The 458,688-nt window shown below is 70.1% G+C and carries 390 protein-coding genes, 1 tRNA gene and 29 pseudogenes (1 of these 420 cut by a window edge); 234 read left to right on the top strand and 186 right to left on the bottom strand.

The window, feature by feature from the left end; translation table 11 throughout:
* From OG798_RS40750 to OG798_RS40740, 3 genes and pseudogenes are all read left to right on the top strand, one after another.
* Positions 1-424, top strand: the 3' end of a protein-coding gene (locus OG798_RS40750; RefSeq protein WP_267063226.1) for a SpoIIE family protein phosphatase. Its footprint begins 2,042 nt before the window's first position; only the last 424 of its 2,466 coding nucleotides appear in the window; the start codon falls outside the window, past its left edge; it ends in the stop codon at positions 422-424.
* Between the two features lie 80 nt (positions 425-504).
* Positions 505-2,940, top strand: a complete 2,436-nt coding sequence (locus OG798_RS40745) for a SpoIIE family protein phosphatase (RefSeq protein ID WP_121414587.1) — start codon at positions 505-507, stop codon at positions 2,938-2,940.
* Between the two features lie 123 nt (positions 2,941-3,063).
* Positions 3,064-3,253, top strand: a pseudogene (locus OG798_RS40740) (hypothetical protein); the annotation flags it as partial.
* Positions 3,254-3,353: 100 nt separating this feature from the next.
* Here OG798_RS40740 and OG798_RS40735 read toward each other — a convergent pair.
* The 5 genes from OG798_RS40735 to OG798_RS40715 form a co-directional block, all read right to left on the bottom strand.
* On the bottom strand, positions 3,354-3,581 hold the full coding sequence (locus OG798_RS40735; RefSeq protein WP_121414589.1) for a DUF6480 family protein: 228 nt from the start codon (positions 3,579-3,581) through the stop codon (positions 3,354-3,356).
* Between the two features lie 154 nt (positions 3,582-3,735).
* Entirely contained in the window at positions 3,736-3,900 is a 165-nt protein-coding gene (locus OG798_RS40730; protein WP_267063224.1) for a hypothetical protein, read from the bottom strand.
* 191 nt (positions 3,901-4,091) lie between these two features.
* On the bottom strand, positions 4,092-5,108 hold the full coding sequence (locus tag OG798_RS40725) for an iron-containing redox enzyme family protein (protein WP_121414590.1): 1,017 nt from the start codon (positions 5,106-5,108) through the stop codon (positions 4,092-4,094).
* Complete coding sequence (locus tag OG798_RS40720) at positions 5,105-5,317, bottom strand: CDGSH iron-sulfur domain-containing protein (protein WP_328758641.1); 213 nt, start codon at positions 5,315-5,317, stop codon at positions 5,105-5,107. The genes OG798_RS40725 and OG798_RS40720 overlap by 4 nt, the downstream gene beginning before the upstream one ends.
* Positions 5,298-5,978 (bottom strand): HemK2/MTQ2 family protein methyltransferase, encoded by a 681-nt coding sequence (locus OG798_RS40715; protein WP_267063945.1) that lies wholly within the window; start codon positions 5,976-5,978, stop codon positions 5,298-5,300. The genes OG798_RS40720 and OG798_RS40715 overlap by 20 nt, the downstream gene beginning before the upstream one ends.
* Before the next feature lie 439 nt (positions 5,979-6,417).
* Between OG798_RS40715 and OG798_RS40710 the strand changes: the two genes are divergently transcribed.
* From OG798_RS40710 to OG798_RS40650, 13 genes and pseudogenes are all read left to right on the top strand, one after another.
* The gene (locus OG798_RS40710) at positions 6,418-6,906 is read left to right on the top strand and encodes a flavin reductase family protein (protein ID WP_121414592.1); all 489 of its coding nucleotides are present in this window, start codon (positions 6,418-6,420) and stop codon (positions 6,904-6,906) included.
* A 223-nt stretch (positions 6,907-7,129) separates the two neighbouring features.
* Complete coding sequence (locus tag OG798_RS40705; RefSeq protein WP_121414593.1) at positions 7,130-7,312, top strand: hypothetical protein; 183 nt, start codon at positions 7,130-7,132, stop codon at positions 7,310-7,312.
* A complete protein-coding gene (locus OG798_RS40700) occupies positions 7,309-7,761 on the top strand; it encodes a monovalent cation/H+ antiporter complex subunit F (RefSeq protein ID WP_121414594.1) in 453 nt (150 codons plus the stop codon). The genes OG798_RS40705 and OG798_RS40700 overlap by 4 nt, the downstream gene beginning before the upstream one ends.
* Complete coding sequence (locus OG798_RS40695; protein ID WP_121414595.1) at positions 7,754-8,014, top strand: Na(+)/H(+) antiporter subunit B; 261 nt, start codon at positions 7,754-7,756, stop codon at positions 8,012-8,014. Before OG798_RS40700 ends, OG798_RS40695 begins: the two co-directional genes overlap by 8 nt.
* Positions 8,011-8,748: an MnhB domain-containing protein gene (locus OG798_RS40690; RefSeq protein ID WP_328758640.1), complete on the top strand. Its 738-nt coding sequence runs from the start codon at positions 8,011-8,013 to the stop codon at positions 8,746-8,748. The genes OG798_RS40695 and OG798_RS40690 overlap by 4 nt, the downstream gene beginning before the upstream one ends.
* Positions 8,748-9,095: a sodium:proton antiporter gene (locus OG798_RS40685; RefSeq protein ID WP_054230503.1), complete on the top strand. Its 348-nt coding sequence runs from the start codon at positions 8,748-8,750 to the stop codon at positions 9,093-9,095. Before OG798_RS40690 ends, OG798_RS40685 begins: the two co-directional genes overlap by 1 nt.
* On the top strand, positions 9,095-10,843 hold the full coding sequence (locus OG798_RS40680) for a complex I subunit 5 family protein (RefSeq protein WP_328758638.1): 1,749 nt from the start codon (positions 9,095-9,097) through the stop codon (positions 10,841-10,843). The genes OG798_RS40685 and OG798_RS40680 overlap by 1 nt, the downstream gene beginning before the upstream one ends.
* Before the next feature lie 64 nt (positions 10,844-10,907).
* Positions 10,908-11,894 carry a YihY/virulence factor BrkB family protein gene (locus OG798_RS40675; RefSeq protein ID WP_121414598.1) on the top strand — a complete coding sequence of 329 codons (987 nt, stop codon included), beginning with the start codon at positions 10,908-10,910 and terminating at the stop codon, positions 11,892-11,894.
* A 193-nt stretch (positions 11,895-12,087) separates the two neighbouring features.
* Positions 12,088-12,418, top strand: a pseudogene (locus tag OG798_RS40670) (LLM class flavin-dependent oxidoreductase); the annotation flags it as partial.
* Positions 12,419-12,527: 109 nt separating this feature from the next.
* Positions 12,528-12,794 carry a DUF4235 domain-containing protein gene (locus OG798_RS40665; protein WP_095851839.1) on the top strand — a complete coding sequence of 89 codons (267 nt, stop codon included), beginning with the start codon at positions 12,528-12,530 and terminating at the stop codon, positions 12,792-12,794.
* A 188-nt stretch (positions 12,795-12,982) separates the two neighbouring features.
* On the top strand, positions 12,983-13,456 hold the full coding sequence (locus OG798_RS40660) for a hemerythrin domain-containing protein (RefSeq protein ID WP_121414599.1): 474 nt from the start codon (positions 12,983-12,985) through the stop codon (positions 13,454-13,456).
* A 154-nt stretch (positions 13,457-13,610) separates the two neighbouring features.
* Positions 13,611-14,063: an SRPBCC family protein gene (locus OG798_RS40655; protein WP_121414600.1), complete on the top strand. Its 453-nt coding sequence runs from the start codon at positions 13,611-13,613 to the stop codon at positions 14,061-14,063.
* Positions 14,056-14,553: pseudogene (locus tag OG798_RS40650) on the top strand (phytoene desaturase family protein); the annotation flags it as partial. The gene OG798_RS40655 and the pseudogene OG798_RS40650, both read left to right, overlap by 8 nt.
* Positions 14,554-14,627: 74 nt before the next feature.
* Here the strand turns inward: OG798_RS40650 and OG798_RS40645 are convergent.
* A complete protein-coding gene (locus tag OG798_RS40645) occupies positions 14,628-14,909 on the bottom strand; it encodes a hypothetical protein (protein WP_328758637.1) in 282 nt (93 codons plus the stop codon).
* 90 nt (positions 14,910-14,999) lie between these two features.
* Complete coding sequence (locus OG798_RS40640) at positions 15,000-15,161, bottom strand: hypothetical protein (protein ID WP_037650588.1); 162 nt, start codon at positions 15,159-15,161, stop codon at positions 15,000-15,002.
* A gap of 622 nt (positions 15,162-15,783) precedes the next feature.
* Here OG798_RS40640 and OG798_RS40635 point away from each other — a divergent pair.
* From OG798_RS40635 to OG798_RS40615, 5 genes are all read left to right on the top strand, one after another.
* Positions 15,784-16,596, top strand: coding sequence for an RNA polymerase sigma factor SigF (locus OG798_RS40635; protein WP_121414601.1), 813 nt, complete (start codon positions 15,784-15,786; stop codon positions 16,594-16,596).
* 48 nt (positions 16,597-16,644) lie between these two features.
* Positions 16,645-17,076 carry a hypothetical protein gene (locus tag OG798_RS40630; RefSeq protein WP_328758636.1) on the top strand — a complete coding sequence of 144 codons (432 nt, stop codon included), beginning with the start codon at positions 16,645-16,647 and terminating at the stop codon, positions 17,074-17,076.
* A gap of 396 nt (positions 17,077-17,472) precedes the next feature.
* Positions 17,473-17,955 (top strand): Asp23/Gls24 family envelope stress response protein, encoded by a 483-nt coding sequence (locus tag OG798_RS40625; protein ID WP_267063219.1) that lies wholly within the window; start codon positions 17,473-17,475, stop codon positions 17,953-17,955.
* A gap of 60 nt (positions 17,956-18,015) precedes the next feature.
* Positions 18,016-18,207 carry a hypothetical protein gene (locus tag OG798_RS40620; RefSeq protein WP_121414604.1) on the top strand — a complete coding sequence of 64 codons (192 nt, stop codon included), beginning with the start codon at positions 18,016-18,018 and terminating at the stop codon, positions 18,205-18,207.
* A 112-nt stretch (positions 18,208-18,319) separates the two neighbouring features.
* Entirely contained in the window at positions 18,320-18,502 is a 183-nt protein-coding gene (locus OG798_RS40615) for a CsbD family protein (RefSeq protein WP_095851847.1), read from the top strand.
* Between the two features lie 258 nt (positions 18,503-18,760).
* Here the strand turns inward: OG798_RS40615 and OG798_RS40610 are convergent, their stop codons facing one another.
* On the bottom strand, positions 18,761-19,762 hold the full coding sequence (locus tag OG798_RS40610) for an SRPBCC family protein (protein ID WP_267063218.1): 1,002 nt from the start codon (positions 19,760-19,762) through the stop codon (positions 18,761-18,763).
* A 3-nt stretch (positions 19,763-19,765) separates the two neighbouring features.
* The gene (locus tag OG798_RS40605; protein WP_328758635.1) at positions 19,766-20,770 is read right to left on the bottom strand and encodes a histone protein; all 1,005 of its coding nucleotides are present in this window, start codon (positions 20,768-20,770) and stop codon (positions 19,766-19,768) included.
* A gap of 279 nt (positions 20,771-21,049) precedes the next feature.
* Here OG798_RS40605 and OG798_RS40600 point away from each other — a divergent pair, with 279 nt between their 5' ends.
* The 11 genes from OG798_RS40600 (at position 21,050) to OG798_RS40550 (ending at position 26,064) form a co-directional block, all read left to right on the top strand.
* On the top strand, positions 21,050-21,400 hold the full coding sequence (locus tag OG798_RS40600; protein WP_095857675.1) for a gas vesicle protein GvpO: 351 nt from the start codon (positions 21,050-21,052) through the stop codon (positions 21,398-21,400).
* Between the two features lie 28 nt (positions 21,401-21,428).
* Entirely contained in the window at positions 21,429-21,905 is a 477-nt protein-coding gene (locus OG798_RS40595) for a gas vesicle structural protein GvpA (protein WP_267063216.1), read from the top strand.
* Between the two features lie 27 nt (positions 21,906-21,932).
* Positions 21,933-22,646 (top strand): GvpL/GvpF family gas vesicle protein, encoded by a 714-nt coding sequence (locus OG798_RS40590; RefSeq protein ID WP_121414607.1) that lies wholly within the window; start codon positions 21,933-21,935, stop codon positions 22,644-22,646.
* A gap of 10 nt (positions 22,647-22,656) precedes the next feature.
* Complete coding sequence (locus OG798_RS40585) at positions 22,657-22,899, top strand: gas vesicle protein GvpG (RefSeq protein WP_121414608.1); 243 nt, start codon at positions 22,657-22,659, stop codon at positions 22,897-22,899.
* Between the two features lie 39 nt (positions 22,900-22,938).
* Positions 22,939-23,346 (top strand): gas vesicle protein, encoded by a 408-nt coding sequence (locus OG798_RS40580; protein WP_095851852.1) that lies wholly within the window; start codon positions 22,939-22,941, stop codon positions 23,344-23,346.
* Positions 23,339-24,166 (top strand): GvpL/GvpF family gas vesicle protein, encoded by an 828-nt coding sequence (locus tag OG798_RS40575; protein WP_328758634.1) that lies wholly within the window; start codon positions 23,339-23,341, stop codon positions 24,164-24,166. Before OG798_RS40580 ends, OG798_RS40575 begins: the two co-directional genes overlap by 8 nt.
* Positions 24,163-24,405 (top strand): gas vesicle protein, encoded by a 243-nt coding sequence (locus OG798_RS40570; RefSeq protein ID WP_121414609.1) that lies wholly within the window; start codon positions 24,163-24,165, stop codon positions 24,403-24,405. Before OG798_RS40575 ends, OG798_RS40570 begins: the two co-directional genes overlap by 4 nt.
* Positions 24,395-24,805: a gas vesicle protein K gene (locus OG798_RS40565; protein WP_121414610.1), complete on the top strand. Its 411-nt coding sequence runs from the start codon at positions 24,395-24,397 to the stop codon at positions 24,803-24,805. The genes OG798_RS40570 and OG798_RS40565 overlap by 11 nt, the downstream gene beginning before the upstream one ends.
* 198 nt (positions 24,806-25,003) lie before the next feature.
* On the top strand, positions 25,004-25,159 hold the full coding sequence (locus OG798_RS40560) for a DUF6131 family protein (protein ID WP_095851855.1): 156 nt from the start codon (positions 25,004-25,006) through the stop codon (positions 25,157-25,159).
* A gap of 84 nt (positions 25,160-25,243) precedes the next feature.
* Positions 25,244-25,645, top strand: a complete 402-nt coding sequence (locus OG798_RS40555; protein WP_328758633.1) for a hypothetical protein — start codon at positions 25,244-25,246, stop codon at positions 25,643-25,645.
* A 245-nt stretch (positions 25,646-25,890) separates the two neighbouring features.
* Entirely contained in the window at positions 25,891-26,064 is a 174-nt protein-coding gene (locus tag OG798_RS40550; protein WP_183127105.1) for a hypothetical protein, read from the top strand.
* A 304-nt stretch (positions 26,065-26,368) separates the two neighbouring features.
* Here OG798_RS40550 and OG798_RS40545 read toward each other — a convergent pair whose 3' ends face one another.
* The 3 genes from OG798_RS40545 to OG798_RS40535 form a co-directional block, all read right to left on the bottom strand.
* Entirely contained in the window at positions 26,369-28,294 is a 1,926-nt protein-coding gene (locus OG798_RS40545; RefSeq protein WP_328758632.1) for an FHA domain-containing protein, read from the bottom strand.
* 270 nt (positions 28,295-28,564) lie between these two features.
* A complete protein-coding gene (locus OG798_RS40540) occupies positions 28,565-30,331 on the bottom strand; it encodes a serine/threonine-protein kinase (protein ID WP_328758631.1) in 1,767 nt (588 codons plus the stop codon).
* Positions 30,332-30,695: 364 nt separating this feature from the next.
* Positions 30,696-32,234, bottom strand: coding sequence for an IucA/IucC family protein (locus OG798_RS40535; protein WP_413253602.1), 1,539 nt, complete (start codon positions 32,232-32,234; stop codon positions 30,696-30,698).
* A gap of 86 nt (positions 32,235-32,320) precedes the next feature.
* On the opposite strand from OG798_RS40535, the gene OG798_RS40530 reads away from it, so the two are divergent.
* The 3 genes from OG798_RS40530 to OG798_RS40520 are packed head-to-tail and all read left to right on the top strand — an operon-like array spanning position 32,321 to position 35,947.
* Entirely contained in the window at positions 32,321-33,817 is a 1,497-nt protein-coding gene (locus tag OG798_RS40530; RefSeq protein WP_328758629.1) for an IucA/IucC family protein, read from the top strand.
* 49 nt (positions 33,818-33,866) lie between these two features.
* A complete protein-coding gene (locus OG798_RS40525; RefSeq protein ID WP_328758628.1) occupies positions 33,867-35,132 on the top strand; it encodes a VWA domain-containing protein in 1,266 nt (421 codons plus the stop codon).
* The gene (locus tag OG798_RS40520) at positions 35,132-35,947 is read left to right on the top strand and encodes a hypothetical protein (RefSeq protein ID WP_095851861.1); all 816 of its coding nucleotides are present in this window, start codon (positions 35,132-35,134) and stop codon (positions 35,945-35,947) included. Before OG798_RS40525 ends, OG798_RS40520 begins: the two co-directional genes overlap by 1 nt.
* A gap of 300 nt (positions 35,948-36,247) precedes the next feature.
* On the opposite strand, the gene OG798_RS40515 is transcribed toward OG798_RS40520, so the two are convergent.
* On the bottom strand, positions 36,248-36,901 hold the full coding sequence (locus OG798_RS40515) for a winged helix-turn-helix transcriptional regulator (RefSeq protein WP_095851862.1): 654 nt from the start codon (positions 36,899-36,901) through the stop codon (positions 36,248-36,250).
* Between the two features lie 67 nt (positions 36,902-36,968).
* Here OG798_RS40515 and OG798_RS40510 point away from each other — a divergent pair, with 67 nt between their 5' ends.
* The 4 genes from OG798_RS40510 to OG798_RS40495 all read left to right on the top strand — a co-directional run bounded on the left by OG798_RS40510 (position 36,969) and on the right by OG798_RS40495 (position 40,097).
* On the top strand, positions 36,969-38,177 hold the full coding sequence (locus tag OG798_RS40510; RefSeq protein ID WP_121414616.1) for a pyridoxal phosphate-dependent aminotransferase: 1,209 nt from the start codon (positions 36,969-36,971) through the stop codon (positions 38,175-38,177).
* A gap of 90 nt (positions 38,178-38,267) precedes the next feature.
* Positions 38,268-38,867 (top strand): histidine phosphatase family protein, encoded by a 600-nt coding sequence (locus OG798_RS40505; RefSeq protein ID WP_095851864.1) that lies wholly within the window; start codon positions 38,268-38,270, stop codon positions 38,865-38,867.
* A gap of 97 nt (positions 38,868-38,964) precedes the next feature.
* The gene (locus OG798_RS40500) at positions 38,965-39,594 is read left to right on the top strand and encodes a hypothetical protein (RefSeq protein WP_121414617.1); all 630 of its coding nucleotides are present in this window, start codon (positions 38,965-38,967) and stop codon (positions 39,592-39,594) included.
* An 80-nt stretch (positions 39,595-39,674) separates the two neighbouring features.
* Positions 39,675-40,097, top strand: coding sequence for an acyl-CoA thioesterase (locus tag OG798_RS40495; RefSeq protein ID WP_095851866.1), 423 nt, complete (start codon positions 39,675-39,677; stop codon positions 40,095-40,097).
* Between the two features lie 21 nt (positions 40,098-40,118).
* Here OG798_RS40495 and OG798_RS40490 read toward each other — a convergent pair whose 3' ends face one another.
* Entirely contained in the window at positions 40,119-40,520 is a 402-nt protein-coding gene (locus tag OG798_RS40490; RefSeq protein ID WP_097224342.1) for a winged helix-turn-helix transcriptional regulator, read from the bottom strand.
* Positions 40,521-40,725: 205 nt separating this feature from the next.
* Between OG798_RS40490 and OG798_RS40485 the strand changes: the two genes are divergently transcribed.
* Positions 40,726-42,132: an MFS transporter gene (locus OG798_RS40485; RefSeq protein WP_267063944.1), complete on the top strand. Its 1,407-nt coding sequence runs from the start codon at positions 40,726-40,728 to the stop codon at positions 42,130-42,132.
* A gap of 157 nt (positions 42,133-42,289) precedes the next feature.
* Complete coding sequence (locus tag OG798_RS40480; RefSeq protein ID WP_179857027.1) at positions 42,290-43,117, top strand: chitosanase; 828 nt, start codon at positions 42,290-42,292, stop codon at positions 43,115-43,117.
* Between the two features lie 65 nt (positions 43,118-43,182).
* On the opposite strand, the gene OG798_RS40475 is transcribed toward OG798_RS40480, so the two are convergent.
* The 7 genes from OG798_RS40475 to OG798_RS40445 all read right to left on the bottom strand — a co-directional run bounded on the left by OG798_RS40475 (position 43,183) and on the right by OG798_RS40445 (position 48,928).
* Positions 43,183-44,580, bottom strand: a complete 1,398-nt coding sequence (locus OG798_RS40475; RefSeq protein WP_121414618.1) for a nucleobase:cation symporter-2 family protein — start codon at positions 44,578-44,580, stop codon at positions 43,183-43,185.
* A gap of 225 nt (positions 44,581-44,805) precedes the next feature.
* On the bottom strand, positions 44,806-46,194 hold the full coding sequence (locus OG798_RS40470; RefSeq protein ID WP_095851869.1) for an 8-oxoguanine deaminase: 1,389 nt from the start codon (positions 46,192-46,194) through the stop codon (positions 44,806-44,808).
* Positions 46,195-46,314: 120 nt separating this feature from the next.
* Positions 46,315-47,262 (bottom strand): factor-independent urate hydroxylase, encoded by a 948-nt coding sequence (pucL, locus tag OG798_RS40465; RefSeq protein WP_121414619.1) that lies wholly within the window; start codon positions 47,260-47,262, stop codon positions 46,315-46,317.
* A 5-nt stretch (positions 47,263-47,267) separates the two neighbouring features.
* Complete coding sequence (uraH, locus tag OG798_RS40460; protein ID WP_060894368.1) at positions 47,268-47,666, bottom strand: hydroxyisourate hydrolase; 399 nt, start codon at positions 47,664-47,666, stop codon at positions 47,268-47,270.
* Positions 47,663-48,178 (bottom strand): 2-oxo-4-hydroxy-4-carboxy-5-ureidoimidazoline decarboxylase, encoded by a 516-nt coding sequence (gene uraD, locus OG798_RS40455; protein WP_328758627.1) that lies wholly within the window; start codon positions 48,176-48,178, stop codon positions 47,663-47,665. The genes uraH and uraD overlap by 4 nt, the downstream gene beginning before the upstream one ends.
* 133 nt (positions 48,179-48,311) lie before the next feature.
* A complete protein-coding gene (locus OG798_RS40450; RefSeq protein WP_120985817.1) occupies positions 48,312-48,680 on the bottom strand; it encodes a helix-turn-helix domain-containing protein in 369 nt (122 codons plus the stop codon).
* Entirely contained in the window at positions 48,677-48,928 is a 252-nt protein-coding gene (locus OG798_RS40445; protein ID WP_054237051.1) for a hypothetical protein, read from the bottom strand. Before OG798_RS40445 ends, OG798_RS40450 begins: the two co-directional genes overlap by 4 nt.
* 169 nt (positions 48,929-49,097) lie before the next feature.
* On the opposite strand from OG798_RS40445, the gene OG798_RS40440 reads away from it, so the two are divergent.
* The 4 genes from OG798_RS40440 to OG798_RS40425 all read left to right on the top strand — a co-directional run bounded on the left by OG798_RS40440 (position 49,098) and on the right by OG798_RS40425 (position 53,361).
* The gene (locus OG798_RS40440; protein ID WP_121414622.1) at positions 49,098-49,955 is read left to right on the top strand and encodes a TIM barrel protein; all 858 of its coding nucleotides are present in this window, start codon (positions 49,098-49,100) and stop codon (positions 49,953-49,955) included.
* A gap of 44 nt (positions 49,956-49,999) precedes the next feature.
* Positions 50,000-50,935: a 2-hydroxy-3-oxopropionate reductase gene (locus OG798_RS40435; RefSeq protein ID WP_095851874.1), complete on the top strand. Its 936-nt coding sequence runs from the start codon at positions 50,000-50,002 to the stop codon at positions 50,933-50,935.
* A 394-nt stretch (positions 50,936-51,329) separates the two neighbouring features.
* Positions 51,330-52,787 carry a catalase gene (locus OG798_RS40430; protein ID WP_267063205.1) on the top strand — a complete coding sequence of 486 codons (1,458 nt, stop codon included), beginning with the start codon at positions 51,330-51,332 and terminating at the stop codon, positions 52,785-52,787.
* A gap of 337 nt (positions 52,788-53,124) precedes the next feature.
* The gene (locus OG798_RS40425) at positions 53,125-53,361 is read left to right on the top strand and encodes a hypothetical protein (RefSeq protein ID WP_060894364.1); all 237 of its coding nucleotides are present in this window, start codon (positions 53,125-53,127) and stop codon (positions 53,359-53,361) included.
* Positions 53,362-53,619: 258 nt separating this feature from the next.
* Here OG798_RS40425 and gcl read toward each other — a convergent pair whose 3' ends face one another.
* Positions 53,620-55,404, bottom strand: coding sequence for a glyoxylate carboligase (gcl, locus tag OG798_RS40420; RefSeq protein ID WP_121414624.1), 1,785 nt, complete (start codon positions 55,402-55,404; stop codon positions 53,620-53,622).
* A gap of 241 nt (positions 55,405-55,645) precedes the next feature.
* Between gcl and OG798_RS40415 the strand changes: the two genes are divergently transcribed.
* On the top strand, positions 55,646-56,548 hold the full coding sequence (locus OG798_RS40415) for a hypothetical protein (protein ID WP_443053984.1): 903 nt from the start codon (positions 55,646-55,648) through the stop codon (positions 56,546-56,548).
* Positions 56,549-56,607: 59 nt separating this feature from the next.
* Here the strand turns inward: OG798_RS40415 and OG798_RS40410 are convergent, their stop codons facing one another.
* Together OG798_RS40410 and OG798_RS40405 are read right to left on the bottom strand one after the other, a co-directional pair.
* Positions 56,608-58,215, bottom strand: coding sequence for an AMP-binding protein (locus OG798_RS40410; RefSeq protein WP_267063204.1), 1,608 nt, complete (start codon positions 58,213-58,215; stop codon positions 56,608-56,610).
* Positions 58,212-59,891: an AMP-binding protein gene (locus OG798_RS40405; RefSeq protein WP_095851878.1), complete on the bottom strand. Its 1,680-nt coding sequence runs from the start codon at positions 59,889-59,891 to the stop codon at positions 58,212-58,214. Before OG798_RS40405 ends, OG798_RS40410 begins: the two co-directional genes overlap by 4 nt.
* A gap of 277 nt (positions 59,892-60,168) precedes the next feature.
* Here OG798_RS40405 and OG798_RS40400 point away from each other — a divergent pair, with 277 nt between their 5' ends.
* The 3 genes from OG798_RS40400 (at position 60,169) to OG798_RS40390 (ending at position 65,308) form a co-directional block, all read left to right on the top strand.
* Positions 60,169-61,008 (top strand): response regulator transcription factor, encoded by an 840-nt coding sequence (locus OG798_RS40400; protein WP_267063202.1) that lies wholly within the window; start codon positions 60,169-60,171, stop codon positions 61,006-61,008.
* Positions 61,009-61,277: 269 nt separating this feature from the next.
* Positions 61,278-64,100: an AAA family ATPase gene (locus tag OG798_RS40395; RefSeq protein WP_267063201.1), complete on the top strand. Its 2,823-nt coding sequence runs from the start codon at positions 61,278-61,280 to the stop codon at positions 64,098-64,100.
* Positions 64,101-64,516: 416 nt separating this feature from the next.
* Complete coding sequence (locus tag OG798_RS40390) at positions 64,517-65,308, top strand: S1 family peptidase (protein ID WP_121414626.1); 792 nt, start codon at positions 64,517-64,519, stop codon at positions 65,306-65,308.
* 170 nt (positions 65,309-65,478) lie between these two features.
* Here OG798_RS40390 and dmpI read toward each other — a convergent pair whose 3' ends face one another.
* Both dmpI and OG798_RS40380 read right to left on the bottom strand, forming a co-directional pair.
* On the bottom strand, positions 65,479-65,661 hold the full coding sequence (gene dmpI, locus OG798_RS40385; RefSeq protein ID WP_054237041.1) for a 4-oxalocrotonate tautomerase DmpI: 183 nt from the start codon (positions 65,659-65,661) through the stop codon (positions 65,479-65,481).
* A gap of 104 nt (positions 65,662-65,765) precedes the next feature.
* On the bottom strand, positions 65,766-66,632 hold the full coding sequence (locus OG798_RS40380) for a LysR family transcriptional regulator (protein ID WP_121414627.1): 867 nt from the start codon (positions 66,630-66,632) through the stop codon (positions 65,766-65,768).
* A gap of 52 nt (positions 66,633-66,684) precedes the next feature.
* Here OG798_RS40380 and OG798_RS40375 point away from each other — a divergent pair, with 52 nt between their 5' ends.
* Complete coding sequence (locus OG798_RS40375) at positions 66,685-67,332, top strand: LysE family translocator (RefSeq protein WP_054237120.1); 648 nt, start codon at positions 66,685-66,687, stop codon at positions 67,330-67,332.
* 24 nt (positions 67,333-67,356) lie between these two features.
* Here OG798_RS40375 and OG798_RS40370 read toward each other — a convergent pair whose 3' ends face one another.
* Together OG798_RS40370 and OG798_RS40365 are read right to left on the bottom strand one after the other, a co-directional pair.
* Positions 67,357-67,488: a hypothetical protein gene (locus OG798_RS40370; protein WP_267063200.1), complete on the bottom strand. Its 132-nt coding sequence runs from the start codon at positions 67,486-67,488 to the stop codon at positions 67,357-67,359.
* A 3-nt stretch (positions 67,489-67,491) separates the two neighbouring features.
* Positions 67,492-68,694, bottom strand: a complete 1,203-nt coding sequence (locus OG798_RS40365; RefSeq protein ID WP_121414628.1) for a winged helix DNA-binding domain-containing protein — start codon at positions 68,692-68,694, stop codon at positions 67,492-67,494.
* Positions 68,695-68,861: 167 nt separating this feature from the next.
* Here OG798_RS40365 and OG798_RS40360 point away from each other — a divergent pair, with 167 nt between their 5' ends.
* Positions 68,862-70,022: a magnesium and cobalt transport protein CorA gene (locus OG798_RS40360; protein WP_121414629.1), complete on the top strand. Its 1,161-nt coding sequence runs from the start codon at positions 68,862-68,864 to the stop codon at positions 70,020-70,022.
* 286 nt (positions 70,023-70,308) lie between these two features.
* Here the strand turns inward: OG798_RS40360 and OG798_RS40355 are convergent, their stop codons facing one another.
* The 3 genes and pseudogenes from OG798_RS40355 to OG798_RS40345 form a co-directional block, all read right to left on the bottom strand.
* Entirely contained in the window at positions 70,309-71,544 is a 1,236-nt protein-coding gene (locus OG798_RS40355; RefSeq protein WP_328758626.1) for a tyrosine-type recombinase/integrase, read from the bottom strand.
* A 45-nt stretch (positions 71,545-71,589) separates the two neighbouring features.
* Positions 71,590-71,826, bottom strand: coding sequence for a helix-turn-helix transcriptional regulator (locus OG798_RS40350; RefSeq protein WP_267063198.1), 237 nt, complete (start codon positions 71,824-71,826; stop codon positions 71,590-71,592).
* A 293-nt stretch (positions 71,827-72,119) separates the two neighbouring features.
* Positions 72,120-72,356: pseudogene (locus OG798_RS40345) on the bottom strand (helix-turn-helix domain-containing protein); the annotation flags it as partial.
* 512 nt (positions 72,357-72,868) lie between these two features.
* Between OG798_RS40345 and OG798_RS40340 the strand changes: the two are divergent.
* Together OG798_RS40340 and OG798_RS40335 are read left to right on the top strand one after the other, a co-directional pair.
* Positions 72,869-73,822 carry a hypothetical protein gene (locus OG798_RS40340; protein ID WP_328758625.1) on the top strand — a complete coding sequence of 318 codons (954 nt, stop codon included), beginning with the start codon at positions 72,869-72,871 and terminating at the stop codon, positions 73,820-73,822.
* Positions 73,819-74,310, top strand: a pseudogene (locus tag OG798_RS40335) (ATP-binding protein); the annotation flags it as partial. The gene OG798_RS40340 and the pseudogene OG798_RS40335, both read left to right, overlap by 4 nt.
* A 237-nt stretch (positions 74,311-74,547) precedes the next feature.
* Here OG798_RS40335 and OG798_RS40330 read toward each other — a convergent pair.
* The 5 genes and pseudogenes from OG798_RS40330 to OG798_RS40310 form a co-directional block, all read right to left on the bottom strand.
* On the bottom strand, positions 74,548-75,198 hold the full coding sequence (locus tag OG798_RS40330; protein WP_267063196.1) for a carbonic anhydrase: 651 nt from the start codon (positions 75,196-75,198) through the stop codon (positions 74,548-74,550).
* A 329-nt stretch (positions 75,199-75,527) separates the two neighbouring features.
* The gene (locus OG798_RS40325) at positions 75,528-76,175 is read right to left on the bottom strand and encodes an L-threonylcarbamoyladenylate synthase (RefSeq protein ID WP_267063195.1); all 648 of its coding nucleotides are present in this window, start codon (positions 76,173-76,175) and stop codon (positions 75,528-75,530) included.
* A 116-nt stretch (positions 76,176-76,291) separates the two neighbouring features.
* Positions 76,292-79,024: a helix-turn-helix transcriptional regulator gene (locus tag OG798_RS40320; RefSeq protein ID WP_328758624.1), complete on the bottom strand. Its 2,733-nt coding sequence runs from the start codon at positions 79,022-79,024 to the stop codon at positions 76,292-76,294.
* A gap of 503 nt (positions 79,025-79,527) precedes the next feature.
* Positions 79,528-80,216, bottom strand: a pseudogene (locus OG798_RS40315) (IS5/IS1182 family transposase); the annotation flags it as partial.
* Between the two features lie 754 nt (positions 80,217-80,970).
* Positions 80,971-81,351: an SsgA family sporulation/cell division regulator gene (locus OG798_RS40310; RefSeq protein ID WP_328758623.1), complete on the bottom strand. Its 381-nt coding sequence runs from the start codon at positions 81,349-81,351 to the stop codon at positions 80,971-80,973.
* A gap of 583 nt (positions 81,352-81,934) precedes the next feature.
* Between OG798_RS40310 and OG798_RS40305 the strand changes: the two genes are divergently transcribed.
* The 3 genes from OG798_RS40305 (at position 81,935) to OG798_RS40295 (ending at position 84,151) form a co-directional block, all read left to right on the top strand.
* Positions 81,935-82,312, top strand: coding sequence for a hypothetical protein (locus tag OG798_RS40305; RefSeq protein ID WP_328758622.1), 378 nt, complete (start codon positions 81,935-81,937; stop codon positions 82,310-82,312).
* Between the two features lie 101 nt (positions 82,313-82,413).
* A complete protein-coding gene (locus OG798_RS40300; protein WP_328758621.1) occupies positions 82,414-82,908 on the top strand; it encodes a MarR family winged helix-turn-helix transcriptional regulator in 495 nt (164 codons plus the stop codon).
* Positions 82,909-83,482: 574 nt separating this feature from the next.
* On the top strand, positions 83,483-84,151 hold the full coding sequence (locus OG798_RS40295) for a nitroreductase (protein WP_267063190.1): 669 nt from the start codon (positions 83,483-83,485) through the stop codon (positions 84,149-84,151).
* Between the two features lie 428 nt (positions 84,152-84,579).
* Here OG798_RS40295 and OG798_RS40290 read toward each other — a convergent pair whose 3' ends face one another.
* Complete coding sequence (locus OG798_RS40290; protein ID WP_328758620.1) at positions 84,580-85,464, bottom strand: sigma factor-like helix-turn-helix DNA-binding protein; 885 nt, start codon at positions 85,462-85,464, stop codon at positions 84,580-84,582.
* A 791-nt stretch (positions 85,465-86,255) separates the two neighbouring features.
* Here OG798_RS40290 and OG798_RS40285 point away from each other — a divergent pair.
* Positions 86,256-86,591 (top strand): DUF5133 domain-containing protein, encoded by a 336-nt coding sequence (locus OG798_RS40285; RefSeq protein ID WP_323138758.1) that lies wholly within the window; start codon positions 86,256-86,258, stop codon positions 86,589-86,591.
* A 122-nt stretch (positions 86,592-86,713) separates the two neighbouring features.
* Positions 86,714-87,355 carry an FMN-dependent NADH-azoreductase gene (locus OG798_RS40280; RefSeq protein WP_267063187.1) on the top strand — a complete coding sequence of 214 codons (642 nt, stop codon included), beginning with the start codon at positions 86,714-86,716 and terminating at the stop codon, positions 87,353-87,355.
* A gap of 302 nt (positions 87,356-87,657) precedes the next feature.
* On the opposite strand, the gene OG798_RS40275 is transcribed toward OG798_RS40280, so the two are convergent.
* Positions 87,658-88,143: a MarR family winged helix-turn-helix transcriptional regulator gene (locus OG798_RS40275; RefSeq protein ID WP_328758619.1), complete on the bottom strand. Its 486-nt coding sequence runs from the start codon at positions 88,141-88,143 to the stop codon at positions 87,658-87,660.
* A 171-nt stretch (positions 88,144-88,314) separates the two neighbouring features.
* Here OG798_RS40275 and OG798_RS40270 point away from each other — a divergent pair, with 171 nt between their 5' ends.
* Together OG798_RS40270 and OG798_RS40265 are read left to right on the top strand one after the other, a co-directional pair.
* On the top strand, positions 88,315-90,792 hold the full coding sequence (locus tag OG798_RS40270; protein WP_443053982.1) for a SpoIIE family protein phosphatase: 2,478 nt from the start codon (positions 88,315-88,317) through the stop codon (positions 90,790-90,792).
* Positions 90,793-91,867: 1,075 nt separating this feature from the next.
* The gene (locus tag OG798_RS40265) at positions 91,868-92,176 is read left to right on the top strand and encodes a TetR/AcrR family transcriptional regulator (RefSeq protein ID WP_267063185.1); all 309 of its coding nucleotides are present in this window, start codon (positions 91,868-91,870) and stop codon (positions 92,174-92,176) included.
* Between the two features lie 183 nt (positions 92,177-92,359).
* Here the strand turns inward: OG798_RS40265 and aceE are convergent, their stop codons facing one another.
* Positions 92,360-95,062, bottom strand: a complete 2,703-nt coding sequence (aceE, locus tag OG798_RS40260) for a pyruvate dehydrogenase (acetyl-transferring), homodimeric type (protein ID WP_328758617.1) — start codon at positions 95,060-95,062, stop codon at positions 92,360-92,362.
* A 461-nt stretch (positions 95,063-95,523) separates the two neighbouring features.
* Between aceE and OG798_RS40255 the strand changes: the two genes are divergently transcribed.
* The 3 genes from OG798_RS40255 to OG798_RS56685 all read left to right on the top strand — a co-directional run bounded on the left by OG798_RS40255 (position 95,524) and on the right by OG798_RS56685 (position 97,240).
* Entirely contained in the window at positions 95,524-95,997 is a 474-nt protein-coding gene (locus OG798_RS40255) for a carboxymuconolactone decarboxylase family protein (RefSeq protein ID WP_060895391.1), read from the top strand.
* 301 nt (positions 95,998-96,298) lie between these two features.
* Positions 96,299-96,709 (top strand): cupin domain-containing protein, encoded by a 411-nt coding sequence (locus OG798_RS40250; protein ID WP_097224370.1) that lies wholly within the window; start codon positions 96,299-96,301, stop codon positions 96,707-96,709.
* A gap of 45 nt (positions 96,710-96,754) precedes the next feature.
* A complete protein-coding gene (locus tag OG798_RS56685) occupies positions 96,755-97,240 on the top strand; it encodes a DUF5134 domain-containing protein (protein WP_443054218.1) in 486 nt (161 codons plus the stop codon).
* Between the two features lie 452 nt (positions 97,241-97,692).
* Here OG798_RS56685 and OG798_RS40240 read toward each other — a convergent pair whose 3' ends face one another.
* On the bottom strand, positions 97,693-98,421 hold the full coding sequence (locus OG798_RS40240) for an SDR family oxidoreductase (protein WP_328758616.1): 729 nt from the start codon (positions 98,419-98,421) through the stop codon (positions 97,693-97,695).
* A gap of 628 nt (positions 98,422-99,049) precedes the next feature.
* On the opposite strand from OG798_RS40240, the gene OG798_RS40235 reads away from it, so the two are divergent.
* Positions 99,050-99,547, top strand: coding sequence for an Ohr family peroxiredoxin (locus OG798_RS40235; protein ID WP_267063182.1), 498 nt, complete (start codon positions 99,050-99,052; stop codon positions 99,545-99,547).
* Positions 99,548-99,907: 360 nt separating this feature from the next.
* On the opposite strand, the gene OG798_RS40230 is transcribed toward OG798_RS40235, so the two are convergent.
* Positions 99,908-100,444: a DUF1003 domain-containing protein gene (locus tag OG798_RS40230; protein WP_328758615.1), complete on the bottom strand. Its 537-nt coding sequence runs from the start codon at positions 100,442-100,444 to the stop codon at positions 99,908-99,910.
* A gap of 557 nt (positions 100,445-101,001) precedes the next feature.
* On the opposite strand from OG798_RS40230, the gene OG798_RS40225 reads away from it, so the two are divergent.
* From OG798_RS40225 to OG798_RS40210, 4 genes are all read left to right on the top strand, one after another.
* Positions 101,002-102,702 (top strand): L-aspartate oxidase, encoded by a 1,701-nt coding sequence (locus OG798_RS40225; protein ID WP_179857258.1) that lies wholly within the window; start codon positions 101,002-101,004, stop codon positions 102,700-102,702.
* 193 nt (positions 102,703-102,895) lie between these two features.
* Positions 102,896-103,642, top strand: coding sequence for an SDR family oxidoreductase (locus tag OG798_RS40220; protein ID WP_328758614.1), 747 nt, complete (start codon positions 102,896-102,898; stop codon positions 103,640-103,642).
* A 104-nt stretch (positions 103,643-103,746) separates the two neighbouring features.
* Entirely contained in the window at positions 103,747-104,343 is a 597-nt protein-coding gene (locus tag OG798_RS40215) for a YceI family protein (protein WP_267063180.1), read from the top strand.
* 42 nt (positions 104,344-104,385) lie between these two features.
* Positions 104,386-104,556: a hypothetical protein gene (locus tag OG798_RS40210; RefSeq protein WP_179857031.1), complete on the top strand. Its 171-nt coding sequence runs from the start codon at positions 104,386-104,388 to the stop codon at positions 104,554-104,556.
* 727 nt (positions 104,557-105,283) lie between these two features.
* On the opposite strand, the gene OG798_RS40205 is transcribed toward OG798_RS40210, so the two are convergent.
* Positions 105,284-105,892, bottom strand: coding sequence for a TetR/AcrR family transcriptional regulator (locus tag OG798_RS40205; RefSeq protein WP_097224379.1), 609 nt, complete (start codon positions 105,890-105,892; stop codon positions 105,284-105,286).
* A gap of 161 nt (positions 105,893-106,053) precedes the next feature.
* On the opposite strand from OG798_RS40205, the gene OG798_RS40200 reads away from it, so the two are divergent.
* The 3 genes from OG798_RS40200 to OG798_RS40185 all read left to right on the top strand — a co-directional run bounded on the left by OG798_RS40200 (position 106,054) and on the right by OG798_RS40185 (position 109,151).
* The gene (locus OG798_RS40200) at positions 106,054-107,256 is read left to right on the top strand and encodes a hypothetical protein (RefSeq protein WP_328758613.1); all 1,203 of its coding nucleotides are present in this window, start codon (positions 106,054-106,056) and stop codon (positions 107,254-107,256) included.
* A gap of 295 nt (positions 107,257-107,551) precedes the next feature.
* Positions 107,552-107,950, top strand: coding sequence for a winged helix-turn-helix transcriptional regulator (locus OG798_RS40195; RefSeq protein WP_267063178.1), 399 nt, complete (start codon positions 107,552-107,554; stop codon positions 107,948-107,950).
* Positions 107,951-108,485: 535 nt separating this feature from the next.
* Positions 108,486-109,151: a nitroreductase gene (locus tag OG798_RS40185; RefSeq protein ID WP_097224382.1), complete on the top strand. Its 666-nt coding sequence runs from the start codon at positions 108,486-108,488 to the stop codon at positions 109,149-109,151.
* A 157-nt stretch (positions 109,152-109,308) separates the two neighbouring features.
* On the opposite strand, the gene OG798_RS40180 is transcribed toward OG798_RS40185, so the two are convergent.
* Genes OG798_RS40180 through OG798_RS40170 form a run of 3 tightly spaced genes read right to left on the bottom strand, consistent with a single transcriptional unit; the run spans position 109,309 to position 113,242 of the window.
* Entirely contained in the window at positions 109,309-110,103 is a 795-nt protein-coding gene (locus OG798_RS40180; RefSeq protein ID WP_267063177.1) for a ferritin-like domain-containing protein, read from the bottom strand.
* Positions 110,103-112,418, bottom strand: coding sequence for an HAD-IB family phosphatase (locus OG798_RS40175; RefSeq protein WP_328758612.1), 2,316 nt, complete (start codon positions 112,416-112,418; stop codon positions 110,103-110,105). Before OG798_RS40175 ends, OG798_RS40180 begins: the two co-directional genes overlap by 1 nt.
* The gene (locus tag OG798_RS40170; protein WP_267063175.1) at positions 112,415-113,242 is read right to left on the bottom strand and encodes a hypothetical protein; all 828 of its coding nucleotides are present in this window, start codon (positions 113,240-113,242) and stop codon (positions 112,415-112,417) included. The genes OG798_RS40175 and OG798_RS40170 overlap by 4 nt, the downstream gene beginning before the upstream one ends.
* 536 nt (positions 113,243-113,778) lie before the next feature.
* On the opposite strand from OG798_RS40170, the gene OG798_RS40165 reads away from it, so the two are divergent.
* From OG798_RS40165 to OG798_RS40135, 8 genes and pseudogenes are all read left to right on the top strand, one after another.
* On the top strand, positions 113,779-114,585 hold the full coding sequence (locus OG798_RS40165; protein WP_267063174.1) for an SDR family NAD(P)-dependent oxidoreductase: 807 nt from the start codon (positions 113,779-113,781) through the stop codon (positions 114,583-114,585).
* 39 nt (positions 114,586-114,624) lie between these two features.
* Positions 114,625-115,347 (top strand): lysophospholipid acyltransferase family protein, encoded by a 723-nt coding sequence (locus OG798_RS40160; protein WP_267063173.1) that lies wholly within the window; start codon positions 114,625-114,627, stop codon positions 115,345-115,347.
* Positions 115,344-117,044 (top strand): FAD-binding oxidoreductase, encoded by a 1,701-nt coding sequence (locus OG798_RS40155; RefSeq protein ID WP_328758611.1) that lies wholly within the window; start codon positions 115,344-115,346, stop codon positions 117,042-117,044. Before OG798_RS40160 ends, OG798_RS40155 begins: the two co-directional genes overlap by 4 nt.
* 349 nt (positions 117,045-117,393) lie before the next feature.
* Positions 117,394-117,559: pseudogene (locus OG798_RS56680) on the top strand (IS256 family transposase); the annotation flags it as partial.
* Positions 117,560-117,651: 92 nt separating this feature from the next.
* The gene (locus OG798_RS40150; RefSeq protein ID WP_257037374.1) at positions 117,652-117,984 is read left to right on the top strand and encodes a WhiB family transcriptional regulator; all 333 of its coding nucleotides are present in this window, start codon (positions 117,652-117,654) and stop codon (positions 117,982-117,984) included.
* Between the two features lie 302 nt (positions 117,985-118,286).
* Positions 118,287-119,912, top strand: a complete 1,626-nt coding sequence (gene qcrB, locus OG798_RS40145) for a cytochrome bc1 complex cytochrome b subunit (protein WP_443053981.1) — start codon at positions 118,287-118,289, stop codon at positions 119,910-119,912.
* Positions 119,913-120,124: 212 nt separating this feature from the next.
* The gene (locus tag OG798_RS40140; RefSeq protein WP_328758609.1) at positions 120,125-120,967 is read left to right on the top strand and encodes an HAD-IA family hydrolase; all 843 of its coding nucleotides are present in this window, start codon (positions 120,125-120,127) and stop codon (positions 120,965-120,967) included.
* A gap of 78 nt (positions 120,968-121,045) precedes the next feature.
* Positions 121,046-121,300 (top strand): annotated as a pseudogene (locus tag OG798_RS40135) (hypothetical protein); the annotation flags it as partial.
* A 164-nt stretch (positions 121,301-121,464) separates the two neighbouring features.
* Here OG798_RS40135 and OG798_RS40130 read toward each other — a convergent pair.
* Positions 121,465-121,989, bottom strand: a complete 525-nt coding sequence (locus OG798_RS40130) for an SDR family oxidoreductase (protein WP_267063941.1) — start codon at positions 121,987-121,989, stop codon at positions 121,465-121,467.
* A 327-nt stretch (positions 121,990-122,316) separates the two neighbouring features.
* On the opposite strand from OG798_RS40130, the gene OG798_RS40125 reads away from it, so the two are divergent.
* The 3 genes from OG798_RS40125 to OG798_RS40115 all read left to right on the top strand — a co-directional run bounded on the left by OG798_RS40125 (position 122,317) and on the right by OG798_RS40115 (position 125,171).
* Positions 122,317-122,760, top strand: coding sequence for a cupin domain-containing protein (locus tag OG798_RS40125; protein ID WP_097224390.1), 444 nt, complete (start codon positions 122,317-122,319; stop codon positions 122,758-122,760).
* A gap of 97 nt (positions 122,761-122,857) precedes the next feature.
* Complete coding sequence (locus OG798_RS40120) at positions 122,858-123,454, top strand: DUF5134 domain-containing protein (protein WP_328758608.1); 597 nt, start codon at positions 122,858-122,860, stop codon at positions 123,452-123,454.
* A 511-nt stretch (positions 123,455-123,965) separates the two neighbouring features.
* Entirely contained in the window at positions 123,966-125,171 is a 1,206-nt protein-coding gene (locus OG798_RS40115) for an acyl-CoA dehydrogenase family protein (RefSeq protein ID WP_097224392.1), read from the top strand.
* Between the two features lie 409 nt (positions 125,172-125,580).
* On the opposite strand, the gene OG798_RS40110 is transcribed toward OG798_RS40115, so the two are convergent.
* From OG798_RS40110 to OG798_RS40100, 3 genes are all read right to left on the bottom strand, one after another.
* Positions 125,581-128,433 carry a helix-turn-helix transcriptional regulator gene (locus tag OG798_RS40110; protein ID WP_328758607.1) on the bottom strand — a complete coding sequence of 951 codons (2,853 nt, stop codon included), beginning with the start codon at positions 128,431-128,433 and terminating at the stop codon, positions 125,581-125,583.
* 358 nt (positions 128,434-128,791) lie between these two features.
* On the bottom strand, positions 128,792-129,163 hold the full coding sequence (locus tag OG798_RS40105; protein ID WP_328758606.1) for a cupin domain-containing protein: 372 nt from the start codon (positions 129,161-129,163) through the stop codon (positions 128,792-128,794).
* Positions 129,164-129,465: 302 nt separating this feature from the next.
* Complete coding sequence (locus tag OG798_RS40100; protein WP_328758605.1) at positions 129,466-132,036, bottom strand: SpoIIE family protein phosphatase; 2,571 nt, start codon at positions 132,034-132,036, stop codon at positions 129,466-129,468.
* Between the two features lie 233 nt (positions 132,037-132,269).
* Between OG798_RS40100 and OG798_RS40095 the strand changes: the two genes are divergently transcribed.
* The gene (locus tag OG798_RS40095; protein WP_328758604.1) at positions 132,270-132,773 is read left to right on the top strand and encodes a hypothetical protein; all 504 of its coding nucleotides are present in this window, start codon (positions 132,270-132,272) and stop codon (positions 132,771-132,773) included.
* Between the two features lie 252 nt (positions 132,774-133,025).
* On the opposite strand, the gene OG798_RS40090 is transcribed toward OG798_RS40095, so the two are convergent.
* Both OG798_RS40090 and OG798_RS40085 read right to left on the bottom strand, forming a co-directional pair.
* Complete coding sequence (locus OG798_RS40090) at positions 133,026-133,961, bottom strand: RNA polymerase sigma-70 factor (RefSeq protein ID WP_267063940.1); 936 nt, start codon at positions 133,959-133,961, stop codon at positions 133,026-133,028.
* A 710-nt stretch (positions 133,962-134,671) separates the two neighbouring features.
* Positions 134,672-134,845: a hypothetical protein gene (locus tag OG798_RS40085; RefSeq protein ID WP_328758603.1), complete on the bottom strand. Its 174-nt coding sequence runs from the start codon at positions 134,843-134,845 to the stop codon at positions 134,672-134,674.
* 443 nt (positions 134,846-135,288) lie between these two features.
* Between OG798_RS40085 and OG798_RS40080 the strand changes: the two genes are divergently transcribed.
* Positions 135,289-135,819, top strand: a complete 531-nt coding sequence (locus OG798_RS40080; RefSeq protein ID WP_328758602.1) for a hypothetical protein — start codon at positions 135,289-135,291, stop codon at positions 135,817-135,819.
* Positions 135,820-135,922: 103 nt separating this feature from the next.
* Here OG798_RS40080 and OG798_RS40075 read toward each other — a convergent pair whose 3' ends face one another.
* The 3 genes from OG798_RS40075 to OG798_RS40065 form a co-directional block, all read right to left on the bottom strand.
* Positions 135,923-136,264, bottom strand: coding sequence for a hypothetical protein (locus OG798_RS40075; RefSeq protein ID WP_097224397.1), 342 nt, complete (start codon positions 136,262-136,264; stop codon positions 135,923-135,925).
* Complete coding sequence (locus tag OG798_RS40070; protein ID WP_328758601.1) at positions 136,251-136,802, bottom strand: hypothetical protein; 552 nt, start codon at positions 136,800-136,802, stop codon at positions 136,251-136,253. Before OG798_RS40070 ends, OG798_RS40075 begins: the two co-directional genes overlap by 14 nt.
* A 402-nt stretch (positions 136,803-137,204) precedes the next feature.
* Positions 137,205-138,560: an NAD(P)/FAD-dependent oxidoreductase gene (locus OG798_RS40065; RefSeq protein ID WP_328758600.1), complete on the bottom strand. Its 1,356-nt coding sequence runs from the start codon at positions 138,558-138,560 to the stop codon at positions 137,205-137,207.
* Between the two features lie 890 nt (positions 138,561-139,450).
* On the opposite strand from OG798_RS40065, the gene OG798_RS40060 reads away from it, so the two are divergent.
* The 6 genes and pseudogenes from OG798_RS40060 (at position 139,451) to OG798_RS40035 (ending at position 144,241) form a co-directional block, all read left to right on the top strand.
* Positions 139,451-139,882, top strand: a complete 432-nt coding sequence (locus OG798_RS40060) for a GntR family transcriptional regulator (protein ID WP_328758599.1) — start codon at positions 139,451-139,453, stop codon at positions 139,880-139,882.
* Complete coding sequence (locus OG798_RS40055) at positions 139,879-140,793, top strand: ABC transporter ATP-binding protein (RefSeq protein WP_328758598.1); 915 nt, start codon at positions 139,879-139,881, stop codon at positions 140,791-140,793. Before OG798_RS40060 ends, OG798_RS40055 begins: the two co-directional genes overlap by 4 nt.
* The gene (locus tag OG798_RS40050) at positions 140,790-141,746 is read left to right on the top strand and encodes a transporter (RefSeq protein ID WP_267063165.1); all 957 of its coding nucleotides are present in this window, start codon (positions 140,790-140,792) and stop codon (positions 141,744-141,746) included. The genes OG798_RS40055 and OG798_RS40050 overlap by 4 nt, the downstream gene beginning before the upstream one ends.
* 72 nt (positions 141,747-141,818) lie before the next feature.
* Positions 141,819-142,205: pseudogene (locus OG798_RS40045) on the top strand (methyltransferase); the annotation flags it as partial.
* Positions 142,206-142,352: 147 nt separating this feature from the next.
* Entirely contained in the window at positions 142,353-143,426 is a 1,074-nt protein-coding gene (locus OG798_RS40040) for an acyltransferase family protein (RefSeq protein WP_257037416.1), read from the top strand.
* A gap of 35 nt (positions 143,427-143,461) precedes the next feature.
* Positions 143,462-144,241 (top strand): polysaccharide deacetylase family protein, encoded by a 780-nt coding sequence (locus OG798_RS40035; protein ID WP_121414634.1) that lies wholly within the window; start codon positions 143,462-143,464, stop codon positions 144,239-144,241.
* Positions 144,242-144,546: 305 nt separating this feature from the next.
* Here the strand turns inward: OG798_RS40035 and OG798_RS40030 are convergent.
* Positions 144,547-144,849: pseudogene (locus tag OG798_RS40030) on the bottom strand (IS110 family transposase); the annotation flags it as partial.
* 612 nt (positions 144,850-145,461) lie between these two features.
* Between OG798_RS40030 and OG798_RS40025 the strand changes: the two are divergent.
* The 3 genes and pseudogenes from OG798_RS40025 to OG798_RS40010 all read left to right on the top strand — a co-directional run.
* Positions 145,462-145,653, top strand: a pseudogene (locus OG798_RS40025) (CorA family divalent cation transporter); the annotation flags it as partial.
* Between the two features lie 1,378 nt (positions 145,654-147,031).
* On the top strand, positions 147,032-149,068 hold the full coding sequence (locus tag OG798_RS40015; protein ID WP_328758596.1) for a hypothetical protein: 2,037 nt from the start codon (positions 147,032-147,034) through the stop codon (positions 149,066-149,068).
* Between the two features lie 261 nt (positions 149,069-149,329).
* Positions 149,330-149,719, top strand: coding sequence for a hypothetical protein (locus OG798_RS40010; protein WP_097224408.1), 390 nt, complete (start codon positions 149,330-149,332; stop codon positions 149,717-149,719).
* A 48-nt stretch (positions 149,720-149,767) separates the two neighbouring features.
* Here OG798_RS40010 and OG798_RS40005 read toward each other — a convergent pair whose 3' ends face one another.
* Entirely contained in the window at positions 149,768-150,070 is a 303-nt protein-coding gene (locus OG798_RS40005) for a hypothetical protein (RefSeq protein WP_328758595.1), read from the bottom strand.
* Positions 150,071-150,238: 168 nt separating this feature from the next.
* Between OG798_RS40005 and OG798_RS40000 the strand changes: the two genes are divergently transcribed.
* From OG798_RS40000 to OG798_RS39985, 4 genes are all read left to right on the top strand, one after another.
* Positions 150,239-150,382 carry a hypothetical protein gene (locus OG798_RS40000; RefSeq protein WP_328758594.1) on the top strand — a complete coding sequence of 48 codons (144 nt, stop codon included), beginning with the start codon at positions 150,239-150,241 and terminating at the stop codon, positions 150,380-150,382.
* A gap of 52 nt (positions 150,383-150,434) precedes the next feature.
* Complete coding sequence (locus OG798_RS56675; protein ID WP_373559040.1) at positions 150,435-150,734, top strand: hypothetical protein; 300 nt, start codon at positions 150,435-150,437, stop codon at positions 150,732-150,734.
* Positions 150,735-150,843: 109 nt separating this feature from the next.
* Positions 150,844-151,494, top strand: a complete 651-nt coding sequence (locus OG798_RS39990) for a hypothetical protein (protein WP_257017146.1) — start codon at positions 150,844-150,846, stop codon at positions 151,492-151,494.
* 41 nt (positions 151,495-151,535) lie between these two features.
* Positions 151,536-151,997 (top strand): hypothetical protein, encoded by a 462-nt coding sequence (locus tag OG798_RS39985; protein WP_097227240.1) that lies wholly within the window; start codon positions 151,536-151,538, stop codon positions 151,995-151,997.
* Between the two features lie 267 nt (positions 151,998-152,264).
* Here OG798_RS39985 and OG798_RS39980 read toward each other — a convergent pair whose 3' ends face one another.
* Positions 152,265-152,570, bottom strand: a complete 306-nt coding sequence (locus OG798_RS39980; RefSeq protein ID WP_328760233.1) for a hypothetical protein — start codon at positions 152,568-152,570, stop codon at positions 152,265-152,267.
* 26 nt (positions 152,571-152,596) lie between these two features.
* Here OG798_RS39980 and OG798_RS39975 point away from each other — a divergent pair.
* The 3 genes and pseudogenes from OG798_RS39975 to OG798_RS39965 form a co-directional block, all read left to right on the top strand.
* Positions 152,597-152,683: pseudogene (locus OG798_RS39975) on the top strand (carbohydrate ABC transporter permease); the annotation flags it as partial.
* A 62-nt stretch (positions 152,684-152,745) separates the two neighbouring features.
* Positions 152,746-154,439, top strand: a pseudogene (locus OG798_RS39970) (class I mannose-6-phosphate isomerase).
* Positions 154,436-155,326, top strand: coding sequence for an ROK family protein (locus OG798_RS39965; RefSeq protein ID WP_328758593.1), 891 nt, complete (start codon positions 154,436-154,438; stop codon positions 155,324-155,326). The pseudogene OG798_RS39970 and the gene OG798_RS39965 overlap by 4 nt, the downstream one beginning before the upstream one ends.
* Before the next feature lie 133 nt (positions 155,327-155,459).
* On the opposite strand, the gene fmdA is transcribed toward OG798_RS39965, so the two are convergent.
* The 5 genes from fmdA to OG798_RS39945 form a co-directional block, all read right to left on the bottom strand.
* A complete protein-coding gene (gene fmdA / locus OG798_RS39960; RefSeq protein ID WP_121414640.1) occupies positions 155,460-156,710 on the bottom strand; it encodes a formamidase in 1,251 nt (416 codons plus the stop codon).
* Between the two features lie 24 nt (positions 156,711-156,734).
* Positions 156,735-157,370 (bottom strand): AmiS/UreI family transporter, encoded by a 636-nt coding sequence (locus OG798_RS39955; protein ID WP_121414641.1) that lies wholly within the window; start codon positions 157,368-157,370, stop codon positions 156,735-156,737.
* Positions 157,371-157,562: 192 nt separating this feature from the next.
* Positions 157,563-157,841 (bottom strand): FmdB family zinc ribbon protein, encoded by a 279-nt coding sequence (locus OG798_RS56670; protein ID WP_443053977.1) that lies wholly within the window; start codon positions 157,839-157,841, stop codon positions 157,563-157,565.
* Positions 157,842-157,989: 148 nt separating this feature from the next.
* On the bottom strand, positions 157,990-158,358 hold the full coding sequence (locus tag OG798_RS39950) for a fluoride efflux transporter FluC (RefSeq protein ID WP_121418258.1): 369 nt from the start codon (positions 158,356-158,358) through the stop codon (positions 157,990-157,992).
* On the bottom strand, positions 158,355-158,951 hold the full coding sequence (locus tag OG798_RS39945) for a CrcB family protein (protein WP_328758592.1): 597 nt from the start codon (positions 158,949-158,951) through the stop codon (positions 158,355-158,357). The genes OG798_RS39950 and OG798_RS39945 overlap by 4 nt, the downstream gene beginning before the upstream one ends.
* Before the next feature lie 214 nt (positions 158,952-159,165).
* Here OG798_RS39945 and OG798_RS39940 point away from each other — a divergent pair, with 214 nt between their 5' ends.
* Positions 159,166-160,329 carry an NAD-dependent formate dehydrogenase gene (locus OG798_RS39940; RefSeq protein ID WP_095851904.1) on the top strand — a complete coding sequence of 388 codons (1,164 nt, stop codon included), beginning with the start codon at positions 159,166-159,168 and terminating at the stop codon, positions 160,327-160,329.
* Between the two features lie 369 nt (positions 160,330-160,698).
* Positions 160,699-161,121: a hypothetical protein gene (locus OG798_RS39935; protein ID WP_095857686.1), complete on the top strand. Its 423-nt coding sequence runs from the start codon at positions 160,699-160,701 to the stop codon at positions 161,119-161,121.
* Between the two features lie 695 nt (positions 161,122-161,816).
* Here the strand turns inward: OG798_RS39935 and OG798_RS39930 are convergent.
* From OG798_RS39930 to OG798_RS39920, 3 genes and pseudogenes are all read right to left on the bottom strand, one after another.
* Positions 161,817-162,620: a hypothetical protein gene (locus OG798_RS39930; protein ID WP_328758590.1), complete on the bottom strand. Its 804-nt coding sequence runs from the start codon at positions 162,618-162,620 to the stop codon at positions 161,817-161,819.
* Positions 162,613-162,834, bottom strand: a pseudogene (locus tag OG798_RS39925) (hypothetical protein); the annotation flags it as partial. The pseudogene OG798_RS39925 and the gene OG798_RS39930, both read right to left, overlap by 8 nt.
* A gap of 37 nt (positions 162,835-162,871) precedes the next feature.
* Complete coding sequence (locus OG798_RS39920) at positions 162,872-164,260, bottom strand: NAD(P)-binding domain-containing protein (RefSeq protein WP_328758589.1); 1,389 nt, start codon at positions 164,258-164,260, stop codon at positions 162,872-162,874.
* 184 nt (positions 164,261-164,444) lie between these two features.
* Here OG798_RS39920 and OG798_RS39915 point away from each other — a divergent pair, with 184 nt between their 5' ends.
* A complete protein-coding gene (locus OG798_RS39915; RefSeq protein ID WP_121414645.1) occupies positions 164,445-164,810 on the top strand; it encodes an ArsR/SmtB family transcription factor in 366 nt (121 codons plus the stop codon).
* Between the two features lie 102 nt (positions 164,811-164,912).
* On the opposite strand, the gene OG798_RS39910 is transcribed toward OG798_RS39915, so the two are convergent.
* The 4 genes from OG798_RS39910 to OG798_RS39900 all read right to left on the bottom strand — a co-directional run bounded on the left by OG798_RS39910 (position 164,913) and on the right by OG798_RS39900 (position 166,836).
* Complete coding sequence (locus tag OG798_RS39910) at positions 164,913-165,536, bottom strand: NAD(P)-binding domain-containing protein (protein ID WP_353962274.1); 624 nt, start codon at positions 165,534-165,536, stop codon at positions 164,913-164,915.
* Entirely contained in the window at positions 165,487-165,636 is a 150-nt protein-coding gene (locus tag OG798_RS56665; protein WP_353962273.1) for a hypothetical protein, read from the bottom strand. Before OG798_RS56665 ends, OG798_RS39910 begins: the two co-directional genes overlap by 50 nt.
* Positions 165,637-165,656: 20 nt before the next feature.
* A complete protein-coding gene (locus tag OG798_RS39905; protein ID WP_121414646.1) occupies positions 165,657-166,439 on the bottom strand; it encodes an aquaporin in 783 nt (260 codons plus the stop codon).
* Between the two features lie 82 nt (positions 166,440-166,521).
* On the bottom strand, positions 166,522-166,836 hold the full coding sequence (locus OG798_RS39900; protein ID WP_095851909.1) for an ArsR/SmtB family transcription factor: 315 nt from the start codon (positions 166,834-166,836) through the stop codon (positions 166,522-166,524).
* An 82-nt stretch (positions 166,837-166,918) separates the two neighbouring features.
* On the opposite strand from OG798_RS39900, the gene OG798_RS39895 reads away from it, so the two are divergent.
* From OG798_RS39895 to OG798_RS39885, 3 genes and pseudogenes are all read left to right on the top strand, one after another.
* Positions 166,919-167,074 (top strand): hypothetical protein, encoded by a 156-nt coding sequence (locus OG798_RS39895; RefSeq protein ID WP_218902270.1) that lies wholly within the window; start codon positions 166,919-166,921, stop codon positions 167,072-167,074.
* An 11-nt stretch (positions 167,075-167,085) separates the two neighbouring features.
* Positions 167,086-167,505: an arsenate reductase ArsC gene (locus OG798_RS39890; RefSeq protein ID WP_097224415.1), complete on the top strand. Its 420-nt coding sequence runs from the start codon at positions 167,086-167,088 to the stop codon at positions 167,503-167,505.
* 35 nt (positions 167,506-167,540) lie between these two features.
* Positions 167,541-167,768: pseudogene (locus OG798_RS39885) on the top strand (NAD(P)/FAD-dependent oxidoreductase); the annotation flags it as partial.
* Positions 167,769-167,882: 114 nt separating this feature from the next.
* Here the strand turns inward: OG798_RS39885 and OG798_RS39880 are convergent.
* Entirely contained in the window at positions 167,883-169,406 is a 1,524-nt protein-coding gene (locus OG798_RS39880; protein ID WP_328758587.1) for an FAD-dependent monooxygenase, read from the bottom strand.
* An 82-nt stretch (positions 169,407-169,488) separates the two neighbouring features.
* On the bottom strand, positions 169,489-170,520 hold the full coding sequence (locus OG798_RS39875) for a cation diffusion facilitator family transporter (protein WP_267063154.1): 1,032 nt from the start codon (positions 170,518-170,520) through the stop codon (positions 169,489-169,491).
* 638 nt (positions 170,521-171,158) lie between these two features.
* On the opposite strand from OG798_RS39875, the pseudogene OG798_RS39870 reads away from it, so the two are divergent.
* Positions 171,159-171,323, top strand: a pseudogene (locus tag OG798_RS39870) (response regulator transcription factor); the annotation flags it as partial.
* Positions 171,324-171,371: 48 nt separating this feature from the next.
* Here OG798_RS39870 and OG798_RS39865 read toward each other — a convergent pair.
* From OG798_RS39865 to OG798_RS39855, 3 genes are all read right to left on the bottom strand, one after another.
* On the bottom strand, positions 171,372-172,994 hold the full coding sequence (locus OG798_RS39865) for a sensor histidine kinase (protein WP_328758586.1): 1,623 nt from the start codon (positions 172,992-172,994) through the stop codon (positions 171,372-171,374).
* On the bottom strand, positions 172,991-173,674 hold the full coding sequence (locus OG798_RS39860) for a response regulator transcription factor (protein ID WP_373558924.1): 684 nt from the start codon (positions 173,672-173,674) through the stop codon (positions 172,991-172,993). Before OG798_RS39860 ends, OG798_RS39865 begins: the two co-directional genes overlap by 4 nt.
* A 232-nt stretch (positions 173,675-173,906) precedes the next feature.
* Positions 173,907-175,376, bottom strand: a complete 1,470-nt coding sequence (locus OG798_RS39855; protein WP_328758585.1) for a streptophobe family protein — start codon at positions 175,374-175,376, stop codon at positions 173,907-173,909.
* A gap of 519 nt (positions 175,377-175,895) precedes the next feature.
* Between OG798_RS39855 and OG798_RS39850 the strand changes: the two are divergent.
* Both OG798_RS39850 and OG798_RS56660 read left to right on the top strand, forming a co-directional pair.
* A pseudogene (locus OG798_RS39850) lies at positions 175,896-176,558 on the top strand (SDR family NAD(P)-dependent oxidoreductase); the annotation flags it as partial.
* A 34-nt stretch (positions 176,559-176,592) separates the two neighbouring features.
* Positions 176,593-176,670, top strand: coding sequence for a 50S ribosomal protein bL37 (locus OG798_RS56660; protein WP_388308666.1), 78 nt, complete (start codon positions 176,593-176,595; stop codon positions 176,668-176,670).
* Positions 176,671-177,040: 370 nt separating this feature from the next.
* On the opposite strand, the gene OG798_RS39840 is transcribed toward OG798_RS56660, so the two are convergent.
* The 4 genes from OG798_RS39840 to OG798_RS39825 all read right to left on the bottom strand — a co-directional run bounded on the left by OG798_RS39840 (position 177,041) and on the right by OG798_RS39825 (position 180,977).
* On the bottom strand, positions 177,041-178,234 hold the full coding sequence (locus OG798_RS39840) for a cytochrome P450 (RefSeq protein WP_328758584.1): 1,194 nt from the start codon (positions 178,232-178,234) through the stop codon (positions 177,041-177,043).
* Positions 178,235-178,265: 31 nt separating this feature from the next.
* Positions 178,266-179,639, bottom strand: a complete 1,374-nt coding sequence (locus OG798_RS39835) for an NAD(P)/FAD-dependent oxidoreductase (RefSeq protein WP_097224420.1) — start codon at positions 179,637-179,639, stop codon at positions 178,266-178,268.
* Complete coding sequence (locus OG798_RS39830; RefSeq protein ID WP_095851918.1) at positions 179,629-179,838, bottom strand: ferredoxin; 210 nt, start codon at positions 179,836-179,838, stop codon at positions 179,629-179,631. Before OG798_RS39830 ends, OG798_RS39835 begins: the two co-directional genes overlap by 11 nt.
* Positions 179,839-179,912: 74 nt before the next feature.
* Positions 179,913-180,977, bottom strand: a complete 1,065-nt coding sequence (locus tag OG798_RS39825; RefSeq protein WP_267063150.1) for a saccharopine dehydrogenase family protein — start codon at positions 180,975-180,977, stop codon at positions 179,913-179,915.
* 101 nt (positions 180,978-181,078) lie between these two features.
* Here OG798_RS39825 and OG798_RS39820 point away from each other — a divergent pair, with 101 nt between their 5' ends.
* Positions 181,079-182,056: a helix-turn-helix domain-containing protein gene (locus OG798_RS39820; RefSeq protein WP_328758582.1), complete on the top strand. Its 978-nt coding sequence runs from the start codon at positions 181,079-181,081 to the stop codon at positions 182,054-182,056.
* Between the two features lie 96 nt (positions 182,057-182,152).
* Here the strand turns inward: OG798_RS39820 and OG798_RS39815 are convergent, their stop codons facing one another.
* The gene (locus tag OG798_RS39815) at positions 182,153-183,265 is read right to left on the bottom strand and encodes a M20 family metallopeptidase (protein WP_328760132.1); all 1,113 of its coding nucleotides are present in this window, start codon (positions 183,263-183,265) and stop codon (positions 182,153-182,155) included.
* Between the two features lie 141 nt (positions 183,266-183,406).
* Between OG798_RS39815 and OG798_RS39810 the strand changes: the two genes are divergently transcribed.
* The 7 genes from OG798_RS39810 to OG798_RS39780 all read left to right on the top strand — a co-directional run bounded on the left by OG798_RS39810 (position 183,407) and on the right by OG798_RS39780 (position 193,128).
* Positions 183,407-184,312 carry a LysR family transcriptional regulator gene (locus OG798_RS39810; protein WP_267063149.1) on the top strand — a complete coding sequence of 302 codons (906 nt, stop codon included), beginning with the start codon at positions 183,407-183,409 and terminating at the stop codon, positions 184,310-184,312.
* Positions 184,313-184,470: 158 nt separating this feature from the next.
* Complete coding sequence (locus tag OG798_RS39805; protein ID WP_328758580.1) at positions 184,471-187,380, top strand: AfsR/SARP family transcriptional regulator; 2,910 nt, start codon at positions 184,471-184,473, stop codon at positions 187,378-187,380.
* A gap of 114 nt (positions 187,381-187,494) precedes the next feature.
* Positions 187,495-188,292, top strand: coding sequence for a helix-turn-helix domain-containing protein (locus tag OG798_RS39800; RefSeq protein ID WP_328758579.1), 798 nt, complete (start codon positions 187,495-187,497; stop codon positions 188,290-188,292).
* Positions 188,271-190,184 (top strand): AfsR/SARP family transcriptional regulator, encoded by a 1,914-nt coding sequence (locus OG798_RS39795; RefSeq protein WP_328758578.1) that lies wholly within the window; start codon positions 188,271-188,273, stop codon positions 190,182-190,184. The genes OG798_RS39800 and OG798_RS39795 overlap by 22 nt, the downstream gene beginning before the upstream one ends.
* Before the next feature lie 181 nt (positions 190,185-190,365).
* On the top strand, positions 190,366-191,262 hold the full coding sequence (locus OG798_RS39790; protein WP_328758577.1) for a helix-turn-helix domain-containing protein: 897 nt from the start codon (positions 190,366-190,368) through the stop codon (positions 191,260-191,262).
* Between the two features lie 138 nt (positions 191,263-191,400).
* Complete coding sequence (locus OG798_RS39785) at positions 191,401-192,372, top strand: alpha/beta hydrolase (protein WP_267063144.1); 972 nt, start codon at positions 191,401-191,403, stop codon at positions 192,370-192,372.
* A gap of 33 nt (positions 192,373-192,405) precedes the next feature.
* Positions 192,406-193,128 carry an alpha/beta fold hydrolase gene (locus tag OG798_RS39780; RefSeq protein ID WP_267063143.1) on the top strand — a complete coding sequence of 241 codons (723 nt, stop codon included), beginning with the start codon at positions 192,406-192,408 and terminating at the stop codon, positions 193,126-193,128.
* Positions 193,129-193,179: 51 nt separating this feature from the next.
* Here the strand turns inward: OG798_RS39780 and OG798_RS39775 are convergent, their stop codons facing one another.
* Positions 193,180-194,673 (bottom strand): sensor histidine kinase, encoded by a 1,494-nt coding sequence (locus OG798_RS39775; RefSeq protein WP_267063142.1) that lies wholly within the window; start codon positions 194,671-194,673, stop codon positions 193,180-193,182.
* Complete coding sequence (locus tag OG798_RS39770; RefSeq protein WP_257016522.1) at positions 194,670-195,434, bottom strand: response regulator transcription factor; 765 nt, start codon at positions 195,432-195,434, stop codon at positions 194,670-194,672. The genes OG798_RS39775 and OG798_RS39770 overlap by 4 nt, the downstream gene beginning before the upstream one ends.
* Positions 195,435-195,525: 91 nt before the next feature.
* Between OG798_RS39770 and OG798_RS39765 the strand changes: the two genes are divergently transcribed.
* The 10 genes and pseudogenes from OG798_RS39765 to OG798_RS39720 all read left to right on the top strand — a co-directional run bounded on the left by OG798_RS39765 (position 195,526) and on the right by OG798_RS39720 (position 214,945).
* Positions 195,526-196,863: a ferredoxin reductase family protein gene (locus tag OG798_RS39765; protein WP_267063141.1), complete on the top strand. Its 1,338-nt coding sequence runs from the start codon at positions 195,526-195,528 to the stop codon at positions 196,861-196,863.
* A gap of 10 nt (positions 196,864-196,873) precedes the next feature.
* Complete coding sequence (locus OG798_RS39760) at positions 196,874-197,353, top strand: FMN-binding protein (RefSeq protein ID WP_328758576.1); 480 nt, start codon at positions 196,874-196,876, stop codon at positions 197,351-197,353.
* A 4-nt stretch (positions 197,354-197,357) separates the two neighbouring features.
* Complete coding sequence (locus OG798_RS39755; protein ID WP_328758575.1) at positions 197,358-198,080, top strand: FAD:protein FMN transferase; 723 nt, start codon at positions 197,358-197,360, stop codon at positions 198,078-198,080.
* Positions 198,081-198,204: 124 nt separating this feature from the next.
* Positions 198,205-198,447: pseudogene (locus OG798_RS39750) on the top strand (AbfB domain-containing protein); the annotation flags it as partial.
* Positions 198,448-198,985: 538 nt separating this feature from the next.
* Positions 198,986-206,098, top strand: coding sequence for an SDR family NAD(P)-dependent oxidoreductase (locus OG798_RS39745; RefSeq protein ID WP_328758574.1), 7,113 nt, complete (start codon positions 198,986-198,988; stop codon positions 206,096-206,098).
* 44 nt (positions 206,099-206,142) lie between these two features.
* Entirely contained in the window at positions 206,143-210,660 is a 4,518-nt protein-coding gene (locus OG798_RS39740) for a beta-ketoacyl synthase N-terminal-like domain-containing protein (protein WP_443054217.1), read from the top strand.
* On the top strand, positions 210,650-210,997 hold the full coding sequence (locus OG798_RS39735) for an acyl carrier protein (protein ID WP_075031110.1): 348 nt from the start codon (positions 210,650-210,652) through the stop codon (positions 210,995-210,997). Before OG798_RS39740 ends, OG798_RS39735 begins: the two co-directional genes overlap by 11 nt.
* 1 nt (position 210,998) lies before the next feature.
* Positions 210,999-211,805, top strand: a complete 807-nt coding sequence (locus OG798_RS39730; RefSeq protein ID WP_120985773.1) for an alpha/beta fold hydrolase — start codon at positions 210,999-211,001, stop codon at positions 211,803-211,805.
* Positions 211,806-213,002, top strand: a complete 1,197-nt coding sequence (locus tag OG798_RS39725; RefSeq protein WP_328758571.1) for a glycosyltransferase — start codon at positions 211,806-211,808, stop codon at positions 213,000-213,002.
* Between the two features lie 11 nt (positions 213,003-213,013).
* On the top strand, positions 213,014-214,945 hold the full coding sequence (locus OG798_RS39720) for an ABC transporter ATP-binding protein (protein ID WP_443054216.1): 1,932 nt from the start codon (positions 213,014-213,016) through the stop codon (positions 214,943-214,945).
* Here OG798_RS39720 and OG798_RS39715 read toward each other — a convergent pair.
* The gene (locus tag OG798_RS39715; RefSeq protein ID WP_328758569.1) at positions 214,902-216,665 is read right to left on the bottom strand and encodes a hypothetical protein; all 1,764 of its coding nucleotides are present in this window, start codon (positions 216,663-216,665) and stop codon (positions 214,902-214,904) included. The two genes, OG798_RS39720 and OG798_RS39715, sit on opposite strands and share 44 nt — an antisense overlap.
* 323 nt (positions 216,666-216,988) lie before the next feature.
* Between OG798_RS39715 and OG798_RS39710 the strand changes: the two genes are divergently transcribed.
* The gene (locus OG798_RS39710) at positions 216,989-217,756 is read left to right on the top strand and encodes a polysaccharide deacetylase family protein (RefSeq protein ID WP_095857693.1); all 768 of its coding nucleotides are present in this window, start codon (positions 216,989-216,991) and stop codon (positions 217,754-217,756) included.
* Between the two features lie 10 nt (positions 217,757-217,766).
* On the opposite strand, the gene OG798_RS39705 is transcribed toward OG798_RS39710, so the two are convergent.
* Entirely contained in the window at positions 217,767-218,981 is a 1,215-nt protein-coding gene (locus tag OG798_RS39705) for a cytochrome P450 family protein (protein WP_328758568.1), read from the bottom strand.
* Between the two features lie 252 nt (positions 218,982-219,233).
* Here OG798_RS39705 and OG798_RS39700 point away from each other — a divergent pair, with 252 nt between their 5' ends.
* From OG798_RS39700 to OG798_RS39690, 3 genes and pseudogenes are all read left to right on the top strand, one after another.
* A complete protein-coding gene (locus tag OG798_RS39700; RefSeq protein ID WP_121414663.1) occupies positions 219,234-220,469 on the top strand; it encodes a HEAT repeat domain-containing protein in 1,236 nt (411 codons plus the stop codon).
* A 199-nt stretch (positions 220,470-220,668) separates the two neighbouring features.
* The gene (locus OG798_RS39695) at positions 220,669-221,112 is read left to right on the top strand and encodes an SRPBCC family protein (protein WP_121418264.1); all 444 of its coding nucleotides are present in this window, start codon (positions 220,669-220,671) and stop codon (positions 221,110-221,112) included.
* Positions 221,113-221,176: 64 nt separating this feature from the next.
* A pseudogene (locus OG798_RS39690) lies at positions 221,177-222,726 on the top strand (PAS domain-containing protein).
* Positions 222,727-222,773: 47 nt separating this feature from the next.
* Here the strand turns inward: OG798_RS39690 and OG798_RS39685 are convergent.
* The 5 genes from OG798_RS39685 to OG798_RS39665 form a co-directional block, all read right to left on the bottom strand.
* Positions 222,774-223,925: an XdhC family protein gene (locus OG798_RS39685; RefSeq protein ID WP_095851937.1), complete on the bottom strand. Its 1,152-nt coding sequence runs from the start codon at positions 223,923-223,925 to the stop codon at positions 222,774-222,776.
* A gap of 55 nt (positions 223,926-223,980) precedes the next feature.
* Positions 223,981-225,438 carry an NCS2 family permease gene (locus OG798_RS39680; protein WP_095851938.1) on the bottom strand — a complete coding sequence of 486 codons (1,458 nt, stop codon included), beginning with the start codon at positions 225,436-225,438 and terminating at the stop codon, positions 223,981-223,983.
* Positions 225,439-225,547: 109 nt separating this feature from the next.
* Positions 225,548-227,932, bottom strand: coding sequence for a xanthine dehydrogenase family protein molybdopterin-binding subunit (locus OG798_RS39675; RefSeq protein ID WP_328758567.1), 2,385 nt, complete (start codon positions 227,930-227,932; stop codon positions 225,548-225,550).
* Positions 227,933-227,934: 2 nt separating this feature from the next.
* Positions 227,935-228,519: a (2Fe-2S)-binding protein gene (locus tag OG798_RS39670; protein WP_060901054.1), complete on the bottom strand. Its 585-nt coding sequence runs from the start codon at positions 228,517-228,519 to the stop codon at positions 227,935-227,937.
* Positions 228,519-229,409, bottom strand: a complete 891-nt coding sequence (locus OG798_RS39665; protein ID WP_095851940.1) for an FAD binding domain-containing protein — start codon at positions 229,407-229,409, stop codon at positions 228,519-228,521. The genes OG798_RS39670 and OG798_RS39665 overlap by 1 nt, the downstream gene beginning before the upstream one ends.
* Before the next feature lie 342 nt (positions 229,410-229,751).
* Between OG798_RS39665 and OG798_RS39660 the strand changes: the two genes are divergently transcribed.
* Positions 229,752-231,425, top strand: coding sequence for a PucR family transcriptional regulator (locus tag OG798_RS39660; protein ID WP_095851941.1), 1,674 nt, complete (start codon positions 229,752-229,754; stop codon positions 231,423-231,425).
* A gap of 149 nt (positions 231,426-231,574) precedes the next feature.
* Positions 231,575-232,348: a hypothetical protein gene (locus OG798_RS39655; protein ID WP_095857695.1), complete on the top strand. Its 774-nt coding sequence runs from the start codon at positions 231,575-231,577 to the stop codon at positions 232,346-232,348.
* An 89-nt stretch (positions 232,349-232,437) separates the two neighbouring features.
* Here the strand turns inward: OG798_RS39655 and OG798_RS39650 are convergent, their stop codons facing one another.
* Both OG798_RS39650 and OG798_RS39645 read right to left on the bottom strand, forming a co-directional pair.
* A complete protein-coding gene (locus OG798_RS39650) occupies positions 232,438-232,737 on the bottom strand; it encodes a hypothetical protein (protein ID WP_121414666.1) in 300 nt (99 codons plus the stop codon).
* Between the two features lie 132 nt (positions 232,738-232,869).
* Positions 232,870-233,733: a GntR family transcriptional regulator gene (locus OG798_RS39645; RefSeq protein WP_443053973.1), complete on the bottom strand. Its 864-nt coding sequence runs from the start codon at positions 233,731-233,733 to the stop codon at positions 232,870-232,872.
* A gap of 156 nt (positions 233,734-233,889) precedes the next feature.
* On the opposite strand from OG798_RS39645, the pseudogene OG798_RS39640 reads away from it, so the two are divergent.
* Positions 233,890-234,760, top strand: a pseudogene (locus tag OG798_RS39640) ((2Fe-2S)-binding protein).
* A gap of 318 nt (positions 234,761-235,078) precedes the next feature.
* Positions 235,079-236,131, top strand: coding sequence for a DUF2637 domain-containing protein (locus OG798_RS39635; RefSeq protein ID WP_095851944.1), 1,053 nt, complete (start codon positions 235,079-235,081; stop codon positions 236,129-236,131).
* Between the two features lie 64 nt (positions 236,132-236,195).
* Here OG798_RS39635 and OG798_RS39630 read toward each other — a convergent pair whose 3' ends face one another.
* The 3 genes from OG798_RS39630 to OG798_RS39620 all read right to left on the bottom strand — a co-directional run bounded on the left by OG798_RS39630 (position 236,196) and on the right by OG798_RS39620 (position 240,953).
* The gene (locus tag OG798_RS39630) at positions 236,196-236,648 is read right to left on the bottom strand and encodes an ATP-binding protein (protein ID WP_373558926.1); all 453 of its coding nucleotides are present in this window, start codon (positions 236,646-236,648) and stop codon (positions 236,196-236,198) included.
* A gap of 508 nt (positions 236,649-237,156) precedes the next feature.
* Positions 237,157-238,899: a pyruvate dehydrogenase gene (locus OG798_RS39625; RefSeq protein ID WP_121414668.1), complete on the bottom strand. Its 1,743-nt coding sequence runs from the start codon at positions 238,897-238,899 to the stop codon at positions 237,157-237,159.
* A gap of 83 nt (positions 238,900-238,982) precedes the next feature.
* On the bottom strand, positions 238,983-240,953 hold the full coding sequence (locus tag OG798_RS39620; RefSeq protein WP_267063126.1) for a PP2C family serine/threonine-protein phosphatase: 1,971 nt from the start codon (positions 240,951-240,953) through the stop codon (positions 238,983-238,985).
* A gap of 476 nt (positions 240,954-241,429) precedes the next feature.
* Here OG798_RS39620 and OG798_RS39615 point away from each other — a divergent pair, with 476 nt between their 5' ends.
* The 3 genes from OG798_RS39615 (at position 241,430) to OG798_RS39605 (ending at position 245,418) form a co-directional block, all read left to right on the top strand.
* The gene (locus OG798_RS39615) at positions 241,430-242,410 is read left to right on the top strand and encodes a TrmB family transcriptional regulator (protein ID WP_075031092.1); all 981 of its coding nucleotides are present in this window, start codon (positions 241,430-241,432) and stop codon (positions 242,408-242,410) included.
* Between the two features lie 36 nt (positions 242,411-242,446).
* Positions 242,447-242,929, top strand: coding sequence for a DUF456 domain-containing protein (locus OG798_RS39610; RefSeq protein WP_095851946.1), 483 nt, complete (start codon positions 242,447-242,449; stop codon positions 242,927-242,929).
* A 176-nt stretch (positions 242,930-243,105) separates the two neighbouring features.
* On the top strand, positions 243,106-245,418 hold the full coding sequence (locus OG798_RS39605; protein ID WP_267063125.1) for a glycosyl hydrolase family 95 catalytic domain-containing protein: 2,313 nt from the start codon (positions 243,106-243,108) through the stop codon (positions 245,416-245,418).
* A gap of 173 nt (positions 245,419-245,591) precedes the next feature.
* On the opposite strand, the gene OG798_RS39600 is transcribed toward OG798_RS39605, so the two are convergent.
* Positions 245,592-246,839 carry an SGNH/GDSL hydrolase family protein gene (locus OG798_RS39600; RefSeq protein ID WP_328758564.1) on the bottom strand — a complete coding sequence of 416 codons (1,248 nt, stop codon included), beginning with the start codon at positions 246,837-246,839 and terminating at the stop codon, positions 245,592-245,594.
* Between the two features lie 196 nt (positions 246,840-247,035).
* On the opposite strand from OG798_RS39600, the gene OG798_RS39595 reads away from it, so the two are divergent.
* Entirely contained in the window at positions 247,036-247,404 is a 369-nt protein-coding gene (locus OG798_RS39595; RefSeq protein WP_267063123.1) for a PPOX class F420-dependent oxidoreductase, read from the top strand.
* Positions 247,405-247,440: 36 nt separating this feature from the next.
* The gene (locus OG798_RS39590) at positions 247,441-248,181 is read left to right on the top strand and encodes a peptidase E (RefSeq protein WP_267063122.1); all 741 of its coding nucleotides are present in this window, start codon (positions 247,441-247,443) and stop codon (positions 248,179-248,181) included.
* A 25-nt stretch (positions 248,182-248,206) separates the two neighbouring features.
* On the opposite strand, the gene OG798_RS39585 is transcribed toward OG798_RS39590, so the two are convergent.
* The 9 genes and pseudogenes from OG798_RS39585 to OG798_RS39545 all read right to left on the bottom strand — a co-directional run bounded on the left by OG798_RS39585 (position 248,207) and on the right by OG798_RS39545 (position 260,846).
* A complete protein-coding gene (locus OG798_RS39585) occupies positions 248,207-249,574 on the bottom strand; it encodes a bifunctional transcriptional activator/DNA repair enzyme AdaA (protein ID WP_328760130.1) in 1,368 nt (455 codons plus the stop codon).
* 367 nt (positions 249,575-249,941) lie between these two features.
* Positions 249,942-251,096 (bottom strand): ribosome small subunit-dependent GTPase A, encoded by a 1,155-nt coding sequence (gene rsgA, locus OG798_RS39580; RefSeq protein ID WP_328758563.1) that lies wholly within the window; start codon positions 251,094-251,096, stop codon positions 249,942-249,944.
* 201 nt (positions 251,097-251,297) lie between these two features.
* Positions 251,298-251,639: a hypothetical protein gene (locus tag OG798_RS39575; RefSeq protein ID WP_328758562.1), complete on the bottom strand. Its 342-nt coding sequence runs from the start codon at positions 251,637-251,639 to the stop codon at positions 251,298-251,300.
* Positions 251,640-252,132: 493 nt separating this feature from the next.
* Entirely contained in the window at positions 252,133-252,639 is a 507-nt protein-coding gene (locus OG798_RS39570) for a hypothetical protein (protein WP_121414674.1), read from the bottom strand.
* Positions 252,640-255,039, bottom strand: coding sequence for a polymorphic toxin-type HINT domain-containing protein (locus OG798_RS56655; protein ID WP_443054215.1), 2,400 nt, complete (start codon positions 255,037-255,039; stop codon positions 252,640-252,642).
* A gap of 897 nt (positions 255,040-255,936) precedes the next feature.
* Positions 255,937-256,035 (bottom strand): annotated as a pseudogene (locus OG798_RS56650) (ALF repeat-containing protein); the annotation flags it as partial.
* A 60-nt stretch (positions 256,036-256,095) separates the two neighbouring features.
* Complete coding sequence (locus OG798_RS39555; RefSeq protein WP_267063118.1) at positions 256,096-256,545, bottom strand: ALF repeat-containing protein; 450 nt, start codon at positions 256,543-256,545, stop codon at positions 256,096-256,098.
* A 94-nt stretch (positions 256,546-256,639) separates the two neighbouring features.
* Positions 256,640-256,954: pseudogene (locus tag OG798_RS39550) on the bottom strand (esterase); the annotation flags it as partial.
* Between the two features lie 1,174 nt (positions 256,955-258,128).
* A complete protein-coding gene (locus OG798_RS39545; protein ID WP_267063117.1) occupies positions 258,129-260,846 on the bottom strand; it encodes a SpoIIE family protein phosphatase in 2,718 nt (905 codons plus the stop codon).
* Positions 260,847-261,004: 158 nt separating this feature from the next.
* On the opposite strand from OG798_RS39545, the gene OG798_RS39540 reads away from it, so the two are divergent.
* A complete protein-coding gene (locus tag OG798_RS39540; protein ID WP_121414676.1) occupies positions 261,005-261,511 on the top strand; it encodes a hypothetical protein in 507 nt (168 codons plus the stop codon).
* A 27-nt stretch (positions 261,512-261,538) separates the two neighbouring features.
* Here the strand turns inward: OG798_RS39540 and OG798_RS39535 are convergent, their stop codons facing one another.
* The 13 genes from OG798_RS39535 to OG798_RS39475 form a co-directional block, all read right to left on the bottom strand.
* Positions 261,539-263,635: a hypothetical protein gene (locus OG798_RS39535; RefSeq protein ID WP_147474154.1), complete on the bottom strand. Its 2,097-nt coding sequence runs from the start codon at positions 263,633-263,635 to the stop codon at positions 261,539-261,541.
* The gene (locus tag OG798_RS39530) at positions 263,632-265,767 is read right to left on the bottom strand and encodes a hypothetical protein (RefSeq protein ID WP_257037502.1); all 2,136 of its coding nucleotides are present in this window, start codon (positions 265,765-265,767) and stop codon (positions 263,632-263,634) included. The genes OG798_RS39535 and OG798_RS39530 overlap by 4 nt, the downstream gene beginning before the upstream one ends.
* Before the next feature lie 58 nt (positions 265,768-265,825).
* The gene (locus tag OG798_RS39525) at positions 265,826-268,417 is read right to left on the bottom strand and encodes a hypothetical protein (protein ID WP_097224443.1); all 2,592 of its coding nucleotides are present in this window, start codon (positions 268,415-268,417) and stop codon (positions 265,826-265,828) included.
* The gene (locus OG798_RS39520; RefSeq protein ID WP_328758561.1) at positions 268,414-271,926 is read right to left on the bottom strand and encodes a tubulin-like doman-containing protein; all 3,513 of its coding nucleotides are present in this window, start codon (positions 271,924-271,926) and stop codon (positions 268,414-268,416) included. The genes OG798_RS39525 and OG798_RS39520 overlap by 4 nt, the downstream gene beginning before the upstream one ends.
* A 136-nt stretch (positions 271,927-272,062) precedes the next feature.
* A complete protein-coding gene (locus tag OG798_RS39515; RefSeq protein WP_328758560.1) occupies positions 272,063-274,336 on the bottom strand; it encodes a VWA domain-containing protein in 2,274 nt (757 codons plus the stop codon).
* A 99-nt stretch (positions 274,337-274,435) separates the two neighbouring features.
* A complete protein-coding gene (locus OG798_RS39510) occupies positions 274,436-274,984 on the bottom strand; it encodes a Pycsar system effector family protein (protein WP_097224446.1) in 549 nt (182 codons plus the stop codon).
* The gene (locus tag OG798_RS39505; RefSeq protein ID WP_328758559.1) at positions 274,981-276,078 is read right to left on the bottom strand and encodes a hypothetical protein; all 1,098 of its coding nucleotides are present in this window, start codon (positions 276,076-276,078) and stop codon (positions 274,981-274,983) included. Before OG798_RS39505 ends, OG798_RS39510 begins: the two co-directional genes overlap by 4 nt.
* Positions 276,071-278,593, bottom strand: a complete 2,523-nt coding sequence (locus tag OG798_RS39500) for a hypothetical protein (protein ID WP_121414680.1) — start codon at positions 278,591-278,593, stop codon at positions 276,071-276,073. The genes OG798_RS39505 and OG798_RS39500 overlap by 8 nt, the downstream gene beginning before the upstream one ends.
* 5 nt (positions 278,594-278,598) lie before the next feature.
* Positions 278,599-279,453 (bottom strand): hypothetical protein, encoded by an 855-nt coding sequence (locus OG798_RS39495; RefSeq protein WP_328758557.1) that lies wholly within the window; start codon positions 279,451-279,453, stop codon positions 278,599-278,601.
* Positions 279,454-279,567: 114 nt separating this feature from the next.
* Positions 279,568-280,281 carry a Crp/Fnr family transcriptional regulator gene (locus OG798_RS39490; protein ID WP_121414682.1) on the bottom strand — a complete coding sequence of 238 codons (714 nt, stop codon included), beginning with the start codon at positions 280,279-280,281 and terminating at the stop codon, positions 279,568-279,570.
* Positions 280,282-280,715: 434 nt separating this feature from the next.
* Entirely contained in the window at positions 280,716-282,239 is a 1,524-nt protein-coding gene (locus tag OG798_RS39485; RefSeq protein ID WP_121414683.1) for a cellulose binding domain-containing protein, read from the bottom strand.
* Between the two features lie 280 nt (positions 282,240-282,519).
* Positions 282,520-283,866: a radical SAM protein gene (locus OG798_RS39480; RefSeq protein ID WP_095851964.1), complete on the bottom strand. Its 1,347-nt coding sequence runs from the start codon at positions 283,864-283,866 to the stop codon at positions 282,520-282,522.
* A 499-nt stretch (positions 283,867-284,365) separates the two neighbouring features.
* Complete coding sequence (locus tag OG798_RS39475; protein WP_121414684.1) at positions 284,366-285,373, bottom strand: hydroxyacid dehydrogenase; 1,008 nt, start codon at positions 285,371-285,373, stop codon at positions 284,366-284,368.
* Positions 285,374-285,578: 205 nt separating this feature from the next.
* Here OG798_RS39475 and OG798_RS39470 point away from each other — a divergent pair, with 205 nt between their 5' ends.
* From OG798_RS39470 to OG798_RS39440, 7 genes and pseudogenes are all read left to right on the top strand, one after another.
* A complete protein-coding gene (locus OG798_RS39470) occupies positions 285,579-286,829 on the top strand; it encodes an FAD-binding protein (RefSeq protein ID WP_121414685.1) in 1,251 nt (416 codons plus the stop codon).
* 94 nt (positions 286,830-286,923) lie between these two features.
* Positions 286,924-288,159, top strand: coding sequence for an ROK family transcriptional regulator (locus tag OG798_RS39465; protein WP_095857702.1), 1,236 nt, complete (start codon positions 286,924-286,926; stop codon positions 288,157-288,159).
* 220 nt (positions 288,160-288,379) lie between these two features.
* Positions 288,380-289,642, top strand: a complete 1,263-nt coding sequence (locus OG798_RS39460; protein ID WP_328758556.1) for an ABC transporter substrate-binding protein — start codon at positions 288,380-288,382, stop codon at positions 289,640-289,642.
* Positions 289,643-289,671: 29 nt separating this feature from the next.
* Positions 289,672-290,634 (top strand): carbohydrate ABC transporter permease, encoded by a 963-nt coding sequence (locus OG798_RS39455; RefSeq protein ID WP_095851968.1) that lies wholly within the window; start codon positions 289,672-289,674, stop codon positions 290,632-290,634.
* Positions 290,631-291,512, top strand: a complete 882-nt coding sequence (locus OG798_RS39450; RefSeq protein WP_179436401.1) for a carbohydrate ABC transporter permease — start codon at positions 290,631-290,633, stop codon at positions 291,510-291,512. Before OG798_RS39455 ends, OG798_RS39450 begins: the two co-directional genes overlap by 4 nt.
* 42 nt (positions 291,513-291,554) lie before the next feature.
* Positions 291,555-294,422, top strand: coding sequence for a glycoside hydrolase family 2 TIM barrel-domain containing protein (locus tag OG798_RS39445; RefSeq protein WP_328758555.1), 2,868 nt, complete (start codon positions 291,555-291,557; stop codon positions 294,420-294,422).
* Positions 294,415-294,732, top strand: a pseudogene (locus OG798_RS39440) (MFS transporter); the annotation flags it as partial. The gene OG798_RS39445 and the pseudogene OG798_RS39440, both read left to right, overlap by 8 nt.
* A 91-nt stretch (positions 294,733-294,823) precedes the next feature.
* On the opposite strand, the gene OG798_RS39430 reads toward OG798_RS39440, so the two are convergent.
* A complete protein-coding gene (locus OG798_RS39430; protein WP_443054214.1) occupies positions 294,824-296,131 on the bottom strand; it encodes an MFS transporter in 1,308 nt (435 codons plus the stop codon).
* Between the two features lie 100 nt (positions 296,132-296,231).
* Between OG798_RS39430 and OG798_RS39425 the strand changes: the two genes are divergently transcribed.
* Positions 296,232-296,984, top strand: a complete 753-nt coding sequence (locus OG798_RS39425; RefSeq protein ID WP_328758554.1) for a class I SAM-dependent DNA methyltransferase — start codon at positions 296,232-296,234, stop codon at positions 296,982-296,984.
* Between the two features lie 175 nt (positions 296,985-297,159).
* Positions 297,160-298,554, top strand: coding sequence for a vanadium-dependent haloperoxidase (locus OG798_RS39420; RefSeq protein WP_328758553.1), 1,395 nt, complete (start codon positions 297,160-297,162; stop codon positions 298,552-298,554).
* A gap of 46 nt (positions 298,555-298,600) precedes the next feature.
* Here the strand turns inward: OG798_RS39420 and OG798_RS39415 are convergent, their stop codons facing one another.
* A complete protein-coding gene (locus tag OG798_RS39415) occupies positions 298,601-299,842 on the bottom strand; it encodes a hypothetical protein (protein WP_328758552.1) in 1,242 nt (413 codons plus the stop codon).
* A gap of 331 nt (positions 299,843-300,173) precedes the next feature.
* Between OG798_RS39415 and OG798_RS39410 the strand changes: the two genes are divergently transcribed.
* The 5 genes and pseudogenes from OG798_RS39410 to OG798_RS39390 all read left to right on the top strand — a co-directional run bounded on the left by OG798_RS39410 (position 300,174) and on the right by OG798_RS39390 (position 306,300).
* Entirely contained in the window at positions 300,174-301,154 is a 981-nt protein-coding gene (locus tag OG798_RS39410) for a threonine ammonia-lyase (RefSeq protein ID WP_328758551.1), read from the top strand.
* A gap of 219 nt (positions 301,155-301,373) precedes the next feature.
* Positions 301,374-301,871: a hypothetical protein gene (locus OG798_RS39405; RefSeq protein WP_328758550.1), complete on the top strand. Its 498-nt coding sequence runs from the start codon at positions 301,374-301,376 to the stop codon at positions 301,869-301,871.
* 219 nt (positions 301,872-302,090) lie between these two features.
* On the top strand, positions 302,091-302,462 hold the full coding sequence (locus tag OG798_RS39400) for a VOC family protein (protein ID WP_095851979.1): 372 nt from the start codon (positions 302,091-302,093) through the stop codon (positions 302,460-302,462).
* Positions 302,463-303,373: 911 nt separating this feature from the next.
* Positions 303,374-303,868, top strand: coding sequence for a cupin domain-containing protein (locus tag OG798_RS39395; protein WP_267063102.1), 495 nt, complete (start codon positions 303,374-303,376; stop codon positions 303,866-303,868).
* Between the two features lie 1,318 nt (positions 303,869-305,186).
* Positions 305,187-306,300 (top strand): annotated as a pseudogene (locus OG798_RS39390) (IS3 family transposase).
* A 301-nt stretch (positions 306,301-306,601) separates the two neighbouring features.
* Here the strand turns inward: OG798_RS39390 and OG798_RS39385 are convergent.
* Complete coding sequence (locus OG798_RS39385; RefSeq protein ID WP_328758548.1) at positions 306,602-307,069, bottom strand: MarR family winged helix-turn-helix transcriptional regulator; 468 nt, start codon at positions 307,067-307,069, stop codon at positions 306,602-306,604.
* Positions 307,070-307,273: 204 nt separating this feature from the next.
* On the opposite strand from OG798_RS39385, the gene OG798_RS39380 reads away from it, so the two are divergent.
* The 5 genes and pseudogenes from OG798_RS39380 to OG798_RS39360 form a co-directional block, all read left to right on the top strand.
* Complete coding sequence (locus OG798_RS39380) at positions 307,274-308,008, top strand: SDR family NAD(P)-dependent oxidoreductase (protein ID WP_121414698.1); 735 nt, start codon at positions 307,274-307,276, stop codon at positions 308,006-308,008.
* A gap of 99 nt (positions 308,009-308,107) precedes the next feature.
* Positions 308,108-308,260, top strand: coding sequence for a hypothetical protein (locus OG798_RS39375; RefSeq protein WP_328758546.1), 153 nt, complete (start codon positions 308,108-308,110; stop codon positions 308,258-308,260).
* Positions 308,261-308,326: 66 nt separating this feature from the next.
* The gene (locus OG798_RS39370; protein ID WP_328758544.1) at positions 308,327-309,181 is read left to right on the top strand and encodes an LLM class flavin-dependent oxidoreductase; all 855 of its coding nucleotides are present in this window, start codon (positions 308,327-308,329) and stop codon (positions 309,179-309,181) included.
* Positions 309,182-309,281: 100 nt separating this feature from the next.
* Entirely contained in the window at positions 309,282-309,899 is a 618-nt protein-coding gene (locus OG798_RS39365) for an NADPH-dependent F420 reductase (protein WP_328758543.1), read from the top strand.
* Positions 309,900-310,044: 145 nt separating this feature from the next.
* Positions 310,045-310,176 (top strand): annotated as a pseudogene (locus tag OG798_RS39360) (integrase core domain-containing protein); the annotation flags it as partial.
* Between the two features lie 143 nt (positions 310,177-310,319).
* On the opposite strand, the gene OG798_RS39355 reads toward OG798_RS39360, so the two are convergent.
* The 4 genes and pseudogenes from OG798_RS39355 to OG798_RS39340 all read right to left on the bottom strand — a co-directional run.
* Entirely contained in the window at positions 310,320-310,673 is a 354-nt protein-coding gene (locus tag OG798_RS39355) for a hypothetical protein (protein WP_328758542.1), read from the bottom strand.
* Positions 310,674-311,456: 783 nt separating this feature from the next.
* The gene (locus OG798_RS39350; RefSeq protein ID WP_095851982.1) at positions 311,457-311,843 is read right to left on the bottom strand and encodes a VOC family protein; all 387 of its coding nucleotides are present in this window, start codon (positions 311,841-311,843) and stop codon (positions 311,457-311,459) included.
* A 486-nt stretch (positions 311,844-312,329) separates the two neighbouring features.
* A complete protein-coding gene (locus OG798_RS39345) occupies positions 312,330-312,539 on the bottom strand; it encodes a hypothetical protein (RefSeq protein ID WP_328758541.1) in 210 nt (69 codons plus the stop codon).
* Between the two features lie 360 nt (positions 312,540-312,899).
* A pseudogene (locus OG798_RS39340) lies at positions 312,900-313,064 on the bottom strand (DUF2000 family protein); the annotation flags it as partial.
* Between the two features lie 34 nt (positions 313,065-313,098).
* Between OG798_RS39340 and OG798_RS39335 the strand changes: the two are divergent.
* A tRNA-Arg gene (locus OG798_RS39335) sits at positions 313,099-313,173 on the top strand.
* A 178-nt stretch (positions 313,174-313,351) separates the two neighbouring features.
* Here the strand turns inward: OG798_RS39335 and OG798_RS39330 are convergent.
* A complete protein-coding gene (locus OG798_RS39330) occupies positions 313,352-313,780 on the bottom strand; it encodes a tyrosine-type recombinase/integrase (RefSeq protein ID WP_435864223.1) in 429 nt (142 codons plus the stop codon).
* Positions 313,781-314,009: 229 nt separating this feature from the next.
* On the opposite strand from OG798_RS39330, the pseudogene OG798_RS56645 reads away from it, so the two are divergent.
* Positions 314,010-315,267: pseudogene (locus OG798_RS56645) on the top strand (IS701 family transposase).
* Between the two features lie 394 nt (positions 315,268-315,661).
* Here the strand turns inward: OG798_RS56645 and OG798_RS39315 are convergent.
* Positions 315,662-316,894, bottom strand: a complete 1,233-nt coding sequence (locus tag OG798_RS39315; protein ID WP_328758537.1) for an LPXTG cell wall anchor domain-containing protein — start codon at positions 316,892-316,894, stop codon at positions 315,662-315,664.
* Positions 316,895-317,147: 253 nt separating this feature from the next.
* Positions 317,148-317,348 carry an excisionase family DNA-binding protein gene (locus OG798_RS39310; protein WP_328758535.1) on the bottom strand — a complete coding sequence of 67 codons (201 nt, stop codon included), beginning with the start codon at positions 317,346-317,348 and terminating at the stop codon, positions 317,148-317,150.
* Positions 317,349-317,439: 91 nt separating this feature from the next.
* On the opposite strand from OG798_RS39310, the pseudogene OG798_RS39305 reads away from it, so the two are divergent.
* From OG798_RS39305 to OG798_RS39275, 7 genes and pseudogenes are all read left to right on the top strand, one after another.
* A pseudogene (locus tag OG798_RS39305) lies at positions 317,440-318,138 on the top strand (tyrosine-type recombinase/integrase); the annotation flags it as partial.
* Positions 318,139-318,194: 56 nt separating this feature from the next.
* The gene (locus tag OG798_RS39300) at positions 318,195-318,536 is read left to right on the top strand and encodes an ArsR/SmtB family transcription factor (protein ID WP_328758533.1); all 342 of its coding nucleotides are present in this window, start codon (positions 318,195-318,197) and stop codon (positions 318,534-318,536) included.
* A gap of 3 nt (positions 318,537-318,539) precedes the next feature.
* Positions 318,540-319,046: an SRPBCC family protein gene (locus OG798_RS39295; RefSeq protein WP_328758531.1), complete on the top strand. Its 507-nt coding sequence runs from the start codon at positions 318,540-318,542 to the stop codon at positions 319,044-319,046.
* Entirely contained in the window at positions 319,046-319,714 is a 669-nt protein-coding gene (locus tag OG798_RS39290; protein ID WP_328758530.1) for a dihydrofolate reductase family protein, read from the top strand. Before OG798_RS39295 ends, OG798_RS39290 begins: the two co-directional genes overlap by 1 nt.
* 920 nt (positions 319,715-320,634) lie before the next feature.
* On the top strand, positions 320,635-321,273 hold the full coding sequence (locus OG798_RS39285) for a hypothetical protein (RefSeq protein WP_328758529.1): 639 nt from the start codon (positions 320,635-320,637) through the stop codon (positions 321,271-321,273).
* Positions 321,274-321,485: 212 nt separating this feature from the next.
* Positions 321,486-321,758 (top strand): hypothetical protein, encoded by a 273-nt coding sequence (locus OG798_RS39280; protein ID WP_168509200.1) that lies wholly within the window; start codon positions 321,486-321,488, stop codon positions 321,756-321,758.
* 403 nt (positions 321,759-322,161) lie between these two features.
* Positions 322,162-322,689 carry a hypothetical protein gene (locus OG798_RS39275; protein ID WP_328758528.1) on the top strand — a complete coding sequence of 176 codons (528 nt, stop codon included), beginning with the start codon at positions 322,162-322,164 and terminating at the stop codon, positions 322,687-322,689.
* A gap of 54 nt (positions 322,690-322,743) precedes the next feature.
* Here OG798_RS39275 and OG798_RS39270 read toward each other — a convergent pair whose 3' ends face one another.
* The 4 genes from OG798_RS39270 to OG798_RS39255 all read right to left on the bottom strand — a co-directional run bounded on the left by OG798_RS39270 (position 322,744) and on the right by OG798_RS39255 (position 326,624).
* A complete protein-coding gene (locus OG798_RS39270; protein WP_328758526.1) occupies positions 322,744-323,541 on the bottom strand; it encodes a bestrophin-like domain in 798 nt (265 codons plus the stop codon).
* Positions 323,542-323,752: 211 nt separating this feature from the next.
* Entirely contained in the window at positions 323,753-324,331 is a 579-nt protein-coding gene (locus OG798_RS39265) for a hypothetical protein (protein WP_328758524.1), read from the bottom strand.
* Positions 324,328-326,052 carry a PHP domain-containing protein gene (locus OG798_RS39260; RefSeq protein WP_328758523.1) on the bottom strand — a complete coding sequence of 575 codons (1,725 nt, stop codon included), beginning with the start codon at positions 326,050-326,052 and terminating at the stop codon, positions 324,328-324,330. The genes OG798_RS39265 and OG798_RS39260 overlap by 4 nt, the downstream gene beginning before the upstream one ends.
* Positions 326,053-326,186: 134 nt before the next feature.
* A complete protein-coding gene (locus OG798_RS39255; RefSeq protein ID WP_328758522.1) occupies positions 326,187-326,624 on the bottom strand; it encodes an ATP-binding protein in 438 nt (145 codons plus the stop codon).
* Positions 326,625-326,738: 114 nt separating this feature from the next.
* Here OG798_RS39255 and OG798_RS39250 point away from each other — a divergent pair, with 114 nt between their 5' ends.
* Positions 326,739-327,575 carry a helix-turn-helix domain-containing protein gene (locus tag OG798_RS39250; protein WP_328758521.1) on the top strand — a complete coding sequence of 279 codons (837 nt, stop codon included), beginning with the start codon at positions 326,739-326,741 and terminating at the stop codon, positions 327,573-327,575.
* Positions 327,572-327,841, top strand: a complete 270-nt coding sequence (locus OG798_RS39245) for a DUF397 domain-containing protein (protein ID WP_328758519.1) — start codon at positions 327,572-327,574, stop codon at positions 327,839-327,841. Before OG798_RS39250 ends, OG798_RS39245 begins: the two co-directional genes overlap by 4 nt.
* On the opposite strand, the gene OG798_RS39240 is transcribed toward OG798_RS39245, so the two are convergent.
* The 3 genes from OG798_RS39240 to OG798_RS39230 all read right to left on the bottom strand — a co-directional run bounded on the left by OG798_RS39240 (position 327,763) and on the right by OG798_RS39230 (position 330,958).
* Positions 327,763-329,100, bottom strand: a complete 1,338-nt coding sequence (locus OG798_RS39240; RefSeq protein WP_328758518.1) for an MFS transporter — start codon at positions 329,098-329,100, stop codon at positions 327,763-327,765. The two genes, OG798_RS39245 and OG798_RS39240, sit on opposite strands and share 79 nt — an antisense overlap.
* Positions 329,097-329,783, bottom strand: coding sequence for an ArsR/SmtB family transcription factor (locus OG798_RS39235; protein ID WP_267063094.1), 687 nt, complete (start codon positions 329,781-329,783; stop codon positions 329,097-329,099). Before OG798_RS39235 ends, OG798_RS39240 begins: the two co-directional genes overlap by 4 nt.
* An 80-nt stretch (positions 329,784-329,863) precedes the next feature.
* Positions 329,864-330,958 carry an alanine racemase gene (locus tag OG798_RS39230; RefSeq protein ID WP_267063093.1) on the bottom strand — a complete coding sequence of 365 codons (1,095 nt, stop codon included), beginning with the start codon at positions 330,956-330,958 and terminating at the stop codon, positions 329,864-329,866.
* A 146-nt stretch (positions 330,959-331,104) separates the two neighbouring features.
* On the opposite strand from OG798_RS39230, the gene OG798_RS39225 reads away from it, so the two are divergent.
* Together OG798_RS39225 and OG798_RS39220 are read left to right on the top strand one after the other, a co-directional pair.
* Positions 331,105-331,698: a TetR/AcrR family transcriptional regulator gene (locus OG798_RS39225; protein ID WP_099920084.1), complete on the top strand. Its 594-nt coding sequence runs from the start codon at positions 331,105-331,107 to the stop codon at positions 331,696-331,698.
* Entirely contained in the window at positions 331,691-332,539 is an 849-nt protein-coding gene (locus OG798_RS39220) for an alpha/beta hydrolase (protein WP_328758515.1), read from the top strand. Before OG798_RS39225 ends, OG798_RS39220 begins: the two co-directional genes overlap by 8 nt.
* Positions 332,540-332,560: 21 nt before the next feature.
* Here the strand turns inward: OG798_RS39220 and OG798_RS39215 are convergent, their stop codons facing one another.
* Positions 332,561-333,067, bottom strand: coding sequence for a CAP domain-containing protein (locus OG798_RS39215; RefSeq protein WP_328758514.1), 507 nt, complete (start codon positions 333,065-333,067; stop codon positions 332,561-332,563).
* Positions 333,068-333,577: 510 nt separating this feature from the next.
* Here OG798_RS39215 and OG798_RS39210 point away from each other — a divergent pair.
* Complete coding sequence (locus OG798_RS39210; protein ID WP_267063091.1) at positions 333,578-334,225, top strand: HD domain-containing protein; 648 nt, start codon at positions 333,578-333,580, stop codon at positions 334,223-334,225.
* An 8-nt stretch (positions 334,226-334,233) separates the two neighbouring features.
* Positions 334,234-335,223 (top strand): GlxA family transcriptional regulator, encoded by a 990-nt coding sequence (locus OG798_RS39205; protein ID WP_267063090.1) that lies wholly within the window; start codon positions 334,234-334,236, stop codon positions 335,221-335,223.
* A 65-nt stretch (positions 335,224-335,288) separates the two neighbouring features.
* Here the strand turns inward: OG798_RS39205 and OG798_RS39200 are convergent, their stop codons facing one another.
* Together OG798_RS39200 and OG798_RS39195 are read right to left on the bottom strand one after the other, a co-directional pair.
* On the bottom strand, positions 335,289-336,053 hold the full coding sequence (locus OG798_RS39200; protein WP_328758513.1) for an isocitrate lyase/PEP mutase family protein: 765 nt from the start codon (positions 336,051-336,053) through the stop codon (positions 335,289-335,291).
* 31 nt (positions 336,054-336,084) lie between these two features.
* On the bottom strand, positions 336,085-336,543 hold the full coding sequence (locus OG798_RS39195) for a hypothetical protein (protein WP_095852009.1): 459 nt from the start codon (positions 336,541-336,543) through the stop codon (positions 336,085-336,087).
* A gap of 106 nt (positions 336,544-336,649) precedes the next feature.
* Here OG798_RS39195 and OG798_RS39190 point away from each other — a divergent pair, with 106 nt between their 5' ends.
* Positions 336,650-338,050 carry a hypothetical protein gene (locus OG798_RS39190; RefSeq protein WP_328758512.1) on the top strand — a complete coding sequence of 467 codons (1,401 nt, stop codon included), beginning with the start codon at positions 336,650-336,652 and terminating at the stop codon, positions 338,048-338,050.
* Here OG798_RS39190 and OG798_RS39185 read toward each other — a convergent pair.
* Together OG798_RS39185 and OG798_RS39180 are read right to left on the bottom strand one after the other, a co-directional pair.
* Positions 337,995-339,710 carry a DUF2264 domain-containing protein gene (locus OG798_RS39185; protein ID WP_328758511.1) on the bottom strand — a complete coding sequence of 572 codons (1,716 nt, stop codon included), beginning with the start codon at positions 339,708-339,710 and terminating at the stop codon, positions 337,995-337,997. The two genes, OG798_RS39190 and OG798_RS39185, sit on opposite strands and share 56 nt — an antisense overlap.
* Positions 339,711-339,788: 78 nt before the next feature.
* Positions 339,789-340,835: a rhamnogalacturonan acetylesterase gene (locus OG798_RS39180; protein WP_328758510.1), complete on the bottom strand. Its 1,047-nt coding sequence runs from the start codon at positions 340,833-340,835 to the stop codon at positions 339,789-339,791.
* 189 nt (positions 340,836-341,024) lie between these two features.
* Here OG798_RS39180 and OG798_RS39175 point away from each other — a divergent pair, with 189 nt between their 5' ends.
* On the top strand, positions 341,025-342,695 hold the full coding sequence (locus OG798_RS39175) for a rhamnogalacturonan lyase B N-terminal domain-containing protein (protein ID WP_328758509.1): 1,671 nt from the start codon (positions 341,025-341,027) through the stop codon (positions 342,693-342,695).
* Between the two features lie 2 nt (positions 342,696-342,697).
* Here OG798_RS39175 and OG798_RS39170 read toward each other — a convergent pair whose 3' ends face one another.
* Positions 342,698-344,107, bottom strand: coding sequence for an RICIN domain-containing protein (locus OG798_RS39170; RefSeq protein WP_328758508.1), 1,410 nt, complete (start codon positions 344,105-344,107; stop codon positions 342,698-342,700).
* Positions 344,108-344,266: 159 nt separating this feature from the next.
* Here OG798_RS39170 and OG798_RS39165 point away from each other — a divergent pair, with 159 nt between their 5' ends.
* Complete coding sequence (locus tag OG798_RS39165) at positions 344,267-346,387, top strand: autotransporter (protein WP_328760128.1); 2,121 nt, start codon at positions 344,267-344,269, stop codon at positions 346,385-346,387.
* 20 nt (positions 346,388-346,407) lie between these two features.
* On the opposite strand, the gene OG798_RS39160 is transcribed toward OG798_RS39165, so the two are convergent.
* The gene (locus tag OG798_RS39160) at positions 346,408-348,516 is read right to left on the bottom strand and encodes a leucine-rich repeat domain-containing protein (protein WP_328758507.1); all 2,109 of its coding nucleotides are present in this window, start codon (positions 348,514-348,516) and stop codon (positions 346,408-346,410) included.
* Positions 348,517-348,565: 49 nt separating this feature from the next.
* Here OG798_RS39160 and mmuM point away from each other — a divergent pair, with 49 nt between their 5' ends.
* The 3 genes from mmuM (at position 348,566) to OG798_RS39145 (ending at position 351,490) form a co-directional block, all read left to right on the top strand.
* Positions 348,566-349,516: a homocysteine S-methyltransferase gene (mmuM, locus tag OG798_RS39155; protein WP_328758506.1), complete on the top strand. Its 951-nt coding sequence runs from the start codon at positions 348,566-348,568 to the stop codon at positions 349,514-349,516.
* A 133-nt stretch (positions 349,517-349,649) separates the two neighbouring features.
* Positions 349,650-349,934, top strand: a complete 285-nt coding sequence (locus tag OG798_RS39150) for a hypothetical protein (protein WP_133257668.1) — start codon at positions 349,650-349,652, stop codon at positions 349,932-349,934.
* Positions 349,931-351,490, top strand: coding sequence for an amidase (locus OG798_RS39145; protein ID WP_097224480.1), 1,560 nt, complete (start codon positions 349,931-349,933; stop codon positions 351,488-351,490). Before OG798_RS39150 ends, OG798_RS39145 begins: the two co-directional genes overlap by 4 nt.
* Here OG798_RS39145 and OG798_RS39140 read toward each other — a convergent pair.
* A complete protein-coding gene (locus OG798_RS39140; protein ID WP_328758503.1) occupies positions 351,429-353,066 on the bottom strand; it encodes a carboxylesterase/lipase family protein in 1,638 nt (545 codons plus the stop codon). The two genes, OG798_RS39145 and OG798_RS39140, sit on opposite strands and share 62 nt — an antisense overlap.
* Before the next feature lie 63 nt (positions 353,067-353,129).
* Entirely contained in the window at positions 353,130-354,101 is a 972-nt protein-coding gene (locus OG798_RS39135) for a YHYH protein (RefSeq protein WP_328758502.1), read from the bottom strand.
* A gap of 358 nt (positions 354,102-354,459) precedes the next feature.
* Here OG798_RS39135 and OG798_RS39130 point away from each other — a divergent pair, with 358 nt between their 5' ends.
* Positions 354,460-355,797 carry an acyltransferase family protein gene (locus OG798_RS39130; RefSeq protein WP_328758501.1) on the top strand — a complete coding sequence of 446 codons (1,338 nt, stop codon included), beginning with the start codon at positions 354,460-354,462 and terminating at the stop codon, positions 355,795-355,797.
* Between the two features lie 86 nt (positions 355,798-355,883).
* On the opposite strand, the pseudogene OG798_RS39125 reads toward OG798_RS39130, so the two are convergent.
* Positions 355,884-356,057 (bottom strand): annotated as a pseudogene (locus tag OG798_RS39125) (RNA-guided endonuclease TnpB family protein); the annotation flags it as partial.
* 294 nt (positions 356,058-356,351) lie between these two features.
* Here OG798_RS39125 and OG798_RS39120 point away from each other — a divergent pair.
* Positions 356,352-357,428, top strand: coding sequence for a LacI family DNA-binding transcriptional regulator (locus OG798_RS39120; protein ID WP_121414721.1), 1,077 nt, complete (start codon positions 356,352-356,354; stop codon positions 357,426-357,428).
* Here OG798_RS39120 and OG798_RS39115 read toward each other — a convergent pair.
* The 3 genes from OG798_RS39115 to OG798_RS39105 all read right to left on the bottom strand — a co-directional run bounded on the left by OG798_RS39115 (position 357,406) and on the right by OG798_RS39105 (position 359,241).
* Positions 357,406-358,059, bottom strand: a complete 654-nt coding sequence (locus tag OG798_RS39115) for a ThuA domain-containing protein (RefSeq protein WP_095857710.1) — start codon at positions 358,057-358,059, stop codon at positions 357,406-357,408. The genes OG798_RS39120 and OG798_RS39115 overlap by 23 nt on opposite strands.
* Positions 358,060-358,214: 155 nt before the next feature.
* Positions 358,215-358,784 carry a hypothetical protein gene (locus OG798_RS39110; RefSeq protein ID WP_323138756.1) on the bottom strand — a complete coding sequence of 190 codons (570 nt, stop codon included), beginning with the start codon at positions 358,782-358,784 and terminating at the stop codon, positions 358,215-358,217.
* A gap of 55 nt (positions 358,785-358,839) precedes the next feature.
* Positions 358,840-359,241: a DUF3592 domain-containing protein gene (locus OG798_RS39105; protein WP_095852021.1), complete on the bottom strand. Its 402-nt coding sequence runs from the start codon at positions 359,239-359,241 to the stop codon at positions 358,840-358,842.
* Between the two features lie 158 nt (positions 359,242-359,399).
* Between OG798_RS39105 and OG798_RS39100 the strand changes: the two genes are divergently transcribed.
* Positions 359,400-359,804 carry a VOC family protein gene (locus OG798_RS39100; protein ID WP_328758499.1) on the top strand — a complete coding sequence of 135 codons (405 nt, stop codon included), beginning with the start codon at positions 359,400-359,402 and terminating at the stop codon, positions 359,802-359,804.
* Here OG798_RS39100 and OG798_RS39095 read toward each other — a convergent pair.
* Positions 359,787-360,473, bottom strand: coding sequence for a helix-turn-helix transcriptional regulator (locus tag OG798_RS39095; protein ID WP_328758498.1), 687 nt, complete (start codon positions 360,471-360,473; stop codon positions 359,787-359,789). The genes OG798_RS39100 and OG798_RS39095 overlap by 18 nt on opposite strands.
* 10 nt (positions 360,474-360,483) lie before the next feature.
* On the bottom strand, positions 360,484-361,419 hold the full coding sequence (locus OG798_RS39090; RefSeq protein WP_328758497.1) for an AraC family transcriptional regulator: 936 nt from the start codon (positions 361,417-361,419) through the stop codon (positions 360,484-360,486).
* Positions 361,420-361,522: 103 nt separating this feature from the next.
* Here OG798_RS39090 and OG798_RS39085 point away from each other — a divergent pair, with 103 nt between their 5' ends.
* Complete coding sequence (locus tag OG798_RS39085; protein WP_328758496.1) at positions 361,523-362,374, top strand: NAD(P)H-binding protein; 852 nt, start codon at positions 361,523-361,525, stop codon at positions 362,372-362,374.
* Positions 362,375-362,487: 113 nt separating this feature from the next.
* Here OG798_RS39085 and OG798_RS39080 read toward each other — a convergent pair whose 3' ends face one another.
* Positions 362,488-363,648, bottom strand: a complete 1,161-nt coding sequence (locus OG798_RS39080) for a YihY/virulence factor BrkB family protein (RefSeq protein WP_095852025.1) — start codon at positions 363,646-363,648, stop codon at positions 362,488-362,490.
* A 17-nt stretch (positions 363,649-363,665) separates the two neighbouring features.
* On the opposite strand from OG798_RS39080, the gene OG798_RS39075 reads away from it, so the two are divergent.
* The 15 genes from OG798_RS39075 (at position 363,666) to OG798_RS39005 (ending at position 379,395) form a co-directional block, all read left to right on the top strand.
* On the top strand, positions 363,666-365,300 hold the full coding sequence (locus tag OG798_RS39075) for an acyl-CoA dehydrogenase family protein (RefSeq protein ID WP_121414724.1): 1,635 nt from the start codon (positions 363,666-363,668) through the stop codon (positions 365,298-365,300).
* Positions 365,301-365,680: 380 nt separating this feature from the next.
* On the top strand, positions 365,681-367,087 hold the full coding sequence (locus OG798_RS39070; protein WP_267063073.1) for a GAF domain-containing protein: 1,407 nt from the start codon (positions 365,681-365,683) through the stop codon (positions 367,085-367,087).
* 81 nt (positions 367,088-367,168) lie between these two features.
* Positions 367,169-368,548 (top strand): hypothetical protein, encoded by a 1,380-nt coding sequence (locus OG798_RS39065; RefSeq protein ID WP_267063072.1) that lies wholly within the window; start codon positions 367,169-367,171, stop codon positions 368,546-368,548.
* 578 nt (positions 368,549-369,126) lie between these two features.
* Entirely contained in the window at positions 369,127-369,699 is a 573-nt protein-coding gene (locus OG798_RS39060; RefSeq protein ID WP_095852029.1) for a GNAT family N-acetyltransferase, read from the top strand.
* 172 nt (positions 369,700-369,871) lie between these two features.
* On the top strand, positions 369,872-369,955 hold the full coding sequence (locus tag OG798_RS39055) for a putative leader peptide (RefSeq protein ID WP_309486338.1): 84 nt from the start codon (positions 369,872-369,874) through the stop codon (positions 369,953-369,955).
* A gap of 136 nt (positions 369,956-370,091) precedes the next feature.
* Complete coding sequence (locus tag OG798_RS39050; protein ID WP_328758495.1) at positions 370,092-371,786, top strand: nitrite/sulfite reductase; 1,695 nt, start codon at positions 370,092-370,094, stop codon at positions 371,784-371,786.
* Complete coding sequence (locus OG798_RS39045; RefSeq protein ID WP_095852031.1) at positions 371,783-371,962, top strand: hypothetical protein; 180 nt, start codon at positions 371,783-371,785, stop codon at positions 371,960-371,962. Before OG798_RS39050 ends, OG798_RS39045 begins: the two co-directional genes overlap by 4 nt.
* Positions 371,959-372,705 (top strand): phosphoadenylyl-sulfate reductase, encoded by a 747-nt coding sequence (locus tag OG798_RS39040; protein WP_095852032.1) that lies wholly within the window; start codon positions 371,959-371,961, stop codon positions 372,703-372,705. Before OG798_RS39045 ends, OG798_RS39040 begins: the two co-directional genes overlap by 4 nt.
* Entirely contained in the window at positions 372,702-373,274 is a 573-nt protein-coding gene (gene cysC / locus OG798_RS39035; protein WP_095852033.1) for an adenylyl-sulfate kinase, read from the top strand. The genes OG798_RS39040 and cysC overlap by 4 nt, the downstream gene beginning before the upstream one ends.
* Positions 373,271-374,209 (top strand): sulfate adenylyltransferase subunit CysD, encoded by a 939-nt coding sequence (gene cysD / locus OG798_RS39030; RefSeq protein WP_095852034.1) that lies wholly within the window; start codon positions 373,271-373,273, stop codon positions 374,207-374,209. Before cysC ends, cysD begins: the two co-directional genes overlap by 4 nt.
* 2 nt (positions 374,210-374,211) lie before the next feature.
* On the top strand, positions 374,212-375,567 hold the full coding sequence (locus tag OG798_RS39025) for a sulfate adenylyltransferase subunit 1 (RefSeq protein ID WP_095852035.1): 1,356 nt from the start codon (positions 374,212-374,214) through the stop codon (positions 375,565-375,567).
* Positions 375,568-375,799: 232 nt separating this feature from the next.
* Complete coding sequence (locus OG798_RS39020; protein ID WP_328758494.1) at positions 375,800-376,915, top strand: aliphatic sulfonate ABC transporter substrate-binding protein; 1,116 nt, start codon at positions 375,800-375,802, stop codon at positions 376,913-376,915.
* Positions 376,916-376,951: 36 nt separating this feature from the next.
* The gene (locus tag OG798_RS39015) at positions 376,952-377,740 is read left to right on the top strand and encodes an ABC transporter ATP-binding protein (RefSeq protein WP_095857712.1); all 789 of its coding nucleotides are present in this window, start codon (positions 376,952-376,954) and stop codon (positions 377,738-377,740) included.
* Complete coding sequence (locus OG798_RS39010) at positions 377,727-378,647, top strand: ABC transporter permease (RefSeq protein ID WP_095852038.1); 921 nt, start codon at positions 377,727-377,729, stop codon at positions 378,645-378,647. The genes OG798_RS39015 and OG798_RS39010 overlap by 14 nt, the downstream gene beginning before the upstream one ends.
* A gap of 7 nt (positions 378,648-378,654) precedes the next feature.
* Positions 378,655-379,395, top strand: coding sequence for a sirohydrochlorin chelatase (locus OG798_RS39005; protein WP_328758493.1), 741 nt, complete (start codon positions 378,655-378,657; stop codon positions 379,393-379,395).
* 4 nt (positions 379,396-379,399) lie between these two features.
* Here the strand turns inward: OG798_RS39005 and OG798_RS39000 are convergent, their stop codons facing one another.
* The 3 genes from OG798_RS39000 to OG798_RS38990 form a co-directional block, all read right to left on the bottom strand.
* Positions 379,400-382,006, bottom strand: coding sequence for a fibronectin type III domain-containing protein (locus OG798_RS39000; RefSeq protein WP_328758492.1), 2,607 nt, complete (start codon positions 382,004-382,006; stop codon positions 379,400-379,402).
* 163 nt (positions 382,007-382,169) lie between these two features.
* On the bottom strand, positions 382,170-382,763 hold the full coding sequence (locus OG798_RS38995) for a TIGR03086 family metal-binding protein (RefSeq protein ID WP_097227419.1): 594 nt from the start codon (positions 382,761-382,763) through the stop codon (positions 382,170-382,172).
* Between the two features lie 10 nt (positions 382,764-382,773).
* Complete coding sequence (locus tag OG798_RS38990; RefSeq protein WP_328758491.1) at positions 382,774-383,811, bottom strand: ketopantoate reductase family protein; 1,038 nt, start codon at positions 383,809-383,811, stop codon at positions 382,774-382,776.
* Between the two features lie 39 nt (positions 383,812-383,850).
* Between OG798_RS38990 and OG798_RS38985 the strand changes: the two genes are divergently transcribed.
* Positions 383,851-384,681 carry an aldo/keto reductase gene (locus OG798_RS38985; RefSeq protein ID WP_328758490.1) on the top strand — a complete coding sequence of 277 codons (831 nt, stop codon included), beginning with the start codon at positions 383,851-383,853 and terminating at the stop codon, positions 384,679-384,681.
* Positions 384,682-384,715: 34 nt separating this feature from the next.
* A complete protein-coding gene (locus tag OG798_RS38980; protein WP_267063067.1) occupies positions 384,716-385,582 on the top strand; it encodes a transglutaminase-like domain-containing protein in 867 nt (288 codons plus the stop codon).
* On the opposite strand, the gene OG798_RS38975 is transcribed toward OG798_RS38980, so the two are convergent.
* Both OG798_RS38975 and OG798_RS38970 read right to left on the bottom strand, forming a co-directional pair.
* Complete coding sequence (locus tag OG798_RS38975; protein ID WP_328758489.1) at positions 385,563-385,940, bottom strand: nuclear transport factor 2 family protein; 378 nt, start codon at positions 385,938-385,940, stop codon at positions 385,563-385,565. The genes OG798_RS38980 and OG798_RS38975 overlap by 20 nt on opposite strands.
* Positions 385,933-386,481 (bottom strand): DUF1697 domain-containing protein, encoded by a 549-nt coding sequence (locus OG798_RS38970; RefSeq protein ID WP_095852045.1) that lies wholly within the window; start codon positions 386,479-386,481, stop codon positions 385,933-385,935. The genes OG798_RS38975 and OG798_RS38970 overlap by 8 nt, the downstream gene beginning before the upstream one ends.
* A 276-nt stretch (positions 386,482-386,757) precedes the next feature.
* Between OG798_RS38970 and OG798_RS38965 the strand changes: the two genes are divergently transcribed.
* Complete coding sequence (locus tag OG798_RS38965) at positions 386,758-389,022, top strand: MMPL family transporter (protein WP_121414732.1); 2,265 nt, start codon at positions 386,758-386,760, stop codon at positions 389,020-389,022.
* Between the two features lie 78 nt (positions 389,023-389,100).
* Here OG798_RS38965 and mgt read toward each other — a convergent pair whose 3' ends face one another.
* Genes mgt through OG798_RS38945 form a run of 4 tightly spaced genes read right to left on the bottom strand, consistent with a single transcriptional unit; the run spans position 389,101 to position 393,461 of the window.
* On the bottom strand, positions 389,101-390,300 hold the full coding sequence (gene mgt, locus OG798_RS38960) for a macrolide-inactivating glycosyltransferase (protein WP_328758488.1): 1,200 nt from the start codon (positions 390,298-390,300) through the stop codon (positions 389,101-389,103).
* 46 nt (positions 390,301-390,346) lie between these two features.
* Positions 390,347-391,651, bottom strand: coding sequence for an ABC transporter substrate-binding protein (locus OG798_RS38955; RefSeq protein ID WP_267063933.1), 1,305 nt, complete (start codon positions 391,649-391,651; stop codon positions 390,347-390,349).
* 44 nt (positions 391,652-391,695) lie between these two features.
* Positions 391,696-392,529, bottom strand: coding sequence for a carbohydrate ABC transporter permease (locus OG798_RS38950; RefSeq protein WP_267063065.1), 834 nt, complete (start codon positions 392,527-392,529; stop codon positions 391,696-391,698).
* Entirely contained in the window at positions 392,526-393,461 is a 936-nt protein-coding gene (locus OG798_RS38945) for a carbohydrate ABC transporter permease (protein WP_267063064.1), read from the bottom strand. The genes OG798_RS38950 and OG798_RS38945 overlap by 4 nt, the downstream gene beginning before the upstream one ends.
* A gap of 215 nt (positions 393,462-393,676) precedes the next feature.
* On the opposite strand from OG798_RS38945, the gene OG798_RS38940 reads away from it, so the two are divergent.
* Positions 393,677-394,540, top strand: coding sequence for a phosphotransferase enzyme family protein (locus OG798_RS38940; protein WP_328758487.1), 864 nt, complete (start codon positions 393,677-393,679; stop codon positions 394,538-394,540).
* 21 nt (positions 394,541-394,561) lie between these two features.
* Here OG798_RS38940 and OG798_RS38935 read toward each other — a convergent pair whose 3' ends face one another.
* The 4 genes from OG798_RS38935 to OG798_RS38920 form a co-directional block, all read right to left on the bottom strand.
* On the bottom strand, positions 394,562-395,284 hold the full coding sequence (locus OG798_RS38935) for a 3'-5' exonuclease (RefSeq protein WP_095852052.1): 723 nt from the start codon (positions 395,282-395,284) through the stop codon (positions 394,562-394,564).
* Between the two features lie 130 nt (positions 395,285-395,414).
* Entirely contained in the window at positions 395,415-396,653 is a 1,239-nt protein-coding gene (locus OG798_RS38930; protein ID WP_095852053.1) for an SAV2148 family HEPN domain-containing protein, read from the bottom strand.
* Positions 396,654-396,766: 113 nt separating this feature from the next.
* Complete coding sequence (locus OG798_RS38925) at positions 396,767-398,086, bottom strand: copper amine oxidase (RefSeq protein WP_328758486.1); 1,320 nt, start codon at positions 398,084-398,086, stop codon at positions 396,767-396,769.
* 96 nt (positions 398,087-398,182) lie between these two features.
* Positions 398,183-398,998 carry a Tat pathway signal sequence domain protein gene (locus OG798_RS38920; protein ID WP_120985611.1) on the bottom strand — a complete coding sequence of 272 codons (816 nt, stop codon included), beginning with the start codon at positions 398,996-398,998 and terminating at the stop codon, positions 398,183-398,185.
* A gap of 180 nt (positions 398,999-399,178) precedes the next feature.
* Between OG798_RS38920 and glgX the strand changes: the two genes are divergently transcribed.
* Entirely contained in the window at positions 399,179-401,287 is a 2,109-nt protein-coding gene (gene glgX, locus OG798_RS38915) for a glycogen debranching protein GlgX (RefSeq protein WP_095852056.1), read from the top strand.
* 60 nt (positions 401,288-401,347) lie between these two features.
* Positions 401,348-403,750, top strand: coding sequence for a malto-oligosyltrehalose synthase (gene treY, locus OG798_RS38910; RefSeq protein ID WP_328758485.1), 2,403 nt, complete (start codon positions 401,348-401,350; stop codon positions 403,748-403,750).
* On the opposite strand, the gene OG798_RS38905 is transcribed toward treY, so the two are convergent.
* Positions 403,710-404,957: a cytochrome P450 gene (locus tag OG798_RS38905; protein WP_328758484.1), complete on the bottom strand. Its 1,248-nt coding sequence runs from the start codon at positions 404,955-404,957 to the stop codon at positions 403,710-403,712. The two genes, treY and OG798_RS38905, sit on opposite strands and share 41 nt — an antisense overlap.
* 405 nt (positions 404,958-405,362) lie before the next feature.
* On the opposite strand from OG798_RS38905, the gene OG798_RS38900 reads away from it, so the two are divergent.
* Complete coding sequence (locus OG798_RS38900; protein ID WP_095852058.1) at positions 405,363-406,613, top strand: M14 family zinc carboxypeptidase; 1,251 nt, start codon at positions 405,363-405,365, stop codon at positions 406,611-406,613.
* A gap of 157 nt (positions 406,614-406,770) precedes the next feature.
* Here the strand turns inward: OG798_RS38900 and OG798_RS38895 are convergent, their stop codons facing one another.
* The 3 genes from OG798_RS38895 to OG798_RS38885 form a co-directional block, all read right to left on the bottom strand.
* Positions 406,771-407,187: an SSI family serine proteinase inhibitor gene (locus tag OG798_RS38895; protein WP_267063059.1), complete on the bottom strand. Its 417-nt coding sequence runs from the start codon at positions 407,185-407,187 to the stop codon at positions 406,771-406,773.
* The gene (locus tag OG798_RS38890) at positions 407,184-408,551 is read right to left on the bottom strand and encodes a M14 family zinc carboxypeptidase (RefSeq protein ID WP_328758483.1); all 1,368 of its coding nucleotides are present in this window, start codon (positions 408,549-408,551) and stop codon (positions 407,184-407,186) included. The genes OG798_RS38895 and OG798_RS38890 overlap by 4 nt, the downstream gene beginning before the upstream one ends.
* A gap of 150 nt (positions 408,552-408,701) precedes the next feature.
* Positions 408,702-409,253 (bottom strand): DUF1707 and FHA domain-containing protein, encoded by a 552-nt coding sequence (locus OG798_RS38885; RefSeq protein WP_095852061.1) that lies wholly within the window; start codon positions 409,251-409,253, stop codon positions 408,702-408,704.
* A 283-nt stretch (positions 409,254-409,536) separates the two neighbouring features.
* On the opposite strand from OG798_RS38885, the gene treZ reads away from it, so the two are divergent.
* Entirely contained in the window at positions 409,537-411,282 is a 1,746-nt protein-coding gene (treZ, locus tag OG798_RS38880; protein ID WP_328758482.1) for a malto-oligosyltrehalose trehalohydrolase, read from the top strand.
* Positions 411,283-411,309: 27 nt separating this feature from the next.
* Here the strand turns inward: treZ and OG798_RS38875 are convergent, their stop codons facing one another.
* Positions 411,310-412,239 (bottom strand): aminoglycoside phosphotransferase family protein, encoded by a 930-nt coding sequence (locus tag OG798_RS38875; RefSeq protein WP_095852063.1) that lies wholly within the window; start codon positions 412,237-412,239, stop codon positions 411,310-411,312.
* A gap of 67 nt (positions 412,240-412,306) precedes the next feature.
* Positions 412,307-413,446 (bottom strand): aminopeptidase P family protein, encoded by a 1,140-nt coding sequence (locus OG798_RS38870; protein WP_097224507.1) that lies wholly within the window; start codon positions 413,444-413,446, stop codon positions 412,307-412,309.
* 191 nt (positions 413,447-413,637) lie between these two features.
* Here OG798_RS38870 and OG798_RS38865 point away from each other — a divergent pair, with 191 nt between their 5' ends.
* Positions 413,638-414,390 carry a metallophosphoesterase gene (locus tag OG798_RS38865; protein ID WP_121414741.1) on the top strand — a complete coding sequence of 251 codons (753 nt, stop codon included), beginning with the start codon at positions 413,638-413,640 and terminating at the stop codon, positions 414,388-414,390.
* 14 nt (positions 414,391-414,404) lie between these two features.
* Here the strand turns inward: OG798_RS38865 and OG798_RS38860 are convergent, their stop codons facing one another.
* The gene (locus tag OG798_RS38860; protein ID WP_121414742.1) at positions 414,405-415,043 is read right to left on the bottom strand and encodes a PDZ domain-containing protein; all 639 of its coding nucleotides are present in this window, start codon (positions 415,041-415,043) and stop codon (positions 414,405-414,407) included.
* Between the two features lie 178 nt (positions 415,044-415,221).
* On the opposite strand from OG798_RS38860, the gene OG798_RS38855 reads away from it, so the two are divergent.
* Positions 415,222-416,844: a hypothetical protein gene (locus OG798_RS38855; protein WP_328758481.1), complete on the top strand. Its 1,623-nt coding sequence runs from the start codon at positions 415,222-415,224 to the stop codon at positions 416,842-416,844.
* Here OG798_RS38855 and cyc2 read toward each other — a convergent pair.
* The 3 genes from cyc2 to OG798_RS38840 all read right to left on the bottom strand — a co-directional run bounded on the left by cyc2 (position 416,804) and on the right by OG798_RS38840 (position 422,285).
* Positions 416,804-419,143, bottom strand: a complete 2,340-nt coding sequence (gene cyc2, locus OG798_RS38850; protein WP_267063055.1) for a germacradienol/geosmin synthase Cyc2 — start codon at positions 419,141-419,143, stop codon at positions 416,804-416,806. The two genes, OG798_RS38855 and cyc2, sit on opposite strands and share 41 nt — an antisense overlap.
* Positions 419,144-419,292: 149 nt before the next feature.
* The gene (locus OG798_RS38845; RefSeq protein ID WP_328758480.1) at positions 419,293-420,459 is read right to left on the bottom strand and encodes a damage-control phosphatase ARMT1 family protein; all 1,167 of its coding nucleotides are present in this window, start codon (positions 420,457-420,459) and stop codon (positions 419,293-419,295) included.
* Positions 420,460-420,536: 77 nt separating this feature from the next.
* A complete protein-coding gene (locus OG798_RS38840; protein WP_373561022.1) occupies positions 420,537-422,285 on the bottom strand; it encodes a S8 family peptidase in 1,749 nt (582 codons plus the stop codon).
* 467 nt (positions 422,286-422,752) lie between these two features.
* Between OG798_RS38840 and OG798_RS38835 the strand changes: the two genes are divergently transcribed.
* The gene (locus tag OG798_RS38835; RefSeq protein WP_095857715.1) at positions 422,753-423,697 is read left to right on the top strand and encodes a lytic polysaccharide monooxygenase auxiliary activity family 9 protein; all 945 of its coding nucleotides are present in this window, start codon (positions 422,753-422,755) and stop codon (positions 423,695-423,697) included.
* A gap of 18 nt (positions 423,698-423,715) precedes the next feature.
* On the opposite strand, the gene OG798_RS38830 is transcribed toward OG798_RS38835, so the two are convergent.
* A complete protein-coding gene (locus OG798_RS38830; protein ID WP_095852069.1) occupies positions 423,716-424,363 on the bottom strand; it encodes a Tat pathway signal sequence domain protein in 648 nt (215 codons plus the stop codon).
* Between the two features lie 663 nt (positions 424,364-425,026).
* Between OG798_RS38830 and OG798_RS38825 the strand changes: the two genes are divergently transcribed.
* The 3 genes from OG798_RS38825 to OG798_RS38815 all read left to right on the top strand — a co-directional run bounded on the left by OG798_RS38825 (position 425,027) and on the right by OG798_RS38815 (position 427,592).
* Positions 425,027-425,683, top strand: coding sequence for a DUF6230 family protein (locus tag OG798_RS38825; RefSeq protein WP_054236784.1), 657 nt, complete (start codon positions 425,027-425,029; stop codon positions 425,681-425,683).
* Positions 425,683-426,102, top strand: coding sequence for a DUF6114 domain-containing protein (locus OG798_RS38820; RefSeq protein ID WP_095852070.1), 420 nt, complete (start codon positions 425,683-425,685; stop codon positions 426,100-426,102). The genes OG798_RS38825 and OG798_RS38820 overlap by 1 nt, the downstream gene beginning before the upstream one ends.
* Positions 426,103-426,329: 227 nt before the next feature.
* A complete protein-coding gene (locus OG798_RS38815) occupies positions 426,330-427,592 on the top strand; it encodes a cytochrome P450 family protein (RefSeq protein WP_095852071.1) in 1,263 nt (420 codons plus the stop codon).
* Between the two features lie 10 nt (positions 427,593-427,602).
* Here OG798_RS38815 and OG798_RS38810 read toward each other — a convergent pair whose 3' ends face one another.
* From OG798_RS38810 to OG798_RS38790, 5 genes are read right to left on the bottom strand one after another with little or no spacing between them, the layout of a single operon-like run.
* On the bottom strand, positions 427,603-428,946 hold the full coding sequence (locus tag OG798_RS38810) for a cytochrome P450 (RefSeq protein WP_328758476.1): 1,344 nt from the start codon (positions 428,944-428,946) through the stop codon (positions 427,603-427,605).
* Positions 428,943-429,548 (bottom strand): GTP-binding protein, encoded by a 606-nt coding sequence (locus OG798_RS38805; protein ID WP_120985597.1) that lies wholly within the window; start codon positions 429,546-429,548, stop codon positions 428,943-428,945. The genes OG798_RS38810 and OG798_RS38805 overlap by 4 nt, the downstream gene beginning before the upstream one ends.
* Positions 429,526-429,885, bottom strand: coding sequence for a DUF742 domain-containing protein (locus OG798_RS38800; RefSeq protein WP_067375888.1), 360 nt, complete (start codon positions 429,883-429,885; stop codon positions 429,526-429,528). Before OG798_RS38800 ends, OG798_RS38805 begins: the two co-directional genes overlap by 23 nt.
* On the bottom strand, positions 429,882-430,295 hold the full coding sequence (locus OG798_RS38795; protein WP_095852073.1) for a roadblock/LC7 domain-containing protein: 414 nt from the start codon (positions 430,293-430,295) through the stop codon (positions 429,882-429,884). The genes OG798_RS38800 and OG798_RS38795 overlap by 4 nt, the downstream gene beginning before the upstream one ends.
* Entirely contained in the window at positions 430,292-431,773 is a 1,482-nt protein-coding gene (locus tag OG798_RS38790) for an ATP-binding protein (RefSeq protein WP_121414745.1), read from the bottom strand. The genes OG798_RS38795 and OG798_RS38790 overlap by 4 nt, the downstream gene beginning before the upstream one ends.
* Positions 431,774-431,940: 167 nt before the next feature.
* Between OG798_RS38790 and OG798_RS38785 the strand changes: the two genes are divergently transcribed.
* Positions 431,941-432,903 carry an AraC family transcriptional regulator gene (locus tag OG798_RS38785; protein WP_095852074.1) on the top strand — a complete coding sequence of 321 codons (963 nt, stop codon included), beginning with the start codon at positions 431,941-431,943 and terminating at the stop codon, positions 432,901-432,903.
* Positions 432,904-433,034: 131 nt separating this feature from the next.
* Positions 433,035-435,425 (top strand): SpoIIE family protein phosphatase, encoded by a 2,391-nt coding sequence (locus OG798_RS38780; protein WP_120985590.1) that lies wholly within the window; start codon positions 433,035-433,037, stop codon positions 435,423-435,425.
* A 24-nt stretch (positions 435,426-435,449) separates the two neighbouring features.
* On the opposite strand, the gene OG798_RS38775 is transcribed toward OG798_RS38780, so the two are convergent.
* On the bottom strand, positions 435,450-435,914 hold the full coding sequence (locus OG798_RS38775; protein ID WP_097224513.1) for a cupin: 465 nt from the start codon (positions 435,912-435,914) through the stop codon (positions 435,450-435,452).
* Between the two features lie 326 nt (positions 435,915-436,240).
* Between OG798_RS38775 and OG798_RS38770 the strand changes: the two genes are divergently transcribed.
* From OG798_RS38770 to OG798_RS56640, 6 genes are all read left to right on the top strand, one after another.
* Complete coding sequence (locus OG798_RS38770; RefSeq protein WP_120985589.1) at positions 436,241-437,260, top strand: substrate-binding domain-containing protein; 1,020 nt, start codon at positions 436,241-436,243, stop codon at positions 437,258-437,260.
* A 113-nt stretch (positions 437,261-437,373) separates the two neighbouring features.
* A complete protein-coding gene (locus OG798_RS38765; protein WP_121414748.1) occupies positions 437,374-439,794 on the top strand; it encodes a sensor histidine kinase in 2,421 nt (806 codons plus the stop codon).
* Between the two features lie 11 nt (positions 439,795-439,805).
* Complete coding sequence (locus tag OG798_RS38760; RefSeq protein ID WP_054236774.1) at positions 439,806-440,237, top strand: roadblock/LC7 domain-containing protein; 432 nt, start codon at positions 439,806-439,808, stop codon at positions 440,235-440,237.
* A 1-nt stretch (position 440,238) separates the two neighbouring features.
* On the top strand, positions 440,239-440,595 hold the full coding sequence (locus OG798_RS38755; RefSeq protein ID WP_054236773.1) for a DUF742 domain-containing protein: 357 nt from the start codon (positions 440,239-440,241) through the stop codon (positions 440,593-440,595).
* Positions 440,582-441,184, top strand: a complete 603-nt coding sequence (locus OG798_RS38750; RefSeq protein WP_328758473.1) for a GTP-binding protein — start codon at positions 440,582-440,584, stop codon at positions 441,182-441,184. Before OG798_RS38755 ends, OG798_RS38750 begins: the two co-directional genes overlap by 14 nt.
* Before the next feature lie 140 nt (positions 441,185-441,324).
* Entirely contained in the window at positions 441,325-441,840 is a 516-nt protein-coding gene (locus tag OG798_RS56640) for a hypothetical protein (protein WP_443053964.1), read from the top strand.
* 95 nt (positions 441,841-441,935) lie between these two features.
* On the opposite strand, the gene OG798_RS38740 is transcribed toward OG798_RS56640, so the two are convergent.
* Positions 441,936-442,688, bottom strand: a complete 753-nt coding sequence (locus OG798_RS38740; protein WP_328758472.1) for an NADPH-dependent F420 reductase — start codon at positions 442,686-442,688, stop codon at positions 441,936-441,938.
* A gap of 138 nt (positions 442,689-442,826) precedes the next feature.
* On the opposite strand from OG798_RS38740, the gene OG798_RS38735 reads away from it, so the two are divergent.
* The gene (locus OG798_RS38735; protein ID WP_328758471.1) at positions 442,827-443,420 is read left to right on the top strand and encodes a TetR/AcrR family transcriptional regulator; all 594 of its coding nucleotides are present in this window, start codon (positions 442,827-442,829) and stop codon (positions 443,418-443,420) included.
* A 225-nt stretch (positions 443,421-443,645) separates the two neighbouring features.
* Entirely contained in the window at positions 443,646-443,906 is a 261-nt protein-coding gene (locus OG798_RS38730) for a hypothetical protein (RefSeq protein WP_328758470.1), read from the top strand.
* Positions 443,907-443,948: 42 nt separating this feature from the next.
* On the opposite strand, the gene OG798_RS38725 is transcribed toward OG798_RS38730, so the two are convergent.
* A complete protein-coding gene (locus tag OG798_RS38725; RefSeq protein ID WP_095852083.1) occupies positions 443,949-444,515 on the bottom strand; it encodes a cysteine hydrolase family protein in 567 nt (188 codons plus the stop codon).
* A 286-nt stretch (positions 444,516-444,801) separates the two neighbouring features.
* On the opposite strand from OG798_RS38725, the gene OG798_RS38720 reads away from it, so the two are divergent.
* Positions 444,802-445,806 carry a lysylphosphatidylglycerol synthase transmembrane domain-containing protein gene (locus OG798_RS38720; protein ID WP_328758468.1) on the top strand — a complete coding sequence of 335 codons (1,005 nt, stop codon included), beginning with the start codon at positions 444,802-444,804 and terminating at the stop codon, positions 445,804-445,806.
* Between the two features lie 3 nt (positions 445,807-445,809).
* Here OG798_RS38720 and msrB read toward each other — a convergent pair whose 3' ends face one another.
* The 4 genes from msrB to OG798_RS38700 form a co-directional block, all read right to left on the bottom strand.
* Positions 445,810-446,217, bottom strand: a complete 408-nt coding sequence (msrB, locus tag OG798_RS38715; RefSeq protein ID WP_095852085.1) for a peptide-methionine (R)-S-oxide reductase MsrB — start codon at positions 446,215-446,217, stop codon at positions 445,810-445,812.
* A gap of 28 nt (positions 446,218-446,245) precedes the next feature.
* Complete coding sequence (gene murC, locus OG798_RS38710; protein ID WP_095852086.1) at positions 446,246-447,631, bottom strand: UDP-N-acetylmuramate--L-alanine ligase; 1,386 nt, start codon at positions 447,629-447,631, stop codon at positions 446,246-446,248.
* Between the two features lie 208 nt (positions 447,632-447,839).
* On the bottom strand, positions 447,840-448,313 hold the full coding sequence (locus tag OG798_RS38705) for an indole-3-glycerol phosphate synthase (RefSeq protein WP_095852087.1): 474 nt from the start codon (positions 448,311-448,313) through the stop codon (positions 447,840-447,842).
* A gap of 180 nt (positions 448,314-448,493) precedes the next feature.
* Positions 448,494-449,330 carry a pyrimidine reductase family protein gene (locus tag OG798_RS38700; protein ID WP_095857717.1) on the bottom strand — a complete coding sequence of 279 codons (837 nt, stop codon included), beginning with the start codon at positions 449,328-449,330 and terminating at the stop codon, positions 448,494-448,496.
* On the opposite strand from OG798_RS38700, the gene zapE reads away from it, so the two are divergent.
* The 8 genes from zapE to OG798_RS38660 all read left to right on the top strand — a co-directional run bounded on the left by zapE (position 449,329) and on the right by OG798_RS38660 (position 457,075).
* Entirely contained in the window at positions 449,329-450,471 is a 1,143-nt protein-coding gene (zapE, locus tag OG798_RS38695) for a cell division protein ZapE (RefSeq protein ID WP_067375515.1), read from the top strand. The genes OG798_RS38700 and zapE overlap by 2 nt on opposite strands.
* A gap of 123 nt (positions 450,472-450,594) precedes the next feature.
* A complete protein-coding gene (locus OG798_RS38690; protein WP_095852089.1) occupies positions 450,595-450,933 on the top strand; it encodes a hypothetical protein in 339 nt (112 codons plus the stop codon).
* Between the two features lie 70 nt (positions 450,934-451,003).
* Complete coding sequence (locus OG798_RS38685) at positions 451,004-451,582, top strand: carbonic anhydrase (protein WP_095852090.1); 579 nt, start codon at positions 451,004-451,006, stop codon at positions 451,580-451,582.
* Positions 451,583-451,608: 26 nt separating this feature from the next.
* Positions 451,609-453,063, top strand: a complete 1,455-nt coding sequence (locus OG798_RS38680) for a SulP family inorganic anion transporter (protein ID WP_257016548.1) — start codon at positions 451,609-451,611, stop codon at positions 453,061-453,063.
* 99 nt (positions 453,064-453,162) lie between these two features.
* Positions 453,163-454,098, top strand: coding sequence for a slipin family protein (locus OG798_RS38675; RefSeq protein ID WP_095852092.1), 936 nt, complete (start codon positions 453,163-453,165; stop codon positions 454,096-454,098).
* Between the two features lie 157 nt (positions 454,099-454,255).
* Entirely contained in the window at positions 454,256-455,521 is a 1,266-nt protein-coding gene (gene thrS / locus OG798_RS38670) for a threonine--tRNA ligase (protein WP_328758465.1), read from the top strand.
* 11 nt (positions 455,522-455,532) lie between these two features.
* Positions 455,533-456,093, top strand: coding sequence for a hypothetical protein (locus OG798_RS38665; protein ID WP_328758464.1), 561 nt, complete (start codon positions 455,533-455,535; stop codon positions 456,091-456,093).
* Between the two features lie 64 nt (positions 456,094-456,157).
* A complete protein-coding gene (locus tag OG798_RS38660; protein WP_388308428.1) occupies positions 456,158-457,075 on the top strand; it encodes a PPK2 family polyphosphate kinase in 918 nt (305 codons plus the stop codon).
* Between the two features lie 15 nt (positions 457,076-457,090).
* Here the strand turns inward: OG798_RS38660 and OG798_RS38655 are convergent, their stop codons facing one another.
* Positions 457,091-457,597 carry a hypothetical protein gene (locus OG798_RS38655; protein ID WP_121414753.1) on the bottom strand — a complete coding sequence of 169 codons (507 nt, stop codon included), beginning with the start codon at positions 457,595-457,597 and terminating at the stop codon, positions 457,091-457,093.
* 206 nt (positions 457,598-457,803) lie between these two features.
* Between OG798_RS38655 and OG798_RS38650 the strand changes: the two genes are divergently transcribed.
* Positions 457,804-458,667, top strand: coding sequence for a polysaccharide deacetylase family protein (locus OG798_RS38650; RefSeq protein WP_095852097.1), 864 nt, complete (start codon positions 457,804-457,806; stop codon positions 458,665-458,667).
* Positions 458,668-458,688 lie beyond the last annotated feature (21 nt).

Genomic DNA, 458,688 nt, shown 5'->3' with positions numbered 1-458,688 from the left:
CACCTTGCTCCTTGCGCGGACTCGCGGACTCGAACCGGCCCAGGTCGCCTCCTGGGAAGTGCCGAGCGATCCGGCCGCTGTCCACACCGCCCGGAAGGCAGCCGCCCGTCAGCTCAGCCAATGGGGACTTGACCATCTGGTGGCCACCGTGCAGCTGATCGTCAGTGAACTGGTCACCAACGCCATCCGCTACGGCGGCGGCCCGATCTGCCTACGCCTCATCCAGCACCAGGTCTTGACCTGCGAAGTCTCCGACAGCAACACCAGCCACCCACGCCCACGCCAGCCCCACACCATCGACGAGAACGGCCGCGGTCTCTTCCTCGTCGCTCAATTGTCCCGCAGGTGGGGCTCCCGCTCCGCGACGGACGGCAAGGTCGTCTGGGCCGAACAAGACCTGCCCTCCAAAGCCCTTGCGGCATGACGCGCGACCGACCGGGCGGCCGACGGCCGCCAGGGCATGCCGATCTCTCGAGCCACAGGCCCTCGCAAAGGAAGCCACAGATGGACATAGAGAATGTCAAGAACGCCTGCTCGGCAGGCGCCTCCCAAGGATCGACGGGCGTCTCAGGTTCCGGTCCCAGCGGCGGGTTGTACGCCTTCGACGGTCCAGCAGCCGCCGTGCTCGACCATCGAGGCGCGGTGGTCCGGTGGACCGGGGCAGCAGAGGACCTGACGGGGTTCCGCGCCGAGGAAGTCTGTGGCCGTCCCGTGCGGGAACTGGTGGCCGACCTCCCGGACGACCTGCGCGACGCGGAGATGCCGGCGTCCGGCCGGGTACGGCTGTGGCACCAGTGCGGCGACACCATCGATGTCACCTTCCGGACCACCAAGGTGGGGTGCTCCGGCTCGGCGGAGGTCCTCGTCCTGGCGGCCCCTACACACCACGTCGCCGGCCACGAGCACGGCGCGGCGCTCCTGCGTGCACTGTCCGCACAGAACCGGATCACCATCGCCGTGTACGACACGGATCTCACCACTGTGCAGACGAACGCCGCGCCGGGCACTCTCGACAGCCGTCCAGTACAGCCCGGCGCTCGGCTGAGCGACGTGCTGTGCGACCAGGACGCCGAGCGCATCGAGGCACTACTGCGCCAGGTACTCGAGACGGGTGCCCCAGTGGTCCGCAGAAACCAGCACGTGAGCTGTCGGCACGATCCGGCGCGGCAGCACGCGCTGTCGCTGTCCGCCTTCCGTCTGGAGGACGCGCGAGGACGCCCCACGGGGGTCGCGGCCCTGTACTTCGACAACGCCGACCAGATACGTGCCCGCCGTCATCTGGATCTCGCCCGCGAGGTGGCCGAGCGAGTAGGGAAATCCCTGGATGTCGTGCGCACCGCGCAGGACCTTGCGGACGTTCTCGCACCTGCCTTCGGGGATTTCGCCGCGGTCGACCTTGCGCACCCCGTCTTCGACGGGGACGAACCCTCGAAGCAGCTGGGCGGTGGAGACATGGGCAACGCGGGCCTTGCGCCGGCCACCGGGGTGTGGCCGGCCGGCATCAAGCGCGGCCAGCCCATCCCGCCCCTTCCGGACCACCCCCTGCGGCGCGGCTTCCTACACGGCGAGCCAGTCGTCTTCAGCCTTGACGACTTCATCGCCATGGTCAGAGACCCGCAGCTGGTCGAGTATCTCGTCCCGAAGGACACCCATTCGGTGATGGTGGCACCGTTGCATGCCCGTGGGCTCACGCTAGGCGCCATAACGGCATGGCGCTGCGGCCGATCCGACCTCTTCACCGAGGACGAGGCGGATCTCATGAAGCAGATCGCCTCACGGGGTGCGCTCGCCATCGACAACGCCCGCCGTTACACGCGCGAGCGCAGGGCGGCCGTGGCGCTGCAGCAGAGCCTCCTTCCCCCGGCCACGACCGACACTCCGGCAGCCGAGACCGCCGGCGTCTACCTGCCCGCAGGCGGTGGAGCAGGCAGCAGCGGCGACTGGTACGACGCCATTGCTCTGCCCTCTCTGCGGCTGGCCCTGGTCGCCGGCGACGTGGTCGGCCACGGCATGCCCGCAAGCACCACCATGGGCCGCCTGCGCGCCGCCATCCAGACGCTCGCGGACCTGGAACTCGAACCGGACGAGCTGCTCACCCGGCTCGCGGACCTGGTCCAGCGCCTCGCGGCCGAAGCCCCGTCCGGCGACCGCGACAACGTCGGCGGCACATGCCTGTACACGGTCTACGACCCGGTCACCAGGCGCTGCGCCATGGCCAGTGCCGGGCACCCGCCACCCGTCCTGGTCCGGCCCGACGGGACCGCCGAAGCAGTCAGGATCTCCCCGGGACCACCACTCGCCCTCAGCGGCATGCCGTACGAGACCACCGTGATCGACATCGAGCCGGGCAGCGTCCTCGCTCTCTACACCAACGGCCTGGTCGAACGAGGCGATCGCGACATCGGCCAAGGCCTGCCGCGCCTGACGGAAGCCCTCGCCGCGCACTGCCGTCCGGATCGTGCCCTGGACGAAACCGGCCGGGCTCTCCTCGCCGACCTGGCAGACCAGGCCCCGCGCGACGACGCGGCCCTGCTGCTGGCCCGCACCCGCGCCGTCCCAGCAGCGGACACCGCTCACTGGGAGATCCCGGCCGATCCGGCCGCCGTCTCCAAGGCTCGAGAGTGGATAACCCGCCAACTCACCATGTGGGGCCTGGACGACCTCCTCTTCACCACCGAACTCATCGTCAGCGAACTGGTCACCAACGCCATCCGCTACGGCCGTCCGCCGATGGACCTCCGTCTGATTCGCCACCACGTCCTGGTGTGCGAGGTCACCGACTCCAGCAGCACCCAACCCCGCCTGCGGCGTGCCCGCACAACCGACGAGGGAGGACGCGGCCTGTTCCTCGTCTCTCGACTCGGTGGACGATGGGGCTGCCGCCATGGCCAGAACGGCAAGACGATCTGGTCCGAGCAAGTCATCCAGGATTCCCCCTGAAGCCACGGCTCACCGAAGTGGGTCGAGGCAGAGTCACCCACAGCTCTGATGTCTCTCGACCCGGTGTGCCGTGCAGCAGCTGCCCGAGGCCGAAGTCTGCGAGCAGGCGCAGACCCCCACCTCATGGCCGTGGTGCTCCCCTCCCGGGAAAGCCCAAAGAGCGTGCGCCGCACGACACCAGCCGATGATCCGGGCACCCGTATCCGTGATATCGCCGCACGATGCCGGCTCACCGAGCGCTGTCCAGAAGATCATTTCCGATCTTGAGCAGAACGGCTGTACCCGGCAGGACCGCTCGAATCGCTACCGGATACGGGCCACCACATCGCCCCGGCTGCGCAGGACGACCTCGTTGTCCTCGTAGCGCACCTCGCAGGACCCGGGGCCGAGGACGCCAGCATGCGCAGGAGAAGTTACACGATCAGGGCCACCACCATGGCGATCAGTCCGATCGCTATCAGTGCCACCACCGCCATGATCAGGGCGAGTGCCATCGGTCCCCATCCCTTGCCCACCCCGGGTGGCTCCGGATAGGAGATGCCATAAATGCCCCCTTCGGCGGGCGGTGTCTCACCGGGTGACACACCGCGGCCCGGTTCGGTTCTCGGAGTTCGCGTCGGGTCGGGGTCAGGAGTCGTCATGGCACACGCTCCTCTCGGGGCCCAGCTCCCCGTGGGCTGGTCACGTCGTTGGGTTTCGACAGATGTTCGGCGGCCTGTGGGGCGGCGTGGTGCCCGCCGCCCGACCGCGTGGGGTGGCGGAGAGCAGGCCGATCGATTCGAGTCCCCAGGAATCTCACCACTCGTCGACGACCGGTACACGGCGCACGAAATGCTCGCGCATCGCGTCCACCGCGCGGCCGAGGTTGTCGTAGGGCTTCACCGTGCCTTTGTCATGACGTCGCTGACATGCCGAGTCACGGAACCATCCCTCCATGTAGTGGGCGGGTGGTGCCTTCACCGCCGTTCGGCCTCCGAGTACCCGTGGTCGATCGGCCTCAACGCCGTCACACCCCGGAGACCACCGCCGAACGGATCCAGCGTCCATGCCGCACTCGGACGTGCGACGCCGCAGCCCGGGGCTCGCTCACATCGTCCCCCTGGGATCACACGTAAGGCAGGACGTCACACCTCCCGGGTACTGTCAGCCGGTCACTGCGGTGTGCGCAGTGAGGTACGGCCATCTCGCCAGGCGGTGAGGAGGTGGATACCGAGCCGGGCTTCGGTCCATTCGGTGGCGTCGACACCGAAGGCTATGTCCTCGTCGAGGAACGGCTCGGTTTCGAGGAGGCCGCCGACGACGTCCCGGCGGACGATCTGCTCGTGGACCGCATCGGCCTCGACGTGCTCGGCGTAGAAGTGGACGGCGGCAGGGCCCGCACCGACCCGTCGCAGTCCGTGCGCGAGGCGTCGTGAGCCGGGCGATGAGGTGGTCTCCACGGCTGCGAAGTGACCCACCAACGCTCCGCGCAGCGCACGATGGAGTCCGAACAGGGACATGAGGTTGACGCTCGTCAGCATTTCCGCGGCGGCCGTCTCGACGTAGCGTCCGTACGCGGTGTCGAGTCCGAGGTCCGCCATCAGGTCGGCGAACAGCCGGGCGTGGATGCGCTCGGGCCGTCCGGCGCCGAACTCGTCGTACTCCACGGCGACCATCGCGGCCTTCGCGCGGCCCGTCAGCCGCGGGATCACCCAGGCATGCGGATCCGCTTCCTTGAGGTGATAGAGGGAGCGTTGGGCCGCGTACTCGCGGAACTGCCACAGCTCCCCTCGTTCCTTGAGGAAGTGGGAGGGTCCGTCGCCGTCGACGGGTTCCACGAGGAGGTCCGCGAGGGCTTCTGCAGCCTTTCTCGGCGGTCCGGTGTCGGCCCGGAGCGCGGACAGGAAACTGTGCTCCATCTCCGCGCGCAGCCGCAGCAGGCCGGGCTCCCACTCCCACCCGGGGTCGACGCCGACGAAGCTTCGGTAGTGCAGTTCGTAGCAGAGGTACAGCGCCAGTTGCAGATCATCCCCGTATGGGTCCGCGTGCGCCGCCGTCACCCGCTGCGGCAACGGCGTCCCGGCGGGACGGGTCAGGGCCTGGCGGACCGTACGTGAAAGTTCGCCCCTGCTTCGAGGCAGCGCGGGGCCGGTGGTGTGGTCACGGGCGGCCTGTGCGGTGGTGCTCATGTGGTCCGCCTCTTGGCTCGGTCACGGTGGCTGGTGTCGCACCAGGGGTAGACCCGGCTACGCCGGCAGACGCAGAGCGCGACGGTGAAACGGTCCGAGCGCACGGTGCTCCCGTCGTCGAGTACGACCTCGACCGGTCCTTCGACGAGAATCGGTCCGTCGCTCGTCAACGTGACGCGGCGCGGTGGTTCAATGGGTCCGTTCGGCACGGATGATCACCAACTCTTCCTTCTCCTCGTCGGCGTCGACGAGTCCCCGCTCGCGCAGCCACTCACCGCGCGAGCGGAGCACGGGACCGAACGGCACAAGACGCCGATCGGTCACTCGGGCCTCGAGCCCCGACCGCTCCAGCCCGGCCAGGGTCGGTGTGATGCCGCAGAGGGCAGAGTGCACGAGCAGCAGTACACCGCCGGGACGCAGCAACGTATGCGCGCTACGGCATATCCGGTCCAGCAGGAGGCGTCCATCGGCACCCGCGTCCCACGCCACTGCGGCGCGGTGGCGGCGGGGGACTCCCCCGGGTGTCGGGACGTAGGGCGGATTGCTCACGACGAGGTCGAACCGGCGGCCGACGACCGGGGCGAAGAGGTCACCCCGGAGGACTTCGACATGCAGGCGGGCGAGCCGGGCGTTGAGCCGGGTGGCGAGGACGGCGCGGTAGGTCCTGTCGACGGCGGTGACGCGGGCGCCCCGCCGGGCCGCGGCCAGGGCGAGAACCCCGGCACCGGTTCCCACGTCCAGGACGGCGGCTCCCGCAGGTACGTGCTCCCGGTCCAGGGCCTGGGTCAACAACTGGGTGTCGTGCTGTGGGGTGTACACCCTCCACGGGGCCAGCACCGAGCCGCCCTCGCCGTCGTTCCACGCCATCATGCCGAGCACACATACACCTCGCAGCCCACGCCCCGAGCGTGTCACCGGACGCACCCGTCGGGTGGCTCAATACGAGGGGCGCCTCACGGGCGAGCCTCCTAGGGCACACCCGACCAATGCGTCACTGCTCCGAGTGCCCGGCGAAACAGCCCTCACACAACACAACGGACACTTCTACGATCATCCAGGCGTCGCAGCCACACCGGCATGGCACGCAGTGCCGACGGGTCACCAGTAGGGCCGGCGGCCCCCCACCGCGTGCCGAAGCACAAGACCCGGACTCATCATGGTGTCCGATGTTGGAGCATCCTCCGACATCCCGGGTACTCGGGCGACGACACCCGCACCCAGGCCACCGAACGCGCCGTGCACCAGCCGGGTCACCAAACTGTTGGACGCTTACCCGGCATCCGATCTCTTGAGGCGGGAACCAAGCACCGTGATCGATCTCGACCCCTTCACCGACTGGCTCGACTATCCGATGTATGTCGTGACCGCCGAAGCTCACGGGGAAAAAGCCGGCTGCCTGGTGGGATTCGCCTCGCAGTGCTCGATTCGGCCCGCCCGATTCATGATCTGGCTGTCCAAGGCCAACCGGACGTACGGCGTGGCCGAGCACGCCGAACGACTCGTGGTCCACCTTCTCCGCCGCGACCAGGACCGGCTGGCCCAGCTCTTCGGCGGCGAGACCGGCGACCGCACCGACAAGTTCACCGACGCCCCGTGGCACCCAGGACCGGGCGAATCGGTGATCCTCGACGAGGCCCCCGCCTGGTTCGTCGGTCGCGTGGAGAACCGGATCGACGGCGGCGACCACGTCGGTTTCCTTCTCGCTCCGGAGGCAGCAGAAAACCTCGCCGGCAACCGCACCCCTGTGCTGACGTTGAACGACACCCATGACATCACCCCGGGCCACCCAGCGAACTGAGCCATCAGCCCCTTGCGGCGCTGCCGGAGCGTGACCAGGTCATGCGCGGCGCGGCCTGAGACCCCCCACCTCCTCGTGACCGGTTTCCTTTCTCCCTCCCAGGGCACTTCGGATGCCAGGTAATCGCGCGTCGCCACCTGGCGGAGGAACAGCAATGCTTGGATGACACGGCAGAAGAAACCAACCAAATGGGGCGAGTTGGTCTCATCGGCGGAGGTGCCATGTGAACCGGCGTACGACGCTTCTCGGCGCGGGCGAGATCCTGGCATGGTGGGCCGTTCTCGCCCTGCTGTGGCTGGTCCTCATCAGTGCGGTGACCAACCTGGAACTCGTCGTAGGCACGTCCGCCGCGCTGGTCGCGGCGGTCGCGGCGTGGGGTGCGCGGCGGGCGGTGAGCAGGTGGTGAACGGCTGGACCCTCACCGCGACGGCCGCGCTCACCGTGGGAGTCGGGGCCACAGTCTGGGGCGTCGCCACGGGACCGCTGCGGCGCCGGGTCGTGGCACAGAACCTGTCCACCTCGCTGGCCTGCCCCACTCTGCTGCTCCTGGCCCAGGGCTACGACCGGCCGTCGTACGTCGATCTCGCCCTGCTCCTGGCCCTGTTGGGTCCGGTCGGCACCCTCGTCTTCGCCCGGCTGCTCGCGGAGGATCTGGCGAACGATCCGCCGCGGGCGTGGGGGCTCACGTACGCGGTCGCGGCGTTCGGTGGCGGCGTCGTGGTCACCGTGTGCGTGGCTACGGGTCCGGGCCGTGCGCTGGTGAAACTCCTGGTCATCGGTGCCCTGTTGATCGGCGGGAACCTCACCGCGTCCCGTGCCCTGGCCGGTGGCTTCACCGGGAGCCGGCGTGGATGACCCGCTGATCGTCGTGGCGCTGCTGCTGGTCGCCGTGTCCGCGTCCGCCGCCGTGGCCACCCGTGATCCCTCGCGGCAGGCACTCGTGCTGGCGGTGCTCGGGACGGTTCTGGCCGTTCTGTTCACCGTGCTCCAGGCCCCCGACGTGGCGCTCTCACAGCTTGCTGTGGGCTCCGCCCTGACTCCCCTGCTGCTGATGCTGTCCGTGCGCAAGGTCCGGCGGCCGCAGCGGCGGAAGGAGAAGGAACGGTGACCCGGCGGGTGCGGCTGATCGTCCTGGCCGTCGGCGGTACGGGCCTCGCGGCCCTGCTGGTCGCCGCCTGCTTCGGTCTGCCGGGCTTCGGCGGGGACCGGCACCCGTACGGGGACCGGGTGGTGCGGGCCTCCCTCGCCCGGCACACCGCGAACACGATCGCTTCCGTCAACTTCGACCAGCGCGCCTTCGACACCCTCGGCGAGATGAGCATCCTCTTCGCGTCCGTCCTCGGCACCGTCGTCCTGCTGCGCCAGACCCGCGACGAACACCGCGCCGAGCCCGAGCCCGAAGAGGTCGCGCTCCCCGTACGCCGGTACGCGCTCGTCGTTTTGCCCGTCGCCGTCCTCACCGGCCTGTACGTGATCGCGCACGGCCAGCTCAGCCCGGGCGGCGGCTTCCAGGGCGGTGTCGTGGTGGCGACCGCCCTGCACCTGCTCTACCTGGGCGCCGACTACCGCGCACTGGAGCGTATCCGCCCGGTCGGCTCCTACGAGGCCGGCGACGCCCTCGCGGCCTCCGCCTACCTCGTGCTGGGCCTCGCCGGCGCCGTCGCCGGCACCGCCGTCCTCGCCAACTTCCTTCCCTATGGCACGTTCAACACCCTGTCGTCGGGCGGCACCGTCCCGTTGCTGAACGCGGCCATCGGCATGGAGGTCGCCTGCGCGGTCGTCGCGCTGCTCGCCCGTTTCCTGGACCAGGCCGTGGAGATCGAGAAGGGAGACGGGAAGTGATGTCGGTCCTGCCGTATCTCGTCGCCGCCTGGGTATTCCTCGTCGGCTGCTACGGGCTGGCGACCAGCCGGAATCTCATCCACGCCGTGGGCTGTCTCGCGGTCTGCCAGTCCGCCACCTACGTCCTGTTGCTGGCCGTCGGCTATCGCGACGGCGGCACCGCGCCCGTCTTCTCCGACCTGAAGCCCGGCTCGCGCCCCGTGGTGGACCCGGTGGTCCAGGCCCTCGCCCTCACCGATGTGGTCGTGGGGGCGACGGTGACCGCCGTACTGCTCGCCCTGGTTCTGCAGATCTCCAAGCGCCATGGCACGGTCGACCCCGACGAACTCTCGGAGCTGCGCGGCTGATGCACCACCTGCTGCCGGTGCTCGTCGCCGTCCCCCTGCTCGGAGCCGCTCTCCTCGTCGCCGGCGGGCACCACCTGCCCCGCGTCGTCGCCGAGACGGTGGGGTGCGCCTTCGCCGCGGGGACGGCCGGACTCGCGATCGTCCTCCTGCTCAACTCCTCGCCGCCCCTGACCGAATGGGTGGGCGGCTGGACCCCCGAGGGCGGCGAGAGCGTCGGGATCGTCCTCGTCGGGGACGGCCCCGGCCTCGGCATGGCCGCGCTCGCCTCGCTCCTGACCGTGGCGGCTCTGGCGTACTCCTGGCACTACTTCGACGAACCGCCCCGTCGCCACGCAGGCTCCTTCCCCGCCCTGATGCTGCTCTTCCAGGGCGGCATGTGCGGCTTCGCGACCGCGGGGGACCTGTTCGACGCCTTCGTGTTCTTCGAGTTGATGAGTGTCGTGGCGTACGCGTTGACCGGTCATCGCGTCGAGGAGGCGAAGGCCGTGCAGGGCGCGTTGTCCTTTGGTGTCCTCAACTCCCTTGGCGCGTATGCCGTGTTGATGGGCATCGGCCTGCTGTATGCGCGTACCGGCGAACTCGCCATGGTGAAGATCGGCCAGGGTCTCGACCGGCACGGCGGCCCCGACACCCTCACCCTCGCGGCCTTCGCGCTGGTCCTGACCGGCCTGCTGGTGAAGGCCGCCGCCGTGCCGTTCCACTTCTGGCTGCCGGACGCGCACGCGGTCGCTCCCACGCCCGTGTGCATGCTGCTGTCCGGCGTCATGGTCGAACTCGGCGCCTACGGCGTCTGGCGGATCTACCGGACGGTCTTCTCCGGCCCCGCTGGAATCCCGGCGTCCGACCTGGAACGCGCCCTCGTCGTCCTCGGCGTACTGACCGCCGTGGTCGGCGCGGTCATGTGCTGGTACCAGCGGCACATCAAACGGCTGCTGGCGTACTCCACGGTCGCCCACATGGGGCTCTTCCTCATCGGGATCGGCAGCCTCAGCCCCGAGGCCGACGACGGGGTCGCGCTGTACATCCTGGGCCACGCAGGGGTGAAAGCCGCCCTGTTCGCCTGCACCGGCGTACTCCTCGACCGGTACGGCTCGGTTGACGAACACGCCCTGCACGGGCGCGCCCGCAGGCTGCGCGGAGTCGCCGTACTGTACGTCGTCGGCGCGTTGAGCCTCGCCGGTCTGCCACCCTTCGGCATCGGGCTCGGGAAGGCGGTGCTGGAGGAGTCGGTCGGCGGCCCGTTGACCGTGCTGTTCGTCGCCGTGTCGGCGGTGACCGCGGGCGCGGTGCTCCGGGTCGCCGCGCGGGTGTTCTTCGGCCTCGGCGTCCAGCCCGGCGGCGAGTCGTCGTACGAGACCACCGGCATCGGAGAGGAACCGGAGACCCGGCACCGGCTGAGCCGGGTACCGGACACCATGACCGCGGTCCCCGCCGTGCTGCTCGTCGCGTCCCTCGCCGTGGGCGCGGTACCCGGCTTCGCCGCCGCGGTCGGGCGCGCCGTATCCGGCGGGGCCGCCCCCTCGCCGCACTGGACCCTTGCCGGACTACTCCTCGGTCTCAGCTCGACCCTACTGGCCCTCGGCCTGGCCACGCTCGCCGTGACCCGCCCGAAGCCGCTCGGCGAACCGTCATGGACGGCTCCGCTACGACGCCTGCAGTCCGGCCACATCGGCGACTACGTGGCGTGGATGCTGATGGGCACGACGCTGCTGGCGGCGCTGGCCCTGCCGGGCATCCTGAACGGCTGAGCGGACCAATGCAACAAAAGCGACGCCGACGCATGTTCGAGCCGGGCCGGGATACCCCAGTGATATGGCACGGACACCGGGACCCGGACAGCAGGTCGAGCGCCCTACGCCGGACAAGCCCAGCAAACTTCCGAAGCGGTCCTGGTGGGCGGTACTCAAGGGCACGGTCAGGGAATTCCAGAACGACGAACTCGCCGACCGGGCCGCCGCGTTGACCTACTACGGGGTCCTGTCGCTGTTCCCGGCACTGCTGGTCCTGGTCTCCCTGCTCGGTATCGCCGGCAGGTCGGCGACCCAGCAAGTCCTGGACAACATCGAGAAACTGGCGCCGAGTTCGGCCCGGGACATCATCAGCGACGCGGTACGGCAGCTTCAGGCGCCCGGCGGCCTCGGCTCGATCGTGGCCGTGGTCGGCATCGTGCTGGCGGTGTGGTCGGCCTCCGGCTACATCGCGGCGTTCATCCGCAGTGCCAACGTGGTGTACGACATGCCCGAGGGACGCCCCATGTGGAAGGTGCTGCCGATCCGGGTCGGTGTCACGGTGGTGCTGCTGGTCCTGACGGTGATCAGCGCACTGATCGTGGTGTTCACTGGCGGCGTGGCCCGCGCGGCCGGTTCGGCGCTCGGAATCGGGGACGCCACGCTGAAGGTGTGGTCGATCGCGAAGTGGCCGGGACTGGTCATCCTGGTCATGGTCATGATCGCGATCCTGTACTGGGCGGCACCGAACGTGAAGGGCCGCGGCTTCCGTTGGGTCACTCCGGGCAGTCTGCTGGCCCTGCTGGTCTGGATGATCACCTCGGCGGGGTTCGCGTTCTACGTGGCTCACTTCGCGTCGTACAACAAGACGTACGGCACGCTCGCCGGCGTGATCGTTTTCCTGATGTGGCTGTGGTTCAGCAATATCGCGGTCCTGCTCGGCCTCGAATTCGACGCGGAACTGGCCCGCCAGCGTGCCGTCGTCGGTGGACTCCCGAAGGGTGAAGAGCCGTACCTCCCGCCCCGTGACACCCGGGCCTGGAGCAAGGAAGACCATCGCCGTATGGAATGACGCCGCTCGCGGCCGAGAAGGCAGCCGAGCGCGCGTGGGGACTACGCGCTCTCAGCAGACACACTCCGGACCGAAGCCGTAGCGCACCACTGACCGACGGCGGAAGGTGTTGACCGGACGCCCGCAGGACCGCCGGCGCTACCGTGGACGGGTCTCCGCCGGCCACCACCGGAAGCGAGCCACCATCATCAGGTTGTCGGACCACTACCGCCCGTGGAACGACCGGCAGGGTCAGAGTCCGTTCATCTGGATGGTGATCGGCGCCCTGTCACAGGCCGTCTCGCTGCCCGTCGAAACGGCGGTGACCTGTCCCCGCATGCGCACTCATCCCGCCGTGATCGCCCAAGTCGCCGCCACCAGCGCCGCCCAGCTGGGCGGCCAGTTCCGCCTGAGGGGTCGGCACCGGCGAGGCGCTCAACGAGCACATCCTGGGCACGCCCTGGCCCGAGGCATCAGTGCGCCTGGGATTGCTGGAGGAGGCACTCCAGATCATCCGGCACCTGTTCATCGGCGAGCAGACGCACGAGTGCTCCGACAACCGGTGAGGCGAGACGTCAGGGGGTACTCGGGTAACCAGTCAGCGAAGACAACGCTGATCGCACTGCTGGTCATACGTCATGTCAGGAGGCGGCGATGAAAGCCTCGCAGATCGTCTACAAGCCTGTGGGACTGGCTCTGGGCGCCGTGAGCGGTGTGCTGGCCGGCGGAGTGTTCAAGCAGGTCTGGAAGAAGCTCGGGCACGAAAAAGACGCCCCCGACGCCACCGACGAGCAGCGCAGCTGGCGCGAGGTCCTGCCGGCGGCTGTCCTGCAGGGTGCGATCTTCGCCGGAGTCAAGGCGGCGGTCGACCGAGGCGGCGCCGTCGCAGCCCGCCGCCTGACCGGCACCTGGCCCGGCTGACCTCTCGGCTGGCTTCACGCCAGCCCTGCGGACCCCGACGGGCAGGCCCTCTGCCGTCTGACGCCTCAGCTCGGGTCATCGTTCCGGGCCAATCGGGCTTCGTCTGTGACAGGTTCGCGGCCGCAGTGGGTACCCGGTTCGCCGGGCGGCACTGGCCGTCCGGCGGAAGCTGACATGGAGGAAGAACTGTGGACGGGATCGTGCTGCTCAAGGAAGACCACAAGACGGTGGAGAAGCTGTTCAAGCAGTTGGAGAAGGCCGGCGACGGCGCCCATGCCGAGAAGCGGAAGATCGCCGACCAGGTGATCGAGGAGCTCACCACCCATACCTGGATCGAGGAGAAGATTTTCTACCCGGCCGCCCGCGAGGCGGACCCCGACACCAAGGACGACGTCCTGGAAAGCGTCGAGGAACACCACGTCGTGCTGTGGATGCTCTCCGAGCTCAAGGACCTCGACCCGGCCGATGAGCGGTTCGACGCCAAGATGACCGTCCTCATGGAGAACGTCCGCCACCACGTCGAGGAAGAGGAGAAGGAATGGTTCCCCAACATCCGCAAGGCCATGGGCCGCAACCGACTCACCGAACTCGGCGAACAGATGGAAGCGGCCAAGAAGAAGGCCCCCGGTGATCCCCTCGCGGTTCCCAGCGCCGACCAGTAGGCCGCCCACGGCGGGTGCGCCTGCCGCGGCGGAACCACCCATCGGCCTGCCTCCGCTCTCCCCGCTGCTGCCGCCCGCCCGGCTGAGCCCTCGACGCCCGAGAGGTGCGCACCGCGCCGCCATGCACGTTCCGTCACGGTAGGAGGTGTCTTGTATGGCTGTCCGTCATCAGCTCATCCATCGTCCCCCGCACGCGGTGTGGGCAGTGCTTGCCGATCCGACTCAGTACGGAGAGTGGGTGGCGGGACCCTCCGAGTCCACGCCCCTCGACCAGGCCTGGCCCGAAGTCGGTTCCCGGATCCGCTACACCCTGCGGCTGGGTCCCTGGTCGGCGGACGGGGTCACGACCGTCCGCCACAGCGAAACGGGCAGGGAGCTGGAACTGGAGGCTTCGTTCAAGCCGATGGGCACCGCGAGGATCTTCCTCCAGCTCCGGCCGTGGGGCGAGGAAACCCTCGTCGTCTGCGACGAGCACCCCCTGCGAGGTCCGGGCGGGGCTCTCCACAACCCCGCGACCGAAGCGCTGCTGCAGTTGCGGCACCGGGGCATGCTGGCCCGCCTGGCCAGGGTCGTGGAACAGCAGCACGAGGAAACCCGCCATGCCTGACGCGGTGGTGATCGGTGCCGGCCCCAACGGGCTGGTGGCCGCGAATGTGCTGGTGGATGCCGGCTGGAGCGTGGAAGTGCTGGAAGCACGGGAAGAGCCGGGAGGCGCGGTCCGCAGCGACCGCGGCGTCCACCCGGACTACGCCTCGGACCTCTTCAGTGCCTTCTACCCTCTGCCCACCGCCTCACCGGTCCTCGCCCGCCTCGACCTCGCGGCGGAAGGACTGCGGTGGAGCCACGCCCCGCGTGTGTTGGCCCACCCGCTGAGGGACGGAGGGTGCGCCGTTCTGGAGCGCCGCGTGCAGGACACCGCGGCCGCCGGAAGTGGCGGCTTCGGCTGGCTGATGTCGATGCTCGGACAGAGCCATGGATTCCCTGTGCCCGTCGGCGGCGCCGGCGCCCTGACGGCGGCGCTCGTGAGCCGCCTCCAGCGCCACGGGGGCAGCCTGCGATGCGGCGAGCGCGTCGCATCCGTCGTCGTACGTGGCGGGGTGCTCCGCCCTGCGTCACGGAGCACCTGAGTGGGCCCGAACTCGTCGAGTTCGGGCCCACTCACACACGGGAGTCAGACGATGGGCTGGCCACCGGCGGGAGTGACCGGGAGGTAGTAGGTACCGAGTTCCTCGCGGTAACCGGCGTCGCCGAGGTGCTTGTCCCGGTGGAACTCAAGGGCGTTCTTGATGTGCTCCTTGGACCGGTCGACGAAGATCTTCTTCTCAGAGTCGATTATTCGAATACCACACGAGGTGGCTTTAATTTCCGCCCAATTCGATTGCCGCGGACCCGGCGCTTCATTCGCCCAAGTCAAGAGACGAAGAACGGGATGGCCATCGATCGGCGAAGGCAAGCACAAACAGTCGGCATGGCGCCGTGGTCCCCTCCGGAGAGGGGGCGGCCATCGCGATGTCTTTTCTGAATTCAGCCGAAGCCCGCGCCGCTACCAGCGGTACCAGCGGCCGCTACCGCCCTTGGGCCGGGCGACGAAGCCGATCAGCCACAGGACCAGTACGACGATCGCGACCCACCAAAGGATCTTCAACGCGAAACCCGCTCCGAACAGAATCAGAGCCAGCAGCAGAACGAGAAGCAGGGGAACCATTATTACCTCCGAAAATCCGTGTGCCCCAGCCGTACCCGCCCACACCTACGGATTTACAAACCGCCTGAATACCTGTCGTGAAACACCCGGTCAGTCCATGACCCGCTGAAATAGGGGATGCAGGTGAAGCGCGTGGGTAGCCGGGGTACGTGGCCATCACAGGAACCACTCCGCTCCGCGCCGTCGCCCTCGTCTGCACCCTCTCGCCCTCCCCTGCCGCGTCCAAAGCCAACGGTCGTGGACGCGTCCGCTGACGTACGGCGTAGCGTGCGGGCGGCGGGTAGCAAGCCGGGTGACCTGCGCCTCAGCGTGAAGACCATGGTCGCAGTGCGTTGCCCTCGGTCGCCGCGATGCCGATCAGCCGCCCCAACCGACGGCGTATCCGCGCGGTTCGTTCCTGGACCGTCGCCGGTGCCGACGTTGTACCCCCGCATCACAGCCCGACGTGCGGGCAGCATGCCGGGCGCTTTCGGACCCTGACGGAATGGTGGGGCCGCATGGACATGCATGCGCTCGGAGCGGGCACAAGACGCTCACCCTGCTTTCCACCTAAGGCGGCACCGTGACGTTCTCCGTGAACGCCCCCGAAGCAACTGCCTGCGGCACGGGAACGCCGGAGGTCATGGATGATCTGCCGTGGATCGAGGACGGCGGCAAGGTCGCCCCCAGGGACGCGCGCGTGCTGTCCAAGCTGTTCCTGGACCGCCTACAGGTCCTGGAGGAGGGCACCCGCGAGTACCAGTACGCCCGCAACACGCTGATCGAGATGAACCTGTCCCTGGTGACCTTCGCGGCCCGCCGCTTCCGCAACCGGGGCAGCGGCGACATGGAGGACATCATCCAGGTCGGCACGATCGGCCTCATCAAGGCCATCGACCGCTTCGACCTGTCCCGCGAGGTCGAGTTCACCTCCTTCGCGATCCCCTACATCGTCGGCGAGATCAAACGCTTCTTCCGCGACACCACCTGGGCGGTACACGTCCCGCGGCGCCTGCAGGAACTTCGCGTCGGCCTGGCCAAGAGCAGGGAAGCCCTCGTCGCTGTGCTGGGCCGCACCCCTACGGTGAAGGAACTCGCCGCCCATTTGGAGCTGACCGAGGACGAGGTCATCGAGGGCCTCGTGGCCTCCAACGGTTACGTCGCCGGCTCCATCGACACCCCGGGCAGCGACGACGAGTCCAGCGACGGCGGTCCGAGGTACGCGGACACCATGGGCGACGTCGACCCGGCCCTGGAGCTGTTCGAGGATCTGCACGCGCTAGGCCCGCTGTTGCAGCAACTCGACGACCGGGAACGGGCCATCATCGAGATGCGCTTCGGACAAGAAATGACCCAGGCGCAGATCGGCAGCGAACTGCACCTGTCGCAGATGCACATATCGCGCCTGCTCACCCGCACCCTCACCAAGCTCCGCACGGGCCTGCTTCCCGCATGACATCCCTGTCCCCTGCCCCGCTCGCCCGTACCGAAAGGGGTGCCTGGCGTGAATGCTGAGCGCGCTCCACTGCACCAGCCCTCCGCACCGGTCGTCACCGAGCCCGTGCCGGACGTCCAACTGCAGATGCTGGTAAGGCTGATCGGGCAGGATGCCCAGGCTGCCCTGCCGATCACACTCGTCATCGGGGGCGGCTTCCTCTACGGCGACCTGGTCTCCCACGAGACTTGGCGAGCCGACTGGGCGCGCAGCCTGCGCGGCATCGACGGGCCTGGCGCGCAGTTGTTGGAACGGTTCCCCGAGCAGGTGTACGAAGCAGTCGCCGACAAGCAAGGGCATCAGGTCCCGCAACGGCTGCCGCAGTGGATCCATCTGCGTGACGCCACCGGCATCGCCGGAACCAGCGTGCCCGTGGTCATGCCCCTGTGGCGCGGGCGGCTCACGGACGTATCCGGCTGGTCCCTGGGCCGACCCGAGTAGCCGCGAAGACGGGCGCCAATCCGACAACACGCTGCGTCGACTCCCTCATCGCCTGCCATCCCACGGTGGACCACGCGCTGGAGAGCTGATCGCGCAGCCCCACGCGGATCCCGGGCATCGTCAGCCGGCCCGTCTCCGCCATCGCAGAGGCGATCGACGGCGATTCCCGCGGCATGCGGCGTGGTGTGGTGTCCGTCCGGGTAGGCGCGGCGACTGCCGCGAGGCAGTGGGCCAGGCGGGGCTGCAGGCCGGCCACGCCGGGAACCGCGAGGGCTGCCTCGACGTCCATGTGACGCACATCACATGTCACGTCTGTGAGAGGTGTGCCGCCCCGGGTGTCCAACCTCTTGAGAGACACCACGCAGGTGTCACACCGAGCCACTCGAGGCGACCGCCATGACGGACAACATCACCAGCGTCGGCGGGGGCAGCCGGCCCGCCACAGGCGTGAGCGCGCTGAAGGGCCGTACCGGGGCCGGAGCACCGGCCGAGACACGGGGCAAGACCACCATCGCGGACGGTGTGGTGGCCAAGATCGCGGGCATGGCCACACGCGAGGTACCGGGCATCCACAGCATGGGAGCGGGGATGGCCCGCGCCTTCGGCGCCATGCGGGAACGCGTCCCCGGCGGAGGCGGAGGCGTCACACGCGGAGTGAAGGTCGAGGTCGGCGAGCGCCAGGCCGCGGTGGATCTGGACGTCGTCGTCGAGTACGGCGTCTCCATCGTCGACGTCGCCGGCGCCGTACGCACCAACGTGATCGGTGCCCTGGAACGGATGACGGGACTGGAGGTCGTCGAGGTGAACATCGCCGTCGACGACGTCCACCTCCCCGACGAGGAGGAAGAGGCCGAACGGGACGAGGGCCGCGTGCGGTGACCGACCGCCGTGGCCACGGCCATGCCCCGAGCATGAGCGGGTGCTCACACGGACGATCACGTGCGCGAGACGGGTGAGTGGATGATGAACGCAGCGACGACAGGCCTCGCGGCCGGCATGGCCCTGGGCTTCGCCGGATACTTCGGAGGCTTCTGGGCATTCCTGCTCGTTCTGGTTCTGGGAGCGGCGGGGCTGTTCGTCGGCCTCGTCGCGCAGGGCGACCTCGACCTCCACATGCGGAGGCAGCGGTGAGGCACGAGGTGCTCCCAGTTGCCGAGCCCCGCGGGCAGGCGCACGGTGAACAAAGATGTGTCGGTCCTGAACGGGCCGCGTTCCCAGCGTCTTCGAGAGGACGGCGATTCCGATGGCCAAGGCCAAGGGCAATGCGAAGGTGCATCAGATCAGGGGCAAGATGAAGGAGACTCTCGGCAAGGCCCTGGGGGACTCATCGATGCAGCAGGCTGGGCGTGGGGAACAGCTGCGCGCCAAGGCACATGAGATGACGGAAAAGGCGGCAGGCCACCTCCATAAGCGGAGGGGGCACTGATCGAGGACGTACGTACGGCTGGTCCGCACCTTCGGGACCTGGTGTCGTCGACGTCGATACCGCGCCGGACGCGGGTGGTCGCGAAGTAGTTCAAGCGACGCGCCCGCGCCCGCCCGATGGCTTCTCCGACCGGTCGCGGTCACTCCGGCCGGACGACGAGATCCGAGAGTCCAGGAACGCCAGCCGACCACCTCTCGGGGCAGGTCACGCCAAGGGGGATCGCACGGCTCGGGCCGATCGCACGGCTCGGGCCGCGTGTCAGCGCTCGTCCTCGTCGTCCTGCTCGTCCTCCTCCTCGTACTCGTCCTCTGGCCCCTCTTCGTCGTACTCCTCTTCCTCCTCCTCTTCGTCGGGCTCCTCCTCTTCGTCGGGCGCCTCCTCGTCGGGCGCCTCCTCGTCGTACTCCTCCTGCTCCTCGTCCTCCCCTGCCGCTTCCTCCTCTTCCAGTGCTTCCTCATGGCTGCGAACTACCTCGCCGTCGCGGATCTCTCCGCGCCAGCCCTCGACGTCCTCGTCGGCGAACGTGACATAGCGCTGGAAGTTCTTGAAGTCCAGCCGCAAACGGCGTCCTTGGGCACGCCACAGGTTGCCCGTCTTCTCGAAGAAACCCGAGGGGTAGTACTCGACGACCAGCACGATCCGCGTCAGGTCGGGCGTGAGTTCGTGGAAACTGACACAGCCGTGAGTAGTGCCCTTCGCACCCTCGGAGCTCCACACGATTCGATCGTCCGGCACCTGTTCCTGAACCGTCGCCTTCCAACCGCGAGTCGAGGGACCGACCTTCACCTTCCAGTCACTGGCGGTCTCGTCGTTCCGGGACACACTCCGTACGCCTTTGGTGAAGTCGCTGAACTCCTCGTACTGGGTCCAGTAGTTGTACGCCACGCGGATCGGCACACCCACGTCCAGCACTTCAATGATGTTCATCACCTTGGTGCTGCCGGACTTGCCCCCACGCCCCCCGCCGAAAACGCTCTTGACCTTGTCCATCACATTGTCTTTGAGGCCCTTGGCCTTCTCACCGACGAACGCCTTCAAGGGGGAATCACCCTTGAGGATGCGTCCGCCGATGCCCAGAAGGGACCCGGACCCGCCGTTCTCGGCCGTGTCAAGGAGTTGGTCGGTGACATCCCCCAACTTTTCCCCGGCCTTGTCGACGAGATGTTCGACCTGGGCACCGAGGAAATCGGTCAGTTCACCGCGCAACATGTCGAGGCCGGAGCCCTCTCCCCGGCCAGAGTCACGCTCTTTGTCGGCCATGACCTACCTCCGCCGCGCAGGAGTCTTCTTGGCAGTCGCCTTCTTCGCGGGGGCCGCCTTCTTGGACGGGGCCTTCTTCGCGGACGCGCTCTTCGTCGGTGCCCTCTTCGCCGCCGCCTTCTTGGCAGGGGGCGGCGACTTCTTCGCGGTCTTCTTCGCCGGCGCCGACTTCTTGGCAGCAGTCTTCTTGGCCGCGGGCCTCTGCGCCGCCGCCTTCTTGGCCGGGGGCCTCTGCGCCGCGGTCTTCTTCGCGGGAGCCTTCTTCTCGGGAGTCCTCCTCGCAGGAGTCCTCTTCCTCGCGGGAGCGGCTTCCTTGGCGGCCGCCCTACGGGGAGAGGGTTTGACCGCGTGCTTCCTTCCCGCTACGGGGCGGCGACGACGCCGTGGCGGCTCCTCCTCAGCCTCTTCCTCCGGCTCTTCCTCCGGCTCTTCCTCCTCCTCCGGTTCTTCTTCCTCTTCTTCTTCCTCCTCCGCTTCCGCCTCCGGTTCTTCTGCCTCCGGTTCCTCTTCCTCCTCTTCCTCCTCCTCTTCTTCTTCGAATTCCCCCTCAGGCTCTTCCTCGCCCTCTTCCTCCTCCGGTTCCTCCTCGCCCTCCGTCTCCTCCGGTTCCTCCTCGCCCTCCGTCTCCTCCTCGTCTTCGTAGCGCTCCTCGCCCTCCTCCGGTTCTTCCTCGCCCTCTTCCTCCTCGCCCTTCTCCTCACCGATGCGCAGCGTGCGCTCGTGGAGAGAGTCGGCGAGGTCGGCGAGGCGCCGGTCGGCGGTGGCGGCCAGGGCTTTGCGTCCGGCGTCCAGCAGCTCGCCGCGCACCTGCTCGTTCAGCTCGGCGACTCCAGGAACGTCACTGAGTTTCTTCAGGCCGGTCGTCACCAGCTGCTGCGGATCTAGCCCAAATCGGCGACCTGCGAGATAGGTTGCCAGCCCGAAGGCGAAACGGGCTTTCTTCGTACGTCCGAGCACATAACCGGCTGCGACCGCGGCGGCGAGGCCGATCTTGGTCGTGTCGTTCATGAGGCAGTTCCCTTCGGAAAGGGGAGATGAACACACTCGAATACGGGCCAACATCCCCTGCCCAACCAGTGATTGAGACAGAAGCGGATCGCACGCGACGCGTCTCCCGGCCCGCTGAGAGCACCCCGAACACGTCATGCGGCCCCACCGGGGCGGGTCCTCGCCCCACCGGGCAGGTTCGCTCAGAGCCATCCATGCCCGACGATATGTACCCCTATATGATGGAATTATAGTGTTCGTGCGTGGAGTATGGCGCGCGCTCCGACCATCGGAGAGACCATGGCCGCAGCAGAACCCCGGCGGCGATCCAGCAGCAGTGGCCGCAGCACGGACCGGGGGACCACAGGTGGCCCCCGGCGACGCTCCGGCAAGGGCAACGCAGCCTGGGCCATTCGTTCCGCAGTCGAACAACTTCAGGAGTTGCTCGGGCGGGCCCCCGAGTCCGTCTCGGCACTGAAATCCACCGAGGCCGGTTGGGAGGCCGACGTGGAGGTACTCGAACTGGAACGCGTCCCCGAAACCACGAGTGTGATGGCTACCTACCGAGTGACGCTGGACGACGAAGGCGACCTGGTGGAGTACCGAAGGACGCGCCGCTACAGCCGCGGCCAGATCGACCGGCTGGGCTGAGGCCGCAACGGCCATGAAGGGAGGCACCATGACGGTGGTGCCACAGAGTGGAGGCGCTGTCGCGCGCGGTGGTGGCGGTGGCACCAGCCTCTACGACGTCTTGGAACTCATTCTCGATCGCGGGCTTGTCATCGATGTCTTCGTCCGCGTGTCACTGGTGGGGATCGAAATCCTCAAGATCGACGCTCGTATTGTCGTGGCCAGTGTCGACACCTATTTGCGTTTCGCCGAAGCATGCAACCGTCTCGACCTCGAGACGGGGAGGAAGGCACCCGCCCAGTTGACCGACATCGTCGGAGACACGATGGAGAGCGGAGCCAAGGGCAAATCCAAGGGGGCCCTCTCCGGCGCGGCGGAAGCGGTCACCGATTCCCTCAAGGGGATCACCAGCCGTGACGACAGCGAAGAGGAGGAGGCCGAGGAGGAAGACGAGGGCAAGGAAAAGGAACCCGTGGAGAGGCGACGGCGGCCGGCTCGGCGCACCTCCCGACGTGAGCGCGAATAAGGCTCGCCCGGCGAGAAGGAATGAGCCATGGCCGTATACATCTACTCCATCACCGACAAGCAGCACCCGCTCCGCCTCGACGGTCTCAGCGGAGTCGGTGAGTCACCGGCGGACCTGCGGGCAGTGACGGCGGGACCGCTGTGCGCCGTGGTCAGCGACGCGCCAGAGGATCTACGCCCCAAGCGTCGCGACATCATCGCCCACCAGGAAGTGCAGAAGCGCCTCATGGCTGACGGCACCGTGCTCCCCATGCGGTTCGGCCTCATCGCCGAGAACGACGAGGCCATCCAGCTGGCTCTGGAGCAGAATGCCGCGGACTATACGGACAGGCTTCAAGTACTGGAGGGGTGCACCGAGTACCACCTCAAAGCATCGCAGGACGAAGACGCGCTGCTGCGGCAGATCCTGCAGGAGTCGGACGTGGCGCGAGAACTCAATGAAGAGATCCGCGGCGGCACCGCCGACCCCGACGCGTCACTGCAACTCGGTGAGCTGGTCGCCCAAGAGGTGCAGGCACGGCAAGAGGCACTGGCGGCGGGTGTGGTCGAAGCACTGCGCCCCTTCGCCCGGACGCTTGAAACATCCCAGCCGACGGGTTCGGACTTCATCAACGTGTCGTTCCTGGTGACCGAGGAGCAGGAAGAGGCATTCGTCACCTCGGAGTTGAGCGTCGCCCACCAGATGGGCGACGACTTCGACTTCCGGCTCAACGGCCCCCTGCCCCCCTACAGCTTCGTCTGAAGGAGTTCTCATGGGCCTGCTCACACAGCTCGTCACCCTTCCCCTGGCGCCCGTGCGCGGCGTCGTATGGGTCGTGGAGCGCGTCCGGGAGGAAGCCGAGAACCAGTACTACGACCCCGCACCGGTGCACCGCGAACTCGCCGAGCTCGAACGTCTCTTCGTCGCAGGCGACATCGACGAGGAGACGTTCGACCGGCGCGAGGACGAACTGCTCGACCGGCTGGAGGAGATCCGTGCCTATCGGCAGGGCTGACACTCCTGATCCGGCACGAGGGAATTCGAGGCCGCAACCGTGACTGAACCCCTGGCCAACAGGCTTGGTTCCTATCCGTCCCGAGCAGCGCCCCCCTACGGGCAGGGATCCTCCGCGAATCTCGCCGACATCCTTGAACGGGTTCTCGACAAGGGCATCGTCATCGCAGGCGACATACAGATCAACCTTCTCGACATCGAGCTGTTGACCATCAAGCTGCGCCTCCTGGTCGCCTCCGTCGACAAAGCGAAGGAAATGGGCATCGACTGGTGGGAGCACGACCCCTCGCTGTCCTCTCGGAGCAGGGGTGAACAGTCACTGGCCGAGGAGAACCGCCGGTTGCGGGCCGAGATCGATGCCATCCGCCAGGCCAACGCCCTCCCCGCGAAGGAGGAAGCGCCCCGGGACACGCGCAGCCATCGCCGGGGAAGTGCTCGCGATGAGTGACCTGCTGACATACGCGTATGCGGTGGTACGCAACGCCGAAGGACTGCGGGAGGCAACCGCGCCGCTCCGAGGCGTCGCCGACTCTCCGGTCAGCCTCGTCACCGACTCCGGTGACGATCAGCTGGGGCTCGTGGTGAGCCATGTGCCCGGACAGGACTTCCAGGAGGACGCTCTCAAACAGCATCTCGAGGACCTGGAGTGGCTGGAGGCGGTGGCCCGTGCTCACCACGGCGTCATCGAGGCCTTGGGCGAGCGCACCACCGTGCTTCCGCTGCGCCTGGCGACCGTCTATCTCGACGACAACCGGGCTCGGGAGATGCTGGAAGCCGGGCGGACCATGTTCGCGGAGCGCCTGGCTCTGCTCTCCGAACATGTCGAATGGGGTGTCAAGATCTACGTCGAATCGGCTACGGCCCTCACGGAGCCGACCGTTCCCGCGGCAGAGCTGACCCCCGGGCGCGCCTACCTGCGTAACCGCCGGCAACAGCAAAGTGTTCGCGACACCGTGTACCAGGCGGCGCAGAAAGCCGCCGAGCGGGTGGAGGCCGCGGGCCGCAAGCACGCCTCCGACCGCGTCCGCCATCGCGTACAGCAAGGTCTTCTCGCCGACACGGCCGGCGCCGTCGGCGAGAACGTCGTCAACGACGCGTACCTTGTGCCCCTGAAGCGATGCGACGACTTCCTGGCCGACGTGACACATGCCGCTGAAGGGCTGGACGGGGTACGGGTCGAAGCCACCGGCCCCTGGGCTCCGTACTCCTTCGCCATGCCATTCGATGAATCCGGCGGTGCTGCAGCTGCGGAGGGAGCACCTCCGTGAGCACGCCTGGCCCTCCGCCGGAGGCAGAGCGCCTGCCTCAGCGGCAGGTCGCTCTCATCGATCTGTTGGACCGACTTCTGAGCGGTGGGGTCGTCCTCACCGGTGACGTTGTGCTGTCCATCGCGGACATCGATCTCGTACGTATCTCACTGCGCGCCCTGATCGTTTCCATCAGCGAGCAGAATCCCTCGCCATGGACGAGGACGAATCCGCCACAAGGCGGCGTCCATGACAACTGAGGGAGAGAGCCGACCGCCGCGCCGCGCCGACGAGGTCGCCGAGGCCGCCGCACGCGCCTTCCGGCTGCTGCCCGCCGCCCCACGCGACCTGCACCCGCCGGTCGGCAAGGGCTCGCGTTCTCCGGCCCGGCGGATCAGCTCCGACCGCGACACCGTCGAACGGGACCTCATGAAGCTCGTCCTCACCCTCGTGGAACTGCTGCGCCAGCTCATGGAACGACAGGCCCTGCACCGCGTCGACCAAGGAGACCTCACCGACGAACAGGAAGAACGCCTGGGAGCGACCCTCATGCTCCTCCACGACCGCATGAGCGACCTGTGCGCCCAGTACGGACTGACCATGGAGGACCTCAACCTCGACCTCGGGCCGCTGGGCACACTGCTGCCGCCCTCCGACTGAATCCCCGGCAACGCGGCAGCACCGAGAGGACCCCGCCCGTGAATGGGACCCCGCCCTGCTCAAGGCCCGGGTTCGTTCTCTTGTAGGCGCCTGGACCAGCCCGCCTCGGCAGACGCCCGTCCCTTGTGGACGGCAGCGCGTTGGGGGCGCGGATGTGCCTACTCTGGAAGAGGCATCACAGCGAAATCGGAGGACACCATGATCGTCCTCGGCATCATTCTGCTCGTCATCGGCCTCGTCGCCGGAATCAGCATCCTGTGGACCATCGGCGTGATTCTCGTCGTCATCGGAGTCGTCCTGTGGATTGTGGGCGCCCTCGGCCACGGTGTCGGCGGACGCAAGCACTACTGGTAGCAGCCACCTCAGCACAGGGAGCTTCGCAATCCGTAGAGCTCACACAAGACGTACTCAGTGCAAGAACGGAAGGCAGGCCAGGCCATGGCCAAGGAGCCGAAGTCATCCCAGCCCCCGCGCGGTGAGGGTCCCAGCCGGCACAAGGGCACCCAGCAGCACGGCTGGTCTCCGGACGTCGACGAGACCCGCCAACAGGACAACCCGAGCGCCCACCGCTCCTTCCACCCCGACCAGCACGCTCCCGACAAGGGCCCCGGGCGCACGGTCTCCAAAGAAGAGGCCGGGAATCCGCACGGCAGGCCCGTGAAGAGCACGAGCGACCGCGGAGAGGAACAGAGCAAGGCCCGCAGTGACGAGAAGGGCATGCACGACACCGGCCCCAAGGGCCGCTCCCAACGTCCCAGCGGAACCAGGGACGCATCCGCCACCACCGGCGTCGACCCCCAGGACCCGCAGGACCCGCCCGGCAACCGCCGGGCCCGCTGACCCTGGGCAAGACCACCACCCGCTTCGGACACGTCGACCTTTGGGGAAATCGAGGAGCTCGGCTATCTCGAACAGCCGCCTAGGCTGCCGTCACAGCTCTGGTACGCGGCCCGTCGGCCTCGATGGCAGTCGCACGGACTAGATGGGACGTTGCACTCCGTGGGGCGCGGCGCATGAAACACCGCCTGCTCAGGGTTTTGCTCCTGTCTCAAGGGCACTCGGCCAGTGAGCGCGGAGGTACTGAGATGAGTGCTGGAGAGAAAGCCAAGGCAAAGGCTGAACAGGTTGTCGGAAGGACCGTGCGAAAGGCGGCCCACGCGGCGCACAAGGATGTCCTCGCAGCAAAGGGCGCCGCCCTCGAAGCGCGGGGCATGATGCGGGGCGCGAAAGAGAGGACCAAGGACTCCTTCAAGCGCTGACAATGTCACGACATTGAGTCACCGTGGTCGCCTGGCACTGAACCATTGATAAGGGAAACGGCACGGGGACCAGTCCGGGAGTGGGGTTTCGCGCCCCAAGGCTCAACCGAACCGAAAAAGGCCCCGGGACTGTCGACCGATCCACCTCGTTCAGCATTTCCTCAGGCCAGCCAAGGTAATCGACGTGCGCCCCCTGCCTTCATCATGATCATGCCCTGTACGACTTCGGAGAACATGGCTCCTCTTCTTCGTTCCTGAAGAAGAGGAGCCATGTTCTCCTCGCCGCGGAATGTCCCGCCCGGACTCAGACCGGGTTGGAGGGCACGGAATCCTGCGGTATGAGGGCCGGCGGGCCGATGCGCGGGTCGGTGGGGCGAGGGACGTAGACGGGGGAGTCCGACTGGTAGAAGAGGTCGATGTCGGCCTCCTCGCCGCCGACGATCAGCGTGTCCCACGCGCCGCTTTCCTGGAGCGTGCGGAGCGTGGCCGGGTCCAGCGTCAAGAGGTGGTTGCGCAGTTCCTCGTCCGTGGGCATACCGGGGAGACGGGTGGCGAGGCGCTCGCGTATCGCGGTCATGCGCTCCAGCAGGGCGTCGAGGGACGCGTGCTCGGGTTCGGAGCCGTCGCCGGGTTCCGGTTCCATGCTGCGGGCGATGATGTCCTTGATGGCGCGGGTGACGCCCTGTTCGTCGGTGGTGACCATGGCGTTCCAGGCCCGGCTCTTGTGCCGGTACTGAAGCATGGACATGGCCGCCTCGTGCCGGATGAAGTCGGCGTCGCGCAGCGGCTTTCCCTGCCATGTGCGGCTGAGGGAGCGGGCGAGTGAAGTGGCGGAGGCGAGACCGCTGTTGAGACCGCGACCCGGCCAGAAGTGGATGGCGTTGGCCGCGTCGCCCAGCAGGAGGCCGTACGTGCCGGGGCCCGTCGCGGTCGGGCGGCTCAGCTGCGCCGTGAACCGCGGGCGCTGCACCATGTCCAGGCGGAACGACGTGATCGCGGTGAGGTCGTTCTCCGGGACGCCGAACAGCTTCAGTCCCTCCCGGATCCGCTTCCACAAGGGCGAACTGCGCAGCAGGGCGGGCAGGAAGAGGGTTCCGTGCGTGGGACAGCGGAACTCGTGGTCCTCTTCGCGGCTCATGACGCAGGGGCGAGCGGCGATGCACTCCTCGAAGACCTGACGGATCACGTTGCGGGCCTCCTCGCGGGTGAGCCGCATGTTCAAGAAGCCCTCGCCGCGCAGCGAGTTGAGAAGAAACCTGTTCTGCGACACGGTCAGCAGGACGCTCATCTGGTCCGAGAGCGGGGACTTCACCCGAAGCCCCAGCACCACGTCCTGCAGGTGGTCGCCGTCAAGGGAGTAGATCGAGGCGTCGGCCGCGCCGAAGCGGTCGGCGTAGTGCTCCCGCGTACGGGATCGTCCGCCTTCGCAGATCGCCAGGACATGTTCCTGCGAGAGCCGACTCTGGTGCTCCGACGGGTCGAACCGCTCCGGCACCAGCCGGATCGCGGCGTTCTTGTTCGCCAACTCCAGCAGGCGGTCCTCGATGTAGGCGATCCGGATGTTGCGCGGAGGCAGGCCGTCCACGGAGTCCGGTCCGACGGGCCACATCTCCGAATAGTCGCCCACGTCGCCGAACAGCGCCGACTGTATGTCCTCGGGCAGAGCGAGGTACTGCCGGCTCTGGACGGTCACGACCTGTTGGCGACGGACGTTCCCCTGGGTCTCGTCCTTCCAGACGACGGTGGAGCCGTTCTTGGTCCACCGCCCTTCGTAGACCGTGATCGAGACCCGCCCGCGCAGCATGTTCTCCAGCGTCAGCGCGAAGGCGAGGCCCACCGGGCCGCCGCCGGTGACGGTGACCCTGAGCACGCCAGGGTCCGCGGAGGCGCTCACCCGGGGTGCGTCGAGGTGGGAGAGATCCATCATCGTCTCGATGGCGTCCTCCGACTCGAAGAGGAAGGTTTCCTCACCGATGCGGATGCGGTCGCCGGAGCGCAGTGCATGCCGTGTGATGCGCTGGTCGTTGACGAAGGTGCCGTTCCGGCTGTTGCGGTCATAGAGCACGAAGCCGGCATCCTCCTCGAGGATTTCGGCGTGCAGACGGGAGGCGTTGGCGCTGACGATCACGACGTCGTTGTCGCTCTTGCGACCGAACGTCAGTGGAGCAGCGCTCAGGACCACGCTTTGACCAGTGAAGGGGCCCGTTTGCCCCAGGATGACCGATGGCACTGATACTCCTTATGAACGACATCCAACTGCGAAAGAGAGGCCGCGTGACGCGGCTGACCCGACACGAGACCGGAGCCTTCACTCAAACGTGAACGTGACCTGGTTTAGTTCGATTCTTGCGACAAATTCGTTCCACGCTTCGTCGCGGGGCCGCGATCCGGACACCTCGCCGCACTGCGGGAGAACTCCGGGCACGGGACGGCCGGGACCGAGGGCCGCCCCGCTCTGCAACGCGGTCCGAGCCGTCGGTCGGTGCCCGGACGGCGTGCCTCAGTTCGTTCCGTTCTCGCAAGTCAGCGATAGAGGAACCGTGTTGGACTTGCCTTGCACGGGTGCCTTGAGCTCCACGCCGATCTCGCTCTCGAGCTTGCCGGCTTCCGCCCACGTGCTCAGGCTCACCGTGTCCTGCTTGCTGAGCCCTCCGTCGTCCGAGAACACCAGCGTCCTCCAGTGCGGATCGGTCACCGAGCCGTCCTTGGACACCCACCGGTAGGAGAATTGGGCCGGGAGCCGGTCCACCGTGAACGTCGCCGTGAAGGTGGGCGCCTGCTCGCTCGGCGGCGGGCACTGTCCCGAGTACGTCGTGTGCGAACCCGTCACCGTCACCCGCACCCCCAGGGTGGCGGAGGCGCCTTGGTCGTCGCCCTGTGTGCTCGCGGCGGTGGCATTCTCGGCGTTTTTCGAGGCCGAGCCGGCCCCTGCGGTGGTGTTGCCGGCGCTCTTCCGATCTCCGCTTCCGTTTCCGTCGTTCATGAGCGCATAGCCCACTCCGGCCAGCGCCAGCACGCACAGGGACACGCCCGTGGCGACGAGCGCGATGCTGCGTCGGCTGCGCCGCGCGTCAACCGGGGGGACGGAGGAAGCGGGTGTTCCCGCGGCACTCGGATCCGCGTCCGCTGCCGGCGCCGGCGCCAGGGAATGCGTGACCGTGGGCTGCGTCACGGGATCCGTGTCCGCCACCTGCGCCGAAGGTTCCGCGACCGTGGGCTGCGCCGAAGGTTCCGCGACCGTGGGCTGCGCCGAAGGTTCCGCGACCGTCGTCTGTGCCCGGGGATCAATGACCGTCGGCTGTGCCAAGGAATGCGTGACCGTGGGCTGTTCCCCAGGATCCGAGGGAGACGTTCGCGTCGTGGGCTGCGTCGAGACGGTCGGGGAGTCGGAGGACGGCTGCACGGCTCCCGTGTCGGGGATGCCGCCCTGGCCGATGAGCCGCAGGTCCTGCTCCGCCTGCTCGGCGGTGAGGCGTTCGTCCGGATCCTTGCGCAGCAGCCCCTCGATGACCGGAGTGAGAGCGCCGGCCCGGCGGACTTGCGGCAACTCCGCGTCCACGATGGCCCGCAGGGTGCTGAGCGGGGTGTTCTGGCGGAAGGGGGAGCGCGCCTCGACGGCCGCGTACAGCAGCACGCCGAGCGACCACAGGTCCGACGCGGGCCCGGACCGTCGGCCCAACGCCCGCTCCGGAGCCAGGAACTCGGGCGATCCGACGACCTCACCGGTCATGGTGAGCGCGGAGTCGCCCTCGATCATGGCGATGCCGAAATCGGTGAGCACCACCCGGCCGTCCTTGGCTATCAGCACATTGGCCGGTTTCACGTCGCGGTGCAGCACGCCGGTCTCGTGGGCGGCGTGGAGCGCGGCAAGCACCTCGAGGCCGATGGAAGCGGCACGTTGCGGGGAGAGCCGGCCCTCGGTCTTGAGCAGGTCGGCCAGCGACTGACCGCGGACCAACTCCATCACGATCCACGGGCGGCCCTCCTCCATGGCCACGTCGTAGACGGTCACCACGTTCGGATGCGCCACCCGGGCCGCAGCCCACGCCTCGCGCTCCAGCCGCGTGTACATCCGGTCGATGTCGGACGCCGCCAGTCCGGCAGGCGCCCGGACCTCCTTGATGGCAACCTCGCGGTGCAGCACCTTGTCGTAGGCGCGCCACACGGTGCCCATGCCGCCCGCACCGAGGGGCGACAGCAGACTGTAGCGGCCGGCGATCACACGTTCGCTGCCCGACTCTTGGGACACGGTGTCCTCATTGGCCATCGGAGCGATTCTCCCTTTCCCTACCCAAGCTGCTCGTCAGAGCGCGGACATCGCACGTGGACCATGCACCTGGCCTGCCCGGAAAGCAGGGCACGGACGGGGTGACCCCACAGCGGAGGAACCCGCGGCGACCCAACGGACTAATCCGACGGTGATCGTACCGTCGTTTACCGGACGCGGGAGCAGACGTGTGCGCGGTACCGCCCGGGTCAGATCGCTCCATCATCACGTTCATCTGTCGTCCCCTGTTGTTCACCTCGCCAGGTCGGCGGGCCGGTGGTGGAGGTCTGCCCGGATCCAGGGGGCCGGCACGGGAGTTGAGCCGGTCGGTCGCCAGACCAGGAGCGTGAAGAGGAACCCGGTACTAGGCGCGGGCCAGCGGGTTAGGCAGCGGGAGGTAGCGGGCGTCCGCGCCGTCCGCGCCCGTCCAGCGAAGCAGCAGGTTCGTCTTGCCGGGGAGCGTGGGGGCGGTGAGCAACTCCGCGATCTCGTGCGCGATCCCGGGCAGGCCGTGGTGGGCCAGTTCGGTCCGTACGGCGGGCCACGGGTCCCAGCCCGGGTGGTCCTCCGCGAGCAGGGCGGCGAGTTCTGACACGTTGTTGACGATCAGGCAGTAGACCAGCCGCTCCCATCCGGCGGCCCGGTCCACGTCCGTGAGCAGCTTCACGCCCTCCGCGTCCCTGAACAGCGCCTGCACGGGGATGCCGTCGGTGTCCACGGCCACCACCGTGTTCTGCAGATGCGCCTCCAGGACGACTCCGTGCCGCGCGAACGCTTCCAGGGCCGGGGGGACGACCTGGCGCAGATACGCCGTCCACCAGGCGGACGGGTCGGCGAGACCGTCGAGGGGGCTGCCCTCGAAGCCCTCGACAAGGGCGGCGGCGAGGAGCGGGGTCGCGCCGGGGACGACGTGCTCGCGCAGCCCGTCGCGGACGAGGACCGCGAGTTCTTCGAAGGCGAAGTCGGCGGTGCGGTAGCCGCGGTCGCTCAGCCAGGCGGCGCCCGTGCCTGTCCCCGTGGTCGTAGTCGTAGGCGCGAACGCGGCGGCTGTCGCCTCGTCAGTACGACGCAGTTTCAGCAGGTCGTGGCGCCACAGCCGACGGATGTCGTTGGTGATGCGCACGTCGAGGCTGAACTTGACGAAGACGTCGTCCTCGGGGGCGTAGAGCGTGCGGATGGCGGCCGTCGGCCACAGCGGGCGCACGGTACGGCCCAGGCGGATCAGCCGGCCGTCCGCGAAGGCGCCCCGGATCTCCGGGCGGGCGCCGACCAGGTCGAGCTGCCAGGGGTGGGCCGGAAGCAGCCGGTAGCCCTCCGGGGACGGCCCGAAGTCGTCCAGCGCCGAGGTGTCGCCCTCCTCGACGACCGCGTCCTCCCGCACGCCGAGCAACTCCAGCGGGAAGCGGGCGTAAGCCTCGGGCGCGTACGGCAGCCAGCCGGCGACGGGGCCGCCGCCCCGGGCCTTGGGCGCCGGGTGGTACGGGTGCCCGGTGATCAGGGACTGCTCGGAGCGGATGTACGGGTCCGCGGGCGGCGTCGCGTGCAGGCGGGCGGCGAGCAGTGTGGCCACCGCGCTCCGGCTGTCGATCATCTCGGCGGGCAGCTCTGGATCGGACAGACCGGTGAATCCGCGCAGTTCCTCGGCGGTGAGTTTGACCAGTTCGGCGTGGGTGAGCCGGTGCCAGGCCCCGTCGGCGTACGCCTCGGGCGCCACGGGCCTGCGCGTCCCCCGCACCCGCAGCAGCCGCCCGCTGGAGCGGAGCCGGAACACGCCGGAGCCCTCGGCGGGCTCCCCCACCTCCCGCAGCAGACAATTGAGCAGAGGCGCGGCGGCGTACTCGTCGGCGGCCTCTTCTATGTCGTCCCTGAGGTGCCTGGGGGGCATGGAGTCCACGCGATCCATTCATTCCATACGGTGCACTGGTGATCAGTATGTCTGTCGGCGCGGGCGACCGCGACGCGCAGTCCCCGTACCCAAGGAGCCCGACCGTGCACCGTCCCCCCACGCCCGACGCCGAGGCAGCGCTCGCGGACGAGCTGAGCGCCGTACGCCCCGCCCTCTCGGCGCCGTACGCGGCCGGGCTCCCCGGCGCCCGGGCGGCCGTGCTGAGCCGGCTGTGGCGTGCGCTGGCGTACGAGCCGATGCCGTGGATCGCGCGCCGCGAACCGGGGGCCGACGGGCTCACGCTCCACCTCACCGACGGCCGCCGGCTGCACGGCCCGCGCCCGGATCCGTACGCGACCACCTCGTACGTCACCGAGGTCCGGCTGGACAACACGGTGTACGAGCGTCCGGCGCGGCTCATGACGGCCCTCGGCGTACCGCACGCGACCGCCTTCGCCGTCGAGCTCGACGGCAGTGTCGCCTCGTTGGCCCTGTCCCGCGCGAACCAGCCCGCTGTCGACCATGAGCCCCTGATCAGCTGGGAGTGGGAGCAGCGGGTGGTCGACGGACATCCGTATCACCCCAACTGCCGCTCCCGGCCCGGGTTCTCGGTGGCCGAGCAGCTCGCCCACGGGCCGGAGCACCGGCCGGTCGTGGAACTCGGCCTGGTGGGCGCGGACGACTGTCTGGTCCGGGGTGAGTGGCCCAAGTGGCTGCGGGACGAGGACCGTTTCCTGATCCCCGTCCACCCCTGGCAGCTGGCGCACGTACTGCGAACCGCGCCCCAGGAGGCCGTCCCCGCGCACCCGTTGATGTCGCTGCGCACCCTCGCTCTGCCCGACGGACCGCACGTCAAGACCGCGCTGAGCGCCCGGCTGACCTCCTCCGTGCGGGACATCTCGGTCTACTCGATCGAGACGTCGGCGACGGTGTCGGCGTTCGCGGAGGACATGGCGGCCCGTACGGACGGCCTGCTGCACGTCACCCGCACCCTGGGCGCCGTCACGGCCCACTCCCCCGACCTGGCGGCGGTGCTGCGCGAGTCCCCGGACGTGTACGCGCACCCGGGCGAGCGCGTCCTGCCGGTGGCCGCCCTCGCCACCACCGAGCTGCCCCGATCGGCCGCCTGGCTGGCCGACTTCGCCCGCCTCGCGCTCACCGTCTGTCTGCGGCTGCTCGATCTGGGGGTGGCCCTGGAGGCGCACGGCCAGAACCTCCTGGTCGTACTGTCCGCCACCGGCGCCCCGGTCCGGCTCGTCTACCGCGATCTGGCCGACATCCGCGTGAGCCCGGCCCGGCTGGCCCGGCACGGCATCCCGGCTCCGGCGCTCTCCGGACGGATCGTCACGGACGATGTGACCACCCTGCGCCGCAAGATGTTCGGCTCGCTGATCGGCGGCACGCTGGGGGCGACGGCCGGTTCGTCGGCCGTACTGCGAGAGGCCCTGGAGACCGTCGTACGGGATCTGCCGCGCACCACGGACCTGGCGGTCCTGCTCGACGAGCCGCTGCCGACCAAGGCGTTGAGCCTGATGCGGCTGTCTCCGGAGACTCCGGGGGACATCTGGGCGCGGCTTCCCAACCCGTTCGCCACCCAATAGTTCGTAGATCGTTTTGAAGCCTGGCACCTTTGCTCCATAGGATCCGGCGATGATCACAAGACAACGGCTGGCGGCAGGAGTCTGCGCCCTGCTCGCCGCCCTGACGGCCGGGATCGCCTTCCCGACCGGAGCGGTCGCCGACGAAACGGCGGAGCAGGCCGCTCCCAAGGTCGAACTCGTGCTGGACGTCAGCGGTTCGATGCGGGCGCGCGACATCGACGGCGGGTCGCGCATGTCCGCGGCGAAGCAGGCGTTCAACGAGGTGCTCGACGCGACACCCGAGGAGGTCCAGCTCGGCATACGGACCCTCGGCGCCAACTACCGCGGCAACGACCGCAAGACGGGCTGCAAGGACACCGCCCAGCTGTACCCGGTGGGCACGCTGGACCGCACGGAGGCGAAGACCGCCGTCGCGACGCTCACGCCCACCGGCTGGACGCCGATCGGTCCCGCGCTGCTCAAGGCGGCCGGCGACCTCGACGGCGGCAACGGCACCCGGCGGATCGTGCTGATCAGTGACGGCGAGGACACCTGCCAGCCGCTCGACCCGTGCGAGGTGGCCCGCGAGATAGCCGCCAAGGGCATCGGGCTCACCATCGACACGCTCGGGCTCGTGCCCGACGCCAAGACCCGCGACCAGCTCAGCTGCATCGCGGACGCGACCGGCGGCACGTACACCTCGATCCAGCACAAGGAAGAACTCACCGACCGTGTCGGTCAGTTGGTGGAGCGCGCCGCCGACCCGGTGGTGACGCCGGTCGCCGTGGAGGGCGCCACCGCCTGCACGAGTGCCCCGACGCTGAAGTCCGGGCTGTACACGGACCGCGAGGAGTTCGGGCAGCACCGCTACTACCGCGTGGACGTCAAGCCGGGCCAGGAGCTGCGCGCCTCGGTGAGCGTCGCGGCCGACCGCGAGGTCAACCCGGACTACGGGGTGTTGCTGCGCGCCGTCACCGTGCACGGACGTGAGATCGTGCGCGGCGAGGCGGCGGGCAACGGCCGTACCGACGTCGTCTCGACCGGTCTGCGCTACCCCAAGGCCGAGAGCGACGACGAGGACGCCCCCGCCGAGACCGTGTGTCTTCAGGTGTCCAACTCCTTCTCGGCGGCGAGCGGCGTGAAGACCACGCCGGGCATGCCGGTGGAACTGACGGTCGACGTCGTGGACGGGCCGGACCAGGCGAGCGACGTGGCCTCCTTCGGCCTCGGCCGCGGCTGGTGGCTGCTCGGCGCCCTCGTGCTCACCGGCTTCCTGGCGGGTGTGCTGTGGGGCTGGGTCTCGCGCCTGCGGATCGCGGTCTGGAGGACCAACTGATGTATGTCAGAAGAGTGTTGAGCACCGCCCTGCTGCTGCTCGGGACCGCCGCGGCGCCCGCCGCGGCCGACTCCTCGCCCTCCGCGAGCCCCTCGGGCGACAGCGCCGCGCCGACCCAGGCCGGCACGTCGTTCCGTACGGCGACCGAGATCGAGCAGGGGCAGCAGGCCACCGCCAGCGGGTCCACGGGCGACTACCTGTACTGGTCGTTCCCCGCGGACGCCGGGCAGCGGCCCACTGTGAAGGCGACGGTGAAGCTGCCGGAGGCCTCCACGCGGCACGCCGGCCAGACCTGGCAGCTCGACGTCTACGACGGGCTGCGGCGCCGCCAGGCGTGCCAGTACGGGGCACAGACACGGACGGCGGCGCAGGACGCGGCCTCCGTGGAACTGGCCTGCACCCTGCGCACGGTCCGTTCCTGGTCGGAGACCTGGGCCAACGACCCGCTGCCGGGCACGTACTACGTCCGGCTGACCGTCACCGGGCTGCAGGCCTCCGACCTGGGTCTGCCGGTCGGGGCCGAGGTCAAGGTCGATTCCAAGGACATCGGCGGGTCGGCTGCGGTGGACGGTTCGCTGGCGAAGCCGCTGGTGCCGGGCATCGCGACGAGCGCCGGGAAGTCCGACTCCGACTCCGGTTCGTCGACGGCCGTGCTGTCGTCCATCGAGCCCGACGACGGCTGGGCCTCCGGCTGGTGGTCCGACCGCTGGGTGTGGACCGCGATCGGCGGCATCCTCGCGGCGCTCGCGGGCATCGGCGGGTACGCGTTGACCCGGGGGTCGGGACGGCCTTCCCGGGTGCCGCCGGTTGCGTAGGAACACGTAGGCGTCCGTGACGGCTCCGTGACGGCGAAGGCCCGCCGTGCCCCCTCGGCACGGCGGGCCTCGTCCCCCGCCCGGGTTCCGGTCCGGTGAGGTGCTGGGCGTTGCGAGTTGTGCGTCACCAGCAGGCCGGAAGCGTGTTGGTCTCGCTGCCGATGGCGGTGTCCTTCATCGGCTTCTTGATACGCATGCGAGTCACCCTGTGGCCGCCGCCCCGTCACCCGCAATGTTTTCGAACGCGCTGGAAGTGTCTGGCGCGAGCGGCACGCGACGGCTACGGGGACCGTACCGGCGTCACTCCCCGCGCAGCACCTTGGCGAGGGTGCTCTCCCCCGTGACCTCGATCCGTCCCTCGCGCACCGCGTCCGACAGGGTCGAGATCCCGCGGCTCACATCCGTACAGGTTCCGGTGTCGAGACTCAGCCGGACGTCCGGCTCCTCCGGGGCGGGCCCGTCCCCGTACGCGGGCCCCTCCTCGGCGCCCAGCCACACATGGAACTCCCCCTCGTCCAGGCGGACTTCGACCAGCCCTTCAGCACCCTCCCCCGCCAGGCCCCGCAGCAGCGGCAGCGCGAACCAGTGCGCCCGTACGGCGTCCGTGGCCCCGCGCTCGCCCAGCGAGGGCGCGCCCCACTCGCCGAGCGCCTGCAGCACGGGCAGCAACCCCCGCCCCCGGTCGGTGAGTTCGTAGACGTACGCGGCGCCCGGCGGCGGCAGTCGGCGCCGGGTCGTCAGTCCGTCGCGCTCCATGTCCTTGAGCCGGGAGGCGAGGACGTCCGTGCTCACGCCCGGCAGATCCGCGTGCAGATCGGTGTAGCGGCGCGGGCCGCCGAGCAGCTCGCGGACGATCAGGAGGGTCCAGCGGTCACCGACGGCGTCGAGCGCTCGGGCCGCGGAACAGTACTGGTCGTAGCTTCGGCGAGGTGACATGCGACGCAGTCTAGACATGTTGTTGGACTTTCCAAGCACTCACTTGGTAAAACCAAGCAACACCACGAACCGGAGGACACAGCGCATGGAGTTCCGGCAGTCGAGCAAGCTCAGCGAGGTCTGTTACGAGATCCGCGGCCCGGTGATCGAGCACGCCGACGCACTGGAGGCGGCGGGCCACAGCGTGCTGCGCCTCAACACCGGCAACCCCGCGCTCTTCGGTTTCGAGGCGCCGGAGGAGATCCTCCAGGACATGATCCGGATGCTGCCGCAGGCGCACGGCTACACCGACTCGCGCGGCATCCTCTCCGCCCGCCGCGCGGTCGCCCAGCGCTACCAGGAACGGGGCCTTGAGGTAGGCGTGGACGACGTCTTCCTCGGCAACGGCGTCTCCGAACTGGTCTCCATGGCGGTCCAGGCGCTGGTGGAGGACGGCGACGAAGTCCTCATCCCCGCCCCGGACTTCCCCCTCTGGACGGCCGTCACGACCCTCGCGGGCGGCAAGGCGGTCCACTACCTCTGCGACGAACAGTCGGACTGGTACCCGGACCTCGCCGACATCGAGTCGAAGATCACCGACCGCACCCGCGCGGTCGTCATCATCAACCCCAACAACCCGACCGGCGCGGTCTACCCCCAGGAGATCATCGAGGGCATCCTCGACCTCGCCCGCCGGCACGGCCTGATGGTCTTCGCGGACGAGATCTACGACCAGATCCTGTACGACGACGCGGTCCACCACTCGGCCGCGGCGCTCGCCCCCGACCTGGTGGTCCTCACCTTCTGCGGTCTGTCCAAGACGTACCGGGTGGCGGGCTTCCGCTCGGGCTGGCTGGTGGTGACGGGCCCCAAGCAGCACGCCCGCAACTACCTGGAAGGCCTGACCATGCTGGCCTCCATGCGGCTGTGCCCCAACGCGCCCGCCCAGTACGCCATCCAGGCCGCGCTCGGCGGCCGCCAGTCCATCCACGAACTGACCGCGCCCGGCGGCCGCCTCCACGAACAGCGCAACCGTGTCTGGGAGAAGCTCAACGAGATCCCGGGCGTCTCCTGCGTCAAGCCCAAGGGAGCGCTGTACGCCTTCCCCCGCATCGACCCCGAGGTCCACAAGATCCACGACGACGAGAAGTTCGTCCTGGACCTCCTCCTCCGCGAGAAGATCCAGGTCGTCCAGGGCACCGGCTTCAACTGGCCCCGCCCCGACCACTTCCGCATCCTCACCCTCCCGCACGCCGACGACCTGGACGCGGCGATCAGCCGGATCGGACGGTTCCTGGGCGGGTATCGACAGTAGGGCCGCCGTATGGCGCACTCCGACCTGCGGACCGCCGGGGGCGATGACACCGTACGGAAGGAGTGACAGGACCGGAGAAGGGTGTCGTACATGGGTGACCTGATCCTCGTGCGGCACGGCGAGACCGAGTGGTCCTTGTCCGGGCGGCACACCGGATCGACCGACATCCCGCTGACGGAGAATGGCCGCGAGCAGGCCAAGCGGCTGGCCCCGCTGGTCGCCTCGCACCACATCGCGGCGGCGTTCGTGAGCCCGATGCAGCGGGCGCGGGAGACGGCCCGGCTGGCCGGGGTCGAGGGGGCGCGGGTGGACGCGGACCTGTGCGAGTGGGACTACGGCGGGTACGAAGGCGTCACGACCGTGGAGATCCACCGGACCCGGCCCGACTGGTTCCTGTTCGACGACGGGGTCGCACCGGGGCCGCCGGAGCATCCCGGGGAGAGCCCGGAGCAGGTCGGGGCGCGGGCGGAGCGGATGCTCTCCAAGGTCGACGCGGCGCTCGCCGAGGCGGAGGGCAGTGTCGTCCTCATCTCCCACGGGCACTTTCTGCGGGTGCTGACCGCGCGGCGGCTGGGGCTGCGGGCTTCGGACGGCGCGTTGTTCCAGCTCGCCACCGGGACGGTGAGCCGGCTGAGCACCGAGCATCGGCGGCATGTCGTGGCCAGCTGGAATGTCAGACCCCCGTCGTAGTCTTCGAGTGGGTGGGGATGGGGTCGGCCCAGGGGGGCGCGCGTTTCGCAGCGCCCCGACGGGGCGTTGCGGCCGACGTACGGAAAGGGGTGCCGTCATGACACGACCGCCGACCGTCGCGCAGCGGCGTGTCATCGATGCGGCGGACCCGGTGACCGGGCGGCTGAAGGGGACGGACGCGCAGCTCGCCGCGCTGGTGAAGCGGGGGCTCGCCTTCCGGCATCCGCGGCCGCCGCACGACCACTTTCTGACGCCCGCCGGGCACCGGATACGGGAGGCGCCGGAGCCGACGGCCGCGCCTGAGCCTCCCGCAGCCCCCTCCGACTCGGGCGTGTTCACCGCGCGGATCGGCGGCGAGGAGAACGCCGTTGGCGGCCCCTCCCGCACACGCGAGGTGCGCAGTGCCTGGCAAGGGCTGTTGGAGCTGCGGCGGATGACCAACCGGGACGGGGCGGTGGACCGCCCGTGCGGATGGGAACGTACGCATCTGGTGCAGGCCGCCGCGCTCGCTCTGGAGGCCGCCGGGCACCGTCCCGCGGCAGGGGAAGGCCCCGGCTATCGGGTGCGGGCGACTCCGCAGCCGGAGGCCGTCGCCGTGCGCGAGCCGGACGCCGAGGCGTTGCGGGCCTGCGCGGCCACGCTGGAGAAGGCGGGCTGGCAGGTCGGCGAGCACACGGAGCCGCGTACGGGAGCGCGGTATGTGCTTGCCTCACCCCGGCGGGCGTGAGGTCCCTCGAATCCCTTCCACCCCTCAGTAGAGTGGCGGCCGTTCCGACCGTCGTACACACGATCGAAGAAGGGAATGTCGTGGCTGAGCCGTTTTCCGTGCCCGTGACCGTTCGCGGGTACGAGACCGACACCCAGGGGCATCTGAACCAGAGCGTGTATCTGCAGTACGCCGAACACGCCCGCTGGTGCTTACTCGATGCGGCCGGGATAGGCCAGACCGATCTGGTCTCCAAGGGTGTGGGACCGGTGACCCTGGAGACGACGATCCGCTATCTGCGGGAGTTGCGGGCGGGGGACCGGACCGAAGTGACCTGCGCGTTCACCTGGGGTGAGGGCAAGACCTTCCGGATCGGGCAGACGATACGGAAGGCGGACGGCACGGTGGCCGCCGAGTTCACCGCGGTGGGTGGGCTGCTGGACCTCAAGGAGCGCAGGCTGGTCGCGGACCCCCGCGTGTACTTCCGCGCGCTGGCCACCGACCCGGGAGTCTTCGGCCTCTGAGCCCACCCCGCGTGGCGCGGTCTACGCGTCCAGCAGCTCCGGGCTGTGCTGGGCGTCGTAGGCCGCGCGCGCCTCGGCGATCGTGACGCGGTGCCGCTCCGCCCAGTCGGTCAGGGACAGCAGGGTGGCGTGCAACTCCTCGGCCACCGGTGTGAGTTCGTACTCGACCTTGGGCGGGACCATCGGGTGGACGGTACGGGTGAGGAGTCCGTCGCGCTCCAGATTACGCAGCGTCAGGGTGAGCATGCGGCGGCTGATGCCGTCGATGCTGCGCTCCAGCTCGGTGAAGCGGATCGGGCCGTGCGCGGCGGCCACGATGATCTGCACGCTCCATTTCCCGGCGACCCTGTCAAGAACCTCGCGGACCGGGCACGCCTGCGCGTGCACGACCTGCGGGGTAACACCGGTGTTCCCTTGGGACATTGAGGTGCCTCCTTATGCCGATCTCCATGGTCACTCACGATGTACCCCGTTACAAGTCGTGCACCTATGGAAACGCGTCGCACACGTGGTCGCCTACATGGAGGTCGTCGTCATGCCGTTCCGGACCGAGTCACCGTCCGAGCCGCCGGTCCCCCGACCGTACTCCCGCTGGGCCTCGCTCGTCGTCCTGTGCGCGGGCACCCTGATGACGATCCTGGACGGGAACATCGTCACCGTCGCGATGCCCGCGATCCAGAGTGATCTGGGGTTCTCGGGGCCGGGGCTCGCCTGGGTGGTGAACGCGTATCTGATCCCGTTCGGGGGGCTGTTGCTGCTCGTGGGCCGGCTCGGGGACCTCGTGGGACGCAGGCGGATGTTCGCCACCGGGCTCGTGGTGTTCACGGCCGCGTCCGTGTTGTGCGGGGTCGCCACCAGCCGGGGCCTGCTGGTCGCGGCCCGCGCCCTGCAGGGTGTCGGCGGAGCGATGACCTCGGCCGTCGTCCTCGGCATGCTGGTCGCGCTCTTCCCCCAACCGCGTGAACAGGCCCGCGCCATCGCGGTGTTCAGCGCGGTCGGCGCGGCGGGCGGGGCGCTCGGCACCTTCCTCGGCGGGGCGCTGACCCAGACGGTCGGCTGGCACTGGATCTTTCTGATCAACCTGCCGATCGGAGTGGTCGCGTGGCTCGCCGCGATCCGGATCCTCGCCCCGGACCGGGGAGTCGGACTCGGCAAGGGCGCCGACTATCCGGGCGCGGCGCTGGTCACGGGCGCGCTGATGCTGACGGTGTACACGATCGTCGGCGCAGGCGACCGGAGTCTGGGCGTCACGCTCGCGTCGGCCGCGCTCGCGCTCGGTCTCTACGTCGGTTTCGTCCTGCGTCAGGCGCGGGCCGCCCGTCCGCTGCTGCGGCTGCGGCTCTTCCGCTCGCGCGCCCTGAGCGGCGCCAACGGGGTGCAGATCCTGATGGTCGCGGGGATGTTCGGCTTCCAGTACATCGGCGCGCTCTACCTCCAACGCGTCCTCGGGTACAGCGAGTTGACCACCGGTACCGCGTTCCTCCCCGCGCCGATCGCGATCGGGGTGCTGATGCTGACCCTGTCCGCGCGGACGATCGCCCGGTTCGGTCCGTACCGGGTGCTGCTCGCCGGGCTCGTCCTCATCACCGGAGGCATGGCCCTGCTGAGCCGGGCCCCGGCCGACGGCTCGTACGTCGCGGACGTACTGCCGGCGATGCTGCTGCTCGCCGCCGGATTCGCGGCCGCGATGCCCGCGGTGACGGGGCTCGCCATGACGGGCGCCCGGGAGGAGGACGCGGGACTGGCCTCCGGGCTCTTCAACACCACGCAGGTGGTGGGCGGTTCACTGGGACTGGCCGTGCTGACGACGCTGGCGGCGAGTCGTACGGAGCGTCTGACCGGCGGGGGCGAGGGGACCGTCGCAGCCCTGGCGGACGGTTACCGGCTGGCGTTCACGGTGGCCACGGGGATCGCGCTGACGGCCTTGGTCCTGGCGGCGGTGATCCTGCGGCCGGGGCGGGGACAGGTCCCGCACGCCTCCTCGGCCCGGCCCGAGCGAGTGATGTCGCGCCTTTCCCCTCGCGACCGGTCCTGACCAGGACTGCCCGCCCAGCCGCTGCCCCAGGGGCACCCGGCAGCCGCGGAGGGAACGTCAACTCGGTCTCGTTGGGCGGGTGTACGCCGTCCGGAATCTCTGGTAGGAAACTTTCCTAACAGTAAGTGGACGCATCACTCCCCTCATCGGAGGTACCGTGCACACCCCCCACATAGATCCCCAGCTCCACACCTCACGGCGCACACTGCTCACCCTGATCGGAGCCTCGCTCGTGGCAGGCCCCCTCCTCGCGACCCAGTCCCAGGCCGCCGCCTCCGGCGGTCTGGACGACCCGGCGAAGAAGGAGATCGCGATGAAGCTGGTCTCCAGCGCGGAGAACTCCTCGCTGGACTGGAAGGCGCAGTACAAGTACATCGAGGACATCGGTGACGGGCGCGGCTACACGGCCGGCATCATCGGCTTCTGTTCAGGCACCGGGGACATGCTGGACCTGGTCGAGCTGTACACCCGGCGCAAGCCGGGCAACGTCCTCGCCAAGTACCTGCCCGCCCTGCGCGAGGTGAACGGCGGCGACTCGCACCAGGGCCTGGACCCCGGCTTCCCCGCCGACTGGCGCAGGGCCGCCCAGGACACCGCGTTCCAGCAGGCCCAGAACGACGAACGGGACCGGGTCTACTTCAACCCCGCCGTCGCCCAGGGCAAGACCGACGGCATCGGCGTCCTCGGCCAGTTCACCTACTACGACGCCATCGTGATGCACGGCGACGGCGGCGACAGCACCAGCTTCAGCAACATCCGCAGGCGCGCCCTGGCCAAGGCCAAGCCGCCGGCCCAGGGCGGCAACGAGGTGACGTATCTGAACGCCTTCCTCGACGCGCGCGTCTGGGCCATGAAGCAGGAGGAGGCCCACTCCGACACGACCCGCGTCGACACCGAACAGCGGGTGTTCCTGCAAAAGCGGAACCTGAATCTCGATCCGCCACTGGACTGGAAGGTGTACGGGGACAGCTACCACATCGGCTGAGACCGAGACCCGGCCCCCGGGGTGCGGATCATCCGGCCCCGGGGTGCGGATCCTGACCCGGCCCGCTACGCGCCCACCACCGCGGGGCCGGGACCGGTGCGCCGGTCCGCGATCTCCTCGCCCGGCTCCATCGGGGCCGTGACCTCGTCGTCGTCCCGGTTTCGGCCCAGGTGGTTGAAGACGAGGTTGAGCAGGACGGCCGCCAAGCACCCCGTGGAGATCCCCGAGTCCAGGACGATCCGCACGGTCTGGGGGAACGCGTGGTAGAAGTCCGGCGCGGTGATCGGGATGATCCCGACGGCCAGCGACACGGCGACGATCAGGACGTTGTTGTCCTTCTCCAGGCCGGCCCTGACCAGGGTCTGGATGCCGCTCGCCGCGACCGAGCCGAACAGGACGACGCCCGCCCCGCCGAGGACCGGGCGCGGTACGACGGCGATCAGCGACGCGGCCATCGGGCACAGGCCCATCAGCACCAGGAAGCCGCCGCCGGTGGCGACGACGTACCGGCTGCGGATCCGCGTCATCGCGACCAGCCCGATGTTCTGCGCGAAGGCGCTGCACATGAAGCCGTTGAAGAGCGGGCTGAGGGCCGAGCCGAGGGTGTCCGCGCGCAGGCCCGCCGCGATGGTCCGCTCGTCGGCCGGACGCTCGACGATCTCGCCCAACGCCAGCATGTCCGCGGTCGATTCGGTCATCGAGACCACCATGACCACGCACAGCGAGAGGATCGCGGCGAGCTGGAACTGCGGGGCACCGAAGTGGAACGGCGTCGGGAAGCCGACCACGTCCGCGTCGGTCACCGGACCGAAGTCCGTGACACCGAACGGGATCGCCACCAGCGTGCCGACGACCAGGCCGAGCAGCACGGCGATCTGCTTGACGAAACCGCGGGTGAAGCGGCGCAGCAGCAGCACGAGCACGAGCGTGGCCGCCGCGAGGCCCAGGTAGGTCGGCGAACCGTAGTCGTGCGCCGCGGGATCGGGTCCCTGCGCCCAGCCGAAGGCGACCGGCAGCAGTGAGACACCTATGAGGGTGATGACGGTGCCGGTGACGACGGGCGGGAAGAAACGGACGGCCTTGCTGAAGAAGGGGGCCGCCACGAAGCCCAGGACGCCGGCGACCATCACCGCGCCGAAGATGATCGGCAGGGCGTCGGACCTGTCCTTGGTGGAGGCGACGACGGCGGTCATGGGGGCGACGCCCGCGAAGGTGACGCCGTTGACGAACGGCAGCCGCGCTCCGATCTTCCAGAAGCCGAGGGTCTGCAGGAAGGTGGCGAGGCCCGCGGTGAACAGGCAGGCACCGGTGAGGAAGGTCAGCTCGGTGGGGGACAGACCGACGGCGGCGCCGACGATCAGGGGTGGGGCGACGACTCCCGCGTACATGGCGGCCACGTGTTGCAGACCCGTGGTGGCCATCTTGAGTGCGGGCAGTTTCTCGTCGACGGGGTGGGCGGTCACGGCGGCTCCTCCGGGCGGGTAACACGTCGGCTCTGACGTGGGTTTCAGGAGGTGGTGCGCGGTCGTGCGGGACCGTGGGACGGAACACCCCGAAAAGGGGTGAAGGAGACCGTTCCGGGGCGCGCACGTCCATGCACGCCCCGGAGACGGCCGCCATGGACCCCGCTCGGGTCCACGGCTACCGGCCGAGGGCCGTCCCCCTCGGCCGGAGTTCTTTTCAGTGGGTCAGGCCCCGGCGGCGATCCGCGCGAGGCGCTGCGCCTCCTGCCGCGTGTCGCGGGCGATGACGTCCTCGTCGACGTGCAGCAGCCGGCCGTTCTCCACCACCGGTTCGCCGCCCACGAGCGAGAGCGTGACCGGGGCCGCCGCGCCGAAGACCAGCGCGGTCACCGGGTCGGCGATCGAGGCGTGCGCGAGGGTGTCCAGCTTCCACAGCACGAGGTCGGCGAGCTTGCCCGGCTCCAGGGAACCGATCTCCGCCGCCCTGCCCAGGACCTGGGCGCCGCCGTAGGTGCCCAGGCGCAGCGCCTGACGAGCGTTCAGGGCAGCTTCCCGGTGGGCGCCGAGGCGGTTGATGAGGAGGGCGTTGCGCAGTTCGGTGTGGAGTTCGCCGGACTCGTTCGAGGCGGTGCCGTCGACGCCGAGGCCGACCGGGACGCCGGCCGCGAGCATGTCCGGGACGCGGGCGATGCCGGCCGCGAGACGGGCGTTGGACGAGGGACAGTGGGCGACACCGGTCTTCGTACGGGCGAAGGCGGCGATGTCGGAGTCGTTCATGTGGACGCAGTGCGCCATCCACACGTCCTCGCCGAGCCAGCCGGTGGACTCGAAGTACTCGGTCGGGCCCATGCCGAACAGCTCCTTGCAGAACTGCTCCTCCTCCACGGTCTCCGAGCCGTGCGTGTGCAGTCGTACGCCCTTGCGGCGGGCCAACTCGGCGCCCTGACGCATGAGTTCGGTGGAGACGGAAAAGGGCGAGCAGGGTGCGACGGCCACCTGGGTCATGGCGCCGAAGGAGGGGTCGTGGTGCTCGTCGACGGTCGCCTCGGTGGCGGCGAGGGCGCCTTCGAGGGTCTCGACGGCGAAGTCCGGCGGCAGCCCGCCGTCCTTCTCGCTGCGGTCCATGGAGCCGCGGGCGAGGGTGAAGCGGACGCCCATCTCGCGGGCGGCCCGGATGATGGCGCCGGACAGGTCGCCGGAGCCCTGCGGGAAGACGTAGTGATGGTCCATGGCGGTGGTGACACCGCCACGGGCCATCATGGCGAGGGAGCCCTGCGCGGCGGCGGAGACCATCCGCTCGTCGATGCGCGCCCAGGTCGGGTAGAGCGCGACGAGCCAGTTGAAGAGGTTGTGGTCGGTGGCCAGGCCGCGGGTGATCCACTGGTAGAAGTGGTGGTGGGTGTTGACCAGGCCGGGGGTCACGAGGTGGCCCGTGGCGTCGATACGGCGTACGACGTTCGCCAGGCCCTCCGGGGCCCTGCCCGCGCCGAGCGACTCGATGCGGTTGCCCGCGACGACGACATGGCCCGATGCATGCTCGGTGTCGCCCGCGTCCACCGTCGCGATCGCACAGTTCTCGATGACGATGCGCTGGACTTCTGCCGATGCTGCCATGGTGCGTCCTTCTTCGTTTCGAGGGGTGGGCACGGCAGGACCCTAGGAGGTTTGAGTGCCGCGGCTGTCGACGCCACGGGTGCCGAAGGAGGGGCCTTCGCCAAGGCCTCGGAGGCCGGCTCAGAGGTTGGTGAGGTCCACCGGGATGTGCGGCTCACAGCCGTCGCGCAGGATGGTGGCCTCGATCAGTCCGTAGGGCCGGTCGGCCGCGTAATACACCTCGTTGTCGTTCTCGAGCCCGAACGGCCCCAGGTCAACGAGGAAATGATGCTTGTTGGGGAGGGAGAAGCGGACCTCGTCGATCTCGCTGCGGTTCTCGATGATCCGCGAACCCATCTGGTACAGGGTCTGCTGCAGCGACAGGGAGTAGGTCTCCGCGAAGGCCTGGAGCATGTGCTTCCTGACCTGGTCGTAGGACTTCTCCCAGTTGGGCATCTTCTGCTCGTCGCCGGTCCAGTTGAAGCGCCAGCGGCCGGAGACCTGGGTGGCCAGGATGCGGTCGTACGCCTCGGGGAGCGTCGTGTACTTGTCCTTGACGTAGCCCCAGAACTCGGAGTTCGTCGAGTTCATCACGACGAGGTCCTTCAGCCCCGAGATGACCTCCCACGACGAGCCGTCATAGGTGATCTGGGTGACCCGGGTCTCCTGACCCTTGCGCACGAACGAGTGCTTGACGTCGTCGGCGCCGATGAACCTGGAGTTGGCGTCGGAGGTCCCGATGCGCTCCCAGGCGTACTCCTCGATGCGGATGCGCGCGGTCCTGATCGGCTCCTGCGAGGTCACGAAGTGCCGGGCGAGGTGGATGCCGAACTGTTCGGCGGACTCGATGCCGTACTCCTTGGCGAAGGCGTACACCGTGTTCTTGGTGGTGTCCGTCGGCAGGACGTTCGCGTTGGAGCCCGAGTAGTGGACCTCTTCCATGTCGCCGCTCAGCGCCACGGACACGTTCAGGTCCTTGATGTGATGCGTCGCGCCGTCGCGGGTGATCTTCACGACGCGGTTCTCGGCCTTGCCGTACTGGTTCTGTCCCAGCATCACAGGGCGTCCGCGGTGGGAATTGTCAGTCATTTCTGCTAGCTCCCTCGGTAAACGGAGTAGCCGAACGGGTTGAGCAGCAGCGGTACGTGGTAGTGCTCGCCCGGCCTGACGGCGAAGGTGATCGTCACCTCGGGGAAGAACACTCCGCTCGCACCGCTGTCCCGATTCGCGGGGGCGTCCTGCTGCGCATCGGCTTGCTTCTTCTCGAAGTACGCCTCGACCTCGAAGTCGAGCCGTACATGGGTCGTCCCCTCCGGCAGCGCCGGGAGGTCCTTGCACCGCCCGTCCGCGTCGGTCGCGGAGCCGCCGAGCTCCCGCCAGTCCGCCGTGCGGCCGCCACGGGCCGCGAGCCGGACGGCGACGCCCTCGGCGGGGCGTCCGACGCTGGTGTCCAGGATGTGCGTGGACACGGATGCGGTGGTGTCGGTGCTCATACGTTCTCCTCCTCCACGAGACGGGCCAGCCGGATGCGGTTGATCTTGCCCAGTTCGGAGCGGACGATCTCGCGCTCCTGCTCGGGCGAGTTGCCGATCCGTTCCTTGACCGCGTCGCGCATCTGCTCGCCGGTCCGGCCGGTGGCGCAGATCAGGAAGACATGGCCGAACCTCTCCTGGTACGCCAGGTTCAGTTCGAGCATCTCCTCCTTGAGCTCCGCGGAGGCGCCGGCCATGCCGCGCTGCTCCCGGGAGGAGGTGGGGTCCCCGGGCTTCGGCCGCCCGATCGGCGGGTGCCCCGCCATCGCCTCCGCCAGGTCCTCGGCGGTCAGCTCGGCCATGGCGGCGTCGCTCGCGGCGAAGAGGTCGTCGGGGGTGGTGTACGGGCGGTCGGCGAGCAGGGCGCGCACCCAGGCTGTCGACGCGCACGCCTCGTGGAGGGCGGCGCGGGCCGCGTGCTCCTCCAGGGCGTTCAACCGGGCGAGGCCGCCGGGTGTCGTACTCGAAGTCACGGGAAGCCTCCGTGGCCTTGTGCTGGACGGGCTGCGGCTAGCTAACGCCCTCGGAAACACCACGTCAACACTTTGTTGAAAAATCGAGGTAACAACCGACGCCCGGCGCGAGGCGACCACCGACGCCCGGCGCTCAGGCCTCCTTCTCGCGGTTCAGGTAGTTGTAGACGGTGAAGCGGCTGACGCCCAGCGCGCTCGCCACCGTCTCCACGCCGTGCCGCACCGAGAAGGCTCCGCGGGCCTCGAGCACCCGTACGACCTCTTGCTTGGACTTGCGGTCGAGGTCGGCCAGCGGCTTGCCCTGCTTGCGCTCCAGGGCGGCCAGGATGTGATCGAGCGAGTCGGCCAGCTGCGGCAGCCGTACGGCGACCACGTCCGCGCCCTCCCAGGAGAGCACGACGTCGTCGGGGCCGGCCAGGTCGGGCGCCACCATCTCGCCCCCCATGGCGTCGACCAGCGGCTTGACCGCCGCGACGAAGGGGTCGTCTCCGATACCGGTCACTTATCGCCCTCCCCGACCGCGTTCACCTGCAGCGAGACCCTGGTGGCGCCGGCCGCCAGAGCCCGGCGCAGCAGCGCGTCGACCGCGGTGAGCACCGCGTCCGCGTCCCCCTCGGCGGTGTTGCCGAACGGGCCGACGTCCACGGCGTCCAGTTCGGCCGCCTCGATGACCTCGCGGGCGACCAGCGCGTGCGGGGGCGCCTCGTCGAGGTCGAAGGGCTCGGTCGTGAACTCCACTCTCAATCGCACGCGCTCAACCTACTGCGCGGTGTCGATTTTCCGGCAGCCCCCTCTTGACAAGCCTCGACACCCGACGGCAGTCTTCCATTAAGCAGAAACTAACTTCCGCAATACGGAATTCATTGACGCTCGACTCTCGCCGCCGAACGTCTCGACACGGAAGGGAGCGCCGAGCCACATGCCGGGTTCCGAATGGGGCACAGCCACCGAGCAACGCTTCAACGTCAACCTGTCGATCCTCTTCACGGAACTCCCGCTCCTGGAGCGCCCCGCGGCCGCCGCCGCGGCGGGCTTCACCGCGGTCGAGCTGTGGTGGCCCTGGGTCGACTCCCCCACCCCCGAGCGGTCCGAACTCGACGCCTTGAAGAAGGCGATCGAGGACGCGGGCGTCCAGCTGACGGGGCTGAACTTCTACGCCGGACAGCTGCCCGGCCCCGACCGGGGTGCGCTGTCGATCCCCGGCGCCGAGTCGGAGCGGTTCCGCGCCAACATCGACGTGGCGGCCGACTTCGCGCGGTCGCTGGGCTGCAAGGGCCTCAACGCGCTGTACGGCAACCGCGTCGAGGGCGTGGAGGCGGCCGAGCAGGACGCGCTCGCGCTGGAGAACCTGGTCCTCGCGGCACGGGCCGCCGACCGGATCGGCGCGATCCTCCTGATCGAGACCCTCAACCAGCCCGAGTCACCGCTCTATCCCCTGGTGAGCGCCCCGGCGGGAGTCGCCGTCGTCGACAGGGTCAACGAGGCGACCGGCCTCGGCAACGCCAGGTTCCTCATGGACCTGTACCACCTGTCCATGAACGGCGAGGACCTGCCGTCGGTGATCGAGCGGTACGCCGCGAAGACCGGCCACGTGCAGATCGCCGACAACCCCGGGCGCGGCGCCCCGGGCACCGGGACCCTGCCCCTGGAGGACCTGCTCGGCCGGCTGAGGAAGGCCGGTTACGAGGGCTGGGTCGGCCTGGAGTACAAGCCGGGCGACCGTCCGAGCGCGGCGGCCTTCGACTGGCTGCCGGCCGCGGCCCGAGCCGCCCGCTGAGCGGCAACTCATCGACGTATCACAGCAGTCAGAGAGGCACCCTCATGAGCAGCACTCGTGCAGATTCTTCCCACCCGAACCGTCCGGCCCGCCCGGCCCGCCCGGCGGTCGCCTGGATCGGTCTCGGCATCATGGGCTCCCCCATGTCGGAGAACCTGGTCAAGGCCGGGTACGACGTCACCGGGTTCACGCTGGAGCAGGACAAGCTGGAGCGCCTCGCCGCCGCGGGCGGTAGGGCCGCCGGTTCGATCGCCGAGGCCGTGCGGGACGCCGACGTGGTGATCACGATGGTGCCCGCCTCCCCGCAGGTCGAGGCCATCGCGTACGGGCCCGACGGCATCCTGGAGAACGCGAGGTCCGGCGCGCTGCTGATCGACATGTCGTCGATCACCCCGCAGACCTCCGTGGACCTCGCGAAGGCGGCCGCCGCGAAGGGGATCCGGGTTCTGGACGCCCCCGTGTCCGGCGGCGAGGCCGGGGCGATCGAGGCCGTGCTGTCGATCATGGTCGGCGGCGAGCAGGCCGACTTCGACGAGGCCGAGCCGCTCTTCGAGGCGCTCGGCAAGACGATCGTGCTCTGCGGTCCGCACGGCTCCGGCCAGACCGTGAAGGCCGCGAACCAGCTGATCGTCGCCGTGAACATCCAGGCGTGCGCCGAGGCCGTGGTCTTCCTGGAGAAGTCCGGCGTGGACCTGAAGGCGGCGCTCGACGTCCTGGGCGGCGGTCTTGCCGGCTCCACCGTACTGACGCGGAAGAAGGACAACTTCCTCAACCGCGACTTCAAGCCGGGCTTCCGCATTGACCTGCACCACAAGGACATGGGCATCGTCACCGACGCCGCCCGCACGGTCGGCGCCGCGCTGCCGGTGGGCGCCGTGGTCGCCCAGCTCGTCGCCTCCCTGCGCGCCCAGGGCGACGGCGGCCTGGACCACTCGGCCCTCCTCCGCTCCGTGGAACGGCTCTCAGGCGCACAACTCTGACACCCCCGTCACACCAGACACGCCCCTGCTCCCTCGGACGCGACCCTGCCCCTCGGACGCGGCCGTGGCGCCGCTGGCGCGGACCCTGGCGCCTCGGCGCGGCCGAATGCGTCGGCCGCAGACGTGAAGCACGCAGGGCGAAGCTCTGACACCTCGGGCGCGGCCGCATGCGTCAAGCGCCGCCCCGGTACGAGGGGCACAGCCCCGAGGGCTTCGGGGTGGTTTTGAGACTTCCGGGTGGTGTCGTCGCTGACACCTGTCCTGTCGCGCCCAAGCGACGGCGCCACCCGGAACCCAACCCATTTCAACAGACTGTTGACGTTCGGAACGCCCCAAACCTAGGCTCCACAAAGCGGAAGTCGGTTTCCGCTGCCCCTCGCATGGAAGGTCCACGATGTCGAAGCGCGTGCTTACGACCGAGTCCGGTGCTCCGGTCGCCGACAACCAGAACTCAGCCACCGCCGGCGCAGGCGGCCCGCTCCTCCTCCAGGACCAGCACCTCCTGGAGAAGCTCGCCCGGTTCAACCGCGAGCGCATCCCGGAGCGCGTGGTGCACGCCCGCGGCTCCGGCGCGTACGGCCACTTCGAGGTCACGGACGACGTCACCGGCTTCACCCACGCCGACTTCCTGAACACGGTCGGCAAGCGCACCGAGGTCTTCCTGCGCTTCTCCACCGTGGCCGACAACCTGGGCGGCGCGGACGCGGTCCGCGACCCGCGCGGCTTCGCGGTCAAGTTCTACACGGAGGAGGGGAATTACGACCTCGTCGGGAACAACACCCCGGTCTTCTTCATCAAGGACCCGCTCAAGTTTCCCGACTTCATCCACTCCCAGAAGCGCGACCCGTTCACGGGCAAGCAGGAGCCGGACAACGTCTGGGACTTCTGGGCGCACGCCCCCGAGGCCACGCACCAGGTGACCTGGCTGATGGGCGACCGCGGCATCCCCGCCTCGTACCGGCACATGAACGGCTACGGCTCGCACACCTACCAGTGGACGAACGCCGAAGGTGAGGCCTTCTTCGTCAAGTACCACTTCAAGACGAACCAGGGCGTCCGCAGCCTCTCCACCGAGCAGGCGCAGGAGATCGCGGGCAAGGACCCGAACTCCCACCAGACGGACCTGCTCCAGGCCATCGAGCGGGGCGTGCGCCCGTCCTGGACCCTCCACGTCCAGATCATGCCCGCGGCCGAAGCGGCGGACTACCGCTTCAACCCCTTCGACCTCACCAAGGTGTGGCCGCACAAGGACTTCCCGCTCCAGCGCGTGGGCCGACTGGTCCTGGACCGCAACCCCGACAACGTCTTCGCCGAGGTCGAGCAGGCCGCGTTCTCCCCGAACAACTTCGTTCCGGGCATCGGCCCCTCCCCCGACAAGATGCTTCAGGGCCGGCTGTTCGCCTACGCGGACGCGCACCGCTACCGCCTCGGCGTCAACCACACCCAGCTCGCGGTGAACGCGCCGAAGGCCACGACCGCGGACAACTACGGCCGCGACGGCTTCATGGCATCCAACGCGCAGGGCCGCGCCGCCAAGAACTACGAGCCGAACTCCTACGGCGGCCCGGCCGAGACCGGCCGCCCGCTGTCGGCCCCGCTGGCCGTCGCCGGCTGGACCGGCACCCACGAGGCTCCCCTCCACACCAAGGACGACGACTTCTTCCAGGCCGGCGAGCTCTACCGCCTGATGTCGGCCGAGGAGCGGTCCCGGCTGATCGCCAACATCGCCGGTGGCCTCGCACAGGTCTCCCGCGACGACGTCGTCGAGAAGAACCTCGCGCACTTCCACGCCGCCGACCCGGAGTACGGCCGGCGCGTGGCGGAAGCGGTCCACGCCCTGCGCGAGGACTGACCCCCTGACCGCGTCACCGGGCCAGACGGGAGGTCGGCCCGGTGACGCGCGGCCCGCGAGGACCCGAGCGACCCGGATGAGGGGTGGTCGCCGGTGGCACGCGGGCACGACGAGGACCGCGGCGGATGTGAGCCAGTGCGGTGGTGAAGGTCCCGGGACCCTCTTCTCGACCTGAGGGAAGGCCGGCCCCGGTTCCGTCGCGGCCGCCGCGGTCCCCGTCACACACCGAGCGAGGCGCCGGGTACGGACTCCGTACCCGGCGCCTCGACGTGCTTCCGGGGTGCTCCCGGCGTGCTCCCGGGGTGCGGAGTCGGCCCGAGCACAGCAGCCTGAAAGCATGGACTATCCCAGCATCGTCGTGCACGCCCCGGCACTGGACGGCTCGCGACGGGTCACCACGGGGGACGAGACGCTCGGTGTCGCCTATCACCTCGACGACGTCATCGAGATCCTGCGGCGGGCCGAGGTCGACCTGGACGAGATCGAGGTCGACAAGAGCGACATCATCGACTGGCAGGGCGGCGGGCCCGACCATTGGCCGGGGTTCGAGGAGCTCGAGCTCCCGGAGGACTGAGAACACGCCTCGGACACGTACTCCAGTGGACGTACGCCGGCTACGCAACCCTCAAATCAAGCTCTGAACACGACCCCAGGGGCTTCAACTCACCCCGGTGATGGGCACATTCTCGGCACACGAGGCCCGCCGGCACGGGGGCGGCGGGCCTCGTGACGGGGGTACGGGGGATCACGGGGGAACAACACGAGGGGCGGCTCACCCAAACGGTGAACCGCCCCTGGTACGTGCGCGACCAGTACGCGAGGAACGCGTACCTCAGACCTTCAGCGTCCTGATGGACGTGGGCGCGTGGCCCGGCTCGGTCGCGATCTCCTCGAACTCCACGACGTTGCCGATGTCGTTCGTCGTGGACATCGAGATGTTGGTGACGCGTTCCAGGATCGCCTCGACGACGACCGGCACCCGGTACTCGGCGGCCAGCTTCTTGGCCTGCTCGAAGGCGGCGCCCAGCTCGGCCGGGTCGGTGACGCGGATCGCCTTGCAGCCGAGGCCCTCGACGACCTTGACGTGGTCGACGCCGTAGACGCCGAGCTCGGGCGAGTTGATGTTCTCGAACTCCAGCTTGACCTGGAAGTCGATGTCGAAGGCCCGCTGCGCCTGGCGGATCAGGCCCAGGTAGGCGTTGTTGACCAGGACGTGGACGTACGGGATCCGGTGCTGGGCGCCGACGGCCAGTTCCTCGATCATGAACTGGAAGTCGTAGTCACCGGAGAGGGCGACGACGGAGGCCTCCGGGTCGGCCTTGGCGACGCCCAGCGCGGCCGGGATCGTCCAGCCGAGCGGTCCCGCCTGGCCGCAGTTGATCCAGTGCCGGGGCCGGTAGACATGCAGCATCTGGGCGCCGGCGATCTGCGAGAGGCCGATGGTGGAGACGTACCGGGTCTCCGGGCCGAAGGCCTTGTTCATCTCCTCGTAGACACGCTGCGGCTTGATCGGGATGTCGTCGAAGTGGGTACGGCGCTGGAGGGTCGCCCTGCGCTCCTGGGCGGAGGCGGCCCACGCGGAGCGGTCCGGCAGCCGGCCCTCCGCGCTGAGATCCTTCGCCACCTGGACGAACAGTTCGAGCGCGGCCTTCGCGTCGGAGGCGATGCCGTAGTCCGGGGCGAAGATCTTGCCGATCTGGGTGGGCTCGATGTCGACGTGGACGAAGGTGCGGCCCGCGGTGTAGACGTCCAGCCTGCCGGTGTGGCGGTTGGCCCAGCGGTTGCCGATACCGAGGACGAAGTCGGACTCCAGGAAGGTCGCGTTGCCGTAGCGGTGCGAGGTCTGCAGGCCCACCATGCCGGCGTTCAGCTCATGGTCGTCGGGCAGGACGCCCCAGCCCATGAGGGTGGGGACGACCGGGATGCCCGTCAACTCGGCGAATTCCACCAGGAGTTCGCCGGCGTCGGCGTTGATGACACCGCCGCCGGCGACGATCAGGGGCCGCTCGGACTCGTTCAGCAGCCCGATCGCCTTCTCGATCTGCGCGCGGGTGGCGGCGGGCTTGTACGCCTGGAGCGGCTCGTACGTCTCCGGGTCGAACTCGATCTCGGTGAGCTGGACGTCGACGGGCAGGTCGATGAGGACCGGGCCCGGGCGGCCGGAGCGCATGAGGTGGAAGGCCTGCTGGAAGACGCCGGGGACCTGGGCCGCCTCCAGCACGGTGACCGCCATCTTGGTCACCGGCTTCGCGATCGAGGCGATGTCGACGGCCTGGAAGTCCTCTTTGTGGATCACGGCGGTCGGCGCCTGGCCCGTGATGCACAGAATCGGGATCGAGTCGCCGATCGCGGAGTAGAGGCCGGTGATCATGTCGGTGCCCGCGGGTCCCGACGTACCGATGCAGACGCCGATGTTGCCCGGGTGGGTGCGGGTGTAGCCCTCGGCCATGTGCGAGGCGCCCTCGACATGGCGGGCGAGGGTGTGGCTGATCCCCCCGGCGGCCTTGAGGGCCGCGTAGAAGGGGTTGATCGCCGCGCCCGGGACACCGAACGCGTCGCTGACGCCCTCGCGCTTGAGGATCTCGACTGCCGCGCGGGCAGCGGTCATACGAGCCATGGAGTACTCCTGCTTCGGCTGTCGGATTCGCGCTCCCGTCGCGCCCCTCGGAGAGCTGGTGATTCCTGGTGACTCCACAGTGCGGTGATTCCGCATTATGGAAATTAACTTCTACTATCTGGAAGTAATGTAGGTGGCGTGCCGAAGAGCGTCAAGGGTGCCCACCCGGCTGGATCCGCGGGAGGGAAGGGCGGGGGTTGTCGGAGCGTTTCGCTGCCGCGGGCCTCCGGCTTGGAGGACGATGGACACGCTGTCCCGACGTGACGTCCTGGAGTGGGCCATGGCCGAGAGCGTGCCGGTGCGGTGTCCGGCCTGCCGCCGCGAGCATCTCTTTGCCGCGCCGTCGTACCCGTGCGTGTGCGGTGCCCCCGTCACGCCCCCGCTCGACCGCCTCGCCGATCCCGCGCAGGTCACCCACCGCACCTGGGACGAGGACTGGGTCACGGTCCCCTGCGACGCCTGCGGGCGCGCGGACCAGTGGCCGCATCCGGAACTGGGCTGCCCCTGCGGAGCCATGCTGCGGATTCCGGTACGAGGGGTACGGCGCCCCCTGCGCGCGGAGGTCGTGCCGGGCACCGGCGCCCCCGCGGACCTGGAGACGGAACCGGAACCTGAGGCGGCACCGCACAGCCCAGAGCCACCGCTCCCCGGTACCGCCGGGTCGCCGCCCCTCAGTACCGCAGGGCCGTCACCCGCCCCCGCCGCGCCGGGAAGCCCCCTCATCCCCGACCACCTGCCACTGCCGCGCACCACCCCGACACCGCGCCCGATGTTCCAGCCGGTGACCATCCGCACCGCCCGGGACGCCGTCACGGCGGCCGCGCTGTATCTGCGGTGGCTCGGTTACCGCGACATCCGCAGGGCGGACCAGCGCCCGCCCTCGGGCATCGGACTCGCCGCCCGCGGCATGCTGGCGCAGGTGGACCCCACCGTCCGCCCGGCCGCACTGCGCGACGTGGAGTGCCTGTGGCTGACGGCCATGTCGGAGTCCACGGGATGCGTCTACTTCTCCCTGGCCGGGTACGCGGACGACGCCCGCCGCTGCGCCGACGCCCTCGGGATCCCCCTCTTCGTGCTCGACCTCACGGGCACCCCCCAGCCGGTGAACACCCACGCCGACGAACTCCTCGCCACCGGGGCCTGAGCACCGGCACACGGGCCTGAACACCGGCGGGGGCCTGAACCCCGGCAGGGGGGAGCGCCCTATTCGGCGTAGGTCTGCCGTAGTTCGATCTTGCGGACCTTCCCCGACACCGTCATCGGGAAGGACTCCAGGACCTGCAGGCGGCTGGGGATCTTGTAGTGGGCCAACCGGCCCTCGCAGAAGGCGCGCAGTTCCTCCAGCGTCAGGGGGTCGGCCGGGTCCAGCGGGATGACGCAGGCGAGCACCTCCTCGCCGTAGCGCTCGTGGGGCACCCCGACCACCTGGACATCGGCGATCTTCGGGTGGGCGTAGAGGAACTCCTCGATCTCGCGCGGATAGATGTTCTCGCCGCCTCGGATGATCATGTCCTTGATGCGGCCGACGATCTCGACGTACCCGTCCTCGCGCATCACGGCGAGGTCGCCCGTGTGCATCCAGCGCCCCGCGTCGACGGCCTCGGCGGTCTTCTCGGGCTCGTTCCAGTAGCCGAGCATCACGCTGTAGCCGCGGGTGCACAGCTCTCCGGCGGTGCCACGCGGCTGCGTCACCCCCTCCACCGGGTCGACGACCTTCACCTCCAGGTGCGGAAGCACCCGGCCGACGGTGCCGGTGCGGTGCTCCAGGTCGTCATCTCTACGGGTCTGCAGGGACACGGGCGAGGTCTCGGTCATGCCGTAGCAGATGGCGACCTCCGCCATGTGCATCTCGGCGACCACCCGCTTCATCACCTCGACCGGGCACGGCGAGCCCGCCATGATGCCGGTGCGCAGCGAGGACAGGTCGTACGTCGCGAAGCCGGGGAGGTTCAACTCCGCGATGAACATGGTCGGTACGCCGTACAGCGAGGTGCAGCGCTCGTCCTGGACCGCGCGGAGCGTCGCGGCCGGATCGAAGGAGGGCGCGGGGATGACCATGCAGGCGCCGTGCGAGGTCGCCGCGAGGTTGCCCATCACCATGCCGAAGCAGTGGTAGAAGGGCACGGGGATGCAGATCCGGTCCTGCTCGCTGTACGCGATCGACTCGCCCACGAAATAGCCGTTGTTGAGGATGTTGTGGTGGGAGAGGGTCGCCCCCTTGGGGAAGCCCGTGGTGCCGGAGGTGTACTGGATGTTGATGGGGTCGTCGCAGGACAACTCGCTCTTGCGGACCCAGAAGTGCTCGTACAGATCGGGAGTCCCGCGCCCGATCAGGGCGTCCCAGCTCGGGTCGCCGATGTAGACGGTCTCCCGCAACTGCGGGCATCTGCCGCGCACTTCCTCGACCATCGCCCGGTAGTCGCTGGTCTTGTGGCTGAGGGATGCGAAGAGCAGCGAGATGCCGGCCTGCTGGAGGACGTACTCGACCTCATGGGTGCGGTAGGCCGGGTTGATGTTCACCATGACCGCGCCGACGCGGGCGGTGGCGTACTGGACGAGCACCCACTCCGGGCAGTTGACCGCCCAGATGCCCACCCGGTCGCCCCTGGCGATGCCGGAGGCCAGCAGCGCGTACGCCAATTCGTCGACGTCCGCGGAGAACCGGGCGTACGTCCAGCGCCGCCCGGACGGCACGTCGACGAGCGCCTCCCTGTCCGGCCAGGCCGCGACCGCCCGGTCCAGGTTGGCCCCGATGGTGTCGCCGAGCAGGGTCGTCGCACTGGTCCCGTGCGCGTAGGAGAGTGCGCTCACCGGAAGTCCTCCTCGCGGTACTCGGCGTCCGAGCCGGCGGCCGTGGCCTCGCGCAGCTCGATCCGGCGGATCTTGCCGGAGATGGTCTTGGGGAGTGTGCCGAACTCCAGGCGGCGGATGCGCTTGTACGGGGCGAGGACCGTCCGCGAGTGTTCGAAGAGCACCTTCGCCAGGTCGGGGCCCGGTGCGTGGCCCGTGGCGAGGACGATGTACGCCTTCGGGACGGCGAGCCGCAGTTCGTCGGGGGCCGGGACGACGGCCGCCTCCGCCACCGCCTCGTGCTCCAGCAGGGCGCTCTCCAGCTCGAAGGGCGAGATCTTGTAGTCGGAGGCCTTGAACACGTCGTCGGCGCGGCCGACGTAGGTGATGTATCCGTCCTCGTCCCGGGCGCCGATGTCACCGGTGCGGTAGTAGCCGCCCGCCATCGCCTCCGCCGTACGGTCGGCGTCGCCGTGGTAGCCGGTCATCACGCCCACCGGTCGGGCCGACAGGTCGAGCGCGATCTCCCCCTCCACCGCCCCGGGCGCACCCGTGACCGGGTCGAGGAGTTCGACGCGGAAGCCGGGACTCGGCCGTCCCATGGAGCCCGTCTTGAGCTGCTGCCCGGGGCTGTTGGAGACCTGGACGGCCGTTTCGGTCTGCCCGAAGCCGTCCCGGATGGTGACGCCCCAGGCGCGCCGCACCTGCTCGATGACCTCCGGGTTCAGCGGCTCACCGGCGGCGACGGCCTCGCGTGGCGGGGTGCGCAGCTGCGTCAGGTCGGCCTGGATGAGCATCCGCCAGACCGTGGGCGGGGCGCAGAAGGTGGTGACGCCCGCCCGGTCCATCTCCGCCATCAGCCGGCCCGGGTCGAAGCGCGTGTAGTTGTGGATGAAGACGGTCGCCTCCGCGTTCCAGGGCGCGAAGAGGTTGGACCAGGCGTGCTTGGCCCAGCCGGGCGAGGAGATGTTCAGATGCACGTCGCCGGGCTTGAGCCCGATCCAGTACATCGTCGACAGATGACCGATCGGGTAGGAGGCGTGGGTGTGTTCGACGAGCTTGGGGCGGGCGGTGGTGCCGGAGGTGAAGTAGAGCATCAGGGGGTCGTCCGAGTGGGTGACACCCTCGGGCTCGAAGCTCGCGTCGGCGGCGTACGCCTCCTCGTACGACTGCCAGCCGGGCCGCGCTCCCCCCACCGTGATCCGGGTGTGGCGACCGGGCACCTCGTCGAACTTCTCGGCGTCCTCGGCGCGCACGATCACATGCCGGACGCGGCCGCGCTCGACCCGGTCGCGCAGGTCGGCGGGGCCCAGCAGGGTGGTCGCGGGGATGACGACGGCGCGCAGCTTCATCGCGGCGAGGGCCGTCTCCCACAGTTCGACCTGGTTGCCGAGCATGACCAGCACGCGGTCCTCGGCGCGTACGCCCCGCGCGCGCAGCCAGTTGGCCACCCGGTTCGAGCGCTCGGAGAGGGCGGCGAAGGAGAACTCGGCGCGCTCGCCGTCCTCCTCGACGATGTGCAGGGCGGTGCGGTCGTTGCCCCGTGCGATGACGTCGAACCAGTCGAGCGCCCAGTTGAAGGACTCCGGGCGGGGCCAGTCGAAACCCTCGTACGCCGTGGCGTAGTCCGCACGGTGCTCCAGCAGGAAGTCCCGCGCGGCGCGGAACTCGTCCGTCGCACCGTTCGTCACCGTCATGTGTCCTCCTCGTTGCCGCACAGCCGCCTAGGGCCTGTGTCGAAGGTGGCGCCGTCCGCCCGGAGGGCGGGCCGCGCGGCGTCTGGTGCGTGCGATCGCAAGGCGCCGGAAGGTCCTCGTAGCGGAGCTACTTGGATCTTCCGGCAACGCGGCGAGCGTGCGTGCCAGGCGTCGCGCGGCAGGCGCCACCTTCGACACAGGCCCTAGCATCGTGTATTCCGTGATGGAGGTCTCACCACCCCCGAACGGGGGTACGCCGCGACGAAGGGGCGAACACGTGGCAGCAGACACGGCCGAGGCGGTGGAGGTGCGTGGTGCGCTGGTACGACTGCGGCGCGCCACGGGACTGCCGGTCGCGTTCGGCGGCCTCGTCGAACCCGGTCGCGCCCAGGTACGTATCAGCGAACTCAGCGGTACGGCGACGCCCGCGCTCAGCGCCCTCGCCGTGTCCTCGGGCAACGGCCTGGGCGGCAAGGCGGTCGCGCTGGCCCGGCCCTGCGCGGTGACGGACTACTCCGCCTCCCGGCAGATCAGCCACGAGTACGACGCGGCGGTCGCCACGGAGGGCCTGTGCTCCGTGATCGCCGTACCCGTCGTCGTACGCCGCCGGGTGCGCGGGGTGTTGTACGGCGCCCTGCGCACGGCCCACCCCCTGGGTGACCGCACGCTCGGTGCGGCGGTGGCGGCGGCCCGGGACGTGGAGCAGGCGCTGGTCGTACGGGACGAGGCGCAGGGGCTGCTGACCGTCGCCCGGGAGCCCGAACCGTCGGTCGGGAGCCCCGCCTGGGAAGAGGTCCGCGAGGCGCACGGGGCGCTGCGGGCACTGGCGCCGCGCATCGTCGATCCGGCGCTGCGGGCCGAACTGCTCGACGTGTGCGGGCGCCTGGCGGGTGCGGCGGCCTCCGACGCCCGGACGCCTCGCGTCGACCTCGCCCCGCGCGAGGTGGACGTTCTCGCCTGCGTCGCGGCGGGAGCCACCAACGGGGTGGCCGCCGAGCGGTTGGGGCTGCGGCCGGAGACGGTCAAGGCGTATCTGCGCTCGGCCATGCGCAAGCTCGGTGCGCACACGCGGTGGGAGGCGGTGGTCGCTGCGCGGCGGGTCGGGTTGTTGCCGTAGCTTTCCGGCTACCTACCCCGGCTTTGGCCGCTCCGCGGCCTTTTCTCCGTCGTTCCGCGACGGTTTACCACCCACCCGCCCCTTATGCCCGCTCCGCGGCCCCCGTCATCAGCCGCTCCACGGCCCCCTTCTGGCGTTCTTCATTCAGACGACGGCGCCCTGAAATACATTATGCCAACACTGCTGTTATTTCCCTCACCACCCCGAGACTCCGAAATTCAAAGAGTCGTTGCCTAATATTGGCTCGGACACGACATGCGAGGGGAGCGGTGACCGTGCGAGGGGACTTCAAGGAGCCTGCGAGACCCCGCCCCGACCTGGTCATCGGCCGGGAGGAGCTCTTCGCGAGCGCGCGCGAGCAGCTCTCCGACGGAGGCAGCGTGCTGGTGCACGGCCCCGCGGGAATAGGAAAGTCCACCGTTCTGCGTGCGCTGGCCGCGGAATGCGCCGAATCGGCACGCACCGTGTTGCGCTGCTCGGCGACCGAGTCCGAATCCCATCTGCCCTTCCTCGCCCTGGCCGACCTCCTCGGCCTGGTGGTGGACCAGGTCTCCGACCGGCTGCCCGCCCCGCAGCGCACCGCCCTCGAATCGGCCCTCACCGGCCGCGGAGAATCGACCCTGCAACGCGACGGCCTCGCCCTGCGCCTCGCGGTCCTCTCCGTGCTGCGCGCGCTGGCAGCCCAGGGCCCGGTCCTGATCGTCGCCGACGACCTCCAGTGGCTGGATCCGGCCAGCGCCGAACTGCTCGGCTTCGCCGCCCGCAGACTCGGCGAGATGCCCGTACGGATGCTGTCCGCGGTGCGCACCGACACCGAGCCACGGGACCAACAGCACGACCGCCATCTACGCGCGTCCCCGCCGGACACCCTGGCCGTGCGCCTCAACCCGCTCTCCCGCGCGCAGGTCGCCGAACTCCTCGGCCACCGCGGCTACACCGGGCTGCCCCGCACGACCGTCCGCGACATCCACCGCACCAGCGGCGGCAACCCGCTCTTCGCGCTGGAACTCGGCCGCGCGCTCGCCGAGAATCCCGCCCGGCCGAGCCCCGGCGAACCACTGCCCGTGCCGACCTCGTTGCGCGCGCTCGTCCTCAGCCGTCTGGAGATGCTCTCGGCCGAGGCCCGCCACACCCTGCTCGTCGCGAGCGCGGGCGCCCGCCCCACGCTGGCGCTGCTGCACGCCGCCGGGCGCGAGAACGCCGAGTCCGAGACCGCGCAGGCCGCCTCGCTCGGACTGCTGGCGACCGAGCGCGAGACGCCGGGCATCCGGTTCGCGCACCCGATGATCTCGGCCGCCCTGTACGCGGAGGCGAGCGCCCAGGAACGCCGCGCCGCCCATGCCGCGCTCTCCACGGCCGCCTCCGACCCCATCGAACGGGCCCGGCATCTCGCCCTGGCCACCACCGGTACCGATCCGCAGGTCGCCGCCCGGCTCGGGGAGGCGGCGGCCGTGGCCAGGGACCGGGGCGCGCCCTCGGTCGCGGCCGGGCTCGGGCTGCTCGCGGCCCGGCACACTCCCCCGGAGACCGTTCCCGGCCCGGACGAGCGGCGGTTGCAGGCCGCCGAGGACGCGCTGACCGCCGGGGAGTCGGACCTCGCGCGGGACATCGCCCGCGACGCGCTCCGCCGGGTCACGGCGCCGGCGGACCGCGTCCGCGCCTGGATGGTCGTCATCGACGCGGCGGGGCAGGCCATGGCCGAGGTCGACGCGGTCTTCCCGCAGGCCCTCGCCGACGCGGGCGATGACCCCCGGCTGCTCGCGCTCGTGCGCTACCAACTCGCCTGGCGGGCCCTGCTGGTGGAGGGCGAGATGGCCAAGGGCCGCGAGGAGGCCGCGATCGCCGCCCAGCTCGCCGCCCGCGCCGGGGACCGGCCCACCGAACTCCTCGCCCTGGGCTTCCAGGCCCAGATGGAGACCCTGATGGGCCACCCGGGCGCACCCGCCACCATTCAGCGGGCGATGCGCGAACCGCAGGACCCCCGGGTGGCGTGCGACCACAACGGCGCCGGCGCCGCCCGCTTCCGCTGGCTCATCATGGGCGACCAGCTCGCCGAGGCCCGCACCACGATCACCGCACTGCTGCGCGAGGTGCGGCGGCGCGGGATGGTCGAGAGCGAGGTGCACTTCCTGCGCGGGCTCGCCGAGACCGAGCTGCGCTCCGGGCACTGCGGGCGGGCGCTCGACCTGGCCCGGGAGAGCCTCAGGCTGGCCCGCGACACGGGAATCGGCGAGGCGGCCACCGCCATGTTCACCTCGCTCGCCGAGGCCGCGGGCGGCGACGTCGACCGGGCGCTGGCGCTGGCCCGCGAGGCCGTGGACCGCGCCGAGGAGGACGGCGACCTGGTCTACCTCTCGCGTGCCCTGGGCGCCCTCGGGCACGCCCAGCTGGTGGCCGGGGACTCGCTCGCGGTCGTGCAGTCCCTGCGGCGGGTACGGGAGCTGGAGGAACGGCTCGGGGTCACGGACCCGGCCCGGGGACGCTGGCACGGCGACCTCGCCGAGGCGCTGGTGCGGATCGGTGAGCCGGTCGAGGCGCAGGACGTCATCGACGCCACGCGGGCGCAGGCGCTGCGGCTCGGGCGGGAGAGCGTGCTCGCCGTGCTCGACCGGGCGGAGGCGCTGGTACGGGCCGCGCGCGGTGAACAGGGGCCCGCGGTACGCCAGCTGACGGCCGCTCAGGACCGACTGGCCAAGCTGGGCTACGGCCTGGAGGAGGCCCGGGCGGCGTACGCCCTCGCCGGGCTGCGCACCCACCGGCCGGGGCCGACCTCCTACGACGAGGCGACGCGGCTGTTCCGCCGCTGCCGGGCGCTGCCGTGGCTGCGGCAGGTGGAGACCGCGAGTGCGGCCGGGCCGACGGCGGCCTCGGCCACGACGCCGCTCGCTCCCGCCGCGCTCGACAGCCTCGCCGCGACGGAGCGTCAGGTCGCGGCGCTGGTCATGGAGGGCGCCACCAACCGGGAGATAGCCGCGCGGCTGTTCATCAGCGTGAAGACCGTCGAGGCGACGCTGACGCGGGTGTACCGGAAACTGGGGATTCGGTCGCGGGTGGACATCGTTCGGCTGGCTGCGGGGCGCCGGAGCGGGTGAACTTTCCCCGCCCCCACCGGCCCGCGGCCGAGCGAACCCGGGGCGGGCGGGGAATCGGGGCGAAGCCCCGCCTCAGGGGCGCGGGGAACTGCGCGACCAGCCACCACCGGCCGACAGCCGAAAGACGACGGGCAGGGGGATCCGGGGCGCGGCCCCGGTCCTGGGGGTGCGGGCAACCGCGTCGGTAACCCCCAACGGCCCGCAGCCGAAGGATCGTTGGCTAAACCCCGTGTCTCTCGAGCAAGGGTTTTCCCTCCCGCAACTCGCCTAGGGGGTTCCCCTCTTGGATGCGGAAGGTTCGGCCTTCTAGCGTGAGCGTCGTGCCGCTCGCTCGGGCACACGGCGTCCACCCACAGACGCCGTGCGACACCCCCCACACCCGCGCGTCCCCCCACCGGCAACTTCTGAGGAGATCCATGTTCGGGCTCAACCGCGCCAAGAAGACCGCCGCCCTCTGTACGGCGACCGCTGCCGCCGCCGCGACCGCTCTCCTGTGCGCACCCGGCGCCGTCGCCGCCCCCCAGCCGATCGTCGGCGGCACGACGACCACCACGACCGCGTACCCGTTCATGATGCAGATCACGGACGCCTCGCAGAACCAGTTCTGCGGTGGCACCCTGGTCGCGGCCAACAAGGTGGTCACCGCCGCCCACTGCATGGTCGGCGAGACCACGAGCAGCGTCCGCGTCATCGGCGGCAGAACCTACCTCAACGGCACGAACGGCACCGTCAGCAAGGTCAGCAAGATCTGGATCAACCCCGACTACACCGACGCCACCAACGGCGACGACGTGGCCGTACTGACCCTGTCGACGTCGATGTCGTACACCCCGGCGTCGTACGTCGCCTCGACGGACACGAGCGTGTACGCGACCGGCGCCACCGCCCGCATCATCGGCTGGGGCACCACCTCGGAGAGCGGCAGCTCCTCCAACCAGCTGCGCACCGCGACCGTCCCGATCGTGTCCAACACCAGCTGCGCCGGCTCCTACGGCTCCGACTTCGTGGCCAACGACATGGTCTGCGCCGGTTACACCAACGGCGGTACCGACACCTGCCAGGGCGACAGCGGTGGCCCGCTGCTCATCGGCGGCGTCCTGGCGGGCATCACCTCCTGGGGCAACGGCTGCGCCGAGGCCGGCTACCCGGGCGTCTACACCCGCCTGACGACCTTCTCGAACCTGGTGAAGACGCAGATCAACTCGTAGCCACCAGTCGCCGGTGACTGTTCGTCAGTCACCGGCGGCGACGGGCTCCCCAGACTCCTGAGCACTCCTCAGGTGAAAGCCAGGGGGCGTTGCGGGCCTCCACGAGCGGCCCGCAACGCCCCCTATCCACTTGCCCCCTTCCTTCCCCCCGTTCCCCCCTCTACTTGTCTCTACTTGTCGGCGGTCAGCTTCCCCGCACTGCCCCAACTGTCCGCCGGCACCTCGTGGATCCAGACGTGCACGCTCTCGGCGGGAATCCTGTACGCGTCGACGAAGGCGTCGGTGACGCGTTTGACGAGGTCCCGCTTGAGCTCGACGTCGCGCGGGCCCTGCTGGATGGTGACGATGGGCATGGCTGAACTCCCTCTTCTGGGGCGGCTCCGGCCGCTCTCCGGCTACGGGTTCAGTTCATCGCGCGGGGGCTCGTCGACCAAGAAGCGGAACGCGACCGCAGCCATCAGTTCTCGTGATCGCCGCAGGCCGCGAGCAGGGCGTCCAGGTGCGGCGTCGGCGTCGCGCCGTGCACGGCGAGTCCCGTGGTGAGCGCGAGTCCCGGTGCCCGGAAGGGTACGAAGGCGACCCGGGGGCTGTGCAGGACGCGGGCGTGCGAGGCGTAGACGACCGTCCACAGCGGCCGGGTCCCGATGCTGGCGAGGGTGTCCTGCAGGGAGCCGCTCACCGGTCCTGGCAGAGGTTCGAAGCCGGCGTCGTGACAGGCCCCGACGACCAGGTCGACCAGGGCGGGGTTGGTCCGGCGCGCGGTGATGCTCAGCGGGAGTGGAGCCAGTTCGGCGAGGTCGATGCCGTCGCGGGCGGCCAAGGGGTGCCCGGCGGGCAGCGCGGCCACCAGCGGATCGGGCCACAGCGGCAGCACGCGTACGCCCGGCAGGGACTCCGCACCCCGTACGAACGCGGCGTCGAGGCGGCCGTCCACGACCCGCGCGAGCCGCTCCTGCGCGGGAAGCGAGACCAACTCGACCTGGACCGCGGGCTTCCGCCCGGCGAAGCCCGCGAGCACCCGGTCCAGGTGAGCGCCGAGCCCGGTACTGGTGCCCAGGCGCAGCACCTCGGCCGCGGCGACCGCCGCGCGGGCCCGGTCCACGGCGGCGAGCACCGCCCGCGCCTCGGGCAGCAGCCGCTCCCCCGCCCCCGTCAGCCGTACGTGTCGCGGTGAACGGTCGAACAGTTCGGCGCCCAGCTCCCGCTCCAGCCGCCGTATCTGCTGGCTGACGGCCGACTGCACGATGTGCAGACGCTCCGCCGCCCGCCCGAAGTGCAGTTCCTCGGCGACCGTGACGAAGTGGACGAGTTGCCGCAGTTCCATGTCCGGGACTGTAGGGCCCCTGTTTGAATGGCGGCCGTTGGGGGTGATGGACATGGTGTCCACGGACCGGTTCCTGGCGTTCGCGGCGATGTCACTGTTGGTGATCGTGATTCCCGGGCCGAGCGTGCTGTTCGTGATCGGGCGGGCGCTCGCGCACGGCCGGCGCACTGCGGTGATGACCGCGCTGGGCAATGTCGTCGGCTCGTATCTGCTGGTGGCCGCGGTCGCCTTCGGGATCGGCTCGTTGGTGGAGCGCTCGCTGACCGTCTTCCTGGTGGTGAAGCTGGCGGGTGCCGCGTATCTGGTCCTGCTGGGGGTGCGGGCGTTCCGGCACCGCAAGGAGATGAAGGCCTCGGCGTTGCGGCAGGAGCCCGCGGCCGCGGCGCGCGGCGATCTGCGGACCGTCCTGGACGGCGCCCTCGTCGGCCTCACCAACCCCAAGGGGCTGGTCTTCTTCGCGGCCGTGCTGCCGCAGTTCGTGGACCACTCGGCGGGGCGGGTGCCCGTGCAGATGCTGGTGCTCGGTCTGATCCCGATCTCCATCGGGCTGGTCACCGACACCCTGTGGGGGCTGACGGCGTCCGCGGCCCGCTCCTGGTTCGCCGGCTCGGACCGTCGGCTGTCGCTGATCGGGGGCGCGGGCGGGTGCACCCTGATCGGGCTCGGGGTGACGGTGGCGGTGACGGGTCGCGCGGACTGAGTGCCCCGGACGGTCGTACGGGCGCTACGCGACTCCTGTGGCGTGCGCGGCTCGGGTGACGTATGGGGTTCGGGTTATGTAGGTGGCCTGGGTGACGTACATGGCTCGGGTGACGTACATGGCTCGGGTGACGTACATGGCTCGGGTGACGTACATGGCTTACGCGGCCACGGTCCCGAAGCGGATGTCGTACGACGCCGACGCGCCGGACAGTGTCCGGAGCAGCCCCTCGGCCTCCGCAACCACCTCCTCCCGCTGGACCTTGGTGAGCCGGCCGAAGGGTTCGATGGTGAGCACCTCCCCCTCCTGTCGCCACAGGCCCCCCAGGAAGCCGTCGACGAGCAGCGTGCAGTACGCCTGGTTGCCCGCCCAGGTACGCCCTTTGAGGCCGGCGGGCACCACCCGGGAGCGGTCGGCGTGCGCGAGGAGCAGGTTGTCGAACTCGGGCAGGAAGCGGGGCGGGGCCGGGGTGTCGGCGTCGGGGCGGGGCGCGTCGGGGAGGTCGAAGAGTTCGACGCCGTTCTCGTCACGGAAGGTGAGCAGTCGCGGGCGCAGGCGTTCGAACGCCTCGCGCAGCCGGGTCAGCCCCGCCCAGGTCTGCATGTCCTTCACGGAGGCGGGCCCGAACGCGGCGAGGTAGCGCAGGACGGCCGCGTCGGGGCCCGGGGACGGCTCGGTGGGACGGCCCAGCCAGTGTTCGGCGGTGGTCAGCGCGACCTGGCCGCTGCGGCCCCACAGTCCGCGCGGGGTGACCTGGACGAGCGGCAGCCGGCAGCGGGCGGCGACCGAGAGCGCGAAGGGGTCGGCGTCCGGCCAGTGGACGAGCAGTTCCTCACGGAGCTGTTTCATCGTGCGCGGCTCGGCCTCCACCAGCTCCCGAGCGATGACGGCGAGCCGGTCCAGGTCGACACCCGCGAGCCCCTTGCGGAAGTTGTTCAGCTCCCGGTCGCGGGCCCCCTGCACGAGCGGTCGCAGGGTGAGGGCGTCGTCGGCGGTGTGGGTGTGGATGGTGGAGCGCAGGGTCACGATGCGGACGACGGCACGGTCCTCCATGGCCGTCGACAGTTCCTCGGGCCGGAACCCTTCCAGTCGGGCGGCGAGTGCGTAGTACGGCGGCTTCACGTTCTGCGCCTGAAGACCCACGAGGTGCCGGACGGCGTCCGCCACGCCACGCCCGGCGGACCGGCGCAGCAGGAGCTGGCGGGCGAGGGTCGCGCGGTTGAGGGCGCGGGGGTCGAGTACGGGCGCGGGGTGGGCGCCGACGCCGCGCCCCTTGTTCCTACTCCCGCCACCGCTACCCTTCCTACTCCCGTCCACCCCGCTCGTCTCCGTCTTCACCTTCGCCTCCACCTTCGTCGTCATGCTGTGCACGCTAACGAGGCTTGCGGACACCTTCTGTCCGCAAGCCGTGAGGCTCTCCACGGGCACGGCCGCCCGGACGGTACGCCCACTGCCCGCCCGCGACATTTGACCCGTATATCCTTCTCCGTGATCACAGCGACGTACCAGCGACCTGGGAGGCAGCCGCAATGTCCGAGCGACGCCCCCGTCCGACCGCCAAGAACGGCAGAAAGCCCGTCTGGCGACGCGCCCTGAACCCGCCGGCCGCGACCGGCGTGACACCCCCGGCGCCGCGCGCCGACCCGCCGGAGCCGGAACCCGCCGCCGCCGACAGCGTCGTACAGGCGGCCCTGTACCGCGACGGCGTACGGGTCTCGACCCCCGCCTCCCTCGCCGACACCTTCCGAGAGCTGCGCGACCAGCCCTCCGGCATGGCCTGGATCGGCCTGGCCCGCCCCACGGAGGCCGAACTCCTCTCCCTGGCGGCCGAGTTCGACCTGCATCCACTCGCCGTCGAGGACGCGATGGAGGCACACCAGCGTCCGAAGCTGGAGCGCTACGGCGACACGCTCTTCGTCGTCCTGAGCGCGGCCCGCTATCTGGACGCGGCCGAGGAGGTCTATTTCGGCGAACTGCACGTCTTCGTGGGCCCCGACTTCGTGATCACCGTCCGGCACGGCGCGGCGCCGGACCTGTCGGCGGTGCGCCGCCGCATGGAGGACACCCCGGAGCTGCTGAAACTCGGTCCCGAGGCCGTCCTCTACGCGATCCTCGACTCCGTGGTCGACGGCTACGTCCCCGTCGTCTCCGGCGTCCAGAACGACATCGACGAGATCGAGACCGAGGTCTTCCGCGGCGACCCCGAGGTGTCCCGCCGCATCTACGAACTCTCCCGCGAAATGGTCGAGTTCCAGCGCGCCACCCGCCCGCTGGTCGGCATGCTGCACGGCCTGATGGCGGGTTTCGCCAAGTACGGCACCGAAGAGGAACTCCAGCGCTACCTCCGCGATGTCGCCGACCACGTCACCCACACCAGCGAACGCGTCGACGGCTTCCGCCAGGCCCTCACCGACATCCTCACCGTCAACGCCACCCTCGTCACCCAACAACAGAACGCCGAGATGCGCGCACTGGCGGAGGCGGGCTTCGAACAGAACGAGGAGATCAAGAAGATTTCGTCTTGGGCGGCGATTCTCTTCGCTCCGACGCTGGTCGGGACCATCTACGGGATGAACTTCGACAGCATGCCGGAGTTGCACTGGGTGCTCGGGTACCCCTTCGCGATCGTCCTGATGGCGGTTGTCTGTACCAGTTTGTATGTCATCTTCAAGCGGAAAGACTGGCTCTGAGTAATCGTTGCGAGAGGCGACGCTCTGAGGAGGTGCGGCCTCGATCGCAGGCGCCGACGGGGCATCTGAGGCCGCTGGGGAGAATCTGGGGAGAATCAGCCGCGGTCCGATGCGGGCGGTCAGCTGCGATCGCGGGTGTTGACCTGCGAGAGCCTCGGCGCTGTGGCGCAATCTGGGAGCGTCGGCCAGCACGGAGAGTAGCGGGCTTCCAGAATGAAACACCAAAACGGATGGGCACAGCTGGTTGCTGTGCCCATCCGTTTTGTGGGTTGTGGGGAGTGGACGTCTACGCGGTCGTGGCGACCGCGGCAGGTTGGCCGAGCAAGGCGTCGATGGCCCCGCGCCCCTTGCCGCCAGCCTCGGGCATGAAGTGGGCGTAGTAGTCCAGGGTGATGGTCGGGCTCGAGTGGCCGAGCCATCGGGCCAGGGTGACGACTGACTCGCCCGCTTCGAGGATGACCGAGGCGTAGGTATGCCGGAGCACGTGGAAACCGTCCTTGCGGGAAGCCTTCCACCGCTCGTCCTTCTTCCGCAGGGGGATGACGCCGGCGGCGGCCAGGGCCGGCTTCCATACCTCGACGTTGAAGATGTTCGCGCGAAGGGCGTTGCCGTACGTCGTGGTGATGACGAGCGGGAACTTCTCCGTCTCCCGATCGGGCTCCGGACCACCCCACGGCAGCTCCACCTCGACTGCGGGGAACTCCATGAAGTACTGGGCCAGCGCCGCGGCGACCGACGGAGGCATGTCGACGACGCGCGTCTTGCCACCTTTCGGGAGGGCGAAGTACAGGCGACCGCCGAGGAGTTGTACCTGTCGGCGGATGCGCAGAACTCCGCGGGCGAAGTCGACGTCCTCCGGCGACAGCCCGAAGACCTCACCCTGTCGTAGCCCGCAGCCCAGCGCGAGCACGACTGCCACGCGGTACCGCGCGTTGATCGCGTCCCGTACGCGCCGCGCGGTCTCCAGCGGCCAGGCTTCCCTTTGATCCTCCGGCACTTTGGGCCAGCGCACGGACTTGGCCCGCATCGGGTTGCGCGCCAGCCGCTTGTCGTCGATGGCGGTCTCGAAGATGTTCGAGAGCGAGGTGAGGATCTGCCGGGCGTAGCGCGGCGAGCATTCGTTCTCCAGCGCGGCGATGTAGCTACGCAGTACCGCCGGACTGATGTCCCGCAGGGCGACGGTGCCCAGCTGAGGCTGGATGTGGAGGCGGACGCGTTCGTCGATGCGTTTGACGGTGCCGGGCGCTCCACGAACTCCCGCCTGCCAGAAGCGTGTCACATAGTCGTCCAGTGTGATGGAGCCGTCGCGGGGATCGACGAACTCGCCGCGTTCGCTGTCGGTGCTGGCCCTGCGCAGCCACGCTTTGGCGTCTTCGAGCGTGTCGAACGACTTGTCCCGGACCCCGGGGATACCGGCGACCCGGTACCGGGCCCCCTTGCCGTAGCGGGCGGTGCGTTCCCGCTTGCCGGTGACGGGGTCTTTCTTCTTCTTGATCCAGCGGTCTTCTATGTAGCCGGCCAAATACTTCCCTCGATGGCAGGTTGCGTGCGGTAGGAGTCAGCAGGGTCAGGCGCTCGTGGCATAGTCCGAGCGTTTCTGCGGTGCCGCGTCCAATGGGCTCAGAGTCGTGTTGGAGCGCGAGTCGGCCTGCTCCTGCTCGCGGATCCAGGCGCCGAGCGCCACGATCCGGTACATGACGCGGCCACGCGGCCCCATCCGGAAACTGGGCGGGCCGTTTCGGCGATGCCTCCAGACATAGAGAGTGTGCGGCGACAGGCCGAGGTACTCGGCGGCGTCTTTCACACTCAGGAATGCCTGGCGTGCTGCGGGGGTGGCGTCCGTCGTTGGAATGGAGCTAGAGCAGGCAGCAGAAGACGGATGTACGGGCACAGTTGACCTCCATGGGTGTGGTTCGGGGGCAAATGCAAGTCTGCCGAGCGGCATGGCTATTGATCAGGGCGCTGTCCACCCGGCTCCGCTGCCAAGCACAGTCGGCGAACACCATCAATGGTGTGGAGGATCGCCGGCTTCGCTAACCGGGGATCCCGTGCGAGGTACCGCGACAAGCGCGCATTACAGCCTCCAGGCGAGCGCCCGAGGAGCACCGAGGCAGAGATGTGTAGTGCCTCGGCGATGATGACGAGGTCGTCGATGTCGCAGCGGCGCTGGGTGCGTTCGATGCGGGACAGCATGGAGTTGGACATCGGGTGGCCGAGCGCGGTAACGCGACCGGCGAGTTGGCGCTGGGACAGACCGCGTTCGGTGCGGAGTATTTCGATGGTGCGGGCGGCCCGTATTCCTGCGGGTCCGATTTCCAGAGGGCGTGCTGCCACAGCTCCAGTTCTAGCTTGCATTCGCCGGTTTGGTGAACCGGCGATCGTGGTCTATGTTCCGTCGCACGCCGTCCGCACGCGAGGCGGTTTCCCCGGTCGGGAAGCACCAAGGACTTCCGCGCTAATCGGCGCTTCGCGGCGGCTGCGACGTGGGGTGTTGTGTTGTAGCTTCCCCATCGACTGCACGTCAACGGCTTCCCGATGTGATCCTTCTGGCTCGGCGTCAAGGACAACTATTTGGTCATCCGCCGATCGTGACCTACGGTTTTGACACCGCCCTCTACAGCCTGCTTTCCGGCAGCCTTTCTGCCGTAAGAGATTGCGCTGGAGTGGGCTGGACTTGCGCGCCCTGGGTGTGGCTATGTTGACGACACCCCGGAAAGCGCGAGCGGCTATCGGCACGCCCCGCGCCATTGGCCGGCCAGCTCCCCACCCCTGACACCCGTACCGCCACGTTCGGCGGTGAGCCGTGGGCGCCTGCCCACCTGCAACCGAGTGAGGACCCGCCCCTCTTGGCACGAATCCGCACCATCAAGCCCGAAGCCTTCGTCTCCGAGTCCCTGGCTGCCGTCACTCTGACCGCCGAGCGCACCTTCTTCGGCCTGCTCACCCAGGCCGACGACCAGGGCCGCCACCGCGACCACGCCGCGATCATCGCCGGACAGCTGTGGGTCCTGCGTCCGGAACACGGCCCCTCCGACGTCGAGACGGACCTCGCCCAGCTCGCCGACGCCGGTCTGATCTGCCGCTACAAGGGCCCGGACGACAAGCGCTACTTGCACATCGTCACCTGGCACCAGCACCAGAAGATCAACCGGCCCAGCATGAGCCGGCTTCCCGACTGCCCGGTCCACGGCACTGGGACCGGCATCGGGCAGAGCTCCGAGGGGGTCGGCGTCGCCGAGACCGTGGCACGGTCAGCGCACGGAGCGCTCCGGGAGAGGGAACCGAGCCCTCACGGAGGACGCACTGAGGACCCGGGGCAACTGCGCGAGCCTGTAACGAATCCGGGCGCCAGCGGGCAACCCGCAGGTCAAACCAGGCTCCGGGAGTCGTCCGGGAAGGCTCACGAAAGTGTGCGTGAGCCTTCAGTGGCGCCTCACGGTCCGGATCTAGGACCTAGGATCATGGATCTAGGAAGTACCCCTTCGGGGGGCGCAAGCACCCCCGCGCCCCACACCGTCTCGGCTCAGCAACTCATCGCCGAGTACGCCGCCGCCTGCACCCACCGCCCGCCCAGCGACGTCCTGGGTCACCTGGGCCGGGAAGTGGGCAAACTCGTCAATGAGGGCATCGCACCGGACCACATCCGCGCCGGGCTCCAGCGGCAGCTCGCCAAGGGCCTGCACCCGCGCACGCTGCCCAGCCTGGTGCACGAGGCCATGAATGCCACTCCCGCCGCTGCTGTCCACCGGGCCTGGACAAACCCCGATGACGTCGCTGCCGCCTACGGAGGTGAACTCTGACCGCCACCCTGACCCGGGAAGCCCAGCGCGTCGGCCCCCTCGCCGACCGGCTCAGCGGAATCCTGGCCGACCGCGGCATCGACCCCAGCGCCGCTGCCGAGGAACCGCCGCCCGAGCCCGTCACCGCGCTGGAGCTGGCCGACGCCCGCATCCCCGCCCGCTACCGACGAGCCGTGGCGGACCACCCACAGGTCACCTCCTGGGCCGACCAGATCGCCCGCGCCGGCCGCCCGGGCCCCGGCGGACCCGGCATCGCCGAAGGCTCGTCACTGCTGATCGTCGGCCCCACCGGCACCGGCAAGACCTACCAGGCGTACGGCGCCGTCCGCGCCCTTCTCACCCGAGCCGTCCGCCTGCGCTGGGAGGCCACCACCACCGCCGACCTCTACGCACGGCTCCGCCCCCGCCCAGGCCACGATGCCGAACGCGATCTCCAGGCCCTGGCCCGGAGCCCGCTCCTCCTCCTGGACGACCTCGGCGCGGCCAAGCGGGACCACCTCAGGAACCGGGAACAAGCAGGACGGGGAGCTCGGTCCCCGGTCCCCGAAATCGGGCCGGGGTCGGGGACGAAGGGATCGTAGGCGGCGACGATGTGCGGGTCCACGTGGGCTGCGTTCGCCGAACCCCATGCATCGGAAGCCCATCACCGGTCCAAGCCGCTCGGCCTCGGAGCGGCCGTGCTCCAGCCCAGAGGCACTCGTTGGGAGGACAGCGGTGCTGCTCGCTCAGGCGCGCAGGCTCGGGACGGCTTCTTCGGCCGGCAGGCCTCGGGAGGTGACGAGGCGGGCACTGCCGTCAGCCAGGCGGTAGGACAGGCCCACCACGGCCGTCTGTCCGGTGGTGACCTGGTCGGCGAGTACTCGGGAGCGGTCCAGGAGGAGGTCGACGGTGTGCCGTACGTGCTCGGCGATGATGTCGTCGTCGTGGGTGAGTCCGGCGGCGCGGGCGGCCAGGACGCTGGGCGTGACGCGCTCGATGACGTCGCGCACGTATCCGGTGGCGCCCAGTCCGTCAGTCAGGGCGGCGTGGGTCGCCGCGACGGCGCCGCACGAGTCGTGGCCCAGCACGACGACCAGCGAGCAGTCCAGGACGCTCACTCCGTACTCGATGCTGCCCAGCACTTCGGGCCCGGCCACGTGGCCCGCGGTGCGGACCACGAAAAGGTCGCCCAGGCCCCGGTCGAAGATGATCTCGGCGGCCAGGCGGGAGTCGGAGCAGCCGAAGAGCACGGCGAAGGGGCGTTGGCCGGGTGCGGTGGCGGCGCGGCGCGCGGCGTCCTGATTCGGGTGCTGCGGGGAGCCCGCGACGAATCGCTGATTGCCGGTCACCAGCAGGTTGAGGGCTTCGGACGGTGTCAGGTGCGGGGTCTCAGCCATGGCCGCAGGTTACGTCCAGGCCCGGGCGCATCGCAGCGCAGGCGGCCACCACGCCGGGCGCGGGTGCGACCGCCGGAGACCGGGCACCGGGCGTTGTGGCGCCGGGCATGCCCAGACGCGCTGAGGCCGCGGCTTCCAGCGCCGGCATCAGCGCTCGGCGAGTCCGTTCTCCCTGGCAGGGGCAATTGCCACCCCTCAGGGCGCCGCCGACATGCTGTTCACCATGCACTGTCACGCTGTCCCCAACGAGGCGATCGCGCTCATGACGCTCGCCGATCGGGTGATTTCGGTAGGCCGGGTGCGCGGCCTTGTTCCCTCACCGGGCCGGGTCAGGAGCCGTCCTGCAGGTCGGGGACCACAGTGCTCAGGCGCTCGGCGCTGATCGCGCCCGCACGCTGGAGGATGGGGGCCGGGCCGGTGAGGTCCACGATCGAGGAGGCGACGGCGGCCGTGGTGGGTCCGCCGTCCAGGTAGACGGTGACCGAGTCGCCGAGCATGTACTGGGCGGCATCGCAGTCCTGCGGGGACGGGTGTCCGGTCAGGTTGGCGCTGGAGACTGCCATCGGCCCGGATCGGGCCAGCAGATCAAGTGCCACAGGGTCGGACGGCATCCGGACGGCGACCGTGCCGTGGGTCTCGCCGAGGTCCCAGGTCAGCGATGTCCGGTGGCGGGCGACGAGGGTCAGCCCGCCCGGCCAGAACGCCTCCACCAGAGCCCAGCCTGCCTTGGGGAAGTCGGTGACCAGTTCGTGCAGGGCATCCGGGGAGGCGACGAGCACTGGTGAGGGCATGGCGCGGCCCCGGCCCTTGGCCTGCAGCAGACTGTCCGCGGTCGCGGGGTTGAAGGCGTCGGCGCCGATGCCGTACACGGTGTCCGTGGGCAGCACCACCAGTTCGCCTCGGCGCACCGCCAAGGTGGCCGCGCGCAGCCCGTCGGCCCGCCCGGAAACCGTGGAGCAGTCATACCGACGCGCCATGGCTGTACTTCCTCCCACCGGGCCTTCAGCCCGCACCTGCTCTGCTCGCTTCGCAAGGTCGGCTGCCCCCAGGGAATCCGAAACCGTCATAACCGTCCCGGCCCTCCGAGAGAAGGTCACTCTGGGGCGCTGGAGACGTCAGACGTGGGCTGTTCATCGTGAAGCGCTGCCAGTGCGGCGGCGAGCTTGCCCCGGCCGGTGATGCCAAGGCGTGGATAGATGCGGTACAGGTGCGCTCCGACGGTGCGGTGCGAGATGAACAGGCGCTGACCGATTTCCCGGTTGCTCAGCCCCTGTGACGCCAGCACGGCTATCTGCATTTCCTGGGCAGACAGCTGCTCACCGGTGTTCGCGTGCCGTCGACCGTTCGACTCACCGGTAGCACGTAGCTGCTCGCGGGCCATCTCGGCCCAGGGCTGTGCGCCAACACGGTCAAACTCGGCACGGGCGAGTCGAAGCGGGTGCCGGGCGTCCACGTTACGGCGTTGGCGGCGCAACCAGCGGCCGTGGTGCAGATGCAATCGGGCACGTGACAGCGTCCAGTCGGCCGGCAGGGCGGCAAGGGCCGCGGCGTAACGCTCCTCCACGGTGTCGTCCGGAGCCAGCACCGCGTCGGTGTAGGCGTGAGCCACCACCATCATTTCCGAAGGCAGTTGTCTGGTCAGGTCCGGAAGATCGGCCAGCAGTTCCCGAGCTTGCTTCACGGTGCCCGCAGCGACTGCGGCATCCGCCAAGTCCGGCGCCAACAGCCAACGGCTCACCGAATGGTAGTGCGGATCAACGGGATCGAAGGCGCGCGCGAGAACGTCGTATGCCTCCATGGCGCGACCGTCAAAGAGAGCGAGCAGGCCGTCGGTCTGCTGCGCCATCACCGTGACGAACGGCATACCCAGGAACAGACTGTGCAGACGTAGTTCGCCGATCATCCGCGCTGCTTGCTCGGTTTCTCCGCGCAGCGCCGCCACCAGGCCGGCCGTGGCCTTCAGTCCTAGCCAGACGATCCATTCCCCGGCCTCCTCGGCCAGGGTCAGCCCCTCGGCGGACTCCTCGCGAGCTCGCTCAAGCTGACCGAGGTACACCTGCGGCCAGCTGGCGGCCAGCGAACGGGCGAGCAGCCCGAGTCGGCCCTGCGACCGCCACGCCGCGGCCGCCAGCGCGAGGTACTGGGTGGCCCGACTGATGTCGCCTATGACCATGGCACCGCTACCGAGGAAATGCAGCATCCGGCCGTCTTGATGGTCTGCTCTGATTCCGCCGAGCCGCGCGATCACGTCAGCCCCGTGCCGGAACGGCTCGGTGTACGCCCGCACCGCCAGCACATGGGGGGCATTCGGATCAGGGTTCCACCGATCCAGTTCTGCTGCGGCCTGGGCACGCACCTGCGCTTCGCCGTCCTGGAAGAAACACCGTGCGCTGGCTCGCCACAACAGGTTCTCAGCGACGTCTCCGGCTCCCGCGTCGAACGCTCCGGCCGCCGCAGTGACCATTGCCTGGATCCGTCGCTGCGGCTCGCCCGGTTCAAATGCATAACTGTCGGACACCACCATGAGGCGAGCCCGCTCTACCCGGCCCAGCATGCTCATGTCCGTGCGGTCCAGCAGCATCTGGACGCTGATGCGGTGGTTGATCTCGCTGGACAACTCGGCCGCCCGGACCAGGATGCCGGTCCGGCGCTGCGCATCGACGACAAGGTCGGCCGCCTGACGCAGCGCCGGGACGGCAGCCGCCGCCTTCCCTCGGGCCTGCGACATATCGGCGAATCGCTCAAGCCGGGCGGCCAGCTCCTCGTCCGGCCCTATCGTGGCCGCTGCCTCGTGGGCGAGTTGGCGCTCGGGGGTGTCGTCCATCACCGATGCGAGGGCACGGTGAGTGGCCAGCCGGTCGGCGAGCGTGGCGTGGGTGTAGATCGCCGTGCGCATCAGTGGATGGCGAAACTCGGCGGTATAGCCGACCAGGGTGACCAGATCCGCGTCGACCGCCTCCTGCACCACGTCGACCGAGACCGCCGAGCCAGAGATGCGACTCGAAAGCTCCAGCAGGAGGTTCAGGGGCGCGGACGGCTCGGCGGCGAGGACCAGGAGTAGCGTGCGACACTCCCGGCTCACCGAATCGGTACGCGCGGAGAACGCGTCCTCCAGCCGCTGGGTCAGCGGCAGGTCGTCCATCTGCGCGGTCGCGCCCTGCACCGCCTTGGGCAGCTCTACCAGGGCCAGCGGATTACCCGCGGCACGCTCCAGGACGAGCGCCCGCAACGGCGCCGGCAGGTCGGGCGCGCCGACGTCGAGCAATTCGGCGGCGGCGGGTCGGCTGAGCGGTTCCAGAGGGATGTCCAGGAGCACATATGATTCGGAGTACTGGATCCGGGCGGCAGCGATCACCTGTATGGCGAGGTCGTTGGTACGCCGGGCAACGAACTTGAGCACGTCCCGGCTTGAGGAATCGATCCATTGCAGGTCGTCCACCAGCAGCAGGAGAGGCTGCCGGTTGGCCTCGTCGGCGAGCAGCTCAAGCACTGCCAGTCCGACCCGGTATATCTCGGGCTCGGTGTCCCGGACACCGAACGCGCCGCTCAGCGCCGACCGGTGCGGAGCCGACAGGTCTTTCATGCCACGAGAGACCGGTTGCAGCAGCATCTGCAGCGCGGCGAACGGCAGCCACTGCTCGGGCTCCACCCCGGATGTGCGTAGCACCTTGAAGCCACTTTCGATGGCTTCGGCCCCGACCGTGCGCAGCAGAGACGACTTGCCGACGCCGGCAGCGCCGTGGACCAGCAGCGCACTGCCCTGCCCAGCCGCAGCGTCCGCGAGCAGCCGGCGCAGGGTGCGCAGCTCCTTGTCCCGCCCGATCATCGGACCCGCGCAGATCCCGCCTTCTGCGGGGTTCCCCACAGCCCCGTGCCGACACGTACGCCCGCTGTGACCGTGAGCATGCGGACCTGAACAGGCCGCAGGAAGACGCAGCCCTCTGCCGTCCGGCGGTGACCGCCTGCGGTGCTTCCGTTGACCGTGGCGACGGGATGCTCAGGCAGGGCCGGACGTTCACTCATCGGCACAGCAGGCATGGGGCACAGCACGTGAAGCTTCTCTCCATCAAGGGATCGTTCCGGCCACCATCGTACTCGTCAGGTGCGGTCTCCCTTATCGGTGAGGTTGAACCATCAGTCAAACGACTCTCGAACAACACAGCGAGCGGCGAATCTCGGTCGATTCCGGGCGGACCCGCGACTTGTCGAGCATGATCCCGACCGGGGCGTAGAAGCCGTGGAGGCGCACAGCTGAGGCGCCCAAGGGCGCGATCGATTGCCCATGAGCAGGATCAGGCCCATGACCAGCAGGTTTAGTGAGCTCTTGCAGCGTTGCCACTTCAGGGTGAGGGCGGCTGCGGTGATTGACGACATGCGATGCGGGCTGAAGCGGGGCCTTGCGAAAGGTGGGCCCGGACTTCAGGCGGGCCACGCCCGGCTCCACGGGGTGCCCTGAACCGCCGAGAGAGCGAGGTTGACTGGGCGTCGGGTTGGCGACGGGCGGGCGTCGGACTGATGTGGTCACGCGGGGGCTGGCGCCCAGGTAGGCGCGGCGGCGAGGACCGGATGCCCTGGCGTTCGCGGATCCGGATGACCCGGTGGGTATGGACAGCGGTCAGGCCTTGAGCTCGCCCGAGCAGGACGGGTGAGATCCACAGCAGCCGCCCTGCCTGATCGGATCGATCAGCACCTGCGCGTTCGCCCCATGCCGACGGTGTCGCGAATCCGCCCGGCGGACGGCCCGGCTGTCGCCTATGCGGTCGCGCTTCGCGACGGTGCCGTCCAGCAGCACGTAGTCCGGCTTGGCTGCGCGCCGGGCGCGCAGCGGACCGGGGCGTGGTCGACGAGCAGGTAGGTGACAGCCGTCGTGGGTGCAGACGGTGCGGACGGAGATGCCGAAGCCGGCCTCGATCCGGGCGAGGGTGTCCTGTCGGCGTGGGGTAACCCGGGCCGCCCAGGCCACGCTGGGGCGGTGGGGGCTTGCAGCAGCGATCACTCTCACCGGTGACGATGAGTATCGTGGCCCCTCGAACATCCCCTTCGGGGCCCGGGAGCTTTGTGCCTTGCTGACGTCGTTGCCGTTCCGCTCAGTGGCCGCACTGAAAGAGCTCTGCCAACCTCAGGTCGAAAAAACATCGGCGAGCAGTCCTACGCCCAGCCGGCCGTCTGCGGATTCACGGCGCCGTCGGCTGAAGGTCCGGTCGATCCGTTGGGAATGGCCACTCGTTGCCCGGCCGACACAGTCCGGCCCGGATCGCGCGTATAGCGTAATCGCGCGTAAAGCGTATAGGGGAGACTCCGCCGTCGATGATCGTCTGGAACTTACGACGAGGTTCTCTGAGGACGGGCGGAGCACCCTACTGGAGGTCGCGGCGTTGTTGAAGTGGCGTGGCGCGGCGACAATTACGACTCGTCTCAACAGCGGGGATTTCGGCAGCGCGTGCAGAGTTACCTCGTCGTCACCCTCGTCTGTCTGGGACGACATACCGGCGAGCGAAACCCCCCGCTCGCCTCAGGCTTGATCAGCTGTGGGCGCCACTCCGGTCCGAGCGCTGGTCGGCCGGTGGTTCTGCTCCTGTACGGCGCAGGAAAATTGGTTGCATTCCAAAGCGGAAGGACTCCCACTGAACTCAATCCGCAATCGCTCCCGTGTCGTCTTCGACCGCGTCGCCATACCCATTCCCTATGGGCGCCGCGCGTTACCGGATCACCGATCCCAGCCCGTAGGCGTCCCAGTAGTAGCCGGACATTACTCGATCCAGCCCGAAGACGTCATGTTTCATCCGACAACTGACTGACGAAACTTTCGACATCCAGAAAACTTCTCTCCTCTCCAAGGGGCACAACCTCGAAGGTGCGCTTTAGGAATTCGCCGATTACTACCGCCGATGCGGCCACAACAAACGATTCCCAGCCCGACCGGAACGACATGTAAATCAACCCATGACCGCGGATTTCAGCGGGCCAAATTTGAATATCACCGAAACCATCAAGCCGCCGCCGGCCGGAATCCAGGAGTTCGCGACCAAGTTCCCACTCAATGACCATATCGGTGCCCGCATTAAATGCCATGACTATTGAATATGGCTCTGCGCTGTCATATCGGAGATCTGTTATGACCGGCAGAGGCACCTCCTCTTCGAGAAGAGCCACGACCGTCCGACTTGTCACAGACTCGGGCCAGACGTCCGACTCTGCGTTGCCAACTTGCCGGCGTCTGCGACCTTTGTGATCACACCCGGGCTCATCATCGGTGTCGAAGACCTTCCCACCCATGATCCGTCCTCTCTCGTCTTGCCGCCACGACGGCTACTGATCGGCGTCTACAGAGCCGTGAATTGGGCAACGGCTGGTTCGGAAGGTCCTCACCTGTTCCGGTAGATCGGGTCACCACGAGCCTGGGGCCGGCTGAGATCTGATCCATCAGTCAAGTGACTGTGCGCGGACGGCCCGGGTCAGACCACGGCTGCGGCACGGCGCATCAGCCAAGCGACAGTTCAGCCGAGCGACAGTGCCGGGTCGCCCCACGACCGCCCGGTGGATGATCCGCTCGTCGGGGACCGAGCCCGATCGCCTCAACGCCCTGTCTGCCGTCCGCATCGGCGGCTGACCCACCTCGCGGGGGTCGGGCCTGCAGGACCCACTGCCAAGTGATCCAATCCCGGCTCATGACGGCGGCCTTCATCTCCGCGGTTGCAGGTGGTGATGACCGACACTGCGCCTGGGGAGGGTGTCGGTGTCGCTGCGGGAGCCCGGCTTGTGTGCGACCGGGCGCGCCACTCTCGACGCGGTGCTCGCCGACGAAGGCAACCCGCGAAGCCTTGCCGACCGCGCCCAAGGGAACCTGGTCAAGAAGAAGCCCGCCCTCACCAAGGCCCTGACCGGACAGTTCGAGGACACGTACGGCTGGTATGGGTACTACCGGGCGCCGTCGACCGCCCACACCGACACCTGCCTCGGCACCTGCTGCGGCAGCATCGTCAAACACCGCGAACGCGCCAAAGCCCCGCCTGGCAGACGTCCAGGCCGCCGGAAGCGTCATCTTCGGGCGACATTCCTCCATACATCGCGATCGCGGCTGATGCCCGGCCTCCTTACAGACACCGGAAGCTGACCTGCTGACCAGGGCAGACGCCTGGCAGAGACCCTTCTGCGGCACACACTCAGTTTCAAGTGAAACCGTATCGAATGTACATATGGCTGTAATGTGACCTCGTGACCACCCACATTCCTGACAGAGCCACCCCCTCGGCCGGCTCGCGTGCGACCGACCGTCCCGGGGACGCCTCGCCCTTCGCTCTCGCCCTGCTGCTGCGGCGGGCGCACTGGCGGGTGGCCGGGGTGATGACGGAGGCGCTCCGCCCGCTCGGTATCGAGCTGCGGCATTTCGCGGTGCTGCTTGTTCTGGTCGACCGGGGGCCCACGGTGCAGCGGGACCTGGGGCCGGCGACGGGGTCGGACAAGGCGGGGATCATGCGGGTCGTGGACGACCTGGAGCGCATGGGTCTGGCCGTGCGCAAGGCGGTTCCGGGGGACCGGCGGGTGCGGGCGGTGGAGATCACGCCTCGGGGTGTCGAGCTTTTCGATGCGGCGCACGTGGCGGCGGATCCGCTGGCCGAGCGCCTGGTTGCCGATCTGGGACCAGGTGAGCGCGAGCAGTTGACGGGACTGCTGACCCGGTTCGCCCATCCCGCGGAGGGCCAGGCGTAAGCCCGCCCGCGCGGGAGCCCAAGGCCTGACCGGTTCCGGACCCGTGCATCCCTTACGGCGAAGGCGGCCCTGAGGACTACGGCCACCCTTGCCACACACCGACCCTGCTGCAGGCAGCACGGTCAGGGGCGTCATCGCCGGTGGGGACCACACCACCGCACCAGTGCGCCAGCCACGCAGGACGGCTTCGGGGTGGCCGGCCGCCTGCCCCTGGAGCCGACAGCACGCAAAGTCTGTGAAGCAGTGGCCGAGTTGGGGACACCGCGGCAGCGCCAATAGAGGCTGGACAAGGCGCTCCTGATCGCCTCGGATCGGGCCCCGGCATTGCCGAATGGGCCGAATGCACCCAGGCCGACACCTCGACCCGCAGCAAACCCGCGGCACGGAGCACACCCCGTCGGCCGGCGCGAAGATCATTCCCCCCAGAAAGCCGGCAGGCGCCGTCGGCGAACCACCCCTGGACGGCAACCCTTCCCCGAGTGCGGTGCACCACTCGCGCGAGATAGTATTAGATGATACCGTTGCGAACATAACGATTCCAGATGTGCCGAACAGAAAAGGGGTTCAGGCGATCATGAATGTCTATGAAGCGGTCGCGAGTCGGCGTGCTGTGCGGGAATTCACCGACCGTCCCGTCCCGAGGGAGGTGCTGGAGCGGGTGCTGTCCGGCGCGGCCTGGGCACCGTCCGGATCGAACCTCCAGCCGTGGCACACCTACGTGCTGACCGGCCGACCACTGGCTGAGCTCAAGAAGCGCGCCGGCGAGCGCATAGCCGCAGGGGACCCCTGGGACGAGCCGGAGTACGAGCAGTACCCCCCTGTGCTCAAAAGCCCCTATCAGGAACGCCGTTCCGCCTTCGGCGAGCAGCGCTACGGCGCACTCGGCATATCGCGCACGGACCTGGAGGCGCGACAGAGGGCCGCTGCCGCGAACTGGGACTGTTTCGGGGCACCCGCCGCCCTGTTCTGCTACATCGACCGTTGCATGGGCCGACCCCAGTGGTCCGACGTGGGCATATACCTGCAGTCCGTCATGCTGCTGCTCCGCGCCGAAGGGCTGCACAGTTGCACGCAGATGGCCTGGGCCAAATATCACAAGACCGTCGCGGAGGTCCTGTCGCCCCCGGATGAGCTCCTCCTCTTCTGCGGCATGTCGATCGGGCACGAGGACGTCACGGCAAGCGAACCCCGTATAGGCCGGGCGCCGCTTGAGGAGACAGTGACGTTCGTCGACGGTTGCTGACACCGGCGGCCTCCGTGGGTGGCGCACGCTAGCCCGTCTGGACCCTCAGGCTCGCAGCGTGGCCAGCCACGCGCCGGTGCAAGCACGAAGGGCCTGAGCGGAGGCGACACCGGAACGACATCCACTATCGAGAAACGGTGCGAAGGCATCGACGACACACGGCATGGGTCGCCAGGGTGGCCTCCACCGCGGGCACCGAGACCGATCTGTTCAGCGAGCAGGCGGTACAACGATGCCGGTAAGACCCCTTCGAGACTCTGACCAGGGTGGCTACCAGCGGGAAATCGCCTGCTTCGCGGCCTGCACGAACTGAAGCTGTTCGTGGACCTCATGTACAAGGGTGGTCAGGGCCGCACGGCAACGCACAGAAGCCACCAGCGCCGGTCATCGCCTCGCTGCGACGGGGGTCCGTGCGAACCGGGGTCGCCCTAGGTGGGGGGCCGGTTCCAGGAGCGTAGCTTGTCGGGATTGAGGACGACCCAGACCTGTGCAACATGGTGTTCGGCGATGTCGAGGCTGATGACGGCAGCGACCTGGTGGTCGTAGCGGACGATGAGGCCGGTACGCCCGTTGACGGAGTGGGTGGTCAGGGTGGTACGAGGATGGCGGGCCAGGAGTACCAGCAGGCTGTGAGCGACCTGACGGCTGCCGTGCACGGGCCTGCTCAGTGCTCGGACCTTGCCGCCGCCGTCGAAGAACGCCGTGGCGTCCGGACGCAGCAACGACTCAAGTAGTTCGGCATCCTCGTTCACGCAGGCCTCGCGGACGGTGCGGGCGAGGAGATCGTGCTCGTCCGGCGGGGTGGAGTGTGAGCGCTGCATCCGAATACTGTGGCGGGCACGGTCGGCGAGCCCTACGCACTCGGACTCTGGGCGCCCCACGATGTCGGCTACCGTACCGGAGGTCATCCCGAAGACGTCATTGAGCACGAACGCCGCCCGCTCGGCCGGCGACAGAGAGTCCAGCGCGTTCAGCAGTACCCGGCTGACCTCCTTTGCCAGGCTCGCCTGAACTTCCTCGGCGTCTCCCGTCGTCGTGTGGTGCTCCTCTCTCTGGTCCCTCTGACCGGTCGCACCCCGGCGAGGGTGAGCAAGCAGGCCCAGACAGATCCCGCCAGCCGTCTTCGCGAGCCAGTGTCGGGGAGTTGAGATTTCCCCACGCTCCACCTCGGACAGCCCGTACCACCGACGGTAGGTCTCACCCACGACGCTCTCCGCCTCACTGGAGTTGCCCAACATCCAGTAGGTGACTTCCAGCAGGTGCCGACGCTCATCGAGCAACTCCGCGACCGACACCGAGTCAGCTTGGTCCATACGGCATCCTCCCCCCTCACAAGGCACGGCGCTACACGGCCGCAAACACTAATCCCGTCAACCTTCACGAGGGCTTCAGAGAATCCTGCGTGTCGACGGCAGGTTGCCAACACGCAGCCCCGCGCCCGGCAAAGGGGCTCCAGCAGTCCATGTCAGATTCCTCGCACACGACACACCTCCTCCATTCCTCGGCTCAATCCTTAGACCGGGCGTGCACGCGTCGTGTGACATCAGCTGTCCCGCATGGCTTCCACGCCGAGGGCAAGCAGCACGCAAGGCGGCGATCCAGACCTTCACCCAGCTCTGCGGCACGAAGTTCCCGAGGCCTTCAAGAAGATCACCGACGACCAAGACCAACTGCCGACGTCCTACGACTTCCCCGCCGAACACTGGACTCCGCCTGCGGAGCACGAACCCTGTCGAGTCGACCCTCTCCGCCCTTGGGCTGCGACCCAAGGGCACCGCGGCACCGACTCCCCCATCGCGGCTCTGTCCATGGTCTTCAAGCTCGTCGAATCCGCCCAGCGACGGTGGCGGGCCGTCAACGCACCCCACTTCGTCGCCCTCATCCGCTCCGGAGCCCTCTTCGAACGGGGGCGCCGATCAGGACGGCAAGTACGCCACCAGATGGACCAGCCGAGCCAGGGCGGTGCAACACGGCCACGGCGATAGAGCGTTGAAGCCAATCTCGTCACAGAAGGTGGGAGCATCCGGTCTTCACTCAGGGCAACGGCGTGGCCCACGAAAGCAACCGAACGCTGTTGTCGCCAAGCGTGATGTCGGCATGAGGTGTGGGTGTGCCTCAAACGTTGAGAGAGGACCTGACTGTGCTCGTTGTTCCGGATCCGAAGGTCGTCAGAAGGCTGCTGACCCGCTACGCGTCCCTGCAGATCGCGCTCGCCGAGGGCGAGGGGCGGGAAAGTGCGCGTGAGCTTGAGGACGTGAGTTACACGCTGTGCATCACGATGGGAACCCAAAACGTGCACGAGGCCATAGCGGCTGCGGACACGCTGCTCGTGGCCCGGGTCAGGCGAAGCAGTGTCCAGGAGTCGGACAGCGAGGACGGTTTGCCGACGGTCCCATCTGGCTGCTCCGTGCCCGTTGACGGATCCTGCGTCACTCCATAGAGGTCCGCGCTCCCCCGTCTCCTCGCCAGATCCAGGCATCCATCTCACTCGTGATAGTCTCATTCAATACCATCTCGTGTTTGACTATCGTCGAGCGTCAATCCTCTCTTGGGAGAATGCCCATGGCCACGTTGCTGCACATCGACTCGTCCGTGTTCCCCGGCGAGGCTTCCTCGTCCCGTTCCGTCACCACGACTTTCCGCAAGGTCTGGGAGGAGCAGCACCCTCAGGGCGCGGTGATCTATCGCGACCTCGCCGCCCATCCTGTCCCGCACATCACCGCCGCCGCCTGGGCCGCTGGTTACACCGCCCCCGCCGAGCGCACCCCTGAGCAGTCTGCCGCGTTCGCCGCGCGCGTGAAGCTCATCGACGAGCTGGAGCAGGCGGACGCCGTCCTGATCGGCGCCCCCATGTACAACTTCTCGATCCCGTCGACCCTCAAGGCGTGGCTGGACAGCGTGCTCCTTCTCGGCCGCACCGCGGGCGAGACCCCCTCCGCCCAAGGCACCCCGACCATCGTCGTCGCCAGCCGCGGCGGCTCCTATGCGCCGGGCACCCCGCGCGAGGGCTACGACTTCGTGCAGAACTACCTGGAGACCGTCCTCAAGGACACCCTCGGCCTGGACCTCCACTTCATCGTTCCGGAACTCACCATGGCCCCCCGCAATCCGGCCATGTCCGAGCTGGTCCCCCTCTACGAGGCCTCCCACAAGCGTGCCTTGGAGGAGGCGGCCGCCAAGGCCAAGGAACTCCTCGCCGCGTAGAACACCCCGCAATGGACACCGTGTGGCGCCTCGACATAGGACGTCACACGGAGTCTGCGTCGTCTGCACCCTGACCGATACGGCGGCGTGCTCCCCCGAAAGACGGTGAAGTGACCCGACTCCGGGTTGGCCAGGTGTTCGGACCGCCGGTGGGGGGTGCGCCTCGGAACGATGGCGACAAAGTCCTGCCTGCAGCAGGTTCGGCGTATGGCAAGGGTGGCCGTAGTCCTCAGGGCCGCCTTCGCCGTAAGGGATGCACGGGTCCGGAACCGGTCAGGCCTTGGGCTCCCGCGCGGGCGGGCTTACGCCTGGCCCTCCGCGGGATGGGCGAACCGGGTCAGCAGTCCCGTCAACTGCTCGCGCTCACCTGGTCCCAGATCGGCAACCAGGCGCTCGGCCAGCGGATCCGCCGCCACGTGCGCCGCATCGAAAAGCTCGACACCCCGAGGCGTGATCTCCACCGCCCGCACCCGCCGGTCCCCCGGAACCGCCTTGCGCACGGCCAGACCCATGCGCTCCAGGTCGTCCACGACCCGCATGATCCCCGCCTTGTCCGACCCCGTCGCCGGCCCCAGGTCCCGCTGCACCGTGGGCCCCCGGTCGACCAGAACAAGCAGCACCGCGAAATGCCGCAGCTCGATACCGAGCGGGCGGAGCGCCTCCGTCATCACCCCGGCCACCCGCCAGTGCGCCCGCCGCAGCAGCAGGCCGAGAGCGAAGGGCGAGGCGTCCCCGGGACGGTCGGTCGCACGCGAGCCGACCGAGGGGTGAGGAGCGTCGTCAATCACAGCTCCACGTTACCAGCCATCCATTCATCCAATACGGTATCGTTTGAAACAAAATGTGGCTGTGCCCGCCTCCGCTGCGTTCCCAAACGCCTGTGCGGGCGGGATCAGACCCGGGTGCTGGACCCCTCGTCTTGACGGCAGGCGGTCGTGGAACGATCGTGAATAGAGCCGATGGCGAGAGCAATCCGGCGGTCATCTGGCACAGCACACCAGGTAGGCACCATGGCACACTCCCACGCGTGGCCGGGTCCGCTGCCTCCAGGATCGGCACGGCTACACGTCGACACAGCCATCGCCGTCTCGGACCCTTCTGGCCAGATATTCCTCTGGAGCAGCGCTGCTCAGGCACTGTGGGGTTACGCACCCGAAGAAGTCATCGGCACGTCTCTCACCCGTCTCTTCACCGCCGACGGGGCAGCGCTGTTGCACCGTGACGGCCGCTCCGTCGAGGCGCGGGTGTGTTTGTCGCCATTGGTGGCCCCTGGCCTGCCGGGCGGGTTTCTACTGACCGCGGAGCCCTGGGTGGCTGCGGAGGTTCGGGCGGGTGCGCAGGAGCCCGGAGACGAGACATTGATGCGATGGGTGTTCGAGCAGCATCCAGCTCACCTCGGGGTATTCGACTGCGAAGCCCGGAGCCTGAAGCAGAACCACACGATGGCCCGGGCAACCGGTCTGCGCGAGGCGGAACTCCGCGATCGGCACCTCAGCGACCTGATCCCGGATACCTCACTGATCGAGAACGACCGATGGATCCGGCGGGTGGCCGCGACGGGCGACCCTGCACAGAGAGAGGCCTTCCTCAAGGTCCCCGGCGAACCGAAGGCACACGCCTGGACCGTGGACTACTTCCCGCTCAAGGACCCGGTCGGCCGGGTGCGCGCAGTGGCGATGTCCGCGGACGACTACTCCCGGCAGTACGAGTCACGAGAGCGGCTGGCCCTGCTCGGCGAGGCCCGCACACGCATCGGCGCCAGCCTGGAACTGGAGGGAACGGCTGACGAGCTCGCCGAGCTCCTCGTGCCCCGTTTCGCGGATGTTGTCAGCGTCGACCTGTTCGAGGCGGTCTTCGGCGGTGATCTGCCCGCGTCTGTTCCCTCCGGCCCCGTTCTGCTGCGAAGAGCCGCACAACGGCCTGCATTCTTCACGGAAGGGGCATGTCCCGCCCTGGGCGAGACGCGGTGGCACCCGGCTACCTCACCGGTCAGCAGGTGCGTGGCGACCGGAAGGGCGGAACTGCACGACGTCACCGATCCACAGGGGACCCGCTGGTTCGCCGACACCCCCGCGACAGCGGCAGAGCTGCGCGCCTGTGCAGCGCACTCGCTGATCACGGTGCCGATCCGAGCCCGAGGCACAACTCTCGGAGCTGCCACTTTCCTCCGCCATGACGCCTCGCATGAGGCTTTCACCGCGGATGATCTGACCCTCACCGAGGACTTGGTCGCCCGTGCTGCGATCTGCCTGGACAATGCCCGCCGGTTCACCCGCGAACGCGGCATCGCGCTGTTCCTGCAGAGCACCCTGCTGCCTCGTGGCCCGATCATGCATCCGGGCGCGGAGACCGCGACTCGCTACCTGCCCGCAGACCGCGCCACCGAGGCGGGTGGGGACTGGTTCGACGTGATCCCCCTGCCCGGTACGCGCGTCGGCCTGGTCGTCGGGGACGTCGTCGGCCACGGCATCGGCGCCTCCGTCACCATGGGCCGGCTCCGGACGGCGGTACGTACTCTCGCGGACATCGATCTGCAGCCCGACGAACTCCTCACCCACCTCGACGACATGGTGACCCACCCGGCAGAAGAGATGGGCGACGAGTCCGCTGGCGGTGTCGTCGACTACAACGCGATCCCCGGCGACATCGGCGCCAGCTGTCTGTACGCCGTCTACGACCCCGTGTCCGGTACCTGCACGCTGGCCCGGGCAGGTCATCCGCCCCCGGTTCTGGTGTGTCCGGACGGCACCACGCAGGTCGTCGACGTGCCCGCCGGGCCTCCGCTCGGGCTGGGCAGCCTGCCGTTCGAGGCGACGGAACTGACGATTCCCGAGGGCAGCCTGCTGGCCTTGTTCACAGACGGACTCGTCGAAACCCGCGGCCACGACATCGATGAACGAATCGACGCGTTGCGCGACGCCCTGGCCCGGCCCGTGCCCTCGCTGGAAGAGCTGTGCGACACAGTCCTGGAGTCCATGCACGCCGAGACGCAGACCGACGACATCGCCCTGCTCGTCGCCCGCACCCGCCTCCTCCGCAAGGAACAGGTCGCCGAGTGGGACGTACCCGCAGACGCTGCCGCGGTGGCGGAGACACGCAAAATGGTGGACGAGCGGCTCACCACGTGGGGGCTGGAAGAAGCCTCGTTCACCACGGAACTGGTGGTCAGCGAGCTGGTCACCAACGCGATCCGATACGGCACCGAACCGATCCGCCTGCGGATGATCAAGGAGCGGTCTCTCATCTGCGAGGTCTCCGACAGCAGCAGCACCGCACCTCACCTGCGCCGGGCCCGGGTCAGCGACGAGGGCGGCCGGGGACTGTTCCTCGTTGCCGAGCTCACTCAGCGCTGGGGCACCCGCTACACCTCAGCGGGCAAGACCATCTGGGCCGAACAAGCCCTGGGCCGATCGCCGCGGACGGCTCCCTCTTTCTGACAGGTCGATTCCTCCTGGTGTTTCCCCGTAATTTCTGGATTGCCGTCCGCGGGTCCGCTTCATGGCCCAACGCTTCGCCGACGCGTCCGGTGCCACAGACCTAAGGGTCGCCCGGTCCTACTTGGGAATCCGTTCCGATCCGACGCCATGGTCAGAAAGGCGGAGGGTCTACTCGTCGCAAAGACCAACCTCGTCGAGCCGCCCGCCCGGGGATCCCCCGTCGACGGGCTTACGCTCCCGTCCGCGCCGGGTGGCCGTGGTGGTGGGCGCCGGTGGCGTACTCGGAGCGGCGTATGTCGGTGCCCGGTAGGCACTGGACCAGCGCAGATTGGTCCCGGACGTGATCATCGGAAGGGCAGTGGGTGCTCTCGACGAAGCCCGCACGGCCGCCCACCCCGGCAGGGCCGCGCCGCGGCCGCACCAGGTGTGCCCCCAGATCGCCGCCAGCGGGATGGGCGCATTGCACGCCCAGCTGCGCTCTCTGCTCCTGCTGATGGTGCTCGGCGGATTCCGCAACGGTGCCATCGCTCTCCCCAGCACGTGTATCAGCTCACCAGCGCGAACGGCCGGATCGAGTGGGTCGGCACCTGGACATTCCCTCAGCGCCGACGGTTGTTCCGCCGTGGCCAATGGCCTCGGGGCCTTCGCGCCGGGAAGATCCCCCGTACATCGGCCCAACCCGGCCACCCACGCCGGGCCGCGCAACTGCAGCAGCCCGACGGCGCATCTGTCCCATGAGCGCAACTACCTGGACCGCAGCCCCAACACCGGCGCCCTCATCGGTGACCGCTACGGTGCAACCGTGGCGACAGATGTCGATGGCCGGTCGCCATGAAGGGCGCCCGCGGGAAACGGCCCTCACGGGGCGCCGGCCGCCGCCCGGGACAGAGCACTACCAGAGACCAGCTCTGATCCACCACTTCTTCGGCAACAAGGACGGCCTCTTCCGAGAGGCCCTCTCCTCCCGGATCGACATGTCCGCCCTTTTCGAATCCCTGCCGGAGAAGACGGAGGAGGAGAGGGAGGTCCGGGGGTTGAGCCGCGGGAAGCGGATTGCCCGGACGTTCCTCTCCCATTGGGAGGACGAGTCGACCCGCCCGGCGCTCGTCGCCGTCTACCGGGCCAGCTGTCGGACGAGGCGACGGCCAAGACGTTCGGCAACGAGTTCGAGGCGGCCTTCGTGTCGTACTTGGGCCGGATCACCTCCGAGGAGACCGAGCGGACACCGACGTTCACGTCTCTGGTATCCGCAAACCTGGTCGGCCTCGCCATACTGCGCTATGTCCTCGCGGTGGAGCCGCTGGCCTCTCTTGAATTCGAGGAACTCACGGAGCGGCTCGTCCCGACCATCGAGGTCCACTTCGGCCGGCCGACCCAGGCCTAGCTGCTCCCAGTCCTGGGCCGCTCGCTGCGCGTGAGCGGTCCGAGAGGGAAAGCGCCAGGTCGGATGTTGGGTTCCGGCTGCAGGGCGGCAGCATGGTCGGCGTCGGATCCGGAGACGCTCCGCGACCTGCGCTGTCTCGCCGACCTGGTTCAGTCGGCGGCTGACCGTGCTCTCGGTTACTGCTCATGCAATCGCAGGGCGTCCCGGGCGGCCGTAGCGATCGCGAGCCTGGACAACCGTCTCCGGGGCGATAGCGTCCGCCCGCGCCAACTGGTCCAGGGCGGCAACGACGATCGACTCGGCGTCGACGTGAAAATAGCGGCGTACGGCATCACGGGTGTCCGACAGCCCGAAGCCGTCCGTTCCCAGCGACGTGTAGTCCTGCTCTACCCACTGGCTGATCTGGTCGGGCACCTGCCGCATCCAGTCACTGACCGCCAGAACGGGCCCTGGAGTGCCCGACAGCGCAGCCGTCACGTACGGAACGCGCTCCTCACCCCGAAGCCGCGCCCTGTCGGCACCCAAGGCATCGCGGCGCAGCTCCGTCCAGGAGGTCACCGACCACACGTCAGCCTGGACTCCCCACTGGGACGCAAGCAGTTCCTGGGCCTCCAGCACCCAATGGATGGCCGTGCCGGAAGCCAGCAACTGGATCCGCGGTCCCGCGCCGAGTGGCTCCGCCTGCCGGAACCGGTACAGGCCCCGCAGGATCCCCTCTTCGACCTCCGGCCCGGTTGGCATGGCCGGCTGCTGCTTGGGCTCGTTGTAGACCGTCAGGTAGTAGAAGACATCTTCGGGCTGGTCGCCATACATCCGTCGCAGCCCTTCCCTGACGACCACCGCGATCTCGTACGCGAAGGCAGGGTCGTAGCTCACAGCGGCCGGATTCGCGGATGCCAGCAGGTGGGAGTGTCCGTCGGCGTGCTGAAGTCCCTCGCCGGTCATGGTCGTGCGACCGGCCGTCGCCCCGATGACGAACCCGCGCCCCATCTGGTCTGCCAGGGCCCAGAACTGGTCACCGGTTCGCTGGAAACCGAACATGGAGTAGAACATGTAGAAGGGGATCATGGGCTCGCCGTGCGTGGCGTACGAGGTCGCCGCGGCGGTGAACTCGGCCATGGAACCAGCCTCGGTGATGCCCTCGTCGATGAGCTGGCCGTTCTTGGCTTCGCGGTAGTAGAGCAGCTGATCCGCGTCGACCGGTTCGTAGGTCTGGCCGTGCGGCGAGTAGATGCCGGCTGTCGGGAACAGGGATTCCATGCCGAACGTGCGGGCCTCGTCGGGGATGATCGGCACCCAACGCCGCCCCGTCTCCTCGACGCGCATCAGGTCCTTGACCAGCCGGACAAAAGCCATGGTGGTGGCCACCTCCTGTTTGCCGAAGCCCTTCGTCAGGGCCTCGAAAGGCGCGGCCAGGGGCTGCTGCATCGGCTTGACGACCACCTTGCGTACCGGGGCGGGACCTCCCAGAGCCGTACGCCGATCGCGCAGGTACTGCACCTCTTCCGAATTCTCACCGGGGTGCCAGTACGGCACCAGGTCGCCGCTCAGCGCGCTGTCGGGAATGGGAAGCTCAAGCACGTCCCGCATGTCACGGAACTGCGCCATGGTCAGCTTCTTCATCTGATGATTGGCGTTGCGGGACTCGAAGCCCGCGCCCAGCGTGTGCCCCTTCACCGTCTGGGCGAGGATGACGGTCGGTGCTCCGTGGTGCTCGACTGCGGCGCGATAGGCGGCATGGACCTTGAGCGGTTCGTGCCCGCCGCGCGAGTTCTCGAACAGATCGGTGAGCTGGGCATCGCTGAGCCGGGCGGCAATGCCGGAGAGCGCGTCGCCGGTGAAGAAATGCGTGCGTATGTAGGCGGCGTCCCGCGCGGCGTACGTCTGCATCTGGGCGTCGGGTGCCTCGCCGAGGCGGTGAACGAGGGCCCCTGTGGTGTCCTGTCGCAGCACGGTGTCCCAAGCCTCGCCCCAGAGGGACTTCACGACGTTCCAGCCCGCTCCTCGGAACCGGCCCTCAAGTTCCTGAACGATCTTGGAATTCGACCGCACAGGGCCGTCCAGGCGCTGGAGGTTGCAGTTGATGACGAAGGTGAGGTTGTCGAGCCCCTCGCGGGCGGCGAGCGCCAGTGCGGCCATCGCTTCGGGCTCGTCCATTTCCCCGTCCCCGAGGAATGCCCATACGCGGGACCCGGATGTGTCCTTGATGCCGCGCGCCTGCAGGTAGCGGTTGAACCGAGCCTGGTAGATGGCGGCGAGCGGACCAAGTCCCATGGAAACGGTCGGAAACTCCCACAGCCACGGCAGGCGGCGGGGGTGGGGGTAGGACGGCAGTCCGTGGCCGCCGGCCTCGCGCCGGAAGCTGTCCAACTGCTTCTCGTCGAGGCGCCCTTCCAGGAACACGCGGGCGTAGATGCCGGGCGAGGCATGCCCCTGCACGTACAACTGATCGCCCGAGCCGTCCCTGTCCTTGCCCTTGAAGAAGTGATTGAATCCGACCTCGTACAGCCATGCCGCCGAAGCGTAGGTGGCTATGTGGCCGCCGAGCCCCAGGCGGGAGCCGCGTGTCACCATCGCTGCCGCGTTCCAGCGGTTCACGGCGGTGATCCTGGACTCCATGGCGACGTCACCGGGAAAGACGGGCTGCGCGGACGCCGGGATCGTGTTGATGTAGTCCGAGGACAAGAGCCCTGGCAGAGCGAGTCCGGACCTGGCCGCGTACTCGTGCATGCGTCGCAGCAGGTAGACCGCCCGATCCGGCCCTGCGTTCCGCACGACAGCGTCGAGTGATGCCTGCCATTCGGCGGTCTCCTCGGTGTCCCAGTCGGGTAGCTGGTCGAGCTCGCTCGTCGCAGGGAACTCAGTGGGCCGGGACGGATCACTCATGGCAGCCTTTCTGTCACACCGTGGGCAGGGGAGAGACCGGCGACCGACACAGAGGTACTCCGGTGTCGACCGGTCTGAAATGTGCGTCGGTGGGGTGAAGTCAGCCCTTCACACCACTAGGACCGCACTCGTGCCACGTTTGTGACAGGCCTCAACACTGTGCCGATGTGACCTGCCTGCGAGCCCCGCAGGCAGGAAAGACATGGGCACGACCGGGTTGGCGATCAACGTCACGAAATCAGCGCTGTGCACCGAAAGACCCGCATTGGGCTCCGGCCACCCGAACCCCTCGACACCGGGTGGGATCCGGAGGTGGGCGCACAGCACGCAGAAGCCCTCGAACTGGCGACTGTACGGCGACGACATGGCCGCTGAGACCTGCATCACGCCGCGCTCTGGTGTCACACCTTGCCGGGCTGTCCGGTCAGTAGTGCGTACCAGCAATTCTGCCAGGAGGGCCAATGGACGCACGCCTTAACTACTACGGCAATCCCCTCGCGGGCAAGGCGCTTAAGCATTTCTTCTCGGCCAGCAAGGCGCTGTCGGACTCGACGCTGCCGGCCACCATTCAGCATCTGGTGGAGGTCCGCGCCAGCCAGATCAACGGCTGCGGTTTCTGTACCGACATGCACACCAAGGAGGCCACCCACGCCGGGGAGACCTCGGTGCGGCTCAACCTGATCGCCGCTTGGCGGGAGGCGACGGTCTTCACCGAGGCCGAGCGCGCCGCGCTGGAGCTGGCCGAGCAGGGCACCCGCGTCGCGGACGCGGCCGGTGGTGTCACCGACGAGGCTTGGGCGGACGCCGCCAAGCACTTCGATGAGGACCAACTCGCCGCGCTGACGACCCTCATTGCCATCATCAACGCCTACAACCGCATCAACATCATCACCCAGCAGCCAGCCGGCAGCTACAAGGTCGGCATGTTCGGCTGAGCCGGTTCCTTCGGGGCCCGGCACGGCGTGGACACATGTCAACACGCACCACCGGGGTGCCGTCAGGGAAAACGGCGGACACCGCTTGGTCGCGATTGCCACGGTGCGCCGGGCGGCGCTCCCCATGTTGCAGCTGGCCGATTTGTGGAGACCGCCGACTGACTGTGCGTAAAGCAGACGGCTCGCGGCGTGTCACAGATGCGGGCCACGCCCTGTCTTCGTTGTAAAGCAAGTTGTTGTGAGCCCGGGATCGCCGACGCGAGATCGTCCGTTCCGGGCCTGTCTACGGAGGTGTAACACAATGCACGAAATGCACTCAGAGGACGGCTTCGGACCCAAGATGTTGGCGGACATCAAACCGCCTTTCATTCCCGAGGGTGCCTCGGGGATGACTGTCCTCGTCGAGTGGGCTCCCGGTGACCCCGGGACTCCTCCGCACCGCCACTCGGGGCCGTGTTTCGGCTACGTCCTCGAAGGAGCGGTCCGGTGGGAGCTTGAGGGCGAGCCGGAGCACGTGATCAAGGCCGGCGAGACGTTCTGGGAGCCGGGCGGTGAGGTGATCCACTACCAGAACGGCAACGCCTCGTCGGACGTGCCGGCCAAGTACATCGTGTTCATGATGTGTGCGCCGGACCAGCCGATGCTCACGCTGGTCGACGACGAGGAACTCGAGAAGCGGGCCCACCTGCGCGCCCCGCGGCCCACCGACTGACCTCCCGCCTGCGCACAGGCCGGTTCCGAACTGGGCGTGTACTGCATGCCGCAGTGTCACGGAGTCTTGGATGGCACCGCCATGGCCAGGGTTATGGCGGTGCTGCCGTGGAACCGAGGCCCCTGGCTGCCGAGACTGCGGCAGACGGCCTTCTTCTCAGCCGCTGCTTTGTGGGTCCCGCTGACCGCTGCCGGCTGCTGCCAACGGTCAAGACTGAGCGCAACCGCGCGAAGGGTGCCGTACGCGGTCGGCATGGCCGCGATTGCCTGGATGAAGCTCTCCATGGCGGGCCTGTCGCACGAGACCCTGGCGCCATTTCCACCAGTGCGAGGGGGATTGCGGCTGGTGCGGACTGACGACGACTCTGGGAACGATCATCACGCTGCTCATACGCTCCCGACCGCCGCCAGGGCCCGGTCCCCACAGGATGCGGCCGGCGCCGGGTTCGACAGAGGATTCACTTCGCCACCCTCGTCCTCACCCGAGTCCGCTTCGAACGCCGCCAACTCATCGGGCGCCCCGGCGCCATGACAGCATGACCGGCTTCAACCATGCGCCCGAGGGCATCCTCCAAGGCCGACCTCGACGGCCAAGCTCCGTGCTGGGATGCCCCATCGACCGCGCAGACGTTCACCACCTGCCTCAGTCGGCAGGGCCGGACGGGATCGGCGGGCACGCCGCCAACCTCGACTACGGATGCGCATTGGGCCCGCGACATGGAAGTGCTCGAACGGCGCGGCTTCAGCAGCCTCAGGGCGTCGACGCCTGAGCAGGAGTGCTCAATCGGGCACCCGGCCTCTACCCCAGGAAACCGTGCTCTGCGCGGTGCCGGCTCGCGTCCCCGGCGATGAAGCCGGACCATCCCGGTCACCGCTCTGAACGGCCGTGAGCCGAAGGGGATTCAGTCCCTCGTCCACAAATGAAGTCGGCATCTCCAGAGCGGCCTGTGAGCTGCGGTCTGTTCGCCTGTGCGTGCGAGTTCCTCAGGAGATCCAGTCGGTGTAGCGGGTGGGGGCGAGGTGGGCGTTCTTGTCGGTGAGGACGTCGCCCTTGACCACGGCGAACATACCGGCGGTGGGGTCGGTGACGACCGTACGGTGGTCGCCCTTGTGGGACAGGGTGACCCGGCCCAGCTCATCCAGGGGGAAGATCTCGGGGCCGGCGATGTTGCGGATCCCGTTCAGCGGGGCGCCCGCGGCGACCTCCGCGACTGCGGCGGCCACGTCCTTGGAAGCGATGGGCTGGATGGGGGTGGCCGGCAGCCGGACGCTGTCCGAGTCGGCGGTCCAGGACAGAACCGCGTCCATGAAGTCCATGAACTGGGTGGCCCGGACGATCGAGTAGGGAATCGGCCCATCCGCGAGGATCTTCTCCTGGAGCGCCTTGGCCCGGTAGTAGTCCAGCTCGGGCACCTGGTCCGTGCCGACGATCGAGAGGATGACGAAGTGACCGACGCCGCCCTTGTCGGCCGCCGCCAAGAGGTTTTCCATCGAGGTCTGAAAGAAGGCGAGGGAGGCGTCGTCGAAGGTCGGGGAGTTCGTCAGGTTGACGACGACATCGGCTCCTGCCATCGCCTCGTCCAGCCCCTGACCGCTGATGATGTCGACCCCTGTGGACTGCGAGTGCGGTACCGCCTCATGTCCAGCGGCGTTCAAGTTCTTGACGACCTGCGACCCGATCAGTCCCGTACCGCCGATGACTGCGAACTTCATGACATGCCCTTTCGCCAGTATTACGCCTGAAGTGAGACACAAATCACTATATGTGTGCACTATGGGCCTGGCTCGGACAAATGCCGCACGACCGTCGGGGCCAGGTTCGCGCACTCGGTCCAGGGCAGGGACGGGCGACGACCGCACTCACTCGGAAACCCGTCGCGATCGCCTGGGCCGAAGCGGTCGACGGCCCGACCGGGCGATCACCTGCACGGAGATCCGTCGGCGCGGAACGCCTGATGGCGCAGTGCCCTCGCCGTGGGCGGACAGGTGCGGTCGGGCTCCGGGGTGCGGCCGCCGAAGACGCCCGGCACAGGCCCGTTCGCTTGGCCGGTGCTGTGGCACTCGCCAAGCGAGCTGCACACCTCCGGCTGTCACAACAGCGCGGACATGTCGGTCAACTCACTGTCCGCATCTGGAAACCCTCCATACGCGAAGGTGCACCAAATATGGCATACGACATTGCCAGTCCGTGGGGCTTTGCCCATGGCCCGGAATCTGGTACCGCATGGCGGCTCGGCATAAAGAGGCCGCATGACGCAAAAAGGCCGAAGGCGACGACCCTTCCCGTGCCGATTTCGGCTCAGCGCCCGACCGTGTACTGCACCGCTGACGGAGTCATGCCATGACCGAGTGGACCCCGTCGCCCAATCTGTCCACCGACAAAGACTTCGAAGGAGAGACCTTCGCCCCGATCTACACCACGACCGTGACGGTGAGCGGGGGGATGGCGAGTCACGGGCGGGCCTCGGGAAGGGCACGCTCCGCCGACGGAGTCCTGGATCTCAACCTACGCATGCCCGCAGAACTGGGAGGGGACGGCCAGGAGACGAACCCCGAGCAGTTGTTCGCCGCCGGAATTGCCGCCTGTTTCCACGGGGCGCTGAGTCTGGTCACACGGCAGGCCGCGCTCGACCCCGCAGCGATCTCCGTGGAGGCGACTGTGGCTTTTGGACGGGACCCGGAAGACGGCGGCTACTTGTTGCACGTCGACCTTGAGGTCAAGTGGCCGGACATCGACCTTGCCGTCGCCGCCCCACTCGTGGAGAAGGCCGATTCGCTGTGCCCTTACACGAAGATGGCCATGCGGGGAACACCGACAAGTATCAGGCTGGTCTCATAGCCAACAGCGAAGGCCGCCCGTCCAGCTGCATGTCGATTCCGTGGTCGTTGTGTGCCTCATGCCGGCACACAACGACTACGGACAGGGGAGACCAGCCGGCCCGTCGCCGGTCGGCCGGGAGCGAGCAGGCCACGAACGCCACCTGATCACCGACGGGAACGGCACGCGGCTGCCGGTCGTCCTGACCGGCAGCAACCGCGACGGCGTCACCCAGTTGCCGGCACTGGTGGACGCCGCAAAGCCTTCCGCGACCAGGTCGGCCGACCGCACCGCAGACCAGTCACGCTCTAGGCACACCTCGGCTACGCCCGTTACCGCGAGTTGGTCCGCACCCGAAGCATCGTGCCCGTCACCGCACATTCACAGCGCATCCGGGGCCACCGGCGGAACCCCGGACCCGGGTTCCATCGCGCTCTTGCTCTGCTGGATGATCTCCTGGACGTGAAGCTCGATCTCCTGCGGATTCAGGCCGAGCGACTTGCCTATGTGCACCGCCCAGACCTCGGCGCGAAGATTGGTCTCAAAGTCCAGATCGGCCCGGACGTCTTCACGTGCGGCCTGGCGATTTTGGCTCACCATGACGAATGTGGACAGGAAGATGGCCTCCAGGCTCACGATCATGGTGAGCAGCCCGAACGGGTAGGGGTGGAAGACTGCGACGGAGCCGAACAGTCTGAGGTTGAGGGCGATCCACACCGCGAACCAGACTGCATGGACGTACACGAAGCCCATCGTGCCCGCGAAGGCGGTGATCGCGTCTGCGAACCGGTCCTGGGACGTGCGCATCCTGGCGAACGCCACCCGCTCATGACGCAAGCGGAGGTCGAGGCGTTGGGTACCGCCGGAAGCGGAGTTCGGCCGGAAGGCCCGGCCTCCGGAGTGAACGGTCCTTCCCACGCACTGCCTCATTCCCTCACCGGGGACGCCATCCCCACCAGCCACCCATGGCCCCGCAGCTTGCCTGCCAAGAGCCACTGCACGTGTGCTTCGCCATGGAGGTGACATCGAGCACGGTGCGAAGTCTCGACACGACCAGGTGGGGGCAAGCACGCCACGGCGTTCGCCTCGGGACACCTGGGAGTACTCGGCATTGGTCGTCTACTGCGCCCAACTGGGCGCTCGATGAGGCAAGCTCCGTCATCGATCGACGTCGGCGCAAGGCTGTGCAATGACGTACGGCATCTTCCGCTCCTTTGCCCGACGCACATGATCAGTGGTCAGCCAGCTCGCCGAGGCAATGTTCGACTGAAGGTATGACCACGAAGCCCACGAGGTTGTGACAGCCGACGCCCGCCCGCCGAGGTCGTCGATGGGATCGAGGTCAGTGGACGTCACCTGCCACGCGAGCGTCCACGAACGGTGTCACACATTCCGGGACGTCCTGGTCCTACTGAGTGACAATCCCTCGGCGATCGGAGTAGATCGTGGCTATCACCGAACAACGTATTTCCACCATGGTGCTGGTGATCGGAACCGGAGGTGCTGGGCTGCGAGCAGCGATCGAACTGGCTGAGGCCGGTGTCGACGTCCTCGCGGTCGGCAAGCGCCCCAAGGAGGACGCGCATACGGCGCTTGCTGCTGGCGGAATCAACGCGGCCCTCGGCACCATGGATCCCGAGGACAGCTGGCAACAGCATGCGGCCGACACGCTCAAGGAGAGTTATCTGCTCGCCGATCCCCGCACCGTGGAGATCGTCACTCAGGGCGCCGCTCAGGGCGTCGGCGACCTGGAACGCTACGGCATGGCCTTCGCCCGGGAAGAGGACGGACGGATCTCCCAGCGCTTCTTCGGCGCGCACAAGTTCCGGCGGACGGCGTTTGCCGGCGACTACACCGGTCTGGAGATCCAGCGCACGCTTATCCGGCGCGCGGAGCAACTGAACGTTCCGGTGCTCGACGGTGTCTACATCACCCGGCTTCTGGTCCACGACGGCGCCGTCTTCGGTGCCTACGGCTTCGATCTCACCCATGGAACGCGGTACCTGATCCACGCCGACGCCGTCATCCTTGCCGCTGGTGGTCACACCCGCATCTGGCGGCGAACGTCCTCTCGGCGCGACGAGAACACAGGCGATTCCTTCCGTCTGGCCGTGGAGGCCGGCGCCCGTCTGCGTGACCCCGAACTGGTGCAGTTTCATCCCTCCGGGATCATCGAGCCGGAGAACGCGGCCGGCACCCTCGTCAGCGAGGCCGCGCGCGGTGAGGGCGGCATCCTGCGCAACGCGCTCGGGGAACGGTTCATGAACCGCTACGACCCTGCCCGCATGGAGCTGTCGACCCGCGACCGGGTGGCCTTGGCCTCCTACACGGAGATCAAGGAAGGGCGTGGAACGCCGAAGGGCGGAGTGTGGCTCGACGTCTCCCATCTGCCACGGCAGACGATCATGACGCGTCTCCCCCGGGTCTACCAGACCCTGCTCGATCTGCAGATGCTGGACATCACCCGCGATCCGATCGAGATCGCGCCCACCGCGCACTATTCGATGGGTGGGGTGTGGGTACGTCCCGAGGACCACAGCACCGACGTGCGCGGTCTGTACGCCATCGGTGAGGCGTCGAGCGGCCTGCACGGTGCCAATCGCCTCGGCGGGAACAGTCTCATCGAACTGCTGGTCTTCGGCCGCATCACGGGCCGGGCGGCGGCCGCCTACTCGCAGTCGCTGACCGCGCAGCCGCGGTCGGCGTCGGCCATCGCGGAGGCCCGCGCGGAGATCGACGATCTGCTGGTGGCCGACGGACCGGAGAACGTCCGCGCGCTACAGCGTGCCATCCGCGACACCATGACAGAGCACGCCGGAGTCGTACGCGACGAAGAAGGCCTGCGCGCCGGGATCGCGGAGCTCGCGGCGATCGAGAAGAGGATGGAGGACGTCGGCGTGCACCCGGACATCGCCGGCTTCCAGGATCTCGCCCACGCCTTTGATCTCAAGTCCGCGGCACTGTCGGCCCGGGCGACCCTCGAAGCAGCACTTGAGCGTCGCGAGACCCGTGGCTGCCACAACCGCAGCGACTACCCCCACCAGGACCCCGCACAGCAGGTCAACCTCGTGTGGTCACCCACGACCGGTATCACCCGCGAGAGCATTCCTGCCATTCCCGACGAGATTTCCTCTCTGATGACAGAGGTCTCGACCGACGGAAAGCTCGCCGAATAACGCCCCTTCACGACTGGCTGAACAGTCTCGTTGAGGGTCCTATCCGGGGATTTTCCCGATTCTTACGAATCCCTGTCACAAATGGATCTGCTGTCCGGTCTCTCCTCAACGCAGACCAAAATTCTTTCGGCGCCGACGAAGAACTCGTCGCAGCTGCGCGCCGCAGCGTGAATACCTACGAAAGGACACCGCTATGAAGGTCGTAGTGATCGGCGGAACCGGGCTCATCGGCTCGAAGCTGATAGGCAAGCTCAACGAGTACGGGCACGAGGCGGTCGCAGCCTCGCCCAACACCGGCGTCAACACACTGACCGGCGAAGGGCTTGCCGAGGCTCTGCAGGACGCGTCGGTCGTGGTCGATGTGTCCAACTCCCCGTCCTGGGACGACGAAGACGTCATGAACTTCTTCCGCACCTCGACCACCAATCTCCTGCGGGCCGAGACGGACGCTGGTGTGACGCACCACGTGGCGCTGTCCGTGGTCGGTACCGACCGTCTTCAGGAGAGCGGCTACTTCCGTGCCAAGCAGGCGCAGGAAGAGCTGATCAAGGCCTCCGACATCCCGTACTCCATCGTCCACGCCACTCAGTTCTTCGAGTTCGTGAACGGGATCGCGGACATCTCGACCGAGGGCGACACCGTGCGTCTGGCCCCCGTCAAGTTCCAGCCCATCTACTCCGACGACGTGGCCGCTGCCGTCGGCCGCACTGCGGTCGGTGCCCCGGTCAACGGCGTGGTGGAGGTCGCCGGCCCGGACGTGTTCCAGCTCGACGAACTCATCCGTCAGATACTCGCCGACAAGGACGACACCCGCACGGTCGTCACGGACCCGAGCGCCCCGTACTCCGGTGCCGAGCTGAAGGAGACCACGCTCGTGCCAGGTCCTGACGCGCATATCACCGAGACCCGGTTCTCCGACTGGCTTGGGCAGAAGCGGTAGGCCCTGCGAGCGGCCCCTGGCGGCAGTCAGGGGCCGGTCCGGTCGCAGATTCACCTCAGAATGCGCCCCTATCTGAGATCCACGCCCGAAGGAACCGGCTCGCCATGTTCAACCGCACGGAAACCACTATTTTTCGCAGCGCCCCCTTTGCAGGGCTGACCGGCGTCTACGCTATCGACCCGGTCCACAGCACGATCGGTTTTTCCGCCCGGTACGGCATGGTCACGAACGTACGCGGAAAATTCACCGCCTTCGAGGGGATTCTCAAGCTAGACGGGAAATGTCCCGCTCGGTCCGAGGCCTACCTCAGTGTCCAAACCTGCAGTGTCGACACAGGCTATCCGGAACGGGACGTGCATGTCACCGGCCCGGATTTCCTCGATGCCGCGACGTTCCCTCTCATGAGCTTCCGCTCGGGCGGAATCCTCCATGCCGGTCACGATCACTTCCGCATGGCGGGATACCTCCTGATCAAGGACATCGAACTGCCCGTTCATCTCGACCTTGGGTTCGGCGGAGCGGGCCGGGACGCTCACCGTCAGAACCGTGTCGGCTTCACGGGCACGGCCACCCTGCAGCGTTCCGACTGGGGGCTTGACGGCAACAGGGCCCTGGCCACGGGCGGAGTTCTGATCAGCGACAAGGTGAAGCTGACTCTCGACATCCGTGCCGTGCGGCTGGACCAGGCACAGGGCGCATAGGCCGCGAGAGGCCTGCCGGCGTATCCAGCAGCAGGACACACGATGGCCCAAGCCGGGGAGAACGGCATCGACCCGGCGGCCACAGTCGTAGCACCGACCGCCGAAGCCGCCGAACTTCAAGCGCGTATCAACGCGCTTCGCGAAGAACTCATGGCGCTCAACGAGCGGATGAAAGCCATCTCCGCCGCTCTGCAGCGGCCTCCGTCCCGTTGAGCAGTCGAACGGACCGCAGTCGTCCGGCACCCGGCCAACCCCGGCCGGGCATCGAGTCGTAGTCCGGCTCGGCTTGTGGCGCCGACCGGTCGTGGTCGGCCGAAGACGGTTTCCGGCCGGGTGGTGCACCAGCGACCGACCAGTACATTGCCTCCGGTCATGAGTCGCCCGTCTCACAACTCCCCAGGCGGCAAGGCTCGTTGAAGTAGGTAACGCGTCGTTCTCGTCCGAGCGACAGCGCGAACGTGCAACTGGTGACCGCTCCGGACGGCCGGCTGCCCCGTGGATCTGGCCCGCACTGCCGGGCCACACACAGCCTGACCACGCCCCGCCCACAGAGACATCCAGATCTGCGAACGGCAGGACGCCCTGATCCTCGCCGCCCGCGCGTACCTGGGAGCCGACTCGTGGATGACGAAACCTTCCGCCGGGCCGCGGCCTCACACCCACCGAGCACACCGTCAACCACGCGCTGTCCGCGGCAGAGGCGCCCGGCGAACGCGGCGCCGTACGACTGAAGTCCTGCCGTTCCTCCGCGGAGCACGATGGAGCCCGCGTCGAATGTCGTCAGCCTCCACCGCCGTCCGCACCCTGAAGCGGCAACGCTCAAACAGCTCACTGATCCGAGTCGGTCCGCGGCCGCTCCCGGCAAGCCCTGGACATCTCTCTCTGCCCACGGACATCCACCAGAGACCAGCGCGTGCAGCGCTGTAAGTGGTGCGGACGCTCAGCGCTCACCGGCCGGCCCCGGCCACAACGCCCGCACTGCGTCAGGCACCTCGGCCACAACAGCCGGATTGAGCAGAGCCACTTGGAGGATATAGCCGGGGAGGATGGAGAGCATCGTTGACGCGATCCCCTCGGCCGTCGCGTTCGTGGGCAAAACACCGCTTTCCTGGTGGTCATGGACCAGGGTGATCAGATTGGCACGTATGCGGCCCAAGAGATGGTCGAGCTTGCGCGCCAGCGAGCGGTTGCGCATAGCCTCTCCCCAGACCAGAACCGCGAGGCCGGCCACGTCTTGCCCCTCGACGGACTTGGCGCGAATCACGTCGAGCAGTTCCGCCAGGACCGCCCCCATGGATTGACCTCGCCGGTTCGTGGCGACAGCGAGCGTGATGTCGAGGACATCCCGCATGTTCTCCTCGGCGATCGCGAGGATCATCTCGTCCTTGCTGGTGAAGTGCCGGTACACCGCACCCGAGGACAGCCCGGCCTCCGCGAACAGGTCCTGCATGGACGTGGAGTGGAACCCGTCGCGGAGGAAACAACGGCGCGCTGCGTCCAGGATCTGCTCGCGACGGGCGTCCATGTGCTGCTGGCTGACCTTGGGCATATGACCAGCCTACCAAAGAAAATGAACATTCCTGTTGACGCTTCCCGGTACGACAGGCCAAGCTGAGGACCTAATAAAACGACCATTCTTTTTCGTGAGGCCGGACTGTGAGAAACCCCTTGTCAGGACACCAGGCATGGCGGGAAGTAGCCATCGCCGCCGTGGCGCTGCCCATAGCGATCACCCTGGCGGTGATGGCGTTCGCTTGGCCGGCGGGGCGGATCTCGCCGCGCGACGTCTCGGTCGGGATCGTGGGCACGGGGCCGGCCAGCCAGCGCGCGGTGGAGGGGCTGACCCGTGAGAAGCCCGGCGCGTTCGACTTCCGCCTCTACCCCGACCAGCAGGCCGCGCGGTCGGCGATCAAGAACAGGGACGTCTACGGCGCCTTCGCCATCGCCGACCACAGCGTCACCGTGCTGAAGGCCACCGCCGCCAGCCCCTCCGTGGCCCAGCTTCTGACCGATGTCGGACAGCAGTTGGCCGACAAGGCCACCCAGCAGATGACCGCCCTGCAGAAGGCTGCCGAGCACAAGGCTGCCAAGCAGAAGACCGACGGTGCACATTCCCCGGCGAAGGCCCACAAGCAGACAGCCGCCCAGCAGGGTGCTGCCCGCCCGAAGGCCGCCCTGCAGGGAGCCGCCGGTGCTGATTCCTCGGTGAAGGTCCTCGTGAAGGCGATCGACGTGGTGCCCGTCGCCACAGATGACCCCCGGGGTGTGGTGTTCAGCTCGGCGGTCTTCCCTCTCACGATCTGCGGCATCCTGATCGGGGCGTTTGTCACGATGGCTCGCGGCCTGGCACGCCCGCGGCACCGAGTACTGACACTTCTCGTCGCATGCGCCGTCGCGGCCCTCGGCGTCTATCTCGTGGCCCAGGGTTTCCTCGGGGCACTGCCCCACAATCACGTGGCCACGTGGGCGATCCTGTCGCTCGACCTGCTCTCCATCAGCGGCACCACTGCCGGCGTGATCCGACTCCTCGGGCCGGCGGGCCTCGGGCTCAGCGCCGCGCTCATGGTCTTCGTCGGAAACGCCTTCTCCGGCGCCACCTCCGCTCCTGAGATGCTTCCCAAGGGCGTGGACTACGTCGGCCAGTGGCTGCCCCCGGGCGCCGGAGCCAGTCTGCTTCGCGACACCACATACTTCGACGGCAACGCCGACGCCGGCCACCTGGCCGTCCTCGCCCTGTGGAGCGTCTGCGGGCTCACGGCAGTCATGTTCGGCCACTGGGTCATCAGGGAACCCCGCGGCAAGAAGACCGGTGTGCCGGCTTCCGGGGAATTGCTCCCGACCTTGCCGGGGTCCGGCACCGCGTTGTCGGTTCGGCGTCACGCCCACGCCCGTCGCCATGACGGCGACGACTGATGCCGATCGCTTCATGTGCGCAATCAGGCCCGGGTCGCCGGCAACTTCGGCCCAGTGTCGAAGACGAATGAGGCGCTGACGCGCGGCTGCTCCCTGACCTTCGTCGCCTCTGGCGCCATGTTCCTGGCCGGGGCAGATCGCGGTCCTGGCTGTCAACGCGCGCTAGCAGCACACCGAGGGCGCGGCCCGGCAGACACACGGGCTGACTCCTGACACGAGTACGACTACGACCACCGAGTACCGCGCGAGGTGTTGAACCGCGATGGCTCGCGCCGTACCGGAACGGATACACACCATGCCTGTCCCACAACACCCTCAGCCGGCCCGCCGGACCGAGCATCCACAGTCGACCGATGCCTCTCCGGCCATCACTCGGGCCTTCGCCCTGCTCAGCAGACGTTGGAACGGCCTGATCCTCATGGCTCTGGCCAAAGGCCCGGCCGACTTCGCACAGATTCGCGAGCGCCTCCCCGGCATCAGCAACCGCATGCTCGCCCAGCGGCTCCAGGAACTGACCGTGATCGATCTGGTCGCCCAGGACGTCCGGCCCGGGCCGTCATCGCGAACCCGTTACGCACTCTCCCCGCACGGCAAGACCTTCCTCATCCCTCTGGCCGTTCTGTTCCTGTGGGCGGAAGATCACCTTCCAGCGAGCAGCTCACCACCAGATCAACCGGCCGCGCCAGGTCACTGACCTCCCTTTCCGCACCGGCCGGAAGAGCTGGAGCCGGACACATGCCTCGGGCGGGGAATCGACCGACACCGGGATGGAGGGGGCGCTGTTCTCGACTGCCGCAGGGCGAGGAACGGCGGCGACTTCGCTGTGGTCCGCGGGATCTGACCGAGCACACGGAAGTAGCGGGCCGGGTTCTCAGGCGCACCATGACCAGGGCCGTGTCGTCGGTGGCGTCGCCAGGTGGGAGCAGGTCGGTGAGCACGGCGTCGGCGCAGGTTCCGGGGTCGTCTGCCTGGTTGCGGACCAGGAAGTCGGCGAGCCGGGAGGGACCGGTGTCGATATCTTCGTGCCGGCGTTCGATGACACGAGGCGAGCGGGAGTCACAGCTCACGGCGATCGCAGCGCCGAGCAGTGCGCTTCCCCGTGGCCGACTGTGCGGGACGCGTCTCGACAGTAGTGCCGTATATAGCATTTTGCGCATATTGTTACGTTCTATAGTCCTCCGACTGGCAAGGTGGAAGGCATGTAGAGCAGATGAGGGAGGCGGGTGATCTTGGACGTCTACGAGGCAGTCACGAGCCGACGAGCCGTACGTGGATTCATCGACCGGCCCGTCCCGAGGGAGGTATTGGAGCGGGTGCTCTCCGCTGCGGCTTGGGCGCCGTCCGGGTCTAACCTCCAGCCCTGGCACGTCTACGTGCTGACCGGCCGACCACTGGGCAAACTCAAGGAGCTCGCCGACGGACGCGTGACCGCGTGCGATCCCTGGGACGAGCGGGAATACGAGATGTACCCGCCGACACTGAAGTCCCCGTACCGGGAGCGCCGATCCGCCTTCGGTGCGGAGCGCTACAGCGCACTCGGCATCGCGCACGAGGACTGGGAGGCCCGCCAGAGGGCCGCTTCCGCGAACTGGAAATGCTTCGGCGCGCCCGCCGCCCTGTTCTGCTACATCGACCGAGGTCTGGGCCGGCCCCAGTGGTCCGACGTCGGCATGTATCTGCAGACCGTGATGCTGCTGCTCCGCGCCGAAGGCCTGCACAGCTGCCCGCAGATGGCGTGGTCGGTCTATCGCAAGACCGTAGCGGAGGTCCTGTCACCCCCGGACGACCTCATCCTCTTCTGCGGTATGTCGATCGGATTCGAAGACATCGCAGTGCCCTACAACCGTACAGGCCGAGCACTGCTCGACGAGACGGTCACGTTCGTCGATGATTAGTCAGCGGTACTTGTTGCGCGTTACAGGTGGGCGGGTGATGTGGCAGCAGGGCTGCATCTCACGACGCAGCCTGTGACGTTGCCCCGGAGCTGCCTCATCACCCACCGACAACTCGGCTCATTACGTCAGCTGTTGTACCAGCCGTTCGACATCAGCATCAGGAAGCGATCCCGCGCTTGTCCATGGCGTTCTCGACAATGCGCAGCCCGTCCATGCCCGGCAGCTTCGCGATGTGCGCGTCGATGTCGCGGATGAATTTGCGGCCCTCGGAGCCGGCGAAGAGGTGAGTCATGACGTGCGTGACCTCGGTCTCGGGCATGACGCCCGAGCCGACCGGGCCCCAGGCATTCTCGAGCGCCAGCCGGGCGACCACGCGGGCCTTCTTGCTGGCCGCGAGCCGGTCACGTGCCTGCGATGCGTAGAACGCGACGTGCTTCGTCTCCTGCTGTGCGATCCGCTTCAGCAGCGGTACCAGCACTGGGTGGCTCTCCAGCGCAGCAAGTCGGTGATACGCCGCTGTCGCCGACCACTCGTTCGCCGCGCCCCACGCCATGTGCACGGCGACGAAGTCGTTTCCGACCAGCCGACCGATCACCGTCTGCTTCACCGTCCCCAGGCGGTCCTTCCAGCCGAGTTTCAGACGGGTCGCCTTGAGCTCGTCGAAGTCGACTCGGAGGCCGTGGCGCTCCAGCACGGCCGCGAGCGCTTCGCCGTGCCAGAACTCCTCGCGGTTCCACATCGTCATGAAAGCGCCCACCGCGGGCTCGTCGTGAGACGGGGTCGTCAGCAGATCACGCAGGTAGCACACTGTGTGGTATTCGATGTCACACATATAGCGCAGCGTACGCAGCGTCTCCTCGGGCAGCGGGTTGCGCTCGAACTCGTCGAAGTCGAGGTCGGCCCACTGCACGCCGGTGGAGTTCTTCGTGTACTTGTCTATGTCGAAAGCCATCAGCCGCTCTTCTCGTCGGTGCGCGTCGGAATCGTCGCCCGTGCCGCGATGACGTCGCGGCGCACACCCGAACCGCCGCTCTTCCAGCGGTAGATGTTCCAGTTCCTCTTGTGCGACTCGCGCGCCAGTTCGGCGTCGGGGTTGATCGCCGAGGGATTTCCCAGCAGAGACAGCCAGGGCAGGTCAGAGTGGCTGTCGCCGTAACCGTAGGAGGCAGCGAGGTCGTAGCCGCCCTCTTCGGAGTACTGCTGAAGCCACGCGGCCCTCGCTTCGTCCACGAGCGGCGGCTTCGCCAGGTAGCCGGTGAGCACACCGTCCCTCACGTGCATGGAGCTCCCGACGACCTCGTCGAACAGGTCGGCGAGCGGAGCGGCGAGAAGGCCGATGGAGCCGGTGACCAGGACGGTGCGGTGACCTGCCGCACGATGTTCGCGGATACGCGCCAGGGCGTCCGCGCTCGTGTGCCGCAGCATCGTATCGGCGTACCCGCGCTGCACGACCTCCTCAAGGCGGCCGATGGGCATGCCGCGGTAACGACGCAGGAACGCGCGGATGAACTCGCCGCGGTCACGTCTTTCGGCGCGGAGGTAGCCGGGCAGTGAGGCGAGCAGGTCTGCCACCTCCTTCGGCCAGGCCGCCTTACGGAAGCCCGCGGTGCGCACCCACAGGTACTGCTCGACGATGTTGGAGTCGACGACGGTCCGTTCGAGGTCGAAGACGGCGACTATGTCGGTACGCTGCGGCAGTTCGCGTTGCGCCCTGGCGTTCGCCGGCGGAGCGGCCGCGGCCTTCCGGCGACGGTAGGCCGCTGTCAGCTCACTGAGGGCGGGGAGGTGCACCTTCTGCAGGTACTCCTCCCAGTCGATCCGCTCCACATCGAAGCCACGGTCCTCGCGCACCTCGGCCGGAAGGGCGTTGTTCAGCGCGCGGGCGTTGCGGTCGTCGAAGACGATCTCGGTCTGCGCATACGCGCGGTAGAGGTCGATGAAGTTGCGGAGGGTGGCGATACCGGCGCGCAGCTTGGCGTTCTGGGTTGCGAGAGCACGCTTGCGCTCGTCGTTCGGCATCAGCCGCAGAGCGGCGTCCCACAGGTCGGCCTTCTTCTTCGCCAGCCGAAGGCCCCGGTTGAACTTGCGCTCGCCCGAGAACTTCCAGGCCGGCACTTTGACGAATCCGTCGTCCTTGGGAATCGGGTTCTGCGTGTAGTAGTCGCGTACGTTCTCGTACATACGGTGGAAAGGCAGTGGATTCGACGCGCCCGAGGCGATGTGGAAGTACCTCGGCTCGTCGACAGAGGTCGGGTTGGCCGCCACGGCCAGGATGGCGTTGACGACGAAGTCGACGGGGATGACATCGAGGATCGAGTCGGGGAGCCCCGGGAAGTCGGGCAGCTGGCCCCGGCCGTAGGCGAAGATCAGCGGATCGGCGACCTTGAAGCCGTCGATCCAACCGGGGAACGGATGCTGGAACGCGCTCTCGATGATCGCGGGCCGGACCACCGAAAGCCGGTGTCCGGCCTCGCCCCAGAGGTCTTCCGCGGCACGTTCGGCGAGTGCCTTCGTCAGGGTGTAGACGTCGGTCCACCCCAGACTCTGCGCGCGCCGCCGGCCGGCGGCGACGAGCTGGGAACGCACCCACTCGCGCCGCGCGTTCTCGCTCGCGCGGGCCGCCGCGATCGGGCCCTCCTTGCCGTGGTTGCCGCGGGCGCGGGACATGAACTGCTCAAGCATCGCCGGCTCCCGCGAGGTGAGTTCGGTCTGCTCATGGGTCCGTGTCGCCAAGGTCCACTCGGTGTGCCAGAGGACATCGTGTTCGAGCTTGGCCTCGGGTACCACACCGCGACGGAGCCCTCCGACGTAACAGGTCGACACGTGGACGACGTGTGGGTCGGATCCGGACGCGAGCAGGGCTTCGTAGAGGCTTACGGCGCCGTTGACGTTCGTGTCGAACGCCTCGTGGATGGGCGGGTCGAACGAGACCGTCGATGCCGAGTGGATGACGACATCAAGATGGGAGGGCAGCTCGGGGATGCTGGTCATGCTGCCGTCGAGCACTGTGATCCGTGTACGGACGATGCGCTCGGCCTCTTCGGCGCCCACAGCATCCCGCCAGCGCTCGAACACGGGTTTGCGCAGAAGCTGCCGGAGCCGGTCCTGCCCGGTCTGACTCCCCTTCCGGCGCACGAGAAGTGAGATGTGGGTGGCGGGGTGGTCGGTGAGCAGCCGCTCAAGCACGGCCTGCCCGACGAAGCCGGTCGCGCCGGTCAGTAGGACGTGCGCGCTGCCGAGTTCGGTCTTCGCGTTGTGCGATATCACGGAAGGAGCCTCGATTCCACGGTGGATGCGACACCGGGACGGATGCCGGGGAGCGCGGCGACCAGCCCGCGGATACGGCGCGCCTCGGCTCGTCCGCTCTGGTCGCCGAAGACATGACGTTCGAAGAAGGTGCGCTCGTGCCCGGAGCGGTCGACCGAGCCGAGCGGCCAGGCGGCGTGCCGGAGGGCTCGGCGGGTGATGCGCTGGGCGCGGGTCGAACCCTGGAGTCGGCGCTCCGCCTCCTCCACGAGGAAGCGGATATGGCGATGCTTGATCTCCACCACAGGGTTGATGATCGCCGCCATGGCGGAGGACACGCCGGCCAGACGCCGATAGGCCGCCAGCGTGATCCATTCATCCACGAGGCCCGTCGTCACGTGTTCGGCGACGATCTGTGTACCGGTGATGTTGGCGATGAGGGAACGACGGATCGGGCCACGGCGTTCGCGGCGCTCCGCCAGTACCCACCGTGCCGAACCGGCGCTCGAAGGGAGGTCGCGGGCGGCGGGAGAAGCATCCAGGACGGCGTCGAGGGCATCGGCTATCCAGAACCTCTCGAACATCCACGTGGTGAGGAACGCGGTGACACGGGCGTCCTTATGTGTCGCCGTGACGAGGAGGTCGCGCACGCGGTGCAACGTCGCACGTTCCATGTCGCGCAGCGCGCGAGCGAGCCGGACGGATTCGGCATCGAGCGGCTCTTTGGCGAGCGCCCCGAGGTCGAGCGTTCCGCGGTGGCTGCCGTGTGCCGTACGGGCGAACTCACGCACGTCGAATCCCGCTGTCTCGGGCGGCGCGGTCGTCGTCTCGTTGTTCGAGTTCATACACGGGCTTTCTGGGGCGGGAGCAGGGGAAACTCTGCAGAAGCCCCGGAGCATGCGAGAAGCCGTCGGGGGCCGTCACGTTAGACCAGGCAACCGGCGCATGTGTGACATGTGAGTTGGTTCCGTATGGGGCCTGCGCCTATGGCCTGTGCTGGGAAGAACGAGAGATCCCGCGGTATCGGTGTGGTGTCTCGGCGCAGGCGGCGTGCACCGGACCTTGCTGGGCATCGCTCACCTCCGTCATGTGCGGAAGCGCGTGTCACAAGACGGAGGCATGCCCGGTCTAACGCCATGAGCCCAGAAACGAAAGGTGTGTCATGCGCGAGGACTCAGTCATCTGTTGTTGTACGACCGTGGCAATCCGTCTGGGTCGGCTCGTCGGACGTCGAACTTGGAAATCTTGTGGATCTTCAAGTTCCCATGCAGAAGTGGGTTGTTGACCAGGTGGCTCGGAAGGCCGGTGTCGGGATCGACGGCGTGGACCCGCTCGCCACCCCACGAAGTGGAGACGAGCGGGGAGCTCGGATGTCGCGCACATGGCATATGAGACTGTGCTGAGCCGTACGCGGGTCGCACTTGTCACCGGTGCCACGTCGGGTATCGGAGCGGCGTTCGCGCGCGCTCTTGCAGACCGCGGATGGGACCTCGTCCTGGTGGCGCGCGACAGGGAGCGGCTCGGCCGGATGGCTGCCGAGCTCGAATCCCGGGGCCGTGCTGTCGAGGTGCTGCCCGCCGATCTGTCCGATAGTGCCGACGTCGAGCGTGTCGCCGCCCGGCTGGAGGACCCCGCCCGTCCGGTGGACATGCTCGTGAACAACGCCGGTTTCGGCGTGCACGCACCGATGACCTCGGCCGACACCGCTCCACACGACCGGGCGATCGAGGTCATGGGGCGCGTGGTGCTGGTGCTTGCCGGCGCCGCTGGGCGGGCCATGCGCGAACGCGGGCACGGTGCGATCGTCAACGTGTCGAGCACGGCTGGGTTCGTCACCATGGGGAGCTATTCGGCCGTCAAGGCCTTCGTGACCTCCCTCTCGGAGGGACTGGCGAACGAGCTCCATGGAACGGGCGTCACCGTGACGGCACTCTGTCCGGGCTGGGTCCGCACGGAATTTCACACGCGGGCCGGAATCCGGTCGTCGAGCATTCCGAACTTCCTGTGGCTCGACGCCCAGCGACTCGTCGAGACGAGTCTGCGCGACGTGAGCCGCGGACGGGTGATCTCCGTGCCGAGCTTCCGGTACCGGTTGCTCATCTGGTTCACACGTCATCTTCCACGCCGCACAGTGCGGTGGATCTCGCGACGGATCTCCTCCAGCCGCAACGACAGTCTCACTCACTGAAGGAATCAGTGCGGGCGAACCCGCACGGGAAGGAAACGGATGCCCGCGACGATACGCGACCGTTTCACCTCACGCTCACACGCCGCGGCGCGTTTCATCGCGCAACGGGGGCTGCTGAAGCCTCTCGTCTGGAGCGTGACCAGCGTCACGATACTCGGGCGCGAGCGCTTGGCGAACGTCGAGGACTCGTATGTCGTCGTCGCCAATCACTCCTCGCACCTCGACACGCCACTCATCATGGGCGCGCTGCCTCGCCGACTGGCGCGCTACCTCGCGGTGGGAGCCGCCGCCGACTACTTCTTCGACGTGTGGCGGCGGCGCGGCCTCACGGCCCTCTTCTTCAACGCCTTCCCGGTCGACCGCACCGGAATGAACGCGCGCGGAGTGAGCGCCAAGGCTTTGCTGAGTCGGGGAGTGCCGCTTCTGATCTTTCCCGAGGGGACCCGCTCGCGCGATGGATCGCTTGGGGCGTTCAAGCCGGGGGCGGCGGCGCTCGCCTCGTCGGCCGAGGTACCGGTGCTCCCCGTCGCGGTCATCGGCGCGCATGCGGCGCATCCTCGCGGATCGAATTGGCCGAAACCGGGCCGTCTGCCGGTCGGGGTTGTCTTCGGCGAACCGCTGACTGCTTTTCCCGGGGAGTTGAGGAGCGAGTTCACCGAACGCATCCGCTCGGCGATCCTCACCCTGGCCGAGGAGAACTCCGACCGCATCCTCGGCGTGAGTGCGACCTCACGTCGTATACCTGAAGGAGACCGTTCGTGACCGAATCCACCGGCCGCACCGACGCGATGCGCACCGATGATGTGAAACACATGAAGTGGTGGGGCTGGGGCGTGGAAGGTGTCGGCTTCCGACACGAGGACAAGCCTGGTTTCGCGCCGTTCGTACAGAAGGCCATCGGCCTCGATCTCTGGGCGGGCGAACGCACCGAACGGCCCGACTTCTCGCGGTTGAGAGTGCCGGCCTCGACGGCGTCCGAGGAGTTCGTCGCGGTTCTGGGCGGCATCGTCGGAGCCGGGAACACCGTGATCGATGACCTGTCCCGGGTCGTCCACACGTACGGCAAGAGCCTGCGTGACCTGGTCCGCATCCGAGCCGGCGCGATAGCGCGCAGTCCCGATGTGATCGTCTACCCGGCCGACGAGGCAGAGGTGCAAAGCGTCATCGACGCGTCCGTCGAGGCGGACGCCGTGATCATCCCCTTTGGGGGCGGCAGCAATATCGCGGGCAGCCTTGAGCCGCACATGGACGAGTCCCGGGTGGTCGTCTCACTCGACCTCGGCCGCCTCAACCGGGTGCTGGAGATCGACCCCGACTCCGGGCTGGCGCGCGTCCAGGCCGGGGCGCTGGGCCCTGATCTTGAGGCTCAACTCAACCGGGACGGCTGGACGATGGGGCACTTCCCCGACTCGTTCACCCACTCGACGCTCGGCGGGTGGGTCGCCACGCGCTCGTCCGGCATGCAGTCGGACAAGTACGGCGACATAGCGGACATCGTCAAGGGGCTGCGTGTCGTGCGGGCCCGCGGGGTCCTCGTGATCCGTGCCGTTCCGAGCGCGTCGACCGGGCCGAGCGTCCGGGAGATGGTGGTGGGCTCCGAGGGGCGGCTCGGCGTCATCACCGAGGTCACGGTGCAGGTGCACCGACTCCCCGAGAAGCGGGCTATCCACGCCTACTTCTTCAAGAATCTCGACCACGGCCTCGCGGCGATGCAGAAGATCGCCGAGAGCGACGTCTCGCCCTCGGTCACCCGTATCTCGGACGCGCACGAGACGGCCTTCTCCCTGGCGACGAGCAAGGAGTCGAAGGGCATTCAGAAGAAGGCACAGACGGGCCTCATGGCGTATCTCAAGAGGCGTGGCTGGAGCCTCGACGAGATGTGCCTCTCGTTCATCGGCTTCGAGGGCGACGAGGCACACGTGAAACGGCAGAAGTCGCTCGTCGACCGGATCGTGCGCAAGCATCACGGCATCGGCGTCGGCAGGGGCCCCGGTGCGCTCTACGACCAGAAGAAGTTCGACACGCCGTACATCCGCGACTTCCTCCTCGACCACGGTGCCGCCGGCGACGTGAGCGAGACCGCCGGTCCATGGTCGAAGCTTCGTGGCATCCACGCGGCGGTCTACGACGCGGCCGACCACGCCTACGAGAAGATCGGCCGCGCCGGCTGGACCATGTCGCACTTGTCGCACTCGTACCACTCTGGAGCCTGCCTCTATTTCACTTTCGCCTTCGTGTTCGGTGACGACCCGCTCGGCGAGTACGACATCGTCAAGCGGGCGATCCAGCAGGCGTTCATCGACGCCGGCGGCACGATCTCGCACCACCACGGGGTGGGCCTGGAGCACGCACCCTGGCTGGAGGAGGACATCTCGACGGAGGGTGTCGCCATCATGTCGGGCCTCTTCGGCGCTGCCGACCCGGGCGGCAACTTCAACCCGCGCAAGATCGTGGTCTGAGCACGGCGGTCGATGGTCCGCGCGCATGGCCGGCACTCGGGCATCGGCACGGCCACACCGCGCACCGGGCGGATCACACACGTCCGCGTGTGATCCGTACCGGCTGTGTGGTGGGTGTGGGACACCGGCCGCCCGCGGCCAGGCGACCTGGGGGTCCACAACCTGCGTACAAACGGAGGGCTGCCCGCTGTGCCTGCCCGCCGGACAGTTCACCGAGGCCGCTGTCCTCCTGGCCCTTCAGGCCCAGCGGCTCGAAGCACTGGCGTGCCGGAAGAGTTAAGTTCTCCAGCGCCAGGCAGCTCGGGCAGCGACTCTTTCCTCTCCCTCGACGTCGAGATACGCAGACGAGGCCGCCGCCCTCAAGTGCGTCGACATGGCGCCGAGGGGCCTGGACCCGACCGGGAAAGGCCGCAAGAGGTGGACCATGCCACTGAAAGGCATTCTTGAACACGTTCCAGGTCGCCTTCGAGAGTCGCCTGACCCCACGCAACAACCAAGATCAGCGGTTGAACTGACATACCCGGTGTCCGCTGCCGTGTCACACATGTGCCAGGTACCCGGTCCCACATGACAACCCCTGAAATCCTTCCCGGAGACGAGAAAGACCGTGACCGCAGCAGAACAAGGCGACCACGCAACGCATTGGCGCGAACGGGGAGCCTGCATGCGCATCGACCCAGAACTGTTCTTCCCCATCGGCAACGGCATCCTGACGCACGCTCAGATCGCCGATGCCAAGGCCGTCTGCTGTCGTTGCCCGGTCGTGGATCAGTGCCTCAGCTGGGCCATGCGGGTCGAGCAGGTGGAAGGCATCTGGGGTGGAAAGACGGAGGGCGAACGCCGCCTGATGAGGCGGCGTGACAGCGCTGAGCACCACCTCGGGGCCATGCGTGTCACATCCAAGCCTCATGCCCGGTCATATGGGTGGAAGCAGTCATGAGCCTGCTCGCCCAAGGAGTGCAGCCACCATGAAGACCGTCCGTGATCCCGGATTCGGCGCGGGGGGCTGAGTCGACGCGGCGTGGCAGGGCTGCCCAGCTATGCGCAGTACGCCGGAAAGTCCGACCTTCGGTCCGTACGCACACACGGAACACGGATGGAAACAGATTTGGTGCCCCGCCTGTCTCAGCTCTGCCCACGACAGGCGACTGACTTGCCGTATCCATTTCCTGTCGGCAACAAGGCAGGCTCATGACATCAAGAGCGTCCCTTTCGGTCCGGATGAGGAATGGTTGTAGGGGCATGGATGATCAGAGCCAGAAAGAAGAAGTGGGCGAAGGAGACGGTGGCGAGCGGATTGCCCGCTGGGCGGAAGGACGACTGGGCCCGTACGGCCTGATCCGCGCTAAGGCACGTAAGGTCTTCCCGGACCACTGGTCCTTCTTGCTGGGAGAGATCTGTCTCTACAGTTTCATCGTAATTATCGTGACAGGGGTCTATCTGACCCTGTACTTCCATCCGTCAATGAAAGAGGTGCAGTACAACGGCAGCTACATGCCGTTGCGGGGGCAGACGGTGTCGGAGGCGTTCAACTCGACCATGCACCTCTCCTTCGACGTCCGGGGCGGCCTGTTGATCCGACAGGCCCATCACTGGGCAGCGCTGGTGTTCGTCGGGTCCATGCTCGTCCACATGCTGCGCGTATTCTTCACCGGCGCCTTCCGCAAGCCCCGTGAATTCCAGTGGCTGTTCGGATTCCTGCTGCTGGTCCTAGGAATGTTCGGAGGCTTGACCGGATACGACCTTCCGGATGACCTTCTCTCCGGAACCGGGCTCGCCGTCGTGAACGGGACGATCCTTTCCATACCGATCGTCGGAACCTACCTTTCGATGTTTCTCTTCGGGGGCGAGTTCCCGGGCAGTGAACTGGTGGCGCGCTTCAACACAATCCATGTTCTGATCATCCCAGCCATCATGGTGGGACTGCTCGTGGTCCATCTGATCCTGCTGCTCCACCACAAGCACACGCAGTATCCAGGCCCTGGACGGAGCAACAAGAATCCGGTGGGCCTGCCGCTCAAGGTGCGGGCGGTGAAGTCCGCGGGCTTCTTCTTCCTGGTCGCCGGAGTCATCTTCGCGATGGCGGCACTCGCGCAGATCAATCCCATCTGGCTGTACGGCCCCTACCGCGTCGACCAGGTCTCGGCCGGATCGCAGCCCGACTGGTACATGGGCGTGGCGGACGGACTGCTGCGAGTCATGCCCGGCTGGGAAATCGCCTTCTGGGGCCACACCCTGGCACTGGACAACCTGATTCCGCTGGTGGCAGGCGTCGGCCTCTTCCTGGCCATGGGCGCATATCCGTTCATCGAGTCATGGGTGACCAGGGACGATCGTGAGCAGCACCTTCTTGACAGACCACGCAACCGCCCTGTGCGAACGGCACTCGGTGCCGCCTGGATCAGCTTCTACCTGGTGTCGCTCATCGGCGCCACGAACGACATCGTCGCCACCCGGTTCCATCTCTCGGTCGAATCAGTGACGTGGACGGTCCGCGTCGGCCTCTTCGTCGCGCCTGTCGCAGCCTACGCCGTGGCGAAGCGGTGTGCCCTCGGTCTGCAACGCAGAGACCGGGACAAGGTGCTGCACGGTCGTGAGACCGGTGTCATCAAGCGCTTGCCGCACGGCGAGTTCGTCGAGGTGCACGCGCCTCTCAGCCAGGCGGAGCTCCACCTTCTTACACAGCATGAGCAATACACGCCGATCGCACCCGGCTCGAACGGCAACGCGGAGAGCCCAGGTGCCGGCGCCCGCCTTTCTCGGCTCCTGCGTGTCAGGTTCAGCCGCGCCTTCTACGGCGAGGGCTCGCAGATCCCCAAGCCGACCACGCAGGAGTACCAGGAGATCGCCAATGAGCACCTGCGCTGAACAGAGCGGCCATAGGCGGACGGTGCGAAACCGCACTGCCTCAATTCCTCAATCACCTTCTCGGGGGAGGCCGACCACATCCCGAAGGTCTCATTGTGCTCTCTCAGTACGCCCCCCTCGTCCCGTACCCAGTAGTCGAGACGAATCCGGATCGCCTCCAGTCACAGTACGTGGGCGACGGCCGGCCACAGTGCACGCCAGGCTGTTGGCGGATGGCAGGCGACCGCGTTGTGGCATATCGCAACGCCGGCCACCTCGAGAAGGCCGGTCTTTTCGATGCGAGCCGCGACATCACCGGCATACCGTCGCCGTACCCGTGCCCTATCACGCTCCGCCTGCAGGATGTCATGGGACGCGGCGCTGATCTGGTAGGCGCCCTGCGACAACATGAGTCAACCAGACGGCGTGGGAGAGAGGTTCGGAACACTGTGCCGAGAACATGTCTCATAGTCGACTACGGGGGTGTACTCACGACATCGCTCGATGATGCGGTGCGTGGCTTCGAAGCCCGTGAGGGCCTTTCCGAAGGAGCGGTGGAGCGCTCCTGGTACCGGGACCCGGCGATGGTCGCGCTCACTCACGACCTCGAACGCGACAGGGCCACTCAGTTCGATTGGAACCATCACATGGGCCAGGCACTGGGCATCGACAGCACCAACCTTCTGGGACGGATCTTCGCCGATTCCCGTCTCGACGAATCCATGGTGTCGGTGCTGGCCAGGGCCCGCGACTGCGGACTGAGGATTGGTCTGCTGTCCAACAGCATGGGCTTGGCGCCATGGAACATGTATCGAGGCTTCGACATCGACGCGGCCTTCGACGTGGCGCTCATTTCCGGGCAGCACGGACTGCGGAAACCGGAGCCGGCTGTGTACGAGCTCATCCTCAAGATGCTCGAAGTCCCCGGCGAGGAATGCGTCTTCATCGACGACAACGCGGTGAACCTGCCGCCCGCCGAGGCACTGGGAATGGCCACTGTCCTGCATCGCAGCGCAGAGCACTCCACGACGCGACTCGGAGAACTACTGGGCGTCGCTCTCAGGCCGAATCCGTGAGCCTGGAGACTGCTTGAAGGGGGAAGCGGCGACATCGCGAGCCACCTCACCGCATGGGACCACGCTTTGGAGCTCAGTATGTCCGTGATGGTGATTCGACACTGTCCCCTGGCTGCCAGGGGGCCCGCGTCATTGCCGCTGCTCAGTGACGAGTTGTTCGCCTGCCGGAGCAGGAGCTGGCCAAGGGGCCGGTGGTACACGGCCGGCCGGACCAGATCTGGACCCTGTCGCGGATCAAGACCCTTGTCGGCCGTCGGTTCCACAAAAACTACACCGTGCAGGGTGTCGCCACTGCTCAAGCGGCATGGCTGGAGCTGCCAGGTGCTGGCCCGCCGGGCGGTGGAACGCGACGAGGCGGCGGTGGCCGGCCGGGTGAAGGAGGCCTGGCCGGGCGGCGATCACCGCGCGCTTTTCACCCTGCGCGGCCAGCAGCTTCTCAGTGAGCTCGTCGAGGCGGTCCTCGTCCGGGCCGGCAACCTCAAGTATTCCGAACAGCGTTACGCCGACTGCGACATGAGCGACGGCGACGGCGACATCGTCCGCCGCGACGGGCGTGTCAGGACGGGTACGACATGGACACTGTCCGTGTACGGCACCGAACGTGACACGTCCTCCACAGACTCGAAAAACCGTCTGGCACGCACAATGGAGTGGGGAATCGGCGAGCGCCGCGCCAGCTCCTCCTGCTCCGCCTTCGCGCGGAAATACCCGGCTTTCAGCCGGTCTGCCCCTACGACGGACAGGATCACATAGTGTTCGGCACCGGCTGACCCCGCGGCCTCCAGCAGATTGCCCGTGGCGGTGCCGAAGAAATCCACACTCGCGGTCTCCGCACGGGAGGGCGCATCGGTGACGTCCACCACCACATCCGCGCCGCGCAGGACCTTGGGGAGGCCCTCCCCGGTCACGACATCGACACCCTCCCTGCGTGATATGAGCGCAACCTCCACTCCGTGGTCCCGAAGCCTCGCGGCCGTCTTGGAACCGATCAGACCGGTGGCTCCTGCAACAACGACTCTCATCTGGGTTTCTTCCCGTCGGGGGCGTGACCCCACTGATGCCTCCGTACGCCTGACGATGACGTCAGCCACGCACCACGCCTAGGACAGCGTTCGCCCCGAAGCTGTGACATCGCGCTGAGACGCGTGCTTGCTCCGAACGGCATCCCTGAAGAACGGGCGCAGCCTCCTGTGTCACAGATTCGCGGTGCGCTCGGTCATCACTGCACAACGCGCATGGGGCCAGCACGTGGGAATACGCGGCCAACCAACGGCACATCTGTTCGGCTTTATACCGGTCGCGAGGTATGTCTGGCTCAAGTCGCAGTGGATCTACGGAGGTTCAACACAATGTCGGGCAAGGATGCAGCACACGGTCACGGTGGGCAGTACCCGTCGGAAGGGTGGAAGACGGCGGCGACGATGCTCCAGGACACCGCACCGATCACCATTCCCGAGGGTGCGTCTGCGATGACCATTCATGTCGAGTGGAAGCCCGGAGACACGGGAACGCCGCCGCACCGCCACTCGGGGCCTGCCTTCGGGTACGTCATCGAGGGAGCGGTCCGCTTCGAGCTTGAGGGCGAGCCCGAGCGCGTGATCGAAGCCGGCGGGACGTTCTGGGAGCCGGGTGGTGATGTGATCCATTACCAGGACGGCAACGCGCTTGCGGATACGCGGACCCGGTTCGTCGTGACCATGATGTGCGCACCGGGCAAGCCCATGCTCGAACTGGTCAGTGAGAGGGAACTGGCCGAACGGGCCCAGCTGCGCGCCCCGCGCCCCACAGACTGACCAACCACCCACTCACACAATGCAGTTCCGACACGGATCCTGACCGCTCCGTGGGAGGGTGCGATTCGGCATGAGTGCCACTGAAGTTGTCGACTACATGCTGACCGCCCTGTTCACAGCGGCCGCTGTCCGCGCGCTCCGGCAGGGTGTCCTGACACGGACTCGCGCTTGCCGCAGCCGCGTCGACCATCTGCTGCACGCCGCCATGGCCCTGGCCATGGCTGTGATGCCGTGGAGCTGGGGCCGCGCTCTGCCGGAGCTGCCGCAGTCGGTCTTCTTCGCCGCCGCCGCACTGTGGTTCCCGCTGACCGCTGTCAACAGTGGCCAGGAGCGACAGCTGTCGGCAACCGCGAAAAGGCTGCCCTACGCGGTCGGCATGGCGGCGATGACCTGGATGTCGTACCGCGCGGCGGGCCATTCGCACCAGACCATGGCCGAAGGCGTTCCGACAGCACACCAGGCCATGCATCTCAGCCACTCCATGGGTGAGTCGAAGGCCGACAGCGTCGTCACAGGAGTGTTCGCGCTGTACCTCCTCACATGTTCTCTTCGCTCGCTCACCCGTGGCATGCCTGCACTGCGCGCAACCACCGAAACGGCCGACAACTCGACCAGCCTCAAGAGTGCTTGCGACCGTTTCTGGGACGGCGCGACTGCCATGGGCACGGTGGTCATGCTTCTGATGCCCCATTGACTCCTCGCACTCTGACCCCTCCCAGTCGGACGAACCGCGTGTCGGTAGCCGTCACAAACGGGGTGGCCCGTCGGTCAACTGGTGGTCTGGAATCGAGTCTTCAAGACGCGAAGGTGCGCAGAACATGGAGTTCGACAGGACTTGTTGGATGGGCGCTGCCAGGAACCGGGCGTCTGGCAGCGTTTGTCACGGTGAGACGGCAACGGGAGCGGGCGCCGGCTTCCCGCCGTCGAGCCGTGCCCTCCGTGGTCCGTCACCATGCTGGACCTCGACCTGCGCATGCCTGCCGAACCGGCGGGCCATCGATCCGGCCGTCACTGCCCCGGTCCTGTAGAAGGCCGACGCGCCACGCCCTTACGCGAAGACGGCCTGGCAGCGAACGCCGAAAACATCACGCTGACCTTTGGGGACACCCTTGGTCAGGACAGTGAGGCCCACGGCCGCGGATACCTCGCCAGCGCATTCGCCCTTCACCGCCTCTGCCATGTCCGACACCAAAAGGAGAACTGACATGACCACCACTCCCCCTGCACCGCCGGACGACCTGCTGGGCGCCGACTTCTACCTCTACGAGGCGCTCCTCCCGGACGACGAGCGCAAGATACTGCGCAAGGCCCGCGCCTTCCTGCGTGACGAAGTAAAGCCGATGGTCAACAGGTACTGGGACCAGGGCGAGTTCCCCATGGAACTGATCGAGAAGTTCCGCGGGAGCGGGCTGACCGCCCTGTCTTACGAGGGTTACGGTGAGCACCTGCCTGCCGCCAGCCATCTGCTCGGCGGCATGCTCGCGATGGAGATGAGTCGCATCGACGCCTCGGTCGCCACCTTCTTCGGTGTTCACAATGGGCTCAGCTTCTACTCCATCTATACCGGCGGCGACCAGGAGCAGCGTGAGAGGTGGCTGCCCGCCATGGCCTCGATGGAGAAGATCGGCGCTTTCGCCATGACCGAGCCGCTGGGTGGCTCCGACGTCTCCGGTGGCATGCGCACCACCGCCAAGCTCCAGGGCGACACTTGGGTCCTCAACGGCGCGAAGCGGTGGATCGGCAACGCCACCTTCGCCGACCACGTCGTGGTGTGGGCGCGGGACGTAGACGACAACCAGGTCAAGGGCTTCGTCGTCGAGAAGGGCACCCCCGGCTTCGTGCCGGTGAAGATCGAGGGCAAGATTGCGCTGCGGATCGTACAGAACGCCGAGATCGCCCTGACCGACGTACGGGTGCCGGAGGCGAACCGCCTCCAGAACATCAACTCCTTCCGAGACGTCGCGGAGATCCTGCGCTTCACGCGCAGCGGTGTCGCCTGGCAGGCTCTGGGTGTCATGATCGGCGCCTATGAGCTCGCACTCTCCTACGCCAAGGAGCGTCAGCAGTTCGGGCGTCCGATCGCGGGGTTCCAGATGGTGCAGGACCTTCTGGTGAAGTGCCTGGGCGACATCACCGCCTCTTGGGGCATGCTGGTACAGCTCGCTCGGCTGCAGGACCAGGGCATCTTCCGCGATGACCACTCGGCGCTGGCCAAGGGGTTCACCACGTCCCGGATGCGGGAGGTCGTCGCGCTCTGCCGCGAGATCTTCGGTGGCAACGGCATCGTCCTCGACTACGACATCGCACGGTTCTTCGCCGACGCCGAGGCCCTCTACTCCTACGAGGGCACCCGCCAGATGCAAACCCTCATAGTCGGCAAGTCCATCACCGGGCAGAGCGCCTTCGTGTGAGTCGTGCTGCACTCTCCGAAGACGTAAGTGGGAAAGATCGCGACCCCTGGGGGAACCAGGCTTGCGTCAGTGTTCAACTCGCGACGGCAGTCATCACCTCGGCTGCCGCTTGCGCCACAACTAGCTGGCGTTCGCCGGGATGCACAGGTCGCAGATCCGGTTCGCAGACGCGGAGCAGGAGCGCGAAGGCCGCAGAGTCGGGAGTCGAGCCTGTTGCGGCCGCAGAGGCCGGCTGTGTGAACGTGTCCTCGCACCAAAGCGCGATGCCGGCCGGCCCGAACAGACCCTCACGGGGCTCGAAGGCCCGATTTCGGGCATGGCGCCGAACCCGTCGGTGCTCGTCATAGGCGCATGCTCATCGGCTTCACTCTCAGCCTTGCAGGCCGCACCTCCCGGGCCGGGGCACCGCTCACTCGGCCCCGTCGGCGATATCGCCCCGTTCAACGGCCAAGCGGGTCAGTTCGACGCGGGTGTTGATGCCGAGTTTGGTGAAGATGTGCCTCATGTGGGTGTTGACGGTGTGCACGGATACGTAGAGCCGGTCGGCGATCGCCCGATTGGTGAGGCCGTCCACTACGAGCGGGATCAGCTTCCGCTCGGATTGGGTCAGACTCCCCCACCCCGGGGAGCTGACCGTGTCGTGCCGCGCGGCGCCCGCGCGCACGCCGAGCTGCCGTAGGCGCCGCCGGATCCGTTCGTGATCGCCCAGGGCTCCCGAGGCCAACGCCAGCTGACCCGCTTCGTCGAGGCACCGGATCGCCTGCGCCGTATCGACTGATGTGGCCATGAGCTCGCCGAGGTCCTCGCATGCCGCGGCCAGAGCCAGTCGTCTGCCGGTGCTCCGGTAGCTGGTGATGGCGGTCGTGAGTGCACGGCGGTCGCTGTGGAGCAGGCCGTCCACATGGGCGCGGACGGCCGCGATGATCTCCTGGCTGTCGTCCCGGGCGGTCAGGGTGCGTAGTGCGCCGGACACGGCCTGCGCGACCGACGGCTCCTCGCCGCGCAGCGCGATACGCACGATTCCAGGCCAGTGGGACGGCGGAAGGGCGAGCAGCCGCGTCGGCTCATTGTCTTCGAAGCTGCCTGTGAGTGCCGCTGCCGCTGCCTCGTCCCGGCCCTCCGCGTCCGCCAGGCAGGCGCGCGCGAGAGCCACCCACAGGCCGTACCGCTGCGCGTTCGTGCCGGAGCCGGCTTCGGCGGCGCGGAGATGGTCCCTCGCCCTGGCAAGGTCACCGCGCCTGATCTCCACCAGTGCCAGCACGGAGCGAGCCAGCGGATTCGGCTGGGTGATCTCAAGTTCGTCCGCCACCGCCAGACCGGCCTCGGCCTCCGCGGCCGCGTCGTCCAGCGCGCCCTGTTCGAGCAGGGCGCAGGCACGGCGAGCGTGCCAGTGGGGAAGTGACCAGCCGAGGCCCAGCGCCTCCGCTTCGTGCTGTCCCTCGCGCAGCACCCGCTCGGTGTCCGCGAGCCGGTCAGTGGTGGTCAGAACAATGGCCAGCCACAGCGCCGGAATTCTCGGGGGCCGCAGGTAGGGCGCAGTGGGCTCGGTGTAGGCGCGTGCGGTGGCTGCCTCGGCAAGCTCCAGAGCTCGGGCCAAGCGCCCACGGTAGAAGAACGTCTGCGACTGGAACACCATGACGCTGACGACGACTGCCGGATCGTGGCTCCGGTAGGAGGCCGCGACCAGGCCGGTGTCCATCTGCTCGGCAGCGGTGATGTTCCCGAGGTACACGTGGCCCGTCGCCTGGGTCTTCAGCAGCAGGACACGCAGGTCTGACGGCAGCGTGGGGAGGTCCAGAGCCTCCTGCAGGTGTGTCATGGCGGCGGCGTCGTCCCCCGCGGCCTGGTGTATTTCGGCGGCCACCAGGCGCAGGTTTGCCTCCTGCAGCGGCTCCAGGCCGTCCGAGAGGGCGGCGTCGACCAGATCGAGCGCCTCGTGAACCCTGCGGGTCCTGCCGAGGTACTCGGCGGCGTCGATCAGCAGACTGACGCGACGCCGGTCCCGCGGGGGCAGCAGGCCGGCGATCCGCTGAGCGAAGTCGGCGGCCGCGTCGGGCGTCGTCGAGGACAGTTCCCGTACGGCGGTGTGCAGCGAGGCCACGGCGTCGTCGTCGACCGGGCCGCCCGCCATGACGACATGCCAGGCCACCTCCGCCGATCGTGCCCCGGTGGCGCGCAGACTCTCGGCGGCCTCCCGGTGCAGAGCGGTCCGTACGGCCGGCGGTAGGTTCTCGTGGACGGCCTGCCGCAGGAGATCGTGGCGGAAGGCGAGTCGCGGGCCGTCCGCCGCGAGCAGACCGCCGTTCAGGGCGGCCTCCACGCCTGACAGCAGGCTGCCGACCTGCCTGCCCAGCATGCGGGCGGCCGTGCCGAAGTCGAATTCGCGGCCGAGGACGGAGCCGATCTGGAGCAGGCGCACGGCGTCCTCCGGGAGCTGCTCCAGCCGGGCGGCGACACTCTGGCGGAAGCCGACGGGGATGTCGCGGTACAGGCGGCCGGCCGCGCTCGCCTCCGCTTTGACCGCATCCGTGCCAGGAAAAGAGCGCACCAGTTCGATCGCCAGGAACGGATTGCCCGCGACGCCTCGCAGCATCCTGGCCAGCTGCGGTGAAGGCTTCGCCCCGAGCATGTCGGCCGCGATGTTCTCCAGTTCCTGCTGTGGCAGAGGGCCGAGGGTCAGCCATCGGGCTCCGAGACGTTCGAGGTCCTCCCGCACCCTGGCCACGGTCGGCCGCTCGGTCTCCGACCGTACCGCCAGCACCCACAGGATCCGCGAGGCTGCCAGTCGTCCAGGCAGCGTACGCAGCGCGAAGAGCGTGGCCGGATCCGCCCATTGCGCGTCGTCCACGAGCACAAGCACCGGCGCGCGCTGAGCCCTTTCCTCCAGAGCGTCCGCGATGCTGTCCAGCAGCCAGAGCCGCTGGTCGTTCACGGCTGCGGCGGCTCGGGCGGAACCGACGGAGGCCTGCAGGGCGGACTGCAGGGCGGCTCCTGCCGCATACTGATCGAACTCGTCGGCCCGTACGGAGACCACGTCGAACCCGCACCGCTGCGCCCGCTCGTCCAGCTCCGCGAGCAGCCGGCTCTTGCCGACGCCGGGCGCGCCTTCCACGACGACGCAGGCGCCCCGTCCAGCATGCACCGCCACCAGAGCCTTGCGGACAGCCGCGATCTCACGGTCCCGTCCCCTGAGGCGCAGCCCCGTCCCGGCCTGGTTCCCGCGCCCGGGGTCCAGGTCGCCCGTGGGGTCTGTGCTGCGCATGGGGCAAGCATGCCGCAGGCCATGTGTGCCCTCAACGCCGGTCCTCCTGTGAGCGGCGCTCGCACCCGGGGGACTGTCGGTTGCGCGCCGTCCCCTCATCCCAGCCCGACGCAGGTGGCGCGCCGGCCAGATCTCTTGCGCCGGAGAGGAGCACGACGTGCGTACGGGCAAGGAGTACCTGGCGGCGCCGAACGACGGCCGCCAGCTGCGGGGGACGAACTCTGGTCCGGCGGGGTCTTGCGTGCCGTCGCGGACTTCGTGACACGGCGCCGTGTCGCAGTGCGTGCATGGCTGCCGCCGCGAATAGCGCTGTCAGCGTGCCGTACAGGACATCGGCGGCGCTGCTGGAGCTGGCAGGTCAGTCGGTGGGGCGCGAGGCGCGCAAATGGGCCCGCTCCGTCAGCTCCTGCTCCTCGACCAGGGTGAGCATCGGCTGACCCGGGGCGCACATCATGAACACGATGTACTTGGCCGGCACGTCCGACGAGGCGTTGCCGTTCTGGTAGTGGATCACCTCACCGCCCGGCTCCCAGAACGTCTCGCCGGCCTTGATCACGCGTTCCGGCTCACCCTCAAGCTCCCACCGGACCGCTCCTTCGAGGACGTAGCCGAAACACGGCCCCGAGTGGCGGTGCGGCGGCGATCCCGTGTGTCCGGGCTCCCACTCGACGAAGACGGTCATCCCCGAAGCTCCCTCGGGAATGAAGGGTGGCTCGACGTCCGCCAGCATCCTGGGGCCGAACGTCGACTCGCTGCCCTGTTCGGCGGTCTCGTTCGCTGGGTCCTCTGCCGACGCTGCTACACCTCCGTAGGCCTGCCCGGAACGGACGGTCCAGCACCGCTCGTGGGCTGGTGTACCGCATCTGCGGCGGGCCGTGCGCCTGCTGCCTCACGCACAGAGCTCAAAGACCACCCTGCCCCCTGTCGGCGGCCCTCACAAACCAGGAGCCCGCGGTATGGAGAACACACATCGCACGGAAGGCGATCCGCCACCTCGTCTCTCCTGGACACGAGTGGACACCGGCAAGCGCATTACCAGGGCTCGGGACCGCGTCCCGGGACGACACCAGGGTCTGCGGGTGTCGCGGGCGACGCGGAGCCGAGGACGGGTCGCTGCTTGGACATGGGTGGTATCCCAAGGGCCTGTGCGTGTGCTGATGCGGGGGCCAGATCTGCCTCGGCCCAGACCACCTTGCCACCCGATACGGTGCGGAAACCCCATCTGCGGGACAACTGGGCGACCAGGAAGAGACCGCGGCCATTCTCGTCATGGGTGCGTGCGCTGAGCAGACGTGGGGGGCAGGCGCTCGTGTCGAACACCTGGCAGGTCAGGACCTGGTGCCGGATCAGGCGCAGAGTGATCTGGCCGCTGCCGTGGCGGACGGCGTTGGTGACCAGTTCGCTGACGATCAGCTTCGTGGCGTCCTCAAGACCTCCCAGGCCCCATTCGGTCAGCTGTCGGGCTGCCATGTGCCGGGCGATGCGGGCAGCGGTCTGGTCGCTGGGCAGCACCCAGGAGGCCACCTGGGTGGGGCTGAGCGTACGGGTCCGGACAAGGAGCAGCGAGGCGTCGTCGGAGGGTGCCTGCCCCGGGAAGGTCTCCATCGCGCGACTGCAGAGTTCTTCCAGGGAGCGGCTCGGTTGCGCCAGAGCGGTGCCGAGGCGGTGCATTCCCACGTCGATGTCGTGGTCGCGGGTCTCGATGAGGCCGTCGGTGTACAGGCCGAGGAGACTTCCCTCGGGCAGTTCCAGCTCTACGGCCTCGAAGGGGACTCCCAGCCCGATACCCAGTGGGGTTCCGCTGGGCAGGTCGGGGAAGGTGACCCGCCCCTGCGGGTCGATGATCGCGGGCGGGGGGTGCCCGGCCCGTGCCATGGTGCACCGGCGGGTGACCGGGTCGTAGACCGCGTACAGACAGGTGGCCCCCACAGCCCGGGGGTACTGCTCCGGGGCGTCGGTGTCCTCCTCGGCCAGCCGCTGGACCGTGTCGTCGAGGTGGGTCAGCAGTTCGTCGGGGGGCAGCTCCATGTCGGCGAGCGTGCGCACGGCGGTGCGGAGCCGGCCCATGGTCGCGGCGGCGTTGATCCCGTGTCCGACCACATCACCGACGACGAGTGCCACCCGCGCGCCGGACAGCGGGATCACATCGAACCAGTCACCCCCGACACCGTGATCGATGTCAGCGGGGAGGTAACGAGACGCCGTCTCAACGGCCGCGCCGCCCTTCAAACGGCGCGGGAGCAGGTTCCGTTGGAGGGCGAGGGCAGCGGTGTGCTCGCGGGCGTACTGGCGCGCGTTGTCCAACGCCAGCGCGGCGCGGCTGACGAGTTCCTCGGCGAGGAGCACATCGACCTCCTGGAACGGCCCCTGGTCTGCGGTGCGGATGAACAGCACCATGCCCAGCAGGGCACGCCGCACCCGGATAGGAATGACCATCAGGGAGTGCATGCCGTTCTCGTGGATCTTCTGCGCCCGCGCGGGGTCACGGTCGATCCATGTACCCGGAGCGGTGTCCAGGACCGGCTCAAGGTGGGGCCTCCCGGAGCTCAGGACGTCGGTGAAGGGCGAGGCGGGCGGCCAGGGGACCACCTCACCGTGCACCCACGGGGACTCCGGGACCCCATGATGAATCGATGCCAGACCTGTGCGCCTGAAAACAGGGAGGCGCTCGCCTGTGAAGCCGATGTGAACCGGGGGCCCTTCGCCACCCGGGACCGACTGCTCAAGGTCGACGGCGACGTAGTCGGCGAGCAGAGGCACGGCCAGGTCGGCCAGGTCCTGGCTGGTCTGCATCACGTCCAGGCTGCTGCCGAGGCGGATACTGCTCTCGCTGAGTATGGCCAGGCGATCGCGCGCCCGCCGGCTCTCGGTGACGTCGACGCTGATGACGCACACCCCCAGCACCAGGCCGCCGGCGTCCCGGAGGCAGAAGATCGAAGCTGCGAACGTGTGCTCCCGATACGGGCTCGACGGCAGCCGCGTCCGGTAGCCGTGGACCTCGGTGGGCCCGCTGTGGACAGCCTGTCGCATCGCTGATGCGAGCGCTTCGGTCTCGACACCTGGCAGCACATCGGTGAATCGACGTCCGATCCGTCGGTCGCGGGAAATACCGTCGTGGCTCTCCATCGTGTCGTTCACCCAGGCGCAGCGCAGTTGCGGGTCCCCCACGACGATGCCCATCGGGACACGAGCGAGCAGCGACTCCCGCAGCAGTCCGTTCGTCGCTTCCCCGGAGACCTCGCCGATGTCGGTCACGGACACGAGCCACCGGACCGATTCGCCCTGCCCCCACAGCATCGAGACCCGCAGGCTCACGTCGAGCCTGTGACCATCTCTGTGCCGCAGCGTCGTCGTGCCCCACCAACCGTGCTGGGCATGGCACTGCTCGACGAACTCCGCCGTCGTCGGCGCTTTTTCGGGGTGCAGCAGTACGACTGAGGCCGACCGGCCCACGACGTCGCCGGCGGAGTGTCCGACCAGCCGCTCAGCGGCCCGCGTCCACCCGACCACCGTCCCCAGCTCGTCGAGCATCGCAATCGCCGACTCCGAGGGCTCGCGGATGTTCGGCTGCTTACCGGGTATCACTTTGTCAGTGCTGATCATCGAGTCGTTGTCCTCGGATAGGTCGCGGCGGGGCAAACGCCTGCGGCACGCAGTGCTTCGTCACCGTTCTCAATTCCGGACTCGGACATGAGCGGGATCGCGTCGCTACTTGTCCCTTTTCAGGCCATTGACCAGATGACTCTGTGATCTGTGACAAGGGATGCTGCCGCGATGGCGGGCTCAGACGGTTCTCCCGCGCGGGGTCGGCCGGTGCGGACGTACGGTGCTGGTATGTGCGCCATGCGGGAAGACGGCGCGGTACAGCCCTACGGGCCTCGTCCGTCCTCACCGCATCCGGGTCGATTCGCCGGGCGAAGCTGGACCGGCTGCTGGAGTTCGCCGTGCACGACACGGGGGTGCTCGCCGGTGCGATCTTCTTGCTGGCGTCCCACGGGCAGGCGCTGCGGTTGGAGGTGACCGCAGGACTACCGGCGGAATATCTGACGCCCTTGTCCCGGGTGGCGCTGTCCCGTCCTGTTCCGGTGCGGGAGGCGCTGCGTCAACGACGGCTGGTCTGGCTGAGCGACCCCGAGGAGTTCGCCCGGGCCTATCCGCGTACGGCGATCGCACTTCCGTACCACTGTGCGGCGACCGCGGCACCGATCATCACCGGCACCAGAGCCTGGGGTATGCCGCTGCTCTTGTGGCCCGACTCCGACACCGCCGGGGCCACGGCCGCCATATATCAACCATGGGCACCCAACGGGCCGAGGACGACTTGCGTCCGCGGGGGCTGATGCCGGCCGTCGGCCACACAGCCGTCCAGCACGACCTTGTCGCTACCGCTCGCCACGGTCCCCCAGCATGGCGGACGTTGAGCGCCACAGGCCTCTCACCCCGGCTTGTACGGGCTCGCCGACTGCCGATTACCACCCGCCAAACCGGTCGACGGAGGCGTGATCGGAACGCCTCCGTGGCGCGCCGGACCCGGCCTCCGGTGGTGAATTCGCGGCGGCCGGCGCCCGGTTGAGGAAACTGGGGAGCGTGGCTCACCCATGGGCCGATGCAAGACCGGGAACAGTTGCGCAGCGGGCACGGGAGTCCAGAAATGCGGCGATCTTGCTCGGGTTGAACACCCACATCACCTTGCGTATGCCTTCCCTCGAAGCGGCGATCGTCAGGATCGCGGTGGGAGAGCCGTCGCGGTACATCATCACGCTCGTACGGCCATTGGCCTGGACCAGTCCCAGGTCCGCCTCCCGCCAGAACCGCGGAGTGGCGGTCGCCAGGTTGGCCACACGCGCACGGCCCACCACAGGTACACGGGCGGCGCCTCGGAGACCGTTGCCGTCGGACAGGCTGACGATGTCAGGGGTGAGGACGGCTTCCAACGAGGCCACATCCCCGGTGCGAGCCGCTGAGACGAAGGCATCCAGCAGGCGTCGATGCTCCACCGCGTCCACACTCGCCCGCGGCTCGCCCGACAGACGCTTGCGGGAACGACTCACGATCTGGCGCACGTTGACGACGCTGAGCTGCAGGATCCCAGCAATCTCCGGATAGGAGTAGTCGAACGCCTCGCGCAGGACGTACGCGGCCCGTTCAGTGGGACTCAGCTTCTCCAGTACCAGCAACAGGGCCAACTCCAAAGCCTCCGCCCGCTGCGCGCCCACCTCCGGGTCCAAACTGGTGTCGACAGGCTCGGGCAACCACGGCCCGATGTAGGTCTCCCGACGCACCCTCGCCGACTGCGCCACGTTGATGGCCAAGCGGGTCGTCGCGCTCGACAGGAAGGCCACCGGGCTCACCACAACGGAGCGGTCGGTCTTCTGCCAACGCAGCCACACCTCCTGGACCACGTCCTCAGCCTCGACCACACTGCCGAGCACACGGTAGGCGATCCCGAAGAGGCGCGCCCGGTGCTGCACAAAGGCAGAAACAGCCTCGTCAAGGTCACTCGTGATAGGGGACGACTTGAGATACATGATCCTGCGGTCCTCGTTTTTCCGGATACGGCTGTCGCGTGGCAAGGTCATTTCGCTACCGCGTGCAGCCAGGCGGCTTCGACAATCCGTCCTGCGACGCGCTCCTCACGGCCGACATCGCGCCGGGCATGAGGCTCCGCTTGGCTTGTTCGGGTGGTGCGGGAAATGTGGCCACCAAAAGTCACGACTGGTCCAATCGCGTCTGAACCAGAGATCCGAATCGGCCCCGCTCCTCCGACCGAACCGGCACATAGGAATGTCGCAGGCTGTTGTCGGGACAATGGCGGTCAGGCAGAGACATCGTGGTCTCGCGGCCCGCCCCTTGGCTCACACCAGGACTCTGAGCAACAGCTGCACTTTTCTTCAGGTAATGGAATTCATTCTTCGCCAACCAGGCCATAATGAGCCATATTGGCATGTAGACGCATCGCATAATTGAGTGATTCGGCTGGCCGGCAGAGCGGCAGGACCTGCCTCAGGGGGTCGGCATGCGGCCTTCGGCACAGCCAACGGTTGACCATCGACCCCGCACTGGGACAGGCAATGAATTTCGCAGCCTAGCCCACAGGGAATGTGACAATGGCGTCCTCGAACCGAGGGCGGCCGGAGCGCCGAAACAGCCCCCATTCGCGGCAACGGCCCGCTGTCACGCCTCCATGTCCTCGCGTGGCACAGCGACTGCGCCGTAGCGCTGCTCGCCGACACTCTTCTTACTCTCGGCCAATGACCAGCCGGCCGACACGTAGACGTGCCACGGATGGCGGTTCGATCCGGCCGGCCCAGTCAGCGGCGGACAGCACGCGCTCCACCACCTCCTGCGGGACATGCCGGTCGGTGAATCCGCGTACCGCCCGGCTGCTCATGACCGCCTCATGGACGTCCAAGACCGCACGCCTCCCTCATCCACTTGACCTGTCGAACCAATGACCGGCGGGGATCGAAAAATGTGACACGGAGCCCGACACACCATGAGCGGCAGTCGCACCGGGACGCTCCTCACACGGGCGGCCATGCGGTGGGCACCGCGTCCGGACAGCCCCGAACAGCCAGAGTGGCTCCGGGCGCTCCTGAGGCGCATCGCATGATCTAGTGATTCGACTCGACCGCCGGCCGACAGGCCCTCGAGCACGCAACGCACCGTTGGGGGCAGTGATGCTTTTCGGTACGGGCACCGTGCGAACGCGGCATCGCACGACTGCAATCGTGGCGGATCTTCCGCAGAGCACGATGGAGCCTGGTCAGACGTCACGGTGCCCTTGTGGGCTGCTGGTGCATGTCATGTCGGCGGGGTACCCATTTCCGCGTCCGGGCCAAGCGGCACGCAGCTATGACGAGACGTCTCCAAGAGGATTTGGCCCGCCTGCAGATCCAGGAGCAGCCGCCGGAAAGGGAACTTGCTGCGGTCGTGGCGCATCTCGGCTCGGTGCGACGGGTTCTCAGCACCTTCGAGTCCTTGATGTGTGCCCCGGCTGCCGCGGAGCAGACCCAAGTTCCGAAGCCCGTCGTCCCGCAGACGGAGATTGCCTCCACCGAGTCCGCCAAGTCCGCGAACATCGCGACGACACCTGCGCCTCGGGCGCAGAAGCCGCCGAGCAAGAGCGAGGACGCGGACCGTCCTGCTCCGGCTGGGGACGACACGGACGGGCAGAAGAAATACGGCCAGCTCACCGAGCAGATCACGGAGTACTTCGCCGCAGCCGACGACGTCGATGTACGGGCCCTTGATATGGCCGCCGCTCTGGGCCGTGACTCCGATAGCGAAAGCATCAATGGTGTTCGCCGCACACTCGAACGCCGTGAGTCGGCGACAAACGAGGGATTCGGGTCCGCCGAGTCGGCCAAGGCCACTCATCGATGACGAGGCGAGTGTCGGGCTGCGGTCCACTGCCCTGAACTGCTGCTTCGCTCGCAGCGGGCGGAGGGGCCCGCACTCCGGGTGATAGTGAGCGGCGCCCGGCAGTTCAGCCCAACGATCCCAGGAGCACAGCGAAGCACAGGGCCATGGCCACAGTGATCAGGATCATCGCGGTGAGCGTTCCTCGTAGCCATCGCGTGAAGCGGACATGGTGCTGCTGCTGCACCTCGCTGATGCTTGCAGCGAGGTGTTCCGTCACCATGCGTGCGACGTACGTCTGTTCCTTGAGATACCAGCTCGCGATATCCACCTTCTGCTCCTGGGTGAGCCCCGGCACCCGCGTGGTGAAACCCGCCACGCGCTGCCGTGCTGCTTCCAGATGAGCGTGCCGGTACAGGAAGGTCTCGATGTCGGTCAGGCCGCGTGCGGCCTCCTTACTCGTGTTCATGGTGTGCTCCACAGGAAAGGCAGTAAGCCCGGGTGCGCGAAGGCAGAAACGCCTTCAGCGCTTGGTAGGTGGACGAAGGCAGGGACCGAAGCCGGACGCCGTGTAGAGGGCTGAAGCAAGCGGTACGGGCGACAGGCGTGGCAACCTCGTCGTACGACACCGGCCGAATGTCGGCGGGTGCGGCCCAGACGGCCCTGTCTTCGGTGGTGGCGTCGGCCATGTCGCCGGCGGACTCGCAGAGCTGGGTGGAACGGATGGCCGAAAAGAGCATTCGCGACTGCCTGACGGGCAGAGCGACATGGTGCCTTACACCGGCGACTGCCTCTGTCGAAAGGAGGTTCGCCGTGGTGCAACACAACGTCTCCGTGGCGGTCTCGTCGTCGATCACAAAGCCCAAGTCCTCGGCCAGACCTTCGCCCGTGAGTACGTCACCTCCGCTGGAGGCCGGAACCACAACCGCCTCATGTCCGTGGGATCTGACGCTCGCAGCGGTCTCGGCATCCATGCGCCCACCGTCGTCGATCGCAACGGCCCTCATGGAGAATCCTTCCCTTGCGCGACGGCTTCCCACGGAAGAGCCATAGGGAAACCGTCGATCGCACCGTTGTGGTGCGGCCTTCACAACAAATGGACCGAGCAGCTCGTCCACCTGTGACAGGCGTCCTGCGGCTGCCGGATGAAGGGAAGCCCACGATGCAGCACGCGTGGCCGCATCGTGCGCGGGCGACGTTCCCGTGAGCCGACGACGAGTCAGCGCGGCAGCTCGGCTCGCTCCCATTCTGGTTGTCCGATCGGTCGGAAACACCTGCCGCGCCGCGCCACGAGCCCAGGCCCAGTTGCCGTGCTCCGTCTCCTGCCGAGCGGCATGCCTCCGCTCACCGCCCCCTCCGGCGGGCTGCTGCCGCCTGGCGCCGGCAGCCTCTCGGCCTTTCCCGCGTGCTCAGGCGGCCCTGTGGCCACTCGTCGGGCTCTCCCCAGGGCGCTGCGGATCGCCGCTCGTGACGAACGCGTCCCGTGGATGCTGGACGGAGGCGAGGGAGACGAGATCTCGGCCGAAGACCGCAGCCGTGAGCCAGACCGTGAGGACGCGGATCTTACGTTCCCATGAAGGCACGGCCAGGACGTGATAGCCCCGGTGCATCAGCCAGGCAGGAAGCCCCTTGATGACGATCCTCTTGTACTGGAAGATGCCCCGTCCCAGCCCCAACGTGGCCACCACCCCCAAACTGCTGTGGCGGTAGTTTTTGATCCGCCGTCCGCGCAGGTCGGCCACGATGTTCTTCGCGAGGCGTCTGCCCTGCCGTACGGCGTGCTGGGCGTTCGGCACCGTGTGAGCCCCCGGCACCGTTGAAGCCAGGTCGGGAACGGCCGCGTCATCGCCGGCCGCCCATGCATCCGAAACGAGTTCGCTGTCGGTACCCACGCGCAGATCGGGCCGGACCACAAGCAGACCTCGCTCGTCGATCGGGAGATCCGAGTGATTGTGCACGACCGGATTGGAGGCATTGCCGGCGGTCCATACGACCAACGCGGAATCGAACTCCTCCCCGTTGGAAAGCACTACATGGCCGTCGGCGAGGGAGCGGATCTGTGTGTTGAGGTGAACGTGCGCGCCACGGCGTTCCAAAGAGCGCACCACCCAGGCGCCCGGCTTGTCCCCCACCTCGGGCAGAATGCGGCCCCGGGCCTCGACCAGATGGAAGGACAGCTCGTCGCTGCTCAGCTCCTGATACGACTTCAGCATCGCCGTCGCGAGCGACAGCAGTTCTCCGAAGCCCTCGACCCCGGAGAACCCGCCACCCACGAACGTCACGGTCAGCAGCCTTCGCCGCTCGGCGCCGGGAGGCAAGGACGCCGCCTGGTCGAACGCGGTCATCAGCCGGTCGCGGATGGCCACCGCCTCTTCGACGTGCTTCAGACCGATCGCGTGCTGCGCAAGCCCCGGGATGGGGAAGGTGCGGGTCACGGCGCCGGCGGTGACGACGAGAGTGTCATAACTCAGCTCGTAGTCAGCTCCCTTGGCAGGCCGTACCGTGATCGTCCGGTCTGCATGGCGGATCGCGGTCACGGTCCCTGCGACCAACCGGGCACGGCGCAGGTGCCGCCGCAGCGACACGGCGGCGTGACGAGCCTCGACCGATCCGGCCGTCACCTCCGGCAGAAACGGTTGGTATGTCATGTAAGGGCGGGGGTCGACAACCGTGATCCGCGCCTCTGCTGTACCAAGCCTCTTCTCAAGGCCCCATGCAGCGTAGAAGCCTGCATAGCCGCCACCGACAATCACAATTTCACGCATCAGACCCTCTGTTTGTTGTTCGACACCTGTTAGACAAGACAGGGCCAGACGGTGTGACACAGCTGTAGCAGTGGGATTTCGCACTCATGTGACAGCACAGGCACTGGCCGTGCCGCAATTTGCCGGTGCTCCGAGGCGGGCGTCATCAACGAGGCAGAGCCCTGCAGGGCCTGGGCATATCCGCCTCTGCCGGATCCCCTGATGAGCAGAAGGGTCCGCCGGAGGCCGGAGAGCCAGGCGGCGTGCGCGGTGAAGGCTCGCTGTCGCCCCGCGACCTCCACGAGGGCGAGCAACGACTCGTGAGCGGGTTGGACACAGTGCGCATCGAGTCGTACGTGGTCCGGGGCCTGTTGCAACCGCCGATCACACGACCTCGCGATGCAGGATCGCGTCGATGCGGCGATCCGGTCAGCAGGAACAGCCCCGCCACACAGAGGGCGATCCATACCGACAACACCACAATGCCGCTGGTCAGTCCGTCGTGGTCGAAGTAGGCGATGCCGTCCACCGCGCGGACGCCGCCGCCGGCGGGCATGACCGAGGCGAGCGGCATCACCATGACCAGCATGAAGATCGACGCCAGCGGAACTCCGACCGGACCGAAGATGCGGATCGGGAGCACGGTGGCTTCCGCGACGGCCCCGCCGTCAGCATCACGAGTCCCGCGATGCCCAGGAAGAAACCAGGTATGGCACCCCGCCAGCCCGCCGACAACCGGCGAACAGCGCCAGACTGAACACGCGCTGTCCGAAGGACAGGCGCGGTGCCACTTGATACTTGATAGGTCGTCTGGGCGTGGCGCTTGCCATAGGCGTTTGACAGTGCCCCGGACATCCACCATGCTTCCATTAATTCATTAGCACAAGCATGGTGGAACCGAGGAAGGCGACGTGATCGACTACCGGATCGACCGTGGCAGCGGCGTACCGGCCTACGTGCAGATCATCGAGCAGACCGAGCGAGCGCTCCGGATGGGCTTCCTCAAGGTCGGGGACAAGCTGCCCACGGCCAAGGAGGTGGTGGCGGCGACCGCCATCAACCCCAACACGGTACTCCGGGCCTACCGTGGCTTGGAGCAGGCCGGCCTGGTCGAACTGCGCCGCGGTCTCGGAACCTTCGTGACGCGATCACTCGCCCGGCCCGGCACAGAGGACGACTCGCCGCTGCGCCGGGAGGTCACCGACTGGGTGGCACACGCCCGGGCCGAAGGCCTGGAACGGGCCGATGTCCTCGCCATGGTCACAGCAGTTCTGGACGCCTACGACAACGAACATGACAGCCACACCCCGGGCGACCGGGAACGGAAGAAGGAGGACGCATGACCGGGCCTGACGCGCCGGCCGCGTTGCGCGCCACGGAACTCGGATTCCGGTACCGGAGGCGGGGCGGCTGGGCCCTACGGGACTGCGAGTTCACCGTACCCGGCGGTCGTATCGCCGCCCTCGTAGGGCGCAACGGCGCCGGCAAGAGCACCCTGCTGCACCTGGCCGGCGGCCTCCTGCGAGCCGGTTCGGGGGAACTGCGTGTGCTGGGTACCGCGCCCGGCACGTCCGCGGCTCGCGCCCGGGTCGCCCTGCTCACCCAGGACAAGCCGCTCTACCCCCGTTTCACTGTGGCGGACACCCTGCTGATGGGCGAGAAGCTGAACTCCTCGTGGGACCGGACGGCCGCCGAGCGGATCGTCCACGAGGGCGGCATCCCGCTCCACGCCCGCGTCGGCGACCTGTCCCCCGGGCGGCGCACCCGCGTCGCGCTTGCTCTGGCCCTGGGCAAGCGGCCCGAACTCCTGCTGCTCGACGAGCCGTTGGCCGACCTCGACCCCGTGGCACGAGGCGAGATCATGGCGGAGCTCATGGCCGAGGCCGCCGAGCGCGGCACGAGCATCGTGCTGTCCTCGCACGTCCTGCCCGAACTGGAGGAGACCTGCGACTGGGTGCTGGTGCTGCGCGACGGCCGCGCCGAGCTGAGCGAGGACGCCGAGGCACTGCGCGAGAGCCACGCCCTTCTGACCGGACCCGCCGACCGGGCCGACGCCCTGGTCGGACAGCACACTGTCGTACAGCGCCGTACCGCCGGCAGGCAACTGACCGCCCTGATACGGCAAGGCGGACCACTGCGCGGTGACTGGCACGTAGCACGGCCCAGGCTGGAGGACATCCTGATCGGCTATCTCCAGGCCGACGAGGCACCGGGGCATCCCGCCGCGGGCGAGCGGACGGAGGCGGCGGCGTGAAGGGCTCCTTCTGGCTCGCCTGGCGCCAGCAGCGCGTACCAGCAGGCATCGGTGCGGCCGCGCTGGTCCTCACCGCGGCGATCGCCGCGTACTACCGCTCGGGCATGCTGGACGCACTGCGCAGCGGGCTGTTCGACCACTGCGCCACCGGGCCGCTGTACTGCACGCGGTCCGACACCGGCCTGCCCCTCCTGCTGGATGTCGAACCGCTGAAGTACCTCGGGGCGCTGAACATCGCCCTGCCCGTCGTCATCGGCGTCTTCTGGGGCGCCCCGTTGCTGGGCCGCGACCGGGAACTGGGCACACACCGCCTGGTCCTCGCCCAGGGTCTGAGCCGCGGTCAGTGGTTCGCCTCCCGGTTCGCCCTGGCCGCGGCGACCACGACCGTCCTGTCCGGCCTGCTCGCGGGAGCGTTCGCATGGTGGTGGCGACCGGCCGCCGACCGCAGCTACGGCCTGTTCTGGTATGACAACACGGCCCTGAGCGGCTCGGGCCCTCGCGTCGTCGCGGCGGCCCTGTTCGGCCTGGCGGCCGGCACACTGCTGGGCCTGCTGGCCCGCCGGGTCCTGGCAGCGATGGGCCTAACTCTGCTGGTGACGGGGATGATGACACTCCTGCTGGAGTGGACACACTGGGCCCGGCTACTGGTCCCGCCGCGCACCTACGTCAGTGCCGGCGGCACCCCCAAAGCGCCGATGGGCGAGAAGTGGTCGACCGGTAACTACGGCCTGATCACAGCCTCCGGCCGCCACGACTCCGTGTTCAACTGCCCCTTCCCGTCAGGTGCCCAGCTCAAGGAGTGCATGACGGCGCACGGGTACGTGGCCCGCTTCTACGAGGCCAACCCGGCCGGTGACTACTGGACCTTCCAGTGGACCGATACCGCCATCCTCGGCGGTCTGGCCGTGCTGCTCACGGTCGTCACCGTGCTGCTCCTGCGCCGCCGCGTCTGACGTCGTCGCCGTACCGTCTCCCTCACCTCTCACCCGGATTCCCCCCTTTGTCTGTACGGAGGTCGCTTCGCCATGCCCGTCGACGCCAAGTCGCCGAAGAAACTGCGCCACAACCGCGCCGCCCTCACCCACAAGACCGGTTACGCCCTGCGCCACCCCGGCCGCGTCGTCCGGTACCTCCGCCGGGCTGGCCGGGACGCGTGGCTGTGTCTCAAGCACCCCGACCACGTCGGCTACCACCGGGCCGTGATGGCTTCGGACACCCGCCGCAACCCGGAGGCCGCGGTCGGCAGCCAGACCCACGACCGGTGGCTGGCGCTCGAGCAGATGCAGTTCGACTACCTCGTCGAACACGGCCTGCGCCCCGAGCACCGCATGCTCGACATCGGCCGCAGCAACCTACGCGGCGGCTGGCACTTCATCGGCCACCTCCACACCGGCAACTACTACGGCTTCGAGGACTGGGAGCAGCGCCCGCACGGTCCGTCGAAGATACGCGTCAGCCGCTCGCCCCTACCCACTGTCTGCTGACACGGCCCCGACGTGCCGTCCCCCGAACCTCACAACGAGCAGTCGCGCCTGACCACGATAGACGGGCTACGTCTGGTGGCAGCGCTGATGGTGGCCGCGTACCACTTCCTGGGAACGCCCACCCCACACTTCTGGGGCAGAACCGAGCTCCGGGATCTCGCCCCGTTCCTGCACGAGATCAGCGGCTACGGGTGGCTCGGCGTCGAGTTCTTCTTCCTCATCAGCGGCTTCGTGATCTGCATGAGCTGCTGGGGAAGAACTCCCGCACAGTTCGCCGTCTCCCGAATCTCACGGCTCTTCCCGGCCTACTGGTGCGCGGTACTCCTGGTCGTCCTGCTAGTCCTGGCCTCGCGGCTGGGCCATCGGCCCGCCACCACGCGCATCGACCCCCGTACGATTCTGGGGAACCTGACTATGGCCCCAGGGCCGCTGGGGCTCGATCCGGTCGACGGAGTCAGCTGGACCCTCTGGGTGGAGGCACGCTTCTACCTGCTGATGGCCGCACTGCTCGTCTTCGGCCTGTCCTACCGGCGGGTGGTGGCCTTCTGCGGAGCCTGGCTCCTCGCCGGTGTCATCGCCCTTGAACTCCACTCGCCCCTGCTCGACGACTTCGTACTGCCCCGGTACACCGGCCTGTTCGTCGCCGGGATCGTGCTCTACCTCATGCACAGGTTCGGACAGAGCCTCCTACTCTGGCTACTGCTCGGTTTCGCCTGGTGCTACCAGCTCACCGTGCTCGAACTGCGGGTGGCCGACCACGCCGCCGCACCCCCTGGCGAGGGCCGGCCCTCTTGGGCCGTCTGCGCGGTCGTTCTCACCCTCTGCCTCGGACTGCTGGCCCTCGCCGGAATCGGCCCGCTCGCCGGACTGCGATGGCGTTGGCCGGTCACCGCGGGGGCGCTCACCTACCCCTTCTACCTCGTCCACCAGAGCCTCGGAATCCCCTTGGCCAAGGGCTTGATCCGGGCGTTCCCGAGGCTGGGGCCGCTGCCCTCGATGGCGCTGTCCGTCATCTGCATGCTGGGGCTGTCCCTGCTGGTCCACACCCTGGTGGAGCGTCGGCTCGGACGCCGTCTGAGGCATCGCCTGACGCTCGACATGCGGCCGCGGGACCTTGCCGCGCAACCCGCTCTCACCCGCACGCGGTAACCCCGGAACCCCACCCCACCGATGAAAGGGCTCGTATGTTCTTCAACGCACGTACAAGACGGTCACGCATACTCATCGCCGTCGCGACAGCGGCGGCCGTCGTCCTGGCCGTCGCCGTGACTCTGACCATGACGGTGACGACCTACGATCACACGTCGCCGCGCGCCGCCCGGGGCAAGGCATCGGGATCGGTGACAGGGAACGTCGACTGCCGTAAGGCGAAGTGCGTGGCCCTCACCTTCGACGGCGGCCCCAGCCTGACGACCCCCAAGCTGCTGGACATCCTGAAGCAGGATGATCTGCACGCGACGTTCTTCGTGCAGGGCAAGGGCCACATCGCGAAGTACCCCGAGATCCTGCGTCGCATCTCGGACGAGGGGCACGAAATCGGCAATCACACGTGGTATCACGAGGTTTTGACGGATATCAACACGGACGACGCCCGTCAGGAGCTGACCCGGACACAGGACGCCATCGAGAAGATCACTGGCACCAGGCCCATCCTGATGCGTCCGCCGGAGGGCCGCACCAACCGCAAGGTGGCCAAGATCTGCCGGGACCTGGGGCTGGCGCAGGTGCTGTGGAGCGTCACGGCCAAGGACTACGAGACGACCGACTCGGCCCTGATCACCAAGCGGGTGCTCGACCAGACCCACCGCGACGGCATCATCCTGCTGCACGACCTGCACAAGGGGACCGTTCCCGCCGTCCCGGGAATCATCAAGGCGCTCAAGCAGCGCGGCTACACCATCGTCACGGTGTCGCAGCTGCTCGCCCCCGCCAAGCCCCAGCCCGGGATGGTGTACAGGCCCTGAGCCACATCAACGGCGAGTGGCTCCTCGGCAGAGTGAGCGTCGCGGCGCAAGGCCTGGTGGACGACGTCGGAAAGCCAGCGCTTTAGGACGCGGATCGATTCGGTGGTGGTGTCCCCGGCCTGGCGGCGGCGCTGTAGGTAGTCCCGTGCTTCGGGATGAAATTGGGCTTGCGTGATCGCGATGCGGTGCAGTGCGACGTTGAGCTGGCGGTCTCCCATACGGCTGAGTCGGTGACGTTATCGGTTGCCGGACCACACGGGCAGAGGCGCGGTTCCGCTGTGCCGCGCGTAGGCACTCTTTATCTGCTTGGGCTGGGTGAGACTGCGAGCAGGAGGGTCGAGTTCGGGGCCGAGTTCGTGCAGGTGCCAGCGCAACCGGTTGATCACGAGGGTGCGTTCGGCGACCATGTCGTCGCGGTGGTCCATGAGCAGGCGCACCTCTCTGCTCGCGTCGTCGAGGTGCGCGGTCGGCAGGTCCGGTTCCCGCAGTGCAGCTCGGGCTGCGGCCAGGGCGTCGATGGGGTCGGACTTGCCGTAGGTGCAGGCGGCGGTACGGCGGTGAGTCATGAGTTTGGGCGGGACGCGCACTATCCGCTCGCCGTCGGCGAGGTCTTCCACCGGCGAAGTGCGGATCACTCCCGCGGACGCGGGGGTGATCCGCTACTCTCCGTCCCGTTGGCCTGCCGTCAGCTCTCACGCAGTCTTGAGGGAGTCGCGGGCGCGCCCTCATGGTGAGTTGTCCCGGGAGAGACCAGACGACCCTGTGCCCTGGAATGCTGGGCGGCTTCGTGTTACTGACGTGCGTAGATGGCCTTTCGGCTGTCTCACGCTCGTGCTCGTTGACGCGGCCGGAAGTCCCAGAAAGGTCCCAGAGAGTTCCCGCTGCTCTTGGACGTCATGCCCGGATCCCCAGTGGCGGGCACAGGCCGGGAGACGTATGTACTGGCGCAGTCCCTGCGGCAGTACTGCAGCATCTTCCGTGCCGCCATCGGCCACGAAGCGTGACCGGAGCACATGGTCGGCGGGCCTTCCAGAGCACGCCCAACGATCACCACCCGGCAACTCTCCTGGGGAGAATCTGGGGAGCACGAGCCGCCGTGGGGAGCGCGTGGGGAGAATGGGCTGCGTAACGCGGCACGATCCTGAAAGAGCCTGAAAGGGGTATCCATCCAGGTCAGAGTCGGTGCTGGACGCATCACCGCAGGTCAGCACATCTTGGTAGACAACTTCAAGAAGATCTCGTCCTGGGCGGCCATCCTGTTCGCCCCGACCCTGGTCGGGACGATCTACGGCATGAACTTCGAGCGCATGCCGGAGTTGCACTGGGTGCTCGGATATCCCTTCGCGATCGTCCTGATGGCGATCGTCTGCACCAGTCTGTACGTCATCTTCAAGCGGAAGGACTGGCTCTGACCCTGCGACGGCGAGCGTTGACCTGCGAGAGCGACGCCGCTGTGGCGCGATCTGGGAGCGGACGGATTCCACATGCTCCGGCATACCTCCACCTCGGTCATCCCCGAAGCGGGCGAGTCAGTCGTCACCCTGGCCCGACGGCTCGGCCACTCAAGTCCAACCATCACCCTGGACTACTACGCCCACTTCATGCCTGAGGCCGGCGGCGAGGGGCGCGGGGCCATTGACGCCTTGCTCGGCCAACCCGCCGCTGCCACCGGCCGCGTAGCGCCTTCCACCGCCGCGCGAAGGGCGTTGCCGTACGTCGTGGTGATGACAAGCGGGAACCTCTTCGTCTCCCGATCAGGCCCCCGAACCGCCCCACGGCAGCTCCACCTCGACTGCGGGGTACTCCATGAAGTACTGGGCCAGGGCCGCGGCGACCGACGGAGGCATCTGGACGCTCCTCGGCCTTCGCCAGACGCTCGCTCAACGAGTCGATTTCACGGCGGAGTCCGGCCGGCTCCTCTCGCGCGGCGGCCTCACAGCGGGCGCAGCTCCTCGATCAACGAGCTCATCCGACACCACCCACGCTCCGCTTCCGCTCAAGCGTTCCGACGCCGCCCCAGAGTGCGGAGAAGCAGCAAGCCGCCGCGAACAGGCCGGAGTTTCCGGCTTGCCCAGGGCGGCTCGGTCGGCCGACGGCCGCACCACGGGTAGCGCCTCCCTGATGGGACAGCACCCTCAGCGGTACAGCCTCCTGCGCGCCCACAGGAACCCGATCGCCCCGGCCACGACGAGGTCCGCCGAATCAGGGCGGCGTCGTTCGTTTTCCACCCGTTCCCCATTCACGGAAAACAGCGATCTACGCGCAGTGGATCGTAGCCGTCTCCGAATGGACGTTGTGGTCTCCCCAGTAGCCGTTGGCGTTGCGCGGCGTCGCGTTGCCTATGTCGCTCCGGTATACCCCGCCACTGGTGGTGAGCCGTGAGCACGCTGATGACGCCCTTGACCAGCTCGTCGCGAATGCTGTTTGTGCGCGGCCAGGGGTCTGGTAGGCGGGGCGGCGCCGTAGCGGCCGGGCCAGCAACCTGGCCGCACGGGTCCGGCCCCGAAGTCGACAAAAAGCGTAAAGAATCTTCCCAAGGAAAATAAAAGAATCACCCACTCTGGAACGCATCTCGACTCACATGAGCCAAAAACGGACTATAGGCGGGCGCTTGGCGATCAATTAGCGATGGACCGCGCACATACCGACCTCCAGAATGCACTGCGGCGCGGACCCACCGGGGGGACCGCCTGAGCCCCGGGAAGGATCCCGACCTCCATGTCCGTCTTTCGCTTACCCATACTTACCTCCAGACGTCCCGCGTCAAGGCCGATCGCCGCCGTCATTGTCGTGGCCGCCGCCCTGGCTGCCGGGTCTCTGACGACCACGACGCCGGCCCACGCGGCGTCCGGCACCCCGGCTCAAGCACCCCGTGCGACATCGCACAGCACTCACTCCCAGTCCGCCGCCCAACTGACCTGTGCGATCAACGACACCAGCGGCTGCCTGAACAACACCGCCACCAGCACCTACACCACCACGACCAGCCCTGCCGACGCCGACGGCTCCGGCAACAGCTTCAACGCCGCCGACCTGACGAGCACAGCGGGCTGGCAGAGCGGCAAAACCGTGACCGTCGACGGCGCCACCATTACGCTGCCGAAGTTCGGCACCGGCACCTACGACAACATGCTGGCCTCCGGCCAGACAATCACCGTGCCCAGCAGCGGCGCGGTCAACACCGGCGACGCCGTGGTCTTCCTCGCCTTCGCCACCGGCGCCGCAGCCAAGAACGTCACCGGCACCATCACCTACGCCAAGAACAACTGCCTGACCAGCGGCCCCGCCGACCAGGACTATCGTCTGGACCCCGTGCCGGACTGGCTCTCCGGCCCGTCCTCCGCGGCCTCGATCACCCTGGTCCACGAGAACCACAGCGACAACACCCAGACCCGCCCGAGCTCCGGCCCGAAGGTCTATGCCATCAGCGTCCCGCTGGCCTGCCCCGGCTCGGTCATCAGCAGCATCTCCCTGCCCCTGTTCACCAACGGCGTCCAGGCAGGCCGGCCCACCCCGCACATCCTCGGGCTGGGCATACGGCCGATGACCGTCACCGGCAGCGGATCCAGCGCCCAGCACTGGGTCGGCACCTGGGCCTCGGTCCAGGACACCGACAAGGTGCAGTTGTCCGACGACAGCACAGCCACCGTCAACGGCCAGACCCTACGTATCCCGGCCCACGTCAGCATCGGCACCGACAGCGGAAACGGGGCGCGCATCCACCTGTCCAACGCGCTGGGTGGCACCCCGGTGACCTTTGACGCGGCCTCCGTTGCCCTGCAGGACACCACCGCAGGCGGCGCCACCGCAGCCGCGGCACCCACAACGCTGACCTTCGACGGTTCCGCCTCCGTCACCATTCCCGCAGGCGGCGACGCCACGAGCGACCCCGTCACCCTGACCGTCCAACAGCAAGCAACCGTACTGGTCAGCTTGCAGGTGCACGGCTCGGTGTCCGCCATGCCCGGCCACTCTGTGGCTCGGACTCCCGTCTGGGTCAGTGACCCCGCCAACCGCACCAGTGACACAGCCGCCGCCTCCTACATGCAGAGCACCTACACCGGTCTGCCGTACCTCTCAGGCATCGACGTCACCACCTCCACCTCAAACCCCACCGGCTCGCTGGTCCTCTACGGAGACCAGAGCGTCAACGGGGACACCGCAAGCGAAGACGGCGGGCATCACTTGAGCGAAGCGATCACCAACGCCCTGGTCAACGATCCCCACGGGGACACCTCCGTGGACTACGGCGTGCTCAACGCGGGCACCCACAGCAATAGCCCGCTGCCGCAGATCACCGACAGCACCGATCTGCTCAACGCGCTCAACCCCCTGGACCGCAGCGTGTTGGTCCAAGGCAACGTGCGCACCGTCCTCGTCTCCACCGGCGCCGCCGACCTGCTGAACTGCACCAGCAACGCCGACACCTGCGCCACCGAGGTGGAGATCGGACTGGCCTCCCTCAAGACCCAGCTGAACTCGTACTACACCGACGACAGCCAGATCTACATCAACCAGCAGCCGATCACCCAGAACTCCAACATCACCGTCTATCTCGCCACCATCCCGCCGTTCACCGCCGCCCACCCCGGCACCGCGACCCAGGAGGCCGCTCGCGAGCAGGTCAACAACTACCTGCTCGACAATTACCCCGGCCAGTTCATCGACTTCGCCGCAGCGGTCTCCACCGACGGCACCGCCACATCCTCGACCGTCAAGGCCGCCGACCTCTCGGACGGCAACCCGTCCGACGCGTACTACGCCGACCTCGCCGGCCGATACGTCAACGACGCCGACTCCGGCGCACTCATCTACCCGCCCAACTGACCCCGCTACCGCACCCAGGCCCCGCCGCTCCCACCAGGTACGGCGGGGCCTGGCCAGCACCTCGCAGGCCGCCTCAGAGGACGGTGCGTATTACATGCTCATGTCGAACAATGTTCCGCTCATCAACCTCGGGCGTATCTTCCTCGAACAGTCAAGCGAGAGGGGTCGCCATGGTCCTTTCCCACCCGCTCTCGGAGGACAAACTGAGGGAGAGCTGATGCAGTCCAACCACGACAGGCTGTTCGCGGCCGGTACGGCCTGATGGGTTCCTGGATCCTGGCGGTGCTCTTTGTGAGCCTCGGGCTGGCCTCCGTGCGTCTCCAGAAGGGCCGACGTCTTCTCGGCCTGATCAAGGCCTCCAGCACCACGGGAACCCTGTGCTACCTGCTCGGCTGGTTCCAGGTCTTCTTCGCTTTCCCGTCGCACGCATGTCCCGACTTCGACTACATGCTCCCCATCGTCCACTTCGACCGCTACGAGAACAACGTCTTCCCGCTGCAGGCCACCTGCTACTGGGACGACGGTCAGCAGAAGGAACTCGTGAGCGGCTGGGTCAACCCACTCCTGTTCACGTGCATGGCCGTATTGACCGGCTGCCTGGTGACGCTGGCGGTCCTCGCCTACCGCCGCTACCGGCAACAAACGAGTTGAGCGACACCACTCACATACTCACCGAAGTCAGGCCCTCTACCGCCCACGTCAACCGACCTCAACCTTGAAGGGGCTTCCGTTACGGACGCCCAGGACTGCCCTCACCACCAGGGGGTGCGCCGAACCATCCACCGTGAACTCGGCCCTCCCGATGCCCAGGCGGGCGGTTTCCTGTCCGCGGTAGCGGAAGTACACGGCTATTTCGTGCGGACCCGTGGTGACGGCGATTTCCGTCGTCCCCCACTGCGCCGCCGATTCGGTCCCGTCGACGTCCATGAACGGGCGGGTGAAAGCCAGGTGGAAAGGTCGGGCTATCCATGAGGGGCGAATCTCGATGCTCAGTCGTGCCATCACTCAATCCTTGTCGTTGTATTTCTGTTTTCCGTCTCCGTGCGGCCCGCTCGGCGTTAAGGCTGAGCAGCGGGAGCGCCTCGGGCATCGGTGGCGGGAGTGCGGGCCGGGCGCTGGTTCTGGTTCGGTTCGTTCAGAGGCTGCGGGGAACCAGCCAAAGGGGAACACATGACGAGGAACACCACTTCGTCGACCGGTTCGAAGTGGACCGGCATGACGCCGGTCGACGACACGGCCCTGGCCGTCACCGACACCGGCGAACCCGGCATCTCCGTGGTCTACCTCAATGAGCTCTTTTCAACCTGGCAGTGAGAGGGGTTGGTTGGCTGTGGCGGGCTGTACAAGGCAGTGAAGCTCCTGGTAGATGTTTGCCGCCGATACCGACGCCGTGCACCTGCTCGCCGCCGCGCTCCACGCCTGCCAGACGGTGATCGCCCAGCGTCAGGTCGCCGCGAAGAGCAACGAAATCCCCGCGTTCGCCCCGCTGCTGGACCGGATCGACCTGCGCGGCGTCGTCGTCACCGCCGATGCGATGCCACACCCAGCGAGCCCACGCCGAGCACGTCATCGTCGCTGGCGGGTAACTCCCTCACGTTCACATGAATTTGAGGCTCTCCTGAGCATTTCTGGATCTCTTGCGCCAAGGTCGTGTGGCCGGATATGAATGTCGCGCACACGACATCTGGGGAAGCGCCGCGGAGGCGCTGTGGTGTCGTGGGCTCGGCTTTGCCGACCTTTGAACCACTCGACCAGACTCATCGAAACGGGGACAAATGAAGCGCGCCATAACGCGTACCGCGCTTTCCTTCATGACCGCTGCGGGCGTGCTGCTGGCAGCAACCAACGCCGGCGCTGCCACGTCGGACGACGAACCGGTACCGGCTGACGACGCACAGGTTGTTCTGAACGACGGAACCGTCGCGCACGTCAACGACGAAATCGAGTTCACTTTCACCGGAGACAAGACCGCCACCAAGAGGCCGCAGGTCGCCGCGGCTTGCCCTGAGGTGAACGATCCTCCGACGTACAAGGTGAAAGGCGCACCGTACTTCCTGCCGGACAACAAGAAGCCTCAGTCGACGTGGCTCCTGCCTCGCCAAACGGTGTCCTGGACGGTAACGGGAAGTCACACCTTCACTTGGGACTTCGCTGTTGGATACGAGGCCGAGGCCAGCATTATCGTCGAAAAGGCCAAGGTCAAGGTCGACACCAAGATCAGCAACTCGTGGACCTGGACGGGCACGCAGACCGTCACCGACACGAATACCACCAACAAGGGGTACCGGGCCGTGCTGGGGCAGGTGGGCTGGAAGCTCACCGCTGTGAAGACGTGGATCGCGGCTCCCTGTAACGTCAAGACGAAGACCATTGTCGTGAAGGCCCCGCGCAAGGGTGATATGTCGATTGGGCGGCAGAATTCGTGACGCGAACCGGAGCTCGACGGAACGCGGCGGCGCTGTGCCTCGTGGCCGCGGCGGCGCTCACCGGGGCCTGCGACCCCAGTGAGCCGGCCGGCTCGTCATCGCCCACGCCCCGCACGAGTCAGTCTTCGTCCAGCGCGGTTTCGGACGGCAAGGCCGCACAGGCGATCCTGGATCAGGCCTTCGTCGGCAGACAAGAGCTCGGGAGCGGATCCGGCGCCCTGCAGTCGCAGCTGGGAAACACCTTGCCCGCGCCGGACAAGAATGTGTTGAGCGTGACATTCGCCTTCACCTGTACGGGAAACGGCAAGGTTTCCTTCAAGTTCGCCGTCAATGGTAAGAACGTCTCGTCAGCGGCACACGCCAGCACCTGCGACAGGTCGGTCTTCCAGCAAAGCGTAGAGGTCCCCGACTCCGGTCCCATCACCTTCGAGGCCGACGTGACCGGCTCGGAAAACGGTGGTTTCGCCTACGCCTACTACACCGAGAAGAAGCAAGTGCCGTAACCGGATTCTTACGGTGCCCAAATGCGAGGGCCCCTTGCCGCTGCGACGGCAGGGGCCCGCTGCATGGACTATCGGGTGTCGATCACGTGGTCTTGGCGCGCTCGACAGCGAGCAGTTCGAGGCGCTCGAGATATCGGCATTTCCCAGGCGCACTACGGGAAACGTCTCCGCAGATCGACGAATCATCACACCATGTCCCCCCCCAGCCAACGCCCTTTGACGACACCGCCTGGCACTGGGCGAGCGGCGTTGGCTCAGGCATGTGCATCAGCGTGATGGCAAGGCCGGTGCGTCGTCAGCATGCTTGGGAATGGCGCCGATCTCGTTCAGTTCGCGGTCTCGGCGGTCGGGGGCGAACGAGATGGCCGCCATCGCGATCAGCGTCGTCACGATCACGAAGGCGATCACCATCCACAGGCTGCCGTCGGCCCATAGGACCATCGCGCTGGCCAGTGCCGGGGTGAAGCTTGCGAGCAGGATCGAGGCCATCTGGTACCCGATCGAGATGCCGGAGTACCGCACCGAGGTGGGGAACATCTCGCAGTACAGCGCGGGCAGAGGCGCGTAGACCATGGCGTGCCCGAGGGCGAGGAACAGCCATCGCCATCCTGCCTGTGCTGGTGCTCTTCGTCTTCTCGCAGCGCACTCTGGTGTCCGGGATGCTCGCCGGAGCGAGCAAGGAATGAGCGCCTCCGCGCCGCCTCTCTCCCCCCTCTCTCACTGACACCCTGTCCGCGAAGGAGACCGTGTGTACCGGCTCGATCCGCGCTACGCCCCCGCCCCGCAGGCCGTCCTCCACACGGGATGGCAGGCAGTGGCCTCTCAACTCCCCCACGGCCCCGCGGTGGTGGCCATCGAGGGGCCCCCGTCCGTCGACTGGTCCCTCCTCGGTGATCGCCTCGAACGCGAGCTGACCGGGCGCGGTACTCCCGTCACTCTGCTCGACATGCGAAGCCATTACGCACGGCCGGCGCACGTCAGGAGCCGCACCGAACGGCCGGCAGACGCCGACGACCCCTACTTCCGCAAGCTCGCCGACAATCCCCTCGACGACCTCTTCGAGATCCTCCCGGTATCCGCACCGCCGAAGGAAGGGTTGCTCCTCGTCTACGGGCCCGGCGCCGCCCTCGTGGACCACGACCTGCTCTGGTACGCCGATGTGCCCAAGCGATACGCGGAGGCCGCCGTCGGCGCGGGTGAGCCGGGCGTCAACCTCGGTCTGCCGGGCGAGAATCCCGACTTCAGACGGCTGCTCTACATCGACTGGCCGATGCTCGACCAGCACCGCGACTCGCTCGCACACCGACTCGATGCCTGGCTCGACATGCAGAGCCCCGACCACCCGGCGTGGATCGACGGAGCAGGCCTGCGCGCCACGTACGCCGCGCTGGCCCGTAAGCCCGTCCGCACCCGCCCGTACTTCAACTCCACTCCCTGGGGCGGCCATTGGGCGCAGCGCGAGCTCGGCTTCAACCCCGACGCCCGCAACACCGCGCTCGGCTACGAACTGATCGCGCCCGAGGCCGGCATCCTCATCGGCACCGGACCGCAGGCTCAGGCCGAGGTGCCGTTTCAACTCATGTGCGTGCTGGAACCGGACAACGTGCTCGGGGCACAGGTGCACGCCCGCTTCGGCGCGTCTTTCCCGATCCGTTTCGACTACCTGGACACCGTCGGCGGCGGCAGCCTCTCCGTGCACTGCCACCCGAAGGAGTCGTACATGCGGGAACGTTTCGGCTGGGACTACACCCACACGAGACGTACTACCTCACCCGCGGCAGCACCGACACCAAGGTGTTCCTCGGCCTGCGCGAGGATGCCGACGTGGACGCCTTCCGCAAGGAGGTGGAGAGGGCCGTCACCGACGGAGTGCCCATGGACCCCGAGGACCACGTCCTGGCCTTCTCCGCCGAGCAGGGCCAGCTGTTCATGATCCCGGCGGGCACCCCGCACGCCAGCGGCGCGGGCAACCTCGTGCTGGAGATCAGCGCCACCCCCTATCTGTACAGCCTGAGGTTCTACGACTGGCTGCGGCCCGGTGCCGACGGCAACCCGCGCCCCCTGCCCTACGAGCACGGGTTCGCCAACCTGGAGGCCGGACGTCATGGTGATGCCGTCGCCCGTGACCTGGTTCAAGAGCCGCGCACCCTGCGCGAGGGCACCGGGTGGCGGGAGGAGGTCATCGGCGGGCTGGCCGAGATGTTCTACGAGGTCAGGAGGTTCGTGCTCGACGCCGAAGCCGAGGCCGCCGACGACACGCAAGGACGGTTCCACATCCTGAACGTGGTGGAAGGGGAAGGCGTCACGGTGCACACCGCGGCCGGAGACCGGCACGAACTGGCCTACGCGGAGACGCTGACCGTGCCGGCCGCGGTCGGCCGCTACACCCTACGAGCGGCCGGTGGCGGCCCGGTGCGTGTCGTGAAGGCGTTGGTCCGTTGATTCCTGTCCTGGAGATCGGCGGCACCCATGTCACCGCGGCGCTCGTCGACCTGCGCGACGGGCGTGTCACCAGCCGCACGCGCAGGCCGCTCGACGCGGACGGCGATGCCGAAGACATCCTCGGCATGGTCCGACACTGCGCCGACGGCCTATCGGTACCTCCTGGTGCGCGGTGGGGCGTGGCGGTGCCAGGGCCGTTCGACTACGCAAGGGGGGTTGCCCTCTTCAAGGGCGTGGGCAAGTTCGAGGCCCTGTACGGGATGGACGTACGAGCAGCACTCCTCGACGGACTGCTGCAGCGTCCCAGCGACGTCGTGTTCCTCAACGACGCCCACGCCTTCCTGACCGGCGAGTGGTCCGCAGGTACCGTCCGCGGACACCGCCGCGCCGTGGGCATCACGCTCGGCACCGGTGTCGGTTCGGCATTTCTCGCCGACGGCCGCATCTGCGACAACGGTCCCGGCGTACCACTCGAGGGGCGGATGGACCTCACCGAGATCGATGGCCGGCCGCTGGAGGACACCGTCTCACGCCGGGCGATCCTCGCCCGCTACGGCGACCCCGCCGCCGATGTGCACGACATCGCCGGACGAGCCAGAGCCGGGGAGGCACGGGCTCAACGGGTGCTTGACGACGCCTTCACCGGACTGGGCATCGCGCTGGGCCCGCGCCTGCTGGACTTCGGCGCGACCGCCCTGGTCGTCGGAGGCTCCATGGCCCGCTCCTGGGACATAGTCGCCCCCGCGCTGTCCACCGGTCTCGTGACCGGAGGCTGGACGGCCGGCGGACGGCGTACTCGTGCGATGAAGCCTGCCGGCCCCGCGGGGGACGCCGCACTGGTGGGCGCGGCCCGCGCGGCGGTGCTCGCAGGCGGCAAACCCAGCTGACCTTCTCGGCCCTTGTCCGAGACGCGGGTGTCCAAAGGGCGTCACCGAAGGTTTCGGTGACGCCCCTGATGTGTCGATCGGCTGAGGGCAGGCCCGTCGCTCTCGCGTGAGGGCACATACCTCCTCGTCCGGTTCAGGCTGTGGCCACCGCGCACTCACCGCGGTCGGCCTTCATCGGGCCGGCGGCGGTCGGCCGGACGTCGAAGTCGAACATGGCGGTGGGTACGTACAGCGAGCAGCAGGCGTTGGGGATGTCGACGATGCCGCTGATGCGTCCCTCTATGGGGGAGGAGCCGAGCAGCAGGTAGGCCTGCTCTCCGCTGTAGCCGAACTTCTTGAAGAACTCGACGGCGTTGAGGCAGGCCCGGCGGTAGGCCAGCGTCGCGTCCAGGTAGTAGTTCGTGTCCGTGTCGTGGTCGACGGAGATCCCGATGAAGGTGAGGAACTCCGTGTACCTCGGCTCGACGTTGCCCGGAATGAACACCGGGTTGGTGGAGATGCCATACGTCTCCATGCCGCCCTTGATCAGGTCGACGTGGAAGTCGATGAAGCCGCCCATCTCGATGGCGCCGCAGAAGGTGATCTCTCCGTCGCCCTGGCTGAAGTGCAGGTCGCCTCCGGAGAGCTTCGCGTCCTTGACGTGCACGGGATAGAAGACCCTCGATCCCCGGGTGAAGTTCTTGATGTCGTGGTTGCCTCCGTTCTCGCGGGCCGGCACCGTGCGGGCACCCTCCTCGCCGATGCGCCGTGCGAGGTCTCCGGTGGCCGTGCCGGCGAGTGCGTTGGTGGCGTCCGGCGGGACGGCGAGGGGCGGGACCCGGTTGGGGTCCGTGTCGATCAGCGCCTGCTCGCGGGCGTTCCAGCGGGCGAGCATCTCGGTGGACGGGGCGGTTCCGAACAGCCCGGGGTGGGTGATTCCGGTGAAGCTGATCCCGGGAAGGTGGCGGGAGACGGCCCGCTGTCCGTGGAAGTCCCATACCGCCTTGTAGGCGTCCGGGAAGTAGTCGGTCAGGAAGCCTCCGCCGTTGGCCTTGGCGAAGATGCCGGTGTAGCCCCAGCCCTGTCCTGCCGCGTCCCCGGTCTGCTGCGGCACGGGGCCGAGGTCGAGTATGTCGACGACGAGCAGGTCGCCGGGTTCGGCACCATCCACGCCTATCGGGCCGCTGAGCATGTGAGGGATGGTCAGGTCGATGTCGCGTACGTCGTTGGCGGTGTCGTTGTTGCCGACCTGGCAGTCGGTCCAGTCGCGGCACTCCATGCGGAACTCCGCTCCCGGCTTCACCATGGCGACGGTGGGTACGTCCGGGTGCCACCTGTTGTGGCCGGGCACGGCCTGGTCACGCATCGACTTGCTGTGGTCCACACTGAATACGACTTCGGGCATGACTGCCTCTCATTGTTGATCCGTTCAGGACGTTGTGCCTGTACTTCCGGCCGATTCCGTCGGGGCCGACTGCCGCGTTTTCCTGGTGAGCGGCCACAGCGCCGCGAACACGACGACGCCGAAGGCTCCGAGGGCGATGGCGATCTCCGTGGTGTGCTTCCAGTAACCGGAAAGCAGCAGCGCCGCGGGAATGACACCCGTGACCCAGCCCTCGATCGCCGTCACCCAGCCCACATAGTCGGACAACCTCTTCTTCTTGAGACCGAGCAGCAGGAAGAACAGGAACCACAGGAAGGCCCAGTAGAGCCAGATGACTCCGAACGGGTAATCCTTGAAGAGGTGGAAATTGACGAACGAATACCCAAGGGCCACGATCGCCACGAAGAGGGAGTAGTAGCCGACACAGATGTTGTCGATTCCGGCGAGTAGGACGACACCTACATAGAGGTAGGTGAATCCGAACAGATAGATTCCGGATGCCGCCAGAATCTTCATGTGGTCATCGCCGGCCGTGAAGATGAGGTAGGTCGGCGTCAGCACCTGCAGTGCGCCCACGAAGAGGTTGAACACTGCTGCGGACTTGGGGTCGACCCTCCCCAGCAGCAACAGCCCGTTCAAGAACAGCACAGCACCGACGAAGAGCAGTCCCACGTTGCCCACGGGGACACACCTCCTAAGTCCGCGTGGGGGGCGTAATCACGTGGCGTCCTGGCCGCCGATGAGCTGCCGGGCATACGGCTCGGCTCACGGCCCGCGTCGCGTGATTCCGCATTCCGCGTACCGCAACGGGAACGACGTCGTGTTCCGATGTCGAAACCCGCATGAGACGTTCTGCCTTGTCGACCACCGCCCTCAGAGACGCGGCAGCCGCGAGAGTGCGGGGTGCGGGTGCCGTGGCACCCTTCTGCGTGGCGGCACTTGGGAGACTACTGCCGGGGTCTCACGCGCCTGCTCCTCCCGGACATGGAGGGCGGCGACCGCGTTCGGGGTCAGCGCGAGACCGGGCGAGGAATACACACGTCTCGCAGCGCCTGCACAAACAGGGCAACCGTAAGCCTTGGGCGCCGTCCCGATTTCCAACTTCACATCGAAGGGCCCACAGCGGCTGCATAGATATTCGTAGGTTGCCATCAGCAGCCTCCGGATTTCGGTGGACGCTGTCCAACCCGAGCGAGTGCGGCGTGCCCAGATAGGCATACGCCACAGCATGTTTCCTAACTTCAAGGAGACGTCGCGTAAATCCACTTGTCAAGTCCCCGACGACTGGGCCTGCCCTTTCTCAGAACGACCCGATGGCGAGCCCCGCCGCTGCCGCCAATAGACCCACCGCGAGGCTCGAAGCGCCGTACAGGAAGGAGTTTCTGACCTGTCCCTTCTCGCACAGGTGCACCAACTCGTAACTGAATGTGGAGAACGTCGTATAGGCGCCGCAGAATCCGACGCCGACAATGGCCACGGCCTGCTCCGGCAGCCCGTGCCGTGCACCGAGGCCCTGCACCACGCCCAGCACGAACGAACCGGTGATGTTGATCAGCCACGTGCCGCGCAGGAACAGGCCCGGGCTTCGGTACTGCACGTACTGGTCGAGCACGTAGCGTGCGACTGCCCCGACCGCGGCCGCGGCACCGACGGCGAGCAGGATGATCACCGGACCCACCAGCCGTACCGGCGGGCGCGGCTGTGCCGCGCGGCGAGCCGTACTCGCCGGGCCAGGGCCATCCTGCCGATGGCCAGGCCCAGAGCAGTGGCGGCCAGTCCGGCGAACAGACTGCCGAAGACGTTGAACGCCGCAACTGCGTAATGGCCGTGACCCAGAAGGTGATCGGTGTCGACCATCCAAGTCGAGAACGTGGTGAAGGCGCCGAGAAACCCGACGGCGGCGAAGGGTCGCACGTACCGGGTCGGCGGCCAGATCTCGAGCACATACACGAGCAGCAGCGCCAGCAGGAACGCACCGGACACGTTGATGGCGAACGTCGTCAACGGAAACGTCCCCCGCGGCGTGGGAAACGCCAGTCCCAGCACGTAACGGGCCGACCCGCCCAGGACGCCGCCGAACGCGGCCGCCGCCAGGACGCCCTTGCGCAGACGTGAGCGGAACGGCTCCCGTGACGGCGTGGGGCCGCCTCCTGTCTCGGGCTCGCCTCTCGACTCGGGCTCGGCATCCGGCTCGGGCTCGGCATCGGAGATGTATGGGGGCTCTCGGGATTCTCTCTCGGGCCCGGATTCGTCCGCCCGCATCAGAAGCCTCCGTACAGAACACGGATCGGTACACACTGTCGCCCAACTCCTGGCGCAGGTCCGTGGAACAACCGCTATCCGCATCCTTATCCACTGGTCCATCTCCACCATATCCGTGGGGATTGCAGCGCCAAGGCATGCTCAACTAAAATTCAAGATCATCGGTACCCGACCGGTTCAGCCGGAGCGGAGGCCCCACCGATGGAGGACGGCCATGGCAAAGATCCTTGCGGTGCTCTATCCCGACCCCGTGGGCGGTTATCCTCCCGACTACGCCCGCGACGAGATCCCGGTCATCACCGGCTATCCGGGCGGTCAGACAACGCCGACTCCACAGACCATAGATTTCACCCCGGGGCAGCTTCTCGGCTGCGTCTCGGGAGAACTCGGACTACGCCGGTTCCTGGAGGACCGAGGCGATACCTATGTCGTCACCAGCGACAAGGAAGCACCGGACTCCACCCTGGACCGCGAGCTGCCCGACGCCGACGTGGTGATCTCGCAGCCCTTCTGGCCCGCTTATCTGACCCCCGAGCGGATCACCTCCGCTCCCCGGCTCAAACTCGCGATCACGGCGGGGATCGGGTCGGACCACGTCGACCTGCCGAGCGCCATCGCCCACGGCATGACGGTGGCGGAGGTGACCTACAGCAACAGCATCAGCGTGTCCGAGCACGCCGTCATGCAGATCCTCACCCTGGTGCACAACTACATGCCGGCCCACGACTGGGTGACCGCCAAGAAGGGCTGGAACATCGCCGACAGCGTCTCGCGCGCCTACGACCTCGAAGGCATGGACGTCGGCGTCCTAGGCTCCGGTCGTATCGGCCAGGCGGTACTGCGCCGCCTGGCGCCGTTCGACGTCACGCTGCACTACAGCGACGTGCACCGGCTGCCCAAGGAGGTCGAAGAGGAACTGCGGCTGACCTGGCATCCCGACGCTCGCTCGCTGGCCTCCTCGGTCGACGTGCTGTCGATCCACACTCCGCTGCATCCGCAGACGCAGAACCTCTTCGACGACGACATGATCGGCGCCATGAAGCGCGGTTCGTACATCGTCAACACCGCACGCGCGCTCATCGTCGACCGGGACGCCGTGGTGCGGGCCCTCAACAGCGGCCAACTGGCCGGTTACGCCGGTGACGTCTGGTATCCGCAGCCGCCGCCACCCGACCATCCCTGGCGCACCATGCCGTACGAGGCGATGACGCCGCACGTGTCCGGTTCGACCCTGTCGGCGCAGGCCCGCTACGCCGCTGGCACCCGGGAGATCCTGGAATGCTGGTTCGACGGGCGCCCCATCCGTCCGGAGTACCTGATCGTCGACGGCGGTGGGCTTGCCGGCACGGGGGCGCGCTCCTACACGGTCGCCGGATAACGCGTATTGAGCCGGAACGGCGCAGTTGCCGCCAAGCACGGCGAGGCCTCTGGTCGGCGCCCTGCTTGGCGGCAACCTGAGAATTCCGGCTCAATAACAGACGGCGGAGAAGAAATCAGCGGAAGATCCATTGGAAGATACAGCCGAAGATCCACCGCACGAGTGGGTAATGGACCTTCGGCTATGTCATGCCTGGTGGGAGCCCATACCTCCTGTGATCCGACTCACCCCGAATCTACTGGCGGGACGCGGCCGAGACCCTTAGTTTGCTAAACAGACAGATTTTTTCTATGCGAAGGCAACGGCGCCGCGCATACTGTTTCGCAAGATATTCAAGGCGAACGCCGGGAAGGTGGATCAGTGAGCAGCATGGACGCCGTGTGGGTCCGGGGCGTGAACGGCATTCAGTTGCATCACGTGACCGATCTTCAGGATGCCGGCCGGTTTTTGGGCAACGCAGCGATGGCACTGCGGGCCGCGCACGTACGGACCGGCGCCGACCGGTACTCCAGCATCGCCGCCGAGCTGAGGAGCCTGGTGGAGCGAGTGCGGGAACTGGAGGACGAGGCGCGGTCGAGCATGCACGACCTGCACTCCGCCGACCCCGAGCGGTTCGCCCGCTGCCGGGACGGTCACGAGCCGTGGCCTGGTGAGATCCCGGCGGGGTTCATCCCGCGCCACACCTGCAAGGACGAGTGCCTCTACCACGATCGTGACGTCCTCGAGGCCATTACGCAGTGCACCTGTGGCCGGCCGCCGTGCCGGGCATGCGAAATCGGCGGGAAGCTCTGAGAAGCCCGAGCCTGAGCGGGTACGGAGGGAGCGGCTCCCCAGTCCCCGTAGCCTCCGTAGGCGTTCCCACGCCGTCCCCGACATCACGGCTCTGGCGCCACACTCTTCCCTGCCAACGCCCAGAGGCTCCGCCCCGACGCTCGGGGCGGAGCCTCTGGGCGTTGCCGCAGGCCAGGACATCTACGTACAGGCTTTCGGCCAGTGATGGGCTGCACCGGGGCGAGCCGCGCCTCACCGATGCGGGGACTGTCTGCAGTCAACGACCTCGGGGAGCTCCGCGCCGCTTTTGTGCGGGCGGGGGCGGAGGCGGGGAGAAGGTGTCTTCCTCCTCGTCCAGCGGCGGCAGGTCGACGGTGTAGTGCGGCTGGAGAAAGAGATCGCTGTGCTGCAGCGCAGCTCGCGAGCCTGCCGTGTCCTGTGCGGGCTGGGCAGGATCGAGATGGGGAGAGGCAGAAGTCATGTACAACCATCCAGGGTCGAGGGCCGCGCAAATCCAAGACGGAGCTGTCGACCGGTGTTGATCAGTATTCGTCATACTCCGCGTGCGCCTGCCCATTAGATCCTATGGGCGACGGCGCGTGGTCAGCGCGCAGTGCGAGGAGCGATGCAGTGGCATCGGGTTGTCCGCGCCGATCCGGACGCGCCCAGTCGCCGGAGTGAGAGCCGGCGCATGGGCCGCTGGGCTGCGCGGGCCTCTACGACCGTGGGAAGACCAGAGGGCCAATCTCCTGCTGTGCGAGGTCGATCAGGAGGCTCAGCCCCTGGCTTTGCACAAGAGCCTCAGGATCTCCTTGGGCGTCAGGGTTGTAGTCGGGATGCCTGACGGTCTCGCCAAGGGCTTCCGCGATCGCCTCGTCATCGTCAGCAGCCAGAGCGCAGGCCAGCGCCAAGGTGGCCGCCCGAGGGGTCTCCGGCCACACAGCAGCCAGGCTTGCGATCCGCGTGATGACATCAGTCCCGGCGCAGGCGGCCGCAAGCACGGCAAGCGCGAACTGCATCACTTCAGGCTCCTCGTCCCATTGCGCAAACAGGCGGGGAGCATCCCCTCGAACGGCTTGCCGGACGGCTCGCTCGCTGTCAGTCTGCTGCCGCAGCACAGCCTCGGTACTGACGAACCCCTGCGGGTCCAGCGCCTCAACACGCAGTGCGGCCGTCGCCGCTTCGGCCAGCGTCACCGTCAGTGCGGCACGGACCGCGGCAGCGGCCTGACTGTCGATGACCACGTCCGCGAGAAGCACCGCCGCACCTGCAGTGGCAGTGTCCAGTGCGTGGGTATGAAGCAACTGATCGAAGAGCGCGCCGAGCACTTCTGAGTCATCGGCGAAAGTGTCCATCTCCTCATCCAGCCACTGCATCATCGAGGCCGGCACAGGCAGATTTGCGGCAAGCCGCCGCGACACGGCAATACGCAACCGGTCCAGAAGCGGGGCTGCTGTCTCGCCAGGCTCACCACCAGCCAAAACCGGCAGCGAGCTGGAGGGCGGGGTGCGGTCATCCATATGCGCGGAGCTTACGTGGCAGCGCATTCGCTGCCTTGACCGGCTGCTTCCACCAAGATCGACCGGACAGGCTCCAGTCCGGGCGAGGCGCAGAAACGAGCGCCGACATGGCCGCCGGGGCGGAGCCGACGGACAGGGTGTCGGTGTCGGCCTTGACGACGTACACCTCCCATGGTTCCTGGCCGGGGCCGCGGACCCACACCTCGAGCTGTACGCGGGACATGTCGAACCTCCCTGGATGGGTACGGAGTTCAGCAGCCGCCGGAGATGGTGGCCGGGGCGCCGATGCCGATCTGGAGGGTGGTGGGGGCGGCGCAGCATCCGCCACCTGATTGCTCGGCGCTCTCGCGCTCGTCGAACAGGCCGGCGCCACCGCACACGCCGGTCTCCGGAAGGGTCAACTCCACGCGTTCGGCGGCCTCCTGGTCGCCTGCGAGTGCGGCGGTGATGGAGCGGACCTGCTCGTAGCCGGTCATGGCGAGGAACGTGGGGGCACGGCCGTAGGACTTCATGCCTACCAGGTAGACGCCCTCCTCCGGGTGGGAGAGCTCGTTGACGCCGTGCGGGTAAACCGTGCCGCAGGAGTGCACGTTGGGGTCGATCAGCGGGGCCAGCGCGGTCGGGGCCTGGAGGCGCTCGTCGAGGCCGAGGCGGATCTCCGACAGGAAGGCGAGGTCGGGGCGGAAGCCGGTCAGGACGATGACCTCGTCGACCGGGTCGAGGCGTCGGCCGTCGTCGCCGACCAGGATGAGCCGTCCGTCGTCCGCCCGCTCGATGGCCTCGGTACGGAATCCGGTGACCGCGTCGGCGTAGCCGTGGTCGACCGCAACCTTCGCCGCCAGCCCCAGCGCACCGCGGGCGGGCAGTTGGTCGGCTTCACCGCCGCCGAACGTGGCACCGCTGATACCACGCCGCAGCACCCACACCGCGTGTGTGCCCGGCTCGTCCTCGGCGACGTCCGCGAGGGTGGCCAGCGCGGTGAAAGCGGAGGCGCCGGAGCCGATGACGGCGGTGCGCTTGCCCGCGTAACGAGTGCGGACGGCCGGGGCCTTGAGGTCGGGGACGCGGTAGGTCACGCGGTCGGCGGCGGCCTTTTCACCGAGGGCGGGCAGACCGTCGGCCCCGGCCGGGGCGGGCTTGGTCCAGGTGCCGGAGGCGTCAATGACGGCGCGCGCGAAGATGCGCTCCTCCTGCCCATCGGCGGTGGTGAGGTGCAGGACGAAGGGCCGGCTTTCGCGGTCGGCGTCGACGATGCGGTCGCGTCCGGTGCGCGAGACCCCGGTCACCGTGGTGCGGTAGCGCACGCGGTCGCCCAGGACGTCGGCCAGTGGCTGCAGATACCGCTCGGCCCAGTCGCCGCCTGAGGGGTACGTGGCCGCGTCGGGCTTGGTCCAGCCGGTCGGCGCGAGGAGCTTCTCGGCGGCCGGGTCAGTGACCTCGCCCCAGGTGGAGAACAGCCGGACATGGCCCCACTCACGCACCGCGGCGGCCGCGGTCGGCCCGGCTTCCAGGACCAGCGGCTCGATGCCGCGTTCGACGAGGCGGGCGGCGGCGGCCAGGCCGATGGGGCCGGCTCCGATGACCGCGACGGGCAGCTGGTCGGTGGTGGGCCCCTCGGTATCGGTAGAAGGCGCAGTCACGACGATTCCCCTTTGCTTCGACGTTTGTCGATGTCTTACACGGCAAGCGTGGCACCTGATTCGACAAGCGTCAACATAGACATTCATCGAAACTGGAGATCGATTGCGGAGTCGCCGACATCGCCGTTGACGCCGGGCCGACGGGGCAGCCGCTCGCTAGTTCGACATGTGTCAACATAGACATATGTCGAATCCCAAGGTTCTGCCGCTGCTCGAACCTGAGGCTGCTGAATCCGTGGCGCCATGCTGCCCGCCGCTGACGGAGCGTCCGCTGAGTGCCGAGGAGGCGGAGCGGACCGCGGCGATGTTCAAGGCGCTCAGCGACCCGGTGCGACTGCGACTGTTCTCGTTGGTCGCCTCGCACGAGGGCGGCGAGGCGTGCGTGTGCGACATCTCCGACGTCGGCGTCTCCCAGCCGACCGTCTCCCACCACCTGAAGAAACTGAAGGAGGCCGGGCTGCTGGCCTCCGAGCGGCGCGGCACCTGGGTGTACTACCGAGTGGAGCCGTCGGTGGTGGCAGCCATGGCACATATGCTGAAGATCGCCTGACAGCCGTCGCCGGGACGGGTCACCACAGGGCCATGGGCATCGATCAGCGGACGAGCTCGGCGACCGCGCGGGCCGCGTCCCTCGCAGTCCGACCCACGCCGATCAGTGTGGCGGAGGCCGGCCCGGTCCAGTCGCCGTAGCCGAGCAGATGCAGGCGTGGTTCGGCCACGGCCTGGGTGCAGACGGCGAGGATGCGGCCACGCGTTTCCCGCAGCTTGAGTGGGGCGAGGTGGGAGAGCGCCGGGCGGAAGCCTGTACACCGTCGCGTGCCGCGCGTACGGGCGGGACGGCGACGATGTCGCCGAGCGAGGCGACGCCACCGGTGTCCGTACCGCCTTCGTCGAGAGCGCGGCGGCGGGCAGTGGCGGCGTCGAACAGAGCACGGCCGTCGATGTCGTCGGCCAGGAAGCGGGGCGGGCGCTGGGTGACCCAGGTCAGCTCGGTGTCGTGGGCGAGGTCGGCGGCGATCTGCGCGCCGGAGTTGCCGCCCCCGGCCACGATCACGCGGCGGCCGACGATCTCCTGGGGCGTGCGGTATTCGACGGTGTGCAGCTGTGCGCCGCCGAAGTCCCCGCGCCCGGGCACCGCGGGCAGGAAAGGCCGCCGCCAGATCCCCGTCGCGCTGATGACCGCCCGTGCGCTCCAGGTCCCCAAGCCGGTCTCCACCCGCAGGAGTTCACCGTCCCGGTGCACGCCCGCGACGCGCACCGGCCGCTGGACGGGCAAGTCGTATCGCTTCTCGTAGTCGCGCAAATAGGACGAACTCGATGCCCAGTCGGCGCAGGTGGTACCCGGCGGCGAGTCCGGCCTGACCGCCGCCGATCACCACGACCTGGGTCGACTAGGTCATGCGGCGGGCTGCTCGGCGGGCACTCGGCCGGGCATGAAGATGAGCGCCACCAGCGCCAGCCCCACCACCGCGCCGACGAGTTGCATGCCGATGAAGCCCGCGACGGAGCCCGGCGCGATGCCCGCGAAGGTGTCGGTGAAGGCGCGGCCGATGGTCACCGCCGGGTTGGCGAAGGAGGTGGAGGAGGTGAACCAGTAGGCGGCGCCGATGTACGAGGCGACGGCCACGGGGGCGAAGCGCAGGCGGTCGGTGCGGGCCAGGCCGAAGATCAGCAGGATCAGTCCGGCAGTGGCGACGACCTCGCCGAGCAGCAGGTGCCCGGCCGAGCGGTCGTGCGTGGACCACTTCACCAACTGCTCGCCGAACATCGCGTCGGCCAGAACGGCGCCCGCGATCGCGCCGACGATCTGTGCGGGGACGTACACGACCGCTTCCCGAAGCGTGACCCCGGCGCCGCCGCGCCGTGCCGTCCACCACTCGGCCAGGGTGACGGCGGGGTTGAAGTGCGCGCCGGAGACCGGGCCGAGCAAAGTGATCAGGACGCCGAGCCCGAAGACGGTGGCGAGCGAGTTGGCCAGCAGTTGGAGGCCGACGTCGTGGGTCAACTCCGTGGCCTGGATGCCGGAGCCGACCACGACGGCCACCAGGGCCGCCGTGCCGACCAGTTCGGCGGCGGCCTTGGCGGCCAACGGGGTACGGGGCGGTGTGGCCCCCGGGGCGGGCTCCGGCTCGCCAGCGGGTATGGCGGACCCCGTGGCGGACTCGTGGGTGGCGGTCAACAGGACTCCTCGGTGCGGTCGCCTCGGGCGACGGGGTACTCGGGCGACAGGTACTCGGGCGACAGCGGTCAGGGGCCGGTGATCAGGGACAGGACCGCTTGACGTTGTTCTCGGCGGTGACACGCGCGGTCTCCGCGAGGTCGGCGAACTGGCCGGCGAGGGATGCGATGACGTCGGGCTTGAGCCGGTAGTAGGTGAACCGGCCGCACGGTTCGGTCTCCACGACCCCGGCTTCGCGCAGCACCTTCAGATGGTTGGAGAGGTTGGTCTGCTTGACCCCCGTCTCCTCGATCAGGTGCGTGCTGCAGAGGGTCTCGTGGGCGAGCAGGGTGACGATCCGGAGCCGGAGCGGGTCGGCCAGAACCCGGATCAGATCAGTGTCGACTGATGTCATCATGGACTGATACTCTCACATCATTCCGAGCTGATATCAGCTTGCACTGAACCCTGGGACCCGTATCCCATCGAAGGGGTTTCTCATGACTGCGTCCCCGCTTCCCGTCCTGCCCGATGAACGCCTCGCGGCCGAGCGGCTGGACGCACTCGCCCATGTCGAGGGGGCACCCGGCGTCGGGCTGCCCCGGGGGCTGTTCGTCTGCGGCCACAACGCGCGCACCACCCGGTCCACACCATGAAGGAAGAACCGATGTCCTCCAGCCCGCTCGCCTCCGTGCTGTTCGTCTGCGTCCACAACGCCGGGCGCTCGCAGATGGCCGCAGGATTCCTCAACCACCTGGCGGGCGACCGGATCGAGGTCCGCTCCGCCGGGTCCATCCCGGGTGACCAGGTCAACCCGGCCGCGGTCGAGGCCATGAAGGAAGTCGGCGTCGACATCGCCGACGCCAAGCCGAAGATCCTCACCACCGAGGCCGTCCAGGCGTCGGACTACGTCATCACCATGGGCTGCGGCGACGCCTGCCCGATCTTCCCCGGCAAGAAGTACCTCGACTGGGCACTGGAGGACCCGGCGGGCAAGGGCGTCGAGGCCGTCCGCCCGATCCGCGACGAGATCAAGACCCGCATCGAGGTCCTGATCGCCGAGATCGACGCCAAGCAGGAGGCGTGAGCGGCCTGACCGCGAGAGACGACGTGCGCGAGGTCATGGTCATCGGCTCCGGCCCCGCCGGATACACCGCTGCCCTCTACACCGCCCGCGCCGAGCTCAGGCCCCTCGTCTTCGTCGGCGGCGCGCTGACCACGACGACCGAGGTCGAGAACTTCCCCGGCTTCCCCGAGGGCATCGACGGCCCGGACCTCATGGCGCACATGCGCGCCCAGGCCGAGAAGTTCGACGCCGAGACGGTCGAGCGAGGGCTCCTCCCTGTAGATCAGTGCGCAGGGACAGGAGGGCGAGACCTTCACCCGTGACGCCGACTTGGTGCTCGTCGTGGTCGACGAGCACATGTGCACCTCGCTCGGCTGGCCCCGTCGAATGACGATCGGTCAGGTCGTGGGCAGCCAGCGGTCCAGGTAGACGCACAGCCCTTCCAGATGCGTGCCGTGCGCCACATAGCCGAGGTAGCCGTCAGGGCGCACCAGGCCCTGTGCGACGTCCGGCCATGGGCTCTCCTCGTTGAGCCGATGCACGCTGACCAAGTCGGCTCGCCCCCGCAGGACCGGGGCAAGCCGTTCATCGGGCCAGAGGTCAGGTGGTCCGGACAGGAGCAGGTGATACCCCCGCCCCGCGGTCCTTGCCTGGAGTCCGCGCGGCAAGTCGGGCAGCCGGTCCCCGGCCCGGGGACCTCTCTTGGACGAGCGTGGTCCCGTGCTCGATGCAGGGCTGTGGCGGTAGTGGATGCCGAGTTCGGAGACGGTACGGAAGAGGCGGCCACGCATTCCGATCGCGCGTAGCGCCAACGGAATCAGTCGCGGGGCGAGTTGTGCGCGGGCCAGCCGGAGGGCCGGGTTGCGGCTGGTGGCGATGGTGAAGGCGCGGTCGGTGAAGCGCAGGACGCTGCGGCCGACCGGGGCGCGCTCGGCCTCGTAGGTCTCCAGCAGTTCCTCGGGCGCGGCACCCTGGCAGACGACGGCGAGCTTCCAGCCCAGGTTCAGCGCGTCCTGGATGCCGGTGTTCATACCCTGCGCGCCGACCGGGCTGTGGATGTGCGCCGCGTCCCCGGCCAGGAAGAAGGGTCCCGAGCGATATCGGGTCGCGCCGCGGTTGTGGAGCCGGAAGTCAGTCATCCAGGCGGGGTCCCGCAGCACCAGCCGGTCCGTGGTGTACGCACCGACGATTTCCTGCAGCAGCCCGAGCTTCACCTCGGTGTCCGGGGTGCCGGGTGGCCGCATCGCGAGCATCCGCCAGGTCGCGGGCGAGCCGAGCGGGAAGAAGAGCAGGATCCCGGTCCCGGTCATGTAGGCGTGTACGGCTCCTGGCTCCAGCCCGTCGACCTCGAGATCGGCGAGCAGGAACACCTGTGGATAGGCCGAACCCTCGAAATCGATACCCGCTTGGGTGCGCACGGTGCTGTGGGCGCCGTCGCAGCCCACGACGTACCGCGCGTCCACCGTCTCCTCCTCGCCGTCCCTGCGCCGCAGCCGACAGGAGACGTACGAGCCCTTGGGCTCCAGTTGGATCAGCTCCGTGCCGCGCTCGATCACCACGCCCTGCGCGGCGAGGTGCTCCGACAGGACGTCCTCGGTCTCGGCCTGCGAGAGGAACAGCAGGAAGGGGTACGCGGTGTCGGCCAGCCCGATGTCGAACAGCGGCATCTGCACGACGCGTCGCGGCAGGTGCATCCGCAACCGCATCGTGGGATTGCCACGGTCGACGAGTTCGTCCGTCACCCCGAACCCAGCCAGCGCCTCCAGTGTGCGGGGCTGGATGGCCAGGGCCCTCGACTCGTGCGCCCGGTCCAGGGAGCGGTCGAGGATCCGGAACCGGGTCGCATGGACACGCAGTTGCGTGGCGAGCGCAAGCCCCGTTGGACCCGCACCCACCACCAGCACGTCCAGCGGTGCCGTCATGAGTCCACGGTAGTACTGGCGGTCAGTTCGGCGTGTTCGACGTAGGAGACCGTCTTGAAGACGGCGAACGTCGGCGGGCGCGTCAGTGGTCGTGGGGGCCGGGGCGGTGGACAGGGCCGTGGGCGTCGTCGCAGTGCGGGTCGCGGTCGTCGCCGGTGGCGGGAGTGGTGATCTGCAGGAGGTCCGGGGAGTCCTCGCCGACATGGTCGACCTGCAGCGTGGCATGGCCGATGCGGTAGTCCTCCAGGAGGAGTTTCTGCAGGCCGCGGCGCACGGCGTGGCAGTCGCCGCCCGGCTCGACCAGGACGTGGGCGGACAGTGCGCTCTGGCCGGAGGTGATCGTCCATACGTGCAGGTCGTGGACCTCGACCACGGTGTCCTGCGCGGCCAGGCGGTCGCCGAGTGCGTCGGGGTCGAGACCGGCGGGCGCGGCTTCGAGGAAGATCCGTCCGGAGTCGCGGACCAGGCCGTAGCCGGCCTTGAGCATCAGGACCACCACGAGCAGGGAGGCGATCGCGTCCGCGCGGGCGAAGCCGGTGGTGAGAACGACGGCTCCGGCGATGGCGGTGGCGATGAAGCCGAACAGGTCGGTGAGGATGTGCTGGTAGGCGCCCTCGACATTCAGTGAGGTGCGGTTGGCCTTGGAGATGCACCAGGTGGCGACCAAGTTGACCGCCACCCCGATCAGCGCCGTGACCAGGACCAGGCCGCCGCTGACCGCCGGTGGGGAGACGAGGCGGTGGATGGCCTCGTAAGCCAGCCAGACCGAAAGCAGCAGCAGAGTCAGGCCGTTGGCCTGCGCGGAGAGGATCTCCACGCGCTTGAGGCCGTAGGTGAAGCGCCCCTTCGCCGGGCGGGCCGACAGTCGCATCGCGATCAGCGCCAGCACGATGGAGGCTACGTCGGTGAGCATGTGCGCGGCGTCCGAGATCAGCGCCAGCGAGTTGGCCAGCACGCCGACCACGACCTCGGCGAGCATGAACACCGCAATCAGCACCAGGGCGATCGTCAGCCAGCGCCGGTCGGCGTCCGCGGACACCCCATGGGAGTGACCCGAATGACCGCCGCCGCCCTCGTGGCCATGGCCACCGTGGTCGTGGTTGTGGTCGGACACGGAAGCCTCCGGTTTCTCGCGGTCTTGCTGTGACGGAAGGCAAGTCAACCGCGCCGCGGAGGCTTTCGCCAAAGACTGCAATGAGCACCGTTACCACTGTCACCTGCGGTGATACTGAACACTGGCCGCCTGTCCGCCGCCGGCACGATCTTGAAGTCTGGGCACAGGGCACATCCGACGCCAGCCACTCGGACAGGTGGGCGCCCCACCGGCAAGCCGGAACGTGCTCAGCGGCGGCCGCCGTCCGCCGCGATCCAGCGCCGTACGGTGCCCTCCGTAAGCCGGGAGTCACCGGCCATGACCTGCGGCGGGACACCGGCGCACCCCGCCGCGAGTGCGGCCCGGTGCAGGGCGGCGGCGCGGGCGGCCAGTCCGGCCCTAAGGACATCTGCGGAGGCTGCCGTCAGGGCGGGAGCTTCTGCAGCCAGGCGGCGAGCCGTACGGCGCGGCGCGGCGCTCCGCCGTGAGATCGCTGCGCCGACACGTCGGTCCGTCCCGGCGACTGCTCGCGCTCGTCCACGCCACGGCCTCCCGTTCGGCTTCGGCCGCTGTCGGGTGACTGGTACCCATCCGCGACCTGGTTCGAGGCAGGAAAGGCCCACTCCCATGATCGAAGCGCGCGAGCTGACGAAGCCGTCGTCGCCTCCGGTTGGTCCGACGCCGAGATCGCCGAGCGGCTGTCCATAACCCCGACCACCGTCAAAAGCCACGTGAGCAACATCCTCGCCAAGATCGGAGCTCACGCCCGCGTCCGGGCGGTGGCCTTCGCCTACGAGTCCGGCCTCATGCGGCCCGCGGCCTGATGGAAGGCGTCCACGGGGCCGGCCGAAGCCGGAACCCGTGTGTGACGGTCATACCTTGAGCGCCGCTGGTTCAGTCGGCCCGGTCGGCGTCGGCTGATCGGCGAGTCTTGGGAGCAGGATCCGGAACGTGGCGCCCTGGCCAGGGGTCGACTCGATCACGACGTGTCCCGCGTGGGCGGTGACCAGGGACTGGACGATGGACAGGCCGAGGCCCGCCCCGCCGGTGGCGCGGTTGCGGGAGGTGTCGGCACGGTAGAAACGCTCGAAGATACGGCCGCTCTGCTCCGGCATGAGCCCTGGGCCCTCGTCGGCCACCTCCAGGACAGCGTGGTCGCCGACCGTCCCGACGCCGATCCGCACAGGCGTGCCGGACGGGGTGTGGGCGACGGCATTGCCGACCAGGTTGGAGACGACCTGACGCAGCCGGGCCTCGTCGGCGAGGGCGGGCGCGAGGGCGGGTGGGCCGTCGCCGCCCGGACCGGTGAGCGTGACAGAGCGGGACGGGTCCAGAGCGCGTACGTCGTGGAGGGCGTCGGCGGCCAGGGTGCGCAGGTCAGCGGGGGCGAGGTCGAGATCCGGCGGGCCCCCGGGCACGCGGGAACTGGCGGGCTTGCCCGTGGTCTTCAGCGCGTGTTCGTCGAGGCGGGCCAGCAGGAGCATGTCCTCGACGAGCCGGGTGAGACGTTCGGACTCGCGGGCGATGCGGTCCATCGTGGCGTCGACGTCCTCACGCTCGGGCAGGGCGCCCATGCGGTGCAGATCGGTCAGGCCCTTGATGCCGGCGAGCGGAGTGCGCAGCTCGTGACTGGCGTCCGCGACGAACCGGCTCATCCGCGTCTCGGACTCGGCGCGGGCGGCGAAGGCGGACTCGAGCTGCCCGAGCATGCCGTTCAGTGCCGCCGCCAGACGCCCCAACTCCGTTTTCGATCCGGCCAGTTCGGGCACACGACGAGACAGGTCGCCGCCGGCGATCTCAGCGGCCGTCTCCTCGATACGGGACAGCGGACGCAGCCCGGAGCGCACCGCGAACCAGCCGGCCACGGCCAGAACCACGAGCAGGCCCAGTCCCGTGCTCTGGTAGATCCGCCACATGCGGTTCACCGTGCTGTCCACCTGGGCCATCGTCGTCGCCACGACGACGCTGCCGGACGTGGCGGCGTTCGTCGTCGCGGCGCCCGGCAGACGGGCGCCGGTGATCCTGGGCACCGCGATCACCCGCCAGCGGGTGTCGCCCTTCGTGCCGGCGACGGTGAAGGGGCGGCCGTCGCGGGCGATGACCGCGGCGGTGTTCATCCGGGGCAGTACAGGGCCTCGTGCCTGGTCGGTGCGACTGGTCCCGGCGAGGGAGTCGACACTGGTCTCGACCGTGCCGTCCTTCGTGACGTAGATGATGACGGGGTTGCCGAGGACGTCCGTGCTGAAGTCACCGAGGCGGGATGGCGGCTTTCGGGCGGCGCCGTTCGCCACCGCTGTGGGCGGAATCAGGGCGAACACCTGGGCGGAGGCGCGCAGTTGAGCGTCGACGCGGTCCGCCAAGTAACCGCGCAGGGCGTTACCGGTGACCAGGCTGAACGCCGTGAAGCCGACCGTCAGAAGCGCGACGGCGAGCAGGAGCACCCGGGCGCGCAGCGACGCCCTCGTCCACGCCCCGGGTATGCGGGAGCCGGTCACGACTTCGGCCCCCGCAGCACGTACCCGACGCCGTGCACGGTGTGGATGAGCTTGGGACCGCCGTTGTCGATCTTGCGGCGCAGATAGCTGATGTAGGTGTCGACGATGCCGGTGTCGCCGTTGAAGTCGTAGTCCCAGACCCGCTGGAGGATCTGCGCCTTGGAGACCGTGCGTCCGGCGTTGGTCATCAGGTAGTGCAGCAGCCGGAACTCGGTGGGCGACAGCCGCAGCGGCTCTCCCGAGCGGGCCGCCTGCATTCCCTCGGGGTCGAGTTCCAGGTCGGCGGCTCGCAGCAGTGCGGTGGGGTCGCCGCTGGTGCGGCGCAGCACCGCGTGGATCCGCGCGATCAGCTCCTCCAGGTCGAAGGGTTTGGTCACGTAGTCGTCGCCGCCCAGGACCAGCCCCTCGATCTTGTCCCGGGTGCCGTCGCGGGCGGTGAGGAACACGACGGGGACGTGTCCGGTCCGGGATCCCGAGGCAGGGCGGTGCCGCCCGCGCAGCCGCCGGATCACCTCGAAGCCGTCCAGGTCGGGCAGCATGACATCGAGCAGCACCAGATCCGGTGTGACCTCCCGCGCCCGGTCCAGCGCCTCCTGCCCCGTCCCAGCCGCGGCGACGGTGAAGCCGGCGTGCCTCAAGGCCGCACACAGCAGCTCCCGGACGGTGGATTCGTCGTCCACCACCAACAGATTCACATCTCTGGCATGCGTCAGGTTGAAGTCGCTTCCAGCACCGGTGCCAGGCAGGGCAGCACGCTCAATTGCGATCAAAGGGGGCCTCCAGGCAACCGGGAACATGCTCCCGGCCCCGCCACAGACAGGGGGCACGGCGGAAAACGCGCAGCGCACGGCAGCCGGGATCCTGCACGGCAGGATACGGAACCGTCCTGTCTTCGCCGCATAAGGTCCGCTGTCACCGTGCCCCGAACGCACCGCGCGCAGCGGCCAACAGACTCCCGCCGAATCCGGCCAGCCCTCCGACGAGCAGCCCGAAGGCGAGCGTCCGCAGCACGCTGCCGCTCAGTTCGACGCTCATTCCTCCCATCTCGCTGCCGAACATGCTGACGCCGAAGGTGCCGGATGCCCTCACCAGCCAGGCCGCCGTACCCATCACGACGGCTGTGACGACACCGAACCGCTGCGCCATGCCGAGGTGCACCGCCAGCGGTCCCCGGTAGGGGTGCAGCGGAACCAGATGGGCCGGGTTCGTGGCGCGGGCCGCCCGGTAGGCACAGCAGACCAGGATGAGAGCGGTCACCGTGAGGGCCGCCAGCCACAGCGGCCAGCCGCCGACCGCCAGGGACCTCAGGTGTTCGGTACGGTCGGTCTGCCGGCCGCCGCCCATGGCCCCTGTACTCCCGCCCAGACCACCCATCAGAGCGGCGAGCGGATTGCTGCTGTCGCTCTGCACCGGATGCAACCCGGCCGTCCACGAGGAACCGACGCCCAGGGTCAGGAAGACCGCAAGGGCGTTCGGGGCGAGCAACAGGGCGGCACCCGCCGCCGAGCCCGCCTTGCCGCCGACCACCAACCCGACAACAGCCAGGGCCACCAGTGGTACGGCCGCCAGGACGAGGACCGCACGCACGATTGCCGACAGGCTCCGGCCCCAGCCGGCGCGCAGTCCGTCCAGCGCACCGCCCAGCGGCAGCCGCACCCGTCGGCTGATCAGGCATCCCACACCGAGCGCGACGGCCACCCACAACACCGCACCGACGCCCGCCGATCCGGCGCTCACGTGGTACGTCACGGCCATCCGGGTCCCCGAACCACCGCCCATGAGACCGCCCAGACCACCGCTGCCACCGCCCATGAGCTCACCCAGGCCGCCGCTCCCTCCTCCGAAGCCCTCAGCAGCCCTGTTACCGTCGGCTCCTCCCATGCTGCTCATCGCCGACGCGGGCATGGTGGCCGATCCCTTCGCAAGAGCGGCCACGATCACGAGCGTGCAAAGCGCCGCACCAGCCGCCCCGGCCGCACGCACGCCCAGTTCACCGGCGGTGAACCGCCGCTGCTGCCCCTGACCCAACCGCCGGGAGAACGCGATCCACAGCACGACGGCTCCGACGAGTGTGACGCTGAGCGGTACGACATCGGCCGCACCGCTCATCGACGGGCTCATGCCACCGCCACCACCGCCGAACAGGGACGCCAGGCCGCCCATCGACCCGCCGTCCCCGGACACATCAGAACCGGCGCTGACCGAACCGCCGACGGCCATGGCCGTCAAAGCCATGGCCAGCGACCAGACCGAGCCGGCAGATCCCGCGTCGAGCAACGTCAGCGCAAGCGCGGACGCGGCCGCCATGGCGACCACCGCGCACAGCGCGGCCGCCGCCCCTTCCACGAAGTTCTCCCACGGCCCGATCAACCGCACCGGCACGGTGCGACGTGGCGGCCGGGGGCCCGTACCGGGCCGCGGCCTGGTTCCGGGACCAGGCCGCGGACCGGAGTCCGGCTTGGTCTGGAGACGGGGCGTGGTAGCAGCCATGCAGAGCAACTCCGCTTCGTTCACAGAAAAGGGACACGCGGCGCCGAACGGGGGAAGGTGCAGCGCCGCGTGGCCATGGGGACCCGCACACAGTGGCGGTCGCGGGTACGAGGTTCCCGAGAGGTTCTGGGAGATTTCTGAGAGCCGATGGCGAACGACGCAGGTCATAGGGCGCGGACGGCCAAGATCCACGGTGGGTTCTCAGAAAATTCCCAGAACTGGGGCAGCCGTGGCGAGGCATCGAGACTCACCACGAGAAGACCGCCCTCTATCGGCGAGGCGGCCGTTGACGAGTTGGCCGGGGACGTACTCGGCGGTCGGGGTGCCGATGACCGCACGCCGCTCGATGCAGTCGAGGATGGCCTCGCGCCAGGGCAACGGCCACAAGTCCTCCGCCCTGTCCGCAAGTTCGTGGAAGATCGCCTCCGGTATGTCAGCGGAAGTGAGCGACCGGCGCACGACGTCGCCGACGATGCTGCCCGTTTCACGCAGTGGGCGCCCGGGGCGACGGAACCGTCGGGGCCGGGCAGCGGGACCCGCGTCTACGCCGGCCAGAACTGCGCCGACTTCACCCACCTCGACGAGGTCGAGTCCCTGGCGAACCAGGTCGTCGCCCAGCACCCGCACCTCGACGTGCTCCTCAACAACGCGGGCGTGGCGGCGCCCGAGCGGCACACCGTCACCACGGACGGCAACGAGATCGCCTGCCAGGTCAACTTCCTCGCCCACCACCTCCTGACCTGCCTGCTGGAACCCGCACTCACCAGCGACCCCGGCGGCCGGGTCGTCAACGGCTCGTCGTCCCTGCACCGCACCGCGAACATCCAGTGGAGCGACCCCAACCGCGCCCGCCGCTACTCCCGGCTCGCCGCCTACGCCCAGTCGCAGCTCGCGCTCACCGTCTTCGCCGCCGACCCGCGCGTCACCGCGGTCTCCGTGCACCCCGGCGTCTGCGACACAGCGCTGATGCCGGGGTACGCCCACGAAGGCGTCACACCGGCCCCGGCCGCCACCGAGGACCGCACGATCAAGCGCCTCAACAAGCTCGCCGACCTGCTCATCGGCCGCACCGCTCGAACTTCCCTTCCAAGCACCGGAGTTGATGCACATGTCCAAGCGCTCCCGCAAGAAGAGAGCCCGCCGCAGGAACAAGGCGAACCACGGCCGCAAGGCCGGTCGGCGCTGAGCCCCAGGGGCGACCCCACCACACACACCTTCGGCCAGGTCACCCCGTGGGAGCGCATGGTGTACGTACAGCGCATGCCGCCCTCCTCGACACCCCGTCTCCCGTGGGGCGTGACGATGCGACGGCATCGCCTGCCTCACGGTCCCCGAGCACCGACGCGAACACCTCGCCCTCGCCTGCGTCGCCGCCCTGTGCACGGACATCGCGGCCCGCGGCCACACCGCGAGCTGGTCCTGCTCCCGCGACAACCGCCCCGGCCGCCTGCTCGCCTGGACCGCCGGGTTCCGGCTGGAGCGCGAGTACGTGCACTACGTGACCGGAAGCCCCGCACGGCACGACCACCTCACCGCATAGCCGCCGCCTCGCCGGTTCATAGTTGGAGGGGCAGGTGGCGGGGGCCGCGGAGCATGGCGTTCTGGCGGTAGGGGGGCGGGTCCTGGACCAGGCGGGCCGTGCCGAGGTGGGGAAGCAGCGCGCCGAGCGCGGTCTCGGCTTCGATGCGGGCGAGTGGTGCGCCGTAGCAGAGATGGATCCCGCTGCCGAAGCCGAAGTGCTCGTTGTCCGGGCGGGTGGGGTCGAACAGGTCGGGCTCGTGGAACCGCTTGGGGTCGCGACTGCCCGAGGCCAGCGCCAGGATGACGGACGTGCCCTTGGGGATCGTGGTGCCGGCGACATCGATGTCGGCGAGAGGGATCCTCTCGCGCATGTGGACCGGGGGTTCGTAGCGCAGCAGTTCCTCCACCGCGCGCGGCAGCTGGTCGGGTTCGCGGCGCAGCCGGTCCAGTTCGTCGGGCCGGCGCAGCAGGGTGAGGACGCCGTTGGTGATCAGGTTGACCGTGGTCTCGTGTCCGGCGATGAACAACAGGATGGTGGTTTCCGCGAGTTCCTCGACGGTGAGCCGCAGGGCGGGGTCCGGTTCGTTGATGAGGTCGGAGAGCATGTCGCCGGTGGGACTGCCGCGGCGCTGTTCGGCGAGGTTGACCAAGTACCCGCCCATCTCCTGGCGGGCCTGCAGGCCCGCCTTGTCCCGTTCGGTGGTGTCCTCTTCGGGCCCGATGTCGGCGGACGCGACGATCACGTCGGTCCATCCCTGGAACAGTGCCTCGTCCTCACGCGGGACGCCCATCAGTCGGCAGATGACGGTGATGGGCAGGGGGTAGGCGAAGTCGTCGACGACGTCGAACTGCTCACGGTCCCGGAGCGCCTCGATCAGTTCCCCGGTGATCCGGGCGATCTCGCCGCGCATGGCGTCGACCCGGCCGGGGGTGTGCGGCGGCCCGAACGGCCGCATGGTCAGGGTGCGCAGTCTGTGGTGCTCGGGGTCGTCGATCCGCAGGAACGGCGGCCGCCTCGTCTCCTCGGACGACGCGTCGGTGCGGCGCGGTTCGGCGCTCATCCGCGGATCGTGGAGCAGAGCGGCGATTTCGTGGTAGGTGCCGATCAGACAGCTGCCGTCGGCCTGCCGCACCACGGGACCGGCCTCGCGGAGTTCCGCATACAGCGGATAGGGGTTGGGGCGGTTCGCGTAGTCGGAGATCCGTGCCAGCAAGGTCTCGGAGGCCATGGTGGCTCCTCGTGGTCGGGCGGGACGTGGGTCACCGCGTGGGCTGCACCACCGTCAGTCGTCGATCGGGCAGGTAACCGGTGAGCGCCACGGTGGGGCCGTGCGACAGCCCGCTCGGGTCCGGCACGTCGGACGGAATCGTGACGTCGGCCGCGAACGGACGGTCCGCCGCGCCGGGCGGGGGCGGGAACGGAGCGGCCGTCTCGATCAGGTGCTTGTAGTAGTCGAGCGACTTGGCCATGTCGACGGTGACCGCGGCGGTGACCCGTCCCTGGTAGCCGTAGACCACCGCAAGGCGGCGCGCCTCCAAAGAGCCCTGGGCGACGACCACGTGATCGGAGTAGGTGGGCACGCCCACCGACTTGATGTTGAGCCCGAACTGGGTCGACCAGAACGTCGGGACGGCGAGGTGCGGACGCCGCAGAGGCCCCGGGCTGACCATGTTGTGAGCCGCCACCTCGGCCTGTTCGACCGCGTTGCCCCAGTGCTCCAGGGAGAGCATCTGGTACCCGAACAGCGGGTGCGGGAACCGGGAGACGTCACCGGCCGCGAAGACGTCGTCGGTCACTATCCCGTACATGTTGAAGGCCCGGCACCCGGCGTCGCAGGCGATCCCGCGCGGACCCGCCGCCAACCCGGACTCCGCCAACCACTCGACGTTGCGGACCGCCCCCAACGCGACCACGCACACATCCGCCTCGACACGACTGCCGTCGGACAGGTCCGCACCGGTGAACCGGCCGTTCCCGTCCCCGCGCAGAGCGGTGACCGTCACCCCGGTGCGCAAGTCCACGCCGTGATTGCGGTGCATGGCTGCCGCGAGTTTCGCCAGGGTGCCGCCGAGCGCGCCCACCAGAGGTGCGGGGCCGCGTTCTGCGACCGTGACCTCGATACCCCGCTCCCGACAGGCGGAGGCGATCTCCGAACCGGTGAAGCCGGCACCGATCACCAGCACCCGCTCCGGCCCGGCGGCCAGCCGCTCGGCCAGCTTCCCGGCCTCGTCACTGGTGCGCAGGGTGAACACGCCGTCCAGGGATCCCTCGTCCCGGTTGGGCCAGGGGCGCGCCCGGGTACCGGTGGCGATCAGCAGCCGGTCGTACGGCAGCGACTCGCCGTCGGCCAGCATCACCCGTTTCTCCATGGGGTCCACGCCGGTGGCGGCCACTCCCAGTCGCCAGTCGGCGTCCGGGTCCCGGCGCATCGGCAGTGCCGTGGTGTCGGCCGGCGCCTTGCCGAGCAGCACCTGCTTGGACAGCGGTGGCCGGTCGTACGGCGCACTGGGCTCGTCCCCGACCACGGTCAGTGAGCCGGTGAAACCCTCCTCGCGCAGCGTCTCCGCGGCCCTCAACCCGGCCAGCGACGCGCCGACGATCACGATGCGGCCGTCGCTCAGATCACCGGGCACCGGCGCTCACCCCTTCACCGAGGAGGATGGCCTGGACGGGGCACGCCGCCGCGGCCTGGCGCACGCGCTCGACCTGGTCGTCCGGGACGGCCGGGGCGTACAGCAAACCCTCCTCGCCGTGCAGCTCGAACACGTCCGGTGCGAGGAACACGCACTGCGCATAGCCCTGGCAGCGCGTGAGGTCCACAACGGTCTGCATCCTCACCACCTCCTCCGTGGCCTCACCCCCTCATCCAGCATGGGGGGAGATCCGGAAGCCCGCACGGCCACCGCTCACCGCCGTCGCGCACCGCTGCGGCTTGTGCCCTGCCCGAGCAGTTCGAGCGAGATGTGCGGGGACAGGGCGCGCAGGAAGTCGGGCGCGTCGAAGATCTCACCGGCGGAGGCGACACCGACCGTGCGGGTCCGGCCGGTGAGGATGCGGTGGACCGCCTCCACCGCGAGCGGCGCGCTGACGGCGTAGATGTCCCGGCCGCGTGCCACAGCGCGCCGTTCGGTGCCACCGGAGCGTACGACGGCGTCGACGACGAAGGTCTGGTCGGACCGCCCGTCCTCGTCGGCCGCGGTCGGCGCCGGTGTGTCCGCGGCGGAGAGGTCTCTGGCCGCTTCGGTCGTCATGTGGGTGCGTACCTCGGGGATGGAGAGGTGGCTGGGGATGGTGACCACGTCGGCCATCGTGAACTCCGCGACGACCTCCCTGGTGCCCGTCGGGTCGGGGAAGGACCACTTCAGGAGCATCGGCTTGTCGTCGTGGTACTCCAATCGCCCGTCCGTGTGGCGGACGCGCCGGCCGCCTCGCCGCTCCTGGGAGACCGTGCCCGCGGTGCGTGTCCCGGGGGTGGGGTGCCAACTGTTCAGTCCGTACGCGATGTTCGCTTCGTCGGCCGCCGTCCAGTCCCCCATCGCGGCGGTGGCCAGCAGGTCGCCGAGGCCGCCGTAGAAGGCCATCGCGGGGACGATCACCGCTCCCGCCGCGCGGGCGCGGCCCGCGAAGTCCGTGAACGTGTCGAGGTTGGCCTCGATCTCGGCCGCCACATCGACGTACGGGATCCCGGCGCGCAGTGCCGCCTCGATCACGGGAGCCGCGGTCACGGCGAAGGGCCCGGCGCAGTTGATCACGGCGTCCGCGCCGTCCAGGGCGCGGTCGAGCGAGGCGGGGTCGTCGACCGACGCCGGCCGGACCTCGAGGCCGGGGGCGGATGCCGCCAGCGCCCGCAGCTTGCCGGCGTCGCGCCCGGAGAGCACCGGCACGAACCCGCGTTCCCGCAGGTGTGCCACCACGAAGCGTCCGGTGTGTCCGTACGCGCCGAACACCGTCACCGTCTGTCGCGATCCCATGGGTTCTCCCCCGTGTTCGAATGATCCGCTGAGAACATCCTGGCGAGGACGGGCGCCCCACCGTGAGTGTCCGGAACGACGTCCCCCGTACAATTCCGGACATGGTTACCGTCGCGCTGGCCGTCACCGAGGGGATGCTGCACTTCGAACTGTCCATGGCCTACGAGGTGTTCGGTGCCGCTCCGGTCGACGTGGCCGTCCCCTGGTACGACGTCGAGGTGTGCGGGTCGGACGCCGTACGGCTCGGCCGGTTCCGGTTGGAGCCCGACCAGGGGCTCGACCGGCTCCGGCATGCCGACACGGTGATCGTCCCCGGCTGGGCGGACGCCGACGAGGACCCGCCCGCCGATCTCGTCGGCGCGGTGCGTGCGGCCCACGAGGCAGGGGCGCGCGTGGCCTCCCTGTGCACGGGCGCGTTCGTGCTGGCCGCCGCCGGTCTGCTGGACGGGAGGCGCGCGACCACCCATTGGGCGCACACCGGGGCCCTGGCCGCCCGCTACCCGCGGGTGGAGGTCGATCCGGACGTGCTCTACGTGGACAACGGCAGCGTGCTCACCTCCGCCGGCAAGGCCGCCGCGATGGACCTGTGCCTGCACCTCGTCCGTCTCGACCACGGCTCGTCCGTCGCCAACGCCGTCGCCCGTCGTCTGGTCGTGCCGCCGCACCGAGCCGGCGGCCAGGCCCAGTTCGTCGCCGCTCCGGTGCCCACCCGGGACGACCACCCGCTCGCCGCGCTGCTCCCCTGGGTGATCGAACGCCTCGACCGTCCACTCACCGTGGAGGACCTGGCACGCCATGCCCGGATGAGTTCGCGGAATCTGGGCCGCCACTTCAGGGCGGTGACCGGCACCACTCCGCTGCAATGGCTGCTGACACAACGGATCCGCCGAGCCCAGGAGTTGCTGGAGTCCACCGACGAGGTCGTCGACGCCATCGCGACAGCCACCGGCATGGGCACCGCGACAACGCTGCGGCGACACTTCAACCGGACGGTCGGCGTGCCTCCGGACACCTACCGCCGGACTTTCCGCTCACGGCCCCGCGCCGACGCGAACGACGACCGGCAACCCCGACGCTGACGGTGTCCCAGCCGGACCGCGAACACGGCCGCGCGCAGACTCCGTGTCGACGGCGAGGTCGGGCACCCGGGCACGGGCGCCGCTCCGCCGCGCGCTTCACGTAGGTATGGCGAGGGTCCGGGCGACGAGTTGGGCCAGCAGGCGGGTACGGGGGATCATCCGGGCGACCTGCACATGCTCGGTGTCCGCGTGGGCACCGCTGCCGACGGCGCCCAGACCGTCCAGCGTCGGGCAGCCCGCGGCCGCCGTGAAGTTGCCGTCCGAGGCACCGCCGACGGCGACCCCCCGCAGTGGTTCCTGGCCCAGCTCCGACGCGATGCGGGAGGCCAGGGCGAACAGTTCGGCGGAGGACTCCGGTTCCATCGGCGGCCGCTTCCTGCCGCCCCGTACCGTCAGCCGGGCGCCGGGTGTCCGGGCGGTGAGCGCCCGCATGAGCTCGTCCGTCCGGTCCTGAGCCGCCAGGGTCGGCACACGCACGTCCACCGATACGCTCGCCAGCGCGGGCACGGTGTTGAGCGTGCTGCCTGCCGACATCAGGGTGGGCGTGATGGTCGTCGCCCCCAGAACCGGACAGGTCGTACCGACGGCACCGGCCGGGGCCACGAGACCGGCGATGGCCAGCACTTGGTGAGCGGCCTCGACCGCGGCGTTGATCCCCCTGTGCGGTTCCAACCCCGCGTGGGCGGCCTTGCCGTGCACCACGACCTCATACCGTGAGGTGCCCTTTCGGGCGGTCTTGAGCGCGCCCGCCTCGTTCGCGGACGCCTCCAGAACGAAGGTGGCCGCGCAACCGCGCGCAGCCTCCTCGATCAGCTCCCGGGAGGTCGGGGAGCCGATCTCCTCGTCCCCGTTGACCAGCACGCACACGCCCTCCGGGGACGGCAGGGAGGCCAGCGCGTGGAACATCTGCACCAGCCCCGCCTTCATGTCCAGGACCCCGGGGCCCCGGGCGATCCCGTCGGCCACCGACCAGGGGTGCGTCTCCAACGAGCCCACGGGCCACACCGTGTCGTGGTGTCCCAGCAGCAGCACGCGCGGTGTGCCGAAGGCCCACCGCAGGTGGGTCACACCGTCGACCACGATCGTCTCCGCCGCCGCGCCCAGCAGTCTCGCTCCGAGAGCGCCGACCACCTCGGCGCTGCGGGCCAGTGCCGCGTGGTCGGCGGAGAAGGACTCGCAGACCACCAGTTCCTCGAGATCGGCCAGCATCGCAGGCAACGCGGTCACGCTTCCTCCTCGGATCGGCGACGTCATCTGACGTTACGAAGGGGCTGGACATTCCACCAGCGACTGGATTGCATGGAAGCCATGCGCTGAAGGAATGTGTTCAGGGGACGCGCTGGAGGCGATGTGTTCGAGATCGACGCGCTGCGTCTGCTGGTGACCGTGGCCGACACCGGGTCGTTCACCGGCGCCGCGGTCCGGCTCAACTACACGCAGTCCGCGGTGTCCCGGCGGATCGCCGCCCTGGAACAGCAGGCAGGTGGGCCGCTGTTCGACCGGCTCCCCCGTGGAGTACGGCTGAATCCCGCGGGTCGGGCGCTGCGACGCCACGCCGTGGACGTACTGAACCGTCTGTCGCGGGCGGAGCAGGAGCTGACCGTGATCCACGCGGGCCACGGCGGGATGCTCCGTGTGGGAGCTTTCGCGACCGCGAACATCTCGTTGGTGCCCGCCGCCCTGCGGGAGTTCGGGCGGGCCAGGCCGGACGTCTCGGTCGTCGCGGTCGAAGGCCGCAGCGCCACGCTGATGGAGCGCCTCGCGGAGGGGGAGCTCGACCTCGCCGTGGTCAGCGACTATCCGTCCGGTCTGCCGTCGGCCGACGGCATCACGACGGCCGCGCTGCTGGAGGACGAGTTGTTCGTCGCCCTCCACCGCGAGCATCCCCTGGCCGGGGCCGGCTCGATCGACCTGCGCGATCTGCGCGACGAGGCATGGCTCCAGGACGCGTACGGCGACCGTCCCACGATGCTCGCCGACGCCTGTGCCCGGGCCGGCTTCAGCCCCAGGAAGATCATCAGAATCGCGGAGTGGACCGGCAAGTTCGGCTACGCGGCCGCAGGGCTGGGAGTGGCGCTCGTCCCTTCGCTGGCCGCCTGGGCGGTCCCGGCCGAACTCGCCCTGTGCCGCCTCGACGACCCCGCTCTGCGACGGACGATCCACCTGGCGCTGCCCGCCGCCCCGCTCCCGGCGGCACTGAAACTACGGGATTTGCTGCGCGAGCATGCTGAGGACCGTCTCGGGACGCTCCCGTAGTCCACACCGCTCCGGGCGGCCCTCGCCCCACTCCGCCAGCCGTGCCGCCGCCCGGGCCGGCCTGTGACGCGCGGTAACACACTCTGTGACGTAGGGTCAATCCCTGGGGTGGAATCCCCTGGGTGGAATCCCTGGGGGTTCTTTGAGGAGGGGGCGAATTGGAGCTGGAGCCGGTGCGGTTCTCGGTTCTGGGGCCGGTCCGTGCCTGGCGGGCGGGAACGGAACTGGACCTGGGGCGTCCTCAGGAGAGGGCGCTGCTGGCGCTGCTGCTGGCGCGGGCCGATCAACCGGTCGGCATGGGCGAGATCGTGGGCGCGCTGTGGGGGCACGGCCCGCCGCACAGCGCCGTCAACGTGGTGCACCGTCTCGTCGGTGCGCTGCGCCGGCTGCTGGAGCCCGGACTGCCCGCACGGGCGACGGGCCACTGGCTGGTACGGGACGCGGGCGGCTACCGGCTGCTCACCGACAGCGGCTCCCTGGACCTCCTGCGCTTCCGTGAACTGCGGGACCAGGCCCGGCAGGCCGCCGCGGAGGGGGTGCCCGCACGCAGCGCGGAGCTGTTCGCCGAGGCGCTGTCCCTGTGGCAGGGGCCGGTCGCGACCGGGATCGGCGCGGAGGTACGGGCGCACGCGGCGTTCGGCCTGCTCGGCCGCGAGTACGTCACCGCCGTGCAGGAGGCGGCCGACGCGGCGCTGCTCGCCGGTCTCCCCGGCACGGTCCTGCCCGCATTGCAAAGGGCCGCCGCCGAGCATCCATTGGACGAACCGCTGCTGTCACGGCTGATTCTCGCGCTGGCCGCCGACGCTCGTCGTGCCGAGGCGCTGAGCACCTACCGGGAGGCCTGTGCCCGGCTCGCCGGTGAGCTGGGCATCGACGCGGGTCCGGAGCTGCGCGAAGCCCACCGGACGGTGCTGCTGAACGACCCCGCCACGGCGGCTACGGACGTATCCCGGACGGTCGTGGCCGAGACGGGCGCGGTCGCCTCCGAGGCCGGTGAAACGGGCCGGGACTCCGCCGATCCACGGACGCCTCCGGTGCCGACTCCCGCCCAACTCCCCCACGACCTGCCGACGTTCACCGGGCGGGAACCCGAACTGGACGAGGCACTCGGGCCGCTCACCGGTGAGAGGGCGCCCGCGGAGACGGTGGTGATCGGCGCCATCGGCGGCATGGCCGGAATCGGGAAGACCACACTGGCCGTGCACTGGGCCCATCAGGTCGCCGACCAATTCCCCGACGGGCAGCTCTACGTCAATCTGCGGGGGTTCGACCCGTCAGGCGCCGTCATGAACCCGGCCGAGGCCGTGCGCGGGTTCCTGGACACACTGGGCGTGCCGCCCGAGCGCGTCCCGCACGGCGTGGACGCCCAAGCCGCGCTCTACCGCAGCCTGTTGGCCGGGCGTCGCTTCCTCGTCCTGCTGGACAACGCCCGCGACACCGACCAGGTGAAACCGCTGCTCCCCGGCACCCCCGGGTGTCTCACCCTCGTCACCAGCCGCAACCAGCTGTCCGGGCTGGTGGCCGCGCACGGAGCCCGCTCACTGACCCTGCGTCCCTTCGACGCCGGCCAGGCCCGCGCCTTCCTCGCCCGGCGGCTGGGCGCCGCGCGCATCGACGCCGAGCCCTGGGCCGTGGCCGAGATCACCGCTCTGTGCGCCGGGCTGCCGCTCGCCCTGGCCTGCGTCGCCGCCCGCGCGGCCACCCACCCCGACTTCACCCTGTCGGCGATCGCCGCCGAACTGCGCGAGGCGCACGGCAGTCTGGAGGCCTTCGCCCGCCCCGACACCTCGGCGGACGTCGGCGCGGTCTTCTCCTGGTCCCTGGCCGCCGTCTCCGCCCCGGCCGCCCGGCTCTTCCGGCTGCTCGCCCTGCATCCCGGCCCCGACCTCTCCGTACCGGCCGCGGCCGCCCTCGCCGGACGTCCGGTGCGCGCAACCCGGCGGCTGCTGGGCGAACTGACCGGCGTCCACCTCCTCAACGAACACGCTCCCGGCCGGTACGCCTTCCACGACCTGCTGCGCGCCCACGCCACCGAACTCGTCCACACCCAGGACTGCGAGGAGGAGCGTGGCGCGGCCGTCCGGCGGCTGTTCGAGCACTGTCTGCACACCGCCCGCGCGGCCGGTCTGCTGCTCGCCCCGCACGACGACCCGATGCCGCTGGAGCCGCCCGCTCCCGAGAGCGTCCCCGAGCCGCTCGCCGACGACACCGCCGCACTGGCCTGGCTCGCGGCCGAATACGCGGGGCTGCTCGCCGTCGTCGACGCGGCCGTGGGCTCCGGTCACGACCGGCTCGCCTGTCTGCTCGCCTGGTCCCTCGAGCCCTTCTTCGACCGGCGCGGAGCCTGGCACGACTGGGCGGTCGTCGAACAGACCGCGCTCGACGCCGCCGAGCGGCTCGGGGACCCGGCGATGAAGGCCCGCGGACTGCGGGCGTTGGCCCGCGCGGAGGGCAGGCTGGGCCTGCACGACCGCTCGCGCCCGCGTCTCGAACGCGCTCTGGAGCTCTTCACCGGGCTGGGAGACGCGGTCGGACGGGCCGACACCCACCGAAGTCTGGGCTGGGAGAGCGAGCAGCGGGGCGACCTGTCCGGTGCCCTGCGCCACAACCAGCTGGCCCTGGAGCTGTTCCGGAGCGCCGGCCTGCGAGCCGCACAGGCCAGCGTCCTCAACTCCGTGGGCTGGTACCACGCCCTGCTCGGCGAGCACCGGCAGGCGCTGAGTCACTGTTTCGAGGCCCTGACCATGCTTCAGGACCTGGGGGACCGCTACGGCCAGGCGGGCACCTGGGACAGCATCGCCTACGCCTACCAGCACCTGGGCCGCCATCCGCACGCCCTGCTCGGCTACCGCAACGCGCTCTCCCTCTACCGGGAGCTCGGGGTGCCGTATCCGGAGGCCGACACCCTCACCCGCCTCGGCGACACCCACCTCGCGATGGGCAACCACGCGAGCGCCCGCGCATCCTGGCGGGCGGCCCTCGTCCTGCTCACCGGACTCGGCCACCCCGACGCCGAACAGGTCCGCGCCCGACTGCGTGAACGCGCCGAGCGACTCGGCTCCGCCTGAACGCGCGCGAACGCCCGGACCGCGCGGACGCCCGCGATCCACAAGGGCGAGCATGGACGTCGAGTATTTCCTCAGTCAGGGCCCTGGGCCCGACATCTCACCTAGGGAGTCCTCATGATCGACTCGGTGATGCCGCGCGACACCGCACCGGTCCGTCGTCTCTTCCGGCTGCCGGACACGACCGACGACGCGTTCCTGCACCTGGGCCTGCACGTCCAGGGCTCGGTCTCGGTGACACGGGGCGGCACCCAGGTGTTCCTGGCCCCCGGCGACCTGGTGTTCCACGATCCGGCCCGGCGTGACCACCTGCGTTTCAGCGGCCCTTGCCGGCTGACGGTCTTCCGGGTGCCCCGCGGTCACCTGGGGGTGCCGCCCTCGGACCTGCACCGGGTCATGGGCCGGCGCCTGCGGGGCGACGAGGGCGTCGGCGCGCTGGTGTCCCACTTCCTCTCGTCGCTCGCCGCCGAGACTGACTTCCGCGGGTCGAGGACGGGCCACCGGCTCGCCCGCTCCGCCGTCGACCTCGTCGCCGTGCTCGTCATGCAACTCCTCGGCGAGGAAACCCCCGACACGTCGGACGTCGGTGCCGAGACGGTGTCCCGGATCCAGGCCTTCATCGAAGAGCGTCTGACGGATCCGGATCTGTCACCGGAGTCGATCGCGCTCGCCCACCACATCTCCGTCCGCTACCTGCACAAGCTCTTCCAGCAGGAGGGCACCACGGTGGGCCAGTGGATACGGCGGCGCAGGCTGGAAGCGTGCCGGCGCGAGCTGGGCCGGAGCGGGAACCGCAGGCCGAGCGTGGCCGCCGTGGCGCAGCGCTGGGGGTTCACCAGCCCCTCGCACTTCAGCCGCACCTTCCGGGACGCCTACGGCATGTCCCCCAGCGCATGGCAGAGTTCGACGAGGTGATGCGGATCGAGGTGATGCGGTTCGAGGTGCTGGGCCCGTTGCGGGTCCGGCGGGCCGAGCGGGAACTCGATCTGGGGTTCCCGCAGCAACGCGCCCTCCTGGGGCTGCTCATGGTGCGGGCGGGGCGGCCGGTGCAGGTGAGCGAGATCGTGGAGGTGCTCTGGGCGAGCCGTCCGCCGGCCAGCGCCCCGAACGTGGTGCGCCGCTACGTCGGTGCGCTGCGGCGGCTGCTCGAACCGGGGCTGCCGCCCCGGGCGCCCGGCCGCCGTCTGTCGCGCCGCACCGGTGCCTACCTCCTGGACGCGGAGCCGGACGAGATCGATCTGCTGAGGTTCCGCGAGCTCACCCTGCGGGGCAGGCGGGCGGTCGCCACCGGTCGGCCCGAGGTGGCGGTACGGCAGTTCGTCGGGGCCCTCGGCGAGTGGCGCGGGCCGGTGGCGATGGGGCTCCCCGCGTCGGCTCGCGCGCACGCCCTGTTCCGCGCCGTGGAGCACGAACTCGTGCTCACCACACGGATGGCGGCCGACGCGGCCCTGCTGTGCGGCACGGCGGGCCTCGTGCTGCCGAGCCTGCGCCGGGCCGTCGAACTGGAGCCCCTGGACGAGTCCCTGCACGCCCGGCTCGTGATGGTGCTGGCGGCCTGCGGACTGCAGGCCGAGGCGCTGACGGCGTACGAGGAGGTACGGCGCCGACTGGCCGCGGAGTTGCGGGTCGCCCCGGGCACCGAGCTGAGCGAGGCCCACACCCGGGTCCTCCGTCAGGAGGTGCGCGCGTCCGCGCCCCCGGCGCACCGACCGGTCAGGACAGCGCTGTCCGAACCGGTGAAACCCCTTGCCCGGCCCGCCCAGTTGCCGCCCGGCCTGACGGTCTTCGCCGGTCGGAGTGAGGAACTCGGGAAGCTGACCGCCCTCGCCGGGACGGCGGCGTCCTCCGGTTCGCCCGGGACGATCCTGGTCAGCGGAATGGCGGGCGTCGGGAAGACCGCGTCGGTCGTGCACTGGGCCCATGAGGTCGCACATCGGTTCCCGGACGGTCAGCTCTACGTCGAGCTGCGCGGCCACGACACGGCCGCCAGGCCCGCGCCTGAACCCGTGGAGGCGCTGCGCGGGTTGGTGGCGGCACTCGGAGCACCGCCCCGGCACCTCCCGGACGACGTGGCCGCGCTCACGAACCTCTACCGCGAGCTGCTGACGGACCGCCGGGTCCTCGTCGTGCTCGACGACGCCGCCCGCACCGAGCACGTACGTCCGCTGCTGCCCACCGCCCCGGGCTGTCTGGCCGTGGTCACCAGCCGTGACCGGCTGCCCGGTCTGATCGCCTCCGGGGCCCGGCCGCTGCGTCTGGAACTCCCCTCCGCCGCCGACGCCCGCGCCACACTGGCCCTGCGCGTCGGCCACCGCCGGTCGGCCGCCGAGCCCGAGGCGACCGAGGAGATCATCGACCGCTGCGGCCGGCTGCCGCTGGCCCTGGCCATCGTGGCCGCGCGCGCCGTCAGCCGCCCCGACTTCCCGCTGGCCGCCCTCGCCGCCGAACTCCGCGCCGCGCACGGGAGCCTCGACGCCTTCACGGGCGTGGGCGGGACGGCCGACGCCCGCGCCGCGTTCGCCGCGTCCCACCGGTCGCTGCCGCCCGGCGACGCCCGGCTGTTTTGCCTCGTGGCGCTGCACCCCGGCCCCGGCATCGCGGCGGACACCGTCGCCGGCCTCGCCGGTCTGTCGCCCCGGGAGGCCCGGCCGATCCTCGGCCGTCTCGCCGACGCCCATCTCGTGTGCGAAGACGCGCCGGGCCGCTACACCGTGCACACCCTGCTGCGCGCGTTCGCCGCCGAGCTCGCGGAGGCCGACGAGGCCGACGCGACGGAGCCCCTGTCACTCCCGCGTCACTCTTTTTGAACTCGCCCCGACCTACTCTCCGAGCGGAGTGGACGACCGTCCCACGAGGCGTCGCCGCTCCTCTCGACAGTTCGGCAGGGCTCGGAGGCAACGGCGGATGACGTCCAGTTTCAGCACCACTCGGACCGACCGCGGTGAGACGGACGAGACGGGTGAGACGGATGAGGCCGGTAGGTGCCGCATGCCCATGGGCCTCGACATCGTCGTCTCGGGCACGGCGCCCGCGGAGCTGCCCGGGGCGGGCCGGCCCTACCCGGCCCGGCGGGCACACCGGTTGGTCGCCCGGGACAGCGGCGAGTACCTCTTCGTAGGCATACGGGGCGCGGCAGACGTACGAGGTGCGGCAGGCGTGCGAGGCGGGAACGGCGCGCACGGTCCGGGGCAGCCCGAGGACGTCTTCCTCGGGCCGGGAGACATCTGCTTCTACGACGCGCACGGTCCGGCGACGCTCGACTTCCCCGAGCGTTTCCGCATGAAGGTGTTCCTCGTGCCGTACGAGTCGCTCGGGCTCGACGCGGCCGATGTGGCCCGGCTCGCGGGGACACCGGTACCCCGTGTGTCCCGGCTGGGCAGCCTGCTGTCACCGTTCCTGTCGGAACTCGCCGACACGGCCTCCTCGTCCCTGCCGCCGGTCGGCGAGCTGCTCGCCTGGAACGCCGTGAACGTGCTGGCCACCCTCGCCACCGAGCGGCTGAACCGGGACGCCACCGCGACGCCCGACGCCCGGACGCCACTGAGGGCCCGGATCCTGGAGTTCATCGACCTGCACCTGACCGACGAGAACCTCTCCCCCGAGACGATCGCCGGGGCCCATCACATCTCCGCGCGCTATCTGCACCGGCTCTTCCAGGACGAGGGCACCACGGTCGGCCGGTGGATCCAGCGGCGCCGGCTCGAGGAGTGCCGCCGGGACCTGATGATCCGGGCCCGGGGCGGTCGGACCATCGCGGCGGTGGCCAACCGCTGGGGGTTCATGAGCGCCACCCACTTCAGCCGGGTCTTCCGGGCCGCGTACGGCATGTCGCCCAGCGAATGGCGGGACACCGTCGGCCGCGCCACGCCCACCGGCCGCCGCTGAGACGGTCGACGCGTTGGGCGCTGTGAGTTCAACGGCCGTGCGCTGACGGACCATTCAGGCCCGCACCGCGCCTCTAGCGTGGCTGCGAGGCCGGAGCATCGCCCGGCGTACCCAGGAACGACGCTTCAGGAGATCCCCATGTCCGACGCCGTAGAGCCGGTCAAGCCTGTACTGGAACCGGCAGCCGCCGCCTTCGCGGAAGCCACCGCCAATCCGCCGTACCTGTTCGACCTCGCGCCTGCGGAGGGTCGCAAGGCCGTCGACGAGGTGCAGTCCGGCGAGATCGAGATGCCGGACATCGACGAGGAGTGGGTCACCGTCCCGGGCGGTCCGACGGGCAGCGTCCGGGCCCGGATCGTCAAGCCCGCCGGCGTCACCGGCATCCTCCCGGTGATCCTCTACATCCACGGCGCGGGCTGGGTGTTCGGCAACGCCCACACCCACGACCGCCTGGTCCGCGAACTGGCCGTCGGCGCCGAGGCCGCGGTGGTCTTCCCCGAGTACGACCTCTCGCCCGAGGCCCGCTACCCCGTCGCCATCGAGCAGAACTACACGGTCGCCCGGTGGGTCGTGCAGCAGGGCGCGTCCAAGGGCCTGGACGGCAGCCGCCTCGCGGTGGCCGGCGACTCCGTCGGCGGCAACATGACCGCCGCGCTGACCCTGATGGCCAAGGAGCGCGGCGATGTCCCGCTGCTCCAGCAGGTCCTGTTCTACCCGGTCACCGACGCGAACTTCGACACCGGCTCCTACCACCAGTTCGCCACCGGCTACTTCCTGCGCCGCGACGGCATGCAGTGGTTCTGGGACCAGTACACGACCGACGAGGCCGATCGCGCCCAGATCACCGCCTCCCCGCTGCGCGCCACCACCGAGCAGCTCACCGGCCTGCCCCCGGCCCTGGTCATCACCGGCGAGGCCGACGTCCTGCGCGACGAGGGCGAGGCCTACGCGGGCAAGCTGCGCGAGGCCGGCGTGCCCGTCACCGCCGTCCGCTTCCAGGGCATCATCCACGACTTCGTGATGCTCAACACCCTGCGCGGCACCCACGCCGCCGAGGCCGCGCTGACGATGGCCACCCGCACGCTGCACACCGCGCTGCACGCGGGCTGACCGGGTCCACAAGACCGACAAGGAGAAACAGTCATGTCCGGGAACACCACCCCCACCGCCCTGCTCGTGCACGGTGCCTTCGCCGACGCCGCCAGCTGGTCCGGCGTCATCGCGGAACTGCAGAACCACGGCATTCCCGTCGTCGCGCCGCCGAACCCGCTGCGCTCCCTCGCCTCCGACGCCGCGTACATCGCCTCGGTGGCCGCGCAGATCGACGGCCCCGTCGTGCTGGTCGGCCACTCCTACGGCGGCGCGGTCATCACCGTCGCGGGCACCGCGCAGAACGTGGTCGGCCTGGTCTTCGTGGCGGCGTACGTCCTCGAGGAGGGCGAGAGCCTGGGCGAGTTGCAGGGGCGCTTCCCCGACTCGCCGCTGGGCAGCAGCCTGAAGCAGGCCACGTATCCGGTCGAGGGCGGTGACCCGGCCGTCGAGGTCACCATCGTCCCCGAGGCGTTCCCGGCCGTCTTCGCCGCGGACGTCCCCGCCGATGTCACCAAGGTGCTGGCGGTCGCCCAGCGTCCGCTCGCCGCCGGGGCGTTCACGGAGACGGCCACCGCCGCCGCGTGGAAGACCAAGCCGTCCTGGGCCCTGGTCGCCGCCGCGGACCAGGCGATCAACCCCGAGGTCGAGCGCTTCGGCGCGAAGCGTGCGGGAGCGACGATCGTGGAGGTCGAGGGCGCCTCGCACGCCGTCGCGGTGTCCCGGCCGAAGCTGGTCGCCGACCTGATCCGCGACGCGGTCCGCGCGACCGGCTGAGCGACCGGCTGCGCGAGCCGACGGCGGCCGTGTGGAGGTACTCCCCCGTGGTCACGGGAGCGCGGGCGGGAGGGGGAGCCGGATCGTGAACGTCGTCGAGCCGGGGCGGCTGGTCACCTCGATGGTGCCGCCGTGGGCCCGCACCAGTGAGCGGGCGACCGCGAGGCCCAGCCCGCTGCCGCCGCGGTCGCGGCTACGGGCCTTGTCGACACGGTAGAACCGGTCGAAGACCCGTTCCTGGTCGGCGGCCGGGATCCCGGGCCCGGAGTCGGAGACCCGCACGACCGCCGTGCCGGACGAGCCGACGCGCACCGCCTGCCCCGCCCCCGTGGCCGACACCTCCAGGCGCACCTTCGTCCCCGCCGGGGTGTGCATGGCGGCGTTGGTGAGCAGGTTGTCGAGGACCTGCCGGATACGCAGGGGGTCCAGGCGCAGGCGCACCGGGTCGGGGCCGGCCGTCACGGACAGCACGTGCTCCCCTCGCCCGGCGCGGAAGGCGTCCGCGGCCTCCCGCGCCAGTTCCGTCAGGTCCGCGTCCTCCAGCCGCAGCGGGGTCTCCGCCTCGGCGGCGTCCAGGCGGGCGAGGAGGAGCAGGTCGTCGAGGAGTACGCCCATCCTGGCGGCCTCGGCACGCAGCCGGGCCAGGTGCTTCTCGCGTTCCTCGGGCTCGTTGGCGGCCGCGTACTGGAAGAGGTCCGCGTAGCCGCGTACCGACATCAGGGGCGTACGCAGCTCGTGCGAGGCGTCCGCGACGAACCGGCGCAGTCGCTGCTCGGCCTCGGTGCGGACGGCGAGCGCGTCGTCGATGTGCTCCAGCATGGTGTTGAACGCGGTGCGCAGTTCCTCGACCTCGGGTCCACCGCGCCCGCCCCCGGCCCGCACCTCCAGCCCCGCCGAGCCGGTGAGGTTGTGCGAGGTGATGCCGCGGGCGGTGTGGGCCATGTCGCTGAAGGGCTTCAGCCCGCGCCGCAGGACCGTCCGGCCGATCACGACGAGCCCGAGCAGGGCGAGCGCGAAGGTGACGACCTGGACCGTGATCAGCTGCCGCACGGTGGCCTGCATGTCCTGCATGGGCGCCGCGGTGACGAGGACGACGCCGGGTTCGACCTCGCAGGCACGCAGTTTGTACGTGCCCTCCCCCGCGATGTGCGCGGTGCGCAGCAGGTGCGCGTCACCTCCGTCCGGCAACGCCTGGGCGACGGCGGTGAGTTCGGCGGTGTCGGCGGGGACGTCGGCGGGCTTGCGCAGGACCGCCGTGCGGCCCTGGACGTCGTACACGGCGGTGAACCAGCCGTAGTAGGGCCGCCGCTGGACGATGCCGTGCGCCTGGGCGTCCTTGGACTGGGTGACCTGGACGAGCTTCATCTGCTCGCCGAGCTGACGTTCGAGGTACTCCTTCATGTACGTCGTCAGGGCCGTGCCGACGACGGCGAACACGACGAGGGACAGCACGCCGATGCCGAGGGCCAGCCGGGTGCCCAGGCGTGTGCGGCGGTAGGCGCCCCGCAGACGGCGCAGCGCACCGCCGGTCCCGGGGCTGCTCACTCGGCAACCTGCCGCACCACGTACCCGACGCCGCGCACGGTGTGGATGAGCGACTCGCCGCTGTCGGACTCGCCGTTGCCGTCGAGCTTGCGGCGCAGCCGGCTGACGACGAGTTCCACCACGTTGGAGCGGCCGCCGAAGCCGTACTCCCACACGTGGTCGAGGATCTGCGCTTTGGTGAGGACGGTGGGCGACTTGCGCATGAGGTAGCGCAGGACCTCGTACTCGGTCGGGGTGAGGGTGAGCAGCCGGTCGGCGCGCCGCACCTCACGGGTGTCCTCGTCCATCGTCAGGTCGGCGACCTGGAGCACGGAGCGCTGGAAGCCGGGGCCCGCGGCGCGCCGCAGGACGGTCCGCAGCCGCGCCATGAGCTCCTCCACGGCGAACGGCTTGACGAGGTAGTCGTCGCCGCCTCGGGTGAGGCCCGCGACCCGGTCCGCGACGCCGTCGCGGGCGGTGAGGAAGACGACGGGCACCATCGTCCCGGACTGCCGCAGCCGGTCGAGGACGGCGAACCCGTCGAGGCCGGGCAGCATCAGGTCGAGCACCACGATGTCGGGGTGGAACTCGGCGGCCCGGCGCAGCGCGTCCTCTCCGGAGTACGCGGTCATCGCCTCCCAGCCCTCGTAGCGGGCGACCGTCGCGACGAGGTCGGCGATGGGAGGGTCGTCGTCCACGACCAGGAGGCGCACTTTTTCCACCTGCTCATAGTGCGTGACGTGGCCGCCGACGCCATAGCCGCCGGCGTCCCTGATCCACATCGATAAACACTTGAAAGTTGAGCGACAGGAAAACGACAGCTCTTACCGGGCAGGCTCGGTGTCCCCACACCCGAACGAGGAGCTGCTCTCCGTGACCACTGTCGAACGTGTCCAGCCGCCCCCGACGGCGATACGCCCGAAGGTGGTGGCCCGCACCGGGCTGTACGCCCTGCTGGCCGCGAACGCGACCGTCGTGACCGTGTTCTTCCTCCAGGCCGGGCCCGGCTCGGACACCCTGATCATGCTCGGCCGGCTGGCGGGGCTGTACGGGGCGCTCCTGATGGCCTTCCAGCTGTTGCTGGTCGCCCGTCTGCCGTGGCTCGACCACCGGATCGGCATGGACCGGCTGACCTCCTGGCACCGCTGGGTCGGCTTCGGCCTGCTGTGGACGCTGCTGTCGCACGCGCTGTTCATCACCCTCGGCTACGCCGGTGCGGCGTCGGCGTCCTTCTGGGACGAGCTGGTGGAGCTGGCCACGACGACCGAGGGCGTGCTGCGCGCGATCGTCGCGCTGGCCCTGATCCTCGTGATCGGCGGGGTGTCGGCGCGCTTCGCGCGACGCCGACTGGCCTATGAGACCTGGCACTTCATCCACCTCTACACGTATGTCGCGGTGGTGCTGGCCTTCACGCACCAGGTCGCGGTGGGCACCACCTTCACCACCTCGTCCGCGGCCACCGCCTACTGGTGGGGCCTGTGGGGCGTGGCGCTCGGTTCGGTGTTCCTGGGCCGGGTGATCCTTCCGGTGTGGCGGAACCTGCGCCACCAGCTGCGGGTCTCGGCCGTCGTCCCCGAGTCCGACAACGTCGTCTCGATCTACGTCACCGGGCGCGACCTCGACCTGCTGCCCGCACGGGCGGGGCAGTTCTTCCTGTGGCGGTTCTTGACCAAGGACCGCTGGTGGCAGGCCAACCCGTTCTCCCTGTCGGCCGCCCCGGACGGCAATCGGCTGCGGCTGACCGCAAAGACGGCCGGCGAGGGAACCGCGGCCCTGCGGCACCTGAAGGTGGGCACGCGGGTCTTCGCCGAGGGCCCCTACGGCGCCTTCACCACCCTGCACCGCACCCGCTCGGAGACCCTGCTCGTCGCGGGCGGCGTGGGCATCACCCCGATCCGGGCCCTGCTGGAGGACCTGCACGACCATGTCGTGCTCATCTACCGGGTGGCCACGGACCGGGACGCGGTGCTCCTCGACGAGCTGCGGGAGCTCGCGTACGCCAAGGGCGCCGAGCTGCACGTGGTGACCGGACCGGCCACGCCGGACAAGCTGGCGCCGCGCGAGCTCGCGCGGCTCGTGCCCGACGTCGCGGAACGGGACGTCTTCGTGTGCGGGCCGCCCGCCATGACGAGCGCGGTGCTGCGCACCCTGCGCGACCTGGGCGTGCCCAAGCCGCAGATCCACTTCGAGCGTTTCAGCCTGGCGGGATGAGAGAGACACCGTGAAACGAGCACTGCCTGTAGTGGCCCTCTCCATCGCCGGTCTGATCCCGCTGTGGCGCTACGCACCGTCGACCGGTACGACGACGACCACCGAGGTCGCCGCGCCCGCCTCGACCCCGTCTTCATCGTCTTCATCTTCATCGTCTTCGTCTTCTTCACCCTCTTCCTCGTCGTCTTCGTCGTCGTCGCCTTCCTCGTCCGCGTCGTCCTCGGCCGCGGCCTCCCAGGTCGTCCAGGGCTCCACCGTCAACACCTCCAAGGGCGCCGTGCAGGTGGAGGTGACCTTGGAGGGCGACAAGATCAGTTCGGTGCGGATGCTCCAGCAGCCGAACCACCCGCAGACCACGGCGGCCGTGCCGAAGCTGATCCAGGAGACGCTCCAGGCCCAGAGCGCCGACATCGACTCGGTGTCCGGCGCCACCATCACCAGCGACGGATACGTGACGTCGCTGCAGGCCGCCCTCGACGCGAAGGGATAGCGGGATGCGGCGCGTCGAACAGGTCATGGGGTTCCCGGTCTCACTGCGGATCGACGACGAGAGCGCGTCCGAGAAGACCGCGGACCCCGTGTTCGCGTGGCTGCGCGAGGTCGACGCCCGCTTCAGCCCGTTCCGTGCGGACAGCGAGGTGTCCCGGCTCGACCGGGGTGAGCTCACCCCCCACGAGCTCAGCCCGGACCTGACCGAGGTCCTCGGCCTGTGCGAGGAGTACCGGATCGCGACCGGCGGCGCGTTCGACGTGCGGCTGCCCGGCCGCGGTCTGGATCCCTGCGCGATGGTGAAGGGCTGGTCGGTGCAGCGGGCCGCGAATCTCCTCAGCGGTCGGGGGACCTCCCGGTTCTGTCTGAACGCCGGTGGTGACGTGGTGGCCGCGGGCGGTCCCTGGCGGGTGGGCGTACGCCATCCCGAGCGGGCCGACCGGCTGTGCACGGTGCTGGAGATCACCGACGGCGCGGTCGCGACCTCCGCGCGCTACGAACGCGGGGACCACATCCTCGACGGGCGCACCGGCCGGCCGGCCACCGGGCTGCTCAGCGTCACCGTCGTGGCGCCGTCACTGACCGAGGCGGACGCGACGGCGACAGCGGCGTTCGCGATGGGCGCGGAGGGCGTCGAGTGGGCCGCGTCGCGCGAGGGGTGCGAGGTGTTCGCGGTCGACGCCGAGCGCAGGGTCCTGCGCACGGCGGGGCTTCCTGTGGCCGGATGACCACCGTTCCTAAGGACTGAGCGGGAGTGGGTCCTGTTGCCAGAACCCAGGCTCAGCCGCGTGCCCACTCGCTCCCGCTCACCAGAACGTACTCGAGCGCACTCCAGCGGCAGCAGCTCTCGACCCCGGCCACTACCTCCGCCAGAAGAACAACGAGGTCTGGGTGGAGAAGGACGACGGCACCGCCGCCTTCAGGGACGACGCCAGCTTCTACCGGCGGGCGGGCCTCGCCGACACGGCCTCCGGTGTCTCGTTCGAGTCGTACAGCGGCGCCGGCCGCTACCTCCGGCACTACGACTACCTGCTCTACACCCCGCCCTCCGACACGACGCTCGCCAGGGCGGACGCGACGTTCTACGCCGAGTGACCCGCTTCGGCACCTTTGGATCCAGCACAGCCCGGCCGCTCCCGCGGCCGGGCTGTGCTGTTGAAATGAGCCAACTTACCGGCGAGTACGAATCGTGGCCATTCACCCTCAAGTGCCGAAATCCCACCCTTCCACCCCACGTGAATTTTGATTATGAAGAGGGGAACTAATAAAAGTTTCAATTTACAGCGGGGGAAACAGTTCGTTTCCGCAAGATCGAAGTGGACCCCGTGTTCGACACTGCGTCAGCAGGCATTGCCGCAGGCCGAATCGGGCTCGCGAAGCCGACCGACCAGCGGTCACTGTCCCCTTCAACTCCCCGTAACAAGGCCTCTGTTGCCAGCACGCACCGGGCTCGGCGACGGCTGTGTCGACCGTGTTACGTCCGGTAATGACAGCCTCCTTGAGAGTTTGACTTTCACGGGGATGCGCAATAAGCATGAGCGTGCTTCACATCGGCTGTCGGCTTGTCGTGAAGCGCAAGCGCTCTCCGCTCTCCCCCACCAATCCTCACCCTCGTGCGATTTGGAGCGTTCGCGTGTCTGTGTCGAAGTTCGATACTTCCGGCCTGTTTGCCGTCGAGGACATCGTCATCGCCCTGAACCCGTTCGCCGTCCCCTCGGCACGGGTCACGGCGGCCGCCGTACGGGCGGGCGGTCTCGGGGTGCTCGACCTCACCGCGGGTGGGCGCCGAGCGGCGGCGGAACTCGCGCTGGCCGAGGAATGGTCGGCCGCCGGTTTCGGCGTACGGCTCCGCGACAACGATGCCTTTCCCGCGCGGGACCTCCCCGCCAGTGTCCACACCGTCCTGCTGACCGCCGACGCCTCCTGCACGCCCGCGGACTTCCCCAGCCACCGCGTACTCGTCGAGGTGACCGGCCGCGCCCAGGCGTTACGGGCCGCCGCGGCCGGGGCACAGGGGCTGATCGCCCGGGGCCACGAGGCGGGCGGTCCCGTGGGCGAACTGAGCACCTTCGTACTGCTCCAACAGCTCCTCGGCGACGACGAGTTGGACCTTCCGGTCTGGGCCTGCGGCGGCGCGGGCCCGCACACCGCGGCGGCCGTCGTCGCGGGCGGCGGCGCCGGTGTCGTCCTGGACACCCAACTCGCCCTGCTCGCCGAGGCCGAGGCCGAACTGCCCGCCGGGATCTCCGCGCTGCTCGCCGGGCTCGACGGCTCCGAGACCACCGTGGAGGACGGCCGCCGAGTCGTACGGCGCCGGGGTGCCCAGGAGGGCACACCCGCCCCCGAGATCGGTCAGGACGGCTTCCTCGCCGCCCGTTTCCAGGAGCGCTGGGGCACCGTCCACGCGGCGGTGCGGGGCGTACGGGACGCCGTCCTCGACGCGTTGAAGAGCGCGGGCCCCGCTCTCGACTCGGCGAGGAGCGCGGGTGCCTCGCTCGGCCCCGACGGCTCGGGCAGCCGCCCCTTCGGAAGCGAACTGCCCGTCGCCCAGGGGCCGATGACCCGGGTGAGCGACCAGGCCGCGTTCGCCGCCGAGGTGAGCGGCCAAGGCGGGCTTCCCTTCATCGCGCTCGCGCTGTCCGGCGCCGAGCAGACCCGCGCCGTGCTGGAACAGACCAGGGACGCGCTCGGCGACGCACCCTGGGGCGTCGGCGTCCTCGGCTTCGCCGCCGAGGAGATCAAGGCCGCCCAGCTGGAGGTCGTCCGGGAGATCCGCCCGTCCCACGCGATCATCGCGGGCGGGCGTCCCGCGCAGGCCGCCGCGCTGGAGGAGGTGGGCATCTCCACCTTCCTGCACGTGCCGTCGCCGGGGCTGCTGAAGCAGTTCCTGGAAGCGGGCGCGCGCAAGTTCGTCTTCGAGGGCGCCGAGTGCGGCGGCCATGTCGGGCCGCGGGCCAGCTTCCCGCTGTGGGAGGCGCAGCTCGGCGTGCTCGACGACTTCCTGGCGAGCGCGAAGAACGGCACCGCCACCGAACTCCGACTGTTCTTCGCGGGCGGAGTGCACGACGAACGCTCCGCCGCCATGGTCACCGCACTGGCCGCGCCGCTGAGCGCGCGGGGCGCCGCCGTGGGCGTGCTGATGGGCACGGCGTACCTGTTCACCGAGGAGGCCGTGAGCGCGGGCGCGGTACTGCCCCTGTTCCAGCGGCAGGTGATCGACGCCGAGCGCACCGACCTCCTGGAGACCGCGCCCGGACACGCCACCCGCTGTGTCCACAGCGCGTTCACCGACGAGTTCGCCGCGGTCAAGGAGGACCTGGCCGCCCGCGGGACACCCGGCCGCGAGGCCTGGGAACAGCTGGAGCGGCTCAACGTGGGGCGGCTGCGGCTGGCCAGCAAGGGCATCGAGCGGGTCGACGGCGGGCTGAGCGCGGTCGGCGAGGACAGACAGCTGGCCGAGGGCATGTTCATGGCCGGCGAGGTCGCCGTGCTGCGCTCCGCCGTCACCACCGTCGCCGAGCTGCACGCCTCGGTCACCAGCGGCGCGGCCGGCTTCCTGGCGGCGCGGCGGGAGGCCCTCGGCATCGGGGAAGGCGCCCCCGAACCCTCCCCCGAACCGCTGGACATCGCGATCGTCGGCATGGCCTGCATGTTCCCCGGCGCCCCGGACCTCGCCACCTTCTGGGCGAACGTGCTGGCGGGCGAGGACGCCGTCACCGAGGTGCCCGCGACCCGCTGGGACGCCGAGCTCTACCACGACCCGCGGGGCGCCGGGGAGAAGACCCCGTCGCGCTGGGGCGGCTTCCTGCCCGAGATCCCCTTCGAGCCGCTGCGGTACGGCATTCCGCCCGCCTCGCTGCCGGCCATCGAGCCGGTGCAGCTGCTCGCCCTGGAGGCGGCTCGGCGCGCCCTGGAGGACTCCGGCTACGGCAGCCGGTCCTTCGATCGGGCCCGCGCGTCGGTCGTGTTCGGCGCGGAGGCGGGCAGCGACCTCTCCAACGCGATGACCCTGCGCTCCGTCCTGCCCGCCTACCTGGGCAGCCTGCCGCCCGCGCTGGACGAACGGCTGCCCAAGCTCACCGAGGACTCCTTCCCCGGCATCCTCGCCAACGTCATCGCGGGCCGGATCGCCAACCGCCTCGACCTCGGCGGCGCCAACTACACCGTGGACGCCGCCTGCGCCTCCTCCCTCACCGCCGTCGACGTGGCATGCAAGGAGTTGGTGAGCGGGACGAGCGACCTGGTGCTGTGCGGCGGCGCCGACCTGCACAACGGCATCAACGACTACCTGCTCTTCGCCTCCGCGCACGCCCTCTCGCCCTCCGGCCGCTCCGCGCCCTTCGACAGCGCGGCCGACGGCATCGCGCTCGGCGAGGGCGTCGGCTGTGTCGTCCTCAAGCGGCTCGCGGACGCCGAGCGGGACGGCGACCGGGTGTACGCGGTGATCAAGGGCGTCGGCAGCGCCAGCGACGGCCGGGCGCTCGGCCTGACCGCGCCCCGGCCCGAGGGCCAGTACAACGCGCTGACCCGGGCCTACCGCAACGCGGGCATCTCGCCCGCCGAGGTCGGGCTCGTCGAGGCGCACGGCACCGGCACCGTCGTCGGCGACCGCACCGAACTCGGCTCCCTCACGCAGGTGTTCGAGGAGGCCGGGGCTCCGCCCGGCGCGTGCGCGCTCGGCTCGGTCAAGTCGCAGATCGGGCACACCAAGTGCGCGGCCGGACTCGCCGGACTGATCAAGACCTCACTCGCCCTGCACACCGGTGTGAAGCCGCCGACCCTGCACCTCACCGAGCCGAACCCGGCCTGGGACGCGCAGAGCAGCCCGTTCTTCTTCCACACCGAGGCCCGCCCCTGGTCCGCCGCCCCGGCCGAACGGGTCGCCGGGGTCAGCGCCTTCGGCTTCGGCGGCACCAACTTCCACGTCGTCCTGCGGGCCTACGAGGACGGGCCGCCGCCGGTCACCTCGACCCAGCACTGGCCCGCCGAGCTCTTCACGTTCCGCGGCGCGGACCGGGCGGCGGCGGTACGGGCCGCCTCCGAACTGCTCGCCCTCGTGGAGGCGGATCCCGGACCGTACGAGCCGTGGCGGCTGCGGGACTTCGCGCTCGCCGCGTCCCGGCGCGCGGAGGCCGCCACCACCCGGGGCACCCGGAGCACCGCAGACACGGCAGGCACCGCAAGCACCCGTGGCGCCCGGACCTGGATCGCCCTCGTCGCCGGGTCGACCGAGGAGCTGACGGCGCTGCTGCGCCGCGCGGTCGCCGGTGAACACGCCCCGAAGGAAGGCCTGTTCGCTGCCGACGAGGACGAGACGGGTGACGTGGCGCTGCTCTTCCCCGGGCAGGGCAGCCAGCGCCCCGGGATGTTCGCCGAACTCTTCGTCGCCTTCCCCGAACTCCAGCGCCTTCTGCGGCTCGACGAGACGACGACCCGAGTCCTCTTCCCGCCGGCCGCCTTCGGCGAGACGGGCCGCAAGGAGCAGCAGGAGCGCATCACCGACACCACCGTCGCGCAGCCCGCGCTCGGCCTGACCGGGCTCGCCGCGTTCCAGCTCCTGACCAGGGCGGGAGTGCGCCCGGCGATGGCCGCGGGCCACAGCTACGGAGAGCTGGCCGCGCTGGCCGCGGCGGGCGCCCTCACCCCCGACGCGCTGCTGCGCACCAGCCGCGAACGCGCCGTCGCCATCCTGCGCGCCACCGGCGAGGGCGACCCCGGCACCATGGCCGCCGTCGCCGCGGGCGAACCGGAGGTCGCGGCGGCCCTCACCGCCGCGGGCCTGGCCGGCTCGGTGGTGACGGCGAACCGCAACTCGCCCCGTCAGACGGTCATTTCGGGTCCCACCGAGGACATCCTCACCGCCGTGGAACGACTGCGCGCCCAGGGGCTCGGCGCCAAGCGCATCCCGGTCGCCTGCGCGTTCCACAGCCCGCTGGTCGCGGCGGCAGGCGAGACCTTCGCCGAGGTGATCGCCGAAGTCCCGTTCGCGCCCACCGACTTCCCGGTCTGGTCGAACCGTACGGCCACCCGCTACCCGCGGGGCCCCGAGGAGATCCGGGCCGAACTCGCCGCGCAGATCGGCTCCCCGGTCCGGTTCGCCGACCAGATCGAGGCGATGTACGAGGCCGGGGCCCGGGTCTTCGTCGAGGCCGGACCCGGCTCGGTGCTGACCCGGCTGGTGGGTGCGGTCCTCGGCGACCGGCCGCACCGCACGGCCGCCCTGGAGGACGGACGACGTGCCGGTCTCGCCGGGTTCCTCGCCGCGCTCGCCCAACTGGCCGTCGCCGGTGCGGACATCAGGACCGCGTGGCTGTTCCAGGGCCGGGACGCAGTCCCCGCCGACGCCCGCGCCCCGCGTCCCAGGCGCGCCTCGTGGACGGTCGACGGCCATCTGATCCGTACGGCGGACGGCGCGATCCCCGCCGCCGCACTCCACCCCGCCGAGCGCGTCCCGGAGGCCCTCGTGACCCACAGCAGCCCGGTCGGACCGGTGGCGGCGGCCACCGGATCCGAGGCCCTGATCAGCGAGTTCCTGCGCACGAGCCGGGAGATGATCGCGGCGCAGCGGGATGTGATGCTGGGGTACCTGGGAGCGGATCCGGGGATACGTCCCGCGGCCCCCGCCCCGATCACCTACACCGACGCTCCGGTCACGGTGACCGCGCTGCCCGCCGCCGAGCCGGTTGCGGTGGCCCTACCGGCAGGTGGCTCGGTGCTGTCGGTCGTGCTCGAGGTGATCGGCGAGCGCACCGGCTACCCCGTCGACATGATCGAACCCGACCTCGACCTCGAAGCCGACCTCAGCGTCGACTCCATCAAGAGAGCCGAGATAGCCGGCGAACTCGCCACCCGACTCGGCCTCACCGCCACCGGCGACACCGACATCGAAGAGCTGACCAAGGCCCGTACCGCCGCGAACATCGCCGCGCTGGTCGAGCGGGTGACCGGCTCGGGAGCCACCCCGGCGCCCGTTTCCGCCCCCGCCGCGGGGGCCGCCCCGACCACCGAATCCGTCCTCGCCGTCGTCCTCGACGTGATCGGCGAACGTACCGGCTACCCCGTCGACATGATCGAACCCGACCTCGACCTCGAAGCCGACCTCAGCGTCGACTCCATCAAGAGAGCCGAGATAGCCGGCGAACTCGCCACCCGACTCGGCCTCACCGCCACCGGCGACACCGACATCGAGGAACTGACCAAGGCCCGTACCGCCGCGAGCATCGCCGCGCTGGTGGCGGGCGCCCGGGGTGAGGCGGCCGAACCCGCGGGCCCGGAAGCCGGGCCGGCCACCCCCGAACCCGTCGTCGTGGCGCCCGATCGTCTCGTGATGCGGGAGTTCGACCTCGCCCCCGCCGATCCGGCGCCCTCCAGTGACCTGCTGATCGGCCGTAGTTTCCTGCTGCTCGGTTCCGGACCGGTCGCCGAGGCGCTCACCGCCCGCCTGACCGTGCACGGCGCCCATGCGGTGACCACCGAAGAACCCCCGGCCGAGGGGGAGTTCGACGGGATCGTGCACCTCGTCGCGGCGGACGCCCCGCCCGTCCTGCCGGACGTCTTCCCCGCCTACCAGCGGGTGCTGGCGGGCGACCCGCGGTGGGTGCTGGCCGCGGGCGCCTCGCCCGGGCTGCGCGGCTTCTTCCGCTCCCTCGCGCGGGAGTACCCCGACACGGTCGCCCGGGTCGTCGAGCACGCGCCCGGCACCGCCCCCGAGGACATCGCCGCGGAACTGGTCGCCGAGCTCACCGCGCCCGACCACGAGCCGGTCGTCCTGCGCTCCCCCGGCACGAGGCGCGGACTGCGCATGACCGAGGAGGGGCTCGGTCTGCTCGGCAGCACGGGCGCGGGGCCGGCCGGGGACGGTGCGGCCGAGGCCGCCGCGCTCGGCCTGGACGCCGACTCGGTCGTCCTGCTGGTGGGCGGCGCCCGGGGGATCACCGCCCGGTTCGCCGCGACCCTGGCCGCCGCGAGCCGCTGCCGAATCGAACTGTTCGGCCGCACCGTCCTGCCCGAGGGCGCGGAGGACCCCGCGCTCGCCGCCGCGGACACCGCCGGTGAACTGCGCAGCGCGCTCATCGCGGGCGGGCTGCGCGTCCCCGCCGAGATCGAGCGGGCGATCGGCCGGATCCAGGCCGAACGCGAGGTGCGCGCCACCCTGCGCACTCTCGCCGCGCTCGGCTCCGAGGTCCGCTACCGCACCGTGGACGCGCTGGACGGCGACGCCGTGCGCCGGGCGGTGAAGGAGATCCACGCCGAGCACGGGGGAATCGACGGCGTCGTGTACGCGGCGGGCGTGATCGAGGACAAGCTGATCGCCGAGAAGAGCGCGCGGTCCTACGACCGGGTGTTCCGTACGAAGGTCGACGGGGCACATGAACTGCTCGCCGCGCTGGGCGAGTTGCCGGACGGGGAAGGCCCCCGGTTCGCCGTGCTGTTCGGCAGCATCGCCGCGACCCTCGGCAACCGCGGCCAGTCCGACTACGCCGCCGCCAACGACGCCCTGGAGACCCTCGGCGCCCGCTGGGCGGACTCCGGTACCGGCCGCCGCGGACTGACCGTCCACTGGGGTCCATGGGCGCCGACCGGCGACGGCAACCACGGCATGGTGACCCCCGAGCTGATGCGGCACTACGCGGGCCGGGGCATCCAGCTCATCGACCCCGACGAGGGCACCATGAGCCTGCTGCGCGAGCTGGCCTGGGGGCCCGAGGGCGACACCGCCGTCGTCTACACGGCGTCGGGCTGGTGACCGAGGTGACCGGCACCCGCGCCGAACCCATCGCCATCGTCGGCATGTCGGTGCTCTTGCCGGGCGCCCCCGACCTCGCCACGTACTGGCACAACCTGGTCTCCGGTGTCGACGCCATCACCGAGGTGCCGCCCGGCCGCTGGGACGCCGAGGAGTACTACGCGCCCGGCGCCGAGGCCCGCGCCGACCGGGTCTACTGCCGGCGCGGCGGTTTCGTGGACGAGCTGGCCGAGGTGGACGTCACCGAGTTCGGGATCATGCCGGCCGCGGTCCAGGCCACCGAGCCCGACCAGCTGATCGCGCTGCGGGTGGCCGCGGCGGCCCTCGCCGACGCGGGCGGCCAGGGCCGGCTGCCCGCCGACCGGCACCGGGTCGGTGTGGTGCTCGGCCGGGGCGGCTATCTCACCCCCGGCCTGGTCCGGCTCGACCAGCGGGTGCGGACCGCGAGCCAGCTCGTGCGCACCCTGGACGAGCTGCTGCCGGACCTCGGCACCGACCAACTGGAGGCGGTGCGCAAGGCGTTCACCGACCGGCTCGGGCCCGCGGCACCGGAGTCCTCGATCGGTCTCGTACCCAACCTCGCCGCGTCCCGGCTGGCGGGCCGACTCGACCTGCGCGGGCCCGCCTACACCGTGGACGCCGCCTGCGCCTCCTCGCTCATCGCCGTCGACCACGCCGTGCGCGAACTCGGCAGCGGGCGCTGTGACGTGATGCTGGCGGGCGGGGTGCACCACTGTCACGACATCACCTTCTGGAGCGTGTTCAGCCAGCTCGGCGCGCTCTCCCCGAGCGAGCGCATCCGGCCGTTCGACCGGGGCGCGGACGGCGTGCTGATCGGTGAGGGCACCGGCGTCGTCGTCCTCAAGCGGCTCGCCGACGCCGAGCGGGACGGCGACCGGATCTACGCCGCGATCACCGGCACCGGCGTCGCCTCCGACGGACGTACGACCAGTCTGATGGCGCCCGACTCCGGCGGCCAGGTCCGCGCGGTCCGCCAGGCCTGGGAGGCCGCCGGGCTCGACCCCTCCGCCCCCGGCTCGATCGGCCTCCTCGAGGCACACGGCACCGCCACCCCGGCGGGCGACGGCACCGAACTCACCACACTCGCCGAGGTGTTCGGACCACCGCCGACGGACGTCTCGGGCGGCGCGGCGGACGTGCCGGACGCCGTCATCGGCTCGGTGAAGTCGATGATCGGCCACACCATGCCCGCGGCGGGCGTGGCCGGGCTGATCAAGGCCGCACTCGCCGTCCACCACCAGGTGCTCCCGCCGACCCTGCACTGCGACGACCCGCATCCGGCGCTCGCCCGCACCCGGTTCACCCCCATCGGTGCCGCCCTGCCCTGGCGGACAGACGCGCGGCAGCCGGTGCGCCGGGCCGCCGTCAACGCCTTCGGGTTCGGCGGCATCAACGCGCACGTCGTGCTCGAAGAGGTCGCGGTCACACGGCGGCCGGCCGAGGTGTACGAGCCGGAGCCGGTGCTGCGGCTGACCGCGCCGACACCCGAGGCGATGGCCGCACTCCTCGACCGCTCCGACTCCGCGATCATCACCGCCGGTCTCGACGAACGCGCCCCCACCGCCGATCCGGTGCGGCTCGCCGTCGTCGGGCCGACGGCCAAGCGGCTGGCGCTGGCCCGCAAGGCGGTCGCCAAGGGAAAGGGGTGGCGCGGTCGGGGCGACGTGTGGTTCGTGCCGCGTCCCCTGCTGGGCCCCGGCGGCGGCAGGCTCGCGTTCGTCTTCCCCGGCCTCGAGGCCGAGTTCGCGCCCAACTCCCAGGACATCGCACGGCACTTCGGGCTGCCCTGGTCGCGCGCCGTCACCGACGCCACCGTGGGAGACGTGGGCCGGCAGGGCACCGGCGTCTTCGAGCTCGGCCGGCTCCTCGACACCGCGCTGCGCCGCCTCGGCGTCGTCCCGGACGCGCTCGCCGGGCACAGCCTCGGCGAGTGGACCGCGATGGCCGCCGCCGGAATCCACCCTCCCGAGGAGGTGGACGCCTTCCTCGCCGACTTCGACCCCGACGCGCTGAGCGTCCCCGGGCTGGCCTTCGCCGCGATCGGCGCCCCCGCCGAGGTGGTACTGACCGAGCTGGACGGCCGCGGGGACGTGGTCCTCTCCCACGACAACGCGCCCAACCAGTCGATGATCTGCGGCCCCGAGCCCGCCGTCGCCGCACTGGTCGAGGTGTTCAGGTCCCGGGCGGTGATCTCGCAGATCCTGCCGTTCCGCTCCGGCTTCCACACCCCGATGCTGGAGCCCTACCTCGACCCGATCAGGAAGGCCGCCGAGGCCTACACGCTGCGCCCGGCCGCGCTCCCCCTGTGGTCCGCGACGACCGTCGCCCCCTACCCGGACGAACCGGCCGCGATCCGCGAGCTGTTCATCCGCCATCTGCTGGAGCCGGTCCGCTTCCGGCCCCTGGTGGAGACGATGTACGCGGCGGGCTTCCGGGCGTTCGTCCAGCTCGGCGCGGGACAGCTCGGCTCGCTCATCGACGACACCCTGCACGGCCGCGACCACCTCGTGGTCCCCGCGCACTCCCCGCACCGCCCGGGCCTGCCCCAACTCCACCGCGTGGCGAGCGCGTTGTGGGCGGACGGGGCCGCGCCGGACCTCGTCCCGCTGCTGGGCGGCGTCTCGACCTCGACCGTCGCACCGGCCCGTACCGTACGCCGTCCGAGCCGTCCCGTACGGCTGGACCTCGGCGGCGCGAACGTATCGCTGGACCCGGAGACCCGCGACCGGCTGAGCGCCGCGCTCGCCCGGCCGCCGCACACCGTGCCCCATGATGCGGGTGCCCTGGCGGAACAGGGTCCGCTGGGCGCGGAGTTGTCGGCACTGCTGCGGGACGCGACGGCGCTCGCCTCGGACGTGGTGACGGCGGGGCGACGCGTCAACGGCGCCCCGCCCCGCCCCCGTACGGGCGGCACGCCCCCGAAAAACGGCACCGACCTTCGTACGGCCGAACCCGCCACCCCCGAACCCCGGCCTCAGCCCCAGCCCCAGCCCCTCGAAGCAACCCTCCACGTCTCCGTCGACACCATGCCGTACCTCCTGGACCACTGCTTCTTCCGGCAGCCCGCCCAGGCCGATCCCGCCGACCGCTGGCCCGTGGTCCCGGGCACCACCGTGATCGCCCACCTCATGGAGTTCGCCGAGCGGGCCGCGCCCGGCCGGCGCGCGGTGGCCGTCCACGACGTACGGCTGCACCAGTGGATCACCGCCACTCCGGCCGTCGACATCCCCGTACGGATCGTCCCCGAGGGCCCGGACAGAGTCACCGCCTCACTCGGCCCGTACGCCCGCGCCGTGGTCGAACTCGCCCAGGATCGGCCCCGGTTCACGCCTCCGGAACCCTGGACCTTTCCCGCCGCGCGGGAGGGGAAGCCCGAGCTGACCGCGGCGGAGCTGTACTCGCGCCGCTGGATGTTCCACGGCCCGCGCTTCCAGGGCCTGAGCGAACTGACCGCGGTCGGCGACCGGCACGTACGCGGGGTACTCGTCACCCCGCCCGCGCCGGGCGCCCTGCTGGACAACGTGGGACAGCTCCTCGGCTACTGGATCATGGCCCGGCAGCCGGTGCGGACGACGGTGTTCCCGGTCGGCATGAGGGAGATCCGTTTCCACGGGCCGCACCCCGCTCCCGGCGAGCGCCTGGAGTGCCTGATCCGGATCACCTCCGTCACCGACGCCACCCTCGAAGCGGACATGCAGCTGGTCCATCGGGGCAGGGTGTGGGCGGAGTTCAGCGGCTGGCAGGACCGCCGGTTCGACAGCAATCCGCGCATCCGCGAGGTGGACCGGGAGCCCGAGCGGTACACGCTGTCCCGGATGCAGCCCGGCGGCTGGGCGCTGGTCCACGAGGAGTGGCCCGATCTGGCCACCCGCGAGCTGATCATGCGCAACATCCTGGCGGGCGAGGAACGCGAACGGTACGCGGCGCACGCCCCGCGCGGCCGGCGGCAGTGGCTGCTCGGCCGGATCGCCACCAAGGACGCCGTACGGAACGTGCTGTGGGACGCCGGGGCGGGCCCCGTCTACCCGGCCGAGGTCAGGGTCGGCAACGATCCGGCCGGCCGCCCCTTCGTGACCGGCGGCTACGGCAGGACCCTGCCCGAGCTGCACGTCTCCATCGCCCACCGCGGCGAGACGGCCGTGGCGATGGCCAGAAGGGAGGGTCCCTGCGGCATCGACATCGAGGAAGTCACCGACCGCCCCGAGGGCACCCTCGCCGTGGCCCTCACCACCGCCGAACGCGAGCTGCTCACGTCGCTCGTCCACCGGCCGGGGGGAGCCCCCGAACGGCTCTGGTTCACCCGTTTCTGGGCCGCCAAGGAGGCCGTCGCGAAGGCGCGCGGCACCGGACTGGGCGGCGAGCCGAAGCGGTTCGAGATCACCTCGGTCGACGACGACCGGCTGACCGTCCGCACCGCGGGCGAGGACTACCGCGTGCGGCACTGTGCGCTGACCACCCCCCGGCCGTCCGCGGGGCCCGACAAGGAGTACGTCGTGGCCTGGACGGCAGTCAACGATCAGGAGAACGAAGATGACCACTGAACTCGACCGTCCCGTGGGCCAGTCGGACAGCGGACAGGCCTCGGCGCCCGACGCGGCGACCGCGCTCGCCGACATCTCGGCCATCCTGCGCACCGTGCTGGAGGAGTACGGGCTCGACGACTCCGAGATCACCCTCGACACGTCCTTCCACGACGACCTGGAGCTGGAGAGCATCGACCTGGTCACCCTCTCCGCCCAGCTGCGCGAGTTCTACGGCGAGCGCGTCAACTTCGCCGCGTTCATAGCCGACCGCGGCCTTGAGGAGATCATCGCGCTCACCGTCGGCGATCTCGTCGGCTACGTCGTGGACTCACTGGCCGTCGCGGAGGTGGGCTGACATGGCGACGATGCGGGTGAACGGCATCGACGTACACGTCCAGCGGCTGGGCCACGAGAGCGGCTCCCCGCGCCCCGTCGTGGTCCTCATCCACGGTCTGCTCATCGACAGCCTCGCCAGCTACTACTTCAGCCTCGCGCCGCGGCTCGCCGAGGAGGGCCTGGACGTCGTCATGTACGACCTGCGCGGGCACGGCAAGACCTCCCGGCCGCCGACCGGCTACCGGATGGAGGACTTCGTCGACGACCTCGACGGACTGCTGGACGCGCTGGCGATCGACCGCCCGGTGCACCTCGTCGGCAACTCCTTCGGCGGCGCCGTCGCGTACGCCATGGCCGCCGCCCGCCCCGAGCGGGTCGCCAGCGTGATCGCCATCGAGGCGGAACCGCCGGCCCGGGCATGGGCGCGGAACATGTACGAGGGCCTGGTCGGCGAACAGGGCGGACTGGTGGTCCAGCAGGTTACCCAGTGGCTGCGGGAGAACCCGGGCGAGCGCAACGCCCGGCCGTTCCGGGCGGCGGGCCGGGTGCTCGACGAGACCGCGCTCGCCCAGGAGATCCCGCTCAGCGCCCTCCTCGACGAGGACCTGTCCGCGATCCGCTGCCCGGTCTTCGCCATCTTCGGCGGCGCGTCCAAGCTGTCGGCGCAGACCGGGATGCTGGAGGCCTCGCTCCCGCACTGCCGTACGGTCGTCCTGCCCGACCTCGGCCACTCGGTGCTGGTGGAGGCCACCCAACAGACGTACGCCCTCGTACGCGACTGGCTGCTGCTCGGCCAGGAGGCGCACGCGCTGCGGGAGGCCCGCTAGATGGGCCGGTACCTGTTCGTGGTGCCGCCGCTGGTCGGGCACGTCAACCCGGCCGTGGGCACCGCGGCGGCACTCGCCGGGCGCGGGCACGAGGTCGCGTGGGCGGGCCACCCGGAACTCGTCCGCGCTCTCGTCGGATCCGACGCCGTCGTCTTCCCCTGCGCCCTCCCCGAGGACGGACTCTCCCGGCCCGCCGACCTGAAGGGGCCGGCCGCGTTCCAGTTCCTCTGGGAGAGCTTCCTCGTCCCGCTGGCGGACGCGATGGCGCCCGGGGTACGCGCGGCGATCGAGGCGTACGACCCCGATGTCGTCGTCTGCGACCAGCAGGCGGTGGCGGGTGCGCTGGTCGCCGAGTCCCTCGGGCGCGTCTGGGTGACCTCGGCCACCACCTCCGCCGAACTCGTGGACCCGCTGTCCGGTATGCCCAAGGTCGCGGCGTGGCTGGACGGGCTGCTGGCCGACTTGCGGAACCGGATCTGCGGCGGGGCCGGCTCGGCGGACCCCCGCTTCTCCCCGCACGGCGTCCTGGCGTACACCACCCGCGCGCTGCTCGGCCCGGCCGAACTGCCCGACCGGGTCTGGCTGGTGGGCCCGTCCGTCACCGCCCGCCCCGCGAGCGGCGACGACTTCCCCTGGGACTGGCTGGACGCGTCGCCTCTGCCCACCGTCCTGGTCAGCCTCGGCACGGCCAACAACGACGCCGGGGCCCGTTTCCTGAACGCGGCCGCGCAGGCGCTCGGCGGACTGGCGGGCCGAGTGCGGGCGGTGCTCGTCGACCCCGGCGGACTCGTCGAGGGCCCGGTCGCCGACAACGTCCTCCTGCGCCCCCACGTTCCCCAACTCGCCCTCCTCCCACGGCTCGACGCGGTCGTCTGCCACGCCGGGCACAACACCGTGTGCGAGGCGCTGTGGCACGGTGTCCCGCTCGTCGTGGCGCCGATCCGCGACGACCAGCCGATCGTCGCCGGGCAGGTCGTGGACGCGGGTGCCGGGGTACGGCTGCGGTTCGGTCGCGCCGACGCGGCCAGGATCCGCGCGGCGGTCGAGACGGTCCTCGACCCGGCCGGGGGCCACCGGAAGGCGGCCGAGGCCGTCGGGGAGTCCTTTCGCGCCGCGGGCGGCAGCGCCTCCGCCGCGGCCCGCCTCGCAGCACTGCCGGCCGGGTCGGCCGTGACGCGCGCACGAGGCGGCGCGTGAACGACAACGGCATGAACGACAACGACACGACCGAGCACCGGCCGCCGAGCGCGGACACGCCCTCCGTCGAGCGGGCGCACACGCCCACCCCAAAACGGCGACCCGGCACCCCGACCGACGCCGCACCAGAACCCGAACCAGCCGCTCCGCCCCCGCCCACCGGCTCACTCGTCGCCCTCCTCGGCTACGCCCGGCCCCACTGGCGTGTGCTGCTGCTCTCCCTCGTGCTCACTCTGCTGGCCAGCGTGTCGGGGCTGGTGCAGCCGAAGTTCGCGCAGGCGATCCTGGACCGGCTGGACGACGGCGGCAGCGTGGTCGCTCCGGTCGCGCTGCTCGCCGTGTTCCTGGTCGCGGGCGCCCTGCTCACCGGTCTCAACGCCTGGCTCCAGCAACGGACTTCGGAGCGGGTGGTGCGGGAGGTGCGGCGCGCTCTGGTGCACCGTCTGATCCGGCTGCGGGTCGCCGAGCTGGACCGGCGGCCCCCCGGCGACCTGATCGCCCGCGTCACCTCCGACAGCACCCTGCTCAAGAGCGCCGCCACCGAGGGCCTGATCATGACGGTCAACGGCGTCCTGACCTTCGCCGGGGCGCTGTTCATGATGGCGACGCTCGACGCGCGTCTGCTCGGCGTCACGCTGCTCGTGCTGACGATGGTCGGTGTCGTGATCACCGTCATCCTGCCCCGGATCAAGGCGGCCGTGGCCCGCTCACAGGCGTCCGTCGGAGCGGTCGGCGCCGTCCTCGACCGCACCCTCGGCGCGGCCCGCACGGTCAAGGCCAACGGCGCCGAGGGCCGCGAGACGCGCACCGCCGAGGACGCGGTCGAGGAGGCGTACGCCGCCGGGCTGGTCGGCGCCCGCTACAGCGCCCTCGTCACCATGGTCGGCGGCGCCGCCATCCAGACCGCGTTCCTGGTGGTGCTCGGCGTGGGCGGCACCTTCGTCGCCCACCACTCGATGTCGGTCTCCGAACTGATCGCCTTCCTCCTGTACGTCTTCTTCCTGGCGAGCCCGGTGTCCCAGCTGGTCGGCGGCGCGGCCCAACTCCAGCAGGGACTGGGCGCGGTGGGCAGGATCCAGGAGGCGGGCGCGCTGCCGGTCGAGGACGACATCGACGCGACCGAACCCGCGCACACCCCCGCCCACGCCGCGCCACCGGCCGTCGAACTGACCGGGGTCGAGTTCACCTACCCCGGCCGCGCCCCGGCCCTGCGCGGCGTGAGCTTCACCGTCCCCGGCGGCACCCGCACCGCGCTGGTCGGTCTGTCGGGCGCGGGCAAGACCACCCTCTTCTCGCTCCTCCAGCGCTTCTACGAGCCGACCGCGGGCACGATCAGGATCGGCGACCAGGACATCGCGGCCCTGCCCCGCGCCGAGGTCCGGCGCCGGATCGCGTACGTCGAGCAGGACTCCCCCGTGATGGCGGGCACCCTCCGCGAGAACCTCCTGTACGCGGCGCCCTCGGCCACCCGGGAGCAGTTGGCCGAGGCCCTGGCCGTCACCCGCCTCGACGGTCTCCTCGCCCGCCTTCCCCAGGGCCTGGACACGCCCGTGGGCCCGCGCGGCGTCACCCTGTCCGGCGGCGAGCGCCAACGCCTCGCGATCGCCCGCGCCCTGCTGCGCCGCCCCCAGGTGCTTCTCCTCGACGAGGCGACGGCCCAGCTCGACGCCCGCAACGAACAGGCCCTCGGTGAACTCGTCGCCCGCACCGCGGGCCGCTGCACGGTCCTGCTGATCGCCCACCGGCTGTCCACGGTCACCGACGCCGACCAGATCGTGGTCCTGGAACACGGCGACGTCCGCGCCGTGGGCACCCACCACTCCCTGGTCGACGACGACGACCTCTACCGCGAACTGGCCGCCACCCAACTCCTGGCCGCCGAACCGGCGGAGCACCGGGTCAGCGCAGCGTCAACCGGTACGTCAGCGGCGAACGCCCCGTGATCAGTACCCGCACCCCGTCCGGGGTCAGGGAGCCGCTCAGCCACGCGTAGCGCTCCCCCGGGTCCACCACCGCCGGCTGCCGGCCGCCCTTGCCGTTGCCGGGGCCGAAGGTGATGTGGTCGGTGCCGACGGTGTAGGTGGCCTCGCCGGAGACGAGTTGGAAGGTGTTCGGGGAGCCGGGGACGGGTTCGAGGCCGTCCCCGGTCAGGGTGCCGCCGGGGCGGAAACAGAGCTCGAGGGCGAGCGGGCTCGCGCAGCCCTCACCGGAGAGGTCGAAGGAGATGTCCCAGGCTCCGCCGCCGACCTCACGGACCAGGACTTCGGTGCGGAGTGTGCGGTACTCCTTCGGGCGGTGCGGGAAGTCCATCGCGGACCAGAAGCGGCTGTCGTCGCTGAGGGCGTAGGCGCCGTCGGGGCGGCGGTGCTCGGGCGGCAGCGGGTGGTGGAAGGCGCCGCGCACCTCGGCGTGCAGCCGCCAGCCGTCGTCCGTGCGTTCCAGTCCCTCCGACCGGAAGTGGCCGAGCGCGAAGAACCGCGGGGCCAGCCGGAGCGAGTCGAGGATCGCGGCGCCCTTGCGCATCTTGAAGAAGGTCGGGTTGGTGGACAGGCCTGACGAGATGGCGTGCAGTTCCGGGAAGTCGGTACCGCCGAAGACGCTCGCCGTGTGCGTGCCGCGGCGGACCCGGACGAGGCGGCAGCTGTCGTCGTGGTGCTCGAAGTCGTCGGGCAGGGAGGTCACTTCGGGCAGCGGGGCGGCGAGTTCCGGCTGGTCCAGGACCTGGGCGAGACGCTCGCCGATCGGGGTCTCGCCGAAGATCTGGTCGGTGCCGCGCTCCTGGAGCAGCGCGGCCACCGCCGCGAACCGTCCGTCGCCGTCGCGCAGCGCCATCTCCCGGTACTGGAGCCAGAGCTCGGGCAGATGCTGGACCCTCGTCTGGTCCTGGCGGCGTGAATGGACCGTCTCCACCTCGCCGTTGGGCTCGATGACATACAGGTTGGCGGCCAGGTTGTCGCGTACGTTCGTGTAGAGGTCCGTACGTCCGTAGTGGCGGGCCAGCACGAGCAGCGCCGGATTGGTCACCACAGCCGAGTAGATGGGGCTGCGTTCGCTGTACTCGCCGCCGGGCAGCTGGTCGATGCCCTCGGCGAGCCAGCTCTCGATGCGTTCGGGGTAGGCGGGGTCGGGCCAGCGGGCGTGGAGGCGGGCGAGGGCCGCGCAGACCAGCCAGCGGTGGTTGGCGGTGTGGACGCCACCGGTGGCGAGGGAGGGGCCCGCCAGGCGCAGGATCCGCTCGATCGTCGCCCGCAGCCCGGTGGTCGCCTCGTGGGCGTCCTCCTCCAGCAGGTGGTGGATCAGGTTGAGGTCGACGATCGAGAAGGCGGTGTCCGCCGGGTTGCCGTCCGCCCCGTGCTCCCACAGCCCGTTGTCGTACTGCTCCTCGGCGAGCGCGTCGGCGAGTTCGGCGGCGGGGCCCAGGAGCGCGGCGGAGTGGTGGTACACCGAGCCCTCGTGCACGTACACCGAGACGAGGGTGCGCAGCGCACGGGTGGCCGCGCGGGCCTCGCCGCCGTCACGGAGTTCGACGAGATCGGCGGCGTACCCGTCGAGGACGGCCTTGGCGCTGGTCTCGGCGGTCGCGGTGAGCAACTCGACGAACGCGGTGTCGAGGGGGACACCGGTGTCGGCGAGCGCGGCGAGGAAGGTCTTGCGGGCTGTCACTGGGGCTCCTGGTCTCGTACGTCGATCGCGGTGAGCGCCATTGCCGGTGGCCCTCCCTTTCAGAAAGCGCTTGCACCAGGAGCGATGCTAGGTAATGCGCGGATGTCACTACAAGACCCGTACACCGATGAAGGTGCCGACGGGCGAGGGGGGCCACGGCGGCGGGGATGTCCGCATGTCGGGCGATCTGTTCGGGGAGGGGGCAGGCGGGGCCGATCCGCTCGAGCGGGCGGCGGACGCGGATCCGAGCGCCACAGGGACCCCTATGAATGTGGTGTATACACCAGGTGTACAGTCTCCGCATGCCTTCGCCGACCATGAAGATGAAAAGACCGGGGACTTGGTTGCGTTCGACGGCCGCCTTTCTGGCGGCCGTTTCGCTTGCCCTGCCGCTGACGGGGTGCACGACCCTCCACACCACCGCGCCGGCCGCCGCACGCACGCAGGCCGCCGCCGGCGCCCCGGCGAGGTTCGGGACCGTGGACTGCCGCCAGGCCAAGTGCATCGCGCTCACCTTCGACGCCGGGCCGAGCGAGCACTCGGCCAAGCTCCTCGACATCCTCAAGGAGAAGCAGGTCCCGGCGACCTTCTTCCTGCTCGGCAAGCGGCACATCGAGAAGTACCCCGAGCTCGTCAAGCGGATGGCCGCCGAGGGACACGAGGTCGCCAGCCACACCTGGGACCACAAGATCCTGACGGAGATCAAGCCCGCGGAGATACGCGAGGAGCTGGAGAAGCCCGACGACGCGATAGAGAAGCTCACCGGGAAGCGGCCGACGCTCATGCGCCCGCCGCAGGGGCGGACCGACGACACCGTGCACAAGATCAGCCGCGAACTCGGCCTCTCGGAGGTCCTGTGGAGCGTGACCGCCAAGGACTACGAGACGTTCGACCCCAAGGTCATACAGCAGCGCGTCCTGAAGCAGTCGAGCCGGGACGGGATCATCCTGCTGCACGACCTCTACCCGGGCACCGTGCCCGCGGTGCCCGGGATCATCGACGCGCTCAAGGAGCGGGGGTACGTGTTCGTGACCGTGCCGCAGCTGCTGGCGCCGGGGAAGGCGAAGCCCGGTACCGTCTACCGCCCCTGACGGCCGCGCGTCAGCCCAGCCGCACCGGCAGCACCCGGTAGCCGTGGCCGATGAAGGACTCGGCGAGGCGGGCCGGACCGTGGGTGTCGTCGAGGCTCAGGTCGGGGAAGCGGGCGAAGAGCGCGGGGAGCGCGAGGGACGCCTCCAGGCGGGCCAGCGGGGCGCCGATGCAGTAGTGGACGCCGTGTCCGAAGGCGAGGTGCTCCTTGTCCGCACGGCCGAGGTCGAAGCGGCCCGCGCTCTCGCCGTGCCGCAGGGGGTCGCGGCCGACCGCCGCGTACGTCGCCAGGATCGCGTCGCCCCGCGCGATCAGCGTGCCGTCGGGGAGCTTGATGTCCTCGACGGCGTACCGCAGCGGGAGGTTGGCGATGGAGGGGGCCCAGCGGAGGGTCTCCTCGATCACCTCGCTCCAGGGGATCTCGCCGCTGCGCACCCGGAGCAGTTGCTCGGGGTGGGTCAGCAGGGCGTGGACCGCGTTGCCGATCAGGTTGACCGTGGTCTCGTGGCCCGCGCCGATGACGAGGAGGAGGGTGTCGATCAGTTCGCTCTCGGCGAGCTGCGAACCCTCCTCGTCCCGGGCCGTGATCAGGGCGGTCGTCAGGTCGTCGCCCGGCCGCTCACGCTTGGCGGCGACCAGTCCGGCGAGCAGTTCGTGGATCTCCCGGTAGGTGGCCATGGCCTGTTCGGGGGTGATGGTGGTGTCCATGTTGGCCTCGATGAGGCGCGCGGTGTCGGCGCGCCGGTCCTCGGGCAGGCCGAACAGCTCGCAGATCACCTGCATCGGGAGCGGGTGCGCGTAGGCGGACCTGAGGTCGACCCGCCCGTCGGGGGCCTCGGCCATCCGGTCGAGCAGCGTGGCGGCGAGTTCCTCGATGCGGGGCCTGAGCGCGTCCGTACGGCGTTTGGTGAACGCGGGCGAGACGAGTTTGCGCAGCCTGCGGTGGTCGGCACCGTACGCGGTGAACATGTTGGTCACGCCGACCCAGAGGGTGATCCAGCTCTCGCGGTACTCGCCGTTGATCCAGGCGGGCCAGTGCTGGTTGGGGTCCTTGGAGACCCGGTCGTCGGCCAGGAGCCGCTTGAGGATCTCGTACTGGGTGGGCGCCCAGGCCCGTATCCCGCCCGGCAGTTCGATGAGGGCCGCGGCGCCGCGCTCGCGCAGCAGATCCGCCTCGCCGTGGAGGTCGGCGCCCGCGGGGTCGATGACGTGGGGCTGGTCCGGCACGTGGACTCCTGTTCTCTGGACCTTCTCCGGACCTTCTCTGGACCGGTTGGTCACGGGGGTGGAGTGCAAACGGGGAGTACTCCCCGGATAGCCTGGTGGGTGACGGGCGATGTGTCAACAGCGCGAGGGCTGGCGGGAGTTGCGTGCGGCCGGGGCGAAATCGACGGGCGGGTAGCTGGGCGGCGCGGTTAGCATCGCGTGCCGTCGGCCTCGTGCCGTGGGGCGGGGCTTTGGTGAGGGAAGCGGGGGCGTATGGGCGGGGAGTCGCTGACGGCGGCAGTGCGGAGTGGGGACGTGAAGGCGGTGACGGCGCTGCTGGATGCCGGCGGCGATCCCGACGCCGTCGACGACCGGGGCACGCCCGCGCTCTGCCTGGCGGTGGACGGCTTCGATCTGGCCACGGTCGAGGTCCTGATGCGCTCCGCCCGGCTGGACCGGGTCGTGGACGGCCAGACCCCGCTGCTGCGGGCGGTCGACCGTGGCGCCTCCGACATCGTGACCGCGCTCATCAACCACGGGGCGCAGCTGTGGCACAAGGACCGTGAAGGACGTGACGCCCTGGCGCTGGCCCGCTCCTGGCACGAGACGGGTGCCGTGGCCGAGCTGCGTCGCAGGAGCGGTTCGGCGGGAACGGTGCGGCGCGAGACGGTTCGTGACGAGAACGGGGTGAGCGTCGAGGAGCTGACGCTGGCCGGTCTGACGGTCCGTACCGGACACAGCGCGATCCTGACGGCGCTGGAGCCCCGGTACGGGATCAGGACCTCGTTCACCGAGCTGCTGTCGAGGGCGCTGGCCGAACCGGACGTCGACCACGAGATCTGGTGGGTGACGACGAATGTCCTCCAGGAGCGCCGCGATCGCGCCACGTGGGACATGGCCGCAGCCCTGCGGGACCGGCCGGACCCGCGGGAGCGGTACTTCGGTGCGGAAGTGCTCCGGCTGTTCAACCTCTTCGACTACAGCGACGAGGCACCGTTCGACGCCCCGCTGGTCGATCTCTTCCTGCCGTGGGCCGCGCGCGAACCGGATCCGCGCGTGCTGCGGCCCCTGACCGCGGGACTGTCCGGCGCCCTGGATCCCCGTGCCGAGCGACCCCTGCACGACCTCGCCCGGCATGCCGACAGCGGGGTCCGGGGGTGGGCGGTCTTCGGTCTGCAGTACGGAGTCGACGCCGGGCGTCGTGACGCCCTGGCCACGGTCCTCGCGTGCACCCGGGACGAGGCGGCCGAGGTCCGCCGGGGGGCCTGCGCCGCACTGGTCTCCGCGCCCGCGGATTCCGAGGTCACGGACGCCCTCGCGGCATGCCTCACCGACGAGACGGAGGACGTACGGGTCACCGCGGCCGTGCAGTTGGCCCTGCACGACGATCCGCGCGGGGACCAGATCCTGGCCTCTCTCGACGCCAGTGACGATGAGGGGCCGTACTTCGGACAGCTCTACGACGTGGGGCGGCACCGCCGGAAAACGGACGCGGCCGCGCCGCGCTGACCCGCGGGGTCGTGGGTGGGTCGGGGCCGTGCCGGTACGTCGAGCCCGTCGCCGCCGGATCAGACGTGGGCCGGGCAAGGGAGCCGCTGCTCGATCCGAACGTAAGCGACGGGCTTGCGACGTACCGGCACGGCCCCTTCCGTGCGTGTGCGAGTGCCGGTCGTGGGGGGTGGGCCTTCGGGCCGCCTACGATCCGTTCGTGGTCCTCTTCCAGCTGGAACGCGTGTCCCCTTCTCCCGTCGAAGAGAGTTGGCTTCGCCTCACCGACTGGCACCGGCATGCCGCCGTCGTCCCGCTGACCCGGGTCACCGTGCGCACACCGCCGCCGACCGGCGAGGGCACGGTGTTCGTCGCGCGGTCGGGGGTGGGCCCGTTGGTCTTCGACGATCCCATGGAGGTCGTCACCTGGCGGCCACCCCGGGACGGGGGTACGGGAAGGTGCCGGCTGGTCAAGCGCGGCACGTTCGTCACGGGGTGGGCCGAGATCGAGGTCCGCCCGGTGGCGGGCGGGGGCTCGCGGGTGCTCTGGCGGGAGGACCTGAACGTACGGTGGCTGCCGCGGTTCTTCGACCGGCCCCTGGGGTGGGCGGGGCGGTGGATGTTCGGGCGAGCGGTGGGAGGGCTGCTGCGGCCCGAATCCTGACGCTCCGTGCTCGCGGCGGGTCGCGCGCCCTTGCATGAAACGGGAAAATTGTAGGCTTTACAGCATGAATACACGGCTGGCTCTGCTCAGCACGGTGGACCCTGGTGTCACGGAGAGTGAGATCTTCCGGCTGGCGCTCCAGCACGCGGTGGGGGAGCTGGGTGCCCTGGGGGGGGATGATCCATCTGCGGGGCCCCATGTCCGCGCTGCGCCTGGTGTCGGCCACCGGCCTTCCCGCGGTCCTCACCCGGCCCTGGGAGATCATCGACCAGGATGGCCCGCTGGCCCCGACCCGGGCCCTGCACCAGGGTCGGGGCGTGTGGATTGCGCCGGGATCCGGCGAACAGCCCGGATCCGGTGCGGTCTCATGGCCCGGGACCGGACTGGCGGCCGTGCCGGTGTTCAGTGGCGACCGGGGGATCGGCGCGCTCACCGTGGTGATGGGCGGCCAGGGGGAGCCGACCGTCGAGCAGTGGGGTTTCCTGCAGGCCGTGATCGCCTGGACCGAGGAGCGCATGCAGCAGGCACCGCCGCCCGCTCGGCCGCCCCGGGAGGAACTGAGCGGTGACCGGCTGCGGCAGGCTCTGGAGGAGGTCCGGGTCGGCTCGTGGGACTGGAACATCGAGACCGACGAGCTGGTCTGGGACGAGGCCGCCCTTGAGCTCTACGGCACCAGGCCGGCCGAGTTCACCGGCAGGATCGAGAACTGGATGAGGATCGTCCACCCCGACGACCTGGCGCCGACCCTGGGGGCGGCGCAGAAGGCGCTCCGGGACCGTACGGTGTTCGAGGCCGAGTACCGGGTGCGCCGCCTGGACGGCACCTACGGCTGGACCCAGGCCCGCGCCCGGGCGACCTACAACGCTCAGGGCGAACCCGTACGGATGATCGGCGTGGGATGGGAGAGCAACGAGTCCCGCTCCGCCCGCGACGGAGATCGACGACGGCATGGCCGAACTCGCCCGGCTGCTGCGGGCCGCGCACGAGGGTCCCGGTGAGATGGCCGCCGACCTGGAGCGCCTCTGCGACACCGTCACCGCAGGGCTGCTCCCCGCCGAGCACTCCACCGCCGACGACGCGGCCCTCCTCATCGCCCGCCTCCACGCGCTGACCGACGACGACATGGCTTCCTGGCTGCTTCCCGAGGACCCGCGAGCGGCCGGGCAGGCCCGCTGCCACATCCGCGAGCAGCTTCACACCTGGGGCCTGGACGACCTGACGCCGACGACGGAACTCCTCGCCAGCGAGCTGGTCGGCAACGTCGTGCGCCATGCGAAGGGACCTGTGCGGCTGCGCCTCCTGCACGGCCCCGAGCTGGTCTGCGAGGTCTTCGACGGGAGTCTGACCATGCCGCGCATCCGCCGGGCGTCGGAGACCGACGAAGGCGGACGCGGACTGCAACTCGTCACCGCGCTCTCCCGGCGCTGGGGCACCCGCTACACGGCGACCGGAAAGTGCATCTGGACCGAGCAGCCACTGCTCGGCCCGGAGAGCCCGACCGGCCTGCCCACCGACGTCCTGGACCTCCCGTTCCTGGACACCGAGGAGTTCGCCCGGGACCTCGGCGCGCTCACCTCCGGGGACCAGGAACTGCCGGGCCCGGCCCCCCAGTAGCCGACCGGCGGCCGCATCACCCCCGCACTCCCCCGACACCGCCCGGCTCAGGCCACCGACCCGATCCGCCGCGCCGGAACCGACGTCGCATCGTGGTGGATCGGCGTGTGTGCCCCGGTGAGCGACACCCCGCTCCCCCCGCGCCGGTTGGCCACGATCTCCGAGGCGATGGACAGGGCCGTCTCCTCCGGCGTGCGGGCGCCCAGGTCGAGGCCGATGGGGGACCTGAGGCGCGCCAGCTCCAGCTCGGTGACGCCGACTTCGCGCAGGCGGTCGTTGCGGTCCAGGTGCGTGCGCCGGGAGCCCATCGCGCCGACGTACGCGACCGGCAGCCGCAGCGCGAGGCGCAGCAGCGGTACGTCGAACTTGGCGTCGTGGGTGAGGACGCACAGGACGGTCCGGGCGTCCACCTCCGTGCGCTCCAGGTACGTGTGGGGCCACTCGACGACGATCTCGTCGGCGTCGGGGAAGCGGGTGGCGGTCGCGAAGACCGGGCGGGCGTCGCACACCGTGACGCGGTATCCGAGGAACTTGCCGATGCGGACCAGCGCCGACGCGAAGTCGATCGCGCCGAACACGATCATGCGCGGGGGCGGCACGGACGACTCGACGAGAACCGTGAGCGGCGCTCCGCACCGAGAGCCCTGCTCTCCGATCTCCAGGATGCCGGTGCGGCCCGCGTCCAGGAAGGCGCCCGCCTCGCCGACCACCGTGCGGTCCAGCTCGGGATGGGCGCCGAAGCCGCCCTCGTACGAGCCGTCGGGGCGGACTAGCAGCGCCCGGCCCCGCAGTTCGGCGGGACCGCCGACGATCCGCGCGACCGCCGCCGCCTCCCCCCTCGCGGCGGCGGCCAGCGCGGAGCCGAGCACCGGCCGGGCGGGGTCGCCCGCCCGGACCGGCGTGACGAGGATGTCGATGACGCCACCGCAGGTCAGACCGACAGCGAAGGCGTCCTCGTCGCTGTATCCGAAGCGCTCCAGGACGCTCTCGCCGTCCTCGAGCGCCTGCCGGCACAGTTCGTAGACCGCGCCCTCCACGCACCCGCCGGAGACCGAGCCGATCGCCGTGCCGTCGGAGTCGACGGCGAGTGCGGCGCCGGGCCGGCGGGGCGCGCTGCCGCTGACGGCCACCACGGTGGCCACGGCGAAGTCACGTCCCTGCTCGACCCACCGGTGCAGCTCTTCGGCGATGTCCAGCATGTCTCGGTCTCCTTAACAGGGGGTGCGTGGAGGGTCGTCGACCGGAAGGGGCGTGTCAGTGCACGCCCATCCAGCTCTCGATCGGATTCAGGGCGAAGAAGACGAGGAAGATCGCCGCCAGGCCCCACATGAACGCCCCGATCTCCCGGGCCTTGCCCTGGGCGATCTTGATGGCGACGTACGACAGCACTCCGGCCGCGACGCCCGCGGTGATGGAGTACGTGAACGGCATGACGACGACGGTCAGGAAGACCGGGATCGCGGTGGCGCGGTCGGCCCAGTCCACATGGCGGGCGTTCATCATCATCATCGCGCCGATGACGACCAGTGCCGCCGCCGCGACCTCGCCGGGGACGATCGCCGTCAGCGGGGTGAAGAAGAGGCAGGCCGCGAAGAACAGGCCCGTGACGACGGAGGACAGGCCCGTACGGGCCCCTTCGCCGACCCCGGTCGCGGACTCGACGAAGACCGTCTGGCCCGACGCGCCCGCGACCCCGCCGACCGCTCCGCCCGCGCCGTCGATGAACAGCGCCTTGGACAGGCCCGGCATCCGGCCCTGCGCGTCGGCGAGCCCCGCCTCCGTGCCGACGCCGATGATGGTGGCCATCGCGTCGAAGAACCCGGCGAGGACCAGCGTGAAGACGATCATGCCGACCGTCATCACTCCGACGTCGCCCCAGCCGCCGAACTCGACCTTGCCGAAGAGTGAGAAGTCCGGCATCGAGACCGCGCCGCCGTGCAGTTCGGGGGCGCCGCTCGCCCACTGCTTGGGGGCGATGACGCCGAGGGCGTTGAGGACCACGGCGAGTACGGTGCCACCGACGATGCCGATCAGGATCGCGCCGGGGATGCCGCGCGCCTGGAGCATGAAGATGGCGAGCAGCGTGGCGGCGAAGAGCAGGACCGGCCAGCCGGCGAGTTCACCGGCCGGGCCGAGGGTGACCGGGGTGGACTTCCCCTGGTGCACGAAACCGGCCTTGTAGAAGCCGATCAGCGCGACGAACAGGCCGATGCCCATGGTGATGGCGTGCTTCAGCGCCAGCGGGATCGCGTTCATGATCATCTCGCGCAGGCCGGTGACGACCAGGAGCATGATGACCACTCCGTAGATCACACACATGCCCATGGCCTGCGGCCAGGTCATCTGCGGGGCGACCTGCGAGGAGAGCACTCCGGAGACGGAGAGTCCGGCGGCGAGGGCCAGGGGCACCTTGCCGAAGAAGCCCATCAGAAGCGTGCTGAAGGCCGCCGCGAACGCGGTCGCGGTGATCAGCGCGTTCTGGCCGAGTGTGTGACCCGCCGCGTCCTTGCCGGACAGGATCAGGGGGTTGAGCAGGAGGATGTACGCCATCGCCATGAAGGTGGTGACGCCGCCGCGCACCTCACGCGCGACCGTGGATCCCCGCTGGGATATGTGGAAGTAACGGTCGAGCCAGGACCGCCCGGCCGGGACGCGGGTACCCGCACCCGCGTCGTCGGCGACGGTCCTGGGCTCCACTGACTGCTGGGTCATGGTGCCATCTCCCAAGGTTCACAGGGGCACCCGCGTCAGCAACCACGGTGGTTGCTGCGGGATTTGGGATGGTGCACGACCCGGGGGACGGCCCGAGACGAACAGAGGGTTACTTGCCGGTCAGGTGCTCGGGGCGTACCGGCGTCCTGTTGAGCTCCAGACCCGTCGCGTTCCGGATCGCCGCGAGGACGGCCGGGGTGGACGACAGGGTCGGGGCCTCGCCGATGCCACGGAGCCCGTACGGGGCGTGGTCGTCGGCGAGTTCGAGCACGTCGACCGGGATGGTCGGCGTGTCGAGAATCGTGGGGATCAGATAGTCCGTGAAGGAGGGGTTCTTCACCTTCGCGGTCTTGGGGTCGACGATGATCTCCTCCATGACCGCGATGCCCAGGCCCTGGGTGGTGCCACCCTGGATCTGGCCGACGACGGACAGCGGGTTGAGTGCCTTGCCGACGTCCTGGGCGCAGGCCAGCTCGATGACCTTGACCAGCCCGAGTTCGGTGTCGACCTCGACGACCGCGCGGTGCGCGGCGAACGTGTACTGGACGTGGCCGAAGCCCTGTCCGGTGCGCAGGTCGAAGGCCTCGGTCGGGCGGTGCCGCCACTCGGCCTCGATCTCGACGGACTCGTCGCCGAGCACGTCCACCAGGTCGGCCAGGACCTCGCCGCCGTCGGTGACAACCTTGCCGCCCTCCAGGAGCAGCTCCGCGGTCGCCCAGGCGGGGTGGTACGTACCGAACTTGCGGCGGCCCAGCTCCAGGACCTTCTCGCGGACGAGCTCGCAGGAGTTCTTGACGGCGCCACCGGTGACGTACGTCTGCCGCGACGCGGACGTCGAACCGGCGCTGCCCACCTGGGTGTCGGCCGGCTGGATGGTCACCTGGGTGACACCCAGCTCGGTGCGGGCGATCTGCGCGTGGACGGTGACACCGCCCTGGCCGACCTCCGCCATCGCGGTGTGCACGGTCGCGACCGGCTCGCCGCCGACGACCTCCATGCGGACCTTGGCCGTCGAGTAGTCGTCGAAGCCTTCGGAGAAGCCGACGTTCTTGATGCCGACCGCGTAGCCGACACCGCGTACGACGCCCTCGCCGTGCGTGGTGTTGGAGAGGCCGCCCGGCAGCTGCCGTACGTCGGCCGCCTCGCCGGCGGTGAGCCACTGCTGCTCCGGCGGCATGGGCATCGCCTTGACCCGGCGCAGGAGTTCGGCGACCGGGGCCGGCGAGTCGACGACCTGCCCGGTCGGCATGACGGTGCCCTGCTCCATCGCGTTGAGCTGGCGGAAGGCCACCCGGTCCATGCCCACCTTGTCGGCGAGCTTGTCCATCTGGGCCTCGTAGGCGAAGCAGGCCTGGACCGCGCCGAAGCCGCGCATGGCGCCGCAGGGCGGGTTGTTGGTGTAGAGGGCGATGGCCTCGATGTCGACGTTGTCGATGACGTACGGGCCCGCGCCCAGCGAGGAGGCGTTGCCGACGACCGCCGGGGAGGCGGAGGCGTAGGCGCCGCCGTCCAGGACGATCCGGGCCTTCAGGTGGGTGAGCTTGCCGTCCTTGGTCGCCCCGTGCTCGTAGTAAAGCTTCGCGGGGTGGCGGTGGACGTGCCCGAAGAAGGACTCGAAACGGTTGTAGACGATCTTGACGGGCTTGCCGGTGCGCAGCGCGAGCAGGCAGGCGTGGATCTGCATCGACAGGTCCTCGCGTCCGCCGAACGCGCCGCCGACGCCCGAGAGCGTCATCCGGACCTTGTCCTCGGGCAGGCCGAGGACGGGCGCGATCTGGCGCAGGTCGGAGTGCAGCCACTGGGTGGCGATGTAGAGGTCGACGCCACCGTCCTCGGCGGGCACGGCGAGACCGGACTCGGGGCCCAGGAACGCCTGGTCCTGCATGCCGAAGGTGTACTCGCCCTTGACGACGAAGTCGGCCTTCTTCGCGGCCTCTTCGACGTTGCCGCGGACGATCGGCTGGCGGTGCACGATGTTCGGGTGCGGGACGTGGCCGATGTGGTGGTCGTCGCGGCCCTCGTGGATCAGGATCGCGTCCGGCGCGGTCGCGGACGCCTCGTCCGTGATGACCGGCAGCTCGCGGTACTCCACCTTGATCTTGGCGGCGGCGCGGCGCGCGGTCTCCGGGTGGTCGGCGGCGACGATCGCGACCGGCTCACCGTGGTGGCGGACCTTGCCGTGCGCGAGGACCGGGGTGTCCTGGATCTCCAGGCCGTAGTTCTTCACCTCGGTCGGCAGGTCGTCGTACGTCATGACGGCGTAGACGCCGGGCGTCGCGAGGGCCTCGCCGGTGTCGATGGAGACGATCTCGGCGTGGGCGACCGTGGAGCGCAGGATCTGCCCCCAGAGCATGTCCTCGTGCCACATGTCGGACGAGTACGCGAACTCGCCGGTGACCTTGAGGATGCCGTCCGGGCGGAGCGTCGACTCGCCGATGCCGCCCCTGGTCTTGGAGCCCTGCGTGAGGTTGGTGGGTGTACCCGTGGTTCCCATGGTCAGACCGCCTCGGACTGCCGGGCGGCCGCGAGGCGGACCGCGTCCATGATCTTCTCGTAGCCGGTGCACCGGCACAGGTTGCCGGAGAGCGCCTCGCGGATGTCCGCGTCGGTCGGCGTGGGGTTGCGCTCCAGCATCTCGTCGGCGGCGACCAGCAGACCCGGGGTGCAGAAGCCGCACTGGACGGCGCCTGCGTCGATGAACGCCTGCTGGATCGGCGAGAGTTGTCCGCCCTCGCCGGTGTGGGAGTCCTGGGGCTTCGACTCCCAGCGCCTGGCCTCGTCCAGCGAGGTGCCGCAGGATCCGGTCGCGCAACCGCCGTGCTCCGCGCGCTGCTTGGCGAACTCCGCGAGGCCCTCGACCGTGACGACCTCGCGGCCCTCGACCTGGCCGGCCGCGACCAGACACGAACACACCGGCACACCGTCGAGGCGGACCGTGCAGGAACCGCACTCGCCCTGCTCGCAGGCGTTCTTGGAGCCGGGCAGGCCCAGGCGCTCGCGCAGCACGTACAGCAGGGACTCGCCCTCCCACACGTCGTCGGCTTCCTGGGGACGGCCGTTGACCGTGAAATTGACACGCATTACGCGACTCCCTCCGTGTGGGCGGCGGTGCCGCGGTACGACTCCCAGGTCCAGGTCAGGGTGCGGCGGGCCATGATGCCGACCGCGTGGCGGCGGTAGCTCGCGGTGCCCCGGACGTCGTCGATCGGGTTGCAGGCGGCGGAGCAGAGGTCCGCGAACTGCTTGGCGACCGACGGGGTGATGATCTTGCCGTTGTCCCAGAAGCCGCCCTCGTCGAGCGCGGCGTTCAGGAACTCCTCGGCGGCCTTGGCGCGGACCGGCGTGGGCGCGGCGGAGCCGATGCCGGTGCGGACCGTACGGGTGGAGGGGTGCAGGGCCAGGCCGAAGGCGCAGACCGCGATCACCATGGCGTTGCGGGTGCCGACCTTGGAGTACTGCTGGGGGCCGTCGGCCTTCTTGATGTGGACGGCGCGGATCAGCTCGTCGGGCGCGAGCGCGTTGCGCTTCACGCCGGTGTAGAACGCGTCGATCGGGATCAGCCGCGTTCCCCGTACGGACTCGGCCTCGACCTCGGCGCCGGCCGCGAGGAGGGCGGGGTGGGCGTCGCCGGCCGGGGAGGCGGTGCCGAGGTTGCCACCGACGCCGCCGCGGTTGCGGATCTGCGGAGAGGCCACGGTGTGGGAGGCCAGGGCCAGGCCGGGGAGCTCGCCGCGGAGGTCCTCCATGATCCGGGTGTACGGGACGGAGGCGCCCAGGCGCACGCTCTCCTCGCCGACCTCCCACTCGCTCAGCTCGCCGACGCGGTTCAGGTCGAGGAGGTACTCGGGCCGACGGTGATCGAAGTTGATCTCGACCATCACATCGGTGCCACCCGCAATCGGCACAGCGGTGGGGTGCTCGGCCTTCGCGGCGAGCGCCTCCTCCCAGCTGGCGGGGCGAAGGAAGTCCATGAGTGGCTCTCTTCTTCGTATCGTGGGTCGTTCTGATCAAGCCAGATCGTGTGCGGCGGCCCGGGCTCGTTCATGAGTTGTTCACGTGGAGTGAGGTCAGTACACCGCGCTGTCCTCCACCGGGGTCAGTCACCGAAACCATGAAGGAGTTGGCTGGCCAGGGCGGTCATCTTGTAGATTCGTATGAACGGAGGTCATCAGTAACCTCCTCGTTTTCCTATGGAAACGACAGGAAACATCCAGCACACGCTGGGACCAGGGAGTACGGCTCGCGGACCCGCTCGCCCATTGCTCACCTTCAGATCCATCGTAGATTTCGAGACAAGAACGGCGGCGACGAGAATGCGGCTGCGCGCACTGCTGGACACCGACGCGCTGGGCCTGCGGCTGCTCGGCGGCGAGGACGAGCTGGACCGCACCGTACGCGGTGTGATGACCACGGACCTCAAGGACCCCAGCCGCTATCTCTCCGGCGGCGAGCTGGTCCTCACCGGGCTCGCCTGGCGGCACGGCGCCGCGGACTCCGAGCCCTTCGTACGGATCCTGGCGGCCGCCGGGGTCGCGGCCCTCGCCGCCGGTGAGGCGGAGCTCGGCGACATCCCGGAGGACCTCGTCCTGGCCTGCGTGCGGCACCGGCTGCCGCTGTTCGCCGTGCACGAGTCGGTGGCGTTCGCGACGATCACCGAGCATGTCGTACGCCAGGTCTCGGGCGAGCGCGCCGGGGACCTCGCGGCCGTGGTGGACCGGCACCGGCGGATGATGACGTCCGGCCCGGCGGGCGGCGGCCCCGACGTGGTCCTCGACCTGCTCGGCACCGACCTGGACCTGCGGGCCTGGGTGCTCTCCCCCACCGGACGCCCCATCGCCGGTTCGAAGCTCGCCGGGGCCGCGCTGCCCGCCGACGTGTCCGCGAAGCTGGCCGCGGAACACCTCGCGGCGGCGCGCACCGGGCGACGCGGACCGCACCGGGTGCTCCTGGGCACGACGACCTACTCCCTCTTCCCGATCCGCTCCTCCGGGCGCTCCGCGGCCGCCTCCCGCGACGTACGCGAGACGGTGCTCTCCGACTGGCTGCTCGCGGTCGAGGCGGACGCCGGGGACTGGCCCGCGGAGCGGCTCGACCTGCTCCAGGGCGTCACCCAGCTGATCGCGGTCGAGCGGGACCGGCGGGACGCGGCGCGCACGGTACGGCGCCGGCTCGCGCAGGAGGTCCTCGAACTGGTGCAGACGGGGGCGGCCCCCGCGGAGATCGCGGCCCGGCTGCGCGTCGCCGCGCCGGTGCTGCTGCCCGGGCTCGGCGCCGCACCGCACTGGCAGGTGGTGGTGGCCCGCGTCGAGTGGGACGGCGGCGAGGTCGAGGGCGGGCCGGTCGCCCAGTCGCTCCTGGAGGAGATCCTCGTCGACCCGCTGACCAGCGGCCCCGAGCACTCCGACCGGATCGCCGTCGCCCATACGGGTGAGGAGGCGATCGCGCTCGTCCCTCTTCCGGCGGTCTCCGCGGAGCACGACGGCTCCGAGTCGGGCATCCTCGCGGACACCCTCCTGGAGGCCGTACGCGACCCGCTGTCGGCCGGCCTGAACGACGACGGGCGGCTCACGCTCGGCGTCAGCGCCGCCGTGCACTCGGCCGAGGGGCTGCGCGGCGCCCTGGAGGAGGCCCGGCACGCGCGCCGGGTCGCCGCCGCCCGCCCCGGCCGGGTCTGCGCGGCCGGACACCAGGAGCTGGCCTCGCACGTCCTCCTGCTGCCCTTCGTGCCGGACGACGTACGCCGCGCCTTCACCGCACGCCTGCTCGACCCGCTCCGCGACTACGACCGCCGCCACCGCGCCGAACTCATCCCCACCCTGGAGGCGTTCCTCGACTGCGACGGCTCCTGGACGCGCTGCGCCACGCGGCTCCACCTGCACGTCAACACACTGCGCTACCGGGTGGGCCGCATCGAGCAGTTGACGGGCCGGGACCTCTCCCGCCTCGAGGACAAGCTCGACTTCTTCCTCGCGTTGCGCATGAGCTGAGGTCACGGGTCCGTGCGGCGCGTGTCAGCAAGTGCCGCACCAGTCCCACGACTTTGTGAAATCCTTCACCCACCCCCTTGGCCGGGTACCGCGATCCGTGCTGAGATGCCACCACTCAACAGCTCAATGGCGTGCTCGGGGAGGGCAACGTGGCGCATACCGCCATGTCTGGTTCCGGAACGAACGCAGGGGACGATCCACTCCAGACCGCGGTATGGCGGCTGCGCTCGCGCGCCTGCTGGGTCGACGCGGCCGCACTGCTCCAGCCCGGGACGGCGGGCCCCGCACTGCAGAGAGCCTCGCTCCTCGTCGAACGGTGCCTGTACACCGAGCAGGGCTGGGCCGAGGCGGAGGACGCGCTGCGGACGGCGGAGGCGGTGGCCCACAGCGACGACGAGCGCGGGGCGGCGGCCTGTGAGCGCGGGCAGCTCGCGTACGCGGCCACGCTGCTCGGGGTGCGCGACCGGGCGGACGAGGCTCGGGCCGCGCTCGGGCGGGCCGCCGCGCTGATCGCCCCGGGGGCGCCGGGGCGGGCGCTGCTGGACTTCCGGCGCGGGCTGCTCGCCGAGAACCTCGCGCAGTCGCCGCAGGCCGCGCGGGCCGCGTACCGGCGTGCCCACGCGGGCGCTGTCGCCCAGGGCGACCCGCTCCTGCTCTCCTTCACCTGGCGGCACCTTGCCGGACTCGCCTTGCGGGACGGGGAGTTGGCCGAGGCGCGGCACGGGTTCCGTGAATCCCTGCGGATCCGGGAGGAGTTGGGGTACTTGGTGGGCACGGCTCCGGCATTGGCCTCGCTCGCGGATGCCGAGGTCGAGCCGGAAGCGACTCGGTTGCGGGCGGAGGCGGGGCGGTTGTTCCGGTTGCTCGGGGGTGTGCCGACGTGGCTGGCGCGGCAATTGACTCCACCCGCCGCAACCGCTTGAGGTGGTGCGGAGGGTGCGGGTGAATCGTGGCTGGTCGCGCCCGCGCGGCGGAGCCGCATGTGTCACGGCCCCGCGTTCGCCGGACCGGGTCAGTTGCTCTGGACGTGCGCCAAGAGGTTGCGGGCGAAGTTCCCCACCGCGGTGCGGAGTTCGGGGTCGTGGGCGACGTAGACCACGACCCCGACGATGATGATCAGGACCAGGAGGCCGCGCAGGCCGCCGCCCCGGGCGCCGGTGTGCGGCGCGGGGCGGTGCGTGTGGGGTGCGCCGGTGTGACGGGCGTGGGCCCGGGCCATGTCGTGCGCCGCGCGATGGTGGCGTACGTGGTTCTGGTGGATCCGCTGGGCCTGCTGAGCTTGCTGCATCGCCTGCCAGGACGGGTCGGGCATCGTCTTCTCCCCCGGTGTGCTGCTGGTACCGGGGGACACGCGTGCGGGGCCGTCCGGGTTCCCGGCGGCGCGTCCTGTTGCCCGGCGCCCACGGAGCCGTGACGTCCGCCGGGGGAAGGCGACGTGCCGGACCTAGGCGTCGGCGAAGTGCTCTCGTACAAGGGACTGGACGGCCGGGAGGTCCTGGGCGGTCAGGGCGTCCAGGAGGGCGAGGTGCTCGGCGGCGTCGGCCATGAGGTCCGCGCGGCCGCGCGGGACGGGGCCGCCGACCAGGGGCCACTGGGCGCGGCGGTGCAGGTCGTCGGCGATCTGCACGAGCTGGTCGTTGCCGGCGAGGGCGAGGATCGCGTGGTGGAAGGCGCGGTCGCACTCCGCGTAGGTGGCGCGGCACCCCGCGGACGCGGCACGCGCCGCCGCCTCGGCGAGCGGGCGCAGTTCGGCCCAGCGCGCGGCGGGCACCGTGCGGGCGAGGCGCAGCACCACCGGGACTTCGAGGAGGGCGCGGATCTCGGCGAGTTCGGCCAGCTCGCGCGTCCCGCGCCGGACGACCCGGAAGCCCCGGTTCGGTACGACCTCGACGGCGCCTTCGAGGGCGAGCTGCTGCATCGCCTCGCGGACGGGTGTGGCGGACACCCCGAAGCGTTCGCCGAGCACGGGCGCCGAGTACACCTGGCCGGGGGCGAGTTCGCCCGCGACGAGGGCGGTGCGCAGGGCGTCGAGGATCTGCCCGCGGACCGAGGCCCGCTGGACCACGGGGCGCGCGGTCTCCACGGGGCGCGTGCTCTCCACGCGGGGGTGCGGGAGGGGCTGCTCGCTGTGGGTGTGCTCGCCACGGGCCCCGGGGGCGGACCGGGACTCGTCGGAGGCGACGCCCCGCTCCCGCTCGACGTCCGCCGCCCGTGTCTGTGCGGGCACCCGGACGGACGTCGTACGGATGTCCGGCGCCGCCGACCCGGTGGAAACGCGCGCGCCCAGCGAACCGGCCTGCTGCTCCACGGGGTCCTCCTCCGGGCTTGGTGGTACTTGGGGGTCATTGCGGCGGTTGTTACCCGTCCGTCAAGCACCATAGGCGCACATGGCCCCAGTTCAAACATCCGATATTGAGGGTAAGGTAAGCCTAACCTGTCAACGATCGTGAAGCGGGGTACCCGTATGTCCGCTCCCGCCCTGGCCACAGGCGCCCTGGGCCTCGCCGACGCCCACCCCGCCCGCTCGGCCGTCACAGCCGCGTACACCCGGCTGACCGAGGTCTTTCCGGGGCTGAGCGTGCGGGAACTGGGACACGGGGAAGCGGCCCCGGAGGGTGACGGCTGGGTCGGCGCCGCCGGGCTCGCGGCGGGCGGGGCGGACCTCGACACCTTCCTCGCCTGGGACGAGGCGCAGGTCATCAGGGACTACGGACAGCGGGCGCGCCCGGACGTGGTGGCGAGCTTCGGGCTGCACCGGTACGCCTGGCCGGCCTGTCTGCTGATCACCGTCCCGTGGTTCCTGCTGCGCCGGGTGCCCCGCCTCCCTGTGGAGCGCGTCACATTCCAGCGCACGCTCGGCCGGATGGCGGTCCGGGTGGAGGAATTCGCCTGCCTGCCGGGCGACCCGGCGGCCCGGCGCTCGGGTCGTCCCGGACGAGGAGGCGCTGCGGGTCGAGGTGCGGGCGGCGGCGGCCGAACACCTGGAGCCGGTCCTCGGCGGCTTCGGCCCGCGCATGCGGCGCCGCGGCCGGGCCCTGTGGGGCATGGCGACCGACGAGGTCGTCGAGGGTCTCTGGTACGTCGCCGAACTGCTCGGCGAGGAGCGGCGCGCGCGGCGCGAGCTGGAGCTGCTGCTGCCGGGGGCGACCCGGCCGTACGTCGGCTCCGCCGCGTTCCGGGAGCTGAGCGGCCCGAACGGGGAGTCCCTGCCCACCCGCGACCGGGCGAGCTGCTGCTTCTTCTACACCCTGAATCCCGAGGACACCTGCGTCAACTGCCCGCGCACCTGCGACACGGACCGCATCGCCAAGTTGACGACCACCGCGACGGATTGAGCGCCGACCCCGTCGTACGGACGGGCTTCCCGGGTGCCCTAAGATCAACTCCGATCGAGACTCCCGACGGGTGCCCGACAGATGACAGGCACTTCACAACTTCCTCACTTGTCGCAGGAACTTTCCGTAGAACCATCCGTACGGGTAATCTTATTCGCACTCAGCTCCCGTCCCTCGCGCGGCAGTTCGAGCAGAATGTCGCCCTGCGCATCCCCTTGCACTCTCTTGGCGGCCTCTTGCCCCGAAACCCCCTGAGGGCCGACGGGCGTGGGCCAATATGGCGGGCGTTACGCCCTATCCCAATGCAAGGGACCCCAGATGAGATTGACCGACATATCGCTGAACTGGCTGCTTCCGGGCGCCGTTTTGCTCCTGGGACTGCTGGCGGCGGTGGCGGTGCTCGCGCGCAGCAAGCGGTCCGGGGAGAACGCGAGCAGCAACAACGACGACTCGTGGGAGCGCAGCGAGGAGCGTCGCAGGCGTAAGGAAGCCGTCTACGGCACGGCCTCCTATGTGCTGCTCTTCTGCTGTGCCGCGGTCGCCGCGGCGCTCTCCTTCCACGGCCTCGTCGGCTTCGGCCAGCAGAACCTCGGACTCACCGACGGCTGGGAGTACCTCGTGCCGTTCGGTCTGGACGGCGCGGCCATGTTCTGCTCCGTCCTCGCCGTGCGCGAGGCCAGCCACGGTGACGCGGCGCTCGGCTCCCGGATCCTCGTGTGGACCTTCGCCGGTGCCGCCGCCTGGTTCAACTGGGTGCACGCCCCGCGGGGTGTGGACCACTCGGGCGCTCCCCAGTTCTTCGCGGGCATGTCCCTGTCGGCCGCCGTGCTGTTCGACCGGGCGCTGAAGCAGACCCGCCGTGCCGCGCTGCGTGAGCAGGGCCTGGTCCCGCGTCCGCTGCCGCAGATCCGTATCGTCCGCTGGCTGCGCGCGCCCCGTGAGACGTACAGCGCCTGGTCGCTGATGCTCCTGGAGAACGTCCGCACGCTGGACGAGGCGGTGGAAGAGGTCCGCGAGGACAAGCGCCAGAAGGAGCAGAACCGTCTGCGTCGGCGCAACGAGGAGCGGGTCGAGCGGGCGCACCTCAAGGCGCTCAGCCGCGGTCACCGGGGCCTGCCCGGCCGTGGTGGTGGCGGCGGTGGCCGGCAGCAGCTGGAGACGACCGTGGAGCGTGCTCCCGCGCAGGCCACCGCGGAGCCTGCCATAGCGGCGCCGGAGCTGCCCGTACGCTCACGGCCCTCCCTTCAGCCCGTCCGCAAGAGTGGTGACCCGATCACCGTCGATCTCACCGCGGAGGACGACACGATGGCCCTGCCGCGACTCGACTCCCTGGAGCGCAAGCTCAAGGACCTGGAGCAGCAGTTCGGCTGAGACACCGGGGTGGTCCGGCCGTTGAACGGCCGGACCCCGGACGGGAATTACGGCGGCGCGGTGACTACACCGCGCCGCCGTCCAGTTCGAACCAGACCGACTTGCCCACGCCGTGGGGGCGTACCCCCCAGGCGTCCGCGAGGGACTGGACCAGGACGAGGCCTCTGCCGTGCGTACCGTCGTCGGCGATCGGTACCCGCAGTCTGGGCCTGCGTCCCACGAAGTCCCTTACCTCCACGCGGAGTCCGCGGGGTCCGACGGTGGCCGTCAGGACCGCGTCGTGGTCGGTGTGGATGAGGGCGTTGGTGACGAGTTCGCTGGTCAGCAACTCGGCTATCTCGGACTTCTCCGGCTTCCCCCAGTGTCGTAAGAGTTCCCTCAGCGCTCTGCGGGCCTCTGGCACCGCCCGTAGATCGGCCCTGGCCAGCCGCCGCCTGAGCTGCGGGGCGGCCGGGTCCCTCGTGCCCTCGGTCGCTTCTTCCTCCACTGCCTGTGCCGAGGAGGCCCCGATGGCCACGGGACCGCCCCCTCGTACCTGCCTCTTCATGACCCCCGCCTGCATGCCGATGTCGGGTTCCCCTCCTGATCGAACATGTTCACGGGAATCCATGCCCCATCGGGGACGCGGCAGTCATGTCGAATGGTCAACCACCAGCCAATCCCGAGCGGAAGCACGGCGTCGCGCCGCAGCGGTGGCCCGTGGGGCGCCTCAGCCCGTGCGTCAGGGATCTTTGGGGCAGGCGCGCGCGACGGCGATCCGCCCCGTGGAAAGCCCTGCTTGCCCTGCTCAACGCCTGTTGAGGCGCACGGTTCGGCCCCGGCGCACGGCGGCGGCGCGCCCGGCGGACCCGCACCACCCGGCGCCTCCCCCTCCCGGGCGGCATGTTGACCGCGGGCGCTCGGCCCATCTACCGACTCTCGGCTGCGGGTATGGCCGTACTCGACGGGGAGGCGACGCGGCAGGCCCCTACCCGCAGCGACGGCCGGGCAAGGAATCGGGCAGCGGTCAAGGAAACGGTCAGCAGTCAGGGACGCGGCACGTTGCGCAGGTTGGAGCGGGCCATCTGCACCATCCGGCCGACGCCCCCGTCCAGGACCATCTTCGACGCCGACAGGGCGAATCCGGTCACCATCTCCGCGCTGATCTTCGGCGGGATGGACAGGGCGTTGGGGTCGGTGACGACGTCGACGAGGGCGGGGCCCTTGTGCTTGAAGGCGGCCTTCAAGGCGCCGGTGAGGTCCTTGGGCTTCTCGACGCGCACGCCGTACGCCCCGCACGCGCGCGCGACGGCCCCGAAGTCGGGGTTCTTGTTCGTGGTCCCGTACGAGGGCAGCCCGGCGACCAGCATCTCCAACTCGACCATGCTCAGGGCAGAGTTGTTGAAGAGGACGACCTTCACCGGCAGGTCGTACTGGACGAGGGTGAGGAAGTCGCCCATCAGCATGGCGAACCCGCCGTCTCCGGACATCGAGACGACCTGCCGGTCCCGGTCGGTGAACTGGGCCCCGATCGCCATCGGCAGCGCGTTCGCCATCGAACCGTGCGAGAACGAACCGATGACCCGGCGGCGGCCGTTGGGCGAGATGTAACGGGCCGCCCATACGTTGCACATTCCGGTGTCGACCGTGAACACCGCGTCCTCGTCGGCGAGTTCATCGAGGACGGAGGCCACGTACTCCGGGTGGATCGGCACGTGCTTCTCGACCTTGCGCGTGTACGCCTTGACGACACCCTCGAGCGCGTCCGCGTGCTTCTTCAGCATCTTGTCGAGGAAACGGCGGTTCCCCTTGGGCTTCACCCGGGGCGTCAGACAGCGCAGGGTCTCCTTCACATCGCCCCACACCGCCAGATCCAGCTTGGAGCGGCGGCCCAGGCGCTCGGGCCGGACGTCGACCTGGGCGATCTTGACGTCGTCCGGGAGGAAGGCGTTGTACGGGAAGTCGGTGCCGAGCAGGATCAGCAGGTCGCACTCGTGGGTGGCCTCGTAGGCGGCGCCATAGCCGAGCAGACCGCTCATACCGACGTCGTACGGGTTGTCGTACTGGATCCACTCCTTGCCCCGCAGCGCGTGTCCGACCGGGGACTTGATCTTCTCCGCGAACTCCATGACCTCGGCGTGCGCGCCCGCCGTGCCACTGCCGCAGAAGAGCGTGATCCGGTCGGCCTCGTCGATCATCGCGACGAGCTTGTCGATCTCGGTGTCGCCGGGGCGGACCGTGGGCCGGGAGGTGACGAGGGCGGTCTCCAGGGCCTTGTCCGGGGCGGGCTCGGAGGCGATGTCGCCGGGGAGGGAGACGACGCTGACACCCGACTGGCCCACCGCGTGCTGGATGGCGGTCTGCAGCAGCCTCGGCATCTGCTTCGGGTTGGAGATCATCTCGTTGTAGTGACTGCACTCGCGGAAGAGCTGGTCCGGATGGGTCTCCTGGAAGTAGCCGAGGCCGATCTCGCTGGAGGGGATGTGCGAGGCGAGGGCGAGGACCGGGGCCATGGAGCGGTGGGCGTCGTACAGACCGTTGATGAGGTGGAGGTTGCCGGGGCCGCAGGAGCCGGCGCAGGCGGCGAGCTTGCCGGTGATCTGGGCCTCGGCGCCCGCGGCGAAGGCAGCCGTCTCCTCGTGTCGGACGTGGATCCAGTCGATCGCCGCGTTGCGCCGGATCGCGTCCACCACCGGGTTGAGGCTGTCGCCGACGACGCCGTACAGGCGCTTGACGCCCGCACGGACGAGGATGTCGACGAACTGCTCGGCGACGTTCTGCTTGGCCATGCTGCACGCACCTCTTTGTGATCCATGGATCCCGCGGGTCCCTTGGTTCATCCGTCGGGTCCATGAATTCACACGGCGCGCCGTTACGCCTCCCAAACGGCCGCGACGGTCCGGTCGTCGGCGTACCCCTTGACCCGCACCTGGGTGTCGGCGAGAAACGCGGCGAGGCCGGGCGGCTCGCCCGCCGACCACCGCGCCGTCAGGTGCTCGCAGAACTGTGGTTCGCCGCGCAGGGGCTCCGCGAGGCCGTCGGTGCACAGCAGCAGCGTGTCACCCGGTCGGGCGACGGAGGCGCGGAAGCGGAAGGGTTCGCGGGGCGGTTCGGGGGCCGGTTCGTACGGGCTCGGGGGCGTGGTGATGCCCAGGTCCATGGTGAGCCGGTCGCCCTCGGGGGTCTCGTGCGGCAGCGATCCGAACCCGACCACCGCCTCGCCGGTCGTCTCGGCGACCCGCGGCTCGATGTCCTGCCACTCGCCGTCCCGCAGCCGGAACAGGCCGCCGGCACCGACTCCGAAGAAGACGCGTGTACGGCACTCGGGGTCCCCGGTGAGCAGCAGGCAGCGCAGCCCGGCGGTGTACTCCTCGGGTTCGATGCCCTGTTCGGCGGCGCTCGCGCGCAACTTGCCGAGACTGCGGTCGGTGAGCCGGTGCAGGCCCGACTTCAGGTCGCCGCGACGGGCCGCCCTGATGTCCTCGGCCAGCCGTGCGTGACTGCCGCCCACGGCGCGCCCGATCCACCGGCACGCCTCGGCCGCCGCCCGGTGCGCGCCGGGGGTCGCCCGGGCGCCGGTCGCCATCGCCACCAGCACCAGCGCGTGCTCGCCCGCTCCGAAGCGGGCCGTGAGCAGGGAGTCCCGGCGGGGCTCGCCCCTGAAGCGCGCGGAGTCGCCGCGCACGGAGGCCGCGCGCAGGGTGCTCGCCCCGTAGCGCGCCCCGTCCAGGACGGTGTCGGCGACCAGGTCGTCGAGGTCGTCCGGATCGGCGGACGGGAGGGCGGTGGGCTCGGCGTCGTAGGTGGGCGGGCCCGAGCCGACGTAGTCGACGGGAGGTGGCTGGTAGGGGACGGTGAGGACCGGCTCGGGGAGGGCGTCCACGGGGGCGGCCGCGCCGGGCGGGGCGGGATCCGGCGGCGTGGTGGGGCGCGGCGGCACGGCCGCGCCGGGCGATTCCTTGGACGTACGGCCACGGAGCGACTCGGCGTGGAACCCGGGCGGCGTCGGTCCCGGCGGGAAGGCCGCGGGGGCCGGCGGTTCGGCGGGCGGGGGTTCCCAGGGAGGCAAGGGCTCTTCGCCGCCCCCCGGGGAGCGCGGATCCACATCACTCCGAGCGAAGCCGGTGGCCTCGCTGCTCCACCATGGGCGGGGCTCCGCGTCGGCCGACGAGGGGCCGGGATCCGCATCGGCCGACGAGGGGCCGGGTTCCTCCCCGCTCCCCGAGGGGCCCGGGTCCCCGCTACTCCACGAAAGGCCCGGGTCCGCGCCACCCCACGCAAGGCCCGGGTTCCCGTCACCCCGGGAGAAGCCGGAGCCCTCCCCGCTCCCCGGAAGGCCAAGGTCCCCGTCGCCCCGAGAAGAACCCGAGTCCCCGCCACTCCGCGAGGAGCCGCGGCCCCCGCCGCTCCACAAGGGACCGGAATCCTCCCCACCCCTCGAGCGGCCGGAGTTCTCCCCGCTCCCCCAAGGGACGGCGTCCTCGGCCTCCGAGGGGCCTTGGGCGGCGTCCACGCTCGTCGAGGGGGTCAGGTTCTCGGCGGGCCCTGTCGGGTCGAGGTAGCGGTCCGGTGGGTCGGACGGTGGCTCGCGGTCCCAGCGGGCGAGGCGCCGTCCCAGTGCCTCGCCGCGCGCGGTGGCGCCGCCGCCCCGTTGCTCAGGGACGACGGGAGCCCCGTCCGGTTCGGGTGGCGCGGACCCCGATCCCACCGTCCCCGCGGCCGACGCGAAGCGGTCGTCGAGGGAATCCGCCGCGAGCGTGGGCCCCGTGTCCCCGGTGGCGTCGTACAGCTGCCCCCACCAGTCGTCCTCGTGACCGGTAGGCCTCTCCCCCTGCTGACTCATGCCCTTAATTGTCCACCGCGAGAGCCGGATGAAAACGGTGCATCCGGAAAAACCGGCCACGGGACTGGTAGTCGAACGGCATGTCGGGTGACGTATCGAACGGCCGTATGAGCGAGGAGGGGTGACGAAAGGTCGGACGCCGCGTCGAAGTGGACGCCGCGTCGAAGCCGCCGGACGATCCCACCCCCCACGGGAGGACCGTCCGGCGGCGCCCTGAGTGTGACCTGCTTCCCTGAGGTTCCCCTGTGACGCGCGCTGCCGCGCTCCCCAAGGCGCCACTCCCAAGATCACTCCGCCCGCGTCCGCGCAGGCCGGTCCGGCCCAAGCCGGGCATTACGGGCGACTGTTGCTGCCGCGGTGCCGTGAGCTTGGCAGAGTTACGGGTGCTGCGGCGATGATGTGCCGAGGCGGGTTTGCGCCGTGGCCGATTTCCGCCAGGTCACGGCCGGAACGGGATTTGGGGAGGGCATCGCCGCATGCTGGGAGCGATAGGTCTGGACGAGACGCACGAGTCGGCGTACCGGGCACTGGTGTCCGTGGGCGCCGCCGACGTGCCCGACCTCGCGCGGCGGCTCACGCTCGGCGAGCACGACACCGAGCGCGCCCTGCGCCGACTGGAGCGGCACGGTCTCGCGGCCCAGTCCTCGGGCCGCCCGGGACGCTGGGTCGCGGCGCCGCCCGGGGTCGCCCTGGGCGCACTGCTCACCCAGCAGCGGCACGAGCTGGAGAAGGCGGAACTGGCGGCCGCCCTGCTCGCCGAGGAGTACCGCGCCCAGGCCACCGAACCCGCCGTGCACGACCTGGTGGAGGTGGTGATCGGAGCCGCGGCGGTCACCCAGCGGTTCCTCCAGCTCCAGCTCGGCGCGGCCACGGAGGTGTGCGCGCTGGTCACCGGGAACCCGATGGTGGTCTCCGGGATGGACAACGACGCGGAGGAACAGGCCGCGGGACGGGGCGTCGGCTACCGCGTGGTGCTCGAACGCGCCGTACTCGACCAGCCCACCGGCCTCACCGAGCTGTCCGCCGCGCTCAGCCGCGACGAGCAGGTACGGGTCGTGGACAAGGTGCCGACCAAACTGGTGATCGCCGACCGGACGCTCGCGATGGTGCCGCTCACCTCGCACACCGCGGAGCCCGCCGCCCTGGTCGTGCACGCCAGCGGGCTCCTGGAGCTGCTGTCGGGCCTGTTCGAGTCGGTGTGGCGGGACGCGCTGCCGCTGCGGCTCGGCAGCCGGGGTGTCATGGAGCAGGAGCCGGACGGCCCCGACGTCACCGATCTGGAGATCCTCTCCCTGCTGCTGGCCGGGCTGACCGACGCGAGCGTCGCCAAGCAGCTCGACCTGGGTCTCAGGACCGTACAGCGCCGGGTGAAGCGGCTGATGGAGCTGGCGGGCGTCACGACCCGGCTCCAGCTGGGCTGGCACGCCTACGAGAAGGGCTGGGTGGCCCGCGACTGACCTGCGCTTTCGCGCTGGCTCAGTCACCCTGGGCAGATGGGAGCGTGGGAACTCCTGCTGGTCGGCGTGGTGATCGTGCTCGGCCTGTGCGGAGTACTGGTGCCCGGCGTGCCGGGGTCGTGGCTGGTCTGGGCCGCGGTCCTGTGGTGGGCCCTGACCGACCCACGGGCGCTCACCTGGGGCGTACTGGTGGGCGCGACCGTGGTCCTGCTGCTGGCCCAGGCGATCCGCTGGGGGCTGCCGCCCCGACAGCTCCGGGAGGCCGGGGCCACTCCCCGCATGGGCGTGTACGCCGGGGTCGGGGCACTGCTGGGTTTCATTGTGCTGCCGGTGGTCGGCGCGGTCGCGGGCTTCCTCGGCGGGATCTACCTCTACGAGCGGCCGCGGCTGGGTGGACACGGCCCGGCGAAGGCGGCGGTGGGGACGGTCATGCGGTCGGGCGGCTGGAACGTCCTGACGGAGCTGTTCGCCTGCCTGCTGGTCACGGCCGCGTGGCTGGCCACGGTGATCTGGGGCTGACCAACGCTGTCGGCGGAGCCGGCGGAGCCTCAACGGAGCCAGCGGAGCCAACACATCGGATCTCTCCCTTCATATTGACGGGCTGCAGCCACTTCTCTACGTTGCATCGCGGGATAGCTCCGATGAATCGATGAATCGCCCGAAGTGCAGTCCTAGAGCCGCCTGGAGGCACCCGCATGCCCAGCCCGTCCAGACGTACCGTCCTCGCCACCGGTTCCGCCCTCGGCGGCACCCTGCTCGCCGGAGGCCTGCCCGCCCAGGCCCGGGCGGCCGAGCACGCGGACACCTCCGACCCCTGGCGTACCGTCCTCGACGACGCCGATCTGGTCTGGCAGCGCATGCCGAAGACCTGGTACGAGGGCCCGTACCTCGGCAACGGCTTCCTCGGCTCCGGGATCTACGCCGAACCGGGCGCGGAGACCGGTTCCTTCTCGGCCGTGCGCTTCAACGTCCAGCACTCGCAGGTGCAGGACCACCGTCCCGAGTTCGGCTCCCTCTTCGGCCTCGCCCGCCTGCCCATCGGCTGGTTCACGCTGGAGCCGGTCGGCGCGATCACGGGCCTGGACTGGCGGCTCGGCCTGCGCGACGCCGAACTGACCGGCACGCTCACCACGGACAGGGGCACGCTCACGCTCCGCGCCCTGGTGCACAACTCCCGCTCGGTCCTCGCCGTCGAGGTGACCCCCAGCGAGGGCGAGCGCGACTTCCGCTGGGTCTTCCACCCGGCGGACGCGATCAGCCCGCGCGCCGACTTCAAACCCCTCCCGGACGGCTACCAGGGCAACCCGCCCGCCGAGGTCGCCACGCACGACGGCGTCTCCACCGCCGTACAGCCCCTGCTGTCGGGTGGACAGCATGTGACGGCGTGGCGGGAGCGGACGCGGGGCGGAACACGATGCCTGTACGTGCATGTCGCGCACTCGTATCCCAGGTCCACGGCGCTGGGCCGGGCGCTCGCCACCGTGCGCGGGGCCTCGGCGCTGCCGTACGACCTGCTGGCCAAAACCCATCGCGCCTGGTGGCACGCCTACTACCGCAAGAGCTTCCTCTCCCTCCCCGACGCGCGCATCCAGCGCTTCTACTGGATCCAGCTCTACAAGACGGCGTCGGCGGCCCGGCGGGACGCGCCCGTGATGGCGACCAGCGGCCCCTGGCTGGAGTCCACGCCCTGGCCCAACACCTGGTGGAACCTCAACGTCCAGCTGGAGTACTGGCTGATCCACGGCTCGAACCATCTCGAACTGGACGCCGTGACCCGGGCGTTGAGCGAGTTCCGGGGCAATCTGTCGAAGGAGGTGTCGGACCGGTACCGCGCCGACTCGCTCGGCATCCCGCGCACCACGGACCCACAGCTCGTCAACGGCGCGGCCGGCACCCTCACCGGCTACGGCGTCGGCATCCCCGGCCAGGACCCGCCCACTCCCGAGGTCGGCAACCTCACCTGGGCCCTGCACAACGTCTGGCTCAGCTACCGCCACACCATGGACGAGTCGATCCTGCGGGACGTCCTCTTCCCCCTGCTGCGCAAGGCGGTCAACTACTACCTGCACTTCCTGGAGCCGGGCACGGACGGGAAGTTGCACCTGCCCGCCACCTTCTCCCCCGAGTACGGCGGCAACTCGCGCGACTGCAACTACGACCTGATGCTGCTGACCTGGGGCTGCCGTACCCTGCTGGAGTCGGCCGAACTCCTCGGCATCGACGACGCGTTGGCGCCGCGCTGGCGCGAGGTGCTGGCCAAGCGGGTGGCATACCCGACCGACGCCAACGGCTTCATGATCGGCGCGGACATCCCCTTCGCGAAGTCGCACCGGCACTACTCACATCTGCTCGCGGTGTACCCGCTGTACGAGCTGACCGGCCGTACCCCCGACGAACTGGCCCTGATCGAGAAGTCGTTGGCGCACTGGGTGGGCTTCGAGGGCGCTCTCCAGGGCTACACCTTCACGGGCGCCGCCTCGATGTCCGCGCTACTCGGCAAGGGCGAGGACGCCCTCAAGTACCTCGGCCAGCTCATGACCCGCTTCATCCAGCCCAACACCATGTACAAGGAGTCGGGCCCGGTCATCGAGACCCCGCTGTCGGCCGCCCAGTCCCTGCACGACATGGTCTGCCAGTCCTGGGGCGGCGTCGTCCGGGTCTTCCCCGCCCTGCCCGCCGACTGGGCGGACCTGACGGTCCACGACTTCCGCACCCAGGGCGCCTTTCTGCTCAGCGCGGTACGCAAGGGCGGCGCGACCCGGTGGGTCCGGCTGGTCAGCGAGGCGGGCGCGCCCTGCGTCGTACGGCACGGCATCGCGGGCGCGATCGACGTGCGGGACGGGCGGGGACGGCCGCTGCGGTACGGGACGGTGGGCGAGGGGACGATCCAAGTCACCTTGCGCCGCGGCGAGTCGGCGCTCATCACCGCGAAGGGCGACCGCCCGGACCTGACCGTCACGCCGGTACGGCCGAACGCGGACGCTCCCCGGTGGGGGCTGCCCGCCTAGGTCCTGTCGTCACATTCCCGTCGTCCGCCCGGAGGGCGGGCCTCGCGGCGTCAGGTGCGTGCTCTCGGCGTGCCGGGCACGGGCCCTCGTACTGGATGTACTTGGGTCTGTGCCCGGTGCGGCGAGAGGGCGTGCATGGCGTCGCGGGGCAGACGGGAATGTGACGACAGGGCCTAGGGCAGGAGCGTGTCCAGGTCGATGTCGTCGGCCAGCGCCTGCATCCCCGTGTCGTTGAAGTGGAGGTGGTCGCCGGGGTCGTAGGCGGGGAGGATGCGGTGCGGGTCGGCCGGGTCGCGGACGACGGCGTCGAAGTCCACGACCGCGTCGAAGAGTTCGGCGTTGCGGATGAAGGCGTTGACCGTCAGCCGGACCGCCTCGCGGGACTCCGTATAGGCGCTGTACCCGCCGTACGGGGTGATCGTGGCGCCGACGACCCGGATCCCGCGGGCGTGGGAGCGCTCCACGATCCGGCGGTACGCATCCTCGATGGCGAGGGGATCCTTCTGCTCGGGCGTGCCCTTGATGTCGTTGATGCCCTCCAGCACGATCACCGTGCGCACCCCGGCGCGGGAGAGCGCGTCGGCGTCGAGGCGGGTCAGGGCGCTCGGGCCGCCGCTCTCCTGCAGGAGGCGGTTTCCGGAGATCCCCGCGTTGAGGACACCGAGCCGGCGGTGCGCGGGGAGCGCGCTGAGACGGGCGGCGAGCAGGTCGGGCCAGCGGCGGTTGGCGCTGGACGTCGAGCCGGTGCCGTCGGTGAGGGAGTCCCCGAGCGCGACCACGCTGCCCGCGGCGGGAGCGCCGAGTACGTCGACACCGGTCACGTAGTACCAGTTGCCGAGGGTGACGGTGTACGCGGTGCCGGGCTCGTCGGCGGTCCGGTCCCCTTCGCGGGCCAGGAAGTTGGCCTGGAATGCGGAGCGGTGGTAGGTCGCCGGGCCGGAGTCGGCGGGGGTGTGGACCGAGATCAGGAGGTTGGCGTCGGCGGGGATCGCGAGGTCGACGGGGTCGCTGACCATGTCCTGCCCCACGGGGACCGTCACGGATCGGCGGCCGGCGAACGTGGCGAGGCGCAGCGACCCCGGGGCGGCGTTCGGGCTCATGGGCCTGCCCCACTCCTGCAACGCGACCGTGACGGCGTCGAGTTGGAGGGGCGCGGTGCCGAGCCGGTTGGAGACGCGGACGCGGGCGGCGCTGCCGCCGACGCTGGTGTGCACGACGTTGCGGATCGAGGCGCCCGGCCGGGCGGGGGCGGTTCCGGAGGGGGCGGTCTCCCAGGTGCCGGTCCAGCGGGCCTGGTCGCTGTCGTGGCCGTGGCCGGTGAGGTGGGTGGACCCCGCATCGGCGCTCGCGGCCGGCGGGACGAGCGCCAGAACGGCCACCAGGGCGGTGAAGAGATGGCGAGCCTTGATCACGCGGGTCATACGGCATCGCTTCCCTGCCCCTCGGGCCGGTCAACGAAAGGTCACACCGTTGGCCGTGGCCACTCACCCGCACCACTGATTCGTAGGACCTATCGTTCGATCGTCCCGAACAGAGCGACGCCCGAACCGCTTTGGGGCGGGAGACCTAGGGCCAGGACCCGATGCGGTTCGGGCACGGGCGTGTTTGGCTGCAGCCATGACCGAATTCAGCGAGGCGGAACGCGCCTACCTCACCACACAGCGGCTGGGTCGGCTGGCCACCGTCGACGCCCACGGGCAGCCGCAGGCGAACCCCGTCGGCTTCTTCCCGCAGGACGACGGGACGATCCTGATCGGCGGTTACGCGATGGGCGCCACGAAGAAGTGGCGCAACCTGCGGAAGAACCCGAAGGTGGCGCTCGTCGTCGACGACATCGTCAGCCACCAGCCGTGGAAGGTGCGCGGCATCGACATCCGGGGCGAGGCCGAACTCCTCACCGGTCCCCACGACTTGGGGCCGCATTTCAGCGAGGAGCTGATCCGTATCCATCCCCGGCGCATCCACAGCTGGGGCCTGGAGGACTGACCGGAGCCCCGACGGCGCTTGGTAGGGTCAGCGACCATGACCGCCACGGAACCCACCGTCCTGGCCACGTCGGGTGGTCACCGCGTCGGCGGCCGCACCTGGCTGACCTTCGACGCGCTCGTCCACCACGCCGTCGAACTGTCGGGCGTGCACGGGCGCCGGCCCCGGGTCATGTACGTCGGTACCGCGATCGGCGACGCCGAGCACGTCGCCGCCCGGATGAGCGAGGCGGCTCGCGTGGCGGGCTTCGACCTGACGCCGCTGCGCCTCTTCCCCATGCCCAACTTCGATGACATCGAGGCGGCGGTGCTGGAGCAGGACGTGGTGTGGGTGATGGGCGGTTCGGTGGCGAACCTGCTCGCCGTCTGGCGCGTGCACGGGCTGGACGCGATCCTCCGTCGCGCGTGGCAGGCCGGGGTCGTCCTCAGCGGGGTGAGCGCCGGATCGATCTGCTGGTTCCAGGGCGGCACCACCGACTCCTTCGGCCCCGAACTGCGCCCGCTCACCGACGGTCTCGGCTTCCTGCCGTACGGCAACGGCGTCCACTACGACACCGACCCCGGCCGCCGCCCCCTGGTCCACCGGCTCGTCGCCGAGGGCACGCTGCCGCTCAGCCACTGCACCGACGACGGCGTGGGCCTGGTCTACCGCGGCACGGAACTCGTCGAGACCGTCAGCGAGACACCGGGCAAGGGAGCGTACGTCGTCCGGCGCGAGGGGGACCGGGCGGTCGAGGAGCGCGTGGAACCGCGCCTGCTCCCGGCACCGCGACACTGACGTTCCCGACGGCAGCCCTGCGGCTTCACTCCAACTCCCCGACCGCCCTGAGGTGTTGAACGGCGTACGAGCGCCACGGGCGCCACGTGTCCGGCACATCCACCCCCGGCGGCACCACGTCGGGGTCGCCGAGCGCGCGCGTACGGATCTCGGCGGCGGTACGGCCGTCAAGACCCGGCAACGCCAGCAACGCCTCCTGCGCCTCGTCGCGCTCTGCGCCCGCGTCCAGCCGCAGGGTGCCGTCGGCGAGGGCGGTGGTGAGCGCGCCGAGGGGGCCGTCCGGCTCGGCCTCCGCGAGGACGGCCGGCTCCGGGAACACATGGGTGAGCGTGCCGCTCGGGGCGTCCAGCGCCTTCCCGTACCGCCGCACCAGCCACTCGGCCTCCGCCCGCCCCACCAGTGCGCGCACGGCCAGCTCGTCCGGGTCGGCGGCACCCGGCGAGCGCAGGCCGGGGCGCGCGGCGACCAGCGGGGCCAGCCGGGGGTCGGCGCCCAGCCGCTCGTCGACGGCGTACGGATCGGCGTCGAGGTCGAACAGCCTGCGCAGGCGTTGGACGGCGGTGGTGAGGTCGCGCAGGTCGGTGAGGTGGAGCCGGGCGTCGAGCCAGCCACGCGAGCGTTCGTCCACCGCGACGATTCCGGTGCCGTACGGGAGGCGGAGGGTGCGGCGGTACGTACGACGGCCGGGGGTGCCGTCGAGTTCCTCCACCCCCAGGACCGCCTCGTGGGCGAGCAGGTCGAAGACGGCGGTGGACTGGTACGGGCCCCGGTGGGCGAGGCGCAGGGGGATCCCGGCAGTGGGGGTGAGTGTGCGCCGGGCTCCGGTCCCGCCCCGTGGTGCGGCGGCCGCGCGCAGTTCGCTCGGCGTCGAGGCGTACACCGCGCGGATCGTGTCGTTGAACTGCCGGACGCTGGCGAAGCCGGCCGCGAACGCGATCTCCGTGATCGGCAGGCCGGTGGTCTGGAGCAGGACGCGGGCGGTGTGAGCGCGCTGGGCGCGGGCGAGGGCGACGGGGCCCGCGCCGACCTCCGCGGTGAGCTGCCGCTGCACCTGGCGGGCGCTGTATCCGAGCCGGACGGCAAGCCCTCCGACCCCCTCCCGGTCGACCACGCCGTCCCCGATGAGTCGCATGGCGCGCCCTACGACGTCGGCCCGCACGTTCCACTCCGCGGAGCCGGGTACGGCGTCCGGGCGGCATCTGCGGCAGGCTCGGAAGCCCGAGCTCTGCGCCGCGGCGGCCGTCGTGTAGTACCGCACGTTCTGCCGCTTCGGCGTCACCGCCGGGCAGCTGGGCCGGCAGTAGATCCCGGTCGTCTCCACCGCGAAGAAGAACTCCCCGTCAAACCGGGCGTCCCTGCTCCGCACCGCCTCGTACCTGGTCTCCACGTCCATCACACCTACCAGTCTGCGCCGCCCCCGCCCCATCGACCGGCGGCTTTCAGACACAGCACTCAAACCACAAACCAACCCCTGATCCCGCCCCCGCCGCCCCTACCCGTCCCATCCCCAGGGGCTCCGCCCCTTCCACCCCACCGGGGGCTCCGCCCCCTGGAGCCCCGCATCGGCCTGAACGGCCTCGTCCTCAAACGCCGGACAGGCTGAAGATGCGCGCCAGCGCCCTTAAGGGGCGCGGGGGACGCGGGGCGAAGCCCCCGCCACAGGGGCGCGGGGAACTGCGCGACCAGCACCCACCGGCCCGCGGCCGAAGAGCCTGCCTGGGGGGCCTGGGGCGCAGCCCCGGGCCCCGTTCTGCGCAGGCTCAGTGCCAACGACCCCGTTTGGCGTCCATCGCCGCCCTCCCCTCCGCCCCCTTCCGCTTCCAGTCCCGTCGAATCTCCGCCCGCACCCGCGCATCCGTCTTCGCGACGATCCGCTGGTTCTCCCGCAGCAGCTTGCGATAGCTGGCGAGGCGGCGTTCGGGAAGGACGCCGGAGTCGACGGCGGCAAGCACCGCGCAGCCGGGCTCCGCTTCGTGCGCGCAGTCGTGGAAGCGACAGTCGGCAGCCAGCTCCTCGATCTCGGAGAAGACCTGCCCGACGCCGGTCTCGGCGTCCCAGAGGCCGACCCCGCGCAGTCCGGGCGTGTCGATGAGGACACCCCCGCCGGGGAGGGCGAGAAGGTTGCGGGTCGTCGTGGTGTGGCGGCCCTTGCCGTCCACGTCACGCGCGGCCCGTACGTCCATCACGTCCTCGCCGATCAGTGCGTTGGCGAGGGTCGACTTGCCCGCGCCGGACTGTCCGAGGAGGACGGACGTGCCGCCCGACAGCACCGCCGCGAGTACGTCCAGACCCTCCCCGGCGCTGGAGCTGACCGGCAGCACCGGGACCCCGGGCGCCGTCTTCTCGACGTCCTGGACGAGGTGTCCGAGCGTCGCCGCGTCGGGCACGAGGTCGGCCTTGGTGAGGACGACCAGGGGTTGCACGCCGGACTCCCAGGAGAGTGCCGACGTATGCAGCGGTGCCTCACCACCCGAACCGGACATGGCAAGCGCCAGAAACCGTTCGATCCGCCCGAGGTCCAGTTCGACCGCGAGCGACACACAGATGACGACGTAATCGACGTTGGTGGCCAGTACCTGGCCCTCGGAACGCTTCGACGAGGTCGACCGCACGAACGCGGTGCGCCGAGGCAACAACGTCCGCACATACCGCGGATCGTCACCTTCGGGATCGACGGCGACCCAGTCACCCGTGCACACGACCTTCATCGGATCACGGGGCACAACGAACTCGGTATCGGCACGGATGACGCCTTCCGGAGTGACGACATCGCACTGACCACGGTCGACCCGTACGACACGACCGGGCAGCAGACCCTGCTCCGCGTACGGGGTGAACTCGGCCTCCCATTCCCCATCCCAGCCGTACAGGGCGAGAGGATGCGAAGAAGGCAGCTGAAAGGAAGAGAAAGACAAGGGGTGACCCTTCACAAGGGTGGCCCCGGCACCGCGCTCACTGGCGCGGGAAGAGAGAGGTCAGCCGGAGGCCACGGAGGTGGACTTGATGAACTTCCGGATGCGGGCAGCGCCCATCTCAACGACAGCCATCGTTCACACCTCCCGAACAAGCCACATCACCCGCGGCAACCCGAGGTCGCCGCTCGAACGGCTCCGACTCTAGAGGTAGGCAGGCCACGACGCCATCGAATTACGGCGCACCTGAAAGCCGTCCGCACGGTGTCCCACAACTGCGATGGGGTGCGCGGCGGCGGCCCATCGGACACCAGCGGGCATGACGCCGTGGACTACGGTTCGACTGCCCGAGGCGGCGACGTATTCGATGGTGACTGCCTGGTCGTCGTTGATCGCGTGGGCGAGCTGCCGAACATCGGTAAGGGACACATAACCCTCGGCCCGGAGCGCGGCGAGAGTCTTGTCGAGCGGGGTGCGGCTGACCAGCGCCGTCGGTGCCAGTTGCCGCAGGCCGAGCTTGTCGCATCCAGGAGACCCCGCGGACACGCCGCTCCCCACTCGTGGGCCGGTGTTCTCCGTGGTTCCCCGCACCACCGGCGGACACGAATCCGGCACGGACCCCTTCATCGGTCCCCGGGTACGGCGTGAGACCGTAGCCCAACTGCGCGAATGGCTCGGCGAGATGCCCGCTGACCCGACGCGGCGCGGCTTCGCGGCGCAACGCCGACACGACGGTCGACACGCCCCCTCTCATCGGTGTCGACGAGCAGCCGCCAGGCTGTTGGTTTCGAGGCGACCGAACCGAACACGCCTGCCTGGTCCCGGTCCTGACCCGTGGGCGAGACCCGTGACCTTCACGAGCGACTTGTCGTCCTGCCCGGCCGAGCCGACCGGGCAGGACGAACGCGATATCACGGCGCGATATCGACCGGCTACTGCCGTGAACGATCCAGGCAGAGCAGGGGTCGAATTGCGCTTTTGCTTCGCCTTACAGCGGCGTCTACCGCTTGACGGAGAGGCTCAGCGCCGCGCCAAGTCGTCAGCCCACGTGTTTCCACCAGTCGGGGGAAACGCTCAAGCGCCAGACGTCGCCACTGCGCGACGTGTCCGAAGCACCAGCTTCAGCGACGACGAAGATCCTTGCGCCGGACTGCGCCACTCGATATCGGTGAATGTCAGTTGTCGAGGAGTCGTTGTCCGGTTCGACCGAGAAGCCCTGGGCTGTCAGTGCCGCGCACAGGTCCGCGAACTTCGTCCGGGCCGGGAACGCACCATACGCGCTGCGAAGGGGCCCCGGCACCGCGGAGGGGCCATCCAGACGCAGCCGGTGAACCTGCACGTTGAAACCGAAGCACGACCATGCGTTCCCGTCCTCTTGGAAGGAAACCTCGACAAGTCCGTAGTCCCGACGAATGAAGCCCGGTGAACTGACATCCAGGTAATCAGTGCCGACTTCGGCTTCCCACTCGGCAGGGTCCGAGCCGATGCCCACCCCCAGCAGATCGCCACGTGTGACCACATGAACGTAGAAATCCAGAACCGACACCTACATCTTCTCCATTGCCTCGATCAGAGCCTGCAGTTCCGCCGACCGGTCATAGCTGAAACGCCACTGCGGGTTGCGGCCCTCTTTCATGGCCTTGGCGCTGGACTCGAAGACCTCCTTGGCGGCCTTGGTCACTCGAATCATATCTTCGCGAACCTTTGGGTCCGACTTGATCGCATCGACGGTTGCCTGCACCTGCTTGGTCGTGGCCGTGCCCTTCCTCAGCCGGATCGCCTCGCCCGTGATGCCGCCCTTGCCGTCAGGCCGGAGCGCCACCTCCATGCCGTCCTTCAGGTTGACGTGGGCGCCCTTGGTCACCCAGTCCTGGTCGACCTGACCCACGTGGTCGATCACAAGGCTGCACTTGACCTTGGCATTGTGAACCAGAACAGGGGTGGCCCCGGCGAACACGTAGTACGTGTGGAACTTGGCGACCGTGAGGTTGTGGACGCGTTGGTCCGGCACTGTCCAGGACTTGACTGCGGTGACCCGGGCCGGCGTGCCCGCTGCGGTCCGTAGCTCCATGCCGGGCCTGAGGTCCCCGGCGTCGCGCCAGGCGTGGGCGTTTGCCACCCAGAACGGGTGTCCATCCGTGGCGGTCACCGTTGCGGTCGCTCCCGGCCCGTACGCCGAGACCGTGACCTTCACGAGTGACTTCTCGCCCTGACCGGTGATGGTCGCCTGAACCGGCTCGGCCTGGGTGCGCCCGGACACCGGGTCGGTGGCGAGAACCTTCTCTCCGACACGGATGTCCTCGATGGCCTTGGTCCGGCCATCGCCCAGCAGCACCGGTGTGCCCGGGGTGAAGCTGTTCTTCTGGCACGGCAGCTTCCTGAGCACCTTGAGCTTGAGGGCTGCCAGGGCAAGCCCCGAGAAGCACGAGGGCTTCGTGTTCTGGAGGCAGTCCTCGATCTCGTCGGCGCCCACGTACCAGGCGATCAGGCGGTCGAGATAGGTACTGGTGATGCACCCCATGCCGCCGGCGCCGTCTCCGCCACAGACCAGGAGCGTCTCGCCCGGCTTCAGTTCCCCGTTCCTCAGGAGATCCCCGCGGTACATGACCAGACGCTTCTCCAGCGCCTTGCGCAGTTCCTCATCCGTGACCGGCTTGCTGGCCTGCTGGAGCTCCTGCTTCACCTGCTCCTTGAGTTCCGCGACCAGTTTGTCCGCGGCGGACTTCATCGCCTCGGAGGACGCCTTGGCGGCCGAGGCGGCGTCCTTGCCTGCCGCCTCGGCGGATTGGCCGGCCTCGTAGGCGGCCGTGTTGGCCTCGTAGGCGTAGTCCCCCGCGACACCGGCGGAGTGCTGCGCGCTTTCCGCGGAACGGGTGGCCGACTGTGCGTCCTGCCGGGCGGAGGCGGCCGCGGCACGGGCCGTCTTGGCGGACTGGGCGGCGCTTTCGGCGGACTTCGCCGCCTGGTCCGCCGACTTGTCCGCCTGCACGGCGTACGTGTTCGCCTGCTCCGAAGAGTGTTGAGCCTTGTTCGACCATTCGACGGCCTTGGCGGCGTCCTTGCGGGCCTGTGCGGCCACCTTCTGAGCTTCGGCGGCGTCCTTCTGCGCGAGCCACGCCGACTTGTAGGCGGACTGGAGCAGGGTGCTGACCTCGGCGAGGTGGGCGGCGGCGTTGGCGTCCCACTGCCGCGCCTTGTACAGACCGACCTCCAGGAAGGGGCGCAGTCCGGACGGCGGGCCCGACAGCACGGCCTGCGCTGCGGCCTTGACCTCGGGTCCGCCACCCGCGAGAGCCTCGGTGACCGCCACGCGGTCGTCGTCCTCCTGAGCCTCGAACTGCCCGGTCTGAAGGAACCGAGCCACGTCGGCCGCGGTACCGTCCAACGCCTCGCTCGCGGCTGCCTTCACTCCCGGACCGCCCTTGGCCGCGACCTTAGCCACGGCGACACGGTCGTCGTCGTCCTTGCCCGGGTAGGCACGGGTCCGCAGGAACTCACGGACCTGGTCGACCGGGTGGTCCACCACGTCCAGCGCGGCCTGCCGCTGCGCGGGGATCTCGGTGGTCGTCGCGATGTGCGCCACGCTGGCGCGGTCGTCCTGTTCCATGGCCACCGACAGCCTGGTGCGCACGAACTCGGCCACGTCCTCGTCCGTGCCGGACAGCGCCTCCTCGGCGGCGTCCCGCACCCAGGTCCCCCCACTGCCCAGCAGGGTCACCGCGGCCTGACGTCCCTTCGCGGCGGTGACCGCCGGGTCGGAGGCAGCCTCGGCGTCCTTCAGCAGCTGCCGCGTATCGGAGTTGAGCTGCTGGAGACGACCGACCTCCCATTCGGCGGCGGTCACCTGCGCGTCGTGGGCCCTGCTCGCCTCATCTGCCGCGAGCACCGCCTCGTCCTGCTGCTCCGCCAGCCGCTCGGCATCCGCCTTGCGGGCCAGCTCCGTCACGGTGGACGCCTGCTCGGCCGCCGTCACCGCGTTGTCGGCGGCCTTGGTGGCCTCGTTCGCGGCGGCGGTGGAGTCCCCGGCGGCATCGACCGCCTTGCCGGCCTGGTCGGCGGCCTTGTCCGCCGCGATCGCCGCTGCCTCGGCATGCGTGGCCGCATCGTTGGCCGCGTCACGCGACTGCCGGGCGGCTGTCGCGGCCTGCTTGGCGTTGGCCTGCGCGACGCCCGCCGCGCGCGTGGCCTGGCCGGCGAGCCGTTTGGCCCGGGCCGCCGCCGCGGCCGCCTCGTCACTCTTGGCACCCGCCTCGCCGGCCCAGCGGCCCGCGTCGGCCGAGGCCGCGGCCGCGGCGTTGACGCCCGCGCTGGCCGCGGCCGAGGCCGCCTTCGCCGCGTTGTCGGCGGCGATACCGGCCTGGTCGGCGGCGTCAGCCGCCTTGCGGGCTCCCTTGGCCGCGTCACGAGCCTTCTGCGCGGCCTGCCGGGCCTGCTGGGCCCGGGAGGCATCGCCCGCCGCCGAGGCGGCCGCGGACGCCGCGCCCCCGGCCCGGCTGGCGGCGTAGGCCGCCTGCGCCGCGGCGGAGGCGGCTACCCGTGCGGTCGCGTTCGCCGCCGCGGCCGCGGACACCGCGGTACGGGCCGCCTGGGCCGCCCGGTCGGCGGCGGCTGCCGCACGGGATGCGGCTGCCGCCGCCTTGCCTGCCGATTCCTTGGACTTCAGAGCCTCGGCGGCCGCGGTCTGCGCCGCCGCCTTGGCCGCCTGTGTGGCTGTCTCCGCCTTGGCGGCCGCCTCCTTGGCGGTCTCGGTCAGCTCCTTGGCCCGCTTCTGCGCCGTGTCGGCGAGGTCGGCCAGCTGAGTGACGCTGAGCGTCTCCTGATCACGCGCGGCCGCGACGGCCCACCCGTCGTCCAGGAACTCCTGGACATCCTCGGCCGTGCCGTCCATGGCCTGACCGGCGAGCTTCTTCACGTTCGGTCCGCCGGAGAAGATCAGTTGGGCGAGGCGGACCCGGTTGTCGTCCTCCCGGGCCCGGTACTGGCCCTCGTCAAGGAACGCGCTCTAGTCGTCCGCCGTGCCGTCCAGCGCCGCACTGGCCGCCTTCTTCACTCCGGGACCACCGAAGGCCATGACCGACGCCACCTGGACGCGCAGATCCTCCTCATAGGCTGGGACGAACGAGTCGTCCAGGAAGGCCTGCAGTTCTTCCTCGCCACCACCCAGGGCGACACCGGCCGCCTTGCGCACGGCAGGACCGCCGATCGCCATGACCTGGGCGACCTGCACCCGCAGGTCCTCCACCTCCAAGTCGGGCAGTTCCTTGGCCATGAACGTCTGGACATCCGCGTCCGACCCCACCAGGGCCACGGCGGCCGCGCCACGCACACCCGGACCGCCGTACTCCCATGCATCCACCACGTCGTACCTGGAGTAGACCAAGGCTTCGCCTTCGGCCGCGGCAGGACGCAGATCGACGCCTAGCACCATCACCAGGGCTATCAGCGTCGCCACGAGACCGCGCCATCCGGGCACAGCTCGCCATCTGGCATTCAACGGTTTGCTCCCTTGCTTGTTGACATCTGATTTCGGTATGCGGCCGCTTGGGTCAGCGGGCGGCGTAGCCGAAGCGGGCGCCGGCGGCGGGGAGTCCGCCCTGGCCGGGCTGGTACGTCGTGACAGCGGCGTTGGTGGCGCCGGCGGTCACGTTGGGCAGGGGCAGGGCGTCGAGCGCGCCGTAAGCGGACGGCCCGTAGGGCATGCCGACGTAGAGCCTGGTTCCGGTGAAGTGGAGGCTTGCGCCCAACTGCTGATCGGCAGCCGGCCGGCCCGGGATGCCGGAGCTGCCGACCTCGATCCAGCGGTCGTTCGCGCCGGGGGACCCGATCAGCGAGAAGGTGGTGATGGCGCCGGCCTTGGCCGCGGTCGCGGTCGTTTTCGGCCTGGGCTTGCCCGCGGACACCGAAAGGCTCGCGGCCGGGTTGTCCGCGAAGCAACTGGCGGCGGTGAGCGGCCACTCGGGCTCTACCAGGACGCCGGAGCAGCCGCGGTCGTGGTCACCGACGACGATCTGCGCGGTGTGGGCGTACGTGGTGCCGGCGACAGCGGCCGCGGGCGTGGCGCACAGCGCCATCGAACCCGCTGCCAGTACGGCAAGACGCATCTGTCTGGGAGGTCGCAAGAGGATTTCCTTGAACCGGAGACTGTCGGTTGGAGGTCTGACGGAGTCGGCGGCCGGCGCCGGCGCCGGACGTGGGCGCGGATCCATACCTGACGTTGCTCGGAGAGCAACAAGCCGATTTCCGGACCTACTTGGCGGACCGAATCTCCAACTGCCCGGTATCGCCCGCACAGTCGGCACCGCGGCCCACTTCCTCATTGCCATCCCCCCATGTCGACGCCGCAAAGACGAGCAGGTGCGCAGGTCACGCACAGACATGGAGGGGGCCGGGATTGACGCGCAGTCCCCCTCTTCCGGAGATGGCGACAGACGGCTCACGCACCGGAAGACTGCTCGAATTCACGTTCATGTAACCATGCACACCCGGCTCTTACGTTTCACGAAAGGGGCAAAGAGAGCATCAGAATGTGCCCCTCCTGTGAAGCCGGGCACAGTCATCAAAGGTTGTACGGAGCTCGATAAAGAAGAGCTAACGAACCGTCACCGCCAACGATGACGTTCATAGCAGCCGGACCGCGTAACTGATCGTCAGTTGTCGGGTGGGCGGAGTACTTTCGCGGCTTGAGCATGGCGGAGTCCCGACGCGGTGGCCGGGTTCTTCAGGGTCTTGCGTGCCCCCAGGGCCAGGTCGCCGATATCCGCAAGGCGCGCGAGGGGAGGCGGCCGAGGCCGGTGGTCTTGCCGCACCGGATGTGGCCCTCGACGCATGCGTGACCGCGGCGGCGGACCTCCAAACCCGGCCCCCGTCCTCCCTGCCTGGGCAACCGCACAGCTGGTCGAGGCCCAAGTCGAACACCAGCCGGCGGACTGCAGCGGCGCCACCAACCTGAGCATCTTTGCCTTGCAGCGATCAGCCATCGGTCACCGCTCGAACAGTCACGACCATGGCGGCACGCGGACCCGCGGCGCCATCGAATTACCGCGCACCCGAGAGCGATCCCGGGCCGGGCTGCCCGGTGATCCGCGGCAGTGCCTGTTCGGCCCAGATCACCTTGCCCTGGGGGGTGTACCGGGTGCCCCAGCGCTCGGCCATCTGCGACACCAGGAACAGGCCCCGGCCTCCCTCGTCCATCGTCGCCGCGTACCGCAGATGCGGCGAGGTGCTGCTGCTGTCGGCCACCTCGCAGATGAGCGTACGGTCGTGGATCAGCCGTACGTGGATCGGCTCGGAGCCGTAGCGGATGGCGTTGGTGATGAGCTCGCTCAGGATGAGCTCCATGCTGAAGCCGAGCTCGGACAGGCCCCACTCGTCGAGCTTCTGGGACACGGTCTCGCGCATCCCGGCGACGGCCGCCGGGTCGAGCGGCACGTCCCAGTCGGCGATCCGGTCGGACGGCAGCCCCTGGGTGCGGGCGATGAGCAGGGCGACGTCGTCCTTGGGACGCCCCGGCAGCAGTTCGTCCAGCACGGCCTGGCAGCTCTCCTCGGGCGACCGGTCGGGGTGCCCCGCCAGTGCGTCGCGGAGCAGTTCCATGCCCACGTCCAGGTCGCGCCTGCGGTCCTCGATGAGGCCGTCGGTGTACAGGACGAGCTGGGCGCCCTCCGGGATGTCCAGTTCGGCGGTCTGGAACGGCAGGCCGCCCAGGCCCAGGGGAGGTCCGGTCGGCACGTCCACGAAGGTGACGGTTCCGTCGGGGTCGACGAGCGCGGGCGCCAGGTGCCCCGCACGTGCCATGACGCAGCGGCGTGTCACGGGGTCGTAGATCGCGTACAGGCAGGTGGCGCCCACGACGCCCGCGGCGGCATCCGTGTCCCGCTCGTCCTGGTCGATCCGGCCGACCAGGTCGTCCAGATGGCTCAGCAGCTCGTCGGGGGGCAGATCGAGGGTGGAGAAGTTGTGCACCGCGGTCCGCAGCCGCCCCATCGTGGCGGCGGCGTGCAGGCCATGGCCGACCACGTCGCCGACGGCCAGCGCCACCCGGCTCCCCGGCAGGGGAATCACGTCGAACCAGTCCCCGCTCACACCCGACTGGGCGGGCAGGTAGCGGTAGCCGACGTCGAGGGCGCTCTGCTCGGGCAGGGCCCGCGGCAGCAGGCTGCGCTGGAGGGTGACCGCCAGCGCGTGCTCGCGGGTGTAGCGGCGGGCGTTGTCGATGCTGACCGCGGCACGGGCCACCAGTTCCTCCGCCAGCGACAGCTCCTCCTCGTCGAAGGGCCCGTGCTGCTTGGCGCGCCAGAAGTTGGCCACGCCCAGCACGACACCGCCGGCCTGGATCGGGGCGGCGATGAGGGAGTGGATGCCGTAGTCGATGATCGCCTTGGTGCGCTCCGGGTCCTGCGCGTGCCAGCCCACGGCGGTCGACAGGTCGGTCACCAGTTCGGAGCGGCCGCTGCCGTAGCCGCGCGCCTGGGGCGTGGAGGGCACGAAGTCGATCAGTCGGCCCCTTTCGTAGAGCGGATGGTCGTTCCGGAGGCCGCACACGGCGATGCGTCGCAGGTCCGTCGCCGTGGTGGCCGGCTCCTCGCCGTGCAGCACGGCGTCTGCCAGGTCGACCGTGACGAAGTCGGCGAAGCGGGGGACGGCGACCCGCGCCAGCTCGTCGGCGGTGCGCCGCACGTCCAGGGTGGTGCCGACGCCGAGTCCGGCGTCGTACAGCAGCTTGAGCCGCTCCCGTGCGACCTCCGCCCTGCCGGTGACCGCCTGGAGCTCGGTGGAGTCGCGCAGCGTCACCACCGTTCCCTCGATGCCTCCGTCGCGCCCCGTGGGCCGCTGGTTGACGGCGAGCAGCCGCTCCCCGGCGAAGTGCACCTCGTCGGTGGCCTCGCGCCCGGAGACGAGCAGCTCCACCATCTCGGGTTCAAGGTTCGACAGCTGCGACACGGGTCGTCCCTCGGCGTCGGGGGGCAGCTCCAGCAGCCGTCTGGCCTCGTCGTTCGCCAGCAGCAGCCGCCCGTCGCCGGCGACGATGAGCACTCCTTCGCGTACGGAGTGCAGCACCGTGTCGTGGTGGTCGTACATGCGGGTCATCTCGTCCGGGGCCAGGCTGTGGGTCTGCCGTCGCAGCCGCCTGACCACCAGTGCCGTCACCCCGGTGGACACCACGAGTGCCCCGGCCCCGGCGCCCAGGATGATCGGTAGTTGCCGGTTCACCTCACTGGTCACGTTCTTGACCTTGAGACCGGCCGACACCAGGCCCACCACCTTGTCCCCGGTGTCCTTGATGGGGACGGTGGCCTGCACCTCGTGGCCGAGCGGGCCGTGCACGCTCTCCGTGTAGATCTTCCCCGCCAGCGACGGCCCGATGGTGCCCACGAACCGCTTTCCGATCAGGCTCGGTATGGGGTGGGTGTAGCGGATGCCCTTGGTGTTCATGACCACGATGAAGTCGACCCCGGCGGCCTTGCGGGCCGCCTCGGTGGCCGGCTGGAGGATCTTGCTCGGGTCGGGGGTCCGCAGTGCCGCCACGACCCCGGGAGCGTGCGCGAAGGTCTCCGCCGTGGCTACGGAGCGGCGCTTGGCCTCGGCGGTGGTGTCCCGCTCCGACTGCAGGGCAAGCGCGAACACACCGCAGGCCACGAGCAGCACGATCAGAGCCACCTGAAGAACGAACACCTGCCCGGCTACGCTTCGCGGGCTCCTGCTGATCAGTGGCCTGAGTGAAAAGCGTCGAAAACCGGCGAAACGATTCGCCATGTGACCTTTCTAGCACTGGTGATCCCGAGCGGCCATGGCCCACCCCTAACCCATGATTGCCCAGGGGCGCGCCCACCCGCCGAGAGCGGCGGCACGAGCGCGACCGGCGGCATCCCTCCGCTGTACCGTCTCCGGGGACGATCACCGGGAGGGGCGGGATGACGATTGATCTCCGGTTCGGTTGGGAGCTGAGCGGCACCGGTTGGGCGACCTGCCGCATCGCGGACAGTTCTTCGGAGTGGCAGGGCTTCGCCAGCTACTGCACCGATGCCCTGGCCGACCTGCTCCATGGTGTCGCAGGTCTCTACGGCACCTTCGCCGTCCAACGCTTCTCCTTCGACCTCGAACCGGCCGAAGCGAGGTGGGTCCTCCGCAGCAGGGGCGCGGACGTCGACATCGCGATCCATCGGTTTCCCGACATGTCCACGAGCTTCGATGCGCCCGACCGGGAAGGCACACCCTCCTGGACCTCCACGCAGACCCGCAGCCTCCTCGGGCACGTCGTCATGGAGGCCGCTCAATCCGTGCTTCGGCTCCACGGTGAGGACGGCTATCTGACGAAGTGGGTCGAGCACCCGTTTCCCGTCGCCGCCCTGCAGGACCTGCGCCGACTGCACCTCCAGCACGACGGGTGCGAACGCGAGCACGATGTGGCGTTTCCGTAGCCTGGACACACTTGTGCACACCCGGCTTCATAGAGCGATCAGGACGATGGTGATGAGCACGGCGATCACGGCGAAGCCGACTCCCATCACACAGCCCGGGTTGTTCGTCAGGTCGGAGAGCCGGGACGTGAGGGTAGGGGGTCTCGGCGGGGTGGAAGAGGGTTCCGGGGCCGTCGTGGGGGCCGGGACGGTGTAGGGCGGCTGCGGGGCGGAGGGGGCTCGCTCGCCCCGGCTGAGCACGTCGCGCAGGATCTGCTGCCACAGGACCGGCGGCAGGTCGGGGACCTGGCCGTTCGCCGGGGCGATGATGCTCTGGCGGAGCCAGTTGCCCCCGGTGGGGTGACTGTCCCGGGTCATGCGGTGGAGCAACTCACGCAGATCGCGCAGATAGCGTTCCTCCCGGGCCAGCGGGGCGACGGCCCAGGTGAAGAGGTCGGCAGCCCGCGTGACCATGGCCGTCCTGGACACGGGTTCTGGACCCTGTCCGTACGGCGTGAAGTACAGGCCGTTGTGCAGCACCTCCGCGCACAGGTCGTGCCGCATCTCCGGTCCGCGCTCCTGGACACGGTGATCGTTCCCCAGCTCGTCGAGCAGGAGTTCCACGGACTCCGGTGGCAGATCGGCGGAGCGCAGCTCGCCCAGGAGCAACTCGTCGGGCAGGGTGCGCAGACGCGCCGCCAAAAGGCTGCGTTGCATGTGGTTCCCGCGCCGATGGTCACGGAGGTCCTCGTGAAGCCCGTACGCCTCGTGGGCGGGAGTCCGGACCGGCGCCTGGACCGGCGTTCGCAGCGGCCGCGGAGGGGCCATGGGGGGAGAAACCTCGGATGCCGGGGCCGCGTAGGTGTCCGGATACGGGTCGGCGTACGAGTCCGGATGCGGGTCCGAGTACGGATCTGGGTGTGGGTCCGAGCACGCATCCGGGTGTGGGACGAGGTGCGGGGCGGGGTACGCGTACGGCTTCGGGGGCCGCGGCGGGGGCGTCGTCTCGGCCCGTTCCCGGTCCTCGTCCCCCTCGTCTCTCTCGTCCCTCTCGTCCCCCTCCCCGACCGGGCCCGGTTCCGCGGAGCGGGGCGCGGGTGCGGGTGCGGTCGCGTCGGTGCGCGGGCCGGTTCGGCGGTCGGTGCTGAGGATCTCGTTCAGCAGGACGCGCCGCCGCGCCCACTCCAGCCCCGCGCCGCCGGCGAGCTCATCGACCAGGTGGGGCACCCCGGCGGCGGCGTCGGGGTGCGCGAGGAGGTGGTCGAGGAGGTGGTCCACCAGTCGGGCGGCCGCCTTGTGCTCGAACCGGGGGGTGACCCGACGGCCCGTGACCCGGGCCAGCGGACCGGCCCCGCCCACGTCCGGCTCCCAGTGCGGGACGCACGTCAGACGCAGCTGATGGGTGTCCACCGTGTCGTGGGTGGCGAACGTCCACTCCTGCCCCAGCCAGCGCCCGAAGAGCAGGAACAGCCCCAGATACGCCACCGGCACGGTGTCCTGGTCCGGCCAGCCGGGCTGCCCCTTCTCCTCCGCGAGCAGCGACACCCGCTGCGCCGGATCGCGCAGCCACTCCGCGGCGACCAGGATCAGCGCGTGCTTGACCGCCGGCAGCAGCTCCAGCATGGCCGGGAGCCGCTTGCGCGCCATCGCGTCGAGCTGCGCGCACTCGATCACGCGCAGGCGTCCGGAGGCCTTCTCGGCGGACTCCCGGCTGCCCCAGCCGCCGTAGGAGAGGCCGAGGCACTGGCGGGTCTTCAGGGTTCCGGGGGCACCGATCAGGACATGGCTGATCGTGCTGGGCCGGCCGCCGCGGTCGGTGGTGGGCCAGCGCTGGACGAGCATGACGTCGCCGTCGCGGGACAGGGTGCGTACGACGCTCTGCCGTGCGGCGGCCGTACCGGACACCCACAGCAGCGGGCCCAGCTCCCGGCCCAGCTCCTCGGCGCGTTCGGCCGGGCAGGAGTGGGCGACGGCCTTCATGCCGGTGCCCTGGCGGCCCTGGTTGCCGTCCCACCGGAAGACGACCTGGTGCACCGAGCCCCCGGCGCCGCCACCGCCCGGCCCGTGCGCGCCGGCCTGCTCCCCGTGGGCGGCCGGACTCCCGCGATCCTGGAAGTCGCCCATTCGATCCTGGAAGTCGCTCACTTCGCCTCACCTCGCACGGATCCCACGGCTCCCACCGCTCCCCCGGTCCGTCCGGCCCTCGCCGACGGCACCGCCTCGAACGCGGGCGCCTCTCCCACGGCGAACGCCTCGGCTCCGCCCGGCACTTCGACCATCCCGTGCAACGCCAGCAGCGCCAGCAGCGGCTCCAGCACCCGCCGGGGCCCCGCCCCGGCCGGATAGCGGCCCTGGTCCTCCTGGCCGCCGGTGGCCGACGCGACATGCAGGGTGCACCGGCGGATCGCGTCGAAGGGACGCAGCCAGGCCGGACCGGCGTGCTGCCGCAGCAGCCCGTACACGTCCCGGCTCTCCTCACGCGTCCGTTCGGGGTCGAGGGAGGTGGCCGGTGCCCGGCCGAGCCACCGGTCGACGGGCGGCTGGAACCGCAGGAGGTCCGCCTTGCCGAGCACCATCGCGGCGGCCACGTCCAGATACGGTCCGTTCTTCGGCAGCCGGTCGAGGACGGTGCCGAAGGCGAGGTCGCCGTCCCGGTTCACCTCGACACCCCAGCGTTCCCTGGCGTGGTCCAGATGGGGCAGCGGAAGGGCCAGCGCCGGGTCGACGACGAAGATCAGGGCGTCGATCCCGAGCAGGAAGCGCAGCGCGGCGTCGGTCCGTACGAGGTCCTCGCCGCCGAGGTCGAAGAAGGCGACCGGACGTACCTGCCCGTGGGCGTCGGTGATGAGGAGGGACTCCACGAAACGCGCGAAGCCGTCCAGGCCGAGGGCGCCGGTGTGATCGAGGACCTTGCCGTTGCGCAGCGGCTGCACCCGTTCCCGTACGAACCGCGCGTGCTGCTCCGGGTTGACGGACTGCCACTTCAGGCCGAACGGCTCCAGGCCGCCGTCGGTGATCTCCGCGATCATCTGGGTCAGCAGATGGCTCTTGCCTGTGGACGACTGGCCGACCATCGCGACGGTCAGCGGGCGGCCGTAGGTGAGGTAGGGCACCGGGATGTAATGCTCGGGGAAGTCCCGGTCCGCGGTGCACTTCTGGACGGCACCGCGCATGACGTCCTGGCGGCGCAGGGCGTTGCCGATCGTCGAGACGTCCAGCGGCTGGTACTGCATCCTGCTGTCGGTGACGAAGAGCTGGGCGAGGTCGAGCTGGATGTGCTCCAGGCAGTACGGGCACAGCACCTGGCCGTCGCTGCTGCGCCCGGCCGGTGTCCCGGGCCCCTGGTGGGTGACGGGTGCCTGCCGTTTGAGGAGCAGCGCCTGCTCGAACGCCTCCCGGTGCGCGCGGGTCTCGTCGGCGGGCACGGTGAGCGTGACGCGCCGGGCGGCCCCCGGCGCCAGCAGGTCGAGCAGGTGGGCGGGGGTCGGCCGGTCGGCTGCCAGCGGGGCGAAGGCGCCCCGCAACGTCTCGGCGAGCACCCGGTGTTCGCCGAGGTCGGTGGGTGCCCCGTCACCGGGGCCTGGCCGGCCGGTCACCAGCTGGTAGAGCACCTGGGCGGCGCTCCACACCGCGTCCCGGGAGTCGACGAGCCCCTCGCCCCTGCGTTGTTCGGGCGAGCAGTAGGGCGCCCGGCCCCACCGGGTCCTCGGCCCTCCGGTACGGGCCGCCCCCTCCAGTCCCCAGAGCTGGACCGAGGCGCCGTCCCAGAGCACGGTGGCGGGCGAGATGCCCCGCAGCACCAGCTCCTGGCTGTCCAGCAGGCACAGGGCGAGCATCAGGTCGCGGGTGAGGACCCGTTGGTCGGTCGCGGACATCACATGGGTACGCGCGAGGGCGGCGCCGCGCGGCGCGGCGTACAGCAGGAACGGCTCGGCCGCGTCCAGGTCGTAGCCGACGATCCTCGGGAAGAGAGCCGTGTACTCCGTGTCGTCGAGCGCCCGGTGCAGGTGCAGGGCGGTGCCCGCCTCCGCGTCGAGCAGGGCGCGCGCGGCCGGGTTCGCCGCGTCGGCGGCGTTCAGGCGGACCTGGACGCACTGCTGCCCCTCGTCGTCGAGCAGTGCGTTGCGGATCAGCTGGGGCAGCAGCGGATCGCGGCGGGACTCGGGGCCGAAGCGGACGGGGGCGACCCGGCGCCGGCCCGAGGGGACGGTGAACGCGAGCGTCTTCCAGCGCGGACCGTCCGGCTCCGTCAGGTGGGGGTGCGAGGTGCTGGTCACCAGCGGTTGCCGTCCTCTCGGTCGTACGGGTGCGCCGGGCCGGGATGCGGGGTGCGGGTCACCAGTTGTCGCCGTCCTCACGGTCGTACGCGTTCTCGCGGTCGTACGGGTCGAGCCCGTCGGCCGAGGAGTTCTGGCGGGAGCGGACGGTGTCCACCACGCCCATCCGCAGCGGGGTGAGCCGGACCAGGCCGGCGTAGCGTCCCGAGGAGGTCCACAGCGTCTGCTCCGGCGGTACGCAACCGGTGGTCCGCCAGGTCTTCTCGACCTCGTCGCGCACGGCCTCCGGCGCGAACCTGATCCACACCGCGGCCGCCGGGTCCCGGCTGAGCAGCGTTCCCTGCTCGGGTGAGGAGAGTTGGACCACGGCCTGCCGGTCCGCCTCCGCGCCGACCAGGTCGGCCACCCGGCGCGGGTCGGTGCCCAGCAGGTTCGCCGAGCCGGCCCGGGTGCGGTGGTCGGCGGCGAACGGGGGCGGGGCCAGTACGCCGTTGTGCTGGAGGTGGCGGCGGGCCGTCGAGAGCAGGTCGCGGACCCGTTCCTCGGTGCGCCGGACTGCGAGGGCGCCGGCCTGGCCGCGCTCGACGGCACCCCAGTAGGGCTCCATCGCCACCATGGCGGCGTCCGTCAGATCACCGGCCAGGACGGCGACGAGCTCCGGTCCGCCCTCGCCGCTCTCGCGGTCCAGCCAGCGCGGAACTCCCGCGGTGCGCTCCGCCGACGGGTCGGCGGGCCCAGGGGAGTTGGCGAACTCACCCCGTGCGTCGGGCTCGCCGGGCTCGCTCCAGGAAGCCCCGTCCTGCCAGGCGTACGCGCTCGCCCAGTCGCTGTCCCCGTCGTCGGGCACCGCGAACGCGTCCGTCTCCAGGACCGAGGTACTGGTCAGCCAGTCGTCCGCGTCGAGCGGCTCGGGACCGGGCGCGCCGGTGACCGTGGGCCGCTCGGGCTCGGGCACCGCTTCGGCGGCCGCGGCGGCGGCCGTCGCCCGCAGCATGCCGGCGACGGACCGGGCCGCGTCGGCGCAGTGCAGGCGCTCCTCGACGGCCCAGTGTTCACGGACCGCCTCGGCCAGCAGCGTGTCGAGCCCGGCCAGGGCCTTGCGCAGCGCGGCGGTGGCGTGGAAGGCCGCCCAGGAGTCGATCGCGGCGCGCCACAGCCGGCGTGCCGTCTCCACCGCGACACCGAGGCCCGCCAGGAGGCCGACGGCGCTCAGCCAGAGCGGGGGCTCGACCGCGTACGCCACCGCCACACCGGCCGCGGCGCCACCGAGTGCCGCGGCCCGGGGACCCCAGCCCCAGCGGGCCGGGCGTCCCGCGCCCCGGAGCCTGGACGCGCCGAGCAGTGCCACCGCGACGAACACCAGCGGGACGGCGATCGCCAGCGCCGCCAGGGGCCCCCGCCACAGGGCCCCGAGCAGCCCCGCCACGGCCGCCGCGGGCAGCGCGCCGCGCCCCGTGGCCACGGGGCCGTTGCCCACGGGGCGCCGGGACACCGCTTCGGTGGAGTGGTCGGCGAGTTTGCGCACGAGTGCCGAACCCGGTACGGGCTCCACCCGCCCGGCCAGCCCGGTGAAGCGCTGGGCCACGGACCGCAGGGCGAGTCCCTGTCCCAGCAGCTTTCCGGCGAACTCCCGCAGGCCCTCGCCGATCCGCTCCCCCATGCCCTCGGCCGAGGGCACCCGCAGGCCGAGGGCCCCGAGCCTGGCCGCCGTCTCGGCGGCGGACGGCGCCGTACCGGAGCCGCCGCCGCGCAGGGCCGTGCCGACGAGGTCCCGGTACTCGCCGAGCGCCTGGTGCGCCTGGTCGAGGTCCGCCTCGAACGCCTGCCTGCGGGAGGCCCACAACAGCCCGGGCAGGGACCGCAGTCCGGCCAGCGCGTCCTCGGCGTAGTCGAGGGCCTGTGCGCAGGCGGCGTACGTGCTGTCCGCCACGCCGCCCGGCTCCCGGTGCCGTTGGTCGCGGCCGCCCCGGCCCGCCACCAGACTCCGCAGCGGCTCCGGCAGATCGGCGCCGGAGGAGGCGGTCACCAGCAGGTCGGGGGCGAGTTCGGTGTCCTCGCCCGCGAACCTGAGGAGCGCGTCGCGCCAGGCCCGGTCGCGCACCTCGAGCGGCAGGTCCTGCTCCAACAGCCGCACGCCGGGCGCGGCGACGGCGTCGGGCAGCGCCCCGAGGCCGTCGAGGACCTTCAGGTAGACGTCCGGGACCGACAGCACGTCCACCAGGACGGCGAGCGCCTCCGGGGCGTCGGGTTCGGGCTGTTCCAGCGCCGTGCGCGCGGAGCGCAGATCGCCCGCCCACAGCAGGGCGGTGCCCGAGGCCCGCAGCACCGCGGGCCGCACCAGGCGCCGGTCGGGCTGGAAGGCCTCGTCCTCGCCCGCGTACGAACCGGGTGCGCTGCCCACCAGCAGGACCAGGATCCTGACCTCGCCCACGGCCCGGTAGGCGGTGAGCAGTTCGTACTGCCGCTGGTGGTCGGTCAGCCCGGCCGGGGTGTCGACCACCAGGAACAGCGGGTCGTCGGGTTCGGGCAGCCCGGCCCTGCCCAACTGCCGGGCGACACCGGCCCGCAGGGCCTTGGCGGTGTCGAGTTCCGCCGCGCCGCTGCGCAGGTCCAGCTGGATGACGGTGCCGAGGTCTTCGGACGTCTTCACTCCGGGTCACCGTCCCAGGGGTTGCGGCGGGGGCGTTCGCGCTCGCCGTCGTCGCCGTACGGGCCGGGGTCACCGGGCTCGTCCCAGGGCACCGAGGGCCGGTCGGCGGCGCCGGAGCGCCCGTTGACGCGGTCACCCCGATCGCCGCGATCACTCCGATCACTCCTGTCAACGCGGTCACCCCGGTCGGCGCGGTCGGCGTCGTACCCGTCGTCGTAGTCGTCCACGGACGCGCGGCGCGGACGTTCCTCGGTGTCGCTCGGGTACTTGTCGAAGGAGGCGCGCGGTGCCGTGCCCCAGTCGTCGTCATCGGGCACGGCACGCCGGGGTTCGGGGAACTCCTTGCGGACGCGCGGCGCGGGGGTTCCGCCGCGTACATGCTCCAGCAGCGTGCGCAGCGTCGGCTGGACGGCGCGCTGGTCCCCGAACTCGGTGTCCAGCGCGGCCGGCAGTGTCTTCGCCCAGAACTCCCACAGCGGGCGCACCCATCCCTCGACCCGCTCGCCGCCCCGCTCCCGGCGCTCGGCCAGCAGCTCCAGCTGACGCGGGGCGGTCTTCTCGACGAGTTCGACGAAGAGCGGATGCGGTTCGCTCGCGCTCCTGGCCAGACCAAGCGGCTGAGCTCCCATCAGTTGGCTGCAGTAGTCCTCCACGGTCCGTTCGTCGTCGAGGACGGTCCAGCGTTCGTACGACCGCAGCAGCTCCGCCCAGCTCGACACCCCGCCGGGGAAGTCCCCAAGGCGCAGCCGGACACCGGGCACATGCGCGCCCTTCTCGGGGTGCAGCCTCAGCCTCAGCCGTGCCGGCGACGCCGGGTCTCCGTCCACCACGTCGACCTGACCGTTCCACATGCAGCACAGCAGACGGTGCAGGATGACGCGGCGGTCCTCCTCGCTGCTGACCATCCAGCTGTCCCGGTAGCCGAGCCGCTGCCGCCAGCGCAGTACGTCCTGGGCCTGCTCGGAGTCCTTCGCCCTGGCCCACTGACGCAGCACCTTGCGGGCCTCGGGGACCTGGGTGAGGCTCATCTCGCTGCGGAAGAGGACCACGGTGACGGAGTCGCTCTCCACTCCGCGGTACTCCACGGAGTTCTTGGCGTCGGACGGCAGCCGCAGCGCCTTGCCGAGGTACTCCTGCACCTCCTCCACGGCCTGCACGCGCGGGTGGGTGACCAGGACCCGCAGCGGTCCGGTGCCCTCCGGGGTGAAGCCCACCGGCAGCAGCCCGGTCAGCTTGCGGCCGAACAGGTCGAGCGCCTCCTTGCTGACCTGGTCGGCTGCGTCCGCGTCGCCCGCCGCGGCGGCCAGCAGGGTGCCCATGGCCGGCAGCAGCGGGCGTTCCTCGAGGTGTTCGCCGCTCTCCGCGAACAGCCGGGTGATGCGGCCCTCCAGCTGTGCCTTGACGACCGCGACCGCGTTGTCCGGGTTGCGACGGCTGAGGGTGTGGACCTCGCGCCAGGTGTCCCCGTCGATCATCCTGAGCAGGAGCGCGGCCTCGTCGTCGTTCTCGCGCATGCCCTCCCGGCGGATCAGGCGGGTGACCACGTCCTCGTAGAAGTGGTTGAGGGTGCGCTGCGGCGGCAGCAGATACGAGATCCCGGTGCGGTCCTCGTACAGTTCGAGGCCCTTCTGCTGGGAGATCTTGCGTTCCTGGTCGGAGTGTTTGCGGAAGGCGTTGACCAGGCGGCCGAGGTCGGCCCCGGCGGTGGCCGCCGGGGGCTGCCACTGCTGCTGCTGTTCCCGCCAGGCCTCGTGCCACACGGTCCGGCTGCGCCACTGGTACCAGAGGTCCTGCTCCTGGAGCGCCGCCTGCACGTCGTCGTCGCCCCAACGGGCCGGTGACATGCCGGCCAGCCGACCCTTGATCCTGGGGGTCTTGGGCGGCTGATCGGTCACGCCCGACGGGCGCTGGGGGGCGCGGGAGCGGCTGTCGAGCATGCCGAGGAAGCCGAGCCGGGCGATCGGTTCGTCGCTGCCGGGGACGCCTCTGACGATGCGTTCGGCGAGGAAGGGGTCCACGGTCTGGAGGAGTTTGTCGATGGCGGGGCGCGGGGCGAAGCGGTCGGCCATCGAGGCGGCCTGGCGGTCGGCGAGGGACTGGAGGTCGGACAGCAGCCGCTGCATGTCCGTGAGCCGTTCGCCGAGCGCCTGCTCGATGGCCTTGCCGCCGCGTGGCAGCGGATCGGGCTCCGGGAGGTCCAACTGCTTGCGCTCCCACAGCTCTTCGAGGTGGGAGTCGGCGAACAGCTGCCGGATCAGTGGGACCGCGTTGTCGCGCAGCGCGGTACGGGGCCGCTCCACGAGGTCGGTGACCGCCTCCCGCAGCAGCCGGCCCGCCACCAGGTCGGCCAGTTGGTCCATGGGGGCGGTCATGGACGCCACCAGGCTGGTGGAGACGCCCTGCCGGCCGATGCCGGTGGGGGACACGGCGCTGCGGTGCACGCCCCGGTTGATGAAGCTCGCGGCGAAGGTCTGGAAGTCGTCGTCGGTGGCCGTCGCCCGGCCTCGGGGGCGGCTGTCGCCCAGTTCGGTGCCGATCAGCGACATCACCAGGGAGACGATGGAGCGGCGCAGGTCGTCCTGGCGGATGCCGGCGGTCGGACTGAACAGGAAGGCCGTGGGCAGGATGCCGGTGCGCAGGCGGATCGGTGTCGTGCCCGGGTAGCGGATGCCGAGCCCGGAGTCGAGGTCCAGGTCGCCGATCTCCGTTCCCTCGCTCGGCGCGTTCTGCGCGTCGACCAGCCGGAACAGGTCGACCAGCGCGCGGGCCGCGTTGAGCTCCGCCTCCCGTCCGCCGCCGCCCGCCGAGGAGAACGAGGACGGCATCACGACCAGCGGGTAGATCTTCACCCCGTCGAAGCGGCGCAGCTGGAAGGCGTGGTTGATCAGGTGCAGATAGTCGAGGAAGATCCCGGCGCCGGTGCCTCCGGCCACCGAGAAGGCGACGAACACGTCGCAGCCGTTGACCTTGCCGCCGCCGAGCTCGGCCAGTTCACCGGCCGACTTGGCGATCGCGTCGATCGCCTGGAGCAGCGGCTCGAGGACCGGGGCGAGGCTGTGCCGGAGCGTGGCGAACAGGGCGGCCCGTCCGACGGTGGGCAGCTGGCCGGCGCCGTTGTGCAGCGGGGTGACCTTCGGTTCGTCGATGCGCGGCGGCAGCCAGTCGGCGACCTCGTCGCGCAGGCTCGCCCTGAGCATCTTGGTCAGTTCGGGTGACGCGTCGAAGTTCGGCAGCAGGTTGTGGGTGGCCCGGGAGGTACGGGAGTACGCGGCCCGCAGCGAGGGGTCCACGTTGAACTGGGGCAGCCGCTGGAGGTCGGACTCGCTGTAGTCCGCGTAGACGAACTGGAGGCAGTCGGGCAGCTGGTAGGGGGCGTGTCCGCTGAGGTGGCTGAGCGCGACGCCGTCCGGCCCGCACAGCTCGGCGCGCAGTTTGCGTTCGAGTTCGGCGCCGACCAGGCCACCGGTGCCGCCCAGGCCGACGAAGAGCATCGGCTGGAAGATCTTCATGGGTTTCCTCCCCGCTTGCGGCCGTCGCGGCGGCCGGTTCGTGCTCGGTACGTCCGTGCAGTGCGCGTGGCACGGCGGCCGGGCCGCGGTGCGGTGCGCGGGGGCGGCCCGGTGACGCGTCGGGCCGCCCATGGCGTCACAGGTACGACCCGTACGAGCTCCCGCTCTCGCCGGTACCGGTCGCGGAGGTCGTGGAGCCCGCGGTCGTCCGCGCGGAGGTCCGGGGTCGGCGGACCTTCGAGGCGCGGGTGTCCTCACCGAGGGCCAGGCTCAGCGTGTCGGTCAACTGGACCTGGCCGCGTGCGACCAGCGGGGTCCGGCCGCCGCCGCGCTTGCGCAGGACCGCTCCGCCCTCGGGGCTGCGCTGGACGGCGTACGGGCCGTGGGCGCGCCGTTCGATGCGCGGGCTGCGGTGGGGTTCGACGACGGCGAACTCGTACCACTGCTTGTGTCCGTGTCCGGCGAGGTGCTCGCCGAGGACATCGCCCTCCGCGGAGACCAGCCGCAGCACCAGGCCGAACGGGTCCCTGCGGGTGCGGCGCTGGCGCAGCCAGGCGAGGACCGCCACGGTGGCCAGCGCGATCAGTGCGGCGGCGGACACGAACGCCCACCAGTACTTCGCCCAGACACCCGGCTCGGGTGTCACCCGCACCGAGAGCGGGGTGCGCACCAGTGTCCGGTCGTGGTCGGTGGTGTCGACCACGGTGACGGTGCCGCCGAGTTGCAGTCCGCCGTCGCCGAGGCGGTCGCCGAAGACGTCGCGGGGGGCGACCTCGACCGTGACCTTCCGGGTGCCGGACTCGCCGGGCTTCACCTGGATCTCGGCCGGAGTGACCGTGAGCAGCCCGGACTTGAGGTCGGCGACGGACAGCCGCAGGGTGTGCGGGGTGTCGCTGGTGTTGTGGACGGCCAGCGTGCCGGTGACCGTGGAGCCGGGGTGGGTGTCCGCGGTGGGCAGTTCGAGCGCGGTGGTGACGGGCAGTGCGCCGGGGGCGATCTGGCCGCCCTCGCTGCGGGTGTCGGCGCTCAGCCCCGAGGCCGTCAGCGTGCCGCTCACCTTCAGTGCCCCGTCGGCGCTCTTGGGGATCTCCACGGAACCGGTGAAGGAGCCGTCGCTCGCCTTGGAGTCGGGCCCCCGGCCGTCGTCGGTGAGGCTCAGCGCCAGCGGTTCGAAGCCGTCGCCGGTCAGTTCACTGCGGACGCGCAACCCTGCGTAGTCGCGCGCGTCCTTGATCTCGTAGCCCTCGCGGGTCTGCAGGCGCATGGTCACCGTGACCTTCTCGCCGGCCTGCGGGGACGGTGGGTCCATGGTGATGGCGCCGCGCAACTCGCCCTGCCACAGCACGCTGACGGCGACGGGCACGGAGCGGTGGCCCTCCGGTGCCTCGGCCTTCACGCGCCAGGTGCCGGGCACCGGATCGACGATCTTCAGCGCCTCGACGGTGCCGCTGCCGCCCGCCAGCTCGAAACCCGACTTGCGGTACGTCCCCGTGGTGGGGACCTGGTGGCCGTTGGGGTCGAGGTAGGTGATCTTCACCTGGGGGTCGCCCTTGTCGACGACGATGCTGCCCACGGTCGCCAGCGGCGAGATGCCGATCTCCAAAGTGGCGGGGGGCCGCTTGCTGGGGCCCTGTTCGTGGCGCAGGCAGTGGGCGGCGGCGAAGATCTTCTCCAGCATGGGGCCGACGTCCTTGGCCCCGGAGACCTTGCCCGCGCTCGGGCGGGCGGAGGGCAGTTCGACGCAGCCCTTCTGGTATCCGCCGGCGGCGATCCGGTCGAGCTGCGCCTTGTCCGGGTCGGGTCCGAAGCCGAGCGGCCAGATCTGTACGTGCTGGGCGGCGGCGTTCTCGAGCTCCTGCGTCAGCTGCCGTTCGCCCTCGTCCTTGCGGTGCGCGGGGTCGCCGTACTTGGGGCTGTCCTGGACGTCCAGCTTTCCGTCGGTGAGGAGGAACAGCACGCGGGGCTGGGAGGGGTCGGTGCCCGTGGTGAGGTCGTGGACTCCCTGGCGTATCGCGCTCGGGAAGTCGGTGCCGGTGCCCTCGTTCTTCGTGCGGCCGCGCAGCTTGCCGACGCAGGTGCCGATCGTCTCGCGGCCCGCCGCGTCCAGCGTGGTGCGCGGGCAGACCGGGTCCACCGCGCGCTGGGCGTCGGACTCGGCGGCGGCGAAACCGAAGACGGTGGCGTGGGAGGACGAGGAGACGTCGCCGAGCGCGATGCGTGCGGCGGCGGCCTTCTCGGCCTTCATGTCCTCGGGCGCGAGGCTGGCGGACTCGTCCACGGCGATGGAGTAGTTGACCGCCGGGAAGGCGGGTTCGGAATCCGCCGCCGGCACCGGATCATGACCGGCGGGTGCCAGCAGGGACACGAGCACCGCCATGCCGCCGAGCGCGCCGACCGCGGCGCGGCGCACCCGGCCCCTTCCTGTCTGCCGTCTTCCCGTGATGCTTTCCACGGCCGTCCCCCTGGTTCCTTGGTTCGTCTCTGTGTCGTGTACGTGCTGTGCCGCGTGTCAGCGGGCGGTCAGGCTCCAGGCCAGCGCCAGCGCCGTGGAAGGAGCGAGCGAGCCCACTCCCCAACGGATGGCCCGGTACTTGGCGGACAGGATCGAGCTGACGTCCACCGCCTGGACGAGCAGCCATCCGGCGGTGTCGCGTCCGGCCTCGGTGACGTCGGCGGACAGCCCCGCGAGGTCGCGGGGGGCCAGCAGGTCGCCGAAGTACGTCACCCCGTCCCGGCCGCGGACCGTGCGGGTGCGCGGCATGAGCGCCCCGACCAGCGCGGTCACCGCGACCACCCAGAGCACGCCCGCGAGGATCAGCGTCACGTCGGCGAGCCCGCCCCAGTCGGGCGGGCCGTGCCGCCCGATCAGGAACGCGGGCAGCGCCAGCGTTCCCGAGAGCAGTACGGCCGCCTTCGCGTCGGCCCGGCCGAGGTCCTCCCTGACCGTGCTCAGCAGCCGTTCGGCGATGCGCTCGCCCCGGTCGGACCCGTGCGGACCCCCGTCCGGCACGGGCCCGACCGGGTCGCAGGAGGTGCGCACCGGGCCGTCGCCGGTCACCGGTCCTCCTCCGCCCAGGACCATCCGTCGTCCCGGGAGCGTGTGCGGCGGCGCGGCGGTTCGGGTTCGGCGTCCTGGGGGTCACCCGGGTAGGGCTCTCTCGCGTGTGGTTCCCGGTCCGCCCGGGAGGGCGGTTCGTCCGCCACCCAGTCCGGGGTGAACGGCTCGTCGGCGGCCGGCGCCAACTGCGGGGTCTCGCGGCGGGCGGGCAGCGAGCCGATGGGGCCCTGGAGGGGGTGGCGGCCCTGGTTGAGGAGGTTGAGGGCCTGTGTCTCCATGTCGTTGGACTGGATCTGGCCGCTGGCGACCATGGCGAAGAGCCGGTCGACCCGTTCCTTCTCGTCCTGCCGCCCCTCCTGGCGGATCTTCTCCAGGAAGTCCTTGGCCGCCTCGGGCTCGGCCGCCAGCATGTAGCTGAGCTGTTCCAGCTCGCCGCCCTGCAGCATCTTGCGGAAGCCGGCCTGATGCACCCGGGTCACCTCGGCCGAGGCGTGCGCGTCCCGGATGCCGTCCATGTGCTCGATCGTCCGGTCGTCCACCCGCAGGCGGACGTACAGCCGTACCCGCATGCCGAGTTCGGTGCCCAGCTCGGCCCAGCGACTGCCGGCGCACTCCAGGGTGATGGCGCGGTCGGCCTGTTCGGCCTGGGTCACCCGGTAGGCCGAGGACACCTCGCGCAGCCGCTCCAGCACCGGGGCGGTGAGCCGCTGGGCGACGTCGGTGACGACCTCGGTGGCGGCCAGATGGGGATCGGTCACCGTCCAGTGGATGTCCACCTCGGCCTTGAAGAAGGTCGTCCCGCCCGCGGCGGGCAACTCCATCTGAAGCGTCGTCACATAGGTGCCGAGCGCGATCTCGCAGACGGTGTACGGCCGGGCCAGCGCCCGCTTGTCGACATGGCGGACACCGGAGACGGTGACCACGCTGTAGCCGCCGTTGCGGTAGAACAGCACCGAGGCCTTCTGGGCGCTCACCTGCGGGAACCCGCCCGTCGGCGCGTACTCCCGCAGGAAGGGACCCGCGGGCCCCGCGGCCGCCTTCCGCGCCCTCAGCCGCTCCCTCGCCTTCGCCCGCGCGTCCTGGTCCTCAGCCATGGCTGTCCTCCTCGCCCGTCCTCTCCCGCGTCGGGACGGCGAGCCACCACAGGGCTCGCGCCTGCGCGTCGGGGAGCGGATCCTCCGGATCGTTCATCATTCGGCGCAGCAGCCAGTCCAGCCGCCGCCGGTCGTTCTCCTCGGTCGCCAGCGCGGGCAGCAGCGCCGCCAGCCCCGGCCGGGTCCCCTCGGTGCCGTCCCCGCGCACCGCCGAACGCAGCAGGGACTCCAGCGCGTCCAGGGCCACGTCCTTCGAGCGCGCCGTGTTCAGCGTGCTCCACATCAAGTCGGCCATGGGCAGCACGAGTTCGGGGCGGGGGACGGCGAGGGCGAGTGGCAGAGGCCAGTCGGCGCGGTCGGCCAGCGGGGAGTCGGGCTCGTCGGACAGCACCTCGTCCACCGAGGTCACGGCGAGCCGGACGGTGGTCACCAGACCGAGGTCCTGGTACTCCGCGCGCTTGTGGTGGGTCCAGTCGGCCATCCGCCGCAGCACCTTGGCACCGTCCGGGAGCGCCAGCAGCCGTACGGCGTTGAACGAGGCGACCGCCAGCTGCTCCCCGTCGTCGCGGACCCCGATCCGGGCCAGGGCGTCCAGGGCGTCCTCCGTCGTGTCCGCGGCGTTCCCGTAACCCAGTGCCATCGCCGCGGTCCAGCGCAGCGACTTCGTCCCGTACCTGCTCCAGTCGTCGACCAGCTTGCGCACCGCCTTGCGGTGCGAGGCGTGACCGGCCGCCTGGTCGAGCGTGGTGGCCGCGAAGATCCTCCGGCGGGGCGTGGCAGCCTCGGCGAGCGGCCGGATCAGCTCCGCGTATCCGTGGTCGAAGTCCCGTGCGCACAGCTCCCCGGCGGCCACGGCGGCGCGCATCCACACCTGGGGGCGGGGATCGTCCGCGAGCAGCCGCAGCCAGCGCACGATCGGTGCCCGGACGGGGAAGTGCCGGTCCCAGATCTCGGTCAGCACCGCGGAGGGCAGGGCGGATCCCCGGTACCAGATCAGCCGGGCCGGAACCTCGGTCCCGGCCACCTCGAGCCGGCCGTCGGTCAGTTCGGCGCGCGAGAGAGCGAGATCGGCTTCCGGGTCGTCGCAGAACAGCGGGCGGGCCGGGGTGTGGTCCGGATCGCACTGTACGGACAGTTCCCAGGTCAGCAGGTGGGCGGCGGCGGCCACGGCGCTGTGCGAGGCGCCGCCCAGTACGGCGAGCGCGATACGGAACGCCACCGGGTGGAACAGGGCCGCCGTACCCGGCCGGCCCGCGCCGCCCTCCGGCTCGGCGGGAGGCGCCGTCAGCGCCCGGTCCACTCCGGCGAACCACTCCTGGGCCTGATCGGCGGCGAGGCTCCGGCAACCGGCCAGCAGTTCGTCCCGGGAGACCTCCCCCAGTTGGTGTGCGGCCAGCAGCGAGGCGAGCAACTCGGCCTCGGCGGGGCGCAGGTCCTTCAGTCCGACCGCGTCCGTGACGTCCTGGCGGACCGCCAGTTCCTCCGCCCCGGCGAGCAGGTCCTCCAGCCGGACGTCACCGTCCGGGGCGGCGGCGACATGCTCCTCCAGCCGTTCCCGTAACCGGGTGGTGAGCAGTTCCTGGGTGGGTGCGGGAGGGCAGAGTCTGCCGTACCGCCCGGCCAGCAGCGGGTTGGCCGCCGACCCGACCGTGACGACGACCACCGCGTACGACTCGCACCGGGCCAGGGCCGCGGCGAGCCCGTCGAGGTCCATCTCGTCCGGGGGCAGGGCACCGGCCCCGGTGAGGGAGAGCTCCAGCAGGTACCCGGTGCCGCGCCGCGCCTCCTCGCCCTCGCCGGCCAGGGAGCCCGCCAACTTCCGCACCCCACCGTCCGGATCGACCCGGCGCACCCGGGATCCGACCCCGGGCTCCGTGCCCGTGGCGTCCGCCGCGGGGCCGGTGACCTCGTCGAGGAGCGAGAGCGCGGTGCTGGTGCGTCCGGTGCCGGGGGCGGCGCCGAGCACCAGCAGCCGACGAGCGCCGAGGGCGTTGCGCAGCTGTACGTATCCCTGCGGTTCCACATGGACGCGGCGGAGCCTGCGCAGTTCCTCGTCGGGCACGGGTCCGCTGCGCATCCCCGCGCCGGAGTGGCGGGCGTCCATCCGCAGGTGGATGTCGCCGATGTGGGCGCTCCGGAAGTACGAGCGGTCGAAGCTGTTGAGGTCCCGGCCGGTGTCGAACAGCATCCGGGTGGCGCGGCGGGCCCGCGAGGCGGCGGCGAGGTCGGTGGTCCCGTCCTCGCCCTGCTCCTCGGCGAGCGGGTCGCGGGTGTGTTCCTTGAACCGCCCTGCGGCGCGCTCGCGTTCCTCGTCCTGCTTCTTCCCCTGGTCCTTCTTGGCGTCGCCGTCTTCCGGAGCGTCGTTCCCTGCGGCTGCCTCGTCGCCTTCGGCCTTGCCCTCGTCGGCACGGGGCGGGTCGTTCCTGGCCTTCCCGTCGGCCTCGGGCGCACGGGCGTCGGCCCCCTTGCGGGGTGCGGGCTCGGCGCCGCCGGCCGCCTGCTGATCGTCGGTCACTGCGATCAGCCCTTCCGTCGGCCGGCGTCGCCGGTGATCCGCCCGATGTGCACGGGCTGCTGATAGACGTTGTCGCTGTGCTGCGACATGTCGCCGTGGACGGTGTAGTGGGCGCCAGGACCGTCGGCGCGGTCCTCGCCGTCGACGCCAAGGGCGTCCTCGACGTCATCGGCACCACGGACGTCCTCGACGTCATCGGCACCACGGGCGTCCTCGACGTCGTCGGCACGGTCGGCGTCAGGTGCAGCCGGTGCGGCGGTGGGGATCTCGGGGGCGGGCCGGCCTGGAAGGTGGAACCAGGCGGTGACCTCGCCCTCCTTGAGCTCCAGGCGGGCGGAGGAGTAGTGCGCGGGCTCGATGAACTTGCCGCCGCTGCTGACCACGTCCTCGTAGAGCGACTGGGAGGTCACCAGCACGAGGTCGGCCCGCTCGGCGTCCAGCAGTCGCCGGGCAAGCGGCGAGTCGGCCAGCCGGCAGGCGAGGTCGACGGCGCGCCCGCTGATGCCCCGGCCGTCGTGCCGGACAGGCCCGACGTGCATGCCCACCCGAAGCCCGAGGGGGACACGCAGGCCGCGGTTCTCGTCCCGCAGATTCTCGTGCACCTCGACCATCCACAGGCCGAGCAGCCGGGTCACCGCGATCCGGCCGACCACCGACAGCAGCACACCGTCGCCGCGGTCCTCCATGTGTACGGCGTCCCGCGCCACCTTGGCGTGGGTGAAGGCCGCCTCCAGCACCCGGTAGATCCGCTCGCGCATGCGCTGCTTGTCGACGTCGTCGTATTCCCCGGAACGCCGGGCGTCGACGCTGATCACCAACTCGTAGCGTGCTTCGGTGAGATCCATCGCGTCGTGGTCCACCCCGTGCCCCCTTGTTCTTTCCACTTGCTGTCCCCCTCAGCGTCGGGCCCGGGGACGAAGGCCGTCTGTAGCCGTTTACACACGACGAGGCGTGGGTTACGACAAGGCGTGGGTCTACTCCTGATGACCGTCCGCGAGGAGTGCGAGCAGTTCGGGGTCGAGAATCTCCACCATCCGGTTGCCGGTACGCACGACGTGCTGGGTACGCAGCAGCTTCAGTGCCTTGGCGACGGCTTCCCGGGTGGCTCCGATGGTGGCGGCCAGTTCGTCCTGGGCCAGTTGGACGACGGTGCCCGTGTGCGTGGCACCGCCCGGTACGGCCGGATGGTAGGGGCCGGAGGGCTCGGCTCTCGACAGTTCGGTGAGCCGGCTGGCCAGCCGTTGCAGCACGGTGAGCGAGGCGAGCGCGGACCGCTCCTGGTCGGCGCTGCGCAGTCGGAAGGTGAGCTGGCGTATCACCAGACCGCTGACGCGGGGGTGCAGGGCGAGGAACCGGCGGAACGCGTCCCCGGATATGACCTGGGTCTCGGTCGGACCCAGCGCGCGCACGGTGGCGCTGCGGGGATGCGGGTCCAGGGCGGCCATCTCGCCGAGCAGTTCACCGGGACCCCGCAGACCGAGTATCAGCCGCGTGGCACCCCGGTCCGTCGCCACGGATACGGTCACCCAGCCCCGAATGATGATCAGGACGTGACTGGACCGGTCACCCTCCGTCAGAAGATGCGCATCGGCCGAGTAATGCTTCCGGCTGCCGAGAGCCATCACGCTCTCGCGCTCCTGAGGGGTCAGAGCGCGTGCGAAAGCCAGCTCATTGCCGAGCAGCCCCATGGCCACGCCCCCCGCCGCAATCGTGCCGCCTGACTTTTCAGAGGCGTTGATGGTGGCAGAGCGAAGCATTGAGACGAGTGAATTACGCCAGATCGACCGTACTGGTCGGTAAGTGGCGAAGTGCCAGGTGGGTCGCCCGGGGGTGCCGTCCCCTCATGACGCTCCCACCACCGGTGACCGCGGTCGAACCGTCCGCCTCCACTCCCGTCCCCACCGACGACCTTGAGGTCAGGACCGGCGCCGAGCGGCCGGCCCCGTCGATACGGGGAACCGGCCAGGGCGGCGGACTTGGCGGAAAATCAGGTTTCCGCCGCCGGAGGGGTGGTGGGGAGGTGGTGGCGGGGTGAGGGGACGGTGTCCGGTTCTTCGCGCGTCACACCGTCTTTTCGCGCGTCATGCCGGCTCTTCGCGCGTCATACCGGTCGGCCGGATGCTCAGCCGGCGGCCTGGCAACTGGCCGTGTTGAGGGTGAAGTTGCGCGCGGCCGAGTTGGAGCCGGTCCAGGAACCGAGGAAACCGAAGGTGAAGGTGCCGTTCGCGGCGACGGTCTTGTTGTAGTCGGCGGCGGTGGCCGTGACGTGGGAGTCGTCCTGGGTGAAGGTGCCGTCCCACATCTGGCCCACGCGCTGGCCGTCCTTGAAGGTCCAGCCGAGGTTCCAAGTGGCGAGGGCCTTGGTGGAGGTGACGGTGACGGTGGCCTGGAAGCCGTCCGGCCACTCGCTCACGATCTCGTACTTCACCCGGCAGTCCGGCGCGGCGCTCTTCGGGGAACTCGTCACCCCGCCCTGCTTCCCGGCGGGCGACGAGGACTCGCCCTGGGCCTCCTGATCTGAGTTGCCCGCCGGACGCGAGGTCGAGTCCGCCACCGCGGGCGAGCCCGCCGTCCCCGACCCCGACCCCGACCCCGATCCCGACCCCGACTTCGTCGTCGAGCCCGAGGAAATGGAGGGGCCCGGGTCCGCCAGGGACTGCCCGTCCGTCGACTCACCCTGCGCGGCGTTCGCGTCATCACCCTTCGAGCCGCCGAAGGGCATCAGCGAGACCGTGAGCGCCAGTGCGGACACGAGGACGGCCGTGACCAGGATCCCGGTCCGGCCGATCCGGGGCCGGACCGGCTTGCCCTCGTTCAGCCCCGTGTCCACCGCCACGTCCGTGCGTCCGCCGATCATGCCGGCCTCGGCGGCCCGGCGTCGCCGCTCGAGATACGCGAGGCCGCCCCAGCCGATCACACCGCTGGAGAGCGCCGCGGGCAGCCCGCCGCCATGCAGCCGCAGACAGGCGGCGGCCTCCGCGCACTCGACGCAGCGCGCCAGGTGCCGGGAGAGGTCCTCGGGCGTCTCGGCGCTGGGTGAGCGGGTGACCGCGTCGAGGAGCCGCGCATAGCTGCGGCAGTAGGCGTTCATCGGCGTGTCGAGGTGGTTGCGGTGGCAGCGGTCCCGGAACAGCGCCCGCACCTGGGCGAGTTCGGAGGACGCGGCCGCCGGATCGAGACCGAGCCGCCGGGCCACCGCGGACATCGGCAGCGACTCGACCTCGGCCAGCCACAGCAGAACGGCGTCCGGCTCCTGCATGTCCCTGAGGCCGCGCAGCGCGAGCGGGCGGTGCAGCGGCGGTCCGACGTAGCGGGCGGCCTTGTCGGAGTGGAGCCACAGGCGCAGATCGGGGTCGAGCCGATGGCCGAGCCCGTTCGTCTCCCAGGCGGCGGCCACGGTACGGACGGAGGCCAGCAGCAGCGGAATGCGGGGCAGCCTGAGCGCCCGGCGTCCGGTACCGGTACTCTTCGATGCCGCGGTGGCGGCGCGCAGTTCGTCGATGCCGTGCGTGAACGCCTCGGTCGCCAGCAGCGTGGCCGAGGCCGAACCGGACGTGCACAGATCGGCGTACGACAGGACCGCGTCCCAGCACTCCGAGAGCAGCGCGGCCTCGGCGGCGTTCTGGGGGGTCGGCAGGTCGGGCATGGGGGGCTCCTGCATCAACTGCTTCCAGGTGCAACGTCTAGAAACGTCTGAACAACGTGATCGTCAACTCACCCTCTGTACAGGGGAGTTGAGGCCGTCTCAACGACGGGGCCCGAGCCTTTCACGCTTTCCACACAACTGACAAGCGACGTATTCAATTAGCGTGGCAAGCGGTTGCGGCGCCGTTCGTCCGAGCGCGCGCAGCCTCCCTCCCGCCGTATGGAAGGTGATACGGAAGGGAGGCCGATACGTCTCGATCGTCGTCGACTTTTAAGAGGTCCTAGGGAAGCTTCGGCTCGGCCGCTTCCGCCACCGCGGGTTCCCGCGCCGGGAGGCTGTCCATGAAGGAGCTCACCGAGAAGACCGCGTGGCCGGGTCCGGGCGGACCGTATCCGGGCGGGGAGGACAGCCCGAAGTCCTCCATGGTCGAACGGTAGGCCTCCAGCAGCCGGATGTGGTATTCCAGCGGCGCGCCCTGGGGGTTGGCCTTGCCGAGCGGGGTCGTGGGCTCCGGGCACCAGGTGGTGAAGCGGGGCGTGATGCCGTGCGACATGAAGAAGCGCAGCCCCTCGGTGGTGGAGGCGATGGCCTCGTCGACGGTCGTGAAGCCGAACGGCTCCGCCATCTCCACGCCGGCAACGAAGTTGGGGATCACGTTGCGCGCGCCGAAGACCTCCGCGGAGTCAAGGATGCGCTTGTGCCACTCGTCGCGGCCGACATAACGCTCCTTGCCCGGGCAGTACAGCTCGAACAACCGCCGGTCCCACACCTCGTAGTTGGGGTGGTAGATCTGCACGCCGTAGTCCTTGAACCGCTGCACGTCGTCGCGCGGCAGCGCCTGCGCGACGACCTTGCCGATCCAACGCCCCGGGAAGCGCTCCTCGATGGCCTTGGCGTAGTGGCCGTAGAAGTCGGCCTCGTCGCGCCCCTGCAGCTTCGAGGTGATCGCGCCGCCGGTGAGGGTGTACGCGGTGGAGGCCTTCGCCGTGTCGTACCGGTCGATGATCTCCAGGGCTTCGAGGACCTCCTCGACGTCCTTGACCCCGGTGTACGGGCGCCCCGCCGCCTTGTGCTGGCGCCAGTTGTGGTTGATGTCGCAGTACTGGCACTCCTCCTTGGCGCCGAAGTACTGGCAGACCCGGAAGACGGTGAGGTAGATGAGATAGCCCCACTGGATGGTGGGGGCGACCTCCATCACGGACTTCCCGTTGGAGAGCGTGTGCCGGTAGTACTCGGGCATCGGCGGCACGCCGACGTCGGCGATCCGCTTCCCGTCGAGGTAGAGCCCGAGCATCCCCTCCTCGTCGGCGGCGACGCGGTAGGGCGAGGCGGGATTGACCCGCACGGACACCACGGTCCGCCGCAGGTCGTACGGGCCGCCCGTGAGGATGATCTCCTCGGGCGGGCGGCGCAGCGCGGCCTCGCCGAGCTCGGGCAGGGTGCCGTGGTCGAAGGAGAAGATGAAGTACGACTTCGGCTTGACGTCACCGTCCTCGTTGTCGGAGAGCGCCGACTCGTCGAAGGCCACACCTCCGCGGAGCAGGTCCTCCTTGAAGACGGCCTCCCGCGGTACGTGCGGGAACCGCTCCATCAGATCCTCGACCAACGCGGTGCGGCTGCCGACCATCCCGTTCTCCTCGCTCCCGACCCGTTCAAGTCCCCGTACTCGACTCCTCACGGTATGCCCCTGCCTGTGCGCCAGCCGTGCCGGGTCCCCTCGCGGCGCGCGATACGCACGGGAGAAGCCACGCCCGGCGGCACCACCGACTCGGACTCGGACCCCCAAGCTGGGGTCCCGGGGGCGCGGCCCCGGAAAGGGGACCAGGGGCACAGCCCCCAGCGGGGGCCCGGGGCGCAGCCCCGAGTGGGAGCCCTAGGCACAACCCCAAGCGGGGATGCCAGGAACGCAACCCCGGGCAGGGGCCCAGGGGCGCAGCCCCGAGCGGGGATCCCGGGGGCGCAGCCCCGGGCAGGGGACCAGGGGCGCAGCCCCGAGCAGGGGACCAGGGGCGCAGCCCCGAGCGGGGGGGTCGGGGGCGCAGCCCCGAGCGGGGGGGGGTCGGGGGCGGAGCCCCCGGGGATGGGATGGGTAGGGGCGGCGGGGGCGAGGAAAGTCTGGGGCCGCGTCACGCCTCCCGTTCCAACACCCCCACATCCACCCCGAACTCCACCCCCTCCCCCGCAACAACCCGCTCCGCCTCCGAAAGAACCGAAAGGCCCAGGCGGGTGAGTTCGTTGCCCTGGGAGCCGGCGAGGTGGGGGGTGATGAAGGCGTTGGGGAGGTCGTAGAGAGGGGAGTCGGCCGGCAGCGGCTCGGGGTCGGTGACGTCGAGGATCGCACTCACCCGCTCGGCCCGCAGCGCATCGACCAGCGCGTCGTGGTCGACGAGCGACCCCCGCGCGGTGTTGATGAGGACCGACCCGGCCGGCATCAGACCGAGTTCGCGGCGACCGATCAGATGCCGGGTCTCGGGGGTCTGGGGGGCATGCACGGTGACGATGTCGCTGGTGGCGAGCAGGTCGTCGAGCGGGAGGAGAGGAACCCCCAGCTCGGCCGCCCCGCCCTCGTCGACGTACGGGTCGGTGAGACTCACCCTCAGATCGAAGGGGCGCAGCAGCTCGATCACACGGCGACCGATGCGGGACGCTCCGACGACGCCCACGCGGCGCCCGTAGTTGCCGATCCCGGGAACCAGGGCCCACCCGTGCGGGGAGCGCCGCGCACGCAACCGATCGCGGTGGGCGAAGAGGTCCTTGCCGGCGAGAAGGATCATGGCGAGGGTGTATTCGGCGACGGGCAGCGCGTTGGCGACGGCGGCCGAGGACACGAGCAGGCCGCGGTCCCAGACCGCCGGTGTGGTGAAGCCCTTCACCGAGCCCGCGGCGTGCAGCACGGCACGCAGTTTCGGCGCCGCGTCCAGCGTGGCCGCATCCAGCCGCGGGCAGCCCCAGCCGGTGATCAGGACCTCGGTCCCAGCGAGCGCCTCGCGGACATGAGGCCTCGAGAAGTCCTCGGCCACCAGCGCGGGATCGATGTCCACGACCTCGCGCAGTCGGGCCATGACCTCGGACGGAAAGATCTGCGGCACATTCTCGGCGGACATGGCGAACATCGCCACAGGACGCTCGGGCAAGGCGTCAACCCTCCGGCTCGGCGACTACGGGACAGCGCGACACAGCAACACGGCAAGCGCTCTCTACCGCGTTTACCGTAACCGCAGCCCGCCACACGCGACAGGGGACGGGGCCGGGACACCGGTCCGACCCACCCCGAGGTAGTTTCCAGCAGTGGCCACCGCACGGCCGCGCACGGCGACTCCCCGGGGAGGCACGACAGGGATGACAGAAACCCTGACCAACTGGGCCGGCAACATCACGTACACCGCCAAGGAACTGCACCGCCCGCACACGCACGACGCCCTCGCGGCGCTCGTCGCGGAGAGCGCACGCGTCCGCGTCCTCGGCAGCGGGCACTCGTTCAACGAGATCGCCGAGCCCGGCGACGACGGCGTACTGGTCTCGCTCACCGCGCTGCCCCCGACCGTGGACGTCGACTCGACCGCCCGTACGGTACGGGTCGCGGGCGGCGTCCGGTACGCCGAGCTGGCCCGCCGGGTGCACGAGTACGGGTTCGCCCTGCACAACATGGCCTCCCTCCCGCACATCTCCGTGGCGGGCTCGGTCGCGACCGGCACCCACGGCTCGGGCGTCACCAACGGCTCCCTCGCCTCCGCCGTGCGCGAGGTCGAGATCGTCACGGCGGACGGCTCGACCGTCACGATCGGCCGCGACGACACACGCTTCGACGGTGCCGTGACCTCCCTCGGCGCACTCGGTGTCGTCACCGCCCTCACCCTCGACGTGGAACCGGACTTCGAGGTGAGCCAGCACGTCTTCACCGAACTTCCCCTCGCCGGGCTCGACTTCGAGACGGTGGCGTCGACGGCGTACAGCGTGAGTCTCTTCACCGACTGGGGGCGTCCGGGCTTCCGGCAGGTGTGGCTCAAGCGCCGCACCGACCAGCCGCTGCCCGACTTCCCCTGGGCCGCGCCCGCCACCGAGGCGATGCACCCCGTGCCGGGCATGCCCGCGGAGAACTGCACCCAGCAGTTCGGGGTGCCCGGACCATGGCACCAGCGGCTGCCGCACTTCCGGGCGGAGTTCACCCCGAGCAGCGGGGCCGAGCTGCAGTCCGAGTACCTGCTGCCACGCCCGCACGCGCTCGCGGCGCTGCACGCCCTCGACGCGATCCGCGAGCACATCGCGCCGCTGCTCCAGATCTGCGAGGTGCGCACCGTGGCGGCCGACCGGCAGTGGCTGAGCCCCGCGTACGGCAGGGACACCGTGGCCCTGCACTTCACCTGGGTCGAGGACACGGCGGCCGTCCTGCCGGTGGTGCGTCGGGTCGAGGAGGCGTTGGAGCCGTTCGACCCCCGGCCGCACTGGGGCAAGGTGTTCACCACGCCCGGGGAGGTGCTGCGCGGGCGCTACCCGCGACTGGACGACTTCCGGGCCCTCGCCGAAACCACGGACCCGGCGGGCAAGTTCACCAACACCTTCGTGCGGGACTTTGTTCAGCCCCTTTCCTAACCCCTTGTCGAACCTCCTCGCCAGGCCATAGCCTTGCGCCGCCGGGACCACCGAGCCCCGCTGTGCGGTACGGAGGACCGAGGTGGCAAAGCAGGTGAAGCGGACATCGCGCGACATCCGCACCGCGAACCGCTACGAGGTGCTGCGTCAGATCATCGCCGCGTCCCCCACCTCACGGCAGGAGTTGGCGGCGGCCACCGGGCTGAGCCTGGCCACGGTCGCCACGCTCGTCGGTGAACTGCTCGACCTCGGAATGCTGACCGAGGTCGGGTTCGAGGACTCCGCGGGGGGCCGCCCCCGGGGACTCGTGGCCGTCAACGCGTCGGGGGGCGCGTTGATCGGCGTCGACATCGCGGAGACGTACGTCCGCGTGGAGCTGTTCGACCTCGCGCTGAACGTGCTCGCCCGCGCCACCGAGGACATGCGCCCCGGCGAGAGCCGCCCGGAGCAGGTCGTCGGGCATGTCGCCGCGGCCGTCGGCTCGGTGGTCGCGCAGGCCGGGGTCGAGGGCGCGCGCGTCCTGGGCGTCGGGGTCAGCGTGCCGGGCCAGGTGGACCGCGACACCGGTATATCCGAGTACGCGCCGAACTGGGACTGGCACGACGTGCCGCTGCTCGACCTGCTGGCCGAGCACATCGCCTACCCCCTCCACCTCGACAACCCGCTGCGCGCCTGCGCGGTCGCCGAGCTGTGGTTCGGCGCGGCCCGTGGTCGCGGGGACGCCGTCGTCGTCAACCTGGGCACGGGGGTCGGTGCCGGGCTCGCGCTCGGCGGCGGGCTGCACCGGGGGGTGAGCAACAGCGCGGGCGAGTGGGGCCATACGACGCTGGTGCTCGACGGGCGGCCGTGTCACTGCGGCAACCACGGCTGCGTGGAGACGTACGTCGGGGCGCCCGGGATCATGCGGAACCTGCGGGAGTCGAGCCCGCAGAGCCCGCTGCTGCATCCCGACGACCAGACCGCCACCATCGACGCCCTGTCCCGTGGGGTCGCCGCCGGCGACCCGGTGGCGCTCCAGGTCGTCCGGGACACCGCCCGCTATCTCGGCGCGAGCATCGCGGACCTGATCAACCTCCTCAACCCCGAAGTCGTCGTGCTCAGCAGCTGGGTGGCCGCCACGCTCGGCGAGCCGCTGCTGCGCGAGGTGCGCGAGGCCGTCGCCCGGCACGCGCTGCGGCGGCCGCTGGCCGCCACCGAGATCGTCCTCTCCCCCATCCCCACCGACCCGGTCTGCCTGGGCGCCGCGACCTTCGCCCTGGAGGGCGCCCTGAACCCGGTGGGCCAGAAGCCCGCCGGCGGCAGAACCGTCCCGCGCCGCACCGCCCTCTAGAGGACCGCCCCCCGCCACACCGCTCTCTGGAGGACCGTGGGCCGCCGGGCCTGCGGTGCGCCAACTCGCCCCGCCCACACCCCTGTTCGGCCGACCGAACCGCAGACAACGCTTCGAACAGACTTCGTCCAACCCCTTGCCGAAGCCTTAACCGAAGGTTAGCGTCCCGCACCGCACAGCGATTTCGAGCCGCAGCCGTACAAGAGACAAGGACGTCACCATGTCGGCAATGAGCAGCAACTGGGACCGTCGATCCGTCCTGCGAGCCGCCGCGGGGCTGGCCGCGCTGGGGCCGCTGGCCGCGTGCGGAAGCAACAACGGGCGTTCCGGGGGCGGGAGTTCGGGCAAGTCCGTCAAGCAGTACTTCCACGCGTACGGGGAGGCCGGCGTCGAGGACGCCCTCAAGCGGTACGCGAAGGGCTATGACAAGGCCGCGGTGAACACGCAGTGGATCACCAGCGCGGACTACGAGAGCAAGCTCTTCTCCGCACTGCTCACCGACAACGCTCCCGACGTGTTCGAGTTCCACCCGCAGATCCAGCTCATCAAGAGCGGTCAGGTGGCGGATCTGAGCGACATCATCGATCCGGTCAAGTCCGACTTCAACCCGGCCGACATCGCCTCGCACACGGTGGACGGGAAGATATACGGCGTCCGGATGATCGACGACCCGCAGTTCTTCTTCTACCGCAAGTCCGTGCTGGAGAAGGCGAAGATCCAGCCGCCGACCACCCTCGACGAGCTGATCGAGGCCGCGGCGAAGCTCACCACCGGCAAGGTCAAGGGCCTGTTCATCGGCAACGACCTGCACGCGGTCATCAGCCCGATGATCTGGTCGGCCGGCGCCGACACCCTCGACGCGAAGAACCAGATCGCGTACCACACGGAGGGTGTCAAGGAGGGCATCAAGAAGATGCGCCAGCTGTTCACCAGCGGCCATCTGCTCCTGGACGCCCCGACCGACTACTGGGACCCCTCCGCGATCGTGCAGGGTCTGACCCCCATCCAGTTCTGCGGTATGTGGGCCATGCCGGTCATGCAGAAGGCGCTCGGCGACGACCTCGGGATCTTCCCCTTCCCGAAGGTCACGGACTCCGGCAAGCAGTCGGTCTACAACGGCGGCTGGTCGATGTTCGTCAACGCCAAGGGCAAGAACGCCGACCTGGCCAAGGAGTACGTGAAGTGGCTGTGGATCGAGCAGAAGAAGTACCAGGAGGACTTCGCGCTCTCGTACGGCTTCCACATCCCGCCGCGCACCTCGATCGCCGCGTCCGCCACCAAGCTCAAGACGGGCCTGCCCGCCGAGGGCGTCAAGCTCTTCAACGACTTCGGGCACTTCGACAACGTCGGCTGGACCCAGGCCATGATCACCGCGCTGGAGGACGTGTTCGCCAACTGCGTCCGCAAGAACGGTGACCCGGAGGCCGCGCTCGACCAGGCCGACACCACCGTCAACCGCGAGCTCAAGAAGCTCTTCGGATAGCCGGCGGAGACCGACGGACGGGTTTCGACATGTCGACCACCACCACGCGCGGTGTCGCGCGCCCCGCCCCGGCCAAGGCCTCACCGGCCAGGCCGCGGCGGGGGCTGCGGGGCAGCAGCACCTTCAACTTCTGGCTCTTCACGAGCCCCTTCCTCATCGGCCTGACGATCTTCGTCTACGTGCCGATCGGCTGGAGCCTCTGGCTGAGCTTCTTCGAGGCGCGCTTCACGGTGACGCCGAGCAAGTTCGTCGGTTTCGACAACTACTGGCAGATGCTGCAGGACAGCAAGTTCACCGGTTCGCTCGTCACCTTCACCGTGTTCGCCGCCTTCATCGTGCCCGCCACCTGGGCGCTGTCACTGGGTCTCGCCCTGCTGGTGAACCGGCTGCGCTTCATGAAGGCGTTCTTCCGGTCCGTCTTCTTCCTGCCGACCGCGTGCAGTTATGTCGCCGCCGCGCTGATCTGGAAGATGTCGATGTTCAGCGGGGTCCGCTTCGGCCTGATGAACACGATCCTCGGCTGGTTCGGCGTCGAGAACATCGCCTGGCTCGCCAACCCCGATCCGCCCTGGTACTGGCTGGTCATCGTGACGCTGCGGCTGTGGCTGCAGGCCGGTTTCTACATGATCCTGTTCCTCGCGGCGCTGCAGAACATCCCGCCCGAGCTGTACGAGGCCGCCGCCATCGACGGCGCCAAGCCCGGCTGGCAGACCTTCCGTCACATCACCCTGCCACAGCTGCGGGCCACCTCGACCGCGGTGATCCTGCTGTTGGTCATCGCCGCCTACCAGGCCTTCGACGAGTTCTACAACCTGCTGGCGAAGACGACCTGGGGCCGGCCGCCGCTCGTCGAGCTGTACTACACCGCGCTCGGCGAGAGCCAGGACTACGGCGAAGGCAGCGCGGGCGCGGTGATCCTCACCTTGCTGATCCTCATCGTGACACTGGTGCAGGGCAAGTTCCTCGGCTTCGGAAGGGGTGACGACAAGTGACCGCCACCGTGCCTCCGGTCGCTCCGGTCGACAAGCCGCGCCGCGTCAAGCGCGGCAGCGTCATCGGCAACACCGGCCTGTACGTCTCCATCGGCGTCGCCGCCCTGCTCTTCCTGGTCCCCTTCTATCTGATCGTCCGCAACGCGCTGTCGACGGACCCCGAAATCACCGGAGAGAACTGGAAGTTCTTCCCCACGAACCCCCAGTGGAGCAACTTCACCGAGCTGTTCCACGACACGACGGTCGACTTCGGCCGTTCCCTGTTCAACTCCGCGGTCGTGGCCGTCCTGATCACGGTGGGGACCCTGCTGGTCTGCTCGCTCGCCGGCTACGGCCTGGCCCGTATCCCGTACAAGCACGCCAACAGGATCTTCTACATGGTCCTGGGGACCCTGATGGTGCCGCCCGCCGTCACCTTCGTGCCGAGCTTCGTACTGGTCTCCTCGCTGGGCTGGGTGGACAGTTACCGGGGTCTCGTCATTCCGGTGCTCTTCAGTGGTTTCGCCTGCTTCCTCTTCCGGCAGTACTTCCTGGGGTTCCCCAAGGAGTTGGAGGAGGCGGCGCGCGTGGACGGGCTCGGCTACTGGGGCGCGTACTGGCGCATCGTCGTACCGAACTCCCTGAACTTCTTCGCCGCGATCGCGACCATCACCTTCATCAGCGGCTGGAACGCCTTCCTGTGGCCGCTGGTCATCGGCCAGGACCCGAGCGCCTGGACGGTGCAGATCGCGCTCTCCTCGTACATGACCAACCAGGTCGTCAACTTCCATCTGATCTTCATGGCGACCGCCATTTCCATCCTGCCCCTGGTGTTCGTGTTCCTCTTCCTCCAGCGCTGGCTGGTGCAGGGGGTCGCGCAGACGGGCATCAAGGGCTGATCGACAGGCTCAACGGGCCCCAAGGGACGATCTAGGAGACCGATGTCTTTCCGCACGACTTCCGCCATTGACTACGTCGAGGACGTCTCGCCGGGCAGCGGGGCGCTCCCACCACGCGCCCGGTACGCGTCCTCGGACGCGCGGTCCTTGTCACTGAACGGCAGTTGGCGCTTCCGTCTGTCCCCCACCGCCGACGCCGAGGACGACTCGTTCGCGGCGGAGGGGTTCGATGCCGGGGACTGGGCCGAGGTGTCCGTCCCCGGCCACTGGGTCCTCCAGGGGCACGGCTCACCGATCTACACCAACCACCTCTACCCGTTCCCGGTCGACCCCCCGCGCGTGCCGACCGGGAACCCGACCGGCGATCATCTGCACACCTTCGACCTGCCGTCCGACTGGCCCTCGGACGGCGGGGCGGTGCTGCGCTTCGACGGGGTCGAGTCCTGTGCCCGGGTCTGGCTGAACGGCACCGACATCGGGGAGTTCAAGGGGTCGCGGCTGCCGCACGAGTTCGCGGTCGGCCAACTGCTCAAGCCGGGCGGCAATGTGCTGGCGGTCCGTGTCCACCAGTGGTCGGCGGGCTCGTATCTGGAGGACCAGGACCAGTGGTGGCTGCCGGGCATCTTCCGGGACGTCACGCTTCTGCACCGCCCGGCGGGCGGCGTCCTCGACTTCTTCGTGCACGCCTCCTACGACCACGTCGAAGGCCTCGGGACCCTGCGCGTCGACTCCGACGTCGACGGCCGGGTCACCGTGCCCGCCCTCGACATCGATGTCGCGACCGGCGAGTCGGTCACCGTCCCCGTGCGGCCGTGGACGGCCGAGACACCCCAGCTGTACGACGGTGTGCTCGCGACCGAGGGCGAGCGCGTCGCGCTGCGCGTCGGCTTCCGCACGGTCGCCCTGGAGGACGGCCTGATCAAGGTCAACGGCACGCCCCTTCTCTTCAAGGGCGTCAACCGGCACGAATGGCACCCGGAGCGGGGCCGCGCCCTGGACCTGGAGACCATGCGCGAGGACGTGCTGCTCATGAAGCGGCACAACATCAACGCGGTGCGCACCTCGCACTATCCGCCGCACCCGGCCTTCCTCGACCTGTGCGACGAGTACGGCCTGTGGGTCGTCGACGAGTGCGACCTCGAGACGCACGGCTTCACCGAGCAGGCCTGGCGCGACAACCCCGTCGACGACGACCGCTGGACCCCGGCCCTGCTCGACCGGGCGGCCCGCATGGTCGAGCGCGACAAGAACCACCCCTCCGTCGTCGTCTGGTCCCTCGGCAACGAGGCCGGCACCGGGCGCGGGCTGACCGCCATGGCCGAGTGGATCCGCGGCCGGGACGGCTCGCGGCTCATCCACTACGAGGGTGACATCGACTGCCGTGACACGGACGTCTATTCACGGATGTACGCCGACCACGCCGAGGTCGAGAGGATAGGCCGCGGTCTGGACGGCGGCACCCACAGGCGCCGCGGACTCCCCTTCATCCTCTGCGAGTACGGGCACGCCATGGGCAACGGTCCCGGCGGGATCGCGGACTACCAGCACCTGTTCGAGTCGTACGACCGCATCCAGGGCGGCTTCATCTGGGAGTGGATCGACCACGGCATCAAGGACGAGCGGTACGGGTTCGCGTACGGCGGCGACTTCGGCGAGGAGCTGCACGACGGGAACTTCGTCTGCGACGGGCTGCTCTTCCCCGACCGGACCCCGTCCCCGGGGCTGATCGAGTACAAGAAGGTGATCGAGCCGGTCCGGATCGTCGGCGACGGGGCCGACGGGACCGTGCGCGTCACCAACGGCTACGACTTCGCGGATCTCTCCGCGCTGGCGTTCGAGTGGTCATACCAGGTCGACGGCGAGACCGTCGAGGCGGGCGTCCTGCCGGTGCCGGAGCTCGCCCCGGGCGAATCCGCGGACGTGAAGCTGCCGGATCCGCCGGCCGACCCACAGGGCGGGGAGACCCAGTGGACGGTACGGGCGACGCTCGCGGCCGACACCGCGTGGGGACCGAAGGACCACCTGGTGGCCTGGGCGCAGTTCCCGCTCTCGTCACGGCCCTTGACCGCCGTGGCGCAGAGCGACGGTCCGGTCCTCGGCGAGGGGCAGATCACCCTGGGTCCGGCGGCCTTCGACGCCCGTACGGGTGCGCTGCGGTCGATCGGCGGGGTCGATGTCAGGGGGCTGCGTCTGGACGTGTGGCGCGCGCCGACCGACAACGACAACGGGGCGGCCTGGCAGCCGGATCAGCGCTACGGCCCGCTCTGGCGGGAGCTCGGCCTGCACCGGATGCAACACCGGCTGGAGTCGGTGGAGTTGGGCGACGACGCGCTGACCGTACGGACCCGGGTGGCGCCCGCCGCCCGCGAGGTGGCCCTGCGCACGGTCTACCGGTGGACGTCCGACGGAACGCGGCTGCGGCTGACCGTGTCCGTGGCGCCCGAGGGCGACTGGAGGCTGCCACTGCCCCGGCTCGGGATCCGCCTGGGGCTCGCAGGCTCGGTGGACGGCGCGAGGTGGTTCGGCGGCGGCCCCGGCGAGGCCTACCCGGACACCAAGTCGGCCTCCATGGTGGGGCGTTGGGAGTCGACCATCGACGGGCTCCAGACGCCGTACGTCCGTCCGCAGGAGAACGGCGCTCGGGCCGACGTCCGCTGGGTGGAGATCGGCGGGCTGCGGGTCGAGGGCGAGCCGGAGTTCTGGTTCACCGCGCGCCGCTGGACCTCGGAGCAGCTCGACGCGGCCGAGCATCCGACCGACCTGAAGGCCGGTGACACGGTCTGGGTCAATCTCGACCACGGGCAACAGGGCATCGGCTCGCAGTCGTGCGGTCCCGGCGCACTTCCGCAATACCAACTGCGGCCCGCACCCGCCGAATTCACGTTCCACTTCTCGGAGATCCATGGCTGACACCCTCACGAGGACCGCGGCCGGTCGGCAGCTTTTCAGCCGACCGGCCGCGGTCGCGTCATGTATCGGATTCGTCCTCATCGGCATGCTGCAAGCGCTCTACGGCCCGGCGGTCCCGGGCCTGCGCGCGCAGTACGGCCTCTCCCCCTCGGCGGCGGGCCTCGGTCTGAGCCTGCACTTCACCGGTGGCGTCGCGGGCGTCCTCGCCTTCAACGCGATCCACTCCCGGATCTCCAACAGGGCGCTGCTGGCGGCGAGTTACGCGCTGATGGCGACGGGCGGCGCGGGCTTCGCGCTCGCCGCCGGCTGGACCGGAACGCGGCCCGGATCTCGTACCTCGTCGTCTGTGTGCTGGGCGGGATGCTCCTGGAGGCGGCCCTGTTCACGGCGGTGGCCTGCGCCTATCCGGCCCCGTCCGTACGGGGCCTGCGCACCGGGGTGAGCAGGGCCAGGACGGCGACGAGCACGCAGCAGGCGCCCGCGATCGCGCCCGCCACGGACGTGCCGTGGCGCCCCGCGGCCCAGGTGAGGACGGCCGCGCCGGCCGGGGCCGCCGAGTAGTGCAACGTCCAGAACGCGGAGGTGACCCGACCGAGCAGATGCTCCGGAGTCACCTCCTGCCGCAGCGACATGGAGCACGTGCCCGCCACGCTCCCGAAGCCCAGGAAGACCGCGGTCAGGGCGGCGACGGCCGGCACGCTGCGGGCCCAGCCCAGACCCGCCAGCGCGCATCCGCACACCGCCACCGAACCGATCCAGGTCGGGCCGAAGCCCAGGCGTCGGCGCACCCGGGCCACCAGGAGCGCCCCGGCGATCGTGCCGAGCGCACCGACCGCGAACACGGTGCCGACGGCGGCGTCGTCGCGGCCGAGATCGTGCTTGAGGTGGTAGATCAACAAGTCGTTCAGTCCGAGTGTCAGGAAACTGAAGAAGGACAGCAGAACGGTCAGCACGCGCAGTACCGGATGCCGGACCAGGAAGGACACCCCGGCGAGCAGATCCGTCCACAGCCGCCGGACCGCTCCCGCTCCGGCCACGGGTCCCGGGGCGGGGCGTGTGCTGCCCTTGAACCGTACGAAGCCGACGCAGGCGGCCGACACACCGAAGCTCGCCGCGTCCACGCCGACGGCGGCGGCCGGCCCGAGCCACGCCGCCACCAGCCCCGCGCACACCGGACCGGCCACCCCGGCCGCCGCCGCGGTCGCGTTCAGCCTGCCGTTGGCCTCCGTGATCCGCTCGACGCCGACGAGGTTGCGGACGACGGTGACGTAGGCGACGGAGAACAGCATGCCGACGGCCTCGCACAGCGGCAGGACCACATAGAGCAGCCAGATCCGCGGTCCGAAGACCCAGACCAGCGGAATCACCGAGTACAGCGCCATACGGACCAGGTCGCAGGTCACGAGCAGTTTCCTGCGGTCCACCCGGTCGACGACGACCCCGGCGAAGACCCCGGCCACGACCGAGGCCGCCCCGCCGACGGCCGTCAACAGGCCCATCTGCGCGACGGATCCGGTCGCGTGCAGCACGAGCAGCGGCAGGGCGATCAGGGCGAAGGAGTCCCCGAGGACCGAAAGGGTCTGCGCGACCCAGAAGACGCCGAAGTCACTGTCCCGCCGCAGCGGTTGTGGGAGTTCTTCGTCAACAGCGGCTTCCGTGGCCCGCTCCGAAGGCTTGGGCTCTTTCCCGCGCCGTGCCCTGTACGCCACCGTGTCGGCCCCCGTCACCCGATCCAGTCGTCGACCAGCCTAGGGCCTGTCCGGCTGATCATGTGACTACTAGGCTGCGACGAAGGAACACTTAACCGACGTGCCCGGGAGCCTCGCCCAGCCCGCAGATCCGGCCCGGGCGAATGACTACGACAGCTTCGCCGAGGCGTACGCGGCGGAAACCGAGAACAACCTCGTGAACGCGTACTACGCGCGGCCCGCGATGTTGGCCCTCGCCGGAGACGTGGCCGGCCGCCGGATCCTGGACGCCGGTTGCGGCTCGGGCCCCCTGTCCGCCGCACTGCGCGACCGCGGTGCCGTCGTCACCGGTATCGACGCCAGCGCCGGGATGCTGGCGTTGGCAAGGCGGCGGCTCGGTGACGACGTAGCCCTGCACGTGGTCGACCTCAGCGACCGCCTGCCGTTCGACGACGATGCGTTCGACGACGTGGTCGCGTCGCTGGTGCTGCACTACCTGGAGGACTGGGGGCCGACGCTGGCCGAGTTGCGGCGGGTGCTCAGGCCCGGCGGCCGGCTGACCGCGTCGGTGGACCACCCTTTCGTGGCCTACACGTTCCAGGAGCCTCGGCCCGACTACTCTGCGACCACCAGCTATACCTTCGACTGGACGCTCAACGGGCAGTCCGTCCCGATGAGGTTCTGGCGCAAGCCGCTGCACGCGATGACCGATGCCTTCACCACCGCCGGTTTCCGCCTGGCCGTCATCAGCGAGCCGCAGCCCGACCCGGCCGCCCGTGAGCTGTTCCCCGACGACTTCCATGACCTTTCCACCGAACCCTGCTTCCTGTTCTTCGTCGTCGAGGCACCGCCGTCGGCCACCGGCTCCCGATGAAACTCCGGGCCAAGGTCACCAGGGGCGGGTGCAAGGTCCGTCCGGCGGTGATCTCCTCGTAGCGGGCGGTGCGGCGTTCGAGGGCGCCCTAGGCCTGTCCGGTTCGCGGCGAGTTGTCTTGCTCCCGCCGTGGGCCGTTGCTAAGCCTTGGGCACTCGACTCCATGGAGGACGCTGTGCATCAAGAGCCCCCTCTTCCCGTTCCTCCGCGTTCACGTGTCCGGGGATTCATCTGCGCCCTCGCGGCCACCTCCCTCGTGACGCTCACCGCCGCGACAAGTCCCCCCGACGCGCACACCCGGACCGCGGCGGCCCCGGCAGCCGTGGTCCGCGAGTGGAACGCCATCGCCACCGACACGATCAAGACCAGCCTCGGCCCACGCCCCTCCGGGCAGGTGGCGATCTGGGAGGGGTTCGTCTCCGTCGCCGTGTACAACGCCGTGGTGGGGATCGAAGGCGGCTACGCCCTGTACAAATGGCACGAACGCGGCCCTGCCAAGGCATCCTCCGCGGCGGCCGCCGCCACTGCGGCCCACGACGTGCTGCTCGCCTACTTCCCTGCCTTCAAGGAGCAGCTCGACACCGCCTACGCGGGCTCGCTCGCCGCTCTTCCGGCCGGTCAGGCCAGAGACCGGGGCGTCGACTACGGAAAGCGCGCCGCCGCCCGCATCATCGAACTCCGGGAAGGGGACGGAAGGTTCGCAAACGTTCCCTTCACCGCTTCCCCGGCACCAGGGGTCTGGCGGCCCACCCCGCCCGCGTTCCAGCCCTTCATCGACACCTGGCTCGCCAGGCTCCGCCCCCTCCTGCTCGCCTCCCCGCAGCAGTTCCGCCCCGGCGGACCACCTGCCATCTCCTCGGCCCGCTACGCCGAGGATGTCCAGGAGGTGAAGGCCATGGGCGCGAAGACCGGCTCGGGCAGGACCGCGCAGCAGACCGAGACCGCCCTCTTCTTCAGCGGCAACCTGGTCGAACAGGTCCAGACGGCCGTACGAGACCACGCCGCCCGGCACCGGCTCGGCATCGCCGAGACGGCCCGGCTGTTCGCCGCGGTGAACGCGTCGGCGACCGATGCCGTGGTCACGGCATGGGACGCCAAGTTCCATTACGGCTCCTGGCGGCCGATCACCGCCATCCGTCTCGCCGACACCGACGGCAACCCCGCCACGACGGCAGACCCGGCCTGGGAGCCGCTGCTCCTCACCCCACCACACCCGGACTACATCGCCGGCCATACGACCGTCGCCGCTGCCGTGGCACGCGCCCTGACCGGCGTCCTCGGCACCTCGCGCATCGACCTCCACGTCCCCTCCGAGGCCACCGGCACCACGCGGTTCTACGAGTCCGCCGACGGCCTCAACCGGGACGTCGTCGACGCCCGTGTGTGGGGCGGCGTCCACTCCCGCACGGCGGACGTAGCCGGCTGCCGGGTCGGCACCCACGTGGCCGCCTGGGCGCTGGACCACTACTTCCAGCCGGTCGCCAAGGACGGCACCCAGCCGTCCCCGCCGACACGAACGGCTCGGCAGGACAAGCCCGCCGAGCCCAAGTGCGGCGACGGCACCAACTGAACCACAGAACCGGGACTCGTCAGCCTGGTACGGCGAAGGCCTCGACCTAGTCGTCGTATGCCTCGCCGTACCGTTGGGCGGCGATGAGGAACAGGCAACGGTCGGTCAACGCCTGACGCAGCGGTACCTGGTCCTGCCCCGTACCGGCGAGACGGCGCGTGAGTGCCACCTGTTCGTCGAAGAGGGGACGGAGCGGTCCGTGGAAGCCGCAGGCGTGCCGATTCCGATCCAGGGTGGCGCGGATGGTCAGTCTGCGGTGCAGGAGGACCAGGTCGGGCAGGCGTCCGCCCTGGTCGGCCGCTGCCGCTCTGCCCAGGTCGGCCACCTGCTTCTCCAGGCGGGGCAGGTCGTCGAAGTAGGTCCGCTGGACGTCGGGTGACCAGTGGCCGACGTCCGTGCCGAACGCCGGCGCCGGCGCGCCCGAGCATGCAGCGGGCTCCGCCGACCGGCCCGACCAGGCGAACAAGGTGCACCACCACGACACGATGTTGCTCCAGGTCTTGCGTTCCCCGGTCTCCGCCAGCTCGGCCAGCAGGGCGAGGGCTTCCTCCCGCGCCCGGACGGCCTCGGCGTGCCGCCCGGCGGCTTCCAGCATCCCGGCCTGATGGGCCAGTCGCCATGTCAGTTCCGCCAACGGGATGCGGTCCATCTCCAACCTGGCGCGGCCGTCGTGCACGCCGTCCGTGAACACGCCCAGGGCTTCGTCGTGGCGCCCGGCGGCCTGCAGTTCCGCGGCCCACTGCATCAGGAACCAGAAGGAGACGCCGTCCGCATCTCCGGCGCTCTGCGCTCGCACCACCCGCCCGCAGATCTCCGCGGCCTCCCCGTGCCGGCCCTCCTCGGCGAGGGCCACGATCAAGGGCAGCTGTCCGGACGCCGGGCTCGCCACCTGACCGTGCTCGAAACCCCACCGCCCCGCTTCGGCCATCTCCTCGCACACGGCGAAACCTTCGGCCCGTCGGCCGACGTCGTACAGCTCGCGCCGGTAGCCGTCCAGTGTGTCGAGCAGCAGCTCGGTCCTCTTCGGGTGGCCGGCGTCGATCCTCCGTGCCGTGGCCACCGCCTCGGCGCGCAGGGCAAGCCGCGCCTCCGGCAGGTCCCGGAGCCGGGCGGCGTAGCCCTGTTGGTGGAGTGCCCGGGACAGTTTCGGGAGGTAGGGCGCCGGACTTACGTCGGACAGCACTCGGTACGCCTCGATCTGCTGGTGGAGAGGCAGCCGCCCCGATCCGAGCAGCATCGTCCGTGCCCTCAGCACCGCGTCCTGATCGACTTCAGCGGGTTCGTCCATACGGCGATTCTGAGAGCGCCGGAAACCCCGGACAAGGCGGTTGGGCTGTGCCGTCCGTCCTAGGAGGACCGGCCTCCCAGCTGTCATGATGGGGATGGTCGAGCCCGGGAGGTAGCGGCAGCCGCCTTCAACTTCCGCCGCCGGAAGGGCAGATCGGGGTACGAATGCCGAAGCACACTTCGAGGGCGTTCAGTTGACCCATTCGCTTCCTCTTCGCTTCCTCGATGACGTCGTAGCGGATCTCCACGCCCCGGGGTACAACACGAGCACGCCCTAGGATTCTTGACAGCTCGTCATGGAACCAGCGCCGGTGGCGCTACGCTGCTGTGTCGTGCAGGAGACGCGTCTCGACACTGCTCGGATCCGGGCGGCTCGCCGGGTGATCGACCCGGTGTTTCTCGACACTCCGCTGTACCGCTGCGAGGCGCTGGAGCCCGGCCTCGGGTGCACGGTGAGCATCAAGCTCGAAACGGCGAACCCGGTCCGCAGCTTCAAGGCCCGCGGCACCGAGGTGGTCGCGAGCCTGCTCGCCGACAAGGGCCCGCGAGCCGTGGTGTGCGCGAGCGCCGGCAACCTTGGCCAAGCCCTCGCGTGGTCCGGTCGCGGCCGGGGGCTCGACGTCACCGTCGTGGCGTCCCGCTTTGCGACCCGGGCCAAGCTGGATCGCATCCGCGCGCTGGACGCCGGGTTGGAGCTGGTGGACGGCGACCACGAGATGGCTCGCGAGCGGGCGGCGGCCATCGCACGCCACGACGGCATCCGGCTGGTCGAAGACAGCCTGGACATCGAGACCTGCGAGGGCGCGGCGACCATCGGCCTGGAACTGGTGGACACCGCGCCGTCGTTCGACACCGTCCTGATTGCTCTCGGCGGTGGGGCGCTGGCCACCGGCGTGGGTCATGTGGTGAAGACATTGGCACCCGAAGTCGAGGTGATCTGCGTCCAGCCGCTGGGCGCACCGGCGATGACACACTCGTGGCGCGGGCGGCGTGTCGTCACCACCGACTCGACCGACACCATCGCTGACGGCGTCGCCGGCCGACGTCCCATCCCGGCCGTCCTGGACGACCTCCTCCTGGTCGCCGACGACGCCGTCCTGGTCCAGGAGGCGTCGATCATCGCCGGTATGCGGATGCTCCTCGACCACGCCGGCCTCGTCGTCGAACCTTCGGCCGCGCTCGGCATCGCGGCGATCCTCGATGACCGCAACCGCTTCGCCGGCCGCCACGTCGTCACCATCGTGTGCGGCAGCAACGTCGACGTGGACGCCTACCATGGCTGGGTCGGCGCGGCCCCCATTCTCGGTTCCTGACAATTGCTCAGGTCAGCGCGTGAACCAGCCGCGAGCGATCGCAGTTTCCCAAGCTGAGGGCTCAGAGGCGGAGCAGCTAAGCAGTTCTCGGTCTGATGGTCCGTGAGTGCTCAGTCGGCAGGTTCCGGGTGAGAAGGTCGCCGCGTTACTCCGTTCCGATGTCAGTGCCGCCTGCTCTACTTCGGCACAGGACAGGACCGGTGAACGACGGAGACCGACATGGGCGTGCTGTACGACTACTTCCACGCGACCGACCGCACCACAGCGGTGAACCAGGCCATCGGCCCTGACGGCGACTGGCTCCGCGGGACGTCACTGGAGGAGATGGGCACAGACTGGATCGACGCCAAGGGCCTGGACCCGAACGTCGTACTGGCCCAACTGGTCGCCTACGCCGAGGGCGTCTCCTTCACGGATCAGCAGGATGCGCCGGAACTGATCTGGCCCGAACCGCCGTACCCCCAGAGTGAGCCCACCGATCCCGACTCCCCCTGGAACACAGGCCTGATCCTCGAACAACTTCCCGATCGCTGGCGGGACATCCTCGCCACCCTCCCTGATGACGCAGTCCCGATGGTGGCGGCTCAGTGGTACGAGATCAAGGAGGTCAATTTCGCCGACTACCTCCATGCCAAGGATGCGGTTGCCACGTTCATGGCCCTCGCCTGCCGCGCGCGGATGGCGTGCGCCCACCTTTACTGCCGATGCAGCCTATGAAGCCCCGTTGCGGACGGTGCTGACGTAATCGATGCCCTCCGATACGGTCCTTGGGGGCTTCGTAGCGGCCGGTATGGCCGTCGCTGACTGATCCGGCCAGAGCCTACGGATCAGAAGGTTGCAGATTCGAATCCTGCTGAGTGCACACCAGACCAGAGGCCCCGTTGGACGGCAACCGCCTCTGTTCTGTCCATGAGCTCAAAGGGAACACTGTTCGGCATGCCTGTCTCGCTGCATCACATCGTCATCGACGCCCACGACCTGCCCGGCCTGGCCCGGTTCTGGGCTGAGGTGCTGGGCTGGCAGATCCTGTCCGAGCGAGAGCGAGAGGTCGTGATCGGGCCGGACGAGACGGCCCCGGTGGGAATCTGCTTCATGCCGGTGACAGACCGCAAGGTCGTCAAGAACCGCCTGCACCTCGATCTGACCTCCACGGCGGAGGACCGGGAAGCCGAGATCGAGCGAATCCTTGCCCTCGGCGCTCGCAGAGCGGACGTCGGGCAGAGCGGCGACGAGTCGTGGACCGTGCTGGCCGATCCGGAGGGGAACGAGTTCTGCGTAGTCCGTCCGAAGGAGACCCTCATCGGATAGTCCCGGGAGTCGATCAGACGGCTACCGGGACACCAGCTGCACCATCGTCATCGTCCGGGTCGTTGCCGTCACCCCTCAGGGAATCTCCGACGTGATCGAATGCGGAGCGCTGTGAATCGAGTCGCACGAAGGTGTAGATGTCCATGGTCACGCGGATCCGGTATGTGCTCGGTCATCGCTCCCTGCTTGCCGCCGTGCCGTCGTTCCGTGCCGCACTTGCTCGAACCGCCGGGACTTGCCCACGGCATCCGCGCCTCTCCCAGGTCGATCGGCTACCGCACTGCGTGTCGAGTCTCAGGTGATGCTTGACAGTCCTGATGGAAGCTCACCCGTACCCACGCATGTCACTGTGCAACGTCTGCGGTTCACCCCCGCTGCACGTGGGCCAGGCCAGGCTGCTGCAGCGCCACAGTTGGGAGTTGACGGCAGCTCTGACGGCAACGACGGCACACAGTCGCGCATGATTGCTAACCCGAGCGATCGGAGTAGGAGGCCGTCGGCGGGCCTCACGGCGTGCTGCCCGATCCTACGGATCAGAAGGTGCACGACGTAGATAGTCGCGTGCCACAGCCGTGCCAGATACAGGGGTCAGCCACGGTCGACCAGGGTGGCTCCAGGTCGCATCCGGGCCCGCTAGCTCGCCCAAAGAAGCCGCAGGTCACCCCCAAGACGCCCCCGCCTCTCTCCTAAAGCGGTGGCGCGAGGGGCCCTCTCTGCACCTGTCGACGAAACGCCAGGTCAGAGCGTTTCCCTTGACGGTGTGATCGGCTCACCGAACTTGCGTACTCCAGGCAAAACACTCCACGGCCGGTGACCGCTGACCGTCCCCCGAATGGCATGTCCCGGATGCTGTGCACAGGATGGAGAGGTAGGCGCGGCCTCTAGCTCTGACCTCCGGAGCGCCTGAGGGGATGGTTTGCGTGTCGTACCCGAAGCAGGTGTATTTCGGCGATGGAGGCGAGATCAACGCGCACTTCCTGCCGGCCGACACCGCGCCGAATGTCGGCGAACCTGGAGACGGCATGGCCATCCGCTACCTCGCGACGGCCGACGTCACGCGCGGTGAGTTCGGCCTCTACCGGGTCATGCTGGGGGCGAAGGCGGATGGCCCCAAGACGCACTTCCACCGGACCATCTCGGAGTCCTTCTTCATCCTCAATGGAACCGTCCGCCTCTTCAATGGCGAGAAGTGGGTCGACGCGCGGGAGGGCGACTTCTTGCACGTTCCGCAGGGCGGGCTGCACGCCTTCCGCAACGACTCCGACACCCTGGCCGAGATGCTGCTGCTCTTCACTCCGGGCGCACCGCGTGAGGAGTTCTTCGAGAAGATGTCGGAGATGGGCAACGCCACCGACGCGGAGCGCGCCGAGTTCTTCGACAGGCACGACCAGTATTTCGTCGACTGACCGCTCCCAGCCGCTCCCGCGGCGTCGGGCCCCATGCACGCAGCGGCACAGGACCGGCGCCCGCACGCTCAGGCGGTCATACCGGCGAGTTTCGACGGCAGTTCAACAGACCCCGGCACCCGACGCGTCACCCGCACCATCGCCCGGCAGACCTCAGTGAACGTCGCGCCCATAGTTCGCATCGAGGGGCAGGGAGTTCGTAGGACCTCGAGAGCCGGCCAGAGCGTGGGTGACTGGCCGCTAGGGTGCGGAGTGGGGTGATCCAGTGCGCGGAAATCTGCCGGTTCGCAGTGACCGTTGCGGCCGAGCTGGTGAGTGTGTGGTTTTCGAGAACGGTGACCCCAACAGGGTTGTCTCGGAATCCCAGGTGCTCGATACGTCTGGCACCCCGTTGGAGTGTGGACACCAGCGTTACGACCGGCGAATCCCCGGACCATTCTTGCGGCGGGGAGTGAAGCCCGATGATTCTCCTGACATCAGTGCCTGACACCAACAAGGGCGAACGGCCGTGGTCGACGCTGAACGTCAGCGGACAGCCAGTCGAGGCGCCGGGTGGGCGGACCGACACCGACAGCACCCCGTCATCGACCTGACAAGGATGAGGCCAGGTTGTAAAACCCCTGCCCGGAGGGACGTCGTCCTGTCGATGGACGGCGTCCCTCCGGCTTGACTCGGCCATGGAGACTCCGCCGACCGCGCTGTAATCTCAGCGCCCCAGATCACCCGCTTCGAAATGCGAGTCTGCCGTGTCTGTGCGTAAGACCTTCACCGACCTGTTCAAGCGCACGACGAAGACTGCTGAGGGCGCGTCATTCGCAGTAGAGCAGCTCTGCAAGTGCTCTCCCGCGTGGCCTGGTCTGGAGACGACAGCGAACGGCTACGTGCTCCCCGCCGAGGCGTCCAGCCACTACAGCGTTCTGACCAACCCCGACATAGGTCCGTTTGTCGCACGCTGCACCGACTGTCAGGCCCGGTACCCCCACCCGTGGGTGATCCCGCAAGGCGCCCCCATGCCCTTCGATTGGGCCCAGGAGTGAGAAGCGACGCGTGCCCCTCGCGTGCTCGATCGCCCGGGAACTCGCGGGGAATCGCAGTGCTCTGCGGTACTCGGACATGAACAAGCCCCCGACCTAAATCCCAGGTCAGGGGCTGTTCACCTGCGCGGTGGGTGTGGAATTTGAACCCTCGGCGACTCGCGCCACGAAGATTTTCAAGACCACGCGGCATCCGACATCCGGACTGGCCTGACCCCGGTTGGTTGATCCACGTCGAGTGAGAGTCTTGCCGCCCACGACGTGGGCAGGAAGGCTCGATGACGATGACCACCAAGAAGAGGATTCGCCGGAGCAGGTCGTGCGCAAGCTGGCGCAGGCCGATCGGATGCTTGGCGAGGGTAAGGATGTCGCCGACGTGTGCCGCGAGCCCTGGGTGTCCGAGCAGACGTATTACCGCTGGCGGAACCAGTTCGGCGGGCTGAAGGCCGACGACGCCAAGCGGCTGAAGGACCTGGAGAAGGAGAACTCGACCCTCAAGCGGCTGCTTGCCGACGCCGAGCTGGAGAAGGCCGCGTTGAAGGAGATCGCCCGGGGAAACTTCTGAGCCCGGAACGCCGGCGGGCGGCCGTTGCGCACCTCATCCGCGTGATGGGCGTGAGCGAACGGTTCGCTTGCCGGGTGACCGGGCAGAACAGAACGACGCAGCGACAAGAGCCCAAAGCAAGCACCACGGCCGATCCGGACGCCGGGCTGCGGACCTGGCTGCGGGCATGGGCGAAAGACCATCCGCGCCGCGGGTTCCGCCCCGCATTCCACGACGCCCGCGCCGAGGGCTGGGCGGTGAACCACAAGAAGCTGCAGCGGCTGTGGCGCGAGGAAGGCCTACGCGTGCCGCAACGCCGACGCCGCAAACGCACCGGCACCAGCACCGCACCCGACCGGCCGACAGCCGACGCCCCCAACAAGGTCTGGGCGGTTGACTTCCAGTTCGACGCCACCACCGACGGCCGCCCGATCAAGATCGCATCCATGGTCGACGAGCACACCCGCGAATGCCTCGGCGGCCTGGTCGAACGCAACATCACCGGCGACACCCTGATCGACGAACTCGACCGCCTCGCAGCGATGCGTGGCTACCCGGCCGTGCTGCGTTGTGACAACGGCCCCGAGCTCGCCTGCGAGCCGATGGCCGACTGGGCCGGCGAACGGGTCGGGCTCGCCTTCATCCCGCCCGGCGAGCCTTGGCGCAACGGATACGTCGAGTCGTTCAACAGCCGGGTCCGTGACGAATGCCTGAACATCAACATCTTCTGGTCGCTGGCCCAAGCCCGAGTCGTGATCAGCGACTGGAAGGAGGACTACAACCGGCGCCGACGACACAGCTCGCTCGGCTACCAAGCCCCAGCGGTCTACGCTGCCGCTTGCACCCACCGATGAACGACTCACACCAACCGTGGGTCAGCTCTCGGGGTCCGGCCAGTCGGCGGCTATCAGCTCATCGCCGAGAGCGCTGGTGCGAGCGACCGCGTCCTGTTGGTGTGGGGTTCGGTCTTCTTCGGCGGCGTAAGGTGCGAATGTCGCGATTGCTCACGGATGGCAGCGGCTCAGTGTGGTCGTCGCAGCGATCCATCCCAGCATCGCGCGGTCCTGTCGCCCGAAGTCCAGACAGCGGACGACAGCCGCTGATCGGTCGCGTGTCGCCGGGAGAGGGGCAGCGGTCAGGGCGAATCGGATTCCTTCAGCTAGGACCTTCTGCGTTTTCGAGCTTGGCCCAGATCCGGGTGAGGGCAGCGATGTCATCGTCGTTGAGGGGATCGACGAAATATTTCTTGACCGAATCTTCGAAGGTTCGTCTGACCGTCTCGGCGAAGTGCCGTCCGCTCTCGGTGAAGCTGATGAGCGACACCCGACCGTCGCCTTGGTCGGCTCCACGTTGTAGGTGCCCGGCATCGATCAGTTGCTGAACCAACCGTGATGCTCTGGTCGGGCTGACGCTGACGAGTTTGCCAGACAGACCTCGAACCGACTGAGGCTCGGCCTCCAGGAGCCAGCACAGGATCTCGACGGTGCTGAACGAGATCTTGTGCTGGTCCATCAGCACGGCGTCGATCCGCCCGGTGACCGTGGCGTGCGTGAACAGCAGCGCAAACCAGCCGTTGACCTGGTCCGGGGAAATGATTCGCGGTTGCGACACGGGTGCCCTCACGCTCGGCAGTGTACCCGAAAATTGGATGCTCGCCCGTTTAGGTGCGCGCGCACGCATCTGTTATGGTAGGCATGTATCAGTGAACGGGAGACCAGCCCCGTTTGCGGAGCGCTTCGCACGAGCGGCGTCAACTCGCCGGCCCGACGAACCTCGCAGGTTTACACATCGATCGGCCGTTCGGCCGACAGAAAGGTAAAGGTCAACATGCTCAAACTTGATGGCAAGGTCGCCGTGATCACTGGAGCAACCTCTGGGATGGCGTTGGCGACGGCCAAGTTGTTCGTGACCGAAGGCGCCTACGTGTTCATCACCGGGCGAGACAGGGACAGACTGGACGAGGCGGTCGCGGCCATCGGCCACAACGTGACGGGCGTACAGGCGGACTCGGGAAATCTGGACGACCTGGCTCGTTTGGCTGAGACCGTGCGGGAGCACCACGGACGAGTCGACGTCCTCTTTGCGAGCGCTGGCGTCGCGTCGGTGTCCGACCCGTTGGGAAGTATCACCCCCGATACGTTCGATGCGCTGGTGGGCGTGAACTTCCGCGGCACTGTGTTCACCGTTCAGTACCTGCTGCCATTGATGAGCGACGGTGCGTCGATCATCCTGAACGGCACGAGCAGCGCGACCAAGGGCATCCCCGGTGCCGGTGTCTACTCGGCGAGCAAGGCCGCCGTTCGTTCACTTGCCCGCACCTGGGCCGAGGAGTTGAAGGTCCGCGGTATCCGGGTGAATGTCGTCAGTCCCGGTTCGATCGACACCGCGCTCTTCAGCACCGTGCCCCCCGAGTTCCGGGAACAGATCACCGCCGCCATTCCGCTGGGACGGCTGGGAACCAGCGAGGAAATCGGGGCTGCCGCGCTGTTCCTGGCCTCCTCGGACGCCAGCTTCATCACCGGCGCGAACCTAGTCGTCGACGGCGGGTTCAGCCAGATCTAACGGCGAGTGCCGACCAGAGGAGTGCCTTATGTCGGCGCTCCGACCTGACCGCACGAGGAGCAGACCCACCATGGCAGCACGGCCGTTGTTGGTGCCACCGTGCACGGGTTCACTGTCGGCTTCTGGTGGGCCGCCGGCCTGTTCTGGGCCGCCGCTGTCGTCCGCGGTGCTTTGATCCGCGGTGGCACCAGCCTTCACCACGAGGCCGGCCAGCCCGAGCCTCTCGACGAAATCGTCAGCGCCCTGATCTGACGACACGCTCTGCGCGACGACGTCGCGTCGCGGCTGACCACGAACGAACGACTGAAGGAGACATCGATGCCTGACTACGGTCATCCCCTGCGTTTCGCAACGTTCCTCGGTCCCACCAACTCCCCGCCGAGCCGTCCGGTCGAGTTGGCGCAGCTGAGTGAGCGGCTCGGCTTCGACTTCGTCACCTTCCAGGACCATCCCTACCAGTCGAGCTTTCTCGATACCTGGACTCTGCTGAGCTGGGTGGCCGCGCGGACCGAGCGCATCGGAGTGTCCGGCAACGTGCTGAACCTGCCGCTGCGTCAGCCCCCCGCCGTACTCGCCCGCGCGGCGGCCAGCCTCGACCTGCTCTCCGGTGGACGGACCAGCCTCGGACTCGGAGCCGGCTTCTACTGGGATGCCGTGCAGGCGATCGGCGGACGGCGGCTGACCCCGCTACAGGGCGTTGCGGCACTTGACGAGGCAATCGACATCATCCGCGGGGTCTGGGATGCCGACGAGCCCGGCGGCGTGGATGTTGACGGCGAGTTCTATTCGGTCCACGGCGCCGAGCGTGGACCCGCGCCCGCCCACGAGATCCCGATCTGGCTCGGCGCCCACAAGCCGAAGATGCAGGGCTTGGTGGGACGCAAGGCCGATGGTTGGCTGCCGTCGCTGCCGATGATGGAGCCGGGCGGTGTATCAAAGGGAAACGCGATCATCGACGATGCCGCCCGGGCCGCCGGCCGCGATCCCCGCGAGATCACCCGTCTACTCAACATCTTCCCGGGCCAGCAGACTCCGGAGGCACTGACCCAGCTGGCCGTCGAGGACGGCGTCAGCATCTTCATTCTGGCCAGCGACGACCAGGACGTAATCGAGCGCTTCGCCGCTGAAACCATCCCCGCGGTACGCGAACACGTCGCCCGCGAACGCAACTAGTCCGCGAGCCAATGCTGCGTGGCCAAAGCGCTTGATGCAGCCCATCAGACCGGCAACTCACGCCTTACCGGCAGCTCCATAGACAGCAAAGGAACACGTCATGACCACCATCAGCATCATCGGTTCGGGCAACATGGCCGCCGCCATCGGCACCCGGGCAGCCAAGCACGGCCACGCGACCGAGCTCATGAGCCGCAACACCGCCAAGGCTTTGGCGCTGGCCGACCAGATCGGCCACGGAGCCACCGTCGGCGCGCTCGGCGCAACGCCGGCAGGTGACATCGTCATCGTGGCCGTCCCGTACACCGGCGCAGTCGACGTGGTCACTCACTACGGCGACGCCCTTGCCGGCAAGGTCCTCGTCGACATCTCCAATCCCTTCAACGCCGACGCCAGCGGACTCACGACCACCCCAGACAGCTCGGCGGCCCAGGAGATCGCTGCTGCCGCCCCCGAGGGCACACCCGTCGTGAAGGCGCTGAACTCGGTCTTCGGCCACGTCCTCGCTCGCGACACGCCCCTGGACGTTTTTGTTGCCGGCGACGACGCCGCAGCGAAGGCCCAAGTTGCGGCGTTTCTGGAGAGCATCGACTTGCGGCCCCTGGACACGGGAGGGCTCGCGATGGCTTCGGTCCTCGAATGGACCGGCATCCTGCTGATGGGGCTGGCCCGCAACGGCGCCGGCTTCGACATCGCCCTCGGCGCCGAAGTCCGCTGAACACCCTTTCGGTTTGGGCTAGCCGTCTCGGCTTTCCCGTGCTGACCGAGAGAGGTAAGTACGCGGCTGTATGACTGATACGACCTGAGTGACTGAGGGCAACCGTGTCCAGGGACGCCGTTGCTAGGCCACCTGAACTTTCACATCTTTCTGGTCGCTGGCCCAAGCCCGAGTCGTGATCAGCGACTGGAAGGAGGACTACAACCGGCGCCGACGACACAGCTCGCTCGGCTACCAAGCCCCAGCGGTCTACACTGCCGCATGCACCCACCGATGAACGACTCTCACCAACCGTGGATCAGTTCTCGGGGTCCGGCGAGGACCGGTGCCGATCCGCGACAAACGCGGTTTGACGTCCGTGACTACGGTGGGCACGGTGCAGGCACAGAGCGGACAAGGCTTGTCATTCCCGGGGCGGCCTTATGCGAACTGGAGGTGCAGCTTGACGACACCGGAGTTGTTGCCCTTCGTGATAGTCCCGTCGCCTCCGGCCCCGCGGAAGACTCCGCTGCCACCCGTGACGGCAACAGGTAGGACCTGCTCATCGTCACGGAGCTGAATAAACTGAATGCTCAATTGCCCATCGGGCAGCCGCAGGGTGAAAATCCCTTGCGATTCGACCACCGAGTTGGGCCCTGAACCAGTGACCCGCGTGGTGGTGAAGGTGCCATCCCCTACACCGATCTTCCGACCATTTTGAAACACATCTAGGCTCAAAATCATCGCGTCGCCGAGATTTGGTCCAGGCGGCCCCCCGAGGTTGAGTTTTTTCACCTACGCGAACTGCACGTCGAACTGCACGAAGCAGTCACCCCTATTAGGGTTGGCGGCGCTTGAGACGTGGCAAGCGTGGTGGTCATGCCCGCGTTGGGCTGCTACTGCTGGGGTGACAAGGGAGGCGGAGGCTGTCGCTAGAGCGACCGCCCAGATGACTCTACTTCTCATTGTCGGAGTCCTTTCTCGATCCGCGCAGTTCGTGTTGGCGTCAGAGCATGGTGGGTCGAGGCCAAATGGAGGCTCTCTGTAATTACCCGTAACTGATCTATCGCAAGTCGATTCGAGGGGCGTTTCACCCGGTTGCGGCTGTGACTAAGCCGCCTGGGGAATACACGGCACAGTGACGGTGAGTCGAGGCAGCATTGTTGTGACACGAGATAGGTGGCGTCACGCTTCACCCGTCTCCGGCTGGCGGCCAGCCCTGACAATATGGGCGCAGAGGATCACGTACTCGTTCGGTGCCCACCTCGCTGACATCAACGTCGGCGAACATCCGCGGAGTCCAGCGGCCGCGCGGGGATTGGGCGTCATGGGCAGAGGTGTGCCAGATCACCCACAGATCGAACTTACAAGGCGGTTGCCGGCGGTTCGAAACCGTCCGCGCCCACCCGTCCTAGGACACGAGAGAGGCCCAGATCAGCGGGTGGTACCCGGAGACCCAGAACCGACCGCCGAGAAGATCATCGATCGCGCTCTGGCCTACGAGCCGTTCGCACTCTGATCCGTAGCTGGGCACACGGTCGCCGAGGGGCCTCCGGCTCCCGGCACCGCTCCGGGGTATCAGTCCTCGCCGCTGCCGTACGGCCTGGTCAGAATCTCGAGGTTGTGTCCGTTGGGGTCGTCGAAGTACGCCCCACGGCCGCCATCGTTGTGGTTGATCTCGCCGGGGTGGTGGTGATGCGGGTCCGCCCAGTAGGTCAGGCCCGCCTCGCAGACACGGGCGAAGATCGCGTCGAAGTCGTCCTCGGAGACAAGGAACGCATAGTGCTGTGGGCTGATCGACTCGGCCGTGTCCATGTAGTCAAGCGTCACGCCGTTCGGCATCTGCACCGGGACGAACGGACCGTACTCCGGTGCCACCTCCAGACCCAGCAGATCCGCGAGGAACCGTGCGGACGCCATCTTGTCGTGCGCGGCGACGATCGTGTGGTTGAGTTCGACTGCCATCGGTCGGCCTCCTTCCCCCTGGCTGCCAGAACCACTTTCCACGCTAGCAACCGTTCGGGACGGCGCCATCCGTCTCTGGGCCCGTCCAGCTCCGACCTGCGACCGAGAACCAGGGGAACGAGGGCCCTTCCTGGAGGCTGCGTGGCAGAGCGTGATCAACACGTTTCAGGAACTCGGAGTCGACCGGCTGACGCCGTTCAGGTGGGCCACTGATGGGCCGTCCCTGGGACGTCCGAGACCGATCGGCGGCGGCCATCGACGACCAATGACGACCCCTGTGAAGGGGCTGACTAGGGCCCTGACCAGCGAAGTTTCAGCTCACCAAGATCCCCGACAAGCCCCAGGGAAATAACAGGCAACCCCTAACGATCAAGCCCCCTACCAGCGAAAACCCGCGGGTAGGGGGCTTGTCGCTGTGGACGCCGATCGGCAGTCAGGCTGCCGGTATCAGCGATCCCGCGATGAGGAAGTCCCGAGATCTGACGATCAGAAGGAGAAAGTGACGCCGACCTGGTGGTACTGGCCGACGGTGTCCGAGACCTCGTCCTTGACCGCGCCGAACTGAGCCACGAGGTCCGAGTTGCTGATCGCCGTGGGGCCGGCGGCGATGCCGACCTGCGGGCTCAGGCCGCCGGAGACGGTGTCGAGCTCGATGTCAGAGATTTCAAGGGTCTGAACCTGGGGAGCGGAGTTCATGATGAAACTGCCCTTCGTATGGATGTTCGGCAAGGGGGAACGGCCAAGCTGGGGAAAGCCGGTGGGCCGCTACCGCAGGCGCGCGCCATCCGTTTCCGGACGCCTTGGCGCGATCCCGGCGGCGCGAAGGATCAAATCACGGAGCGTGCCAGGCATCCAGTCGGCCGCTGCTCCCAGCGCGACAGTTGAAACAGTCGGCTACTCATCCATGCACGCATGCACACGAATTGAGGGCAGCTTCTCTACATGTAGCCCCGTACAGGAAACCGACAGCTATTGCCACGGCAGCTCCAACCAGGACAACTCCGCACCAACAGAACGCACCCGTAACGCAGTTGCGCATTCGCTGTGCAGATTCCGTCACGTTTGCATCCGCGCACCCTTCAGCACCTTGTCCACTGCGATCCGTGACCCGTACACCGCCAGCCTCATCAGGTCCAGCTCCTCCGTTGGTACGGCCCGGACGGCGGCGCGGTTGTCGCGGTCGTTGCCGGTCGCGAAGAGGACAGAGGTGAAGACGGCACGGGCAGGTCACATGACTTCTAGCTCGGCCGTTGAAGCCGCAGGTCACCGGCCAGGCACCCCAAGCGCTCTCCTAAAGCGGGTGTCGCAGGTTCGAATCCTGCCGGGGGCACAGAGAGAAGGGCCAGCTCAGGAGGGGTTTCCTCCCAGGCTGGCCCTTTGCCGTTTCCGGCACCGTGCCACACGCGTGCCACTACGTCCCTACGGAGCCCTTGTCGCCGCCGTCCGAGGGGTCTCCCCCACCGTCGCGGATCATCGCGCCAAGGCGGTCGGCAATGGCCCGATCACGGTCACTGGTCATGTGCTGGTAGATCAGCGCGGCACGGGAGCTGCTGTGGCCCATCCGCGTCATCAGCTCCCGGGTGCCCCGGCGTGGAGGCCAGCGTGTTGCCCGTATGCCTCAGGTCGTGGAAGTGCAGCTCGGCCGTCACGCCTGCATCCTTCCGCGCCTTGACCCAGTCGTCCCGGAAGTTGCTCCGCCGAAGCTGCCCACCCTGCGGCCCGACGAACACGTGACCGTCCTGTCCAGCAGCGGCGTAGTGCTCCAGGTGGAGCGTAATCGCGTCGACCAGCTCACCGGGGAAGGAGACCGTGCGCACCCCGGCAGCCGACTTGGGAGCCTTGTCGAAGAGCCGCCCGTTCTCCAACTCGGCTTGCGCCCGGCGGACAACGACCAGGCGGCCGGTCAGGTCGATGTCCTTGTGACGCAGCGCAGCCAACTCAACTGGTTCAAGGCGGTTCGCTCCGCTCCCCGCGCGCAGCCCGGCCCCCGGCCGGGCTTGCGCTCCTGTCGCCGCCCGGCCCCAGCCCAGCAGACGCCCGTGCCACGCGCACAGCAATCAACCGCTTGCCGTAGAAGGAGGTACGTCGTGGCTGGGGCGGTCGCCTCCACGGCTTTAGCCCTTCAGTTGTAGTTCGCTGATCAGGTTCGCAGGGTAACTCCCTGTTATGGAAGACTGGTCCGGCGACGTGGCACAAGTAGCCGAGTGGGATGCCGAGTTGGAGGAGTTGCTGCGGCAGATCGGCGACGTCTTCCCCCGGGCGGATCTGCGGCGGCGGGCGAAAGCGTGTGTGCGCGGGCTGTTGGGTCCGGTCTCCCGCAAGAATGGCTGGCAGCTGGCCGAGTACGCCGGCTGGCGGCGCCCCGACGGGCAGCAGCACTTACTGGACCGGGCGAAGTGGGACGTCGATGAGCTGCGCGACCGCGTCCGCCGGTATGCGCTGGACGGGCTGGCTGACAGCGCGGGCGGGGTGCTGGTCATCGATGAGACCGGGTTCGCCAAGAAGGGCAAGACTTCTGTTGGCGTGGCCCGGCAGTTCACCGGCTCACTCGGCGGCGTCTTTCCTTGCCAGATCGGGGTGTTCGCCGCCTGGGCCGCCGCCCGCGGGGCAACCCTGGTCGACCGGGAGATCTACCTGCCGCAAGTCTGGACAGGCGATCGCGAGCGGTGCGCAGGTGCCCGAGACCGTCGGCTTCGCCACCAAACCCCGCCTCGCCGAGAAGATGATCGACCGGATTCTCCCCGAGCTTCCGGAGAACACCTGGCTGGCCGCCGACGAGGTCTACGGTCGTGACGGCGGCTTCCGCTCCTTCGCCGAGAGCCGCCAACTGCCGTACGTGGTCAATGTCTCCAGCGCCCAGACAGTGCTGCCCCGACCGGGCTGGCGGCGTATCGACAAGCTGGCCGCCGCCGCGGACGACAGCGAGTGGCAGCTGATCGAAGCCGGCCCGAGCCAGACCGGCTCCCGCTGGTGGCAGTGGTGGGTCCGCCGGATCGCCGACCCGGAGGAGCTCGTGGGCACCGCGGTGCGGGGGCAGCCCTGGCCGAGCCGATGGATGATCGCCCGACGCCGCCCCGAAACGCCCGACGACCTCGACTACTACCTGGCCTGGGGCCCGGCCGGCACCCCGCCGGAACACCTGGCCCACGTCGCCGGCGCGCGCTGGCGGGTGGAAGACGCGATCAAACTCGGCAAGCATCAGTGCGGGCTGGCCGACTACGAGGTGCGCCACTGGCACGGCTGGTACCGGCACATCACCCTGTCGATGCTGGCCGCTGCATTCCTGGCGGTACAGGCCGCCACGGACGACGCCGATGCCCCCGCGCCACTCCGGGAAGCCCTCCGAAGCTGTTGTTTTTCCGAACTTGAAGTTTGCGGGTCGAATTGGAGTCTCGTTCGGGGATCCCGCGTGACCGGCACATGAGGGCAGGGTCTCCTGAGCAGCTTCGGCGTCGCGCCGCACCGCCTAAGCTGCCGCCAGATGTGCCGCCTCGTCATCGCCGAGGCAGTCGCGGTCGCTCTGCAGGCCAGCCTGGCCAGTGGCGGCCCGCCACGACCTCGATGCGCATGGGCCGCCGCGACCGCCGGCTCGACTCGGTGGGGATATCCCTGGCGTGCCGCCGGTGAACTTTCTCGGCGTCGACGAGGCCGAGCGGCCACTACCGGCACGATTCGAGCCCAATCAGCGTGACCGTTGGCTGTCCTACTCGGTCGGCATGACAATCACCGGCTGTCCTCACTGAGCCGCTCAGACGGCCGGCCGAGCAGAGGCACCTCCCGTCTTGGCTGGACGGGTGGTGCCTGCGCTACTTCGGGGGTCAGGCCCGCGTGCGGCGGCGGCGCAGGGCCACGGCGCCCAGTACCCCGGCTCCGGCCAGGAGGAAGGCGCCGGCCGCCACGGCGATCGTGGACGTCCCACTGCTTCCTGTCTTGGCCAGCTGCGAGCTCGTCCCGGACGTGCCGGAGGTCGTGCCCGAGGTCGCGGACGGGGCCTCGGTCGAGGTGGACGGCGAGGCGGAGGGGGTCGGGGTCGCGGAGGCGGTCGGGGTCGGGATCGGGGTGGACGTGCCCCCGGTGGATCCGGTGGAGCCCGCCGCGAGCATCGTCAAGGTGGCGCGGTCTCCGCAAGAGGTGGTGCCGCGGAAAGGTGTCGACCCCTGGTTGACGAATGCGCAGGGCTGCACGGTGGCCTTTCCGGCGGGCGTGTCCTTGCGGTAGGTCACCCGGACCTTGGCGACCGTGCTGCTGTACGCGGCGAGGGAGGCGTCCTTGCCAATCACGTCGAACCCGTACACATCGGCCTCGGCGTTCGAGGTGACCGGCGTGAGGGTCTTCCAGGTCCCGGAGCGCAGCACCTGCACGGAGGCGTACCTGTTCGTGATCAGCGTGTCCGTGACGTTCTCGTACCTCGACGCGGTGGGGTTGGTCACCGTGGCCTCGAAGCTGATGGCGGGGCCGCCGGCGGTCACGGTGGCGGGGACGCCGGACAGCCCGGTGCTGAGGCCGTCGACCTTGATGGTGTCGTCGTCGGTGTCGGTGGCCGCTCCGGAGGCGCCGTTGGAGACGAGAGTGGTCAGCTTCAGCTGCTGGGTGCCGCCGTTGCTGTCGCCGTTGTGCGGGGTGCCCATGGGCACCCCGATGCGCAGCTGCACGGTGCGGGACTGGCCTGCGGCGAGCGGGAAGGTCTCGGGTATCTCGCCGGAGAACTTCTCATCGGCGTACGTCAGCGGCACCGTCTTCCACGCCGTGCCGCTGAGCCGGTACTGCAGGCTGACGGCGTTCGACGGCAGGCCGGCTCCCCCGTCGATCCGGTAGATCAGCCGCGCCGATGAGGTGTCATGGGCGCCGGTGTTGGAGACCTTTGTGGTGAAGCCAACCGGCAGGCCGGCCAGTCCGACCTCCGCGGGCGCGGCGGTGGCGACCGCCAGCATCGGCGGCTGCGATTCGTCCGCGGAAGCGGCCGGCGCGAGGCCGAAGCCCGTGGCGGCCAGCAGCAGGGCCGTCCCCGAGACCGCGACCGACGAACGGACCTTGCGTGCAAGCGTGTTCAACGTATCCCCCGGATGCGTGTATCGCGCGGTGTCGCCGCGCTCGGTGACGGCGGGAGTGTGCCGTCGTCACGCACAGTAGGACCCACCGACCCGGCAGCCAGTTGTGTTCTGTTGTGTGACGGTTCTGTAACCGAAGGATTTGGGCTAATAAGGGCGAGCCACCCGCGGCGCTCATCATCGAAGATGACGACGCCCTGGAGCGCGTCATCGACCAGATGCTCGGCGCCGGTAGTCGATCCCGAAACCCCTGACATCACCGACTGACGAAGGCCTCGGGCGGAACCCGCCGAAGTCGACCGACCGTGACCGACTCGATCTCGCCCGCGAGCACGAGCTTGAAGCACGTCGTACGGCCTGTCCGAAGCCGCCGTGCCACCTCTTCGACGGTCAGCAGGACGAGAGAGGGATCGGCAACGGCCTTCGAAACAGCCTGAGTCTCAGTCGGCTCAGCCACGGGTCGGTTCTCCTTCTGTGCCGGGGGCGGGGTCGAGGGATGCGGCGAGCCAGGCTTCGGCGGAGGACAGGCCGGTCCCGGCGAAGACCCAGTGGGTGGACGTACGTCGTGTCGGGCTCGGTGGCTGTGGTGGCTCGGCATCAAAGATGACGGCAAGCCCGACCGACGCCACATCGAACGCGAGACCAAGGCCGAGGTGACCAAGGCTGTCCGCGAGATGGAACGGGCCCGGGACGACAAGAAGCTTCGGAAGCCCGGCAAGGGTTGGACCGTCCAGAGCTGGCTTGAGCACTGGGCCGAGAACACCGCCAAGCCGTACGTCTCCGAGAACACGCATGACGAGTACGAGGTAGACGTCCGCGTGCACCTGGTCCCCGGCCTGGGTGCCCATCGGCTTGAGCGGCTGGAGCCCGAGCACCTGGAGCGCTTCTACCAAAAGATGCAGAGCGCCGGCAACGCGGCCGGCACCGCTCACCATGTGCACCGCACGGTCCGTACGGCTCTCAGTGAGGCGGTGCGACGCGGGCACGTGCCCACCAACGCGGCGGAGATCGCCAAGGCTCCGCGACTCGAAGAGGAGGACATCGAGCCGTGCACGATCGAGGAGGTGCAGAGCCTGCTTGTCGAGGCGGCCAAGCTCCGCAACAGCGCGCGCTGGGTGGTCGCCCTGACGCTCGGGCTTCGGCAAGGGGAAGCGCTCGAGCTCCACTGGGAGGACGTCGACCTCGACGCGGGATACGTCCGCATCCGGAAGAACAGGCTTCGGCCCAACAATCGTCATCCGACAGGACTCGCCCGATTCCCAACCGCCTTGACGTATTCCGATATGGGAATATCATGGCTGCCATGGCACGAGCAGCGACGACGTCGGACGTCTTCAACGCGATAGCGGAGCCGCAGCGCCGGGAGATCCTGGCGCTGCTGCGGGCGGGTGAGTGGCCGGTGAACGACCTGGCCCAGAAGCTGGGGATGAGCCAGCCGGGGGCGTCCAAGCACCTGCGGGTGCTCCGGGAGGTGGGGCTGGTGCGGGTCCGCGGGGCGGGCAAGCAGCGCCTCTACGGCCTGGACGCCCGCGGGCTGCGGCCGGTCCACGAGTGGACCGGCGGATTCGAGCGGTTCTGGAACGAGAGCTTCGACCGGCTGGACACCTACGTGCAGGACCTCAAGCAGACACGGCAGGAGGATTGACCGATGGCAGGGGCAAGACAAGAAGCGCGGGGGGAGCCGGCGACGGCCGACCGGGAGATCGTGGTCTCCCGGGTCATCGACGCCCCGCGGGAGCTGGTGTTCGAGGCGTTCACCGAGGTCCGGCACCTGTCGCGGTGGTGGGGTCCGGAGGGGTTCACCACCACCACGCGGTCCTTCGAGTTCCGCGAGGGCGGGGAGTGGGACTTCGTACTGCACGGGCCGGACGGGACCGACTACTCCGAGTGGATCCGCTGGCTGCGGATCGTCCCGCCGGAGCGGATCGAGCTGCTGCACGGTGAGTCCCGCGACGACCCGAACGCCTTCGAGTCGGTCCTGACCTTCGCGCCTGACGGTGAGGCGACCCGGATCGTGATGCGCACGGTGTTCCCCACCAAGGAACTGCGCGACGAGGCGGTCGAGAAGTACCACGCGATCGAGGGGGGCCGGCAGACCCTGAGCAGCCTGGCGGACTACGTCACCGACCTCGCGCGGAGGGGGGCGGAGGGCTGATGGCCGGGAAGGTGTTCTTCAGCGTGACGATGTCGCTGGACGGCTTCATGGCGCCCGAGTCCGTGCCCGTTGAAGACGAGCTCTTCGCGCCCGACAAGCAGAACGACCCGGACGTTCAGCGCTGGATGGCGCAGTGGACGGAGTTGCAGCAGTGGGTGTTCCCGCTGCGGTTCTTCCGGGAGAACCTGAAGTTGGGCGAGGGCGGCGAGGAGGGCCGCGACAACGACGTCGCGCGGGAGACGTTCGAGCGCACCGGCGCGAGCGTCATGGGAAGGCGCATGTTCGACCTCGGCGAGCAGTCATGGCCGGAGGAGGCGCCCTTCCACGCCCCGGTCTTCGTCGTGACGCACACCAAGCGTGACCCGTGGCAGCGGCCCGGCGGCACCACGTTCCACTTCGTCGACGACGGCATCGAGCACGCCCTCGACCAGGCCCGCGAGGCCGCCGGCGATCGCGACGTCCGCATCGCCGGCGGCGGCGCGACGATCCTGGAGTACCTGAACGCCGGCCTGGTCGACGAGTTCTCGATCACGCTGTCACCGGTGCTTTTCGGCGCCGGCACCCGCCTGTTCGACGGCGTGGACGCGTCCAGGGTCGCGCTGGAGCCGGTACGTTCGGAGCCGTCGCCGCGGGTGACGCACCTGACCTACGCCGTGCACCCACGGTAGCCGCGTCAAACGCCCAGTCAGACCGACGGTGGCCCCAACGGGGGGGCGTCTGCTGGTCGGGCACCGATGGCCGTTCCGGCCTCGTGTTGGGCGACTCGGGCACCTCTCTGACGGGGTAGAACTTCCACACCGACTGGCCGTCTTCGAACTGGGCGAGGACGACCTGGTCTTGGCCTTCCTCCTCGGCAGCGCGCCGTGCCGTGTTCAGGGCCTGGGCGGGCGCGAAGGCGTGCGGCATCGTCGTCCAAACGGCCAGCCCTCAGACGGCGTTCTCGCCGTTGACCAGCACGTGTGGGTCTATCAGGAATGAGGTGTGATTCGTCTGATTGGCCTACAGGTTCTTCGGTGGGCTGATTGGGCTACACCCGTCCGGCTGTAACAGCGGTGACGAGCCTGATGAGGAGCCCAAAGGGGGGAGCACGAGGACATCATCAGCCCCGAACAGCTCATCCCCTACACCGCGGCCGAGATCCGCAAGCTCCTTACGCTCATCCACCCGCCGCCCCCACCCGAGCACGGTCGGGCCGCCCACGGACTGTGGTGGTCACGCTGGCGACGACATCACCAGGCCGACGCCAACGAGCATCATCGCAGACACCGGACTCGCGAACTCGCCCTGAACTACAACTGAAGGGTTAGGCAGCCACTTTGGCGCGAGCCTCGAAGATCACGGCCCCAACGTCGTGCTTTACCGGGCAGGTCCACAGACTGCCCGACGCGCCGGAAGCTTACGGGGCCGTGATCACTCGCGCCAAAGCAGCTCCACCGACCTGGTTTTGAGGCTCCCCACTTCCCGACCACACCACATCGAATTCTCAAGTTCTCCTCAGAACATTGATCATTGATTGTCCAGTACATGCCCTGCCCGTAGTGTCCAAGTGCTCGATCGCCACGGGGGCGGTCCACCGGAAAGGTGTCACATGGGCATCGGTTCACGGCGCGCTGCGACCGGCGCTGCTACTGCTCTGCTTCTCTGCTTCGTGACTGTGGGTACTGCTTCCGCTGATGAATTGCCGACAGGCGACAACAGCGCGATATCCGCTGACCAAACGGCGGACATCAACGACAGACAGGTCTGGGAGGACGCCACCGGTCAGCCACTCTCTGAGAAGGCGCCGTCCATGTGTGACCAGCCTTCCACGTGGTACACCATCACGTCGAAGAAGGCATACCACGTTCCTTCTTGGTGGAACGGCACCAAGTACAAGGACGGTCCGGGCGGCACCATGTCCGTGTCCGTCACCAAAACCGGCACCATTTCTGCCGAATTTTCAGCCAGCGGGGAGTGGTCGGCCGGGGCAATCCTCGCGAAGGCCAAGACCACCATCAGCATCAAAATCGGTGCCAGTGTCTCTGTCGCCATCGGCCACAACTACTCCCATGACATCAGCCGGAACAAGTACGGACACCTGCAGTACGGCTCGTGGGGGTACAAGCTGAACTGGAAGCGGTACCGTTCCGCCGGTGGCAGTAGCTGTGGTGGCGTCGAGATCGCTCACGGGTCGGCGACGCTGCCCACATCCGAGACTGGCTGGAAGTACTGGGAAACCTCGTCATGACCTTTTCGAGCCCGCGGGCATGGCTCACCGGATGCGCTGTGGCAGCGTCAGTAGTCCTGCTCTCCTCGTGCACATCCGGCAGCGATGACGGCAAAGCCTCCAAAGATCACTCGCCGCCTGCTGCGAGTGGGTCGCAGACGGCAACAGAGCCGTCCCAGAAGAAACTCACTGAGCAGGCTCAAGCGGCCCTGACCGCCGTCCACAGCGGGAAGATGGTCGAGGCCGGCGCGGAGCGGGTGATCGACGGCATCCACACCGAGCCGAGCCTGAACGAGGGCAGGACATACAGGCTCAACCTGGTGTGCGTCGGCAACGGCAGCGCGCAGTTGACATTCACACCGGCGAGCACCGGCACAGAGACCAAGGTGCCGTGCGATCAGTCGGTGGTCCAGCAGCGGATCACCGTGCACAAGCCGGTACGCATTGATGTCGACGGCGCCAAGGGGTCGACCGGCGTGATCGCCTGGCGGATCGACGCCATCTGATCCGGGCATACGGGTGCCCCCAGCACGGCTGCTGAGGGCACCCAATCAGTGCAGCAGCGAAATACAGCAACCCCAACGACCGAATCCGACCAGCCGCGTCTTCGTATGGCTGAAGTGCGACCTGCGTGACCCTCAACGGCTGATCTCTGTAGAGCTACGGATCAGAAGGTGCACGACGCGGATAGTCGCGTGCCACATCCGTGCCAGATGCAGGGGTCAGCCGCGGTCAACAAAGGCGACTGCCGGGCGTCGACATGCCCACTAGCTCGGCCACGGAAGCCGCAGGTCACCGGTAGGACGCGTCACCCTCTCTCCTAAAGCGGGCGTTGTTGCAGGGGCGGCGACCGCCAGCCCAAGGGCGATCCGCCGGCCGGAAGTAGGGTGAACCTTCACAGGGGGTGCAATGAGGTCTCTCGCGATCACGTGGACTCTGGGGAGTCACGGCTGGGCTTTCGTCAAGGTGGCTGACGATCAAGGCGAGGCGGAGATCATCGCTTCGTACGTCACCGACGGGCCTGAGCAGTTCCTGTACGCGGTTGCCAGGCTCGTGCTGGGTGACGGAGAGACGCTCGCTGAGCTGGAGGGGGAGCCTCAGGTCTACCGATGGTTCTTCCATCGGGACGGATCTGAGGTCGACATCGGTCTCGTCGTGGCTGAGGACGACCGGGCACCGGACAGCTCGGGAACTGTTCTCTGGTCAGGTCGCCACACGATCGCGGCACTGGCCCGCTCGGCCGTCCGCGCCTTCGACCAGATCACTCACGAGCTCGGTGAGGAGACTTACGAGGCTCAGTGGGGCCGTCCGTTCCCTCGAACCGAACTCGAAGCCCTACGCATCGCGATGCGGGCGCACGTCAGGAGCGCCCCGGCTCCTGACATCACCAAAGGGCGCTCAATGGCGACCACCGTCGACAGCAGGGCAGGGCGTTGATCGATTAGGTGGCCGCCGGTGATCGGTTGTCGGCGTACTGGTCGCGCCCGCCGCCTACGGCCCGCCGTCGAAGAAGCCGGACTTCAGGTCCCCGATGATGGCGTCGAGTGGATGCCCACTGACGATGAACGGTCCGCTCCAGGGCGCGCTGAGTGCGAAGAGCAGCGCCAGGCTCAGCCCGACCACACTTGCAACACCTACGATCAGCAGCGACGTTCGCGGGCTGCTGCGGAAGACCAGTGCGCCGGAGTTCACGATCAAGGCCAGTCCGCTGACCACGAGCGTGACGACATAGAGCGCGGGAACGTCGCGCGAGGCGGCGGCAACGCGGGCGCGACGACTACTGGTGACACCGTCCATGGAAACCACCAGCTCCGTGCCTGTCGGGGTTCCCACCTCGGGCCGGGCCGCCTCGGCGCGCACACTCCGCTCCAGTCGTGCGATCGCGTGAGCGGTGGCAGGGTCGTCACCGGACGCCGCTGCTGCAGCCTCCCACTCCCTGGCACGCGTGGTCTGCAAGTAGTCCAGCAGTGCCGCATGGATCGGCTCCGACTGGACTCGCGGACTTGTCGCCGCCCATGCCAGGCGGGAGGCCGCGGCCGCCTCGTCGCTCACCAACCCCTCGGCCGCGCGCAGGTAGCCGGCCTCGCTGGCCAGTGTGAGTGCCGCAAAGATCGCGAAGGCAGCGCCGAGTGTCGGCATCAGGGGCGTGGCGATCTGCGGCACCCGATCCCGTTCCTCGACCGGTACGAGCGCCCGGACGCCGACCCGCGCCACGGCCGCGACCAGTAAGGCAAGGAGGAGCCCGCCCACAACCAGCACCACCGCCGGCAGCGAGGTCAACCAGTTCACCACATCACCTACAGCGCGTTCCCGCGAGCGCCCCGCGGCGGCAGCACATCGGCCGCCGCGACCTGGAACTACTCGTCGATCACTCTTAATGAACGCTCCATGATCACAGGTTGAAGTCCTTTGACGCTCGCGACGCCCGGCACAGCATCTCTTTTCGTTGGCGAAACCGAACGCAGGGCAGTGCTGATGTCAGACCCCGATGAGCGTCGGGTCAGTGGTCCGCGCAGCACGGGGTCGGGTCCGGGACCTCGAACGGGACCAGGGTTCCGCCCGCGGCCGGCATCGCGGCCAGGGTCAGTCGTCCTTCGCGCCACTCCGGTCGTACGTGATCGCGGGTGACGATCCGCTGGTTCGGGTCGGGGCCGTCGGGCGTCCCGAGGACGACGATGCGCTCGATCGCGGAGACGGCCAGCAGCCGGGCGACGGTCACCGTGCCGGTGAGGGCGTCGGCCCCGGCGTACCGGACGGCACGGCCCCCGGTGCGCGCGAGGTGCTCCGCGGCGGCGTGCGCGGCACCGGCGGCCAGCTCGTCCGGACCGTGTCGCTCTGCGCCCAGAGCGGCGCCGAACTCCCGTTCCGTGAGCGCCCGCCAGGCCGCGCGGGCCGCCCGCTCCGAGGGTGCGGAGAAGGACAGCGCGGTGTGCCGCCGCCCCTCCCGCACATGGTGCGTGCAGCCCACCACCCCGTCGTCCAGGCCGAGTTCGGCGGCGAGGTCGAGGAGGAGGTGGTCCGCCGCCCGCAGGTTTCCGGACAGACCGGTGTCGACCCCGACCACGTACCGTTCGGTCACGACGGCAGGATCCACACCGGGTTGGAGTAGAACCACAGGTCCTTCCACGGGTCCGCGTCGCCGACGACGTCCACGGCCGGGCCCGCCGGGTCGACCGCCGCGCCCATCAGGCCGGTGGAGGAACGGTTGCCGTCGGTGCCGCGCAGCCGGACGTACACCGGGCGGTCGACCGCCCCGAGGGAGTACGACAGACGCACCACGCCCGTGGACTTGTTCACCTCGTACGACCGGACGACCTTCGCGGTCGGCGCGGTGAAGGTGTCCTTGTCCGCGACGGCGCCCGTGACATCGCCCTGGATGACGTCCACGCGGGCCAACTTCGGTACGAAACCTGCCCAGTTGGGTCCGTCGGCGAGCGCGATGTCGACCGTCAGCGTGACCTTCTGCCCCTTCTTGACGTGCAGCGCGCCGCCGAGGGTCGCCCAGCGGCTGCCACCCGCCACCCGCGCGTCGAGTCCGCTGATGAGCTGCCCGTGGTCGACCCACACGCGCCCGGCGCGGATCCCGTCCATGACGGCGGCGTACGAGAAGCCGTCGGCACCGACGTGGGTACGGCTGTACTGGCCGGGCCAGTAGTCGCCCTGGGTGACGTCGATCTTGCCGCCGTAGACCGGGTCGGTGTGCCTGCCGTTGGCGGTGAAGTCACTGTCCGGGCCGCCGCGGACGGCGGTGTCCGTGTACACCTGATGGGAGTCGGAGTTGGCGGTGATCCACCAAGGCTTGCCCTCGGCGAGGAGGCTGTCCCACAGGCCGCCGACCGTGGCGGTCATCCAGTCGAAGCCGCCCCAGGTGCGGTAGCTCTCCAGCGGGTAGCCGGCGAAGGAGTCGGCACTCGGGTTGTTGTCGTAGATGCCCCGGGCGCGCCCCATGCCCAGCGGCGTGGCGATGCCCGCCGCCTGGTGGCCCGGCGCGCCCTCGAAGCCGACGGCGATCTGACGGCCCGAGCCGGTCGCGTCGCGCCAGTCGCGGATCTCGTGCGGCGAGTCGACACCGCGCCGCGCCGGGTGGTTGGCGAGCATCAGCGCGTCCTTGACCTTGCGCCGCTGCACCTGCTCCGCGAGGAAGTTGAGGCCCGCGACGGCGAGCGCCTCGTTGGCGGGCGAGGACCCGCTGGTCCCCGTCACGCTGCCGTCGTAGGACGTCTCGAACGCCTTGAGGACGCTGACCTCGTTGTTGCCGGGGTGAACGAACACGGTGCCGTGCTCGGCGCCGGGTATGTTCCACTCCAGCCCCTGGAAGACGAGCGTGTCCTCGTACTCCTCCCGGGCCTCCTTGATGTCCGGGTTGACCTTGTCCACACCGATCTTGGCGTGCGTCTCGCTGCCGTGGTCGGTGATGACCATCCAGTCCAGACCGTGCCGGGCGCCCTGCCGGACCTGGTCGCCGACGCGGTACTTGCCGTCGCTGCTGTACTGGGTGTGGATGTGGTGGTCACCGGACAGCCAGAGGAACCCGTTCCGTCTGCGACCGCTCGTGGCGCTGGAGGCGTACGCCGGTGCCGCCGCCCCCTGCGCGAGGACGCCACCGGCAGCGAGTCCCGCGCCGAGCAGCCCCGCGCGGCGCAGCAGCGAGCGGCGCGACTGCTGCTCGGGGGTCAGGGCCTCGTCGGGCACGGAGGCGTCGAACGCGGCGGGAAGCGACTCACTCTCCTGGCCGTGACCGTGGTCGTGACCGTGACTGTGGTCGTGCTGGTGACCGTGGTGGTGATGCCCGTGCCCCATGCCTGCCTCCTGAGTCGTGCGCCGCGAGTGCGACAGCGCGCCACGAGGAGATTCGGTGCGGAACGTGAACGCCGGACGGCGGGCGCGTGATCGGCGGGCGATGGGGACGAGTCGACTCACCACTCCCACCTCAACTACCCACCCAGGCCCGCCAGTAGCTCCGCCCACACCACCTTGTACGCCATCCCGATCCGGGGCTCCACACCCCACCGCTCGGCCAGCGCCGCGACGATCACCAGCCCGCGCCCGCCTTCGCCGTCCGGCTCCCGCAGCACCGGCAGCCGCTCGGTGCGCCCGTCGGCGACCTCCACGCGTACGACGCCTTCGCGCAGCACCAGCCGTACGCGGAAGCTGCGCCCGCGCACGCTCCCGTGCCGTACGGCGTTCGCGGCCAGCTCGGCCACGACCAGGCTCACGTCTTCGTTCGCCGCACTGTCGTACGCGAATCCCCACACGTCCATCCGGTTCGCGACCAGCCGCCGCGCGAGCCGGGCGCCTCGCGGCGTGCAGCTGAAGAGCTGCGTGAACGTACGTACGGTGACCGGTTCTTGGGCCCGGATGTCTCCTTGCATGGCCCAACGGTCCCGGGGATCACGGGCGTCGACCAGCGACGCCACTCGTACGCCGGGTTCTGTAGGAGTTCACGCTATGGACAGTACGAGTCACTTTCCGTGACCATACCCGTCATGACCAACAGCACCACGAACGAGCCCGAACCGTCGGACAGTCTGAAGACGTTCGGCCTGGTCCACAAGGCCTGCCGCAAGCGGGCGGGGCTGACGCAGGAGGAGTTCGCTCCCCTCGTGGGGTACCAGCCGTCCACGGTGGCGTCGATCGAACAGGGGAGACGACTGCCGCCGCGGGCGTATGTGGAGCGGGCGGAGGAGGTGTTGGATGCGTTCGGTGTGCTGCGGGCGGCAGCGAAGTACGCTACGCGGCAGCCGGGTTTGGCTTCCTGGTTCCGCGAGTGGGCGGAGCTGGAGGAGCAGGCGGTCACTCTGCACACGTACGAATGCCGCGTCGTTCCGGGCCTGTTGCAGACCGATACGTACGCCCGGGCGGTGATCTGGAGCGTGCCGCCGCTGCCCACCGAGGAACAGGTCGAGCAACGTGTGGCCGCGCGGCTGGCCCGTCAGGAGTTACTCAGCGCGCGCAGCGAGCCCCCGACTGCGTTCAGCTTCATCATCGAGCAGGCTGTGCTGGATCGCCGCACTGGCGGGGACGACGTCACGCGGGAGCTGATTGACCACCTACTGGAGGTCAACAACAGCCACTGGAATGTCGAGTTGCAGCTGATGCCCCGCCAGCAGAATACGCACGCAGGTCTCGACGGTCCTGTACAGCTGTTGGAGACCCCTGAGAACGAGTGGTTCGCCTACTCGGAGGGCCAGCAGACCGGGGTTCTCATCTCCGACCGGAAACACATCAGCTTGATCCAGCAGCGGTATGCCAAGATGCGCTCACAGGCTCTCACGCCCGAAGATTCCGCGAGCCTGCTCCGGGAGATGCGAGGAGCGCTATGAGCACCACCACAACCGAACTCGCCTGGTTCAAGAGCACCTACAGCGGCTCCCAAGGCGACGACTGCGTCGAAGTAGCCCTCTCCTGGCGCAAGTCGACCTACAGCAGCGGCAGTCAGGGCGATTGCGTCGAGGTCGCCACCTGCCCCACCACCATCCACATCCGCGACTCCAAGCACACCCCCGGCCCTCAACTCGCCCTCTCCCCCACCACCTGGACCGCGTTCGTGGAGTTCGCCTCGCGCGAGGGCGTGGACCGGTCCCGCTGAATCCACAGCACGGCGCCCGCCAGCAGCACGGCACCCCCAAGTAGCCACGGCAGCGGCCCTGCCGGAAGCACCCCGACGACCAGACCACTGAGCGCCCCCACGAGTTGGAGGGCCAGGGACTGGACGGACAACGCCGTGGCGCGCCCGGCGCTGGGGACACGGCGGTGCAGGAGCTCGTTCTCGCTGGGCGCCGCCGCGCCGATGCCGAGGTAGACGAGGGCGTAACCGCCGGCGGCGAGGACCATGGCGAACGGCGCCGTGGACACCGCCGTGGCGCCGAGCAGAAGCAGCCCGCTCGCCCCGGCGCCGAGGCTCACCAGGACCGCGCGCTCGCCGCTGCCCGCGAGCCGGGCCGTGAGCGGAGCGAGGTGGCTGCCGACGCCGGAACTGACGAAGCCGAGGCAGGCGATGACGGCGTAGAGGACGGCGCCGGACTCCGTGGCGCCGGTGAGGGCGGCGGCGCGGCCGGGGGTGAGGAGTTCGAGCGCGGCCAGGGCGCAGCCGGTGGCCCCGGCGCTGAGGAACACGCGCCGGACGAGCGCGTCCCGTGCGCCCAGCCGCAGTCCGCCCACGACGGTGGCCGGGATGCCGTGGAGGACGTCGCGGAGGGTGGTCTTCGCGCGAGGCGGCTCGCGCAGGGCGGTCAGGACGTACAGCACGAAGACGACCTCCACCACCGCGCCGAGGAGCAGCGGGACGGAGAGGGGCAGTACGAGCCCGGAGGTCGCCGCGTCCAGTCGGGCCCCGAGGTCGGGGCCGAGTCCGAGGAGCCAGGGCAGGGCGCCGCCGAGGAGCGTGCCGATGGCGAGCGCGGCGGAGGTCGCGGAGCCGCCGCGGGCGAGTCCCGTACGGAGGTCGGCGTCGGGGCCGGCGTGGGCGTGGACGGTGTCGACGTACCAGGCTTCGGCGGGGCCGCTGGACAGGGCGCGGGCCGTGCCCATGAGGACCATGCCGAGGGTGAGGACCCAGGCGGTGGTGCCCAGGGCCTGGAGGGTCAGGGCGGTCAGGTTCAGCAGCCCGGCGGCGGCCAGGACGGCGCGGCGGCCGAGTACGTCGGAGAGTCCTCCGGTGGGGAGTTCGAGCGCGGCGGCGGTGAGGGAGTGGGCGGCGAAGAAGCCCGCGATGGCGGCCATGGTCATGCCCCGCTCGGTGAAGAGCAGGATGAGGGGAGCGATGGTCAGCCCCGCGGGCAGCCAGAAGAGAGCGCAGGCCGTGACGTAACGGCGGCGGGCGGTGTGTAAGTCCGGCGACGTGGTCATGACCCGGAACCACCCTCGGTCCCCGACCCCGCCGTACCCGGCTCCTCTCCTCCCGGCTCGTCTCTTCCCGGCTCGTCTCTTCCCGGCTCCGCGTCCGGCCCGCGCGTCGCCAGCGGCAGCCCCGCGGCGACGAACACGACCCGCTCGGCCCGCGGATCCTGCGCGTCGCGCGCGGCCAGTTCCTCCAGCTTCCGGTCGATCATCTCCCAGAGTTCGGAGAGCGATTCGGGAGTCAGACGGGGCATCAGGTCGGTGATCCCGGACGGCTCGACCCACTCCTGGCCCAACCGCCCTTCGGCGACATCCGCCTCGTACCGTACGAGCGACGCCTCCAGGTGCTCGATCTGGCGCCTGCGCGACAGGCTCACGAAGTCGCGACTGGCCGGAGAGTCCTCCATGGCCTTGTTGCTCCAGGAGGTCACGGAGTGCACCGCCTGCCAGCGGCGCTCCCGCCCGTCCCGGTGCGCGGCCTCGGCGACGAACGCGTACTTCGCCAGAACCCGCAGGTGATAGCTGGTGGACGCGGACGACTCCCCCGTCCTGACCGCGAGTTCACTCGCGGTGGCCGGACCGTCCTGTCGCAACATCCCGAGCAGCCGGATACGCAGAGGGTGCGTGAGGGCCTTCAGGGCCCCGGCGTCCCGCTCGGGATCGAGTACGCGTTTGTGCTCGTCGCTGACCATGCCGGGAGCCTAGAGCGCACCGGACACTTTCCAAAAGTATTTTTGCAGAATTTATTTGGCAATCATGGCGATCACGGCGATCAGGTGTTGGCGCCGCGTGCCGCCACCCGCCAGCGGTCCAGTTCCACGCCCTGTCGGGCGATCACCAGCTCGTCCGCGAGGTTCACCGGCTGGCAGACGTGGTTGGGAACGACGGCGAGTACCGCGCCGAGGCGGGGGGCGGGTACGCCTTCCGGGAGGTGGACCACCGCGTGGTGCTCCCAGAGGGCGGTGATCGTGGCCGCGGGGTACCGCGGGAGATAGCCGTGGCCGGTCACCCACGCGGAGCGGTCCGCACCGAGGACCTTGCTGCCCGCGTCGAGGACGAAACGGTCCGGGGCGGGGACACTGATGACCGTCGAGGCGGCCGCGAGGGCCAGGTCGTCGACGCCGCAGCAGCCCATGGCCAGTTGCTGGGCGTCGTTGAAGACGTAGACACCGGGACGGAGTTCGTCGACCGGGCCGGGGCGCCAGCGACCCGCCGTCGGAGTCGAGCCACCGCTCAACACCCGAGGTTCCAGGCCCAGTTCGCGCAGAGCCTCCGCCGCCTCGGACAGGGCCCGCTCCTCGTCGCGGGCTGCCCGCTCCCGGGCCTCGGGGTCATGGCCGTACCCGTGTCCGGGGAAGGTGAACGCGCCGAGCACGCTCAGCCCGGCGTCCGACGCGGCGCGGGCCACCCGGCCCGCGTCCGCGGCCGGCACCCCGGTCCGTGCCGTCCCGCAGTCCACCTCGACCAGGACCTCCACCGCGCGGTCACTCCCCCGCACCGCGTCCCCCAGCCGCCGCGCCGCCGCCACCGAGTCGACGCCGACCCGCAGCGCGACCACGTCGGCCAGTCGGCGCAGGCGCCGCGCCCTGCTCTCGTCCGGCCAGAGCGGATAGGCGATGAACAGGTCGTCCACGCCCGCCGCCGCGAACGCCTCCGCCTCGCTCAGGGTCGCCACCGACAGTCCGCGCGCACCCGCCCGGAGCTGCCGCCCCGCGATCTCCGCGCACTTGTGGCTCTTGGCGTGCGGCCGGAGAGCGAAGCCGCCGGTCCTGGCGGCCTCGGCCATGCGGGCGATGTTCCGGTCCAGTACGTCGGCGTCCACGACCAGCGCGGGCGTGACGAGCCCTTCGGGCAGTTGCTCAAGCATCACTACGTCCTCCCCGCATCACCACGTCCCCCAGTCCGCTACAGCCTCTCACTCCCCACGTGCCTGTGTATATTAGGTCCCTGCCTAGGACTCCTAGGTAATCAGCAAGGCAACCCAGCCAAGCCAGTGCTCCAGAGGTGGTCCCCATGGCCCGTGCCGGGCTCACGGCCGACCGTGTCGTCGAGGCCGCGGCCGATCTCGCCGACGAGGTCGGGTTCGAGAACGTCACCCTGTCCGCGCTGGCGCGCCGATTCGGGGTGAAGGACGCGAGCCTGTACTCGCACGTCAAGAACCTGCAGGATCTGCGGACGCGGGTCGCGCTGCTGGCCGCGGGCGAGATGATCGACGGGATCGCCACGGCGGTCGCGGGGCGGGCCGGCAAGGACGCCCTCGTCGCCTTCGCGGGCGCCTACCGGACGTACGCGCTCGCTCACCCCGGCCGCTACGCCGCCACGCACACCCCGGTCGACCCCGCCGTCGGGGCCGCGTCCGACGCGTTCCGGCGTACCGCCGAGATCACCTACGGCATGCTCCACGCGTACGGCCTGTCCGAGCCGGACCTCACCGACGCCGTACGGCTGTTGCGCAGCACCTTCCATGGTTTCTGCGCTCTGGAGGCGATCGGCGGCTTTCACGCCGCCAGGGACGTGCAGACCTCGTGGGAGCGGGCCCTCGACGGCCTGCACACGGCCCTGGAGCACTGGCCACGGAGCGAGCGGAAGGAAGAGGATCATGCGTGACAGGCACTACGACCAGCGCTACGACGGGCACTACGACGTGCGGGGCAGCGGGCCCCTGCTGCTGGTCATTCCCGGCGGGGCCGGTCACCCCATGGGGCTGGACGGCGCCGTCGCACGCCTTTCCGAGCGGTTCACCGTGGTGACGTACGACCCGCTCGGGCTGTCCCGCGGCCCGCTCGACGGGCCGGTCGGGGACCAGCGGGTGGAGGCGTGGAGCGACCGCGCCCACCAGCTGCTCGACTCCCTCCTCCCGGACGGCGAGTCCGCCTGCGTCTTCGGGAGCAGCTCCGGTGGGATCGTCGCCCTCGACCTGCTGGCCCGGTACCCGGAGCGGCTGCGGCGCGTGGTCGCGCACGAGCCGCCGAGCATCGGAGTGCTGCCGGACGCGGCCCGGCAGCACACGATGATCACAGAGGTGTACGAGATCCACCGTACGGAGGGGGTGGCGGCAGCGACGGCCAGGCTCAACGCCGGTCTGGAGGGCCGGAGTTGGGAGCCCGGTCCACGCCCCGCGTCTACTGCCGCCGACGGCGGCGAGAGCGCGCGGAGCGAGCAGAACATGCCGGACTCCCGAGAGACGCAGAACACGCCCATGGACATCTTCCTCGGCCGCGTCCTACGCCCTTTCACCTCCCATGCCCTGGATCTGGACGCCCTGAAGGGTCTGTCCTCCCGGCTCACGCTCGGTGCCGGAAGCGATTCACGGGGTCAACTCCCCTATCGCACGGCCTCGTTGCTCGCCGATCTCAGCGGCAGCGACTTCGTCGAGTTCCCCGGGGGTCACCTCGGCGTCCTCCAGCACCCGGTCGCCTTCGCGGACCGGCTGGCCGAGGCGCTCTGAGTCGCCCGGCAGAGGGAGGGATCAACCTGGCGCCGCGAAGAGCTGCACTGTGTACTTTCCGCTGACGGCAACGCCGGTGTCCTTGAACGAGCAGTTGACGATGTTGCCCTTGTGGCCCCCGCTGCCCATCCAGCCGTCGACGACCTGCTTGGCGCTGGTGTCACCCCAGGACATGTTCTCCGCTGAAGGCCCCGCGTTGTAGCCGGCGTCCTTGATGCGCTGTTGCGGCGAGGAGCCGTCGGAGCCTGTGTGCGTGGTGATGTTGTTCTTGGCGGCGTCGTCCGCGAAGACCTTGGCGGCGTGGGTCAGCTGCGCGTTCTCGTGGAGTGCGGGGCAGTTGGCCTTTTCGCGTTCGGCGTTGACCAGTTGCAGGACCTCGCCGGGCGAGGTCTGCAGGGCGCGCGGCACGGCGGCGGGGACGGTGACCGTCGCCGCGGCGCCTGCGGCGGCCGCCCCGGTGAGCACCAGCAGAGGGGCCGCACACGCGGCAACGCAGACACGACGTATTCGATTGCTCTTGGTTCGCACGGGATTCCCTTTCGTCAGGGGCGGTCGGCAGTTCCCCGACATCGCATGCGACGCGACGCGAGGAACGTGACGGCACCCTCCCCGCCCTTGGCCGTCACCAGCCCGCGGCCTCTTTCGCCGCTCGGGTGAGGGGCATGACAACGCCTCCTCGTACAACATCCACACTAAGCCCCACCACGCGGGCCCACGACTCGGGCGGTCCCCCGGCGACACCGGGGGACCAACTCACCTTCTCCGCCCATGTGTTGAGAAGCCGCGCGACCGCGTATGCGTGACGAATGCCGGGACGGCGGCAGCGGTGGCGACTCCGATGCGAAGGCCTCCCTGTCGACCGCCCTGTGCGTGCCGGTTCACCGTGGTACTTCGATCGGGGAACCGTGATCAGGGGCCCATGTCGGTATCTGTGGGTTGGACGTCGTGATCGCCATGGCAAGGCGGAGACCACCGGTGCCAACCTGGAGATGGCAGCGCCGACCGGACGGCGACATACACCCAGGAAAGGTGGACAAGATGGGAATCGATCGTGCTGGGGCGGCGAACGTGGACGTGCCTGCGACGAAGCCGGCCCGAGAGGCGACGGAGCTGATCCGTGACACCACGAGTGAGCTCATCTACCACCACTCGCGCCGGGTGTACTTCTTCGGCAGCCTGCAGGGGCGCAACCGCGGCCTGAGTTTCGACCCGGAGCTCCTCTACATCGCCGCCATGTTCCACGACGTGGGCCTGGGTGAGACCTTCCGTGACAGCGGCCGCCGCTTCGAAGTGGACGGCGCCGACGAAGCGAGGCGGTTCCTGCAGGCGCACGGGATTCCGGAGGACAGTGTCCGCCGCGTGTGGACGGCGATCGCCCTGCACACCACTCCCGGGATACCGGAGTTCATGGAGCCGGAGGTGGCCCTGGTCACCGCCGGGGTGGAGTACGACGTACTGGGCATCGGATACGACGCAATCCCGGAGGCGGACCGGGCCGAGATCGTGGCCCTGCACCCCCGCCCCGACTTCAAGCACGGGATCCTGCAGGCGTTCCACGACGGTATCCGCCGCAAGCCGGAGACGACGTTCGGCAACGTGAAGGCCGACGTTCTGGAGCACTTCGACCCGGACTTCCAGCGCGGTGACTTCGTCCGTACGATCCTCGACTCACCCTGGAAGGAGTAGTCCCGCCGGTGTCCCGCCACAGTCACACGGTCGCCGTCATCGCCTTCGACGCCGTCCAGCTCCTGGATGTCTCCGGCCCGGTCGAGGTCTTCACGACCGCCAATCGCTACGGTGCGCACTACGACGTCCGCGTCGTCTCACCCACCGGTGCCGGCGTCGTCACCTCATCGGGACTGGTGCTCGGCGTCAACGGCTCGGTTTCCTCGCTGCCCCGCCGGATCGGCACCCTGCTGGTCCCGGGGAGGAGGGACTGGCGGGCGGCCGTCGGCGACACGGACCTGGTGGAGTCGGTCAGGCACCTGACCGATCGGGCCGAGCGCGTGACCTCCGTGTGCGCGGGGGCGTTCGTTCTCGCCGCGACCGGTGTCCTGGACGGTCGGCGCGCCGCCACGCACTGGGAGCTCGCCCCGGACCTGGCGGCCGCCTTCCCAGGGATACGGGTGGAGAGCGATCCTCTCTTCGTCCGGGACGGCCACGTCGTCACATCGGCCGGCGTCACGGCGGGCATCGACCTCGCGCTGTCCCTGGTCGAAGAGGACTGGGGGGCCGAGGTGGCGCGCAGCGTGGCCAGGCAACTGGTCGTCTTCATGGCCAGGCCCGGCGGACAGGCCCAGTTCAGCACCCGACTGCTCTCATGTCAGCCTCGGCACTCGGCGGTGAGACGCGTACTGGATCACGTCAGTGCGGACCCTTCGGCCGAGCACACCCTCGACTCCTTGGCCGCTGTGAGCGGGGTGAGCGCCCGACACCTGGGGCGGCTCTTCCGTACCGAGATCGGCATGTCTCCCGGCCAATATGTCGAATCCAGCAGGGTCGAAGCCGCTCAAGCTCTCCTCGAAGGGGGCAGCGGCACGGTGGAGGAAGTGGCGCAGCAGGCCGGATTCGGCTCCTCGGAGTCCCTGCGCCGAGTCTTTCAGCACACCTTCGGTGTCTCTCCCACCGTGTACCGCGCCCGCTTCCGAAGCACCGCGGGCAGTCGCCGCATCGTGGCGGCCTGAGGACCCGGACCCGCCTCACCCGGTCGCGGCCGGAGCGTGCCCCGGCGCGGCCCGCACAGCCGCGCCTACCGGGCCTGCGCGCTGAGTGCCTGCACCTCGTCGTACGTCGGCGCGGTGCCCCGCGGTGGCCGGCCTGAGCGGATGTCCGCCATCGCGTCCAGCGCCGCGCCCAGAGCCCGCCGGTAGAGGTACGAGCCCAGGCTGATCCTGCGTACGCCGAGGTCGGCGAGGTGGGAGACGGGCGGGCCCGCGGGTGAGTAGAGGATGTTCAGCGGTACGTCGAGGGTCTTGAGCAGGGCGGTGACGCGGGCCGGGTCGGTCAGTCCGGGGACGAACACGCCGTCGGCGCCCGCCTGTTGGTAGGCGTCGAGACGGCGGACGGTCTCCCGCTCGTCCACACCGTCGCCGAGCCAGTGGGTGTCGGTGCGGGCGTTGACGAAGAGGTCCGGTACGGCCGCCTTGACCGCCGCGATCTTCGCCGCGTGCAGGTCGGCGGGACCGAGGCCGTCCTCCAGGTTGATGCCGACGGCTCCGGCGGCGGCCAGTTCGCGCGCCAACTCGGCGACTTCGGCCGGGCCTTGGCTGTATCCGTCCTCGGCATCGACGGACAGCAGGTAGGGGGCGCCCCCGAGCTGCCGGGCGAGCCGCACGGTCAGGTCCCGGGTCGCCGCGACCCCGTCCGGCAGTCCGGCCGCCGCGGCGACACCGAGACTCGTCGTACCGATCGCCGCGAAGCCCTGAGCGGCAAGGAGCGCGGCCGAGGCGTGGTCCCAGGCGTTGGGCAGCAGGAGGGGCGCGTCGGCGTGGTGGAGCGCGGCGAAGGGAGTCATGTCGACCTTCCGGTGCGGGAGCGGCGGGCGATCACGTCAGCTTGCCGACAGCGTCGGCGTAGTACGTCGATCCCTCGAGGTGTTCGGCCAGTTGACGGAAGCTCCACCCCTCTCCCGGGGAGTCGTCGAGTTGTTCCTCGGTCAGCGTGTCGAGCCGGTTCGCCCAGATACGGGCGAGGCGGGTGAGCCGGCTGCGCGCCTCGTCCAGGTCCTCGTGGGTGAAGGGCGCGAGGTCCGCCTGCGTCGTGCTCGCCGACGCGTGCCAGTGGTCGGGCAGTGGCTTCTCGCCCACGAGCCGGGCCTCCAGCTCGGCCAAGTGGTCGAGGAGATGGTCGGCGACACGGCGGATCGCCTTGTGCGGGGTGTAGACACGGTCGTCGACGTGTGTGGGCCTGCCGTCCCAGGCTGTCCAGGTCGCCGCCAGATCGAGGACGTGGTCGACCATGGCGACGACGCCTTCGGCCGGTTTCCGGGGTGAGGAGTTGTCCATACCGCGAACGCTAGACGCGCGATCCTTCGGCGCCCGCCGAACCGTGTCCGGTGTCGCGTCCCGAGAAGCGCGGCAGCCTTTCGCCCCGCGGTGGCGACCACCCGGCATGACCAACGCAAGACCCACCCCATCGCACCGCCGCCGCCACGTGGCCCGTAAGCCCCTGGCGGCCGGACTCGGGGCCGTCGGTGTCCTGGCCGGTGCCTGGTACGCGACCGCCACGCCGACGACGACCACGACGGCCGCCGCCCCGCAGCTCGCGGCCGTCTCGAACACCACGGTGAACCTGGCCGCCAAGTTCCCGTACCTGTCCGCGGGGTACAACAACGCCCGCGAGTGGACGCGCACCGCGACCGCCGTCGCCCCGAACGGCACTCTCCGCGTGGCCTGGCCCGCGTCCGACGGCGTCCACGTCACCCCGCTGACGGCGGCCGGGAAGCGCTCCGGCGCGGACACGGTCGTCAAGGGCACCAAGGAGGTCGGCGGCCTGGTCGCGCACAACGACGGCTTCGCGCTGCTGACCCGCGTCTCCGACACCAACAAGTGGAAGGAGACGGCGGCGGCCCTCATCCGCTACAGGAACGGCACGCAGGCCTTCCGTACGAAGCTCACGGGGACCGCCTCGCACGACACGGCTCCGCTGCTGGACGGCCAGCTCACCTGGAACGGCACCAAGTACGGCACGTACTTCGTCGTGCACGGCGCGGGCGGCTTCGCGGACGGCCACTTCGGCGACAAGCTGAGCTACGTCAGCGCCAAGGGCGCGAAACTGACGGGCGGCTGGAGCTGGGGGTGCAGCCACAACGAGGGCATCGCGCTGCACGCGGAGACGACGGGCGCGTTCACCTCCCTGTGCTTCGACGACTGGCGCTCGGGCCTGTTCGTCTCGACGGGCATCGGCGCCCCCGACAACGCACCCGCCGTGCAGCGCGAGCAGTGCTGGGCGGGCTACTGCGGCGGCACGTTCGCGGGCCGTACCGGCGACCTGGTGAAGTCCTCGACGGGCCGGTACGCCACCGCCTTCGCCTCCCGGGGCGCCGCCTCCGCGGCCAAGAACCCGGACGACGCGAGCGGGCGCGGCTGGACGGTGAAGCCGAAGACGTCGACCCACCAGGTGGCCGTCGCCTTCCTCAAGAACCGCAACACCCCGGCGGGCAAGCCGGTCCGCCTCACCAGCGCCGCAGGCACCGAGAACGTCAACGTCCACATAGCCCCCTACGGCAAGGACCGGCTCCTCGTCTCCTGGGAGTCCCTGAAGAACGCCAAGTGCTCGGCGGGCACCTGCACGGGCACCTTCACCGGCACCCACCTGCGCCTGATCGACTGGAACGGCGCCCTCAAGACGCCGGACAAGGTCGTCCAGGCGCGTATCTCCGGTGATATCGCGACCCTCAAGGACGGCACCCTGACCTGGGCGTACGCCCCCGTCACCCCGTCCTACGCGAGCGCCCTCACCGGGGCTTCACCGACCACGACGACGCTGAAGGTCGCCCGTCTGAAGCCCTGAACCGGAAGCACGTCGAGGGGCCCGAGGGCCAGCTCACGCGGACGTCGTACTCCCCCTGCCCCTCCTCCCCCTCCACCTTCACGGACACCGACTCCGTGAGGGGCAGGGGGTCCGGCTCGCCGGTGAGCCGGGCGAGGGCGACGAAGAGGGTGGCGCCGGGTCCCGTGACACCGACGGAGTCCAACAGGTTGTGCGCGGAGAGGAGTTCGGCGTGCACGCCGTCGTCCTCCGGCCATCCCGTGACGCGTACCGGCGTCCCCGGGTCCGCTCCCGCCACCAGGTGGGCCCGCACCTCCACCGCTCCCCGCGCGACGACCAGGTTCACGACCCGCGCTCCCCCACCCGCCGTGTGCCGGGAGGCCACCCAGCAGTCCCCGGCGCCCAGCGGCTCGATGTCCGTCCGGCTCGGATCGTCACCGACGATCACGCTGTTGTCGTACGACGTCGAGGGCGCGGTCGCGGTCGAGTACGCGAGCCGCGTGTAGTAGGGGTCGTAGCGGACGTCCTCGCTGCCGTGGTTGTGGAGGCGGACCAGGCCGTCCGAAGTCGTGGCCTGGAGCAGCCAGTTGGGCGGTCCGACGGGGGTGACGGCGTCGGCGCGGTCGGTCGGTCCGGGCTCCTCCCTCGCCGTCCACACCTCGTGGTCCGCCGGGAGGAGCAGGCCGACGAAGGCCTTGCTCGCCCAGTACGGGGAGGCCGGGCCCGAGTAGCCCTGCAGGACCGTCTCGTCGGGGCCGTGCCAGCCGAGGGTGAGCAGGCCCCGGTCGTCGACCGCGCCCCGGTCGAGGAAGTGACGCAGGGCGCCGGACGCCAGGCGTCGGGTCTCGCCCGGCGACAGCGGCGTACGGCCGGTGAGGGCGCCGAGCCACAGCGGGGCGGTCGTCGCGAAGCGGTAGGTGAGGGAGCGGCCCTGGCGCATCGGGGCGCCGTCGCCTCCGAACAGCCGGGCGTAGTCGGCGAGATGGCGGGAGAGCCGGCCGCCGTACAGGTCGAGGAGCCGGGTGTCGTCCGCGAGATGGGCGTGCAGCACCGGGTACAGGTGCATCGCCCAGCCGTTGTAGTAGTCGAAGGCACGGCCGGGGCCGTCGGTGTACCAGCCGTCGCCGACGTACCACTCCTCGATCCGCTCCAGGCCCCGGTCGATCGCGGCCCGCGACGCCTCGGGCTCGTGGCCGACCTCCGCCAGGAAGCCGCCGACCGTCACCGGGAACAACTCCCAGTTGCAGGCCCAGGGTTCGGCCGTCAGCGCGTCGCCGAGCCAGGCCGCGGCCCGCTGCCGCACACCGTCGTCCAGGCGGTCCCACAGCAGTGGCCGGGTGAGCCGCAGCGCGAGGGCGATCGACGCGGCCTCGACGAGGGGCTGGCTGCGGTCCTCGACGCGCGGCCAGATGCCGGCCGTGCCGGCGGCGAGTCCGTCGGCGTATCGCTCCAGGGCCTTCTCGTCGCGGCGGAAGGCGGCCAGGAGCAGGGTGCGGGCGTAGCCCTCCAGGCCGTCGGAGAGTCGGCCCGACCAGCTCGTGTGCGCACCGGGGAGGTGGTAGAGGGCGCCGTTCTCGGTGGCGTACGGGGCGACCGCGGCGAGCAGGGAGTCGGCCGCCGCCTCCCAGTGGGCGCGGGTGTAGCCGGTGTACGGGCTGAGGGTGCGGTCCTCGTCGGGCATCAGTGGCGCTCCGTGGTTCGGCGGCTCGGTCGGGTGGTACCTGGGGCGCCCCGGTTCCGGACGGGACGCCCCAGGAGTTCATCCCACCCTCACCTGGCGCTCGGGCACCAGATGCTGGGCGAGGAGTTCGTCGCGGACGAGGCCCGCGTAGACCGTGGCGCCGTGCACGGAGGTGTGGGTGTTGTCCCGCTTCTCGTTGTAGAGGTAGATCGCCTTGGAGCCCTCGACGCCCAGCGACTCGACGAGGGCCTTGGTCTTGGCCGTCAGGTCGATGAGGGGCACGTGCTCGGCGGCGGCGACCGAGCGGATGACGGCCGGGTGGTTCACACCGAGGCCGTTGACCAGCAGCGCGGTGTCGTTGTTCAGGGTGCCGTCCGCGTTGAACCAGCGGCGGACGATGGGGGTGACCAGGACCGGGTCGCCGCCCCGCGCGCGGACCCCGGCGACCAGGGTCTCCAGGTTCGCGCGGTACGTCGGCTCGTCGGTCGTCTTGTCGTTGTGCGCGAGCTGGATGAGGACCAGGTCGTGGCGCCGGATGAGCGGCTGGACGGTGGGGAAGAGCGCGGGGTTCTCGAGGTAGGTGACCGTGCTCTCCCCGGAGTCCGCGTAGTTGGCGACCGAGACGCCCTTGCGGAGGTACTGGGGCAGCTGCTGGCCCCAGCCGGTGTAGGGGTCGCCGGGCTGGTCGCAGACGGTGGAGTCGCCGACCAGGAAGATCTGGCGGGTGTGGGGGCGGGCCGGGGTGACTTCGATGTCGGCGAGGGCGGGCGCGGAGCCGCCGAAGGCCAGGTCCAGGCCGAGGGTGCCGTCGGGGCCGGTCGGCTCGCCCTCGGGGGTGCGGACGTTGACCGTGAAGCTGCGGGTCACGGGCTTCCCGGCCGCCGTGGCGGTCTCGGGCAGCAGCGCGCGGCGCGTCTCACCGCTGACGCTCGTGCTCGCCGCGCTCTCCCCGCCGAGCCGTACGCGCACGTCGTACGTGCCGGGCGCGACGTCGAAGTGGCAGGCGGTCGCGGTGCAGTTCTCCAGGCCGAGGGCGCGGGGTCCTCCATGCGCTTGGGCGGGCGTGGCCGTCAGCACGGTAGCTGCGGCCACCGCGGCCACCCCGGCAGCGTTGAAACGTCTCATTGCGGCTCCTCCAACAGGACGACAAGACCTGGCGGCAGGACCGTACCGCTCTCCGCAAGCGCTTTCTAGTACTCGGCGCGTTTTCACATGATTGCCAACCCCCAGGGAGCGAAAGCCCTTTCGCGAAATCGATTCAACTGTCAGTCTTCCGGACACCCGCACACCCCCACCTCCGAAGGAGGCACCCCCATGTCCGGATCCACCGACAGATCCCTCGGACGCCGCACCTTCGTCCTCGGTACGACCGCGGCGGCCGTGAGCGCGACGGCCCTCACCCCGACGGCCGCCGCCGCGAGCTTCGGCTACACGGACGACGGCTCGAACTACGTCGTCGACACCGGCGCCAACCTGGTCTTCAAGGTCAGCAAGACCAACGGCGACCTGACCTCGCTCGTCTACCGCGGCACCGAGTACCAGGGCTACGGCGGCAAGAACTCGCACGTCGAGTCCGGCCTCGGCACCTCCACCGTGACCATCGCGCAGTCCGGTTCGACGATCCTCGTCTCCGTCGCGTACGGCACGCTCAAGCACTACTACGCGGCCCGCAGCGGCGAGAACAACGTCTATCTGTGGACCAACAAGGCCGACACCTCGGTCAGCGCCACCCGTTACATCGTGCGCGTCAAGGCGGGCCTGTTCCTCAACGACGAGCCGGACTCCTACACCTACGCGCCCACCACCATCGAGTCCGCGGACGTCTTCGCGAAGTCCGACGGCCAGACCCGCTCCAAGCACTACTCGAAGCTCCGGGTCATCGACTACAACTACATCGGCTGGACCACCGGAAGCGTCGGCCTGTGGATCGTGCGCAGCAACCACGAGAAGGCCTCCGGCGGCCCGTTCTACCGCTCCCTGCTGCGGCACCAGAGCGCGGACGGCGGCGGACTGTACGAGATCCTGTACTACGGCGAGAACCAGACGGAGTCGGAGCGCTTCGGCCTCCAGGGTCCGTACGTCATCGCCTTCACGGACGGCGGCGCGCCCTCCTCCTCGCTGCACGCCGGGAACCTCACCACCTCCTGGGCGGACTCGCTCGGCATCTCGGGGTACACGGCCGCGAGCGGCCGGGGCCGGGTCGCGGGCGTGGGCATCTCGGGTCGCGACACGGCGTACGCGTACACGGTCGGGCTCGCCAACTCGGCCGCGCAGTACTGGGGTTCGGCACGGGCCTCGGACGGCTACTTCTCGATCGCGGGCGTGCTGCCGGGGTCGTACACCCTCACGGTCTTCAAGGGCGAACTCGCCGTGTACACGTCGTCGGTGACGGTCACGGCGGGCGGGACCACGACGCTGAACAGCATCGCGATCCCCTCCTCCAACGACCCGTCCAACGCGAGCGCGATCTGGCGGATCGGCACCTGGGACGGCACGCCGAGCGGGTTCAAGAACGCGGACCTGATGACGTACGCGCATCCGTCTGACGTCCGGGCCGCGTCCTGGACCGGCAACGTGGTCGTCGGCAGCGGCACCGAGACCTCGGCGTTCCCCTGCTATCTGTGGAAGGACGTCAACAGCGGCATCATCGTGTACTTCAGGCTGACCGCCGCCCAGGCCGCCGCCGCGCACACCCTGCGCATCGGCGTGACCACGGCCTACGCCAACGGCCGCCCGCAGATCGTGGTCAACGACACCTGGACCTCGGCCGTCCCCTCACCGCCCACCCAGCCGAGCACCCGGTCGCTGACCGTGGGCTCCTACCGGGGCAACAACTACACGTTCACCTACAGCGTTCCCGCGTCCGCCTGGCTGACGGACACCAGTGCGTACAACACGCTGAAGATCTACGTGGCGAGCGGCTCGGGGTCGACGTCCTTCCTCAGCGCGGGTACCTCCGTCGACGCCGTCGATCTACTGACCTGACGTCATGTTCCGCGCGTCCACTGCTGGTTGGTCCCTCCGTTGCAGGTGTACGTGATGATGGCGGCGGAGTTGGCGGTGGACGCGCCGGACACGTCCAGGCACTCGCCGCTCGCCCGGGCCTTGACGAGCACATAGTTGCCGGACGTGGTCAGGCTCCACTGCTGGGCGGTGGCGCCGGTGCAGTTCTCCTGGGTGACGCTGGCGGAGTTCTCCTGGAGGCACAGGGAGCTGCCCCGGCCCATGAGTTCGTAGTAGCCGGTGCCCAGGTCCTTGAACCACCACTTCTGGTTGGTGCCGCTGTTGCAGGTGTACTGGCTGATCGCGACGCCCTGCCACAGCGACTGGCTGGGAACGTCCGCGCACTTGGCGCTGGACCGGCCGACGAGGGTGTTGTAGGTGGCGCTCGTCCCGGTGATCGTGCCGGCGGTGGTGTCGACCGAGACCTCCGGGTACCAGGACATGGACATCGAGGTGGAGGTCGGGAAGGTCAACGGCAGCCAGACGTAACGCGAGTCGTTGACGGTGCCGCCGAAGGAGTTGCCCCACCGGTCACCCATGTACAGGTACAAGGTGCCCGAAGTCCCCTGGACCGGAAGGACGTACGCGGTCTGCGAGTTGTACGTCGTCGAGTCGCCGACGTTGGTCATCGCGGTCCAGGGGCCGGCGAGACTGGTCGCGGTGGCGTACTGCTGCTGGTTGGCGTTCCAGCCCGTGGCCGCCGAGGTCAGCATGAAGTAGACGCCGCCCCGCTTGAACAGCGCCGGTGCCTCGCGGTGGCCGCCCACCCACGGGTTGGCGACCAGGCTGTCGATGCCCGTGTAGTCGGCGGTGAGCTTGTAGATCTGCAGGTCGTAGTTCTCGCGGGCCGCCGACACCATGTAGCCGGTGCCGTCCGAGTCGACGAAGGTCGTGATGTCACGGGACATGTACTGGCCGAGCGGCTGGAAGCTGCCCTGGTAGGTGTAGTTCCCGTCGACCGTGTCCGAGACGGCGACGGCGGCGCGCGCCTGGCTGTAGTCGACGCCGTTCTCCTTGTGCATCCACATCACGAACTTGCCGGTGGACGCGTTGTAGATGACCTTCGGCCGCTCGATGTAGGCGGTGCCCAGCTCGGAGGCACTGGACTGGGTCAGTACGTGATTGCGGAACTCCCAGTTCTTCAGGTCGGTGGAGCGGTAGGCGTCCACGTACTTGAAGGTGTTGTCGGCGTTGCGGTCCTCGCCGAACCAGTAGTAGTAGCTGCCGACCTTGATCACCCCGCCGCCGTGCGCGTGCACGACGTTGCCCGAAGTGTCGGTGAACTGCGTGCCGTTGGTGATGGTCTGGGCCGCCGCCTGGGCCGGTCCGGCGGTCGCCAGTGCCGCGGCGACCGCGCAGCACAGGGCGACAAGGATTGCGTACACACGTCTCATCTGACGCCTCTCGGAGGGGATTCGAGATTTCGTACGGCATCTGTCATTACGAACGCCGAAAAGGTAAGGGTGTGTTACGGGAAGGTCAACGGGTCGCGCGTGACAAAGATGCACGCGAGATTTCTGTTATCGCCGCCGTCCGCGTACGTCTCCGATGACGTGCGCAGCCATACCCACAAGACAGCAGCCGCCGTAGGCGCCCTCACGACCGTCGCCCTTCTGGTCACCGCGCCTCCCTCTTTCGGCTCCGGTCGCCTCCGGGACGCTCCAGCCGCCGGCCGTGACGCCACCGCCGACGTCCTCGCGGACCGGGACGTCACGCTCACCGGCGACACGGTGGTCACCGTGCCGTCCGGCACGACGACGTACGCCGGGGTGTTCCGCGGCCGGGGCACCCTCACCGTGCGCGGCGGCGGCACGCTGATCCTCACCAAGGACAGCGACTTCACGCTCCCGGCGGCCCGGCAGCGGCAGAAGGTGACCACCCAGGGCGGCAACCACCCGTATACCACCGTGAGCAACCCGGACCCGCCCGCCGTCACCGTCGAGCGGGGCGCCACCCTCCAGTACGGCACCGGCGGCGGCACCGGTCTGATCGGCCACTTCCCCTACAACACGCCCGGCTACCAGCTGAACCAGCTCAACGTCCGCGTCGACGGCACCCTGCGCCTCTCCCTCACCCGCACCTTCAACATCGGCACCATCAGCGGCTCCGGCCTGGTCACCCAGCCGCGCAACATGTGGGGCACCCTCGACCTCGCGGGCACCCACCCCTTCTCCGGAGTGATCGACAACGGCACCGGCATGGCGGTGGGCCGCCCCGAGTACCCGGTGGCGCTCCCGAACGCCCGCGCCATCCTCAACCAGGGCTCCTGGATCATCGACACCCCGCTGTACCAGACGATCACCCTGCGGCAGAACTTCTACCAGCGCGCGTACGGCAGCGACGTCAACGTCCACTCGCGGCCCGGCAGCAAGGTCGTGCTCACCGGCCAGTACGGCTACAGCGACCAGGGCGGCGACTCCGACCCGTCGTTGAGCGACCCGGGCCTCAACTGGCGCCCTGTCGCTCATCAGTTGAACAAGCGTGGCACCAACGTCGAGGGTGCGGACGTCCAGTGGGGCGACGGGACCACCCACAAGATCTTCATGCCGGGGACGAAGGACACCGTCTACATCAACCTGCACATGGCGAGCGGCGTCCGGTCCCGGCTGACCTTCGCCTACGACGGTCCCGTCACCCTGGGCGCGCCCATCGGCGGCGGCCGGTACCACGACACACTGGCCGCGCCCGGCGCCGGGGACGTGGTGATCAAGGGGACGTCCGGCAACGACGTCACCTTCGCGGCGGAGCAGCACTACGACGGTTCGACGACCATCGAGAAGGGCGCGGTGCTGCGGCTGGGCTCGGGCGCGCGGGGCGGTGACGGCTCGCTGATGACCGGCACCGAGCGCAGACGGATCGTCGACGACGGCACGCTGATCGTCCGAAACGCCACAACTCCCTTGTCGCTGTCCCGAATTGACGGTGCCGGCGGGCTCACCCAGTCGGGCGCCGCGACGACGACCCTGACGGGCGGCGAGGTGTCGTACACGGGCCCGACGACGGTCACCAAGGGCACGCTCGCCCTCGCCTCCGGCGCCACGCTCGCGCACAGCAAGGCGATTCGGCTCACCTCGGCCGGTGCGCGGCTGGACGTGCGGACGACGGGACTTCGGGTGTCCACGTCCCTCAGCGGCAAGGGCACGGTACGGGGCGCGGTCGTCAACGACGGCGAGGTCGCGGGCGCCCTCACGGTGACCGGCGACTACACGCAGGGCGCGAAGGGCACGCTGGTCCTGCGCGACAAGCCCCTGAAGGTGACGGGCGCGGTCCGGCTGGCCGGGGACCTCGATCTGTCGGCCGCCGGGACCGGCCCCGCCCGCGAGATCAGGGTGCTCGACCACACCGGCCGCGCGAGGACGACCGGCGCCTTCTCCGGCCTGCGCGAGGGCGCCTCGGTCGAGCTCGCCGACACCACGTACCGGATCAGCTATCGCGGGGGCGACGGCAACGACGTCACCCTGAAGGCCGTACCGCAGCACCGGACCGCGGCTCCGTCCCCCTCCGCGTCCGGCGCTGCGTCCGTGAAGAACTCCACCGCCGTCGGCGAGAGCGAGAACGCGAACTCGTGGTGGCCGCTGCTGCTCGCACCGCTGCTGGCCGCGCTCGCCGTGCCGGTGGTCCGGCGGGGGCGGTCACGGCGACGCGGTGGACGGCGGCACGCTGCCTCACGGTGAGTACGCTGCCTCCCGGTGAGTCAGGGGTGGACTACGGTCACCCCGCGTTCCGCGAGTTCCGTCATGACGGGATCGGGATCTCCTTGGTACTCGCGGTACCACATGCGGTAGGGCATGGTGACGTGTTTCAGGGACGGCAGGTCGAGCAGGGGGCGGCAGTCCTCCAGGTCGCGGCAGTGGCCCAGGTTGATCTCCGTGAGTTCGGACAGTTCCGTCAGCGCGCCGAGGTCCCTCAGCTCGGACAGGCCCCGGACGTCGAGTTCGCGCAGGCTCGTGTGGCCGGCCAGGCGGGACACGTCCTTCCATTCCAGGCCGGACAGGCGGAGCGTCTCGATTCCCCCGGCGGGTATGTCCTGCGCCAGGGGGCAGCTGATCAGACTCAGGCTCCGCAGGTCGGGGCACTCCTCCAAGGCGCGAAGCGAGCCCAGGACGGGGTCGCGGGAGAAGACCGCCTCGCGCAGCGGGGAGCCGGCCAGGCCGTCGGCGTCCGTGAGCAGGGGGCAGTTCAGGACGGTCAGCTTGCTCAGCGCGGGCAGGCCGCCGAGACCGTCGAGGTCGGTCAGGGACGGAAGGTCGTGGATCCAGAGGCTGCTCAGCGCCGTCAGGCCGGAGAGGTCTCCGAAGGTGCGCAGGTTGCGGCAACCGGTGACCGACAGATCAGCGAGTCGGTCGTGGCCCACGAGGCCGAGTGGGGACAGATCGCGGAGCTGGTCCAGCCCGACCATGGAGAGCCCTTCGAGCAACGGAAGGGCGCCGAGCGCGGAGAAGTCCCGCACGGACGGGCAGTCGAGGACGCCGACCGATTTCAGGAGGCGCAGTGACGCGATGTCCCGCAGGGAAGTGAGCCGTTCGCTCCCCCGGACGTACAGGCGGGTGAGGTTCGTCAGTGTCGACAGTCCGCTCAGGTCGGCCAGTTCGGGGCACCCATGGATGCCGACCTTGGTCAAACGAGGATGCACCCCGAATCCGTCGACGCTCTTCAGGCGGGGACATTCGTCGAGGGTCAGCTCGGTCAGGTCGGACAGCGCGTCGATGCCCCGCAGGTCGCGGAGTTGGCCGCAGCTGCGCAGGTCGAGGTGGGTGACGGCGGGCACGTCGCGCAGGCCGGTCAGGTCGCGGATGCCGGTCCAGCCGAGGTCGAGATGGGTGAGCCGGCGCAGCCCGGACAGCTGACCGGCGTCCTTGAAGGCCCGGCAGCCGCGCAGCGTCAGGGTCTCCAGGGCGGGGAAGGCCGCTCCGAAGCTGGGTGTGGCACGCACCTTGGTCATGCTCAGATCCAGCTCGCGCAGCCTGCCCAGGGTCAGCAGCGGGGTCGTGTCCGCGACGGCCCGGCAGCGGTGCAGATTGAGCCGGGTCAGCTCGGCGAGGCCGCCGAGGGGAGTGAGGTCCTCGATGCCCGCGCACCCGTTGAGATCGAGATCCCTCAGCTCGCCGAGCGCGCCGACCTCGGTGAGGTCCGTGATCTCCTTGAGGCGGTCGAGGTGGAGACCGCGGAGCATGGTGAGGTGCCGTAGTCCTCGGAGCGAGGCCGTGCGCCGCAGCCGTAGCTCGGTGCGGCCCTCGCGGCGGAAGGCCGGGGCGAGCAGGGCCTCGCAGAAGCCGTCGGGGTCGGCGGCCGTCGGCCACAGCCGTAACAGCAGCTCCGAGGAGTAGTCAGCGATCCGGGCGAAGCGGACGGCCAGGTCGAGCGCCTCCTCGTCGTCGGCGAGCGTGACGAGTTCCCGGACGGCCTTGCGGGCCTGGGCCGGTTTGGCCCTCTCCAAGAGGGCGCGCAGGGAGTCGAGTTGGGGTGCGGTGCCGTTGCCGTGGTCCGAAGTCATGAACGGGACTGTAGGGGCAGGGTCCGACACCGACCCCGCGCCCTTCGTCAACGGCCGGCCGGTGCCGGTGGGAAGGGGCGCGAGCCAGTCGTACTTCACCGCCGAGGCGCACATGCCCAGACGTACGAGGCGTTCGTCGCCGCGCCAGCCGCCCTCGCGCAGCCCGTGCACATGTGTGAGCACCTTCAGGACGGCGGAGCGATCACCGACCGTGACACGCCACACGCCGCCGGTGACGACGTTCTTGAGGTTGTGGACGAGGGGTTCGAAGACGGCCCGGTCCGCCGGGGCCCCGAGGATCCCCCTCATCAGATGGACATAACGGGTCGTGGCCGTCCCCATCGACTAGCGTCGTGACATGACCAGCGACACCCCCCGCAGCACTTCCTCCCCCTCCCCCTCCCTCGCCGACGCCCTCGCCTCCGGAACGGTCGTCCTGGACGGCGGCATGTCCAACCAGCTGGAGTCGGCCGGGCACGACCTCAGCGACGAGCTGTGGTCGGCGCGGCTGCTCGCCGAGCGGCCCGAGGCGATCGCCGAGGCGCACCTCGCGTACTTCGAGGCGGGCGCGGACGTGGCGATCACCTCCAGCTACCAGGCCACCTTCGAGGGCTTCGCGAAGCGCGGCATCCCGCACGGGCGGGCGGCCGAACTCCTCGGCCTCAGCGTGGAGCTGGCGCGGGAGGCGGCCCGTCGCGCGCACGCGAAGGGTGCGACCCGGCCGCTGTGGGTGGCCGCATCGGTCGGCCCGTACGGGGCGATGCTGGCGGACGGTTCGGAGTACCGGGGGCGGTACGGGCTGAGCGTCGCCGAACTGGAGCGGTTCCACCGCCCGCGCCTGGAGGTGCTGGCCGCCGCCGCGCCCGACGTACTGGCCCTGGAGACCGTGCCCGACGCCGACGAGGCCGAGGCGCTGCTGCGGGCGGTACGCGGGCTCGGCGTACCGGCGTGGCTGTCGTACACCGTCGCCGGGGACCGTACGCGGGCCGGGCAGCCCCTGGAGGAGGCCTTCGCCCCGGCCGCCGACGCGGACGAGATCATCGCGGTCGGCGTGAACTGCTGCGCCCCCGAGGACGTGGACGGCGCGGTGGAGACGGCGGCGCGGGTGACCGGGAAGCCGGTGGTGGTGTACCCGAACAGCGGCGAGGTGTGGGACGCCGAGGCGCGGGCCTGGAAGGGGCTGTCGACCTTCACGGCCGAGCAGGTGACCGGCTGGCGTCGGGGCGGGGCACGGCTGATCGGGGGGTGCTGCCGGGTGGGACCGGGAGCGATCGCGGGGATCACCCGGGCGCTGACGCCGGCGCGGTGAGCGGGTGCTGGCGCCCGTGCGGTGAGCGGGTGCTGAAGCCCGTGCAGTAACTCCCGTGAAGCACGCGCTCAACGAGGGCTTCACGGACGGGTGATGGAGTCCCCGTACTCGTCAGCCGATCATGGAGGCCCTCTTGAGCGAGCCCACCACCGAGCAACTGGACGCCTACGTACGGACCCGCCTCGCGCTCGCGGGGTTCGACCTCTCCCTGCTGCCCGAGGTGTTCGACGCGGCGACGGGGGTGCCCACACGGGACCAGGTACTGGCCAACCTGCGGTCGTTCGTGGCCTCCACCCCCGGCGCGATATCCGGCTGGGCACCGCCCGCCGAGGGCCCCGCGTACGCGCAGCAGGCCTCGCCGCCCCTCATCTACCCCTCCATCACGGAGGCCTGGACGGGGAAGGCGGACGCCCGATGAGCAGATCCCTCAACCGCCGGGTGTTCCTGGCGAGTTCGACGGCCGTGGCGAGCGGGGTCGCCCTGCGGACGGCCACCTCGGCGCAGGCCTCCACGACGCCCCGTGTCCCCGACATCCACGTACGCGAGGCGGCCCTCGACGACCCCACCGAGGCCACGCTCACCGAGTCCGTCGTGCTCATGCGGCGCGGGAAGCTGAGCTCGACGACCCTCACCGAGGCGTACCTCGACCGGATCGAGCGGTACGACGGGACGTATCAGGCGTACGCGGAGGTGACCGCGGACGCGGCGCTCGCGGCGGCGCGCAAGGCGGACCGGGGGCAGGGCGCCCGAGGCGTACTGCGCGGGATCCCGCTCTGCATCAAGGACAACTACTTCACCCGGGGCGTGCCAACGCGGTGCAACTCCTCCCTCTTCGAGGACTTCGTGCCGGACGAGGACGCGACGGCCGTGGCCCGGCTGAAGGCGGCCGGCGGGATCGTGCTCGGCAAGGGGCAGATGGGGCCGCTCGCCACCACCCGGGCGACGAAGCCGAACGGGACGGTGACCACGGTCAACGCCTGGACGCCCGGGGACCCGGGCGTCGACCCGGGCGGCTCCTCGACCGGACCGGCCTGTTCGGTCGCCGGGCGCATGGCGGCGTCCTCGATCGGCACCCAGACCGGCGGCTCCATCGTGCTGCCCTCCAACCAGCAGAACCTGACCGGTCTGAAGCCGACCATGGGCCGGGTGTCGATCCACGGCGTCATCCCGCTGTCCTTCACCCGCGACCACTCGGGCCCGCTCGCCCGCGACGCCATGGACGCGGCGCTCATGCTCCAGGTCATGGCCGGTCCCGACCCGAAGGACCCGCGCACGCTGGGACTTCCGGCCGTGCCCGATCTCGTACGGGCCGCCACGCCCGTTCTCTCGCGCGGCGGGGCGGTTCGGATGCGCCGGGCCACCCGGATCGGGGTGCCCTCGGACTTCCTGGCCGCGCAGAAGGAGCTGCGCACCGCCCTCCTGAACCAGCTGGACGCGATTCCCGGCGTCACCCTCGTCGACATCGCCTATCCCGCCGACTGGAACCTGCTGACCGGCACCTTCAACGCGGCCCGGCTCGCCGAGCGCACCGAGCCGTTCCGGCACTGGCTGCGCGAGGACCCAGCCAAGTTCGGTGTCTCGCTGCTGAGTTGGCTCCAGGGGCTGATGCTCTCGGGCGACGAGTGGATCACGGCCCAGCGTGCCAAGAACCATCTGCTGCGGGAGGTCCTGGACGGGCTCATGAACCGCTGCGACGTGCTCCTGCAGACCGGGCCCGTCCCCTTCGACATCCTCGGGCTGCCCGAGATCGCCTTCCCCATCGGCTTCGACGCGGGCGGGGTGCCGGTGGGGGCGATCCTCGGCGGGCAGCCCTACGAGGAGGACCGGCTGCTGGAGGTCGCCGCCGCGTATCAGGCGGTCACCGACTGGCACACGCGCCGACCCGCCGACCCGGTCCCGGCCGCCGCACGCCTCAGGGCCGCGCTCGCCCGCCCCCGGCTCTCGGCGGAAGAGGTGGCCACGAGCTCGGCCTGACGGCCATGACCCGGCGGGGTCGGCGCGGGCGCGGCGAGGGGGTGGACTCCGGGGAGCTGAGCGGGGCACCGGGCCGCCCCGACTCGGCGTCCCACAGCGCCAGTTCACGGTCGCGCGGTCCGAGTACGGTGTGCGGTGCGCCCGCGCCGAAGATCCGGACCGGGTGCGAGGCGTCCCAGGCCTGCCAGCCCGGGTCGCCCTCGACCGCGAACCGCACCCACGCAGTGTGCATCGCGTCGGCGAGTTCCTGCGGGGCGCCCGGGCCCGCGAGCTGCGCCGCCTGGGGCACCTGCACGGTGTCGAAGACGAAGCCGAGCTCCAGGGCGTGGCAGGCGCCGAGGCCCGGCACGTTGGAGGGCCAGGCGAACTCGTAGACGTACGCGGGTGTCCGCGGCGGACGGGCGTCGGCGAGCCGGTGCAGCGGCACCCGCAGCAGATGGTCGGTGACCATCTGCCCGACGAGGTCCGCGGTGCCCGTCCGCGGATGGATCGCGCGATAGCCGCGGGGCACCTCATGGCCGCAGCGGCAGCGGGCCATGGCACCGGCCAGGGCGACGGGACCGAGCCGGTCGACACGCTCCAGCAGACCTCCCGGGGCCAGCCACAGCCGGTACTCCTCGCTGGTCCAGCCCAGCAGCAGTTCGACGTCGGGCGCGCCGCCTGCGCCGCCTTCGAGGAGTGCCTCCATCGGGTCGCGCGGGACGAGGTCGCCGTCGACGACGATCCCGAAGGCGGGCCCGCCGAGGACCGGGCTGCTGAGCCTGGCCACGTCGGCCTGGGTGCGCAGCAGCAGGGCGCGGTCCACTGCGGCGAACGCCCGCGCCGTCGCCGGGACCTTCAGCCGGGTGGCCATCCTGCGCACCATGCGCCGTACCTTGTCGCGCTCGCTCGCCTCCGGCGGTCCGCTCTGCAGGACGGCCCGCCGGAACAGGCCCTGGGCGCGCGGGCCGGCCAGCAGCGCCCCGATACTGATGGCCCCGGCCGACTCACCGAACACGGTCACCCGGTCCGGGTCGCCGCCGAACCGCGCGATCGACTCCCGCACCCACTCCAGCGCGGCGAGCTGGTCACGCAGACCGGCGTTGGGCGGCGCGTCCGGGAAGAGTCCGTAACCCTCCACGCCCAGCCGGTAGTTGATCGAGACGAGGACGACGCCGTCGCGTGCGAAGGCGTGGCCGTCGTAGACGGGCACGGCCGACGAGCCGCGGGTCAGGGCGCCGCCGTGGATCCACACCATGACGGGCAGCCGGGCCCCGGGGCCGGGCTCCGGTGTCCAGACGTTCAGGTTGAGACAGTCGTCGCCGGGCACCACGGGGTCGGCGAGCAGCCGTGCGTACGCCTCGGAGTACGGGGGCTTGGGCGGCGTCGGCCCGAACTCCCCCGCGTCACGCACACCCTCCCAGGGCTCGGGCGGGACGGGTGGCCGGAACCGGCGGGCGCCGAACGGCGGGGCCGCGTAGGGAATGCCGCGGAAGACGGCGACCCCGTCCTCGTACCGGCCGCGCACCGCTCCGTAGGGAGTGGAGACCACCGGGTCGTGCGTCCGTGAAACCGAGTCCACCGCGTCCACCGCCATCCGCCCACCAGCTCCTCACCCGGCGCGTCGTGTCCTTCCACAGCAGAGCATTCCGAACGCACCCTAGTGTCCGCCGCGTCCGGACCCGGGCACGGTCACCGGCTTCGCCCGGAAACATCCGATGGAGTACGGATACTCTCCGTTGAGGTGGTAGTGGTACATGACGACCCTCTTGCCGTCCCACATGATCGCGTGTGTGTGACCGTGGCAGACGTCCAGATCCCTGTTCTTGACGATCTTTCCGTCCTCGCCGCGCGGCCCGAAAATCCCGAAGCCGTCGATGGCGTATCCCACGAGCGGTGAGTGCCGGGAAGGGGAACGGGTGTCCGCGGACCCCCTCGAGGACTTGTTGCCGAAGCAGGTCTGCGAGGGGCCGTGGTAGTGGTACTGCGTTTCGTACGGATGGCCCCAGCAGCGGTCCAGCGGCAGGGCCGCGTTGGGGTCGACCGGTCGGTCCTCCGCGTCGGTGGCCACCTCCAGGTGGAAGGTGCCGCCCGCCAGAGCCATCCCGGTCGTCAGCTGGTCGATGCACGTGGGCCGCGCCCGGACAGACGGATCGCGCGGAACGGTGACGTCGAGGTTCCACGGCTTGATGGGGATCGCGGCGGCGTTGGGGTACCCGTGCGCGGGAATCTCCGCGTAGTACTTGTAGGCGGGGGTGCCCTTCTGGACGGTGAAGCGCCCGGTGGGCTGGTCCGGGAGCCCGTTGCCCTTGAAGCGCCTCCCGGTCGCGGTCGTCGTCACCTTCAGGTACTTCTTCCAGTGCATGGTCCCCGACACGAACGGGCGCTTGAGTACGTCGATCACACCGTGCGCGTCGATCCACGGGCGGTCGGGCCGAGTGAGGGTCCCCCCTTTGCAGGCGAAGAGGGTGTCGCGTGCGGGTGAGGCGATCGACGTGCCGGTGGGGGGTGTGCGCAGGCGGGTGATGAGGGTGCCGCCTCCCCCGCCACGTACGTCCTCGGCCGCCCGCGCGGGATGCGGCGGGACCACCGCCACGGCCCCGGAGTCGGCCGGGGCCATCGATGGACCCATCAGCGCACAGGCGGTACCGGCCGCCACGGCAACGGATCTGAGTACGCCGTGCATCAACGCTTCCCATCTCGACAAGGAACAGACGGGCGGCGAGCCGACGCGCCCGGCCCGGTTCCCCACGCCCGCATCACCTCACCACGCTCGGCTGCCGATGCCCTGCTGACACGTACGCGCGTTCGGGTGAGGCCGCGTCCGGAGCGGGTCGCGCCACCGCCCGCCAGTCGTTGGGGGCAGGAGCCGACCACGGCCCGGACCTGTCGGGCTCCTGCCTGCGGGGGATGTCGTACCGGGCACGAATTGGTTGCGGCCCGGGCTCCCCGCGGTGGCCGGTGGCGGCACTGCGGCAACATGACAGCCCATGAGCAGAGACCGCTACGTCGACTTCCTGCGCGCGTGGGCGATCGGCCTGGTGGTACTCGGCCACTGGCTGATCACCGCCCTCGTCCGGGAGCCCGGCGGGGAGATCCGCACGCCGGAGCTGCTGGCGACCGTGCCCTGGACCCAGTGGCTGACGCTGGGGTTCCAGATCATGCCGCTGTTCTTCCTCGCCGGGGGCCATGCGGCGGGCGGCAGTTGGGCGCGGGCCCGGGCGGCGGGCGGTACGGCCGCCGGATGGGTCGGAGGGCGGGCGCTGCGGCTGCTGCTTCCGGCCGCCGTGTACAGCGGACTTGTGCTGTCCGCCGTAGGGATCTGCTCGGCGGTCGGCGTGGACCCGAACACCGTTGAACTGGTGGGCTGGGCGATGGCGATGCAGTTCTGGTTCCTTCCGGTGTATCTGCTCCTCAGCGCCCTGACCCCGCCGCTGCACGCGGCGCACCGGCGCTGGGGGCTCCTCGTCCCGGTGGCGATGGGCGCGGTCGCCCTCGTGGCCGACACCCTGGTGGTGGCGGTGCACATGCCGTACGTCGGACTGCTCGATTACGTGCTCGTCTGGGGCGTGGCCTACCAACTGGGTTTCTGCTGGCGGGACGGCCTGCTGACGGAGCGCCGGCCGCTCCCGGCCGCGCTGGCGGCGGGCGGCGCACTGGCCTTCGCCGCGCTGATCACCCTCGGGCCGTTCCCGGTCAGTCTGATCCTGGTGACCGGGCAGACCCCCAGCAACACCGATCCGCCGTCGGCGGCGATGCTGGCATGGGCGGTGGCCCAGGTCGGCCTGTGCCTACTGGCCGCGCCCGCGGTACGACGGCTGCTGAACCGCGAGCGGGTGTGGCGGGCGGTGCGCCCCGTGGGCGGCGCCAGCATGACGCTGTATCTGTGGCACATGCTGCCGGTGCTGATCGTCGCCGCCGCGTTCTATCTGACCGGCCTCGCGCCCGAACCCACCCTCGGGTCCGCGGCCTGGTGGGGACTCCGGTTGCCGTGGCTCCTCGTGCTCGGCGTCGTCCTGGCCGGTGTCGTGCGGGCGCTGCGTCCCCTGGAGCGCGGGCTGAGCCTCCTCTACGAACGGACGCGCCCGGACCCCGACTTCTCCCGCTCCTCCGGCTCCTCCCGCTACTGGCTGCCCGGGCTCGGTCTGGCGGCGAGCGTCACCGCCCTGACCCGCTTCGCCACCCGGGGCTTCGCCCCCGACGGCCGATTCCCCGTCCTGCCCGCGCTGGGCCTGCTGTTGGGCACGACACTGCTGACGGCACGCCGCCGGACGACGGCCGACCGGAACCCCGGGGAGCCCAAGGAGGCTCTGCGCGAGGCCGCCTGACGCCACGTCGGGTGCCGGCGGCGGGGCGGGCGGTCGGGAGATTTCAGGACTTTCCCCGTGTCGTCCATGGCTTCGTGGAAGGCTGAGCGTCCGCAGTCCATGGTGGTGTGCGCGGGGTGCACCAGGCGCACGTCCCGCGCGTGCTTGCGGCCCATCTCGGTCAGGGCCCGCTCTATGGCGCCGATCGCGGCGTCGGCAGCCTTGCGGCCCATCGACGTCCCGGCGAGGAACTTCGGGCGGAAGTCCTCCACAGCGACCGCGTAGCCCTTCGTCGGAGGGCATGTCCTACTTCACCGCGGCACTGGGAGACGCCGTCCCGATCGCCTGACCGTGCCCGGTCGCACGGTCGGCACGACCCGGCGCACGTTCGGTATTTCGAGAGTTTCAGCCCGCGAGGAGTCCCGTGGACTTCCGTCAATCCTTTCCCCTTCACGCCGTATTGAGGCGGGCTTAGTGTAGAAAGCGGTTGCTACGCGATCGCGGTGCCGGTCGTGCGAGCAGTGCTGTTCGAAACTTTCGACGGGCCCTCGGGCGGGCCGGGGAGGCGGGCTCTCATGGTGCGTACGGGAAGCGTGGCCGGGCCGACGCTGGCGGTCGTCGCCCGTGCGGCGGGGGTGTCGGTGCCGACGGCGTCGAAGGTGGTCAACGGCCGGGAGGACGTGGCACCGGAGACCCGCCGCCGGGTGACCGAAGCGCTCGACCGGCTCGGCTACGTCCGCAGACCCCGCTTCGAGGCGGCAAAGCCGCCGGGGCTGGTCGACCTCGTGGTGCACTCGCTGGAGAGCTCCTGGTCGGGCGCGGTGCTGCACGGGGTGGAGGGTGCGGCGCACGACGCGGGCCTGGAGGTGGTCGTCTCGGCCGGCCTGCCCCGGACCGGGGGCGGGCGCCCGGAGCGCGACTGGCTGGACAAGCTCACCACGCGGGGCTCGGCGGGCGTGCTGTTCCACCTGGCCGAGCTCACCTCGTCCCAGTACGCCTGGCTGGAGCAGCACCGCGTCCCGTTCGTGATGATCGACCCGGTGCTCGAACCGCCGCCCGGTGTGGTGTCGGTGGGCGCGGCCAACTGGCAGGGCGGGGTGCTGGCGACGGAACACCTCCTCTCCCTCGGCCACGAACGCATCGGCGTCATCGGCGGCTTCCGCCGCAGGATGTGGGGCGGCGCCCGGGTCGCCGGCTACCGCTCGGCCCTCGCCTCGGCCGGAATCGGACACCGCCCCGAGTACGTCCGTTACGGCGGCTTCAGCGAGACCGGCGCCCACCGCCGCATGCGGGAACTCCTCGACCTCCCCGAGCCGCCCACCGCCGTCTTCGTCTGCTCCGACCGGATGGCCCTCGGCGCCTACCAGGCCTTGTCCGAACGGGAGTTGAGCGTCCCGGACGACTTCAGTGTGGTCGGCTTCGACGACCTTCCCGAGTCACGCTGGGCCACCCCGGCCCTCACCACCGTGCGCCAGCCGCTCTCCGAGATGGCCGCGACGGCACTGCGCCTGCTCGTGCGGATGATGGCGGGCGAGCAACCCGAAGGCACACGTACGGAGTTGTCGACGCGTCTGGTGGAACGGGCGAGTACGGGGCCGGTACCGAGCGGTCGGAGAGCGGCCGAATCGCTCAGAGGGTGGTCGCCCAGGTGATGCCGCCGAGCAGATGCGCACGGAAGTCGGGGTCCTCGTACGCCTCCGAGGCGTGCCCGAGCGCGGTGTAGAAGACCCGGCCCGCGCCCTGTTCCCGGCACCACACGAGGGGATGGTCCCGGCCCATGCCGCCGCCCTCGTACGAGGATTCGTCGGCGGAGGCGAGGACGCGGACCGCACCGCGCGGGTTGGCGCGGAAGTCGTACCACTCGTCGGTGAACTCCCAGACGGCCGGGAGGTGTTCGGTCGCGGGATGTCCGCGGTCCTCGACGACGGCCTTGCCCGGCTGGTACTCCGGGTGCCGGTCGAAGCGCGCGCCGAGGAGTTCGCCGTAGTACGGCCAGTCGTACTCGGTGCAGGCGGCGGCGTGCACTCCGACGAACCCGCCGCCGCCCTCGACGTACGCCGCGAGCCGGGTCCGTCCGGGCGGGGTCAGCACGTCCCCGCTGGTGGAGAGGAAGACGACCGCCGCGTACGGGTCGAGGGGCGTCTCGAACGCGGCCGGGTCCTCGGTGGCGTCGACGTCGAAGCCGTGAGTCGCGCCCAGGGAGCGTACGGCGGCGACGGCGGCCGGGATGGAGTCGTGCCGGTAGTCGGTGGTGCGGGTGTAGACGAGAACGCGGGTGGTCATGGGCGCGAGCCTATGTCTGGGGATCGTCTTCGGCTGCGGGGTGGGGGCTGTTCCTCGGGCGCCGGACGGGCGCAAGGCCTTCGGGAGCGCGGGGAACCGCGCACCCCGTCCCCCCGTCGACGGCACGTCACCCCGCTCCACGGGGCCGTGTCTGTTCAAGCCGGTGGCAGGACGGCGGCGAGTTCGGCGTCGCTCGGGCGGTGGGCGGAGTGGAGGGCGGAGCGCAGGACGGCCCGCGTCACCTTCGTCGCGTCACCGCTCACTTTCAGCACATGGCCCTTCTCGACGAGCGCGTACTCGTGGCGGCCCCCACCGGCGCGGTACCACGCGTCGCCGTCCCGCTCACACACCGTCCGCTCTCCCGCCATGCCGCCGACCGGCTGCTTCGGGCAGGACCGCGCCGTCATCGTGCCCCGCTCCACGGACAGTTGGATCTGGGCGTTGGTCTCCTTCGCCCAGTACACGCCGGAGAAGCCGTCGTCGCCGTACACGCCGACCGACTGCTGGGCGAGGGTGAAACCGGGCGCCTTCGTGACGTACACGAGTTCCGGTGCGACCCCCAACGCGCCCACACGTGCGTCGAGTTCGACCCGGCTCGGCACGGCGACCGACGCCGACGCGTCCACCCCGGTCCCGGCCCCCGTCTTCTCCGTCCCGCACCCCGTGAGCAGTACGGGAAACAGCATCACCACCGGGAGCAACAGCACGCGCACAGATCGGATCATGACGCCCATCCTGCCGCACAGGCGTTCCACAGGTGTGCCTCAGTACACATACGCGTCAGTGCACGACGATGAAGACGCCCACCGCGAGGAAGACCGCTGCCGCGCACGCCATGACGACCACCGGTCCCGTCATGTGCCGCCACATCCGCACCCTGGCCCGCTGCGGGTTGTGCGGCGGATAGATCACGGGCACGGTCAGCCCGGTGGCGAGCCCCATTCCGGATCCGCGCATCCGGGGCTTGAACTCCACACGGTGGCCACGGTGGTCCAGGAACTCGATGACCGGCACCCATTCCGGCCCGTCCTCACTGCTCACACGGACGTTGTCGACCACGACGCCGTGGGTGTGGCGCCCGTGCCGGCGCAACCGGCGCATCTGGACGCCTTCCGAGAGCGCGCAGCCGAGGAGGAAGACGCCGGCTCCCCCGCACATGACGGCCCCGAGTGTGCCTGCCATGCCTTCGCCTTCCCTCCACACCGGTAACCCGTACTTGATCTGTCCCGGCCACAGGAGACGCGCTCCTTCGTGAGTTCGGTTCCCGTCCCTCCGCCTGCGGAGGGACTCTGTCCGATTCGTTCAAGACCCGCTTCCCGCGCCCTGCCTACGGTGTCCCCATGACTCCACGATTCGCCGTGATCGGCCTGGTCGCCTCCGACATGGCCGCCACGCTCGCCTTCTACCGCCGCCTCGGGCTCGTCTTCCCCGAGGGCTCCGAGGACCAGCCGCACGTCGAGGCCGAACTGCCCGGCGGGTCCCGGCTGGCGATCGACACCGAGGAGACGGTCCGTTCGTTCCACGCGGGGTGGCGGCCGCCGGCCGACGGGGGCGGCCGGATGTCGCTCGCCTTCGGCTGCGACGGCCCGGCGGAGGTCGACTCGGTCTACGAGGACCTGGCCGGCGCCGGATACCACGGCGAGCTCAAGCCGTGGGACGCCTTCTGGGGGATGCGGTACGCGGTCGTGCACGACCCGGACGGCAATGGCGTCGACCTGTTCGCGCCGCTACCCGCGCCCGAGTAGTTCCCCCAGCGGCATGCCCGCCAACTCCCTCACGTCCCGGGCCAGATGGGCCTGGTCGGCGAAGCCGGAGCGGGCCGCCGTCTCCGCGAAGGGGACCCCGGCGCGGGCGAGCGCGAGCGCCCGTTGCAGGCGCAGGACGCGGGCGAGGGTCTTGGGTCCGTAGCCGAAGGCGGTCAGTGAGCGGCGGTGCAACTGCCGTGCGCTCAGGCCGAGTCGGTCGGCCGTCGCCGCGATCGACCGGCCCGCGTCCAGGTCCGCCACGACCTCCCGCAGCAGCGGGTCGGGGGGTTCGGTGACAGCCGCCCGGTCCAGTGCCACCTGCTCCAGCGCGGCCACCGGGTCGGCGGCCGCGGCGACCCGCGCGGTGCGGCGCCGGACCTCCGAGGCCGGCCACAGGTCCGCCAAGTCGACGCGCAGGGCGCGCAGTTCATGGGCGGGTACGCCGAGGAACGTCGGCCCCGTGCCGGGGTAGAAACGGACGCCCGCCCAGTGCCCGGCCGCGCCCTCGGGAACGTACGCCCGGGTGTCGGGCCCGGCGACGAGCAGTCGCCCCTCGTGCCAGAGCAGGTCCATACAGCCGTCGGGAAGCACGGCCCCCACCGTGGAACCGGACGTTCCACGGGACCACACGACGGCGCCCGGCAACCGGGCAGGCCGCTCCATGTACATGCACGTCAGGCTACGCCGCCCGCGTCCGGTGCTCCTGCGGGCTCACCCCGTACACCCGCTTGAAGGCGCTGGACAGGGCGAACGCGCTGCCGTAGCCGACGTGGCGGGCGATCGCCTCAAGGGTGTCGTCCGTTTCGCGCAGCCGGTCGGCGGCCAGGGCGAGGCGCCAGCCGGTGAGGTACGTCATCGGGGGCTCGCCCACGAGTTCGCTGAAGCGGCGGGCCAACGCGGCCCGGGACACCCCGGCCTTCGCGGCGAGCGTCGCCACCGTCCAGGGGTGTGCCGGGTCGTCCTGGACGAGCCGCAGCACCCGGCCGACGACGGGGTCCGCGAGCGCCCGGTACCAGGCGGGGGCGGCGGCCTCCGGACGGGAGAACCAGGCGCGCAGCGCGGCGATCATGAGGAGGTCGAGGAGCCGGTCCAGGACCACCTCCTGGCCGGGCTCGTCACGGACGATCTCCTCGGTGAGGATCGCGGTGAGCGGGCAGTCCCACACGTCCTGGGTCAGGGAGAGCAGCGGCGGCAGGGCGTCGAGCAGCCTGCCGTTGATCTCGCCCCGCATCATGTACGTCCCGATCAGCAGCACCGTGGAGCCGTCGAGCCGGTCGCCCCAGGTGCGGACGTCCAGGTCCCACTGGCCCTTCAGGGACCGCCCGTCGGGGTAGGTGCACTCGCCGCCCGGCAGGATCACCGCCTGCGGCGGGGTCCCCGGGTCGTCCGCGCAGGTGTACGGGTCGGGGCCGCGGGCGATCGCGAGGTCACCGGCCCGCAGGAACACGCGCTCCCCCGCGTCCGGCACGACCCAGGCCTCGCCGCGCACCACGAGCATGATCGTGAGGGGGGCGCGGTCCTCGACGCGCACGCACCAGGGCGGGTCGAAGCACGCACGGATCATGAAGGCGCCGCGTGCCCGGGGGCCCTCCAGCAGACCGGCGAGTGCGTCCATGGCGTCAGCGTAGACGTCCGAGGGGAAGGGACGTAGACGTCCGCTTATGAGAATGAGTTCCTCGGCGATGGGAGCCCTGCGTGAGCGGCGATTCACTGTCGGTATGACGCAGAACAGAGCAGGCGAAGAGCACGTACGGGACATGACGGTGCTGGTGACGGGCGCCACAGGGCGTACCGGGCGGCGGGTGGCCGAGGCCGCGCGGGCGGCGGGGCTGAAGGTGCGGGCGGCGTCCCGTGCGGCGGGGTTCGACTGGACGGACCGGTCGACGTGGGCGGACACCCTGCGGGGTGCCGACGCGGCGTATCTCGTCCACCCCACGGACGTCGGCTCGCCCGACGCGGCCGAGCTGGTCGGGGGTCTGGCACGGGAGGCGGTCGGGCTGGGGGTGCGGCGGCTGGTGCTGCTGTCCTCGCGGGGTGAGGAGCGGGCGCGGCCGGCCGAGGAGGCGCTGCGGGCGTCGGGCGCGGACTGGACGGTCGTACGGGCCGCGTGGTTCGCGCAGAACTTCAGCGAGGGGCCGTTGGTGGAGGGGCTGCTCCGCGGGGAACTGGTGTTTCCCGCCGGTGAGGTGCGGGAGCCGTTCATCGATGTGCGGGACATCGCGGACGTCGTGGTGGCCGTGCTCACGGGGGGCGACCGGTATGTCGGGCAGGAGCTCGCCGTCTCCGGGCCCCGGCTGCTGAGTTTTCGGGAGGCGGTGGGGGAGATCGCGGCGGCGACGGGGGGTGAGCTGACGTATCTCCCGGTGACGGCGCGCCAGTACGGCGATCAGCTGGCCGGGTTCGGGGTGCCGGCACAGGAGGTCGAGTTCCTCGTCGAGCTCTTCGAGAGCCTGCTCGACGGGCGCAACTCCTACCTGTCGGAGGGTGTGCGGGAGGTTCTGGGGCGGGAGCCGCGCGATTTCACTGCGTTCGCTCGGGAGGCGGCGGTGGGGGGTGCGTGGAAGGGGTAGGTCCGTCCCCTCCCCAACCTGGGGGCTCCGCCCCCAGACCCCCGGGGTGCGTTCTTCGGGTGCGGGTGGTGGGGGTTGAGCACCCAGTTCCCCGCGCCCCCGAGGGGCGCGTCCTACTCCCCCGCGCAGTCGTCGTCGTTGCTCTTGCGGGGGTGGTGGGAGCTCTTGACGTGGGTGCGGAGGCGGGAGGTCACGTCCTCCGGGGGGAGGAAGCGGGACCAGCGTTCCGGGAACTCGGAGGGCATGTCCGGGTCGTCGGGATCGGGGTCGGCGGCGCGGTGGGCGGCGGCGCGGGCGACGTACTCGGCGGCCTGCTCCTGACGCAGGCGCTCGTTCGCGGCGCGGGCCGCGGCCGTGGCGGCGGCCGGCCAGACCCGGTCGATGGCCGCGTTGACGGCGGCGCCGACGAGAACGGCGAACGCGGACACACCGATCCACAGCAGGACGGCCACGGGGGCGGCGAGTGAGCCGTAGATCGTCGGGCCCTCGACCGTGCTCGTCAGGTAGATACGGAGCAGGAAGCTCCCGAAGACCCACATGGCGAGGGCGACCAGCGCGCCGGGCACGTCCTCCACCCAGGGTGAGCGGACGGGCACCGACACGTGGTACAGCGTGGTCAGGAAGACGACCGAGAGCACGATGACGACAGGCCAGTACAGGACCTGTACGAGCGTCGCCGACCACGGCACGATCTGCACCACCGCGTCCGGGCCCGCGACCATCAGCGGCAGCGCGATCGAGCCGATCAGCAGCGCCACGATGAACAGCAGGAACGACATCACGCGCGTCGCCACGATCCCCCGGGTGCCGTCGAGGCCATACATCACGGTGATGGTGTCGACGAAGACGTTCACCGCGCGCGAGCCCGACCACAGGGCGAAGAGGAAGCCGAGGGAGATGATGTCGGGCCGGCCGCCCTTCATCACGTCGTGGAGGATCGGTTCGGCGATCTGGTGGACGCCCTTGTCGGTGAGGACGGTGCGGGAAGCCTCCAGAATGTTGGACTCCAGGCTGGCGATCGAGTGCGCGCCGGTCCAGTCGTCCACGTAGCCGAGCAGTCCGATCATGCTCAGCAGCAGGGGCGGCACGGACAGGAGTGTGAAGAAGGCGGCCTCGGCCGCCAGCCCCAGGATCCGGTACTCCATGCAGGAGTTGACGGTGTCCTTGAGCAGCAGCCAGGCGGTCCTGCGCTTCGACACGTTCCTGTACAGCGCGCGAGCGCGGTGAAAGCGGCCCACGGGAGACCGTTCAGGTGTTTCTTTTGCCTGGTGCACGTCCTTACCGTATCCGTATGGCAGCCAGCACCCACACCGTGACCAACCAGGCTCCGCCCCTGGTCGGATATGACGTCTTTGCCGCCGACCGGGCCCTCGTGGAGGCGGTCGAGCGGCACCTGGATCCAGGACTTCTCGACGAGGCACGCGAGGAGCTGTCGCTGCTCGGGCGCACGACGGGCTCCGCGCAGGTGCAGGAGTGGGGGGTGCTGGCCAACGAGAACCCGCCGAAGCTGCGCACCCACGACCGCTACGGCAACCGCGTCGACGAGGTCGATTTCCATCCCGCCTGGCACCGACTGCTCGGCAAGGGGGTCTCGGCGGGGCTGACGGCGGCCTGGAGCCGTCCGGGCGGTCACCTCAGGCGCGCGGCCGGCTTCGTCGTGTGGTCGCAGGCCGAGGCAGGCCACGGCTGCCCGCTGTCGATGACCCACGCGGCGGTGCCCGCCCTGCGCACCGACCCGGCGCTCGCCGCCCTCTGGGAACCACTGCTCACGTCCACCGTCTACGACCAGGGGCTGCGGCCCGCCTCCCAGAAGGCCGGTGTGCTCTTCGGGATGGGCATGACGGAGAAGCAGGGCGGCAGTGACGTACGGGCGAACAGGACCGAGGCGCGGCCGCTCGCCGAGGACGGGACCTACGAGCTGACCGGGCACAAGTGGTTCTGTTCGGCACCGATGTCGGACGGGTTCCTGGTGCTGGCGCAGGCGCCGGGGGGCCTCACCTGTTTTCTGGTGCCGAGGGTGCTGGAGGACGGGACCCGCAACGTGTTCCGCATCCAGCGGCTCAAGGACAAGCTCGGCAACAAGTCGAACGCGTCGAGCGAGGTCGAGTTCGACGGGACCTGGGCGCGCCGGGTCGGGGACGAGGGGCGCGGGGTGCGCACCATCATCGAGATGGTCGCGGTGACCCGGCTGGACTGTGTGCTCGGCGCCGCCGCCGTCATGCGGCAGGCCGTGGCGCAGGCCGTGCACCACTGCACCTACCGGGAGGCCTTCGGCGGCAAGCTGATCGACAAGCCGCTGATGCGCAACGTGCTGGCGGACCTGGCGCTGGAGTCGGAGGCGGCGACGACGCTGGCGATGCGTCTGGCGGCGGCGTACGACGACGGGGGCGAGGACGAGCGGGCCTTCCTGCGGCTCGCGGTGCCGGCCGCCAAGTACTGGGTGACCAAGCGCTGCACCCCGGTGGCGGTGGAGGCACTGGAGTGCCTGGGCGGCAACGGGTACGTCGAGGAGTCCGGCATGCCGAGGCTGCTGCGCGAGTCGCCGCTCAACTCCATCTGGGAGGGAGCGGGCAATGTGCAGGCCCTCGACCTGCTGCGCGCGATCCAGCGGGAGCCGCAGGCGCTGAACGCGTTCCTGCAGGAGGTGGGCCGGGCCCGCGGCGCCGACCACCGGCTCGACGGCGCGATCAAGAACCTGCTGGGCGAACTCGCCGACCTGGACGGTATCGAGGGTCGCGGGCGCAGGCTCGCGGAGCGGGTCGCGCTGGTGCTGCAGGGGTCGCTGCTCGTCCAGTACGCGCCCCCGGAGGTCGCCGACGCGTTCTGCGCCTCACGGCTGGGCGGCGACTGGGGCTCGGCCTTCGGCACCCTGCCGCACACTCTCGATCTGGCCACGGTGGTGGAACGGGCCCGACCGGTTTCCTGACCAGTTTGCCGAGCAGCTTCCTGAGCTGCTCCTGAGCCGGTCTCCGCACCGGGCGCGGGGGTGGTGCTGCGCCGACACGGCACCACCCCCGCTCTCTGGCCCCGTTGTGAGGAGCGCGAACGCCGCACGGGCGGCGTTGCTCAAGTTTCCGACCCCGTACGGCTGTTCGCCAGGGTTGCAGGGGGTTGCAACTTTTCCGGCCTCTATGGCCGGACTGTGTCCCTCCGTCGGCGCCGAGCGGCACTATGAGAACAGCAGTCAGTACGGGCCCGGGTGACCGTGGCCGAAAAGGGCCGGGCAGTGGTGGGCCACAGGTGCCCCGAACCCGTCGGTTCGTCGGTCCGTCGGCCCGTCCGTCCGGGGAGGATGGGGAGGATTCCGTGGCGCACTCGCCGATCGACGTGACGCGGCTCGCCGCCCTGGACGCCGCCCAGGCGGCCCGTGTCCTGCGCGAGGTGCGCGACGCCACGCTCTCCGGACAGCCCGCCCGCCTCGCGCCACGCCCGGTGATCGAGCAGTCCTGGGAGCGCATGCTGCGCAGCGGCGTCGACCCCGACCACGACTTCCGGGCCGGGCTGCTGGTCCGTGACGAGGTCGAGCGGCGGCGCCAGACCTCGCAGATGCGGCATGTCCTGCCGGTGCTGCGCGAGGGCCTGCTCACGGTCGCGGACGTCGCGCACCACATCATGGTGGTCGCGGACGCGGAGGGCCGGGTGCTGTGGCGGGAGGGCAGCGCGTCCGTGCTGCGCAAGGCCGACGGGTTCGGCTTCGAACTCGGGGCGGACTGGCGCGAGGGCGTGGTCGGTACGAACGGTGTGGGCACCCCGCTGGTCGCCCGGCGCCCCGTCCAGGTTTTCTCCGCCGAGCACTTCGTGCGCACCCACCACTCGTGGACCTGCACCGGCGCCCCGATCACCGACCCGCGCGACGGCAGTCTGATCGGCGTCGTGGACGTGAGCGGGCCGCTGGACACCCTGCACCCGGCGACGCTCGCCCTGGTCGGCTCGGTGGCCAAACTCGCCGAGGCGCGCCTGCGCGAGCTGCACCTGACCTCACTGGAGGGGCTGCGCGCGGTGGCGGCGCCGGTGCTCGCCCGGCTCGGCGGGCGCGCCCTCGCCGTGGACCAGGACGGCTGGACGGCCGCGGTCACCGGGATGCCGTACACCGGACGGCTCGCGCTGCCCAAGGCGCTCGCTCCCGGGCGGAGTTGGCTGCCGACGCTCGGGCTGTGCGTGGTGGAGCCGCTGCCCGGCGGTTGGCTGCTGCGGGCCGCCGACGAGCCGGGGCCCCGGCGGGCCGCGCGGATCGTCCTGGACCTGGCGCACCCGCGGCGCTCCTCGGTGACCGTCTCGTCCGAGGCGGGCTCCTGGTGCCACGAACTGAGCCCCCGCCATGCCGAGTTGCTGTACCTGCTGGCCGTCCGACCCGCCGGGCGCAGCGCCTCCGGGCTCGCCGACGACCTGTTCGACGACCCCGGTCGTACGGTGACGGTGCGGGCCGAGATGTCGCGCGTACGGCGGTATCTCGGGGCTTTTCTGGAACACCGGCCGTATCGTTTCTGCGAGGCCGCGGAGGTCGAGTTGGTACTCCCGGAGGACCCCCAGGACCTGCTCCCCCACTCGACGGCGCCGGCGGTGCGCAGGGCGCGGAAACCCGGGCCCCCTTGTACCGCACCGGGGCCCGACGCGTCACCCGACCGGCCGAATATGCCCCCTGCGAGAGGCAAGGAGCGTATTTCGGGACCGTCTTCCGGGGTCCTAGACCAGGCACATGGCTCTCTGACGTAGCATCCCTCCACAGGCCACCCCACCCGTCTCTCCGTCAATGTTCTGATCATGAGGGGCAGTTGGCCTTCCTCGGGAGGACGCATGAAGCACCGCGGCAGACACCGTCGTAGGCGAAGGGGACAGGCGCTGCGCGCCACCCTGGCCGGAACCGCCCTCGCGCTCACCGCGGCCGCCACGCTGATCAGCACCTCCCAGGCCACGGGCAGCAACAGCCCGGGCGCGCTGACGCCGCTCACGTCGGCCGCCGAGACCAGCAGGCTCCAACTGCACGAGAACCTGGTCGCCGGGGACACTCTCAGCACGCTCAGCCGGAACATGGGTGGGAACGTCGGGGTCTCCGGCGTGCTGGCGAGCGCCGACCACACGATGCGCGACGAGGCCGACTGCTCCGGGACCGAGCGGGCCGCGCTGCCGCTCGAACCGGTCGCCACCCGCGCGTACTGCTGGGCCTCGGACGACGCGCGGACGCAAGCGTGGGCTCCCGCCTCCGTCACCACCTCCGGTGACGCCGCCCAGGACGGCCGGTGGGGCGACCAGCGGGTCATCCTGGCGGGCTGGAACCACGACGACCGGGCCGCGGGTGCCTCCGCCACCGACCGGGGTCTGGCCCGGGTCGCCTTCATCGACGCGAGCGACCCGGCGGCGCTCAGGTACCGCTGGGTGCTGCTGGTCGCGCCGCGCGACGGCGGCAGGGACTTCGGCGCGGTCCGTTCCCGGCTGGGCGGCATGGTCTGGTACCAGGGCAAGCTGATCGTCACCGCGCAGAACGGCGCGGGGCAGGACGACTCCCTGCTCGTCTTCGACCTGCACCACCTCCTGAAGGCGGGCGTGGACAGCGGGGCGATCGGCAAGGTGCGGGGCGGCTACTCCGCGCACGGCTACCGGTACGTGCTGCCGGCCGTCGGCTCGTACAGCCCGGCGGGCGGCACGTGCGGCTCGGGCGAGGCCCGGGCGAACCCCTGTTTCGGTTCCCTGTCGCTGGACCGCACCTCGACGCCGGACAGCCTGGTCGCCACCGAGGCGGCGCCGGCCGACGGCACGGAGCGGACCCGGATCTGGCGGTACTCGTACAGCACCGTCGCCGGCCGGGCGGGGTTGCTCGGCAGCGACTCCCTGGGGCGGGTCGATGCGCGCGAGGCCTACACGACCAAGGCCGCCGGGCTCTCGGGTGTCCTCTCCTATACGCCGGCCGGGGCGCGCAAGGCCGACTGGTACGTCGGCCACACGCCCGCCAGTGGTGGCCGGCACGGCACGCTGTGGCGGCAGAGCGGTCATGCCGCCGAGGCGGTCCAGTGCACCGGTGACCAGTCCTACGCCTGTTGGGGCCAGCACACCGCCTCCCTGTCCTACTGGCAGGAGACCGGCGAACTGTGGACCCTCACCGGCGCCGACCCCGACACGACACCGGAGCGCGTCCTGTACGCGGTCCCGTTGACCGCGGTGAACAAGTCCCTGGGCTAGAGCCCGGGTGGGTTCTTCGCCCCCGCCGCCCCTACCCGTCCCATCCCCACTTGGGGGCTCCGCCCCCAAACCCCCGATCGGCCTGAACGGCCTCGTCCTCAAACGCCGGACAGGCTGGAGATGCGGGCCGGGGTGGGTGGGGCGCGGCCCCCGTCCTCGCCCTGGAACGCCGAACGCCCCAGGGCTTTCAGGCGCACGGGGAACCACGCGCCCAGCCCCCCCCCAGCCCGCAGCCAAACGAACCGGACGGGCGGGGGGATCGGGGCGAAGCCCCGTCTTAGGGGCGCGGGGAACTGCGCGAGCGGCCCCCACCGGCCCGCAGCCAAACGAACCGGACGGGCGGGGGGATCGGGGCGAAGCCCCGTCTTAGGGGCGCGGGGAACTGCGCGAGCGGCCCCCACCGGCCCGCAGCCAAACCAACCGGACGGGCGGGGGAATCGGGGCGCAGCCCCGTCTTAGGGGCGCGGGGAACTGCGCGATCGGCCCCCGCCGGGCCGCGGACGAAGAACACACCAAGGCGTCCCGGTACGCAGCCCCCGCTTTGGAGCCGGGCGCAGCCCCGTGGTTCCCTGGCCTTCATGAGCAACGTCACTGTGACCACCTGGTCCCTGGAGCAGACCGCGTCGAGCGACCTGCTCCCCGCGATCACACCCGACGGCGACGTCAGGATCGTGCGCTCCGAAGTCCCCTCGCCCGAGTTCAACCGCTTCCTGTACGCCTCCGTGGGCGGAGACATCCGCTGGACCGACCGCCTGAGCTGGACGTACGCGCAGTGGCAGGAGGTCCTGGACCGCCCCGGCGTGGAGACCTGGGTCGCTTACGACCGGGGAACGCCCGCGGGCTATGTCGAGCTGGACCCGCAGGACGACGGCGTTGTCGAGGTCATGTACTTCGGACTGATACCCGCCTTCCGGGGCCGGCGGATCGGCGGGCACCTGCTCTCGTACGGGGTGGCGCGAGCCTGGGACCTGGCGGAGCGCTGGCCGGGGCGGCCCGAGACGAAGCGTGTCTGGCTGCATACATGCAGCAAGGACGGGGAGCACGCGATGGACAACTACCTGCGCCGCGGCTTCAAGCTCTTCGACACCAAGGTGGAGGAGGAGCCGGAGGTCGCCACGCCCGGACCCTGGCCGGGCGCGCGAGCCGTCTGACCTGCCGCGGGCCGACCCTCGGCCCGCCCTCGGGCGGTCACCGGGCCGCAGGATCGTCCATTCCTGCCCAGCTGTGTGACCGACAACACCTTCGTCTCACCCTTCGGGACAAGGGTGTCCACATGATGGATGACGGTGGACTGGCCCGAGATCCCCGTGACACGCTTCCGTCATGTCTGGAACTGGAATTGCCTTGGTGAGTCGGCGGCACGTCGACCTCGGCCGCATGTCCAGCGCCATCTGTCCGGCGAGCTGACAGCCCCGGCCCAGCCGACATTCTCCCTTTTGCGTCCCTCTGCGCAATGACGCGCGCGTACTTTCCGTATGCGCCCATATGCGCAGTTGAGAGCCGCTCTCCTTCCTGTCCCGCAGTCCCGAAGGACGTATCAACCATGGCCGCCACCCCGCAGAATCCCGCCGCCGCGCCCCGCCGCAAGGTGAGTCGTCACCGCGGCGAGGGTCAGTGGGCCGTGGGTCACTTCACCCCGCTCAACGGAAACGAACAGTTCAAGAAGGACGACGACGGTCTCAATGTGCGGACACGCATTGAGACGATCTACTCGAAGCGCGGCTTCGACTCGATCGACCCCAACGACCTTCGTGGACGTATGCGCTGGTGGGGGCTGTACACCCAGCGCAAGCCCGGGATCGACGGCGGCAAGACCGCGATCCTGGAGCCGGAGGAGCTGGACGACAAGTACTTCATGCTGCGCGTCCGCATCGACGGCGGCCGGCTGACCACCGAACAGCTGCGCGTCATCGGCGAGATCTCGCAGGAGTTCGCGCGCGGCACCGCCGACCTCACCGACCGCCAGAACGTGCAGTACCACTGGATCCGTATCGAGGACGTCCCCGAGATCTGGAACCGGCTCGAAGCCGTCGGGCTGTCCACCACCGAGGCCTGCGGTGACACGCCCCGCGTCATCCTCGGCTCGCCCGTCGCCGGCATCGCCGAGGACGAGATCATCGACGGCACCCCGGCCATCGACGAGATCCACCGCCGGATCATCGGCAACAAGGACTTCTCGAACCTGCCCCGCAAGTTCAAGTCCGCGATCTCCGGCTCGCCGCTGCTCGACGTGGCGCACGAGATCAACGACGTCGCCTTCGTCGGCGTGAACCACCCGGAGCACGGCCCCGGCTTCGACCTCTGGGTCGGCGGTGGCCTCTCCACCAACCCGAAGATCGGCCAGCGCCTCGGCGCCTGGGTCCCGCTGGACGAGGTCCCGGACGTCTACGAGGGCGTCATCTCGATCTTCCGCGACTACGGCTACCGGCGCCTGCGCACCCGCGCCCGTCTGAAGTTCCTGGTCGCCGACTGGGGCGTGGAGAAGTTCCGCCAGATCCTGGAGGACGAGTACCTCGAGCGGAAGCTCGTCGACGGTCCGGCCCCCGACCAGCCGGTCGCCCGCTGGCGCGACCACGTCGGTGTGCACCGCCAGCAGGACGGCCGCTTCTACGTCGGCTTCGCGCCGCGCGTCGGCCGCGTGGACGGCACCACCCTCACGAAGATCGCCGAGCTGGCCGCGGCGCACGGCTCGGGCCGGCTGCGCACCACCGTCGAGCAGAAGATGGTCGTGCTCGACGTGACGGAGGACCAGGTCGACTCGCTGGTGGAGGGCCTCGAAGCCCTCGACCTGACCGTCAAGCCCTCCACCTTCCGGCGCGGCACCATGGCCTGCACCGGCATCGAGTACTGCAAGCTCGCGATCGTCGAGACCAAGGCGCGCGGTGCTTCCCTGATCGACGAACTCGAGCGCCGCATCCCCGAGTTCGAAGAGCCCATCACCATCAACATCAACGGCTGCCCGAACGCCTGCGCCCGCATCCAGGTCGCGGACATCGGTCTCAAGGGCCAGCTGGTCCTGAACGACGAGGGCGAGCAGGTCGAGGGCTTCCAGGTGCACCTGGGCGGCGCGCTCGGCCTGGAGGCCGGCTTCGGCCGCAAGGTCCGTGGCCTGAAGGTCACCTCGGACGAACTGCCCGACTACATCGAGCGGGTCCTCAAGCGCTTCCAGGCGGAGCGCGAGGACGACGAGCGCTTCGCCACCTGGGCCGCCCGTGCGAGCGAGGAGTCGCTGTCGTGAGCGAGCGAGCGGCTCCCTTCTACTGCCCCTACTGCGGCGACGAAGACCTCCGTCCGAGCGAGCAGGGTCACGGCGCGTGGGAATGCGCGGCGTGCAACCGGGCCTTCCAGTTGAAGTTCCTCGGGCTGCTCGCCCGTGGGGTTCAGCGCAACGAAGGTGGAGGGGACGAGAAATGACGACGATTCAGAAGGATCGGGAAGATCAGGACGGCCGGGAAGGCCGTACTGCGGAGGACCTGAAGCGCCTCGCCGAGCAGGCGGGGCGCGACCTCGAGGACGCCTCGGCCCTGGAGATCCTCCAGTGGGCCGTCGAGACCTTCGGCAAGACGTTCTGCGTGACCTCCTCCATGGAGGACGCGGTCGTCGCCCACCTCGCCTCCCGCGCCCAGCCGGGCGACAGCCAAGTCGACGTGGTCTTCCTCGACACCGGCTACCACTTCCCCGAGACCATCGGCACCCGGGACGCGGTCGAGGCCGTGATGGACGTCAACGTCATCACCCTCACCCCGCGTCAGACCGTCGCCGAGCAGGACGCCGAGTACGGCCCCAAGCTGCACGACCGCGACCCCGACCTGTGCTGCGCCCTGCGCAAGGTCAAGCCCCTGGAAGAGGGCCTGACCAGGTACGACGCCTGGGCGACCGGACTGCGCCGCGACGAGTCCCCGACCCGGGCGAACACCCCGGTCGTCGGCTGGGACGAGAAGCGGCAGAAGGTCAAGATCTCGCCGATCGCCCGCTGGACGCAGGACGACGTGGACGCGTACGTCGCCGAGCACGGCGTCCTCACCAACCCGCTGCTGATGGACGGCTACGCCTCCGTCGGCTGCGCGCCCTGCACCCGCCGTGTGCTGGAGGGCGAGGACGCCCGCGCCGGCCGCTGGGCGGGACGTTCCAAGACCGAGTGCGGGCTGCACGGATGACCACGACCACCCAGATCTCCCAGGAGCAGCAAGTGACGACCGGAGCCACCATCTGGCTCACGGGTCTGCCGAGCGCCGGCAAGACCACCATCGCGTACGAGTTGGCCGGCCGGCTGCGCGACGAGGGCCACCGTGTCGAGGTGCTCGACGGCGACGAGATCCGCGAGTTCCTCTCGTCGGGCCTCGGTTTCTCGCGCGAGGACCGCGACACGAACGTGCAGCGGATCGGATTCCTCGCCGAGCTGCTCTCCCGCAACGGCGTCAAGGCGCTCGTCCCGGTGATCGCGCCGTACGCCGACAGCCGCGAGGCGGTCCGGGGGCGTCACCAGACCGGCGGCACCCCGTACCTGGAGGTGCACGTGGCGACGCCGGTCGAGGTCTGCTCCGTACGCGATGTGAAGGGGCTGTACGCCAAGCAGGCCGCGGGGGAGATCTCGGGGCTGACCGGCGTCGACGACCCGTACGAGGAGCCCGTGTCGCCCGATCTGCGCATCGAGTCGCACACCCAGTCCGTGCAGGAGTCCGCGGCCGCGCTCCATGCGCTGCTCACCGAAAGGGGTCTCGCATGACGACCGTCGCCAGTGTCTCCGAGGAGACGGACAGCAGCCCGTACGCGCTCTCGCACCTGGACGCCCTGGAGTCGGAGGCCGTCCACATCTTCCGTGAGGTCGCGGGCGAGTTCGAACGGCCGGTGATCCTCTTCTCCGGCGGCAAGGACTCCATCGTCATGCTGCACCTCGCCCTGAAGGCCTTCGCCCCCGCCGCGATCCCCTTCACCCTGCTGCACGTCGACACCGGACACAACTTCCCCGAAGTCCTCGAATACCGCGACCGCACCGTCGAGAAGCACGGACTGCGGCTGCACATCGCCTCCGTACAGGACTACATCGACCGCGGAATCCTGCGCGAACGCCCCGACGGCACCCGCAACCCCCTGCAGACCGTGCCCCTCACCGAGAAGATCCAGTCCGAGCGCTTCGACGCCGTCTTCGGCGGCGGACGCCGCGACGAAGAGAAGGCCCGCGCCAAGGAACGCGTGTTCTCACTGCGCGACGAGTTCTCCCAGTGGGACCCCCGACGCCAGCGCCCCGAACTGTGGCAGCTCTACAACGGCCGCCACGCCCCCGGTGAACACGTCCGCGTCTTCCCCCTCTCCAACTGGACCGAACTGGACGTCTGGCAGTACATCGCCCGCGAAGGCATCGAACTGCCCGAGATCTACTTCGCGCACGAGCGCGAGGTCTTCCAGCGGTCGAACATGTGGCTGACCGCCGGTGAGTGGGGCGGCCCGAAGGACGGCGAGACGGTCGAGAAGCGGCTCGTCCGCTACCGGACCGTCGGCGACATGTCGTGCACCGGCGCCGTCGACTCCGACGCGACCACGCTGGACGCCGTGATCACCGAGATCGCCGCCTCCCGGCTCACCGAGCGGGGCGCCACCCGCGCCGACGACAAGATGTCCGAGGCCGCGATGGAAGACCGCAAGCGCGAGGGGTACTTCTAGACATGACCAGCACCACCGAACCCACCGAGCCGCTGTCGGTCGAGCAGTTGTCGGCGACCACGCTCCTGCGCTTCGCGACCGCCGGTTCCGTCGACGACGGCAAGTCCACGCTGGTCGGACGACTGCTGCACGACTCCAAGTCGGTCCTGACGGACCAGCTGGAGGCCGTCGAGCGCGTCTCGGCGAGCCGCGGCCAGGACACCCCCGACCTCGCCCTCCTCACCGACGGCCTGCGCGCCGAGCGCGAGCAGGGCATCACCATCGACGTCGCCTACCGCTACTTCGCGACGGCGCGCCGCCGGTTCATCCTCGCCGACACCCCCGGGCATGTGCAGTACACCCGGAACATGGTCACCGGCGCCTCGACCGCCGACCTGGCCGTCGTCCTCGTCGACGCCCGCAACGGCGTCATCGAGCAGACCCGCCGGCACGCCGCCGTCGCCGCACTGCTGCGTGTCCCGCACGTGGTCCTCGCCGTCAACAAGATGGACCTCGTCGAGTACAAGGAGTCCGTCTTCGCGGCGATCGCCGAGGAGTTCACGGCGTACGCCTCCGAGCTGGGCGTTCCCGAGATCACCGCGATCCCGATCTCGGCGCTCGCCGGTGACAACGTGGTGGACGCCTCCGCGAACATGGACTGGTACGGCGGCCCGACGGTCCTGGAGCACCTGGAGACGGTCCCGGTCAGCCACGACCTGGGGCACTGCCACGCCCGTCTGCCCGTGCAGTACGTGATCCGCCCGCAGACCGCCGAGCACCCCGACTACCGGGGGTACGCCGGTCAGATCGCCGCCGGCAGCTTCCGGGTCGGCGAGAGCGTGACCGTGCTGCCCTCCGGGCGCACCACGAAGGTCGCCGGGATCGATCTGCTGGGCAAGCCCGTCGACGTGGCGTGGACCCCGCAGTCGGTGACCCTCCTGCTGGAGGACGACATCGACGTCTCGCGCGGCGACCTGATCGTGCCGAGCAAGGACGCGCCCCCGACCACGCAGGACGTCGAGGCGACCGTCTGCCACGTGGCCGACCAGCCGCTCACCGTCGGCCACCGGGTGCTGCTCAAGCACGGCACCCGCACGGTGAAGGCGATCGTCAAGGACATCCCGTCCCGGCTGACCCTCGACGACCTGTCGCTGCACCCGCACCCGGGTCAGCTGGTCGCCAACGACATAGGCCGCGTCAAGATCCGTGCCGCCGAACCGCTTCCGCTCGACTCGTACGCCGACTCCCGGCGCACCGGCGCGTTCATCCTGATCGACCCGGCGGACGGCACCACGCTGACCGCGGGCATGGTCGGCGAGTCGTTCGCCGCGCCGCAGCCGGTCAAGGACGAGGGCGACGACGACGGGTGGGACTTCTGACATGACACCCACCGACTTCTACTCCACGTTCGCCAAGGAGGGCGGCCGCGTCGGCAGCGGCGCCCTCGGCAGCGGGCAGGGCGGAGTGGCGCGATGTGCGGAATGACGTACGCGCACTGCCTGCGCGCCCCGTCCCCCCACCCGACGTCCCGGTTGCGACGACGAAGACCTGCCGACCTCCCGGCCACGACCTGAAAACGTGACCGCCGGGCCAACGAGAGGAACCCCTCCCGTGCCTGCCATCCGCTCCAACCTCGTACGCCGTGGCATAGCCGCCGCCGTCGCACTCCCCCTGCTCGCGCTCGCCGCGTGCAGCTATGGCTCCGACTCCAAGGACTCCTCGTCCTCGAAGGAGAAGGTCGCCGCCGGATCCTCGAAGATCGACGGTGTCGACACCGTGAAGATCGGCTACTTCGGCAACCTCACGCACGCGACCGCTCTGGTCGGCCGCCAGGAAGGCCTCTTCCAGAAGGCGCTGGGCGGCACGAAGGCGGAGTACTCCATCTTCAACGCGGGCCCCTCCGAGATCGAGGCGCTCAACTCGGGCTCGATCGACATCGGTTGGATCGGCCCCTCGCCCGCGATCAACGGCTTCACCAAGTCCCAGGGCAAGAGCCTGCGCATCATCGGCGGTTCGGCGTCCGGCGGCGTGAAGCTCGTGGTGAACCCGAAGAAGATCAAGTCCCTGAAGGACGTCAAGGGCAAGAAGATCGCGACCCCGCAGCTCGGCAACACGCAGGACGTGGCGTTCCTCAACTGGATCGCGGACCAGGGCTGGAAGGTCGACGCGCAGAGCGGCAAGGGCGACGTCTCGGTCGTCCGTACGGACAACAAGATCACCCCGGACGCCTACAAGTCCGGCTCCATCGACGGCGCCTGGGTGCCGGAGCCGACCGCGTCCAAGCTGGTCGCCGAGGGCGGCAAGGTCCTGCTCGACGAGGCCTCGCTGTGGCCCGACAAGAAGTTCGTGATCACGAACATCATCGTGTCGCAGAAGTTCCTCAAGGAGCACCCGAAGGTCGTCGAGGCCGTGCTGAAGGGCTCGGTCGACACCAACAAGTGGATCAACGCCAACCCCGACCAGGCGAAGGCGGCGGCCAACGCCCAGCTGAAGGTCGACTCCGGCAAGGAGCTCCCGGCGAAGGTGCTCGACCCGGCCTGGAAGTCCATCCAGATCACCAATGACCCGCTGGCCGCCACCCTCAACACCGAGGCGGAGCACGCGGTGAAGGCGGGCCTGCTGGAGAAGCCGGACCTGGGCGGGATCTACGACCTCACGCTCCTGAACAAGGTCCTGGGGGCCGCGGGCGAGAGCACGGTCGCCGACGCCGGCCTCGGCGTCAAGTAAGGACCCACACCGATGAGTTCCCAGGAGGTGACGACCATGGCCACGACCCTCGCCAAGGCCGCCGACGGCGCCGAAGTGGTGGAGCACGCCGCCCGGATCGAGCATGTCTCGAAGTCCTTCGCCGGACCCGCGGGGCCCCAGCTCGTCCTCGACGACATCACCCTCGATGTCGCGCCGGGCGAGTTCGTCACCCTCCTGGGGGCCTCGGGGTGTGGAAAGTCGACGCTGCTCAACCTGGTCGCGGGCCTCGACGCCCCGACCGCGGGCAGCATCACGACCAACGGGCGTCCGGCCCTGATGTTCCAGGAGCACGCCCTCTTCCCGTGGCTGACCGCGGGCAAGAACATCGAGCTCGCGCTGCGGCTGCGCGGCGTCGCGAAGTCCGAACGCCGCGACCGTGCGGAGGAGTTGCTCGAACTCGTCCGGCTGAAGGGCGCGTACGGGAAGCGGGTGCACGAGCTGTCCGGCGGTATGCGCCAGCGCGTCGCGCTGGCCCGCGCGCTCGCCCAGGACAGCCAGATCCTGCTGATGGACGAGCCGTTCGCTGCGCTGGACGCCATCACACGGGACGTCCTGCACGACGAACTGACCAGGATCTGGCGCGAGACGCGGCTGTCCGTCCTCTTCGTCACCCACAACGTGCGTGAGGCGGTGCGGCTGGCCGAGCGGGTCGTCCTGCTGTCCTCGCGCCCGGGCCGGGTGGCCCACGAGTGGCGGGTCGACATCCCGCAGCCGCGTCGCATCGAGGACGCGGCCGTGGCGGAGCTGTCCGTCGAGATCACCGAACAACTGCGTGGGGAGATCCGCCGCCATGGCCAGCACTGAGACGAAGGCCGACGCGGCCGACCAGCACGTCAAGGACAGCACCGGCAGCGACATGGCGGGCCTGGAAGCGGGCCTCGACGCCCTGGAGACGGCCGCGCATTCGGGTCGGCCGGGCTTCCGCCAGACCTTCGTCGAGAAGATACTGCCGCCGCTCGTAGCCATCGCCCTGGTGCTGGTGGTGTGGCAGGCGCTGATCTCGTTCAAGGTCGTCACCGACCCGAGCAAGCTGCCCTCCCCGTCCGACGTCTGGGGCGAGGTCAAGAACGCCTGGCTGCAGGGCACGCTGCTCGGTTACATCTGGACGAGTGTCTCGCGCGGTCTGGTCGGGTTCCTGTTCGCCCTGGTGATCGGTACGCCGCTGGGTCTGCTGGTGGCCCGGGTGAAGTTCGTCCGCGCCGCGATCGGCCCGATCCTCTCCGGGCTCCAATCGCTGCCGTCCGTGGCCTGGGTGCCGCCGGCCGTCATCTGGCTGGGCCTGAACAACTCGATGATGTTCGCGGTGATCCTGCTCGGTGCCGTCCCGTCCATCGCCAACGGCCTGGTGTCGGGCGTGGACCAGGTGCCGCCGCTGTTCCTGCGGGCGGGCCGCACGATGGGCGCGACGGGCCTGCGCGGGACCTGGCACATCGTGATGCCGGCCGCGCTGCCCGGCTATCTCGCCGGTCTGAAGCAGGGCTGGGCGTTCTCCTGGCGCTCCCTGATGGCGGCGGAGATCATCGCCTCCTCCCCCGACCTGGGCATCGGCCTCGGTCAGCTGCTGGAGAACGGCCGCACCGCCAGTTCCATGTCGATGGTCTTCCTCGCCATCTTCCTCATCCTGTTCGTCGGTATCGCCATCGACCTGCTGATCTTCAGCCCGCTGGAGCGGTGGGTGCTGCGCAGCCGCGGTCTCCTGGTGAAGAGCTGAGCCCGTCATGACGAGTCGCCCGGTCCTCCTGGTCATCGCCCACGGCAGCCGCGATCCGCGCCATGCCGCGACGGTGCACGCCCTCGTACGGCGTGTGCGGGCCCGGCGTCCGGGCCTGCGCGTGGAGACCGGCTTCCTCGACTTCAACATCCCCTCGGTGCCGGCGGTGCTGGAGTCCCTGGCGGCGGAGAGCGTACGCGATGTAGTGGCCCTCCCCCTTCTCCTCACCCGCGCCTTCCACGCGAAGGCGGACATCCCGGCGGTCCTGCGGGAGGCCCCGGCACGGCTGCGCATCCGCCAGGCGGAGGTGCTCGGCCCCTCCCCCCTGCTGACGGCGGCGCTCGAACGCCGACTGTACGAGGCGGGGCTGACCCCCGCCGACAAGTCCTCGACGGGGGTCGTGCTGGCCTCCGCGGGGTCCACCGACCCGGAGGCGATCGCGGTGATCGCAGAAATCGCGCGGGAGTGGCGGCACACCGGTTGGTGCGCCGTGCGGCCCGCGTTCGCCTCCGCATCCCTTCCGCGCACCGAGGACGCGGTGCGCGAACTGCGCGCCCTCGGTTGCGCACGTGTCGCCGTCGCCCCCTACGTCCTCGCCCCCGGCTTCCTCCCGGACCGCATCGCCCGCGGGGCCGCCGAGGCGGACGTACTGGCCGACGTACTGGGCCCGGCGCCGGAGGTGGCACGGGTCCTGCTGGAGCGGTACGACGAGGCACGCGTCCCGCTGCTGGCGGCGCTCGGCGCCTGAACTCTCACGCCTTGGTGGTGGCCGTCACAGTGGCCGCCGGTCCCGTGCCCGCCGCCGTCACCGTCGCGATCGTGACGGTGTACGAGGTGGCAGGCCTGAGGCCTCCGATCACCCGGAACATGCCCTTCGCGGAGGGCTGGCCGACCAGCACGTCCCGGCCCGTGACGTCGATCGGGGCGCGGCCGTCGGAGACGGTGACGCGGTAGCCGACGACCTTGGCGTCGCCGGTCGCCGTCGGCGGGGTCCAGGCCACGGTGGCCGCGGTGGACGCCGTACGCAGCTTGGGGCCGGTCGGTACGCCCGGCAGCGCGGTCACGGCGGTCGGGGTCAGCGGGAGCGAGGCGAGCGACGGGGCACTGGTGCCGTGGGCGTTGTTCGCGGTGACGGTGACCGTGAGCGGGCCGGCCGACGCGGGCAGTCCACCGATCCGTACGACCGCCGTGCGCTTGAACTCGGCCGCGCCGACGGCCTGTTCGCCCACCTGGCGCCCGGACGCGTCGTACGCCCGCGCCGTGTAGCCGGTCACCGGTGAACCGCCGTCCACGAAGCTCGGGTTGAAGGTCACGTACAGGGCGTCGACGCCCGCCGTGCTCGTACCGACACGGGAGGGGGCCTCCGGGGTGGAGTCGGCGCCGACGCGGCGGTTCAGCAGTCCACGGTGGGCGGGTTCGAGTCCCGCGTTGCCGATGATCTGCGACGGTACGTCGGACGGGGCCGCCATGATCTTGTTGCCGGTCGTCACCAGGCCCTTGTTGTCGCCGTCGGCGGTTCCCTCCTCCCACCAGTTGTCCTTGACGAGGGTCGGGTCGTTGTTGCCGAGGGTGTCGCGGTAGTCGGTGTGACGGGAGGCGACGTTGGCGTAGGAGGCGTTGTAGAGGACGTTGCCCTCGACCGTCTCGTAGGTGCAGCCGTTGTCGGTGTAGACGTTCTTGCCCAGGCCCCACTGGTCGTGGATGACGTTGCCGGTGACCTTCTCGCCGTCGGCCAGGGAGGTGCCGGTCAGTCCCTGGGTGTAGATGCCGCCGCCGTCGTCGAGCATCTGCATGTAGTCGAAGATCAGGTTGTCGCGGACCGTGTTGTCGTGGCTGGGGTTGGGGGTCGCCGGGTCGCCGATCTTGTCGGGCCAGCCGCCCCAGCCGAGCGAGACGGAGCTGTAGCCGACGTGGTCGATCTGGTTGTGGGCGATCGTGGTGCTCTGGGTCCAGCCGTTGAGGATCGCCACGCCACCGTGGAACTCGCGGGGCAGGCCGTAGAGGTGATTGTCCGTCACCCGCACTCCGGAGGCCGGGGTTTGTCCGTCCACTCCGCCGATCTCCAGTCCGTTGCCGGAGATGTCGGTGAAGACGCTGCCGCTGACCGTGGAGTCCTTCGAGCCGGTGCCCAGGTCGAGGCCGGAGGCGCCGAGATGGGCGAAGACGTCGTCGCTGAACGCGATGCGCTGCCCGTGGGTGAAGGAGACGTTGCCCGGCATCTTGGTCCAGGACGCGAAGGGGCAGGTGCCGCCCTCGACGTACTGACACAGGCCCTGGGTCGCCCAGCCCTTCTCGCCGGTGATGGTGTAGCCCGCCTGGATCTCGGAGAAGCCCTCGGGCCCCGAGGGGGTGAGCCAGGTGGCGTAGCTGAACTGCAGGCCTCGGAAGGCGAGATCGTGGACGGGCGCGGTGGCCGTGCCCCGTCCGTCGATCAGTTTCTCGGCCTGTGCCGCCTCGACGTCGGCGCGCGCGAGGTTCTCGCCCTTGCGGGGCAGGTAGTAGACCCGGTGCGCGGTGCGGTCGAGGTACCACTCGCCGGGCTGGTCCAGGAGTTCGTAGGCGTTCTCGATGTACGTCGCCCTGCCGCCGTTGGTGAGGTGGCCGGGCCCGACCATGCTGACCGTGCGGCCGGGGATGTCCGGGAACTCGACCCGCTTGTTGGAGTTGTCCCAGCACGGCTGGACCATCGTGATCGTGGTGCCCTCGGTGGCGGCGACGCGGCAGCGCGGCTCGGTCCACTGGCCCAGGCCGTTGCGCTCGACGTTCCACAGGGACTCGCCGCTGGTGTAGACGAACTCGGCGTCGGAGGGGTGCTTCCAGTGCGCGAGTGTGTCGGAGGACGCCGTGTATCCGGTGGCGGTCTGGGTGAGGGTCACCGGCACGGCCCCGCGGGCGCGCTGGGCGCGCACCCCGTCGACGTACAACTGCCGGGTGTCGGTGAGGCCTTGGGGAGCGGGCGCGGACCACAGGCCCGGCCTCCCGGCGACCGGGCGCCAGCCCTGGACCTGTCGACCACCGCTGACGACGGTGTTCCCGGTGCCCTGCCAGATCACCTGGTGGCCGCCGGTGCCCGAGTCCCGGGCGTCGAGGGTGAGGGGTGTGGTCCGCCGGTAGGTACCCGAGGCGAGGTGGACCGTCAGGTCGCCCTTCATCCCCGTGACGCGCTCGCGGACGAGGTCGCGGGCGCGTTCCAGGGTGCGTACGGGGTGGCGGGCGGTGCCGTTCGCGTGGTCGTTCCCGCTCGGGGAGACGTAGAGGTCGGAGGTCGCGGGCTGGGCGGAGGACACGGCGCCCGGAATTCCGAGGGCCAGGACCGTGGAGATCAGGGTGACTAGGGCGGCTCTTCGGCGCATGGGCATGTTCCCCTCCCGTGGGATCAGCCTGTACCCAACGCCGAGAAAGGTAGGATCTATGATGTGCCACCGTCAATGAATGCGACAGGAACGGCGTAACTCCCTTCTGTCGGACACCTATTCATCCGAGCAGCGTTCATGTCCCGGACCACTGTTCAGCCGAAGGACATCAGGCCATCCGCGGATCCCGGCCACTGTGCGCCAGGGCCCGATCGAACAGGGGCGCGTCGTCGGGAACCGGCACCGGGTCGGCGAAGCCGTCGTACTGGCGGTACAGGTCGGCGTGCGTGTCGACGACGTCCAGAACGAACCGGGCCGCGCCGTCCGAGATCCGCAGCTCCTGGCCGGTGGCCGTCGCGACGTCCCAGCCGTGTACCGCCATCTCCTTGACGATCATCGAGGCGATGTCGGCGGCGGGCATCTTCGCCATCCCGAGGTCGACCTCGCCCTCCCACACCGCGGGGTCGTCCCAGGCGGCCACGGCACGGTCGAGCTGCTCGGCGTACGCCCGCGCCCAGCCGGGATCCGCCGTGAAGTCGCGGCCGGTCAGCTCCTCGGCGAGCTGCTTGCGCAGCGCACGGTGCTCCAGGCCGTGCGAGGTGTAGAGGACCCAGTGGTTCACCAGGGTGCGCAGGTCCCAGTCCGGGCAGTGCGTGGGACCCGGCTCCGCCAGCTGCGCCGCCGTGACACCGCCGGCCACCCGGGCGGCCTCGGCGGCGCACTCCACCATGTACGGGTGCACGTTCTTGTACGGATTGCTCATGCGCTCCACGCTAGGGACGCGGCGCGCGCTCCTCTTGAACAAACGCGACAGCCTCGTCGGCGAGGCGTACGAGCTCCGCGACGGGCAGCGACCCCGCCGCCCTGCGCTCGCGCGCGAAGGTGTTCGCGAGCCGCTGGAGCAGCTCGTTGAGCGGGGTCGGCACCCCGTGCAGCCGCCCGAGGAGGACGATCTCGCCGTTGAGGTAGTCGGCCTCGATGGTGCCGGTGCCGCGGTCGAGGGACTGCCAGGAGGAGCCGCCGCCGCGTTCGGAGCCGTCGAAGGGCTCGAACCTGATCTTGTTGTCGCGGGCCTTCTTCTGCTCCTCCTCGCCGGTGTACGCGATGTCGGCGGCGGCCAGCACCGCCTCGCCCTCTGCGCGCACCCGTGCGAAGAGCGCCAAGCCCTCCTCGCTGGTCAGGACGCCGCTGACCGCCTCGATCGCGTTGGCGAGATTGCCGAGCAGCTTGGCGTACTGCCAGCGCGCCACGTCCGGCACGACCGGTGCCTCGAAGTGGGCCTTCTCCAGGTCGGCGGCGATGCGGCGGGCCGTCTCGTCCGTGCCGTGCGGATGGCGGCCCAGGTGCAGGATTCCGGTGAGCGGGGCGCCCGCCGCCGACACCGCGCCCGACTCGACGAGGGTCGCGGGCAGCCAGACGCAGACGCCGTACACCCGGCGGAAGCGGCGCAGCGCGATCCGGGGGCTCTCCACCCCGTTCTGCGCGCAGACCAGCGGCAGCCGTTCGGCGGCCGTGCCGCCGCCCGCCACGGGGGACGGGCCCCACGCCTCCAGGGCCGCCTCGCTGTCCTGCGTCTTCACCGCCAGGACCAGTACGTCGTCGGGGCGCAGCTCTCCGAGCGCCGCGGGCCCGTCGACCGTGGGCAGCCGGTGCGTACGTGTCCCCTCCGAGGTCATGAGCCGCAGCCCGTGCGTGCGCAGCGCCTCGTAGTGCGCTCCCCGCGCGACCAGTGCCACCTCGTGGCCCGCCTCGGCCAGCCGGCCGCCGATGGCCCCGCCGACCGCTCCCGCTCCGATGATGATGTAGCGCATGGGGACGAGCCTCGCACAGTCGTGTGTACCCTCCATTAAATGGTTTCGGAAAGCTTCGCCCTCGGCGGTCGGCCGCCGGTGCGGCGGCTCGGCTACGGCACCGCCCAGTTGACCGGTCCCGGCTACTGGGGGCCGCGCGGGGACGCCCGGGAGGCGGTGGCCGTGCTGCGGCGGGCTGTGGGGCGCGGGGTCACCCTCGTCGACACCGCCGACAACTACGGTCCCTCGATCGCCGAGGAGCTGGTCGCCGAGGCCCTGTACCCGTACGCCGAGGGCCTGTTGATCGCGACCAAGGGCGGCGTCGTGCGTACCAGCGACCGTGCCTGGCACGTCGACGGGCGGCCCGAGCGGTTGCGGGCGATGTGCGAGGCGAGTCTGCGGCGGCTGCGGCTCGAGTCGATCGGCCTGTACCAGTTGCACCGGCTCGACCCGGCCGTGCCGATGGCCGAACAGCTGGGCGTGCTCAACGAGTTGCGCGCGGAGGGCAAGATCCGGCACATCGGGCTCGACTCCGTCACCGCCGAACAGCTGGAGGAGGCACTGGAGTTGACGGACATCGCCTCGGTCCAGAACCGCTTCAACCTGCTCGACCGCGACGCGGAGCCGCTGCTGGAGCGGTGCGAGGCGCGCGGCATCGCCTTCCTGCCCTGGTTCCCGCTGGGCAACGGCTCCCTCACCGTCGCCTCGGAGTGCGCCCGGATCGCCGCCGCGCACGGGGCGACACCGGGGCAGATCGCCCTGGCCTGGCTGCTGCACCGCTCCCCGGTGCTGTGCCCGACCCCGGGCACGGGATCCCTCGCGCATCTGGAGGAGAATCTCGACGCGGGCGCGGTGCGGCTCACCGCCGAGGACATGGCGGCGCTGGGTTGACCCTTCCCCTGGGGCAAGGACGAGCATCCCGCGCATGGACCAATACCTGAAGCAGACGCCTTACAGCGATCCGGGCGACGCCCCAGACCTCGGCGGACTGCCCCGCGATCCGGGGGAACTCGCCCGCGTTGTCCGAGATCTGATCATCCATCGGGGCGAGGGCCCGCGCTTCGGCTACGCCATCCCCGAGGAACGGGTGCACGAGGACGCGGAGTCGCGTTACGCGACGGAGGTGCTGCGGATCCTCGCGGAGCGTGGGGACGCGCCGCTCACCGAACGGCGGGCGCCCGCGGAGCGGTTCGTGGGCACGTGCCGGGACTTCGCGCTGCTGCACTGCTCCCTGCTGCGGGCCACGGGGACGGCGGCCCGGCTCCGTTGTGGCTTCGCCCGGTACTTCGACGCGTACTACGCCGACCACTGGGTCACCGAGTACCGGCTGCCGGACGGCAGTTGGCGGCTGGCCGACCCGCAGGTCCACCACGGGTACGACATCGACTTCGACCCGATGGACGTGCCCCGCGACCAGTTCCTGGTGGCCACGGACGCCTGGCGGGTGTGCCGCGCGGGAGAAGCCGACCCCGGGAGGTTCGGCGTGTTCGACCTCAACGGGATCGAGGGTCTGTCGTATCACGGCCTGTGGTTCGTCCGCGCCGACGTCCTGCGCGACCTGGCCGCTCTTCACGGCGTCGAGCTGCTGCCCTGGGACGCCTGGGGCCCGGAGATCCTCGACGACGCCGCGCTCGACGCGGGCGAGCTCGCCCTGATCGACTCCGTCGCCGCGGCCGGCAGCGAGGACGAGCTGCGACGCCTGTACCGGGACCCGAGGCTGACGGTCCCGGACGAGATCGTCTCGTACACCACCTATGGCGGCGTACGAAAGGTCACGCTGGGTCGGACCTGAACGGTGTGCCCTGGTGGAAGTACAGGCGCCAGCCGTCCTCCGTCCGCCGCCACAGCGAACTCCGGTGCACCCGGCGGCCGTTGTCCTCCTCCGTGTCGAAGGTGAGGTGGACCAGGTCCGGTGCGAGCTGGACGCCCTTCATGTGTGAGGCGGTGAGGGGCCGTGACCCGGGCACGGCGTTGCCGGTCAGTTCGGCGAGGACGGAGGCGCGGTCCCACAGCCGCCCGGAGCTGCCGAACTCGTAGAAGTCGGGGTGGAGGAGTGCTCCGAGCCGCTCCGGCGAGCGGCGGACCTCCGCGTCGAGCAGCCTTAGTTCGCCCATGATGGCGGCCTCCACGGCGGGGTTGTGCTCAGGCACCGGTCAGCTCCTCGAGTTTGACGACCGTGTTCCAGTTGCGGGTGGTGGCGGTGACGCCCTTGAGGAGCCGCGGCTTCGACAGCGCCTCGGCGAGCTTGGAGCGTCCCAGGCCGTCGGGTGCGTACAGATAGAGCGCCCGGTCGCCGAGGCGGAACTCCTCCGGCAGGAACACCGCCGGGTCGACCGAGGCGAAGCGCTCGGGGTCGACGGGGCCCGAGAAGTAGGTGACGTGCAGCTGCTTGGCCTCCAGTTCGGCGGCCGGGAACGGGCAGGCCTCCCGTACGGCCCTCAGATAGGCGTGGTCGCGGACCAGTACGCCGACGCCGAAGCCGAAGTGCTTTTCTATGGCCTCGGCCAACTCGGCCGCCAGGGAGTCCTCGTCCCCGCGGTCGGTGGAGAAGACGGCGTTGCCGCTCTGGAGATACGTCTGTACGTCGCCGTGGCCGAGTTCCCCGAGCAGTGTGCGCAGCTCGGCCATCGGCACCTTCTTGTTGCCGCCCACGTTGATCCCGCGCAGCAGTGCCGCGTACGTCGTCGTCATCCGCACACCATAGGACGGCCGTCGGGCCCAGGTGGATCAACACCCGCACCCCGGTCCCGATCGGCGGCCGCACCCTGATCCGGATCCCCGAGAGGCCCGGATAGGTGTAAGGGGCCCCTGTCCTCCCCAGTGCGGAGACGACGGGGTCCGCGGGGAGGAGCCGGAGGTCCCGGGGTTCACCGGACAGCACGAGGAGACGCTCTTATCCGGCCCCTACCTTCATAAGCAGAGGTGACGGCAGGGGGCTGTCACCGTGCACAAGGGGGCTGGCCCGTCATGGGGAACGGAGACATACGGGTGCGGGGCATCGCCGCGCGGGCAGGCGGCTGGAGCGCCCGGCACCGATGGGCCGCCGTGGGAATCTGGGTGCTGTTCGTCGTCCTGGCGATGGGGCTCGGCTCGGCGGCGGGCCGCGTCGACGTCAAGGAGAGCGATCAGCTCAAGGGCGAGACACACACCGCCGCGAAGATCATCGAGGACTCGGGGATCAAGGCTCCGGCCGGTGAGAGCGTCCTGATCCAGGGGAAGGACGCGAGCGTCAAGGCGACGGACGCCGACTTCCGCGCCGCCGTCATCGCCGTCGTCAAGGCCGTCGAGGGCACCGGCAAGGTCACGGACGTGACCTCCCCGTACGACACGAAGACGATCTCCAGGGACGGGCGCAGCGCGCTCGTGCAGTTCGACATACGGGGCGACGCGGAGACTGCGGGCGACCGCGTCGAGCCGGTGCTGAACGCCGTCAAGGGCGTCCAGAAGGACCATGCGGGGCTGCGGATCGAGGAGATCGGCGGCGCCAGCATGCAGAAGACCTTCTCCGACGCGTTCGGCGACGACTTCAAGAAGGCCGAGTACTCCGCGGTGCCGGTGGCCCTCGGTATTCTGCTGATCGCCTTCGGCGCCCTGGTGGCGGCGCTGCTCCCGGTGGCGCTCGCGGTCACCGCGATCATGGCGACGATGGGCCTGATGGGCATCGTCAGCCACCTCCAGCCGATGAGCGACACCGCCAACTCCGTGATGCTCCTGGTGGGTCTGGCCGTCGGCGTCGACTACTGCCTGTTCTATCTGCGCCGTGAGCGCGAGGAGCGCGAGGCCGGCCGGGACGCCGGTGCCGCGCTGCGGATCGCCGCCGCCACCAGTGGCCGCGCCATCGTCGTCTCCGGTGTCACGGTGTGCGTGGCGATGGCCGGCATGCTCTTCACCGGGCTCGCCGAGTTCGAGGCGATGGGGCTGGCCTCGCTGATGGTCGTGGCGGTCGCCATGGTCGGCTCGGTCACCGTGCTGCCCGCGCTGCTCTCGCTGCTCGGCGAGCGGGTCGAGAAGGGCCGTCTGCCGTTCCTGCACCCGGACAAGCGGCGGGCCAGGGGCAAGCGCGTCCGGTCCGCCGAGGAGGGCAGCCGGTTCTGGAGCGCGGTGCTGCGGGTCGTCCTCGCCAAGCCCGCCGTCTCGCTGGTCGTCGCGGCCGGTACGCTGCTGGCCATCGCCGCTCCCGCCCTCGGCATGAAGACGCAACAGCTGACGCTGGACAAGGAGTTCGGCAACTCGCTGCCGATCGTGGGGACGTACAACCGGGTCAACGACGCCTTCCCCGGCGGCTCCGAGCCGGCCGAGGTGGTCGTCAAGGCGCACGACATCAACGCCGCCGACGTGAAGTCCGCGCTCGCCGACTTCCGTACCCAGGCCATCAGTTCGGGTGCCTCGCGCGGCCCGGTCGACATCAAGGTGCACGCGGCACAGAACGTCGCCTTCGTGTACGTGCCCCTCGTGGGCGGATCCGACCAGGACAAGGCGGAGAAGAGCCTTCAGCTGCTGCGCGACAAGGTGCGGCCCGACACGCTCGGCAAGGTCGACGGCGTCCAGGCGCCGATCACCGGTCAGGTCGCCGGATCGCACGACTTCAGCGACCAGTTGCTGGGCTCGGTGGCCCCGGTCTTCGCGTTCGTGGTCGTCTTCGCCTTCCTGCTGATGCTGCTCTCGTTCCGCTCGCTGACGATCGCGATCACCTCGATCGTGCTCAACCTCCTGTCGGTCGCGGCGGCCTACGGCATCCTGGTCGCCGTCTTCCAGCACGGCTGGGGCGCCTCGCTGGTCGGCGCGGAGGGCGTGGGCGCCATCATCACCTGGCTGCCGCTGTTCCTCTTCGTGATCCTCTTCGGGCTCTCGATGGACTACCACGTGTTCGTGGTCTCGCGGATCCGTGAGGCGCGGCTGCGGGGTCGGGACACCAAGGACGCGATCCGGCACGGGGTGGTCACGACGGCCGGTGTCGTCACCAGCGCCGCCGTCATCATGGTCGCCGTCTTCGCGATCTTCGGGACGCTGTCCATGCAGTCCATGAAGCAGATGGGTGTGGGCCTGGCGGCCGCGGTGCTCATCGACGCGACGATCATCCGCGGGGTGCTGCTGCCGGCCGTGATGGCGCTGCTCGGCGAGCGCAACTGGTATCTGCCGAAGTGGCTGAACCGGCTGCCGGACTTCACCCACGACGAGTCGCCGGAGGCCGTGCTCCCGCCGGCCCGGGAGGGCGAGCGGGCCGGGGTGTGACACCGTAACCGCTCAGGCATCAGGGCCTGTTGGTTCCCCAGGGAACCAACAGGCCCTTTGTCCATGCGCCCCTCGCGCCTACGCGCCCGCCGACAGCTCGGCCTCGATGAGGTCGGCCGCCCGCCCGGTGCCGCCCTCTCCCGCCATCTCCTCCCGGATCACCGCCAGGCGGCGCGCCACCTCGGGATCCTCGACCAGGGCGAGGACCGCCTCCCGCAGGGTCTCGGCCGTGACCTCCGTCATCGGCAGGTGACGGGCCACGCCCAGCGCCTGGAGCAGGTCGGCGTTGCCGAACTGGTCGGCGGCCTGCGGTACGGCGACCATCGGGGTGCCGGTGGCCAGCCCCTCCTGGCTGCCGCCCGCACCGGCGTGCGTGATGAACGCGTCGGCCTGGCGGAGGATCGCGAGCTGGGGCACCCACGGGTGGACCTCCACGTTGCCGGGCACCTCCCCCAGCTCCGCGGGGTCGACGAAGCGGCCGATCTGCAGCACGACGTGCCAGCCCGGCAGCCCGCCGAAGGCCTCGACGCACGTGCGGTAGAAGTCGGGCTGCTTGGTGAAGGTGGATCCCAGCGACACGAGCAGCACCTTCTCGGCGTCCGCGGGCCGCCGCCAGTCCCCCTGCGCGGCGCGGTCGCCCTGGCAGGCGCCGACGAAGGTGTACCGCTTCTCGTCGACGCGGTCGGCGTTCGGCTGGAGGGCCTTGGGGATGAGGACGAGGCACCGGTCGGGGCGGCCCATGAAGTCCTCGACGCTCAGGTCCATGCCGTTCTCCGCGATCCAGCGCGCGAAGGTGTCGTAGAACGCCTTACCGCGCGGGGTCCGCTTGAGCGGCTCGAACAGCGGCTTGCCGACCTCCTCGTCGTATCCCTCCCAGGCGACGAGGTTCGGGGAGAGCTGGACGATCGGGACGCCCCAGCGGTGGGCGAGCACCCGGGCCGGGTACGCGGTGATGTCGTACAGCACGAGGTCCGGTTCATCACCCTCGTAGGCCGCCGCGAGTTGCGGCTCGGCCTGCAGGGCGTCCGTCAGGAAGGGCTCGATGTTGTCGATCAGCTCGGTCCCCCATGCCTGCGGGTCGTCGTCCGTGGGCAGGGTCGAGTGCCACAGCCTCGGCTCGGCCCCCGTCTCGGCGACCTTCTCGACGAAGGCGGGCGGAATCGCGTACGTCACGCGGTGACCGCGCGCCACGAGCTCGCGGATCACCTCGATGCACGGGTTCACGTGCCCGTGGGCGGCGATGGAGAACATGGCGATGTGGGCGGAGCGAGTGGTCATGCGACGACCCTAGACAAGACGAGACGTCTCGTCCAACCTGTTTTTGTCACCTCTGATAGCGGGCCAGCACCAGGTTTCCGTCCCTCACCAGCCGCTTCCTCAGTTCGGCGAGCCCGATCGCCCCGCTGTAGTACTCCTGGAACGCGGGGGTCGCCACCTTGTCCTTCCACTCGGGATAGCCGCGCACGGACTGGGCGGGGGCCGGGCGGAGGTGGGAGGCGAGGGCGGCGCCGGTCGCCCAGCCGTTCTTGGCGGTGTGCAGGGCAGGGTCCTTGAGAGCCTCGGTCCCCGTGGGCAGCATCCAGTCGCCGAGGGCGAGGCGGACCATGTTCTCCGGCCGGAGCAGGAAGTCGACGAACGCGGCGGCCTCCTTCTTGTGCGGGCTGTCGGCGGCGATGGACAGGGTCTGCGGGCTGACGCCCTGGGTGAGCCCGTCCGCGCCGGCCGGGGCGGGCAGCACCTGCCAGTCGAAGCCCTTCGGCGCCTGCTGCACGATCTGCTGGCGGTAGGAGAACCCGAGCGGCACCATCGCGTACTTCCCGCCGAAGAAGCCGGGCAATGTGTCGGAGCCGCCCATGCCGAGCGTGGCGCTGGAGGCGCTCCGGTCCGTGTTCACCTCGTCGTGCACGGTCCGCGGCACCACCGCGTCGGCCGTGTCGAAGCGGACGGTCACCTTGCCGTCGGCGCCCCGGTGGAACAGCTGTCCGCCGGTGGACAGGGAGAGGTTGAGCGTCGCCGAGACGGGTTCCCTGAGCGGCCAGGCGACGCCGTACCTGCCCTTGCCGCTCAGCCGCTTCGCGATAGCCCGGAACTCGTCCCAGGTCCACGGCCGTTCGGGCGTCGGAATGCGGACGCCGGACGCCTTCAGCCAGCCGGCGTTGGCGATCAGGACGCGTGGCTCCTGGAGGAAGGGCACGCCGTAGACCCCGCCCCCGAAGGTCACGGCGTCCCAACTGTGCTGCGGGATGTCGGACTTGAGCCGCGCGGGGAGCAGCGTGCGCAGATCGGCGAGATAGCCGCCGTAGGCGAAGTCCGCGAGGTCGTCCGAGGCGTCGTGGATGATGTCCGGCGCCTCGCCGCCCTCGAAGGAGGTGAGCAGCTGGTCGTGGACGCTGTCCCAACTTCCCTGGACGTACTCGACCTTGACGTCCGGATGGGTGGCGTTCCACTCCTTCACCAGCGCCTTGTTCGCGGCGACGGACTCCTGCTGCCAGGCCAGGGACTGGAAGCGCAGGGTGATCCGGCCGTCCTGCGATCCGCCGCCGCCACCGGAGCAGCCCGTGCCCAGCAGGAGCAGCAGCCCCATGACCAACGCGACGCACCCGCTCGCGCGCACCGGCTTCAGACACATCGGCCTTTCACGCATCGGCTTCCCACGCACCGGCTCCCCGCGCATCAGCTCTTCACCGCCCCGGCGAGCATGCCGCCCGTGATCCGCTTCTGGATGATCGCGAAGACGACCAGGGACGGCAGGGTCGCGAGGGTCGCCGCCGCGGCGAGCGGGCCGAGGTCCGCGACCCCCTCCGCCCCGATGAAGTGCGTGAGGACGACCGGGAGGGTCTGTCTCTCGGGGGTCTTGAGCAGCACGAGCGCGAAGAAGAACTCGTTCCACGCGCTGATGAACGCGAACAGCGCCGTCGCCACGATGCCGGGCGCGAGCAGCGGAGCGGTGACGGAAAGGAGCGTCCGCGCCCTTCCCGCGCCGTCGACCGCCGCGGCCTCCTCCAGCTCGGCGGGCACGGCCCGTACGTACCCCACCAGCATCCACAGCGCGAACGGCAGCGCCCACACCACGTACACCATGACCAGCCCGAGGAGGGAGTCGATCAGCCGAAGGTTCTTCAGGACCAGGAACAGCGGGATGATCACGAGCACGAACGGGAACGCCTGGCTGACCACGACCCACCCCGTGGCGGCCTTCGCCATCGGGGTGCGGTGGCGCGCCATGACGTAGGCCATGGGGGTCGCGATCAGTACGGCGACGACCGCCGCGCCGAGGGCCGCGAGCAGCGAGTTGAGCGCGGCGTGCAGCAGCGGCTGCTCGTCGAAGGCCTGGCGGAAGTTGGCGAGGGTGGGGCTCCGGGGGATCCAGGTGGGGTGGAGACTGGCCAGCTCGCGGGCCGGTTTGAACGCGGTGGAGATCAGCCAGAGGAAGGGGAAGGCCAGGAAGACGAGATAGGCGAGCAGGGCGAGGTACTGGCCGGCGCGGGCCCCTTTGCGGGTCTTCACGCGTCCTCGTCTCCCTTCAGCCGGCCTGCCAGCCGGATCGCGAGCAGCACCGAGATCACCGCGACCATCACGCAGCCCATGGCCGCCGCGTAGCCGAACTGCCCGTAGCGGAAGGCCTCTTCGTAGGCGAAGAGCATGGGGAGCCGGGTCCGGCCGCCGGGTCCGCCGTTGGTCAGCACATAAACCAGGGCGAAGGAATTGAAGTTCCAGATGAAGTTCAGCGCCGTGATGGCGAGGGCGATCGGTCTCAGGGCGGGCCAGGTGACGGTCAGGAAGCGGCGCCAGGCGCCCGCGCCGTCCATCGCGGCCGCCTCGTGGAGTTCGCGCGGGGTGTTCTGCAGCCCTGCCAGCAGCGCGACCGTGGTCTGCGGCATGCCCGCCCAGACGCCGACGACGATCACCGCGGGCAGGGCGGTGCCGAGACCGCTCAGCCAGTCGTGGCCGTCGCCGAGGCCGAGGTCGCGCAGGGTCTCGTTGAGGATGCCCGCGTCGGGGTTGTAGACGAGCCGCCACATGATGCCGACGACGACCTCGGGCATGGCCCAGGGAATGATCGCGAGGGCGCGGGCGAGCGGACGCAGGCGGAGGTCCTGGTCGAGAAGAAGCGCGAGCCCCAGTGCGAGGAGGAACTGCGGCACGGTCACCCCGACCGCCCACAGCAGTCCGATCCGGAACGAGTCCCAGAACAGGGTGTCGTGCAGCAGGTCCTGGAAGTTGAGCGCCCCGATCCACTGGGTGGGCGCGGTCCGGCCCGACTGCGCGTCGGTGAACGCCAGCGCGATCCCGTAGAGCAGCGGTCCGACGCTGAGCACCAGGATCGGGATCAGCGCGGGCAGCACCAGGAACCAGGCTCCGTGGTCGACGGGGCGCCGCCTCCCGCCCGTATCGGGGGTGCGCGTCGCCGGCCGCCTGATCGCGCTCGCCAATGTCATGGAATCGGCTCCTTTGCGCGACTCGTGGCGGTCTGGCCGTCCCGGCGGCCCCCGTCATGGTCCTGACGAAGACGGAGGTCGTCAAGACACCTCGCACGCGGTCCGACCTGTGCGAATGCGACACTGGCCGACGGATGGCGGGAACGCGACGCCTTACCCGAAGGTCGTACACGAAGGTCGTGCACGGGCTGTGCGCGAGGACACGGAGGCGAAGGATGGACGAGGCACGGGCGCGGGACGTACTGGCCGCGGCCGAGGTGGCGCCCAGGCCGGCGCGGGACGCGAAGCTCCTCGCCCTGGGCGAGAACGCGGTGTTCGCCGCCGGTGACCTGGTGGTCAAGGTGGGACGCGATGCCGAACTCCTCGACCGCGCCCGGCGGGAACTGGACATCGCCGCATGGCTCGCCGAGGCGGGCGTCCCCGCGGTGCGGGCGGCCGCGACCGAGGCTCTGCTGGTGGACGGCCACCCGGTGACGGTGTGGCACCGGCTGCCCGATCCCGTACGCCCCGCCGAGCCGCGGGATTTGGCCGAACTGCTACGGGTGGTGCACGCACTGCCCTCCCCCTCCTTCCCCCTGCCGCCCCGCGAGCTGCTGGGCGGGGTGGAGCGCTGGCTGCGGCTCGCGGGCGAGGCGATCGATCCCGCGGACGCGGCATATCTGCGGGCGCGGCGCGACGGCTTCGCGGCCGCCGCGGCCGCGCTCACCCCGCATCTCGTGCCGGGCCCGATCCATGGCGACGCGCTGCCCCGCAATGTGCACGTGGGTCCCGACGGCCCGGTCCTGGTCGACCTGGAGACCTTCTCCGCCGATCTGCGCGAGCACGACCTGGTGGTCATGGCGCTGTCCCGCGACCGCTACGGGCTGCCCGCCGAGGCGTACGACTCCTTCACCGAGGTCTACGGCTGGGATGTGCGCGCGTGGGAGGGCTGCTCCGTGCTCCGGGGCGCCCGCGAGACCGCCAGCTGCGCCTGGGTGGCCCAGCACGCGCCGAGCAATCCCAAGGCCCTCGCCGAGTTCGAGCGGCGGGTGGCGTCGCTGCGGGACGGGGACGAGACCGTGCGCTGGTACCCCTTCTGACCTAGACCTTCTGGTCCTGACCTAGACCTTCTGGTCCGCCAGGTCCCGCATCGGCCATGTCCCGTCGACCACCGCGTCCGCCTCTCCCTTGCGGCGCAGGAAGCTCTGGAAGTCGGCCGCCCACTCGGCGTACCACTCGATCTGACGGCGGTGCAGCTCCGCGGGGCCGAGGGCCGCGACCTTCGGGTGGCGGTCGGCTATCGCACGGGCGAGCCGGGCCGCGGCGAGGGCGTCGGCCGAGGCGTCGTGGGCGGAGTCCAGCGACACGCCGTACTCCGTGCAGACCGCTTCGAGGTTGCGCTTGCCTCGGCGGTAGCGGTCGACGGAGCGGTCGATCGTGTACGGGTCGACGACCGGCGCGGGGTCGGTCCCGCCGAGCCGCTCACGCAACGACGGCAGCCCGTACCTGCGCAGTTCGGCGGAGAGCAGGGTCAGGTCGAAGGCCGCGTTGTACGCCACGACCGGGACGCCGCTCTTCCAGTATCCGGTGAGGACGCCGGCGATCGCGTCGGCGACCTGGTCGGCGGGCCTGCCCTCCGCCGCCGCCCGCTCGTTCGAAATCCCGTGCACCGCCACCGCGTCCGCCGGAATCTCCACGCCCGGATCGGCCAGCCACTCACGGCGCCCTATCGGCTCTCCGTCCTTGACCTCGATCACGGCACCCGTGACGATGCGCGCCTCGCGCGGATCGGTCCCGGTCGTCTCCAGGTCGAAGCCGATCAGCAGCTCCCGGTGCCAGCCCATGGGCGGCCCCCCTTCTTCGTGGTGCTTTCCCCCAGTGGTCTCCACGATCGCACGAGCCACTGACAGTCCGAGGACCGCGTTCCGCTTCCCGCGCCGGACACGACGTCACGACCCCGGTCGAGGGAACACTTCAGGACACCGGACGCGAATCCGCCCAAGCCACCTCGAACTCCTCGCGGTATGTCGGGAAAAGGCCCTCTTCCCCGATCTCGTCCGGTTTGACCACCCGACCACCGCCGCGCAGCACCAGCACCGGTGCCTCCATGCCGCGGGCGCGGCGCAGATACGACTGCACGATCGCGATGCCGTCGGAGCCGTCCCCGTCGACGAGGTACGCCGTGAAGCGCGGCGTCTCGTCGTACACCTGGATCTCGAACGCGCCGGGGTCGCGCAGCCGGGCCCGCACCCGCCGCATGTGCAGGATGTTCATCTCCACGGCCCGGCTCAACTCGCCCCGCTTGAGGCCAAGTTCGCGCTCGCGCCGCTTGACCGCGCTGGATGCCGGGTTCAGGAAGAGTAGCCGCACCCGGCAGCCCGTCTCGGCGAGGCGCACGAGCCGCCGCCCGGAGAAGTTCTGCACCAGCAGGTTCAGGCCGATGCCGATGGCGTCGAGGCGGCGGGCGCCGCCGAAGAGATCCTCGGCGGGGAACTGGCGCAGCAGCCGCACCCGGTCGGAGTGCACGCCGACCACGTCCGCGTACCGGTCGCCGACCAGGTTCTCGACGGCGTCGACGGGCAGCCGGCGCGCGGAGGGCACGTCGCTGCCGGCGCCGAGGATCTCCAGGAGCTTGGCCGCGGCGCGCTCGGCCTGCCCCAGGACCGCCTCGGACAGGGCCCGGTTGCGCGAGACCACGTTCCGGGTGACTTCCAGTTCGTCCAGCGCGAGTTCGACGTCCCGACGCTCGTCGAAGTAGGGCTCGAAGCACGGCCAGTGCTGCACCATCAGCTCGCGCAGCTGGGGCAGGGTGAGGAAGCTGAGCACGTTGTCGTCGGCCGGGTCGAGCAAGTAGCCCTTGCGGCGGCTGACTTCGCGTACGGCGACCGCGCGCTGCACCCACTCCTGCCCGGCGGGTCCGGCGGCGGCGACCACCCAGTCGTCGCCGTGGACGGGCTCGTAGATGGGACGCAGAACAGCGGCCACGACCGCGCGCAGCCGCTGTTCGACCAGGTTCAGCCAGATGTAGGCACGGCCGGCTCGCTGGGCGCGCGTACGCACCTCACGCCAGGCGTCGGCGCCCCAGTCCAGTTCCGGTCCAATGGATCCCATCTCCATCGGCCGTGCCAGGGACACCGCGCCGGGTGGGACATCTGTGGAGTTCCCCTCGTGACCCTCGTCACCAGGAGGCAACTCCAGCCCTCCCGAGCCCACCCGCGCACCGCCTTCCGCTCCCCCGAGCTCTTCCGTGGGTCAGCCCCACTCAACGATCAAGGAAGGGTACTCCGGGAGCGGCGGGCGGTGCAGCCCGATGGACAGGTCGTTTCTCAACTACCGTTTTCCACATGTCCGTTCTGGTTGGCGAGCTCCGGCGGAGTGAGCGGATTCATAGCGGTGACGTCGCGCGGAGCAAGGGAGAAGCCCTGCCAGTGGACCGGCATGGGCTGCTGGTCCTCGTCGCGCGCGATGTGGTGGAAGCCCACGTTGACCCACACGATGGGGTGGGTGAGCGTCTGTCCGTTGACGTACTTGTCGACGGACGTGCCCGCTCCGGCGCCGCAGTTGAGCAGATTGTTGGTGGCGAACTGCTCGCACTTCTTGTACTCGGTGAAGTACACGTCGTGCTTGGTGAAGGGGCGGCCGAGGTACTTGGTGGTGGCGCCCGGGACGATCTCGTAGCTGCGGGCGTGGTTGTCCTTGTTCTTGCCGGTGTCGCTGACGACGCGCCACCAGCGCATGTTCTGGGCGTCGCCCGCGAGTTCCTTGGTGACCTTGGTGCGGGTGGTCTTGTTGGTCGGGCCCTCGTTGCCGTTGCGGGGCGGGCTGACGACGGAGTCGTACTGCTCGACCTTGTTCTTGGAGGAGCCGTCGAGCCCGAAGTCCAGCCGCCAGAAGACGTTGTGGCTGTGGCTGGTGGCGTAGGCCTTGGCACCCGTACCGATGGGCCAGCCGCGGCCGTCGCCCGCGTCGTAGTCGCCGGGCGAGAGGCTGCCGGTGGCACCGATGTTCATGTTGATGGTGCCGTCGTCCTGGAAGCGCCACTCGCTGATGTACTCGTACCAGCCGACCTTGTTGACGGTGTAGATCAGCAGGTCCTTGCCCTGGGTCTGGAAGACCTCGTTGCCCGTGTCGGCCTCCATGCGGTAGGCGTGGCCGCGCGAACGGGTGGTGGTGCACAGGCCGTTGACGTTCGGGTGCTGCGGGTCCCAGGCGTTGGGGATCTTCACGGTCTTGATGGTGCCGCCGGGACATTCACCGGGCGCCATCTTCATCAGGCCCTGGCCGAAGCCGGCGCCCGTGAGGTCGTCGTACTCGGCCTTGCCGTCGTCGTAGGGGACGTGGATCTGGCCGAGCTTGGCACTGGTGAGGACCTTGATCGGCTGGGCCTCGCCCTTGGGCTGGTACGAGATGTTCTCCAGGACGAGCCCGGCCTCGCTCTCGTAGTGCCAGCACATGCGCCAGGTGGTACCGGTGGAGAGCTTCTGCTCGATCTTGTACGCCGTGCTGCAGCCGGGGGCCGCCGCGGGCGCGGCCTTGGGCTGGGCGACGGCCGGACCCGCGGCCGTCGTCGCTCCGACGGCGAGTGCGGCCACCGAGAGACCGACCGCCGTCCGGCTGCGGGCACGACTGATTCTGTTCACGCGCATGACGAAGAGACTCCTTGCGAAAGCATGCGAAAGAAGGAGGTGAGTGGGAAAAGTGAACGCAGGCGGCTCAGCCGCCGGGAGCGCGTCGGTCGCGGCTCAGCCGAGCTTGCCGACCTTGCGGGCGCTCAGATCGATCACCAGTTGACGAGCATCGATCCAGGACCCGTTCCTGACCTTCGGGAACAGCCTCACGCAGCGGTGCTCACCGCACTTCGCGAGGAGCGCGGGCTGGGCGCCCGAAGTCGCCCGGTAGACCATGCTGTTGAGCGTCAGCTGGTCGGGCGAGGTGAGTTCCTTGCCCGCGGCGTCCTTGTAGTCGGCCCGCAGGCCCGCGCCGAGCGGGTCGGCGATCAGCAGTTTCGCGGCCTCGACCATCTCGTCGCGGCTGATGGGCGGCTGGACACCGTGCTGGGTGTCCGTCCGCTCGACCTTCCCGCTGCCGAGGTTGACCGTCTTGGTGACGAGCGTGTCGTCCTTGTAGTCGTAGAACGTGACGTCCGCGCGGCGCGGCGCGTTCGGGTCGTCGAGTTCACTCTCCTCCGGGTCGGCGAGGTCGACACCGATGCGCTGCGGGCCGCGCTGCCCCTCGACGTTCTCGCCGGAGGTCAACAACTGCCGGTTCAGCGCGATCTGTTCGACCCGCTTGGTCTCGTCGTCGGTCAGCGGGTCACGGCCGGTGCCCTTGTCGCCCTCGGCCGGGGCCCGCTCGACGACACCGGGCTCGACGGCCGTCTGCCCCTGTCCCTGTCCCGCCTGCTGTGCGGCCTGGTTGCCGCCACGCAGGCCGCCCGAGCTCTCATCGGCCCCCGCCGAGCCCGGAAGGGTGATCCCGACCATCACGGCCGTCCCGGCCACCGCGACGGCCGCACCCGCCACCACCTTTCCCAGATGGCGGTGCACTATCTTGCGCACATTTCCCCCTCTACTCCCTCTGTTGCTCCGGGAGTGATCTGAGCCCCACTGGTTCGGCATACGACGTATGCCTGGTCAGCGGGTAAGAGGGACATAAGTCATAGGAGGTTCCCTCAGTTTCGGGGAGACTCGACTCCGAGTTGCCCCCAGGGGCGCGGCACTACTGGAAGAGTCATATCCATGCAGGTCTGGCCTGGAGAGGCATATCCACTCGGTGCCACGTACGACGGCGCCGGTACCAATTTCGCGGTCTTCTCGGAGGCCGCCGACCGGATCGAGCTGTGTCTGCTGCAGGACGACGGCTCGGAGACGGCGGTGGAACTGCGCGAGAGCGACGCGTTCGTACGGCACGCGTATCTGCCGGGGATCATGCCCGGGCAGCGGTACGGGTTCCGGGTGCACGGACGGTACGCGCCCGAGCGCGGACAGCGCGTCAACTCCGCCAAGCTGCTGCTGGATCCGTACGCGCGTGCGATCAGCGGCTCGATCAAGTGGGGCGAGGAGGTGTACGGCTATCCGTTCGGGGCGCCCGACAAGCGCAACGACCTGGACTCGGCGCCGCACACCATGACCTCGGTCGTGGTCAACCCGTACTTCGACTGGGGCGACGACCGGCGCCCGCGCACCGAGTACCACCACACGGTGATCTACGAGGCCCATGTGAAGGGCCTGACGATGCAGCACCCGGCGCTGCCCGAGGAACTGCGCGGCACCTACGCGGCGCTCGCCCACCCGGCGATCATCGAACACCTGACGGAGCTGGGTGTCACGGCGCTGGAGCTGATGCCCGTACACCAGTTCGTGAACGACCACCGGCTGGTGGAGATGGGCCTCAACAACTACTGGGGCTACAACACGATCGGCTTCTTCGCCCCGCACAACACCTACGCGTCCTGGGGCGACCGCGGCCAGCAGGTCCTGGAGTTCAAGTCGGCGGTCCGGGCGCTGCACGAGGCCGGGATCGAGGTCATCCTGGACGTGGTCTACAACCACACCGCCGAGGGCAACCATCTGGGCCCGACGCTGTCCTTCAGGGGCCTCGACAACGCCTCGTACTACCGCCTCGCGGACGACCCCCGCTACTACATGGACACCACGGGGACCGGCAACTCGCTCCTCATGCGCTCCCCGCACGTGCTCCAGCTGATCATGGACTCGCTGCGCTACTGGGTCACCGAGATGCACGTCGACGGCTTCCGCTTCGACCTCGCGGCCACGCTGGCCCGCCAGTTCCACGAGGTGGACCGGCTGTCGTCGTTCTTCGACCTGGTCCAGCAGGATCCGGTGGTCTCCCAGGTGAAGCTGATCGCCGAGCCCTGGGACGTCGGCGAGGGCGGCTACCAGGTGGGCAACTTCCCGCCACTGTGGACCGAGTGGAACGGCAAGTACCGCGACACCGTGCGGGACCTGTGGCGCGGCGAGCCGCGCACGCTGGCGGAGTTCGCCTCCCGGCTGACCGGCTCCTCCGACCTCTACCAGGACGACGGCCGCCGTCCACTGGCCTCCATCAACTTCGTCACCTGCCACGACGGGTTCACGCTCAACGACCTCGTCTCCTACAACAACAAGCACAACCAGGACAACGGCGAGGACAACCGCGACGGCGAGAGCCACAACCGGTCCTGGAACTGCGGCGCCGAGGGCGACACCGACGACGCGGCCGTACTCGCGCTGCGGGCCCGTCAGAAGCGCAACTTCATCGCGACGCTGATGCTCTCCCAGGGCGTGCCGATGCTCAGCCACGGCGACGAGTTCGCGCGCACCCAGAACGGCAACAACAACGCCTACTGCCAGGACAGCGAGCTGGCCTGGGTGCCGTGGCCCGAGGGCGACGGCGAGCTGCTGGACTTCACGCGCGCGATGGTGTGGCTGCGCCGCGACCACCCGGTCTTCCGGCGGCGCCGGTTCTTCCACGGCCGCCCCGTCCAGGGCACCCACGACGAGCTGTCCGACATCGCGTGGTTCACCCCGGCGGGCACCGAGATGACCCAGCGCGACTGGGGCTCCACACAGGCGCAGGCACTGTCGGTCTTCCTCAACGGCAACGCGATCTCCGAGCCGGGCCCGCGCGGTGAGCACATCGCCGACGACTCCTTCCTGCTGATGTTCAACGCCTCGCCCAAGCCCCTGGAGTTCGTGGTTCCGGTCAACCACGGGCGGCAATGGCAGGTGGTCGTCGACACGGCCCTCCCGGACGGGGTGGCGGCGGGCACGGGCGCGAAGGTCCAGGCCGGCGACCGGCTGACCCTGCTCGACCGGAGCCTGACCGTGCTGCAACGGCCCGCGTAGCCGGTCATTCGGACGTACGTCGATGACACGAAAGAGGGCGAGGCGGGTACGTAGGTCTCCATGACACCTGAGCGTCCCGAACGGGAGATCCCGGCCCCGGTGGTACCCCCTGCGCCCACCGCCACCTACCGGCTGCAGCTGCAGCCGGAGTTCCCCTTCGGGGCCGCCGAGGCCGCCGTGCCGTACCTGGCCTCGCTCGGCGTCTCCCATCTGCACCTGTCCCCCGTCCTGGAGTCGGTCCCGGGCTCGACGCACGGCTACGACGTGGTGGACCACGCGCGTGTACGGGATGAACTGGGCGGCGAGGAGGGGCTGCGCTCCCTCGCCCGCACGGCACGGGAACACGGGCTCGGCCTGGTCGTGGACATCGTGCCGAACCACATGGCGATGGCCCCGCGCCACAACCACGCCCTGTGGGAGGTGTTGCGCGAGGGCCCCGGGTCGCCGTACGCGCGCTGGTTCGACATCGACTGGGACGCCGGGGACGGCCGACTGCTGCTGCCGGTGCTCGGGGGCCGGCTCGGCGCGGAAATCGGCCACCTGAAGGTGGACGGCGACGTACTGCGCTACTACGACCACGTGTTTCCGCTGCGCGAGGGCACCGCGGGAATGCCGCTGCCGGAGCTCCTCGACGCGCAGTGGTACCGCCCGGCCTGGTGGCGGCTGGCCCGCACCGACCTCAACTACCGCCGCTTCTTCAGCATTTCCGAGCTCATCGGCGTACGCGTCGAGGACCCGGAGGTGTTCACGGCGACCCACGCGAAGATCCTGGAGCTGCTGGACGAGGGTGTGGTCGAGGGACTGCGCATCGACCACCCGGACGGCCTGGCGGACCCCGACGCCTATCTGCGCCGCCTCCACGAGGCGACCGGCGGGCGCTGGACGGTGGTCGAGAAGATCCTCGCGGACGGCGAGCCGCTGTCCGCCGCCTGGCCCGTCGCGGGCACCACGGGCTACGACGCCCTGCGGCACGTCGACGGTCTCTTCACGGACCCGGCGGGCGCGGGGGAACTCCTCGGCCAGTACCGGCGGTTCGCGGCCCCCCAGGCCGATCGGGGCGGCAGCTGGGAGGCGACGGTGCGCCGGGCGGCGTACAAGGTGATCACGCACGAGCTGGCCACGGAGTTCGACCGCCTCACGCGCGTGGCGAGCCGGCTGTGCGCCGCCTCCCCCGACCCGGAACGGCGCGACCACGCCCCGTGGGCCCTGGGCATCGCGCTGCGGGAGCTCCTGGTGCGCGTCGAGGTGTACCGGCCGTATCCGTCCACGGACGCCTCCCTGGTCGTGACGGAGGAGGCCGCCGCAGAGGCCCGGGCGGTCTTCACGGTGCCGGAGGAGGCGCACGCCGTGGACGTCGTACGGGACCTGCTGCTCGGGCGGGCCGGTGACGGGCCCGAGCACGCGGAGTTCCGGGCGCGGTTCGCGCAGACCTCGTCCGCGCTGCGGGCGAAGTCCGTGGAGGACACCGCGTTCTACCGCTATGTGCCCCTGCTGTCGGCCAACGAGGTGGGCGGCAACCCGGGCGCTCCGGCCGTGTCCCCGGAGGACTTCCACGCCTACTGCGCGCGCGTGCAGCGCGACTGGCCCGCCACCGGCACCGCCCTGTCCACCCACGACACCAAACGCAGCGCCGACGTCCGCGCCGCACTCTCGGTGCTCACCCAGTGCCCCGAGCGGTGGTCGGACGTGCTGGCCGAGGTGACCCGCGTGGGGACGGGCGTACCCGACCCCCAGCCGGCGTGGGCCGCGTGGCAGACGGTGTTCGGGCTGGGGCCGGCCGACGCGGAACGCGTCCAGGGGGCACTGCTCAAGCACGTCCGGGAAGCAGGGCTGCACACCTCCTGGACCGAGCAGAACCCCGCGTACGAGGAGTCGGTGGCGTCCTTCGTCGCGGCGGGCCCCTGCGGGCCGCCCGGGCGGCGCGTGGCGGACTTCCGGGCCTCGCTCGCCCCGCACGTCCGGGCGAACGTCCTGGGGGCCTCTCTGGTCCACCTGACGATGCCCGGGGTGCCCGACGTCTACCAGGGCACCGAGGGCGAGTACCTGGCGCTGGTGGACCCGGACAACCGGGAGCCGTTCGCGCCCCTGGAGCAGGCTTCGGCGAAGGCCGCGCTCACCACGGCGGCACTGCGGCTGCGCGGGCGGCGCCCCGAGGTCTTCGGCGACGCGGCGACGTACGTACCACTGGTGGCGGAGGGGCCGGGCGCCGCGCACTGCACGGCGTTCGTCCGCTCCGGGGAGGTGATTTCCGCCGTCACCCGGCTTTCGCTGCGCCTGGCGGAGGCGGGCGGCTGGCGCGACACCCGGCTCGCGCTCCCGGAGGGGCGGTGGGCGGACGTGCTCGCCCCGGAGCGGGAGTTCACGGGGCACACGCGTGTGGCGGAGCTTTTCGAGCGGTTGCCGGTGGTCCTTCTGGAGCGGGTCAGCGCAGACGGACCAGCAGGCTCCGGGGAGAGCGGCTGATCAGGCCGTCCGCGACGGGGTGGAAGCCCGGGGACCTGCGCAGCTCCGGGAGGGCGGCGAACAGGGCGCGCAGGCCGTGTTCCGCGGTGAGCCGGGCGAGCAGCGCGCCGGGGCAGAAGTGCCGTCCGGAGCCGTACGCGAGCTGCCCGGGGTCGGGCCGGAAGACGTCGTAGCGGTCCGGGTCGGCGAACCGGGCCGGGTCGCGGCCCGCGGCGCCCAGCAGACACGCCACGGTGGCGCCCGCGGGTACCGCGCCGACCGGCTCGACGGCCCGGCGCAGCACGATGTGCAGCGGGGGATCGCGGCGCAGCGACTCGGCCCAGGCCCCGCCCGTCAGCTCGGGGCGGGCGCGGACCAGCGCCAGCTGGCCGGGGTGGTCGAGGAGGTTGGCGAGGAACGACGCCAGCGCGTGCGCGGTCGCCTCGCCGCCCGCGCCGAGGAGCGTCCCGGCGATCCCCGCCACGGCCTCGTCGGACAGCGGGCGCCCGTCCGCCCGCGCCGTGCACAGCGCCGAGAGCAGATCGTCGCCCGGATGGGCGCGCCGACGGGCGATGTACGGGAGCAGGAAGGCGTCGAGCTCGGGGTGGTGGCCGCCGAGGTGGTCGAGGCCGGTGCGGCACCAGGCGTGCACGCGCGCGGTGTCCTCGTACGGCAGCCCGAGCGCGGCGACGGCCGCCGCGGTGGGCAGCCAGTGGCAGAACTCGGCGACGAGGTCGGCCTCCTGGCGGTCGGCGAGGCGGCGGGCGAGGACGTACGCCGTCCGTTCGACGCCAGCGGTCAGCGCGGTCAGGGCGTGTCCGCGGAACGCCGGTGAGACGAGCGCCCGGTGTGCGCTGTGCGTGCCGCCCTCCAGGTGGGCCAGGGTGCGTCCGGGCGGCGCGGCGACGAGCCGGGGGTCGGCGAGGGCGGCGCGTACATCGGCGTACCGGCTGACCAGCCACGCGCCGAACGGCCGGTCGTACACGAGCGGGAACCTCTGGCGCAGGGTGCGGTACAGGGGGTACGGGTCGCGTTCGATGCCGGGGGTGAGCAGGCTCGGGGGGTCGGGCAGCCGTCGTACGACGGGCGGTCGTGTCGCGGTCGCGAGCGGTGTGACGGGGGCGACGGGGGCGACGGGGGCGACGGGGGCGACGGGGGCGACGGGGGCGACCGTAGCGATGGGCGCTCTCGACGCGCCTTCTGCGGGAAGGCCATGAGGACACAACACCGCGGGCCTCCCACCTCGGGTCTGCGCGCCGGGGAGCGGCACGTGGTTGTTCCCAGCGGACCACCACGGCCCCCCGACCGCAGTCCTCGTACGCCCGTACGGGTGACGCCGAGGCTCGACCCTGGGACCGGCTCGCGACCGCGCACGCTCCCAGGGCTCGCACCGGACGGACGGACGGCGTGTGGGGTGGGCGACTACGAGCGGGCCGCGCCGGGACTCCCGAGGCCGGCCCCGGCCCTCGGACCTGCACGAGCGGCGCCGCGTACGCCCCTTCCGGCGCCGCCCGCCCGTCCCGGCGGAGATCAATGCCACCTGGCGTTCCGGGGAGCTGCCCCGCCTTCTCCTTGACAGTTCCCCCAGACCGTGGAGTACTGCGGAAAGCGACGCAGGGCGGACAAGTCGGGGGTGAGTCTCCTGCCGGAGTTGCGCTACCCCAGTGTGACCGAAATCGTCTCGTCCGCTCGGACGTTGGCGGCTCACCGTCCCGGGCTGTGCGCCCTCAGACAGATCGGCGTCTCGCGCGCGGGCAGGCCCCTCCATCTGCTGTCCGTCGGTCACGCCGAGCGCGCGGTCCTCGTCGTGGCGGGCGCCCACGCGAACGAGCCGACCGGCGGTTCGACGCTCCAGGCCCTGGCCGAACGTGTACTGCACGAGCGGGAGTTGCGGGCCGACACCTCCTGGCACTTCCTCCTCTGCGCGGACCCGGACGGCGCGAGCCTCCATGTGACACCGGCCCCGCGCTCGCTGTTCGACTACCACCTCGGGTTCTTCCGTCCGGCGGGCCCCGAGCAGCCCGAGTGGTCGCCCTCCGTCCTGCCGCCCGACCGGCTGCCCCCGGAGACCCGCGCCCTCACCCGGGTCATCGACGAGCTGCGGCCCTACCTCCAAGTGACCCTGCACGGCACCGATCTCGGCGGCAGCTGGGTGCAGCTGACCAAGGACATCCCGGGCCTCGCCGAACCTTTCGCCAAGTCCGCGGCGGAACTGCACATCCCCGTGGAGACGGGCGCCTCCGACGCCGCCGGCTGGCCCGCTTCCGGACCCGGGGTGCACGTGATGCCGGCGCCGGGCTCGGACGCGGCGTACCCGAGCATGCCCGACGACGCCCGGCACAGTACCTGGTACCACACCCACCGGTACGGCGGTCTGACCGCGGTCGTCGAGGTGCCGATGTGGGCCAGCGACCTCGTGGACGACCCGGCGCCGCATCCCGCACCGGATGCGGCGATGCGACGCCTGGCACACCGGCTGCTGCGCGACGCGCTCCAGGTGCAGACGGTGCTCACGGAGGTCCTGCCGAGGCTCCCCGGCCCCGACGGGCCTCTCCTGCGCGCCGCGAAGTGGGCGCTGGAGCTGGTGCCGGGCCTGGCCCACGACTGGGTGCGGACGCCGCCTCCCGACCCGACGATGGCGTACGTCGGCAGTGTCGACGCGTTCGGGCGCCGGCTCCCTTTGCGGGCCGCCGCGATGCTGCTGCGGGTCCTCCAGGAGGCCGACGACCGGGCGGCGCCGCGCCTCGAGCGCCTGGTCGCCGCGTGGAGCGACGCCTTCGCCGAACGCTTCCGGGCCCGTTGGGTTCCCCTGGAGCACCAGGTCGAGCACCAATCCCGCACGGTGGTCGCGGCGGCGCTGCATGCGCGGGACGGCGCGGCTTGACGTCTGACAGATGACAGATGACAGATAACGGATGACGGATGACGGATGACGGATCGCATCTGACAGATCACGCCTGACGGATCGCGTCTGACGGATGACGGATTTCAGATGACGGATACCGGATGACAGATATCGTCATCTGTCATCTGACGTCACCTCAGCCCGACAACGCAAACACCGCCCCCGTCTCAGCCCCCATCACACACGAGTTCGAGAATGTGTGCGAGTACGTCACCTGCCGCCCCTCCCACTCCCCGCGCGCGGAGGCGGTGACCGGGCCGTAGACCATCGAGCAGATGGTGTCGGGCCTGGTCGGGATCCGGGAGATGTCTCCCCCGGCGGTGGCGAGTTCGGCGCAGGCCTCGGCCGCGCGGGCGAGGCCCTGCGGCGGGTCGCAGAGCAGGAGAGTGCCGTGGATGCTGCTGGCGTGGGCGTCGCCGGTGGTGAGGGTGAGGTAGAGCCAGTTGCCGGGGAACGCCTGGTGGGCCGTCGCCTGGGCCGAGGTCGCGCCCAGGGTGAGCAGGGCGACGGTCGCGAGGAGAGCGTTGCGTACCGCGTGGATGTTTCTGGTCATTCCCGGTGCATCGGCAGCGCGGCCTGTGAACCCCACCCCGGCTCACCCGAATGGGAGCGCACGGGCGCGTACCGCGCGGCGAGTTCGAACGCGGCGATCACCACGCGCGCCTGGTACTCGACCTGGCGGGCGACCGGGATCCAGCGCGCCCCGCAGCCCTCGCGGTAGTCGGCGCACCATGCGTCGATCAACCGGTCGAGCTCCGGCAGCGCCCCGCTCGGGTCGCGCCCGGAGCCGGTCACGAGCTGGTGCAGCAGCCCGGCCGTGCGCAGGGCGACGCGGCGTCCGGCGAGGCGCAGGGCGGTCAGGCGGGCCGTGTCGAGCGGCGGCAGGGGGCGCGCGCCGGCGTCGTGCAGATCGGGGTCCCAGGAGTCCGCGAGACCGGGGCCGACGAGTAAATAGTCGTCGATGGGTGCGAGGAGGCAGGCCGCGTCCGGGGAGGTGTCGAGGCCGGGGCGGATCCGCCCGAGGATGCCTTGCAGGAGCCGTGTGTCGTGGCGCAGCGTGTGGCTGACGGAGCGCAGCACGGCGTCGGCGTCGGCGGGCCGGGTGGCGTCCTCCACGGCCGCCACGCCCCACATGGGGGCCTCGACGACGGCGGTGACGGTGCCGTAGCGGTGCGGATGGAACCAGGTGGACTCGACGGCGGCCTCGGTGATGGCGGCGGCCAGGTCGCCGGGGTGCGGCGGCGGGATGCGGTAGACGGCGGGGCCGAGCCTCGGCCAGTACAGGGTGTCGTAGGGCCCGAGTTCGCGCGGGATGCCGAGGCGGGCCGCGGTGTGGGCGACGCGCTGGGCGAGTCCGGGCAGTTCGCGGGTCAGCTCGACGAAGGCGCCGCCGACGTCGACGCCGTGCAGGGAGCACTGGAAGACCGGCCGCAGTTCGTCCTGGAGGTCGAGGAGGGCGCGGGTCTCGGGGAGGGTGGCGCCCGCCGCGCCCTCGGGCAGCCACTCGGGCTGTTCGAGGAAGCCGGGGCGAAAGAAGTTCCGGAAGTAGTGGCCGAGGGTGTAGGGGCCGGACAGCCAGGCCTCGTTGCGGCGGGCGCCGTCGGGGTCGAGACAGAGCAGCAGGTTCCAGGTGGCGTCGGCGCCCTCGCGGAGCCGGGGGTCGGCGAGCGCCCGTTCGGCCAGGCGCAGGGCCGTGGCACCGCCCACGGGTTCGTTGGCATGGGGTCCGGCGACGACGAGGGCCTGGCGGCCGCCGTGTCCGACGGACAGCAGCCACAGCGGGGTGCCCGCCCGTGACGTACCCACGCGGCGCAGTCGGGCGTCGCGCGGCCGACGGGCGACGAGCGCGGCCGCACGGGCGCCCAGCTCGTCCACGGTCGGGTAGCGGAGGAGGGGCGGCAGGGCACACCTCCACAAATGTGGTGCCGTCGATTCACCTGATGTACATGGTGTACGCACAGTCAGTCACGGCTGTGGAGGTACGTCAACACCGTCGAACGTAAGGGAATTTAAGGAAATCGCTGAGTGAAACCGAGGCCAAGGCTCATGTGGGTGCGGGTCGGTCGGTCAGGAGGACGCGAGGCGGAAGGACATGCGTCCGAAGCTGATCTGGTCGCCTTCTTTGACGACGGCGGCGCTGATCACCCGCCGTCCGTTGACGGTCGTCCCGTTGGTCGAGCCGAGGTCGCGCAGCACCCACAGACCGCCCTGGCGGCTCAGTTCGGCGTGGACGCGGGAGACCGTCTCGTGGTTGAGCCGCAGTCCGCTCGCGGGGTCGCGGCCGATCCGCAGGGGGTAGTTGTTGCCCGGGTGGGGCAGCAGCAGTTTGGGGAGCCGCTCGGCCTGCCAGGCCCTGCGCAGCCGTACCGTGAAGCCGGAGACCGCCTCGACGGTGCCGAACACCAGTTTCGACCAGCGACCCTCGGTGGGCAGGTCGGCGATGAGCACGGCGAGTTCGTCGGAGCGGCGGGCGGCGAGCGCCAGTTCCATCCGGCGGACGAACGTGTCGTGCGAGAGGCGCCCGAGGGCGACGCCGTCACTGAGCGCCTTCAGCGCCCGGTCGCGCTCCGCGTCGGACAGCCGCGCGGGGTACGTGTGGAACTCGAAAGACGACGTCACGAAGGTGATTGTCGGCCAGTAGGAGCGGGGTGTCCAGAAGACCCGGAAAAGGCCGCTGCCGCCTACAGGTGGGTTCCACGCGTCCATCACGTGGCAAACACGCGGCAAAAGGGTGGATTCGAAAGCGAATTGATCTCGTGTGAAGCACCATGGACGTGCTACGTCACGACATGTTGCGTCACCCACGTCGCGCTCTGTCACGAAGAGCGGACTAAGGACAACAGGCAACGGGCAACGGGCAACGGGCAACGGGCAACGGAGAGCGGACAAGGGGGAACCGTCTGTGCGGTTCGAGGTGTGGGCACCGGAGGCCGACCGGATGACGCTCCACTGCGCGGGCGCCACGCGCGCGCTGGAGCGCGATCCGGAGCGCGCCGGATGGTGGACGGGCGACGCGGACGGGCAGGACGGCACGCGGTACGGGTTCGCGGTGGACGACGGCCCCGCGCTGCCCGATCCTCGTTCGCGCCGGCAGCCGGACGGCCCGGACGGACTGAGCGCGGTGGTCGACCAGGCCCGGTACGCGTGGCGCACCGAGTGGGCGGGGCGCCCGCTGCCGGGCGCGGTCCTCTACGAGTTGCACGTGGGGACGTACACCCCCGAAGGAACGCTCGACGCGGCCGCCGGGCGGCTGGAGCACCTCGCGGAACTGGGCGTCACCCACGTCGAGTTGATGCCGCTGTGTCCGTTCCCCGGGCGGCACGGCTGGGGGTACGAGGGGGTCTCCCTGTGGGCCGTGCACGAGCCCTACGGGGGCCCGGAGGCGCTGAAGCGTTTTGTCGACCGGGCGCACGAACTCGGCCTGGGGGTGGTCCTCGACGTCGTGCACAATCACCTCGGCCCGTCCGGGAACCACCTCCCCGCGTTCGGGCCGTACTTCACGGACACCCATCAGACGCCCTGGGGATCCGCGGTGAACCTGGACGCACCGGGTTCGGACGAGGTGCGCGCGTATCTCGTCGACAGCGCCCTGGCCTGGCTGCGGGACTTCCGGCTGGACGGGCTGCGCCTGGACGCGGTACACGCGTTGCGGGACACGCGCGCGATGCACTTCCTGGAGGAGTTGTCGACGGCCGTGGACGCCCTCGCCGACGACCTGGGCCAGCCGCTGTTCCTGATCGCTGAGTCGGATCTGAACGACCCGCGGCTCGTCACCGCGCGCGCGGAGGGCGGTCTCGGACTGCACGCGCAGTGGAACGACGACTTCCACCACGCGCTGCACACGGCACTGACCGGTGAGGGGCAGGCCTACTACGCGGACTTCGCGCGGTCCCCGTTCGCGGCCCTCGCGAAGACGCTGACGTCCGGCTTCTTCCACGACGGTACGTACTCGAGCTTCCGCGGCCGCCACCACGGCCGCCCCCTGGAGCGCACGCGCGTCTCGGCGCACCGGCTGCTCGGTTACTCCCAGACCCACGACCAGATCGGCAACCGCGCCCAGGGGGACCGGCTTTCGGCGTCCCTCTCCCCCGGCCTGCTGGCCTGCGCGGCCGCGCTCACGCTCACAAGCCCCTTCACCCCGATGCTGTTCATGGGCGAGGAGTGGGCGGCGGGCACCCCTTGGCAGTTCTTCACCGACCACACCGATCCCGAGCTCGCTCAGGCCGTACGGCAGGGCAGGCGGCGGGAGTTCGCGGCCCACGGCTGGGCCGAGGAGGACGTCCCCGACCCGCAGGACCCGGCGACCCGCGACCGCTCCTGCCTGGACTGGTCGGAACCCGAAAAGGCACTCCACGCGCGCGTGCTGGCCTGGTACCGCGACCTGATCGCCCTGCGCGGATGTCAGCCCGACCTCGCGGACCCCGATCTCGCCGCCGTCAAGGTCGCCTACGACGACCAGGCCCGCTGGCTGGCCCTGCGGCGCGGGGACGTGCGGGTGGCGGTGAACCTCGGCAAGGAGGCCGCCGCGATCCCGCTGGGGCTGCGCCACGCGCGCGTGCTGGCCGCGTGGGAACCGGTCGAGGCGCCGGACGCGAACGGGTTGTGGAGCGTGCCCGGCGAGTCGTGTGTGGTGCTGACCCAGGCGTGAGCGTCTCCCGGCTTCGCGCGGCCGGGCTCAGCCGTCGCCCGGCAGTTCCGTGACCCGTTCGAGGAGGATCGGCTCCCAGGCCCGCCCCAGTTGGGTCCGCAGCAGCGGGAGCGGGCCTTCGCCGCGGCCCCGCAGGCGCTCGGCGAGGCGGATCACCGTGTCGCAGCGGGACAGCCACAGGCCGCGCAGACAGGGGCGGGCCCCGTAGTCGGCGAGGGTGGCGGCGCGAACGGCGGCGGGGGCGCCGACGGCGATCGCGAGCCCGGCGATGTCCTCGGCGGGGTCCCCGAGGACCGCGTCGGCCCAGCCGAGGACGCCGCGCACCCGCCCGTCGGCGCTCACCACCAGGTGATCGCCGTTGAGGTCGTGGTGGACGAGGACGGCGGCCGCGGTCTGCGCGACCAGCTGGCCGGCGGCGGGCCGGGTGAGCTGGGCGAGGCGTCCGGGGTCGAACTCGTCGGCGGCGGCGAGCCCCTCGGCGGCCCGCTCCGCGGCCGTCCGCAGCTCCTCCAGGGAGCGGGGCGCGGCCCGTGGCACCCCGAGTGCCTCGGCCTGCCGTACGGGCACCTCGCGCAGCCCCGTGAGCAGTCCCGCGAGGTCCGCCTCCCCGACCGCGGAGACGTCCTGTGCCTCGCCCGAGCGGCCGGGAAGCCGGGTGTCCAGGGTGTAGGTCAGGCCGCCCGCCCAGTCGCCGTGCGCGACGCTGGTCGGCACCGCGACCCCGACGAGCGGGCGGACCAGGTCGCGCAGCCGCAGCTCGCGGCGCCGGCGCACGGCGGTCTCGCGGTCCGGGGCGAGCCGCAGCACATGACGGGTGCCGACCCACCAGGTGGAGTGCTCACCGCTCTCGGTGACGGGCCGGACGTCGGGGCCCGCGGCCGCCGCCTCGCTGTCGGCGAGCAGCGAACGGACCAGTCGGCGGACGGTGTCCGCGGTCGGTGTCGGTGCCTGGGTCATGGTCGCGCCGTTGCCGTCGGGGGCCTTGGACTGCCGGGAGGCCCAGGGGAGTACGCCTGGTGGCCGGTCAGTCGACGATCGCCATCTCGCGGGACGTGGTGTTGAGGCGCCATCCGCCCTCCTCGGTCACCGTCACGATGTCCTCGATGCGTACCCCGAAGCGGCCGGGCAGATAGATACCGGGCTCCACGGAGAAGCACATCCCGGGCACGAGGGGCAGTTCCTCGCCCTCGATCATGTACGGCGGTTCGTGGGTGGTGACGCCGATGCCGTGCCCGGTGCGGTGGATGAAGTACTCGCCGTATCCCGCCTCGGTGATGACGGCGCGGGCCGCCCGGTCGACGTCCTGGCAGGCGGCCCCCGGCCGGACCGCCGCGACGCCCGCCTCCTGGGCGGCGCGCACGACGTCGTGCACCCGGCGCTCCTCGAGGTCCGGCTCGCCGACGTGGACCGTGCGGGAGGTGTCGGAGCCGTAGCCGTGCTTGAGACCGCCGAAGTCGAGGACGACCATGTCGCCGTGCTCGATGACGCGCTCGCCCGCCTCGTGGTGCGGATTGGCGCCGTTCGGGCCCGAGGCGACGATGGTGAAGTCGACCTGGGAGTGCCCGAAATGCCGCAGCAGCCCGGCGAGGTCGGCGGCGACGTCGGCCTCCCTGCGCCCCGCGAAGGGCACCTTCCGGATCTCCTCGTACGCGGCGTCCGCGGCCGCCCCGGCCTCCGCCAACCGCGCCACCTCCGCCGCGTCCTTGACCGCCCGCAGCATCGGCAGGGCCTCGGTGAGTGCCACGTACCGCGTGTCCGGCAGCCGCCGCTGGAGGCCGAGCAGATGCAGGGCCCAGGAGTTGTCGCTGACGCCGAAGCGGCCGTCGCTCCCGACCAGGGACGCGGCCGCGGCGTACGGGTCCTTGCCGTCGGTCCAGTCGCGCAGGGTCAGCATGGGGGCCGCCGCTGCCGCGTCCGGGGCCTCCAGGGTCGGCACGACCAGCACGGGGTCCTGCCCGGCCCTGAGCACCAGCAGGGTGAGGCGTTCGGTCTCCACGGGCCGGTAGCCGGTCAGCCACACCAGATCGGGCCCGGGGGCGATCAGGACGCCGTCGAGTCCCGCGTCCGCGGCGGCCTCGGTCGCGCGCCGCATACGGGCCTCGTAGTCACCGGTGGTGAAGGGCGCGGGGTCACCGGCGGTGAAGGGCGCGGGCGTGCCGGTCATCCATGCCTCCGTCTGTCCGGAGTTTCCCCAGGGGCTACGGGCAGCATCCTGCCCGTTCGCCGATGCGGACGCGAGCCGGTTGCGGCCATGGCGTCGGTCCGGGAGCTCAACTAACGGTTGAGCGTTGCCAGTCCATTAGCACTAATGGTTGTATGCGGATGTTCCATTAACTTCCAGAGGGGGCCCAGGCCATGCTCGTACTGGCACACATCAGCGATCTGCATCTCGACGGAACCCGGCGCGCGACGGAGCGGGCCGAGCGGGTGCGGGACCGGCTGTGGGAGCTGCCGGGGCGGGTGGACGCCCTGCTGGTGACCGGCGACATCGCGGACCACGGCACGGAGGCGGAGTACGAGGAGGCGGCGCGTCTGTTCGGGCTGCGGGACGGGGAGCCCCCTTTCCCCGTACTCACCTGCCCGGGCAACCACGACACCCGCGCGCCCTACCGCAAGGCCCTGCTCGGGCGGCCCGCGTCCGAGGGGCCGGTCAACAGCGTCCACGTCTTCGACTCCGCCGCCGTCCTGATGTGCGACTCCAGCATTCCGGGCCAGGACGAAGGAGAGCTGGACGAGGAGACGTACGCCTGGATCGAGACGACGCTCGACGAACTGGACGGTTCCGTTCCGGCGTTGCTCGCCTTCCACCATCCGCCGGTGGCACTGCACCATCCGCTCCCGGACGCCTACCAGCTGCGCCGGCCGGCTTCCCTGGCCGCGCTGTTGGAGCGCAGGCCCGAGGTCGTCGGGCTGATCACCGGGCACGCGCACACGCCCGCCGCGACCGCCTTCGCCGGGCGGCCGCTCGTCGTCGGTCCCGGGGTGACCTGGACGCTGCGGCTGCCCTGGGAGGGCGAGGGGGCCGCCGACCGGGACGCGCCTCCTGGGTTCGCGTTTCATGTACTGGCCGATGACGGGCGGCTGACCAGCCACTTCAGGACCGCCTGACCGACTCGTCGGCGTCAGGTCACGATGCCCGGGACCGTGGACAGTTGCTGGTGGTTGCCGTTCGCGTGGCGCACGTCGAGCGTGACCGTCGTCCCGGGGTTCGCGGCCGAGACCGCCCGCGCGAGGTCGGCGGCCGAGCCGAGCCGTGTCCCGGCGAAGGCGGTCAGGGTGTCACCGCGGACCAGGCCCGCGGCGTAGGCGGGGCCGGGGATGTGCACACCGACGACGAGCGCGCCCCCGCCCTGGGGGGCGTCGACCGCCTCGATGCCGAGCGTGGCCTTCCCGGGCGCGGGCTCCGGTGCCGTCGAAGCGACCGGACTCCCGCCGCCGGGCGCCGACTTGATGCCACCGGCCTGCGTCGCGCCGGAGGCCTGACCGGGCCGGGATGCCCGGCCGGACGGTCCCTGCGCCGCCCCCGCCTGCTTCTGGAAGTCCGCCAGCCTGCTCATACCGATCACCGTGGCGCCGACAGTCCCGAGTCCGACGCCCGACAGGACCAGCACGGTCGCGACGAGGAGACCGAAGAACAGGGACATCAGCCCCCTGCCACGCCGTCGAGCGGCGTGCGGGCGCTTGCCGGTGCCGGTCGGACTCCCGTCACCGCCCGGATCCTGACCGGGCATCGGCTTGGGACGCAGTGCGGCCTGTTCCATGGTTCGCCTCCGGCAGATGCTCTACGGACCGCCCCTGGTTGTTGCTCTACCCTGCGCTCCGGCGCACGACGATTCACGAACGAGTGAGACTGTCAAACACGTTCGAGAAGTCTGTCCACCACCGGGTCACGCCCGTGTGACGGGGCCGTTGTCAGTGCCGGCTGTTACGTTCGATGGCATGAGCGATCACGCCCTGCGGCTGCTCCGGGAGCAGCCTCACCTGGCCGAACTGGCCGCGTTCCCCTTCAACTTCGACCTGACCCGGGCCGACCACGTCGAGGCTGTCCGACTCGCCTCGGGCGGTCCGCTGGAGGCGGTGGCGGGAGACGACACGGGCGGCACGTTTTTCGTGTGCGGGGACGGCTCCGTGCTGTACGCGGACTCGGAGGGCTCCGCCGGAATCATCGGCAACAGCGTCGACGAGGCGTTGGAGGTGCTGGTCGGGCTGCCCGGCTGGCACGACCACCTGGGGCTCGCGCCTGCCGACGGCGAGGAGAAGATCCGCGCAGCGGTCGCCGAGACGGAGGAAGAGATCCGGGAGTACCACGGGATCGACGACGAGCGGACCGAGCTGCGGGCCGGTCTCGGCCTGCCCGAGCGCTCGCCCGTCGAGCTCGTCGGCCTGCTGCACGCGGCCCTGCTGCGCACCGAGCCCGACTTCCTGCTCCTGAACGCGGAGGAGGGCGGCGCGCACGACCTCCTCGACCGCCACCCCCGTCCCCCGCTGTGGGAGGCGGTCCTCGCGCGGGGCCGCACCGACCTCACGCTGCTGCGCGAGGGCTCGGCGTGGGACGAGGTGGCCGGGGACCGGGCGCGCCGGGCACTCGCGCTGCGCGCCGCCCAGTTCGACCGGCGCGAGGGCGATCTGCCGCTGCTGCGGCATCTGCTGAGGCACGAGGCCGAGGCGTCGATGACCGACGAACTGCGGCTCGCCGCCGTCCTGGTGGGCCTGCACGGACATGCGGAGGATCTGCCGCTGCTGTACGAGGTCCGTGAGACGGACTTCGACACCTGGTGCGGACTCGGCGGGATGCCCGAGCCGGGTGCCGACCCGGACGAGCTGCGGAGGTGGGCGCGCGACCTGGACGACTCGCTCTTCGGCACCGACCCCGCCGACGAGCCGCTGTTCACCTGGACCGGCCTCGCCCACGAACAGGGTCTGGTCGAGCTCGCCCGCGCCGCGCTGATCCGGCGGTTGGACGACATCGACTTCCGGGCCTACTGCGACGCGCGGGAAAGCAAGGCCATGGAGCGCCGCCACGCATGCCAACTGAGCCCGCTCGCCCGCGAGTTCGAGCAGTTGGGCGACACCTTTCAGGCGCTGCGCGCCCAGCGGCTGCACGTGCCCCTGCAGACCAGGGCCTGGGACCGCGTCTCGGCCCTCCTCAGGCTCGCCCGGCTGGAGCGGGAGGAAGGCCGACTCGGCGCGGCGATACGCACGTTGTCCTCGCTGCGGGACACCCTCGTCGAGCCGGACGGCGGCGCCGGCGACAGCGACAGCTCGCTGGGGCACTGGCAGCGCACCAACCTGGGCGCCTACATCGTCGAGGAGCACTACGCGCTCGCCCGGACCGCGGCCACCGACACGGTGCTCGCCGACGAGGCCCGAGCCGTCACCGTGGCCGCCGGGGAGCTCCTGGCGAGACTCTCCGGGACGGCCAGGGCGAACGTGGAACGGCAGCTCGCCGGGACGACCGACATCCGTACGGATACCTGTAGGGACGTCCGCACGGACACCGGTGCGAACGCCGGTGCCGGCGTCAGTGCGGAGCCGACGCCGCCTCGGCCTTCGGCAGGCTGAACTCCGCGGCGGCTCCCACCCCCTTCGGCAGGGTGAACGACGGGGTGGCGCCCGTCGCGGTCCGGGGAGTGAGGTCCGGCGGGGTTTCCGTCTCCGCCATGTCCTGGGGACCGAGCACCGGCACCGGCACGGTCCCGGCCCCCGTCCCGGCGAACGGCACCGTCGGGGCCCGGTCCGGCAGGAAGCCGTGGGCGCGGCGGGCCAGGTCCTCGGCGCCGTAACGGTGACAGTCGTGGTGCCAGTTCAGGATTCCGGACAGCCAGTTCTCGAGTTGCGCCACATAGCCGTCCATGATGCCGCGCACCTCCGGCGAGAGCTTGAAGTCCTCGTAGAGAACAGGCAGTTCATGGGCGGCGACGTGCTGGAACTGCTGCATGCGCTGGGTCATCAGGTCGTGGATGATGCCGAGGCCGGTCGGGTAGTCGCAGCCGAAGAAGTTCTGCACGACGAGGATGGCGTTGTGGACCTCGCCCTCGTACTCGATCTCCTTCTGGTACGAGAAGACGTCGTTGATCAGCATCGCGTAGTCGATGGCGGCGTTCTCCAACGACCGGACGGGACCGCTCCGGTACACCTCGGGCGGGACCTTGGGGCCGTGGCCCAGGCGGCAGAGGTTCAGGGTGAGGTCGGAGCCGAAGGTGGCGCGGCGCATCTCCAGGTAGTCGACGGGGTCGGGGATGCGGTGCTGGAGCTGGTTCGACAACTCCCACACCCAGCTCTCCGTCATCTTGTCCACGTCACCGCGCAGCCTGCGCCGCTCGTCCGGCGTCATCTTCGCCGCCGTGCGCTCCCACAGGTCGAGAAGGCCGTGCTCCATGGCGTTGGCCGGGACCGGGGTCGGCTCGCCGTCGATGGGCATGCAGGCCGAGAGACGTTCGGTGGTCGTCTTGGCCGCCGCCAGGTCGCGGCGGTGTCCGAAGACCAGCGGGTAGTAGTCGTCGCCGTACGTCCCCCAGGCCAGCCACTGCGAGCCGAGGTCGAGGGCCGCCTCGCTCGCGTCCGGGTGGATGCCCGCGGCGCACAACGGAAGGTCGTACGCGTTCAGCTTGTCCTCGTCCCAGACGCCCTCCTGGAGCATGCCCTTCTCGTGCATCCAGCCGGTGAGGCGGTCGCGGGCGCCGTCCAGATGGGGGCTGAGGACGAGCTCGAAGGGCATGTGGAAGTCGGGGAGCAGGGACGGACCGACCTTCTGGTACGGGACGTGGGTGTACCTGCGCAGCCGCTGCGCCCCGGCCGCGGAGAGCAGGGCGCCGATGTCGACGGCCGAGGTGCCGAACCCGGCGCTGCCGAGCGGCCGACCGCCCTCCACCGCCCCCTCGTTCATGTAGCGGCTGGAGCGCAGGTGCCACTCGTGGCCGCCCGACTGCCAGTCCTGGAGCCCCTGGGTGTACGCGGCGACGGCGGCGACCTGGTCCGGGGTGAGCCCCTTCTCCGCGGCGAGTGCGGGCACTTCGGTGAGGGCCGTGTGCTCGAACTGGTGCAGGCGTGAGGTGAGGATGTCGTTGACGGTCTCGGCGGCCTCCTGGGTGGTGCAGCCGAAGAAGGTCTCCAGGACGAGGATGCCGTTGCTGAGCTCGCCCTCCTCCTCGACCTCGCGCTGGTAGGAGAACAGGTCGTTGCGCAGATGGACCCCGTCGGAGAACGTCTCCATCAGCACCCGCAGCGGGCGCGTCCCCGCGACGGAGGCGGGCACCTCGGCCGTCGCGTACTCCACGAGCCCCGCCGACCAGGGGGCGCCGCCCACCTTGCGGCGCATCTCGATGTACTCGACGGGGTTGGCGATCCGTCCTTCGTTGATGTTGGAGAGCTCCCACATCGACTCGTTGAGCAGGTGCTCCGTGGACACCGCGAACCGCTCCCGCCAGTCCACCGACATCGCGGGCACCGTGCGCGCCCAGAGGTCGGCGAGCCCGGCCTCGACCGGATTCTCCGGCTCCGGGACGGGGGCCGAGAGGTCCAGCGGCATGAAGAGGGGCAGCCGGTCCAGGTAGGCCTTGCCGCCGTCGCGGTCCTGGGTGCGTTTGAAGGTCTCCAGGAAGTGGTCGTCGAAGAAGAAGACCCACACGTACCAGTCGGTGATGAGCGAGAGTGCCGGGCCGTCGCAGTCGGGGTGGGTGTACGCACAGAGCAGCCCGTAGTCGTGCGCGTCGAGGTCGGACTGTTCCCAGATGCCGGAGCCCTCCAACATGCCCATCCCACGGGCCCATTCGACCGTGTGGGCACGCGCCTCGTCGAGGTGCGGGTTCAGCCGCGCGGGATACGGCATGTAGAAGTGCGGGAGTTCGAACGGCTGCGTCATGGCCGGGCCCTACCCAGGGCCCTCCGAGGGCATCCGTCGGGCGGGACATGATCACACCATCGCGTGAATTTACCCCTTTTCGAGGCAAGTGAAGTGCACGGCGGCGCCCACAAGGTGATCGCGCTGCACGGCTGGTGGCCGCGTGGCTCTCAGGCCCGCACCTGGATCAGGGCGTGTGTGCCGCTCGTACGCCAGCGCCCGCCCTCGGCCGCGTCGAGGGCGGCCTCCGTGCGGGCGTCCAGGCCCACGATCACATCGGACTTGAGGGTGCGCAGGGCGGCGACCGGGCCCGGGAAGTACGCGGTGGGCTCCGCGAAGGGGGTGGTGGCGGGGTAGCGCCGGTCGCCGACCAGGCGGCGGTAGTTCAGGTCGCCCTTCACGAGGGTCACGTCGGCCTCGGCGAACTCACGGCGCAGGTCGTCGGGCATGTCGGCGTACGGCAGCGGGGCACAGGAGAAGGGGTGGGCCCGGACGGTGAGGCGACCGTCGGCCATGGCCGCCCACAGCCGGTGGCCGGACTCGGCCGCCGCCCCCTTCGCGCCGGTGAGGTGGCGCAGGGCGTCGACCACGTCGGCGGTCGTGGCGTCCGAGACGTAGTACGGGTACGGCTTCACGTGCAGGAGCGCCCGCCCGACGCGGCGGTGGTGGAGCAGATGGTCGATCAGGAGCAGATCGGGGATGAGTTCCCGGCCGGAGTTGTCCGCGACCAGGCAGAGGGTGCCGCCCGCGAAGAGGGACCACAGCAACTCACTGTCGTTGGCGACCAGTTGGGCGTCGACGTCCGATTCCCCTTCCGCGGCGGCGAGACGGAAGCCGAGGTCCGCGCGGTTGCCCCACAGTGAGCCGTGCAGCAGGGCCTCCTCCCGCTCCTCGACCGGCCGCTCGGCCAGCGGGTCGAGCGCGGCGAGCTCCTCGTCCGCCTCCGGGGTGCTGAGCTCCGCGAGCTTGAAGGGGCGGAAGGGGTCGATGCCCATCCAGGGGCCGGGGGTGAAGTAGCCGACCGCTTCGAGGAGTTGACGGTAGAAGTAGCTCTCGGACCAGAGGAAGGGCACGTCGAACCAGGAGCGGCCGGCGTACTCCTCGCCGCCCCACCGCTCCCACTGCTCGCGGTCCGCCGCCCGCTCGCCGAGCGGTTCGATGACGCCCTCGGTGGCGTTCCTCAGCAGGGCGTCGAGCGCGCCGTGCTGCTCGGGGCCGTAGGGGAAGGCGTCCCGGACCTTCCGGACGAGGGCCGGATGCCGCTCGGCCAGCACGCTCCAGGGGAACGAGCCCGGCTCGTCGCTGAGGATCACGGGCGCGTCGGCGGGTTCAGACATGTGGCTCACGGTACCGGCCGGGCCGAAAGGGGCGGCCCACGCCGCGCGTGGGCCGCCCCTCCCCCCGTGGGCCGCGCTCAGAGGGTCAGTTTCCAGCTGTTGAGCTTGCCGGTGTCCGAGGCGGCCACGTCCTGGACGCGGAGTTTCCACGTGCCGTTCGCGGTCTCACTGGACGCGTCGACCGTGTAGGTGGTGTTGACGTTGTCCGCGGAGTCCGAGGTGCTGGAGGACTTCAGGCGGTACGTCGAGCCGTCCGGCGCGACCAGGTCGATCACCAGGTCACCGCGGTAGGTGTGGGTGATGTCGACGCCGACCTGGAGGGCGGAGGGCGCGTTGCCCGTGCGTCCGCTGACGGCGATCGAGGACTCGACGGCCGACCCGTTGTCCGGGATCGAGAGGGCGGTGGTGTTGGAGAAGGTCGTGCCCCCGGTCGAGCCACCGCCGCTCGCCACGGCCTGCACGGTCTTCGTCGCGTCCGCGAGGCCCGCGCCGCAGCCGCCGGAGCAGGTGCCGGGCAGAGCACGGGCGTTGTTCTTGAGGGCCGTCTCGATCTGGGCCGGGGTGAGCGAGGAGTTCGCCGACTTCATCAACGCGACCAGACCCACGATGTGCGGGGTGGCCATGCTCGTGCCCTGGTAGTACGCGTACGACTCCGAGGAGGGGGTCTTCGAACCGGAGTTCAGCGTGGAGTAGATGCCGTTGGCGGTGGCGGTGCTCATGTCGCCGCCGGGAGCCGAGATGTCGACGATCGAGCCGTAGTTGGAGTAGGAGGCCCGGGAGCCGCTGCGGCCGGTCGCGGCGACGGTGATGACGTTGTTGCAGCTCGCCGGGGAGTAGCCGGAGGCGTTGTCGTTGTCGTTGCCCGCCGCGACGACGACCGTGGTGCCGCGGTTCACGGCGGCGGTGATGGCGCTCTGGGTGGCCGAGGTGCAGGCGCCGCTGCCGCCGAGGCTCATGTTGATGACCTTGGCGACGTTGGCGTTGGCCGGGACGCCGGAGACGGTGCCGCCCGAGGCCCAGGTGATGGCGTCGATGATGTCGGAGTCGTAGCCGCCGCACTTGCCGAGGACGCGCAGCGGGGAGATCTTCGCGCCGTAGGCGATGCCCGCGATGCCCTTGTTGTTGCCCGTGACCGCGGCGATGGTGCCCGCCACGTGCGTGCCGTGCCAGGAGGAGTCGCTCGCCGGGATGCCGGAACCGCACTCGTTCGCCGCGTAGTAATCGCCCGGGTCGGCCGGGTTGCTGTCGCGTCCGTCGCCGTCCACGGAGACCGCCGTGTCGGAGATGAAGTCGTAGCCGGCGACGATGTTCGCGGCGACGTCGGAGTGCGCCACGTAACCGGTGTCGATGACGGCGACCGTCACCCCGCTGCCGGTGGAGGTGGACCAGGCACCCGGGACGTTCATGCCCGCCTTGGCCTCGTACAGGTCCCACTGCTTGGTGTACTCGGTGTCGTTCGGGTCGGCCTGGGGCGTGTTCAGACGGTCCGGTACGGCGTACGCGACCTGCGGGTCGGCGCGGTACTGCGCGATGACGTCGGCGACGTCCTTCGTACCGAGTCTGTCGCCGAGGCCGACGAGGGCCGCGCCGGTGCCGAGGCGGCGGGTGAAGTCGAGATTCTCGCCCGCCTCCTTGCCCTTGGTCTCGGCGTCGGCGGAGGCGGCGGAGTTGGAGGTCGCCTCGGCGGCGCCGGACTTGTAGCCGACGATGAGGCGCTCGGCGGGAGCGGCGACGGCCTGTGCGGCGGCCTGCGCCGCCGGGGTGACCGCCGCCTTGCCGGTGGCGGTCGCGGTGGACGGCTGGGCGGCGGCGACCGTGGTGGTCATTCCGGCCAACAGGGCCGCGGAGACCGCGGCGACGGATATCAGCTTCCGTCGGACTTCTCGTGCGGGGGCGGGACGCAAAGGTTTGCCTTTCGTGGCCGGCTCCGGGCGGAGAAGGGCGCGGCGGAGCAGCGGTCGAATCGCTTCGTCGTCGAAGCGGCGGGGGGTGCAATCCAGAAGCGGCGCGGGGGCCGGCCGTACGTCGCGAGCGACCTGTCAGGGGTTGCCTGTGGGTCGGCTGTGCCCGAACGATAGGCAAAGCCCAGGTAATACGGATACAGGGGAAACCCTCGATCTGGCCGGTAACCGCCCCTCAAGGGCCCCCCGTTGGCCGGGAGTGCCCGGTTTCACCTGGCTCGCGCATCTGAACGCACGGCCCTGTGTCCCCGTACTTCACGGTGCGGCCACGCCTGCGCGCGATGCCGTACGGCCGCACCCGCCGCCCCCACCCCCGCGAGGAGACCCACCGGATGACCGCACACCGCACCGCCACCGCGGCCGCTGTCGCCGTGGCGGCCCCGCTGCTTCTCCTGACGTGGGCCGTCGGTCCGGCCCAGGCGCACGGCGCACCGACGGATCCGGTCAGCCGGGTGGTGGCCTGTTCGCCGGAAGGCGGCAGCAACACCGGTACGGCGGCCTGCAAGGCGGCGATCGCGGCGAACGGCGCGCCCTTCACCGCCTGGGACAACCTCCGGGTCGCCGGTGTGGGCGGCAGGGACCGTCAGGTGATCCCGGACGGGCAGCTGTGCAGCGGGGGTCTGCCCTCCTACAAGGGACTGAACCTGGCCCGCGCCGACTGGCCCTCCACGCGGATGACGCCGGGCGCGACCTTCACGCTCTCCTACAGTTCGACGATTCCGCACACGGGAACCTTCAAGCTGTACCTGTCCAAGCCCGGGTACGACCCGACCAAGCCCCTCAAGTGGTCGGATCTGCCGACGAAACCGTTCGCCACCGCCACCGATCCGGCGCTGGTGAACGGCGCCTACCGGATCAAGGCCACGCTGCCCTCCGACCGGACCGGCCGGCAGATGCTGTACACGATCTGGCAGAACACGAGCACGAGCGACACGTACTACTCGTGCTCGGACGTGGTCTTCCCGGCCGCGAGCCGCGGCGGGGCCGCCGCGCCGACGACCTCGTCCCCCGCGCGTACGACACCGACGGCGAACCGGACGGCTCAGCCGAGCCAGGAGCCAACAGCGACCACGGCCACCCCCACCGACCGGTCACCGTCGCCCGCCCCGGAGACCACCGCGGCGACGACGGAGGTGACCGCGCCCGACCATCTCGCGCCGGCCGCGGACAGCTCGACCGGCGGCAGCAACACGCTCCCCCTCGTCGCCGGGGCGGGGGGAGCGGTCGCGTTCCTACTCACCGCGGGCGTCGCCATCACACTGCGACGCCGTCGGTGACCGGTCGTCCGGGTCGGGTCAGTTGACGGTGACCGCCGTGCCCGACTGGGTGGTGTCGGAGACGGGCGCGTACTTCGCGGTGAAGTAGCCGTTGCTGAAGCACAGCGACGAGCCCGAGGACTTCGCGAACGCCTGGTTGGTGAAGGTGATGCTGTTGTCGGTGTTGCTCGCCGTGCCGGTCAGGCTGGGCGCCTGGTAGACGCAGTTGATGCTGCCCAGCAGGGTGCGCAGCACGACGGTGGTCTGGATGGTGGAGCCGGCGGCCGGGGTCACGGTGACCGTGCCGTCGGAGGCGACCGTGGTGGTGTACGGGAGGTTGTTGACCGTGACGCTGGTGACGCTGAGCACACCGATGACATTGCTGGTGCAACTGCCGAAGGTGTGAGCGCTGAGCGACTCGGTGGCCGTGCCGGGGGCCGTCGGGTTGTCGGTGACGGAGGCGGTGAAGGTCGAGGCGGCACAGGAGACACCGCTCGTGCCGGTCGCGCTGGAGTAGAGCGTGGCGGCGGTGCCGCTCGCCAGTGAGGCGGTGAGGACGTCGCCGGTGGCGACGGCGGCTCCGCCGGCGGTGAGCACGGGGGTGTCGTCCGCGGAGGCGGGGGCGATCGCGGAGACCGAGAGCGCGGCGGCGGTACCGAGGAGGGCGAGCAGGGATCGAGTGCGCATGGGGGTGCCTCTTTCTCAAACGGGGGTGCGGGTGGGTACGAGGCCGTCGCGGACATGCCGTCACGGCGGACCGCTGCCGGTCCGAGACGCCTTCTCCTTACGTCACGGACCGGCAGCGGAAGCCGGGCGACCGGACACGGCTCAGGGGGAAAGTGCCGTGCCGGTGCCGCGGGGGGAGGTGGTTTCGGCGTTGGAGCGCACCGCACGTTCAGACATGCCACGGCCGCCCCGCGAGGAGCCGGGGGGTCCAGGAGGTGGCGTACGTGCCGCGCATCGGATCCGGCGCCACGGATCCAAGGGAAACCATGCAGAGTTCTAGACCTGATGAATGGTCAACGTCAAGGCATAGTAAGGAAGTTGAGGGTCCACACGTTCCAAGCGGGAGGCGTTCGGGGACCCGGCCACGAGGTCGTCACGGGACCGCGTACGAGGTCAGCGCGGCCGGGTCTCCACAGGTGGCACACAATCAACATCCCTTTGCCACAAGTCTCTTGACCCACGAATGTAACCCCCGGTAACTTCCACGTCGGCTACTGCTGCGTAACGAGAAAGCCCTTGCGACCACCGGGAGTTGTGAGGAGGCGTGCGCGGCAGCCGCTGTCCGCGCCAGGACAACGTGCCCGTTGAAGCCCCACCTGCATGTCTATGTCCAGGGAGCAGAACATGGCCTCGTCCTCGGACGCCACGGCGTCCACCGATTCGACCCCCGAGAACGAAAGCGGTTCCGGCAGACGTGGGCGGGTCCGCCTGCGCCGCGCCGCGGTGATGGCGGTGCCTGCCACCGCGGTCGCCGCGGGACTGATGATCCTCACCGCCCAGGGCGCTCTGGGGGTGCAGTTCGCCATCTCCGGCATGCCGTTCACCGTCACGGCGACCGAACTCAACGGCACCGGCTTCGAGCAGTTCGGCAACCTCGACAACATGGCCGACGGCAGCCCGAACGCCGGCGACACCGGCGGCCAGGTCCTCGTCATCACCTCCGCGATCAAGAACGCGACGCTCACCAAGCTGTGCCAGAGCGTCGACCTGGGCGGTACGAACCTGGTCATCACCGCGGGCGGCGGCACGGACAAGGTCCAGGCGACCAATCTGACGACCGACTCGACCGAGCTGTCGGGCGACGCGGCCTTCAACAACATCGAGATCGGCAACGACGCGAGCACGCTCGACAAGGCCGGGGTCCAGGGGAACAAGGGCGTCTTCAGCCAGCAGGCCGACACCGTCCACATCGGGAACCTGCGGCAGACCAACTACGCCACCACCGCGGCGGTGTTCAAGCTCCCCGGTCTCAAGCTCCGCTTCAGCGACTCGGGCTGCTGATGTCGGCCGTCCGGGATCTGCGGTCCGGCTTCCGGCAGTGGCGTGCGGACCGCCCCTTCTGGGGCGGGCTGCTGCTCACCCTGGGCGGGGCGGAGATCCTCCTCACCGAGAAGGCGTCCCTGAAGGTCGTCATGCACATCGGGATGCAGGGCATGGCGGGCTATCTGCTGCCGACGGTCATGATCCTGTGCGGTCTGCTGATCCTCTTCAACCCGACGCAGCGCCTCTTCTACTCCCTGCTCGGCATCCTCCTCTCCCTCGGCACCTGGCTCACCTCCAACCTCGGCGGCTTCTTCATCGGCCTCCTCCTCGGAGCGACCGGCAGTTGCCTGGCCTTCGGCTGGCTTCCCCACCAGGAGCCGCGCAAGCGACGTCTGCTGCGCAGGCGCCGCCGGCAGCAGATGGCGACCGAGGCGTAGGGAAAACGAAACGGAAGGGGTCCGCCCCGGCCGGGCTCAGAGCAATGGGCGGCCGGGGCGGGAGCTGTGACGGTACGGCTCCAGGAGGCGGGCTGTCCCCCAACTTGCTCGTACGCGCAGGGATTTTGCCCTCGCACGCAGTGGATACCGGACGGTCGCGTCGGGGAACGCCACCCTCGCGTAGCGTGACGCGCCGTACTGACGTCCGAGCGCCAGGGAGGCTTCCGATGGGAACCCCTAGTCCCTTGACGGGCAACCGAAGCCCCTTGGTGGTGGACGCGACGGGCCGTGACATCCACGCGGAAGCCGCCCGCATCCGCGCGCGCGGACCGGCGACCCGGGTCGCCCTGCCCGGTGGCGTCGAGGCCTGGGCGATCAGCAGCCCCGAGCTGCTCAAACGGCTGCTCCTGGACCCACGGGTGTCCAAGGACCCGCGCCGGCACTGGCCCGCCTGGATCAACGGGGAGATCTCCCCCGAGTGGCCACTGTTCACCTGGGTCGCGGTGCAGAACATGTTCACCGCGTACGGCGGCGACCACAGGCGGCTGCGGACCCTCGTCTCCACGGCGTTCACGGCCCGCCGCACGGCCGCGCTGCAGCCCAGGATCGAGGAGATCACCTCCGGCCTCCTCGACCGCATCGCCGAGGCTGGCGAGCGCGGCGAAGTCGTCGATCTGCGCGAGGAGTTCTGCTATCCGATCCCCATCCGGGTGATCAGCGAGCTCTTCGGACTGCCCGAGGACAAGCGGGCGGACCTCAGGGACCTGGTGGACAGCATCTTCCACACCTCCGCGCAACCCGAGGAGGTGACGGGCAACTACGCCAGGCTGTACGCCGTACTGGGTGAACTGGTCGCCGAGAAGCGGGAGTCGCCCGGCGACGACTTGACCTCCGGCCTCATCGCGTCCCGCGACGAGGGCGACGGGCGGCTGAGCGAGCAGGAGCTGCTCGACACGCTGGTCCTGATGGTCAGCGCCGGTCACGAGACCACGGTCAACCTCATCGACAACGCCGTGCACGCCCTGCTCACCCACCCCGAGCAGCTCGGGCACCTCCGCGCCGGACGCGCCACCTGGGACGACCTGATCGAGGAGACCCTGCGGGTCGAGGCGCCCGTCGCGAGCCTGCCGCTGCGCTACGCCGTGGAGGACCTCGACCTCGCCGAACTGGGCGGTCCGGACGGCACGGTGATCGGCCGGGGCGAGGCGATCCTCGCCGCGTACGCCGCCGCAGGACGCGATCCCGAGCGCTACGGCAAGGACGCCGACCTCTTCGACGTCACCCGGGCGGACAAGGAGCACCTGGCCTTCGGACACGGTGTACACCGCTGCCTCGGCGCCCCACTGGGCCGCCTGGAGGCCCGCATCGCCCTCCCCGCCCTGTTCGACCGCTTCCCCGACCTCCGACTCGCCGCACCGGCATCGGATCTGGAGCCGGTGGACTCCTTCATCTCCAACGGCCACCGCACCCTGCCCGCCCGGATCCGTTAGAGTCCGGCGCTCACTCGCCGCGCCACCAGGACAGGAGTCGGGTCCAGCCGCTTCGCGGGTGGTCGGGTTCGGGGGTGGGGGGCTCGGTCACGAGAGCCGGGAGGGGGCTCGCGTACGACTGGCGCTCGCCTTCGGGCCGTTGGACCGTCGCGGTGGGCGGGAAACGTACGGGCAGCGCCGCCAGCGCGCGGTGGAACGGGCCGGGCCGCCAGGCCAACTCCCCTACCGGCAAACCCAGTTCGACATCGGGGAGACGGTCGAGGAGCTTCTCCACCGCGGCCGTCGCGATCAGCCGGGCCGGGCTCTGTGCCGGGCAGTTGTGGGGTCCCGCACTCCACGCCAAGTGGGCCCGGTTGCCCGCCCGCTGATCGGCCGTCAGGGCGGGATCGGTGTTGGCCGCGGCGAGACTGACGACCAGCGGATCACCCGCGCGCAGCACCGCTCCCTCGTACACGACGTCGTGCAGCGGATAGTGCACGGCGTAGTTGGCGATCGGCGGATCGGTCCACAGCACCTCGTCGAGGGCGTCCTCCACCGGGAGGCTACCGCCGGACAGATCGCCCGCGAACCGTTCGTCGGACAGCAGCAGCCGCAGGCTGTTCGCGATCAGGTTCTGCTGGGGTTCGGTGCCGGCGCCCATCAGCACCACGAGGGTGTGGATCATCTCCTCGTCGGTGAGGCCCGCGGGGTGCGCCATCAGCCAGGACGTCATGTCCTGGCCGGGGTTGCCCCGCTTCAGCGCGACCAGGTCGAGCAGGGTGCTGGTCAGCAGTTCGTCGGCCTTCTCCGCGTCCACCCCGTCGAAGATCCCGGACATGCCCTCGACCAGCCGGACCCCGTACTCGGCCGGGCAGCCGAAGAGGTGGTTGAAGACCAGCAGCGGCAGGACCTGCGCGTACTCGCCGAGCAGATCCGCGGTGCCGAGCGGCGCGAAGCGGTCGATGAGGGTGTCGGCGCTGCGCTCCACATAGCCGCGCAGGGTGTTCGGATCGACGAGCGCGAGGCTGTCGGTGATCGCGCCGCGCAGCCTCTCGTGCTGCTCGCCGTCGGTGAACAGCGCGTTGGGCCGGTACATCATCATCGGCACGACCGGACTGTCCGGCGGGACGGTCCCGTCGGCGAGGTCGCGCCAGCGGCGGGGGTCCTTGGAGAAGGTCTCCGGACTGCGCAGGACGTGCAGGGCCGCGTCGTAGGAGGTGACGAGGGTGGCTCTGACGCCGGGTGCGAGCTCGACGGGCGCGGTCGGTCCCACCGTACGCAGCCGCCGGTAGACGGCGGCGGGGTCGGCCGCGAACCCGGGCCCGTACAGCGGCTCGTGCGCCGGGCAGCCGGGCGGTGGTGGTTCGGAGGTCACACGGGCTCCAGTTCGCCGCTGCGGGTCATCAGGTACTCGACGAGGGCGATCAGCGCCTCGGTGGACGAGACCCGGTCGCGGGCGTCGCAGCGCACGAGCGGGGTCGAGGGCAGCAGGTCGAGGGCCTCGCGCACCTCGTCCAGGTCGTGCGCCGCGGAGGCGGCGTCGAAGTCGTTGAGAGCGACGGCGTACGGCAAGCCCAGCTCCTCCAGTACGCCCATGACGTCGAAGGACTCGGACAGCCGCCGGGTGTCGGCCAGCACCAGCGCGCCGAGCGCTCCGCTGGTCATGTCCTTCCAGAGTTCGGTGAAGCGGTGCTGTCCGGGCGTGCCGAAGAGGTAGAGCACCAAAGCGTCGCTGAGGGTGAGGCGGCCGAAGTCGAGGGCGACGGTGGTGGTCGTCTTCTCCCTCGAACCGGCGAGGTCGTCGACGCGTGCGCCCGCCTCGGTCATCACCTCCTCGGTGCGCAGCGGCCGGATCTCGGAGAGCGCGCCGACGAACGTGGTCTTGCCGACCGCGAAGTGGCCCACGATCAGGAGTTTGACCGCGGTGCGCACGCCCGGGCCGAGGTGGACGTCGTCAGAGGCGGGCGCGGAGCCCATCCAGTACCTCCTGGAGGATGCGGGCGTCGGTGAGACGGGCGGCCGGTACCGGCGCCCGGGTGACGAGGTGACCGCTGTCCATGAGGTCGGCGATCAGTACTTTGGTGACGCTGACCGGGAGTTCCAGATGACCGGCCACCTCGGCGACCGACAGCGCTCCGGGCCGGCACAGCTCCATCAGCCGGCGCTTCTCCGGGTTCAGCCCCGTCAGCGGCAGGTCGTCGGCGGCGATCAGCAGGGTGACGAGGTCGAGGGTGTTGCGGGAGGGGTGGGCGCGGCCGTCCGTGACGACGTACGACCGCACCAGCCTCCCGCCCGGTCGGCGCCCGGGCGTCATGCCGGGCTGCCGGTGTCCTGCCGGGCCGGGCTGGTCAGCTCCTTGCCGAGCCGGTCCACCAACTTGTGCATGCGGTAGGTGACCGCCTCCATGTCCACGTTCTCGCCGGTGGACACCGCGAGGTGGGCGCCCTGCCCGGCGGCGACGAGGAAGACGTACCCGTGCGCGAACTCGATCAGGGTCTGGCGCCACGGCGCGGTCGCGCTGCCGCAGAACTCGGCGGTGCTGCGGCTGATCGACTGCACCCCGGACAGGCCCGCGGCCAGCCGCTCGGCGTCGTCGCGGCCGATGTCCGCGGAGTGGGCCCGGAGCATGCCGTCGGCGGACAGCAGGATGGCGTGTCGCGCCTCCGGCATCTTCAGGACCTCGTCGAGCATCCACCCCAGCTCGTTGGTCATGGGCGCGATCATCCCTGTGTGTTCCCTTCGGATTCGTGGGGGGCTTCGGTGTCGTGGGGGGTTTCGGCCGCGGTGGGTGAGGAGGGTGCGGTGTCCTGCTCGGCCCGCGCGGAGCGGGTGCCGCGCGCGAACGCGCCCATGCGCCGGGCGTTCTCCTCCGCGGAGCGGCCCACGCTCTCCTCGGCCGATGCGGCCGATGCGGCCGATGCGACTGGTGCGGCTGGTTCGCCCGGGGCCGCCGGAGGCTGTTCGGCGGCGGGCGGGGACACGGGTGCGCGGCGGCGCCGCTTGGGCAGTCCGCCGGCGGTCGTCGCCTCCGCGGGCCCGCTCGTCCGGGCCGTACGACGGGGCGTGCGCGCCGGTTCCCTCGGCGGCGGGGGTTCCTGGACCGGGTCGGCGTGGGTGAGCAGCGCGGCCGGTACGAAGACCACGGCGCGCACGCCGCCGTACGGGGAGCGGGTGTCCACGGAGACGCTGAACCCGTAGCGGGTGGCGAGGACGCCGATGACGGCGAAGCCGAACTGGGGCGGGTCGTCGAGGCGGGTGACGTCCACCGCGCGGCGGCCGGTCAGCAGCGCGGCGGCGTGCTCGGACCCGCGGCTGTCCATGCCGACGCCCGCGTCGTCGATGACCACGACGGCGCCGTTGTGCACCGCCTGGACGCTGACCTCGACCGTGGTGTTGGGCTGCGAGTGGCGCGCGGCGTTGTCCAGGAGCTCGGCGACGGCGAGGACGACCGGTTCGACGGCCCGGCTCTCGACGGCGATGTCGGCCTGTCCGTTGATGCGGATGCGCCGGTAGTCGCGGATGCGGGAGGTCGCGCCGCGGACCACCTCGATGAGCGGTGAGGTGGCCCGTTGGCGACCGGGCCAGGAGCCGCACAGTACGGCGATGGCCTGCGCGCGACGGCCGAACTGGGCGTTGGTGTGGTCGATCTCGAGCAGGTCGCGCAGCACGTCGGGGTGGTCGTGGCGGTCCTGCATCTCCGAGATGGACACCTGCTGCTCGTTGGCGAGGGCCTGGATGGAGCGCATCGACGCCTTGAGGGCGGCCTTCGCGGACTGGTCGGCGCGGGTCTGTGCGTGCCGCACGGCGTCGGAGAACCGCTCCAGGAGACCGTCGAGACACTTCGCGAAGTCGGTGTCGGCCAGCCGCGCGTCGAGGAGGCCCACGGCGGGGAGGGACGGTGCGGGCGGGGACGAACCGGCCGCGGGCAGAGGCTGACGTGGCGCGGGCAGGGGCTGACCTGGCGCGGAGAGGGGGTGACCCGTCGCGGAGGCGGGCTGGTGCGGGGCGCTTTCGAGCGAGGGCAGGCGGACCGCGACCAGATGGCGCAGCTCCTCGTCCCGGGCCCGCAGCGCGTCCGCGAGCTCGGCGCTCCGGCCGCGCTGCCGTCCCGTGATCCCCCGCTGGCGCACCAGCAGCACGATGACGGCGAGCAGTCCGACGGCCAGGCACCAGAACGCCGCCTCCGGTATCCGTTCGGTCATGAAGTCCTCAATGGCATATGCAAGTTGACGGGTCGCACGACCCTAGCCGCCTGCCGCTACAAGCGCTTGCCGTCGCGCGCAAGGAAGTTGCCGTGGGGCGCACGGACTGTATGCATTAGGCTGACATGGAGTAACTACCGCTCGCTGCACGGGAGTTGAGGGTGTCATTGCCCGCGGAAAGCTACATCGTGGAAACACGGACGACCGCGGAGGTGGAGCCGCGCGAGCGGGCCGACTTCTGGAGCGAGCACGTCGGGCCCTACCAGGCCAGAATGAACTACCGGTACGCGCGCACCGACGACTTCCATGGCGCGACGGTCCGCCAGCGCACCGAGCGCTATCAGCTCGTCAAGTTCTGGTCGGACGAGGTCGCGTACAGCAGGACCGCCCGCCAGGTCCGCCAGGACCCCGACGAGGACTACCGATTACTGCTGCCGCTCAGCGGGGAGATCGTGTTGCGGCAGGACGGCCAGGAGGCCCGGCTGACACCGGGCACCGGCACCCTCGTCAGTTTCGGGGCACCCTTCGAATGCCTCCAGGACGCCTCGACGCACGCGTTCGTCCTCACCATTCCCGCGCGCGAGATGGACGGCCCGCTGAACCGCAAGTCGCCGCTGGCCACCGGGCTCGATCTGAGCAGGGGGCTCGGCCGGGTGGTGAGCTCCATGATCGGCGACCTGCACGCGGAGCGGGACCACCTCACCGACCCGCACTTCAACGCCGTCTCCGACCGCGTCGTCGAGCTGCTGTGCATGCTCACCCTGGGCGACGACCGGCCCGACGGGGCGGGCCAACTCACCGACGTGGAGGCAATGGTCCGCCGCCACGTCCGTGAACACGCCGCCGACCCGGGTCTCACCGGTACGTCCATGGCGCACGCGCTCGGCTGGTCCCTGCGTCAGATCCAGCTGGCCCTGCAGCGCGCCGGCACCACTCCGCGCGACCTCATCCGCGAGGAGCGGCTGCGGCTGGTGCGTGAGCGCCTCCAGTGCGGCGACTGCGAGCACCTGACCATCACCGATCTGGCCTTCGCCTCGGGGTTCTCCTCGGCGAGTGCGCTGAGTACGGCGTTTCGGCAGCGGTACGGGGTGAGTCCTCGGGAGATGCGGTCGGCCGGGCGGCGGCCGTGATGCAGTGGTGCGGCCGGCACCCCGGCCCGCACCCCTGAAACCCCCTGCGGCTGCCGAGCGACCCTTCCTGGACCGGATTCCGGCCCACTCCCGGGTTGATGTGGCTGCCGTATCACATCATCCTTGTGCATATGGTGAAAATCCCGGGCGATGCTGGGCGGGCAACCACGGCCGGTGACGCCATGGTGGTGGTCGACGCGCACGGAGTCGTGACCGGCTGGAGCGAGGGCGCGCAGCTGCTGACCGGGTACGCCGCGGCGGAGGTCACCGGCCGACCGGTGTCGGACCTGCTGGACGGGGACCCGGACGAGGCCTGGCGGGCGCTGCGGGCGAACGGCGGCCACGGTGTGGTGGCCGTACGGCGCCAGGACGGGCGGCGGACCGAGCTGGCCCTGCGGGCGTACCCGCTCCAGGGCCGGGAGGGGGCGCCGGCCGGATACGTGATCACCGCGGCGCCGGACGGGCGGGGCCGCGACCTGGGAGAGCTGGCGTTCAAGCAGGCGTCGGTGTCGATGTCGGTCTTCGACACCGAACAGCGCTATCTGCGGATGAACGACACCGCCTGCCGGATCATGGGCGTCCAGGAGGCCGAGGTCCTGTACCGCTACTTTCCGGACACCGTCGAGAACGCGGAGCACAGCCGCGGCTTCTTCAACCATCTGCGCCAGGTGGTCGAGACCGGCCGCCCCGTCCACTACGAGAGCTGGACCAGGGCTCCCTCCGGACTGCGTATGCACGCCTGGAACATCGAGATGTGGCCGCTGCGGGCCCCCTCCGGACAGTTGCTCGGCGTCTCGCTGGCCGGTTACGACAGCACCGAGCAGTACCGGGCCCGGCAGCGGCTCGCCCTGCTGAGCAAGTCCGCCGCCGCCATCGGTACGACGCTGGACGTGATCCACACCGCCCGTGAGCTGGCCCAGCTGGCGGTGCCCGAGCTGGCCGACTTCGTGAGCGTGGACCTGCTGGACTCGGTGGTCGAGGGCGAGGAGCCCACCGGCGGCCCGGTGGAAGCCGATGTGGAGCTGCGCCGGGTCGCGCACCACTCCCGTACCGCCGGGGTGCATGAAGCGGCGATCGACCTGGGCGCGGCAGAGGTCTACCCGTCCTCCTCCCCACCGGTCCGCGCCCTGGTCACCGGGCACGCGGTGCTCACCAGGACCGGCGACCCGGACGTCGACGGATGGCTCAGCCGGCGCGGCGCCCAGGCCGGCAGACCGCACCAGGCGGACCGCCGGGACTTCTCACTGATGGCGGTACCGCTGGTGGCACGCGGTACGACGCTGGGGGTGGCGGTCTTCGTGCGGCTGCTCACCGCCGAGAGCCCGGACCCCTTCGACCAGGACGACGTGTCGCTGGCCCAGGAGCTGGCCAGCCGCACGGCCGTCTGCGTGGACAACGCCCGCCGGTACGCCAAGGAGCGCACGACCGCCGTGGCCCTCCAGCGCAGTCTGCTGCCCCAGGCGATGGCGGGACAGGCGGCGGTCGAGTTCGCCTCGCGCTACCTTCCGGCGCTGTCGCGGGCGGGCGTCGGCGGCGACTGGTTCGATGTGATCCCGCTGTCCGGGACCCGGGTGGCGCTCGTCGTCGGCGATGTCGTCGGGCACGGCATCCACGCCTCCGTCACGATGGGCCGGCTCCGTACGGCGGTATGGACGCTGGCCGACGTCGACCTGCCCCCGGAGGAGCTGCTCACCCACCTCGACGACCTGGTCGGACATCTGGCGGCCGACGAGAGCCCGACGGGCGCGGAGATCGGCGCCACCTGTCTGTACGCGGTGTACGACCCGGTCTCCGGGCACTGCTCCGTCGCCACGGCCGGGCACCCGCCGCCCGCCGTGCTGTTCCCGGACGGCACCGTGAAGGTCGTCGAGGTGAGCGCGGGACCGATGCTCGGCGTGGGCGGGCTCCCCTTCGAGGCCACCGAGCTGCACCTGCCGGAAGGCACCGTCCTCGCCCTCTACACCGACGGTCTCTTCGAGGCCCGTCACCTCGACGCCGACGCGGGCACGGCTGTGCTGTGCAGCGCGCTGACGGTCCCCGCCGGAAATCTGGACGAGGCCTGCGACAACGTGCTCCAGGTGCTGCTGCCGAAGCACCCCAAGGACGACGTGGCCCTGCTGCTCGCCCGCACCCGCACCCTGGACAGCGACGAGGTGGCGGTGTGGGACCTGCCCGCCGATCCGGCGGAGGTCGCCACCGCCCGGCAGTACGCGACCGAGCAGCTGGCCCGCTGGGGGCTCGAGGAGGTCGCGTTCGTCACCGAACTCGTCGTCAGCGAACTGGTCACCAACGCCATCCGCTACGGCGGCGCGCCCATCCAGCTCCGGCTCATCCGCGACCGCACCCTCATCTGCGAGGTCTCCGACGCCAGCAGCACCTCACCCCATCTGCGCCGGGCCCGCACCTTCGACGAGGGCGGGCGCGGGCTGCTCCTCGTCGCCCAGCTCACCGACCGCTGGGGCACCCGCACCACCGGCACCGGAAAGACGATCTGGGCCGAACAGGCACTGCCGTTCGAGTGATCGCGCCCTGGGGCCTGTCGGGCGCTACTGGAAGTCGCAGCCCGGGTTGGGCGCGTCCTCCGAGAACGGCGAGCCGTGGGGCAGGACGTACAGCACGTCCAGGACGACGGGGACCGAGCCCTCGTTGCGGCCGATGTGCACATGGGCGGGACCCGGGGGTTCGGTGATCGTACGGCCGGCCGGGTAGGAGCCGTCCTGCGCGCAGGTGGCGTCGAAGTGGCTCAGGGTGCCCTTCTTCACGAGGCCGTAGAGGGGACCGTCGTGGTAGTGCCAACCGGTGCTCTGGCCGGGCGGGATGGTGATCTCCCGAAGCGTGTAGTCCGTGTTCCCCACGGTGGTCCGGTAAAGCACCGTCGCGGTGACACCGGGGCCGGACGGAGTCGCGTACGCGGTCCCGGCGACCAGCGACATGGCCGACAGGCCGACGACCGCGGCGCCCGTCACTCCCGTACGCAGCACGGCACGGACAGCGGAAACCTCACGCGTCATCTCGTCCTCCCCCGTTCGTCATCCCCCGTGTGAACGCAACAGTCCGCCAACGGCAGGCCCGCGCACCATCATTGAACATCCGTGCCCCATGCGGAAGGTGCGATACCACCCAACTCGCTCATCACGCGTCCAACTAGTGACGATGCGGCGACGACGCCCCGGCGTCGGCCACCTCCGGCATATGCCCGCTCACTTGACGGCCGAGTGTGACACACGATTGGCTCCGGCCCAACGAAAGTACGACAGTCGGTGCACAACATCCCGACATCGCACCGATCTCACTCTCATCGACCCGCCGCTGGGCCGCACAGCGAGGTGCCGCACCCATGAACATGTCCCCCACACCTCACCACTTCCCCGGATCCCCGCACCGCGCCGCCCTTGTCGCCGCCGTCACCGCGGCCTGTCTGCTCGCCGCCGGCTGCTCCGGCTCCGGCGGCTCGAACGACACGAGCGACGCCTCGGCGGGCAAGGCGGGCACCGGCCGGATCAAGGTCGCCCTGATCACCCACGGCGCCCGCGGAGACGCGTTCTGGGAACTGGTGCGCAAGGGCGCACAGGCGGCGGCCACCAAGGACAACATCGACCTCACGTACGCGAGCGACTCCGAGGCCGCCGCCCAAGCGAGCCTGGTGCGGGACGCGATCCGCGACCGGGTGGACGGCATCGCGCTGACGCTGGCCAAGCCGGAGGCGATGCAGAGCGCGGTCAGCGCGGCCAAGGCGGCGGGGATACCGGTGGTCGGTCTCAACTCCGGGATCGACGCCTGGAAGTCCGAGGGCCTGCTGGAGTACTTCGGCCAGGACGAGAGCGTCGCGGGCCGGGCCACCGGCGACAAACTGGACGAGCTCAAGGCCAAGCACGCCCTGTGTGTCATCCACGAACAGGGCAACATCGCCCTGGAGGCCCGCTGCGCCGGGGTGAAGAAGACGTTCGGCGGCGAGACCGACCTGCTCTATGTGAACGGCACCGACATGGACGCGGTGGGCGCCGCCGTCACGGCCAAACTGCGCCAGGACCCGAGCGTCGACGAAGTCGTCATGCTGGGCGCGCAGTTCGCGCTCGCCGCGGTGAAGTCGGTGAAGGCCGCGGGCAGCAAGGCCCAGGTCGCCACCTTCGACCTCAACAGCGGTCTGGTGAAGTCCGTGCAGAACGGGGATGTGCAGTTCGCGGTGGATCAGCAGCCCTATCTCCAGGGCTATCTGGCCGTGGACTCGCTCTGGCTCTACCACTCCAACGGCAACTTCAGCGGCGGCGGGACCGCTCCCGTGCTCACCGGCCCCGCGTTCGTCACCAAGGAGAACGTCGCCTCGGTCGCGAAGTTCGCGGCGAACGGGACCCGCTGAAGCGCTGCCACCCGCAGGCGTCAGCAAGGTTTTCCGTCCCTCACGGTGCGTACGGTCACTTGTACGGATAGCATCCTGCGCACCCTCTCATCGCTGATCGCTCTAGGACGACGATGTCTCCACGGACCGGTGCCCGGCGCCGTCTCGGCTCCATACGTCTCTCCCTGATCCTGCTGGCGCTGGTCCCCAGCGTCACTCTCGCCGCCATGTGGGGTGTGACGACGACGCAGATCTTCTCGGAGGGGCTGCGACTGCGCGAACAGACGGGACTGAGCCGGTCGACGGGTGCCATGGGCACCGAGGCGACGCTCGCGCTGCAACAGGAGCGCAGCCTGTCGGCCGCCTGGATGGCCTCGCCGCACGGTTCCCGGGCCGCCCTGGACCGGCAGCGCAGGCGCACGGACGTCGCGGTCGCGAAACTGGTGCGCCGGTCCGAGGACTTCAAGAACGCGCCCGCCCGGATCGGCGACCGGATGTACTCGGTCATCGCCTCGGTGGGAAGCCTGGAGTACTACCGGGGACAGGTGGACCACCCCACCGACATCACCGCCCAGCAGGCCCTGGACCAGTACACCTCGATCATCGGCGACCAGATCCAGGCCTTCCAGGAACTCTCCCAGGTCGACGACGGCGACCTCACCTCGCAGGCGGGGCCGCTGATCACGGTGGGGAACGCGGCGGAGCTGGTCGCCCAGGAGGACGCCGAGATCGCGCTGGCCTGGCCCTCGGGAAAGCTCGACGAGCAGTCGTGGCAGGAGTTCGCCCAGCGGGTCGACGTGCGCCGCTGGGTTTTCCAGAGCCAGGTCCTCAACTCGCTGCACGGCACCGTGAAGGACCAGGTCGAACGGGTCCTCCAGAGCCAGGACTGGAAGACCCTGGAGACCGTCGAGGACCAGATCATCGCGGCCCGGACGGCTCACGGCCGGGTGGCCAGGACGGTCGACCTGCCCGACGCGCACGCCCGTTGGAACACCGCGCTCGGCAGGATCTCCGACCAGTACACGAACCTGATCCAGCAGCAGACCACGCAACTGCTCGACCGCAGCGCCGACAAGGCGCACAGCCTGCTGATCAAGGCGGCCGCGCTGAGCGCCGGCGGACTCGTCGCCCTGCTGGTGTGCGTCGTGATGTCCTGGCGCATCACCCGCTCCCTCTCCCGGCGGCTGCGCGGTCTCAGGATGGCCACGCTCAGCCTCGCCGAGGAACGGCTGCCCGACGTGGTCACCCGGCTGAACCGGGGCGAAAAGGTCGACGTGGAGTCCGCCACCCCGCCCCTGGACTACGGCGAGGACGAACTCGGCCAGGTGGCCAAGGCGTTCAACACCGCCCAGCGCACGGCGGTGTACACCGCGGTGGAACTCGCCGACACCCGACGCGGCTTCCAGAAGGTGATCCTCGGCATCGCCCGGCAGAGCCAGAACCTGGTCAACCTTCAGCTCAGCAAGCTCGACGCGCTGGAACGCGAGCACCAGGACCCCGGGATCCTCAAGGGCCTGTACGAACTCGATTCCACCGCCAGCCAGCTCCGCCGCTACGAGGAGAACCTCGTCATCATCAGCGGCGAGCAGCCCCGGCGCAGCTGGACCGAACCGGTCGCGCTGATCGACATCCTGCGCAGCGCCGTCGGTGAGGTCGCCCAGTACCAGCGGGTGGACGTGCACACCGACGACGAGGTGTACGTGAGCCCGCCCGCGGTGGCCGACGTCATCCATCTGCTGGCCGAACTCATCGACAACGCGACCACCTACTCCCCCGCGCCCAGCCCGGTGGGGGTGCGGGCCGCGATGGTGGCCAAGGGACTGGCCGTCGAGATCGAGGACCGGGGCCTGGGCCTGTCCGAGGAGGACTACACCGCGTTCAACGCCCAGTTGGCGGTGGCCCCGCAGTTCGACGTGGTGGCACTCGCCGACGACCTGCGGCTCGGCATGTTCGTGATCGCGCGGCTCGCCACCCGGCACGGCATCGCCGTCACCCTGCGCTCCTCGCCGTACGGCGGGACCACCGCGATCGTGCTGATCCCGCACGACATCGTGGTCCGCGAGACCCCCGACTCCCCCGCCGCCGACGCGGAGGTCGCGGTACCGGCGGGGGTCGTGGCGGCGAAGGGCTCCGCCGACGACGCGGTCCCGGAGCGCCGGCCCCATGAACGTGCGGAGGAGGCAGCCCCCTCCGCCCGGGCCCGCACGACCGACTCCGCCGCGCCCCGCTCCGGCCCCGCTCAGGGCGCCGCCGGCCGCGACGGACTTGCTCCGCTGCCGCGCCGGGTGCCGCAGACCAGCCTGGCCACGGAGCTGCGGGAGGAGGCGGCGCCCGCCGAGGCCGACGACAAGGACGCCACCGACCTCGCCGACTTCACCGCGGAACGCGCCGCCTCCTCACTCGCGGGCTTCCAGCGCGGGACGCTCCGGGCCCGCGACGACGAGGAGCTGTCGTACGACCACGGTGGCGAGGAACCGTCGTACGACCACGGGGAGGACCCGGCCCCGACCCAGCCCGCAGACCGCTCGTGGACTCCGCCCGCCGACCGCTCGTGAAGGACAGAGAAATGACACGCCCCAGCACCGCCACACACAGCCAGCTCGACCAGCTGCTCACCGGACTGGTGGAACGGGTCGCCGATGTGAACCACGCCGTCGTGCTCTCCGAGGACGGACTGGTCGTCAGCAAGTCCACGGCGTTCGTCCGCGACGACGCCGAACGGCTGGCGGCGACCGCGTCCGGCCTGATGAGCCTCAGCAAGGGCGTCAGCATGGACTTCCGCGGCGGTCCGGTGCGCCAGGCGCTGATCGAGATGCGCGACAGCTATCTGATCCTCACCGCCGCGGGCCCCGGCGCCCATCTCGCCGTGCTCACCAACCAGGGCGCGGACGTCGGCGTGGTGGCGTACCAGATGAACATGCTGGTGAAGAAGATCGGCGAGCACCTCAGGGCAGCACCTCGTGCGGGCGTCGCCGCCGCGGCCGACAACGGCGAGTGAGGTGAGCGAAGGCGACGCGGCCGGCCGACTGGTACGGCCGTTCACGCTGACTGGAGGCCGCACCCGGCCCAGCCGCGCCGACTTCACCCTCATCACGTCGGTGACCGCGGTGGATCCGCCGCCCGAGGGCGCCACCCGGCCGCAGCCCGAGCACGCCCGGATCCTGCGGCTGTGCGCGAAGCCCATCGTGGTGGCGGAACTCGCCGCCGAACTCGACCTGCCGGTGAGCGTGGTCGTGATCCTGCTCTGCGATCTGCTGGAGGCGGGCCGGATCACCGTCCAGGCTCCGCGTCTCGTCTCCCGTACCCCGGACCTGGACCTGCTGCAGAAAGTGAGGGACGGCCTTGGCCGGCTCTGACCCCGCCGCGCGCGGGACTTCGGCACCCGACGCACCCCCCGCTCCCGACGCGGTCAAGATACTGATCGCCGGAGGGTTCGGCGTCGGCAAGACGACCATGGTCGGGGCGGTCAGCGAGATCGTCCCGCTGCGCACCGAGGAACCCCTCACCTCCGCCGGTCTGAACGTCGACGACCTCGACGGCATCGAGGCGAAGCGGGCCACCACCGTGGCCCTGGACTTCGGGCGGATCACCCTCAGCCCCGAACTGGTCCTGTACCTCTTCGGCACCCCGGGCCAGCAGCGGTTCTGGTTCATGTGGAACGACCTCGCGATCGGCGCCCTGGGCGCCGTGGTCCTCATCGACGTCCGCAGGCCGGAGTCCAGTTTCGCCGCCATCGACTTCTTCGAGCGGCGCGGCATTCCCTTCGTCGTCGGCGTCAACGGCTTCCACGGGCAGCACCCGTACACCCCCGAGGAGATCCGCGACGCCCTGGCCCTGCCGAAACGGACCCCCGTGCTGCTCTGCGACGCCCGTGAGCGCGGGTCGTGCCGGGACGTACTGATCACTCTGATCGACGAGTTGATCGCTTCGTCCATCCACAACTGACTTGCGCTTACGGGCTGTTCACCGGTCTTCCTGTGACCCGCCAGGGCCCGGCTGTGCGGAAGCTGTGAGTTCCCTGATTCTCATCCTTCCCTCAGCGCGGGCTCAGCGACGGCCCAGATCCGGCCCGGATCGTCGGGGCCATGGACGAAACGAACGCGGGAGGCGTCCGGCAGCGGTCGGTCGAGGTCGTGGTGCCGGTCCACAACGAGGCACACGTCCTGGCGGCGACCGGGCTGACGGCCCGTCTTCCGCACGTCCACGCCGTCCACCTGGCGGCCAAGGGCCGGGGCCGCGCGCTGAAGTACGTGTGGAGCCGGTCCGAGGCGGACGTGGTCGCGTACATCCTGGAGTCCGGGCAGCCCGTCATCTCCATGGGCGGCTGGTCCGGCAGCGACAACGCCATGACCCTCACCAAGCTCAAGAGCCTGGTGAAGTCCGGCAAGCTGCACTACATCATCGTCAGCAGCGACGGCGGACAGGGCACGAACTCCGAGATCGCCACCTGGGTCAAGGCACACGGCACGGCCGTCAAGTCCTCGGCCTACAGCTCCGGTTCGTCCTCGACCACCTCTTCTTCCACGTCCTCTGCATCCTCTACGTCTTCCACGTCGAGCACCGGCGGCCTGTACCGCCTGGACGCCTCCGACGTCGGCTGATCCAGCCATCCACCCCCGGCAGGGGCGGGCCACCGGACATCCCCCACCGGTGGCCCGCCCCTCTTTTCCGCTCTGTTTCCGTTCTTCTCCGTCGCTCAGTCGCGGGCGAGGGTGGCCCGGGCTTCGCCCGCCGGGCGCCGTACGGCCGCGTCGGTCAGCTCCTTGACCCGGTCGGCGGGCACCGGAACGCCCGGGGTCTCGAAGAACCAGCGCTGTGCCTCCTCCTGGCTCAGCCCCTCGGGCCGCGCCGCGAGGTAGGGCTGCACGTAGACCGGGGTGCCCGGCTCGCTGCGCCAACTGTCGGCGAGCGTGCCGATGTCCACCGCGTCGTACCCGAGGGCGTCCAGCAACTCGGCCACCCGCGCCTTGGCGGCCGCGTCGTCACCGGCGAGGGGCAGGGCGCTACGGTCGGGGGCGCCGGAGGGCCGGGCGGAGAGGAACAGGCGCCGGAAGTCGATGCTGTTGAACGCCTTGACCACTCGGGAGTCGGCCAGGTGGCGCTGGACCAGGGCGCTGGAGGTCGGCCCGCCCGCGTCCAGATCGGCGATGCGGCCGTCGCGGTCCGGGTAGTGGTTCATGGTGTCGATCACGACCTTGCCCGCGAGAGCCGCCGCGGGCAACCGGTCGTAGGCCTTCAGCGGCACGGTCGCCACCACCAGGTCACCGGCGCGGGCGGCCTCCTCGGGGGTGGCCGCGCGCGCGTGCCCGCCGAGTTCGGCGACGAGGCCGGTGAGTGTCTGCGGTCCGCGCGAGTTGCTGAGTACGACGTCCAGTCCGGCCGCCACGGCGAGGCGGGCCAGCCCGCCGCCGATCATGCCGCTGCCGATGAGTCCAAGGGTCTTCGTCACGGTGGGTTCTCCCTCTGAGGTGAGGTGAAGTAGATCGATCAAGAGTGAATCCATATGTCAATCATGAGACTCAGTGTCACATTAGCGTCCGTTACTCACTATGGCGAGCGGGGAGCGGGTGAGCGGTACGATCCCGAGGTGAACGGAGCAGCGCGTACGAGCACGAGGGACATCGCACGGGCCGCCGTCCGGGCCGAGTTGGCCCAGGTGGCCTTCGAGCTGTTCCGTCGCGAGGGCTTCGAGAACGTCACCGCCAACGACCTGGCCGCGGCGGCCGGGGTGTCCCGCAGCACCTTCCTGCGCTACTTCGGCACCAAGGAGGACGCGGTCCTCGACGCGGTGGACGCCCAGGGCGGACGGATCGCCGACGCGCTGCGCGCCCGCCCGGCCGGCGAGGACGACTGGACGGCGCTGCGACACGCCCTGGGCACGGTCGTCGAGCACCACCGGCAGGACCCGGCCGGCGCGCTCGCGCTGTCCCGTCTGATCATGAAGACCCCCGCGCTGTGCACGCGCAGCATGGAGAAGCAGAACGGCTGGCGCCCGGTCATCGCCGAGGCCCTCGCCGAGCGCGCGGGCCCCTCGCGGCCCTCGGCCCTGGGCCCGCTGGTGCGGGCCGCCGCCGCGGTCGACTGTCTGAACATCGCCGTCAACCACTGGACCGACTCCGACGGCACCCTCGACCTCGACGATCTGATCGACGAGGCCTTCGCCGCACTCGCATCGCGCTAGATGAGGGCTGCCGGATGAGGACCGCCGGATAAGGACCCTGTCGGCCCTGACGGCGGGCGTGGCCCGGGGCGAGCTGAGCGCGGCCGAGGTGATCGCCGGCGCGCTGGAGCGCCTCGACCGTACGGAGTCCGACGTACGGGCGTGAGTGCGGGTGGACCGGGACGGAGCGCTGGGCGCCGCCCGGGAGCTGGATGCCGTGCCGTCGGGCGGCGGGAGCGCTCCGCGGTGCTGGCACTGCTCGGCGACGTGGACGCCGTGCTCGGCCCGGCCGCCCCGGGTGCCGCCCCGAAGGGCCTGACGGTCACCGGGTCGCCCGTCCTGAGCCTCCCTTGGCAGCTCCTCGGCCTCCCGGCCGTGACCGTACCGGGCCACCGGGACGCCCAGGGCATGCCCCTGGGCCTCCAACTCGTGGGCCACCCGGACCGTTTGGAAGGCCTGTTCTCCCTCGGCCACGCCGTCGAACAAGCCGCGCGGACGAACGGCTGACGCGCGGCGACCGCCGATGGCCGCCGATCAGATCAGAACGGCTCAGTCCTCGACGACCGCCTCGAAGGACACGTCCGCCGTGCCGACGGTGCCCCCGCGCCGCCCGGGTGCGCTCTGCCACGTCCAGTAGAGGTTGGTGTGCGCGATCACCTGCTCCGGCGGCGGCGCGCCGTACGCGCTGAGGTCCTCCGTCGTGTGTGCGTCACCGACCAACGTCACGTCGTACCCGCGTACGAAGGCCCCGTGCAGGGTGGAACGGATGCACATGTCGGTCTGCGCGCCCGTGACGACCAGCCGGCCCACCCCGCGCTCGGCGAGCAGCGCCTCGAGGTCGGTGTCCTCGAACGAGTCGCCGTAGTTCTTGTGGACGAGGGGCTCGGCATCGCGGCGGACCAGTTCCGGCACGTACTGCCAGCTCTCGCTGTCGCGCTTGAGCTGGTCGTCCGAGTGCTGCACCCACACCACCGGCACGTCCTCCGCGCGAGCCTTGCCGACCAGGGTGTCGATGTTCGCGACCACCTCGTCGCGCCGGTGCGCGCCCGCCACCACCCCGTTCTGGACGTCGATGACGAGCAGGGCGGTGTTCGGCCGATCGGGAAGAGTCGTCATAAGGGGCCTCCGTTGTCTCGTCCGTCGTCCGTCCCGTCCATCTCACTCGGCAGGTGCGTTCCGAGTGCGCCCCCTCTTTCTACCTTTCGACGACGGAAGCGCCAACTGCCCTGCCCCACAGGACGACGAGCCCGGCCGTGTCGCCCAGCCGCTGGTGCCCCTTCCCCTCCCGGACACCGCGCCGTCACACCGAGCGGGAACGTTCCCACTGTCCCCCTCCGCTCAAGCCTCTTCTTGTGTCCGTCCGCCGGTACCGCGGGCGTGACGTGGAAGGACGATGTGCGCCGTGTCCCCGCTCCCGCTCGACGATCTCCCCGTAGCGCGCCCCGCCCCCGTCCGGTCCCCCGCCGCCGCACGCCTGACCCGTCTCACCCGTCTGACGCTGACCCTGCTGCCGCTCCTGGCGATCGGGACGTGGGCGGCGGTCGACTGGCGGGCGGTGAGCGAGGGCGCCGCCCGGCTGGCCGCCGCCGATCCCCGGTGGCTGCTGGCCGGGGTCTTCTTCACCTGCCTGGGCTGGGTGGCCGCCGCGTGCGTCCGGCAAGGCGCCCTGCCCGAACGGCTGCCGCCCGGGCCGCTGCTCGCCTCGCAGTTCGCCGCGGGCGCCGCCAACCACATCCTTCCGGCGAGCATCGGCGCCCACGCCGTCACCCTGCGCTTCCTCCAGCGCCGCGGCATACCCCTGGCCAGGGCCACCGCCTCGCTCGCCCTGTACTCGCTGGTCAAGCCGCTGGCGAAGACGGTGGTGCTCGTCGTCTTCCTCGTGGCATTGCCGGACGCGCTACGGCTCGGCGACCTCACCCCGGACACCTGGACGTTGCTCATGGCCGCCGGGGCCGCGGTGCTCGGTCTCGCCACCGCCGCCCTGCTCCTGACGGTCGTACGCCCACTGCGCCGCCCGGCGCTCGGCTTCGTACGCACCGCCCTGACCGAGGCGCGGACGCTGCACACCCGGCCCAGCCGCGTCCTCGCCCTGTGGGGCGGGTCGGCCGTCGCCCCGGTGCTCCAGGGGAGCGTGATCGCCTCGGTCGGGTTCTCGCTCGGGCTGCCGCTGTCCTGGGCCCAGGTGGTCCTCGCGCTGCTGCTCGCCAGTACCGCCGTCGGCGCGGTGCCCGCCCCGGGCGGCATCGGCCCGGTCGACGCGGCCATGGTCCTCACCATGGCCGCGTACGGCGCCCCCGTGTCCCTGGCCACGGCAACCGTCATCGGCTACCGCGTCCTGACCGTCTGGATCCCCCTGCTCCCGGGCGCCCTCGTCCTCTCAGCCCTCGTCCATCGCGAGGTGCTGTGAACCTCAGCCCTCGTCCGGAGCCAACCGCAGCGAGATGCTGTTGATGCAGTACCGCTGGTCGGTCGGCGTCGGGTAACCCTCACCCTCGAATACATGGCCGAGGTGCGATCCGCAGCGGGCGCACCTCACCTCCGTGCGGACCATCCCGTGGGAGCGGTCCGCGATCAGCTCGACCGCGTCGGATTCCTTCGGGTCGTAGAAGGACGGCCAGCCGCAGTGGGACTCGAACTTCTCGTTCGAGGTGAAGAGTTCGGCGCCGCAGGCCCGACAGGAGTAGACACCCTTGGTCTTGGTGTCGGTGTACTCGCCCGTGAAGGCGGGCTCGGTGCCCGCCTTCCGCAGGACGGTGTACTCGGACGGGGTCAGCTCCGCGCGCCACTGCTCGTCCGGCTTTTCGATGTCGTACGACATGAAGCTCAACCCCTCACAAACGTCACGGCTACTTCGACAGGCGGGTCAGGATCTCGGGACCGAGGTCCGTCACGTCTCCCGCGCCCATGGTGAGAACGAGATCACCGGGCTTCGCCATTCCCGCGACGACCGAGGGCACCTGCGCCTTGTCGTGGACCGGTGTCACGTCCGCGCCCGCCGCCCGCGCCGCCGCGATGATCAGCTCGCTGGTGACGCCCGGGATCGGGTCCTCGCGGGCCGGGTAGATGTCCAGCACGATCGAGGCGTCGGCCAGGGCCAGGGACTCGCCCATCTCCTTGGCCAGCTCCTGGGTGCGGGAGAACAGGTGGGGCTGGAAGACCACCAGGATGCGGCCCTCGGCACCCGCGCGCATGGCCTCCAGGTCGGCCGTCATCTCGGTCGGGTGGTGCGCGTAGGAGTCGATGACCTGGACGCCCGCCTCCTCGCCCTTCAGCTGCAGACGCCGCTTCACGCCCGTGTAGGAGGCGATCGCGGGGGCCAGCTCCGCGGCCGGAATGCCCAGCGCCGCGCCCGCCGCCAGCGCGGCCACCGCGTTGTGCGCGTAGTGGCGGCCGGGGACGGAGACGGCGAAGGTCAGCTCCGTACCGTCGAGGAGCACCGTCACCTCGCTCTTCAGGCCCTGGGGGATCACGGACAGGACCCGTACGTCCGCGTCCGGCGCGTCGCCGTACGTCACCACCCGTACGTCCGCCGGCAGGCGCCGGGTCAGTTCGCGCGCGCCCTCGTGGTCCGCGGAGATCACCAGCGTGCCGCCCGGCACGATCTTGGCCGCGAAGGTCTCGAAGGACTCGTAGATCTCGTCGATGGAGGCGTAGTTGGCGTGGTGGTCGAGCTCGACGTTGAGGACGATCGCGACTTCGGGGGCGTACTTGTGGAAGCTGCGGTCCGATTCGTCGGCCTCGGCGACGAAGATCTCGCCGTCGCCGTGCAGGGCGTTCGAGCCGGGGGCGTCCAGGTCACCGCCGATCGCGTACGAGGGGTTCAGTCCCAGCGCGGAGAGGGACACGGCGAGCATCGACGTGGTCGTGGTCTTGCCGTGCGTGCCCGCGACCGCGATCGGGCGCAGGCCGTCCATCAGCCGGGCGAGGGCGTCCGAGCGGTGGACCACGGGGATGCCGAGCTCGGCCGCGCGGGCCAGCTCCGGGTTGTCCGCGCGGATCGCCGAGGACACCACCACACAGGTGGCGTCGGAGGCCAGGTGGTCCGCCGCGTGGCCGATGTGCACGGTCGCGCCCAGCGCCCGCAGAGCCTCGGCGGTGGCGGACTCCTTCGCGTCGCTGCCCGCCACCTTCGCCCCGCGCTGCGCCAGGATCTTGGCGATGCCCGACATCCCGGCGCCGCCGATGCCGATGAAGTGCGGTCGGTCCATGGCGGTAGGAAGGCCGGGTGCCATGCGTGTATCTCCCAAGATCCGGTACGACGGTAAGCGCGCTCCCACAGACAGGAACCCGCCCCAGCCTATTCGGTGCGGCCCCTCGCAACCTCCCAGGGGCGCGGGGCCGTGACAAGTGCGGCTCCGCCGCGTGGGCGCGACCAGCCAGGTGCCGGCCGCACCGGACCCGTCCCGGCAGCTCTCACGGCACCCACGCCCGGCGGGAGCCCTACACCTTGCTGTGCGAGAACAGCTTCAGCACCGGCACGCCGACCTTGTGGCGGGCCCGCGAGGCCCAGTCGCGGTGGAAGAACTCCTCCACGTAGTGCGGGTCGGTGAGCACGATGACCTCGTCCGCGCCGATCTCGTCGACCAGCTTCTTGAGCGCGTCGAGCGGGTGGTTCTCGATGAGCCGCCCCTCGGCCTCGCTGCCGGCCGAGCGCAGCGCCACCAGCGACACCTCGAGGGCCTGCTGCCCCTGACCGGCCGCGTCCGCGCCCTCCGGCGTCTCACGCTCGTGGGCCGCCTCGTCCAGCTCCCCGAGCGCGACGTCGTCGATGGCCCGCAGCAGCCGGTCCGCCTGATCGCCCCGCGGCTGGAGCAGCACGTGGAAGGCGACCACCTCGTCACCGTGCAAGGTGGTGACGAACTCCACGTCGGCGGACGTCAGGGCCTTCTCGATCATCAATACGCTTGTGAACACGACAGGCGCCCTTCTCCTCCGTGGGCCTCCCTGGCCCCCTGCGGAAACCATCCTGCCCCGTGATCGCACGGGGACTGCGATTTTCAGTGTGCCCGGAAGATAATCGGAATGATCCACTCCGCTACCTCGCCCTGGCCGACGGCCGAGACCGGTGGCCCCGACCGACGCCAGGGCCACCGGTCAGGGGCGACGGTATCGGGCGAAGAGGAATCCGGCCTCCTCCAGGAGGGACGCCAGTTCGAGCCGCTCGGGAACCGCCATCGCGGGCCCCCCGGCGATCCGCTGCGCGTCTCCCGCGGTGAGCGTCGGGGAGAGGGTCAGGCACAGTTCGTCGAGGACACCCGCCGCGACCATCTGGCCCAACAGCCGCGGGCCGCCCTCCGTCAGCAGCCGGGTCATGTCGCGCTCAGCGAGGGCACGCACGGCCCGTACCGGGTCCACGCCCATCCCGTCCCCTGCGATCACCACCTCGGCGCCCGCCTTCTCGGCCGCCGCCACCCGGTCGGGGGCTGCCGCGGCGCCCGTCAGGACGAGCGTGGGCACCAGGGGCGAGGTGAACAGGGGCAGCGAGAAGTCCAGGTCGAGGCTCGCGGTGACGACGGCGATCACGGGCGCCGGGCCCTGTCCGGCCGCCTCCCGGGACCCCGCGAACTCCGCACGCGCGCGTGCCGGACGGTAACCCTCCTGGCGTACCGTTTCCGCGCCGACGACCACGACGTCCGCGAGAGCCCGCAACACCCCGAAGATCCGCATGTCGGCGGCGCTGGAGATGCCCTGGGACTTCCCGTCGTGCTGAGCGGCGCCGTCGAGCGTGGAGACCATGTTGGCCCGCAGCCAGGGCTCCCGGACCCCGGCGGAGCGGGGCTCGGGGTAGGCGTACGCCTCCGCCAGCTCCAGCAGTCCCCACTCACGGTCCGTCGCATCCGTCACATCCGCCACAGCCGCACGAGGGGCATCGGGGGCCCCGGCGGTGGCCTGGGCTGCTGTTTCGTAGGTCACAGGGAACAGGCGTCGCATGTCGTGCAGTGTGGCACGGCGCTTAGAGTGGGGAACCGTGTCGTCCTCCACCGCCGCTTCCGGGATCGAACCGATACCCGAAGCAGCCCCCACGTCCCTGTGCGCCCGCGAGCCGCACGTCCCCGCGGACCGGCTGGTCGCCGAGATGGTGCCGCCGCCGCGCTTCGACTCCGTGCGCTTCGAAACGTACATTCCGGACCCGAACCAGCCGAGCCAGACCGAGGCCGTACAGGTCCTCGCCGGCTTCGCGGCCGGTCTCGGCGGGGCGCACGCGGTCGGCGGCGGTAAACGGGGCTTCTTCGGCTTCGGCAAGGCCAAGGCGCCGAAGACCCCGGCCGGCCCCCGGGGCGTCTACCTGGACGGCGGCTACGGCGTCGGCAAGACCCACCTGCTCGCCTCCCTGTGGCACGCCACCCCGGCCGAGCCCGCGCTCAAGGCCTTCGGCACCTTCGTGGAGCTGACGAACCTGGTCGGCGCGCTCGGCTTCCAGAAGACCGTGCAGACGCTCTCCGGGCACCGCCTCCTGTGCATCGACGAGTTCGAACTCGACGACCCGGGCGACACCGTCCTCGTCTCCACCCTGCTCGGCAAGCTGGTCGACGCGGGGGTCGCGCTCGCGGCCACCTCGAACACCCTGCCGGGCAAGCTCGGCGAGGGCCGGTTCGCGGCCGCCGACTTCCTGCGCGAGATCCAGGGGCTGTCCGCGCACTTCCGGCCGCTGCGCATCGACGGCGAGGACTACCGCCACCGCGGGCTGCCCGAGGCCCCGGCGCCGTTCACCGACGAGCAGGTCACGAAGGCCGCGTACGCCACGGCCGGGGCCTCCCTCGACGACTTCCCGCATCTGCTCGACCACCTCGCGCGCGTGCACCCCAGCCGCTACGGCGCCCTGACCGACGACCTGAAGGCCGTCTGCCTCACCGACGTCCAGCCGGTGCCCGACCAGTCGACGGCGCTGCGGCTCGTGGTGCTCGCCGACCGGCTGTACGACCGCGAGGTGCCCGTCCTCGCCTCCGGGATGCCCTTCGACCAGCTCTTCAGCGAGGAGATGCTGAACGGCGGCTACCGCAAGAAGTACTTCCGCGCGATCTCCCGGCTCACCGCGCTGGCCCGCGACGCCAAGGGGCTCGTCGAGGCGTAGTTTTTCGGCCCCTCCACAGCGTTTTCGGCCCACTTCACTGTGAAACGTCGAGTTAACCCTGCAAACAACTTGCCGCGTTAACCTATGTATTGACATGGAGGACGAGACGCCGGGAGGGGGCGCATGTTACGAGGTACGACGGCCCGACCCCTGTACGTGGTACTCGCCGCCGTCCTGATCAGCCTCCAGCTCTTCGCTCCCACCGAGGTGTTCGCGTCCGCGCACAAGGGCGAAGTCGTCTCCTGCGCCGAAGCCGAGCATCCGCACAAGGTGGCACCCCCTCTGGGCGCCCGTCAGCGGACCCGCGACGAGGATCTCGTCCCCGACACACCCCCGCGCGCCCTGCTCGCGAGCGACCCCGCGGCCTCGTACGCGCCGCTCGCGCCCGCCGCGGCGCACCCGCGCACGTCGAGATCCTCGACCGCCCACTCCCCCGCCGCACTTCAGGTCTTCCGCTGCTGAGCGGAGCGCGTCCCCCCACGCTCCGTCTTGTAAGCCGACGCGCCCTCAGGGCGCGCCAGGAGGAACTGACATGCAGCCCCTCATCGACCATGCCCGCTCCTTCGGCCGGCGGCCCGAGGAGTTCGCCTCGCTCGCCGACGGCCAGTCCCCGCAGGTCCTGTTCATCACCTGCTCCGACTCCCGGGTCGTTCCGGCCCTGATCACCGGCGCCCGCCCGGGCGAGCTCTTCGAGCTGCGCACCGCGGGCAACATCGTCCCGCCCTACGTCCCCGGCCGGCCGACCTCCGAGGCGGCCACCGTCGAGTACGCGGTGGACGTGCTCGGCGTGTCCGAGATCGTGGTCTGCGGCCATTCGCACTGCGGTGCCGTCGGCGCGCTGGTGCGCGGCGAGGACCTGACGGCCGTACCCGCCGTGCGCGACTGGCTCGCGCAGGTGCAGCGCCCGTCCGACGCACCGGGCGACGACCCCACCGTCGCCGACGCGGTACAGAACCACGTCCTCGCGCAACTGCTCAGGCTCCGCGGATACCCCTGTGTGGAAAGGGCCCTGACGACGGGCCGGCTGCGTCTGCACGGCTGGTACTACGAGGTCCACACCGGAGCCGTGCGCGAACACCGAGCGCACACCGACACCTTCGAGGCCCTGTGAGCCGCGCGATGAACACGTCGAGCCTCATGAGCAAACTCCCCCACCTGCGGCAGGACTTCGCCGCCTCGATCGTCGTGTTCCTGGTCGCCCTGCCGCTGTGCGTGGGCGTCGCCGTCGCCTCCGGTGTCCCGGCCGAACTCGGCCTGGTCACCGGCATCGTGGGCGGTCTCGTCACCGGCCTGATGCGCGGCAGCAGCCTTCAGGTGTCGGGCCCGGCGGCCGGACTGACCGTGCTGGTCCTCGAGGCCGTACGGGAGTACGGGCTCGCCGTCCTCGGAGTCGTCGTGCTCGCCACGGGTGTGCTCCAACTCCTCATGGGCGCCCTGAAGCTGGGGCGCTACTTCCGGGCCATCTCGGTGGCCGTCGTCGAGGGCATGCTCGCCGGGATCGGCCTCGTGCTGATCGCGGGCCAGCTCTACTCGATGGCCGGGCTCAAGGCCCCCGCCTCCGGACTCGACAAGCTCGCCGGACTGCCGGAGGCCGTCGTCGACGCGGCCCGCAGCACCGAGGCGCTGGCCTCGGTCGGACTCGGGGCGGGCACGATCGCCGTGCTCGTCCTGTGGCGGCGGCTGCCGCGCCGGGTGCGTACGGTGCCGGGGGCGCTCGGCGCGGTCGTGCTGGCCACAGTGGTGGCCTCGGGGTTCGGGCTGCCGGTGGCCAAGGTCGAGGTGCGGGGGCTGGTCGGCTCGATCCAGCTGCCGAGCCCGGCGGCCTTCGGGGAGCTCGCGAGCGTGGGCGTGCTCGGCACGGTGCTCGCCTTCACGCTGATCGCCTCCGCCGAGTCGCTGTTCAGCGCGGCGGCCGTGGACCGGCTGCACAACGGCCCCCGTACCGAGTACGACAGGGAACTGATGGCGCAGGGCGCGGGCAACACGGTCTGCGGACTGCTCGGAGCGCTGCCGATGACCGCGGTGATCGTGCGCAGCGCGGCGAACGTCCAGGCGGGCGCGCGGACGAAGGCGTCCCGCGTGCTGCACGGCGTCTGGCTGCTGCTGTTCGCGGCGCTGCTGCCCGCCGCGCTCGGCGTCATCCCGCTGCCCGCCCTCGCCGGCGTCCTGGTGCACGCGGGCTGGAAGCTGGTCCCGCTGCGCGAGGTCGTCTCGCTGTGGCGCGAGCACCGGGGCGAGGCGCTGATCCTCGTCGTCACGGCGGTGTCGATCGTCGCCGTCAGCATGTTCGAGGGGGTGCTCATAGGGCTGGCCCTGGCGGTCGTCAAGACGGCGTGGGAGGCCTCGCACGTCCGCCTGGAGGTCGTAGACAAGGGTGCGGGCCCCGTCCAGGCGTATCTGTCGGGCAACGCGACCTTCCTGAGGCTGCCGAAGATCCTCGACAGCCTCGAGGCACTGCCCCAGGACCGCCCGGTCGAACTGGACCTCTCCGGCCTGCACCACCTCGATCACGCCTGCCGCACCGCGCTGGAGAACTGGTCGGCGCGGCACAGTGACGCGGGGACGGAACCGGTGAAGATGACCACCGGCTGACCCCCGGGGCTCGCGGTCGGGGGGATCCTCGACCGCGAGCCCGCGTGAGGCATATCGTGGGATTAGTGGTGGTGTACGGCGGCTCGAAAGGGGGTCGTCATGCTCGAAGAGCTCTTGGCCACGGTCGCGGTGGTCGGTACCGCGGGGGTGGTGTACGTCGCCGCGGCAGCCCGGGTTGTCAAGCAGTACGAGCGGGGCGTGGTGCTCCGGCTCGGGCGGCTCCGGGGTGGCATCAGGCCGCCCGGGTTCACCATGATCATCCCCGGTGTGGACCGGCTGCGTAAGGTCAACATGCAGATCGTGACGATGCCCGTCCCCGCGCAGGACGGCATCACGCGGGACAACGTCACGGTCCGGGTCGACGCGGTCATCTACTTCAAGGTGGTCGACGCGGCCGACGCGGTCATCCAGGTCGAGGACTACCGCTTCGCCGTCTCGCAGATGGCGCAGACCTCGCTGCGCTCGATCATCGGCAAGAGCGACCTGGACGACCTGCTCTCCAACCGGGAGAAGCTCAACCAGGGCCTGGAGCTGATGATCGACAGTCCGGCCATGGGCTGGGGCGTGCAGATCGACCGGGTCGAGATCAAGGACGTGTCGCTGCCGGAGACGATGAAACGGTCGATGGCCCGGCAGGCCGAGGCCGACCGGGAACGGCGGGCCCGCATCATCAACGCGGACGCCGAACTGCAGGCGTCGAAGAAGCTGGCGGAAGCCGCCGGGGTGATGTCCGAACAGCCCGCCGCGCTCCAACTGAGGCTGCTGCAGACCGTGGTGGCGGTCGCCGCCGAGAAGAACTCCACCCTGGTGCTCCCCTTCCCGGTGGAACTGCTGCGGTTCCTGGAACGGGCGCAGGTCCAGCCGGGGGCGCCGACGGTGGAACAGATACCGAGGCGTCCGCGGCCCGACGAGCACAAGGACGACGAGTTCGTGCTCGACGAACCCAAGGGTGACAAGTTCAGGCGCGAGGAGGCGGAGGACGACGAGTTCCCGCTCGACAACCCCGGCGCAAGCCCTCTCCCCGGCCCCGACTGATCGCCCACAACAATTGCCGCGACCGCCCACCCACTCCCTGCTAGCGTCCCTCCCATGAAGCGTGCCGCTGTGAAGACGACGACGCCGGAGAGTGTCCCGGCGCGCTGACTGCTGACGAGTCCGAAGCCCCGGGGCGAGTGCCCCGGGGCTTCGCCGTGTGGTCACTCGCCCCTCGAGAAGCGAGGAGACCACCATGACCGCCCTCCCCGACCACCGCCGACTCGGCCGTGAACTGGACCTGTTCGACACCGATCCCCTGATGGGCGCGGGCCTGCCCTACTGGCTGCCCGACGGCGCGGCCGTGCGCCACGCCCTGGAGGAGTACGTCCGCGACGCCGAGCGACGCGCGGGCTACCAGCACGTGTACTCACCGGTGCTGGGCAAGCGGGAGCTGTACGAGATCTCCGGGCACTGGTCGCACTACAGCGAGGACATGTTCCCGCCGATGGAACTCGGCGGCGAGCAGGTGGTGCTGCGCCCGAGCCTGTGTCCCCACCACGCGCTCATCTACCGCTCCCGCTCCCACAGTTACCGCGAACTCCCGCTCCGCGTGGCCGAGTTGGGCGGGATGTACCGCTCCGAGCCGTCCGGCGTCCTCGGCGGCCTCACCCGCGTACGCGCCATCCAGCTCAACGACGCGCACCTCTTCTGCACCCTGGAGCAGGTCGCCGAAGAGGCGTCGGCGGCACTGGAGTTGATCCACCGGGCGTACGAGGCGATGGGCATCCGGGCGGCCCACCACCGGCTCTCCCTGCCGGGCCCCGGCGGCAAGTACGTCGCCGACCCCGAGCTGTGGCGGCGCTCGGCGGCGCTGCTGCGCGAGGTGCTCGACCGCTCCGGGGTGGCGTACGAGGCCGTCGAGGGCGAGGCCGCGTTCTACGGCCCCAAGATCGACGTCCAGATCGCCGATCCGGCGGGCCGGGAGTCCACCCTCTCCACCGTTCAGATCGACTTCCACCAACCCGAACGCTTCGACCTGCACTACATCGGCGCCGACGGGGCGAAACACCGGCCGGTCATGGTCCACCGCAGTGTCATCGGCAGCCTGGAGCGCGCCGTCGCCCACCTCATCGAGGCGCACGGCGGCGCCTTCCCGCCCTGGCTCGCCCCGACCCAACTGGTGGCCCTGCCCGTCTCCGACGCGCGGGCCGAGGTCGAACAGGCGGCCGATCTCGTACGCCGCTGCCTGGACCGGGGCCTCCGAGCCCGGCTCATCACCCCTGACCAGGGCACCCTGGGCGCCCGGATCCGCGCCGCCCGCCTGGTCCCGTACCAGGCGGTGATCGGCCCCCGGGAGACCGCGGCCGACGAGATCGCCCTGCGCCTGCGCGACGGCCGCCGCCTCGACCCGGGGCCCGCCGCCGAGGCGCTGGACCGCATCACCCGTCTCGTCCGCGCCCACAGCACCGAACTGATCGGCTAGATTTCCGCGCCGTGGATGAACTGCCGGTGCACCAGGGGTGGTTGAGACAGCGGTGGCGGTCGGTGGCCGTGCCGGGAGCGGTCTTCGCGCTGGCCGGGGGCGGGGCGCTGTACGCGGAACTCCGCCCGGTGTTCCCGCGAACGGACGCGCGGGCCTGCTCCGACAGCACCGTGCCACTGGCGGAGCAGGCCGAAGCGGCCGCGCTGACGCTGCCCGAGCACGCGACGGACCTGCGCTACGACACCGCTCGTCTCCACCCGCGGGCCAGGACCCCGACGGGCACGACCGGCAGGACGGTCCTGAGGATGGAGTTCCGCGCCACGTCCGCCGACATCCAAAGGTGGCTGACCGCCAACCGTCTGCCGAAACCGACCGACTTCGACACCTGGGGCGGACCGGAGGCGCTCGGTGCGACGTGCGGGGTCCTGGAGGACGGCTTCTCGGACTGGCAGACCACGAGCGGGCGGCTCGCCGCGACCGTGACGACCCCGTACGGGCTGCGTCTCATCGTGAACATCGACCCCGACAGCCGTCCACGACCGGCCGTCCTGGTCACCCTCGAAGAGGCCTGAGCACGACTCGCGGGTACCCGGCTCCCGTCGCACCATCGAGGGACACGGCCGGAAGGGGTACGCGGTGGCCAAGAAGGACGGCAAGGGTACGAAGGACGGCGAGGGCACGAAGGACGGCGGACAGGGCAAGGGCAAGGCCCCGACCCCGCTGCGCCGACTGCTGCGTGTTCCCGGCGGCAAGGACGTCGACCTCTCCTCGTACGACGCCAGGGCCACGCCCGCCGGTCCGCGCGACAAGGCCGCCGGGCTTGCCGCCCTCGCCCAGATGGTCGAACGCCTCGGCGACCTGCAAGAACGCCTGTGGGCCGCGAGCACGGCGGGTGACCGGCGCCGGGTCCTGCTGATCCTCCAGGGCATGGACACCAGCGGCAAGGGCGGCACGGTCAAGCACGTCATCGGGCATTTCAACCCCGCGGGCTGCCGCATCCGGGACTTCAAGGCGCCGACCGCCGAGGAGCGCCGGCACTCCTTCCTCTGGCGGATCAGACGGGCCCTGCCCGAACCCGGCGAGATCGGCATCTTCGACCGCTCGCACTACGAGGACGTCCTGATCGCCCGCGTCCGCGAACTGGCTCCCCGCAAGGAGATCGCCCACCGCTACGGCAAGATCAACCGCTTCGAGCAGTCCCTCGCCGACGACGGCGTCACCGTGGTGAAGTGCTTCCTGCACATCTCCTACGAGCAGCAGCGCCGCCGGCTCCTCCAACGGCTGGACAACCCCGACAAGCACTGGAAGTTCAGCCCCGACGACATCGACGACCGTGAGCTGTGGCCCGCGTACCAGAAGGCGTACGAGATCGCCCTGGAGCGCTGCTCCACGCCGGAGGCTCCCTGGTTCCTCGTCCCCGCCGACCGCAAGTGGTACCGGAACTGGGCGATCAGCACCCTGCTCCTGGAACACCTCGAGGCACTGAACCCGCAGTACCCGAAGGCCGACTTCGACGTGGCGGAGGCCAGGCAGCGGCTACTGGAGGACAGCTGACCTGCACGGGCCCGCTCAGGTGACCGTGTGGCAGTCGAGTCGGGCGTCGATCTGGGCGGCGGTCCTCGGGCCGTCGTCGGTCCAGTACTGACCGGGCTTCAGTTTCGCGGCGGCGACCGCAGGCAGGCTCACCACGTAGTCGCGCCCCTCACCCCGGGGGTCCAGGTACGCCACATCGAGGGTGCGCGGCACGGGGGCGGGCGTGGCCGCATGACGGTCGAACCCCTCGGCGGACCAGAGCCTGACGACGCCCCTCTTCGCCGACGCCGTCCTCGGACCGGAGGCCCACCAGACGATCGGCGGGTTCGTGTCCTCGGCCTTGTCCCAGTCCATGACCTCCACCCGCCGCAGTTCGTCGGAGGGACAGAGCGGGATCTTGACGACGATCGTCTCCCCTTCGACCCTGGCCCCGACCAGCGTCGTGTCCGCCGGATCCGACGGCCCCAGGAAGCATCCGCTCGCCAGCAGGGCGACCGCGGTGAAGAGGAGGACCGGTGGAGCAACGCGTCGCCGGTTCGGCACCGGAACCCACCCCGTCTCGCGTCGGTCCTGCCGTTCGGATCGGTCGCGACAGGGGTTCGATCCTGCACGCGGACACGGGAAAAGGGAACCGACGTACGAGACGGCATGCGTTGTGCCGGGTCCAGCCGGGTGACTTCCGTGCCCCCGCCGCCGGGCACGTGCGGACAATGGGCGAATTGTAAGTATTGCCCACATATCTTTATCGGGTGATCATTCCAGTACGACGATTCGTCGCGACCTGCGCCCTCGGCGCACTCGGGGTCGCGCTCGCCGCCTGCGGGACCCCAGGAACCCCGCACGCCGCCCGCCCAGGGCACCCCGCGACCGCCCAGCCCTCGCGACCCCCCACACTGGCCCCCGGCTCCAGCGGTATCACTCCCGTCTTCACCAACGGTCCGCGCACGCAGGACAAGATCGTCTCGCTGACCTTCGACGCGGACATGACCGCCGCCGAGGGGCCTCGCGCCGCGGCCGGGGAGCACTTCGACAACCCCGAACTGATCGCCACGCTGCGCGCGTTCAAGGTCCCCGCGACCCTGTTCATGACCGGACGCTGGGCCGACGAGTACCCCAAGGAGGCCAGGGACATCGGGCAGGACCCGCTGTTCGAGGTCGCCAACCACTCGTACAGCCATTACGCCTTCACCGACAACTGCTACGGCCTGCCCACCGTGCCCCAGGAACGGATGCGGGCCGAGGTGGAGGAGGCCTACGCCGCCTTCGAGAGGGTGGGCGTGCTCCACGCGATGCCCTACTTCCGGTTCCCCGGCGGGTGCTACGACCAGCGGGCCCTGCGCACGCTGAGCGCCGTGGGCGTGACCGCGGTGCAGTGGGACGTCGTCAGCGGGGACGCCTTCGCGACCGACGCCGACGCCGTGGCCCGGCAGGTGCTGGAGGGTGTGAAGCCCGGATCCGTCGTCGTCATGCACTGCACGCGCAGCGCGGCTCCGGTGACCGAGCAGGCCCTGCAGACGATCGTCCCCGAGCTGCGGAAGAAGGGTTTCCGCTTCGTGAAGGTCTCCGAGATGATCGGCTCGGCGACGCAGAGCGAGCGGCACGGCACCACGTAGGCGCGCTCCGGTCCCGGCCTA

It is taken from the genome of Streptomyces sp. NBC_00271, from assembly GCF_036178845.1.
In the GTDB taxonomy this organism is placed as follows: Bacteria; Actinomycetota; Actinomycetes; order Streptomycetales; family Streptomycetaceae; genus Streptomyces.
Note: the sequence above shows the minus strand (reverse complement) of the source record. Positions and strands in the feature narration are given on the sequence as shown.

What these genes read in the sequence shown, in the direction of transcription:
- OG798_RS40065 (WP_328758600.1), bottom strand. Translation starts at nt 138,560, where the DNA reads ATGCGTGAAATTGTGATTGTCGGTGGCGGCTATGCAGGCTTCTACGCT.
- OG798_RS39650 (WP_121414666.1), bottom strand. Translation starts at nt 232,737, where the DNA reads ATGCCCGACCCGTCCTGGCAGGCGATGCAGCAAGCTCAGCAGGCCCAG.
- OG798_RS39175 (WP_328758509.1), top strand. Translation starts at nt 341,025, where the DNA reads ATGTCCGGATCCACCGACAGATCCCTCGGACGCCGCACCTTCGTCCTC.
- OG798_RS40685 (WP_054230503.1), top strand. Translation starts at nt 8,748, where the DNA reads ATGTCGGTCCTGCCGTATCTCGTCGCCGCCTGGGTATTCCTCGTCGGC.
- OG798_RS39540 (WP_121414676.1), top strand. Translation starts at nt 261,005, where the DNA reads ATGACGATTGATCTCCGGTTCGGTTGGGAGCTGAGCGGCACCGGTTGG.
- OG798_RS40745 (WP_121414587.1), top strand. Translation starts at nt 505, where the DNA reads ATGGACATAGAGAATGTCAAGAACGCCTGCTCGGCAGGCGCCTCCCAA.
- OG798_RS39395 (WP_267063102.1), top strand. Translation starts at nt 303,374, where the DNA reads ATGGTTTGCGTGTCGTACCCGAAGCAGGTGTATTTCGGCGATGGAGGC.
- OG798_RS38990 (WP_328758491.1), bottom strand. Translation starts at nt 383,811, where the DNA reads ATGCGCTACATCATCATCGGAGCGGGAGCGGTCGGCGGGGCCATCGGC.
- OG798_RS39225 (WP_099920084.1), top strand. Translation starts at nt 331,105, where the DNA reads ATGGCCCGTGCCGGGCTCACGGCCGACCGTGTCGTCGAGGCCGCGGCC.
- OG798_RS40505 (WP_095851864.1), top strand. Translation starts at nt 38,268, where the DNA reads ATGGGTGACCTGATCCTCGTGCGGCACGGCGAGACCGAGTGGTCCTTG.
- OG798_RS40625 (WP_267063219.1), top strand. Translation starts at nt 17,473, where the DNA reads ATGACGGACAACATCACCAGCGTCGGCGGGGGCAGCCGGCCCGCCACA.
- OG798_RS39590 (WP_267063122.1), top strand. Translation starts at nt 247,441, where the DNA reads ATGACCGCCACGGAACCCACCGTCCTGGCCACGTCGGGTGGTCACCGC.
- OG798_RS39290 (WP_328758530.1), top strand. Translation starts at nt 319,046, where the DNA reads ATGGCCGGGAAGGTGTTCTTCAGCGTGACGATGTCGCTGGACGGCTTC.
- OG798_RS39105 (WP_095852021.1), bottom strand. Translation starts at nt 359,241, where the DNA reads ATGGCAGGCACACTCGGGGCCGTCATGTGCGGGGGAGCCGGCGTCTTC.
- dmpI (WP_054237041.1), bottom strand. Translation starts at nt 65,661, where the DNA reads ATGCCCATCGTCACCATCCAGCAGGGCCCGCGCGACGTCGAGCTCAAG.
- OG798_RS39730 (WP_120985773.1), top strand. Translation starts at nt 210,999, where the DNA reads ATGGCGACGATGCGGGTGAACGGCATCGACGTACACGTCCAGCGGCTG.
- OG798_RS39415 (WP_328758552.1), bottom strand. Translation starts at nt 299,842, where the DNA reads ATGGACGAACCCGCTGAAGTCGATCAGGACGCGGTGCTGAGGGCACGG.
- OG798_RS40035 (WP_121414634.1), top strand. Translation starts at nt 143,462, where the DNA reads ATGTTCTTCAACGCACGTACAAGACGGTCACGCATACTCATCGCCGTC.
- OG798_RS40280 (WP_267063187.1), top strand. Translation starts at nt 86,714, where the DNA reads ATGGCCACGTTGCTGCACATCGACTCGTCCGTGTTCCCCGGCGAGGCT.
- OG798_RS39990 (WP_257017146.1), top strand. Translation starts at nt 150,844, where the DNA reads ATGAAGCGCGCCATAACGCGTACCGCGCTTTCCTTCATGACCGCTGCG.
- zapE (WP_067375515.1), top strand. Translation starts at nt 449,329, where the DNA reads ATGTCGTGCAGTGTGGCACGGCGCTTAGAGTGGGGAACCGTGTCGTCC.
- OG798_RS39600 (WP_328758564.1), bottom strand. Translation starts at nt 246,839, where the DNA reads ATGACCCGCGTGATCAAGGCTCGCCATCTCTTCACCGCCCTGGTGGCC.
- OG798_RS38775 (WP_097224513.1), bottom strand. Translation starts at nt 435,914, where the DNA reads ATGACGCGTGAGGTTTCCGCTGTCCGTGCCGTGCTGCGTACGGGAGTG.
- OG798_RS39220 (WP_328758515.1), top strand. Translation starts at nt 331,691, where the DNA reads ATGCGTGACAGGCACTACGACCAGCGCTACGACGGGCACTACGACGTG.
- OG798_RS38815 (WP_095852071.1), top strand. Translation starts at nt 426,330, where the DNA reads ATGGGAACCCCTAGTCCCTTGACGGGCAACCGAAGCCCCTTGGTGGTG.
- OG798_RS39055 (WP_309486338.1), top strand. Translation starts at nt 369,872, where the DNA reads ATGTCTGGAACTGGAATTGCCTTGGTGAGTCGGCGGCACGTCGACCTC.
- OG798_RS40655 (WP_121414600.1), top strand. Translation starts at nt 13,611, where the DNA reads ATGGCTGTCCGTCATCAGCTCATCCATCGTCCCCCGCACGCGGTGTGG.
- OG798_RS40610 (WP_267063218.1), bottom strand. Translation starts at nt 19,762, where the DNA reads ATGGCCGACAAAGAGCGTGACTCTGGCCGGGGAGAGGGCTCCGGCCTC.
- cysC (WP_095852033.1), top strand. Translation starts at nt 372,702, where the DNA reads ATGACCACGACCACCCAGATCTCCCAGGAGCAGCAAGTGACGACCGGA.
- OG798_RS38925 (WP_328758486.1), bottom strand. Translation starts at nt 398,086, where the DNA reads ATGCGCGTGAACAGAATCAGTCGTGCCCGCAGCCGGACGGCGGTCGGT.
- OG798_RS40290 (WP_328758620.1), bottom strand. Translation starts at nt 85,464, where the DNA reads ATGGACCAAGCTGACTCGGTGTCGGTCGCGGAGTTGCTCGATGAGCGT.
- OG798_RS40195 (WP_267063178.1), top strand. Translation starts at nt 107,552, where the DNA reads ATGCCTGTCCCACAACACCCTCAGCCGGCCCGCCGGACCGAGCATCCA.
- OG798_RS40510 (WP_121414616.1), top strand. Translation starts at nt 36,969, where the DNA reads ATGGAGTTCCGGCAGTCGAGCAAGCTCAGCGAGGTCTGTTACGAGATC.
- OG798_RS40270 (WP_443053982.1), top strand. Translation starts at nt 88,315, where the DNA reads ATGGCGAGAGCAATCCGGCGGTCATCTGGCACAGCACACCAGGTAGGC.
- OG798_RS39100 (WP_328758499.1), top strand. Translation starts at nt 359,400, where the DNA reads ATGACTCCACGATTCGCCGTGATCGGCCTGGTCGCCTCCGACATGGCC.
- OG798_RS40295 (WP_267063190.1), top strand. Translation starts at nt 83,483, where the DNA reads ATGAATGTCTATGAAGCGGTCGCGAGTCGGCGTGCTGTGCGGGAATTC.
- OG798_RS39735 (WP_075031110.1), top strand. Translation starts at nt 210,650, where the DNA reads ATGACCACTGAACTCGACCGTCCCGTGGGCCAGTCGGACAGCGGACAG.
- OG798_RS40585 (WP_121414608.1), top strand. Translation starts at nt 22,657, where the DNA reads ATGGGCCTGCTCACACAGCTCGTCACCCTTCCCCTGGCGCCCGTGCGC.
- OG798_RS40380 (WP_121414627.1), bottom strand. Translation starts at nt 66,632, where the DNA reads ATGGAACTGCGGCAACTCGTCCACTTCGTCACGGTCGCCGAGGAACTG.
- OG798_RS39980 (WP_328760233.1), bottom strand. Translation starts at nt 152,570, where the DNA reads ATGGTCTACGCGCCTCTGCCCGCGCTGTACTGCGAGATGTTCCCCACC.
- OG798_RS38795 (WP_095852073.1), bottom strand. Translation starts at nt 430,295, where the DNA reads ATGATCGCGCCCATGACCAACGAGCTGGGGTGGATGCTCGACGAGGTC.
- mmuM (WP_328758506.1), top strand. Translation starts at nt 348,566, where the DNA reads ATGACCAGCGACACCCCCCGCAGCACTTCCTCCCCCTCCCCCTCCCTC.
- OG798_RS40105 (WP_328758606.1), bottom strand. Translation starts at nt 129,163, where the DNA reads ATGCTGGCGGACGTCGAGCCACCCTTCATTCCCGAGGGAGCTTCGGGG.
- OG798_RS39720 (WP_443054216.1), top strand. Translation starts at nt 213,014, where the DNA reads ATGAACGACAACGACACGACCGAGCACCGGCCGCCGAGCGCGGACACG.
- OG798_RS39380 (WP_121414698.1), top strand. Translation starts at nt 307,274, where the DNA reads ATGCTCAAACTTGATGGCAAGGTCGCCGTGATCACTGGAGCAACCTCT.
- murC (WP_095852086.1), bottom strand. Translation starts at nt 447,631, where the DNA reads ATGGCACCCGGCCTTCCTACCGCCATGGACCGACCGCACTTCATCGGC.
- OG798_RS39085 (WP_328758496.1), top strand. Translation starts at nt 361,523, where the DNA reads ATGACGCAGAACAGAGCAGGCGAAGAGCACGTACGGGACATGACGGTG.
- OG798_RS40555 (WP_328758633.1), top strand. Translation starts at nt 25,244, where the DNA reads ATGGCCAAGGAGCCGAAGTCATCCCAGCCCCCGCGCGGTGAGGGTCCC.
- OG798_RS39000 (WP_328758492.1), bottom strand. Translation starts at nt 382,006, where the DNA reads ATGCCCATGCGCCGAAGAGCCGCCCTAGTCACCCTGATCTCCACGGTC.
- OG798_RS40360 (WP_121414629.1), top strand. Translation starts at nt 68,862, where the DNA reads ATGTCCGAGCGACGCCCCCGTCCGACCGCCAAGAACGGCAGAAAGCCC.
- OG798_RS38830 (WP_095852069.1), bottom strand. Translation starts at nt 424,363, where the DNA reads ATGCGCACTCGATCCCTGCTCGCCCTCCTCGGTACCGCCGCCGCGCTC.
- msrB (WP_095852085.1), bottom strand. Translation starts at nt 446,217, where the DNA reads ATGTCGTACGACATCGAAAAGCCGGACGAGCAGTGGCGCGCGGAGCTG.
- OG798_RS39815 (WP_328760132.1), bottom strand. Translation starts at nt 183,265, where the DNA reads ATGCTGGCCGATCTCGAGGAACTGGTGGTCTGCGAGTCCTTCTCCGCC.
- OG798_RS39200 (WP_328758513.1), bottom strand. Translation starts at nt 336,053, where the DNA reads ATGACTCCCTTCGCCGCGCTCCACCACGCCGACGCGCCCCTCCTGCTG.
- OG798_RS40325 (WP_267063195.1), bottom strand. Translation starts at nt 76,175, where the DNA reads ATGGCGCGTCGGTATGACTGCTCCACGGTTTCCGGGCGGGCCGACGGG.
- OG798_RS39725 (WP_328758571.1), top strand. Translation starts at nt 211,806, where the DNA reads ATGGGCCGGTACCTGTTCGTGGTGCCGCCGCTGGTCGGGCACGTCAAC.
- OG798_RS39285 (WP_328758529.1), top strand. Translation starts at nt 320,635, where the DNA reads ATGGGCATCGGTTCACGGCGCGCTGCGACCGGCGCTGCTACTGCTCTG.
- OG798_RS39095 (WP_328758498.1), bottom strand. Translation starts at nt 360,473, where the DNA reads ATGTACATGGAGCGGCCTGCCCGGTTGCCGGGCGCCGTCGTGTGGTCC.
- OG798_RS39935 (WP_095857686.1), top strand. Translation starts at nt 160,699, where the DNA reads ATGGACGCCGTGTGGGTCCGGGGCGTGAACGGCATTCAGTTGCATCAC.
- OG798_RS38985 (WP_328758490.1), top strand. Translation starts at nt 383,851, where the DNA reads ATGGTTTCGGAAAGCTTCGCCCTCGGCGGTCGGCCGCCGGTGCGGCGG.
- OG798_RS39685 (WP_095851937.1), bottom strand. Translation starts at nt 223,925, where the DNA reads ATGCTGGACATCGCCGAAGAGCTGCACCGGTGGGTCGAGCAGGGACGT.
- OG798_RS40170 (WP_267063175.1), bottom strand. Translation starts at nt 113,242, where the DNA reads ATGAACTCGAACAACGAGACGACGACCGCGCCGCCCGAGACAGCGGGA.
- OG798_RS39460 (WP_328758556.1), top strand. Translation starts at nt 288,380, where the DNA reads ATGTCGGCAATGAGCAGCAACTGGGACCGTCGATCCGTCCTGCGAGCC.
- OG798_RS40485 (WP_267063944.1), top strand. Translation starts at nt 40,726, where the DNA reads ATGACGATCCTGGACGGGAACATCGTCACCGTCGCGATGCCCGCGATC.
- OG798_RS39185 (WP_328758511.1), bottom strand. Translation starts at nt 339,710, where the DNA reads ATGCCCGACGAGGACCGCACCCTCAGCCCGTACACCGGCTACACCCGC.
- OG798_RS40735 (WP_121414589.1), bottom strand. Translation starts at nt 3,581, where the DNA reads ATGACGACTCCTGACCCCGACCCGACGCGAACTCCGAGAACCGAACCG.
- OG798_RS39110 (WP_323138756.1), bottom strand. Translation starts at nt 358,784, where the DNA reads ATGATCCGATCTGTGCGCGTGCTGTTGCTCCCGGTGGTGATGCTGTTT.
- OG798_RS38805 (WP_120985597.1), bottom strand. Translation starts at nt 429,548, where the DNA reads ATGGGCTCCGCGCCCGCCTCTGACGACGTCCACCTCGGCCCGGGCGTG.
- OG798_RS39480 (WP_095851964.1), bottom strand. Translation starts at nt 283,866, where the DNA reads ATGGTCGGCAGCCGCACCGCGTTGGTCGAGGATCTGATGGAGCGGTTC.
- OG798_RS39115 (WP_095857710.1), bottom strand. Translation starts at nt 358,059, where the DNA reads ATGACCACCCGCGTTCTCGTCTACACCCGCACCACCGACTACCGGCAC.
- OG798_RS38870 (WP_097224507.1), bottom strand. Translation starts at nt 413,446, where the DNA reads ATGACCGGCACGCCCGCGCCCTTCACCGCCGGTGACCCCGCGCCCTTC.
- OG798_RS40635 (WP_121414601.1), top strand. Translation starts at nt 15,784, where the DNA reads ATGGATGATCTGCCGTGGATCGAGGACGGCGGCAAGGTCGCCCCCAGG.
- OG798_RS38935 (WP_095852052.1), bottom strand. Translation starts at nt 395,284, where the DNA reads ATGGGCTGGCACCGGGAGCTGCTGATCGGCTTCGACCTGGAGACGACC.
- OG798_RS38825 (WP_054236784.1), top strand. Translation starts at nt 425,027, where the DNA reads ATGGCCTCGTCCTCGGACGCCACGGCGTCCACCGATTCGACCCCCGAG.
- OG798_RS56640 (WP_443053964.1), top strand. Translation starts at nt 441,325, where the DNA reads ATGGACGAAACGAACGCGGGAGGCGTCCGGCAGCGGTCGGTCGAGGTC.
- OG798_RS38865 (WP_121414741.1), top strand. Translation starts at nt 413,638, where the DNA reads ATGCTCGTACTGGCACACATCAGCGATCTGCATCTCGACGGAACCCGG.
- OG798_RS38940 (WP_328758487.1), top strand. Translation starts at nt 393,677, where the DNA reads ATGGACGAGGCACGGGCGCGGGACGTACTGGCCGCGGCCGAGGTGGCG.
- OG798_RS38690 (WP_095852089.1), top strand. Translation starts at nt 450,595, where the DNA reads ATGTTACGAGGTACGACGGCCCGACCCCTGTACGTGGTACTCGCCGCC.
- glgX (WP_095852056.1), top strand. Translation starts at nt 399,179, where the DNA reads ATGCAGGTCTGGCCTGGAGAGGCATATCCACTCGGTGCCACGTACGAC.
- OG798_RS40515 (WP_095851862.1), bottom strand. Translation starts at nt 36,901, where the DNA reads ATGTCTAGACTGCGTCGCATGTCACCTCGCCGAAGCTACGACCAGTAC.
- OG798_RS40365 (WP_121414628.1), bottom strand. Translation starts at nt 68,694, where the DNA reads ATGACGACGAAGGTGGAGGCGAAGGTGAAGACGGAGACGAGCGGGGTG.
- OG798_RS40680 (WP_328758638.1), top strand. Translation starts at nt 9,095, where the DNA reads ATGCACCACCTGCTGCCGGTGCTCGTCGCCGTCCCCCTGCTCGGAGCC.
- OG798_RS40010 (WP_097224408.1), top strand. Translation starts at nt 149,330, where the DNA reads ATGGGTTCCTGGATCCTGGCGGTGCTCTTTGTGAGCCTCGGGCTGGCC.
- OG798_RS39120 (WP_121414721.1), top strand. Translation starts at nt 356,352, where the DNA reads ATGGTGCGTACGGGAAGCGTGGCCGGGCCGACGCTGGCGGTCGTCGCC.
- OG798_RS40405 (WP_095851878.1), bottom strand. Translation starts at nt 59,891, where the DNA reads ATGACGGTGACGAACGGTGCGACGGACGAGTTCCGCGCCGCGCGGGAC.
- aceE (WP_328758617.1), bottom strand. Translation starts at nt 95,062, where the DNA reads ATGAGTGATCCGTCCCGGCCCACTGAGTTCCCTGCGACGAGCGAGCTC.
- OG798_RS40550 (WP_183127105.1), top strand. Translation starts at nt 25,891, where the DNA reads ATGAGTGCTGGAGAGAAAGCCAAGGCAAAGGCTGAACAGGTTGTCGGA.
- OG798_RS40320 (WP_328758624.1), bottom strand. Translation starts at nt 79,024, where the DNA reads ATGATCGGGCGGGACAAGGAGCTGCGCACCCTGCGCCGGCTGCTCGCG.
- OG798_RS40090 (WP_267063940.1), bottom strand. Translation starts at nt 133,961, where the DNA reads ATGTATCTCAAGTCGTCCCCTATCACGAGTGACCTTGACGAGGCTGTT.
- OG798_RS38680 (WP_257016548.1), top strand. Translation starts at nt 451,609, where the DNA reads ATGAGCAAACTCCCCCACCTGCGGCAGGACTTCGCCGCCTCGATCGTC.
- OG798_RS39665 (WP_095851940.1), bottom strand. Translation starts at nt 229,409, where the DNA reads ATGGACTTCCTTCGCCCCGCCAGCTGGGAGGAGGCGCTCGCCGCGAAG.
- OG798_RS40430 (WP_267063205.1), top strand. Translation starts at nt 51,330, where the DNA reads ATGTCGAAGCGCGTGCTTACGACCGAGTCCGGTGCTCCGGTCGCCGAC.
- OG798_RS40715 (WP_267063945.1), bottom strand. Translation starts at nt 5,978, where the DNA reads ATGATGGCGTGGAACGACGGCGAGGGCGGCTCGGTGCTGGCCCCGTGG.
- OG798_RS40440 (WP_121414622.1), top strand. Translation starts at nt 49,098, where the DNA reads ATGCCGGGTTCCGAATGGGGCACAGCCACCGAGCAACGCTTCAACGTC.
- OG798_RS38760 (WP_054236774.1), top strand. Translation starts at nt 439,806, where the DNA reads ATGACACGCCCCAGCACCGCCACACACAGCCAGCTCGACCAGCTGCTC.
- OG798_RS39620 (WP_267063126.1), bottom strand. Translation starts at nt 240,953, where the DNA reads ATGAGTCAGCAGGGGGAGAGGCCTACCGGTCACGAGGACGACTGGTGG.
- OG798_RS40240 (WP_328758616.1), bottom strand. Translation starts at nt 98,421, where the DNA reads ATGAAGTTCGCAGTCATCGGCGGTACGGGACTGATCGGGTCGCAGGTC.
- treY (WP_328758485.1), top strand. Translation starts at nt 401,348, where the DNA reads ATGACACCTGAGCGTCCCGAACGGGAGATCCCGGCCCCGGTGGTACCC.
- OG798_RS40250 (WP_097224370.1), top strand. Translation starts at nt 96,299, where the DNA reads ATGCACGAAATGCACTCAGAGGACGGCTTCGGACCCAAGATGTTGGCG.
- OG798_RS38860 (WP_121414742.1), bottom strand. Translation starts at nt 415,043, where the DNA reads ATGGAACAGGCCGCACTGCGTCCCAAGCCGATGCCCGGTCAGGATCCG.
- OG798_RS40330 (WP_267063196.1), bottom strand. Translation starts at nt 75,198, where the DNA reads ATGGCTGAGACCCCGCACCTGACACCGTCCGAAGCCCTCAACCTGCTG.
- OG798_RS38875 (WP_095852063.1), bottom strand. Translation starts at nt 412,239, where the DNA reads ATGACCCAGGCACCGACACCGACCGCGGACACCGTCCGCCGACTGGTC.
- OG798_RS39830 (WP_095851918.1), bottom strand. Translation starts at nt 179,838, where the DNA reads ATGCAGACCGTTGTGGACCTCACGCGCTGCCAGGGCTATGCGCAGTGC.
- OG798_RS40435 (WP_095851874.1), top strand. Translation starts at nt 50,000, where the DNA reads ATGAGCAGCACTCGTGCAGATTCTTCCCACCCGAACCGTCCGGCCCGC.
- OG798_RS56685 (WP_443054218.1), top strand. Translation starts at nt 96,755, where the DNA reads ATGCCGCAGTGTCACGGAGTCTTGGATGGCACCGCCATGGCCAGGGTT.
- OG798_RS40390 (WP_121414626.1), top strand. Translation starts at nt 64,517, where the DNA reads ATGTTCGGGCTCAACCGCGCCAAGAAGACCGCCGCCCTCTGTACGGCG.
- OG798_RS39280 (WP_168509200.1), top strand. Translation starts at nt 321,486, where the DNA reads ATGGTCGAGGCCGGCGCGGAGCGGGTGATCGACGGCATCCACACCGAG.
- OG798_RS39605 (WP_267063125.1), top strand. Translation starts at nt 243,106, where the DNA reads ATGCCCAGCCCGTCCAGACGTACCGTCCTCGCCACCGGTTCCGCCCTC.
- OG798_RS39170 (WP_328758508.1), bottom strand. Translation starts at nt 344,107, where the DNA reads ATGAGACGTGTGTACGCAATCCTTGTCGCCCTGTGCTGCGCGGTCGCC.
- OG798_RS40520 (WP_095851861.1), top strand. Translation starts at nt 35,132, where the DNA reads ATGTATGTCAGAAGAGTGTTGAGCACCGCCCTGCTGCTGCTCGGGACC.
- OG798_RS39190 (WP_328758512.1), top strand. Translation starts at nt 336,650, where the DNA reads ATGACCAACGCAAGACCCACCCCATCGCACCGCCGCCGCCACGTGGCC.
- OG798_RS39840 (WP_328758584.1), bottom strand. Translation starts at nt 178,234, where the DNA reads ATGGCCTCCGAGACCTTGCTGGCACGGATCTCCGACTACGCGAACCGC.
- OG798_RS39930 (WP_328758590.1), bottom strand. Translation starts at nt 162,620, where the DNA reads ATGGATGACCGCACCCCGCCCTCCAGCTCGCTGCCGGTTTTGGCTGGT.
- OG798_RS39370 (WP_328758544.1), top strand. Translation starts at nt 308,327, where the DNA reads ATGCCTGACTACGGTCATCCCCTGCGTTTCGCAACGTTCCTCGGTCCC.
- OG798_RS39295 (WP_328758531.1), top strand. Translation starts at nt 318,540, where the DNA reads ATGGCAGGGGCAAGACAAGAAGCGCGGGGGGAGCCGGCGACGGCCGAC.
- OG798_RS39670 (WP_060901054.1), bottom strand. Translation starts at nt 228,519, where the DNA reads ATGCGTGTCAATTTCACGGTCAACGGCCGTCCCCAGGAAGCCGACGAC.
- cysD (WP_095852034.1), top strand. Translation starts at nt 373,271, where the DNA reads ATGACGACCGTCGCCAGTGTCTCCGAGGAGACGGACAGCAGCCCGTAC.
- OG798_RS40725 (WP_121414590.1), bottom strand. Translation starts at nt 5,108, where the DNA reads ATGAGCACCACCGCACAGGCCGCCCGTGACCACACCACCGGCCCCGCG.
- OG798_RS39545 (WP_267063117.1), bottom strand. Translation starts at nt 260,846, where the DNA reads ATGGCGAATCGTTTCGCCGGTTTTCGACGCTTTTCACTCAGGCCACTG.
- OG798_RS40130 (WP_267063941.1), bottom strand. Translation starts at nt 121,989, where the DNA reads ATGAGAGTCGTTGTTGCAGGAGCCACCGGTCTGATCGGTTCCAAGACG.
- OG798_RS39160 (WP_328758507.1), bottom strand. Translation starts at nt 348,516, where the DNA reads ATGAGGGGGATCCTCGGGGCCCCGGCGGACCGGGCCGTCTTCGAACCC.
- OG798_RS38840 (WP_373561022.1), bottom strand. Translation starts at nt 422,285, where the DNA reads ATGACCACCACGGTCGCCGCCGCCCAGCCGTCCACCGCGACCGCCACC.
- OG798_RS39800 (WP_328758579.1), top strand. Translation starts at nt 187,495, where the DNA reads ATGATCGACTCGGTGATGCCGCGCGACACCGCACCGGTCCGTCGTCTC.
- OG798_RS39245 (WP_328758519.1), top strand. Translation starts at nt 327,572, where the DNA reads ATGAGCACCACCACAACCGAACTCGCCTGGTTCAAGAGCACCTACAGC.
- OG798_RS38845 (WP_328758480.1), bottom strand. Translation starts at nt 420,459, where the DNA reads ATGTCTGAACCCGCCGACGCGCCCGTGATCCTCAGCGACGAGCCGGGC.
- OG798_RS40100 (WP_328758605.1), bottom strand. Translation starts at nt 132,036, where the DNA reads ATGATCAGCACTGACAAAGTGATACCCGGTAAGCAGCCGAACATCCGC.
- OG798_RS39090 (WP_328758497.1), bottom strand. Translation starts at nt 361,419, where the DNA reads ATGGACGCACTCGCCGGTCTGCTGGAGGGCCCCCGGGCACGCGGCGCC.
- OG798_RS40605 (WP_328758635.1), bottom strand. Translation starts at nt 20,770, where the DNA reads ATGAACGACACGACCAAGATCGGCCTCGCCGCCGCGGTCGCAGCCGGT.
- OG798_RS39065 (WP_267063072.1), top strand. Translation starts at nt 367,169, where the DNA reads ATGAAGCACCGCGGCAGACACCGTCGTAGGCGAAGGGGACAGGCGCTG.
- OG798_RS40120 (WP_328758608.1), top strand. Translation starts at nt 122,858, where the DNA reads ATGCTGACCGCCCTGTTCACAGCGGCCGCTGTCCGCGCGCTCCGGCAG.
- OG798_RS38895 (WP_267063059.1), bottom strand. Translation starts at nt 407,187, where the DNA reads ATGACCAGAAACATCCACGCGGTACGCAACGCTCTCCTCGCGACCGTC.
- OG798_RS39345 (WP_328758541.1), bottom strand. Translation starts at nt 312,539, where the DNA reads ATGAACTCCGCTCCCCAGGTTCAGACCCTTGAAATCTCTGACATCGAG.
- OG798_RS39635 (WP_095851944.1), top strand. Translation starts at nt 235,079, where the DNA reads ATGAGATTGACCGACATATCGCTGAACTGGCTGCTTCCGGGCGCCGTT.
- gcl (WP_121414624.1), bottom strand. Translation starts at nt 55,404, where the DNA reads ATGGCTCGTATGACCGCTGCCCGCGCGGCAGTCGAGATCCTCAAGCGC.
- OG798_RS39900 (WP_095851909.1), bottom strand. Translation starts at nt 166,836, where the DNA reads ATGATGACATCAGTCGACACTGATCTGATCCGGGTTCTGGCCGACCCG.
- OG798_RS39405 (WP_328758550.1), top strand. Translation starts at nt 301,374, where the DNA reads ATGGGCGTGCTGTACGACTACTTCCACGCGACCGACCGCACCACAGCG.
- OG798_RS39455 (WP_095851968.1), top strand. Translation starts at nt 289,672, where the DNA reads ATGTCGACCACCACCACGCGCGGTGTCGCGCGCCCCGCCCCGGCCAAG.
- OG798_RS40160 (WP_267063173.1), top strand. Translation starts at nt 114,625, where the DNA reads ATGCCCGCGACGATACGCGACCGTTTCACCTCACGCTCACACGCCGCG.
- OG798_RS40005 (WP_328758595.1), bottom strand. Translation starts at nt 150,070, where the DNA reads ATGGCACGACTGAGCATCGAGATTCGCCCCTCATGGATAGCCCGACCT.
- OG798_RS38780 (WP_120985590.1), top strand. Translation starts at nt 433,035, where the DNA reads ATGGTGAAAATCCCGGGCGATGCTGGGCGGGCAACCACGGCCGGTGAC.
- OG798_RS40535 (WP_413253602.1), bottom strand. Translation starts at nt 32,234, where the DNA reads ATGGATCGCGTGGACTCCATGCCCCCCAGGCACCTCAGGGACGACATA.
- OG798_RS39470 (WP_121414685.1), top strand. Translation starts at nt 285,579, where the DNA reads ATGACAGAAACCCTGACCAACTGGGCCGGCAACATCACGTACACCGCC.
- OG798_RS39130 (WP_328758501.1), top strand. Translation starts at nt 354,460, where the DNA reads ATGAGCAGAGACCGCTACGTCGACTTCCTGCGCGCGTGGGCGATCGGC.
- OG798_RS39400 (WP_095851979.1), top strand. Translation starts at nt 302,091, where the DNA reads ATGCCTGTCTCGCTGCATCACATCGTCATCGACGCCCACGACCTGCCC.
- OG798_RS38855 (WP_328758481.1), top strand. Translation starts at nt 415,222, where the DNA reads ATGAGCGATCACGCCCTGCGGCTGCTCCGGGAGCAGCCTCACCTGGCC.
- OG798_RS38835 (WP_095857715.1), top strand. Translation starts at nt 422,753, where the DNA reads ATGACCGCACACCGCACCGCCACCGCGGCCGCTGTCGCCGTGGCGGCC.
- OG798_RS38945 (WP_267063064.1), bottom strand. Translation starts at nt 393,461, where the DNA reads ATGACATTGGCGAGCGCGATCAGGCGGCCGGCGACGCGCACCCCCGAT.
- cyc2 (WP_267063055.1), bottom strand. Translation starts at nt 419,143, where the DNA reads ATGACGCAGCCGTTCGAACTCCCGCACTTCTACATGCCGTATCCCGCG.
- OG798_RS38800 (WP_067375888.1), bottom strand. Translation starts at nt 429,885, where the DNA reads ATGACGCCCGGGCGCCGACCGGGCGGGAGGCTGGTGCGGTCGTACGTC.
- OG798_RS38725 (WP_095852083.1), bottom strand. Translation starts at nt 444,515, where the DNA reads ATGACGACTCTTCCCGATCGGCCGAACACCGCCCTGCTCGTCATCGAC.
- OG798_RS39680 (WP_095851938.1), bottom strand. Translation starts at nt 225,438, where the DNA reads ATGACCCAGCAGTCAGTGGAGCCCAGGACCGTCGCCGACGACGCGGGT.
- OG798_RS40180 (WP_267063177.1), bottom strand. Translation starts at nt 110,103, where the DNA reads ATGGCTTTCGACATAGACAAGTACACGAAGAACTCCACCGGCGTGCAG.
- OG798_RS40615 (WP_095851847.1), top strand. Translation starts at nt 18,320, where the DNA reads ATGGCCAAGGCCAAGGGCAATGCGAAGGTGCATCAGATCAGGGGCAAG.
- OG798_RS39260 (WP_328758523.1), bottom strand. Translation starts at nt 326,052, where the DNA reads ATGGGGCACGGGCATCACCACCACGGTCACCAGCACGACCACAGTCAC.
- OG798_RS38675 (WP_095852092.1), top strand. Translation starts at nt 453,163, where the DNA reads ATGCTCGAAGAGCTCTTGGCCACGGTCGCGGTGGTCGGTACCGCGGGG.
- OG798_RS39240 (WP_328758518.1), bottom strand. Translation starts at nt 329,100, where the DNA reads ATGACCACGTCGCCGGACTTACACACCGCCCGCCGCCGTTACGTCACG.
- OG798_RS39005 (WP_328758493.1), top strand. Translation starts at nt 378,655, where the DNA reads ATGACGAGTCGCCCGGTCCTCCTGGTCATCGCCCACGGCAGCCGCGAT.
- OG798_RS40125 (WP_097224390.1), top strand. Translation starts at nt 122,317, where the DNA reads ATGTCGGGCAAGGATGCAGCACACGGTCACGGTGGGCAGTACCCGTCG.
- OG798_RS56670 (WP_443053977.1), bottom strand. Translation starts at nt 157,841, where the DNA reads ATGGCAACCTACGAATATCTATGCAGCCGCTGTGGGCCCTTCGATGTG.
- OG798_RS38765 (WP_121414748.1), top strand. Translation starts at nt 437,374, where the DNA reads ATGTCTCCACGGACCGGTGCCCGGCGCCGTCTCGGCTCCATACGTCTC.
- OG798_RS39250 (WP_328758521.1), top strand. Translation starts at nt 326,739, where the DNA reads ATGACCAACAGCACCACGAACGAGCCCGAACCGTCGGACAGTCTGAAG.
- OG798_RS39255 (WP_328758522.1), bottom strand. Translation starts at nt 326,624, where the DNA reads ATGCAAGGAGACATCCGGGCCCAAGAACCGGTCACCGTACGTACGTTC.
- OG798_RS39235 (WP_267063094.1), bottom strand. Translation starts at nt 329,783, where the DNA reads ATGGTCAGCGACGAGCACAAACGCGTACTCGATCCCGAGCGGGACGCC.
- OG798_RS39940 (WP_095851904.1), top strand. Translation starts at nt 159,166, where the DNA reads ATGGCAAAGATCCTTGCGGTGCTCTATCCCGACCCCGTGGGCGGTTAT.
- OG798_RS40235 (WP_267063182.1), top strand. Translation starts at nt 99,050, where the DNA reads ATGACCGAGTGGACCCCGTCGCCCAATCTGTCCACCGACAAAGACTTC.
- OG798_RS40070 (WP_328758601.1), bottom strand. Translation starts at nt 136,802, where the DNA reads ATGAGGGCCGTTGCGATCGACGACGGTGGGCGCATGGATGCCGAGACC.
- uraH (WP_060894368.1), bottom strand. Translation starts at nt 47,666, where the DNA reads ATGAGCACCGACACCACCGCATCCGTGTCCACGCACATCCTGGACACC.
- OG798_RS40075 (WP_097224397.1), bottom strand. Translation starts at nt 136,264, where the DNA reads ATGAACACGAGTAAGGAGGCCGCACGCGGCCTGACCGACATCGAGACC.
- OG798_RS39625 (WP_121414668.1), bottom strand. Translation starts at nt 238,899, where the DNA reads ATGGCCAAGCAGAACGTCGCCGAGCAGTTCGTCGACATCCTCGTCCGT.
- OG798_RS38965 (WP_121414732.1), top strand. Translation starts at nt 386,758, where the DNA reads ATGGGGAACGGAGACATACGGGTGCGGGGCATCGCCGCGCGGGCAGGC.
- OG798_RS40560 (WP_095851855.1), top strand. Translation starts at nt 25,004, where the DNA reads ATGATCGTCCTCGGCATCATTCTGCTCGTCATCGGCCTCGTCGCCGGA.
- OG798_RS40080 (WP_328758602.1), top strand. Translation starts at nt 135,289, where the DNA reads ATGACGAGACGTCTCCAAGAGGATTTGGCCCGCCTGCAGATCCAGGAG.
- OG798_RS39300 (WP_328758533.1), top strand. Translation starts at nt 318,195, where the DNA reads ATGGCACGAGCAGCGACGACGTCGGACGTCTTCAACGCGATAGCGGAG.
- OG798_RS40220 (WP_328758614.1), top strand. Translation starts at nt 102,896, where the DNA reads ATGAAGGTCGTAGTGATCGGCGGAACCGGGCTCATCGGCTCGAAGCTG.
- OG798_RS39785 (WP_267063144.1), top strand. Translation starts at nt 191,401, where the DNA reads ATGTCCGACGCCGTAGAGCCGGTCAAGCCTGTACTGGAACCGGCAGCC.
- OG798_RS39710 (WP_095857693.1), top strand. Translation starts at nt 216,989, where the DNA reads ATGAAAAGACCGGGGACTTGGTTGCGTTCGACGGCCGCCTTTCTGGCG.
- OG798_RS40575 (WP_328758634.1), top strand. Translation starts at nt 23,339, where the DNA reads ATGAGTGACCTGCTGACATACGCGTATGCGGTGGTACGCAACGCCGAA.
- OG798_RS39770 (WP_257016522.1), bottom strand. Translation starts at nt 195,434, where the DNA reads ATGTGGATCAGGGACGCCGGCGGCTATGGCGTCGGCGGCCACGTCACG.
- OG798_RS39210 (WP_267063091.1), top strand. Translation starts at nt 333,578, where the DNA reads ATGGGAATCGATCGTGCTGGGGCGGCGAACGTGGACGTGCCTGCGACG.
- OG798_RS39180 (WP_328758510.1), bottom strand. Translation starts at nt 340,835, where the DNA reads ATGAGACGTTTCAACGCTGCCGGGGTGGCCGCGGTGGCCGCAGCTACC.
- OG798_RS40370 (WP_267063200.1), bottom strand. Translation starts at nt 67,488, where the DNA reads ATGTACGTCACCCGAGCCATGTACGTCACCCGAGCCATGTACGTCACC.
- OG798_RS40165 (WP_267063174.1), top strand. Translation starts at nt 113,779, where the DNA reads ATGGCATATGAGACTGTGCTGAGCCGTACGCGGGTCGCACTTGTCACC.
- OG798_RS39365 (WP_328758543.1), top strand. Translation starts at nt 309,282, where the DNA reads ATGACCACCATCAGCATCATCGGTTCGGGCAACATGGCCGCCGCCATC.
- OG798_RS39490 (WP_121414682.1), bottom strand. Translation starts at nt 280,281, where the DNA reads ATGGGGCTGCTCGGCAATGAGCTGGCTTTCGCACGCGCTCTGACCCCT.
- OG798_RS39755 (WP_328758575.1), top strand. Translation starts at nt 197,358, where the DNA reads ATGCGGCGCGTCGAACAGGTCATGGGGTTCCCGGTCTCACTGCGGATC.
- OG798_RS39790 (WP_328758577.1), top strand. Translation starts at nt 190,366, where the DNA reads ATGCCCATGGGCCTCGACATCGTCGTCTCGGGCACGGCGCCCGCGGAG.
- OG798_RS40210 (WP_179857031.1), top strand. Translation starts at nt 104,386, where the DNA reads ATGGCCCAAGCCGGGGAGAACGGCATCGACCCGGCGGCCACAGTCGTA.
- pucL (WP_121414619.1), bottom strand. Translation starts at nt 47,262, where the DNA reads ATGACTGACAATTCCCACCGCGGACGCCCTGTGATGCTGGGACAGAAC.
- OG798_RS38770 (WP_120985589.1), top strand. Translation starts at nt 436,241, where the DNA reads ATGAACATGTCCCCCACACCTCACCACTTCCCCGGATCCCCGCACCGC.
- OG798_RS39700 (WP_121414663.1), top strand. Translation starts at nt 219,234, where the DNA reads ATGGGCGGGGAGTCGCTGACGGCGGCAGTGCGGAGTGGGGACGTGAAG.
- OG798_RS39025 (WP_095852035.1), top strand. Translation starts at nt 374,212, where the DNA reads ATGACCAGCACCACCGAACCCACCGAGCCGCTGTCGGTCGAGCAGTTG.
- OG798_RS39795 (WP_328758578.1), top strand. Translation starts at nt 188,271, where the DNA reads ATGGCAGAGTTCGACGAGGTGATGCGGATCGAGGTGATGCGGTTCGAG.
- OG798_RS40565 (WP_121414610.1), top strand. Translation starts at nt 24,395, where the DNA reads ATGACAACTGAGGGAGAGAGCCGACCGCCGCGCCGCGCCGACGAGGTC.
- OG798_RS39520 (WP_328758561.1), bottom strand. Translation starts at nt 271,926, where the DNA reads ATGAAGATCTTCCAGCCGATGCTCTTCGTCGGCCTGGGCGGCACCGGT.
- OG798_RS39015 (WP_095857712.1), top strand. Translation starts at nt 376,952, where the DNA reads ATGGCCACGACCCTCGCCAAGGCCGCCGACGGCGCCGAAGTGGTGGAG.
- OG798_RS39915 (WP_121414645.1), top strand. Translation starts at nt 164,445, where the DNA reads ATGTCGAATCCCAAGGTTCTGCCGCTGCTCGAACCTGAGGCTGCTGAA.
- OG798_RS39675 (WP_328758567.1), bottom strand. Translation starts at nt 227,932, where the DNA reads ATGGGAACCACGGGTACACCCACCAACCTCACGCAGGGCTCCAAGACC.
- OG798_RS39275 (WP_328758528.1), top strand. Translation starts at nt 322,162, where the DNA reads ATGAGGTCTCTCGCGATCACGTGGACTCTGGGGAGTCACGGCTGGGCT.
- OG798_RS40675 (WP_121414598.1), top strand. Translation starts at nt 10,908, where the DNA reads ATGGCACGGACACCGGGACCCGGACAGCAGGTCGAGCGCCCTACGCCG.
- OG798_RS40115 (WP_097224392.1), top strand. Translation starts at nt 123,966, where the DNA reads ATGACCACCACTCCCCCTGCACCGCCGGACGACCTGCTGGGCGCCGAC.
- OG798_RS40590 (WP_121414607.1), top strand. Translation starts at nt 21,933, where the DNA reads ATGGCCGTATACATCTACTCCATCACCGACAAGCAGCACCCGCTCCGC.
- OG798_RS40205 (WP_097224379.1), bottom strand. Translation starts at nt 105,892, where the DNA reads ATGCCCAAGGTCAGCCAGCAGCACATGGACGCCCGTCGCGAGCAGATC.
- OG798_RS39595 (WP_267063123.1), top strand. Translation starts at nt 247,036, where the DNA reads ATGACCGAATTCAGCGAGGCGGAACGCGCCTACCTCACCACACAGCGG.
- OG798_RS39060 (WP_095852029.1), top strand. Translation starts at nt 369,127, where the DNA reads ATGAGCAACGTCACTGTGACCACCTGGTCCCTGGAGCAGACCGCGTCG.
- OG798_RS40140 (WP_328758609.1), top strand. Translation starts at nt 120,125, where the DNA reads ATGGCAGGCGACCGCGTTGTGGCATATCGCAACGCCGGCCACCTCGAG.
- OG798_RS39145 (WP_097224480.1), top strand. Translation starts at nt 349,931, where the DNA reads ATGAGCAGATCCCTCAACCGCCGGGTGTTCCTGGCGAGTTCGACGGCC.
- OG798_RS39040 (WP_095852032.1), top strand. Translation starts at nt 371,959, where the DNA reads ATGACGACGATTCAGAAGGATCGGGAAGATCAGGACGGCCGGGAAGGC.
- OG798_RS40425 (WP_060894364.1), top strand. Translation starts at nt 53,125, where the DNA reads ATGGACTATCCCAGCATCGTCGTGCACGCCCCGGCACTGGACGGCTCG.
- OG798_RS39660 (WP_095851941.1), top strand. Translation starts at nt 229,752, where the DNA reads ATGCGGCTGCGCGCACTGCTGGACACCGACGCGCTGGGCCTGCGGCTG.
- OG798_RS38955 (WP_267063933.1), bottom strand. Translation starts at nt 391,651, where the DNA reads ATGTGTCTGAAGCCGGTGCGCGCGAGCGGGTGCGTCGCGTTGGTCATG.
- OG798_RS40225 (WP_179857258.1), top strand. Translation starts at nt 101,002, where the DNA reads ATGGTGCTGGTGATCGGAACCGGAGGTGCTGGGCTGCGAGCAGCGATC.
- OG798_RS39610 (WP_095851946.1), top strand. Translation starts at nt 242,447, where the DNA reads ATGGGAGCGTGGGAACTCCTGCTGGTCGGCGTGGTGATCGTGCTCGGC.
- OG798_RS38970 (WP_095852045.1), bottom strand. Translation starts at nt 386,481, where the DNA reads ATGACGACGACGTACGCGGCACTGCTGCGCGGGATCAACGTGGGCGGC.
- OG798_RS56675 (WP_373559040.1), top strand. Translation starts at nt 150,435, where the DNA reads ATGTTTGCCGCCGATACCGACGCCGTGCACCTGCTCGCCGCCGCGCTC.
- OG798_RS40110 (WP_328758607.1), bottom strand. Translation starts at nt 128,433, where the DNA reads ATGCGCAGCACAGACCCCACGGGCGACCTGGACCCCGGGCGCGGGAAC.
- OG798_RS39075 (WP_121414724.1), top strand. Translation starts at nt 363,666, where the DNA reads ATGGCAGCCAGCACCCACACCGTGACCAACCAGGCTCCGCCCCTGGTC.
- fmdA (WP_121414640.1), bottom strand. Translation starts at nt 156,710, where the DNA reads ATGCCCGAAGTCGTATTCAGTGTGGACCACAGCAAGTCGATGCGTGAC.
- OG798_RS40000 (WP_328758594.1), top strand. Translation starts at nt 150,239, where the DNA reads ATGACGAGGAACACCACTTCGTCGACCGGTTCGAAGTGGACCGGCATG.
- OG798_RS39780 (WP_267063143.1), top strand. Translation starts at nt 192,406, where the DNA reads ATGTCCGGGAACACCACCCCCACCGCCCTGCTCGTGCACGGTGCCTTC.
- OG798_RS39890 (WP_097224415.1), top strand. Translation starts at nt 167,086, where the DNA reads ATGTCCTCCAGCCCGCTCGCCTCCGTGCTGTTCGTCTGCGTCCACAAC.
- OG798_RS40665 (WP_095851839.1), top strand. Translation starts at nt 12,528, where the DNA reads ATGAAAGCCTCGCAGATCGTCTACAAGCCTGTGGGACTGGCTCTGGGC.
- OG798_RS39135 (WP_328758502.1), bottom strand. Translation starts at nt 354,101, where the DNA reads ATGGGTCCATCGATGGCCCCGGCCGACTCCGGGGCCGTGGCGGTGGTC.
- OG798_RS39445 (WP_328758555.1), top strand. Translation starts at nt 291,555, where the DNA reads ATGTCTTTCCGCACGACTTCCGCCATTGACTACGTCGAGGACGTCTCG.
- OG798_RS40540 (WP_328758631.1), bottom strand. Translation starts at nt 30,331, where the DNA reads ATGGCCAATGAGGACACCGTGTCCCAAGAGTCGGGCAGCGAACGTGTG.
- OG798_RS39350 (WP_095851982.1), bottom strand. Translation starts at nt 311,843, where the DNA reads ATGGCAGTCGAACTCAACCACACGATCGTCGCCGCGCACGACAAGATG.
- OG798_RS38700 (WP_095857717.1), bottom strand. Translation starts at nt 449,330, where the DNA reads ATGCGACGCCTGTTCCCTGTGACCTACGAAACAGCAGCCCAGGCCACC.
- OG798_RS39895 (WP_218902270.1), top strand. Translation starts at nt 166,919, where the DNA reads ATGACTGCGTCCCCGCTTCCCGTCCTGCCCGATGAACGCCTCGCGGCC.
- OG798_RS39945 (WP_328758592.1), bottom strand. Translation starts at nt 158,951, where the DNA reads ATGCGGGCGGACGAATCCGGGCCCGAGAGAGAATCCCGAGAGCCCCCA.
- OG798_RS38980 (WP_267063067.1), top strand. Translation starts at nt 384,716, where the DNA reads ATGGACCAATACCTGAAGCAGACGCCTTACAGCGATCCGGGCGACGCC.
- OG798_RS39825 (WP_267063150.1), bottom strand. Translation starts at nt 180,977, where the DNA reads ATGGGATCGCGACAGACGGTGACGGTGTTCGGCGCGTACGGACACACC.
- OG798_RS39820 (WP_328758582.1), top strand. Translation starts at nt 181,079, where the DNA reads ATGGTTACCGTCGCGCTGGCCGTCACCGAGGGGATGCTGCACTTCGAA.
- OG798_RS40640 (WP_037650588.1), bottom strand. Translation starts at nt 15,161, where the DNA reads ATGGTTCCCCTGCTTCTCGTTCTGCTGCTGGCTCTGATTCTGTTCGGA.
- OG798_RS40600 (WP_095857675.1), top strand. Translation starts at nt 21,050, where the DNA reads ATGGCCGCAGCAGAACCCCGGCGGCGATCCAGCAGCAGTGGCCGCAGC.
- OG798_RS40525 (WP_328758628.1), top strand. Translation starts at nt 33,867, where the DNA reads ATGATCACAAGACAACGGCTGGCGGCAGGAGTCTGCGCCCTGCTCGCC.
- OG798_RS38995 (WP_097227419.1), bottom strand. Translation starts at nt 382,763, where the DNA reads ATGAGCAATCCGTACAAGAACGTGCACCCGTACATGGTGGAGTGCGCC.
- OG798_RS39880 (WP_328758587.1), bottom strand. Translation starts at nt 169,406, where the DNA reads ATGACGGCACCGCTGGACGTGCTGGTGGTGGGTGCGGGTCCAACGGGG.
- OG798_RS39230 (WP_267063093.1), bottom strand. Translation starts at nt 330,958, where the DNA reads ATGCTTGAGCAACTGCCCGAAGGGCTCGTCACGCCCGCGCTGGTCGTG.
- OG798_RS39485 (WP_121414683.1), bottom strand. Translation starts at nt 282,239, where the DNA reads ATGCCCGACCTGCCGACCCCCCAGAACGCCGCCGAGGCCGCGCTGCTC.
- mgt (WP_328758488.1), bottom strand. Translation starts at nt 390,300, where the DNA reads ATGACCACTCGCTCCGCCCACATCGCCATGTTCTCCATCGCCGCCCAC.
- OG798_RS38685 (WP_095852090.1), top strand. Translation starts at nt 451,004, where the DNA reads ATGCAGCCCCTCATCGACCATGCCCGCTCCTTCGGCCGGCGGCCCGAG.
- OG798_RS39585 (WP_328760130.1), bottom strand. Translation starts at nt 249,574, where the DNA reads ATGGACGTGGAGACCAGGTACGAGGCGGTGCGGAGCAGGGACGCCCGG.
- OG798_RS39195 (WP_095852009.1), bottom strand. Translation starts at nt 336,543, where the DNA reads ATGGACAACTCCTCACCCCGGAAACCGGCCGAAGGCGTCGTCGCCATG.
- OG798_RS40500 (WP_121414617.1), top strand. Translation starts at nt 38,965, where the DNA reads ATGACACGACCGCCGACCGTCGCGCAGCGGCGTGTCATCGATGCGGCG.
- OG798_RS40490 (WP_097224342.1), bottom strand. Translation starts at nt 40,520, where the DNA reads ATGTCCCAAGGGAACACCGGTGTTACCCCGCAGGTCGTGCACGCGCAG.
- OG798_RS40375 (WP_054237120.1), top strand. Translation starts at nt 66,685, where the DNA reads ATGGTGTCCACGGACCGGTTCCTGGCGTTCGCGGCGATGTCACTGTTG.
- OG798_RS40415 (WP_443053984.1), top strand. Translation starts at nt 55,646, where the DNA reads ATGGACACGCTGTCCCGACGTGACGTCCTGGAGTGGGCCATGGCCGAG.
- OG798_RS39140 (WP_328758503.1), bottom strand. Translation starts at nt 353,066, where the DNA reads ATGGCGGTGGACGCGGTGGACTCGGTTTCACGGACGCACGACCCGGTG.
- OG798_RS39010 (WP_095852038.1), top strand. Translation starts at nt 377,727, where the DNA reads ATGGCCAGCACTGAGACGAAGGCCGACGCGGCCGACCAGCACGTCAAG.
- OG798_RS40215 (WP_267063180.1), top strand. Translation starts at nt 103,747, where the DNA reads ATGTTCAACCGCACGGAAACCACTATTTTTCGCAGCGCCCCCTTTGCA.
- OG798_RS38820 (WP_095852070.1), top strand. Translation starts at nt 425,683, where the DNA reads ATGTCGGCCGTCCGGGATCTGCGGTCCGGCTTCCGGCAGTGGCGTGCG.
- OG798_RS39740 (WP_443054217.1), top strand. Translation starts at nt 206,143, where the DNA reads ATGTCGGTGCTCTTGCCGGGCGCCCCCGACCTCGCCACGTACTGGCAC.
- OG798_RS39050 (WP_328758495.1), top strand. Translation starts at nt 370,092, where the DNA reads ATGGCCGCCACCCCGCAGAATCCCGCCGCCGCGCCCCGCCGCAAGGTG.
- OG798_RS40595 (WP_267063216.1), top strand. Translation starts at nt 21,429, where the DNA reads ATGACGGTGGTGCCACAGAGTGGAGGCGCTGTCGCGCGCGGTGGTGGC.
- OG798_RS56660 (WP_388308666.1), top strand. Translation starts at nt 176,593, where the DNA reads ATGTCCAAGCGCTCCCGCAAGAAGAGAGCCCGCCGCAGGAACAAGGCG.
- OG798_RS40055 (WP_328758598.1), top strand. Translation starts at nt 139,879, where the DNA reads ATGACCGGGCCTGACGCGCCGGCCGCGTTGCGCGCCACGGAACTCGGA.
- OG798_RS39615 (WP_075031092.1), top strand. Translation starts at nt 241,430, where the DNA reads ATGCTGGGAGCGATAGGTCTGGACGAGACGCACGAGTCGGCGTACCGG.
- qcrB (WP_443053981.1), top strand. Translation starts at nt 118,287, where the DNA reads ATGGATGATCAGAGCCAGAAAGAAGAAGTGGGCGAAGGAGACGGTGGC.
- OG798_RS38790 (WP_121414745.1), bottom strand. Translation starts at nt 431,773, where the DNA reads ATGACCGAACGGATACCGGAGGCGGCGTTCTGGTGCCTGGCCGTCGGA.
- OG798_RS40255 (WP_060895391.1), top strand. Translation starts at nt 95,524, where the DNA reads ATGGACGCACGCCTTAACTACTACGGCAATCCCCTCGCGGGCAAGGCG.
- OG798_RS39505 (WP_328758559.1), bottom strand. Translation starts at nt 276,078, where the DNA reads ATGGCTGAGGACCAGGACGCGCGGGCGAAGGCGAGGGAGCGGCTGAGG.
- OG798_RS40470 (WP_095851869.1), bottom strand. Translation starts at nt 46,194, where the DNA reads ATGGCAGCATCGGCAGAAGTCCAGCGCATCGTCATCGAGAACTGTGCG.